This is a genomic window from Mycolicibacterium litorale (genome assembly GCF_010731695.1).
In the GTDB taxonomy this organism is placed as follows: Bacteria; Actinomycetota; Actinomycetes; order Mycobacteriales; family Mycobacteriaceae; genus Mycobacterium; species Mycobacterium litorale.
In genome coordinates, this window is sequence record NZ_AP022586.1 from 3535194 (window position 1) to 3986625 (window position 451432).

438 protein-coding genes, 2 tRNA genes, 2 pseudogenes and 2 riboswitches (2 of these 444 only partly in view) are annotated in these 451432 nt (G+C 69.1%); of the genes and pseudogenes, 172 read left to right on the plus strand and 270 right to left on the minus strand.

Annotated features, from left to right (window positions below; translation table 11 throughout):
- On the plus strand, positions 1-1179 hold the final stretch of the coding sequence (locus G6N30_RS16750) for a helix-turn-helix transcriptional regulator (RefSeq protein WP_134054657.1). The gene continues 1566 nt to the left of window position 1, outside the view; 1179 of the gene's 2745 nt are visible here — the last part of the coding sequence; the start codon falls outside the window, past its left edge; the stop codon is at positions 1177-1179.
- A gap of 4 nt (positions 1180-1183) precedes the next feature.
- Here the strand turns inward: G6N30_RS16750 and G6N30_RS16755 are convergent, their stop codons facing one another.
- Positions 1184-4150, minus strand: coding sequence for a PQQ-dependent sugar dehydrogenase (locus tag G6N30_RS16755; protein WP_134054659.1), 2967 nt, complete (start codon positions 4148-4150; stop codon positions 1184-1186).
- Between the two features lie 509 nt (positions 4151-4659).
- Here G6N30_RS16755 and G6N30_RS16760 point away from each other — a divergent pair.
- Entirely contained in the window at positions 4660-4983 is a 324-nt protein-coding gene (locus G6N30_RS16760; protein WP_134054661.1) for a hypothetical protein, read from the plus strand.
- A 215-nt stretch (positions 4984-5198) separates the two neighbouring features.
- Here G6N30_RS16760 and G6N30_RS16765 read toward each other — a convergent pair whose 3' ends face one another.
- The 4 genes from G6N30_RS16765 to G6N30_RS16780 all read right to left on the minus strand — a co-directional run bounded on the left by G6N30_RS16765 (position 5199) and on the right by G6N30_RS16780 (position 10902).
- Complete coding sequence (locus G6N30_RS16765; protein ID WP_134054663.1) at positions 5199-5522, minus strand: STAS domain-containing protein; 324 nt, start codon at positions 5520-5522, stop codon at positions 5199-5201.
- Entirely contained in the window at positions 5522-8068 is a 2547-nt protein-coding gene (locus G6N30_RS16770; RefSeq protein WP_134054665.1) for a SpoIIE family protein phosphatase, read from the minus strand. Before G6N30_RS16770 ends, G6N30_RS16765 begins: the two co-directional genes overlap by 1 nt.
- Before the next feature lie 99 nt (positions 8069-8167).
- Positions 8168-10510: a glycoside hydrolase family 65 protein gene (locus G6N30_RS16775; protein WP_134054667.1), complete on the minus strand. Its 2343-nt coding sequence runs from the start codon at positions 10508-10510 to the stop codon at positions 8168-8170.
- Positions 10507-10902 carry an SHOCT domain-containing protein gene (locus tag G6N30_RS16780; RefSeq protein WP_134054669.1) on the minus strand — a complete coding sequence of 132 codons (396 nt, stop codon included), beginning with the start codon at positions 10900-10902 and terminating at the stop codon, positions 10507-10509. Before G6N30_RS16780 ends, G6N30_RS16775 begins: the two co-directional genes overlap by 4 nt.
- A 229-nt stretch (positions 10903-11131) precedes the next feature.
- On the opposite strand from G6N30_RS16780, the gene G6N30_RS16785 reads away from it, so the two are divergent.
- From G6N30_RS16785 to G6N30_RS16795, 3 genes are all read left to right on the plus strand, one after another.
- Positions 11132-12928 (plus strand): SLC13 family permease, encoded by a 1797-nt coding sequence (locus G6N30_RS16785; RefSeq protein WP_134054671.1) that lies wholly within the window; start codon positions 11132-11134, stop codon positions 12926-12928.
- A 115-nt stretch (positions 12929-13043) separates the two neighbouring features.
- Entirely contained in the window at positions 13044-13958 is a 915-nt protein-coding gene (locus G6N30_RS16790) for an L-lactate dehydrogenase (RefSeq protein WP_234880159.1), read from the plus strand.
- A gap of 87 nt (positions 13959-14045) precedes the next feature.
- Entirely contained in the window at positions 14046-15125 is a 1080-nt protein-coding gene (locus tag G6N30_RS16795) for an acyltransferase family protein (RefSeq protein ID WP_163687637.1), read from the plus strand.
- 6 nt (positions 15126-15131) lie between these two features.
- On the opposite strand, the gene G6N30_RS16800 is transcribed toward G6N30_RS16795, so the two are convergent.
- The 3 genes from G6N30_RS16800 to G6N30_RS16810 form a co-directional block, all read right to left on the minus strand.
- Positions 15132-17852, minus strand: coding sequence for a cation-translocating P-type ATPase (locus G6N30_RS16800; protein ID WP_134054677.1), 2721 nt, complete (start codon positions 17850-17852; stop codon positions 15132-15134).
- 55 nt (positions 17853-17907) lie between these two features.
- A complete protein-coding gene (locus G6N30_RS16805; protein WP_134054680.1) occupies positions 17908-20121 on the minus strand; it encodes a 6-phosphofructokinase in 2214 nt (737 codons plus the stop codon).
- A gap of 147 nt (positions 20122-20268) precedes the next feature.
- Positions 20269-20351: transfer RNA gene (locus G6N30_RS16810), tRNA-Tyr, on the minus strand.
- A 102-nt stretch (positions 20352-20453) separates the two neighbouring features.
- Between G6N30_RS16810 and G6N30_RS16815 the strand changes: the two genes are divergently transcribed.
- Positions 20454-20945: a YajQ family cyclic di-GMP-binding protein gene (locus G6N30_RS16815; protein WP_134054682.1), complete on the plus strand. Its 492-nt coding sequence runs from the start codon at positions 20454-20456 to the stop codon at positions 20943-20945.
- On the opposite strand, the gene G6N30_RS16820 is transcribed toward G6N30_RS16815, so the two are convergent.
- Entirely contained in the window at positions 20932-21402 is a 471-nt protein-coding gene (locus tag G6N30_RS16820; protein WP_234880160.1) for a lipoprotein LppJ family protein, read from the minus strand. The genes G6N30_RS16815 and G6N30_RS16820 overlap by 14 nt on opposite strands.
- A gap of 64 nt (positions 21403-21466) precedes the next feature.
- Positions 21467-23314, minus strand: a complete 1848-nt coding sequence (locus G6N30_RS16825) for an alpha/beta hydrolase (RefSeq protein ID WP_134054686.1) — start codon at positions 23312-23314, stop codon at positions 21467-21469.
- 107 nt (positions 23315-23421) lie between these two features.
- Here G6N30_RS16825 and G6N30_RS16830 point away from each other — a divergent pair, with 107 nt between their 5' ends.
- Positions 23422-24447, plus strand: coding sequence for an NAD(P)H-dependent glycerol-3-phosphate dehydrogenase (locus G6N30_RS16830; protein ID WP_134054688.1), 1026 nt, complete (start codon positions 23422-23424; stop codon positions 24445-24447).
- Position 24448: 1 nt separating this feature from the next.
- Here the strand turns inward: G6N30_RS16830 and G6N30_RS16835 are convergent, their stop codons facing one another.
- The 3 genes from G6N30_RS16835 to grcC1 form a co-directional block, all read right to left on the minus strand.
- Positions 24449-25036 carry a hypothetical protein gene (locus G6N30_RS16835; protein WP_134054690.1) on the minus strand — a complete coding sequence of 196 codons (588 nt, stop codon included), beginning with the start codon at positions 25034-25036 and terminating at the stop codon, positions 24449-24451.
- A 149-nt stretch (positions 25037-25185) separates the two neighbouring features.
- The gene (gene htpX / locus G6N30_RS16840) at positions 25186-26061 is read right to left on the minus strand and encodes a zinc metalloprotease HtpX (RefSeq protein WP_134054692.1); all 876 of its coding nucleotides are present in this window, start codon (positions 26059-26061) and stop codon (positions 25186-25188) included.
- 67 nt (positions 26062-26128) lie between these two features.
- Complete coding sequence (gene grcC1 / locus G6N30_RS16845) at positions 26129-27136, minus strand: nonaprenyl/(2E,6E)-farnesyl/geranylgeranyl diphosphat synthase (RefSeq protein ID WP_179965473.1); 1008 nt, start codon at positions 27134-27136, stop codon at positions 26129-26131.
- A 20-nt stretch (positions 27137-27156) separates the two neighbouring features.
- Between grcC1 and menJ the strand changes: the two genes are divergently transcribed.
- Positions 27157-28377, plus strand: a complete 1221-nt coding sequence (menJ, locus tag G6N30_RS16850; protein ID WP_134054694.1) for a menaquinone reductase MenJ — start codon at positions 27157-27159, stop codon at positions 28375-28377.
- Here menJ and G6N30_RS16855 read toward each other — a convergent pair whose 3' ends face one another.
- Complete coding sequence (locus G6N30_RS16855; RefSeq protein ID WP_407664656.1) at positions 28378-28689, minus strand: hypothetical protein; 312 nt, start codon at positions 28687-28689, stop codon at positions 28378-28380.
- Here G6N30_RS16855 and G6N30_RS16860 point away from each other — a divergent pair.
- From G6N30_RS16860 to G6N30_RS27470, 4 genes and pseudogenes are all read left to right on the plus strand, one after another.
- Complete coding sequence (locus tag G6N30_RS16860) at positions 28679-29128, plus strand: GAF domain-containing protein (protein ID WP_134054698.1); 450 nt, start codon at positions 28679-28681, stop codon at positions 29126-29128. The genes G6N30_RS16855 and G6N30_RS16860 overlap by 11 nt on opposite strands.
- Before the next feature lie 145 nt (positions 29129-29273).
- On the plus strand, positions 29274-30359 hold the full coding sequence (locus G6N30_RS16865) for a CE1758 family FMN-dependent luciferase-like monooxygenase (RefSeq protein WP_134054700.1): 1086 nt from the start codon (positions 29274-29276) through the stop codon (positions 30357-30359).
- 11 nt (positions 30360-30370) lie between these two features.
- A pseudogene (locus G6N30_RS27465) lies at positions 30371-30571 on the plus strand (NADPH-dependent FMN reductase); the annotation flags it as partial.
- 107 nt (positions 30572-30678) lie between these two features.
- Positions 30679-30996, plus strand: coding sequence for an NADPH-dependent FMN reductase family protein (locus tag G6N30_RS27470; protein WP_325053512.1), 318 nt, complete (start codon positions 30679-30681; stop codon positions 30994-30996).
- A 9-nt stretch (positions 30997-31005) separates the two neighbouring features.
- Here the strand turns inward: G6N30_RS27470 and G6N30_RS16875 are convergent, their stop codons facing one another.
- Positions 31006-31698 (minus strand): demethylmenaquinone methyltransferase, encoded by a 693-nt coding sequence (locus G6N30_RS16875; protein ID WP_134054702.1) that lies wholly within the window; start codon positions 31696-31698, stop codon positions 31006-31008.
- Positions 31699-31768: 70 nt separating this feature from the next.
- Between G6N30_RS16875 and G6N30_RS16880 the strand changes: the two genes are divergently transcribed.
- Positions 31769-32593: an SDR family oxidoreductase gene (locus G6N30_RS16880; RefSeq protein WP_134054704.1), complete on the plus strand. Its 825-nt coding sequence runs from the start codon at positions 31769-31771 to the stop codon at positions 32591-32593.
- 107 nt (positions 32594-32700) lie between these two features.
- Here the strand turns inward: G6N30_RS16880 and G6N30_RS16885 are convergent, their stop codons facing one another.
- The gene (locus G6N30_RS16885) at positions 32701-33828 is read right to left on the minus strand and encodes a glycosyltransferase family 4 protein (RefSeq protein ID WP_134054706.1); all 1128 of its coding nucleotides are present in this window, start codon (positions 33826-33828) and stop codon (positions 32701-32703) included.
- 84 nt (positions 33829-33912) lie between these two features.
- On the opposite strand from G6N30_RS16885, the gene G6N30_RS16890 reads away from it, so the two are divergent.
- Positions 33913-34578 (plus strand): DsbA family protein, encoded by a 666-nt coding sequence (locus G6N30_RS16890; RefSeq protein WP_179965474.1) that lies wholly within the window; start codon positions 33913-33915, stop codon positions 34576-34578.
- Positions 34579-34584: 6 nt separating this feature from the next.
- Here the strand turns inward: G6N30_RS16890 and G6N30_RS16895 are convergent, their stop codons facing one another.
- From G6N30_RS16895 to G6N30_RS16935, 9 genes are all read right to left on the minus strand, one after another.
- A complete protein-coding gene (locus tag G6N30_RS16895; RefSeq protein WP_134054708.1) occupies positions 34585-35751 on the minus strand; it encodes a zinc-dependent alcohol dehydrogenase in 1167 nt (388 codons plus the stop codon).
- A 12-nt stretch (positions 35752-35763) separates the two neighbouring features.
- A complete protein-coding gene (locus G6N30_RS16900) occupies positions 35764-36285 on the minus strand; it encodes an SRPBCC family protein (RefSeq protein ID WP_134054710.1) in 522 nt (173 codons plus the stop codon).
- A gap of 54 nt (positions 36286-36339) precedes the next feature.
- Positions 36340-36852, minus strand: coding sequence for a DUF3592 domain-containing protein (locus G6N30_RS16905; protein ID WP_134054712.1), 513 nt, complete (start codon positions 36850-36852; stop codon positions 36340-36342).
- Positions 36849-38492, minus strand: coding sequence for a 2-succinyl-5-enolpyruvyl-6-hydroxy-3-cyclohexene-1-carboxylic-acid synthase (gene menD / locus G6N30_RS16910; RefSeq protein ID WP_134054714.1), 1644 nt, complete (start codon positions 38490-38492; stop codon positions 36849-36851). Before menD ends, G6N30_RS16905 begins: the two co-directional genes overlap by 4 nt.
- A gap of 2 nt (positions 38493-38494) precedes the next feature.
- Entirely contained in the window at positions 38495-39277 is a 783-nt protein-coding gene (locus G6N30_RS16915; protein WP_134054716.1) for an alpha/beta fold hydrolase, read from the minus strand.
- 69 nt (positions 39278-39346) lie between these two features.
- Positions 39347-39847 carry a nitroreductase/quinone reductase family protein gene (locus G6N30_RS16920; RefSeq protein WP_134054718.1) on the minus strand — a complete coding sequence of 167 codons (501 nt, stop codon included), beginning with the start codon at positions 39845-39847 and terminating at the stop codon, positions 39347-39349.
- 9 nt (positions 39848-39856) lie between these two features.
- Complete coding sequence (locus G6N30_RS16925; protein WP_134054720.1) at positions 39857-40591, minus strand: DJ-1/PfpI family protein; 735 nt, start codon at positions 40589-40591, stop codon at positions 39857-39859.
- Positions 40592-40602: 11 nt separating this feature from the next.
- The gene (locus tag G6N30_RS16930) at positions 40603-41562 is read right to left on the minus strand and encodes a GlxA family transcriptional regulator (protein ID WP_134054722.1); all 960 of its coding nucleotides are present in this window, start codon (positions 41560-41562) and stop codon (positions 40603-40605) included.
- A gap of 53 nt (positions 41563-41615) precedes the next feature.
- On the minus strand, positions 41616-41969 hold the full coding sequence (locus G6N30_RS16935; RefSeq protein ID WP_134054724.1) for a hypothetical protein: 354 nt from the start codon (positions 41967-41969) through the stop codon (positions 41616-41618).
- A 192-nt stretch (positions 41970-42161) separates the two neighbouring features.
- Between G6N30_RS16935 and G6N30_RS16940 the strand changes: the two genes are divergently transcribed.
- A complete protein-coding gene (locus tag G6N30_RS16940; protein ID WP_163687640.1) occupies positions 42162-42299 on the plus strand; it encodes a hypothetical protein in 138 nt (45 codons plus the stop codon).
- A gap of 3 nt (positions 42300-42302) precedes the next feature.
- On the opposite strand, the gene G6N30_RS16945 is transcribed toward G6N30_RS16940, so the two are convergent.
- The 5 genes from G6N30_RS16945 to G6N30_RS16965 are packed head-to-tail and all read right to left on the minus strand — an operon-like array spanning position 42303 to position 48096.
- Entirely contained in the window at positions 42303-42884 is a 582-nt protein-coding gene (locus tag G6N30_RS16945) for a TetR/AcrR family transcriptional regulator (protein ID WP_134054726.1), read from the minus strand.
- A gap of 4 nt (positions 42885-42888) precedes the next feature.
- Positions 42889-43851 carry an oxygenase MpaB family protein gene (locus tag G6N30_RS16950; RefSeq protein WP_134054728.1) on the minus strand — a complete coding sequence of 321 codons (963 nt, stop codon included), beginning with the start codon at positions 43849-43851 and terminating at the stop codon, positions 42889-42891.
- A gap of 53 nt (positions 43852-43904) precedes the next feature.
- Positions 43905-44867, minus strand: coding sequence for an o-succinylbenzoate synthase (locus G6N30_RS16955; RefSeq protein ID WP_134054730.1), 963 nt, complete (start codon positions 44865-44867; stop codon positions 43905-43907).
- 19 nt (positions 44868-44886) lie between these two features.
- Positions 44887-46455 (minus strand): long-chain-fatty-acid--CoA ligase, encoded by a 1569-nt coding sequence (locus G6N30_RS16960; protein WP_134054732.1) that lies wholly within the window; start codon positions 46453-46455, stop codon positions 44887-44889.
- 30 nt (positions 46456-46485) lie between these two features.
- A complete protein-coding gene (locus G6N30_RS16965) occupies positions 46486-48096 on the minus strand; it encodes an amidohydrolase (protein WP_134054733.1) in 1611 nt (536 codons plus the stop codon).
- A gap of 155 nt (positions 48097-48251) precedes the next feature.
- On the opposite strand from G6N30_RS16965, the gene G6N30_RS16970 reads away from it, so the two are divergent.
- On the plus strand, positions 48252-48722 hold the full coding sequence (locus G6N30_RS16970; protein ID WP_134054735.1) for a YciI family protein: 471 nt from the start codon (positions 48252-48254) through the stop codon (positions 48720-48722).
- A gap of 66 nt (positions 48723-48788) precedes the next feature.
- Here the strand turns inward: G6N30_RS16970 and G6N30_RS16975 are convergent, their stop codons facing one another.
- Genes G6N30_RS16975 through G6N30_RS17030 form a run of 12 tightly spaced genes read right to left on the minus strand, consistent with a single transcriptional unit; the run spans position 48789 to position 60044 of the window.
- The gene (locus G6N30_RS16975) at positions 48789-49040 is read right to left on the minus strand and encodes a DUF3253 domain-containing protein (protein WP_134054737.1); all 252 of its coding nucleotides are present in this window, start codon (positions 49038-49040) and stop codon (positions 48789-48791) included.
- Positions 49041-49091: 51 nt separating this feature from the next.
- The gene (locus G6N30_RS16980) at positions 49092-49679 is read right to left on the minus strand and encodes a hypothetical protein (protein WP_407664657.1); all 588 of its coding nucleotides are present in this window, start codon (positions 49677-49679) and stop codon (positions 49092-49094) included.
- A gap of 11 nt (positions 49680-49690) precedes the next feature.
- Positions 49691-50473, minus strand: a complete 783-nt coding sequence (locus G6N30_RS16985; RefSeq protein ID WP_134054741.1) for a mannan-binding family protein — start codon at positions 50471-50473, stop codon at positions 49691-49693.
- A 1-nt stretch (position 50474) separates the two neighbouring features.
- A complete protein-coding gene (locus G6N30_RS16990; RefSeq protein ID WP_407664658.1) occupies positions 50475-51104 on the minus strand; it encodes an Rv1363c family protein in 630 nt (209 codons plus the stop codon).
- 26 nt (positions 51105-51130) lie between these two features.
- Positions 51131-52381, minus strand: a complete 1251-nt coding sequence (locus tag G6N30_RS16995) for an MlaD family protein (protein WP_134054745.1) — start codon at positions 52379-52381, stop codon at positions 51131-51133.
- The gene (locus G6N30_RS17000; RefSeq protein ID WP_134054747.1) at positions 52378-53583 is read right to left on the minus strand and encodes an MlaD family protein; all 1206 of its coding nucleotides are present in this window, start codon (positions 53581-53583) and stop codon (positions 52378-52380) included. Before G6N30_RS17000 ends, G6N30_RS16995 begins: the two co-directional genes overlap by 4 nt.
- On the minus strand, positions 53583-54698 hold the full coding sequence (locus G6N30_RS17005) for an MCE family protein (protein WP_134054749.1): 1116 nt from the start codon (positions 54696-54698) through the stop codon (positions 53583-53585). The genes G6N30_RS17000 and G6N30_RS17005 overlap by 1 nt, the downstream gene beginning before the upstream one ends.
- Positions 54695-55732 (minus strand): MCE family protein, encoded by a 1038-nt coding sequence (locus G6N30_RS17010; RefSeq protein WP_134054751.1) that lies wholly within the window; start codon positions 55730-55732, stop codon positions 54695-54697. The genes G6N30_RS17005 and G6N30_RS17010 overlap by 4 nt, the downstream gene beginning before the upstream one ends.
- A complete protein-coding gene (locus tag G6N30_RS17015) occupies positions 55725-56780 on the minus strand; it encodes an MlaD family protein (protein ID WP_134054753.1) in 1056 nt (351 codons plus the stop codon). Before G6N30_RS17015 ends, G6N30_RS17010 begins: the two co-directional genes overlap by 8 nt.
- The gene (locus tag G6N30_RS17020) at positions 56777-58324 is read right to left on the minus strand and encodes an MlaD family protein (RefSeq protein WP_134054755.1); all 1548 of its coding nucleotides are present in this window, start codon (positions 58322-58324) and stop codon (positions 56777-56779) included. Before G6N30_RS17020 ends, G6N30_RS17015 begins: the two co-directional genes overlap by 4 nt.
- A 1-nt stretch (position 58325) precedes the next feature.
- The gene (locus G6N30_RS17025; protein ID WP_134054765.1) at positions 58326-59183 is read right to left on the minus strand and encodes an ABC transporter permease; all 858 of its coding nucleotides are present in this window, start codon (positions 59181-59183) and stop codon (positions 58326-58328) included.
- A 3-nt stretch (positions 59184-59186) separates the two neighbouring features.
- Positions 59187-60044, minus strand: coding sequence for an MlaE family ABC transporter permease (locus tag G6N30_RS17030; RefSeq protein ID WP_179965476.1), 858 nt, complete (start codon positions 60042-60044; stop codon positions 59187-59189).
- Positions 60045-60359: 315 nt separating this feature from the next.
- Here G6N30_RS17030 and fadD8 point away from each other — a divergent pair, with 315 nt between their 5' ends.
- The 8 genes from fadD8 (at position 60360) to G6N30_RS17070 (ending at position 67625) form a co-directional block, all read left to right on the plus strand.
- Positions 60360-61970, plus strand: a complete 1611-nt coding sequence (gene fadD8 / locus G6N30_RS17035) for a fatty-acid--CoA ligase FadD8 (protein ID WP_134054769.1) — start codon at positions 60360-60362, stop codon at positions 61968-61970.
- 108 nt (positions 61971-62078) lie between these two features.
- Complete coding sequence (locus tag G6N30_RS17040; protein WP_134054771.1) at positions 62079-62861, plus strand: GAF domain-containing protein; 783 nt, start codon at positions 62079-62081, stop codon at positions 62859-62861.
- A 104-nt stretch (positions 62862-62965) separates the two neighbouring features.
- Positions 62966-64174, plus strand: a complete 1209-nt coding sequence (locus G6N30_RS17045; RefSeq protein WP_179965642.1) for an RNA polymerase sigma factor — start codon at positions 62966-62968, stop codon at positions 64172-64174.
- 9 nt (positions 64175-64183) lie between these two features.
- The gene (locus tag G6N30_RS17050) at positions 64184-64876 is read left to right on the plus strand and encodes an HAD family hydrolase (protein WP_134054775.1); all 693 of its coding nucleotides are present in this window, start codon (positions 64184-64186) and stop codon (positions 64874-64876) included.
- A 7-nt stretch (positions 64877-64883) separates the two neighbouring features.
- Positions 64884-65342 (plus strand): nitroreductase family deazaflavin-dependent oxidoreductase, encoded by a 459-nt coding sequence (locus tag G6N30_RS17055; RefSeq protein ID WP_134054777.1) that lies wholly within the window; start codon positions 64884-64886, stop codon positions 65340-65342.
- 11 nt (positions 65343-65353) lie between these two features.
- Positions 65354-66265 (plus strand): 1,4-dihydroxy-2-naphthoyl-CoA synthase, encoded by a 912-nt coding sequence (locus G6N30_RS17060; RefSeq protein WP_134054779.1) that lies wholly within the window; start codon positions 65354-65356, stop codon positions 66263-66265.
- A gap of 76 nt (positions 66266-66341) precedes the next feature.
- Entirely contained in the window at positions 66342-67217 is an 876-nt protein-coding gene (locus tag G6N30_RS17065) for an SDR family oxidoreductase (protein WP_134054781.1), read from the plus strand.
- A gap of 21 nt (positions 67218-67238) precedes the next feature.
- On the plus strand, positions 67239-67625 hold the full coding sequence (locus tag G6N30_RS17070) for a VOC family protein (protein ID WP_134054783.1): 387 nt from the start codon (positions 67239-67241) through the stop codon (positions 67623-67625).
- Between the two features lie 6 nt (positions 67626-67631).
- Here G6N30_RS17070 and G6N30_RS17075 read toward each other — a convergent pair whose 3' ends face one another.
- The 3 genes from G6N30_RS17075 to G6N30_RS17085 are packed head-to-tail and all read right to left on the minus strand — an operon-like array spanning position 67632 to position 69493.
- Positions 67632-67937: a DUF3349 domain-containing protein gene (locus G6N30_RS17075; protein ID WP_134054785.1), complete on the minus strand. Its 306-nt coding sequence runs from the start codon at positions 67935-67937 to the stop codon at positions 67632-67634.
- Between the two features lie 10 nt (positions 67938-67947).
- Positions 67948-68226 (minus strand): hypothetical protein, encoded by a 279-nt coding sequence (locus tag G6N30_RS17080; RefSeq protein ID WP_134054787.1) that lies wholly within the window; start codon positions 68224-68226, stop codon positions 67948-67950.
- Positions 68227-68257: 31 nt separating this feature from the next.
- Entirely contained in the window at positions 68258-69493 is a 1236-nt protein-coding gene (locus G6N30_RS17085; RefSeq protein ID WP_134054789.1) for an inorganic phosphate transporter, read from the minus strand.
- 217 nt (positions 69494-69710) lie between these two features.
- Here G6N30_RS17085 and G6N30_RS17090 point away from each other — a divergent pair, with 217 nt between their 5' ends.
- Genes G6N30_RS17090 through G6N30_RS17100 form a run of 3 tightly spaced genes read left to right on the plus strand, consistent with a single transcriptional unit; the run spans position 69711 to position 71781 of the window.
- Positions 69711-70013 (plus strand): DUF3349 domain-containing protein, encoded by a 303-nt coding sequence (locus tag G6N30_RS17090; RefSeq protein ID WP_134054791.1) that lies wholly within the window; start codon positions 69711-69713, stop codon positions 70011-70013.
- A gap of 14 nt (positions 70014-70027) precedes the next feature.
- Positions 70028-71149, plus strand: coding sequence for an o-succinylbenzoate--CoA ligase (gene menE / locus G6N30_RS17095; RefSeq protein WP_134054793.1), 1122 nt, complete (start codon positions 70028-70030; stop codon positions 71147-71149).
- A 17-nt stretch (positions 71150-71166) separates the two neighbouring features.
- Positions 71167-71781, plus strand: coding sequence for a pyridoxamine 5'-phosphate oxidase family protein (locus G6N30_RS17100; protein WP_134054795.1), 615 nt, complete (start codon positions 71167-71169; stop codon positions 71779-71781).
- Positions 71782-71788: 7 nt separating this feature from the next.
- Here the strand turns inward: G6N30_RS17100 and G6N30_RS17105 are convergent, their stop codons facing one another.
- Positions 71789-72220: a hypothetical protein gene (locus tag G6N30_RS17105; RefSeq protein ID WP_134054797.1), complete on the minus strand. Its 432-nt coding sequence runs from the start codon at positions 72218-72220 to the stop codon at positions 71789-71791.
- The gene (locus tag G6N30_RS17110; RefSeq protein ID WP_234880161.1) at positions 72202-72759 is read right to left on the minus strand and encodes a DUF2231 domain-containing protein; all 558 of its coding nucleotides are present in this window, start codon (positions 72757-72759) and stop codon (positions 72202-72204) included. The genes G6N30_RS17105 and G6N30_RS17110 overlap by 19 nt, the downstream gene beginning before the upstream one ends.
- 105 nt (positions 72760-72864) lie before the next feature.
- Here G6N30_RS17110 and G6N30_RS17115 point away from each other — a divergent pair, with 105 nt between their 5' ends.
- Both G6N30_RS17115 and G6N30_RS17120 read left to right on the plus strand, forming a co-directional pair.
- Positions 72865-73569, plus strand: coding sequence for a helix-turn-helix transcriptional regulator (locus G6N30_RS17115; protein ID WP_134054799.1), 705 nt, complete (start codon positions 72865-72867; stop codon positions 73567-73569).
- A 23-nt stretch (positions 73570-73592) separates the two neighbouring features.
- A complete protein-coding gene (locus tag G6N30_RS17120) occupies positions 73593-73895 on the plus strand; it encodes a DUF1330 domain-containing protein (protein ID WP_134054801.1) in 303 nt (100 codons plus the stop codon).
- 22 nt (positions 73896-73917) lie between these two features.
- Here the strand turns inward: G6N30_RS17120 and cynS are convergent, their stop codons facing one another.
- Together cynS and G6N30_RS17130 are read right to left on the minus strand one after the other, a co-directional pair.
- A complete protein-coding gene (gene cynS, locus G6N30_RS17125; protein ID WP_134054803.1) occupies positions 73918-74373 on the minus strand; it encodes a cyanase in 456 nt (151 codons plus the stop codon).
- Positions 74370-75224, minus strand: a complete 855-nt coding sequence (locus tag G6N30_RS17130; protein WP_134054805.1) for a formate/nitrite transporter family protein — start codon at positions 75222-75224, stop codon at positions 74370-74372. The genes cynS and G6N30_RS17130 overlap by 4 nt, the downstream gene beginning before the upstream one ends.
- Before the next feature lie 200 nt (positions 75225-75424).
- Here G6N30_RS17130 and G6N30_RS17135 point away from each other — a divergent pair, with 200 nt between their 5' ends.
- The 4 genes from G6N30_RS17135 (at position 75425) to G6N30_RS17150 (ending at position 79152) form a co-directional block, all read left to right on the plus strand.
- Positions 75425-76780, plus strand: coding sequence for a hypothetical protein (locus tag G6N30_RS17135; protein WP_134054807.1), 1356 nt, complete (start codon positions 75425-75427; stop codon positions 76778-76780).
- A gap of 68 nt (positions 76781-76848) precedes the next feature.
- Complete coding sequence (locus tag G6N30_RS17140) at positions 76849-77346, plus strand: DUF4383 domain-containing protein (RefSeq protein WP_134054809.1); 498 nt, start codon at positions 76849-76851, stop codon at positions 77344-77346.
- Positions 77347-77417: 71 nt separating this feature from the next.
- Positions 77418-78665, plus strand: a complete 1248-nt coding sequence (locus G6N30_RS17145) for a molybdopterin-dependent oxidoreductase (RefSeq protein ID WP_134054811.1) — start codon at positions 77418-77420, stop codon at positions 78663-78665.
- 52 nt (positions 78666-78717) lie between these two features.
- The gene (locus G6N30_RS17150) at positions 78718-79152 is read left to right on the plus strand and encodes a hypothetical protein (protein ID WP_134055371.1); all 435 of its coding nucleotides are present in this window, start codon (positions 78718-78720) and stop codon (positions 79150-79152) included.
- On the opposite strand, the gene G6N30_RS17155 is transcribed toward G6N30_RS17150, so the two are convergent.
- From G6N30_RS17155 to G6N30_RS17165, 3 genes are read right to left on the minus strand one after another with little or no spacing between them, the layout of a single operon-like run.
- A complete protein-coding gene (locus G6N30_RS17155; RefSeq protein ID WP_134054813.1) occupies positions 79133-79762 on the minus strand; it encodes a methyltransferase domain-containing protein in 630 nt (209 codons plus the stop codon). The two genes, G6N30_RS17150 and G6N30_RS17155, sit on opposite strands and share 20 nt — an antisense overlap.
- A gap of 3 nt (positions 79763-79765) precedes the next feature.
- On the minus strand, positions 79766-80437 hold the full coding sequence (locus G6N30_RS17160; protein ID WP_134054815.1) for a TIGR04282 family arsenosugar biosynthesis glycosyltransferase: 672 nt from the start codon (positions 80435-80437) through the stop codon (positions 79766-79768).
- The gene (locus G6N30_RS17165) at positions 80434-81090 is read right to left on the minus strand and encodes a glycosyltransferase family 2 protein (protein ID WP_134054817.1); all 657 of its coding nucleotides are present in this window, start codon (positions 81088-81090) and stop codon (positions 80434-80436) included. The genes G6N30_RS17160 and G6N30_RS17165 overlap by 4 nt, the downstream gene beginning before the upstream one ends.
- Before the next feature lie 100 nt (positions 81091-81190).
- Between G6N30_RS17165 and G6N30_RS17170 the strand changes: the two genes are divergently transcribed.
- Complete coding sequence (locus G6N30_RS17170; RefSeq protein WP_134054820.1) at positions 81191-81904, plus strand: response regulator transcription factor; 714 nt, start codon at positions 81191-81193, stop codon at positions 81902-81904.
- Entirely contained in the window at positions 81891-82919 is a 1029-nt protein-coding gene (locus G6N30_RS17175) for a sensor histidine kinase (protein WP_134054822.1), read from the plus strand. The genes G6N30_RS17170 and G6N30_RS17175 overlap by 14 nt, the downstream gene beginning before the upstream one ends.
- 8 nt (positions 82920-82927) lie before the next feature.
- Here G6N30_RS17175 and G6N30_RS17180 read toward each other — a convergent pair whose 3' ends face one another.
- Genes G6N30_RS17180 through G6N30_RS17195 form a run of 4 tightly spaced genes read right to left on the minus strand, consistent with a single transcriptional unit; the run spans position 82928 to position 86706 of the window.
- Complete coding sequence (locus tag G6N30_RS17180; RefSeq protein ID WP_134054824.1) at positions 82928-84052, minus strand: NAD(P)H-dependent flavin oxidoreductase; 1125 nt, start codon at positions 84050-84052, stop codon at positions 82928-82930.
- A 20-nt stretch (positions 84053-84072) separates the two neighbouring features.
- Complete coding sequence (locus tag G6N30_RS17185) at positions 84073-84900, minus strand: alpha/beta hydrolase (RefSeq protein ID WP_134054826.1); 828 nt, start codon at positions 84898-84900, stop codon at positions 84073-84075.
- A gap of 1 nt (position 84901) precedes the next feature.
- Positions 84902-85933, minus strand: coding sequence for an NAD-dependent epimerase/dehydratase family protein (locus tag G6N30_RS17190; protein WP_134054828.1), 1032 nt, complete (start codon positions 85931-85933; stop codon positions 84902-84904).
- Positions 85930-86706 (minus strand): S-methyl-5'-thioadenosine phosphorylase, encoded by a 777-nt coding sequence (locus G6N30_RS17195; RefSeq protein WP_134054830.1) that lies wholly within the window; start codon positions 86704-86706, stop codon positions 85930-85932. Before G6N30_RS17195 ends, G6N30_RS17190 begins: the two co-directional genes overlap by 4 nt.
- Before the next feature lie 78 nt (positions 86707-86784).
- On the opposite strand from G6N30_RS17195, the gene G6N30_RS17200 reads away from it, so the two are divergent.
- The gene (locus G6N30_RS17200; protein WP_134054832.1) at positions 86785-87654 is read left to right on the plus strand and encodes a 1,4-dihydroxy-2-naphthoate polyprenyltransferase; all 870 of its coding nucleotides are present in this window, start codon (positions 86785-86787) and stop codon (positions 87652-87654) included.
- A 13-nt stretch (positions 87655-87667) separates the two neighbouring features.
- Here G6N30_RS17200 and G6N30_RS17205 read toward each other — a convergent pair whose 3' ends face one another.
- Complete coding sequence (locus G6N30_RS17205; RefSeq protein ID WP_134055373.1) at positions 87668-88012, minus strand: ester cyclase; 345 nt, start codon at positions 88010-88012, stop codon at positions 87668-87670.
- Positions 88013-88053: 41 nt separating this feature from the next.
- Here G6N30_RS17205 and G6N30_RS17210 point away from each other — a divergent pair, with 41 nt between their 5' ends.
- Positions 88054-88707, plus strand: a complete 654-nt coding sequence (locus tag G6N30_RS17210) for a response regulator (protein WP_134054834.1) — start codon at positions 88054-88056, stop codon at positions 88705-88707.
- Here the strand turns inward: G6N30_RS17210 and G6N30_RS17215 are convergent.
- The 3 genes from G6N30_RS17215 to G6N30_RS17225 form a co-directional block, all read right to left on the minus strand.
- Positions 88685-89020: a response regulator gene (locus G6N30_RS17215; protein WP_407664755.1), complete on the minus strand. Its 336-nt coding sequence runs from the start codon at positions 89018-89020 to the stop codon at positions 88685-88687. The genes G6N30_RS17210 and G6N30_RS17215 overlap by 23 nt on opposite strands.
- 161 nt (positions 89021-89181) lie before the next feature.
- A complete protein-coding gene (locus G6N30_RS17220) occupies positions 89182-90225 on the minus strand; it encodes an aminotransferase class V-fold PLP-dependent enzyme (protein ID WP_134054836.1) in 1044 nt (347 codons plus the stop codon).
- Entirely contained in the window at positions 90222-90539 is a 318-nt protein-coding gene (locus G6N30_RS17225; protein ID WP_134054838.1) for a DUF4229 domain-containing protein, read from the minus strand. Before G6N30_RS17225 ends, G6N30_RS17220 begins: the two co-directional genes overlap by 4 nt.
- A 48-nt stretch (positions 90540-90587) precedes the next feature.
- Between G6N30_RS17225 and G6N30_RS26940 the strand changes: the two genes are divergently transcribed.
- Positions 90588-90752 (plus strand): hypothetical protein, encoded by a 165-nt coding sequence (locus tag G6N30_RS26940; RefSeq protein WP_166674594.1) that lies wholly within the window; start codon positions 90588-90590, stop codon positions 90750-90752.
- Between the two features lie 25 nt (positions 90753-90777).
- On the opposite strand, the gene G6N30_RS17230 is transcribed toward G6N30_RS26940, so the two are convergent.
- From G6N30_RS17230 to G6N30_RS17330, 21 genes are all read right to left on the minus strand, one after another.
- Positions 90778-91911 carry a nucleotide-binding protein gene (locus G6N30_RS17230; protein ID WP_134054840.1) on the minus strand — a complete coding sequence of 378 codons (1134 nt, stop codon included), beginning with the start codon at positions 91909-91911 and terminating at the stop codon, positions 90778-90780.
- Entirely contained in the window at positions 91911-92885 is a 975-nt protein-coding gene (gene ccsB, locus G6N30_RS17235; RefSeq protein ID WP_134054843.1) for a c-type cytochrome biogenesis protein CcsB, read from the minus strand. Before ccsB ends, G6N30_RS17230 begins: the two co-directional genes overlap by 1 nt.
- Positions 92882-94480, minus strand: coding sequence for a cytochrome c biogenesis protein ResB (resB, locus tag G6N30_RS17240; protein ID WP_134054845.1), 1599 nt, complete (start codon positions 94478-94480; stop codon positions 92882-92884). The genes ccsB and resB overlap by 4 nt, the downstream gene beginning before the upstream one ends.
- Positions 94480-95265 (minus strand): cytochrome c biogenesis CcdA family protein, encoded by a 786-nt coding sequence (locus G6N30_RS17245; RefSeq protein WP_134054847.1) that lies wholly within the window; start codon positions 95263-95265, stop codon positions 94480-94482. Before G6N30_RS17245 ends, resB begins: the two co-directional genes overlap by 1 nt.
- Positions 95262-95843 carry a TlpA disulfide reductase family protein gene (locus tag G6N30_RS17250; RefSeq protein ID WP_134055377.1) on the minus strand — a complete coding sequence of 194 codons (582 nt, stop codon included), beginning with the start codon at positions 95841-95843 and terminating at the stop codon, positions 95262-95264. The genes G6N30_RS17245 and G6N30_RS17250 overlap by 4 nt, the downstream gene beginning before the upstream one ends.
- A 32-nt stretch (positions 95844-95875) precedes the next feature.
- Positions 95876-96487 carry a histidine phosphatase family protein gene (locus G6N30_RS17255; protein WP_134054849.1) on the minus strand — a complete coding sequence of 204 codons (612 nt, stop codon included), beginning with the start codon at positions 96485-96487 and terminating at the stop codon, positions 95876-95878.
- Positions 96484-97800: a glutamate-1-semialdehyde 2,1-aminomutase gene (gene hemL / locus G6N30_RS17260; protein WP_134054851.1), complete on the minus strand. Its 1317-nt coding sequence runs from the start codon at positions 97798-97800 to the stop codon at positions 96484-96486. Before hemL ends, G6N30_RS17255 begins: the two co-directional genes overlap by 4 nt.
- A 54-nt stretch (positions 97801-97854) precedes the next feature.
- Positions 97855-98307 (minus strand): pyridoxamine 5'-phosphate oxidase family protein, encoded by a 453-nt coding sequence (locus G6N30_RS17265; RefSeq protein ID WP_134055379.1) that lies wholly within the window; start codon positions 98305-98307, stop codon positions 97855-97857.
- Between the two features lie 147 nt (positions 98308-98454).
- The gene (locus G6N30_RS17270) at positions 98455-98721 is read right to left on the minus strand and encodes a hypothetical protein (RefSeq protein ID WP_234880162.1); all 267 of its coding nucleotides are present in this window, start codon (positions 98719-98721) and stop codon (positions 98455-98457) included.
- Between the two features lie 103 nt (positions 98722-98824).
- Positions 98825-99421 carry a TetR/AcrR family transcriptional regulator gene (locus tag G6N30_RS17275; RefSeq protein ID WP_134054854.1) on the minus strand — a complete coding sequence of 199 codons (597 nt, stop codon included), beginning with the start codon at positions 99419-99421 and terminating at the stop codon, positions 98825-98827.
- Positions 99405-100277 carry an oxygenase MpaB family protein gene (locus G6N30_RS17280; RefSeq protein ID WP_134054856.1) on the minus strand — a complete coding sequence of 291 codons (873 nt, stop codon included), beginning with the start codon at positions 100275-100277 and terminating at the stop codon, positions 99405-99407. Before G6N30_RS17280 ends, G6N30_RS17275 begins: the two co-directional genes overlap by 17 nt.
- Before the next feature lie 52 nt (positions 100278-100329).
- The gene (locus G6N30_RS17285) at positions 100330-101082 is read right to left on the minus strand and encodes an APH(3'') family aminoglycoside O-phosphotransferase (protein ID WP_134054858.1); all 753 of its coding nucleotides are present in this window, start codon (positions 101080-101082) and stop codon (positions 100330-100332) included.
- On the minus strand, positions 101075-101311 hold the full coding sequence (locus tag G6N30_RS17290; protein WP_134054860.1) for a hypothetical protein: 237 nt from the start codon (positions 101309-101311) through the stop codon (positions 101075-101077). The genes G6N30_RS17285 and G6N30_RS17290 overlap by 8 nt, the downstream gene beginning before the upstream one ends.
- The gene (locus tag G6N30_RS17295) at positions 101308-101778 is read right to left on the minus strand and encodes a transport-regulating membrane protein Mce1N (protein WP_134054862.1); all 471 of its coding nucleotides are present in this window, start codon (positions 101776-101778) and stop codon (positions 101308-101310) included. Before G6N30_RS17295 ends, G6N30_RS17290 begins: the two co-directional genes overlap by 4 nt.
- Positions 101775-102221 carry a hypothetical protein gene (locus tag G6N30_RS17300; protein WP_134054864.1) on the minus strand — a complete coding sequence of 149 codons (447 nt, stop codon included), beginning with the start codon at positions 102219-102221 and terminating at the stop codon, positions 101775-101777. Before G6N30_RS17300 ends, G6N30_RS17295 begins: the two co-directional genes overlap by 4 nt.
- A 21-nt stretch (positions 102222-102242) precedes the next feature.
- Complete coding sequence (locus tag G6N30_RS17305; RefSeq protein ID WP_134054865.1) at positions 102243-102686, minus strand: hypothetical protein; 444 nt, start codon at positions 102684-102686, stop codon at positions 102243-102245.
- On the minus strand, positions 102683-103654 hold the full coding sequence (hemB, locus tag G6N30_RS17310; protein ID WP_134054867.1) for a porphobilinogen synthase: 972 nt from the start codon (positions 103652-103654) through the stop codon (positions 102683-102685). Before hemB ends, G6N30_RS17305 begins: the two co-directional genes overlap by 4 nt.
- 16 nt (positions 103655-103670) lie before the next feature.
- Positions 103671-105341 (minus strand): bifunctional uroporphyrinogen-III C-methyltransferase/uroporphyrinogen-III synthase, encoded by a 1671-nt coding sequence (locus tag G6N30_RS17315; RefSeq protein ID WP_134054869.1) that lies wholly within the window; start codon positions 105339-105341, stop codon positions 103671-103673.
- 24 nt (positions 105342-105365) lie between these two features.
- The gene (gene hemC / locus G6N30_RS17320; RefSeq protein WP_134054871.1) at positions 105366-106310 is read right to left on the minus strand and encodes a hydroxymethylbilane synthase; all 945 of its coding nucleotides are present in this window, start codon (positions 106308-106310) and stop codon (positions 105366-105368) included.
- Positions 106311-106313: 3 nt separating this feature from the next.
- Positions 106314-107657, minus strand: a complete 1344-nt coding sequence (locus G6N30_RS17325; RefSeq protein WP_134054873.1) for a glutamyl-tRNA reductase — start codon at positions 107655-107657, stop codon at positions 106314-106316.
- Between the two features lie 90 nt (positions 107658-107747).
- Complete coding sequence (locus tag G6N30_RS17330) at positions 107748-108011, minus strand: glutaredoxin family protein (protein ID WP_134054875.1); 264 nt, start codon at positions 108009-108011, stop codon at positions 107748-107750.
- Positions 108012-108046: 35 nt separating this feature from the next.
- Here G6N30_RS17330 and G6N30_RS17335 point away from each other — a divergent pair, with 35 nt between their 5' ends.
- Positions 108047-108952 carry an HAD family hydrolase gene (locus tag G6N30_RS17335; RefSeq protein ID WP_134054877.1) on the plus strand — a complete coding sequence of 302 codons (906 nt, stop codon included), beginning with the start codon at positions 108047-108049 and terminating at the stop codon, positions 108950-108952.
- Between the two features lie 46 nt (positions 108953-108998).
- Complete coding sequence (locus G6N30_RS17340) at positions 108999-109532, plus strand: FAS1-like dehydratase domain-containing protein (protein ID WP_134054879.1); 534 nt, start codon at positions 108999-109001, stop codon at positions 109530-109532.
- Positions 109533-109541: 9 nt separating this feature from the next.
- On the opposite strand, the gene G6N30_RS17345 is transcribed toward G6N30_RS17340, so the two are convergent.
- The 9 genes from G6N30_RS17345 to G6N30_RS17385 all read right to left on the minus strand — a co-directional run bounded on the left by G6N30_RS17345 (position 109542) and on the right by G6N30_RS17385 (position 117102).
- Entirely contained in the window at positions 109542-110606 is a 1065-nt protein-coding gene (locus tag G6N30_RS17345; protein WP_134054881.1) for a lysophospholipid acyltransferase family protein, read from the minus strand.
- 33 nt (positions 110607-110639) lie between these two features.
- Entirely contained in the window at positions 110640-111713 is a 1074-nt protein-coding gene (locus tag G6N30_RS17350; RefSeq protein WP_134054883.1) for an SDR family oxidoreductase, read from the minus strand.
- A gap of 48 nt (positions 111714-111761) precedes the next feature.
- Positions 111762-111863, minus strand: coding sequence for a 30S ribosomal protein bS22 (locus tag G6N30_RS17355; protein WP_003402602.1), 102 nt, complete (start codon positions 111861-111863; stop codon positions 111762-111764).
- Between the two features lie 139 nt (positions 111864-112002).
- Positions 112003-112257: a helix-turn-helix domain-containing protein gene (locus G6N30_RS17360; protein WP_134054885.1), complete on the minus strand. Its 255-nt coding sequence runs from the start codon at positions 112255-112257 to the stop codon at positions 112003-112005.
- A gap of 138 nt (positions 112258-112395) precedes the next feature.
- Entirely contained in the window at positions 112396-113268 is an 873-nt protein-coding gene (gene proC, locus G6N30_RS17365) for a pyrroline-5-carboxylate reductase (RefSeq protein ID WP_179965478.1), read from the minus strand.
- Positions 113269-113325: 57 nt separating this feature from the next.
- Entirely contained in the window at positions 113326-114138 is an 813-nt protein-coding gene (locus tag G6N30_RS17370) for a thioesterase family protein (protein WP_134054889.1), read from the minus strand.
- 18 nt (positions 114139-114156) lie between these two features.
- A complete protein-coding gene (locus tag G6N30_RS17375) occupies positions 114157-115002 on the minus strand; it encodes a sugar phosphate isomerase/epimerase family protein (RefSeq protein WP_134054891.1) in 846 nt (281 codons plus the stop codon).
- Between the two features lie 7 nt (positions 115003-115009).
- A complete protein-coding gene (locus tag G6N30_RS17380; RefSeq protein WP_134054893.1) occupies positions 115010-116059 on the minus strand; it encodes an Rv0497 family membrane protein in 1050 nt (349 codons plus the stop codon).
- Positions 116056-117102, minus strand: a complete 1047-nt coding sequence (locus tag G6N30_RS17385) for a Ppx/GppA family phosphatase (RefSeq protein ID WP_134054895.1) — start codon at positions 117100-117102, stop codon at positions 116056-116058. Before G6N30_RS17385 ends, G6N30_RS17380 begins: the two co-directional genes overlap by 4 nt.
- A 96-nt stretch (positions 117103-117198) precedes the next feature.
- On the opposite strand from G6N30_RS17385, the gene G6N30_RS17390 reads away from it, so the two are divergent.
- Both G6N30_RS17390 and G6N30_RS17395 read left to right on the plus strand, forming a co-directional pair.
- Positions 117199-117975: a DUF3109 family protein gene (locus G6N30_RS17390; RefSeq protein ID WP_134054897.1), complete on the plus strand. Its 777-nt coding sequence runs from the start codon at positions 117199-117201 to the stop codon at positions 117973-117975.
- 11 nt (positions 117976-117986) lie between these two features.
- A complete protein-coding gene (locus G6N30_RS17395) occupies positions 117987-118274 on the plus strand; it encodes a YciI family protein (protein ID WP_134055381.1) in 288 nt (95 codons plus the stop codon).
- Between the two features lie 128 nt (positions 118275-118402).
- On the opposite strand, the gene regX is transcribed toward G6N30_RS17395, so the two are convergent.
- The 6 genes from regX to G6N30_RS17425 form a co-directional block, all read right to left on the minus strand.
- Positions 118403-119089: a two-component sensory transduction protein RegX gene (regX, locus tag G6N30_RS17400; protein ID WP_134054899.1), complete on the minus strand. Its 687-nt coding sequence runs from the start codon at positions 119087-119089 to the stop codon at positions 118403-118405.
- 15 nt (positions 119090-119104) lie between these two features.
- Positions 119105-120283 carry a PAS domain-containing sensor histidine kinase gene (locus G6N30_RS17405; protein WP_134054901.1) on the minus strand — a complete coding sequence of 393 codons (1179 nt, stop codon included), beginning with the start codon at positions 120281-120283 and terminating at the stop codon, positions 119105-119107.
- A gap of 117 nt (positions 120284-120400) precedes the next feature.
- Positions 120401-121147, minus strand: a complete 747-nt coding sequence (locus tag G6N30_RS17410) for a phosphoglyceromutase (protein ID WP_134054903.1) — start codon at positions 121145-121147, stop codon at positions 120401-120403.
- 42 nt (positions 121148-121189) lie between these two features.
- The gene (locus G6N30_RS17415) at positions 121190-121720 is read right to left on the minus strand and encodes a type III secretion system chaperone family protein (RefSeq protein ID WP_134054905.1); all 531 of its coding nucleotides are present in this window, start codon (positions 121718-121720) and stop codon (positions 121190-121192) included.
- Positions 121717-123036: a D-inositol-3-phosphate glycosyltransferase gene (gene mshA / locus G6N30_RS17420; protein WP_134054907.1), complete on the minus strand. Its 1320-nt coding sequence runs from the start codon at positions 123034-123036 to the stop codon at positions 121717-121719. Before mshA ends, G6N30_RS17415 begins: the two co-directional genes overlap by 4 nt.
- A gap of 35 nt (positions 123037-123071) precedes the next feature.
- On the minus strand, positions 123072-124385 hold the full coding sequence (locus G6N30_RS17425; protein ID WP_134054909.1) for an ROK family protein: 1314 nt from the start codon (positions 124383-124385) through the stop codon (positions 123072-123074).
- Between the two features lie 182 nt (positions 124386-124567).
- Here G6N30_RS17425 and G6N30_RS17430 point away from each other — a divergent pair, with 182 nt between their 5' ends.
- Positions 124568-125335, plus strand: a complete 768-nt coding sequence (locus G6N30_RS17430) for an SDR family oxidoreductase (RefSeq protein WP_134054911.1) — start codon at positions 124568-124570, stop codon at positions 125333-125335.
- A 9-nt stretch (positions 125336-125344) separates the two neighbouring features.
- On the opposite strand, the gene G6N30_RS17435 is transcribed toward G6N30_RS17430, so the two are convergent.
- On the minus strand, positions 125345-126637 hold the full coding sequence (locus G6N30_RS17435; RefSeq protein ID WP_134054913.1) for a L,D-transpeptidase: 1293 nt from the start codon (positions 126635-126637) through the stop codon (positions 125345-125347).
- 15 nt (positions 126638-126652) lie between these two features.
- Positions 126653-127705 carry a UDP-N-acetylmuramate dehydrogenase gene (locus tag G6N30_RS17440; protein ID WP_134054915.1) on the minus strand — a complete coding sequence of 351 codons (1053 nt, stop codon included), beginning with the start codon at positions 127703-127705 and terminating at the stop codon, positions 126653-126655.
- A gap of 26 nt (positions 127706-127731) precedes the next feature.
- Here G6N30_RS17440 and G6N30_RS17445 point away from each other — a divergent pair, with 26 nt between their 5' ends.
- The 5 genes from G6N30_RS17445 to G6N30_RS17465 are packed head-to-tail and all read left to right on the plus strand — an operon-like array spanning position 127732 to position 131271.
- Positions 127732-128241, plus strand: coding sequence for a DUF2505 domain-containing protein (locus G6N30_RS17445; protein ID WP_134054917.1), 510 nt, complete (start codon positions 127732-127734; stop codon positions 128239-128241).
- Between the two features lie 23 nt (positions 128242-128264).
- Complete coding sequence (locus G6N30_RS17450; RefSeq protein WP_234880163.1) at positions 128265-128780, plus strand: DUF2505 domain-containing protein; 516 nt, start codon at positions 128265-128267, stop codon at positions 128778-128780.
- Positions 128781-128784: 4 nt separating this feature from the next.
- Positions 128785-129579 carry a class I SAM-dependent methyltransferase gene (locus G6N30_RS17455; RefSeq protein WP_163687645.1) on the plus strand — a complete coding sequence of 265 codons (795 nt, stop codon included), beginning with the start codon at positions 128785-128787 and terminating at the stop codon, positions 129577-129579.
- A 10-nt stretch (positions 129580-129589) separates the two neighbouring features.
- The gene (locus G6N30_RS17460) at positions 129590-130405 is read left to right on the plus strand and encodes a carbon-nitrogen hydrolase family protein (protein ID WP_134054919.1); all 816 of its coding nucleotides are present in this window, start codon (positions 129590-129592) and stop codon (positions 130403-130405) included.
- Positions 130402-131271 carry an LmeA family phospholipid-binding protein gene (locus G6N30_RS17465; RefSeq protein WP_134054921.1) on the plus strand — a complete coding sequence of 290 codons (870 nt, stop codon included), beginning with the start codon at positions 130402-130404 and terminating at the stop codon, positions 131269-131271. Before G6N30_RS17460 ends, G6N30_RS17465 begins: the two co-directional genes overlap by 4 nt.
- A gap of 3 nt (positions 131272-131274) precedes the next feature.
- On the opposite strand, the gene deoC is transcribed toward G6N30_RS17465, so the two are convergent.
- The 6 genes from deoC to G6N30_RS17495 all read right to left on the minus strand — a co-directional run bounded on the left by deoC (position 131275) and on the right by G6N30_RS17495 (position 135247).
- Entirely contained in the window at positions 131275-131955 is a 681-nt protein-coding gene (deoC, locus tag G6N30_RS17470; protein WP_134054923.1) for a deoxyribose-phosphate aldolase, read from the minus strand.
- Positions 131955-132380: a DUF2599 domain-containing protein gene (locus G6N30_RS17475; protein WP_134054925.1), complete on the minus strand. Its 426-nt coding sequence runs from the start codon at positions 132378-132380 to the stop codon at positions 131955-131957. Before G6N30_RS17475 ends, deoC begins: the two co-directional genes overlap by 1 nt.
- A 4-nt stretch (positions 132381-132384) precedes the next feature.
- On the minus strand, positions 132385-132669 hold the full coding sequence (locus G6N30_RS17480) for a DUF2516 family protein (protein WP_134054927.1): 285 nt from the start codon (positions 132667-132669) through the stop codon (positions 132385-132387).
- Between the two features lie 42 nt (positions 132670-132711).
- Complete coding sequence (locus tag G6N30_RS17485; protein WP_134054929.1) at positions 132712-133335, minus strand: heparin-binding hemagglutinin; 624 nt, start codon at positions 133333-133335, stop codon at positions 132712-132714.
- Positions 133328-133813, minus strand: a complete 486-nt coding sequence (locus G6N30_RS17490) for a helix-turn-helix domain-containing protein (protein WP_134054931.1) — start codon at positions 133811-133813, stop codon at positions 133328-133330. The genes G6N30_RS17485 and G6N30_RS17490 overlap by 8 nt, the downstream gene beginning before the upstream one ends.
- A 93-nt stretch (positions 133814-133906) precedes the next feature.
- Complete coding sequence (locus G6N30_RS17495; RefSeq protein ID WP_134054933.1) at positions 133907-135247, minus strand: DUF445 domain-containing protein; 1341 nt, start codon at positions 135245-135247, stop codon at positions 133907-133909.
- A gap of 85 nt (positions 135248-135332) precedes the next feature.
- On the opposite strand from G6N30_RS17495, the gene G6N30_RS17500 reads away from it, so the two are divergent.
- Both G6N30_RS17500 and G6N30_RS17505 read left to right on the plus strand, forming a co-directional pair.
- A complete protein-coding gene (locus G6N30_RS17500; protein ID WP_134054935.1) occupies positions 135333-136040 on the plus strand; it encodes a TetR/AcrR family transcriptional regulator in 708 nt (235 codons plus the stop codon).
- The gene (locus tag G6N30_RS17505) at positions 136037-136903 is read left to right on the plus strand and encodes a polyphosphate kinase 2 family protein (RefSeq protein WP_134054936.1); all 867 of its coding nucleotides are present in this window, start codon (positions 136037-136039) and stop codon (positions 136901-136903) included. The genes G6N30_RS17500 and G6N30_RS17505 overlap by 4 nt, the downstream gene beginning before the upstream one ends.
- Positions 136904-136964: 61 nt before the next feature.
- Here G6N30_RS17505 and G6N30_RS17510 read toward each other — a convergent pair whose 3' ends face one another.
- The 4 genes from G6N30_RS17510 to G6N30_RS17525 all read right to left on the minus strand — a co-directional run bounded on the left by G6N30_RS17510 (position 136965) and on the right by G6N30_RS17525 (position 141271).
- Entirely contained in the window at positions 136965-137840 is an 876-nt protein-coding gene (locus G6N30_RS17510) for a hypothetical protein (protein WP_134054938.1), read from the minus strand.
- 111 nt (positions 137841-137951) lie between these two features.
- Complete coding sequence (locus G6N30_RS17515; protein WP_134054940.1) at positions 137952-138812, minus strand: 3-hydroxybutyryl-CoA dehydrogenase; 861 nt, start codon at positions 138810-138812, stop codon at positions 137952-137954.
- 89 nt (positions 138813-138901) lie between these two features.
- Positions 138902-140188, minus strand: coding sequence for an isocitrate lyase (gene aceA, locus G6N30_RS17520; protein ID WP_134054942.1), 1287 nt, complete (start codon positions 140186-140188; stop codon positions 138902-138904).
- A 267-nt stretch (positions 140189-140455) separates the two neighbouring features.
- Complete coding sequence (locus G6N30_RS17525) at positions 140456-141271, minus strand: acyl-[acyl-carrier-protein] thioesterase (protein ID WP_134054944.1); 816 nt, start codon at positions 141269-141271, stop codon at positions 140456-140458.
- Between the two features lie 119 nt (positions 141272-141390).
- Here G6N30_RS17525 and ramB point away from each other — a divergent pair, with 119 nt between their 5' ends.
- Complete coding sequence (ramB, locus tag G6N30_RS17530) at positions 141391-142806, plus strand: acetate metabolism transcriptional regulator RamB (RefSeq protein ID WP_134054946.1); 1416 nt, start codon at positions 141391-141393, stop codon at positions 142804-142806.
- Entirely contained in the window at positions 142803-143339 is a 537-nt protein-coding gene (locus G6N30_RS17535) for a carboxymuconolactone decarboxylase family protein (protein ID WP_134054948.1), read from the plus strand. The genes ramB and G6N30_RS17535 overlap by 4 nt, the downstream gene beginning before the upstream one ends.
- A 57-nt stretch (positions 143340-143396) precedes the next feature.
- Here the strand turns inward: G6N30_RS17535 and G6N30_RS17540 are convergent, their stop codons facing one another.
- The 9 genes from G6N30_RS17540 to G6N30_RS17580 all read right to left on the minus strand — a co-directional run bounded on the left by G6N30_RS17540 (position 143397) and on the right by G6N30_RS17580 (position 151268).
- On the minus strand, positions 143397-143666 hold the full coding sequence (locus tag G6N30_RS17540; protein WP_134054949.1) for a hypothetical protein: 270 nt from the start codon (positions 143664-143666) through the stop codon (positions 143397-143399).
- Complete coding sequence (gene lpdA / locus G6N30_RS17545) at positions 143663-145057, minus strand: dihydrolipoyl dehydrogenase (RefSeq protein WP_134054951.1); 1395 nt, start codon at positions 145055-145057, stop codon at positions 143663-143665. The genes G6N30_RS17540 and lpdA overlap by 4 nt, the downstream gene beginning before the upstream one ends.
- Positions 145058-145088: 31 nt before the next feature.
- A complete protein-coding gene (locus tag G6N30_RS17550; protein ID WP_134054953.1) occupies positions 145089-145637 on the minus strand; it encodes a hypothetical protein in 549 nt (182 codons plus the stop codon).
- The gene (locus G6N30_RS17555) at positions 145630-145908 is read right to left on the minus strand and encodes a putative holin (protein WP_179965479.1); all 279 of its coding nucleotides are present in this window, start codon (positions 145906-145908) and stop codon (positions 145630-145632) included. The genes G6N30_RS17550 and G6N30_RS17555 overlap by 8 nt, the downstream gene beginning before the upstream one ends.
- 29 nt (positions 145909-145937) lie before the next feature.
- Entirely contained in the window at positions 145938-146411 is a 474-nt protein-coding gene (locus tag G6N30_RS17560) for a DUF779 domain-containing protein (protein ID WP_407664659.1), read from the minus strand.
- A 112-nt stretch (positions 146412-146523) separates the two neighbouring features.
- Positions 146524-148047 carry an aldehyde dehydrogenase gene (gene adh, locus G6N30_RS17565; RefSeq protein WP_134054957.1) on the minus strand — a complete coding sequence of 508 codons (1524 nt, stop codon included), beginning with the start codon at positions 148045-148047 and terminating at the stop codon, positions 146524-146526.
- A complete protein-coding gene (locus G6N30_RS17570) occupies positions 148044-149360 on the minus strand; it encodes a GAF domain-containing protein (protein ID WP_134054959.1) in 1317 nt (438 codons plus the stop codon). Before G6N30_RS17570 ends, adh begins: the two co-directional genes overlap by 4 nt.
- Before the next feature lie 43 nt (positions 149361-149403).
- A complete protein-coding gene (locus G6N30_RS17575) occupies positions 149404-150216 on the minus strand; it encodes an acetoin reductase (protein WP_134054961.1) in 813 nt (270 codons plus the stop codon).
- On the minus strand, positions 150216-151268 hold the full coding sequence (locus G6N30_RS17580) for a 2,3-butanediol dehydrogenase (RefSeq protein WP_134054963.1): 1053 nt from the start codon (positions 151266-151268) through the stop codon (positions 150216-150218). The genes G6N30_RS17575 and G6N30_RS17580 overlap by 1 nt, the downstream gene beginning before the upstream one ends.
- A 117-nt stretch (positions 151269-151385) precedes the next feature.
- Here G6N30_RS17580 and G6N30_RS17585 point away from each other — a divergent pair, with 117 nt between their 5' ends.
- The 5 genes from G6N30_RS17585 (at position 151386) to G6N30_RS17605 (ending at position 156849) form a co-directional block, all read left to right on the plus strand.
- Positions 151386-153227 (plus strand): flavin-containing monooxygenase, encoded by a 1842-nt coding sequence (locus G6N30_RS17585; RefSeq protein WP_134054965.1) that lies wholly within the window; start codon positions 151386-151388, stop codon positions 153225-153227.
- A gap of 30 nt (positions 153228-153257) precedes the next feature.
- A complete protein-coding gene (locus G6N30_RS17590) occupies positions 153258-155273 on the plus strand; it encodes a prolyl oligopeptidase family serine peptidase (RefSeq protein ID WP_179965480.1) in 2016 nt (671 codons plus the stop codon).
- A 190-nt stretch (positions 155274-155463) separates the two neighbouring features.
- Entirely contained in the window at positions 155464-155946 is a 483-nt protein-coding gene (locus tag G6N30_RS17595; protein WP_134055389.1) for a YkgB family protein, read from the plus strand.
- A 31-nt stretch (positions 155947-155977) separates the two neighbouring features.
- Positions 155978-156613 carry an RNA polymerase sigma factor gene (locus tag G6N30_RS17600; RefSeq protein ID WP_134054969.1) on the plus strand — a complete coding sequence of 212 codons (636 nt, stop codon included), beginning with the start codon at positions 155978-155980 and terminating at the stop codon, positions 156611-156613.
- A gap of 11 nt (positions 156614-156624) precedes the next feature.
- Entirely contained in the window at positions 156625-156849 is a 225-nt protein-coding gene (locus G6N30_RS17605; protein WP_134055391.1) for an anti-sigma factor family protein, read from the plus strand.
- On the opposite strand, the gene G6N30_RS17610 is transcribed toward G6N30_RS17605, so the two are convergent.
- Positions 156833-158188 (minus strand): cytochrome P450, encoded by a 1356-nt coding sequence (locus G6N30_RS17610; RefSeq protein WP_134054971.1) that lies wholly within the window; start codon positions 158186-158188, stop codon positions 156833-156835. The genes G6N30_RS17605 and G6N30_RS17610 overlap by 17 nt on opposite strands.
- A 42-nt stretch (positions 158189-158230) precedes the next feature.
- Here G6N30_RS17610 and G6N30_RS17615 point away from each other — a divergent pair, with 42 nt between their 5' ends.
- Complete coding sequence (locus G6N30_RS17615) at positions 158231-159127, plus strand: crotonase/enoyl-CoA hydratase family protein (protein WP_134054973.1); 897 nt, start codon at positions 158231-158233, stop codon at positions 159125-159127.
- A gap of 18 nt (positions 159128-159145) precedes the next feature.
- Here the strand turns inward: G6N30_RS17615 and G6N30_RS17620 are convergent, their stop codons facing one another.
- The 5 genes from G6N30_RS17620 to G6N30_RS17640 are packed head-to-tail and all read right to left on the minus strand — an operon-like array spanning position 159146 to position 163050.
- On the minus strand, positions 159146-159991 hold the full coding sequence (locus tag G6N30_RS17620; RefSeq protein ID WP_134054975.1) for a hypothetical protein: 846 nt from the start codon (positions 159989-159991) through the stop codon (positions 159146-159148).
- 16 nt (positions 159992-160007) lie between these two features.
- The gene (locus tag G6N30_RS17625) at positions 160008-161525 is read right to left on the minus strand and encodes an aldehyde dehydrogenase family protein (protein ID WP_134054977.1); all 1518 of its coding nucleotides are present in this window, start codon (positions 161523-161525) and stop codon (positions 160008-160010) included.
- 53 nt (positions 161526-161578) lie between these two features.
- Entirely contained in the window at positions 161579-162118 is a 540-nt protein-coding gene (locus tag G6N30_RS17630) for a phosphatase PAP2 family protein (protein WP_134054979.1), read from the minus strand.
- Positions 162119-162637 carry a mycothiol transferase gene (locus G6N30_RS17635; RefSeq protein WP_134054981.1) on the minus strand — a complete coding sequence of 173 codons (519 nt, stop codon included), beginning with the start codon at positions 162635-162637 and terminating at the stop codon, positions 162119-162121.
- Between the two features lie 23 nt (positions 162638-162660).
- Positions 162661-163050 (minus strand): VOC family protein, encoded by a 390-nt coding sequence (locus G6N30_RS17640; RefSeq protein ID WP_134054983.1) that lies wholly within the window; start codon positions 163048-163050, stop codon positions 162661-162663.
- 22 nt (positions 163051-163072) lie between these two features.
- Here G6N30_RS17640 and G6N30_RS17645 point away from each other — a divergent pair, with 22 nt between their 5' ends.
- Positions 163073-164818, plus strand: coding sequence for an N-acyl-D-amino-acid deacylase family protein (locus G6N30_RS17645; RefSeq protein WP_134054985.1), 1746 nt, complete (start codon positions 163073-163075; stop codon positions 164816-164818).
- A 62-nt stretch (positions 164819-164880) separates the two neighbouring features.
- Here G6N30_RS17645 and G6N30_RS17650 read toward each other — a convergent pair whose 3' ends face one another.
- From G6N30_RS17650 to G6N30_RS17665, 4 genes are all read right to left on the minus strand, one after another.
- On the minus strand, positions 164881-165753 hold the full coding sequence (locus G6N30_RS17650; protein ID WP_134054987.1) for a type IV toxin-antitoxin system AbiEi family antitoxin: 873 nt from the start codon (positions 165751-165753) through the stop codon (positions 164881-164883).
- Positions 165754-165909: 156 nt separating this feature from the next.
- On the minus strand, positions 165910-166911 hold the full coding sequence (locus G6N30_RS17655; RefSeq protein ID WP_134054989.1) for a zinc-binding alcohol dehydrogenase family protein: 1002 nt from the start codon (positions 166909-166911) through the stop codon (positions 165910-165912).
- A 147-nt stretch (positions 166912-167058) separates the two neighbouring features.
- On the minus strand, positions 167059-168684 hold the full coding sequence (gene groL / locus G6N30_RS17660; RefSeq protein WP_134054991.1) for a chaperonin GroEL: 1626 nt from the start codon (positions 168682-168684) through the stop codon (positions 167059-167061).
- Between the two features lie 190 nt (positions 168685-168874).
- Positions 168875-169447, minus strand: a complete 573-nt coding sequence (locus tag G6N30_RS17665; RefSeq protein ID WP_134055393.1) for a TetR/AcrR family transcriptional regulator — start codon at positions 169445-169447, stop codon at positions 168875-168877.
- A 99-nt stretch (positions 169448-169546) separates the two neighbouring features.
- Between G6N30_RS17665 and G6N30_RS17670 the strand changes: the two genes are divergently transcribed.
- Together G6N30_RS17670 and G6N30_RS17675 are read left to right on the plus strand one after the other, a co-directional pair.
- The gene (locus G6N30_RS17670) at positions 169547-170461 is read left to right on the plus strand and encodes an SDR family NAD(P)-dependent oxidoreductase (protein ID WP_134054993.1); all 915 of its coding nucleotides are present in this window, start codon (positions 169547-169549) and stop codon (positions 170459-170461) included.
- 20 nt (positions 170462-170481) lie between these two features.
- Entirely contained in the window at positions 170482-170979 is a 498-nt protein-coding gene (locus G6N30_RS17675; protein ID WP_134054995.1) for a cupin domain-containing protein, read from the plus strand.
- On the opposite strand, the gene G6N30_RS17680 is transcribed toward G6N30_RS17675, so the two are convergent.
- Complete coding sequence (locus G6N30_RS17680; RefSeq protein ID WP_134055395.1) at positions 170964-173504, minus strand: excinuclease ABC subunit UvrA; 2541 nt, start codon at positions 173502-173504, stop codon at positions 170964-170966. The two genes, G6N30_RS17675 and G6N30_RS17680, sit on opposite strands and share 16 nt — an antisense overlap.
- Positions 173505-173723: 219 nt before the next feature.
- Between G6N30_RS17680 and G6N30_RS17685 the strand changes: the two genes are divergently transcribed.
- A complete protein-coding gene (locus G6N30_RS17685) occupies positions 173724-175406 on the plus strand; it encodes a DEAD/DEAH box helicase (RefSeq protein WP_134054997.1) in 1683 nt (560 codons plus the stop codon).
- A 133-nt stretch (positions 175407-175539) separates the two neighbouring features.
- The gene (locus G6N30_RS17690; RefSeq protein ID WP_134054999.1) at positions 175540-176640 is read left to right on the plus strand and encodes a helix-turn-helix transcriptional regulator; all 1101 of its coding nucleotides are present in this window, start codon (positions 175540-175542) and stop codon (positions 176638-176640) included.
- On the opposite strand, the gene G6N30_RS17695 is transcribed toward G6N30_RS17690, so the two are convergent.
- From G6N30_RS17695 to G6N30_RS17710, 4 genes are all read right to left on the minus strand, one after another.
- The gene (locus G6N30_RS17695) at positions 176621-178003 is read right to left on the minus strand and encodes an FAD-dependent oxidoreductase (RefSeq protein ID WP_134055001.1); all 1383 of its coding nucleotides are present in this window, start codon (positions 178001-178003) and stop codon (positions 176621-176623) included. The two genes, G6N30_RS17690 and G6N30_RS17695, sit on opposite strands and share 20 nt — an antisense overlap.
- Before the next feature lie 80 nt (positions 178004-178083).
- Positions 178084-178899, minus strand: coding sequence for an HAD-IIA family hydrolase (locus G6N30_RS17700; RefSeq protein WP_134055003.1), 816 nt, complete (start codon positions 178897-178899; stop codon positions 178084-178086).
- 45 nt (positions 178900-178944) lie between these two features.
- Positions 178945-180357: a PH domain-containing protein gene (locus G6N30_RS17705; RefSeq protein ID WP_134055398.1), complete on the minus strand. Its 1413-nt coding sequence runs from the start codon at positions 180355-180357 to the stop codon at positions 178945-178947.
- Positions 180358-180395: 38 nt separating this feature from the next.
- Entirely contained in the window at positions 180396-180935 is a 540-nt protein-coding gene (locus tag G6N30_RS17710; RefSeq protein WP_407664660.1) for a PH domain-containing protein, read from the minus strand.
- Between the two features lie 19 nt (positions 180936-180954).
- On the opposite strand from G6N30_RS17710, the gene G6N30_RS17715 reads away from it, so the two are divergent.
- The 14 genes from G6N30_RS17715 to G6N30_RS17780 all read left to right on the plus strand — a co-directional run bounded on the left by G6N30_RS17715 (position 180955) and on the right by G6N30_RS17780 (position 196262).
- Complete coding sequence (locus G6N30_RS17715; protein WP_179965481.1) at positions 180955-181866, plus strand: SDR family NAD(P)-dependent oxidoreductase; 912 nt, start codon at positions 180955-180957, stop codon at positions 181864-181866.
- Positions 181867-181868: 2 nt separating this feature from the next.
- A complete protein-coding gene (gene moeA, locus G6N30_RS17720; RefSeq protein ID WP_134055009.1) occupies positions 181869-183095 on the plus strand; it encodes a molybdopterin molybdotransferase MoeA in 1227 nt (408 codons plus the stop codon).
- 35 nt (positions 183096-183130) lie between these two features.
- Positions 183131-183838, plus strand: a complete 708-nt coding sequence (locus G6N30_RS17725; RefSeq protein WP_134055011.1) for a phosphatidylserine decarboxylase — start codon at positions 183131-183133, stop codon at positions 183836-183838.
- Positions 183835-184686 carry a CDP-alcohol phosphatidyltransferase family protein gene (locus tag G6N30_RS17730; protein ID WP_407664661.1) on the plus strand — a complete coding sequence of 284 codons (852 nt, stop codon included), beginning with the start codon at positions 183835-183837 and terminating at the stop codon, positions 184684-184686. Before G6N30_RS17725 ends, G6N30_RS17730 begins: the two co-directional genes overlap by 4 nt.
- Positions 184686-186923, plus strand: a complete 2238-nt coding sequence (locus G6N30_RS17735; protein WP_134055013.1) for an AAA family ATPase — start codon at positions 184686-184688, stop codon at positions 186921-186923. Before G6N30_RS17730 ends, G6N30_RS17735 begins: the two co-directional genes overlap by 1 nt.
- 97 nt (positions 186924-187020) lie before the next feature.
- On the plus strand, positions 187021-187524 hold the full coding sequence (locus G6N30_RS17740) for a DUF1707 domain-containing protein (RefSeq protein WP_134055015.1): 504 nt from the start codon (positions 187021-187023) through the stop codon (positions 187522-187524).
- 61 nt (positions 187525-187585) lie between these two features.
- Positions 187586-190483 carry a Na+/H+ antiporter subunit A gene (locus G6N30_RS17745; RefSeq protein WP_134055017.1) on the plus strand — a complete coding sequence of 966 codons (2898 nt, stop codon included), beginning with the start codon at positions 187586-187588 and terminating at the stop codon, positions 190481-190483.
- Complete coding sequence (locus G6N30_RS17750; protein ID WP_134055019.1) at positions 190480-190953, plus strand: Na(+)/H(+) antiporter subunit C; 474 nt, start codon at positions 190480-190482, stop codon at positions 190951-190953. The genes G6N30_RS17745 and G6N30_RS17750 overlap by 4 nt, the downstream gene beginning before the upstream one ends.
- Positions 190950-192557 (plus strand): Na+/H+ antiporter subunit D, encoded by a 1608-nt coding sequence (locus tag G6N30_RS17755; RefSeq protein WP_134055021.1) that lies wholly within the window; start codon positions 190950-190952, stop codon positions 192555-192557. The genes G6N30_RS17750 and G6N30_RS17755 overlap by 4 nt, the downstream gene beginning before the upstream one ends.
- A complete protein-coding gene (locus G6N30_RS17760; RefSeq protein ID WP_134055023.1) occupies positions 192554-193123 on the plus strand; it encodes a Na+/H+ antiporter subunit E in 570 nt (189 codons plus the stop codon). Before G6N30_RS17755 ends, G6N30_RS17760 begins: the two co-directional genes overlap by 4 nt.
- Positions 193124-193154: 31 nt before the next feature.
- Positions 193155-193442 (plus strand): monovalent cation/H+ antiporter complex subunit F, encoded by a 288-nt coding sequence (locus G6N30_RS17765; RefSeq protein ID WP_134055025.1) that lies wholly within the window; start codon positions 193155-193157, stop codon positions 193440-193442.
- On the plus strand, positions 193439-193801 hold the full coding sequence (gene mnhG, locus G6N30_RS17770) for a monovalent cation/H(+) antiporter subunit G (protein ID WP_134055028.1): 363 nt from the start codon (positions 193439-193441) through the stop codon (positions 193799-193801). The genes G6N30_RS17765 and mnhG overlap by 4 nt, the downstream gene beginning before the upstream one ends.
- Positions 193788-194537 (plus strand): SAM-dependent methyltransferase, encoded by a 750-nt coding sequence (locus G6N30_RS17775; RefSeq protein ID WP_134055029.1) that lies wholly within the window; start codon positions 193788-193790, stop codon positions 194535-194537. Before mnhG ends, G6N30_RS17775 begins: the two co-directional genes overlap by 14 nt.
- An 84-nt stretch (positions 194538-194621) precedes the next feature.
- On the plus strand, positions 194622-196262 hold the full coding sequence (locus tag G6N30_RS17780) for an HNH endonuclease signature motif containing protein (protein ID WP_197906145.1): 1641 nt from the start codon (positions 194622-194624) through the stop codon (positions 196260-196262).
- A gap of 10 nt (positions 196263-196272) precedes the next feature.
- Here the strand turns inward: G6N30_RS17780 and G6N30_RS17785 are convergent, their stop codons facing one another.
- From G6N30_RS17785 to G6N30_RS17810, 6 genes are all read right to left on the minus strand, one after another.
- A complete protein-coding gene (locus tag G6N30_RS17785; RefSeq protein WP_134059135.1) occupies positions 196273-196887 on the minus strand; it encodes an LON peptidase substrate-binding domain-containing protein in 615 nt (204 codons plus the stop codon).
- A gap of 164 nt (positions 196888-197051) precedes the next feature.
- The gene (locus G6N30_RS17790) at positions 197052-197459 is read right to left on the minus strand and encodes a hypothetical protein (protein ID WP_234880260.1); all 408 of its coding nucleotides are present in this window, start codon (positions 197457-197459) and stop codon (positions 197052-197054) included.
- Positions 197460-197468: 9 nt separating this feature from the next.
- The gene (locus G6N30_RS17795; protein ID WP_134057602.1) at positions 197469-198599 is read right to left on the minus strand and encodes a glutamate--cysteine ligase; all 1131 of its coding nucleotides are present in this window, start codon (positions 198597-198599) and stop codon (positions 197469-197471) included.
- Positions 198577-199302 carry a superoxide dismutase[Cu-Zn] gene (gene sodC / locus G6N30_RS17800; protein ID WP_234880261.1) on the minus strand — a complete coding sequence of 242 codons (726 nt, stop codon included), beginning with the start codon at positions 199300-199302 and terminating at the stop codon, positions 198577-198579. Before sodC ends, G6N30_RS17795 begins: the two co-directional genes overlap by 23 nt.
- Before the next feature lie 10 nt (positions 199303-199312).
- Positions 199313-199774 carry a LytR C-terminal domain-containing protein gene (locus G6N30_RS17805; RefSeq protein ID WP_134057604.1) on the minus strand — a complete coding sequence of 154 codons (462 nt, stop codon included), beginning with the start codon at positions 199772-199774 and terminating at the stop codon, positions 199313-199315.
- Positions 199775-199802: 28 nt separating this feature from the next.
- Positions 199803-200111: a nucleoid-associated protein NapA gene (locus G6N30_RS17810; RefSeq protein ID WP_011557996.1), complete on the minus strand. Its 309-nt coding sequence runs from the start codon at positions 200109-200111 to the stop codon at positions 199803-199805.
- Positions 200112-200248: 137 nt separating this feature from the next.
- Here G6N30_RS17810 and G6N30_RS17815 point away from each other — a divergent pair, with 137 nt between their 5' ends.
- From G6N30_RS17815 to G6N30_RS17825, 3 genes are read left to right on the plus strand one after another with little or no spacing between them, the layout of a single operon-like run.
- Positions 200249-200842, plus strand: a complete 594-nt coding sequence (locus G6N30_RS17815; RefSeq protein ID WP_134057606.1) for a peptide deformylase — start codon at positions 200249-200251, stop codon at positions 200840-200842.
- A 5-nt stretch (positions 200843-200847) separates the two neighbouring features.
- Complete coding sequence (locus G6N30_RS17820) at positions 200848-201735, plus strand: N-acetylglutamate synthase, CG3035 family (protein ID WP_134057608.1); 888 nt, start codon at positions 200848-200850, stop codon at positions 201733-201735.
- A 3-nt stretch (positions 201736-201738) separates the two neighbouring features.
- A complete protein-coding gene (locus G6N30_RS17825) occupies positions 201739-202539 on the plus strand; it encodes an exodeoxyribonuclease III (protein ID WP_134057610.1) in 801 nt (266 codons plus the stop codon).
- Here the strand turns inward: G6N30_RS17825 and G6N30_RS17830 are convergent.
- Entirely contained in the window at positions 202529-205270 is a 2742-nt protein-coding gene (locus tag G6N30_RS17830) for a LuxR family transcriptional regulator (RefSeq protein WP_134057612.1), read from the minus strand. The two genes, G6N30_RS17825 and G6N30_RS17830, sit on opposite strands and share 11 nt — an antisense overlap.
- 44 nt (positions 205271-205314) lie before the next feature.
- Positions 205315-207045: an MFS transporter gene (locus G6N30_RS17835; RefSeq protein ID WP_179965482.1), complete on the minus strand. Its 1731-nt coding sequence runs from the start codon at positions 207043-207045 to the stop codon at positions 205315-205317.
- A 140-nt stretch (positions 207046-207185) separates the two neighbouring features.
- Positions 207186-207295, plus strand: a riboswitch (TPP riboswitch).
- Between G6N30_RS17835 and thiC the strand changes: the two genes are divergently transcribed.
- The 6 genes from thiC to G6N30_RS17865 all read left to right on the plus strand — a co-directional run bounded on the left by thiC (position 207285) and on the right by G6N30_RS17865 (position 212804).
- Positions 207285-208868 (plus strand): phosphomethylpyrimidine synthase ThiC, encoded by a 1584-nt coding sequence (gene thiC, locus G6N30_RS17840; protein ID WP_134057614.1) that lies wholly within the window; start codon positions 207285-207287, stop codon positions 208866-208868. (Overlaps the previous riboswitch by 11 nt.)
- Positions 208865-209713, plus strand: a complete 849-nt coding sequence (gene thiD / locus G6N30_RS17845) for a bifunctional hydroxymethylpyrimidine kinase/phosphomethylpyrimidine kinase (RefSeq protein ID WP_134057616.1) — start codon at positions 208865-208867, stop codon at positions 209711-209713. The genes thiC and thiD overlap by 4 nt, the downstream gene beginning before the upstream one ends.
- Positions 209700-210329: an alpha/beta hydrolase family protein gene (locus G6N30_RS17850; RefSeq protein ID WP_134057618.1), complete on the plus strand. Its 630-nt coding sequence runs from the start codon at positions 209700-209702 to the stop codon at positions 210327-210329. The genes thiD and G6N30_RS17850 overlap by 14 nt, the downstream gene beginning before the upstream one ends.
- A 43-nt stretch (positions 210330-210372) precedes the next feature.
- Entirely contained in the window at positions 210373-210987 is a 615-nt protein-coding gene (locus G6N30_RS17855; protein WP_134057619.1) for a septum formation family protein, read from the plus strand.
- 42 nt (positions 210988-211029) lie between these two features.
- Positions 211030-212520, plus strand: a complete 1491-nt coding sequence (locus tag G6N30_RS17860) for a flavin-containing monooxygenase (protein ID WP_134057621.1) — start codon at positions 211030-211032, stop codon at positions 212518-212520.
- 14 nt (positions 212521-212534) lie between these two features.
- Complete coding sequence (locus tag G6N30_RS17865) at positions 212535-212804, plus strand: DoxX-related protein (RefSeq protein WP_134057623.1); 270 nt, start codon at positions 212535-212537, stop codon at positions 212802-212804.
- Here G6N30_RS17865 and G6N30_RS17870 read toward each other — a convergent pair.
- Positions 212771-214018: a TetR/AcrR family transcriptional regulator gene (locus tag G6N30_RS17870; RefSeq protein ID WP_134057625.1), complete on the minus strand. Its 1248-nt coding sequence runs from the start codon at positions 214016-214018 to the stop codon at positions 212771-212773. The genes G6N30_RS17865 and G6N30_RS17870 overlap by 34 nt on opposite strands.
- 122 nt (positions 214019-214140) lie before the next feature.
- On the opposite strand from G6N30_RS17870, the gene G6N30_RS17875 reads away from it, so the two are divergent.
- From G6N30_RS17875 to G6N30_RS17885, 3 genes are all read left to right on the plus strand, one after another.
- Positions 214141-214479: a hypothetical protein gene (locus G6N30_RS17875; protein WP_134057627.1), complete on the plus strand. Its 339-nt coding sequence runs from the start codon at positions 214141-214143 to the stop codon at positions 214477-214479.
- A gap of 84 nt (positions 214480-214563) precedes the next feature.
- A complete protein-coding gene (locus tag G6N30_RS17880) occupies positions 214564-215736 on the plus strand; it encodes an APC family permease (RefSeq protein ID WP_234880298.1) in 1173 nt (390 codons plus the stop codon).
- Between the two features lie 9 nt (positions 215737-215745).
- Positions 215746-217053, plus strand: coding sequence for a uracil-xanthine permease family protein (locus G6N30_RS17885; protein ID WP_134057631.1), 1308 nt, complete (start codon positions 215746-215748; stop codon positions 217051-217053).
- Positions 217054-217059: 6 nt separating this feature from the next.
- Here G6N30_RS17885 and G6N30_RS17890 read toward each other — a convergent pair whose 3' ends face one another.
- Positions 217060-218349 carry a hypothetical protein gene (locus G6N30_RS17890; RefSeq protein WP_134057633.1) on the minus strand — a complete coding sequence of 430 codons (1290 nt, stop codon included), beginning with the start codon at positions 218347-218349 and terminating at the stop codon, positions 217060-217062.
- A 510-nt stretch (positions 218350-218859) separates the two neighbouring features.
- Here G6N30_RS17890 and G6N30_RS17895 point away from each other — a divergent pair.
- Positions 218860-219675: an alpha/beta hydrolase gene (locus G6N30_RS17895; protein WP_197906146.1), complete on the plus strand. Its 816-nt coding sequence runs from the start codon at positions 218860-218862 to the stop codon at positions 219673-219675.
- A 101-nt stretch (positions 219676-219776) separates the two neighbouring features.
- Here the strand turns inward: G6N30_RS17895 and G6N30_RS17900 are convergent, their stop codons facing one another.
- The 11 genes from G6N30_RS17900 to thiO all read right to left on the minus strand — a co-directional run bounded on the left by G6N30_RS17900 (position 219777) and on the right by thiO (position 231540).
- The gene (locus G6N30_RS17900) at positions 219777-221219 is read right to left on the minus strand and encodes a M20/M25/M40 family metallo-hydrolase (RefSeq protein ID WP_134057635.1); all 1443 of its coding nucleotides are present in this window, start codon (positions 221217-221219) and stop codon (positions 219777-219779) included.
- Positions 221219-222724, minus strand: coding sequence for a M28 family metallopeptidase (locus G6N30_RS17905; RefSeq protein ID WP_134057637.1), 1506 nt, complete (start codon positions 222722-222724; stop codon positions 221219-221221). The genes G6N30_RS17900 and G6N30_RS17905 overlap by 1 nt, the downstream gene beginning before the upstream one ends.
- Before the next feature lie 51 nt (positions 222725-222775).
- Positions 222776-223798 (minus strand): HTTM domain-containing protein, encoded by a 1023-nt coding sequence (locus G6N30_RS17910; protein ID WP_134057639.1) that lies wholly within the window; start codon positions 223796-223798, stop codon positions 222776-222778.
- Positions 223795-224331 carry a hypothetical protein gene (locus G6N30_RS17915; RefSeq protein WP_134057641.1) on the minus strand — a complete coding sequence of 179 codons (537 nt, stop codon included), beginning with the start codon at positions 224329-224331 and terminating at the stop codon, positions 223795-223797. Before G6N30_RS17915 ends, G6N30_RS17910 begins: the two co-directional genes overlap by 4 nt.
- Before the next feature lie 9 nt (positions 224332-224340).
- Positions 224341-226701 (minus strand): beta strand repeat-containing protein, encoded by a 2361-nt coding sequence (locus G6N30_RS17920; RefSeq protein ID WP_163687653.1) that lies wholly within the window; start codon positions 226699-226701, stop codon positions 224341-224343.
- Positions 226702-227182: 481 nt separating this feature from the next.
- On the minus strand, positions 227183-227926 hold the full coding sequence (locus tag G6N30_RS17925) for an ABC transporter permease (RefSeq protein ID WP_134057647.1): 744 nt from the start codon (positions 227924-227926) through the stop codon (positions 227183-227185).
- Positions 227926-228825, minus strand: coding sequence for an ABC transporter ATP-binding protein (locus G6N30_RS17930; RefSeq protein ID WP_134057649.1), 900 nt, complete (start codon positions 228823-228825; stop codon positions 227926-227928). The genes G6N30_RS17925 and G6N30_RS17930 overlap by 1 nt, the downstream gene beginning before the upstream one ends.
- Entirely contained in the window at positions 228818-229579 is a 762-nt protein-coding gene (locus tag G6N30_RS17935; protein WP_179965483.1) for an SGNH/GDSL hydrolase family protein, read from the minus strand. The genes G6N30_RS17930 and G6N30_RS17935 overlap by 8 nt, the downstream gene beginning before the upstream one ends.
- Complete coding sequence (thiG, locus tag G6N30_RS17940) at positions 229576-230337, minus strand: thiazole synthase (RefSeq protein ID WP_134057651.1); 762 nt, start codon at positions 230335-230337, stop codon at positions 229576-229578. Before thiG ends, G6N30_RS17935 begins: the two co-directional genes overlap by 4 nt.
- The gene (thiS, locus tag G6N30_RS17945) at positions 230330-230527 is read right to left on the minus strand and encodes a sulfur carrier protein ThiS (RefSeq protein WP_134057653.1); all 198 of its coding nucleotides are present in this window, start codon (positions 230525-230527) and stop codon (positions 230330-230332) included. The genes thiG and thiS overlap by 8 nt, the downstream gene beginning before the upstream one ends.
- Positions 230524-231540: a glycine oxidase ThiO gene (thiO, locus tag G6N30_RS17950; RefSeq protein ID WP_134057655.1), complete on the minus strand. Its 1017-nt coding sequence runs from the start codon at positions 231538-231540 to the stop codon at positions 230524-230526. The genes thiS and thiO overlap by 4 nt, the downstream gene beginning before the upstream one ends.
- Positions 231531-231647, minus strand: a riboswitch (TPP riboswitch). It overlaps the preceding gene by 10 nt.
- Before the next feature lie 34 nt (positions 231648-231681).
- Between thiO and thiE the strand changes: the two genes are divergently transcribed.
- Positions 231682-232353 carry a thiamine phosphate synthase gene (gene thiE, locus G6N30_RS17955; protein ID WP_134057657.1) on the plus strand — a complete coding sequence of 224 codons (672 nt, stop codon included), beginning with the start codon at positions 231682-231684 and terminating at the stop codon, positions 232351-232353.
- Here thiE and G6N30_RS17960 read toward each other — a convergent pair.
- A complete protein-coding gene (locus G6N30_RS17960; RefSeq protein ID WP_179965484.1) occupies positions 232337-232843 on the minus strand; it encodes an NUDIX hydrolase in 507 nt (168 codons plus the stop codon). The genes thiE and G6N30_RS17960 overlap by 17 nt on opposite strands.
- Before the next feature lie 132 nt (positions 232844-232975).
- On the opposite strand from G6N30_RS17960, the gene glnX reads away from it, so the two are divergent.
- From glnX to G6N30_RS17975, 3 genes are read left to right on the plus strand one after another with little or no spacing between them, the layout of a single operon-like run.
- Positions 232976-234295, plus strand: a complete 1320-nt coding sequence (glnX, locus tag G6N30_RS17965) for a protein kinase G-activating protein GlnX (RefSeq protein WP_134057661.1) — start codon at positions 232976-232978, stop codon at positions 234293-234295.
- A 32-nt stretch (positions 234296-234327) separates the two neighbouring features.
- Positions 234328-235287, plus strand: coding sequence for a glutamate ABC transporter substrate-binding protein (locus tag G6N30_RS17970; protein WP_134057663.1), 960 nt, complete (start codon positions 234328-234330; stop codon positions 235285-235287).
- Positions 235287-237566: a serine/threonine-protein kinase PknG gene (locus tag G6N30_RS17975; RefSeq protein ID WP_134057665.1), complete on the plus strand. Its 2280-nt coding sequence runs from the start codon at positions 235287-235289 to the stop codon at positions 237564-237566. Before G6N30_RS17970 ends, G6N30_RS17975 begins: the two co-directional genes overlap by 1 nt.
- A 2-nt stretch (positions 237567-237568) precedes the next feature.
- Here the strand turns inward: G6N30_RS17975 and G6N30_RS17980 are convergent, their stop codons facing one another.
- The 3 genes from G6N30_RS17980 to pta all read right to left on the minus strand — a co-directional run bounded on the left by G6N30_RS17980 (position 237569) and on the right by pta (position 241882).
- Positions 237569-238429, minus strand: a complete 861-nt coding sequence (locus G6N30_RS17980; protein WP_134057667.1) for a putative endonuclease domain-containing protein — start codon at positions 238427-238429, stop codon at positions 237569-237571.
- Between the two features lie 190 nt (positions 238430-238619).
- Positions 238620-239807, minus strand: a complete 1188-nt coding sequence (locus G6N30_RS17985; protein WP_134057669.1) for an acetate kinase — start codon at positions 239805-239807, stop codon at positions 238620-238622.
- The gene (gene pta, locus G6N30_RS17990; RefSeq protein WP_407664662.1) at positions 239807-241882 is read right to left on the minus strand and encodes a phosphate acetyltransferase; all 2076 of its coding nucleotides are present in this window, start codon (positions 241880-241882) and stop codon (positions 239807-239809) included. The genes G6N30_RS17985 and pta overlap by 1 nt, the downstream gene beginning before the upstream one ends.
- Before the next feature lie 407 nt (positions 241883-242289).
- Between pta and G6N30_RS17995 the strand changes: the two genes are divergently transcribed.
- From G6N30_RS17995 to G6N30_RS18010, 4 genes are read left to right on the plus strand one after another with little or no spacing between them, the layout of a single operon-like run.
- Entirely contained in the window at positions 242290-243606 is a 1317-nt protein-coding gene (locus G6N30_RS17995; protein WP_134057671.1) for a hypothetical protein, read from the plus strand.
- Positions 243599-245023 (plus strand): glycosyltransferase family 2 protein, encoded by a 1425-nt coding sequence (locus G6N30_RS18000; RefSeq protein WP_134057673.1) that lies wholly within the window; start codon positions 243599-243601, stop codon positions 245021-245023. Before G6N30_RS17995 ends, G6N30_RS18000 begins: the two co-directional genes overlap by 8 nt.
- Positions 245020-246960 (plus strand): hypothetical protein, encoded by a 1941-nt coding sequence (locus G6N30_RS18005; RefSeq protein WP_134057675.1) that lies wholly within the window; start codon positions 245020-245022, stop codon positions 246958-246960. The genes G6N30_RS18000 and G6N30_RS18005 overlap by 4 nt, the downstream gene beginning before the upstream one ends.
- Before the next feature lie 3 nt (positions 246961-246963).
- Positions 246964-248601: a glycosyltransferase family protein gene (locus G6N30_RS18010; protein WP_134057677.1), complete on the plus strand. Its 1638-nt coding sequence runs from the start codon at positions 246964-246966 to the stop codon at positions 248599-248601.
- A gap of 3 nt (positions 248602-248604) precedes the next feature.
- On the opposite strand, the gene fgd is transcribed toward G6N30_RS18010, so the two are convergent.
- On the minus strand, positions 248605-249615 hold the full coding sequence (gene fgd / locus G6N30_RS18015; protein ID WP_134057679.1) for a glucose-6-phosphate dehydrogenase (coenzyme-F420): 1011 nt from the start codon (positions 249613-249615) through the stop codon (positions 248605-248607).
- Between the two features lie 35 nt (positions 249616-249650).
- Here fgd and G6N30_RS18020 point away from each other — a divergent pair, with 35 nt between their 5' ends.
- Positions 249651-250382 carry an MBL fold metallo-hydrolase gene (locus tag G6N30_RS18020; RefSeq protein WP_134057681.1) on the plus strand — a complete coding sequence of 244 codons (732 nt, stop codon included), beginning with the start codon at positions 249651-249653 and terminating at the stop codon, positions 250380-250382.
- Here G6N30_RS18020 and G6N30_RS18025 read toward each other — a convergent pair.
- The 5 genes from G6N30_RS18025 to G6N30_RS18045 are packed head-to-tail and all read right to left on the minus strand — an operon-like array spanning position 250375 to position 254596.
- On the minus strand, positions 250375-250665 hold the full coding sequence (locus G6N30_RS18025) for a hypothetical protein (RefSeq protein ID WP_134057683.1): 291 nt from the start codon (positions 250663-250665) through the stop codon (positions 250375-250377). The genes G6N30_RS18020 and G6N30_RS18025 overlap by 8 nt on opposite strands.
- Before the next feature lie 10 nt (positions 250666-250675).
- Positions 250676-251965: an NtaA/DmoA family FMN-dependent monooxygenase gene (locus tag G6N30_RS18030; protein WP_134057685.1), complete on the minus strand. Its 1290-nt coding sequence runs from the start codon at positions 251963-251965 to the stop codon at positions 250676-250678.
- Complete coding sequence (locus G6N30_RS18035) at positions 251962-253068, minus strand: LLM class flavin-dependent oxidoreductase (protein ID WP_134057687.1); 1107 nt, start codon at positions 253066-253068, stop codon at positions 251962-251964. Before G6N30_RS18035 ends, G6N30_RS18030 begins: the two co-directional genes overlap by 4 nt.
- Entirely contained in the window at positions 253065-254117 is a 1053-nt protein-coding gene (locus tag G6N30_RS18040; protein WP_134057689.1) for an LLM class flavin-dependent oxidoreductase, read from the minus strand. Before G6N30_RS18040 ends, G6N30_RS18035 begins: the two co-directional genes overlap by 4 nt.
- Entirely contained in the window at positions 254114-254596 is a 483-nt protein-coding gene (locus G6N30_RS18045) for a GNAT family N-acetyltransferase (protein ID WP_134057691.1), read from the minus strand. The genes G6N30_RS18040 and G6N30_RS18045 overlap by 4 nt, the downstream gene beginning before the upstream one ends.
- A 149-nt stretch (positions 254597-254745) precedes the next feature.
- Between G6N30_RS18045 and G6N30_RS18050 the strand changes: the two genes are divergently transcribed.
- Positions 254746-255609: an SDR family oxidoreductase gene (locus G6N30_RS18050; RefSeq protein WP_134057693.1), complete on the plus strand. Its 864-nt coding sequence runs from the start codon at positions 254746-254748 to the stop codon at positions 255607-255609.
- An 11-nt stretch (positions 255610-255620) separates the two neighbouring features.
- Here G6N30_RS18050 and G6N30_RS18055 read toward each other — a convergent pair whose 3' ends face one another.
- Genes G6N30_RS18055 through G6N30_RS18080 form a run of 6 tightly spaced genes read right to left on the minus strand, consistent with a single transcriptional unit; the run spans position 255621 to position 259737 of the window.
- Entirely contained in the window at positions 255621-256001 is a 381-nt protein-coding gene (locus G6N30_RS18055) for a hypothetical protein (protein WP_134057695.1), read from the minus strand.
- A complete protein-coding gene (locus tag G6N30_RS18060; RefSeq protein WP_134057697.1) occupies positions 256002-257210 on the minus strand; it encodes an O-succinylhomoserine sulfhydrylase in 1209 nt (402 codons plus the stop codon).
- Positions 257207-257620, minus strand: coding sequence for a rhodanese-like domain-containing protein (locus G6N30_RS18065; RefSeq protein WP_134057699.1), 414 nt, complete (start codon positions 257618-257620; stop codon positions 257207-257209). The genes G6N30_RS18060 and G6N30_RS18065 overlap by 4 nt, the downstream gene beginning before the upstream one ends.
- Positions 257621-257639: 19 nt before the next feature.
- A complete protein-coding gene (locus G6N30_RS18070; RefSeq protein WP_134057701.1) occupies positions 257640-258098 on the minus strand; it encodes an Rv0361 family membrane protein in 459 nt (152 codons plus the stop codon).
- Positions 258099-258101: 3 nt separating this feature from the next.
- Positions 258102-259400, minus strand: coding sequence for a formate-dependent phosphoribosylglycinamide formyltransferase (gene purT, locus G6N30_RS18075; RefSeq protein ID WP_134057703.1), 1299 nt, complete (start codon positions 259398-259400; stop codon positions 258102-258104).
- A 22-nt stretch (positions 259401-259422) separates the two neighbouring features.
- Positions 259423-259737, minus strand: a complete 315-nt coding sequence (locus G6N30_RS18080) for a UBP-type zinc finger domain-containing protein (RefSeq protein ID WP_134057705.1) — start codon at positions 259735-259737, stop codon at positions 259423-259425.
- Between the two features lie 53 nt (positions 259738-259790).
- Between G6N30_RS18080 and G6N30_RS18085 the strand changes: the two genes are divergently transcribed.
- On the plus strand, positions 259791-261392 hold the full coding sequence (locus G6N30_RS18085; protein WP_134057707.1) for a Na+/H+ antiporter: 1602 nt from the start codon (positions 259791-259793) through the stop codon (positions 261390-261392).
- A 12-nt stretch (positions 261393-261404) separates the two neighbouring features.
- On the opposite strand, the gene G6N30_RS18090 is transcribed toward G6N30_RS18085, so the two are convergent.
- The gene (locus G6N30_RS18090; RefSeq protein WP_134057709.1) at positions 261405-261878 is read right to left on the minus strand and encodes a MarR family winged helix-turn-helix transcriptional regulator; all 474 of its coding nucleotides are present in this window, start codon (positions 261876-261878) and stop codon (positions 261405-261407) included.
- Positions 261879-261939: 61 nt separating this feature from the next.
- On the opposite strand from G6N30_RS18090, the gene G6N30_RS18095 reads away from it, so the two are divergent.
- Genes G6N30_RS18095 through G6N30_RS18105 form a run of 3 tightly spaced genes read left to right on the plus strand, consistent with a single transcriptional unit; the run spans position 261940 to position 265418 of the window.
- Complete coding sequence (locus G6N30_RS18095) at positions 261940-263964, plus strand: MMPL family transporter (RefSeq protein WP_134057711.1); 2025 nt, start codon at positions 261940-261942, stop codon at positions 263962-263964.
- A gap of 31 nt (positions 263965-263995) precedes the next feature.
- On the plus strand, positions 263996-265216 hold the full coding sequence (locus G6N30_RS18100; protein WP_134057713.1) for a cytochrome P450: 1221 nt from the start codon (positions 263996-263998) through the stop codon (positions 265214-265216).
- Positions 265217-265223: 7 nt separating this feature from the next.
- Positions 265224-265418 carry a ferredoxin gene (locus G6N30_RS18105; RefSeq protein WP_134057715.1) on the plus strand — a complete coding sequence of 65 codons (195 nt, stop codon included), beginning with the start codon at positions 265224-265226 and terminating at the stop codon, positions 265416-265418.
- Here G6N30_RS18105 and G6N30_RS18110 read toward each other — a convergent pair.
- From G6N30_RS18110 to G6N30_RS18120, 3 genes are read right to left on the minus strand one after another with little or no spacing between them, the layout of a single operon-like run.
- Entirely contained in the window at positions 265375-266022 is a 648-nt protein-coding gene (locus tag G6N30_RS18110; RefSeq protein WP_134059156.1) for a hypothetical protein, read from the minus strand. The genes G6N30_RS18105 and G6N30_RS18110 overlap by 44 nt on opposite strands.
- Before the next feature lie 11 nt (positions 266023-266033).
- Entirely contained in the window at positions 266034-266666 is a 633-nt protein-coding gene (locus G6N30_RS18115; protein WP_134057717.1) for a PaaI family thioesterase, read from the minus strand.
- Entirely contained in the window at positions 266663-267961 is a 1299-nt protein-coding gene (locus G6N30_RS18120; RefSeq protein ID WP_134057719.1) for an adenylosuccinate synthase, read from the minus strand. Before G6N30_RS18120 ends, G6N30_RS18115 begins: the two co-directional genes overlap by 4 nt.
- Positions 267962-268031: 70 nt before the next feature.
- On the opposite strand from G6N30_RS18120, the gene G6N30_RS18125 reads away from it, so the two are divergent.
- Genes G6N30_RS18125 through G6N30_RS18135 form a run of 3 tightly spaced genes read left to right on the plus strand, consistent with a single transcriptional unit; the run spans position 268032 to position 270395 of the window.
- Positions 268032-268640, plus strand: coding sequence for a peptidase M50 (locus G6N30_RS18125; protein WP_134057721.1), 609 nt, complete (start codon positions 268032-268034; stop codon positions 268638-268640).
- 19 nt (positions 268641-268659) lie between these two features.
- Entirely contained in the window at positions 268660-269439 is a 780-nt protein-coding gene (locus tag G6N30_RS18130) for a site-2 protease family protein (RefSeq protein WP_134057723.1), read from the plus strand.
- Positions 269440-269492: 53 nt separating this feature from the next.
- Positions 269493-270395, plus strand: coding sequence for a cation diffusion facilitator family transporter (locus G6N30_RS18135; protein WP_134057725.1), 903 nt, complete (start codon positions 269493-269495; stop codon positions 270393-270395).
- A 43-nt stretch (positions 270396-270438) separates the two neighbouring features.
- Here the strand turns inward: G6N30_RS18135 and G6N30_RS18140 are convergent, their stop codons facing one another.
- On the minus strand, positions 270439-270855 hold the full coding sequence (locus G6N30_RS18140) for a DUF3151 domain-containing protein (RefSeq protein ID WP_134057727.1): 417 nt from the start codon (positions 270853-270855) through the stop codon (positions 270439-270441).
- A gap of 99 nt (positions 270856-270954) precedes the next feature.
- On the opposite strand from G6N30_RS18140, the gene G6N30_RS18145 reads away from it, so the two are divergent.
- Entirely contained in the window at positions 270955-271794 is an 840-nt protein-coding gene (locus G6N30_RS18145; RefSeq protein WP_134057728.1) for an Rv0361 family membrane protein, read from the plus strand.
- Here the strand turns inward: G6N30_RS18145 and fbaA are convergent.
- A complete protein-coding gene (fbaA, locus tag G6N30_RS18150; RefSeq protein ID WP_134057730.1) occupies positions 271791-272828 on the minus strand; it encodes a class II fructose-bisphosphate aldolase in 1038 nt (345 codons plus the stop codon). The two genes, G6N30_RS18145 and fbaA, sit on opposite strands and share 4 nt — an antisense overlap.
- Positions 272829-272858: 30 nt before the next feature.
- Positions 272859-273872 carry an alcohol dehydrogenase catalytic domain-containing protein gene (locus G6N30_RS18155; protein WP_134057732.1) on the minus strand — a complete coding sequence of 338 codons (1014 nt, stop codon included), beginning with the start codon at positions 273870-273872 and terminating at the stop codon, positions 272859-272861.
- Between the two features lie 87 nt (positions 273873-273959).
- Here G6N30_RS18155 and G6N30_RS18160 point away from each other — a divergent pair, with 87 nt between their 5' ends.
- Positions 273960-274655, plus strand: a complete 696-nt coding sequence (locus G6N30_RS18160) for a VTT domain-containing protein (RefSeq protein WP_134057734.1) — start codon at positions 273960-273962, stop codon at positions 274653-274655.
- Here G6N30_RS18160 and G6N30_RS18165 read toward each other — a convergent pair.
- On the minus strand, positions 274652-275680 hold the full coding sequence (locus G6N30_RS18165; protein ID WP_134057736.1) for a nitronate monooxygenase: 1029 nt from the start codon (positions 275678-275680) through the stop codon (positions 274652-274654). The genes G6N30_RS18160 and G6N30_RS18165 overlap by 4 nt on opposite strands.
- A 100-nt stretch (positions 275681-275780) precedes the next feature.
- Complete coding sequence (locus G6N30_RS18170) at positions 275781-276590, minus strand: MBL fold metallo-hydrolase (RefSeq protein ID WP_134057738.1); 810 nt, start codon at positions 276588-276590, stop codon at positions 275781-275783.
- A 261-nt stretch (positions 276591-276851) separates the two neighbouring features.
- Between G6N30_RS18170 and G6N30_RS18175 the strand changes: the two genes are divergently transcribed.
- Both G6N30_RS18175 and G6N30_RS18180 read left to right on the plus strand, forming a co-directional pair.
- On the plus strand, positions 276852-277295 hold the full coding sequence (locus G6N30_RS18175; protein ID WP_134057740.1) for a VOC family protein: 444 nt from the start codon (positions 276852-276854) through the stop codon (positions 277293-277295).
- 37 nt (positions 277296-277332) lie between these two features.
- Entirely contained in the window at positions 277333-278025 is a 693-nt protein-coding gene (locus G6N30_RS18180; protein WP_134057742.1) for an SDR family oxidoreductase, read from the plus strand.
- On the opposite strand, the gene G6N30_RS18185 is transcribed toward G6N30_RS18180, so the two are convergent.
- Genes G6N30_RS18185 through G6N30_RS18205 form a run of 5 tightly spaced genes read right to left on the minus strand, consistent with a single transcriptional unit; the run spans position 278022 to position 283988 of the window.
- On the minus strand, positions 278022-278933 hold the full coding sequence (locus tag G6N30_RS18185; RefSeq protein ID WP_134057744.1) for an LLM class F420-dependent oxidoreductase: 912 nt from the start codon (positions 278931-278933) through the stop codon (positions 278022-278024). The genes G6N30_RS18180 and G6N30_RS18185 overlap by 4 nt on opposite strands.
- A 29-nt stretch (positions 278934-278962) precedes the next feature.
- Positions 278963-279805 carry an alpha/beta fold hydrolase gene (locus G6N30_RS18190; protein ID WP_234880262.1) on the minus strand — a complete coding sequence of 281 codons (843 nt, stop codon included), beginning with the start codon at positions 279803-279805 and terminating at the stop codon, positions 278963-278965.
- Between the two features lie 23 nt (positions 279806-279828).
- The gene (locus G6N30_RS18195) at positions 279829-280974 is read right to left on the minus strand and encodes an XdhC family protein (RefSeq protein WP_134057748.1); all 1146 of its coding nucleotides are present in this window, start codon (positions 280972-280974) and stop codon (positions 279829-279831) included.
- Positions 280975-281007: 33 nt separating this feature from the next.
- Complete coding sequence (gene nhaA / locus G6N30_RS18200) at positions 281008-282858, minus strand: Na+/H+ antiporter NhaA (RefSeq protein ID WP_134057750.1); 1851 nt, start codon at positions 282856-282858, stop codon at positions 281008-281010.
- Positions 282855-283988, minus strand: a complete 1134-nt coding sequence (locus tag G6N30_RS18205; RefSeq protein ID WP_134057752.1) for a glycoside hydrolase family 76 protein — start codon at positions 283986-283988, stop codon at positions 282855-282857. Before G6N30_RS18205 ends, nhaA begins: the two co-directional genes overlap by 4 nt.
- A gap of 91 nt (positions 283989-284079) precedes the next feature.
- Between G6N30_RS18205 and G6N30_RS18210 the strand changes: the two genes are divergently transcribed.
- Positions 284080-284622, plus strand: a complete 543-nt coding sequence (locus tag G6N30_RS18210) for a TetR/AcrR family transcriptional regulator (RefSeq protein WP_166674614.1) — start codon at positions 284080-284082, stop codon at positions 284620-284622.
- The gene (locus G6N30_RS18215; protein ID WP_134057756.1) at positions 284619-286196 is read left to right on the plus strand and encodes an MFS transporter; all 1578 of its coding nucleotides are present in this window, start codon (positions 284619-284621) and stop codon (positions 286194-286196) included. Before G6N30_RS18210 ends, G6N30_RS18215 begins: the two co-directional genes overlap by 4 nt.
- Here the strand turns inward: G6N30_RS18215 and G6N30_RS18220 are convergent.
- From G6N30_RS18220 to clpB, 5 genes are all read right to left on the minus strand, one after another.
- Positions 286089-286733: a TrmH family RNA methyltransferase gene (locus tag G6N30_RS18220; RefSeq protein WP_134057758.1), complete on the minus strand. Its 645-nt coding sequence runs from the start codon at positions 286731-286733 to the stop codon at positions 286089-286091. The two genes, G6N30_RS18215 and G6N30_RS18220, sit on opposite strands and share 108 nt — an antisense overlap.
- On the minus strand, positions 286730-287623 hold the full coding sequence (locus tag G6N30_RS18225; protein ID WP_134057760.1) for a hypothetical protein: 894 nt from the start codon (positions 287621-287623) through the stop codon (positions 286730-286732). Before G6N30_RS18225 ends, G6N30_RS18220 begins: the two co-directional genes overlap by 4 nt.
- A 6-nt stretch (positions 287624-287629) precedes the next feature.
- Positions 287630-288406 carry an SDR family NAD(P)-dependent oxidoreductase gene (locus G6N30_RS18230; protein WP_134057762.1) on the minus strand — a complete coding sequence of 259 codons (777 nt, stop codon included), beginning with the start codon at positions 288404-288406 and terminating at the stop codon, positions 287630-287632.
- Between the two features lie 15 nt (positions 288407-288421).
- Entirely contained in the window at positions 288422-289276 is an 855-nt protein-coding gene (gene ttfA, locus G6N30_RS18235) for a trehalose monomycolate transport factor TtfA (RefSeq protein WP_134057764.1), read from the minus strand.
- Between the two features lie 168 nt (positions 289277-289444).
- Positions 289445-291991: an ATP-dependent chaperone ClpB gene (clpB, locus tag G6N30_RS18240; protein WP_134057766.1), complete on the minus strand. Its 2547-nt coding sequence runs from the start codon at positions 291989-291991 to the stop codon at positions 289445-289447.
- Between the two features lie 125 nt (positions 291992-292116).
- Between clpB and G6N30_RS18245 the strand changes: the two genes are divergently transcribed.
- Positions 292117-293301 carry a macrolide family glycosyltransferase gene (locus tag G6N30_RS18245; protein ID WP_234880263.1) on the plus strand — a complete coding sequence of 395 codons (1185 nt, stop codon included), beginning with the start codon at positions 292117-292119 and terminating at the stop codon, positions 293299-293301.
- Here the strand turns inward: G6N30_RS18245 and G6N30_RS18250 are convergent, their stop codons facing one another.
- Positions 293302-294234, minus strand: a complete 933-nt coding sequence (locus G6N30_RS18250; protein ID WP_179965487.1) for a putative antibiotic biosynthesis monooxygenase — start codon at positions 294232-294234, stop codon at positions 293302-293304.
- 123 nt (positions 294235-294357) lie between these two features.
- Between G6N30_RS18250 and G6N30_RS18255 the strand changes: the two genes are divergently transcribed.
- On the plus strand, positions 294358-295023 hold the full coding sequence (locus G6N30_RS18255) for a GAP family protein (protein WP_134057768.1): 666 nt from the start codon (positions 294358-294360) through the stop codon (positions 295021-295023).
- Here G6N30_RS18255 and G6N30_RS18260 read toward each other — a convergent pair.
- Positions 295020-295646 (minus strand): TetR/AcrR family transcriptional regulator, encoded by a 627-nt coding sequence (locus G6N30_RS18260; protein WP_179965488.1) that lies wholly within the window; start codon positions 295644-295646, stop codon positions 295020-295022. The two genes, G6N30_RS18255 and G6N30_RS18260, sit on opposite strands and share 4 nt — an antisense overlap.
- A gap of 96 nt (positions 295647-295742) precedes the next feature.
- On the opposite strand from G6N30_RS18260, the gene G6N30_RS18265 reads away from it, so the two are divergent.
- Genes G6N30_RS18265 through G6N30_RS18275 form a run of 3 tightly spaced genes read left to right on the plus strand, consistent with a single transcriptional unit; the run spans position 295743 to position 298849 of the window.
- Positions 295743-296741 (plus strand): ABC transporter permease, encoded by a 999-nt coding sequence (locus G6N30_RS18265; RefSeq protein WP_134057770.1) that lies wholly within the window; start codon positions 295743-295745, stop codon positions 296739-296741.
- Positions 296742-296757: 16 nt separating this feature from the next.
- Entirely contained in the window at positions 296758-297924 is a 1167-nt protein-coding gene (locus tag G6N30_RS18270) for an FAD-binding oxidoreductase (protein WP_134057772.1), read from the plus strand.
- 22 nt (positions 297925-297946) lie between these two features.
- The gene (locus tag G6N30_RS18275; RefSeq protein WP_134057774.1) at positions 297947-298849 is read left to right on the plus strand and encodes an aldose 1-epimerase; all 903 of its coding nucleotides are present in this window, start codon (positions 297947-297949) and stop codon (positions 298847-298849) included.
- Here the strand turns inward: G6N30_RS18275 and G6N30_RS18280 are convergent.
- Genes G6N30_RS18280 through dnaK form a run of 4 tightly spaced genes read right to left on the minus strand, consistent with a single transcriptional unit; the run spans position 298846 to position 302995 of the window.
- Positions 298846-299235, minus strand: coding sequence for a heat shock protein transcriptional repressor HspR (locus G6N30_RS18280; protein WP_134057776.1), 390 nt, complete (start codon positions 299233-299235; stop codon positions 298846-298848). The genes G6N30_RS18275 and G6N30_RS18280 overlap by 4 nt on opposite strands.
- 1 nt (position 299236) lies before the next feature.
- The gene (gene dnaJ, locus G6N30_RS18285) at positions 299237-300433 is read right to left on the minus strand and encodes a molecular chaperone DnaJ (RefSeq protein WP_134057778.1); all 1197 of its coding nucleotides are present in this window, start codon (positions 300431-300433) and stop codon (positions 299237-299239) included.
- A 28-nt stretch (positions 300434-300461) separates the two neighbouring features.
- Positions 300462-301133, minus strand: a complete 672-nt coding sequence (grpE, locus tag G6N30_RS18290) for a nucleotide exchange factor GrpE (RefSeq protein ID WP_134057780.1) — start codon at positions 301131-301133, stop codon at positions 300462-300464.
- Complete coding sequence (dnaK, locus tag G6N30_RS18295) at positions 301130-302995, minus strand: molecular chaperone DnaK (protein ID WP_134057782.1); 1866 nt, start codon at positions 302993-302995, stop codon at positions 301130-301132. Before dnaK ends, grpE begins: the two co-directional genes overlap by 4 nt.
- Before the next feature lie 218 nt (positions 302996-303213).
- On the opposite strand from dnaK, the gene G6N30_RS18300 reads away from it, so the two are divergent.
- The 7 genes from G6N30_RS18300 to G6N30_RS18330 all read left to right on the plus strand — a co-directional run bounded on the left by G6N30_RS18300 (position 303214) and on the right by G6N30_RS18330 (position 308686).
- Complete coding sequence (locus tag G6N30_RS18300) at positions 303214-303957, plus strand: oxygen-binding di-iron domain-containing protein (protein WP_134057784.1); 744 nt, start codon at positions 303214-303216, stop codon at positions 303955-303957.
- A 9-nt stretch (positions 303958-303966) separates the two neighbouring features.
- Entirely contained in the window at positions 303967-304515 is a 549-nt protein-coding gene (locus G6N30_RS18305; RefSeq protein ID WP_134057786.1) for a hypothetical protein, read from the plus strand.
- Positions 304516-304568: 53 nt separating this feature from the next.
- Positions 304569-305981: a glucose-6-phosphate dehydrogenase gene (gene zwf / locus G6N30_RS18310; RefSeq protein WP_134057788.1), complete on the plus strand. Its 1413-nt coding sequence runs from the start codon at positions 304569-304571 to the stop codon at positions 305979-305981.
- 72 nt (positions 305982-306053) lie between these two features.
- Entirely contained in the window at positions 306054-306674 is a 621-nt protein-coding gene (locus tag G6N30_RS18315; RefSeq protein ID WP_134057790.1) for a TIGR03085 family metal-binding protein, read from the plus strand.
- A 10-nt stretch (positions 306675-306684) separates the two neighbouring features.
- Positions 306685-307614, plus strand: coding sequence for an LLM class F420-dependent oxidoreductase (locus tag G6N30_RS18320; RefSeq protein WP_134057792.1), 930 nt, complete (start codon positions 306685-306687; stop codon positions 307612-307614).
- Positions 307615-307654: 40 nt separating this feature from the next.
- Positions 307655-308134: a hypothetical protein gene (locus G6N30_RS18325; protein WP_134057794.1), complete on the plus strand. Its 480-nt coding sequence runs from the start codon at positions 307655-307657 to the stop codon at positions 308132-308134.
- A gap of 27 nt (positions 308135-308161) precedes the next feature.
- Positions 308162-308686, plus strand: coding sequence for a hypothetical protein (locus tag G6N30_RS18330; protein ID WP_134057796.1), 525 nt, complete (start codon positions 308162-308164; stop codon positions 308684-308686).
- A 71-nt stretch (positions 308687-308757) separates the two neighbouring features.
- Here the strand turns inward: G6N30_RS18330 and G6N30_RS18335 are convergent, their stop codons facing one another.
- The 5 genes from G6N30_RS18335 to G6N30_RS18355 form a co-directional block, all read right to left on the minus strand.
- Complete coding sequence (locus G6N30_RS18335; protein WP_134057798.1) at positions 308758-310632, minus strand: Hsp70 family protein; 1875 nt, start codon at positions 310630-310632, stop codon at positions 308758-308760.
- Positions 310633-310662: 30 nt separating this feature from the next.
- Positions 310663-312165 (minus strand): dynamin family protein, encoded by a 1503-nt coding sequence (locus tag G6N30_RS18340; protein ID WP_134057800.1) that lies wholly within the window; start codon positions 312163-312165, stop codon positions 310663-310665.
- A 66-nt stretch (positions 312166-312231) separates the two neighbouring features.
- Entirely contained in the window at positions 312232-314127 is a 1896-nt protein-coding gene (gene iniA, locus G6N30_RS18345; RefSeq protein WP_163687661.1) for an isoniazid-induced dynamin-like GTPase IniA, read from the minus strand.
- A gap of 90 nt (positions 314128-314217) precedes the next feature.
- The gene (locus tag G6N30_RS18350) at positions 314218-315282 is read right to left on the minus strand and encodes an IniB N-terminal domain-containing protein (RefSeq protein WP_134057802.1); all 1065 of its coding nucleotides are present in this window, start codon (positions 315280-315282) and stop codon (positions 314218-314220) included.
- A 270-nt stretch (positions 315283-315552) separates the two neighbouring features.
- Entirely contained in the window at positions 315553-316065 is a 513-nt protein-coding gene (locus G6N30_RS18355; RefSeq protein WP_134057804.1) for an Rv0340 family IniB-related protein, read from the minus strand.
- Between the two features lie 213 nt (positions 316066-316278).
- Between G6N30_RS18355 and G6N30_RS18360 the strand changes: the two genes are divergently transcribed.
- From G6N30_RS18360 to G6N30_RS18395, 8 genes are all read left to right on the plus strand, one after another.
- On the plus strand, positions 316279-318078 hold the full coding sequence (locus tag G6N30_RS18360) for an Hsp70 family protein (RefSeq protein ID WP_134057806.1): 1800 nt from the start codon (positions 316279-316281) through the stop codon (positions 318076-318078).
- A 9-nt stretch (positions 318079-318087) separates the two neighbouring features.
- Positions 318088-320616 carry an isoniazid response ATPase/transcriptional regulator IniR gene (gene iniR / locus G6N30_RS18365; RefSeq protein WP_134057808.1) on the plus strand — a complete coding sequence of 843 codons (2529 nt, stop codon included), beginning with the start codon at positions 318088-318090 and terminating at the stop codon, positions 320614-320616.
- A gap of 136 nt (positions 320617-320752) precedes the next feature.
- On the plus strand, positions 320753-323977 hold the full coding sequence (locus G6N30_RS18370; RefSeq protein ID WP_163687664.1) for a (Fe-S)-binding protein: 3225 nt from the start codon (positions 320753-320755) through the stop codon (positions 323975-323977).
- A 69-nt stretch (positions 323978-324046) separates the two neighbouring features.
- A complete protein-coding gene (locus G6N30_RS18375; protein ID WP_134057810.1) occupies positions 324047-325327 on the plus strand; it encodes a pyridoxal phosphate-dependent aminotransferase in 1281 nt (426 codons plus the stop codon).
- A gap of 62 nt (positions 325328-325389) precedes the next feature.
- Positions 325390-326667, plus strand: a complete 1278-nt coding sequence (locus G6N30_RS18380) for a YibE/F family protein (protein WP_134057812.1) — start codon at positions 325390-325392, stop codon at positions 326665-326667.
- Positions 326642-327163 (plus strand): 2Fe-2S iron-sulfur cluster-binding protein, encoded by a 522-nt coding sequence (locus G6N30_RS18385; RefSeq protein WP_134057814.1) that lies wholly within the window; start codon positions 326642-326644, stop codon positions 327161-327163. Before G6N30_RS18380 ends, G6N30_RS18385 begins: the two co-directional genes overlap by 26 nt.
- Positions 327164-327173: 10 nt before the next feature.
- On the plus strand, positions 327174-328166 hold the full coding sequence (locus G6N30_RS18390) for an FAD binding domain-containing protein (protein ID WP_134057816.1): 993 nt from the start codon (positions 327174-327176) through the stop codon (positions 328164-328166).
- The gene (locus tag G6N30_RS18395; protein WP_134057818.1) at positions 328163-330265 is read left to right on the plus strand and encodes a xanthine dehydrogenase family protein molybdopterin-binding subunit; all 2103 of its coding nucleotides are present in this window, start codon (positions 328163-328165) and stop codon (positions 330263-330265) included. The genes G6N30_RS18390 and G6N30_RS18395 overlap by 4 nt, the downstream gene beginning before the upstream one ends.
- Here G6N30_RS18395 and rfbA read toward each other — a convergent pair whose 3' ends face one another.
- The 8 genes from rfbA to dcd all read right to left on the minus strand — a co-directional run bounded on the left by rfbA (position 330266) and on the right by dcd (position 337925).
- Complete coding sequence (rfbA, locus tag G6N30_RS18400; RefSeq protein ID WP_134057820.1) at positions 330266-331129, minus strand: glucose-1-phosphate thymidylyltransferase RfbA; 864 nt, start codon at positions 331127-331129, stop codon at positions 330266-330268. It lies immediately after the preceding gene.
- Positions 331129-331497: a nuclear transport factor 2 family protein gene (locus tag G6N30_RS18405; protein WP_134057822.1), complete on the minus strand. Its 369-nt coding sequence runs from the start codon at positions 331495-331497 to the stop codon at positions 331129-331131. Before G6N30_RS18405 ends, rfbA begins: the two co-directional genes overlap by 1 nt.
- A 19-nt stretch (positions 331498-331516) precedes the next feature.
- Entirely contained in the window at positions 331517-332266 is a 750-nt protein-coding gene (locus tag G6N30_RS18410) for a maleylpyruvate isomerase family mycothiol-dependent enzyme (RefSeq protein WP_134057824.1), read from the minus strand.
- A gap of 1 nt (position 332267) precedes the next feature.
- Positions 332268-333611: a cytochrome P450 gene (locus tag G6N30_RS18415; RefSeq protein WP_134057826.1), complete on the minus strand. Its 1344-nt coding sequence runs from the start codon at positions 333609-333611 to the stop codon at positions 332268-332270.
- Positions 333611-333934 (minus strand): DUF1330 domain-containing protein, encoded by a 324-nt coding sequence (locus G6N30_RS18420; RefSeq protein WP_134057828.1) that lies wholly within the window; start codon positions 333932-333934, stop codon positions 333611-333613. The genes G6N30_RS18415 and G6N30_RS18420 overlap by 1 nt, the downstream gene beginning before the upstream one ends.
- Positions 333935-333944: 10 nt before the next feature.
- Entirely contained in the window at positions 333945-335273 is a 1329-nt protein-coding gene (locus G6N30_RS18425; RefSeq protein WP_163687667.1) for a UDP-glucose dehydrogenase family protein, read from the minus strand.
- Between the two features lie 74 nt (positions 335274-335347).
- A complete protein-coding gene (locus tag G6N30_RS18430; RefSeq protein WP_179965489.1) occupies positions 335348-337099 on the minus strand; it encodes a DUF7159 family protein in 1752 nt (583 codons plus the stop codon).
- 253 nt (positions 337100-337352) lie between these two features.
- Positions 337353-337925 (minus strand): dCTP deaminase, encoded by a 573-nt coding sequence (gene dcd / locus G6N30_RS18435; RefSeq protein ID WP_134057832.1) that lies wholly within the window; start codon positions 337923-337925, stop codon positions 337353-337355.
- Positions 337926-337984: 59 nt separating this feature from the next.
- On the opposite strand from dcd, the gene G6N30_RS18440 reads away from it, so the two are divergent.
- From G6N30_RS18440 to G6N30_RS18450, 3 genes are all read left to right on the plus strand, one after another.
- Positions 337985-338058, plus strand: a tRNA-Gly gene (locus G6N30_RS18440).
- A gap of 158 nt (positions 338059-338216) precedes the next feature.
- Complete coding sequence (locus G6N30_RS18445) at positions 338217-338774, plus strand: DUF4365 domain-containing protein (RefSeq protein WP_134057834.1); 558 nt, start codon at positions 338217-338219, stop codon at positions 338772-338774.
- On the plus strand, positions 338762-340054 hold the full coding sequence (locus G6N30_RS18450) for a hypothetical protein (protein WP_134057836.1): 1293 nt from the start codon (positions 338762-338764) through the stop codon (positions 340052-340054). Before G6N30_RS18445 ends, G6N30_RS18450 begins: the two co-directional genes overlap by 13 nt.
- 516 nt (positions 340055-340570) lie before the next feature.
- Here the strand turns inward: G6N30_RS18450 and G6N30_RS18460 are convergent.
- The 3 genes from G6N30_RS18460 to G6N30_RS18470 all read right to left on the minus strand — a co-directional run bounded on the left by G6N30_RS18460 (position 340571) and on the right by G6N30_RS18470 (position 343272).
- A complete protein-coding gene (locus G6N30_RS18460) occupies positions 340571-341254 on the minus strand; it encodes a site-specific integrase (protein WP_134057838.1) in 684 nt (227 codons plus the stop codon).
- A gap of 256 nt (positions 341255-341510) precedes the next feature.
- On the minus strand, positions 341511-342395 hold the full coding sequence (locus G6N30_RS18465) for a restriction endonuclease (RefSeq protein WP_134057840.1): 885 nt from the start codon (positions 342393-342395) through the stop codon (positions 341511-341513).
- Positions 342396-342726: 331 nt separating this feature from the next.
- Entirely contained in the window at positions 342727-343272 is a 546-nt protein-coding gene (locus G6N30_RS18470) for a TetR/AcrR family transcriptional regulator (protein ID WP_134057842.1), read from the minus strand.
- Positions 343273-343457: 185 nt separating this feature from the next.
- On the opposite strand from G6N30_RS18470, the gene G6N30_RS18475 reads away from it, so the two are divergent.
- The gene (locus G6N30_RS18475) at positions 343458-344693 is read left to right on the plus strand and encodes a cytochrome P450 (RefSeq protein ID WP_134057844.1); all 1236 of its coding nucleotides are present in this window, start codon (positions 343458-343460) and stop codon (positions 344691-344693) included.
- Positions 344694-344801: 108 nt separating this feature from the next.
- On the opposite strand, the gene G6N30_RS18480 is transcribed toward G6N30_RS18475, so the two are convergent.
- The 3 genes from G6N30_RS18480 to G6N30_RS18490 form a co-directional block, all read right to left on the minus strand.
- Positions 344802-346328 carry a hypothetical protein gene (locus tag G6N30_RS18480; RefSeq protein WP_134057846.1) on the minus strand — a complete coding sequence of 509 codons (1527 nt, stop codon included), beginning with the start codon at positions 346326-346328 and terminating at the stop codon, positions 344802-344804.
- Positions 346329-346835: 507 nt separating this feature from the next.
- Positions 346836-347675, minus strand: a complete 840-nt coding sequence (locus tag G6N30_RS18485) for an SDR family NAD(P)-dependent oxidoreductase (protein WP_234880264.1) — start codon at positions 347673-347675, stop codon at positions 346836-346838.
- Positions 347676-347714: 39 nt separating this feature from the next.
- Positions 347715-349085 (minus strand): NAD-dependent epimerase/dehydratase family protein, encoded by a 1371-nt coding sequence (locus G6N30_RS18490; RefSeq protein WP_234880265.1) that lies wholly within the window; start codon positions 349083-349085, stop codon positions 347715-347717.
- Positions 349086-349210: 125 nt separating this feature from the next.
- On the opposite strand from G6N30_RS18490, the gene G6N30_RS18495 reads away from it, so the two are divergent.
- Positions 349211-350203 carry a GlxA family transcriptional regulator gene (locus G6N30_RS18495; protein WP_234880266.1) on the plus strand — a complete coding sequence of 331 codons (993 nt, stop codon included), beginning with the start codon at positions 349211-349213 and terminating at the stop codon, positions 350201-350203.
- Between the two features lie 36 nt (positions 350204-350239).
- Here the strand turns inward: G6N30_RS18495 and G6N30_RS18500 are convergent, their stop codons facing one another.
- From G6N30_RS18500 to G6N30_RS18525, 6 genes are all read right to left on the minus strand, one after another.
- The gene (locus tag G6N30_RS18500) at positions 350240-350689 is read right to left on the minus strand and encodes a cupin domain-containing protein (protein ID WP_134057854.1); all 450 of its coding nucleotides are present in this window, start codon (positions 350687-350689) and stop codon (positions 350240-350242) included.
- On the minus strand, positions 350686-351624 hold the full coding sequence (locus tag G6N30_RS18505) for an NADP-dependent oxidoreductase (protein ID WP_134057856.1): 939 nt from the start codon (positions 351622-351624) through the stop codon (positions 350686-350688). The genes G6N30_RS18500 and G6N30_RS18505 overlap by 4 nt, the downstream gene beginning before the upstream one ends.
- An 11-nt stretch (positions 351625-351635) precedes the next feature.
- Complete coding sequence (locus G6N30_RS18510; protein ID WP_134057858.1) at positions 351636-352919, minus strand: MFS transporter; 1284 nt, start codon at positions 352917-352919, stop codon at positions 351636-351638.
- A 23-nt stretch (positions 352920-352942) separates the two neighbouring features.
- Complete coding sequence (locus G6N30_RS18515) at positions 352943-353581, minus strand: HD domain-containing protein (protein ID WP_134057860.1); 639 nt, start codon at positions 353579-353581, stop codon at positions 352943-352945.
- A 225-nt stretch (positions 353582-353806) separates the two neighbouring features.
- Positions 353807-354688 carry a glycoside hydrolase family 16 protein gene (locus tag G6N30_RS18520; protein ID WP_134057862.1) on the minus strand — a complete coding sequence of 294 codons (882 nt, stop codon included), beginning with the start codon at positions 354686-354688 and terminating at the stop codon, positions 353807-353809.
- A 114-nt stretch (positions 354689-354802) separates the two neighbouring features.
- Entirely contained in the window at positions 354803-355477 is a 675-nt protein-coding gene (locus G6N30_RS18525) for a VldE C-terminal domain-containing protein (protein WP_179965490.1), read from the minus strand.
- Between the two features lie 106 nt (positions 355478-355583).
- On the opposite strand from G6N30_RS18525, the gene G6N30_RS18530 reads away from it, so the two are divergent.
- On the plus strand, positions 355584-355835 hold the full coding sequence (locus tag G6N30_RS18530; RefSeq protein ID WP_134057864.1) for a hypothetical protein: 252 nt from the start codon (positions 355584-355586) through the stop codon (positions 355833-355835).
- Here G6N30_RS18530 and G6N30_RS18535 read toward each other — a convergent pair.
- The 3 genes from G6N30_RS18535 to G6N30_RS18545 all read right to left on the minus strand — a co-directional run bounded on the left by G6N30_RS18535 (position 355807) and on the right by G6N30_RS18545 (position 359812).
- A complete protein-coding gene (locus G6N30_RS18535; RefSeq protein WP_276026788.1) occupies positions 355807-357069 on the minus strand; it encodes a DUF7159 family protein in 1263 nt (420 codons plus the stop codon). The two genes, G6N30_RS18530 and G6N30_RS18535, sit on opposite strands and share 29 nt — an antisense overlap.
- Positions 357070-357189: 120 nt before the next feature.
- The gene (locus tag G6N30_RS18540; protein ID WP_134057868.1) at positions 357190-357666 is read right to left on the minus strand and encodes a hypothetical protein; all 477 of its coding nucleotides are present in this window, start codon (positions 357664-357666) and stop codon (positions 357190-357192) included.
- 31 nt (positions 357667-357697) lie between these two features.
- Positions 357698-359812 (minus strand): glycoside hydrolase family 183 protein, encoded by a 2115-nt coding sequence (locus G6N30_RS18545; protein WP_134057870.1) that lies wholly within the window; start codon positions 359810-359812, stop codon positions 357698-357700.
- A gap of 351 nt (positions 359813-360163) precedes the next feature.
- Between G6N30_RS18545 and G6N30_RS18550 the strand changes: the two genes are divergently transcribed.
- The gene (locus tag G6N30_RS18550; protein ID WP_134057872.1) at positions 360164-360412 is read left to right on the plus strand and encodes a hypothetical protein; all 249 of its coding nucleotides are present in this window, start codon (positions 360164-360166) and stop codon (positions 360410-360412) included.
- Between the two features lie 6 nt (positions 360413-360418).
- Here the strand turns inward: G6N30_RS18550 and G6N30_RS18555 are convergent, their stop codons facing one another.
- Positions 360419-361357: an LLM class flavin-dependent oxidoreductase gene (locus tag G6N30_RS18555; protein WP_234880299.1), complete on the minus strand. Its 939-nt coding sequence runs from the start codon at positions 361355-361357 to the stop codon at positions 360419-360421.
- On the opposite strand from G6N30_RS18555, the gene G6N30_RS18560 reads away from it, so the two are divergent.
- Positions 361358-363043 (plus strand): GMC family oxidoreductase, encoded by a 1686-nt coding sequence (locus G6N30_RS18560; RefSeq protein WP_244964974.1) that lies wholly within the window; start codon positions 361358-361360, stop codon positions 363041-363043.
- Between the two features lie 13 nt (positions 363044-363056).
- Here G6N30_RS18560 and G6N30_RS18565 read toward each other — a convergent pair whose 3' ends face one another.
- Positions 363057-363791, minus strand: coding sequence for a TetR/AcrR family transcriptional regulator (locus tag G6N30_RS18565; protein WP_134057876.1), 735 nt, complete (start codon positions 363789-363791; stop codon positions 363057-363059).
- On the opposite strand from G6N30_RS18565, the gene G6N30_RS18570 reads away from it, so the two are divergent.
- Positions 363790-365118 (plus strand): GAF domain-containing sensor histidine kinase, encoded by a 1329-nt coding sequence (locus G6N30_RS18570; protein WP_234880267.1) that lies wholly within the window; start codon positions 363790-363792, stop codon positions 365116-365118. The two genes, G6N30_RS18565 and G6N30_RS18570, sit on opposite strands and share 2 nt — an antisense overlap.
- Here G6N30_RS18570 and G6N30_RS18575 read toward each other — a convergent pair.
- Positions 365096-365749, minus strand: a complete 654-nt coding sequence (locus G6N30_RS18575) for a response regulator (RefSeq protein ID WP_179965491.1) — start codon at positions 365747-365749, stop codon at positions 365096-365098. The genes G6N30_RS18570 and G6N30_RS18575 overlap by 23 nt on opposite strands.
- Before the next feature lie 565 nt (positions 365750-366314).
- Here G6N30_RS18575 and G6N30_RS18580 point away from each other — a divergent pair.
- A complete protein-coding gene (locus tag G6N30_RS18580; protein WP_134057878.1) occupies positions 366315-367079 on the plus strand; it encodes an SDR family oxidoreductase in 765 nt (254 codons plus the stop codon).
- Between the two features lie 82 nt (positions 367080-367161).
- A complete protein-coding gene (locus G6N30_RS18585; RefSeq protein ID WP_234880268.1) occupies positions 367162-367680 on the plus strand; it encodes a cupin domain-containing protein in 519 nt (172 codons plus the stop codon).
- Positions 367681-367740: 60 nt separating this feature from the next.
- Here the strand turns inward: G6N30_RS18585 and G6N30_RS18590 are convergent, their stop codons facing one another.
- Positions 367741-370470 (minus strand): helix-turn-helix transcriptional regulator, encoded by a 2730-nt coding sequence (locus G6N30_RS18590; protein WP_134057882.1) that lies wholly within the window; start codon positions 370468-370470, stop codon positions 367741-367743.
- A 255-nt stretch (positions 370471-370725) separates the two neighbouring features.
- Between G6N30_RS18590 and G6N30_RS18595 the strand changes: the two genes are divergently transcribed.
- Positions 370726-372039 (plus strand): hypothetical protein, encoded by a 1314-nt coding sequence (locus G6N30_RS18595; RefSeq protein ID WP_134057884.1) that lies wholly within the window; start codon positions 370726-370728, stop codon positions 372037-372039.
- A 7-nt stretch (positions 372040-372046) separates the two neighbouring features.
- Here the strand turns inward: G6N30_RS18595 and G6N30_RS18600 are convergent, their stop codons facing one another.
- A complete protein-coding gene (locus G6N30_RS18600; RefSeq protein ID WP_134057886.1) occupies positions 372047-372625 on the minus strand; it encodes a TetR family transcriptional regulator in 579 nt (192 codons plus the stop codon).
- A gap of 32 nt (positions 372626-372657) precedes the next feature.
- Positions 372658-373800, minus strand: coding sequence for an FAD-dependent oxidoreductase (locus G6N30_RS18605; RefSeq protein WP_134057888.1), 1143 nt, complete (start codon positions 373798-373800; stop codon positions 372658-372660).
- Positions 373801-373900: 100 nt separating this feature from the next.
- On the opposite strand from G6N30_RS18605, the gene G6N30_RS18610 reads away from it, so the two are divergent.
- Positions 373901-374446 (plus strand): TetR/AcrR family transcriptional regulator, encoded by a 546-nt coding sequence (locus G6N30_RS18610; RefSeq protein WP_134057890.1) that lies wholly within the window; start codon positions 373901-373903, stop codon positions 374444-374446.
- A 6-nt stretch (positions 374447-374452) separates the two neighbouring features.
- Here the strand turns inward: G6N30_RS18610 and G6N30_RS18615 are convergent, their stop codons facing one another.
- From G6N30_RS18615 to G6N30_RS18650, 8 genes are all read right to left on the minus strand, one after another.
- The gene (locus tag G6N30_RS18615; RefSeq protein ID WP_134057892.1) at positions 374453-374866 is read right to left on the minus strand and encodes an ATP-binding protein; all 414 of its coding nucleotides are present in this window, start codon (positions 374864-374866) and stop codon (positions 374453-374455) included.
- On the minus strand, positions 374853-375194 hold the full coding sequence (locus G6N30_RS18620; protein WP_134057894.1) for an STAS domain-containing protein: 342 nt from the start codon (positions 375192-375194) through the stop codon (positions 374853-374855). Before G6N30_RS18620 ends, G6N30_RS18615 begins: the two co-directional genes overlap by 14 nt.
- Positions 375194-377170, minus strand: a complete 1977-nt coding sequence (locus G6N30_RS18625; protein WP_134057896.1) for a glycosyltransferase — start codon at positions 377168-377170, stop codon at positions 375194-375196. Before G6N30_RS18625 ends, G6N30_RS18620 begins: the two co-directional genes overlap by 1 nt.
- Positions 377167-378408 (minus strand): GAF domain-containing SpoIIE family protein phosphatase, encoded by a 1242-nt coding sequence (locus tag G6N30_RS18630; protein WP_134057898.1) that lies wholly within the window; start codon positions 378406-378408, stop codon positions 377167-377169. The genes G6N30_RS18625 and G6N30_RS18630 overlap by 4 nt, the downstream gene beginning before the upstream one ends.
- Complete coding sequence (locus G6N30_RS18635; RefSeq protein WP_134057900.1) at positions 378405-379262, minus strand: glycoside hydrolase family 26 protein; 858 nt, start codon at positions 379260-379262, stop codon at positions 378405-378407. Before G6N30_RS18635 ends, G6N30_RS18630 begins: the two co-directional genes overlap by 4 nt.
- Positions 379263-379360: 98 nt before the next feature.
- On the minus strand, positions 379361-380221 hold the full coding sequence (locus G6N30_RS18640; protein ID WP_134057901.1) for an alpha/beta fold hydrolase: 861 nt from the start codon (positions 380219-380221) through the stop codon (positions 379361-379363).
- 38 nt (positions 380222-380259) lie between these two features.
- Complete coding sequence (locus tag G6N30_RS18645; RefSeq protein WP_134057903.1) at positions 380260-381372, minus strand: fatty acid desaturase family protein; 1113 nt, start codon at positions 381370-381372, stop codon at positions 380260-380262.
- A 297-nt stretch (positions 381373-381669) separates the two neighbouring features.
- Positions 381670-383460, minus strand: a complete 1791-nt coding sequence (locus G6N30_RS18650; protein ID WP_134057905.1) for an Hsp70 family protein — start codon at positions 383458-383460, stop codon at positions 381670-381672.
- A gap of 82 nt (positions 383461-383542) precedes the next feature.
- On the opposite strand from G6N30_RS18650, the gene G6N30_RS18655 reads away from it, so the two are divergent.
- A complete protein-coding gene (locus G6N30_RS18655; RefSeq protein WP_134057907.1) occupies positions 383543-385048 on the plus strand; it encodes an FAD-dependent oxidoreductase in 1506 nt (501 codons plus the stop codon).
- Here the strand turns inward: G6N30_RS18655 and G6N30_RS18660 are convergent.
- Positions 385032-385799, minus strand: coding sequence for a DUF3159 domain-containing protein (locus tag G6N30_RS18660; RefSeq protein ID WP_179965492.1), 768 nt, complete (start codon positions 385797-385799; stop codon positions 385032-385034). The two genes, G6N30_RS18655 and G6N30_RS18660, sit on opposite strands and share 17 nt — an antisense overlap.
- Positions 385800-385844: 45 nt before the next feature.
- On the opposite strand from G6N30_RS18660, the gene G6N30_RS18665 reads away from it, so the two are divergent.
- A complete protein-coding gene (locus G6N30_RS18665) occupies positions 385845-386303 on the plus strand; it encodes a nuclear transport factor 2 family protein (protein WP_134057909.1) in 459 nt (152 codons plus the stop codon).
- A 3-nt stretch (positions 386304-386306) separates the two neighbouring features.
- Here the strand turns inward: G6N30_RS18665 and G6N30_RS18670 are convergent, their stop codons facing one another.
- From G6N30_RS18670 to G6N30_RS18680, 3 genes are read right to left on the minus strand one after another with little or no spacing between them, the layout of a single operon-like run.
- The gene (locus G6N30_RS18670) at positions 386307-386960 is read right to left on the minus strand and encodes a L,D-transpeptidase family protein (RefSeq protein ID WP_134057911.1); all 654 of its coding nucleotides are present in this window, start codon (positions 386958-386960) and stop codon (positions 386307-386309) included.
- A 35-nt stretch (positions 386961-386995) separates the two neighbouring features.
- Positions 386996-387820, minus strand: a complete 825-nt coding sequence (locus G6N30_RS18675; protein WP_234880269.1) for an SRPBCC family protein — start codon at positions 387818-387820, stop codon at positions 386996-386998.
- The gene (locus tag G6N30_RS18680; protein ID WP_134057913.1) at positions 387820-388419 is read right to left on the minus strand and encodes a helix-turn-helix domain-containing protein; all 600 of its coding nucleotides are present in this window, start codon (positions 388417-388419) and stop codon (positions 387820-387822) included. Before G6N30_RS18680 ends, G6N30_RS18675 begins: the two co-directional genes overlap by 1 nt.
- 60 nt (positions 388420-388479) lie before the next feature.
- Here G6N30_RS18680 and G6N30_RS18685 point away from each other — a divergent pair, with 60 nt between their 5' ends.
- On the plus strand, positions 388480-389970 hold the full coding sequence (locus G6N30_RS18685) for a bifunctional phosphatase PAP2/diacylglycerol kinase family protein (protein WP_134057914.1): 1491 nt from the start codon (positions 388480-388482) through the stop codon (positions 389968-389970).
- Here the strand turns inward: G6N30_RS18685 and G6N30_RS18690 are convergent.
- Both G6N30_RS18690 and G6N30_RS27010 read right to left on the minus strand, forming a co-directional pair.
- Positions 389924-390586 (minus strand): phosphatase PAP2 family protein, encoded by a 663-nt coding sequence (locus tag G6N30_RS18690; RefSeq protein ID WP_134057916.1) that lies wholly within the window; start codon positions 390584-390586, stop codon positions 389924-389926. The two genes, G6N30_RS18685 and G6N30_RS18690, sit on opposite strands and share 47 nt — an antisense overlap.
- A gap of 22 nt (positions 390587-390608) precedes the next feature.
- On the minus strand, positions 390609-390851 hold the full coding sequence (locus tag G6N30_RS27010) for a hypothetical protein (RefSeq protein ID WP_179965493.1): 243 nt from the start codon (positions 390849-390851) through the stop codon (positions 390609-390611).
- A gap of 60 nt (positions 390852-390911) precedes the next feature.
- On the opposite strand from G6N30_RS27010, the gene G6N30_RS18700 reads away from it, so the two are divergent.
- Positions 390912-391394 carry a hypothetical protein gene (locus G6N30_RS18700; RefSeq protein ID WP_134057918.1) on the plus strand — a complete coding sequence of 161 codons (483 nt, stop codon included), beginning with the start codon at positions 390912-390914 and terminating at the stop codon, positions 391392-391394.
- 20 nt (positions 391395-391414) lie between these two features.
- On the opposite strand, the gene G6N30_RS18705 is transcribed toward G6N30_RS18700, so the two are convergent.
- Positions 391415-391837: a PPOX class F420-dependent oxidoreductase gene (locus tag G6N30_RS18705; protein ID WP_134057920.1), complete on the minus strand. Its 423-nt coding sequence runs from the start codon at positions 391835-391837 to the stop codon at positions 391415-391417.
- Between the two features lie 127 nt (positions 391838-391964).
- Here G6N30_RS18705 and G6N30_RS18710 point away from each other — a divergent pair, with 127 nt between their 5' ends.
- From G6N30_RS18710 to cysC, 4 genes are all read left to right on the plus strand, one after another.
- On the plus strand, positions 391965-393362 hold the full coding sequence (locus G6N30_RS18710) for a sulfatase family protein (protein ID WP_134057922.1): 1398 nt from the start codon (positions 391965-391967) through the stop codon (positions 393360-393362).
- Between the two features lie 66 nt (positions 393363-393428).
- Positions 393429-394232: a trehalose 2-sulfotransferase gene (gene stf0, locus G6N30_RS18715; protein WP_134057923.1), complete on the plus strand. Its 804-nt coding sequence runs from the start codon at positions 393429-393431 to the stop codon at positions 394230-394232.
- Positions 394229-395149 (plus strand): sulfate adenylyltransferase subunit CysD, encoded by a 921-nt coding sequence (gene cysD / locus G6N30_RS18720; protein ID WP_134057925.1) that lies wholly within the window; start codon positions 394229-394231, stop codon positions 395147-395149. Before stf0 ends, cysD begins: the two co-directional genes overlap by 4 nt.
- Before the next feature lie 40 nt (positions 395150-395189).
- Entirely contained in the window at positions 395190-397061 is a 1872-nt protein-coding gene (cysC, locus tag G6N30_RS18725) for a sulfate adenylyltransferase subunit CysN (RefSeq protein WP_163687949.1), read from the plus strand.
- On the opposite strand, the gene G6N30_RS18730 is transcribed toward cysC, so the two are convergent.
- Positions 397058-397822, minus strand: coding sequence for a trans-aconitate 2-methyltransferase (locus G6N30_RS18730; protein ID WP_134057929.1), 765 nt, complete (start codon positions 397820-397822; stop codon positions 397058-397060). The two genes, cysC and G6N30_RS18730, sit on opposite strands and share 4 nt — an antisense overlap.
- Positions 397823-397948: 126 nt before the next feature.
- Between G6N30_RS18730 and G6N30_RS18735 the strand changes: the two genes are divergently transcribed.
- On the plus strand, positions 397949-399145 hold the full coding sequence (locus G6N30_RS18735; RefSeq protein ID WP_134057931.1) for an alpha/beta hydrolase family protein: 1197 nt from the start codon (positions 397949-397951) through the stop codon (positions 399143-399145).
- On the opposite strand, the gene eccE is transcribed toward G6N30_RS18735, so the two are convergent.
- The 13 genes from eccE to G6N30_RS18800 all read right to left on the minus strand — a co-directional run bounded on the left by eccE (position 399138) and on the right by G6N30_RS18800 (position 415633).
- Positions 399138-400067 carry a type VII secretion protein EccE gene (gene eccE, locus G6N30_RS18740; RefSeq protein ID WP_134057933.1) on the minus strand — a complete coding sequence of 310 codons (930 nt, stop codon included), beginning with the start codon at positions 400065-400067 and terminating at the stop codon, positions 399138-399140. The two genes, G6N30_RS18735 and eccE, sit on opposite strands and share 8 nt — an antisense overlap.
- Positions 400064-401434 carry a type VII secretion-associated serine protease mycosin gene (mycP, locus tag G6N30_RS18745; protein WP_134057935.1) on the minus strand — a complete coding sequence of 457 codons (1371 nt, stop codon included), beginning with the start codon at positions 401432-401434 and terminating at the stop codon, positions 400064-400066. The genes eccE and mycP overlap by 4 nt, the downstream gene beginning before the upstream one ends.
- The gene (eccD, locus tag G6N30_RS18750; RefSeq protein ID WP_134057937.1) at positions 401431-402846 is read right to left on the minus strand and encodes a type VII secretion integral membrane protein EccD; all 1416 of its coding nucleotides are present in this window, start codon (positions 402844-402846) and stop codon (positions 401431-401433) included. The genes mycP and eccD overlap by 4 nt, the downstream gene beginning before the upstream one ends.
- Complete coding sequence (locus G6N30_RS18755) at positions 402828-403706, minus strand: ESX secretion-associated protein EspG (protein ID WP_134057938.1); 879 nt, start codon at positions 403704-403706, stop codon at positions 402828-402830. The genes eccD and G6N30_RS18755 overlap by 19 nt, the downstream gene beginning before the upstream one ends.
- A gap of 36 nt (positions 403707-403742) precedes the next feature.
- On the minus strand, positions 403743-404030 hold the full coding sequence (locus G6N30_RS18760; protein ID WP_134057939.1) for a WXG100 family type VII secretion target: 288 nt from the start codon (positions 404028-404030) through the stop codon (positions 403743-403745).
- Between the two features lie 45 nt (positions 404031-404075).
- A complete protein-coding gene (locus tag G6N30_RS18765) occupies positions 404076-404369 on the minus strand; it encodes a type VII secretion protein EsxS (RefSeq protein ID WP_134057940.1) in 294 nt (97 codons plus the stop codon).
- A gap of 49 nt (positions 404370-404418) precedes the next feature.
- Positions 404419-405993 carry a PPE family protein gene (locus G6N30_RS18770; protein ID WP_134057942.1) on the minus strand — a complete coding sequence of 525 codons (1575 nt, stop codon included), beginning with the start codon at positions 405991-405993 and terminating at the stop codon, positions 404419-404421.
- Between the two features lie 33 nt (positions 405994-406026).
- A complete protein-coding gene (locus G6N30_RS18775; RefSeq protein WP_134057944.1) occupies positions 406027-406335 on the minus strand; it encodes a PE family protein in 309 nt (102 codons plus the stop codon).
- Positions 406335-410297, minus strand: coding sequence for a type VII secretion protein EccCa (gene eccCa / locus G6N30_RS18780; RefSeq protein ID WP_134057946.1), 3963 nt, complete (start codon positions 410295-410297; stop codon positions 406335-406337). Before eccCa ends, G6N30_RS18775 begins: the two co-directional genes overlap by 1 nt.
- Positions 410294-411826 carry a type VII secretion protein EccB gene (gene eccB, locus G6N30_RS18785; RefSeq protein ID WP_134057948.1) on the minus strand — a complete coding sequence of 511 codons (1533 nt, stop codon included), beginning with the start codon at positions 411824-411826 and terminating at the stop codon, positions 410294-410296. The genes eccCa and eccB overlap by 4 nt, the downstream gene beginning before the upstream one ends.
- Complete coding sequence (gene eccA / locus G6N30_RS18790) at positions 411823-413655, minus strand: type VII secretion AAA-ATPase EccA (protein WP_197906147.1); 1833 nt, start codon at positions 413653-413655, stop codon at positions 411823-411825. The genes eccB and eccA overlap by 4 nt, the downstream gene beginning before the upstream one ends.
- 132 nt (positions 413656-413787) lie before the next feature.
- Entirely contained in the window at positions 413788-414693 is a 906-nt protein-coding gene (locus G6N30_RS18795; protein ID WP_134057952.1) for a class I SAM-dependent methyltransferase, read from the minus strand.
- 28 nt (positions 414694-414721) lie between these two features.
- Complete coding sequence (locus G6N30_RS18800) at positions 414722-415633, minus strand: oxygenase MpaB family protein (protein ID WP_134057954.1); 912 nt, start codon at positions 415631-415633, stop codon at positions 414722-414724.
- A 74-nt stretch (positions 415634-415707) separates the two neighbouring features.
- Between G6N30_RS18800 and G6N30_RS18805 the strand changes: the two genes are divergently transcribed.
- The 5 genes from G6N30_RS18805 to G6N30_RS18825 all read left to right on the plus strand — a co-directional run bounded on the left by G6N30_RS18805 (position 415708) and on the right by G6N30_RS18825 (position 421585).
- Positions 415708-416325 (plus strand): TetR/AcrR family transcriptional regulator, encoded by a 618-nt coding sequence (locus G6N30_RS18805; RefSeq protein WP_134057956.1) that lies wholly within the window; start codon positions 415708-415710, stop codon positions 416323-416325.
- A gap of 107 nt (positions 416326-416432) precedes the next feature.
- Complete coding sequence (locus G6N30_RS18810) at positions 416433-417557, plus strand: alpha/beta hydrolase (protein WP_134059195.1); 1125 nt, start codon at positions 416433-416435, stop codon at positions 417555-417557.
- A gap of 66 nt (positions 417558-417623) precedes the next feature.
- Complete coding sequence (locus tag G6N30_RS18815) at positions 417624-419828, plus strand: acyl-CoA dehydrogenase family protein (RefSeq protein WP_134057958.1); 2205 nt, start codon at positions 417624-417626, stop codon at positions 419826-419828.
- Positions 419829-419927: 99 nt separating this feature from the next.
- Positions 419928-420224 (plus strand): DUF4193 domain-containing protein, encoded by a 297-nt coding sequence (locus G6N30_RS18820; RefSeq protein ID WP_134057960.1) that lies wholly within the window; start codon positions 419928-419930, stop codon positions 420222-420224.
- Between the two features lie 86 nt (positions 420225-420310).
- A complete protein-coding gene (locus tag G6N30_RS18825; RefSeq protein ID WP_134059198.1) occupies positions 420311-421585 on the plus strand; it encodes an MFS transporter in 1275 nt (424 codons plus the stop codon).
- Here the strand turns inward: G6N30_RS18825 and G6N30_RS18830 are convergent.
- Positions 421582-422037 (minus strand): DUF6098 family protein, encoded by a 456-nt coding sequence (locus tag G6N30_RS18830; RefSeq protein ID WP_134057962.1) that lies wholly within the window; start codon positions 422035-422037, stop codon positions 421582-421584. The genes G6N30_RS18825 and G6N30_RS18830 overlap by 4 nt on opposite strands.
- A 175-nt stretch (positions 422038-422212) precedes the next feature.
- On the opposite strand from G6N30_RS18830, the gene G6N30_RS18835 reads away from it, so the two are divergent.
- Positions 422213-422455, plus strand: coding sequence for an acyl carrier protein (locus tag G6N30_RS18835; protein ID WP_134057964.1), 243 nt, complete (start codon positions 422213-422215; stop codon positions 422453-422455).
- 1 nt (position 422456) lies between these two features.
- Here G6N30_RS18835 and G6N30_RS18840 read toward each other — a convergent pair whose 3' ends face one another.
- On the minus strand, positions 422457-423362 hold the full coding sequence (locus G6N30_RS18840) for an ADP-ribosylglycohydrolase family protein (protein ID WP_234880270.1): 906 nt from the start codon (positions 423360-423362) through the stop codon (positions 422457-422459).
- Positions 423363-423425: 63 nt separating this feature from the next.
- On the opposite strand from G6N30_RS18840, the gene G6N30_RS18845 reads away from it, so the two are divergent.
- From G6N30_RS18845 to G6N30_RS18860, 4 genes are all read left to right on the plus strand, one after another.
- Positions 423426-423734 (plus strand): hypothetical protein, encoded by a 309-nt coding sequence (locus tag G6N30_RS18845; protein WP_134057966.1) that lies wholly within the window; start codon positions 423426-423428, stop codon positions 423732-423734.
- A 67-nt stretch (positions 423735-423801) separates the two neighbouring features.
- Positions 423802-424758 carry a LysR family transcriptional regulator gene (locus tag G6N30_RS18850; RefSeq protein ID WP_234880271.1) on the plus strand — a complete coding sequence of 319 codons (957 nt, stop codon included), beginning with the start codon at positions 423802-423804 and terminating at the stop codon, positions 424756-424758.
- Between the two features lie 72 nt (positions 424759-424830).
- Positions 424831-426339 carry an APC family permease gene (locus tag G6N30_RS18855; protein ID WP_134057968.1) on the plus strand — a complete coding sequence of 503 codons (1509 nt, stop codon included), beginning with the start codon at positions 424831-424833 and terminating at the stop codon, positions 426337-426339.
- Between the two features lie 95 nt (positions 426340-426434).
- A complete protein-coding gene (locus tag G6N30_RS18860; protein WP_134057970.1) occupies positions 426435-427451 on the plus strand; it encodes an aminotransferase class IV in 1017 nt (338 codons plus the stop codon).
- A gap of 4 nt (positions 427452-427455) precedes the next feature.
- Here G6N30_RS18860 and G6N30_RS18865 read toward each other — a convergent pair whose 3' ends face one another.
- Together G6N30_RS18865 and fadD2 are read right to left on the minus strand one after the other, a co-directional pair.
- Positions 427456-428235: an SDR family NAD(P)-dependent oxidoreductase gene (locus G6N30_RS18865; protein ID WP_134057972.1), complete on the minus strand. Its 780-nt coding sequence runs from the start codon at positions 428233-428235 to the stop codon at positions 427456-427458.
- A 29-nt stretch (positions 428236-428264) separates the two neighbouring features.
- Complete coding sequence (gene fadD2 / locus G6N30_RS18870) at positions 428265-429974, minus strand: long-chain-fatty-acid--CoA ligase FadD2 (RefSeq protein ID WP_134057974.1); 1710 nt, start codon at positions 429972-429974, stop codon at positions 428265-428267.
- Between the two features lie 57 nt (positions 429975-430031).
- Here fadD2 and G6N30_RS18875 point away from each other — a divergent pair, with 57 nt between their 5' ends.
- Positions 430032-431321 carry a DNA polymerase domain-containing protein gene (locus G6N30_RS18875; RefSeq protein ID WP_134057976.1) on the plus strand — a complete coding sequence of 430 codons (1290 nt, stop codon included), beginning with the start codon at positions 430032-430034 and terminating at the stop codon, positions 431319-431321.
- A gap of 153 nt (positions 431322-431474) precedes the next feature.
- Positions 431475-431930 carry an STAS domain-containing protein gene (locus G6N30_RS18880; RefSeq protein WP_134059207.1) on the plus strand — a complete coding sequence of 152 codons (456 nt, stop codon included), beginning with the start codon at positions 431475-431477 and terminating at the stop codon, positions 431928-431930.
- A 162-nt stretch (positions 431931-432092) separates the two neighbouring features.
- On the opposite strand, the gene G6N30_RS18885 is transcribed toward G6N30_RS18880, so the two are convergent.
- From G6N30_RS18885 to G6N30_RS18900, 4 genes are read right to left on the minus strand one after another with little or no spacing between them, the layout of a single operon-like run.
- Positions 432093-432644 (minus strand): hypothetical protein, encoded by a 552-nt coding sequence (locus G6N30_RS18885; RefSeq protein WP_134057978.1) that lies wholly within the window; start codon positions 432642-432644, stop codon positions 432093-432095.
- 34 nt (positions 432645-432678) lie between these two features.
- A complete protein-coding gene (locus G6N30_RS18890) occupies positions 432679-433317 on the minus strand; it encodes a class I SAM-dependent methyltransferase (RefSeq protein ID WP_134057980.1) in 639 nt (212 codons plus the stop codon).
- Positions 433318-433319: 2 nt separating this feature from the next.
- Positions 433320-433991 (minus strand): thiaminase II, encoded by a 672-nt coding sequence (gene tenA / locus G6N30_RS18895; protein WP_134059210.1) that lies wholly within the window; start codon positions 433989-433991, stop codon positions 433320-433322.
- Between the two features lie 13 nt (positions 433992-434004).
- Entirely contained in the window at positions 434005-435090 is a 1086-nt protein-coding gene (locus G6N30_RS18900) for a GGDEF domain-containing protein (RefSeq protein ID WP_134057982.1), read from the minus strand.
- A gap of 136 nt (positions 435091-435226) precedes the next feature.
- On the opposite strand from G6N30_RS18900, the gene G6N30_RS18905 reads away from it, so the two are divergent.
- Positions 435227-436438 (plus strand): NAD(P)/FAD-dependent oxidoreductase, encoded by a 1212-nt coding sequence (locus G6N30_RS18905; RefSeq protein WP_134057984.1) that lies wholly within the window; start codon positions 435227-435229, stop codon positions 436436-436438.
- Here G6N30_RS18905 and G6N30_RS18910 read toward each other — a convergent pair.
- A complete protein-coding gene (locus tag G6N30_RS18910) occupies positions 436416-437351 on the minus strand; it encodes a LysR family transcriptional regulator ArgP (RefSeq protein WP_134057986.1) in 936 nt (311 codons plus the stop codon). The genes G6N30_RS18905 and G6N30_RS18910 overlap by 23 nt on opposite strands.
- Before the next feature lie 165 nt (positions 437352-437516).
- Here G6N30_RS18910 and G6N30_RS27300 point away from each other — a divergent pair.
- Positions 437517-438632, plus strand: a pseudogene (locus G6N30_RS27300) (NCS2 family permease); the annotation flags it as partial.
- Here the strand turns inward: G6N30_RS27300 and G6N30_RS18920 are convergent.
- The 4 genes from G6N30_RS18920 to G6N30_RS18935 form a co-directional block, all read right to left on the minus strand.
- Positions 438633-439805 (minus strand): YihY/virulence factor BrkB family protein, encoded by a 1173-nt coding sequence (locus tag G6N30_RS18920; protein WP_179965495.1) that lies wholly within the window; start codon positions 439803-439805, stop codon positions 438633-438635.
- Positions 439806-439890: 85 nt separating this feature from the next.
- Positions 439891-440226 carry an STAS domain-containing protein gene (locus tag G6N30_RS18925; RefSeq protein ID WP_134057990.1) on the minus strand — a complete coding sequence of 112 codons (336 nt, stop codon included), beginning with the start codon at positions 440224-440226 and terminating at the stop codon, positions 439891-439893.
- Positions 440226-444389, minus strand: a complete 4164-nt coding sequence (locus tag G6N30_RS18930) for a SpoIIE family protein phosphatase (protein WP_134057992.1) — start codon at positions 444387-444389, stop codon at positions 440226-440228. The genes G6N30_RS18925 and G6N30_RS18930 overlap by 1 nt, the downstream gene beginning before the upstream one ends.
- 192 nt (positions 444390-444581) lie before the next feature.
- Positions 444582-446192, minus strand: coding sequence for a PucR family transcriptional regulator (locus G6N30_RS18935; RefSeq protein ID WP_134057994.1), 1611 nt, complete (start codon positions 446190-446192; stop codon positions 444582-444584).
- A gap of 81 nt (positions 446193-446273) precedes the next feature.
- Between G6N30_RS18935 and G6N30_RS18940 the strand changes: the two genes are divergently transcribed.
- From G6N30_RS18940 to treS, 3 genes are all read left to right on the plus strand, one after another.
- Positions 446274-447767: a CoA-acylating methylmalonate-semialdehyde dehydrogenase gene (locus G6N30_RS18940; protein ID WP_134057996.1), complete on the plus strand. Its 1494-nt coding sequence runs from the start codon at positions 446274-446276 to the stop codon at positions 447765-447767.
- An 85-nt stretch (positions 447768-447852) separates the two neighbouring features.
- Entirely contained in the window at positions 447853-449232 is a 1380-nt protein-coding gene (locus G6N30_RS18945; protein WP_134057998.1) for an aspartate aminotransferase family protein, read from the plus strand.
- Positions 449233-449400: 168 nt separating this feature from the next.
- On the plus strand, positions 449401-451432 hold the 5' portion of the coding sequence (treS, locus tag G6N30_RS18950) for a maltose alpha-D-glucosyltransferase (protein ID WP_134058000.1). 263 nt of this gene lie beyond the right edge of the window; 2032 of the gene's 2295 nt are visible here — the first part of the coding sequence; it begins with the start codon at positions 449401-449403; its stop codon lies off the right edge, out of view.

The window sequence follows — 451432 nt, forward strand, 5'->3', positions numbered from 1 at the left end:
ACCGTGCGGCTGTTCGTCCGCTTCATCTTCGGATTCGGTGTGGACCAGCAGGAGCTGCAACGGGCCCTCGACGCCGAGGATCCGAACGACGAGGTGCCGCTGCCGTTCCGGGCCACCGTGGTGGCCGGGCTCCTCAACTCGTGGACCGGTCGCCTCGACGAGGCGTACGCCACGCTGCAGGATCTGCGGCGCCGCAGTCTGGACCGGGGCGCCGACCGCGACCTGCTTGCGATCTCCGTGAGCGGAACCCTGCTCGAACTCTGGCGCGGACGGCTCGACGAAGCCGCCACCTACGCCGACGACGCCGTGGAACGCGCAGAGCAGGTCGGCGGGGAGAACTCACGCCTGGTGGCCCTCGGCGTGCGCGCCATCGTCAGCGCCTTCGCCGGGCGGGTGCGGGCCGCCCGCGCCGATGCGGAAGCGGCGCTGGACATGGCCCGGCGCAGCGAGGTCATGCGGATGACGTGGTGGCCGCTCGGGGTGTTGATCTTCCTCGAGGTGTCGCTCGGAAACTACCCGCAGGCGCTCGTCACGCTGGAACCCCTGATGGACGACTTCCTGCGGACTCCGGGCAACGAGATCTTCGGCTCCTTCTTCGTGCCCGACGCGGTCGAAGCGCTGGTGGCGGTGGGGCGAAGCGCCGAAGCGCAACCCCTGATCGAGAGATTCGAGAACGACGGCCGGCGCCTCGACCGCCCCTGGCTCTCGGCGGTCGCGGGGCGGTGCCGGGGGATGGATCTGGCCGCCCGCGGAGACGTCGACGGTGCGGTCGCCGCGGTGACCGAAGCGATGACCCACCACGACCGGTTGCCGATGCCGTTCGAACGGGCGCGCACCGCGTTGCTCCTCGGCCAGTTGCAGCGCAGACAGCGCCGCAAAGAGGCCGCCGCCGCGACGCTGGGTGAGTCGCTCGCGACGTTCGAGAGCATCGGGGCCGCGCTGTGGGCACAGCGCGCCCGCGAGGAACTGGCCCGGGTCAACGTGCGCCCCACGCGCGATCAAGGCCTCACACCATCGGAGCGGCGAGTCGCCGAACTCGCCGCGTCGGGCATGAGCAACCGCGACATCGCCGCGGCACTGTTCATCAGCGTCAAGACCGTCGAGGCCAATCTCGGCCGGGTGTACCGCAAGCTGGGTGTGCGGGGCCGCGTCGCGCTGGCCCGCCGACTCGAAGAGTGAGCGCCTACACCGCCTGCTGCAGGTTCGCCGCCGACGCGGCCGTGTAGATCGCCGTGTACGTGCTGGCTTGCCCCGGCACCCGGATGATGTGCGTGGACTCGCCGCCGTCGGACCACCTGTCGAACGTCAGCTGCGCACCGTTGACCACCTGGGTCGTGGGTGCGCTGAGGACGTAGTCCACGCCGACCACCGCACGCTCGGTGTACGACCCGGTGTACGGCAGCCCGTCGATGGTGAACTTGGCGCCCGGATTGCTCGCCGCCACAGTCAGATCCACCAGATTCGGGTTGATGTCCCGGTAGGTCGACGTCGACAGGCCGCTGCTGTCGGTGACGGTCAGGTGCACGCGGTACCAGGTGCCGTCGATCTGATCGCGCGACCGCGGGATCGTGATGGTGCCGGTGGGTCCGACGATGTTGTCGGCGAACGGATGGGTGTGCTCGTTGTGGTGGAACACCACCGTCCACCTGTAGGCGCTGTCGGGCAGCGACTCGCCATTCGGGCGGTCCTGCGCGTCGGTGCCGATCCCCGTGAAGGTGATCGTATCGCCGGCGTTGTAGGACGAGGGGAGGCTGACGATGTCGACGACCGGCGGGGTGCTGCCCACCGTGATCTTCTGCGTGGTCGTGTTCGTCTTCTCGCCGTCGCTCACCGTCAGCGAGACTGTGTAGGTGCTGTAGGCCCCGGCGGTGGTGAACGTGTGCGACGTGACCGCACCCGTTGCGGTGGTGCCGTCGCCGAAATCCCAGCGATAGTCGAGGGAGTCACCGGCATCGGGGTCATGGGACTTCACCCCGGAGAAGTCGACGGTCAGCGTCTTGTCGGCGGTGGTGGTCTGCGAGGCGTCGAGGACGGCCGTCGGCGCGCGGTTGCCGCCCGAGGGCGAGATCACCGACAGCTCACCGGGATAGATGGTCAGCTGGTAGAGGTTGCTGTCCGCACCTTGGGCGAGATTGACCGTTGCGCCCGCGTTGCCCCAGAACGTCTTGCTGCTGATCAGGCTCGAGTACTGCTCGTCGAATTCGAGCACACGAATCCAGCCCTGGCTATAGTCGGCGATGAACACCGTGTTGCGGTAAGCGTCGGGGAACGTCGTGCCGTTGTAGACGACCACCGAGGTGATCGCCCCCGCATTGGCCGGCGGTGCGGTGTGCCGGTAGGCGTAGATGGGGTTGACCGACGCGCATCCGGTGCAGCTGCCCTCGGCCGCGGGCCAGCCGTAGTTGCCGCCCTCCACCACGAGATTGAGCTCTTCCCAGGTCGCCTCACCCACGTCGGCCACCAGCAGCTGTCCGGTCGGGGTGAAGTTGAGCCGGAACGGGTTCCGGAATCCGTAGGCGTAGATGTAGTCGGCGGGACGCACGGTGGTCGTGTCCTCGTCGACAAACGGATTGTCGTCGGGCACGGAGCCGTCGGGGTTCAGGCGCAGCACCTTGCCGTGGATGTTGGCCAGGCTCTGCGAGTTCACCACGCCCTGGGTGTTGTCGCCCACAACCCAGTAGAGGTGCGTGCCGTCGTTGTCGAATGCGAGGTCACCACCGTGATGGAAATCCTTGGCGTCCTCGGTGGATCGAAGCATGATGTGGGTGCTCGCGACGCTGGTCATGTCCTCGGACAGCACCATGCGCGCCAAGGTGTCGCGGTTGTCCAGACCGGATGTGTAGGCGGCGTAGATGGTGCGGTAGCCGAACTCCCCCTCGTGCCAGAAGTCCGGGTGGACCTCGATACCGGTCAGGCCGCGTTCGCCGCCGGTGGTCGTGGAGATCACCGTCAGCGTGGTCACGGCGCCGGATTCGGGATCGTAGACCTTGATGGAGCCGCCCTTCTCCGCGATGAAGATGCGGTCGATCTCGTTGCCGTGGTGCTTGTTCAGGATCTTGAAGTCCGTCGGCTCGGTGAGGCCGGAGACGATCACGGTCCGGTCGAGTTCGGCCGGCAGGTCGGCGCTGGGTCCGCACTGGCCGAGGAGCTGGATGACCGCCGCGCCCAGTGCACGGCCCTCCGGTGAGTCGCCGAAGTCGTCGACGGCCGTGATGAACATCCGCACCGGCGTGCCCAGCGGCGACGCGATGAAGCCGTCGATGGCCTGGGTAGCCTGCCGGCGGACCCACGCGGCCAGCGCCCACAGTGCAGGCGCCTGTCCTGGTGCCGCCGGAGCCGCCGGTCCGGTCGCTCCCCCGGCCACCCCGCCGAGCAGCGGTTTGAGCACGTTGTCATAGAAAGTCGTGACGGTCTTGACGACCCCGCACAGGCAGGTGACCACCGGTGCCGGGATGCTCGCGATGAATTGCTCGGGCGTCGGAAGGTTGAGCCGCAGCGGCGGTAACCCGGCGAGCTGGGTGCGCGCGGCGCCGACCAGCGCCGTCTCGCCGGTACGCGCGGACGAATTCGCCTCCGTCGCAGGGGGATTCGTGTCAGCGGTGGTGGTGTCCAGCTCATCGACCGCGATGTCGGACGCCGGCACCGTCGGGTCGCCGCCGACGGCGGCCGGATCGGGGTCGGGTGGCAGGGCCGCCTCGGGTGCTTCTGCGGCATTCGAGTCCGGCGTTTGGGGGTCGCCCGGTGGTTCGCCTTCGGGCGCCGGTGGGGCTTCGGCCTCTTCGACGGGCTCGCTGGGTTGTTCGACCTCGTCGACGACCTCGGCCTCCTCGGGCACCTCGAGCTCGTCGTCCTCGAGGCCGTCCCCGATGTCTTCAGATTCTTCGCCGGTTTCTTCACCGGTGTCTTCGATGTCTTTCGACGGGGTGTCCGCGGCCACGTCGCCGCCGCCCGCCGTGGTGGGTGCCTGGTCGGCGCTCGCCGGTGACGAGGCGCCGGCCGAATTCGCGGTCGTCGACGTGGTGTCGTCAGCCCAGGCCACGCCCGGTGTCGTCGCCACCGCCCCGCCAACGCCGAGTGCGATGGCGAGGGCACCGACGCGGCCGATGTACCTGGCATAGGTGGTCGACGCTTTACGGTCGTTAGCTGTCATAGTGGGGTGCCCCCTTGAAATCCCCGTCAGAACGCCGCCGTCAGGCGCGCGGACCTCACTATCGCACCGGGCTCTCAGGAAATTTTGACTTTTCCGTAAGTCGGGAGGACGACTTTGCGGTCAGTCGCTGTAGGTGATCTTGAACGCTCGAGTTCAGTTATCCGCACACATCAGATGGTCCGTCGCCGACACTCCGGTTTAGCATCTTCTTAGCTATCAAATCTGCACGCCCTCCAGCAGCAACATCACGCACAACCGCAAGTCGTTGCAGAGTGCAGCGAAGGGACCGCGCTCAGCCGTCGGCTCCGAGCAGTTAGCTCGCCACGGGTGGCCAGCTATTTCGCTTCGCGAAAGACTTTGCGTGTGAAACTTCCCGTCCGCCTCGGACCGATCGTGGTGCGGGCGCCATCTGCTCGCGTGATCATGAACAGCCATGCCGTCGGAAACCGACTGGAAAGAGTAGGGAATCCCCCAATTCGTCTGCAGCCGATTGCCTCTACGGTGTGAGCATGCTCACTGTCGACGCTCAGACGTCGGGTTGTCTGGCCGAGTGGTATCTGCCGGACCTCACCGAAGATCTGATCGACGCCTTCGTCGCCCGCATCGAATCGGTCACCGCACAGCTGCGCGCCGAGGGCACCGACATTCACCTGGTCCTGACTGTGGCCGTACCCTCCGACGAGGTGCTGTACGGGGTGTTCGACGGGTGCGAACCGGACCTCGTGTCGCGCACCTGCCAACAGGCCGGCCTGGCACCGCAACGGCTCAGCACCAAGGTCGGAACCCGCATCCTGCACTCATATGAGCAGCGTAGGGAAAACCCCGATTCCTGAGGGGCCGGTTCTTGGTTCACTTGACAAGGACTCAGGTGGGATCAGCGGCGGGGCGCACGAATCGCACTGAGTCCGGGTGCGTCGCCCGGGGGATGCGACGTCACAGATGCTTGTCTACCTGCCGTCGGGGCGGCAGGTAGACAAGCTCTGTCCTTTTCCGGCCCAGGTGGCTGGCGCTGTACATCCGGTTGCACCGGATCGTCTTGCCGCGCCGGTCAACTCGTCTCCTCAGGCAGCACCGTGATGGTGACCAGCTCGGCCAGACCGCTGACGGTGAGGATGGACATCAGCAGAGGCGCAGCGATCAGATCGATCTTGTCCGACGCGGCGAACAAGACGTTGATGGCAGCGCTGTCCAGATAGTCGACCGCACTGAGATCGACGGTGAGCGACCCGCCTTCACCGCCCGCCTCGGCGGTGGCACCCGCGAGCGCCTGGCGGAAGGCGTCGACGTTGCTGAGATCGATCTCCCCCGCTGCGGTCAGCACCACCGTGCCGTCGCCGCCACGCGTGGTCTCCAGAGTCAGAGGCATGGGCATCACGTGATCCTCGCGGACAGGTGAACAGTGGTTCCGGCAGCGCCGGCGTTGATGGTGACATCGCGCATGAGGCCCCGCATGAGAGCGACACCCCGACCGCGATGAAGGTCGGGGGTTGCTTTCGGGGGCTTCCATGTCCCGCTGTCGGTGATGGTCAGATGCACCTCGTCGACCAGCGCGGTCGCGCTGAGACTCACCGTCCCCTCCGGCTTGTCGCGGTGGCCGTGCTCGATGGCGTTGGCAACGGCTTCGCCCGCGGCCACGAGCACGTCCATCGTCCGAACCGGGTCCACCTCCGCCCCGGTCAACCACTCGCGCAGGGCAGTGCGAGTGGGTGCGAGGTGACTGACATGCGCGGGAAACTGCAGCTGAAGCGGAGCGGGCCGGCGGTAGAGCAGGAGAACGACATCATCCTGATAACCGGCCACCGGGGCGAGACCGGACATCAGCCGGTTCGCCAGATCATCCAACGTGGCGGCGCGGCCGTCCCGGAAAAGCGCAGCAGCGCGCGAGATCCCGTCGATCAGCGCCTTGCGGCGGCGTTCGACCAGGCCGTCGGTGTAGAGCAGCAGAGTCGCGCGCGCCCGGATGGTCGTACGGGCTTCGGGGCGGACCCAGTTGGGTCGCACGCCCAACGCGATGGTGTGGCCTTCGTCGAGGGTCCGGGTGGTGCCGTCGGCGTCAACCAGGATGGGCGGCGGGTGCCCGGCACTGGAGTACACCAGCTCACCGGTGGCGGGATCGAGCACCGCGCAAACCGCCGTGGTGCCATGGGCGCCGGGAAGCCGCGCGGCGAAACGATCCATCCCCATCAAAGCGGCGCTGGGACTGGGATTCTCGAACAGCAACGCACGGCACGCGCTGCGCACCTGACCCATCACGGTCGCCGCGGCGAGGCCGTGGCCGACACAGTCGCCGACGATCAACGCGATGCGCCCATCCTCGAGATCGACGATGTCGTACCAGTCACCGCCGACCTGGAGGGGCCGGCTGGCCGCCTCATAGCGCACCACGAAGCCGCGCGGCAGTTCGGCGGGCCCGAGGATCGCGTGCTGCAGCGCCAACGCGGTTTCACGTTGCTGGTCGACCTGGTGCACCCGTTGCAGGCCTTGGCCGAGGCGACCTGCCAGCACGGTGAGCAGGGTCTGGTCCTCGAGGGTGAACGGCCGCTGCTCGGCCAGTTCGATCCACACGACCAGGACGCCAGCTGGGTGCTGGAGCGCGATTCCCGCCATGCCGGGCTGAGTCGAGACCGGAGTGAGGAGGTCCCCGGCGCGCAGGGCGTCGAGCATGTCCTGTGTGTCGAACGGCAGATCGGCCCACTGCGCGGGCTCGCCGACGGACACCACCTGAGGAGCCGTGGAGGCACCGTGGGCGGGGAAGGTGACGGCCAGGACGCGGCGCGCCCGCCACAGCCGGCGCAGCTCCTCAGCAGCGGTGTGGACCGCGTCGTCGACGGTATCGGCCTGCGCCAGTTCCTGATTCAGCGCATGTTCGCGACCGGCGGCCAACGCCAGCGCGATCGCCGCATGGCGAGCGAAGTCACTGACGAGGTCGAGATAATCGTTGCCGAACGGAGGCTGCTGAGGGTGGCGGGCGACGGCGATCACGCCGAGGACAGTGTCATCCGCGATGAGCGGGATCACGATCGCCGAACGCTCACCGACGTCGGTGAAGCCCTCGATCGGATACTCGAAGGCGCCGGTGATGAGCGGTAAGCCACGACGTGCGACGCCTCCGGTGGTGGACCCGTCCATCGGGACCTCCTGACCGATGACCTGTGAGGCGTACCGGCCCGCCGTGGCGGCGACCACCAGGGTGTCGGGACCATCGGCGAGGAGATCCGGTTCTTTCGGGATCAGCAGGATCGCCTGCTCGGCGTCGGCCAACTCCAATGCCCGGTTCACGATGAGCTGTAACGGTCCCGTCTGGGGATTGCCGGACAACAGGGCGGTGGTGATCTCGCGGCTGGCCTTCGTCCATCTCGCGGATTCGCGTTCGCGCTCGAAGAGCCGCGCGTTGTCGATGGCGGCGGCCGCCGCGGTCGCCACTGCCCGCACGGCGCCTTCCTGCGAGTCGGTGAACACCCGGTCAGGTCTGTCGTCGCCGATATAGAGGTTCCCGAAGTGGGCTCCCCGTACCGTGATGGGTATAGCCAGGAGGGCCCGTAGCGGTGGGACGTCACCGACCGGCTCCGACGCATACGGCGACGCGAGCAGGTCGTCGATGCGGAGACCGTCGCCCACCGGCAAGGCGCTGAGCCGCCGCACCGCGTCGTCGTCGAGGCCGTGGCGCAGGAAGGAGATTAGCTCTCCGTCGGTTCCGCGGATCCCCAGCGCCCCACACCGGGCGCCGGTGAGTTCGATGGCCGCACTGACGATCCGATGCAGGGTCACATCGAGGTCCAGGTCCGAACTGATCTCGACGATGACACGGACGAGTTGTTCGAGTTGGTGGCGGGCCGCCGCGAGTTCGTCGAGCTGCTCGTGCAGGACGTCGCGGGCGCCCCGCGTGTCCGGGTCGGTCTCCCCCCTGTCGTCGTCCATGGGTACAAAATAACGGGCAGGTACGCCCGCGCGCGGTCGGTAGTGCGATCTTCGTGTCCAGGCACGCGCCGAACTCAAGACGCTGACGTCGAACCGGCGTCACGCTCTCCGGTACGGCGCGCAGTTCCCCGGGTGCGTGACCTCCGGCGGTGACGCGGGCTCCGGCAGCGGCAACGTGACGGGGTCCGCGCCGAGCGTGAACGGCTGTCCGTGGTGGGTGAGGGCCATCGGCTCGCCGCCCTGCAGCGCATAGGTGGCCTCACGGGCGGTCACGTCTACCGCCAGACAGCTGCCGCGCCAGAGGATCCGGAACTTCAGACGGTGCAGCGTGTTCGGGAGCGCCGGGGCGAACGTCAACTCGGTTCCGCGTTGCCGCATTCCGCCGAACCCCGCCACGCAGACCATCCAGGTTCCGGCCAGGGCCGCGATGTGCAGGCCGCTGGACACATTGTGGTGCAGGTTGTGCAGGTCGATCAAGGCCGTCTCGACCAGGTAGTCGTAGGCGAGCTGTAGGTGGCCCACCTCGGCCGCCAGGACGCCCTGCCCGCACGCCGACAACGAGGAATCCCGGACCGTCAACGCTTCGTAATACTCGAAGTTGCGGGTTTTCTCTTCGGCGGTGAAGGCGTCGCCCCGCAGATACATCGCCAGCGTGAGGTCGGCCTGTTTCACCACCTGGGTGCGGTACAGCTCGAAGTACGGGTAGTGCAACAGAAGCGGATACGACGAGGGCGGAGTCCGCGCGAAATCCCAGTGCGCCAGCCGGGTGAAGCTCTCCGACTGCTCGTGCACCCCGAGGTCCGGGTTGTACGGCACCACCATGTGCGTCGCGGCGTCGCGCCATCCCGCGGTCTCCTGGGCCGTGACGCCGAGCCGACGAGCCTCCACCGGGCGGCGCGCGCACACGGCGACCGCCTCGGTGAGGTTGTGCTGCGCCATCAGGTTGGTGAACAGATTGTTGTCCACGAGCGCCGTGTACTCGTCGGGGCCGGTGACGCCGTCGATACGGAACTGTCCGGTCGAATCATGGTGGCCGAGGCTCATCCACAGGCGCGCGGTCTCGACCAACAGCTCCGCGCCGTAGTCGGTCTCGAACTGTTCGTCTCCCGTCGACGCGACGTATTGCGCTGTGGCGTAGGCGATGTCGGCCGTCACATGCGGCGCCGCGGTACCCGCCGGCCAATACCCGGAGCATTCGTCACCGTTGATGGTCCGCCAGGCGAACATCGCTCCCCGGTGGGCGAGTTCACGGGCCCGCCGTTTGGCCCGCTCCAGCGTGGAGTGTCGCCAGCGCAGCGCCGCGGCCGCCGCCTCCGGCATCGTGTGGGTCAGCACCGGCAGAACGAAGATCTCGGTGTCCCAGAAGGCGTGTCCGCCGTATCCGGTGCCGGTGAGGCCCTTCGCCGAGATGGGCCGGCTCTCGCCCCGCGCGCCGGCCTGCAGGACCTGGAACAGTGCGAACCGGATCGCCTGCTGCAGTTCCACGTCCCCTTCGATCTCGATGTCGGCGTGCGACCAGAACGCGTCCAGATATTCGCGTTGCCGCGCCACCAGTTGGTCCCAGCCGGTCTGCTTCGCCTGGGCCAGCGCGGCATCCACCTGCGCCCGCAACGCCGGCGTGGACCGCCTGCTCGACCATCCGTATGCGACGAACTTCGTCATGCGCAGTACGTCGCCCTTGGCGAGGTCGACCGCGACGGTCATGCGCGCCAGATCCTGTTCGGCGTGCACGGTGCACACGTTGTCCGGCACGTTGTCGAGTTGGTGATCCATGGCCGACGCGACGCGTAATCCGGACCGCCGGGTGTGATGGACGAGCACGGCCGAACGCTTCTGGGCCGCAGCGAATTCCGCGACGAGCGGTCGATCGAGCGCAGCGGCGAGCCGCGGGTCGCTGCCGGGTGGGGCCACCGCCTCGTTGGCCAGCAGATCGGACTGCACGACCAGTTCCAGGTCGGAGTCCAGCGGCTCGACCTCGTAGCGGATCGCGACCACGGCGCGCTGGGTGAACGAGACCAGCCGCTCCGATCGGATCCGCACCGACCGCCCGGTCTGGGAGGCCCAGATGGTGTCCCGGCGCAGGGTCCCCGTGCGGAAGTCCAGGACGTGTTCGTGTTCGATCACCCGGCCGTAGCGCATGTCCATCGGCGCGTCTTGGACGAACAGCTGGATGGTCTTGCCGTTGGTCACGTTCACGATGGTCTGCCCGTCTTCGGGGTAACCGTATCCGCCCTCCGCGTAGGGCAATTCGTGATGTTCGTAGAGCCCGTTGAGGTATGTGCCGGGCGTGCCGACCGGCTCGCCTTCATCGAGGTTTCCGCGCAGGCCGATGTGACCGTTCGAAAGGGCGAAGATCGACTCGATGTCAGGCAACACGTCGAGATCGAAACCGCACCACCGCAGTTCCCACGGGGCGATCTGGAATTCAGCCCGGGCCGTCATGGCGCCTGGCTGAGCACTTTCGCCTTCAGCGATTCGAATTCTCCCTGCGTGATCGCCCCGTCGTCCAGGAGCGCCTTGGCGTCGGCGATCTCCTGTGTGGGCGACCGGCCCGCGACCTCGCGGATGTAGTCGTCGGTCGCCTGTTTACTGGCGACGGCCGCCTCCCGCGCGCGTTCGGCCATGCCTCTGCCGCGAGCGATCAGATAGATCAGCGCGGTCAGCCATGGGAACACGATCAGGAAGAAGACCCAGATGGCCTTCATCCAGCCCGACGTCTTGTGGTCACGCCAGAACAAGTCCACCAGGATCTGGAACAGGACGAGCAGATACGCGATCCACGCGAAGATGATCAGGAAGTGCCACAGAAAATCCCACGTAGGCCCCCAGTCCATTCCCCCTCCTCGTGTGTCGGACGGGCATTTCGACCGGTTTCCAGTGAATCACTTCATCCTTGCTTGCGTGGCGGATTGTCTGTCCGAATCGCCGCGACGCGGACAGCTGTCGGCGCGATAATCGACCACATCGTGGCCGACACCGAACTGATCGCACCCAGGATCATCGCGGGGAACCGAGATGGATTCCCGCCGGTCACGCGGCGCCACCGGCACAGGTGACGATCAGATGTCCGACGCAACACTGAGCCTGGTGATCGTCGGCGTCGCCGTCGCGTTGTTCATCTGGAACCGGCTTCCGGTCGAGGTGGTCGCGATCGGTGTCGCGTTGGTGCTCTTCTTCACCGGTCTGGTCGACACCCGAACCCTCTTCAGCGGATTCGGCGACGCGGTCATCGTCTTCATCGCATCGCTCTTCGTGGTCAGCGAAGGCCTTGGCGCATCCGGTGTCACCGCGTGGGTCAGTGATCGGCTGGCCCGCCTGGCCGGACAGGGCTACGCCCGGCTGCTGGTCACCGTCTTGACGATCGGCGCTGTCGTCAGCGCCGTGATCACCGTCAACGGGGCGGCCGCGGCGCTGGTTCCGGTGACGGTGGCGGTGGCCCGCCGCGCCCGGATCCGGCCGTCAAAAGTGCTGATCCCGTTGGCGTTCGGCTGCAGCGCGGGAGCGCTGCTCACCCTCGGCGGCAGTCCGGTCAACGTCCTCATCTTCGAGGCGTCCCGCGACCGCGGCGAGGGCGGTTTCGGCTATTTCGAGTTCGCGCTCATCGGTGTGCCGCTCGTGCTGGTGACCATCGCGGTCGCCGTGGTTTTCGGGAACCGCCTCCTGCCCGATCGGGAGTCGACGACGCTGCCGAGCGACTTCAGTGACTACCTGCCGCGCATCGTCGAACACTGGGGGCTGGACCGGCGGCTGTTCCGGCTGACGGTGGGTGAGGGGTCAGCGGCGCTCGACGTGCCGGTACGCGACCTCGTCGCGGGGCGCGACGGGGTCACGCTGGTGGCCACCGAGACCCGCGCGGGCCGGGTGGCCGACGATGGTCACCGCCTCGCACCCGCTGACGTGCTCGTCGTCGAAGGCGACGACGACGCCGTCGCCGCGTTCGCGGGCCAGGCCGGGTGTTCGGTCGACGACGTGGCCGGCCGGTCGTACGACAAACTGGTGGGGCGCGAGTCCGGCCTCGCCGAGCTGGCCGTCCCGCCACGGTCGGACCGATTGGGAGAGAAGGTGTTTCCCGGACACACCTGGGACGGGCTGACCGTGCTCTCGGTACACCGGATGAACGCCGATGTGGGCACCCGCGTGGTCGAACTCGCCCAGGGCGACGCGATCCTGGTCCATGGCCGGTGGTCTGCCATCGACCGGTTGACCGGCTCGGGCATGCTCGTCGTCGATACGACCGAAGACGTTCGCCGTCAGACGGTGGCGCTCGACCATTCGGCACTCCGGGCGCTGGCCGTGCTCGCCATGATGGTCGGTTTACTGATATCAGGCGCCATGCCGCCGGCCGTGGCGGCGTTGCTCGCCGCGCTGGCGACGGTGGCGTTGCGGGTGGTGCGTACCGAACAGGTGTACCGCGCGATCCCTTGGCAGACCATCATTCTCATCGGCGCACTGATCCCGTTGTCCACGGCCATCCAGACCAGTGGAGCGGCCGAGCTGATCGCCGCCCCGATCGTCGAACTGGCGGGCAATCGCAGCCCGTATCTCGTGCTCACGGTCGTGTTCGTGCTCACCGCACTGCTCGGGCAGTTCATCTCCAATGTGGCGACGGTGCTGGTCGTGGTCCCTATCGCGGTGGCGGCCGCCACCGAGAGCGGCATCTCGGTGCAGGCGATGCTGATGCTGGTGGCGCTGGCCGGCGCGGCGTCGCTGCTGACTCCGATTGCCACGCCGGCCAACATGATCGTGCTGAACCCCGGCGGCTACCGGTTCAGCGACTACTGGCGGCTCGGGATCGTCACCATGATGGCGTGGTACGTGGTCGCCATGCTGGTGGTCCCGTTGTTCTGGCCGCTGCGTTGACAGCGTCTGTTTCGGAGTTTTTCGTCGGGTCCTTCCCGCACGGCGCTTCATCGTCGACTATGGAGTGATGACGGGGGCATCGCAGGGATCGTCGAACAAAGTCAGCATTGTCGGGATGGGCAGCGTCGGCACCGCCATCGCCTATGCCTGTCTGATCCGGGGGTCCGCCGGGGCGTTGGCGCTCTACGACATCAACAGCAAGAAGGTCCGCGCGGAACTGCTCGACCTCAACCACGGCAGCCAGTTCGTGCCGCACTGTCCGATCACCGGATCCGACGACATCGCGGTCACCGCCGGCTCGAGGATCGTCATCGTCACGGCCGGAGCCAAACAAGACCAAGGCCAGACGCGATTGGACCTGGCGACCACGAATGTCGCGATGGCCCAGGCGTTGACGCCGGAGCTCTTCGAGCACTCGCCCGGCGCGATCATCATCTTCGTCACCAACCCGGTCGACGTCGTCACCTACGCCGCCGTCACCGCGGCGGGCACCGACGACGGACGCATCTTCGGTTCCGGAACGGTGTTGGACTCCAGCAGATTTCGTTACCTCATCGCCCAGCGGGCCGACCTCGCCGTCGCCAACGTGCACGGGTTCATCATCGGCGAGCACGGCGACTCACAGATACCCCTGTGGTCGAGTGTCTCGATCGGCGGGGTGCCTGCCGAGAACTTCCGCGTCGACGGCAACGTGGTGTTCGACGAGCCCACGCGCAACGCAATCTCCGCCGAAGTGGTCAACGCCGCCTACGAGGTTATCGCCGGCAAGGGGGCGACGAGCCTGGCCATCGGGTTGTCGACCGCCCGCATCGTCGAGGCGATCCTGGGTGACCAGCACCGTGTGTTGCCGGTGTCGACGGTGCAGCGCGGCGCCTACGAGATCAGCGATGTCTGCCTGTCGCTGCCGACCGTGGTGACGGCCGCCGGCGCGGGCCGGGTGCTCGAAGTACCGCTGTCGGTGTCCGAACTGCTGAGCCTGCAGGCGAGCGCCGCGACCCTCAAACAGGCCCAGGCGTCGCTGGGCCTGTGAACATCGGAGGCGCAGATCGATAAACGACGAGGCGCGCTGCCCGATCTCGACGCGCTGGTCGACGCGACACCGGCCAGCCGGGACCGGGTGGTCGACTTCCTGCGGGCCGCCAGCATCTGCGTTGTCGTGCTGTGGCACTGGACGCTGTCGATCACCCACTGGGACGGTGACTACACGCTCGTCATGCCCAATCCCATCGGCTACGTGCCCGGTAAGTGGGCGGCGACGTGGGTGCTGCAGGTGATGCCCGTGTTCTTCTTCGTCGGCGGCTACGCCAACCTCGCGGGCTGGGACGCGGTGACCCGCGCCGGAGGGAGCGCCGCGAGCTTCATCGGGGCGCGGATGCGGCGGCTGCTGGCGCCGCTGCTGCCCTTCCTCGCCGTGTGGCTGGCCTTCGACCTGGTGCTGCAGGCCACCGGCCGGCGCAGCGTGCTCGAGTGGGGAATCGTGGTGTTCGTCCCACTCTGGTTCATCGGCGTCTACGCCGGCGTCGTCGCCCTGGTGCCGTTCACGGCGCGCCTGCACCGGGCCTGGGGGTGGCGGGTGCCCGCCGTCCTCGCCGCGCTGGTCCTGGCATCGGACGTCCTGCGGCTGGGGCCGGGGTGGGGCGGGTTCGCCCCGGCACTGATCGGTTCGGCGTGCGTGTGGCTGTTCTGCCACCAGATCGGCTACTTCTGGCGCGACGGCACGCTGGTCAAGGCCGGCCGACTCGGGGCGGCGGCGGTCGCCACGGCGGGATTCGTCGGCCTCGTCGTCCTCACGACGTTCGGGCCGTACTCCCGCTCGATGGTCGCCGTGCAGGGCGAGGACACCAGCAACATGTTCCCGACCACCGCCCCCATCACGGCGCTCGCGACGTTCCAACTCGGACTCGTGATGCTCGCCCGTCCCCGGCTCAACGCATGGTTGCAGCGCCGCGGACCCTGGCGGGCGGTCGTCGCCGCGAACGGGGTGACCATGCCGGTGTTCACCTGGCACATGACCGCTCTCGTGGTGTTCCTGTGGTTCTACGAGCGGGCCGGGTTCGCGTTGTCCAGCGAGCCGACCGCGACGTGGTGGCTCACCCGTCCGGTGTGGATCGTGGGCCCGGGCCTGGTGCTCGCGGTCATCCTGGCGATGCTGGCCGGGAGTCGGCTTGCCGTGCGCCGATTGCGGCGACCGTCCTGAAGCCGGCTACCACATCGCCGACGGCATGAACCTGCGGCCAACCCATTTGGCCAGCTCGACGACCAGGAAGACCGCAATGGCCAACGCGATCGCGACCAGCCAGCCACGGATCGTGATGGGCGCTGTATGGAACCAGTCGTTCATGAACGGTGCATAGGTGAACAAGAGCTGCAGCACGAGCATCGCGCCGGCCATCCGCCATACCCACGGATTGCCCTTGAACACTTTCGGTCTCAGGCTCGACGAGGTGACGAACCGGCAGTTCAGCAGGTAGGCCAGCTGGCCGAGGGACAACATGTTCACCGCGGCGGTCTGGGCCACCGCCAGCGCCACTCCGCCCGCCCGCGCGACGAAGAACTCGGTGAGGGCGGCCCCCGCCACGAGCACCGACACCAGGGCGATCATCGCGATGTCGGCCCGGTTCACCAGCGCCTGGTCCGGCGTGCGGGGCGGGCGCTGCATGAGGCCGTCCTCGGCCTTCTCGAAGACCAGCGCGAGCGTCAACGTCACGGACGTGACCATGTTGACCCACAGGATCTGCACCGGCTCCAGTGGCAGCGCGAATCCGAGCATGATCGCGACGAGGATGATCAGCGACTGGGCGCCGTTGGTGGGCAACATGAACAGCACGGATTTGCGGATGTTGTCGTAGATGCGCCGTCCCTCTTCGACGGCCTTCTCGATGGTCGCGAAGTTGTCGTCGGCCAGGACGATCCCTGCGGCCTCCTTGGTCGCCTCGGTGCCCTTGATCCCCATCGCCACGCCGATGTCTGCCCGGGTCAGCGCCGGTGCGTCGTTGACCCCGTCGCCGGTCATCGCGACGACCTTGCCCTGGGCCTGCAGTGCGCTGACGATGCGTAGTTTGTGCTCGGGGCTCGTACGTGCGTAGACGTCGACCTCGTCGGCCACCTGCCGCAGCCGCGTCTGGCTCATCGCCTCCAGTTCGGCGCCGGTGACGACCCGCGGCTCGTCACCGGTCTTGATGATGCCCATCTCGCGGGCGATGGCGCGCGCGGTCCCGGCATGGTCACCGGTGATCATCGTGACCTGGATGCCCGCGGTGTGGCACGTCGCGATGGCCGTGATGGCCTCGGGCCTCGGCGGGTCGACGATGCCGACGACGCCGAGGAACTCCAGCCCGTCGGCGACGTCGTCGATGTCGACGGTGTCGGCGCCGGCCGCAGGTCGCCGCGCCGCGGCCAGCACGCGCAACCCCTGGTCGCTGAGTTCGTCGATGCGTGACTCCCAGAGCACGCGATCGAGCGGCTCGGCGGAGGCGCCGCCGGCCTGCGTGGTGGAGCGGTCGAGCAGCCGATCCGGAGCGCCCTTCACGTACAGACAGCGGTCACCGCCGGGTGTGGCGTTGAGCGTCACCATGAATTTGTTCGCCGATTCGAACGGCACCACACCGAGACGCGGCCAGTCGGCGTCGTCGACACCGACCTTCTGCGTCAACGTGCGCAATGCGCCCTCTGTCGGCTCTCCCACCACCCGCCACTGACCGTCGGCCTCGTCCAGTCGCGCGTCGTTGCAGACGGCCATCGTCGTCAGTAGTGCCGCCAGGTCGGGATGGTCGCCCGGAGCGATCGGTGCGCCGTCGAGGTCGATACCGCCCTCGGGCCGGTATCCGGTGCCGGTGACGTCGAACCGGTGGTGCGCGGTCACCACGGTACGGGCGGTCATCTCGTTCTGGGTGAGCGTGCCGGTCTTGTCCGAACAGATGACGTTGACCGCGCCGAGTGCCTCGACCGCGGGGAGCTTGCGGGTGATCGCCCGTCGGCGGGCCATCTGCTGCACGCCCAGCGCAAGGGTGATGGTGACGACCGCGGGCAGCCCCTCCGGGATGGCTGCGACGGCGAAACCTATTGCCGCGGTGATGAGTTCGCTGATCGAGAATTCGTGCAGCAGCTTGCCGATCACCAGCATCAACGCCGCCATACCCAGAATGCCCACCGACAGTTGACGGCCGAAACGCGCCAGCTTGCGGGTCAACGGCGTGTCGATGGTCTGGACGTCGGCGATGAGCGACTGGATGCGGCCGATCTCCGTACTGCTTCCGGTGGCGGTCACCACGCCGGTGCCGGATCCGGCGGCGACGATCGTCCCCGAGTACACCATCGACATCCGGTCACCCAGGCCTGCGTCCGCGCCGACCTTCGCGACGTCTTTCTTCGCCGGCAGTGATTCGCCGGTGAGCGCCGACTCCTCCACGCGCAGATTCGCGATCGCGAGCAGCCGCATATCGGCCGGAATCCGGTCACCCGAGGCGATGCGCACGATGTCACCGGGGACCAGCGTCTGCGCGTCCACCTTCTGCCAGTGGCCGTCGCGGCGTACCTGTGCGGTGACCGACAACATCTCCCGGATGCTGTCGAGCGCCCGCTGGGCCCGGCCTTCCTGGAGGAATCCGACCGTCGCGTTGATCACCGCGACGGAGATGATGACAACGCAGTCCACCCATTCGTTGAGGATGGCTTTCAGCACGCCGGCAGCGATCAGGATATAGATCAGGACATTGTTGAAGTGCGCCAGGAATCGCAGAATTGCAGGCCGGGGCTTCTTCTCGGGGAGTTTGTTCGCGCCGTAGACCGCCAACCGCTCCTGCGCGGTGACGCCGTCCAGCCCGTCACTCGAACTGTCCAATACCGCAAGGACTTCGGCAGCACTGTGCGAATACGCCAGCGCAGTGTCCAGCGCATCTTCTCCCGGGGCGGTGATTCCCGCCATATTCGGATGGTGCCCGTTGATGCGGCGCTATGCAATTGCAACTTCGCCGGCCGCCTCAATCGCGCATCACGACCGCAAGCCCGCGATGATCCAGCCAGCGCTGTTCGACGGGACGCTGAGCGCTTTTTTCGATGAGCGACGGGTACAGCGCGAGGTCGGTGAATGCCAATTGGCCGGATCGGAAGCCGACTATCGCGCCGGCCCGACCGCCGGAGTCGAACTGCTCGGAGAGGAAATCCAGGCAGCGTGCCGTCAGGATCGTCGCCCGTACCCGGTCGAACGGCGTGGGGTTGCCACCCTCCTGCACGTGACCGAGGACTTCTTCCCGCGCGTCGAAGAGGTCCCCGCCCTCCTTCTCGAACAGTGCGGTGATGAATCCGGTGGTGTACACGCGATCGGACCTTTCGCTGCGGACGATCAAGCCGACCCGGTTGCCGGCGCGGAAGCTCGCCGCCAGCGCGTGGACATCGGCGGTCATGCCGTCCAGGGTGATGCCGTCTTCCGGCAGGTAGATCCGCTCGGCCCCGGTGGCCAAACCGCTCATCAGAGCGAGATAGCCGCACTCGTGACCCATCACTTCGACGACGAACACCCGCCGCGTGGCGACCGCGGACCGCCGGATCTTGTCGACGTCGGCCACGATACTGTTGAGCGCGGTATCGCCGCCGACGCTCAATTCGGTTCCCGGGACGTCGTTGTTGATGGTCATCGGCAAACACACGATCGGGATGTCGAGCGCGGCATACTGCTCTCGGTGCCGGTGCAGCTCGTGCGCGGCCTGGTAGCCGGCCCACCCGCCGGCCATCAGCAGTCCGTCGATCCGGTGGGCCGCGACCTGTTCGGCGATCTGGGCGATCTCGGCGGGTCCGGGCACGTCCCGGTTGGTGCCGATCTCGGCGCCCCCTTCGGACACCCAGCCACTGACGTCCATCCAATCCATTTCCCGGACATCGCCGTTGCGTAGTCCGCGAAATCCGTTCCTGACCGCGAGCACGGTGTGGCCGCGGTCGAGGCCCAATCGGACTGCGGCACGCACCGCGGTGTTCATTCCCGGCGCGGGTCCGCCGCCGTGCACGATCGCGATCCGGCGTCGCGGCGCCGTGACCGGCCGCGGGGCCGCCTTCTGAATGGTCTGCAGAATCTCGTACGACTGCCGGAAGTTCCCACCGCGCAACAGCATTGCCTTGTCGTAGTCGTGGGCTTTGACACGCTCGGCGAGCTCCTGGGTCTGCGCCACACATTCCATCAGCGGTTCGGTGACCACCCGGTCACCCTGCAGCCCGATCATCTGGGCCGGCGCGTGTGGTTCGTCGGTGAGCAGTCGTTCGACCGCGAGATGACCGAGCACCGTGGCGAAGTAGCGGTCGAAAGCGCTTGGCGCGCCGCCGCGTTGCACGTGCCCGAGGACGGTGACCCGGGTCTCCTCGCCGAGTTCGTCTTCCAGCAGCGTCTTCACCTGTTCGGCGGTGATCCGGTTGCCGTCGCGGTCGTGGGCGCCTTCGGCGAGCACGACGACGCTGTGCCTGCGGCCGATGTCCCGTCCCGCTTTGAGGTCCCGGCACATCTGCTCCTCCCAGCCCTTGGCCGGCGGGTGCTCGGGGATGAGGACCCAGCTCGCCGCCGTCGCCAGCGACGCCATCAGGGCGAGGTAGCCGCAGTTCCGTCCCATCACCTCCACGACGAAGGTGCGTTGGTGGCTGGCCGCGGTGCTCTGCAGCGCGTCCAGCGCCTCGACGATGCGGTGCAACGCCGTATCGGCGCCGATCGTCATGTCGGTGCCGGCCATGTCGTTGTCGATCGACCCGACGAGACCGACCAGACGCAGGAACGGATGTGCCTCCGCGACATCCGGCGAGATCGCCCCGCTGTCGACCAGTTCGGGGAGCAGGCCCGCCCATTCCTGGCGGAACAGGTTGGCTCCGGCGAGGCTGCCGTCGCCGCCGATCACGACGAGCGCGTCGATGCCGTGCGAAACCATGTTGCGGACGGCCGCGCGGCGGCCCTCGCGGGTCCGGAACTGCTTGGACCGCGCGGTGCCGATGACGGTGCCGCCCTGGTGCAGGATGCCGTCGGCGTCAATCGGTTCCATGCGGCGGATGAGGTCACCGCCGGTGACGAGACCGTGATAGCCCTCGTGGACGGCGTACACGTCGATGCCGTGGTGCGCGGCGGTGCGGGTGACGGCGCGCACGGCGGCGTTCATGCCCGACGCGTCGCCCCCGCTGGTGAGGACAGCGATGCTCGATGGTGCGGACAAGGCTTCAGACATGTCACCGGCTCCCCGTGCCGTTGGTGAATGGTCGATCGCAGGACAACCTAGCCAGGACATCACAGGGCGAGGCGGTAGCGCATGCGATTGCCGTGGACCTGCCGCACCAACGCAATCAGGCCCCTCCGAAGAGGGGCCTGATCAGTGTGGCAGGTGCAGGATTCGAACCTGCGTAGGCGTAAGCCGACGGATTTACAGTCCGCTCCCATTGGCCGCTCGGGCAACCTGCCGGGTGGTCGCACCGTCCTCTCGGATTTGGTGCGACTAGCAGGGTACAACGAGGATGGTCCGAAGACGAAAACGCCCGAACAAGCCAGGAGGGGAGCGAGTCCATGGCGGATTCCAGCTTCGACGTCGTGAGCAAGGTCGATCGCCAGGAGGTCGACAACGCGCTGAACCAGGCAGCCAAGGAGTTGAGCACCCGATTCGACTTCCGGGGCACCGACACCACGATCGCCTGGAAGGGCGAGGAGACCATCGAGATCGTCAGCTCCACCGAGGAGCGGGCGAAGGCCGCCGTCGACGTCTTCAAAGAGAAGCTCGTCCGCCGTGACATCTCGATGAAGGCGTTCGACGCCGGCGACCCGCAGCCCAGCGGCAAGACCTACCGCGTCACCGGCGACATCAAGCAGGGCATCACCACCGAGCAGGCCAAGAAGATCACCAGAATCATCCGCGACGAGGGCCCCAAGGGCGTCAAGGCCCAGATCCAGGGTGACGAGATCCGGGTCAGCAGCAAGAAGCGCGACGACCTGCAGACCGTCATCGCCCTGCTCAAGCAGGCCGACCTCGACGTGGCGCTGCAGTTCGTCAACTACCGCTGAGCAACTCCGCGGTGACGTCGCGGCCGACGGTCTTGCCGTCGTCGCGGTGGTCGGTCGTGTTGCGGCACTCGCCGAGGATCGTGAACGCCAGCAGTCCGGGGTTGTTGGCGCGCCGCATCACGACCATCACACCGTCCTTGTGGATGACCGTGCCGTACGGCTTCTTGCCCGGCGGCGGCCCGTCGGTCCAGCCCGCCGCGACCATCGCGTCGGCCACCTGACGGGCGTAGGTGTCGAGGTCGGTGCCCGCGGGCAGCTGCGCGCTCATGTCGACGAACCCGCGATACGGCGGCTCCCCCTGGTCGTTGCACGACTCGAACGAGAACCCGCCGCCGACGTCCTGCAGGCCGGCGACCGTTCGCAGCTGCCGGCCGGCGTCGATGACCTGCGCTTCGGCCTGCTCGTCGGTCATCGGGCTGGCGACCTGGTCGCCGCCGCCACCTCCGGGTCTGGACATCGAGCAGCCTCCTAGGACGAACGTGCACAACAGCAGCGTGGCGGCCAGCGCCGCCCGCAGCGGCTCAACCGGCCGGTTTGTAGTCATGGTCAGTGGTCACAGAGCTCCCTGGTCGGCCGGCTTCCGGGTCGATGAAGGCGGGACTGCCCGGAATGTCGGTGTCGAGGTGCGGCAGCGGAACCCTGCCGCCGAACGGTAGGTCGATGTGGTCGGGTGTGGTGATGTGCGGTTGGCGGCGCCCCTCGGCGATCAGGTCCTCTTCGGCCAGCCGCTCGCTGTTGCCGCTGGCGATGTCGGTCATCGCCCGCATCGATTCGCTGCCCAGGTCGTAGTAATGGGAATGATCATGCACGTCCAGGCCGTCCTCGCCGGCCACTTCGGCGCGGAAACGCACCGAGCCGAACTCGTCGCCCGCGGGATCGGTGCCCAGCCCGGCGTCCGGACCGACCGGATAACCGAGCTCCCGGTTGAGCCAGTCGGCCGGTAGGTCACCGGGCATGCCGATCCAGCTGACGGGGTCCGTGGAGGCCGCGCCGACGTACACCTTGCCGCCGTCGAGGTGGAAGTCCTCGGCGCTCTTGGCCAGATCGGTGCCCGGGCTGCCGATGAGCACCGCGTCGTTGGCTTTCATCCCGCTGCCGGCGAACGCGTCGGCCACCGTCGTCGACCCGTAGGAGTGGCCGATCACCGTCACGTGGGACGGCCCGGTGTGTGTGGCCGCCAGGCCGTTCACGTCGGCCGCGAGCAGCTCGCCACCCGCGCGGGCGAGGTCCGGGTTCGCGACCCGTGTGTCGGTGAACCCGTCGGGGGCGTCGTAGCCCATCCACATGATCACCGCGGTCGGCTCGCCCGGGTTCGAGGTGTTGGCCTGGTCGTAGAGGTGGATCGCATCGTCGTGCCCGTCGGACAGCCAGCCGTCACGCACGCTGCTCCCGGTGCCCGGCACGATCACGGCCGTGTTCGCGGCGGTGTCCGGGTTGCCGATCGCGATCGCGGCGCGGCCCTGACCGTTGTCGGCGAGAGGCTGGTAGCCCCACAACATCGCCGGCCGCTGATCCTTGGGGTTGCTGCCGCGCTGGTGGGCCAGCCCCTCGCTGGTGCGCCTGGCGTTGTAGAAGCGGGTGGCGTCGGTCTGTGCCAGGCCGTACCGGGCCGGGTCGGCGATCACCTCGTTCTCGGTGACCCCGTTGCGTTGCGCGACGTCGCGCACCCGGTTGAGGTCGTCGTTCATCACCGCCTGGTTGACCTTGTCGCGCACGTCGGCGGGAATCCCGTTGAGATTGCCCAACTCCGGGGGATGCTTCGCGATCAGCCCGTCCTTCTCGGCCTGGCTCAGCGAGTCCCACCACTTCTTGACGTCCTCGGGTGCGGTCTCCTTGTCCGGCAGCCGACGCGGATCGCCCAGCGTGCCCGCAGGTGTCTGCGGCACCGGGCCGCCGAGCGCCGAGGTGATCGCCGCGGCCGTCGAGGTGTCGATCTCGCTGTACTGCGCGAGCAGTTTCTGCACGACGGCCGTCCACGCCATCGCCAGCCCGGTGAACACCGGAGGCAGATACGGCGGAGGGGTGCAGGTGCCGTCGTCGGCGACCTGCCAGCCGGTGGCGCGCAGGCTGTTGACCACCATCAGCAGACCGCGCCGCGTCGAGGACAGCTGCGAACCGCCCGACTGCAACGCTGTCTGCAACGCCTGCAGCCGCGCCCGCAGCGCCTCCTGCTGATCGAGGTCGGCCTCGGCCCTGGTGATCGCCGCCGACGCGGCCTTGCCCTGCCAGTTGGCGCGCAGCTCGGCCAGGGCGCGGCGCTGCTGGGTCATCAGGGTGTCGAGGCGGCTGATCTTCTCGCCGATCCGCGCGGCGGAGTCGACCAGCCCGTTCGGGTCGGAGGCCTCCACCACCGACAACGAAACCGTCACCGCACCCCCTGAGCCGACCGGATCTCATTATCACCCGGCCGGCGACGCGGTTGCTGCACCAATCGAATCGCCCTCCCGAGTGCGGCACCCGTCCTACGCTGATCGCCATGGCACTCGCTCACCGACAACCCAACGTCGTCGTCCTCGGAGGTGGCTCCTGGGGCACCACGGTCGCATCGATCTGTTCACGGCGCGCACCGACGATCCAGTGGGTGCGCTCGGAGGACACCGCCAAGGACATCAACGCCAACCACCGCAACTCCCGGTACCTCGGTGAGGACTGCGTGCTGAGCGAGACGTTGCGCGCCACCACCGACTTCGCCGAGGCCGCCAACAGCGCCGACGTCGTCGTGATGGGGGTGCCGTCGCACGGGTTCCGCGGGGTGCTCGAGGGACTGGCTGCCGAACTGCGGCCGTGGGTGCCGGTGGTGTCGTTGGTCAAGGGACTCGAACAGGGCACCAACAAGCGGATGAGCGAGATCGTCGACGAGGTGCTGCCGGGGCATCCGGCGGGAATCCTGGCCGGGCCGAACATCGCCCGCGAGGTCGCCGACGGCTACGCCGCCGCGGCGGTGCTGGCCATGCCGGATCAGCACCTGGCGGCGCAGCTGGCAGAGCTGTTCCGCACCAAGCGGTTTCGCACCTACACCACCGACGACGTGGTGGGCGTCGAGATGGCGGGCGCGCTGAAGAACGTCTACGCGATCGCCGTCGGCATGGGGTATTCACTCGGTATCGGGGAGAACACCCGCGCCATGGTGATCGCCCGTGCGGTGCGGGAGATGTCCAAGCTGGGTGAGGCCATGGGCGGACATCGGGACACCTTCGCGGGGCTGGCCGGGATGGGCGATCTCATCGTCACCTGCACCAGCCAGCGCAGCCGCAACCGCCACGTCGGCGAACAACTCGGCGCAGGCAAGCCGATCGACGAGATCATCGCCGCGATGAACCAGGTCGCCGAGGGCGTGAAGGCGTCCAAGGTGGTCATGGAGTTCGCCGAGCAGTACGGGCTGAACATGCCGATCGCCCGCGAGGTCGACGGCGTCATCAACCACGGGTCGACCGTGGAGCAGGCCTACCACGGCCTGGTCGCCGAGAAGCCCGGCCACGAGGTGCACGGGTCGGGCTTCTAGGTCAGTTGAAGTAGGGGTTGCGGCCCTCGCGCGGCAGCAGCAGCGGGTTGCTGGGCTGCAGCACGAAGCTGGCAGTCGGGCTGATGACGAAACCCGCGCCGTTGTGCGCGTCCACGCACGTCGTCATCGTGCCGTCGGTGCCGCAGCTCACGGTCTGGAAGCTCAGCCGGGTGTTCGGCGGCAACGGTTTGACGTTCTCGACGACGTTGGCGAACGGGGCTGCCACGTTGGCGAACGTCGGCACACCGCCGATGCCGCCGCTGACGAGGTTCGCGCCCTGCGGGGCGGCGGGAATGGGGCCGCTGCAGCCGTAGGCGCCGCCGCGCTGGATGACGCACGTCAGGCCGCCGGGGGCACCGAACGCGTACCAGGTGCCGTTCATCGCCGAGAACTCCGCGGGGCTCACGGGCGGCCAGGCGTTGACGTTGGGCGCGGGAGGCGGGGCGGGCGCGGGGGGTTGAGCGGCGGCAAGGCCTGCCGTCATGACCGCTGCGCCGGCGACGGTCGCGGCGCCGGCCAGGATTCTGCTGAGCACGCCCACACCATATGTTCCGCTGCGGCGGCGCGCACCGGCTGACTGGTTTCCCATGCGTTGATCATCGGCCCGCGGTGGAATTTCGTTTCGTGGCCCGACCGTCGCGGCGCCGCCGATCGCCGAGATCGACGTGAGGGTCGCCAGACCGCCGCGTTGCGACCCTGGTGTCGATCTCGCCTCGCGCGGGTCGCAGCAGACGGCGCTCAGTACAGGCCCGGTCCCCGTCCGGCCATCTCCTCCAGCCGGCGGATCCGGTCGGCGATCGGCGGGTGCGTGGAGAACAACTTGCCGATCTTCTCCCCCGACCGGAACGGGCTCGCGATCATCAGGTGCGCCTGGTCGGCCAGCTGCGGCTGCGGTGGCAGCGGCGCCGCCTCCACCCCACCGGAGATCTTGCGCAGCGCCGACGCCAGCGCCAACGGATCGCCCGTGAGCTCGGCACCGGACTGGTCGGCCTGGTACTCCCGCGACCGAGACACCGCCATCCGCACCACCATCGCGGCGATCGGACCGAGGAACGAAACCAGCAGCAGCGCAAACGGATTTGCGCCCTCGCGGTTACCGCCGAACATGCTGGCGAACATCGCGATGTTGGCCAGCGCGGTGATGATCGACGCCATCGCGCCGGCCACACACGAGATCAGGATGTCGCGGTTGTACACGTGGGACAGTTCGTGGCCCAGCACCGCTCGCAGTTCGCGTTCGTTGAGGATCTGCAGAATGCCGGTCGTGCAGCACACCGCCGAGTTGCGCGGATTGCGTCCGGTCGCGAACGCGTTCGGGTTCGCGGTGTCGGAGATGTAGAGCCGCGGCATCGGCTGGTGTGCGGCGTTGGCCAACTCGCGCACGATCCGGTACATCACCGGCGCCTGCAGTTCGCTCACCGGCTGCGCGTGCATCGCCTTCAGCGCCATCTTGTCGCTGTTGAAGTACACGTACACGTTCATGCCGACGGCGAACAGCACCGCCAGCGCCATGATCGACCGACCGAACAGCGAACCCACGAACACGATCAGCGCCGACATGCCCACCAGCAACAGGAACGTCTTGAGCCTGTTCGCGTGCGGATTCCACGTCATCAGCCACCTCCTCGTGAAGTCTTCGCTGATCCAACGCTGCACACGGCGGTTCAGGTTCCGGCGGAACTCAGCCGTGCCGGGTGATGGTGTAATCCACCAGCGAGGCGAGCGCCTGGCGTCCCGGCACGTCCGGCAGCGCCGCCAGTTCGTCGCGGGCCTCCTGCGCGTACCGCGCGACGGTCGCCTTCGCCTGCTCCATGCCTGGTGAGCGGCGTAGCAGCCGCAGCGCCTCGGCCAGATCGTCGTCGTTGTCGATCGGCCGGGCGAGCAGTTCGCGCAGCCGATCGGTGTCCGGACCGGTCTCGCGTAGCGCGTACAGCACCGGCAGAGTGTGAACACCCTCACGTAGATCGGTGCCCGGAACCTTGCCGGACTCGTCCGGATCGCTGTCGATGTCGATGATGTCGTCGGAGATCTGGAACGCCGTGCCGACGATTCCGCCGAGGCGCGCCAACCGTTCGATCTGCGCCTCGTCCGCGCCCGAGAACGTCGCGCCGAACCGGCCCGACGCCGCGATCAGACAGGCCGTCTTCTCGTACACCACCTTCAGGTAGTGGTCGATCTCGTCGACGCCTTCGACGGCGCCGCGGGTCTCGCGCATCTGACCGGTGACCAGCTGGGCGAACGTGTCGGCGATGATCCGCACCGCCTCGGGGCCAAGCCGTGACACCAACCGCGACGCCGTGGCGAACAGGTAGTCGCCGGCGAGGATCGCGATGTTGTTGCTCCAGCGGGCGTTGGCGCTCGGCGCCCCGCGCCGCATCTGCGCTTCGTCCATCACGTCGTCGTGATAGAGCGTCGCCAGGTGCACCAGCTCGATCACCGCGCCCGCCACCGTGACCTGCCACGCGTTGGGCTCCGGACCCAGCTGCGCCGACAGCACGGTGAACAGCGGACGGAACCGCTTGCCGCCCGCCTGGAAGAGATGCTGGACGGCCTCGGCCATCAGCTCGTCCGCCTTGCCCAGCTCCGTGGACATCAGATCCTCGATGCGGGCGACTCCGTCGCGGACTTCGGCCGCGAAGGCCGCGTCGCCGAAATCCACGCCCGCCACCACGGTCGCCGGTGTCCTCACCCTGCCAACATACTGTGACAATGAAGAGCCGGGCGGATGTGGTCGTTGTCGGCGCCGGACCTGCGGGTTCGGCGGCCGCGGCTTGGGCGGCCCGCGCCGGCCGCGACGTGCTCGTGATCGATTCCGCCCGCTTCCCCCGGGACAAGGCCTGCGGCGACGGGCTGACCCCGCGCGCGGTCGCCGAACTCGAACGCCTCGGCCTCGGTCCGTGGCTGGACACCCGCATCCGCCACCGCGGCCTGCGGATGTCGGGTTTCGGCGCCGACGTCGAAGTCGCCTGGCCCGGTCCGTCGTTCCCGTCGACGGGCAGCGCGGTCCCCCGCACCGAACTCGACGACCGCATCCGCTCGGTGGCCGCCGACGACGGCGCCAAGATGCTGCTGGGCTCGAAAGCGATTGGCGTCAGCCATGATTCGCATGGCCGGGTCGAATCGCTGACGCTCGACTCGGGTGAGGAGGTCGGCGTCAGGACGCTGATCGTCGCCGACGGGGCGCGGTCGACCCTGGGCCGGGTGCTCGGCCGCCGGTGGCATCAGCAGACCGTCTACGGCGTGGCCGTCCGCGGGTACATCGCCACGCCGCGCAGCAACGAACCGTGGATCACCTCGCACCTCGAGTTGCGCTCCCCCGAGGGCAAGGTGTTGCCCGGCTACGGCTGGATCTTCCCGCTGGGCAACGGCGAGGTGAACATCGGCGTCGGCGCGCTGGCCACCGAGAAGCGCCCCGCGGACGCCGCGCTGCGTCCGCTGATGTCGTATTACACGGCGCTGCGCCGGGAGGAATGGGGTTTCGACGGCGAACCGCGGGCGCCGCTGTCGGCGCTGCTGCCGATGGGCGGTGCGGTGTCGGGGGTGGCCGGGCCGAACTGGATGCTGATCGGTGACGCCGCCGCCTGCGTGAACCCCCTCAACGGCGAAGGCATCGACTACGGGCTGGAGACCGGACGCCTGGCCGCCGACCTGCTGGGTTCCGGTGACCTGTCGCAGGCCTGGCCCGCCGTGCTGAGCGAGCACTACGCCCGCGGCTTCTCCGTGGCCCGCAGGCTGGCGTTGCTGCTGACGCTGCCGAAGTTCCTGCCGCTGACCGGTGCGGTGGCGATGCGGTCGACGACGCTGATGCGCATCGCGGTGCGCGTGATGGGCAACCTGGTGACCGACGAGGACGCCGACGCGATCGCCCGGGTGTGGCGGGCCGGTGGGCTGGCCTCGCGCGGGCTGGATGCCCGCAAACCGTTCAGCTGATCACTGGTCGAGGCCGCGGCGTTTGGCGAACGCCAGCGCGATCCGCATGTCGGCGGGCGGATCGTCCCTGTGCGTCGCATCGGTGAGCGCGAGCGCGATGAGGATGTCGGCGGCGGTGATGAACAGCCCGAACCAGTACGCCCACTTCATTGACGGATCGGGCTGGGTGGTGAAGTACAGGATGAGGAAGATCGGCCCGACGATGCCGAAGACGAACATCATCGCCTGGAAACGAAGGTAGCGCCAGAACGTCTGCACCCGTCCTCCCCTGCCGCCGTTGTGGTGGAGCATATCCCGCAGGATGACATTCATGGTGGCGGTCTACCGGGCGCCGATGCGCTCACGCGATGACGGAATCGACGTCGCGAAGACAGTCGAGCGCGCCCGCCGGGTCGGGGTGTGCGGGTTCGGCGAACGCGGGGTGGACGAGGACCGCCTGGCGCGCCGCATATCGCGCTTCGCCGACGCGCCCGACGGCGCACTGGTGTGGACCCGCGACCCCGACGGACTGTTCTGGCTGGGCCGCATCGACGGACCGTACCGGCCCGACACCACCGCTGCCGCAACGGCGGTCGACCTGGTGCACATCCGGCCGTGCCGGTGGCTGCCGGAACCGTTCCTCGAACCGGAGGTCCCGGCGGTGGTGCTGGCGACCTACCGGCGCGGCGGGCGGAACTTCCAGCAGACCCACGATTCCGCGGTCGGCCCCGAGAGTGCGCGGCTGTGGGAGGCGCACACGAACGCGGGGTAGCGCGCAGGCGCGCTGATGCGCTCGAAGCGCTGTCACGCAACGCTTCCGACGGTCGCGGCCGTATACGGCGGCTGCCGTGTCAGCGGTGGGCGTACCGGGTATCCGAGACGACGGCACGGTAGCCCGGGAAGGTGGTCCGCCAGGCATGCAATTCGGAATCTTCACGGTCGGGGACGTCACCCCCGATCCGACCACCGGCACCACACCGACCGAAAACGAGCGGATTCGCGCCACCGTGGCGATCGCCAAGAAAGCCGAGGAGGTCGGCCTCGACGTCTTCGCGACCGGTGAACACCACAACCCACCGTTCGTGCCGTCCTCACCGACGACGCTGCTGGGCTACATCGCGGCGCAGACCGAACGCCTCATCCTGTCCACCTCCACGACGCTGATCACCACCAACGATCCGGTGAAGATCGCCGAGGACTTCAGCGTGCTGCAACACCTGAGCGGCGGGCGCTGCGATGTGATGCTGGGCCGCGGCAACACCGGGCCGGTCTACCCCTGGTTCGGCCAAGACATCCGCAAGGCGGTCCCGCTGACCGTCGAGCACTACGGACTGCTGCGACGGCTGTGGCGGGAGAAAGTGGTCGACTGGAGCGGTCAGTTCCGCTCCCCGCTCCAGGGCTTCACGCTGGCGCCCCAACCGCTCGACGGGGTGCCGCCGTTCGTGTGGCACGGATCGATCCGCACACCGGAGATCGCCGAACTCGCCGCCTTCCACGGCGACGGGTTCTTCGCCAACCACATCTTCTGGCCCGCCTCCCACACCAAACGCCTGGTTCAGCTGTACCGCCAGCGGTTCGAGCACTACGGACACGGCAGTGCCGACCAGGCGATCGTCGGCCTCGGCGGGCAGGTGTTCATGCGCCGCAACAGCCAGGACGCCGTCGACGAGTTCCGGCCCTACTTCAACAAGGCACCCGTGTACGGGTACGGCCCCACACTCGAGGAATTCACCTCGCAAACTCCGCTGACCGTAGGATCACCGCAGCAGGTGATCGACAAGACGCTCGGCTTCCGTGAGTACGCCGGTGACTACCAGCGGCAGCTATTCCTGATCGACCACGCCGGTCTGCCGCTCAAGACGGTGCTGGAACAGCTCGACCTGCTGGGCGAGGAGGTTCTTCCCGTGTTGCGCAGGGAGTTCCGAGTCGGCAGACCCGACCACGTGCCCGATGCGCCGACCCACCAATCGCTGGTGGCGGCGGCGCGGGAGCAGACACCGTGACGCGCCTGGCCGTGATCAGCGGCGGGTTACGGCAGCCGTCGTCGACCCGGATCCTCGCCGACCGGCTCACCGCCGCCGTGGAATCCGAACTGACACAGCGCAACACCACGGTGACCACCTCGGTGATCGAACTTCGTCCACTGGCCCGGTCGATCACCGACACCATGCTCACCGGGGTGGCCGCCGAGGAGCTGGAAGCCGCCTTCGCCACGCTCGCCGACGCCGACGGGGTGATCGCCGTGACACCGGCGTTCAACGCGTCCATCAGTGGCTGTTCAAGTCGTTCTTCGACGTGCTGCCCCAGGAGACGCTCTCCGAGATGCCGATGCTCATCGCGGCCACCGGTGGGACAGAACGCCATTCACTCGTCCTCGAACACGCGATGCGCCCGATGTTCTCCTACCTGCACGCCATCGTCGCGCCGACCGGTGTCTACGCCGCGACGGCCGACTTCGGTGGACAGCGGGAGGCTGCGGACCTCACCGCGCGAATCGCCAAGGCGGCGTCGGACTTCGTCCGCCTGCTGCAGGCGTGCGGCGCCCGTACCCGCCGCGACGTGTTCACCGAGGAACTGACCGAGATGCAGCGCCTCCTCGGCTCGTCCCAGCCGCACGGCGACGGGACGGTCGAGGACTGACCGCCTCAGTCAGCGCTGGGGCTTGACCGCGGCGTGCAGCGCGACGATGCCGCCGGTCAGATTGCGCCAGCGCACCTGCGACCAGCCCGCGTCGGCGATGCGCTGTGCCAGACCGTCCTGGTCGGGCCAGGCGCGGATCGACTCGGCCAGATAGACGTAGGCGTCGGGATTGGACGCCACCGCGCGCGCCATCCGCGGCAGCGCCTTCATCAGGTACTCCTTGTAGAGAGTGGCGAAGGCGCGGTTGGTGGGCGTGGAGAACTCGCACACCACCAGACGTCCGCCCGGCCGCGTCACCCGTGCCATCTCCTTCAGGCCCGCGACGTGGTCGACGACGTTGCGCAGGCCGAAGCTGATGGTCACCGCGTCGAACGATTCGTCGGCGAACGGCAGTTTGGTCGCATCGCCGGCCACCTTCGGCACGGCGCGCTGACGACCCGCCGAGAGCATGCCGACCGAGAAGTCCGCGGCCACGCACCAGGCGCCCGAGGCGGCGAGTTCGACCGTCGACACCGCGGTCCCCGCCGCCAGGTCGAGCACCTTGTCGCCGGGGCCGATGCCGAGCGCCGACCGCGTCTCGCGCCGCCAGAACCGGTCCTGGCCCAACGAGAGCACGGTGTTGGTGAGGTCGTAGCGGCGTGCCACCGCGTCGAACATCGACGCGACCTCGTGGGGGTTCTTGTCCAACGTCGCCCGGCTCACGACGCCGACGCTACCTGTGAATCTGCGGTCAGCGGGAATGGGGGACGCCGGGAGTGCCCTTGTAGCCCGTATGAGCGGAAAAGTCTGGTTCATCACTGGTACCTCGCGCGGATTCGGCCGGGAGTGGGCGATCGCCGCGCTCGAACGAGGTGACCGCGTCGCCGCGACGGCGCGCGACACCGCGACGCTGAGCGATCTCGTCGAGAAGTTCGGCGACGCGCTGCTGCCCTTGACGCTCGACGTCACCGACCGCGACGCCGACTTCGCGGCGGTCAAACAGGCCCACGACCACTTCGGGCGCCTGGACATCGTCGTCAACAACGCCGGCTACGGCCAGTTCGGTTTCATCGAGGAGCTCTCCGAGCAGGAGGCGCGCGACCAGATCGAGACGAACGTGTTCGGCGCGCTGTGGATCACCCAGGCGGCGCTGCCGTACCTGCGCGCTCAGCGCAGCGGCCACATCGTGCAGGTGTCGTCGATCGGTGGGATCAGCGCTTTCCCCAACGTCGGGATCTATCACGCGTCGAAGTGGGCGCTCGAGGGGTTCTCGCAGGCCCTGGCGCAGGAGGTCGCGTCGTTCGGGGTGCACGTCACGCTGATCGAGCCGGGCGGGTTCTCCACCGACTGGGCCGGCCCGTCGGCCAAGCATGCGACCCCGCTGCCCGACTACGCGCAGATCCACGAGGAGGCCGATCGTGCGCGCAGCCAGCGCTCGGCCACACCGGGCGATCCGAAGGCGTCGGCCGGCGCGATCCTCAAGGTCGTCGACGCCGAGAATCCCCCGCTGCGGGTGTTCTTCGGTGCGGGACCGCTGTCGATTGCGAAGGCCGACTACGAGAACCGGCTCAAGACGTGGGAAGAGTGGCAGCCGGTCGCCGTGGAGGCGCAGGGTTAGCCCGCCTTGCGCGCGCTCGTGAGCTGCGCGAGCGTGCGCAAAGAGATGCCTGCGCGCGGCGTGTCGCGAAGCAGACACGCACGCTCGCGGTGCGGGGTGAGTCAGGGTCAGGCGGCGCGCAGGCGGCGCTGTCCGAGCACCGCCTCGTAATGCCCGAGTAGTTCGTCGCAGATCGCCGGCCAGGTGCGGCCGAGCACGCTGCGCCGGGCGGCGACGGAATAGCGTTGCCGCTCGGCGATCAGGTGGTCGACGGATTCGCTGAGCCGGGCCTCGAAGTCGGCCACGTCCAGCAGGAGCCCGGTGCGGTACGGCGCGACCAGATCGCGGGGCCCGCCGGCGTTCGGGGCGATCACCGGCAGCCCGGAGGCCATCGCCTCCTGCACGGCCTGGCAGAACGTCTCGTGCTCACCGGGGTGGACGAACACGTCCATGCTGGAGTAGGCGGCCGCGAGCGCATCGCCGTACAGCGCTCCGGTGAAAATCGCTGTCGGCATGGCGGATTCGAGCTTGCCGCGGTCGATGCCGTCCCCGACGACGACCACCTGGAGATCGTCGCGCGCACTCAGCGCCGCCAACCGTTCGACGTGCTTCTCCGGCGCCAACCGCCCGACGAACCCGACGATCGGCTTGCCGTCCGGGGACCACCGCAGGCGTAGATCGAGGTCGCGGGCCGACGGCGCGAACCCGGTGACGTCCACGCCGCGCGCCCAGCGGTGCACCCGCGGGACGCCGTGCGCCTCGAGGTTCTCCATCGCCGAGGTCGACGGCGCAAGCGTGCGGTCGGCCCGGCTGTGCAGGTGCCGCGTCCACGCCCACGCGGCGCGCGACGCCGCCCCGATGCCGTAGCTCTGCGCGAAACCGGCGACGTCGGTCTGGAACACCGCGACCGTCGGCACCCCGAGATGACGCGCGGCGTGCAGACCGCCGTAACCGAGCAGCGCCGGCGACGCCAGGTGCACGACGTCCGGGTCGAATCCACGCAGCACCCCGACCATGCGGGGCCGCGGCACGCCCAGCGGCAGTGAGGTCACCTTCGGGAACATCCGCGAGGGCACGCGGTGCACCCGCACCCCGTCGTGCACCCGCTCGGCCGGCGATTCACCACGCGGGGTGTCCGGGGCGATGACGATGACCTCGTGGCCGGTGCGGCGCAGATGCTCCAGCACGCGGAGCACCGAGTTGGTGACGCCGTTGACGTTGGGGAGGAAGGACTCTGCGACGATCGCAACGCGCACGGCCGAAGCCTCGCAGCCCAAACTGTCGACCAGGTTGCGCGCCGGAATACGCGACGCGAAGATCCGGCGCGGTACGGTTTGCCTGTGCGGATCTGGATCACGCTGGTCGCGGCGGTGCTGCTGCTGGTGACCGTCGGCTGCACGCGTGAGATCACCGGCGCCGCCCGGCTCGACCCCAATCAGCCCCGCACCGCGATCACCGAGGACGGCTACGGCATCCTCGTCGGCGATCCCGAGGCGTCGGCGCAGATCGAGGTGTTCACCGAACCGCAATGCCCGCACTGCGCCACCCTGCAGGCCGACTACGGCCGCGAGATGGCCAGCTACATAAGCCTCGGTCAACTGGCCGTCACCTACCGGCCCGTGACATTCCTCGACCAGGACGGTGACCACTCCGCGCGGGTGAGCAACGCGATGTTCGCCGCCGCCGAGGCAGCGCCGCGGGCCGTGGCATTCCAGGCGTTCGTCGAGGATCTGTGGGCCCACCAGCAGCCCGGCGGCAACGGGCCGTCCGACACCGAGATGGCGGACATGGCCCAGGAGAGCGGGATACCGGCCCCGGGCGTGCAGGCCGTCGCCGGCGGCAGCGTGGCCGTCGACACCGCTGACATGTCCGACCTCAACATCGGACTGCTCGCCGAGCTGAACTCCTACCAGGTCGCCACCCCAACGGTGTACAACCTCAACACCGACGAGGTGCTCGACATCTACGACGAGAACTGGCTGGCGAAGCTGATCTCGACGATCTAGCCGCCACTACGGACGAAGTGCCACGCGAATGCAGTTGTCCTGCTTGTTCTTGAACATGTCGTAGGCGCGCACACCCTGTTCGAGCGGCAGGTCGTGGGTGATGAGCTTCGCCGGGTCGAGGTCGCCCTGCTCGACGTAGTCGAACAGCCGCGCCATGTACCGCTGACCGTGCTGCTGCGCCGATTTCAGCGTCAGCCCCTTGTTCGTCACCACACCCATCGGGAACTTGTCGGTCAGCCCGTAGACCCCCAGCACCGACACCACACCGCCTTTGCGGCACGCCAGGATCGCCTGGCGCAGCGCGCTCGCCCGGTCGGTCTCCAGGCGCAGCAGCTGCTTGGCCCGGTCATAGACCTGTTGCAGACCGGTGCTGTGGCCCTCCATGCCGACCGCGTCGATACACGCGTCCGGGCCGCGGCCACCGGTCATCTCGCGCAGAGATTCCTGCACGCTGTCGGCGGACCCGTAATCGATGGTCTCCACACCGAATTCGCGAGCCAGCGACAGCCGCTCGGGGAAGCGGTCGATGACGATGGCGCGTTCGGCGCCGAGCAGCAGTGCACTCTTGGCCGCCATCAGCCCCACTCCCCCGGCACCCCACACCGCGACGGTGTCACCGGCGCTGACGTCGCAGAAGTCCGCGCCCATGAACCCGGTCGGCACGGCGTCGGACAGGAACAGCGCCTGCTCGTCGGTGATGTCGCCGGGAATCGGGAAGCAGTTCGTGTCGCCGAACGGCACGCGAACGAACTGCGCGTGCGATCCGGCGTAGCCGCCGAACGGATGCGTGTACCCGTAGATGCCGCCGGACGGATAACCCAGAAGGGGTTGCTGCAGTTCGGCGTTCGGGTTGGTGGTGTCACAGCACGAATACAGTTCGTGGTCGCAGTACCAGCACCGGTTGCAGCCGATGAACGACGGGACGACGACGCGGTCGCCGACCTTGACGTCACGGACCTCACGCCCGATTTCGACGATCTCGCCCATGAATTCGTGGCCGAAGACGTCACCCTCCCGCATGCCGGGCAGGTAACCGTCGATGAAGTGCAGATCGGATCCGCAGGTCGTGGTCAGCGTGACCTTGAGGATGACGTCGTGCGGGTTGATGATCTCGGGGTCGTCGACCGTCTCCACGGACAGGTTGTTGACGCCGTTCCAGCACAGTGCGCGCATGAGTGGACTTCCTTACCGCGCGGACGGGCGCGCGCTCGGGTTGTTTCGGATGGTCGGCACCTCGCCGGTCTGCAGCAGGGCCCGGCAGCGGTAGAGCACCTTGAACGCCAGCGCGCCGGAGAGCAGATCGGGGGCGGACGTCTTGGTCCGCAGGGTGACCTCGGTGCCGAGGTGGTTGGGTGCGGGCCGGAAGCTGACGAGGATCTCGTTGCCGTCCTCGCCGGTGAAGCGGATGCCCCCGTTGTCGGTGTGGACCGTCGACTCCCACGTCGTCTCGACCGGACCGGCGTGCAGGTTCCACCGGTAGCGGTCGGGTCCGGTGTTCTCGACGTCGCCGAGTTCGCCGAGCACGACCGACATCCGTCGCGCGTCGCGCCACAGTTCCTCGACTTCGACGACGTCGGCGTTGATCGTGACCGTCTGGCCGTTGCTCGCATCGGTCGGCGTCTTGTCGGGCATCTTGTCGCTGACCACGTTGGCCACGTTTGCGGCCAGGCTGGTGGCCCGGTCCTTGGCCGCGTCCAGAATCGACATGTGGGCTCCCTCCGTCGCGCGGGGCGATACCCGGCGGGGGGACGGCCAAACGCGTCAGACCGGCTCGGGCTCCGGGGCCAGCCGCTTCTGCAGGACCGCCAGCCCGATCAGCGCGCCGCCGGCGATCAGCCAGCCGACGACCGCGATCGACCCGGCCGGGATGATCGCCAGCGAGGCGTTGCGGTCGCGCACTCGCACGAGGTCGGGGTTGTTGCGGTCGTACTCGACGTAGATCCGCATCCCCGTCTCCAGCTCGGACGGGTACAGCACGCCCAGTTCCGGGCGGTACGTGATGCGGTCGGGGGTGACGAACTCGATGGTCGATCGCCGGGGTCCGGCGCTGAGCACCGTCGCCTCGGCGACGCCCATGTGGCGTTCGATCTGGCGGTCGTTGCGCCATGCGCCGATCACCATCAGCGTGGACTGCAGGGTCACCAGACACGCCGCGATGATGATGCCGATCCGCACCCGGCGGATGATCCGCTCGGACCGCGTCTCGTCGCCGTCACCCCACAGGTGCGGGATCACCACCCGGCGGATCGCCGCCAACCGTTCGGCCGATCTCACAGCGCGGCCTTGATGGCGGCGTGCAGCGCGCGCAGCGACGACCTGTCGGCTTTCACCTCCAGCACGCGCATCCCCTGGTGCGGTTCGTCGAGCGCCTCGGCGAGCTGGCCGACCTCGATCTGACGATTCTCCACGTGGTAGGCCCGGCACAGCGCGCCGACGTCCACATCGTGCGGGGTGCCGAACACCCGCGACGACACGTCGCTGAACCGCGGATCGCCCTGTTCGAGCAGTTCGAAGATGCCCCCGCCGTTGTCATTGGACACCACGATCGTCAGGTCGCGCGGGGTCGGCTCGGTGGGCCCGATCAGCAGGCCCGAGCTGTCGTGGACGAACGTCAGGTCACCCATCAGCGCGACCGTGCGTCCGCCGGTGTGGTCGTGGGCCAGTGCCGCGCCGATCGCCGTCGACACCGTCCCGTCGATCCCCGCGACGCCGCGGTTGGAGCGCACCTGCACACCGTGCGGGGTGAACCCGACCAGCGCGGCGTCGCGGACCGGGTTGCTCGCGCCCAGCACCAGCTGATCGCCCGGCCGCATGGCGTCGGCCACCGCGGCGGCGACGTGCAGACCGGTGGTCAGCGGATGCGCGGCGAGCTGTCCGCGCACCGCGGCGACGGCGTGGGCATTGGCCTCGGCGCAGCGCCGCAGCCAGGCCGGGTCGGGGGTGCCGCTGGTCACCGCGCGGGTGCCGGTGGCCTGCGAGTTCCCGCTCACATCGGGCCAGCGCGGCCCGGTGGTCAACGCGTACGCCGGCACCGACGGGTCGGCCAGCAGCGCCGAAACCGGCCGGTGCAGCGTCGGGCGGCCGAGCATGATGACCTGCCTCGGCCGCAGCAGCCGCAACGCCAGCGGGTGCAGCGGATTGGCCGCGGGCGGCGCTGTCGGTTCGGCGACCGTCGGCAGGTCCGCGAGGTTCGGGTGCACGCCGGCACCGTGGCCGGCGATCACCACGGTGTCCGGGGTGACGTCGATGTCGACCGGCTGGTCGAACATCACCGGCGGGGTGTAGGTCCACGGCTTGCCGTCCGGCCGTCCCGGCGGGCAGGAGCCGTCGTCGTCGAACGTGGGCACCAGCGGTTCGCGCAGCGGGATGTCGAACTGCACCGGTCCGGCGTTGGCGCTGCGAGAACCCGTGGCGGCCACCAGGACTCGGCAGGTCGCCGATCGCCACTGACCGTTGAGCGACGTCAGGTCGCCCGGGCCGCCTGCGCTCAATTCCGGGGCGAGGCCCAGGCTGATGTTGGCGCGGACCTGGTTGCCGAAGTAGCCGAGCTGCTCGAAGGTCTGGTTGGCGCCGGTGCCCAGCAGTTCGTAGGGCCGGTTGGCGCTGAGCACCACCAGCGGCACCCGCGCGTAGTTGGCCTCGACGACGGCCGGGCCCAGGTTGGCGACCGCGGTGCCCGAGGTCATCGCGATGCACACCGGGGCGCGCTCGGCGACCGCCAGCCCGATGGCGAGGAATCCGGCGGTGCGTTCGTCGATACGCACGTGCAGCCGCAACCGGCCCGCGCGGTCGGCGTCGGCCAGCGCGAACGCCAGCGGCGCGTTGCGTGATCCCGGACACAGCACGACGTCGCGCACGCCGCCGCGAACGAGTTCGTCGACGACGACACGCGCCTGTGCCGTCGAGGGGTTCATCGCTACAGGATATCGGCGAAGAATTTCAGCGCCGCGGCGTTGACTTCCTGCGGCTTCTCGATGAAGCCGAGGTGGCCGGCGTCGGCGATCTCCAGATAACGCCCGTGCGGCAACGCGTCGGCGACCTCCTTGCCCAGGTGCGCGGGCAGCAGGACGTCGTCGGCGAACCCGATCACCAGCGTGGGTATGCGGATGCTGCGGTAAGCGGGCAATCGGTTGTCCTTCGGCCCGACATCGCCCTGGGCCAGCAGGCCGGGTGTGTGTTTGGTCGGCCACATCGTGAACATGTCGAGCCAGTCGCCGATCGCCCGGTCGTCGTTGATGGTCTTGGGCGAGAAGTTCTCCAACACACGCACTTTCGCGTCGTAACGCGGCGGCAGGTCGATCCCGGCGGCGATCAGCTCCTTCTCGGCCTGGCCGAAGAACTGGCGGGCGCGGTCGTGGCGGCCGCGGGTGGCCATCAGCACCGCCGAGCGCACGAGTTCCGGGCGGGCGAGCATGAGTTCCTGCGCGATGTAGGAGCCCATCGACACCGCCACGATCCGCACGGGTGCCGCGTCCAGCTTCTCGATCAGCGCGATGGTGTCGGCGACCATCTGTTCGACGCCGAAGCCCTCGGCGTTCTCGGTGGCGCCGACGCCGCGGTTGTCGAAGGTGATGGCGCGATAACCGTTGCGCACGAACTCGGGAACCTGGTGCAGGTGCCACGTGCGGCCGGCGCCGCCGCGACCGGCGATGAACAGCACCGGGATGCCACTGCCGCGATCGTCGTAAGCGAGATTCACGCCCCCGACGCTACTTGAGGGCGGTTTCGGTGTAGTTGGTCGCGCCCTGCGCGATCAATCACACCGAAATCACGGCACTTCGGTGAAGGCCAGGATCGGGATGGTGCGGCCCTGGGTGAGCTTCTCATAGTCGGCGTAGCTGGGAATCCAGTTCTTGGCCAGCTCCCACAACCGGTCCCGTTCCGGGCCCGTGACCTCTTCGCCGACGAACGTGCCCTCGTAGCCGCCTGCGGTCAACGTGACGCGGGGCTGCTTCTTGACGTTGTGGTACCAGGCCGGATGACGGCGGCCGCCGTAGTTCGAGGCGACGACAATCACCCGGCTGCCGTCGGTGAAGTAGGTCAGCGGCGTCACCCGCTTTTCGCCGGTTCTCGCGCCGGTCGAGGTGAGCAGCAGCTCCGGGGTGACCATCGCGGAGGACACCCGGCCGCCGGACAGGCGCAGCAGCGGCGGGTCGATGCGCGGCACGATGTGACGTACCAGATACCGCACCGGCCGGGGCCGCAGCAGCCGCGCGCCCACCTTCAGCATCGGCGAGCCGGCGGTCGGATCCACCTCGGGTATGCCCATCGGGCGATCTTATGCAGACCTGACGCGACGCCCGCGGGTCCGGACCGCTTGCAGCGCGGCGTTCCACAGCAGCAGCGTCGACGGGCCGAGCTGGCGGTGGGTGACGAAGGTGTCCTTGCCGAGCGCCGCGGTGGCGGCAGCCTTCGTGGCGGCCGACGCCTTCGACAGGTGGCCGGAGTCGAACGGCGGCCGCGGGTCGTATTCGAGGATGAGCTGGGTCACCTTGGCGTGCGGCTCACCGGCGATCTGCGCGGCCAGCCACATCGCGAGGTCGATGCCGGCGGACACGCCCGCGGCGGTGACGACCTTGCCGTCCCGCACCACCCGCTCGTCGCCGACGGCGGTGACGCCGAACGGCTTGAGCAGGGACAGGGCCATCCAGTGGGAGGTGGCGCGCTTGCCGTCGAGCACCCCGGCCGCGGCGAGGATGACCGAGCCCGTGCACACCGACGTCGTCCACGTGGTCGTGGCGTGGGCGGTGCGGATCCAGGCGAGCAACGTGTCGTCGCGCGCGTGCTCGGTGGATGTGGGGCCACCGGGCACCAGCAGGACGTCCGGTGACGGGGTCTCGTCGAACGAGTGGGTGGCGCCGACGACGAGGACGCCTGAATCGGCGGTGACGGGTCCGGGTTCGTGCCAGACGAACCGGACGTCCGCGTCGGGCAGGTTGCGCAGCACCTCGTAGGGGCCGATGAAGTCGAGCGCGGTGAAGCCGGGATAGAGCACGATCGCGATCTGGGGCATGACTGTTCCTCTCAGGCGAAGGTTCTGCGGTACTGGTCGGGTGAGACGCCGAGGCGTCGGATGAAGTTGCGGCGCATGGTTTCCGCGGTGCCGAACCCGCATCGGGCGGCGATCGTGGTGACGGTGTCGTCGGTCTCCTCGAGTTGCCTCCGTGCGGCCTCGGTGCGCACGCGTTCGACGTACGCGCCGGGCGCTTCGCCGACTTCGGTGGTGAACACCCGGGTGAAGTGGCGCGGGCTCATCGCGGCCCGCTGAGCCAACTCGGCGACGCTGTGCGTGCCACCGGGTTCGGTTTCGATCGCTTCCTGCACCGCGCGGATCGGGGCGCGTTTGGCCCGCGGCATCCACACGGGCGCGGCGAACTGGGTCTGTCCGCCGGGGCGGCGCAGGTACATCACGAGCCAGCGGGCGACGGTCTGCGCGGTGTCGGTGCCGTGGTCGTCTTCGACCAGGGCCAGGGCGAGGTCGATGCCCGCGGTGACCCCGGCGGCCGTCCACACTTTCGGTGAACTGCGCACGAAGATGGGATCGGGGTCGACGGCGACGGCGGGATAGCGGTGTGCGAGCGCATCGGCGTAGGCCCAGTGGGTGGTCGCCGGGCAGCCGTCGAGCAGACCGGCTTCGGCGGCGAGAAAGGCGCCGGTGCAGACGCTGACGACGCGGCGGGTGTGGGAAGCGGCCTCGCGGACCCAGGACATGAGTTCGGTGTCGGTGACGGCGTTTCGGGTGCCGTGGCCGCCGGGGAGGACGAGCGTGTCACGTGGGGTTCGCGGGTCCGGGAGGGGTTCGGCGAGTAGGGCGAGGCCGGTGCCGGTGTGGATCGGTTGACCGTCGACGGAGGCGATGGTGACGTGATACCCGTCTTTGCCCTCGGCGGCCAGGTGGCGGGACGCGCCTGTGAAGACCTCGAACGGGCCGACGAGGTCGAGCGCCTGGATGCCGGGAAACCCGACGATCAGCACCGACTTCATGCATTCAGTGTCGGCGTGCGACGGCGTGGCGTCTACGCCATGCATCCCACAGATCAGGACATGCGGGGCGGCACCGGCTCGGAAACGCGGCCGGGGTTCGCCAGGGCACCGGTGTCACACGGTCGCAGAACGGCGACGACCCGGCCGTGGTACTCGACGGCGATCGTTTCACCGGCCGCGACCCTGTCGAAGAAGTGGGCGGCACGGACTCGCAAGTCAGTGAGCGCCACCGGCATCGGAAGCAGATCACCGGAAAGGGGGGCGGCGCACAGCTCTGCCGCCGCGCGGCCACGCCGGAGGATCTGGAACGCCTCACCGCACTCGACGCGCTGGACGTAGCGGCAGGTATCGCTGCGCAGTTGGCCGATTCCGATCGTCGTCGTCCGCACGTGGCCGCTCACGTTCACCGCACGAGCTTAGGCTTCTCACGGGTAATGAATGTTCACTTCATTGCGGCTTTTCGAATCACGAATATCGCGTCCGACCGGGTCGAAGTGACGGGATAATCACGATATGAACAGGACATCACTACAGAACTCATGGTCAGCATGAGGCACACAGATACGAATGATCAGTAACATTGCCGCCGTCACACGGCCATGAGGCTTCTTCGGCGCATCCTCGAGTGGGAGGTGTCGGTCGGAGCGGTTCTGCAGACCCTCGTGTGGTCCGCACTGCCGTACATCATCGTCGGTGTGGTCGTCGTCGGCCTCATCGCCGACGTGTGCATGTACTGACGCTCACCGCACCAACGGAGCGAGATACGTTCGCGCGTAACGACTCACCGCGTCATCATCGGTGACGTCGAGCACCGGCGTGCTCACCTGCACCAGCGACGCCGCCAACCGGATGTGCACTTCCGCAACCGCCAGCAACTCGCCGTCAGGCATCCTCGCGCCCGCCGCCCGTAGCGCCTTCGCCATCGCCGTGGCCGCACTGACGAGGAACACCCGCGCCTCGTCGAACATCCCCGATGTCGCCGTGAAGTCGCCGTCGAGTTGCAGGAACCGCCTCATCACCGGCTCACCCGTCAGCAGACGCACCCCCTCCCGGAACGCCGCGACCGCCGCCTCCTGCGGACCCGCGTCCACACGGACCGTCTGCAGCCGCGCCATCGCGTAATCGAAGGTCTGCCTGCCCAGTTCCGTGACGAGGGCATCGCGGCTGGGATACCGGCGATACAGCGTGCTCCGGCTGACGCCCGCCTGCCGCGCGATGACGTCCATACTCAGCCGGCCCACGCCGACGAGCGCGACCTCCTCCGCGGCGGCCTTGAGGATCGCCGCTTCCTGTTCCGAACGATTGGCACTGGTACGGCGCATCGGGTCAGCCCGCCGGGCAGCCGGGTGGCGGCGCAAACGACTCCAGCGCGACCGACCGGTGCAGGTGGACCAGCTTCTCGTATTCGATCCGGTTGCGGGCCAACGGAATCAGCAGCAACCTGTCCGGCAGCACGCGCCACGCCAGCTGCAGCAGGCGGGTGTACAGCTCGAACTCCCGGTCGTGGCGCGCCTGCCAGTCGAACCCCGTCATCTCACGGATCCCCGGATGCAGGATGCCGAACGAACACACCTTCACGACGCGCCCGGCGATCGGCCGCAGCAACAGCCACGGCGGGGTGAGCGCCCGGCGCACCGGCGGGGGGAGCAACAGCGTCGGCAACGGCAGTCGCGTCAGGTCCGCCGTCACCCGCCGCAGGAACGGGTTCGCGCTCAGTTCGGTGCGGACCATCGTGTCGTAGTACTCGGCCGCCTCGGCGTAGGTCGCGGGCAGCTTGGCGTTCTTCCCCGGCAGTTCGAGACCACGGAAGGCGTCGAGCAATTGCAGGTAGGCGGCGTCGCGCTCGGCGTCGGTGGGCACGATCCCCGTGCACGGGGTGAACGAGTTCAGCACCAGGAAGATACCGCTGACCGCGATCCAGTTCCACAACTTCGGGTCCAGCGCGCTGTAACGGACGTCGGCGAAATCGCCGCTGCCCTGGCCGCGCACATCGCGGTGCAGCATCTTGAGCCGGTCGGATTCGGCGACCCGGTCCTGCGCGTCACCCCAGATCGCCAGGAAGGCCGAGAATCCGCTGCGCACACCGCGATCGGCGAAGTTCGCGGCGAACCGGCCGGTCCTGTCCACGGCGGCGGCCACGGGGACCAGGGCCACCTCGTCGAACGCGGCCGCCCCGAAGAAGCCGCCCAGCACACTGCCGCTGTGCTTACGGAACTCGCGCATCACCTTCGGGCGCACCGCGGCGGCGGTGGGAACGTCCTGCGTGGACGGTTGGACAACTGCGACCATGTCGCCTCCAGGCGTCGGTGTTGACACAAAGACTATCCCTTTGTGTCAACATGTCAACGGTCCAGCACCTCGAAGCACGCCGCGACGCGATCGATCCACCACTGCCGGCGCTCGGACGGCGCAGCCAGGGCGCTCAACCGGTCCGGATCCGGCACGACGGGTGCGACCGGCAACAATCCGTCGACAGGGGTCAGGGGCGCGGCGACGTCCTCGACGAACAGCCCACCGGTGCCCAGGCCGCAACCATGCTCCAGCCGCGGCAGCGCCGCCGCCGCATACAGCCCGCGCGCGATGCCCACCGCCGAATCCAGCGCGCTGGACACCACGATCGGGATGTCGATCTGCGCGGCGATGTCGAGCAGCGGCTGCACTCCGCCCAGCGGGGCCACCTTGACCACCGCGACATCGGCGGCCCCGGCCCGCACCACGTGCAGCGGATCCTCCGCCTTGCGAATGCTCTCGTCCGCCGCGATGGGAACCGCGACGCGCGAACGTAATTCGGCGAGTTCGGCCACCGTCCGGCACGGCTGCTCGAGGTACTCCAACGTGCCGTCGGCGGTCAGTGCGGCCGCCGCGACCACCGCCTCCTCGACCGTCCAGCCGCCGTTGGCGTCCACACGCACCGTCGGCACCGCCGCCCGTACCGCGTTGACCCGGGCGACGTCGTCGGCCAGCGTCTGCCCCGCCTCGGCCACCTTCACCTTGGCCGTCCGCGCGCCGGGGAACCGGGCCAGCACCTCGGGCACCTGGGCGGCGTTCACCGCGGGCACCGTCGCGTTGATCGCGATGCGGTCGCGCCGAGTGGCCGGCGCTGCGGAGTAGGCCGCCTCGATCGCCGACGCCAGCCACGTCGCGGCCTCCGCAGGTGCGTACTCGAGGAACGGTCCGAATTCGCCCCACCCCGCCGGGCCCTCGATCAGCGCGAGTTCGCGCACTGTGATGCCGCGGAAGCGGACCCGCATCGGCAGGGAGACGACGTGGAGCCGATCGAGCAGATCGGCGAGGGTCGGTGTCACACCGCCAGTCTCGCCGACCTCACACCGTCGCCCGGTCGCGGCCCTCCCAATACGGGTTGCGGAGGTCTTTCTTGAGGATCTTGCCCGTCGGGTTGCGCGGCAATTCGTCGACGATGTCGATGCTGCGGGGGCACTTGTACCGCGCCAGCCGCTCGCGGCACCACTCGGTCAGTTCCCCTTCGGAGGCCGAACCCTCGATCGCCACAACGGCTTTGACGGCCTCGCCCCACTTCTCGTCGGGCACTCCGATCACGGCGACCTCCGTCACCGCCGGATGTTCGGCGAGCACCCGCTCCACCTCGATGGAGTAGACGTTCTCCCCACCCGAGATGATCATGTCCTTGAGCCGGTCCTCGACGAAGAGGTACCCGTCCGGGTCGATGCGCCCGACGTCGCCGGTGCGAAACCAGCCGTCGGCCGTGACGGATTCTGCGGTCGCCTCCGGCTTGTTGTGGTAGCCCTTCATCAACTGCGGTGTGCGGAACCACAATTCGCCCTGCCGGTCGGTCGGCACCTCCTCGCCGGTGTCGGGGTCGACCACCCGCAGTTCGGCCTTGGGAATGAGCCGCCCCGCGCTGACCAGCCGCTCGGGATGTTCGGCGTCGCGGTGGGCGTCGGGCATCAGGTGACTGATCACCCCGCACACCTCCGTCAACCCGTACACCTGGATGAAATCGGTGTCGGGCCAGGCGTCGAGCGCCTGGCGCAACAGCGGGAGCGGCATCGGGGACGCGCCGTAGCAGAACGTCTTGAGTGCGCCGAACAGCTTCACCGCGTCCGGACCGGCCTCGAGCACCTTGGCCAGGACGGCGGGCACCAGGAAGGTGCGGTTGGCGCCTCTGAGGATCGCATCGGCCAGCGACGCCCCGTCCACCTCGCGCGTCATCACGCTGGGCACGCCGTCGTGGATGCCGAATTGCACATAGGACTGTCCGCCGACGTGGAACAGCGGCATCGACACCATGTTCTTGTCGCCGTCGTCGAAACCCCAACCGTCATGGGCGTTCACCGTGTGCGCGATGAGGTTCGCCTGCGTTAGCTCGACCCCCTTCGGCCGCCCGGTGGTGCCCGACGAGTACATGATCACGCAGACGTCGTCGGGCGCCACGTCGGCGGCTCGGCCCGCGGGCGTGGCGCCGGCCAGCAGTGCCTCGTACTCGTCGCCGTCGCCGCCCTCGGGTGTCACCTCGACGACGTGCTCCACGTGGGTGAGCCGGTCGCGGATCTTGTCGATGGCCGGACGCAGGTCACGGCCCACGATCAACACCTTGGCGCCACTGTCGTTGAGCACGTAGTCGAGCTCGTCACCGGCCAGCCGGAAGTTGACCACCGCGTTCGCTGCGCCGAGTGACGCGGCGGCGAACGTCAGCTCGACGCACGCGGGGTGGTTCTTGTCGAGGAACGCGACCGCGTCGCCGTGGCCCACCCCGAACGAGGTGAGCGCACCGGCGAGCCGCCGGACGCGCCCGTCCCATTGCGACCACGTCCAGCTGCGGTCGAGGTAGACGATGGCCTCGCCGTCGGGTGTGGTCTGCGCCCAGTGGCTGAGACGGTCGTCGAGGAAACGTGGTTCAGGCAGCGCGGACATGGCGAAAGCGTGCCATGACAATGGCGGTTGTCAGCCGTGTTTGGCGTAAACGCAACGCCCGGCCAGGTAGGTGGCGCGGACCTCGAGCTCGGCGATCTCCTCCGGCGGCACGCTGCGCGGGTCTGCCGAGAGCACCACGAGGTCGCCGTACTTGCCGACCTCGATCGAGCCGATCACGTTGTCGGCGAACAACTGCCAGGCCGCGTCGAGGGTCTGGGCGCGGATCGCCTGGTCGACGGTCAACCTCTCCTCCGGCGCCAGCACCCGCCCGCTCGGCGCCTTGCGTGTCACCGCGACGCTGATGTTGCGCAGCGGCTCCTCCGGGGTGACCGGCGGGTCGTTGTGCAGTGAAATCCGCATACCGGTCGCGACGGCCGAACCGCAGGGCATCCACCGGCTGCCCCGTTCGGGGCCGAACAATCCGTCGACGATGACGTCACCCCAGTAGTGGATCTGGTCGACGAAGACGCTGCAGGTGACGCCGAGCGCGTGCGCGCGCTGCAACTGTGCATCGGTGATGGCGCCGACGTGTTCGAGGCGCAGCCGGTGGTCGGGCCGCGGATGCTCCTGCAGCACTTCCTCGTACACGTCGAGGATCGTGTCGATGCCGGCGTCGCCCTGGACGTGGCACGCCATGGGCCAGCCGAGCGGGAAGTAGGCGCCGACGATCTCGCGGAGTTGTTCGCGGCTGTAGTTGGCGTGTCCGCACGAGCCAGGCACCACGCCGATGACCCGGGTCGCGGTCGTGTCGAGGTAGGGAAACGTCAGGTCGATGTTGCCGATCCACGGCGACCCGTCGACCCAGATCTTGATGCCCACCTGGCGCACCATGTCGTCACCGTCACCCGGCCGCGCGGTGCTCGTCATCTGCGGATTGGAGATCTCGTAGGTGCGCAGCCGGATCGTGAGATCCCCCCGCAGACCGTCGAGCATCGGCCGGAACACCGGATCGAACGCCATGTCCGAGCACGTCGTCAGGCCTGCGCGGTTCAGGCGGGCACACTCCGCCATCAACATCGACGGGTAGTCGCTGGGCGAGACCACACCGGCCAGCAGCGGAAACACCGCGGCCGCCTCTTCGGCGGTCCCGTCGAGGCCGCCGTCGGCGTCGCGGCCGAAGCGCGCGCCCTTCGGATCCGGGATGTCGCGGGTGAGCCCCGCCCGCTTGGCCGCCGCGCTGTTGAAGAACGCCTTGTGCCCGGAGTTGTGCAGGATCACCAGCGGGCTGTCCGGCGCGATGCCGTCCAGCCACGCCAGCGTCGGCTCCGGAAGGCCGTTCTGCAGCAGCGGATCCCACCCGTTGAGGTAGGCGCCCTGCTGTCCGCGGCGCGCCACCTCCTTGTGCACGGCGGCGACGACGGCGTCGGCGCAGGCCATCGTGACCGGGCGGATGTCGACCATCCGCTCGGACAGCGCGATCGCCTCCATCAGCGGATGCCCGTGCGCCTCCACCAGACCCGGCAGCACACACCCGTCGCCGACGTCGATCACCTCGGTGGTGGGCCCGATCCACGATTCGACATCGGCCCGGTCCCCCACGGCCACGATGCGGCCGTCGGCCACCGCAAGCGCCTCCGCGGTCGGTTGGGCCTCGTTGACGGTGAGCACGGATCCGGTCAGGACGAGGTCGGCCGTGGACATGGGCCGAATGTTAATGCCCTGACCTGCGCATTACCGTCAGCCACGAGGAATTTCGACGAAATTCGTCGTTCGTGTCGATTCCGGGGGCTGTTATTCGACGTCATTGCGAGGGCACGATGAGAGTGCCCCTTCACCACTGAAAGAAGGAGACGACAATGGCGCGTTACATGCTGATCATGCGGGTCGGTCCGGAGGCCGAGGCGGCCATGGCCGACCAGGAGATCGATTTCGAGCAGGTCATCGAATCGATGGGCCGCTTCAACGAGGAGTTGATCAAAGCCGGTGTGCTGCTGGCCGGTGAAGGCCTCACCGGGCCCGAGGACGGCTTCGTCGTGGACTTCAACTCCGACCCGCCCGTGGTCACCGACGGCCCCTACACCGAAGCGAAGGAGCTGTTCAACGGGTTCTGGATCCTCGACGTGTCGTCGAAGGAAGAAGCCAAACAGTGGGCGCGCAAGGTGCCGCTGGGACCCGGTGTGAAGCTCGAGGTGCGGCGGGTCTCGGAGACCGAGGAGTTCCCCCAGGACAACCCGTGGGTGCAGAAGGAAGTGCAGTGGAAGGCCGAACTCGCCGAGAAGATCGCGGCCCAGGCCCGCGCGGAAGCCGACAGGCTCACGAGTCGCTGAGCGCCGCAACGGTCACCGGCGCGGGCGTCAAGCCCCGCCGGTGGCTGCGGGCGACTGGTAGCGCGACTAACGGGTGCGGATACGAATCGGCCCGCGCCACACCGCGTCAGGATCGACGACCTCGCCCTTCTGGGTGATCTCCACCTCGCCGGCTCGCGCGAGTTCGCGGGCGCACTCCCGTGCCTCGTCCATCAGGTCGCGCCAGCCGTCTCCCCCGACAGCCCGCGCGGCGTCCGACGGACAGATGCTGCTCGACGGACCGCGGCGGCGGGCCATCTCCAGAATCGTCGTGCGCAGGTCGCGCTCAGCGGAACCCATCGCACCTCCCGGCGTCGTCGTCACCGCCCAGCGTACGGGCGCCAACGCCGGTCAGGCGCCTTCGCACACCCCGGAATCCCGGATCACGGTGCCGTAGACGTTCGCGGTCGCTGTGTTGGCGTTGATCTGACCGGACGGCAGCCTGCGCGTGATCTTGTCGCTGAGCTGGGTGAACTGGTACCAGAGCCGGTATATCGAATCCCCGTGGAACAGCGGCGAATACTCACTCTGATCCGGGTAGTTGACGATGAACAGCGTGTGCGCCCGCGGATCCAGGAAAGCCGCGGACTGGTCGAGGTTCGCGGCGACGACATCACCGGCCTCGCTGACCCCGACCGTCCGCCAGTCGTCGTGGCGGTCACCGAGGTAGCGCTGGAATCCGTGGACCTGACCCATGAGTTCGTCGTACTGGGCGTTGAACCACTGACACGCCTCGCGTTGCGCGGTGATCTGCTGCGGCGTCACGCGGGCTTGCCACAGGTTGTAGGGAAACACGGTGTAGTCGGGTGCCCACGCGGACGGCCGCGGGGTGAACACCGGCATCGTCGGCGCCGCACCGGTGCCGGGTTCGGCGTGGCTCACCGGCGACGTCACGGCCAGCCACACCGTCAACGCTGCCCCCACCGACGTCGCACGCACCCCGAACACCCTCAGAGACCGCCGAATTCGGGCCGCAGAATCGGCGACAACGCCGTGAGTGGGATATGTGCCTGTACCGTACCGCCGTCCATCGACCATTGCATGATGCCAGGGGTGAAGTCGGTCGGCGAGTCCCGCGCCACCGGATAGTCCGGCATGTAGATGATCAGTTCGTCAGCGGTCAACGCCCACGCCTTGTATCCACCGGAGTACACCTTGTCCGGTGTCCACCGGTCGGAGACGAACGGGTAGCTGCCCGGCTGGTGCGGTGGCGGCGCCGCATCCAGAGCGTCGACGATGAACGGGTGGGCCAGCGGCGGAATCGCGGTGAGCGGGTCGACTCCCGGCTTGACCAGGTCGGCCAGTTGTAGCTCTGTGCCCCTTGACATGTCGAACGTGAAAGTGCGGTAGGCGTTGTTGAAGTCCGGCCCGTCGGCGTGGTAGGTCTCGCGGTACACAACGCTCATCGCCGGACCGTGCCGGAAGATCTGATAGTTGGCCTCGCCGAAACTGTCGGCGACCATCCGCACGCCCACCGATCTCCAGCTCTCGACCAGCGTCGCGAGATAGTGGCGCACTGCGGGACCTGCCACGGGATCGTCCACCAGTTCCGCGGGGATGGCGACCTTGATGTCGCGCACCGCGTTGCGCTCGTGCTGCACGCTGGTGTGGCAGTACCGCCCGTTCCATGCTCCCCCGAGTTCTCCACAGAACGATTCCGCCGACGCCGACGCGGTCGGCGCCGCGATCAGGGCGGCCGTCACCGTGAGCGCCGCGAGCGCGCCGGCCCGCATGTCAGGGCAGCTCGACTTTGCTTGCCCGCCAACGGCCGTCGACATCCTGCATCGTCATCTTGATCCTGCTGCGGTCGATCCGCGGATCGGGCACCGCGGAATTGGACACCGACTGGTCGACGAACAGCAGCACGACCACCGTGTGCTCGGAGGCGGACTGGATCGCCGAATCGACGACGACGCCGTGAGCCGAAGCCTTGTTGTCGATGAGCAGTTGCCGAAGCTGCATGCTGGACTGTGAATACATGTCCTTGAACTCGCCGGTCGCTCCGTCGAGTACCTGATCGAAATTCTCGTCGACCTTGTCGGAGTCGATGCTGGTGAGGATCTGCGCGTACTGCACGGCGGCCGCTTTGGCTTCCTCACCGGCCAGGGTGATCTGGTGGTCCTGCCAGAGCCGCCAGCCGAGGTAACCCGATGTGGCGAAGCCGCCGAGGATCAGGACCGCGGCGACAATCGCGAGGGCCCGGCGGCGCCGGGGCCGGCTCGGTTCCTCGTCGACGGTCTCGTTCTCGGGCGCGGCCGCGGTCTCGGACTCGTCGCCGGCTTCCTCGGGCTGAGCGCCGGTGTCGTCCTCGGTCTCGTTCTCGGTCCCGTCGAGTTCGGATTCGGTCGTCACGGACATCGTCATATCCTCACGCTGCGGTGGTCGGGGGGTCATCGGGGCGGTTCGATCGGTAGCGTCGGGCCGCCGTAGGGGGTGGGAATCGTGTAGCGCCCCTGGGGTGTCGGGTCGGTGGTGCGTGCCAGGTCGGCGCCCGGTGGCGGCCCGGCCGTATCGTCACCGGCGGGGCGTGGTGCGTTCTTCGCCCCGCGCACGAGGACACCCGGGTGGTCGTCGCGGCAATAGGTGTACATCGAGGGTTCGGGGAAGTCCGCCGAGGACGGCGGCAGCCGGGGTGTGCCGTAATCGCACGAGTACCGCGGATAGATGTCGCCGGTCGCCCACAGACCGTTGTCGTGCATGATGCTGCCGATCGCGTCGAGCACCGAGGTGCGATGGGCCGGGAACAGGGCGTGCAACGCCGGCACGCGCAGGTAGAGCAGTTGTGACGTCGACGCGAGGCTGCCCAGCAACTGCACCATCGTCTCCGAGTTGTCCACGAACAGGTTGTCGACGGAGGTCAGCGTCGTCGGCGTCTGTGTGGTCAGCGTCCGGAACCCGTCTCGCATCCGGTTGACTCCGGCGAAGGTCTCGCTCAGATTGTCGGACGCGGCATCGATGCCGGGGTTCTTGTCGGCGACCAGTGTCAGTACCACGCGGCTGGTGCGCAGCATGCTGCTCGTCTCCGGAAGCACCGAATCCAGCGTGCCGAGAAGGAAAGTGCCGCCGTCGATGACGTCGGCGAGCTTCTGCGGTCCGGCCTCGCTCATGCTCAGTTCCCGCTTGATCAGATCCAGCTTCGCCGTGTCGACCTGTGCGAGTGCGCCGTCGGCGTGGGCGAGCAGATCGGCGAGACCGACCGGGATGGTGGTGTCGCGCTGAGCGACGACGCTGCCCTCGCCGAGATAGGGTCCGGCGTCGCTGTCGGCGACGAAATCGAGGTACTGCTCGCCGGCTGGGGAGAGCCCGGAGACGCGCACCGCACTGGACTTCGGCAAAGCTACAGTCGAGTCCACGCTCACCACGGCGTTGACGCCCGTGGGAGTGATATCGAGCCGGTCCACGCGGCCGACGGGCACTCCCCGCATCGTCACGTTCTGGTTGGGCAGCAGACCCGCGGAGGCGGGCAGCTCGACGGTCACGCGATAGCTCGAGGCGAGCGGATTGACCTGCAGCGCACCGAGGCTCACATACGCCGTCGCCACGACGAGCATCGCCAGCAGGGCAGCGGCCGACAGCCACATGCGGCGGCGGCGCCCGATGCGGGCGGCGGCGACCACGAGGTTGGCGACGGAGTTGGTCATCGCGGCGCCTCCCCCGGCGATGGGACGGGGATCGGGGCGGGCACGATCTCTCCCGGTTCGGTGGGACTTGGGATCACCGGCACCTGCGGCACCCCCGGCCCCTTACCCACCACCCGCTCCTGCAAACGCAGCAGGGTGTACCGCAGGGACCCGACCAGCTGATGCCAGTTGTACCTCTTGGGCCCGTGCAGGCCGGTGTCCCCGGCGAATCCGATGTCCGGAATGGACCCCAGCACCAGCCGGTCGATGCTGACCCGTACCGCGATCGCGTTACTGGTGGTCGACTTGACGAACGGCGGCATCAAGCGGTTGAGCGAGTACAGATCCGCACCGGGCGCCAGCGCCACGTCGTTCCAGGCGCCGGCGATCGTGTTGGCGTCGGCGATGACGCTGCGTCCGCTGGTGTCGGCACCCGCGATCGACGGGAACTTCCGCAGCATCTCGGCGGTGTCGCCCACCTGCCGAACGAGATCGGCGACGTGGTCGGTGTGCGCGGCCAGGGTGTCGGTGGCGGGGCCCGCCGCATCCATCACCTCACCGAGGGACTGGTTCTTGGCCGCCAACTGTCCGGCGAGCCGCGACGTCTCGGACATCGCGGTGGAGATCTCGTCGGAACGCCTGTTGAGTGTGCCGAGCGTGTGGTTGGTCTTGCGGATCAGTTCGCCGAACGCCTGGCCTTGGTCGCCGGTGGCCTTGCCGAGACCGTTGATGATGTTGGTGAAATTGCGGACCGCTCCGCCGTTGACGAGAACCGCCGCCGAGCTGAGCACCGACTCGACGGTGGCAGCTGCCGTGGTGGATTCGATGCCGATGGTGTCGCCGTCGCGCAGCAGCGCCGTCCCCGCCGGCACCGTTGCCGGTGGTTCGAGGGCGACGAACACGTCGCCCAATGGCGTCGCGGACCGCAGCTCGGCGGTGCTGCCCTTCGGCAATTGCACACCGTCGCGGATGCGCAGGGTGGCGACCGCGGTGTAGTTGCGCGCCTTCATCGAGTCGAGTTCGCCGACGTCGGCACCGGCCAGCCTCACTTTGGCCATCATGGGGACGTTGAGCGCGTTGGAGAACACCGCGGTCAGTGTGTAGCCCGCCGAACCACCGCCGGGGGCCGGTAACGGCAGGCTCGCCAAACCCTCAGCGGCACAACCGGGCACCGAAAGGCATGTCGTCACCGCCAGCGCCAGCGCGGTTGTCGGGTGCCTCATCACTTCTGCCCCATCGCCGCGAGACCGTCCAGTACGTAACTCAATCCGAAGTCGGGGCCGAAGTCCTGCAAGGTGCCGGTACTGCAGCCGAGTTGCCGCAGACCCATCATGTTGCACATCTCCTTGACCGTCTGGGTGTCGAAGAGCACCTTGTCGGTGAGCACGTGCACACGCACCGATCCGTTGGTGCGGTCGATCGCGTTGTAGATGTTGTCCAGCGTCATCGGGGTCAGATCGAGGAATTCGGCGAGGTCGCGCTGATGCTCGACCGATGTGGTGAGTGCGGTGTTGCCGTTGTTCACGATGTGTTTGATCGCATCGCGGTGGGTGTGCAGCACCTCTCCGAGTTGCCCGATGACCTCGCTGAGTTTCCTGCCGGTGCTCCCTGAACCGAAGTCCTCGTCCGCCAGGACCTGACTGAGTTGGCGCACAGTGGAACCGAACTCCCGCAGGGTGGTGTCGTTGTCGGCGGCCGCCTGGCTGAGCGTGCTGACGTTGCGGATGATCGTGGTCAGCTGGTCGCGCGTCACGCCGCCACGATCGGAGCTGAGCCGCAACGCCTCCGACAGTTCACCGAGTGCGTCCTTCATCGCCTGCCCGTTGCCGTCGGCGATCGCGGCACTGGCATTGACGACGTCGGCGACCGGGCCGTTGCCCTCGCCGTCACCGTGCAGCGACGTCGACAGCTTGTCCAGTACGTCGAGAACTCGCGCGAACTCGACCGGGGTCCTGGTGCGATTGAGCCCGATGGTGTCGTGGTTCTGCAGCGTGGGGCCGCCACGGTACGGCGGGGTGAGTTCTATCTGCCGGTCGGTGAGGATCGAGTTCGAGATCGTCACGGCCATGACGTCGGCGGGCACCGCGACGTCACCGTCGACCGAGAACTCGACCTCCACGTATCCGCCCTTGGGGGTGATCTCGGTGACCTTGCCCACCGGCATGCCCAGCACAGCGACCGTGTTTCCTTCGTAAAGCCCTGCCACGCTGTCGAATTGCGCGGTGACCTCGATGGTGTTCAACCGGTCACCGAGATAGGACCAGCCGACGGCAGCGGCCGCGACCACGACTGCCACCACGGTGATCGCCAGCCCGACCAACTTCGACCTGATACTCATTCGCAGTCCTGGAAGTACTCGATCATGCCGAACTGTTTGGCGCGCCCGCTGATCGCGCACATCCATGAATCCACGAGCAGTCCGCTGGCCGCGTTGAAGTCGACCGCGTTGCCCGAACCGGTGGCGTTGGCGAGCCCGCGCAGCGCGACCGGACCGGACTGCAGTGTGCTGCGCAGCAGATCGTCGTGCTGACCGACCATGTCGGAGAGCTCACGGACGTTGACCAGCAGGGCCTCGAGCTCGGGCCGGTCCTCGATCACGATGTCGCTCAACGTCTCGACCAGGTTGGTGATCGCGGCCATCATGGCGCGGAACGACTCGCGCCGCATCACGAACTCACCGATGAGGTCGTTGCCCTGCCTCACCATGCTCGCGATGTTCGACTGCTGGCGCCGCAACGTGGCGCTGACCACCTCCGTGGTCTCGAGCAGTTCGCCCAGTTGGTCGCGGCGTTCGGCGAGGATGGTCGACAGCGTGTGGGTGTTCTCCAGCGCCTCGGGCACCAGCGGCGGAAGGTCCCGCATCTGCCGGCCGAGGATGGCCAACGTCTCGGCGAACTTGTCGGAGTCGACCTGTTCGTAGGTGGTCGTCACGTCGGTCAGTGCTTCCTGCAGATCGTAGGGGACCTCGGTGCGGGTGAGGTCGAATCTGGCGTCGGCCAGCGCGCCCGCGCCCGCCGGCTCCAGTGCGAGATATCGCGAGCCCAGGATGGTGGTGACCTTGATGACGGCCCTGGAGTCCTCGCCGAGGGCGACATCGTCGCGGACGGTGAAGTCGGCGACGACGTGGTCGCCGGCCAACTCCATGCTCGTCACCTCGCCGACGGGGATTCCGGCCACGGTCACCGGGTTGCCCGGCCGCAGCGCAGCGGCCTGCAGGAATTGCGCCGTATAGGTGCGGTAGCCGGCGTTGGTCGACTTGACCAGCAGCATCGCCCCGATCAGCACCACGACCACGGCGATGGCCGCAGTTCCCAGCCATGCCGCGTGGTAGGACTCCAGCCGTTGCCGGCCCACTCTCTTCTCATCAGCCATTCGCCATGTTCCTGCACTTCGGGGTGTAGCGGGCATCGTTGCCGGGGGTGGCGGCGTCGACGACGATCGGCACGACATCGTTGAGTCCGGGGAAGAAACCGGTGGCATTGAGGTCACAGGCGTAGGCGTTCGCGTAGGCGCCTTCACCGGTGATGCGGGCGAAGCCTTTGAGCAGCAGCGGCAGATTGGCACCGGTGAAAGCCAGCTGCGGCTCGATGCCGACCATGTGCTGCGCGAAACCGGGTTCCCGGGTGACGAGTTGGTTCAGCGACGGGTAGACCTCGTCGGTGATGACCGACAGCTGACGCACGACCCGCGACATCGAACCCGTCGCATCCACCAACTCCTGGCGCCTGCCGTTGAACGTCGTCACCGCCGACTGCGCCTGCGTGAGCACCTGATCGAGGCTGTCGTTGTAGCGCGCGAGGTTCCCCATCACCGCGTTCAGGTCGGTGATCACCGCGCCGAGTTCGTCGTCGCGGCCGGCGAAAGACGCTGTCAACTGCGAGGTCTGGTTGACCAGGGCGGCGATCGATCCCTCGTCGCCCTGCAGTGACTGGATCACGCCCTTGGTCAGGTTGTCGGCGTCGCGCGGGTTGAGCAGGCTGAACAACGGCTCGTATCCGTTGAGCAGTGTCGTCACGTCGAACGAGGGCTCCGACCGTTCCAGCGGGATCACCGAACCCGCTTGCAGTACAACGGGATCGCCCGTCTTGCCGAGGGACAGGCCGAGATACCGCTGTCCCACGATGTTCTGGTAGGTCACCGATGCCACCGTGGTACCCAGCAGCTGCTGGTCGCTCTGCACCACGAACGCGACCTTGGCGAGCCCGCCCTGCAGTTCGATCGTCTCGACACGGCCGACGCGTACCCCGGCCATCCGGACGTCGTCGCCCTCACGCAGACCGAACACGTCGGTGAACATCGCCTCGTACGCCACCGTTGACCCCGCCACGTCGCGCCGGAGCGTGACATACACCAGCCAGGTCAAGGTGACGGCGACGACCATGAAGAGCGACAGACCCACCAGCGCACCGCGGTATTTCATTGCTGCTCCTCACTGACCGTGGTGCCCCGCGCGACCGGGCCCAGCAGCAGCTGAGTGGCCACCGTGGCGCGGCCGCCGGTGATCAACCCGAGTTGGTCGAGTTCGTATCGGCTGCCGACCGGTCCGACGTTGCCGCCGAAGGCGGCGGGTGCGGCCTCCGCGGGCAACAGGTCACCGGGGCGGGGCGCGACAGGTGCCGGCGGAGACAGCGGAACCGGCGGAGGCGGCACCGGGGTCAGCGCGGGATTCGCCGTCCCCGGTACCGGCGGTGAGGGAGCCATCCACGGCGGCAACGGCGGATTCGGGTCCCGCAGATCGGGATTCGGGTTCACCAGAGGCGGCCCCACCGCGACCAGGTTGCCGTTCGGGCCGACCTCCGTCCCGGGCGGAGGGCGCAGATCGGCGGGAGGCTGGTAGTTCTGCGGAAGCAGGACGTCCGGCAGTTCGGCGCGCGTCGGCACCAGGGGGGCGGTGTAACAGCTGGGCCCTTTGAGACCGGCGTACTGCGGGCAGTCCGCCCTGGTGTAGGAGTACGTCGGCGTGAAGGACAGGTTGACGCGCATGTTGCCGATGTCCTGCTCGGGGATCCACACCTCGTCGAAGAACTTGCGTGACAGGTCGTTGAGCTTGACGAAAGCAGGAACCCAGTGGCGTGAGGTGTCGGCCAGGCTGCCGAGCACGGGCGTGAGCTCGTGGGTGATGCGCACCATGCGGTCGGTGTGATTGCCCAGCGCCGTGTGGGTGTTGCCGACCGTGTGGATCCCGCCGTTGACGAGCGTGGTGAGTTGCGCGCTCTGCTCGACGAGCGTCTGCATGGGGGCGACCGCCTGGTGCAGTGCGTCCACCAACTCCGGCGCTGTCTGCTGCAGGCCGCGGGTGGCGTCGACAAGGGCCGAGACCGTGGTGGGGCCGGGTTCGGTGGCCACGATGCGGTCCAGCTCGTCGACGATCCGGTTGAGCTGCGCACCGCCGGTGAGCAATTCGGCACGACGGCCCTGTGTGGCGGCGTTCACCGCGGCGAGGATGCCCACGGTGTCGTCTTCGCGGCCGCGTCCGGTTGCGGCGAGGATGTCGCGCAGCTTGCTGATCGTGGTCTGGAACAGCACGGTCGGCAGTTCGGTGTCCTCGGGGATGTGCGCGCCCGGCGCGATGGCCGGACCGCCGGAGCGGTCGACCAGTTGCACCGACGACACCGCGAACACGTTGCTCGGCACCACACGGGCGGTCACACCCGCTGGGATCGACGCCGCGAATTCGGGTTTGAGATCGATGTGCACGAAGTTCGGGTCACCGTACTGGGCGGGGGTCACACCGGTGACCGCGCCGACCAGCACGCCGTGATATTTGACGTCGGACCGTTGCGGCAAGCCGTCACCGACGTTGACCAACGCCGCGACGACACGCACGTGGGCGTCCAGCCGCCCCGTCGACTTGACCAGCAATGCAGCCGAGACGAGGGCGACGACGACCAGCAGTGCGGCCCCGCAGGCGAGCAGTTGCCGGTCGGTGGGACCGCGCCCGTCCAGTTCGAAGGAGTTCGCCACGTCAGCCCCCGAACCTCGCGCCGGCGTCAACCGACCACAACGCCATGGTCAGGAGCATGTTGACCATGATCACGACGGTGATGCTGGCGCGCATCGCGTGTCCGGCAGCCACTCCCACGCCGACCGGGCCGCCGGTCGCGTAGAACCCGTAGTAGCACTGGACCGTCGAGGCGATCCACACGAAGATGACCGTCTTGACAACGGAATACAGGATGTCGCGGCCTGCCAGCATGAGGGTGAAGTAGTGCAGATAAGAGCCGGTGGAGCCACCGCTGATGATCTGGACGACGAACTGGGTGGTCAGGTAGCTCACGGCGAGACAGGCGACGTAGAGCGGAATCACCGCGATCACCGACGCCATCAACCGGGTGGTGACCAAGTACGGGACCGGCCGGATGCCAAGCGATTCCAGCGCGTCGATCTCCTCGGCGATGCGCATCGACCCGAGCTGCGCGGTGAACCGGCACCCGGCCTGGGTCGCAAAGGCCAGAGACGCGGCGATCGGCGCGAGCTCGCGGGTGTTCACCAGTGACGAGATGATCCCGGTGGCGGGTCCGAGCCCGAGCAGGTCGAGGAAGTTGTACCCCTCGATCCCCACCAGCGCGCCGACGGTGATGCCGAGTACGACGGCCACCCCCGCGGTACCGCCGCCGACGACCAACGAGCCATTACCCCAAGCGATGTCGGACAGCAGGCGGACGAACTCGGTACGGTACTGGCGAAGCGCGACCGGCACTCCCTGCACCGCCCGGACGAAGAAGACGAGCATGTGGCCGAGCCGCACGATCGGTGCGGAGGCCCTGCGGTACACCCGGAGCGCGGGGGCGACCAGGGTCGGTGCGAACGTCGATACGGCCATGTGTCACAACCCCACTCGCGGGAACATCATGATGTAGAGCTGACTGATCGCGACGTTGACGACCATCAGCACCAGGATGGACTCGACGACGGCGGCGTTGACCGAGTTCGCCACCCCGGTCGGCCCGCCCCGGGTGGCCAGCCCCTTCTGGCACGAGACGACCGCGACGATGGCCCCGAAGATGACGGCCTTGACCAGCGCCACGATCATGTCGCCGGTGGTCGCAAAGGAGGCGAAGGTGGCGACAAAGCTGCCGGGCGCCCCGCTCTGGAAATAGACGTTGAACAAGTAGCTCGCGAGGAAGCCGACGAAACAGACCACGCCCGTCAGCGCCACACCGACCATGACGGCGGCGGCGAACCGCGGAACCACCAGGCGCCGGATCACCGAGACACCCATGACCTCCATCGCATCGGTCTCCTCCCGCATCTTCCGGGAGCCGAGATCAGCGGTGATCGCAGAGCCGACGGCGGCGGCCATGAGGATCGCCGCGGTCAGCGACGCCGCCTGTCGGATGACCGCGAGTCCGCTCGCGGCGCCGGCGAGCGAGGTCGCCCCGACCTGCCCAGCGAGCAGGGCGAACTGGATGGAGAGCGTGACGCCGATCGGCAGCGCGACCAGGACTGTGGGCAGCACTGCGGTGCCTGCCATGAACGCGCCCTGCCGGACGAACTCCTGGAATTGGAACCGCCCGGTGAGGAGGTCGATGACGAAGAACTGGACGGTCCGCACGCCGAGGACGAACTGGTCACCAACGGTCGCCAGCGACGCCAGGGGGTGGCGCCGAACGTAGCCGCCGGCCCAGTCGGCGATCACCGCCACCCCGTCGTCCGCCCTCTCTGGCTGCGAATTGGTATTCACATAATGCCTTCGCGCTCGTGCCGCAGCGTCCGCCCCGACGTCAATCGATGCAGGTTAAACGCGTCATAACGGCGAATATTGACTCGGCAGCTCTTTCAACGACCCGTCAAGCCGCGAACTCCCCGCCCCGTCGGGGATGAGTATGCACATTCACTTAGCGGATCGGCAAGGAATTCGGCAAACCCATCACGGCCGCCGTGCGTACGGCAGGGACCCGGGCGTCCGCGTCGGCCATGCGGCGTTCGGAGCGATGACTTCAGCCCGTTCCAGGCGGGGTCTGGCTACAAAGTTGGAACACGTTCTAGTCTTAGGCCCATGAGTGACGATCTGCTGCGCCACCCCATCCACTCCGGACACCTGCTCGCCGGCGCGCTGAAGCGCCATCGCGACAAGCCGCTGCTGTTTCTCGGGGACACCACGCTCACCGGCGGACAGCTCGCCGACCGCATCAGCCAGTACATTCAGGCCTTCGAGGCGGTCGGTGCCGGCACCGGCGCCGCGGTCGGTCTGCTCTCGCTGAACCGGCCCGAGGTGCTGATGATCGTCGGCGCCGGGCAGACCCAGGGATACCGGCGCACGGCACTACACCCTCTCGGCTCGCTGGACGACCACGCCTACATTTTGAGCGACGCAGGCGTCACCTCGCTGATCATCGACCCCAACCCGATGTTCACCGAGCGGGCGCTGGGTCTGCTCTCGAAGGTGGACTCGCTGGAGCAGATCCTCACCATCGGCCCCGTCCCCGCCGAACTCGCAGAATCCGGCGCCAAGGTCGTCGACCTCAACGCCGAGGCCGACAAGTACTCCCCGCGCCCGCTCGTCGCCGCGGACCTGGCACCCGACCACATCACCGGGCTCACCTACACCGGCGGCACGACCGGTAAGCCCAAGGGCGTCATCATGACCAGCCAGGCCACCACGACCATGACCCAGATCCAGCTCGCCGAGTGGGACTGGCCGGAGAACCCGAAGTTCCTGATGGTGACACCGCTGTCCCACGCGGGCGCCGCGTACTTCCTGCCGACGGTGATCAAGGGCGGGCAGATGTACGTGATGAGCAAGTTCGACCCGGGCGAGGTGCTCAAGACCATCGAGGAGCAGCGGATCACCGCGACGTTCGTGGTGCCGTCGATGCTGTATGCGCTGATGGACCACCCGGATTCGCGCACCCGCGACCTGTCGTCGCTGGAGACGGTGTACTACGGCGCCTCGGCGATCAACCCCGTGCGGCTGGCCGAGGCCATCGAACGGTTCGGCAAGATCTTCGCGCAGAACTACGGACAGTCCGAGGCGCCGATGGCGATCTCCTACCTGTCGAAGGCCGACCACGACGAGAAGAGGCTGTCCTCATGCGGGCGGCCGACGCTGTTCGCGCGCACCGCCCTCCTCGGTGAGGACGGCAAGCCGGTACCGCAGGGTGAGGCCGGCGAGATCTGTGTCAGCGGCCCGCTGCTGGCCGGCGGCTACTGGGGTCTGCCGGAAGCCACCGCCGAGACGTTCAAGGACGGTTGGCTGCACACCGGCGACATGGCCCGCGAAGACGAGGACGGCTTCTGGTTCATCGTCGACCGGGTCAAGGACATGATCGTCACCGGCGGGTTCAACGTGTTCCCGCGCGAGGTCGAGGACGTCATCGCCGAACATCCCGCGGTCGCGCAGGTGTGCGTGGTCGGCGCCCCCGACGAGAAGTGGGGTGAGGCGGTCACCGCGGTGGTGGTGCTCCGCGACGACGCCGGCTCCGACGAGGACGCGGTGGCGACGATGACCGCCGAGATCCAGGCATCCGTCAAGGAACGCAAGGGCTCGGTGCACACCCCCAAACAGGTCGTCGTGGTCGACGCGCTGCCGCTGACCGGGCTGGGCAAACCGGACAAGAAGGCGGTGCGGGCGCGGTTCTGGGAAGGCGCGTCGCGGGCGGTGGGCTGACGTTTCCATCCGTCAGACTTTCGCCAGATTCCGCGGCGCCGGCGCGGGGTAGATAGAGGCCAGACCTCGGAAACCAGCCAGCACGGCACCGTCGTCGGGAAGGTAACCATGGCGGAGCGGTGGGCCGGCGATGACGACGCGGACAGCGTCTGGCGCGACGAACCCGCGTCGCTGTTCGCCGCGACCGCGCCCTTCTGTGACAGCGCCGTCGCGTGGACGCGGGCCGACGGTGTCAGCTTGATCCTGCTGTCGGACTCCCGAAACAGCCGCGAGCTGGTGTTCGCCACCGACGGCCTCGCCCAGCGCCTCGATGAAGTGCAGTTCGCGCTCGGTGAAGGGCCGTGTCTGGCCAGCTATGCCACCGGCCTACCGCAATGCATCACCGACTCCGCCCACGACGACCGCTGGGCCATGTTCTGTCGCGAAGCGGCCCGTCTCGGCGTCAACGCGGTGTTCTCGTTCCCGGTGAGCGTCGGGTCGCACGCCGTGGGAGTGCTGGAGCTGTATCGGCGTGAGGCGCTCGGGTTGTCAACGGATGAATACGACGCCGCGCTGGGATGTGCCGCAGCCATCGGCGCTGTCATCGGTGCGACGTATGCGCGCTGGTCACATCGGCCCGTCGACGTAGAGAACCTCGACGGCGCCGCCCTGTCCGCCCTGTCCGAAGCCGACCCGTTCACTCGCTCGCATGTGCACGACGCCGCCCGCGTCGTCTCCGAGCAAGTGGGGGTGTCGATCAGTCAGGTGCTGGTCATGATGCGGGCGTACGCGTTCGCGCACGATCTGCGAGTCACCGATGTGGCCGACGACATCCTGGATCGACGGATCCCGTTGAGCGACTGGCGGGACCAGCCTCCCGAAGGGGAGATGGATCAGCCCCACTCGGCGTGACCGAGGTGGGCGAACGCGTCGCAGTGCCCGCCCAGCGAGCAGTGACCGCTAGCGTGGCGGTTGTGGACACCGGAGTTCGCGAGACCGTCGACGCGGTGTGGCGGATGGAGGCCGCGAAGATCGTCGCCACCCTCACCCGCGCCGTCGGCGACGTCGGCATGGCCGAGGACCTCGCCGCCGACGCCCTCGTCGACGCACTCACCCAGTGGCCGTCGGCCGGGGTGCCGCGCAACCCCGGCGCCTGGCTGACCACCGTCGCCAAACGCAAGGCGATCGACCACTGGCGGCGGCAGGACACCCTGGGCGCCAAGTACACCGAACTGGCCCGTGACCTGGAGACCCATCTCGACGAACCGGCATGGGACCCCGACCACATCGACGACGACGTGCTGCGGCTGATCTTCGTCGCGGCCCACCCCGTGCTGTCCCGGGAGAACCAGATCGCCCTGACGCTGCGGATCGTCGGCGGGCTGACCACCGAGGAGATCGCGCGCGCCTTCCTCACCTCCAAAGCGACTGTGGCACAACGCATCGTGCGGGCCAAGAAGACGCTGGCCGAGGCGCAGGTGCCGTTCGAGGTGCCACCGCGCGATGAGTATCCGCACCGCCTGTCCGCGGTGCTGAGCGTCGTCTACCTCATCTACAACGAGGGCTACTCGGCGTCGTTCGGACAGCGCTGGATCCGCGACGAACTCTGCCGCGAGGCGTTGCGTCTGGGCCGCGTCCTCGCGGCGCTGGTGCCCGACGAGCCCGAGGCGCACGGACTCGTCGCGCTGATGGAGTTCCAGACGTCGCGGTTCGCCGCGCGCACCGACGCCGACGGCCGCCCGATCCTGCTCGAGGACCAGGACCGCGCGAAGTGGGACCGCGCGCAGATCGGCCGCGGGGTCGCGGCACTGCACCGCGCGGCCACGGCCATCGAGCGGCGCGGCACCGGCTGGGGCCCCTACGCGCTGCAGGCCGCGCTCGCCGAATGCCACGCGACCGCGCCGTCGACCGCGGAGACCGACTGGCACCGCATCGTGACGATCTACGACGCGCTCCTGCAGATCGCCCCGTCACCGGTCGTCGAACTCAACCGCGCCGTCGCCGTCGCGATGGATTCCGGGCCGCAGCGGGCACTGGACATCGTCGACGGCCTCGACGGGCTCGCGGACTCCTACCTGCTGCCCAGCGTGCGCGGCGAACTGTTGTCCCGCCTCGGCCGCACCGAGGAAGCCGCCGCGCAATTCGAGCGGGCCGCCGCACTCACCGACAACGACCGTGAACGAGAGGTGTTGGCCGACAAAGCCGCCCGCATGCGGAGACGGTGACGTGGCACCATGGCGGGGATGACTGTACGAGCGGCGCTATTCGACTTCTCCGGAACGCTCTTCCGTCTCGAGGAGGACGACAGCTGGTTCACCGGCATCGAGGTCGACAACCAGGAGATCGACGCACACGTCCAGGCCGAGTTGCTGCGTCGCCTCACCGCGCCGACCGGGCGCTCGGTGGAGATGACACCCGAGGCCGACCACGCCTGGGTCAACCGCGATCTCGCGCCACATCTGCATCGTGAGGCCTACCTGCACGTGCTGCGGGAGTCCGGACTTGCCGACCATCACGCCGAGCAGCTCTACCGGCGGGTCATCGATCCGTCGTCGTGGACGGCATATCCCGACACCGCCGACGTGCTGGCCGGGCTGCGCCACCGGGGTATCAAGACCGCGGTGGTGTCCAACATCGCGTTCGACGTCCGGCCGGCGTTCGCGGCGATCGGCGCCGAGGACGACGTCGACGAGTTCGTGCTGTCGTTCGAAGTCGGCGCCACCAAACCGGCCCCCGAGATCTTCACGACCGCGCTGACCCGGCTGGGCGTCGACGCCTCCGACGCGGTGATGGTCGGTGACAGCGACGAGGCCGACGGCGGCGCGCGCGACGTGGGCTGCCGGTTCGTGCTCGTCGACCCCCTGCCCACCGCGCAGCGCACCACCGGGCTGCGCGAAGCGTTGACACGCGTCGGAATTGAGGTCTAGGAGGGATATGCCCGAGGAACGCATCCGGCCGCCGTGGTGGCTCAAGCCGATGAACAAGGTCGTGATCGCCTCGGCGAAGATCGGGTTGCCGATCTTCGGCAAGCAGGGGCCGCTGATCCTGACCGTCATCGGCCGCAAGAGCGGGCAACCGCGCGCCACCCCGATCACGCCGATGTACGTCGACGCGAAACGCTATGTGGTGGGCGGCTTTCCGGGCGCGGACTGGGTGCGCAACGCCCGCGCCAACCCCGAGGTGACCCTGACGCAGAATCGGCGCAGCGAGCGGGTGCGCATGGTGGAGATGTCCGCCGAGGAGGCCCGGCCGTTGTTGCGCGAATTCCCCACCCTGGTGCCGACCGGCGTCGACTTCATGAAGAACGCCGGACTGGTCACCGACGCGACCCCCGACGAGTTCGAGGCGCTGGCCGGCCGCTGCGCCGTGTTCCGCTTCGACCCGATCACGTAGGTTCTCCAGCCATGAGCGACAACCCGTTCGACCCGTCGGTGTGGCAGCCGGTTGCCGGGTTCGATCTGACCGACATCACCTATCACCGCCACGTCGTCGACGGCACCCCGCAGCCGACCGTGCGGGTGGCGTTCGACCGGCCCGAGGTGCGCAACGCCTTCCGCCCGCACACCGTCGACGAGTTGTACCGCGTACTCGACCACGCCCGGATGTCGTCCGACGTCGGCGTGGTGCTGCTGACCGGCAACGGCCCGTCGGCCAAGGACGGCGGCTGGGCGTTCTGCTCGGGCGGTGACCAGCGCATCCGCGGGCGCACCGGCTACCAGTACGCCTCCGGCGAGACCGCCGACACCATCGACCCCGCCCAGGCCGGGCGGCTGCACATCCTCGAGGTGCAGCGGCTGATCCGCTTCATGCCGAAGGTTGTCATCTGCCTGGTCAACGGCTGGGCCGCCGGCGGCGGGCACAGCCTGCACGTCACCTGCGACCTGACGCTGGCCAGCCGTCAGCACGCCCGGTTCAAGCAGACCGACGCCGACGTCGGCAGCTTCGACGGCGGCTTCGGCAGCGCCTACCTCGCCCGCCAGACCGGTCAGAAGTTCGCCCGCGAGATCTTCTTCCTCGGCCGCGCCTACGACGCCGAGCAGATGCACGCGATGGGCGCGGTGAACGCTGTCGTCGACCACGCCGACCTCGAATCCGAGGCGCTGCAGTGGGCCGCCGAGATCAACGGCAAGTCACCGCAGGCCGTGCGCATGCTGAAGTTCTCGTTCAACCTCATCGACGACGGGCTGGTCGGTCAGCAGGTGTTCGCCGGCGAGGCGACGCGGCTGGCCTACATGACCGACGAGGCCGTCGAGGGCCGCGACGCGTTCCTCGAGAAGCGCGACCCGGACTGGTCGGCGTTCCCCCGCTACTTCTGACCGGCGATTTGTGCACGATTTCGCGCGCTCACCGCTCGAAATCGTGCACAAATCGCTCAGTCTCTAGACTCCCGGAGTGAGCAAGAACCCGCTGCGCCGCCTGTCCGACAGCCTGATGCTGACCAGCATGCGGCCCTCGATGGCCGAGCAGTTCCTGCAGCCGCGCGCCAACGTCGAACTCGCGGGCAAACGCATTCTGCTGACCGGCGCCTCCTCGGGAATCGGCGCGGCCGCCGCGGAGAAGTTCGCCCGCCGGGGCGCCACGGTCGTCGCGGTGGCCCGCCGCCAGGACCTGCTCGACGCGCTCGTCGAACGGATCACGACGGCCGGCGGGAACGCCACGGCCCGCGCCTGCGACCTGTCGGACCTCGACGCGGTCGACGCGCTGGTGGCCGACGTCGAGGCGCAGTTCGGCGGGATCGACATCCTGATCAACAACGCAGGCAAGTCGATTCGCCGCCCGCTGGCCGAATCGCTGGACCGCTGGCACGACGTCGAGCGGACCATGACGCTCAACTACTACTCCCCGCTTCGGCTCATCCGTGGTCTGGCGCCCGCCATGATCGAACGCGGTGACGGCCACATCATCAACGTCGCGACGTGGGGTGTGTTCAGCGAGGCGTCGCCGCTGTTCGCGGTCTACAACGCCTCCAAGGCCGCGCTGTCGGCGGTGAGCCGCGTCATCGAGACCGAATGGGCGGCCAAGGGCGTGCACTCGACGACGCTGTACTACCCGCTGGTGAAGACACCGATGATCGCGCCGACGCGGGCCTACGACGGGGTGCCCGGGCTCAGCGCACAGGAGGCGGCCGACTGGATGGTCGACGCCGCGCGCCACCGGCCGGTGCGTATCGCGCCGCGGATGGCGGTCACCGCGCGGGCCGTCGACTCGCTGGCGCCGACCTGGTTCAACGCGATCGTCAAACGCCAGCAGGTGCAGCCGGGGCGCTGAGCGCCGTGATAGACAGTGGCCATGGAGATCCTGGCCAGTCGAGTGCTGTTCCGGCCGAAGGACTACCAGCGGTCGCTGCGCTTCTATCGCGACGAGCTCATGCTCGCGATCGCCCGTGAGTACGGCGGGGGCACCGTGTTCTACGCGGGTCAGTCGCTGATCGAACTGTCCGGACACGGCGGCACCGACCATGCGAGCGGACCGTTTCCGGGGGCGCTGTGGCTTCAGGTGCGCGACGTTTACGCCGTACAGGACGAGTTCCGCGGACGCGGGCTCGAGATCGCCAGGGACGCCAGACAGGAGCCGTGGGGACTGCACGAGATGCACGTGACCGATCCCGACGGCGTCACGCTGATCTTCGTGCAGGTGCCCGACGACCATCCGCTGCGCCGCGACACCCGCGGCTGACAGCGGTCAGCGCACGGGCGCGGCCAGCGGCCAGCCCACCGACGCCAAGCGCGCCGCGACCTGATGGACCTCTTCGGGATTGGGCTCCTTGGCGATCACCTCGTGCACCGCGGCGCGGATCTCGTCCTCGGTGACGGTGTCGGCGTCGGTCGAGCGCAGGATCGACTGCGCGGCCCTGACCACTTCCTCCTCGGTGAGCGACCGCTTCAGCAGCGCCAGCAGCGGGAAGTAGTCCTTCGGCGGCACACCCTGGGGGTAGCCGTCGCGCAACCACGTCAGCACCTTGTCCATGACGCCGGCGTTCTCTGTCATCACCACGACCTCACTTGGCGAACGGGAACAGGTTGACACCCAAGTGGTGCTCGATCGTCGACCTGGTGATCCACAGCAGCGCCAGCAGGATCACCGCGGCGACGATCGTGAACAGCGCCACGCCGAGGTACTTCAGCGCGGGGTTCGGGGCGTGGGTGGTGCCGTCCTCGTCGACGCCGCCCGACCCGGCGGAGTAGGCCACCAGCCCGTAGGCGAACACCGCGGGCAGACCCGCACCGAGGATCAGACCGATGACCAGCACCCGCAGGATGCTCTCGAGGTGAACCATTCCCAATGTCCTTCGTCGTTTCTCGAAAGGGTCAGACGGCCGCGACGTCTTTGGTCGTTTCCCGGAGTTCGACGGGCACCACGGAATTGGTGGACGCGTCCCAGTCGGCGTTGACGTTGCTGTGGTCGACCTTCTGCTGCTGGGCCCGCCACCACATGGCGAACGAGACGCCGACCAGGATGAGGAAGATCAGGCCGTCGCCCGCGAGTTGGGTGGTCAAGCCGGCCACGGTGTCGGAGAGCCAGAAGGCGAGCGCGCCGACGAGGCCCGCGGCGGGCAGCGTCACCAACCAGGCCACCGCCATGCGGCCGGCGACCGCCCAGCGCACCTGCGCGCCCGGCTTGCCGACCCCGCTGCCGAGGATCGACCCCGTCGCGACGTGCGTGGTGGACAGCGCCATCCCGGCGGCACTGGAGCTGAGGATGATCGCGGCCGAGGACGCCTCGGCGGCCAGGCCCTGCGGGGACTCGATCTCCACCAGACCCTTGCCGAGCGTGCGGATGACGCGCCAGCCCCCGAGGTAGGTGCCCAGGCCGATGGCCAGCGCGCAGCTGGCGATGATCCAGAACGGCAGCCCGTCCTCGGCGACGTTGCCGGTCAGATGACCGGTGGTGATCAGCGCGAGCGCGATGACGCCCATCGTCTTCTGCGCGTCGTTGGTGCCGTGCGACAGCGCGACCAGCGAGGCCGTGGCGATCTGGCCCCAGCGGAAGCCGGCTTCGCGCCGGTTTCGCATGACCTTGCGGGTGATGCGGTAGACCAGCCAGGTGCCGCAGGCGGCGACCAGGCCCGCGATGACCGGGGCGGCGATCGCGGGGATCAGCACCTTCTGGGTGACGCCCGACCAGTTGACGCCGGCCAGGCCGATGGCGGCCAGGCCCGCGCCGATCAACCCGCCGAACAGCGCGTGCGATGAACTCGACGGAATGCCGAACAGCCACGTCAGCAGGTTCCACAGGATGCCGCCGATGAGGCCGGCGAAGATGATGGTCAGCCCGGTCGACGCGTCGATATTGGGCAGCAGCGAACCGGTCTTACTGTCCTGGATCTTGAGCACCGAGGTGGTGACCGTCAGGGCGACCTCGACCGAGAGGAAGGCGCCGACGAGGTTGAGCACCCCGGCCAGCAGCACCGCCGTCTTGGGCTTCAGCGCGCCGGTGGCGATCGACGTGGCCATCGCGTTTCCGGTGTCGTGGAAACCGTTGGTGAAGTCGAAGGCCAGTGCTGTCGCGATGAGCAGCACCAAGATGATCAACTCGGAACTCACGAGGCCTCATTCTGCTGTGCCATGACCCACGTAACCAAAATCAGGCTGCCGCGAATTCCAGCGTGTCCTGGGCTTTTGCCGGGAAATCGGGGGTGTTCACCAACTGTTCATCCGGCATGCAGGCCCCGTTGGCCGGACGACGCCGGCCGGCGTCCGGCGCTAACATCGACTGCCTGCGGGCACACGGTTTCAGCGGGTGCCCGGGAAAGTGACGCAAGTGCCCAATTTCCTAGCCAGGATCGTCGCGTGGATCACGGCCGGCTACCCCGAGGGCGTGCCGGGGCCGGACCGGGTGCCCCTGCTCGCGCTGCTGCGCAGGCGGCTGACCGACGACGAGGTGGCGGCCGTGGCGCACACCTTGATGGACCGCGGCGAATTCGACCACGTCGACATCGCGGTGATGATCACCTCGATCACCGACGACATGCCCACCCCCGCCGACGTCGAGCGGGTGCGCGCCCGCCTCGCCTCCCGCAGCTGGCCGCTGGACGACCGGCGTGACCCCGAGGAGGACGGGTAGCCGTCCTGCGCGCCGTGGCCGTCCCGTCCGGCGCCGCGGCGCTCGAGGTGCTGTCGGTCGTCGAGGACGTGGTCGCCGGCCGCGGTCCGGCGCTGTTGCCCACCCCGGCCGCCGACGCCGACGAGAGCGCCCGGTTGGGTGACGCGTTGCGGGTGGGGGCACCGATCGCCGACGACGTCGCCTTCGTGGTTCCGACCTCGGGCACCACCGGGACGCCGAAGGGCGCGATGCTGACCGCCGCGGCGCTGACCGCCAGCGCGGACGCGACGCACCGGCGGCTGGGTGGCGCCGGGAGGTGGCTGTTGGCGCTGCCCGCCCACCACATCGCCGGACTGCAGGTGCTGGTGCGCAGTGTGGTGGCCGGTGAACGACCCGTCGCGGTGGCGGCCGGATTCGGCCCCGACGAACTGGTGTCCGCCGCGGCGGTCATGGGATCGGGACGGCGTTACGTATCGCTGGTGAGTGTGCAGCTGGACAAGGTGCTGCGCTCGCCGGATGCCACCGCGGCGCTGGCCACGTTCGACGCGGTGCTGATCGGCGGCGGTCCGATACCACCCGGACTTGCCGAAAGAGCCTTGGCAGCAGGGATTTCCGTGGTCCGTACGTACGGGATGAGTGAGACCGCCGGCGGTTGCGTCTACGACGGAGTCCCGTTGGACGGCGTGCGGGTGCGCCTCGACCGATCGCGGGTCCTGCTCGGCGGGCCGACGCTGGCGAAGGGCTACCGCAACCCCGTGCAGCCGGATCCGTTCGCCGAGCCCGGCTGGTTCCGCACCGACGACGTCGGCGCATTGGACGGTGGCGTGCTGCGCGTGCTCGGCCGTGCCGACGATGCGATCAGCACCGGCGGGCTGACGGTCATGCCGCCGCTCGTCGAGGCGGTGCTGTCGCGCCACCCGGCGATCGCCGACTGTGCGGTGTTCGGAGTGGCCGACGAACGGCTGGGGCAGCGGGTGGTGGCCGCGATCGTCGTCGCGCCCGGCGCCTCGGCGCCGACGGTGGCGGAGCTGCGGGCGCATGTCGCGGAAGAACTCGACGCCACCGCGGCCCCGCGGGAGGTGCATGTGGTGGACGAGGTGCCGCGGCGAGGGATCGGCAAGGTGGACCGCCGCGCGCTGAGCGCGCGATTCGGCTAGAGCGGCATGATGGCGGTATGCGCCGTGAAGTGATGACCGTCGACGAGCTCCGCGCGATCGTCGGCCACCCGAACAGCTACGTCGCGAACAAGGTCAGCCCGAGGCTGTCGGCGGCGCAGCAGGACTGGCTGCGCGCGGCGTCGCTGGGCTTCGTGGCGACCACCGACGCCCAGGGCCGGGTCGACGTGTCCCCGAAGGGGGATCCGCCCGGGTTCGTCCACGTCATCGACGACCGGACGATCGCGATCCCGGAACGGCCGGGCAACAAACGCGTCGACGGCTACCTCAACGTGCTGGAGCGGCCACGCGTCGGCACGGTGTTCGTGATTCCCGGCCGCGGCGACACCCTGCGCATCAACGGCAGCGCCCGCGTGCTGGCCGACGCCGACTACTTCGACGCCATGATCGTCGACGGCAAACGTCCGATCCTCGCCCTGGAGATCGATGTCGAGGAGGCGTTCTTCCACTGCGCAAAGGCTTTTCTGCGCGCCAAGGCGTGGAAGCCCGAATCGTGGAACCCGACCGCGGTGCCGAGCCTGGCCCAGCTCGCCAAGGCGTTCAAACCGGATCTGACCGACGCCGAGCTCGAGGAGTACTACTCCGAGCAGAACATGCGCAAGCAGCTGTACTGATCGGGAGTCAGCCGCCGATCTCGAGGATCGCGAGCAACCCGAGCACCACGGTGGCCACCGCGAGCACCCCGTGTCCGAGCACCACCGCAACCGGGAACGACCGCTCAGGTGCATCCTGGGGCGCCGACGACTGCCCGCCGACCGGCTGAGGCTGGGCTCGATGCACCGGCAGCCAGCGCAGCACCATCACGACACCGAGTGCGGCCACCGGGATCAGCAGGGCCAGCGCCACCCAGCCGATCGGATGGTTGTCGGAGAAGACGTACACGATCCAGAGCACCAGACCCAGCGCCGCAAGCGCGAAGTGGCCGAACACCACGGCGGGCGGCAGATGGGTTCTGGTGCGGTCGCGATGGCCGCCGCCGCCCACCCATTTGGCGAGCATGAAGGCGCCGCCACCCGCGGTCAGGATCCACGCGATCAGTGACGCGATACCCATGGTCTTCCTCCCTCTGCTTGTCGCTCCGTTCTCTCGAATCCGGTTGCCTGCGTCGATTCGTCGGCGACGCGCACGCCGAACCGGTAGGACAGCATTCCGCCCAGATAGCCCGAGACGGCGAGCGCCGCGAAGCTGACCGCCGACAGTGCCAGCGGTCCGATCCCGACCGCGCCCTGCTCGGGTTCCTCGGCGTACCGCCAGGCGAAGCCGGCGGTGTAGAGCGCGGTGACGGTGAGGTTCAGGGTCATGTGCACCAGGCCGATGCGTCGGGCCCGGGTACCCGAGGGAATCGCGATCAGATCGAGGAAGCCCACCGTCGCAGCCGCCACAGCACCGAGCACGCCGATCGCGATGAGCCACACGGAACCCCGGGTGAGGAAGGCCGGTTCGTCGACGAGGTGCGAGGCGACGTCGAAGACCAGGCTGGCCGCCCACGCGCCGATCGGAACCGTCACCAGGATCGGATGGAACGGGTGCCCGTAGGGTCCTGCCAGCATCGCGCTGACCGGGTGCTTGGCCTGTTCGAGTGGTGTTGTCACGACCACCTCCACACCGCTGTGGTTTAGGCAATCGATTTTTCTCTTATTCCACCCGGGCCGTCAAGAGCACGTTTCGCCCAGCTTCGTTGGCGATATCGTGATGGCGTGGAGCACGACAGCCGAATTCCCCACGCGGGCTCGATCCGCGCCATCGCGGCGCTGGGCGAGGACATTCGCCGACGGCTGTACGACTTCGCTCGCAACGAGCGGCGCCCGGTGAGCCGCGACGAAGCGGCATCGGCGGTGGGCATCTCCCGCAAGTTGGCCGCGTTCCACCTGGACAAGCTCGTCGACGTCGGCCTGCTGCACTTCCGCTTCCTGGAGCCCGCGCAGGCCCGTGTCGGCAGGCCGCCGAAGGTGTACGCACCGGCCGACACCTCGTTCACGGTGAGCATTCCGGCGCGCCGGCCAGAGCTCCTCGCCGACATCCTGGCGCGCGCGGTGCTCGCCGACGACGAGCCGGCATCGGTGCGCGCGACCGCGGTGGAGGTGGCCCGCCGACGCGGCGTGGCCGCGATGACCCCGCCCCCACGTCCGCGGGGCAGACGCATCGGCGCGGATCGCGCGCTGCGCCTGACCGAGGAGATGCTCGTCGAATACGGGTTCGAGCCCTACCGCGACCAGCCCCGGTGTATCCGGCTGCGCAACTGCCCCTTTCACCCGCTCGCCCGCGATATGCCCGAGCTGGTGTGCCAGCTCAACCACGCCTTCCTGACGGGTGCGCTCGACGCGCTGGGCAGCGATGCCGTCGAGGCCGTCCTGTCACCCACCGCCGGGGAGTGCTGTGTCGAATTGCGGCCGACACGCTAGTGCCGAGGCACTACTCTGCGGCGATGACCGTCTATGCCGTCGCCCAGTTGAGATTCACCGACCGCACGGCCTATGACCGCTACCAGGCGGCCTTCATGGAGGTGTTCGCGAGGTATTCCGGCACCCTGCTGGCGGCCGACGAAGCACCGCAGACCGTGGAAGGCGAGTGGACCGGCGACAAAGTGGTGCTCATGTCGTTCCCCGACGAGGCGGAGTTTCGACGGTGGGCCAATTCGCCCGAGTACCAGCGGATCTCGGAGGACCGACGGGCGGGTGCGGACACCGTCGTGCTGCTCGTCCACGGCTTGGGCGCCGCGCGCCGCTGATCACCCCCGGCTACCCCGCACGTCAGCCCTCGGCGGCCGTCCAGTCGTACGGCAGGAACTTGCCGTCGAGGGTGACCACCACACGGTCGCCCGCCGCATGCGGTTTGCGCTGTATGTCGATGCTGAAGTTGATCGCGCTCATGATGCCGTCGCCGAACTCCTCGTGGATGAATTCCTTGATGGCGCCGCCGTACACCTGGAGCACCTCGTAGAAGCGGTAGATGGTCGGGTCGGTCGGCACCGCGGTGGGCAGCCCGCCGCGCATCGGGACCGCGGCGAGCACCGGAATCGCGGATTCGTCGAGACCGAGCATGTCGACGACGACTGCGCCGCAGTCCACCGGCACCGGATGCTGTCCGAGCAGCGCGGCGATGGTCCACATGACCGGTTTGTCGATGGCGTCGGCGAGCTGGTGCCACGTCAGCCCTTTCGCCAAACGGGCGGCGACGATGTCGGCGGTGATCTGCTCCCGCGTCACGCGCGCGCCTCCAGCGGGAGCGTGAACTGCTCGGGTTCGACGGGCCGGTTCCACTCCGTGCCGGTGCGGGCGTGCGTCGCGTACAGCGTCAACCCGACGAAGGCCAGCCCTCCGACGAGATTGCCGAGCACCGTGGGGATCTCGTTCCAGACCAGGTAGTCCATCACCGAGAAGTCACCGCCGAGCATCAGACCGGACGGGAACAGGAACATGTTGACCACCGAGTGTTCGAAACCCATGTAGAAGAACAGCATGATCGGCATCCACATCCCGATCACCTTGCCCGACACCGACGTCGACATCATCGCCGCCACCACACCGGTGGACACCATCCAGTTGCAGAGCACACCGCGGATGAACAGCGTCAGCATGCCGGCGGCGCCGTGCTCGGCGTACCCGACCGTGCGGCTGTGGCCGATCTCGCCGAGCTTGAGGCCGACCTCGCTGGGATCGACCGAGAATCCGTAGGTGAAGATCACCGCCATCATCAGCGCGACGGTGAGCGCGCCGGCGAAGTTGCCGACGAACACCAGCCCCCAGTTGCGCAGCATCGACCGCACCGTCACGCCACGGCGCTTGTCGAGCAGCGCGAGCGGCACCAGCGTGAAAACCCCGGTGAGCAAGTCGAATCCGAGCAGGTACAGCAGGCAGAACCCGACGGGAAACAGCAGAGCGCCGACGAGCGCGTTTCCGGTCTGCACGGTGACGGTCACCGCGAAGGCCGCGGCGAGCGCGAGGATCGCCCCGGCCATGTAGGCGCGGATCACCGTGTCGCGGGTGGACATGAACGCCTTGGTCTCCCCGGCGTCGATCATCTTCGTGACGAACTGTGCTGGATTCACATAGGACATGGGTCGTCGCTCCTTTTCGAATGGCGAGGGGCAGCGGCGGACGACGGCACTGGACATCCAGCTTGACGACCGCATGTGTCCGGCACGTAACGCGGCTTTGTCAACGCGTCACGGTTTCTTCACCGACCCTGGTGACCGGCTGTGAACTGCCGAACCGGTGATCACACGAGCGCCGCCGCGCGGCCCCTAGGCTGGTCCGGGTGCGGGCCTATCGCAAAGAGACGATCGCCGCCGCGAGCGGACTGGCGCTCCTGGTGGCGGCGTTCGTCGTACCCCACCTCGACCTCGGCATCGTCACACCTCTGATCAACGCGAGCCCCGAGCGCATCCGCGACTTCGCCGACACCGCGCCGATCTTCGGCTGGTGGGACACCCACATCGGATGGGGCACCGTACCGGCGGTCGTGCTGGGTTTTGCGGCGGTCATCTGGGGTCAGGCCCTGGCGCTCCGGTTGAACTGGCGGGCACTGCTCCTCGGGGCGTGGGCGACGTCGGCGGCGTGGGCGTTCTCGCTGGCGATGGTCGACGGATGGCAGCGCGGCTTCGCGGGGCGGCTGACCGCGCGCCACGAATACCTGCGCCAGGTGCCGACCGTCACCGACATCCCCGAGGCGGTCCGCACCTTCGCCGACCGGATCCTCGACTACCAGCCGGACTCCTGGATCACCCACGTGTCCGGCCACCCGCCGGGCGCCCTGCTGACCTTCGTCTGGCTGGACCGCATCGGCCTCGGCGGCGGGACCTGGGCGGGGCTGCTGTGCCTGCTCGCTGGATCCAGCGTGGCGGCGGCCATCCTGGTCGCGGTGCGCACCCTGGCCGACGAGCGCACCGCCCGGCTCGCGGCACCGTTCGTGGCGGTGGCGCCGACCGCGATCTGGGTGGCGGTGTCGGCCGACGGTTACTTCGCGGGCGTCGCCGCCTGGGGGATCGCGCTGCTGGCGCTCGCGGTGCGGCGGCGCGGGCGGGTGCCCGAACTGTCCGCCGTCGCGGCGGGTCTGCTGCTGGGCTGGGCGATCTTCCTCAACTACGGCCTGGCGCTGATGGCGCTGCCTGCGATCGCAGTGCTGCTCTGCGCCGCCGACTGGCGCTCGGCGCTGCGGGCGCTACTGCCCGCGGTCGGCGCCGCGGTCGTCGTCGCGGTGGTGTTCGTGGCCGCGGGCTTCTGGTGGTTCGACGGCTATCACCTGGTGCAGGAACGCTACTGGCAGGGCATCGCCAACGACCGGCCGTTCCAGTACTGGGGCTGGGCCAATTTCGCGTCCGTGGTGTGCGCGATCGGGCTCGGCAGCGTCGCCGGGCTGGGCCGGGTGTTCGACATCGCAGCGATCCGCGCCCGCGCCGGACTGCACATGCTGATGCTCGGCGCGCTGGCGTCGATCGTCGTCGCCGATCTGAGCAGGCTGAGCAAGGCGGAGACGGAACGGATCTGGCTGCCGTTCACGATGTGGCTGGTCGCCGCCGGCGCACTGCTGCCCGAACGCGCGCAGCGGTGGTGGCTCGCGCTCAACGTCACAGGCGCGCTGTTGATCAGCCACCTGATCCTGACCAACTGGTGACCGCCGGTTTACCCGGCCACCGCCCGGGTAGGCCCTCGGTACCTGCTGCGCCGACGAAAGGCCGTGCCGTGACCTCCTCGGAACGACCCGCTCCGCGCGGACGTCTGCGCACCGCGGCGCTCGGGGTCGGCGTGGTGTTCCTCCTCGTCGGCCTCCTCGGGTTCATCCCCGGGGTCACGTCGAACTACGACCAGCTCACGTTCGCCGGACACCACTCCGAGGCGGCGCTGCTGGGTGTGTTCAACGTGTCGGTGCTGCACAACATCGTGCACCTGCTGTTCGGCGTCGCCGGTATCGCGCTGGCGCGCACCGACAGGACCGCCCGCGCCTACCTGCTCGGCGGTGGGGCGGTGTACGCGGTGCTGTTCGTGTACGGGCTCGTCATCGATCACCACAGCGCCGCGAACTTCGTGCCGGTCAACGACGCCGACAACTGGCTACACCTGGCGCTCGCGGTGGCGATGATCGCGCTGGGGCTGCTGCTCGGACGTCACCGCAGGCCCGGGGACTCGGCCGTCAACGCCGAGCACCCCTCGCCCGGTGGGTCGCCCGGGTTGATCAACTGACTCCCTGACAATGCGGTGACGGCACGCTGAAAGACCGTGCCGTCCGGCCGCGCGGATCGCACAATGCAGTGATGGGTCCCGAGCGTCCGCTCCGGTGGCGAAGCCCGCTTCGTGGGTTGTGGCTCACCTCCGTCCTGGGCGCCGTGCTGCTGGTGACGCTGCCGATCGTCACGGTGACCGGTCTGCTGTCCTACATCGCCTACGGCCCGCAGTTCGGTCAGGCCATCCCGGCCGACGTCGGGTGGCTCAAACTGCCGACGTTCGACTGGCCCACCGACCCGGCGTGGCTGTACCGGCTGACCCAGGGCGTGCACGTCGGGCTGGGTCTGATCCTGATCCCCGTGGTGCTGGCCAAGCTCTGGTCGGTGATCCCGAAACTGTTCGTGTGGCCGCCCGCGACGTCGCCGGCCCAACTGCTGGAACGCGTTTCGCTGCTGATGCTCGTCGGCGGCATTCTGTTCGAGATCGTCACCGGCGTGCTGAACATCCAGTACGACTACATCTTCGGTTTCAGCTTCTACACCGCCCACTACTTCGGGGCGTGGGTGTTCATTGCCGGCTTCCTGGTCCACATCACGCTCAAGATCCCGCGGATGCGCGTCGGCCTGCGGTCGATGTCGATGCGCGCGGTGTTGCGCACCGACCGCGCAGGCACCCGGCCCGAACACCCCGACGCCGACGGGTTGACGCCTGCGGGTCCGGCCGCCCCGACGGTCAGCCGCCGCGGCGCGCTGGCGCTCGTCGGCGGCGGTGCGCTGCTGATGGCCGTCCTCACCGCGGGGCAGACCCTCGGCGGGGTCACCCGGCAGGCGGCGCTGCTGCTCCCCCGCGGCCGCTCCTACGGCGACGGCCCCAACGACTTCCAGATCAACCGCACCGCCCGCGCCGCGGGCGTCACCACCGCGGCGACGGGTGCGGCGTGGCGGTTGACGCTGCGCGGCGGCCCAGAACCCGTCGTCCTCGACCGGGCCGCGCTGGCCGCACTGCCCCAGCACACCGCCCGGTTGCCGATCGCGTGCGTCGAGGGATGGTCGAGCACCCAGACGTGGACCGGAGTGCGCCTGCGCGACCTCGCGGCGCTGGCGGGCGTATCCGCACCGGCGTCGGCGCTGGTGTCGTCGGTCGAGCGGCGCGGGGCCTTCAGCCGGGCGAGACTGCAGGCCAACCAGATCGGTCACGGCGACGCGCTGCTGGCGTTGCGCGTCAACGGTGCGGAACTCTCACTCGACCACGGATTCCCGGCCCGGGTGATCGTGCCCGCGCTGCCCGGTGTGCACAACACCAAGTGGGTGGCCGCCATCGACTTCGAGGCCGGCTGACGTGACGACGTTCCGCAGGGTGTACGGATCGCATCCGCTGCATCTGCTGACGATGATCGCGGGTTTCGCGCTGTGCGGCTACGTCATCACCACGCTCGGCCCTGCGGCGCTGTGGAATCCGCGGACGTGGTGGCAGTCGATCGTGGTGTGGTTCGCCGCGGCCGTCGTCGTCCACGACCTGGTGCTCTACCCGCTCTACACGCTCGCCGACCGGATCCTCGGCCTCTCCCGGCGCATCCCGGTGCGCGTGCCGCTGCTGAACCACCTTCGCGTGCCTGCGCTCGCCACCGCGCTCACGTTCGTGGTGTTCGCCCCCGGCATCCTCCGGCAGGGTGCGCCCACCTACACCGCGGCCACCGGCCTGACGCAGGAACCGTTCCTCGGCCGATGGCTGCTGCTGGTCGCCGCGATGTTCGCGACCAGCGCCGCGGTGTACGCGGTCCGGCTCGCGAGGGCACGGCGGTCCGCTACGGCGCCGCCAAGGTAGCGAGCACCCGCCGCCCGACCGGGTGCAGACCCGTCATCACCAGCCCGGCCTCCTCCGCCAGGGCCGCCGCGCAATCCGCGCCCACCGACGCCCAGCTGAACCACGGGCCCACCGTGCTGGACGATTCGAGGCGCACCATGTTCGCCTGCACCCCTTGGGTTTCGGCATCGAACTCGGCCACGCAGCGGCCGCCGGACCGCAGCAGCTCCGCGGCGCGGCGCAATACGCGGCGCGGGTCCCCTCCGAGGCCGATGTTGCCGTCGGCCAGCAACGCGGTCTGCCAGCGCCCGAGACCGGGCAGCACCCCGAACACATCGCGGCGCAGCGCAGGCGCCCCGTTGCGCCGCGCCAGTTCGACCGCGGTCGCGGACTGGTCGACACCCAGTGCGGGAATCCCGCGGCGGACGAGGTCGGCGACCAAACGCCCTGGGCCACAGCCCAAATCGATGGTCGGACCCTCACAGAGCAGCACGATGGCCCGGTCGAAGATCCGGTCGGCGTGCCGCCCGCCGAGCCAGCTGCGCACCGGAAGGGTCCGCACCTCGCCGTCACCGTTGCGGATCCAGCACCGCTCTCCGTCGAGCGCGCGGTCGTAGAGGTTGCCCAGCATCGGTCACAGACCCGCGGCCGCGGTGGCGAACGCGAACCGGCCACCCGGTGGACAGTCCCTGCGGACCGACTCGACGTCCGCGGCGGTGTCCACATCGGCGAGCTCGTCGACCATCACCACGTCGATCCCCCTGTCCTGTAGCGCTTTCCGGGTCCGTGCACCGGTGTCGGAGCGCGACGTCGGAATGTTCCGCAGGCAGTCGGCCATGGTGGCCGTCCGCACCCCGAGCAGCCACCAGCCGCCGTCGCTGGCCGGGCCCAACACCGCGTCGGCGCCCAGCAGTGTCTGCGCACAGCGCGCCAGCAGGTCGGCGGTCACCTGCGGGGTGTCCATGCCGATCTGGATGATCGGCTGATCCCCCACCGCGGCGGCCGCGTCGGCGTGCGCGTTGGCCAGCCGTTCGCCGAACGTGTCGCCGCGCTGGTCGACGACGGTGAATTCGTCGAGTTTGGCGCGCAGCACGTCGGCGCTGTGCACCTGGTCGAGGTCACCGGTCAGCGCGACGACGCGGCCACTGACCGGGGTGGCGAGGACCGCGTCGAGGGTGTCGAGCAGCGCGGCCGCGGCGATCACCGCGGCCATCTCCGGTCCCGTCGTCGCCGCCAACCGCGTCTTGGCCTCACCGGGCACCGGCGCCTTGGCGACCACGAGCGCCGTCACCGGCAACTGCGTCACTCGATCACCCGCCAGAAATCCAGCGCGGCCACCGCGCTGCCGCGCACCGAGCCGCTGACCTTCGACTTCCCGCCGGTGCGGGGGCCGTAGGTGACGTCGCGCTCCACGACGCGCCAGCCCGCGGCGGCCGCGCGCACCAGCAATTCGAGTGGATACCCGGATCGGCGGTCCCGAACCCCGAGTGCCAGCAGATCGTCGCGGCGGACCACCCGCATCGGTGCGATGTCATGGACCGGCAGACCGTGCCGCTGCCGCAGCCGCCAGCACACCGCGGCGGTCCCGAGGCGGGCATGCCACGGCCAGCGCAGCCCGGGCACCGCGCGGCGCCGGCCGATCGCCAGCTGCGCGCCCCGGTCGAGTTCGGCCACCAGGGCGGGCAATTCGCGCGGATCGAGCGATCCGTCGGCGTCGAGGACGGCGACCACCTCGGTGCCCGCCGCCACCACCCCGGCATGTACGGCCGCGCCATAACCGGGCTGCGCCTCGAACACGACCTCGGCACCGTGCCTGCGGGCCACCTCCGCGGTGCCGTCGGTGCTGTTGTTGTCCACCACCAGGGGCCGGTAGCCGGCGGGAACTGCGGCAAGCACCGCCGGCAGGGACACCGCTTCGTCCAGGCACGGCAGTACCACCGTCACGGGACACTCGGGCATGACACGAGGCTAACCACGGCCGCTAGGAGCCACCTGGGACAACCGTGACGAATCCATGACATCGGCGCTGGTAGCGGGCGCCTGCGGCTAACCTCGAGGGGTGACACGGGTGCTGATCGCCGACGACGACACCGTCGTTCGCGATGTCGTGCGCCGATATCTGGAGCGCGACGGCCTCGAAGTCGCGATCGCGCGCAACGGCACCGAGGCTCTGCGACTGCTCGGAACCGAGCGAATCGACGTCGCGGTGCTCGATGTCATGATGCCCGGACCCGACGGGCTGACCCTGTGCCGCACCCTGCGCCAGCGCGGCGACCACACGGTCCCCGTCATCCTGCTCACCGCCCTCGGTGAGGAGGACGACCGCATCGCCGGCCTCGAAGCCGGCGCAGACGACTACCTGACCAAGCCGTTCAGCCCCCGCGAGCTCGCGCTGCGCGTGCGTTCGGTGCTGCGCCGCAGCCCGGCACCGGTCGGCGTGATGCCGGTGGACCTGCAGGTCGGTGACCTCATCGTGTCCACGGCCGCCCGGTCGGTCACCGTCGACGGTCAGCCCGTCAGCCTCACCAACCGCGAATTCGATCTGTTGCTGTTCTTCATCACCCACGCCGACACGGTGTTCAGTCGCGAGGAGTTGCTCAAACAGGTGTGGCGCTGGGATTTCGGCGATCTGTCCACCGTGACCGTGCATGTCAAGCGGTTGCGCTCGAAGCTGGGCGATCAGCACCGGGTGCAGACCGTGTGGGGTCGCGGCTACATGTGGAGCGACGCCGCCGGTGCTCGTGAAGGCCAGAGCACCGGTGCCGACGACTGACCTCTGGGAGATCGGCGCGTGGGCGCTGGCCTGTTCGATACCGGTGGTGCTGGCCGGTGCGCTGATCATCCGGCTGGCCCGGACGTGGTCGCTGGCGGTCAGCATGGTCGTGCTGGTGCTGATCCCGGTGCTCGCCACGTTCACCGGCGTCCTGGGCGCCAGCGGCTTCATGATCACCCAGACCTTCGAACCGATCGCCGTCGTGCTCGTGGTCGTCGCCGTGGTGACGATCCCCGGTGCGGTGATGCTCGGCCGCTACCAGGCTCGCCGCACGGTGTGGGAGCAGGAGATCCGCGACTCCGAGCGGTCGGCCGAGATGTCGCGGCGGCAGCTCGTCGCGTTCGTCAGCCACGATCTGCGCACGCCGCTGGCCGGGATCCGCGCGGTGGCCGAGGCCATCGCCGACGGGCTGGTCAGCGGTGACGAGGAGGTGCGCGCCCACGCCAAGCACATCGAGCAGGAGTCGATCCGCCTGTCGGAGATGGTCGACGACCTCTTCGAGATGAGCAAGATCAACGCCGGTGCCGTCCAGCCGGCCTTCGACCGGGTCGCGCTCGACGAGGTGGTCGACGACGTGCTGGCCGCCCACCGGATCGCCGCCGAACGCGCCGGTGTGCAGCTGCGCGCCGAACTGCCCGACAAACCCGTGCGGGTGCTGGGCAGCGACCGCGCGCTGGTGCGGGTGCTGTCCAACCTGGTGGCCAACGCGATCGCCCACACCCCCGAGGGCGGCCGCGTGCAGCTCGCGCTGGGCTCCGACGAGGACGTCGCGTGGGCCCGCGTCGACGACACCGGAGTCGGCATCGACGAGGCGGACCTGCCGCGGGTCTTCGACGTCGCCTACCGCGGCTCCAACGACCGTGTGCCGCGCGACGATTCGTCACTGCCCAGCGGTTCCGGGCTGGGGCTCGCGATCGCCGCGGGCCTGGTGCAGGCACACCGCGGCACACTGTCGGCGCACAACCTCGACACCGGCGCCCGCTTCGAAGTACGGCTGCCGCTGGCTGTCGACTGACCCACGCGTCAGTCCGGCAGCGAGTTGCTCAATCGCTCCGCGGCCGACAGGTAGTCCTCGATGAACTCGCGGACCACCTCGCGCGCCGGTTTCACCTTGTTCATCAGCCCCACCCCCTGCCCGACGAAGTACGTCGACAACTGCTGCGCGCCGGGGTGGCCCTGGGCGGCGAGGACGTCGATGCGGCGCAGCAACGGTTCGGCGAGCATGTTCTGTAGCGGCAACGGCAGCGGCGACCGGTCCCCGCGCGGCGCCCACGCCTGCGTCCAGTCCGACACCAACTGCCGCGCCGGCTTACCGGTGCGCCCCGCCGAGCGCACGGTGTCGCGCGACGTCGCGGCCAGCATCTTCTGCACGGTGTGCGGCGCGGTCTCGGCCTCTTCGGTGGTCAGCCACACCGAACCGGTCCAGGCACCGTCGGCACCCATCGCCACCGTGGCGGCCATCTGCCTGCCGGTCACGATGCCCCCGGCGGCCAGCACCGGCACCTTGGCGCCGGTGGACTCGACGGCCTCGATCACCTCGGGGATGAGCACAAGTGTCGTCACCTCACCGCAGTGGCCACCGGCCTCGGTGCCCTGGGCGACGATCAGGTCGACACCGGCGGCGACCTGTTTGACGGCGTGCTCCCGCGCGCCGACGAGCGCGGCGACCGGCACCCCGCGCTCGCGGCCCGCCTCGATCATGTAGTCCGGCGGGACGCCGAGCGCGTTGGCGATCAGCTTGATCGGGTGGCTCATCGCGACCTCGAGCAGTTCGCGACCGGTGTCCCCCGACAGCGACGATCCGCCGAGCCGCGGGGTGTCGTCGAGTTCGATGTCGTGGTCGGCGAGCAGCTTCGTGACGAACTCGCGGTACTCGGCGGGGATGCGGTCGACGAGCTGGCCGCGCGAGAGGTTCTCACCCTTGCCCTCGAACTTGGCGGGCACGATGATGTCGGCGCCGTACGGTTTCCCGCCGACGTGCTCGTCGATCCAGCTGAGCTCCCGGTCCAGCTGTTCGGGGGTGTAGGCGGTCGCCCCGAGCACCCCGAAGCCACCGGCATTCGTCACCGCGGCGACGACGTCGCGGCAGTGGCTGAAAGCGAAGAGCGGGAAGTCGATGCCGAACTGTTCACAGATCGCGGTTTTCACCCCGCCAGTATCGCCCCGCCTCAGGTGCCCGGGAGCGAGGTGTGCCCGAGGAATCCTTCGATCGCGTCGAGCATCTGCCGGCCGTCGAGCAGCGCCCGGTCGTTGTGCCCGGCGCCCGGCACGAGCACGAACTCCTTCGGTTCGGCCGCGGCGTCGAACAGCCGCCGGCTCAGCCCGGTCGGCACGATGTCGTCACGATCGCCCGCGATCACCAGCACCGGAGCGTCCACGTCGGCGATCCGGTCGATCGACGGATAGCGGTCGATCAGCAAGTGGCGCACCGGCAACCACCGGAAGTGCACGGCGCCCACGTCGGCCAGTGAGGTGAACGGTGACCGCAGGATCAACGCGGCCGGGGGATGCACGACGGCGAGACCGACGGCGACCGCGCCGCCCAGCGATTCGCCGAAGTACACCAGACGGCCCGGGTCGACCTCCCGTTGCGCGGCCAGCCAGTCGCGGGCCGCGCGGGCGTCGGTGGCCAAACCTTCCTCGGTGGGCCGGCCCGGGTTCCCGCCGTAGCCGCGGTAGTCGAACAGCAGGACCGACAGCCCCATCCGGCGCAGCGCCAGCGCGAGCGCCGCGCGCATCGACCGGTCACCACCGTTGCCGTTGAACACCACGACGGCCGGGCCCCGCTGCGCGGCCGGGAAGAACCAGGCGCCGAGGTCGACACCGTCGGCGGTGCGGATCACGACATCACGGGCGCCGGACCACACGGCCGCCGCCGACGGGACGGGACCCGGCGCCGGGAAGTAGATCAACCGGCGCTGCTGGGTCCACAGCAGCGCCAACGCCCCGGTCGCCACGAGGACGACGATAACCACGATGCGTGTCCAGCGGCGCACGTCACGCCCGCAACGGCGCGAAGGCGAACTCGCGCAGTCCGTCCCGCGGATCCACCGCCGCACGGAAGCCCAGCCGTTCGGCGGCCCGGTGCGGTGCCGCGACGATGTGGCGCACGTCGCCACTGCGGTACTGACCGGTGACCACGGGCGGAGCGGCGCCGCGGATCTCGCACAACTCGGTGGCCACCTCGATGATCGAGATCGGCCGACCCGAGCAGACGTTGAAGGCCTCGAACCCCGGCAGGGATGACTCGACCGCGGCCAGGTTGGCGGCCGCGACGTCGTCGACGTGGACGAAGTCGCGCATCTGCCCGCCGTCCTCGAAAACCCTCGGCACGTCGCCGTTCTCGAGTTCGGAGCGGAAGATCGCCGCGACCCCGCTGTACGGGGTGTCGCGGGGCATGTGGGGGCCGTAGACGTTGTGGTACCGCAGCGCCACCACCGAGCCGCCCGTCGCCTCGGCCCACGCCAGCGCGTAGTGCTCCTGCGCGACTTTGCTTGCCGCGTACAGGCTTCGGGGCCGTAGCGGCTCGTCCTCGCCGACCAGGCGCCACTGCAGCTGCGCGCCACACGCCGGGCAGCGGTGCTCGAACACGCCGGCGTCGAGGTCGGCGCGGGTGCGTGGCAGCGGATCGACGGGGCCGTGATCGGGGCAGTCGAAGCGGCCCTGGCCGTACACCACCATCGACGACGCCAGCACCAGCTTGTCGATGCCCGCGGCGAACATCTCGGCGAGCAGCACGGTGGTGCCGTAATCGTTGTGGCTGCCGTACGACGGGGCGTCGGCCGCGTTGACCCCCGCGCCGACGACGGCGGCCTGATGACAGACGATGTCCACGCCGTCGAGCAGCGGGGCCAGCGCGGCCGCGTCGCGGACGTCGACGAGGTTCGTGTCCGCCGGCGCCTGCGCCCCCCGACCGTGGGCGGCGGGCAGCATCACGTCGACGGCGACGACGTCGTGATCCGCCGCTTCCAGTGCCGCGCGCACCCGGGATCCGATGAACCCGGCCGCGCCGGTCAGCAACACCCTCATGGCAACTCGATCGGCAGTGTCACTCCCTCGTGGGGCAGGCAGTGCGTGCACGCCCGCTCCACGTCCACCTGGTCGATCGCCTCGTGGACCAGTTTCTTGAACGGCACGAGGTTGCGCTGGAACTCCGCGAAGACGTCGACCGTCGTCACCCCCTGCCCGGTCTCGATACCGGCATCCAGGTCGGTCACCAGAGCGATTGCGGCGTAACACATCTCGAGCTCCCGGGCGAGCACCGCCTCCGGGTAGCCGGTCATGTTGACCAGCGTGAAGCCCTGGCTCGCGAACCACTTGCTCTCCGCGCGGGTGGAGAACCGCGGCCCCTGGATCACCACCATCGTGCCACCGTCCACGACACCCGGCAGGCCGGTGGCCGCCGCGCGCAGCGACGGGCAGTACGGATCGGCGAAACCGACGTGGATGCCGCCGGAGTCGAAATAGGTGTCGTCGCGGCCGCGGGTGCGGTCCACGAGTTGATCGGGGACCACCATCGAGCCCGGGCCGAGTTCGGGCACGAGGCTGCCGACCGCGCACGGGCCGAAGATCCGGCGCACCCCGAGCGCGCGCAGCGCCCACATGTTCGCGCGGTACGGCACCGTGTGCGGGGAGTACTGGTGGTCGACGCCGTGCCGGGGCAGGAACGCCACCTCGTGCTCGCCGACGGTGCCGACCGTGATCGGTGCGCTCGGAAGGCCGTAAGGCGTGTCGAGGTTGACGCTGCGCGCGTCGGGACCGAAGAACGAATAGAAGCCGCTACCACCGATCACACCGAGCATCGGTCCATTGTGGTCCATCCCCGCTGGTGCCGGGGTGATGGAGGGGCCGCGGGGGCCGGGCGTGCGACGATTGCGCCCGTGGCAAGTTTCGCCGAATGGCTGGAGGGCGCCCGCCCCCGCACGCTGCCCAACGCCGTCTCACCGGTGATCGCCGGCACCGGGGCGGCGGCCTGGCTGGACGGGGCGGTGTGGTGGAAGGCGCTGCTGGCGTTCGTCGTCGCCGTCGCGCTGATCATCGGGGTGAACTACGCCAACGACTACTCCGACGGCATCCGAGGCACCGACGACGTACGCGCCGGGCCGCTGCGGTTGGTGGGGTCGAAGCTGGCCTCACCGCGCGCGGTGCTGACCGCGGCGGTGGTGAGCCTGACCGTCGGCGCGGTCGCCGGCCTGGCGCTCGCGCTGGCCAGTGCGCCGTGGCTGATCGCCGTCGGCGCCGTCTGCATCGCGGGCGCGTGGCTCTACACCGGCGGCTCGAAGCCCTACGGATATATCGGGCTGGGCGAGGTCGCGGTGTTCGTGTTCTTCGGTCTGGTGGCGGTCCTCGGCACGCAGTACACCCAGGCCATGCGCGTCGACTGGGTCGGGCTCGCGCTGGCCATCGCGATGGGCGCGCTGTCCTCGGCGGTGCTGGTCGCCAACAACCTGCGCGACATCCCCACCGACCGCGAATCCGGCAAGATCACGCTGGCCGTGCGGCTCGGTGACGCCCGCACCCGGCTGCTCTACCAGGCGCTGCTGCTGACCGCGTTCGTGCTCACGCTGGTGCTGGCGCTCGCGACGCCGTGGTGCGCGGTCGGTCTGGTCGCCCTCCCGCTGGCCGTGCGGGCCGCGCGGCCCGTGCGGGGCGGCCTCGGCGGCAAAGACCTCATCCCCGTGCTGCGCGACACCGGGCTCACGATGCTCGTGTGGGCGGTGGCCGTCGCGCTCGCGCTCGCCTTCGGTTAGGGCGTCAGGCCGTTCAGCCCGTCGACGTGCCCGTCCAGTACTCGACGAACCGGCCGTCGGCCACGCGCAGGATGTCGTTGCCGGTGAACCGCATCGGCCCCTGCTCGCTGGTGCCGCTGCCGACCCAGCGCCCGGCCACCAGATCGCCGTCGACCAGCGGTCCGACCTCGATCTCGAACGTCAGGTCCGACAGCATCGCATGGGTCTCGTCGATGATCGCCTGCAACTGCGCGGGCCCGTGCACCTCCCGGCCGGGCCAGTGCCCGACGAAGTCCTCGGCCACCAGCTCGGCGGCGACGGGCTCTCCGGCCCACAGGCGATTGATCCACTGTTCGTAGAGATCCTTGTGAGTCATGATCAAACACCTACCCACCTGCGCCGCCGGATAAGCTGCGCGTCATGAGTGCGCTGCGGGTTGTGGTGGCGGACGACGACGTGCTCCTGCGCGAAGGCGTCGCCAGCCTGCTCGACCGGTCGGGGTTCGAGGTCGTCGGCCAGGCCGGCGACGCCACCGAACTGCTCGACCTCGTGCGAGCTCAGCAACCGCAGGTCGTCATCGTCGACATCAGGATGCCGCCCACCCACAGCACCGAGGGCCTCGACGCCGCGCGGGTGATCCGTTCGGAGTTCCCCGACACCGGCATCCTGGTGCTCTCCGCGCACGTCGAGGTCGAGCACGCGACCGAACTGCTCGCGACCGGCCGCGCCATCGGCTACCTGCTCAAGACCCGCGTCACCGACGTCGCCGACTTCGTCGACACGCTCGAGCGCATCGCCAGGGGCGCCTCGATCGTGGACCCCGCGCTGGTGCAGGAGCTGGTCTCCGCGCGCCGCCGCGACGATCCGCTGGCCGTGCTCAGCGCGCGCGAGCGGGAGGTGCTGATGCAGATGGCCGAGGGCCGGTCCAATGCCGGTATCGCGCGGCGGCTGTGGGTCACCGAGGGCACCGTCGAAAAGCACGTGCGCAGCATCCTGACCAAGCTCAACCTGCCGGAGACCGGCGACGATCACCGGCGGGTGCGCGCGGTGATCACCTACCTCGAGGCTCGCTGACCGGACCCCTGTCCGCACCGAGCAGATTGCGGATCGCCGTGGCCGACAGCGAGATCTTGGAGACGAACCCGATCGCCGGGCTGACGGCGAGCATCTCGGCGAGATCCTGTTCGGCGTAGGTGGATACGAGAATGACCGCCGGGGCGGTCGGCAGGCCCGACCGGTCGAGTTGTTCGGCGAGGTCGAATCCGTTCTCCCCGCCGAGGTCCACGTCGACCAGTGCGACGTCGGGTTCGAGTTCGCGCGAGTAGCGCAGCGCATCGGCGATGTTGGCCGCGACGGCGACGACGTCGATCCCGGCGCGGGTGAGCATCGCACGGGCCGCGTCACGGAATTCCGCGCTGTCGTCGACGATCAGACAGCGCACGGCGCGGCGCCCCACCGGTTCACGTGACCACCCTTCCAGACCGACGGCCCCGGTTCATTCCCGCTAACCGGAACTTCTCGACCAGACATACCCGCCGGAGGAGTCCGTCACGCGAGAGCGGTCAGCAGGCGGTCCAGATCGTCGGCGGTGTTGTAGAGGTGGAACCCGACGCGGACCGCCCCGGCCCGCACCGACGCGCGGATACCGGCCTGCCGCAGGCGTTCGGCGGTGTCCTCCCCGCGCGCCGACGGCAGCGACACGATCGCCGACGGGTTCGGCGGCAGGTCCAGTTCGGCGCGCAGCGTGTCGGCCAGCCCCACCGTGTGCGCCTCGACGGCCGCCAGGTCCAGGCCCGCCAACCACGGCAGCGTCAACCCCGCGCCCAGTGCGCCGAACCAGGCCGGTGAGGTGTCGAAGCGCCGCGCGTCGGCGGCCAGTCGCGGGGGCAGCCCGTAGATCGACTCCCACGGCCGGTCTCCGGCGTACCAGTTCGCGGCGTGGGGTGTCACCGATCCGCCGATCCGTGCACTCAGCGACAGGAACGCGGTACCGCGCGGCGCCAGCAGCCACTTGTAGACCGACGCCACCGTGACATCGGCCCAGCCGAGGTCGAGCAGCTTCCAGCCGGCCGCCTGCGTCACGTCGACGATCGTGGTCGTATCGGTGCCGGCGACACTCGCGCGCAGCGTCTCCACGTCGAGCAGCGCACCGGTCGCCGACTGCACCAGGCTGACCGTCACGAAGTCGTAATCACCGGCGGTCGCGACGAGTTCGGCCGCGCACAGCTCGGTGAGCGACACCCCGCGGGCGGCCTGCGCGGCGAACGGGAAGGTGGTGCTGGTGAATTCACCCGCCAGCGTGGCGCCCCGGCTGCCGTCGGGGATCGCGGCGGCCACCAGGCCCAGCGCCGCCGACGCGCTGCCCGCCATCGCCACCGAGTCGACCGGCACGCCCACGAGCGCGGCGTAACCCGCCCTGGCATCACGCACGGGCTGGTCGAAGGACTTCGCGTCGAGGGTGCCGGCCTGCCACGCGGCCAGGCAGTCGTGCAGTGCGCCGATCAGGAAACCGGGTGGCAGCCCGTACGTCGGCGAATTGAGAAAGCCTGCGGCGCCGGGGAATTCAGCGCCAAACGCCTGCCGCGACGTCATGCCTCGGCGTCACCGGGCGGCTGTTCGCCGCGCAGCCGGGCCTGCAGCTGCTCACGGTCCCTACGGCGCTGCTCGTCGAAGGCGGCGATACTCGCGGTCGCCCGCCTGCGCAGCGGCGCGAACAGCCAGATGCCCAGTGGCAGCGAGATCACCAGCGCGAACAAGATCGCGATGACCAACGGAAACTCCTGCAGTCCCAGCAGCCGCCCGACTCCGTAGATCACCGCCGCGAGGGCCGCCACCAGTAACAGACGGGCCCCGACGTAGACGAGCACATCGGCGACGAGACGGGATCCTTGCCGACCTTTTGACACGCACCTGAGCCTACCGACGGCGCGTATATTCGATGGCAGGAGGTTTGAGTGGCGTATTTGCTCCTGATAATCGTTCTGGCCGGTCTGTTCTACGTCGGTTGGCGGCTCATTCGGGTCAGCGCGACCCGGCCGCAGCCGCGTGTGATCGGACCGGACGACGACCCGGATTTTCTCCGGCGTCTCGGCCAGGACGACAACAACCCGCGGCAATAGTCCCGCGGGTCCGCCCGGCTGCCGGCTAGGCGCGGTTGCCGGCGAATCCGTCGGCCACCACCCCAGCCAGTTCGAGTAGTGCCTCACGGGTCGCCGGCTTGAGACGGTCGAGGCTGATCTCCGCGCCCTCCTCCAGATGCGGGTCGAACGGCACCACCTTCACCGCGCGGCAACGCCGGGAGAAGTGGTCGGAGACCTTCTGCAGATCGACCTTCCCCGACCGCGGCCGCACTGCGTTGATCACCGCGATCGCGTTGGCCACCAGCGCCTGATGACCGTGCGCGTCGAGCCAGTCGAGCGTGGCCGAGGCGCTGCGCGCCCCGTCCACCGAACCGGAACTGATCACGACCAGCACGTCGGCGTTGGCCAGCACCGCCGTCATCGCCGAATGCATGAGCCCGGTCCCGCAGTCGGTCAGCACCAGGCTGTAGAAGCGTTCGAGCACCTCGAGCGTGCGCGTGTAGTCGTCGGAGCTGAACGCCTCCGACACCGCCGGATCGGTCTCGGAGGCGAGCACCTCGAGCCGGCTGGGCCCCTGCGAGGTGTACGCCCGCACATCGCTGTAGCGCTCGATGCCCTCGGCGTCGCGCAGCAGGTGCCGCACCGTGGCCGTCGTCTCCAGCGGCACCTTCTGGCTCAACGTGCCCCGGTCGGGATTCGCGTCGACGGCCACCACGCGGTCCCCGCGGATGGAGGCGAACGTCGCGCCCAGCGTCGCGGTGATCGTGGTCTTGCCGACCCCGCCCTTGAGTGACAGGACCGCGATCCGGTAGCAGCCGTTGAGCGGTTGTTTGACCCGCGTGACGAGGCCGTCGCGCTGCGCGGCCCGGGGGTCCCCGATGTTGACGAGCTTGAACGTCGACAGATACAGCCACTTGCGCCACCCGTGGGAGGGTGCGGACTTGCGCTGGCCGAGGAGCGCCACCGTGGACAGGTCGAGGTACGGCGTCGGCGGGACGGGCAGCGGCTGGGACACCGGCTGCGAGTCGGTGACGGGCGGTGGTGCCGGGACCGCGCCCTGGACCGCCGCCGGGTCGATGGCCGGCATCCCGTGCGGCGGTGTGGGGGCAGACCACTCCGGCGGCGTGGGGGGCTCACCGGCGGCCGGGTCACGGAACCGCTGCTGGGCCCGGAACCCGCCCGGGGAGTGGTCGCCCATCAACCCACCCCGGCGTAGGAGTGCAGGCCGACGGTGACGAGGTTGATGAAGAACAGGTTGAACACCATCGCCACGAAGCCGACCACGTTGATCCACGCGGCTTTACGGTCCCGCCAGCCGGCGGTCGACCGGGCGTGCAGGTAGGCGGCGTAGACCACCCACGCGATGAACGACACGGTCTCCTTGGGGTCCCAGCCCCAGTAACGGCCCCACGCCTCCTCGGCCCAGATGGCGCCGAAGATCACCCCGAAACCGAACACCGGGAACGCGAAGATCGTCGTGCGGTAGGCGATGCGGTCGAGGGTCTGTGCGTCCGGCAGGCGCTGCACGACGCGGGCCACCGCGCCGTCGTGTCCGGGCTGACCGAACCGCGACATCTTGACCAGGAACAGGATGCTGGCCACACCGCCGACCAGGAACACCCCGGAGCCGAGGCTGACCACCGAGACGTGGATGGGCAGCCAGTACGACTGCAGCGCGGGCATGACCGGCGCGGCGTGCGAGTACAGCCAACGTCCCGACACCGTCAGCAGGATCAGCACGGGGACCAGGACGAACACCCACAGCGCGCGGTACTGCGGGCGGCGCAGCACCACTGCGGCGGCCACCAGACCGCAGAACGACGTCAGGTTGATGAACTCGTACATGTTGCCCCACGGCACCCGTGAGGTGGACAGGCCGCGCAGCACGATGCACGCCAGCAGCAGCGCGGTGCCGACGTAGACCAGCGCCAGACCGGCCGACCCGATGCGCTCGTCGGCCGGGCGGCGCGGGATGTCGGCGACGATGCCCGGGCTGGCGCTGTCGGCGCCGACGGAGGCGCCGACGAGTTCGCGGTCGGCGACCTTGCGGCTGCGGCTGTAGGCCAGTTCGACGGCTAGCAGCAGCAGCGCCACGACCAGCACCACCACCGACGACGTGAACGCCCAGTCGGAATACCGGGCGAGACCGAGGTCGACCTCCGGACTGTTCATGTGACCTTCTCTCCTGACACGGCGTCGGCTTGCGTGTCGGCGTGGCCAGCGTCGGGGTGGCCGGACAACAGCCGCACCGTCAGCCGCTCGAACTCCTCGCCCCACCCGGAGTTGTCGGTGCGGGCCAGCCCGCCCAATTCGACGCCAACGGTACCCGGACCCGCCGGGGTGATCCGAACCCAGACCCGGCGGCGGCGCACGATGAGCGAGACAACGAGACCCGCCATCATCGTCATCGCGAAGACCAGCACCCAGATCTGTGCCGGATCGTGGGATACCTGGACGCTGACGAACGGAACAGCGCCGTCGAACCGGACCACGGTGCCGTCGTCGAGCCGGGTCTCGGCACCGGCACTGAGGTTGACCCGCGCCTCGCGGGTGAGCCGGCCCTGACCGATCAGCCGCTCGTCGAGGGTGAAGATGTTCTGCGGGCGGCCGGAGTCGAGTCCCGTGTCGCCGCGGTAGATGTCGATCGCGACGCCGGGGTCGCGCATCGCCGGGAAGCTCGACGACAGCAGCGTGCCGTGCAGCAGCTGGGTCGGCGCGAACAGCCCCTGGATGGCGAGCTGGTTCTTGCGGCGTTCGTCGGCGTCGGGATAGGTGCCGGCCGGCGGGTCGAAGCGCATCACCCCCGACGACAGGAAGGTGATCTGGTCGTCGGGCCGCCACTGCAGCGTCTGGGTGCGGGTCTGCCCGTCGGGGAACGTGACGGTGAACGTCGGCGCATACCCGTGGCCCTGGAGGTAGACCCGGTCGCCGCCGACGCGAAGCGGTTCGTTCACCTTGAGCTCGTAGGGCCGCCACGTTCCGGTGTCCAGGTCGTCGCCGGCCTGGTACTCGATGTCGGCGGAGAACGACGTGGCCTGTCCGTTGTCCAGATAGTCGGCCTGGAAGTCGTTCACCTTCAGGCAGATCGGATACAGCGAGGTGCCGTCGACGGTGTTGCCCGCCCGGAACGAGTCGAACGCGGCGGGTGAGGCCGAGCAGAAGCCCGGGCCGCCGTCGGCGATGACGATGACGTTGCCCTCATAGCTGAACAACTTGCCCGCGGCGATCGCCACCAGCAGACCGAGCAGCGAGAAGTGGAACACGATGTTGCCGAACTCGCGCAGATAGCCCTTCTCGGCGGAGATCTCGGTCGTTCCCTCGTTGGTGCGGGTGACCTTGCGCCACCCCCTGAGCTGTTCGCTCATCGACGCCGCCACCTGCTGCGGCTCGCCGGCGACCTGCGCGATGTGGTGTTTCGGTAGCCGGCCGAGGTTGCGCGGGGCGGGCACCGGGACCGTCCGGAGGCTGCGGACGTGCTCGACGAGCCGCGGCGTCAGGCAACCCACCAGCGAGATGAACAGCAGCACGTAGATCGCGGTGAACCAGAAACTCGAGAACACGTCGAAGGCCTGCACGCGGTCCAGCCACGGCCCGAGCGTGGGGTGTTCGGCGATGTACTCGGCGACCTTCGTCTCGTTGAGGCTGCGTTGCGGCAGCAGGGCGCCCGGGATCGCCGCGAGCGCCAGCAGGAACAGCAGCACCAGCGCGGTGCCCATCGACGTCAGGGTCCGCCAGGTGTTGCGCGCGTACGCGAGCATCCGGCGCATCAGATCGGCAGCCTCACGTCGCTGACGAACGCGTCGCGCACCCAGGACACGAAGTCGTTCCACAATCCCGTCACCAGGGCGGTGCCCACGATGAGCAGCAGCACTCCCCCGAAGATCTGGATGGTGCGGGTGTGGCGGCGCAGCCAGCCCATGCCCTGCACCGCGCGCGCCGAACCGAAGGCCAGCAGCACGAAGGGAATTCCGAGCCCCAGGCAGTACGCGATGACCAGCGCCACCCCGCGGGCCACGCTCGCGCCGTCGGTGGCCGAGGCGACGGTGATGACACCGGTCAGCGTCGGGCCGAGGCACGGCGTCCAGCCCAGCGCGAACACCGCGCCCAACAGCGGTGCGCCGGCGACGGTGGACAGCTGACGCGGGGTGAACCGGGCCTGCCGCTGCAGTGCGGGAACGAGCCCGACGAAGACCAGCCCCATGAGGATCGTGACGACGCCGCCGATGCGTTGCAGCACAAGCTGATTGGTGATCAGCGTGGTGGTCATCCCGAGCACCGCGACGGTGCCGAGCAGGAACACCGCGGTGAACCCGGCGACGAACAGGGCGGCGGCGCCGGCCACTTTGAGCCGCCGCGTGCGCACGGCGACCGCGCCCGGCTGCGTGTCGGCCTGCTCGGGGTCGACGCCCACCACGGCCGCGAGATACGACAGATAGCCCGGCACCAGCGGCACCACGCACGGCGAGGCGAACGACACCAGCCCGGCTAGGACGCAGACCCCCAGCGCCAGGACGACCGGCCCGGCCGCGGCGACCTCGGCGAACCCCGTCACGACTGCGGCTCCGGTCGCGGGTCTGGCGCCTTCTCGGCGGCGAGGCGTTCGACGACCGGCTGCAGATCCTCGGCGAGCAGCTCGCGCAGGAACACCGCCGCGACCCGGTGCTCCCGGTCGAGGACGACCGTCGACGGGATGACCGTCGTCGGGTACTTACCGCCGAACGCGATCATCGTGCGCATCGGCGGGTCGTAGATGGACGGGAACGTGATGCCGCGGTCGCGGACGAAGTCGACGGCCGCGTCACGGTTGTTGTCGCGGACGTCGATGCCGAGGAACGCGACACCGTCGCCGCGGGTGGCGTCGTAGACCTGCTGCAGCTCGCCGATCTCGGTGCGGCACGGCGCGCACCACTGACCCCACACGTTGATCACCACGACCTGGCCCGCGAAATCGTCGAGGGACAGCGCCTTGTCCGGGTCGAGCAGGTCCGGGCCGGACAGCGGGCCGGGCCGGCCGCGGTCGGCGGGCGGATCGTAGAAAATGTCGGTCTTGCCTCCGGGCGCCACGAATTCGAAGGTGCCGCCCTGCGCGACGGCGTCGTCACCGGTGGAGCAGCCGGCGAGCGCGACCATCGCCACGCTTGCCAGCACGATCCACCATCGCCTCACTGTCCGGCCAGCTCCGCGTATCCCCAGCCGACATAGGTGTCCCCGTGGAAATAGAACGAGGTGAGCGAGGCGAGGTTGCACAGCCGCCTGGTCGGGAAGTGGTGCAGGGGCTGGCCGGTCATCGATCGGCGCAGCGTCTCCACCGGAAGCTGGTGGCTGACGCACACCGCCTCGTGGCCGGCGGCCTTCTCCCGCGCCCGGTGCAGCGCGGCGGTCATCCGCGCGGCGATCTCGCTGTAGGGCTCACCCCACGACGGGGTGCGCGGGTTGCGCAGATGACGCCAGTTCACCGGATTGCGCAGGGCGCCGTCACCGGGTGAGACCCGTTTGCCCTGGAAGACGTTGAGCGATTCGATCAGTTCGTCGTCGGTGTCGATGGACAGACCGTGAGCCGCGGCGATCGGGCCGGCAGTCTCCTGCGCCCGTTCCAACGGTGAGGCCACGACGTACACGATGTCGCGGCCGGCCAGCCAGGAGGCGACCCGCTCGGCCTGCGCGCGGCCGCGCTCGGACAGGTGGTAGTCCGGGAGCCGGCCGTAGAGGATGCCGTCGGGATTGTGCACCTCGCCGTGCCGCATCACGTGCACGACGGTCTTCACGTCGCTCATGCCGGCTTCGTCGCTTCCGCTGCGGCGCGGGCCGCGCCCGGCAGGGCGGCGGCGATGCGGTCGAACGCCTCGTCGTCGAGGGCCGCCGAGACGAACCACGCCTCGAAGGCGCTGGGCGGTGGGTATACGCCCGCCTCGAGCAGCGCGTGGAAGAACGGCGGGAACCGCCACGTCTCGCTGGCGCGGGCGGTCGCGAAGTCGGTGACCGGTTCGGCGGAGAAGAACACCGACAGCATGTTGCCGCCCCGCTGCACGCGATGGGTGACGCCGGCATCGGTCAGCGCATCGGTGAGCAGGCCGCCCAGCCGGTCGGCGTTCTTGTCGAGTGCCGCGTACACGGCGTCGTCAGCAGTGCGCAGGGTGGCGAGCCCGGCGGCCATCGCGACGGGATTCCCCGACAGCGTGCCTGCCTGGTACACCGGGCCGAGCGGCGCAAGGCGCTCCATCACCTCGGCGCGGCCGCCGAACGCCGCGGCGGGCAGGCCGCCGCTCATGACCTTGCCGAAGGTGAACAGGTCGCCGTCGACGGGGTCGATGCCGTACCAGCCTGAACGGCTGACCCGGAATCCGGTCATCACCTCGTCGAGGATCAGCAACGCGCCGTGGTCGGCGGTGATACGGCGCAGCGCCGCGTTGTAGCCGGCTTCGGGTGGCACCGCACCCATGTTGCCGGGGCTGGCCTCGGTGATGACGGCGGCGATCTGGTCGCCGACCTGGTCGAAGACCTCTTCGACCGCGGCCACGTTGTTGTAGGGCAGCACGATGGTGTCGGCGGTCGCGGCGCCGGTCACTCCGGGCGACGACGGCAGCCCGAGGGTGGCGACACCGGATCCGGCGTCGGCGAGCAGCGCATCGCTGTGGCCGTGGTAGCAGCCGGAGAACTTGACGATCTTGGGGCGGCCGGTGAAACCGCGGGCCAACCTGATCGCGCTCATCGTGGCCTCGGTGCCGGAGTTGACCAGACGCAACCGTTCGACGGGTGCGACGCGGCCGATGATCTCCGACGCCAGCTCGGTCTCCGACGGGGTCGGGGCGCCGTAGGAGAGGCCGTCGGCGGCGGCTCGCTGCACCGCCTCCACGACGGCCGGGTGGGCGTGGCCGAGGATCATCGGGCCCCACGAGCAGACGAGGTCGACGTAGCGGTTGCCGTCGGCGTCGGTCAGCCAGTAGCCGTTGGCCGAGGTGATGAAGCGAGGCGTGCCGCCGACGGCGTTGAACGCCCGGACCGGGGAGTTGACCCCGCCGGGGATGACAGCGCACGCATCGGCGAACAGCCGCGCCGACTTCTCGGTCGCGGTGTGGTCAGCACCCATGACCACCAGTGTCCCAGCCGCGGCGCGGGCGTCAACTACAGGGTGTAGTTCGTCTCAGGGCAGCCGGCCCTGCCAGGTCAATACCTCGCCGACGCCCTGGGTCATCACGCTCGCGGGCATCACCCGTAGCCGGTAGGGGGTGAGGCGCAGCGCGGCGAACTGATCGGAGGTCGGGCCGTCACTCCACTGGGGGATCACGTAGGGGTCGTAGCCCACGGGCGCGGGCCCGTTGGCGAACTTCTCCCACACGGTGACACGGGTGTCGTCGTCGGTGTACCACTCGACCAGGCAGTCCGCGCTGCAGGTGTCCTGGCTGGGCGCCCAGTAGTTCAGCGACATCTCGGGGTGCGCGCTGAGGTGTGCGCGCTTGACCGGGGAGGGCACGGTCGCGATCCAGCCGAACAGGTCGGTGCCGTCCCACTCCCAGATCGGGTGCAGCACCCGGGATCGCGGCCGGCAGTTGGCGTCGACAGTCGCCGCCGACGCCCACACGATGGAGTGCGCCATGTCGACGAACGCCGGCGCGATGGTGTCCAGAGTCACGGTCTCACCCTAGGCGGGGCGAGGGTCGGCACGACGCCGCTCCCCACGCGAAACTGAACTCACGCAGGGTGCCTCTCGCACGTCCTCTGCGTGGCTTCCGTCTCGCGACGGTCAGCTGGACTCGGAGCCCGCCTGAGCCGTCTCGGCACCCTCGGCGTCCTGCTTGTCCTGCCCGCCGTCCTCCTTGCCGAACTTGGGTTCGCCGTTCTCGTCGACCCACTCGTTGACCGCGGTTCCCGCCACCGTTCCGCCGGTGCCCGGCATCACGATCGTGGGCCGTTCCTCCTCGTACTCCTTGCGCATCTCCTTGGCCACCTTGCGATGTTCGTCGGTGACCTCGGGTTTCTCGGTGATCTTGGCGTCGGGGTCGTCAGCCACGTTTTGTGACGCATTTTTCTCTGCCCCGGTCTGTTCTTCCTTGTCGTCGCTGCTCATGGGCTAACGACTAACCGAAAGTGTGAGCTGCGAAACACAACCCGCCTTACGCCGGTACAGCTCTCAGTGCGGCGGGCAGGCTCGGCAGGAAGTGCTGCGTGGCGAACGCGCGGAGTTCGTCAGCGGTGTCGAGCGGCTGCATGCTGGGCAGTAGCAGCACCATCGCGGCGTAGCGCAGGATGACGTCGGCGAGTTCGTTGACCGCGCGCGGACCGATCCGCTCGGCGAAGCCGGCCGGGAAGATGACGCGCAACGCCTCGGCCATCCGCTCGACGGCCGCCGCCCAGTGCCGGTGGGCCAGGGCGAGCACGAACCCGGGATCCTCGGCGAGCATGCCGTTGAGGATCCGGTGTCCGCGGAACTTCAGAATGGACAGCGTGAACGCCTCGACATAGTAATTCGCTTGCGGCGCGGCTTGTTTCAGCTCACGGGCGATGTCGGCGAACAGCGCGACGTTCTCCCGCTCGACCACGGCGCCGACCAGTTCGTCGCGGTTGGCGAAGCGCCGGTAGATCGTGGTGCGGCTGACGCCCGCCCGCCGGGCGACGTCGTCGAGGGCGACCCGGCGGAAGCCGTGCCGCTCGAACTCGGCGACGGCGGCGTCGAGGATCGCCTCGGTGGCGGAATCAGGCGGCGTTGGCATAGCCCCGCTGAGCGAACTTGTTGTAGCGCACGCTCATCGGCAACCGGTCCCACAGCCAGTTCACCGGACGCGACCGCCAGAACGCCGCGAAACGCTGATACCGCCGCTCCTGGCGCTCACTCCACGGCAGCCCGAGCAGTTGGCGGGCCTGGGGCGGCAGCCCGCCGGTGGTGAGGAACGCCGCAAGCGGGTTGAACCCGACCGACAGCACCCGCCACACCAGCGGATGCACGCCCTTGGGGCAGGGGAAGCCCTTCGTCACGTACCCCACGCCGTACTTGGCGGTCGAGTGGGCGACGAGGACGTCGTCGAGCATGCGCTGCCAGTACTTCTCGAACTCGGCGTAGGTGGCCGGCATCGGCCGGTCGCTGACGCCGTAGCGGCGGTACCAGGTCTTGGACTCGAGGTAGATCCGCTCCTTCTCCTCGCGGGACAGCTTCTTGACGAAGGTGTCGGCGAAGTACAGCACCTGCTCGACGAACGTCGCGTGCGCCCAGAAATACGTCTCCGGATCGAGCGCGTGGTAGCGCGACACCCGGCCATCGGGGAGGGTCATCTCGCCCTTGATGTTGTGGTGGAAGTCGCGGACGTTGAAGCCCTCGTTGTCGTCCTCGGAACCGTAGACGGTCATGAAGATCGGCGGCAGCGAGCGCTTGACGCGTGCGGCGGTGTCGGAGAAGAACACCGAGTGGTCCAGCACGCCCTGCCCGAGTTCGGCCAGCATGTTCTGCAGCACGGCGGGCCGCGGCCCGATCAGGTACATCCGGTTGTCCCCGAAGTACCGCCAGACCAGGGACTGCGGCCCCAGCGGCAGGGCGTCGTCGACCTCGGTGTTGTTCTGCGCCAGCTCCGTCATGGACACAGTGTTACAGATTCTGCACTTTGTACCAACAGGTGAGTGACCAGCGTCACCAGGTCAACGGATCCAGCCGGAGGTAGAACTCCAGGCGGGCGTCGTCGATGTGCCGCGGGTAACGCTCATCGGCCACCGCCCGGGTCTCCTCCGCGATGTCCGGGAAACTCTGCCTGGTGCTCTCCAGAAGCAGCGAGAGATCGGCGTGCGGGTCCGCCACGCCGAGGCGGCCCAGGTCGACGAACCCCGCCACCTCCGCGCCGTCGACGATGATGTTCGGCAGACACAGGTCACCGTGACAGACGACGGCGTCCGCCCGTTCCTCGGCACGTCGCCGCGCCACGTCGCGTTCGACCCGCTCCAGCAGCCGCGCCCCGGGGACCGATCGATCCTCGTCGGACAGGAAGTCGCGGTTGACCGCGTCGCGGGCGACGATGTCGCGGGCCCGCGCCAGCATGGCATCGAGATCTCGGCGGTACGGGCACGCGGAGACCGGGATGGCGTGAAGGGCCCCGACGGCTGCCACGACTGCGGGCCAGGCGGCGGCCAGGTCGCCTGGGCACAGGTGGTCGGCGGGTGTCCCGACGACCGCGCTGGTGATCATCTCCGCCCCGGCCTCCGTGCACTGCCAGTCCAGCACCGTGGGGCCTGGGATCCCGTGGGCATCCGCCCAGCCGATGCGCTCCCGTTCGTCGGCCAGCGCCGCGACGCCGCTGGTGTCGACCACCTTGCGGTATCGCGTACCGTCCGCGCTGCGGAACACCCGCGCGCCGGATTCTCCGGTGGTGACCGGCAGCCAGTCAGCCACGCCGCAGCCGCGCGACCCCCAGCACGAGCAGCACCCCGGCGAGAGTCGCCAACAGCAGTGCCAGCACCAGAAGCGGCGCCGAGTACACCGTCACGGTGGTTTCCGGCCCTTCGGGGATGACGGGGGCCGCCGTCGCCGTCCTGCCGGCCGCCGCCCAACTGGCCACACACCCGACCGCCGCCGCCGCGGCCGACACCAACTCGAGCAGCGCGCGACCCCGCGCGCTCACGGCACCCGTTCTTCGACGAGCCGGGTCAGCTCTTCGCGCAGCTTCATGTGCCGCCGCGCCCACGCCTGCGCCGTCCGGTTGTTCGACAGCTTCAACCCGATGCCGGTGCGTCCGCGCGGGACTCCGGTCAGCTCGCCGAGCGCCCTCGCCGACTGCCACTTCGGCACCTCGGAACCCGTCGCGGGCGGATACACCGCGACGATCTCGGCCAACCTGGTGGTCTCGACGCCCTGGCGCAGCGTGTCGCGCGTCAACTCGACGGAGGTGTGGATGCGCGCGGCCTTCACCTGGATGGCCAGAAAGCCCGACACGAGGACCAGGAACAGCCCCGGCACGAGCGGCTGCAACCCGTATCCGGCGGAGATCTGGATCGCCAGCATCGCCCCGGCCGCCGCGGGTCCGGCGAGCAGCCACGCCCAGCTGGCGCCCGGTTCGTAGAACAGCCGCTCGTCGGTCGGAACGGTCATCGGGACTCCTCCCGCTCGAACCAGCCGGCGGCGCTACGACGGGTCAGCAGCACGGTGCCGACGGCGATCGGCACCAGGGCCAGCAGCGTCATGGGCTGACCGACCCCGGCGCCGGCGGCCAGCATCAGCAGCACGACCGCGATGGCCAGCGCCAAGCCGACCGTGGCGCGCCGGAACTTGGGGTCACCGCGACGCGCGCGGCCCGCGACGAAGGCCAGGCCGGCCCCGGCGAGCACCGAGCCGATCCCCATCCCGCGGTAGACGTTGAGGTAATTGCGGACCTTCTCGTTGGACACCTCGGAGTCGATCGCCGACCGCGCCGTCTCGAACGTCACGGTGGCGGCGAGCAGCCCGCCGAGGATGAGCAGAACGGCCCCGCCGACCAGGGTCCAGAACGCGATCTCGACCACGCGTGGCCGCGACGGTGTTGGCGAAGCGGTCATGGTCGGGTCAGCCTAGCGCGGTCACCGGACGAAGAAGGCGTTGGCGTCTTTGCGGTGCAGCAGGAAGATGCCGCCGGCGATGAGCACCGATCCGATGATCGCGGTGACCGCGTACCCGAACGCCGCGACCGGTGATTCGCGCGGCACGGTGAACAGGTTCGTCACCGTGTAGGCGACCGATCCGAAGCCGCCCGCGGTCAGCAGAGTGCGGGTCCACCGGTAGCCCTGGCGCAACAGGATGAGGAACGTCGCCACGATCGCCGCGACCACGACGACGATCATCACCGCCATCCCCTTGAGGAACAGCGACGCACCCTCCACGGGCACCATCAGGTTGTCTATCAGATACCCGATCACCAGCAGTGGCAGCGCGGCCACCCACAACCAGAAGCCGGTGTCGACATCAGGCGGCCGGGTGGGCGGAGTGGACGGCGGCCCGACCGGGCGCTGAGCGGGTCCGGTCATGCCAGCCAGCCGGCGGCCTCGGCCGCCCAGTAGGTCAGCACGATGTCGGCGCCGGCGCGCCGGATCCCGACGAGCGCTTCCAGCGCGGAGGCCCGCAGATCGATCCAGCCGTTGGCGGCGGCGGCGCTGATCATCGCGTACTCACCCGAGATCTGATACGCGGCGACCGGCACCGGCGAGATGTCGGCGCACGCCCGCACGACGTCGAGATAGGACATGGCCGGTTTGACCATCACCATGTCGGCGCCCTCGGCGATGTCGAGTTCGATCTCGCGAATCGCCTCCCGGGCGTTGCCGCTGTCCTGCTGGTATGTCCGGCGGTCGCCCTGCAGGCTGGACCCGACGGCCTCGCGGAACGGACCGTAGAACGCCGAGGCGAACTTCGCCGCGTACGCCAGGATCGCCACGTCCGAGTGCCCTGCGGCATCCAGCCCGTCGCGGATCGCGGCCACCTGACCGTCCATCATCCCGCTCGGAGCCACCACGTGGGCACCCGACTGTGCTTGCGCCACAGCCAGTCTCACGTACTGCTGATTGGTCGCATCATTGTCGACCCGGCCGCGGTCGTCGAGTACACCGCAGTGTCCGTGATCGGTGAACTCGTCGAGACAGGTGTCGGCCATGATCACGGTGTCGTCGCCGAGATCCTTGGCCAGGTCCCGCAGGGCGATGTTGAGGATGCCGTCCGCGTCGATGCCGATCGAACCGCGGGGGTCCTTGTCCTCGTCGCGCGGCACTCCGAACATCATGAGCCCACCCACCCCGGCGGCCACCGCGTCCGCGGCCGCGCGGCGCAGGGAGTCACGCGTGTGCTGCACCACCCCGGGCATCGACGAGATGGGCCGCGGCTCGTCGATGCCGTCGGCGACGAACATCGGCAGCACGAGATGCCGTGGCTCCAATGAAGTTTCAGCGACGAGCCGGCGCATCGCCGGCGTCGAACGCAACCTGCGTGGACGCTGACGCATGATCAGCGGCCGATCTTCACCGACGACGGCTCTTCTTGCGCGGCGGGGGCAGCGCACCCTCGGCCCGCAGCCGGGCGGCGTGCTCGGCGAGTGCCTCCACCAGCGGACCGACCGCGGCCACCTCGGGCTGCACGTCGACGCGCAGACCGAACTCCGCGGCGGTCTCGGCCGTCTTGGGCCCGATGCAGGCGACGATGGTGCGGGCGTGCGGCTTACCGGCGATACCGACCAGGTTCCGCACCGTGGAGCTCGAGGTGAAGCAGACCGCGTCGAAACCACCGGTCTTGATCATCTCGCGCGTCGAGGCCGGCGGCGGTGCGGCCCGCACAGTCCGGTAGGCAGTGACGTCCTCGATCTCCCACCCGCGTTCGCGCAGCCCCTCGGCCAGCGTCTCGGTGGCGATGTCGGCGCGCGGGAGCAGCACCCGGTTCACCGGGTCGAAGATGTCGTCGTACGGCGGGAACTCGTCGAGCAGACCCAGCGAGGACTGCTCACCCGTCGGGACCAGTTCGGGGTTGATGCCGAACGCGCGCACCCGTTCGGCCGTCGCCTGACCGACGCAGGCGATCTTCACACCGGAGAACGCGCGGGCGTCGAGCCCGAACTCGTTGAACTTCTCCCAGACCGCGCGCACCGCGTTGGTGGAGGTGAACACGACCCACTGGAAGCGGCCGTCGACCAGACCCTTGACCGCGCGCTCCATCTGCGCGGGGCTGCGCGGCGGCTCGACGGCGATCGTGGGCACCTCGATGGGCAGGGCGCCGTGGCCGACGAGCTTCTCGCTCATCTCACCGGCCTGGTCCTTGGTGCGGGGCACCAGCACGGTCCACCCGTACAGGGCCCGACTCTCCCACCAGTTCAGCTTGGCGCGGTTGGCGACGGTCTTGCCGAGCGTCACCACCAGCGGACCGGCCAGCGGACCCGCGGGCGCGCCGGTCTGCTCGGGACCGGTCAGCACGGCCTTGTCGATCAGCCCGGACAGCGTGGTCTCCACCGACCGCTGCTGGCACGTGGTGCCGTTGGCGGTGACGACCGCGGGCGTGGTCTCGGCGATGCCGTACTCGATCAGCGTGCGCGCCGCGTCGGGCAGATGCGATGCGGTCGCGTGCAGGATCAGCGGGCCGGGCGCCGCGGCGATCGCGGCCCAGTCGACGTCACCGCGCACGTCGGCGACGGTGTGGGTGGAACCCAGCGGCAGGCCGGCGTACGTCGGCACCGCGGTGGTGTCCGGCAGGCCAGGCACGATCTCGAAGTTCGCGTGGCTCTTCGCCAGTGCGTTGACCTCGGCGATGACGGAGTCGACCGACAGCGGGTCGCCCGCGACCAGCCGGACCACGTCCACCCCGTGCTTGGCCTCGCCGGCGAGGGTCTTGGCCACCTCGGCCGGATCGCCCAGCGCGGGCCGGATGTCCGGGCCGCCGGGGAGCGTCGAGACCGGCTGCGCGTCGGCGCCGTCGGCCACCTGCGCCGGCTCCGCCGGTTCCGGGCCGGACGGCGGCGGCAGGTGCGCGCCCACCAGAGCCAGCACGGCCTCGGGCACGTCCGGGTCGGTGAACACCAGCGCGGCGTTGACGAGCACACTGTGCGCCCGCGTGGTCAGCAGGCCGGGGTCACCGGGGCCCGAACCCACGAAGGTGATGCGGCCGGGCTTCATCTTGCGCCCTCGCCCGCTCTCCTGCCGAGTCATCTGTCGCTCACTCCGCTCTACAGCTCAGTGGTGATCCGCAATGAGCTCGCGCGCCCCCAGTTCGAACAACTCCGCGGCGACCGAGACCCCGAGGTCTGCGGCCCGACCCGGAGTTCCGATGCCAGACGCACGGATCACGTCGGATCCGTCCAGCGCCGCCACGCAGCCGCGTAGCGACACCTCTTCGAAGATGTGGCCGTCCTCATCGATAGACTCGACCACCTCGGCGATCGCGCCCACCGGTGCGGAGCAACCCGCCTCCAGTTCGGCGAGCAGGACTCGTTCAGCGGTGACCGCCGCGCGTGTGTCGGCGTCGTCCAACTCCGCCAGTAGCGCGGCCAGCCCGGTGTCGCCTGCGCGGCACTCGACCGCGAGGGCACCCTGAGCCGGCGCTGGCAACATCTGCACCGGCTCGAGAGTCTCGGTGACATCGCTCAGCCGTCCGATGCGGGCCAGACCCGCCCGGGCAACCACGATGCCGTCGAGCTCACCGTTGCCGACCCTGTTCAACCTGGTATCTAGGTTGCCTCTTAGGGGGCGGATTTCCAAACCGAGACCCAGTGCTCTAAGCTGCGCGGCCCGTCGCGGGCTCGAAGTGCCGATCGTGGAGCCCGCGGGCAACTCCCCCAGCACCAGACCGTCGCGGGCCACCAGCGCGTCCCTGGGGTCCTCACGACGCGGGATCGCGGCGATCATGAACCGCTCGTCGACCGCCGTCGGCAAATCCTTGTACGAGTGCACGGCGGCGTCGACACGACCGTCGTGGATGGCCTCCCGCAAAGCCGCGGTGAACACCCCGACGCCGATGTCGGCGATGGGCCCCTGGTTGCGATCACCCTCGGTGGAGATGAACACCAGCTCGGCGGGGTGCCCGTTGGCGATCAGCGCATCCCGGATGGTTCCGGCCTGCGTCCTCGCCAGCAGGCTGGCCCGGGTGCCGATCCGGATAGGCGTGTCGGCGTTGCTCAAGCGCTACTCGGACTTGTCGATTTCGATGGGTAGCAAGGGCAATTCACCGGCGGCCACCGCGTCGACGGCCTGCTGGTCGAGTTCGAACAGCTCACGAAGCGCTTCGGCGTAGCTGTCCCCGCCCGGGGCGCTGGCCAGCTGCTTGACGCGCACGGTGGGGGCGTGCAGGAGTTTGTCGACGACGCGGCGAACGGTCTTGGCGACCTCGTCGCGGTGGGCGGCGTCGAGCTCCGGCAACCGGTTGTCCAGGCGCAGCAACTCGGCCTCGACGACGTCGGCGGCGCGCTGCCGCAACGCGGTGACCGTCGGGGTGACCTCCGCCATCCGCTGTCCGGCGAGGTAGTTCGCGACCTCGGCGGCGACGATCGAGCGGGCCGCATCGGCGTCCGAGGCCGCGGCGCGCGCCGAGGGCTCGCGCTGGATGCGCTCCATGTCGATGACGTTGACGCCGGGCAGCCCGGCGATCGCCGGCTCCACGTCGCGGGGCATACCGAGGTCGCAGATCACCAACTGGCGGTGCTCGGGCCGTCCGGTCAGCCCGCGGTGGGCGTCGGCCAGCGACACCACCGGGCGTACCGCGCCGGTGGAGGAGACCACCACGTCGGCGTCGGCGAGCGCGTAGGCGATGTCGTCGAGGGTGTGCGCGTCGGCGGTGACGCCCTGGTCGAGCAGGCTCTGGGCGAGCCGGCGGGCCCGCGGCAGCGACCGGTTCACCACGTGCACGCGGTCGACGCCGGCGCGGACGAGGTGTTTGGCCGACAGGGCGCCCATCGAGCCGGCGCCGATGACGACGGCGGTGCGGCCGGCCAGCGAGCCGAGTTTCGCCTCGGCGATGTCGAGGGCCACCGAGACCACCGAGGCGCCTGCGGCGTCGATGCCGGTCTCGGAGTGCACGCGCTTGCCGACCGACAGCGCGCGCTGCGACAGTTCGTGCAGGGTGCGGCCGACGGTGTGGTTGGCCTCGGCCGATGCGTACGCCCGGCGGACCTGCCCGAGGACCTGCTGCTCACCGATGACGGCGGAGTCCAGCCCGCTCGCGACGGCGAAGAGGTGCTCGACGGCGGCCTCGGCGTAGCGCACGTAGGCGTACTTCGTCAGATCGTTGAGCGACATCCCGCAGTGTTCGGCGAGGACCTGCCCGATGACGGACAGTCCGCCGTGGAACGCGTCCACGACGGCGTAGACCTCGACGCGGTTGCAGGTGGACAGCACCATCGCCTCGGTCACCAGGGACGATTGCAGCACCTGGTCGACGATCTTGGCCTGATCGGATTCATCGGTGCTCAACTGTTCGAGTACCGACACCGGGGCACTGCGGTGCGAAACCCCGAACAGCAGCACGCTCATGGCTTCATCACCACGTCATCCACGGTATCCGTTCACGAGCGTGCCGACCAAATTTCACCTAGTCATCTTTGTCACCACAGCCCGCATTTGTCACTGGGCGGATGCCAGGTCGGCCCTCAACCGCGGTTCGTCGACCTCCCAGTAGCTGTGTTCGGCGCCGTCGAGCAGCACCACCGGTAACCGGTCCCCGTATTCGGCCCGCAGCGCCGCGTTCCCGCCGGCGGCCGCCGCGTCGACGTCGGTGACGGCCAGCGTGAAGCCCAGCTCCCCGGCCAACTCGGCCAACTGCTCGGCCGCCCGCTCGCAGACGCTGCAGCCCGCGCGCGTCAGCAACTCGATTGCGTGATCCACCACCCCAGTATCCGGTTCCGGTGTCCTAGGGTTGAGCCGTGTCCGATACCGGGGGTACGCACGCCGAGCGGCAACAGATCGCCGGGGATGCCAGCGCGGAGGCCGCAGTCACGGATCTGGCGGCCGAACCCGTTCCGGCACCACCCGCGGCACCACCGCCTGATCTGACCGCGGCGGCGTTCTTCGACGTGGACAACACGCTGGTCCACGGCTCGTCGCTGGTGCATTTCGCCCGCGGCCTGGCCGCCCGCAAGTACTTCACCTACGGCGACCTCGGCCGCTTCGCGTACGCGCAGGCGAAATTCCAGCTCACCGGCCGCGAGAACAGCGACGACGTCGCGGCGGGCCGGCGCAAGGCGCTGGCGTTCATCGAGGGTCGCTCGACCGCGGAGCTCGTCGACCTCGGCGAGGAGATCTACGACGAGATCATCGCCTCCAAGATCTGGCCGGGTACCCGCGCGCTGGCGCAGATGCACCTCGACGCCGGCCAGCAGGTCTGGCTGGTGACCGCGACACCGTACGAGCTCGCCGCGACCATCGCCCGGCGACTCGGGTTGACCGGTGCGCTGGGCACGGTCGCCGAATCGGTCGACGGTGTGTTCACCGGCCGGCTGGTGGGCGACATCCTGCACGGCACCGGCAAGGCGCACGCGGTGCGCTCGCTGGCCATCCGCGAAGGCCTCAACCTGCGCCGCTGTACGGCCTACTCCGACAGCTTCAACGACGTGCCGATGCTGTCGCTGGTCGGCACCGCGGTCGCGATCAACCCGGATGCCGCGCTGCGCAGCGTGGCCCGTGAGCGCGGCTGGGAGATCCGCGACTTCCGCACCGCGCGCAAAGCGGCGCGCATCGGGGTGCCGTCGGCCGTCGCGCTCGGGGCGCTGGGCGGGGCGCTGGCGGCCGTGGTGTCGCGCCGCCAGGACGGCCGTACCGGGTGGCGCTGATAAGCTCGCGCCGCCAAGCACGTCGACGCGGGGAGTAAGCGAAGCCATGGCCATCGCTGAAGAGATCATCGGCACCCACTACCGGTATCCGGACTATTTCGAGGTGGACCGGGAAAAGATCCGCGAGTTCGCCCGCGCGGTGAAGGACGACCATCCGGCGCACCATTCCGAAGAGGCCGCGAAGGAATCCGGCTACGACGCGCTGATCGCCTCGCTGACCTTTCTCGCCGTGGCAGGCCGGAAGGTGCAGGCCGAGATCTTCAACCAGTTCGACGTGCCGATCAACATGGAGCGGGTGCTGCACCGCGACCAGAAGATCACGTTCCACCGGCCGATCCTGGCCGGCGACAAACTGTTCTTCGATTCGTACCTGGACTCGGTGATCGAGGCGCACGGCACCGTCGTCACCGAGGTGCGCGGCGAGGTCAGCGACGAGGCCGGCGAGCCGGTGCTCACCAGTGTCGTCACCGTCATCGGCGAAGCCGCTCACGACAGCGAGGCCGACGAGATCAGCGCGACGATCAAGGCGCGCCGCGACGAGGCGATCGCGAAGATGGTCGCCGGGCAGAACGCCAAGTAGCGCGAACGGTCAGCCGAAGAACATGTTCCGGCGGCCGGCGAGCAGCTGATAGAGCGTCTGCTGGATGGTCTCGCGCACCTGATCGGTCAGCTCGAAGGTGATCATCGGATCGTCGGCGGCGGACTCGTCGTACTCCGCGGTCGAGATCGGCTCACCGAACTGGATGTGCCACTTCGACGGCAGCGGCACCAGCCCCAGCGGACCGGCCACCGGGAACAGCGGTGTCACCGGGAAGTACGGCAGGCCCAGTAGTCGCGCCAGCAGCTTGACGTCGGCCATCATCGGGTAGATCTCCTCGGACCCGACGATCGAGCACGGCACGATCGGCGCCTTGGTGCGCAGTGCGGCCGAGACGAAGCCGCCCCGGCCGAACCGCTGCAGCTTGTACCGGTCCTTGAACTGCTTGCCGAGCCCCTTGTAGCCCTCCGGGAACACCGCGGTCAGCTCACCGGCCGCCAGCAGCCGGTGCGCGTCGGAGGTGCACGCCATGGTGTGGCCGGCCTTGCGGGCGGCCTGTCCGACCATGGGCAGGTCGAACACCAGGTCGGCGGCCAGCAGGCGCAGGTCGCGGTGGGCGGGGTGCTTGTCCTTCACCGCCACCGAGGTCATCAGCCCATCGAAGGGCAACACGCCGGCGTGGTTGGCCACCACCAGCGCCGCGCCCTCGGCGGGCAGGTTCTCGATACCGCTGACCTCGACGCGGAACCACGAGTTGAACAGCACCCGCAGGATCGGCAGGAAGACGCTGCTGTTGAGGTGTTCGTCGAAGCCGAACTCGTCGACGGTGTAGTCGCCCGACATCCGCTTGCGGACGAACTCGGCGACCGCGGCGATGCGCTTGGCGAGTTCGGTGGGGGTGTCCTCTACCGGGGCGCCGCCGGCGGCGCCGGCGCGGTGCTGATCGATCTCGCGCACCACCGCGGCGATCTGCTCGGCCGAGGCCCGGCCACCGGGGTCGGACAGCAGGGAGGGGTGACGACGGGCGCTGTCCGAGCGCTGAGCCGCCCGCCTCGCCGCGTTCCGCCCCGAATTCCCATGCAGTGGAATGACTTTGGCTCTTGAATCGCCCGACACGTACTCTTCACCCCACCGATCCGTCAGTCTTCTCTAACGTCCCCAGCGCTGCGCCACGGCAACAGCGCGGTCCTCCATCGACCGTACCCATCGTGGATCAACGATCGGCGTCAGTCCACGACCACGCACGTAATCGTCAAAAGCTTCCGCCGTGGTCCACTTTGGGTTATAACCGAGGACTTCACGCATGCGCGTGGTGTCCATGACCCGGCCGTAACTCAAGTAATTCAGCTGTTCGCGATCGAGTTCAGTGTATCGGGTTGCCCGTCTCAGCGAGTCGACAAGCGAAAGCGCCGAACGCGGCACCGGCAGCGCGACCCGCCCGGAACGCCGAATCGCCTGACTCATCATGATGATTCCGGATGCGCCGACGTTGAACGTGCCCGCCTTGCCGGCGATCGTCGCACGCTCCAGCGCACCGAGGGCGTCCTGTTCGTGCAGCAGCTGCAGGCGTGCGTCCTGCCCGAGCACCGTCGGCACCACCGGCCCCGCCAGGTACCGCGACAGCGCGGTGTCCATCGCCGGTCCGATCATGTTCGCCAGCCGCAGGATGGTGACCGTGATGTCCGAGCGGCGCCGTCCGAGCCCGCGGGCGTAACCCTCGATGTCGATACTGTCGCGAGCGAAGCCCTCCCCCGGTGGGCGGCGGGCGTCGCTGTTCTCGGTGAACATCACCGGGTCCCGCGGGCTCGAGCCGTACACCTCGGAGGTGGACTTGAGGATCACCCGACGCACCGACGGCGCCTTCTGGCACGCCGCGAAGAGCTGGATCGCGCCCATCACGTTGAGCTCTTTCAACGTGACGCGGCCACCGGCCCGCGGCGCGTACGACGCCGCGGCGGCGTGCACCACCGTGTCCACATCGCCATTGCGAATCACCTTGGCGATGAACGGGTTACGAATATCCGCCCGGACGAATTCGGCGCGGCCCATCCGCCGTAGCAGGTCCTTGCTCGGCGCCACCGCGTCGACGGCGATCACCTGGTTGATCAGCGGATTCTGCGCCAGCCGGGCAATCAGGTATCCACCCAGGAACCGGCACGCCCCGGTGACCAGCACCACCTTCGGGTACGGACCGGCGTCACCCGAGGCGCTGGAATTCACCACGCCAGACTAACGGCTGCGACTGAGAGCACCCGGGTGAACGCCTGAGAGCTACTTGCCGAGTTTTCTGCGCTGCACCCGTGTCCGACGAAGCAGCTTGCGGTGCTTCTTCTTCGACATGCGCTTACGCCGCTTCTTGATGACTGAACCCATGAACTCCGCTACCTACGTTTTCCTCGGTCCGACTCGGGGCCCGACCCAGCGATCGGCCCGACGTCCGGATTGACGTCCAACCCGGACACCTTACCCAAGGGGCGCAGGTGAACGAAAACGTCGGTGCCTCCCGGCCCGCTCAGCCGGCGTCGAAGTACGAACTCTCCAACATGTCGTGGACGGCTTTGGCGTGCACCCGGAACGACCGGCCCACCCGCACAGCGGGCAGTTCACCGTTGTGCACCAGGCGGTACACCGTCATCTTGCTGACCCTCATCAGGCTCGCCACTTCGGCGACCGTGAGGAATTGAGCCCGTGGCTGGCCGTCGGAGGCATTGCTGTCCCGCTTACCGCCAGCCGAGTCACGTGCCGATGGCCCGTTCATAGACGTCATCGCAACCCAATCCATCAGGCGCGGGCAGTTCCAGCGGCTTCCCCACCGCTGGCACCGACCCGTGCATACACGAGGAGAATAGCGTGGCGGATGGGGTTACTGCGACGGGTGTGGGCTAATCCATCGGAATTCGATGAACTACTCTGATGTAATTCCTAGCTGCTCAGAGCGGGTTTTGGCGGCGTCGACCGCGTTGGCCACCGCCGCCCGGAACCCACCGCGCTCGAGTTCTCGCAGCCCAGCGGCGGTGGTACCGGCCGGTGAGGTAACGGTAGCGCGAAGCTGCGCCGCGGTGGTGTCCATTGCCGTACCCATGGCGGCATCGCCCACCGGTTGCGCGTCGTCGAGGCGCTCGAGCAGCATCGCCGCCGAACCGGCCATCGTCTGCACCACCAGGTCGGTGGCCACCGTGCGCGACAGCCCGTTGGCGACGGCGGCGTCCACCAGTGCCTCCACCATCAGGAAGAAGTAGGCGGGACCGGACCCCGACACCGCGGTGACCGCATCCAGCTGCGACTCGGGCACCGTCAGCACACCGCCGACGGAGTCGAAGATCGCCGAGACCTCCCGCAGGTGCTCCGCGGTCGCGAACCGGCCTGCGGCCAGCGCGCTGACCCCGCCGCCGACGACGACCGGCGCGTTGGGCATCGCGCGGATCACCGGCGCACCCGCGGGCAGCTTGTTCTCGTAGTACGCCGTCGACACCCCGGCCGCGACGGTCACGAAAACCTGTTCGGCGGTGTCGGTGTCGGCGTTGGCGGCGGCTTCGGCGATGTCGTCGATGACGTGCTCGACGTCGGCAGGCTTCACCGCGACGATGATGTAGTCGGCGTTGTCGATGGCCTCCACGACGGAGGTGACCAACACGGAGTGCTTCTCGGCGAGGAACTTCGCGCGCTCCGGATACTTCTCGGCGACCACCAGATCCTTGACCTGCCTGCCCGCCCGGAGCATGCCGGACAGCAGTGCCTCGCCCATACTTCCGCCACCGATGATCGCGATTCTGGCCATGCGCCAAAGCATGGCACGTCCGGCGCGGGCGTCGTCATCCGGCGCGTCAGCCGTGGGTCACTGCGCGGCGGGCACCATCGCCAACTGCCGGCTCTGCACGACGATGCTGCCCTCGCAGTCGACCACGATGTGGTCCTCGTCGAACCACTCCTGGCCGATCTGCGTCGTCGTGCAGATGACCCGCAGCCACCCGTCGGCCGGGCGGGCCCTCAGATAGGCCGTCAGCTGCACCGTGGGCGCCCAGCCGAAGCGGTTGACCCCGAAGGTCACCGGAGCCGACACGTCACCGCACAGCAGCGCGAAGAGGACGTCCGGGGCGGCGTCGCGCGGCCGCACCCAGTACTCGATCACCGGCGGCCCGCCGTCGGAGCGCGGCGCCATCGTCGTCAGCGACGGCCGGATGTCGCAGCCGTGCGCGAGGTGCACGATGTCGGCCATGTGATGCCCCGGGCCGATCGGCTCCAGCCCGGGCGGCGGCTCCGGCGTCATCAGCGGCACCACCGGGTTCGCCGACAACAACGGGGCGACATCGTGCTCGGGCTCGCCGAGCGTGATCGCCGCGCGCACGGCGGTCCTGTCCCCCTGGTTGAGTTCGACGTCGATCAAGCTGACCCGTCGCCCGCGCTTGCGCACGGTGGCGACCACCTGCATCTCCCCCGGATCCGGCGCCCACAGGAAGTTGGCGGACACCGCGATCGGCTCGACGCCGCCGGCGTGCTCGATGCGAGCGGCGTTCGCGCACAGCGCCAGCATCGCGCCGCCGTGCACCTTCGGGCCGATCGTCCAGTGCTCGTTGAGCTCACCGCGGTACACGCCGTCGCCCAGCGCGGTCAGCGCCATGGCATCGGCGAACAGGGTCGAACCGGACATGCGGGGGTCCTCCGTCGGTCAGCGCAGCAGGTGTTCCCGGGCGTACTGCAGCGATTCGCGCAGCAGTGCCTCGCGCTCGTTGGCGGTGCGCGCCCCGGACGTGGTCACCTCGAGGATCACATGCCCGCTGAAGTCGCCGCCCGCCAGCATCTGGCACACCTCGGCGGTCGGCTGGGTCCCGCGGCCGGGCACGAGGTGCTCGTCGGCCGAAGCGCCGCTGCCGTCGCACAGATGCAGGTGCACCAGGCCGTCGCCCATTCGCTGCGCCATCTCGAGGGCGTCGGTGCCCGCGGTGGCCGTGTGCGAGAGGTCGAGCGTGTAGTGCGCGTGCTCGCCGTCCAGCGGGTCGTAGGACGGCGCGAACGCCGAGATGCCGGGCCCCGGCCTGCCGCCGCGTTTGCGCATCCGCTCGATCGAGGACTGGCCGCCGCCGAAGAACCGGTCGGCGCGGAACGGGAACATGTTCTCCACCGCGACCATCACGTCGCTGCCCGCCTCGAGCTCGGCGACCTGCTCGCTGAACCCCTCGGCGTAGCGGCGCTGCCAGCGGAACGGCGGGTGTACGACGACCGTCTGCGCGCCCAGTTGTTCCGCCGCGCGCACGCTGCGGTCGAGTTTCGGGATCGGGTTGGCCCCCCACACCCGCTGCGAGATCAGCAGACAGGGGGCGTGCACGGACAGCACGGGCACGCCGTAGCGCTCGGAGAGCTTGGCGACGGCGTCGACGTCCTGGCTGACCGCTTCGGCCCACACCATCAGCTCGACACCGTCGTAACCGAGGCGTGCGGCGTACTCGAAGGCGGCCTCGGTCCTCAGCGGATAGACCGAGGCCGTGGAGAGACCGACCTTGATCGCGGGGCGCACAGGGTGACTAGCCGGACTGCAGCAACGCCAGCGGCCCCAGGGTGACCAGCGCGCCCACCGCCACGGCGATCAGTGTGCTGCCGATGTCCTCGGTCTTGCGCACGACGCGGACCCCGACCACGAGCCCGAGGATGACCAGCACCGACAGCACCAGGGCGACGATGTTGTTCCACTTCCACAGCTGGTCGAAGGCGATGAACAGGCCCGCACCGAACGCGACCGCGATGATGCACTGGCCGACGATCCAGGCGCCGCGCAGGAACGCCGACATGCGATCGGCAGGCGCCTCGTCGCGCAGGTCCTGCTCGTCGAGGTCGTCCTCGGCCAGGTCGGCCTCGATCAGATCGGCATCGTCGACGTCGTCGAGTTCGTCGTCGATGGTGTCGGTGTCACCGCGCTTGCGGGCGAGGTCGTCGGCGACGGTGCCGCCGCCGAACAGCGGGCCCGCCGACGACCGCAGGTAGGACGGCAGCTCGTCATCGTCGTCGTCGGAGCGTTCGAGGAGTGCGGGCTCGTCGAGTTCCATCGCGGGGTCGAGCAGGTCCGCCGACTCGTCGTCGTCGTCGATGAGCGGGTCGGGGCTCATGGCGTCGGCGCCGACGGCGTCCCGCTCGCGGGTCGTGGCCGGCTCGTTCTCGACGACCTCGATCTCGACGACCTCGACCTCGACCTCGTCCGTCTCGGGTTCTGCATCGGCAGGCTCGGGTGCCGGGGCCTCGGGCACCACCGGCTCGACGGTCTCGGTGACGTCGGTCGTCTCGGTCGCGTCGAGCTCGTCCGGGGCGGGGGTGACCTCCGGGGCGGGTTCGGTGAGCGTCGGCTGCGCGGCGCCGTTGACCGGGATGCGGCCGGTCTCGTCGGTGGTGGTGTCGCGGGGGCGATCGGTGATGATCGGGATCTCACCGGTGAGCTCGGCGACCGTCACCGCGTCGGCGTTGCCGCGGCGGCGCCGGCGCCTGCCCCCGACAGGAGGCGCGCCGATGGTGCCGTTCTTCGCCAGCAACTCCGCGACGGAGATCGGCCGGGTGCTGCTGGAGCTGTTCTCTGGTTCTGTCATCGTGTGTTGCCTTTAGTGGCAGTCGGGCTGAGCGCCTTGGGTCCAGCATCCCGCACGGGCTTCCCCGCCGCGGCGAGTTCGTCGACACCGCCGACGCTGCTCACGAAGGGGCTGCCGTCGGCTTCACTGTCGAGTTTCCGCAGAATCAGGCCCTCCCGCAACGCCCACGGGCAGATGTCCACGGACTCGATACCGAGTGCCCGCATGCTTGCCTCAGCCACCAACGCTCCGGCCACGATCTGTGGCGCTCGCTCGGCACTCACCCCTTCCAATTCCGCTCGGTCGGCCGCGGTCATCCTAGAGATGAAAGCTATGAGCTGCCTCAACCCGGTCGCCGTCAGCGTCCGTTTGACCCGCGGCCCGGCCCCCGACGGGGCCGCTCCGGTGAGCCGCGCCAGGCTCCGGAACGTCTTCGACGTCGCGACGGTCAGGTCCGGATCGCCCGCGTCGAGCAGTTGTGCGCTGGCATCCGACAGTTCGGTGGCCAGCCAGTCGCGCAGCATCGCCACGCGGCGCCGGCCGGGCGGATCGTCGGGCAGCCACTCGCGGGTCAGCCGGCCGGCACCCAGCGGCAACGACAGCGCGACCTCGGGTTCCTCGTCGACGCCGTTCGACAGCTCCAACGAGCCGCCGCCGATGTCGATGTTGATGATGCGGCCGGCGCTCCAGCCGTACCAGCGCCGCACGGCCAGGAACGTCAACCGCGATTCGTCGACGCCGCTGAGCACCCGCAGCCGCACCCCGGTCTCGGCGAGCACGCGTGCCAGCACGTCCTCGGAGTTGGTCGCGTCGCGCACCGCGGAGGTGGCGAACGCCATCATCTCCGCGCACCCGGAACTCGCGGCGATCTTGGCGAACTCGTCGACGGTGTCCACGAGCCGGTCGGCGCCCTTGCGGGTGAGCTTGCCGGAGTCGTCGATTGCCTCGGCCAGCCGCAGCGACGCCTTGGTCGAGCTCATCGGAGTCGGGTGCCCTCCCCGCCGCGCATCCACCACAAGCAGGTGGACAGTGTTGCTGCCCACGTCGAGCACGCCCAATCGCACGGTTCCAACCTAGTCCGTCGACCCGGTGCGGCCACGCGCCGACACCCCTGTCAGGTGCGGCGCGGCGCCCCGGCGGGGCGGGTAGCGTTGACATCCGTGATGCCAGTCCATCCCGGCGAGGTGGAGCTCGACTTCGCCCGTGAGTGGGTCGAGTTCTACGACCCGGACAATTCCGAGCACCTGATCGCCGCGGACATGACGTGGTTGCTGTCGCGGTGGACGTGCGTCTTCGGGACGCCGGCCTGCCAGGGCACCGTCGAGGGCCGACCGGACGACGGGTGCTGCTCGCACGGGGCGTTCCTGTCCGATGACGACGACCGGGCCCGCCTCGACGACGCCGTCACACAGCTGACCGCCGAGGACTGGCAGTTCCGCGAGAAGGGCCTGGGCAAGAAGGGCTATCTCGAGATGGACGAGTACGACGACAAGCCCAACCTGCGGACCCGGAAGTACAAGGGCGCCTGCATCTTTCTCAACCGGCCGGGATTCCCCGGCGGCATCGGCTGCGCGCTGCACAGCAAGGCCCTGAAGCTGGGTGTGGAACCGCTGACGATGAAGCCGGATGTGTGCTGGCAGTTGCCGATCCGCCGCACCCAGGACTGGGTGACGCGGCCGGACGGTTCGGAGATCCTCAAGACGACGATCACCGAGTACGACCGTCGCGGCTGGGGTGAGGGCGGGGCCGACCTGCACTGGTACTGCACGGGCGATCCGGCCGCCCATGTCGGCGCGCGGCAGGTGTACGAGTCCTACGGCCCGGAATTGACCGAACTGCTCGGCGAGAAGGCCTACGCGGAGCTGGCGGCCATGTGCCGGCGGCGCAGCGGTCTCGGGCTGATCGCGGTGCATCCGGCGACCCGGGCGGCGCAGTGACCGCCCAGGGGTTGTTCCTGTTCAAGCTGGTGCCGCCGCGGGCCGACTTCGCCCAGACCATGACGGCCGACGAACAGCAGGCGATGGCCGGCCACCAGGACTACTGGCGTGAGCTGCTCGCGGCCGGGAAGGTCGTGGTCTACGGTCCGGTGGCCGATCCGGAGGGTGTCTGGGGGTTGGGCGTGCTGCGCGCCGCGGACCGGGCGGAGGTGCTGGAGATCGGACGGCGGGATCCGTCGATCCTCGCCGGCGTCAACACGTTCGAGGTCTTCGAGATCATGGGCGGGACGACGGGATAGTCCCGCTTCATCCCCAGCGGTGTGGGGCACGCTGCACGCCCACGACGCCGTGGTGTGGCGCTACCCGGGCGGGCGCACCCACACCACCCACCCGGGTAGCGCGCTGCACTTCCCGTCGCTGTGCGGCCTCAGCCCTCCAGCTTGTAGCCCAGGCCGCGCACGGTGACCAGATGCACCGGGTTGGCCGGATCGGCCTCGATCTTCGACCGCAGCCGCTTGACGTGAACGTCGAGGGTCTTGGTGTCGCCGACATAGTCCGCACCCCACACCCGGTCGATCAGCTGGCCGCGGGTCAGCACCCGTCCGCTGTTGCGCATCAGGTACTCGAGGAGGTCGAACTCCTTGAGCGGCAACGTGATCGACTCACCGTTGACGCTGACCACGTGCCGTTCGACGTCCATCCGGACGGGTCCGGCCTCGAGCACACCGTCGGGGATGCCCGCATCGTCGACGTCGGTGCCGCGGCGCAGCACGGCGCGGATCCTGGCGATCAGTTCGCGCGCCGAATACGGCTTCGTGACGTAGTCATCGGCGCCGAGTTCCAGGCCGACGACCTTGTCGATCTCGCTGTCCCGCGCCGTCACCATGATCACCGGAACGCTGGACCGGGCACGCAACTGCTTGCACACGTCGGTGCCGCTCATCCCGGGCAGCATCAGGTCGAGCAACACGATGTCGGCGCCCGCACGGTCGAATTCGGCCAGCGCCGAGGGCCCGTCAGCCACGATGGTGGTCTCGAACCCCTCCTTGCGCAGCAGGAAGGCCAGGGGATCGGCCAAGGACTCCTCGTCCTCCACGATCAACACACTGGTCATGGGTCTCGCGTCCTCCTATTGGGTAGGTCCCTCGTCCGGATCTTCGGAGTGGGGGTAGGCCGGAATCGACAGCGTGAACGTCGATCCGGTGCCCGGCTGACTCCACAGCCGGATGGCTCCGTTGTGATTGGCGGCGACGTGCTTGACGATGGCCAGGCCCAGACCGGTCCCGCCGGTCGCTCGCGACCTGGCCTTGTCGACGCGGAAGAAGCGTTCGAAGACCCGCTCCTGGTCGTCCTTGTCGATGCCGATCCCGCGATCGGTCACCGAGATCTCGATGTTGTTGCCGCGGCGTCGCCGGCTCACCGACACCGAGGTCCCCCTCGGCGAGTAGGCGATGGCGTTCGAGACGAGATTGGCCAGCGCGGTGACCAGCAGCGGCTGGTCCCCCAGCACCTTGTAGCCGGTCGGCGCGTCGGTGGTGACCTCGATGTCGGCGTTGTCGGCGGCCACCTTGTGCCGCGACAGCGCCTCGGCCACCACGGTGTCGACGTCGACGGCGCCGAGGTCGGGCAGCCGCTCGGCACCTTGGAGCCGGGACAGTTCGATCAGCTCGCCCACCATGTCGGCGAGCCGGTGCGCCTCGGCGACCATCTTGTCGGCGAAGTGGCGCACGGTCTCGGGGTCGTCGGCCGAGGCGAGCAGCGCTTCGGCGAGCAGTCCCATCGCGCCGACCGGGGTCTTGAGTTCGTGGCTGACGTTGGCGACGAAATCCCGGCGAGTCGCTTCCATCCTCGCGTACTCGGACTGGTCGTCGACGTAGACGACCGCGAAGCGGCGGTCCGCTCCGGTGAGCAGCCGCACCGTGCCCCGCACCGACAGCCCCGACCGGCCGGGGTGGGCGACCTTGCGCGGCGACAGATCGACCTGCACGTCCTCGCCGGTGCTCAGCGTGCGCTGCGCGGCCTGCCACGCCCGTTCGTCGAGCAGCCGCTCCCTGACCAGGCCCAGCTCGGCGGCCCGGGTATTGCTGTAGACCACGTCACGGAACTTGTCGACGACCACGATGCCGACCGGCGACGACGAGACGATGTGCGCGAGCATCTGCGACACCGTGATCCCCGCGGTCTCGGCCGCGCGCCTCCGACGGCGCTCCGCCACCCGCGGGGTGAGCGCGACGCCCACTCCCACGCCCACCATCAGCGTGAGTAGCGCCACGACTGCCGTCAACAGCAGCGCGGAAACCACACTCACGCGAAAATCGTACGCATGCGGTGAACGTCATCCCAGCAGCGTGCGGCCAAATCGAGACAAGTCACAATTCGAAACGCAGGAGTTCGGCCGTCGTTCACCGGGTGTTCGTGTAAGGCCTTACTTCGCGCCCTGCGAGGCGACGGCGGCCGCCCCGGCCGCCGCGGCCTCCGGGTCGAGGTAGGTGCCGCCGACCACCTTGGGCTTCAGATCCGAGTCGAGGTCGTAGCGCAGCGGGATCCCGGTCGGGATGTTCAGGCCGACCACGTCCTCGTCGGACATGCCGTCGAGGTACTTGACCAGCGCGCGCAGCGAGTTGCCGTGCGCGGCGATCAGCACGGTCTTGCCCTCGCGCAGGTCCGGCACGATCGTCTGCTCGAAGTACGGCACGAAACGGGCGACCACGTCGGCCAGGCATTCGGTCAGCGGTCCGCCGTCGATGTCGGCGTAGCGCGGGTCGCTGTCCTGGCTGAACTCGCTGCCCTTCTCGATCGGCGGGGGCGGGGTGTCGTAGCTGCGCCGCCAGGCCATGAACTGCTCCTCGCCGTAGCGCTCCTTGGTCTCGGCCTTGTTCAGGCCCTGCAGCGCGCCGTAGTGCCGCTCGTTGAGCCGCCAGTCGCGGTGCACGGGGATCCAGTGCCGGTCGGCCTTGTCGAGCGCGATGTTCGCCGTCGTGATCGCCCGGCGCAGCAGCGAGGTGTACAGCACGTCGGGCAGCCGGTCGAGATCGGCCATCAGCTCACCGGCCCGCGCGGCCTCCGCCCTGCCCTTCTCGGTCAGGTCGACGTCGACCCAGCCGGTGAACAGGTTCAGCGCGTTCCATTCGCTCTCGCCGTGACGGAGCAGGATCAGCGTGGAATCTCCCATGGGTGGATCTTCTCACGGGGGCCGCGAACCGCACCTCGACCGTCAGGCCGAGGTGCCGTTCGCAGGCGGTTGACCGTCGGGGTCGTCGATGAGGTGACGGAACGCCCGGAGGTTCTTCAGCGACTCGCCGCGCGAGACCCGCCACTCCCACTCCTTCTGGATGGACGTGCGGAACCCGAGTTCGAGCAGGGTGTTGAAGTCGGAGTCGACGGCCTCGAGCACCTGGCCGAGGATGCGGTCGACCTCGTCGGGGGTGACCGCATGCAGCGCCATCCGACCCACCAGGTAGATGTCGCCGACGTTGTCGAGGGTGTAGGCCACCCCGTAGAGCCGCCGGTTGCGTTTGAGCAAGAACCGGTAGACACCCTCGTGGTTCTCGTCGGGCTTGCGGCAGACGAACGCCTCGATCCGGACCGAATGCTCACCGATCGACAGGATCGTGTTGGTCTTCAGCCGGCGCTCGCCGGGCAGTTCCACGATGATGCCCGGCAGTCCGCCGTGGGCGCCCTCGTGGAACGTGTAGGTCAGATCGTGTTCTTCCAGGGTGTCGACGATCGTCTGCCGAACGCTCATGCCCGGACCCCCCGTCGTCGTGAGAACCGGCGCGCGGTGCGGCGGGACAGCGTCTCGTCGCCACGGGGGTGCCGGTCGCGGTAGTCGCTGATCGCCCGGCCGTAGCTGGCCAGCAGATCGTCGACGGTGTGCGCCCAGGAGAATGTGGCCGCATGCTCGACCGCGGCCTGCCGCATGGTGTGCGGCCCGCGCGACAGCAGCGTGTCGATGGTGTGCGCCCAGTCGCCGACGTCGTGCCCGTCGACCAGCGCACCGGTCACCCCGTCGCGCACCGCCACCGGCAGCCCGCCGACCGCGGCGGCCACCACCGGGGTGCCGCAGGCCTGCGCCTCGACCGCGACCAGCCCGAACGACTCCGAGTAACTCGGTACCGCAACCAGATCCGCGGCGCGGTACACCCGCACGAGATCCTCGCGCGACTGCGGCGGAAGAAACGTCACGCGCTCCGAGATACCCAACTCGTCGGCCAGCGCAACCAGGGTGTCCGGCGCGGCCAGACCGCTGCCCGACGGGCCGCCCGCGACCAGCACCCGCACGTCGGGCAGCTTTGCCGCCGCGCGCAGCAGGATGTCGGGCGCCTTGAGCGGTTGGATGCGTCCGACGAACGCGACCACGGTCTCGCGCTGGTCCAGGCCCAGCGCGGCGCGGGCCTCGCCGCGGTCGCCGGGGGTGAAGGTGTCCAGGTCGACGCCGGGATGCACGACGTCGATCCGTGACCGGTCGGCGTGGTGCAGCGAAACCAGTTGCTCGGCTTCGAGTTCGGTGTTCACGATCAACCGGTCGGCCTCGTCGACCACCTGCTGCTCACCGACCGCGCGCAGCGGCGGTTCGGGTGAGTCGCCTTCGGCCAGTGCCGCGTTCTTCACCGCCGCCAGCGTGTGCGCGGTGTGCACCAGCGGCACCGCCCAGCGGTCGCGGGCCAGCCAGCCGACCTGACCGGACAGCCAGTAGTGCGAGTGCACGATGTCGTAGTAGCCGGGTTCGTGGGTGGCCTCGGCGCGCAGCACCCCGGCGGTGAACGCGCACAGCTGAGTGGGCAGGTCGTACTTGTCGAGCCCCTCGAAGGGGCCGGCCACGACGTTGCGGACCAAGACGCCCGGCGCCACCCGTACGACCGGCGGATCGGCCGATGTGGTGGCGCGCGTGAAGATCTCCACCTCGACGCCGCGGCGCGCCATGTGCAATGCGCTCTGCAGGACGTAGACGTTCATACCGCCGGCATCCCCGGTGCCGGGCTGCGCCAGCGGCGACGTGTGCACCGACAACACGGCCACGCGCTGGGGCGGCCTACCGAGCTGGTCCGTTGCTAGGCGCACACACTCATGTCTACACCCCGGTCAGCGACGGGCCGTCACGACGCCGCTTCGGGGCGGCGCGGCAGCGACCGCCGCATCGCGGCGATCGGGTCGGCGTAGAGCCCGCCGAGTGACACCACGCCTGCGCCGGCTTCCTGCACGCGGTTGCCGAAGGTGGTGAGCCGGATGTCGCGCGCCGGCAGCACCGACCGTGCGGCGAACGCCGCCTCGACCAGCGGCATGGCTTCGGGATACTCGGTGAACGCCTGGCCGCCGACCACCAGGTCGTCGGGGTTGAGCATGTCCCGCAGCAACGCCACCGCCTCGCCGAGCACCCGGGCCCGTTCCCCGAGCAGCGCCTGCGCCGCGTCGTTGCCCTGCCGCGCCGTGCGCAGCACCGCGGCCATCGACGACGCCGGCCCCTCGGCCGGGATGATCCGCTGCCTGCGGGCGGCGGTGAGCACCGCCTCGTCGCTGACCGTCGACTCCAGTTGACCACTGCCACCGAGCAATTCAGACTGCGCGGGCAGCGCGGCGATGGTGCCCGGACCGCTGGTCGGCGAGTGCACCCGGCCGTCGATCGACAGTGCGAAACCGACGGTCTCCCTGGCGTAGACGTAGAGGCTCGTCGACGACGGCGCGACCGACGGCCGACGGGAGCCGAGCAACAGTTCCGCCCCGGCCATCGCGTCGACGTGCGAGGCGACCGACACCGGCAACCCCAGCGATTCGGCGAGCACCGGCCCGACGGGCGCCTGCGACCAGCCCAGCCGGGGATGGTCCAGATGTCCGGTGATCCCGTCGACCACACCGCCCGCGGCCACGCCGACCCACAGCGGACGGCGCCGGTGCCACCGGCTCAGGTATTTGCGGGCGCTGGCCGACAGCACCGCGAGCGCCGCCTCCTGCGGACCCCGCGGCGTCGGCGTCTCCACCACGTCGAGGGTCCGGCCGAACAGGTCCGTCGCCACGATGCTCGTGGTCTTGGCGCCGATGTGGATGCCGAGGGTGAGGAACGGTTCGTGGTTGACCTCGACCGGCACCCGCGGCCGGCCGATGGCGCCCGAGACCGCGAGGTCGGCCCGCTCGCGCAGGATGGCGGCGTCGAGCAGCGCGCTGACCTGCCGATTCACAGTCGCAATGCTCAGGCCGGTGACGCGGGCGATGGCGTCGCGGGCGATCGGACCGCGCATCCGCGCGGCGGCGAAGACCGACGCGGCCGCCGCGTCAGCGACTTTCAGCGCCGGGGCGACGACGTGACGTTGGTGGGTGAGGCGCGGCGATGCCGCCGCGAGCGGCCGCTTCGAGGCGGGCAGGCGACGCACGGTGGTCGCAACGGCAGGGGCGGAAGGGAGAGTGGTGGCACGCACGGGATGGTCCTTCGGGAGAGTCGGCGGGTGGGTCCTGGCCACACCTGCGACTCAAACGGGACTGATCCCTCGGTTCGGTCAGGCGCGGCGAAGTGCGCGACGACAACAACAGTGCCGCGCGTCGAATGCCTGACCACCGGAGAACACGAAGCGAATCTAGCACGCTGACTAGAGTTGGGCAGATGACGACTCCTGGAGACGGCCGACGCGTCGCGGTGGTCACCGGCGCCAGTGCCGGAATCGGCGAAGCGACCGCGAGAACCCTTGCTGCACAGGGCTTTCACGTCGTCTGCGTGGCCCGGCGCGAGGCACCCATCAAGGCGCTCGCGGAGGAGATCGGCGGCACCGCGATTGTGGCGGACGTCACGTCCACCGAAGCGGTGTCCGCACTCGCCGACGCGCTGGACCGCATCGCCGGTCCGGTTTCCGTACTGGTCAACAACGCCGGCGGCGCCCGCGGGCTGGACCCCGTCGCCGAGGCCGACATCGAGCACTGGCGGTGGATGTGGGAGTCCAATGTGCTCGGCACCCTGCTGGTCACCCGCGCACTGCTGCCCAAGCTGATCGACTCCGGTGACGGGTTGATCGTCACCGTCACCTCGATCGCCGCGGTGGAGATCTACGACAACGGGGCCGGCTACACCTCGGCCAAACACGCCCAGGGCGTTCTGCACCGCACGCTGCGCAGCGAGCTGCTCGGAAAACCCGTGCGGCTCACCGAAGTCGCGCCCGGCATGGTGAAGACCGAGTTCTCACTGAACCGGTTCGAAGGCGACGAGGAACGCGCCGAGAAGGTCTACCAGGGCGTGACGCCGCTGGTGGCCGAGGACATCGCCGACGTGATCGGGTTCGTCGCCAGCCGCCCGTCTCATGTCGACCTGGACCTGATCGTGGTCCGTCCGCGCGACCAGGTCAGCGGCGCCAGCGGGTCACGCTTCAACCGCCGCTGACCGAAAGGGTCAGCCGCCGGGGCGCCCGTTGACGGGTTGCGGGGCGCCGGTCGGCGTGACCGGTGCGGTGCTCGGGATTCCGGTCGGCGCGTTCTCGTCCGACAGCGCCGACATCGACTTCCACTCGTCCCACGACACCGCCCAGTCCCAGATGTCGCCGTCGGCGTAGGACAGCTGGATGCGGGTGCCGGTGACCTCGACCGGATCGCCGTAGACGGCGGTGCGGAAGTACTGCTCGGCGTCGGTGATCGACAGGTTGATGCAGCCGTTGGTCACGTTGCTGTTGCCCTGCGCACCGGAGCTGGCCGGGTTGGCGTGGATGAACTCACCGTTGTTGGAGATCCGCACCGCGAAGCGCTCGCGCACATTGGCGTAGCCCGCGGCGGGGTTGGTCATGTAGAAGTCCTCGTACTTCTCGGTGACCACGTGGATGCCGCTGCGGGTGACGTTGCGGTCCAGATCGCCCTCGCCGTAGCTGCACGGGAAGTCCATGATGACCGCGCCGCCCTGGTCGATGACCTGGATGCGGTGGCTCGACGCCTCGGCCTTCACGACCTGGCGGCGGCCGATGGAGAAGTCGAGCGACGCGTCGGCCGCGCCGTAGGCGTCCTCGCCGAACTTCACGCCGTAGAGCTTCGCGTCGACCCGCACCGTCGTACCCGGGGCGAAGTACTCCTTGCTGCGCCAGTGCACCCGGGACCCGGCGGCCTCATCGGGCAGCCAGGCCCAGCTGCCCTCGGTGGGCGGGTTCGTGGTGACCGACAGCGACTTCTCGACCGTCGCGCGGTCCGCGTCGTCGATCGAGGCGTCGAACTGCAGGATGATGGGCGCGGCGACGCCGACGGTCTGCCCGTCGGACAGCTGGAACTGACCGCTGACCTGGGTGGACGGATCGAGCGTGGTGAACTCGCCCTTGACGGGTACGGCCTTGCCGTCCTCGCCCACCGCCGAACCGGACCAGCTGTAGGTCACGCCGTAGCCGAGCGGTTCGCTCACGGTGAAGACGTTGCGGTCCTGGTTCAGCGCGCCCGCGACGGCCTTGCCCTCGGAGTTGGTCAGCGCCACCCGCTGGAACCAGCCGCCGGTGACCTCGACGCGCACCGGTTCGGTGGGGGCCACGTCGGTGGCGGAGGTGGCCGGGGTGAACGACAGCGACGCCGAGGCGGGTGCTTCCGCGGGCTCAGGGGTGTTGCTGGCCGACCGGCTGCAGGCGGCGAGGGCTCCGGGCGCGACGAGACCGACCGCCAGAGCGGTCAGGGCGCGCCGCCGATTGATGGGCGGCAGCTTGTCGGCGGCACTCACGTGTAACCAACATACCTAGAGGGCGCAGCCGACCAGCGTCGGCTCGGGTGTGAGTTCGATCCCGAACGCCGCGCGCACACCGTCGCGCACCGTCCTGGCCAGCGCGATCACGTCGGCGGAGGTGGCCTCACCCCGATTGGTCACAGCAAGCGCGTGTTTGGTCGACAACCGGGCGGGGGCGTCGTCCCCGGGGTAGCCCTTGCCGAAACCCGCGTGCTCGACCAGCCAGCCGGCGGCCAGCTTCACACCGTCCGCGGCGGGATAGCTGGGCACGGGTCCGTCGACCTCGGCGAGGAGGCGTTCGTACTCCGTTGCCGGCACCACCGGGTTGGTGAAGAACGAGCCGACGCTCCACGTGTCGCGGTCGGGTTCGTCGAGCACCATGCCCTTCCCGCGGCGCAGGCCCAGCACCGCCTCGCGCACCAGGACGGGATCGGCGCGGCTGCCCGGCTCGACGTCCAAGGTCCGGGCGAGCTCCCCGTAGCGCAGCGGTGCGCTGCGGCCCTCGACGTCGAGCGCGAACTCCACCTCGAGCACGACCGCGTGGGCGGAGTGCTTGAGCACGCTGGTGCGGTACCCGAACGCCATCTGCTCCGGCGTCACCCAACCGTCGCGGCCGGTGCGGCGGTCGAACAGCCGGACCCGCCGGATGGTGTCGGCGACCTCGGCCCCGTAGGCCCCCACGTTCTGCACCGGGGTGGCGCCCGCCGAACCCGGAATGCCCGACAGGCATTCCAACCCGCCGAGCCCGTGCGCGAGCGCGGTGACCACGACGTCGTCCCAGTTCGCGCCCGCCTCCGCGCATACGAGGCCGTCCTGCACGGTGATCTCGGTGTTGGCGATGCGGATCACCGTGAGGTCGTCGATGTCGTCGGCCAGCACCACGTTCGAGCCGCCGGCCAGGACCAGCGCATCGCGGGTGGCGGGGGCGCGCAGCGCGGCGACGAGCTGTTCGGTGCTCGCGGCGGTGACCAGTCGGCGCGCGACGGGCCCGACCCGCAGCGTGGTCAGCGGCGCCAGCGCGACGTCGGCTTCCACCACCGCGCCCGCGAGTTCCTGACCGGTCACGGGCGGTAACGGTAGCGTGGCGGGCTATGCCGCGCTCATTCGACTTGGCCGCCGACTACGAGGGCACCGTCGAAGAGGTGCACCGGGCGTTCGCCGACGAACAGTACTGGCTGGCACGGCTGGCCGACTCGGGCGCCGACGCGGCGACGCTCGACGCCATGACCGTCGGCGAGGACGGCAGCATCGACGTCACCACCACCCAGATCCTGCGCGCCGACCGGCTGCCCGGTGTGGTCGCGCAGTTCCACCGCGGCGACCTGTCGATCCAGCGGGAGGAGACGTGGACCGGTGTCCGCGACGGAGTGGCCAACGCGACGGTCACCGGCTCCATCCCCGGCGCTCCGGTCACGCTGACCGGGACGGCGGTGCTCGCGCCCAGTGCCGCCGGCGGTGCCCGGCTGGAACTGAAGGTGACCGTCGAGGTGCGGGTCCCCCTGGTCGGCGGGAAGATCGAGAACTTCATCGGCACCGGGCTGGTGGACCTGATCATCGCCGAGCAACGGTTCACCACGGTGTGGATCACCGAGAACGTCTGACCAGGCGCGTACCGTGAGGTCCCATGGGCCGGCGGATGGAGCACACCGTCACGTTCGACGTGCCCGCCGCGCACGTCCACGCCCAGTTCACCTCCGAGGACTACTGGCGCGGATTGACCGAGGTGTACCGGTCGTTCAACCCGCGTACCGAACTCACCCTGTTCCGCTCTGACGCGCGCGGCACCGACATCGCGCTGCGCCAGGTGATGCCGCACGACGACCTGCCGCCCATCGCGCGCAAGGTGATGCCCGTCGACATGGTGATCACCCGCGAACAGCACTTCGATCCGTTCGACGACACCGCCGCCCGTGCCGACGGCACCTTCGCGGCGACCATGCCACGCGCACCGGGACGGCTCCGCGGCCGCTACGAACTGGCCGACGCCGGGTCCGGCAGCCACCTGCTGGTGCGCAGCTACTGCAAGGTCTCCATACCGCTGGTGGGCGGCACCCTCGAAGACCTGATCCTGAGCAACATGCGCACTCTGTTCGACGGTGAACAGCGCTTCACCGCCGACTGGGTCACCGGCCGCCGCTGATCCGATGACGCAGCGGCCGCACACCCCGATCGGCGTCCTCACCCGCGGCACCACCGGACACAACCGGCTGCGCCGCAGCGACCGCTGGCTCGTGCACTCCCCGCGGGTGCGGACCGCGCTGCTGTCGGCCGCCGACCCGCTGGTCGTCGACCTCGGCTACGGCGCACTGCCGGTCACCACGCTGGAGTTGGCGGCCCGGCTGCGCTCGGTGCGGCCCGACGTCCGCGTGGTCGGCCTGGAGATCCACCCCGAACGCGTGGCGGCCGCCCGCGCGGCCGCCCCGGCGGAGGTCGAATTCGCACTCGGCGGTTTCGAATTGGCGGGGCTACGACCGGTGCTGGTGCGGGCGTTCAACGTGTTGCGCCAGTATCCGGTCGACGCGGTGCCCGGCGCGTGGGACGTGATGCGTAGCCGGGTGGCGCCGGGCGGTCTGGTGGTCGACGGCACGTGTGACGAGCTCGGCCGCCGGTGCGCGTGGGTACTGCTGGACTCCGCGGGCCCGGTCAGTCTGACGCTGGCGTGCGATCCGTTCGCGATCGATCGACCGTCGGATCTCGCCGAACGGCTCCCGAAGGTGCTGATCCACCACAACGTGCCGGGGCAGCCGATCCACCGACTGCTCACCGCGGCGGACCGGGCGTGGGCCAGCGCGGCGGGTCACGGTGTGTTCGGCCCGCGGATCCGCTGGCGCGCGATGCTGGACCTGCTGGCCGAGGAGGACTTCCCGGTCGAGCCGCCACGGCGCCGGATGCGAGACGGGGTGCTCACCGTGCCGTGGGCGACGGTCGCGCCCCCGTAGGCTCGGGCGTATGCGGATCGCGTGTGCGCAGATCGTCGCGGGCACCGACCCTGCGGCGAACCTCGAGATCGTCGAGGACTTCACCGGCCGCGCCGTCGACGCCGGCGCGCAACTGGTGCTGTTCCCGGAGGCGACGATGTGCCGGTTCGGTGTCCCGCTCGGGCCGGTCGCCGAACCACTCGACGGACCATGGGCCGCCGCGGTGCGGTCCATCGCCGCGCGGGCCGGGGTCACCGTCGTCGCCGGGATGTTCACCCCCAGCGATGACGGCCGAGTCCTCAACACGTTGGTCGCGGCCGGCGGCGGGGTGGACGCCCACTACCACAAGATCCACCTCTACGACGCGTTCGGGTTCCGCGAATCCCGCACTGTCGCAGCAGGTTCCGAGCCCGTCACGATCAGCGTCGCGGGTGTCGAGGTCGGCCTGACGACCTGTTACGACATCCGCTTCCCCGAGCTCTACGTGGAGCTGGCCCGCCGCGGCGCGCAGCTCATCACCGTGCACGCGTCGTGGGGCGCCGGGCCGGGCAAGCTCGACCAGTGGACGCTGCTGGCGCGGGCGCGCGCGCTCGACACCACCGGGTACCTCGCCGCCGTCGACCAGGCCTATCCCGGTGACGAGGTGGCGGCCTCCGGACCGACCGGGATCGGCGGCAGCCTGATCGCCTCGGCGACCGGAGAGGTGCTGGCCTCAGCGGGTGCGGACCCGCAGTTGTTGGTCACCGACCTCGACCTCGAGGCCGCGCGCAAGGTGCGGGAGACCATCGCCGTGCTGGACAACCGCGCGGAGGTCGACTCGCCAGGTAAGGCAGAATCGCGGGCGTGACTGATCCCTGGGCCCGTCCGGCCGACCAGCCGCCAGTCCCGCCTCCCCCGCCGTTTCCGCAGGGTGCGCCGCCGTCGGCGCCCGATCCCGGCGCGCAACCGAAGGGCCGCGGCTCGCTGCTGACCAAGCTCAGGGACGTGTTCAGCGATCCGCTGTCCATCGTGCTGGCGGTCGTCATCGTCGTGGCGCTCATCGCCGCCGGCCTGCTCGGCGGCGAGCTGTACGCCCGCAACCGCGCCGACGACGTGGTGTCGCGGGTGGTGTCCTGCGTCGTGGAGGACGAGGCCACCGCATCCTTCGACGCGCTGCCGCCGTTCCTGCTGCAGCACATGACCGGCCACTACACGAACATCAACATCGAGACCGCGGGCAACCAGATCCGCAACGCCAAGGGCATGAAGGTCGGTATCGACATCAAGGACGTCCGCCTGGAGGACTCCGCGAACTCCAGCGGCTCCATGGGCTCGCTGGCAGTGAACGTCACCTGGTCGTCAGAGGGCATCACCCAGACGGTCCAGGACGCGATCCCCCTGTTCGGCAGCTTTCTCACCGGGGTGACCACCAACCCGGCGGAGGGCACCATCGAGCTGGAGGGTGCGCTCGGCAACATCGTCGCCAAACCCGAGGTCGCCAACGGCGGGATCACGCTGCAGGTACAGCAGCTGACCGGGCTGGGGTTCACGCTGCCCCGCGAGGCCGTGCAGCCCGCGCTGAACGCGTTCACCGCCGGACTCACGGAGAACTATCCGATGGACATCAAGGCGCAGAGCATCGAGGTCACCGACACCGGAATCACCGCGCTGTTGTCGTCGCAGAACGCGGAGATCCCGAAGGGCGGCGAGGACCCCTGCTTCAACGGTCTCTGACGCTCAGCCCAGACCGTCGAGCACGGCGCGGGTGCCGGACAGCCCCAACCGTCTGGCACCCGCGTCGAGCATCGCGACCGCGTCCGCCGCGGTCCGGATACCGCCGCTGGCTTTGACCTCGAGCGTGGGCCCGACGGTCGCGACCATGATCTCCACCGCGGTCACCGAGGCGCCGCCGCACGGGTGAAATCCCGTCGAGGTCTTGACGTACTCGGCGCCGGCGGCCGCCGCGGCCCGGCAGGCGTCGACCAGCACCGGGCTCCCGCCGAATTCGAGCAGTGCGGCCGATTCCACAATCACCTTCAGCAGCGTGCGCTCACCGATCGCGGCGCGGACCCCGAGGATGTCGGCGTACACCGCGTCGATGTCGCCGGCCAGGGCGGCGCCCACGTCGATCACCATGTCGATTTCGTCGGCGCCCGCCGCGACGGCGAGCGCGGCCTCGTGCGCCTTGACGGCCGGGACGTGTTTACCGGACGGGAATCCGACGACCGCGCCGACCTTCGTCCTGAACGGGCGCGCACGCATGGCGGCGGACACCATCGACGGCGACACACAGACCGCGTAGACCCCGAGTTCTGCGGCGTCCTGCACGAGCATGTCGACGTCGCCCTCGTTGGCCTCGGGTTTGAGGAGTGTGTGGTCGACGAGTGCCGCCACGGCTTCGCGGCTCCACGTGCCCATCAGAACGGTTCTTCGGTACCGCCGGGGTTGCAGCCGGCGGCCACCATCTGCGCGGCGTCGACCTCCGGGCGCCACGGCTCGAGGTTCCAGCTGGCCTTCCCTGGCTGGACGAACTCGGCGAACTGCCAGTGGCAGTCGAACTGTTCGCGCATGCCGGGGATCGCGGCGTCGGGTGAGGCGGCGAGCACCTCGGCCCAGGCCTGTTCGGCGGCCGCGACCGTGCCGACCTCACCGGCGGCCTGCCGGCCCGCAGGCGTCGGATAGACGCGCAGGCTGGACAGATCGCCCCACTTGGCCCACGTGACGTGGTCGATGTAGGGCGGCGGCGGGGCGGGCTGCGCGGACGCGTCCGGCGCGACGGCCAACGGCGAGAGGGAGAGTGGCAGGACGAGGGCCGCCGTCACGGCGGCGAAGGAGAAGCGCACCGACCTACCGCGACTTTCCCTGGATCTCGAGGATCTTCGGCCGCACGTCGACCAGGTAGACACCGGCCGCGCAGGCGCACACCGCGGCCCCGAACGCATCGCGGAACAGCAGCAGGACGAGCACACCGCCGCCGAGGATCGCCAGCCATACCGGCTTGGTGAGTTTCCCGGCCGCGGTGTAGGCGTCGGTGCGCTGTATGGCGGCGTGGACGAACGAGTACACGCCGACGACCAACACGATCAGGACGAGACCCAGGACGATGACGCCCGCAAGGTCGGCAAGTATCACCTCACCAGCCTATGCGGGCGTCATCCTGCGGTCGAATTCGACTTACTTCTGGGTGACCTTCTTGGCCGGAGCCTTCTTGGCCGGAGCCTTCTTGGCGGGGGCCTTCTTCGCCGGCGCCTTGGCGGGGGCCTTCTTGGCGGTCTCCTTGACCGGCGCGGCGGCCTCTTCGGTCCGCTTCGGCAGCTCGACACCGACCAGCTTGGCGGCGCGCTCGCCGACGGCGCGGGTCTGGGACGCCACGTTGCCCAGCGCCTGCTCGGTCAGCTCGACGGCCTGATCGGTGTAGTTCTCGACGCGGTTGGCGGCGTCGGTGAAGCCGGGCTGGCTGCGCAGCCGCTCCAGTGCGGCCTCGCCACGCTCGACCAGCTTCGCGTACGTGCTCTGCGCGGCCTCGGCGTAGCCCTCGGCGGCGCGGCGCAGCTCGTCGGCGGTCAGCCGCTCGCGCAGCTCGCCGACCTGCGTCGGGAGTTCTTCCTGCAGCTTGTTGATGCGGGCGCGGCTCTCCTCGACGCGGCTGTTGGCGTCGGTGCGGGCCTCCTCGGCACGCTCACGCAGGCTCGCGACGATCTCGTTGACGGTGGCCAGGGCCAGATCGGCAGCACCGACGGCGGCGAGCAGCGGCGCCTTGAGGTCTTCGATCTCGACTTGGGTGTTCTTCTCAGCCATGTTGGATGTCCTTTCCGGAATCTTGGGGTGTGGTTCCTAGTGCGCGTGCGGTCAGGTCGCCAGCGACAGGTGGGTAGTCGGTCGTTGGCTCCTCATCTACTTCGCCTCCTGCTGCCTCGTTCTGCTGGCAGAACGACGTGTAGATGTCGAGCAGCACCTGCTTTTGCCGCTCGGTGATCGCCGTGTCGTTGACGATGGCGTCGCGGACCTGTCCGGCTTCGCTGGGCTCGAGGATCCCCGCCCGGACGTAGAGCACTTCGGCCGAGACCCGCAACGCTTTGGCGATCTGGTTGAGCACATCGGCGGACGGTTTCCGCAATCCCCGCTCGATCTGACTGAGGTAGGGATTGCTGACCCCGGCCTTCTCGGCCAACTGTCGTACGGACACCTGCGCCGCTTCACGCTGGCTGCGGATGAAGCTCCCGATGTCCTGAGCGGCGTTGGTCACCACGGCGGCAAGGTGCTCGTCTTGCGACATGAGTGGCGACCCCCTCGAAACGCGGGTTCCGATCAACGACACCACCAACCGTACGCGGGGGTGCTAACTATTGCAAGCACCAGCTAGCGCAGGTCAGAATAGTAGCTGGGCTATCGAATAGATCGTCAGGCCGGCGAGCGCCCCGACCACGGTGCCGTTGATCCGGATGAACTGCAGGTCGCGGCCGACATGCAGCTCGATGCGGCGGCTGGCTTCGTCGGCGTCCCAGCGCTCGACGGTGTCGGTCACGATCGTGGTGATCTCGCCGCCGTATTCACCGACGATGTGCTGCGCCCCGCGGATGATCCAGTTGTCCACCTTGTCGCGCAGTTCGGCGTCGTCGCGCAAACTCTCACCGATGCGCATGACCGAGTCGGCGATGCGGGCGCGCAACGTCGACGACGGGTCGTCGACCGACTCGAGGATGATGCGCTTGGCCGCGCTCCACGCCGTCTCCGCAGCGCGCGCCACCTCGTCGCGGGCCATGATCTGTTCCTTGACGTTCTCCGCGCGCCGGATCGTCGCCTCGTCGTTCTGCAGATCGTCGGCGAACTCGAACAGGAAGCGGGTCGCCGAGCGGCGGAGTTCGTGATCGGGGTTGCGCCGCACCTTGTCGGTGAAGTCCATCAGTTCCCGGTGGATCCGGTCCCCCACCAGGTGGTCGACCCAGCGCGGCGACCACTGCGGCGAATCGCGCTCGATGACCCGCTCGATGACCTCGCCCGCGTTGAGCGACCACTCGAACGCCCGGTCGGCGAGCAGCTGGATGAGCGCCTCCTGACGGCCCGCGTGCAGCAGTTCTGACAGCACCCGGCCCACCGGCGGACCCCACTGCGGTTCGGCGATGCGTTTGACGATCATCCGGTCGAGCAGGTCCTGGACGTCCTCGTCGCGCAGCATCTCCACCAGGACCCGCAGCACGGTGGCCGTCTCCTTGGCCACCCGCTCGGCATGCGAGCGGTCGGACAACCACTTGCCCAGACGGCCCGCCACGTCGGCGTCGCGCAGCTTGGTCTCCACGTTCTCCGGGGACAGGAAGTTCTCCCGGATGAACTCGCCGAGACCCTCGCCGAGCTGGTCCTTTTTGCGTTTGATGATCGCGGTGTGCGGGATCGGGATGCCCAGCGGATGCTTGAACAGCGCGGTGACCGCGAACCAGTCCGCGAGCGCGCCGACCATGCCCGCCTCGGCGGCGGCGCGCACGTAGCCGATCCACGCCGCGGTGGCACCTTGGGACTGGGCCCAGGTGCAGAGCAGGAAGATCGCCGTCGCGCCGAGCAGAAAGCCCAGCGCGACGGACTTCATGCGTCGCAGGCCGCGACGGCGTTCGGCGTCGGCGGCCGAGTCCGCGCCCGCGATCGCCTCGGCGAAGCTGCGCCGCGTCCCGGCCGGGTCGACGTGCTGTGTGGTTGCCACTCGTCCATCATCCGCCATCGCGCGAGCGCGCCGGTCCGACGCGGCTTCGAGCGCTCATCGGCCGTAGTATCGAGAAGGACTAGTGAATGGGACAACGGGGATAGTGGCACAACAGACCCCGCCTTTGGCGGTCAAGACCGATGGTCGGAAGCGGCGCTGGCATCAGCACAAGGTCGAACGCCGCAACGAGTTGGTCGACGGCACCCTGGAAGCGATCCGTCGACTGGGCAGCAACGTCAGCATGGACGAGATCGCCGCCGAGATCGGCGTCTCCAAGACCGTCCTGTACCGCTACTTCGTCGACAAAAACGACCTGACCACCGCGGTGATGATGCGGTTCGCCCAGACCACGCTGATCCCCAACATGGCCGCGGCGCTGACCTCGAACCTCGACGGCTACGACCTGACCCGCGAGATCATCAAGGTGTACGTGGAGACCGTCGCCAACGAACCGGAGCCCTACCGCTTCGTCATGGCCAACAACTCCGCCAGCAAGAGCAAGGCCGTCGCGGACTCCGAGCAGATCATCGCCCGCATGCTCGCGGTCATGCTGCGCCGCCGGATGGCAAGGGCGGGGATGGACACCGGTGGTGTCGAGCCGTGGGCGTATCACATCGTCGGCGGGGTGCAGCTGGCCACGCACTCGTGGATGTCGCATCCGCGGATGAGCGCCGACGAACTCATCGACTACCTCACGATGCTGTCGTGGAGCGCGCTGTGCGGCATCGTCGAAGTGGGGGGCTCGCTGGAGAAGTTCCGGTCCTCGCCACACCCGTCCCCGATCCTGCCTTCCCCCTCGATGGAGCAATGAGCCGAGAAGCCGAACTCCCCGCCCTCTGGTCCCACGACCCGCATGTCCACCTCCGGTTCCGGCCGGGCGACAAGGTGGCCGACATCGAGACCTCCGCGACGCGGGGATTCGGTGGATCGAAGGCCGACGCCCCCGTGCTGCAGGCCGAGCGCAGTGTGCGGCTGGGTGAACTGCAGGAGATGCTGTACGCCAACAGCCGCGCCGGCGACACCCGTTCGGTGCTGCTGATCCTGCAGGGGATGGACACCGCCGGTAAGGGCGGCATCGTCAAACACGTTGTGGGAGCGGCGAATCCACAGGGCGTCAAGTACACCAGCTTCGGCAAGCCGACCGAGGAGGAGTTGGCGCACCACTACCTGTGGCGCATCCGCAAGGCGCTGCCGGAGCCCGGGCACATCGGGGTGTTCGACCGGTCGCACTACGAAGACGTGCTGATCGTGCGGGTCCACGACCTCGTTGCGCCGGACGTCTGGGGTGCCCGCTACGACGAGATCAACGCCTTCGAACGTGAACTCGTCGACAGCGGGGTGACGCTTGTCAAGGTCGCGATGTTCGTGTCGCTGCAGGAGCAGAAGCGCCGGCTGGCCGAACGGCTGGAACGTCCGGACAAGTACTGGAAGTACAACCCCGCCGACATCGACGAGCGGCTGCTGTGGCCGAAGTACGAGCAGGCCTACCAGGCGGTGCTCGACCGCACGTCGACCGACTACGCGCCGTGGTACGTCGTGCCGTGTGACCGCAAGTGGTACAGCCGCCTGGCGATCACCGAACTGCTCATCGAAGCGCTCAAGGGCCTCAACATGTCATGGCCGCCACCGAATTTCGACGTCGACGCGGAGAAGGCCCGCCTCGCCGAGGCTTGATCGCACCGACTGCCATCTTGCGCCGAGACTACGGAAGTTGACGCATTTCGCCCGATTCCCGTCAACTTCCGTAGTCTCGCGTCGAGATACCCGCCGCTGCGAGCGCCCTTCGCACCCGCGCCACAACCTCTGGGCGCTGCCATCGCAGTTGGCGAGAGCTGACCCGTACGATCGTCCACCCGCGTTCGGCGAGGAATTCGAGGCGCTCGATGTCGGCGGCGTACGCCTCAGGATCGGTGAAGTGCTGTTCGCCGTCGTACTCCGCGCCGACCATCCACTGCGGCCAGCCCATGTCGATGCGCCGCATCACGCGCCCGCGATCGTCCCGGACCGGAATCTGTGTGGCCGGCCGAGGCAGCCCGGACAGCACGTACAGGAGCCGTAGCCGGGTCTCCTGCGGCGACTCGGCACCCGCGTCGACCAGGTCGAGCGCTTGGCGGAGATGACGGATGCCCCGAGCGCCTGGGTAGCGGGAGGTGATCGCGCCAACGGCCGAGGCGGGAACACGTGTCGCGTTGAGCAGCGCGTCGATCCCGACGACTGCGCGTTCCAGCGGCACGAGCCGCCGTCCCAAGTCGTACGCGGTGCGATCAGGTGTGGTGCAACGCATTTCGCCGACCACGCATATCTCGTCGTCGGCAATCGCACCGCTTCGCACGACGATTCCGGGAGGCGACGGATACCGGACCCGTCCGACTTCAGCCGGCACGTCAGGAGACAGCCACTTGGCTCCCAGTAGCGCCGCCGCGGAGTTCCCGACGAGCACCGCCTCGCGGTCCGACCACAGCCAGGCCGCCTTGGCGCGGTCGAGGGCGGTCAGTTCGAGCTCGCGCCGGGCGTAGACGTTGCGATGCAGTTTGACGTAGCGACGGCGCAAGTCGTTCCGCGTCACTGTCCCGGCGGCGATCGCCTCGGACGCACGGATCAAGTCCTCCACGACTATTAGGCGTGGAAACGACGCGCTCGGTTCCCATCGACCGCCGCGAGACTACGGAAGTTGACGGAATCCGCGCGAAATCCGTCAACAACCGTGCGCTCGGCGCAGAAATCAGTACTTGTAGAAGCCCTGGCCCGACTTCTTGCCCAGCTGACCCGCCTCGACCATGCGCAGCAGCAGCGGCGGCGGCGCGAAGTGGGGATCTTTGAGCTCGTCGAACATCGCGTCGGCGATCAGCTTCATGGTGTCCAGCCCGATCAGGTCCGAGAGCCGCAGCGGCCCCATCGGATGCGACAGGCCGGCCACGATCGCCTTGTCAACGTCTTCGACCGTCGCGAAACCCGCCTCGACCATGCGGATCGCCGACAGCAGATACGGCACCAGCAGCGCGTTGACCACGAAGCCCGACCGGTCGCTGCAGCGCACCACCTGCTTACCGAGCACGTCGCTGGCGAACTGCTCCGTGCGCGCGATCGCCGTATCGGAGGTGGCCAGCGTGCCGACCAGCTCGACCAGCGGCAGCACCGGCACCGGATTGAAGAAGTGCAGCCCCAGCACGCGGCCCGGATTCTGCGTGGCGGCGCCGAGCTTCATGATCGGAATGCTCGAGGTGTTCGACGCCAGCACGGCCTCGGGGTCGGTGATGACCTTGTCCAACTCGGCGAAGACCTTCGCCTTGACCGCCACGTCCTCGATGATCGCCTCGATCACCAGCTGGCGGTCCGCGAAATCCGCCAGTGAGGTGGTGAAGCTCAGCTTCCCCAGCGCCGCCGACTTCTCGCGCTCGGTGACCTTGCCGGCGCTGACGCCCCGCTCGAGCGATTTGGTGATCCGGTCACGTCCGGCCGTGACGAGCGCATCGGTGGTCTCGAACACCAGCACGTCGACGCCCGCGCGGGCGGACACCTCGGCGATGCCCGCGCCCATCTGGCCGGCACCGACCACGCCTACTCGTTCAATGGGATTGCTCACTGCTACTTCCTAACAGACGACGAACGCACGGTTGTTGACACGTCTGGTCGACGTTTGCGTACAACAACCGTGCGCTCGGCGAACGGGCTCTAGTGGAACTGGCCCTCTTCGGTGGAGCCGGTCAGCGCCGTGGTCGAGCTGGTCGGGTCCACGGTGGTGGCGATCCGGTCGAAGTAGCCGGCGCCGACCTCGCGCTGGTGCTTCGTCGCGGTGTAACCGCGCTCCTCGGCGGCGAACTCGCGCTCCTGCAGCTCGACGTAGGCGGTCATCTGGTTGCGGGCGTAGCCGTAGGCCAGATCGAACATCGAGTAGTTCAGCGCGTGGAAGCCGGCCAGCGTGATGAACTGGAACTTGAAGCCCATCGCGCCGAGTTCCTTCTGGAACTTCGCGATCGTGGCGTCGTCGAGGTGCTTCTTCCAGTTGAACGACGGCGAGCAGTTGTAGGCCAGCATCTGGTCCGGGAACTCGGCCTGCACGCCTTCGGCGAACTTGCGGGCGAGCTCGAGATCGGGGGTGCCGGTCTCCATCCAGATCAAATCCGAGTACGGCGCGTAGGCCTTGGCGCGGGCGATGCACGGCTCGATACCGTTCTTCACCCGGTAGAAGCCTTCCTTGGTCCGCTCACCGGTGATGAACGGCTGGTCGCGCTCGTCGACGTCGGAGGTGATCAGCGTGGCGGCCTCGGCATCGGTACGGGCGATGACGACGGTCGGCACGTCGGCGACGTCGGCGGCCAGACGGGCCGAGGTCAGGGTGCGGATGTGCTGCTGGGTCGGGATCAGCACCTTGCCGCCGAGGTGGCCGCACTTCTTCTCCGAGGCGAGCTGGTCTTCCCAGTGCGAGCCCGCGACACCGGCGGCGATCATCGCCTTCTGCAGCTCGTAGACGTTGAGCGCGCCACCGAAGCCGGCTTCACCGTCGGCGACGATCGGGACGAGCCAGTTCTCGACGGAGGTGTCGCCTTCGACCTTGGCGATCTCGTCGGCGCGCAGCAGCGCGTTGTTGATGCGGCGGACGACCTGCGGCACCGAGTTGGCCGGGTAGAGGCTCTGGTCGGGGTAGGTGTGGCCGGACAGGTTCGCGTCACCGGCGACCTGCCACCCGGACAGGTAGATGGCCTTGAGGCCCGCACGGACCTGCTGGACGGCCATGTTGCCGGTCAGCGCGCCGAGGGCGTTGACGAACTCCATGTCGTGCAGCTGGTTCCACAGCACCTCGGCGCCGCGGCGGGCCAGCGTCTGCTCCTCGACGACCGAGCCCTGCAGGGCGACGACGTCTTCGGCGGAGTACTCGCGGGTGATGCCCTTCCAGCGGGGGTTGGTGTCCCAGTCCTTCTGGATCTCTTCGGGGGACTTCGGCTGGCCAACGGTCGACATTGGACTGCTCCTTCGGTTTACTTGCTCGCTGCCGGTGGGGCCGGAGTTCCCGGCTTGTTAACACCGACACGACTTCACTGCTGTGCTAATCCGAGGATGCACTACGGCATAACCGCAGGTCCACCCGTTTCGATCGCCAAGTTTTGCCAAGCGGGACAGCAAAGTTGCGAAGGTTGCGAAGGCGCAAACTCCTTGACCGGTTCAGTAGCTACTGGCGAGTAACCGGTTTCCGCTGGTCAGTACGCCCGTACTGTTAAACCGGGAACCTCAGAGCGCGAACAGGCATGCGACGGCTTTTGTCTCGTCGCCGACCGCATATGTGAGCGTTGTAACAGTCCGATCCACCAGGTCCGGACCGAACTTGTCGGTGGAACCGGCCGGATGCACGTGCGAAATGATCTCCAGCTTGTCGCCGAGGGCCACCGGGAGATCGTGCTCGATCGTCACCCGCAGCGGTGCCTGCAGCAACTCGGGATGGCTGTAGAGGTAGTCCTCGACCACCGACCAGTACACCGAGTTGTTCATGTGGTCGAAGATGTCGATGTCGCTGACCCGCACCGGATACTCGCGGATCTCGTGGGCGTCGTCGCGGCTGCCCGCGCTCAGGTAGGCCTTCCACCGCAACCGGTTGACATCGGTGGTGCGCTGCAGGCCGGCGATGAAGTCGTCGCTGATCCGCGCCGGTCCCTGGGTCTCGCGATTGATGTTGATCCAGAACGCCTCGGACTCCATCAGGCCGCCCTTGCGGCCGTCGATGCGCACCCGCATCTCGCACCACCGGTTCGACGTCCCCGAACACCAGCGCCGCAGCCGCAGCATGTCCTGGAACTCGATGGGCCGGATCAGGTCGATCATCGTGCGCCGCACGATCCACAGCGGGTGGGTGGCCTCGTATCCCAGTTCACGCAGGTGGTCGGAGCCGATGTCCTGGATGTGGCGGGTCGCGGCGTCGAAGCGCAACCGGCCGGTGCGGTCGATGTCGGCGACCCGCAGTGGCCATCCGGTGTCGAAGACGTCGGGGTGCGGATCCGGCACCGGCATCATCGTCTTGCTCAGGCCGGTGCCTGTCGTCGTGCCGGTCACCTGCGGTCCTCCCTGCTGACTGCCCGACGCGGAGATGCCAGGCGCCCCGATACTGCCACAGCCTGCACCGTGCCAAGAATGCGAAGATGCTGATTAGCAGCCTTGTTACGCTGGTTGACGTGCCGAAAACGTTCGTGGGATCGCGTGTCAGACAACTGCGCAGCGAACGCGGATACAGCCAGGCCGCCCTGGCACAGATGCTCGAGATCTCGCCGAGTTACCTCAACCAGATCGAGCACGACGTCCGCCCGCTGACCGTCGCGGTGCTGCTGCGCATCACCGAGGTCTTCGGTGTCGACGCCACCTTCTTCGCCTCGCAGGACGACACCCGGCTGGTCGCCGAACTGCGCGAGGTCGCCATGGACCGCGACCTCGGTGTGGACGTCGACGTGGCGGAGATCGCCGACATGGTCGTCACGCACCCGACGCTGGCGCGCGCGATGGTCAACCTGCACCGCCGCTACCGGCTGACCACCACCCAGCTGGCCGCCGCCACGGAGGACCGTTACAGCGACGGCAGCGGCAGCGGGTCGATCACGATGCCCCACGAGGAAGTGCGCGACTACTTCTATCAGCGCCAGAACTATCTGCACGAACTCGACAGCGCCGCCGAGGACCTGACGGTCCGGATGCGCATGCACCGCGGTGACCTCGCCGGTGAGCTGTCCAACCGGCTGTCGACCGTGCACGGCGTGCACATCGTGCGCCGCATCGACCTCGGCGACACCGTCCTGCACCGGTTCGATCCGGGCACCAAGACCCTGGAGATGAGCACCCACCTGTCGGTCGGCCAGCAGGTCTTCAAGATGGCCGCCGAACTGGCGTACCTGGAATTCGGCGACCTGATCGACAAGATGGTCGACGAGGGCATGTTCACCAGCGAGGAATCCCGCACCCTGGCCCGCCTCGGCCTGGCCAACTACTTCGCCGCCGCCACGGTGCTGCCGTACCGGCAGTTCCACGATGTCGCGGAGAACTTCCGCTACGACGTCGAGCGGCTCTCGGCGTTCTACTCGGTCAGCTACGAGACGATCGGCCACCGGCTCTCGACGCTGCAGCGGCCGTCGATGCGCGGCGTGCCGTTCTCGTTCGTCCGCGTCGACCGCGCGGGGAACATGTCGAAACGCCAGTCGGCGACGGGCTTTCACTTCTCCTCCAGCGGCGGCACCTGTCCGCTGTGGAACGTCTACGAGACCTTCGCGAACCCGGGCAAGATCCTGGTGCAGATCGCCCAGATGCCCGACGGCCGCAACTACATGTGGGTGGCGCGGACAGTGGAGCGCCGGGCCTCGCGCTATGGTCAGCCGGGTAAGACGTTCGCGATCGGACTCGGATGCGAACTGCGCCATGCGCATCGGCTGGTCTACTCCGAGGGATTGGATCTTTCTGGTGAGAATGCGACGCCCATCGGGGCGGGCTGCCGCGTCTGCGAGCGGGACAACTGTCCGCAGCGGGCGTTCCCGGCGCTCGGCCGCGCCCTCGACCTCGACGAGCACCGGTCCACGGTCTCGCCGTACCTGGTGAAGCAGTCGTGACCCGTATCGCGCCCGGCGGATTCCGGGAACTCGGACCGCTGAACTGGGTGATCGCCAAGGCCGGCGCGCGCGCCATCCGGGCGCCACGGTTCAGCCTGTTCACCGTGCTGGGCCAGCACCGCCTGCTGTTCCTGGCGTTCCTGCCCTACAGCGGTGTGCTGCTCGGCTCGCTGGGCAAGCTGTCCCGCCAGGACGCCGAGCTGGTCATCCTGCGGGTGGGCCATCTGCGCGAGTGCGAATACGAACTGCAGCAGCACCGCCGGTTGGCCCGCAGCCGCGGGGTGAACGCCGACCTGCAGGCCAGGATCTTCGAGGGGCCCGACGCCGCGGGGCTGACCGACCGGCAGCGGGTGCTGATCACCGCGACCGACGAGTTCGTGGTCACCCGCGGGGTGTCACCGCAGACGTGGGCGGTGCTGTCCCGCCATCTGACCAAGCCGCAGCTCATCGAATTCTGCTTGCTCGCAGCGCATTACGACGGTCTGGCGGCGACCATCAGCACGCTGCAGGTGCCACTGGACTTCCCGGACTAGGGGATTCGGCGGGCAGGAGCGACGGGGGTACCTCCCGCTTGCGGGGGCCGACCGGGGTCAGAGGTACGTCACGCCCAGGACGACGATCGAGAACAGCACCGGCGAGACCGCCAGCCCCCAGACGAACGTCGACCACACGTACGACTTCGCCTGGAACTTGCGCCATCCGAGATATCCCGCGACGGCGCCAAGGACGAACGACAGGCCGGCGACCACCAGCACCCAGGTGCTGACGTCGGTGGCGCTGGTGGCCAGCGAGATCGCGATCAGCCAGAGGATGTGGCCGACCACGAATCCGCCGACGCCGGCGACGATCTCGTTTCTCAAAAGTTGATCATGTGGCCGACCAGCCCGTGGAAGGCTTCCTGCAACGCCTCCGACAGGGTCGGATGGGTGTGCACGTTGCGGGCCAGTTCGTTGGCGGTCAGATCCCACTTCTGCGCGAGGGTGAGTTCGGGCAGCAGCTCGGAGACGTCGTGGCCGATCAGATGGCCGCCGATCAGTTCCCCGTACTTGGCGTCGGCGATGAGTTTGACGAAGCCGGCCGGGGCGCCCATGCCGTGCGCCTTGCCGTTGGCGGTGAAGGGGAACTTCGCGACCTTGACGTCGTAGCCCTCCTCACGGGCCTGCTCCTCGGTGAGCCCGAAGCTGGCGACCTGCGGCTGGCAGAACGTGGCGCGCGGCATCATCCGGTAGTCGCCGAGCGGCAGGGTCTCCGCGCCGGCGATGGTCTCGGCGGCCACCACACCCATCGCCTCGGCGACGTGGGCGAGCTGCAGTTTCCCGGTGACGTCGCCGATCGCGTAGATGTGCGGCTTGTTGGTGCGCATGTAGTCGTCGACGGCGATGCCCTTGCGGTCGGTCAGCTCGACGCCCGCCTTGTCGAGGCCGTAGCCCTCGACGTTCGGTGAGAAGCCGATGGCCTGCATCACCTTGTCGGCCTTGAGTTCCTGGGACTTGCCGTCCTTGCTGACGGTGACGGTGACCTGCTTGCCGTCGTCGTCGATCGACTCGACCTTGGTGCCGGTGAGGATCTTCACGCCGAGCTTCTTGAACTGCTTCTCGATCTCCTTGGAGACCTCGGCGTCCTCGTTGGGCAGCGCGCGCGGCAGGAATTCGACGATCGTGACGTCGACGCCGTAGTTCTTCAGCACGTAGCCGAACTCCATGCCGATCGCGCCGGCACCGGCGATGACGATCGAGCCGGGCAGTTCCCGCTCCATGATCTGCTCTTCGTAGGTGACGACGTTCTCCGACAGCGACGTGTTGGGGACCAGCCGGGTGCTGGCACCCGCGGAGATGATGGCGTTGTCGAACGTGACGGTTTCGGTGCCGCCCTCGTTGAGGTCGACCTCGATGGTGTGGTCGTCGGTGAACGTCCCGTACCCGTGAATCTCGGTGATCTTGTTCTTCTTCATCAGGAAGTGCACGCCGGCGACACGGCCCTCGGCGACCTTGCGGCTGCGGTCGAAGGCGGCGCCGTAGTCGAAGCTGGCCTCCCCGCTGATCCCGAAGGTCTTGGCCTCCTTGGTGAAGATGTGCACCAGTTCGGCGTTGCGCAGCAGGGCTTTCGACGGGATGCATCCCACGTTGAGACACACGCCGCCCCAGTACTTGGGTTCGACGATTGCGGTGTTCAGCCCGAGTTGGGCAGCGCGAATAGCCGCGACGTATCCGCCGGGACCGGCTCCGAGAACGACGACGTCATAGTGGGTCACGTCCACCACCCTAGTGGTCGCGGCGGCTGTGTCAGCGTGCGATCCAACCGAACACATAGCCGCCGTACAGCGCGGCCGCACCGGCGGTGGACGCCAGCGGCGCCGACATCACCGCGATCGCCAGCGCGGAGATGATCGGCTTCCTGGCCACCATCGCCACGACCAGCCCTGCCACCGTGGCGCAGACCAGGTAGACCAGAACGCCGTAGACGGGCCAGGTCTTGTCCGGATCCAGGTCGCCGACCCACCAGTAGTAGAAGCCGGCCCCGACGGGCGCGGCCACCACCCACACCGCGGCGAGCATCAATGCGAACAGCCAGCGCTTGAGGAACTGGTAGGAACCCGGCAACACGACGGGCTGGACGGGCTGAACGGCGATCGGCTCGGAGTCCGGATACAGCTCGAGGGCCTGGTAGGCGATCGGATCGGGTTCGGGATCCCGGTCGAGGGTGAGCGTGGGTTCGGGTCTGGCGGCCAGCGGCGTCACGGGGTCCGGCTGGCGGAAGCCGCCGGTGTCGAACGTCGGCAGGTAGGGCGACGTGTGTTCGCCCGTCGTCGGGTCTTTGCCGTCGTCAGCCACCGTTGACCACCTCGATCAGTGCCAGAGCGCCCAGCCAGCCCGGCGCGACGGCCAGCACGAACGCCCCCGCCGTGGTGACCCAGCGCCGGCCCGAGAGCAGGATCATCAGTACGCCGAGCACCCCGGGCACTCCGACCACGAGGCCGATGACGGCGTCCGGCCGTACGGTCGCGGTGATCAGCAGGGTCGAGGTGACGGCGGCGACCAACCCGACAGCGGCGCCGACCAACATCGCGGTGGTCAGCGCCCAGGCGCGCGGCAGCGGTATCACGCATTCGACGATAACGCCGCCGAACGCCGTCACCCCTGCACGCGCGCGGCGCGCCTCCCAGGTATCGGGCACGCGTCTTGGGCCTCGGCCACCACGGGCGCCCGCTGTCCGGGACGGTCACCCTCGGCGTACCGGGCGCCGGTCAGCGGCGGGTCCCGGTCGAGGGCGGCGTTCTCCGCGTCGGTGAAGGCGCGGCCCCGGCTGAGGAACCGCATCCCTTCCGGTGCCTCGAGGCTGAACCCGCCGCCGCGGCCGGGCACCACGTCGATCACCAGCTGGGTGTGCTTCCAGGTGTCGAACTGCGGTCCGGAAATCCAGATCGGGACGCCGTCGTCACCGACGTCGAGCACCGCGAGCAGCACGTCGCGGTCGCCGACGATGAAGTCGCCGTCGGGGTAGCACATCGGTGACGACCCGTCGCAGCAGCCGCCGGACTGGTGGAACATCAGCGCGCCGTGACGGCCCTGCAGTTTCGTGAGCAGGTCGGCGGCGGCCTGGGTCACGAGTGCGCGATGCGGGCGAACGTGAGCTTGTGCGCGAGATCCGGGCGCTTCATCGCGCACGAGCTCACGTTCGGCATCCATCAGTGTTGTCGCTTCCTCGCGCGAGCGCTCGTCAGAAGAACCCCTGCGCCTTGTTGCTGTAGGACACGAGCAGGTTCTTGGTCTGCTGGTAGTGGTCGAGCATCATCTTGTGGGTCTCACGCCCGATGCCGGACTGCTTGTATCCGCCGAACGCCGCGTGCGCGGGGTACATGTGGTAGCAGTTCGTCCACACCCGGCCGGCCTTGATGTCGCGTCCGGCGCGGTAGGCGGTGTTGCCATCGCGGCTCCACACCCCGGCGCCCAGGCCGTAGAGGGTGTCGTTGGCCATCGCGATCGCGTCGTCGTAGTCCTTGAACGACGTCACCGCCACCACGGGGCCGAAGATCTCCTCCTGGAAGATGCGCATCTTGTTGTTGCCCTCGAAGATCGTGGGCTGCACGTAGTAGCCGCCGTTGAGGTCGCCGCCGAGTTCGGCACGCTCCCCGCCGGTGACCACCCGGGCACCTTCGTCCTTGCCGATCTCGATGTAGGACAACACCTTCTCGAGCTGGTCGTTGGAGGCCTGCGACCCGATCATGGTCTCGGTGTCGAGCGGATCCCCCTGGCGCACAGCCTTCGTACGGATCGCCGCCAGTTCGAGGAACTCGTCGTAGATGTCGGCCTGGATCAGGCTGCGCGACGGGCACGTGCACACCTCACCCTGGTTGAGCGCGAACATCGTGAAACCCTCGAGCGCCTTGTCCTGGAAGTCGTCGCCGGCGGCCATCACGTCGGAGAAGAAGATGTTCGGGCTCTTGCCGCCCAACTCCAGCGTGACCGGGATCAGGTTCTGGCTGGCGTACTGCATGATCAGCCGGCCGGTGGTGGTCTCACCGGTGAACGCGATCTTCGCGATGCGATTGCTCGACGCCAGCGGTTTGCCCGCCTCGACGCCGAATCCGTTGACCACGTTGAGCACCCCGGCGGGCAGCAGGTCGCCGATCAACGACATCAGATACAGGATCGAGGCCGGCGTCTGCTCGGCCGGTTTGAGCACGACGGCGTTACCCGCGGCCAGCGCGGGGGCGAGCTTCCACACCGCCATCAGGATCGGGAAATTCCACGGGATGATCTGCCCGACCACGCCGAGCGGTTCGTGGAAGTGATAGGCGACGGTGTCGTCGTCGATCTGCGACAGCGCACCCTCCTGCGCGCGGACCGCACCCGCGAAGTAGCGGAAATGGTCGATGGCCAGCGGGATGTCGGCGGCCAGCGTCTCGCGGATCGGCTTGCCGTTGTCCCACGACTCGGCCAGCGCCAGCGATTCGAGGTTCGCCTCCATGCGGTCGGCGATCTTGAGCAGGATCTGCGCCCGCTCCCCCGGCGGGGTCTTCCCCCACGCCGGAGCGGCGGCGTGCGCGGCGTCGAGCGCCTTGTCGATGTCGGCTTCCGTCGAGCGCGGGATCTCGCAGAACGCCTGCCCCGTCACCGGCGTCACGTTCTCGAAATACTCCCCACCGACCGGCGCCACCCACTCACCACCGATGTAATTGCCGTACCGCGACTGGAAAGCCATCAGTGCATCGGCAGCACCCGGACGGGTGTAAACAGTCATGCGTTTCCTCCTTGAAGGGGTTGGGGATTCGGGGGTTCGATACGGGCGGCGTGGACCACGGGCGCGGTCGAGGTCGGCAGGAGCCGCATCATATCGGCGGGGTACTGCACCTCCAGACGCACTGAGTGGGCGATGCGGTACGGCTGGGCGGCGAGCAATCCGACGAACTGTTTGCGCATCCGCGACACCTCGGCGCGAACGGTGACCACCCGCGACGCGTCGCCGTAGAGGTCGCGGGCCAGCTCCGGCGCGGACCGGCCCTCGGGCCGGAAGGACAGCGCGAGAAGGATTTCCGCGTGCCGCAGGCTGAGGTCGCGGCGCCAGCCGCCGACCTGCCCGACCATCTGCAGCGCCGGGGAGTCGGGGTTGCGCAGATCGAGGGCGACCTGCGCCCCCACCCCGTCGGCTTCGGGGTCGGCCGCCAGCCGGACCAGCCATCCACCGGGCAGCGGGTCGACGTCGCACAGCCCGAGGGCCGGGACCAGCAGCCGGCCCGGGGCGACCTCGCGGGGCAGCGCGATCCGGTTGTGCGGTGGCAGCGAATCCACCGCGGCCACCCAGCCGTCGGGGTCGACCGCCAGTGCGGGACTGCCGATGCGGGCGAGGATGGGGGCAGCGACCATGCGCAGGCTGTTGAGTGTGCGGTTGTGCTGTTCACGCAGATGCGATTCGGCGAGCCGGGCGACGGCGTCGACCAGCGCCACCGTCGTCGGGTGCACGGTGGCTGCGGGACCGGACACGTCGACCACGCCGATGACGTGGCCGGTTCGGGGATCCTTGATGGGGGCGCCGGCACACGTCCACGAGTGGTGGCTGCGCGCGAAGTGCTCAGCGGAGAACACCTGCACCGCGCTGTTCGACATCAGCGCGGTGCCGATCGCGTTGGTGCCGACGGCGTTCTCACCCCAGTGCGCCCCCTCGATGAAGCCGAGCCGGTCCGCGGACCCGAGCACCGCCCGCGACCCGGCCCGCCACAGCACCCGGCCGCGCGCATCGGCGACGACGAGGATGTTGTCGCCCTCGACGATCAGCGATTCCAGTCCGCGCGACAAATCGTCGAGCACCGACATCAAACCGGAGGCCTGTCGCAACTCCTCGAGCGTGGTGCCCTCCACCTCGGGTTCGGGCAGGGTGTCGGGCTCGATGCCGCGGGCCATCAGCCGGTGCCAGGACTCCTCGATCACCCGGCGGGGCCGCGCGGGCGCGCGGTCGCCGGCCATGGTGGCGTCGTACACCGCCGACATCAACCGGGCGTACTGGCGCGGATCCTCGCCCGCTGCGACAGCGGGCTCGGGAACAGGCGGACGAGGCATCACAGCCGATTGTGCTCCCCGTCACAACGATGCGCCAAGGCGGTCACCGGTAGACCATGCCGCCGTCGATGAGACCGGCCTGACCGGTCATGTAGTCGGCGCCCGGTCCGGCCAGGTAGGCCACGAACCCGGCGACGTCCTGCGGCGTCTCCGGACGGCCCAGCGCGATGGCCTCGGTGAACTTCGCGAAGGTCTCGCCCTCGGCGGCGCCGGTGAGCTCGGCGAAGCGCTTGTCGATCTCCACCCACATGTCGGTGCCCACCACACCGGGGCAGTAGGCGTTGACCGTGATGCCGTCGGCGGCGTACTCCTTGGCCGCGGCCTGGGTGAGCGCCCGCACCGCGAACTTGGTGGCGCTGTACGGGCCCAGCATGGCGAAGCCTTCGTGCCCGGCGATCGACGAGGCATTGATGATCTTGCCGATCTTTCCTTGTTCTCCGTTCGCGGACTCCTTGAACTTCGCGGCCGCCGCCTGGATGCCCCAGAGCACGCCGTCGACGTTGATCGCCCAGAGCCGGGCGAGGTCCTCGGGGGTCACTTCGGCGATCGGGCCGACCAGCGCGATGCCGGCGTTGTTCACCATCACGTCGAAACCGCCGAGGGCGGATGCGGCGTGGTCGACGGCGGCGAACACCGCGTCGCGGTCACTCACGTCGGCGGCGAATGTGGTTGTCTTGGCGCCCATTCCGGCCACCTCACCGGCCGCCTCGGCGAGGGCGTCCTCGGAGACGTCGACCAGTGCGACGTCGGCGCCCTGACGGGCCAGCTCGAGCGCGATGCCGCGGCCGATGCCACGACCGGCGCCGGTCACCAGCGCCACCTTGCCCGACAGCGGGGCGGGAATCTGGGTTGCCATCAATTCTCCTTCGTCGGGTCGACCAGGACCTTCATCTTCTCGCCGGCGTGCAGGGCCTCGAAGCCCTCGTCGACGACGTCGTCGATGGCGATCGCGGTGACCCACCCGGTGGTGTCGTACGCACCGCTTGCCATCAGCGCGATGACGGCCTCGAAGTCGGCCGCCGTGTAACACAGCGAGCCCTGGATGCGGGATTCGTTCATCACCAGGTTGAGCAGCGGCGTGGTCAGCGGCTTCTCGTAGATCGCGACGCTCACCATCGGGCGTCGCGCGCCGACGCAGGCCAACGCGGTCTGCACGGCGGGAGCGACACCGGCCGCGTCGAAGACGGCGTCGGCGCCTCGTTCGCCGGTGTGCTCGGCGATGTGGCCGGGCACGTCCACAGCGGTGGGGTCGAGGGTCCGGGCTCCGAGGGCTTCGATCGACGCGCGGCGGGTGGCGGAGGGCTCGACGACGAAGACGTCGTCGATTCCCTTGCCGCGCAGTGCGAACCAGAGCCCGATGCCGATCGGACCGGCGCCGAACACCATCGCGGTGTCGCCCTCCCGCACGTCGCCGAGGGTGGCGGCGTGGTAGGCCACCGACATCGGTTCGACCAGTGCGCCGAGTTCCAGGCTCACGGTGTCGGGCAGCCGGTGCAGCATCTCGGTCGGTACGACGGTGTACTCGGCCATGCCGCCGTCGGACATCAGGCCGTGGAACCCGATCTGCGCGCAGATGTTGTAGTTGCCGGCTCGACACGGTGCGCAGTGTCCGCATTTGTAGATCGGTTCGACGGCCACCCGGTCGCCTTCGCGCCACCCGGCGACGCCCGCGCCGACCTCGGTGATCACACCCGAGAACTCGTGACCCATGACCAGTGGCAGCTCACGCCCGGTGAGGGGGTGCGGCTCGGTGGGGATGAAGATCGGCCCGGCGTAGTACTCGTGCAGATCGGTGCCGCAGATCCCGTTGAATCCCACCTGCACCTTCACGGTGCCCTCCCGAGTGCTGGGTTCGGGGACGTCAGCCACCTCGAGCTTGTTGGGTCCGTGATACACCGCAGCTTTCATGCCGCAGTTCTATGTGACCGCGACCACACTCCGAAAGAGTTGCATCGGGTTGCACGCCGCCGTGCAACGGCTTGCAACCCTTGTGCCGGCCTGGCTGCGGGGTGTGCCCTGAGTCACATGACACAGACCCTTGCAGATCCGCGCGAACCGACCACCGACCTGTCGCCGCAACAGCGCGTCGACGCCTGGCTCGCCGACTTCGAGGCCGCCCTGGCGGTTCGCGACATCGAACGTGTGGTGGGAAAGTTCGCGACCGACAGCTTCTGGCGCGATCTGGTCGCGTTCACCTGGAACCTCAAGACCCTCGAAGGTCGCGACGGCATCGCCGACATGCTCACCGCGCGGCTCGCCGAAACCGATCCCTCAGGCTTCCGCACCCGGGAGGCCCCCACCACAGACGGCGAGATCACGACGGCGTTCATCGAGTTCGAGACCGCCATCGGCCGCGGCGTCGGACACCTGCGCCTGCGCGGCGACGCCGCTGGGAATGACGTGGCCTGGACGCTGCTGACGACCATGCAGGAGCTCAAGGGCCACGAGGAGCGCAAGGGCCCGTCGCGGGTGCTCGGCGCCGTCCACGGCTCCGACCCCGACCCGCGGTCGTGGGCGGAGAAGCGCGCCGAGGAGGAGGCGGCGCTGGGCCGGACAGTCCAGCCCTATGCACTGGTGATCGGCGGCGGGCAGGGCGGCATCGCGCTCGGCGCGCGGCTGCGGCAGCTCGGGGTACCCGCGATCGTCGTCGACCGCCACGAGCGGCCGGGTGACCAGTGGCGCAAGCGCTACAAGTCGCTGTGCCTGCACGACCCCGTCTGGTACGACCACCTGCCCTATCTGCCGTTCCCGCAGAACTGGCCGGTGTTCGCGCCGAAGGACAAGATCGGCGACTGGCTGGAGTTCTACACCCGGGTGATGGAGGTGCCGTACTGGTCGAAGACCACGTGTCTGTCGGCCTCCTTCGACGAAGCGACCAAGACGTGGACGGTCGAGGTGGACCGTGACGGCGAGCGTGTCACGCTGCGGCCGACGCAGCTGATCCTCGCCACCGGTATGTCGGGTAAGCCCAACGTGCCGCGACTGGCCGGCCAGGACGTCTTCCGCGGCGAGCAGCACCACTCGAGCGCCCACCCGGGGCCGGACCGCTACGTCGGGAAACGCGCCGTGGTGATCGGGTCCAACAACTCCGCCCACGACATCTGCAAGGCGCTGGTCGAGAACGGCGTCGACACCACGATGGTGCAGCGCTCGTCGACGCACATCGTGAAATCGGATTCGCTGATGGATCTCGGGCTGGGCGACCTGTACTCGGAGCGTGCGCTCGCGGCGGGGATGACGACGGAGAAGGCCGACCTGACGTTCGCGTCGCTGCCGTACCGGATCATGCACGAGTTCCAGAAGCCGATCTACGACGCGATCCGCGAGCGGGACAAGGAGTTCTACGAGCGGTTGGCCGCGGCGGGCTTCGAATTGGACTGGGGCGACGACGGTTCGGGCCTGTTCATGAAGTACCTGCGCCGGGGCTCGGGCTACTACATCGACGTCGGGGCCTGTGATCTGGTGGCGGACGGGACGATCAAGCTCGCCCACGGCCAGGTGTCGCATCTGACGGAGGACTCCGTGGTGCTCGACGACGGCACCGAATTGCCTGCCGACGTGGTGGTCTACGCGACGGGCTACGGGTCGATGAACGGCTGGGCCGCCGACCTCATCGGTCAGGACGTCGCCGACAAGGTCGGCAAGGTGTGGGGTCTGGGCTCGTCGACCACCAAGGACCCCGGCCCGTGGGAGGGCGAACAACGCAACATGTGGAAGCCGACGCAGCAGGAGAACCTGTGGTTCCACGGCGGCAACCTGCACCAGTCGCGGCACTACTCGCTGTATCTGGCACTGCAACTGAAGGCGCGGTTCGAAGGCATCCCGACGCCGGTGTACGGACTGCAGGAGGTGCACCACCTGAGCTGACGCCTCGCGTGTTCGGCCACGACGCGCAGAATGGTGGGCGTGACAGTAGACGACGCGTATCTGTGGCTCGAGGACATCACCGGCGACGACGCCCTGGACTGGGTGCGACGGCACAACGAGCCGACCCTGGCCGACCTCGGTGGTGCGCGCTTCGAACAGATGCGCACCGAGGCGCTCGAGGTGCTCGACACCGATGCCCGCATCCCGTACGTGCGTCGCCGCGGCGACCATCTCTACAACTTCTGGCGTGACGCGGCCAATCCGCGCGGGCTGTGGCGGCGCACCACGCTGGAGAGCTACCGCACCGAGGAACCGGAGTGGGAGGTGGTCATCGACGTCGACGCGCTGGCCCGCGCCGACGACGAGAACTGGGTGTGGGCGGGCGCCGACGTCCTCGACCCCGACCACACCCGCGCGTTGGTCAGCCTCTCGCGCGGTGGCGCGGACGCCGCGATCGTGCGCGAGTTCGACATGCGGACACGGGAGTTCGTCGATGGGGGCTTCGAGCTCGCGGAAGCCAAGACGGCGATCAGCTGGGAGGACGAGGACACCGTGCTGGTGGGCACGGATTTCGGGGAGGGCGCCCTCACCGATTCCGGCTATCCGCGACTGGTCAAGCGGTGGCGGCGCGGCACACCGTTGAACGAGGCGGAGACGGTGTTCTCCGGCGACGCGACCGACGTGATCGTCACCGCGTCGGTGGACCGCACGCCGGGTTTCGAGCGCACGATGGTGCGTCGTGCCGTCGACTTCTTCAACGACGAGGTCTACGAGTTGCGCGGCGGTGAGCTCATCCGCATCGACGCCCCGACCGACGCCACAGTGTCGGCGCACCGCGAATGGCTGCTCATCGAGTTGCGCACCGACTGGGACACCGGGGTCGAGCGGTACCGGGCAGGATCGCTGCTCGCCGCGAATTACGACCAATATCGGAGCGGGACAAAGCGACTGCACGTGGTGTTCGAGCCCGACGAGCACACCTGCCTGCACCACTACGCGTGGACCCGCGACCGGCTCGTCGTGGTCACGCTCGCCGACGTCGCGAGCCGCGTCGAGGTCTACACCCCAGGTGAGTGGACCGCGCAGCCTGTTCCCGGGTTGCCGGACAACACCAACACCGTGATCGTGGCCGCCGACGACCTCGGCGACGAGATGTTCCTGGACTCCAGCGGTTTCGACACCCCATCGAGGCTGTTACACGGGACTGCCGGCGGCGAGCTGAGCGAGATCAAGCGCGCACCTTCGTTTTTCGACGCCGCCGATCTGAAGGTCGATCAGCACTTCGCGACCTCCGCCGACGGCACCAAGATCCCGTACTTCGTGGTCGACCACCGGCACAAGCAGGCACCGGGGCCGACGCTGCTCGGTGGTTACGGCGGGTTCGAGGTGGCGCGGACGCCCGGCTACGACGGCGTGCTGGGCCGGCTGTGGTTGTCGCGGGGCGGAACGTATGTGCTGGCGAACATCCGCGGCGGCGGCGAGTACGGACCGACATGGCACACCCAGGCGATGCGCGAGGGCAGGCACCTCGTCGGCGAGGATTTCGCCGCCGTGGCAGCAGATCTCGTCGAGCGCGGGATCACCACCGTCGACCAGCTGGGGGCCCAGGGTGGCAGCAACGGCGGGCTGCTCATGGGCATCATGCTCACGCAGTATCCGGAGCTGTTCGGAGCGCTGGTGTGCAGCGTGCCGCTGCTCGACATGCGCCGGTTCCATCTGCTGCTGGCGGGAGCGTCGTGGGTGGCCGAGTACGGCAACCCCGATGACGCGGACGACTGGGAGTTCATCTCGAAATACTCGCCTTATCAGAACATCTCGGCCGAGCGCAGGTACCCGCCGGTGCTGATCACCACCTCGACGCGCGACGACCGGGTGCACCCGGGCCATGCGCGCAAGATGACCGCAGCGCTCGAGGACGCCGGCCAGCCGGTGCAGTACTACGAGAACATCGAGGGCGGACACGGCGGCGCCGCGGACAACTCGCAGGCGGCGTTCCGCGCGGCGCTGATCTACGAGTTCCTGTGGCGGAAGTTGGGAGCTCCGTGATGGTTGCTCCGGGCGTCGCTGATCGTCGCAGCACGGCTGCGGTCAAGGATGAGGTCGACCTTCGCGACTGACGGACGCTGGCAGGTGGTGAGTCGACGACGGTCGAACTCGACCGAATCGCCGGTGTAACGGATGGCCGGTGGCAGTGCACTACAGCGTGTACTGCATCGCCATTCGAGAGGAACCGATCATGACCACCTTCACCGCACCCGCCACCCTGTCCACCAAGGCCCTGCCGGTCATCGACCGGTTGGGGTCGGCACTCCCCCGCTATGGCCTGGTGGTCGTCATCGCCTGGATCGGGTTGATGAAGTTCACGGCGTTCGAGGCCAACGGCATCCAGCCACTCGTCGCCCACAGCCCATTCATGAGCTGGATGTACAGCATCTTCTCGGTCATGACGTTCTCCGCGCTGCTGGGCGTCGTCGAGGTCGCGGCCGCGGTGCTGCTGGCGGTCAAGCCCTGGTGGCCGAGGATCTCCGCGATCGGCAGCGTCATCGCGATCGGACTGTTCGTCGCAACTCTGAGCTTCCTGTTCACCACGCCCGGCGTCTTCGAGGCCTCGCAGGGCGGCTTCCCGATGCTGTCGACCACCGGTCAGTTCCTGATCAAGGACGTCGCGCTGCTGGGCGTCTCGGTGTGGACGTTGGCCGATGCGCTGAAGCGCCGCTAGTTCAGCTCTCGAGCGCATACGCTCAGCCCAGATGACCCGTCAGACCCTCGACGAGAGCGACCTCATCGCGGCGCTACGGCACCGCGATGAGGTCGCGTTCGCCGAACTGGTCGATCGCCACTCGCCCTCGATGCTGCGGGTGGCACGCGGATATGTGCGCACACACGAGACCGCCGAAGAAGTGGTTCAGGACACCTGGATGGCCTTGCTCAAGGGCATCGACAATTTCGAAGGCCGATCCTCCCTGCGCACATGGCTTTTCACCGTGCTGATCAACATCGCGAAGGCCCGGGGCGTTCGCGAGAGCCGCGACGGAGAAGCGGTGGCGGCCGCATACCGCGGGGGTGCGGTGGACCCGGCGCGGTTCCGTCCGGCCGGGGACGAGTGGCCGGGTCACTGGCGTGAGCACGAGACCCCCTCGCCGTTTCCCGACACGCCCGAGGGTTCGGTGCTGGGCCACGAACTGACCGACGTGGCGCGCCACGCGCTCGACGGGCTGCCCGAGCGCCAGCGGATGGTCGTGACCCTTCGCGACATGCTCGGCTTCGACTCCGACGAAGTGCGCGATCTGTTGGACCTGAGCGTGGCCAACCAGCGGGTGCTGCTCCATCGCGGCCGGTCGGCCGTGCGGCAGGTACTCGAGGACTACATGAAAGACGTGATGTGACGACCTCACCGATGAATTGCAATGAGCTCGTCGAGCTGGTGACGGCCTACCTCGACGAGTCGCTCGATCTCGAGACGCGGGCCCGGTTCGATCTACACCTGCTCGAATGTGATGGCTGCACCAACTACCTGCAGCAGTTCCGGACCACCGTGGCGACCCTGGGCAACGTCCGCGACGACGACCTCGACCCCACCTTCCGCGGCCGCCTCCTCGACGCGTTCAAAGACTGGAAGTGACCGGCCCCGGCGCCGACGACGCGACCGGTTGGACCGCGAACTCGACGCCGTACTGGTTCAGCGTCACCGGCAACGGCTCGTTCGGGGACAGCTGCGGCGTCGACGAGAGCCGGAAGTCCAGTGCGCTCAACAGGTTCGCCAGCAGCGTGCTCGTCGCGAACAGCACCAGGTTGCGGCCCGGACACTCCGCCGGGCCCGCCGAGAACGGCACCAGCTGCGGATAGGACCGGGCGCGGCCGTCGAGCCAGATGTCGGGCACGAAGTCATGCGCGAAGGGCAGCAGGTCGGGGTCGCGGTGGAACGCAGGCGTCACGATCATCAGCCCGGCGCCCTTCTCGATGGTGATCGCACCGTTGCGCCACGTCGTGTCCTCGGTGGTCTCCCGCAGGATCGTCGGCGTCGTGGGCCACAGCCGCACCGATTCGAGGACGGACGCTCGCAGGAACGGCCGCAATCGCAGCTGTTCGGGCTGGACCGCGTCCTCGATCGCCCGCACCATCGCGTCGGGATGCGTGGCCAGCAGTGCCAGCGCGCGCAGCTGCGCCATCCCCGCCGCGTCGAACGCGAACAGCCACTGCGGCAGCTGACCCACCGGGTCGACGGCGCCGCGGGTGGGCACGTCGGCGACCGCGGCCGCCAGCGTCCCGATCTGCGGATCCTCGACATACTCGTAGAGCCGCTGCAGGAACTTCGCGCGCTTGCGGTAGTGCGGGAGCGACAGGAACGACCAGTTCCCCGCCCGTCGCAACCGCAGCAGCGCGTCGGTGATCTCCTCGTCGTCGCGAGCGCGGTCACCGAGCGCCAGCCTGCGCACGATCCGCCACCACGCGGCCATGAACTGGTCGGCGTCCATGCTGCCGCGCGCCGCCACCGCGTCCACCAGTTCGCGCGCCTCCGCGGTGATCACGTCGGCGAAGGCGCCCGCGAGCCGGTGCATGTCCGCACCCGAGTCCAGCGCCGAGTCGTTGAGGACGCGCCGCTGCTGCCGGATCGGTCCCTGGGAGATCAGCACGCCGTGCGGCTGGAACCACTCGAGTGCCTTGCGCTTCTCCCTGTTGGCGGGGTGGAAGGGGTCGGGTGCCCCGGACAGCACGCGGGCGACGTCATCCGGGTCGAGCACGACCACCATGCGCCGCCCGGGGAGCACCAATTCCACCGGTCCGGCGCCGAACTCGTCACGGAGCAGCTGCATCCGCCGCACCGCCCTGGCATCGGCCTGCACGGTCTCCAGCGCCCGCACCGCGGGCTTGCGCCGGGCGATCACGCCGGCGGCGATCGACGCCGAACCAAGATCGGCCAGTGTCGCGGCCGCCCGCACCCCGGTCAGTCGATGTCCCATGATCTTGCGTTTCCCCGGCCGGCACCCTGCCAAACTGCAGGAATGCCCGAGTTCGAGACCCTGCTCTACCGCTCCGACGGCGCGGTCGCGACGATCACCCTCAACCGGCCCGACCAGCTCAACACCATCGTCCCGCCGATGCCCGACGAGATCGAGGCGGCGATCGCATATGCCGACCGGGATGCGCAGGTCAAGGTGATCGTGCTGCGCGGTGCGGGGCGGGCGTTCTCTGGCGGGTACGACTTCGGCGGCGGCTTCGAGCACTGGGGCGAGTCGATGAACACCCACGGCCGCTGGGATCCGGGCAAGGACTTCGCGTTCGTCACCGGCCGCGCGACCGCGCCGACCGGGAAGTTCATGGCGATCTGGCGGGCGTCGAAACCCGTCATCGCGCAGGTGCACGGCTGGTGCGTCGGCGGGGCGAGCGATTACGCGCTGTGCGCCGACATCGTGATCGCCAGCGACGACGCCGTGATCGGCACCCCGTACGCCCGGATGTGGGGCGCCTACCTGACCGGTATGTGGCTCTACCGGCTCAGCCTGGCAAAGGTGAAGTGGCATTCGCTGACCGGTGAGCCGCTGACCGGCGTCGAAGCGGCCGCAGCCGAGTTGATCAACGAGTCGGTGCCGTTCGAACGCCTCGAAGAGCGGGTTGCGGAGGTGGCGTCGAAGCTGGCACGAATTCCTTTGTCGCAGTTGCAAGCTCAGAAACTGATCGTCAACCAGGCCTACGAGAACATGGGGCTGGCCTCCACGCAGACCCTCGGCGGCATCCTCGACGGGCTCATGCGCAACACCCCCGAGGCGCTGGACTTCATTGAGACGGCCCAGTCGCAGGGCGTGCGCGCCGCCGTCGAACACCGTGACGGCCCATGGGGCGACTACAGCCAGGCTCCGCCGCACCGGCGGCCGGACCCGTCGCACATCATCGAACCCTGACGACGCGGCGAACCCTGATCACTCCGGCCGCCGCAGGCCGCCGAGCATCGACACCACCACACCGGTCACCACCAACGCGACCCCCGCGATCAGCGTCATGTTGAGCCAATGGTGCAGGCTGTCCTCGGCGTGGATCACCATCTCGTCGACGATGCGGCGGAAATTGCCCTCCACGCGCGTGAGCGCATCGTCGACGTGACGATTCGCGACCTCCAGCCCGGCCCAGCCGCCCGCGCCGACCAGCAGAGCCGAAACGCCGAGGGCGGCAAGCCCTTTACCGCGCCGCCGCGAACCCGCCAGGGTGAGCAGCGCGAGCAACCCGGTGAGCACCGCGGCGCCGATCGCGGCCCACGGCCCCCATGTCGCGAGCGCCTGCAGACGGCCCGGCCGCAGCTCGGGCGACGGCACGGTGACCGGCACCATCAACGTCTCGGGCACGTCCAGTTCGAGGTTGCCGAGGGTGGCCATGAGCGACGGGTCCGAAAGCATCGGCGCGATGTCGATCAGCCACTGGTCGTCGGCGCTGGCGTGCGGGAAGTCGTCGGTGAACATCCACCGGTGCGCGATCCGGTTGGCCTGCGCGAACTGGCCGGGAAAGCCGGCGTTGCCGGTATAGCCCGAGGCGACCTGGTGCACGAGTGTCTGGTTCAGCGTGTAGCCGCGATCGGCCGTCAGCGCGGTGATCTGCGTGGTGAGTTCGTCGGCCATGGCGTCCTGCAACCGCGGCTCGGTTGCCGCGGACGCGGCGAGTTCGGCGTAACCCTGCTCACTGACCAGATGCTGCTGTGCCCAGACCGCGGGCACGGCAACGGCCAGCATCACCGTCGTCAGCAGCCACAGCAGGGCTGTCAGGACGAATCGCACGCGGTGCGCCGCCGCCTTACTTGGCCATGCGGCGGGGGCGGATGAGCGCCAGCTTGGTCATCATCGTGTTCATCCGCTTGAGCGCCTTGGGCGAGTTGTTGTAGTAGTTGCCGCCTGCGCCGACGTTCGTCCGCGGCGCCACCACCGTCTCGATGCGGCAGTACTTGCGCAACCCCTCCGGGCCGCCGAACCGCGCCCCGATCCCGGAGGTCTTCCAGCCGCCCATCGGCGCCGTGGTGCACATCAGGTTGGAGATGACGTCGTTGACGTTGACCCCACCGCATTCCAGTTGCAGCGCAATGGCTTGCGCGCGGTCGAGGTCCTTGGAGAAGACGGCGGCGGACAGGCCGTACGGGCTGTCGTTGGCCAGGCGGACCGCTTCCTCCACCGACGACACCTTCATGATCGGCAGCGTCGGACCGAAGGTCTCCTCGGTCATACACGCCATCGAGTGGTCGACGTCGACCAGCACCGTGGGCTCGTAGAAGCTGCCGGGGCCGTTGCGCCGCTTACCGCCGGTGAGCACCTTGGCGCCCTTGGCGATCGCATCCTCCACGTGCCGCTCGGTGACAGCCACCTGGCTGTCGTCGATGAGCGCTCCGACGTCGTTGCCCTCGCCCGCGCCGATCTTGAGCTTCTTGACGTCTCGGACGACCGCGTCGACGAACTGGTCGTAGACCGATTCCAGGACATACACGCGCTCCACCGACACGCACGTCTGGCCGGCGTTGAACATCGCACCCCAGACCGCGGCGTGCGCGGCGAGGTCCACGTCGGCGTCCTCGAGGACGATCATCGGATCCTTGCCGCCGAGTTCGAGGCTGACGGGCGTGAGCCGGCGCGCGGCGCGTTCCATCACCTTGGCACCCGTGGCGCTGGACCCGGTGAACTGGATGAAGTCGGAGTTGTCGATGACGGCCTCGGAGACCTCGCGGGCGCCCTGTGCCAGCGCGAGCACCTCAGGGGCCCCGGAGTCCTGCCAGCCGCGCAGCAGCAGCTCGGCGGTCAACGGGGTGCGCTCGGAGGGCTTGAGCAGCACGGCACAGCCGGCCGCCAGGGCGCTGATGGCGTCCATCAGCGCGTTGGCGACGGGGTAGTTCCACGGCGCGATGATCCCGACCAGCGCGCGCGGGCGGTAGTGCACCGCGATCTTCTTGATCGACAGGAACGGCAGCGCCGCCGGCCTGGTGTCCGGCGCCAGCGCCTTCTCCATCGTGCGGATGTAGTACGAGGTGATCATCAGGATCAGCGGCACTTCCTGGGCCGCGTCGACCGAGGACTTGCCGGTCTCCTTGATCAGCAGGTCTTCGATCTCGGCGCGGTGGTCGCCGAGCCAGACGGCGTAGCGAGCCAGCACCTTGGCGCGCCCCTTGGGGCCTCTGGCCTCCCACTCCTTCTGCGCGGCGCGCAGGCCGGTGGCGATTCGCGGTACGTCGGCCGGGTCGGTCCAGCGCACCTGCCCGGCGACGGCGCCCGTCGCGGGATTGCGGATGGTGCTGTTGTCGAGCGCATCAACTTCAGGCGTCGCGGTCATGGGGCCATGGTAACCACCCTCTGTGACCCAGATCGCATCGGGGTTGACACGTGTCAAGTAACGCGGTGACGGGGCCTCTCCACCAGGCGGGCCGCCATCGCCACGTACGCGCTGCCCAGGAACAGCGCGCCTACGGTGTCCGTGAAGTAGTGGAAGGTGATCCCGACGAGGACCATGCCGACCACGACGGCGGCCGTCGCCAGCACGATCGCCCAGAGCCGCCCGCCGGCCACCAGCACGACCATCCCGGCGATCACCACCAGCGCGGTGATGTGTCCGCTCGGATAGGCGAGCTCACCGTCCCTGGTGCGGCCGAACACCCGCTTGAGCAGTTGGGCGGAGACGACGGCCACCGGCGGGCACAGCGCCGAGACGGCCGCCAGCCGCCACCTGCCCCGCCACAGCGCGTACGCGACCGCGACACCGAGCACCGTCACCTGCACAGGCGCCTCGACGAGCACCAGCAGCGGATCCGGGGCGTCGACCGCGAGGAGCCGGGCGTCCAGCGGCGTCGGCCCCGTGCCGACCAGCCAGCCGAGCGCGAACAGCCCGGCCACGGCGACCACCGGCCACCAGTGCAGCGCTGTTCTCATCTACCGGGAGATGCCCTGGATGTAGGCGGCCTGACCCAGGTGCTGGGCGCAGTCGTCGATGATGCTGACCAGGCGCGCGCTGGCCGTGACCGGCGGATCCCAGCGGCGGTCGACGATCTGCGCGAGTTCGTCGGGTGTCACGGAGGCGATGTAGGACAACGTGACCTTGTGGACGGCGGAGTAGTAGCCGGCGAGCAGATCGGCCGACACGCGCACCTTGCCGACGTCGTCGGGGCTGTGGCCGTAGCCGGTGTCGTCGCGCGGCAGGTCGAGCGCGAACTGGTCGACCCACCCCTCGCGCGTCCACACCTGCTCGATGCCCGCGATCTCGCAGAGCTGGGCGTCCTGAACGCGAGCGCTGTGCCACAGCAACCACGCAATGCTGTTCGCGGTCGCAGTCGGACGGTAGAGGGCCACCTCGTCGGTCAGTTCGTCGGTGAGCGCCTCGACATGCTCGATCAGGCGGGTGAACGAGTCACGCAGGAGTTCGCGGGCGGCCGCCGCATCCGAGTCAGACATACGGCCAACCTACCCAGCGAACGTCAGGTCTGCGGGCCACCGCCGTGGAAGACGGCCTCGACGTTGTTGCCGTCCGGATCGCGGACGAACGCCCCGTAGTACTTGTCGTGATACTCCGGCCACAGCCGCGGCTCGTGCAGCGGTTCGGCGCCGAGTGCGAGGGCGGTGTGGAAGAACGCCTGCACGCCCCCGGGGTCCTTGGCCGCGAACGCGACGTGCATCTCGCGATTCGGCCCTGCGACGTTGCCTGCGTTCATATCGCCGATCCAGAAAGCGGGATGACCTTCGGCGCCGTAACCGACGGCCACCCCGAAGTCCATCTGCCGCGTGTAGCCGAGGACGCCGAGCACCTTGTCGTAGAACTCTTTTGACTTGTCGAAGTCCGCGCAGTTGATTCCGAAGTGATCGATCACACGGTCACCGTACATTCGGGGGATGACATATGACCTCGTCATTCGCAACGGCACGATCGTCGACGGGCTCGGCGGTGCGCCGTACGTCGGCGATGTGGCGGTGAGGGGCGGCGTCATCGCCGCGGTGAGCCGCGCAGAGGGCCCGGCCGTCGGCGCCGTCGAGGGGTCCGGTGCCCGCGAGATCGACGCCGCCGGGCTGCTGGTGACCCCCGGTTTCGTCGACCTGCACACCCACTACGACGGCCAGGCCATCTGGTCGGAGCGGATGACGCCGTCGTCGGCGCACGGGGTGACCACCGCGGTGATGGGGAACTGCGGGGTGGGTTTCGCGCCCTGCCGCCCCAAGGACCACGACGTCCTCGTCGACGTGATGGCCGGCGTGGAGGACATCCCCGGCGTGGTGATGGTCGACGGGTTGCCGTGGACCTGGGAGACCTTCCCGGAGTACCTCGACGCCGTCGACGCCCGGCCCCGCGACATCGACGTGGCCGCCTACCTGCCGCATTCGCCGCTGCGGGTGTACACGATGGGGCAGCGGGGCGCCGACCGGGAACCGGCCACCGACGAGGACCTCGCGCGGATGCGGGCGCTGGCCCGGGAGGCGGTCGAAGCGGGTGCGCTGGGCTTCGCATCGTCGCGGTTCGCGCTGCACAAGACCTCCAGCGGAGCGCCGATCCCCACCTACGACGCAGCCCAGGCCGAGATCGCGGCCATCGCCTCGGGGGTGGCCGACGGCGGCGGCGGGCTGCTGCAGTTCGTCCCCGACATCCCGGCCGGCGGGTACGAGACGGTGCTGCGCCAGGTGTTCGAGGTCGCCGCCGACGTCGGGCTGCCGGTGACGTTCTCGCTCCTGACCGGAAACGTCGGCGACCCGGTCTGGCCGCAGGCGATGAACCTCGTGGAGAAGTTCAACGCCGCCGGCGGTTCCATCACCGCGCAGATGTTCCCCCGCCCGATCGGCATGGTGATCGGCCTCGAGGTGAGCGGCAACCCGTTCATCATGTACCCGAGCTATCAGGCGATCGCCGATCTCCCGCTGCCCGAGCGGGTCGCAGAGATGCGCAGACCCGAAGTGCGGCAACGGATCCTGAGCGACCAGCCGTCGGCTGCCGGGCACCCGTTGATGTTCATGGTGCAGGCGTGGAACTGGATCTTCCCGCTGGGCGACGACCCCGATTACGAACCGGCCGCTTCGGCGTCGATCGCCGCCCGCGCCGCGGCGCGCGGGGTCAGCCCGCTCGAGGAGGCCTACGACCGGCTGCTCGACGACGACGGGCACGCCATGATGCTGGTGGCGCTGGGCAATTACGAGAACAACTCACTGGACACCGTCGGGATGCTGATGCGCCGCGACGACGTCGTACTGGGCCTGGGCGACGGCGGCGCGCACTACGGAATGATCTGCGACGCAAGCTTTCCCACGTTCCTGCTGGCGCACTGGACGCGGGACCGGCCCACCGGCCGGCTGTCGGTGGCCGACGCGGTTCGCGAGCTGACGTCGGTGCCCGCGGGGGTGGCCGGGCTGGGCGACCGCGGCCGCATCGCCGTCGGCTACAAGGCCGATTTCAATGTCATCGACCACGCCGCGCTGCGCCTGCACAAGCCCGTGGTCGTGGACGATCTGCCCGCGGGCGGTAAACGGCTCGACCAGACGGCGGACGGCTACCTGGCCACCGTGGTCAGCGGTGTGGTGATCGCCGAGCGCGGTGTGCCGACCGAGGCGCGGCCCGGCAGGCTGGTGCGCGGACGCCAGCCCGCGCCCGCCTAGCTGTCCGTCGACTGTGCGATTTCAGCCGCGACTCTCCGCTGGCGGCGTATCAATGGGCACAGTCACCACGTCTTCGGGCACCCGCGAGACTCGAGGGCTGCGCCGACGCGGTCCAGGAACCACTGCGTGCCGTTGTGCAGAATCCCGCTGGTCAACCGGACGTCGATCCACCCGAGCTCCGACAGGCGGGCGTATCGGACGACATCTCCTGACCGCTGCCCCGGGTCCGTCCAGTGGTGTGCCCCGTCGAAATCCACGCCGACGAGGTACTCCGGCCACCCTAGATCGATGCGCGCAAACGCCCACCCGTCGGCGTCGAAGACGTGAATCTGCGTCTGAGGCGGCGGAAAGCCGGCCTGTACGAGCACGAGTCGCGTGAGCGATTCATAGGGTGACTCGGCGCCGCCGTCGACGAGCGCGAGGGTCGCCCGCAGCTGCCTTAGCCCCCGCACCCCGGGGTGCCGAGCGATGACCGTCTCGACGTCGGAGATCTTGACATCGGTGGCGTTCACGAGCGCGTCTATGCGTTGCACACCGTCGCGCAGCGGCAGCCGTCGGCCGAGGTCGAAGACGGTGCGAGCGGGTGTGGTGACGGGCAGCGACCCGATCGATTGAATCTCCTCGGCGACAAGCGTTTCGGTGCGGACGACGATGCCCGGCGGCGGACGCCTGTTGGTGTGGATCAGTTCGATCGGGATGTCGGGTTCGATCCACTTTGCCCCGTGCAACGCTGAGGCGGCCAGTCCGGCGACGACGGCTCTGCGGCCAGACCACAGCCACGCCGCACCCGCACGGTGATCCGTCGGCAGATCACTGCCACGAACCGTCCACACGCCCGGGAAGTCGGCGCGGTGGAACCGGCGCAACTCGCGGAAGGTGAGCAGGCCGTCGTCGAGTGCCTCGCGCGCCCGGAAGGGCCCGTCGATGAAGTGCATGGCCGGACGGTCGCACCGGCTCCGACGGTCCACGGCCTTCACGGGCGGGTCATCCACAGCCGCTTCGTCATCCACAGGGCTCGAGTGTGCGAAGCGATACGCCTGCAGCGGCGAGTCGCGGATGAATCCGCACACTCGGTGGAATCTGGGCGCGCCTCAGCGGGTGACGACGACCTTGCCGGTCATCCGGCCCGATTCGACGGCGCGATGCGCCTCCTTGAGGCCGGCCGACGAGAAGTCTTCGATGGTCCGGGTGACGGTGGTGCGCAGTACGCCGCGGTCCACCAGATCCGCGGCGGTGGTCAGCAACCGCTGCTGTTCGATCATGTCCGGCGTCTCGAACATCGGCCGGGTGAACATCAGCTCCCAGTGCCAGGCGATGCTCTTGGCCTTGAGACCGACGAGGTCGAGGCCGGGCGGTTCGTCGATCGCGGTGATGTGCCCGAACGGTTTCACGATCGCCGCATAGTCGTCGATGTTGCCCGCCGAGTGAGGTGAGAACAGGTAGTCGACGCCGCCGGGCGCCACAGCCAGCGTCTCGTCGCGCAGTCGGTGGTGGTCGACGACGGCATCGGCGCCCATGTTCGTCGCCCACGCTCGGGAGTCGTCGCGGCTGGCAGTGCCGATCACGCGCACACCGGTCAGCGCCTTGGCCAGCTGGATCATGATCGAGCCGACGCCGCCCGCAGCGCCCAGGACCAGCAGATCACCCGTCGACTCCTCGGTGAGCCCGAAGCGATCGAACAGCGACTCCCAGGCGGTGATGGTGGTCAGCGGCAAGGCCGCCGCATCCGCGAAGGACAGCGACGTGGGTTTGCGCGCGACGATGCGCTCGTCGACGGCGTGGAACTCGGCGTTGGTCCCCGGCCGGGTGATGTCCCCGGCGTACCAGACCTCGTCGCCCACGGCGAGCGTTTCCACCTGCGGCCCAACGGCTTCCACGACGCCCGCCGCATCGTAACCGAGGATCGCAGGCTCCGCCGAGGGCTCGAGCGCGGCGCGCTGCTTGACGTCGACAGGGTTGACCGACACGGCGTGCACCCGCACCAGCACGTCGCGGGGACGGAGGTCGGGCACGTGGACCGTCACATCCCGCAGCGTGCGGTCGTCGTCAATGGGTCCGCCGGCGTAGGAGCCGATCGCGCGCATCTCGGTCATCTTCACCCCAACGGCGCGGGCGGTCTCCTACTTCCCGCCGCGGCGCGTCGCGGATGAAACCGCACAGCCGGCGAGGGGAGCGGGAGGAGGCGCATGCGAAGAGGCCCCGGCTCGCCAAGCGAGCCGGGGCCTCCTCGTGAGTGGGACTTAGAAGTCCATACCGCCCATGCCACCGGTCGGGTCGCCCGCGGGTGCGGCCGACTTCTCCGGCTTGTCGGCGACGACGGCCTCGGTGGTGAGGAACAGCGCCGCGATCGAGGCTGCGTTCTGCAGCGCCGAGCGGGTCACCTTCACCGGGTCGGCGACGCCGGCGGCGAGCAGATCCTCGTACTCGCCGGTCGCGGCGTTCAGGCCGGTGCCCTTGTCCGAGTTGCGGACCTTCTCGGCCACGACACCCGGCTCCAGACCACCGTTGAAGGCGATCTGCTTCAGCGGGGCCTCGAGCGCGACGCGCACGATGTTGGCGCCGGTGGCCTCGTCACCGGTGAGCTTGAGCTCCTCGAGCGACGGGGCGGCCTGCAGCAGAGCCACGCCACCACCGGCGACGATGCCCTCCTCGACGGCGGCCTTGGCGTTGCGCACCGCGTCCTCGATGCGGTGCTTGCGCTCCTTGAGCTCCACCTCGGTGGCGGCGCCGGCCTTGATCACCGCAACACCGCCGGCCAGCTTGGCCAGGCGCTCCTGCAGCTTCTCGCGGTCGTAGTCGGAGTCGCTGTTCTCGATCTCGGCGCGGATCTGGGCGACCCGGCCCTGGATGGCGTCGGCGTCGCCGGCACCCTCGACGATCGTGGTCTCGTCCTTGGTGATGACGACCTTGCGGGCCTGGCCCAGCAGCGAGACGTCGGCGGTCTCCAGGGAGAGGCCGACCTCTTCGCTGATGACCTGACCACCGGTGAGGATGGCCATGTCCTGCAGCATCGCCTTGCGGCGGTCACCGAAGCCCGGGGCCTTGACGGCGACGGACTTGAAGGTGCCACGGATCTTGTTGACGACCAGGGTCGACAGGGCTTCGCCCTCGACGTCCTCGGCGATGATCAGCAGCGGCTTGCCGGACTGGATGACCTTCTCCAGCAGCGGCAGCAGATCCTTGACGGTCGAGATCTTCGACGACACCAGCAGGATGTACGGATCCTCGAGGACCGCTTCCTGACGCTCGGCGTCGGTGACGAAGTAACCCGAGATGTAGCCCTTGTCGAAGCGCATACCCTCGGTGAGCTCGAGCTGCAGGCCGAAGGTGTTGCTCTCCTCGACGGTGATGACGCCCTCGTTGCCGACCTTGTCCATGGCCTCGGCGATCAGATCACCGATGGACTGGTCACCGGCGGAGATGCCGGCGGTCGCCGCGATCTGCTCCTTGGTCTCGACCTCTTTGGCCGACTTCAGCAGCGTCTCGGTGACCTTCTCGACGGCCTTCTCGATGCCGCGCTTCAGGCCGAGCGGGTTGGCGCCGGCGGCCACGTTGCGCAGACCCTCGCGCACGAGCGCCTGGGCGAGCACGGTGGCGGTGGTGGTGCCGTCACCCGCGACGTCGTCGGTCTTCTTGGCGACCTCTTTGACCAGCTCGGCGCCGATCTTCTCGTACGGGTCCTCCAGCTCGATCTCCTTGGCGATGGACACACCATCGTTGGTGATCGTGGGGGCGCCCCACTTCTTCTCCAGGACGACGTTGCGGCCCTTGGGGCCCAGCGTCACCTTTACCGCGTCGGCGAGGCTGTTGAGGCCCCGCTCGAGGCCGCGACGGGCCTCTTCGTCATACGCAATTGTCTTGGCCATTGCGAAGGTTTCCTCCGATAACGGATGCACGTTCTCGTCGGTCGGGTCCAGTGCCCGCGACGGACGGCTTGGGTGTGCCCCGCAGGTGCGGACCCTCGCCTCACCGTCCCGACCTAGCACTCACCGGTCGCGAGTGCCAATTGCATTCTTAGCACTCGACCAGGGAGAGTGCAAGGCATCGGGGGGGCGGTCAGCGCGGCCGCAAACCGTCCGTCACCACGTCCGTCGCCCGCGCGGCCACCTCGGCGTCGTACGCGCCGATGGCCTGGCAGCCGACCAGAATGGCCTTGAGTTCCGGCACGTCGAGGTCGGCGCGGACGGTACCCGCCTCCTGCCCGGCCGCGAGCAACTCCCCCAGCAGTGTGCGCGCATCGGCGTCGGCCTCCGGAGCGACGGCGTGGACGTCGATACCCCGGCCTGCGAGTGCGTCGATGAGCACATGGTCGGAGGCGCCCCACTCCAGCACCATCGCCCGCAGGAAGGCGAACAGCGCTTCGCCGGGGTCTCCGGACTGCAGCAGCTGCCTGCCGCGGTCGGCCATGTCGCGGATCCGGTGTGCGACGACAGCCGCGTACAGCGCCTCCTTGGTCGGGAAGTGGCGGTAGATCGTGCCGGCCCCGACGCCGGCGCGCCGGGCGATCTCGTCGACCGGGACGCTCAGCCCCTCGGCGGCGAACGTCTCGTAGGCCACCTCCAAGACCCGGTCCCGATTCCGGGCCGCGTCGGCACGCAGCGGTCGGACCCCGCCGATATCCGCGGCCATATCCATCCGTTCATCTCGGAATCATTGAAACGGAGCGATCGTTCCGTATAGTGGCAACCAACCGGAGCGCACGCTCCGCTTTCATTGTAGGAGGACCCCGTGGCTTCATCGTCCAAGTGGACGGCCAGTGACATTCCGGCCCAGTCCGGTCGCATCGCGATCGTCACCGGCGCCAACACCGGCCTCGGCCTGGCGACCGCCAAAGCGCTCGCCGGCCACGGCGCACACGTCGTGCTCGCGGTGCGCGACACCGAGAAGGGCAAACGGGCCGCCGACGAGATCACAGCGGAACACCCCGACGCCACCGTCACCCTGCAGAGCCTCGACCTCGGATCCCTGCGCTCGGTACGCGCGGCGGCCGAAGCGCTCAAGGCGGAGTTCCCGCGCATCGACCTCCTCATCAACAACGCCGGCGTGATGTACCCGCCGAAGCAGACCACCGAGGACGGCTTCGAGCTCGCCTTCGGCACCAACCACCTCGGCCACTTCGCGCTCACCGGGCTGCTGCTGGAGAACCTCCTGCCGGTGCCGGGATCACGGGTGGTGACGGTCAGCAGCGTGGGGCACCGGATCCAGGCCGCCATCCACTTCGACGATCTGCAGTGGGAGCGCAGCTACAGCCGGGTGGGCGCCTACGGGCAGTCGAAGCTGGCGAATCTGCTGTTCACCTATGAATTGCAGCGCCGTCTCGATGCGGCCGAGACGATCGCGGTCGCCGCCCACCCCGGGCTGTCGAACACCGAGCTGATGCGTCACCTGCACCTGCCGTCCGCCTTCAACCCGTTGATCGGCCTCGTCGCGCAGAGCCCCGCGATGGGCGCGTTGCCGACGCTGCGCGCGGCCACCGACCCCGGTGTGCGCGGCGGGCAGTACTACGGCCCCGGCGGTCTCGGCGAGACGCGCGGATACCCGAAGCTGGTCGGCTCGAGCAGTCAGTCGCACGACCTCGACCTGGCGCGCCGGCTGTGGACGGTGTCCGAAGAGCTCACCGGAGTGACCTTCCCCGTCGGCTAGGTTGTGGCACGCTCAAAGTCGTGTCACTGGTCGTACCGCCGTATCCGCCGCCGCGCTACACCGATGACGAGCCCGAGGTCAGCGCGTGGCTCAAACGCGCGAACGAGCCGCCGGACTACGACGCCTTCGGCCTCGTGCGGTACCACTACCTGGCCAACCAGGAAGCCACCGGCGGGGACTACGGGCTCTACCGCGTCGAGATCGCGCCGCGCGGCGGCGGGCCAGGCCCGCACTTCCACCGGGCGATGTCCGAGGCGTTCTTCGTCCTGTCCGGCACCATCAAGCTCTACGACGGGCGGGACTGGGTCGACGGCAACCGCAACGACTTCCTCTACGTGCCGCCGGGCGGCATCCACGGTTTCCGCAACGAGGCCGACGAGCCCGCGTCGATCCTGATGCTGTTCGCCCCCGGAGCACCGCGTGAGCACTACTTCGAGGGCTTGGCCCAGCTCGGCGAGATGACCGACGCCGAGCGCAGGGAGTGGTTCGTCAAGAACGACAATCACTTCGTGGAATGACGTAGACGGGCGGCCAGATACGGCGCGGTGCGGCTGCCTTCGGCCCGGCTGACCTCCCGCGGTGTCCCGGCGGCGACCACCTGTCCGCCGTCGGCGCCCGCGCCGGGTCCGAGATCGACCACCCAGTCCGACCCCGCCACCATCCGCATGTCGTGCTCGGCCACCACGACGGTGTTGCCCGCGTCGACGAGGCGGTGCAGCTGCGCGTCGAGCAGATCCACATCCGACGGGTGCAGCCCGGTGGTGGGTTCGTCCAGCACGTAGAGCGTGTGGCCGCGCCGCGGCCGTTGCAGCTCCGAGGCCAGCTTGATGCGCTGAGCTTCGCCACCGGACAATTCGGTCGCGGGCTGCCCGAGCCTCAGGTAGCCGAGCCCCACCTCGCGCAGCGTCGTCAGGCTGCGGGCGGCGCCCGCGATGTCGGTGAAGAACTCCGACGCCTCGTCGACGGTCATGGCGAGCACCTCGGCGATCGTGCGGCCCCGGTACCGGATCTTCAGCGTGGCCTCGTTGTAGCGGGCGCCCCGACAGGTCGGGCACGTGCCGTATGTGCCTGGCAGGAACAGCAATTCGACCGAGACGAAACCCTCGCCCTGACAGGTCGGGCACCGGCCCTCGGCGACGTTGAACGAGAACCGGCCGGCCGTCCAGCCCCGGCGACGGGCGGCGGGCGTCGCCGCGAACTCGCGGCGGACGGCGTCGAAGAGCCCGGTATAGGTGGCCAGAGTGGAACGGGGGGTGCGCCCGATCGGCTTCTGGTCCACCGCCACCAACCGCGTGATCGCCTCCACCCCCTCGGCACGCACACCGATCGACGCGTCGTGGTCCAGGTCGGCGACCTCGGCGTCGGGATCTTCGCCATCAGCCTCGGATTCGGCGTACACGGCGCGGCCCAGATGGCGGTTGACCACATCGTCGAGCACCTTCACCACGAGCGTCGACTTACCCGAACCCGACACCCCAGTGACCGCCGTGAAGACGCCGAGCGGCAGATCGACGTCCAGCTCGCGCAAGTTGTGCGACGAGATGCCCTGCATCCGTAGCCATCCCAACGGCGCGCGTGGTGACCGCGCCGTCGTGGCCGCGGTGTCGAAAAGGTATCTCCCGGTGACCGATTCGCTGACCTCGGCGAGACCCGGTACCGGTCCGCTGTAGAGGACCTCTCCGCCGAGTTCCCCCGCCCCGGGGCCGACGTCGACGATCCAGTCGGCGCGGCGCACCACGTCCATGTCGTGTTCGACGACGAACACCGAATTGCCCGCGCGCCGAAGGCGATCCAGCACATCGAGCAACGGCTCCGCGTCGGCGGGATGCAGACCCGCCGACGGTTCGTCCAGGACGTAGAGCACGCCGAACAACCCCGCGCGCAGCTGGGTGGCCAACCGGAGCCGCTGCAGCTCGCCCGGGGAGACCGTCGGAGTGCGGCGGTTCAGCGTCAGGTAACCCAGGCCCAGGTCGACGAGCACCTGGATGCGGGCCACGAGGTCGGCGGCGATCATCGTGGCCACCTCGGTCAGCTCACCGGATGCCGTCGACTCGAACGCCGCCGCCGCGTCGGTGCGCGCGGCGACCGGGCGCAGTGCGTCGGCGAGTTCGGCCAGCGGCATCGCCACATAGTCGGCGATCGTGCGGCCGGCGAACGTGACCCTCAGCGCTTCGGGGCGCAGTCCCGATCCCCCGCACAACCCGCACTCGACGGTGTTGACGTACTGCAGCACCCGGCGGCGCATCGTGGCGCTCTGCGAGTTGGCCAGGGTGTGCCTGACGTGGCGTTCCGCACTCGAGAACGTCCCGTTGTAGTAGTAGTCGGCGGTGACGGGATGCCGGCCCGGGTCGATCTCGACGGTCGGCTGCTCGTCGGTGAAGAGTATCCAATCACGTTGCCGTTTCGGCAGTTTGCGCCAGGGCCGGTCGATGTCGTAGCCGAGGGTGATGAGGATGTCACGCAGGTTCTGCCCCTGCCAGGCCCCCGGCCACGCGGCGACGGCGCCGTCGCGGATGGTCAGCGACGGATCCGGGACGAGCGTCTGTTCCGTCACCTCGTGGATCCGGCCCAGACCGTGACACTCCGGACACGCCCCGACCGCGGTGTTCGGGGAGAACGCGTCGGAGTCCAGGCGTTCGGTGGCACCGCGCGGGTAGGTGCCGGCCCGGGAGAACAGCATCCTGAGCAGATTGGACAGCGTCGTGACGGTGCCCACCGTCGACCGCGACGTGGCCGATCCCCGGCGCTGCTGCAGCGCGACCGCCGGCGGCAACCCGGTGATGTCGTCGACCTTCGGCGCGTCGGTCGGCAGCAGCAACCGCCGGGCGTACGGGGCGACCGACTCGAAATACCGGCGTTGGGCCTCGGCGTAGATGGTCCCGAACGCCAGCGACGACTTCCCCGATCCGGAGATCCCGGTGAACGCGACGAGCGCGTCACGCGGGGCCGCCACGTCCACGCCCTTGAGGTTGTGCACCCGCGTGCCGTAGACGCGCACGCAGGGGTCGTGCTCGCCGGCGGGCGGATCAGCGGTGGCCGTCATCGTGCGCTGAAGAGTACCCACGATGACCGTGGGTACGCAGCGCGTTTGCTGCGCTCGTCGGCGCCCCGCCGGGTGCCGGACCGACTCGGCGGGCCGCCGAGTCCGCAGCCGTGACCGCGAACACCGGCGACACACCGGCTGTCCGGCGACGCGCCATGCGGATATGCGCCGCCGGAATCCGTTGCGTTAGGCTGTGTCCGATCAGTGAGGAGTCTCTGGGTGCGGGCATATGCAGCGCCCGACACCCAGGCTTTGCGGGGCTGGCAGCGTCGGGCATTGGTGCGGTATCTTGGCGCCAAACCACGCGACTTCCTGGCGGTCGCGACCCCGGGTGCGGGCAAGACCACGTTTGCCCTGCGCATCGCGGCCGAGCTGCTGGCCGACGGCACCGTCGAACGAATCACCGTGGTGGTGCCCACTGAACACCTCAAGATCCAGTGGGCCGCGGCGGCCGCCCGCATCGGCATCGCGCTGGACCCGAAGTTCAGCAACTCGAACTCCCAGACGTCGTCGGAGTACCACGGCGTCGTCATCACCTACGCCCAGGTGGCCACGCACCCGAGCCGCCACCGGGTTCGCACCGAGAACCACCGGACCCTGGTCATCTTCGACGAGATCCACCACGGCGGCGACGCCAAGTCGTGGGGTGAGGCGATGCGCGAGGCGTTCAGCGACGCCACCCGCCGCCTCGCCCTGACGGGGACGCCCTTCCGCAGCGATGACAGCCCCATCCCGTTCGTCAGCTACGTGCCCGACGCCGAAGGTTTGCTGCGTTCGGAGTCCGACCACACCTACGGCTACGCCGACGCGCTGGCCGACGGGGTGGTGCGGCCGGTCATCTTCCTGGCCTACTCGGGTGAGGCGCGGTGGCGCAGCAGCGCCGGCGAGGAGCACGCCGCCCGCCTCGGCGAGCCACTGAACGCCGAGCAGACCGCGCGGGCATGGCGCACGGTGCTCGACGCGAACGGTGAATGGATCCCCGCGGTCCTCAAGGCGGCCGACACCCGGCTGCGACAGCTGCGGGCCGGGGGCATGCCCGATGCCGGGGCGATGATCATCGCCACCGACCAGACCGCCGCCCGCCAGTACGCGGCGCTGCTGACGAAGATGACCGGCGAGGCGCCGACGGTGGTGCTCTCCGACGACCCCGGCGCCTCCGCGCGCATCGCCGAGTACTCCGCGGGCAACAGCGCGTGGCTGGTCGCGGTGCGCATGGTGTCCGAGGGCGTCGACGTGCCGCGCCTGGCGGTCGGGGTCTACGCCACCAGCGCTTCGACGCCGCTGTTCTTCGCCCAGGCGATCGGGCGCTTCGTGCGGTTGCGACGCCCCGGCGAGACCGCCAGCATTTTCGTGCCCTCGGTGCCGACCCTGCTCGACCTGGCCAGCCAGATGGAAGCTCAGCGCGACCATGTGCTCGGCAAACCGCATCGCGAGTCGATGGGCGACGAGGAACTCGTCGAGCGCCGCCGCAGCGAGCCCACCGAAGAGGACCGGGGCTTTGAATCCCTCGGCGCCAGCGCCGAACTCGACCAGGTGATCTTCGACGGGGCATCGTTCGGCACGGCGACGCCGGCCGGCAGCGAGGAAGAGGCCGACTACCTCGGGATACCGGGCCTGCTCGACGCCGACCAGATGCGAGACCTGTTGCGCCGCAGGCAGGAAGAGCAACTCACCCGGCGCACCGCCTCGGGTGAGCCGCCGCCGGTGACACCCTACGGACAGCTCCGCGAACTGCGCCAGGAGCTCAACACCCTGGTGTCGCTGGCCCACCACCGGCTGAACAAGCCGCACGGCTGGATTCACAACGAGCTCCGCCGGATCTGCGGCGGGCCACCGGTGGCCGCAGCGACGTCGGATCAGTTGCAGGCCCGCATCGCGGCGGTGCGCACGCTCAAGGCCTGACGCCCCCGTCGGCCGTTGACGATGGAAGAAGTCGGTTCGGCGACGCTGTCAACGGGCTGATCGAAAAACTACAGTCGGGGTACGCACAAGCGGGGGTTGCGATGAATTCGGTTGTCCGCACGGGGTACCGGCAATGGTCACACTCGATGAGTACTCGCGGCTAGTCTCGGCGATCCACGCCGCCGCCGTCACACCCGAGCACTGGGTGGACGCGATGACGGCGGTGCGGCAGAGCCTGAACGCGACGACGGGGGCGATGCTGATCGCCGACGATGCAGGCCGGACCGCCGAACGGGCCAGCCTCGAACCCGATGCCCACCGCACCTACAGCGAGTACTACCACCGGATCGACTACGTCCTCTCGGCGGTGGAACGCGGCCCGGTCGGCGTCATCCACAGCGGGCAGGCGTTGATCGACTCCGAGGCCCGTGCCGAGTTCAATGTCGACTGGATTCGGCCCTACCACATGGACGACGGCCTGTTCGTGCGCCTGACCGGCAATGAGCGGCCGGCGTGCTTCATCGTCGCCAACCCGCGTCGCGACGAGCCGTTCCTCACCGACGAGCGCGCGGAACTCGTGGCCGCCCTGGTCCCGCACCTGCAGCAGGCGCTGCGCACCGAGAAGTACCTCCACGAACTCAAGCGCGACGCCGTCGACCTCGCGGGCGCGATCGACTGCATGCGCCAGGCTGTACTCGTCGTCGCCGCGAAGGGCATTGTGGTGCACTGCAATGCGGCGGCGTCGGCCCTGGTGCGCCGAGCCGACGGTCTGACGGTTCGGTCGGGTCGGCTTCGCGCGTCCCGGTCGGACGTCGACGGCGCGGTGCAGCGCGCGGTGTCCGCCGCCCTCGGATCGAGCGACGGCGGCGCGCGCAGTGGGACGTCGGTGCTCTGTCCGCGGCCGTCGGGTGGGCGCCCCTACGTCGCACACACCTTCCCGTTCCCGGCCGGTGCCCACCACGACGGCGACGACCCCCGGGCGCTGATCGTGATCGCCGATCCCGACCAGCAACCGCTGCCGCCGAAGGCGATGCTGCGCAACCTGTTCGGTCTCACCAACGGTGAATCCGACGTGGCACTGCGGGTGGCGCGCGGGCAGGGTCTGGCGCCGATCTCCGAGGAGCTGTCGGTGTCTGTCGCGACGGTCAAAACCCACCTGCAGCACGTCTTCGACAAGACCGACACCCACCGCCAGGCCGAACTGGTCCGCCTGCTCACTGCCCTGTTGCCGTGAGCGCCGGAGCGTTCGCACCCGCAGCGGGCACGCGCCGCCGCAGCGCCCGTGCCACCCGCACCATGAACGCCGGATGCACCAAACGCCCGGGTGGGGCGACCATTCCGACCACACGCAGGAAGTCCTGGGTCACCAGCGGATCGACCTCGGCAGCGCGCAGCACATATTCGGTGTAGGCGTTCGTCAGCCGCATCGGCAGCGCGGGCCGGCCCTGCACCTCCGGCAGCGCGAGGTCTGAGCCCACTGCGGTCTGCCACGCGACCCGCACCGGTTTGGCCGCGGCGCGGTGGAACCGGCGGGGTAGGTCCGCCTCCCCCGCGCGCAGACACCGGTCCAGGACCGTCGCCTCGATCGCGGCGATCGTCATACCCTGCCCGTAGACGGGGTTGAAGCTGCACACCGCGTCCCCGACGACGACGAACCCGTCCGGCAGCCGTCCCATCCTGTCGTAACGCCGCCAGCGGTTGCTCGGATACTGATGCACCGTCACGCCGCCGAGCGGTTCCCCGGCGCGAACCGCTTCGACAGCGTATGCGGGGCCTCGCTTCTTGCAGAATGCGAGCAGTTCGGCCGGTGTGGCCGGGGGGCGAATCGGCCCCAGCGTCGCGGCGGCGACCAACCAGGTGTCGCTTTCACAGCGGAACATCGCGAACCCGCGAGGTTGTCCCGGCGCGAACATCCGGATGATCAGGTGCTGCCGCAGCGCTCCGTGCGGAATCCGCACCGGCATACTCGCATAGGCGACCCGCACCAGGAGCTCCTCGACGTCCGGCCGTCCGTAGCCCAGCTCGGCGAGGAACACCGGTGCTCGCGAGCCGCGGCCGGAGGCGTCGACCACGAGGTCGGCGTCGAGAGTCGTTGCCGCCCCGGCGGTGTCGCAGATCCGCACGCCCGTCACGCGGGACCCGGCGGTGGTCAGACCCTCGACGTGGTGACCGTCGCGGATCGTCACCTGGGGCAGCGCCACGATCCGGCGCCGCACGTGCTGTTCCACCAGCGGGCGGCTGGCGTAGTGCTGAACCAGGCTGCCGGGGTCCGGGATCGCCCCTTCGCCCTTCATCCTGTGACCGGAGAAGCTGACGTCGAATCTCGACAGATCGCCGTCGTCCCAGCGGTGGGCGCCCGCCTCGACCAGGGCGTCGAGGTAGCCCGGGAACAACTCCTCGAGGATCTCCGCGCAGCGGGTGAGCAGGGCATGCGGTTGCCACCCCTGCGGCACCCCGCGGCGGGGCACCACATCGTCGGTGAGGGGGTCGCGCTCCACCACCGTCACCCGGTCGTAGTGGTCCGTGAGCACCCGGGCCGCCAACATCCCCGCCATACTCGCCCCGCACACCACCGCGTGCTGACCGACATTCGGCATCGATCACTCCTCCGTGTGACGTGTCGGTTCAACCCAATCACCGACAAGGGAGGCGCGCCTCAGCCGAACGGCTGAGATCGTCAGAGGCCCAACAATGCGGGCAGATCCGCCACCGAATCGATGACGTGGTTGGGCTGCATCGCGAATTCGTCGGCGGCCCAACGGTCCAGCGTGTCCTGCCGGAATTTGCCGGTGCGTACCAGCACACCGGTCATCCCGACCACCTGTGCCGCCAGCACGTCGTTGTTGAGATCATCGCCGACCATGTACATCTCGTCGGGGTCGACACCGAGCCGCGCCGCGGCGGCCAGGAATCCCTCGGGCGCGGGCTTGCCCACGGCGGTGGCCTTGCGCCCGGAGGTCTCCTCCATACCGATCAGGTACATGCCGGTGTCGATGCGCAACCCATCGGTGGTGTTCCACGAGGTGCTCCGGTGCATGGCGACGACGGGGACGCCGCGCGCCATCCAGTCGTACACCCAGCTCAACGTCAGGTGGTCGTATTCGGGGCCCGCACCCCCGAGCAGCACCACGTCCGGTGTCTCCGGGGGATCGCCGGGCCCGTAGTCGCCCGCGTACACCAGGTCGACCCCCGGCATGTCCTCACCGATCCGGCCGTTGTTGACCAGGAAGCACCGGGCGTCGGGATAGCGGTCTCGGACGTATTCGGCGGTCAGCACCGCGGCGGTGATCACCTCGTCGGCACCGACCTGCATCCCGGCGTCGACGAGCAGCTCGGCGATCTGCCCGCGCGTCTTGGTCGTGGTGTTGGTCAGATAGGACCGGGCGATCTGGTGCTCGCTGAGCACCCGCAGGGCCTCCGCCGCACCGTCGATCGGTCGCCACGACGTCACCAGAACACCATCGATGTCGAAGAGCACTCCACCGATCGCCATGCGCCGACAGTAAACCGCCCCGGACGACGCGCAACTCGAGCCCGGTCAATCCCGCGCCCACGGGAGCTGCCCCACCCACGGCGAGGCGCCCGCGGCGATCGACCACGCCAGGTCTGCGGGAACGTCGAGGACCCGGTACGCCTTCTCCCCAGCGGCGGTGGCGGCGATCAGCGTCGCCACCCCCGCCCGCCGCTGGAAGAACGTCTGGCGCACCGTCCACCCGATGATCCCGGCACCGGCGACGCAGTCGCGGCGACGCTCCACGCTGCCTGCGCGCGCCACAAGCCAGCCGTTCCCGACGCGGTGCCCCAGCGCGCGGACCCGGTCGGCCGCGAGCAGGGCACAGCACGCGGTCAGCGCCGCCCACGGCAACCACACCCAGATCGGCAGCGTGCCCACAACACTCACCGCCGCCAGCACGGCGCCGGCGAGCGCAGGCAGCGCGAGTCCGCGGGCCCACCTGCGCCGCGCCGCCGCCGCGCCGTGACCCCGCAGCGGTCCGTTGACCTCCTCCTCGCCATCGATGAGATCACTCAACACCCGCCGCGCGGTCTGCGCCGGGCACGGCGGCAACAGCAGCGACGCCTCCCCCGCACCGCCCACCCCGGTCATGACCGCGTCCAGCCGTGCTCCGCCGAATGCCCGTACCAGCAGCGGTTCTCGCAGCGTGCCGCCGCGCAACCGGCGCATGTCGAAGGTGTGTTCCTGGCGTCGCAGGAGTCCGTGCTCGAGATGCAGGACGTCGGCATCGCGGCGCAGCACCAGGTTCCCGTAGGTCACCAGCGACCGCAGCACCGACAGCACGACCGAACCGATCAGCACGGCGATCACGACGGCGGCCACGGTGGTGGCGACCCCGAAGCGCTGCGCCGCATCGCGTCCGTCTGCGGCGAGGCGGGAATCGCGCAGCAGCGCACCGACTCCCGCCTGGTACAGCAGGCCCGCCGCCGCGGCGATCATCGCCAGTCCGGTGAAACTGAGCGGGCTGTATCTCAGCCACGCCGGCTGCCACCGCGCCAGCACCCGCCCCCTGGGCGCGGTGTCGGCGGGGACGGTCAGCGAACCCGCGAGCAATTCCGCCCGTAGGTGCGGCACCTGTCCGGCCTCCACTGCGTCGAGCGCGAAGGCGTCGTCACCCCGCGCCTCCTGGCCGGTGCTCACCCGCAGCACCGTCAGCCCGAGCAACCGGTGCAGCAACCGTGCGTCCGTCGACACCGATCGAATCCTGTTGCGGGGCACTGACAGTACCCGCCGCTGCAGCACCCCCGCCCGCAGCTGGACCTCCTCGGCGTCGATGCGGTAGGTGGTGGTGAACCACCGCGCCACCCCGACGCCGACCGTCACCACCAGCGCGGCCACCGCCCACAAGGGGTTGCCGGTCGCCGAACCGAGCACCACCGACCCGACCAGCACCGGGATCTGCCGCGCCACCTCGTGCACCGGATGCACCAGCAGCATTCGCGGACTCAACCGCAGCCACTGCGGGGACGGGGCCGTCACGTCGCGTCCTGCTCACCGAGCGCGGCGATGTCGGTCAACTGGGCGACGATCCGCTCGGCCACCTCGTCGTCGAGCGCGACGATGCGCACGGCCCCGGCCGACGATGCCGTCGTCACCGTCACACTCGCCAGCCCGAACAACCGGTCCAGCGGCCCCCGCTGGGTGTCCACCGTCTGCACGCGCGAGATCGGGGCGATCCGGCGCTCCTGCACCAGCCAACCGGTCCGTGTGTACACCGCGCGCGCATCGATGTCCCAGCGGTGCACCCGATAACGCCACACCGGCACGATGCCGACGAACAGGACGATGCCGAGCGCCGTGGCCACCGCGGCCAGGATGTGCGCCCACTCCAGCGACGGGTCCGCCGTCCACCACCCGATCTGCGCCACCACCACGACCGCCCACGGCAACGCCGCCGACGTCGCCCACAGCAGCGGCGCCTTGGTGCTTGGCCGGTTCGGCGGATCTGCCAGCACGAGGCCTGGGTCGGGCGGGACGCCGGGAGGAACTCTGTCCATGGTTCGAGCATGGCGCATCTTCAGTAGGGTTTCGGCCATGACCAAATGGACTGCCGCCGATGTGCCCGACCAGGAGGGCCGCGTCGCCGTCATCACCGGAGCCAACACCGGCATCGGCTATCAGGCGGCAGCGGTGCTGGCAGGCAAGGGCGCCCACGTGGTCCTCGCCGTGCGCAACACCGACAAGGGCAACGCCGCGGCCGACCGCATCAGCGCCTCAGCACCGCACGCCGACGTCGCGGTGCGCGAACTCGACCTGACGTCGCTCGACAGCATCCGGACGGCCTCCGACGAGCTGCGCGCCGACTACCCCCGCATCGATCTGCTGATCAACAACGCCGGGGTGATGATGACCCCCAAGGGCGTCACGAAGGACGGCTTCGAGCTGCAACTCGGCACCAACCACCTCGGCCACTTCGCGCTCACCGGACAACTTCTCGACAATCTCCTGCCGGTCGAGGGTTCGCGTGTGGTGACGGTCAGCAGCAACGCCCACCGGTGGGGCCGCATCAACTTCGACGATCTGCAGTCCGAACGCGGTTACAAACGCATCAACGCCTACGGTCAGTCCAAGCTGGCCAACCTGCTGTTCACCTACGAACTCAACCGCCGGCTCTCGTCGAAGGGCGCCCCGACCATCGCCGTCGCCGCCCATCCCGGCACCTCGAGCACCGAGCTGACCCGCAACCTGTGGCCGGTGGCCCGCCGGCCGGTCGAACTGGTGTGGGGCCTGCTCTCGCAGACGGCGGACATGGGTGCGCTGCCGACGCTGCGCGCCGCCACCGATCCCGACGTGCGCGGCGGCGAGTACTTCGGCCCGGGCGGTATGGGTGAGCAGCGCGGCTACCCCGAACAGGTGCAGTCCAACAGCAGTTCACACGACGAGGCCGTCGCCCAGCGCCTGTGGACGGTGTCCGAAGAGCTCACCGGCGTCACCTTCCCGGTGTAGCGATGCGGACAGTCGAGGAGCACCAGCGTGTCGTCGCGGGGCTGATCGAGAAACGACCGCCCGTGCGGCTGCCGATCGCCGCCACCCTCGGTCTCACACTGGCCGAGGACATCGTCGCGCCGCTGTCCCTGCCGGGTTTCGACAACTCGGCGATGGACGGATACGCGGTCATCGCCGAGGACGTGGCCGGGGCGACCGAGGACCGGCCGGTGCGGCTGCCGGTCGTCGAGGACATCCCGGCCGGCCGGACCGATCTCCTCGTCCTGCAACGGGGCACCGCGCACCGCATCATGACCGGCGCACCGCTGCCGCGCGGGGCGACGGCCGTGGTTCCGGTGGAGGCGACGAACGGCGCGACGGACACCGTCGAGATCCGCACCGCGGCACGGTCGGGCCAGCACGTCCGCACCGCGGGGGAGGACGTCACCGCGGGCACCACGGTCCTGCGCGCGGGCGTTGCGCTCACCCCGGCGGCCCTCGGTCTGGCGGCGGCGCTGGGCCTCGGTGAGCTGTCGGTGATCCCGCGGCAGCGAGTGCTGGTCATGTCGACGGGCACCGAACTGGTCGCCCCCGGCGCCCCCCTGCAGCCCGGGCAGATCTACGAGTCCAACGCCGTCATGCTGGCCGCGGCCATCCGCGAGGCCGGCGGTGAGGTGGTCGCCTCGCCCATGTGCGGCGACGACGTCGACGTCTTCCGCGACACCCTCAACCGCTACGCCGGGCAGGCCGATCTGATCGTCACCACGGGCGGCGTAAGCGCCGGCGCGTACGAGGTCGTCAAGGACTCCCTCGGTTCCGGAGCCGCCCCGGCGGCGACATCGGGCTCGGGTGAGGTCGAGTTCGCGAAGGTGGCCATGCAACCCGGGATGCCGCAGGGCGCCGGCCGCGTCGGTGGCACACCCGTCGTCACGCTGCCCGGCAACCCCGTCAGCGCACTGGTCTCCTTCGAGGTGTTCCTGCGGGTCCCGCTGCGGGCGGCGATGGGTGCGGTGCAGCCCGGACGTCCGCGCCGAAGCGCCGTGCTGACCGAGGATCTGACGTCGCCGCGGGGCAAGCGCCAGTTCCGCCGCGGAGTGTTCGACCCGGCCACCGGCGAGGTCACCAGCTACGGTCCGCCCGCGTCGCACCACCTGCGCTGGCTGGCTTCGGCCAACTGTCTGCTCGAGATTCCCGAGGACACCCATGAGCTGCCCGCGGGGTCGCGAGTCGACGTGTGGGACCTGAGCTAGCAAGTTCGACACCGCACGCACGTAGAATCCAGCCGATGGCCAGACGCCCCCGCACCGATGACCTGAGATCCGGCCCAGAGCGGTTCGTGGCGCTGGTGAAGACCACCGTTCCGCCGGTACACCCGGCCGGTCTGCCGTTCATCGGCGCCGGGCTGGCCATGGCCGCCGCAGGCCGCCGCAACCGTTGGGTGCGCGGGGCCGGACTGGTGGCCGCCGGCGCCAACGCCGCCTTCTTCCGGCATCCGCCCCGCGTGCCGCCGACCAGCCCCGGCGCGGTGGTTGCGCCCGCCGACGGGCTGATCTGCCTGGTCGAAGAGGCCGAGCCGCCCGCGGAGCTCAACCTGCCCGCCCGGCCCGTGCCCCGGGTCAGCATCTTCCTGTCGATCTTCGACGCCCACGTTCAGCGCATCCCGATCAGCGGTGACGTGGTGGCCGTCGAACACCGGCCCGGCCTGTTCGGGTCGGCCGAGTTGGCGGCGGCCAGCGAAGACAACGAGCGCAACAGCGTGGTGATCCGCACGCCGTCGGGCGCCCAGGTGATCGCCGTGCAGATCGCCGGGCTGGTCGCGCGGCGAATCGTCTGCGACCTGACACCCGGCGACAAGGTGGCCATCGGCGACACCTACGGCCTCATCCGATACGGGTCCCGCCTGGACACCTACCTGCCCGAGGGCACCGAGATCAAGGTGCTGCCGGGCCAGCGCGCGGTCGGCGGCGAGACGATCCTGGCGGAGCTGCCGTGAGCAAAGGTGTGAGTCGACGCCCCCGGGGCTTGCGGATCCTGCCCAGCGCCACCACGGTGCTCGCGATCTGCGCCGGCCTCACCTCGATCAAGTTCGCACTCGACGACCGCCCGCACATCGCGCTCGCGCTGATCGGTGCGGCGGCGGTGCTCGACGGTATCGACGGCGGAATCGCGCGCGCCCTCGACGCGCAGTCCCGGATGGGTGCGGAGATCGACTCGCTGGCCGACGCGGTGAACTTCGGGGTGGCGCCTGCGCTGGTGGTGTACGTGACGTTGCTCCCCGACTCCCCCGTGGGGTGGATCTTCGTCCTGCTGTACGCGGTGTGCATCGTGCTCCGACTGGCCCGGTTCAACGCATTGCTCGACGACAACACCAAACCGGCCTACACCCGCGAGTTCTTCGTCGGCATGCCCGCACCCTGCGGCGCGGTCGGCAGCATCGGACCGCTGGCCGCAATGCTCCAGTTCGGTGAGGGCTGGTGGACCTCGCACTGGTTCGTCTGCGCGTGGTTGGCCGCGAACTCGGCGCTGCTCGTCAGCCGCGTGCCGACGATCGCGCTCAAGGCCGTTTCGGTGCCCCCGAACGCCGCGCCGATCCTGTTGATCATGGTTGCGCTGGCCGCCGCCGCCCTGCTGCTGTTCCCCTACGTCCTGGTGCTGCTGATCATCGTCGGCTATCTGTGCATCATTCCGTTCACCATCCGCAACCAGCGCTGGGTGGCCGCACGACCGGAGGCATGGGACGTGGCGCCGCGACAACGACGCGAGGCGCGTCGCGCCAGCCGACGCGCCCAACCGCAACGCCGGTCCATGGCCCGGCTGGGACTGCGTAAACCCGGCCGCTGATGACCGAGACCGAACTGTTCGGCGACGAACCGGGTCTGAGCCATCTGCGGCTCACAGCCCGGCTGAACACCTCGGCGCTCGATTCCCGGCGCGGGGTGGTGCGGCTGCACCCCGAGGTGATCGCCGCGCTGGGCCTCCGCGAATGGGATGCGGTGGCGCTCACCGGCGCACGCACGACCGCCGCGGTGGTGGGCATCGCCCCGTCCGGCACGCCGACGGGTACCGCCCTGCTCGACGACGTCACGCTGTCGAACGCGGGCTTGCGGGAGAACAGCAGTGTGATCGTGGCGCCGGTGACCGTGCACGGCGCCCGGTCGGTGACGGTGTCGGGATCCCGGCTCGCCACCACCTCGATCTCCCCGGCGACCCTGCGCCAGGCCCTGCTCGGCAAGGTGATGACGGTGGGCGACACCGTCTCCCTGCTCCCCCGCGACCTCGGCCCCGGCACGTCGACGTCGGCGGCGACGACCGCGCTGGCGTCCTCGGTGGGGATCACGTGGACCTCCGAGCTGTTGACGGTCACCAGCGTGGATCCGCCGGGCACTGTGAGCGTCCAACCGAATTCGTCGGTGACATGGGGTGACGGCGGCGTCTCCGACGCGGTGGCGTCGTCGGTCGCAGCGGGTGGTGACGCGATCGGCCAGGCCACCGTCACCGCACCGTCGAAGGAGCCACCGGCGGTCACCTACGACGATCTCAAGGGCAACCACACCCAGGCCGGCCGGCTGACCGAATGGCTCAAGCTGTCCCTCGACGAGCCGTCGCTGCTCGAAACCCTCGGCGCCCGGGCCAATCTCGGCGTTCTCGTCTCCGGGCCCGCCGGGGTCGGCAAGGCGACCCTGGTGCGGGCGGTGTGCGCACAGCGGCGGGTCGTCGAACTGGACGGACCGGAGGTCGGCGCGTTGCGCGCAGAGGACCGGCTGGGCAGAGTGTCGTCGGCGGTGTCGACCGTGCGCGACGGCGGCGTGCTGCTGATCACCGACATCGACGCGCTGCTGCCCTCGACGCCCGAACCGGTCAGCACGTTGATCCTCAACGAACTGCGCACCGCGGTGGCCACACCCGGCGTCGCGTTCGTCGCGACCTCGGCGCGCCCCGACAACGTCGACCCCCGACTGCGCGACCCGGAGCTGTGCGACCGCGAACTCGGCTTGAGCCTGCCCGACGCCGCCACCCGCAAGGCGCTCCTGGAGGTGCTGCTGCGCGAGGTCCCCGCCGATGACCTCCAACTCGACGAGATCGCCGGACGCACACCGGGTTTCGTCGTCGCCGATCTGTGCGCGCTGGTCCGCGAGGCGGCACTGCGGGCGGCGGCGCGCGCCAGCGCCGACGGGGCGCCTCCGCGGCTCGCCCAGGCGGATCTGACCGGGGCGCTCACGGTGATCCGGCCGTTGTCCAGGTCGGCCACCGAAGAGGTGTCGGTCGGATCGGTGACGCTCGACGACGTCGGCGACATGACCGAGACGAAACAGGCGCTGACCGAGGCGGTGCTGTGGCCGCTGCAGCACCCCGACACGTTCGAACGGCTCGGCATCGAACCGCCCCGCGGCGTGCTGCTGTACGGGCCACCCGGCTGCGGCAAGACGTTCGTGGTGCGCGCACTGGCCAGTTCGGGGCGCCTCTCGGTCCACGCGGTCAAGGGCGCCGAGCTGATGGACAAATGGGTGGGCGCATCAGAGAAGGCCGTGCGCGAACTGTTCCGCCGCGCCCGAGACTCCGCGCCGTCACTGGTGTTCCTCGACGAGATCGACGCGCTGGCGCCGCGCCGGGGTCAGAGCTTCGACTCCGGGGTGACCGACCGCGTGGTCGCGTCGCTGTTGACCGAACTCGACGGCATCGAACCGATGCGCAGTGTGGTGGTGCTCGGCGCCACCAACCGGCCCGACCTGATCGACCCGGCGTTGCTGCGGCCCGGCCGACTGGAGCGGCTGGTGTTCGTCGAACCGCCCGACGCCGAGGCGCGCCGGGAGATCCTGCGGACGGCCGGCAAATCGATCCCTCTGGTCACCGAGGGCGACGAGGCCGTCGACCTCGATGCGCTGGCCGGCGAGCTCGACGGTTACAGCGCCGCGGACTGCGTCGCGCTGCTGCGCGAGGCGGCGATGACGGCGATGCGGCGGTCGATCGACGCCGCCGACGTCACCGCCGCCGATGTCGAGGCCGCGCGCGAGGCGGTCCGACCGTCGCTGGATCCCGTGCAGGTCGACACGCTGCGCGCGTTCTCCGAAGGCCGCTAGCGAATCGCCGCGGAATACATCTTGACGCTGACAAGTTCGAGTGGGACAGTCGAAGCATCCGAACTAGTCACCGTCTAGATCAGAACCGGGAGGCGTGATGTCCACCCCCATCTCCAGCCCGATCCCCACCCCGGTGCGCATCGGCGACGAGGACCGCCAACGCACCGCGACCTTGCTCGGCCTGGCCCTCACCCAGGGCTATCTCGACATGGCCGACTACGAGCAACGGCTGCAGACCGCGTTCGCCGCGCAGAGGAGCACCGAACTCCACACCCTCACCGCCGACCTGCCCGTCGCCGCGCTGCGGCGCAACGACCCTGCGAGGCGGGCCGCCCTCCGCCAGGCCGCTCGGCGCAGCGTGCACTGGCATCTGGCCGGCTACCTGACGATGGTCGTCATCGTGCTCGCGGTGTGGTTGGCCGTGGGACTCACGGCCGGCTCCTGGTACTTCTGGCCGATCTGGCCGATCCTCGGCGCCGGGATCGGTGTCGTCGCGCACGCGCTGCCGATGCGCTACGTGGGCGGATCGGCACCGCACGGATGGCGTTGCTCCCAGACGACCTCGGAGTGGGCCCGACGACCCCGCCAGCAACCCACGTAGAATTGACACAATCCAAAGCAGCTGAGGCTGACACCCCGACCCCAATCAAGATCGGAGTGCCATGCTGGCCATCCTCTGTGCCCACGCGGTCGCGACCGCGATGGCGCCCCTTCTCGTGGCCAGATGGGGACGGATAGCCTTCTACCCGCTCGCGCTCGTTCCGCTGGTGTCTCTGGTCTGGGTCGTGCTGAACTGGCCGCAGCCCGGCGGCGCACAGACCGTCGACCTGGTCTGGCTGCCCGAGTTGTCGATGGACATCACGCTGCGGTTCGACACGCTGGCCGCCATCATGAGCGTGCTCGTGCTGGGCATCGGGGCGCTGGTGCTGTTCTACTGCGCCACGTACTTCCACCACCGCGACGGTCACACCGAGAAACGCCTGCCCAGCTTCGCCGCCGAGATGGTGGCGTTCGCCGGTTCGATGTTCGGCTTGGTGATCAGCGACAACATGCTGATCCTGTACGTGTTCTGGGAGACGACGACGGTGTTGTCGTTCCTGCTGGTGGGCCATTACGCGGAGCGCGCGACCAGCCGCCGGGCCGCCACCCAGGCCCTGCTCGTCACCACCTTCGGCGGACTGGCGATGCTGGTCGGCATCATTATCCTCGGCAACCTCGCCGGGACGTACCTGGTCTCGGAGCTGGTGGCCGCACCACCGACCGGGGCGGCCGCCGCGACCGGGGTGGCGCTGATCCTGGTCGGCGCGCTGTCGAAATCGGCGATTGTGCCGTTGCACTTCTGGCTGCCCGGCGCGATGGCCGCACCCACCCCTGTCAGCGCCTACCTGCACGCGGCGGCCATGGTGAAGGCCGGCGTGTACCTGGTGGCGCGGATGACGCCCGGCTTCGCCGACTCCCCGGTGTGGCGGCCGATGATCATCACGCTCGGGCTGGCGACGATGCTGCTGGCCGGGTGGCGTGCCGTGCGCGAGTACGACCTCAAACTGATCCTGGCCTTCGGCACCGTCAGCCAGCTCGGGCTGATCACGATCATGGTGGGCACCGGCGGGCCCGACATGATGCTCGCCGGACTGGCCATGCTCGTCGCGCACGCGATGTTCAAGGCCTCGCTGTTCATGGTGGTCGGCGTCATCGACCACGCGACCGGCACCCGCGACATCCGGCGGCTGGCTTGGCTCGGGGACCGCCACAAACCGCTCCTGCTCATCGCGCTCGGCGCGACGGGCAGCATGGCCGCGCTGCCCCCCTTCCTCGGATTCGTCGCCAAGGAGGCCGACTTCGAGACGGTGCTGCACAGCGCCGCTCTCGGACCCACGGCGCCCTGGGTGCTGGCCGGCATCGCATTCGGTTCGGTGTTCACCACCATCTACAGCCTGCGCTTCCTGTGGGGGGCGTTCAGCCGCAAAGGGTTACACGAACCGAGCGTGCGAGTCCGGGAGATGCACCGGCCCTCGGTGGCGTTCCTGACCGCACCGGCAGTACTCGCCGCCGCCGGCCTGCTGTCCGGCCTGTGGCCCGCACCGCTGGACGCCATCCTCGGCGACTACGCCCGCACCGTGCCCGGGAGCTCCGACTACCACCTGGCCCTCTGGCACGGGTTCAACCTGCCCCTGCTGCTGTCGGCACTGGTGATCGCGGCCGGTTTCGCCGCCTTCTTCGAGCGGTCCAGACTGCGGCGCGCCCGGGTCGCCTACCTGCCGCTCGGCAACGCCGACCACGTCTACGACGCGCTGATCCGCGGCCTCGACCGGGTGTCGGTGCGCCTCACCGCGATCACCCAGCGCGGCTCCATCCCGGCCACCCAGTCGGTCATCCTCAGCACCTTCGTCGTCGTACCCGCGGTCGCACTCGCGCTCGGCGCGCGGGACCGGCCGGAGTTCGCGCTGTGGGATTCGCCGTGGCAGGTCGTGGTCGGGCTGCTGATGCTCGCCGCCGCGTTCGGCGCCGCGGTGATGCGCAACCGGCTGGCCGCCGTCCTGCTGATCGGCGTCACCGGATACGGCTGCGGCGCCATCTTCGCGCTGCACGGCGCACCGGACCTGGCGCTGACGCAGTTCCTGGTCGAGACGCTGGTGCTGGTCATCTTCGTGCTGGTGCTGCGGACACTGCCCGCCGAGGCCGAGAAGGCCCACATCAACCACAAACGCCTGCCGCGCGCGGTGCTGTCGCTCGCGGTCGGCGCCACGGTGACCTCGCTGGCGGTGTACGCGATGGCGGCCCGCACCGGCGTCGGAATCGCCGAACTGATCCCCGACGCGGCCTACTACCGCGGTGCCGGGTCGAACGCCGTGAACGTCCTGCTGGTCGACATCCGCGCCTGGGACACCATGGGTGAGATCTCGGTGCTACTCGTCGCGGCCACCGGTGTCGCCTCGCTGGTGTTCCGCAACCGCCGTTTCGGCATCGCGCCGCGGGTGTCCGACGCCGGTCAGCCCGACATCGGGCGCGCGGGCAGCTACGCCAACAGCCCGGCCGCCGGCGACATCACGTGGTTGCGGGGCAGCGAACTGCGCGATCCGCGGCATCGCTCGCTGGTGCTCGAAGTGGCGACGCGCATCATCTTCCCGCTCATCATGGTGCTGTCGGCGTACTTCTTCTTCGCCGGCCACAACACGCCGGGCGGCGGCTTCGCCGGTGGCCTGACCGCGGGTCTGGCCCTGGTGCTGCGCTACCTGGCCGGCGGGCGTTACGAACTCGGTGAGACGCTTCCGCTGGACGCCGGCAAGATCCTCGGCGTCGGTCTGGGCCTGTCCGCCGGCACCGCGGTGACCTCATTGCTGCTCGGCGCGCCCGTATTGTCCTCGGCCGTCATCGAATTCGACCTGCCGGTGCTCGGCGGCGTCAAGTTGGTGACCGCGTTGTTCTTCGATCTAGGGGTGTATCTGATCGTCGTCGGACTGGTCCTCGATGTACTGCGCAGCCTGGGTGCCCAGGTGGACGTGGAGATGTCCCAGCCCTCCGGGCCGGGCAAGGCGGCGGCGAAGGTGGGCGCGCGATGACCACCTTCCTCGTCCCCCTCATCCTGATCGGCGGGCTCACCAGCGTCGGCGTCTATCTGCTCCTCGAACGCAACCTGACCCGAATGCTGCTGGGCCTGTTGCTGATCGGCAATGCGATCAATCTGCTCATCCTCACGGTGGCCGGGCCGTCCGGTAACCCACCGGTGCGTGGACGGACCAGCGCCGGGGAGACCTCGACGGCGGATCCGCTGGCGCAGGGCATGATCCTCACCGCGATCGTGATCAGCATGGGGATCGCCGCGTTCGTCCTGGCGCTCACCTACCGCTCCTACCGCCTGACCACCGCCGAAGACGTGGCCAACGACCCCGAGGACCGGCGGGTGTCGGAGATGGCGGCCAGAGAGGCCGCCGCCCTCGACGAGGACCGGCCACCGGAGCCGGATCTCGCCAGGGACACCGACCTGCCCGACGAGCTCGACGCGCTTCCCGGACGGGAGGGGTCGCGGTGACGCTCGGCGCGGTGCTCACGCCCCTGCCGGTGCTGATCCCCACGCTCGCCGCCGCGCTGACACTGTTCGCGGGCCGCCGACCGGTGCTGCAGCGGGTGATCGCTCAGGTCGCCCTCGTTGCCGTCGTCGCGGTGTGCGCGGTACTGGTCTACCTCACCGACCGCGACGGGACGTTGGCGCTGCACGTCGGCGGCTGGGGTCAGAGCGAACCCGGGATGGGGCCGCTGGGAATCACTTTGGTGGTCGACCGGTTGTCGGCGCTGATGCTGATGGTGTCGTCCATCGTGCTGCTGGCGGTGGTCGCCTACGCCATCGGACAGGGCATCCGCGACGGCGACGGCCGCCAGCCGGTGTCGATCTTCCTGCCCACCTACCTGGTGTTGTCGGCGGGTGTGTGCACCGCCTTCCTGGCCGGTGACTTGTTCAACCTGTACGTCGGGTTCGAGGTGCTGCTGTCCGCGAGCTTCGTGTTGCTCACCATCGGCGCGAGCGCCGAGCGGGTGCGGGCCGGCATCTCGTACGTGATGGTGTCGATGGTGTCGTCGCTGATCTTCCTGCTCGGCATCGGCCTGGTGTACGCCGCCACCGGCACGCTGAACATGGCCGAACTGGCCGTCCGTCTCGACGACATTTCCGAGGGCACGCGGATGGCGTTGTTCGCGGTGCTGCTGGTGGCGTTCGGCATCAAGGCCGCGGTGTTCCCGCTCTCGACGTGGCTGCCCGACTCCTATCCGACCGCACCGGCGCCGGTGACGGCGGTGTTCGCCGGCCTGCTGACCAAAGTCGGTGTGTACGCGATTATTCGGGCGCATTCGCTGCTGTTCCCGGGCGGCGGCCTGGACCAGGTTCTGCTGTGGGCGGCGTTGCTGACCATGGTGATCGGCATCCTCGGCGCGATCGCCCAGAGCGACATCAAACGGCTGCTGTCGTTCACGCTCGTCAGCCACATCGGGTACATGGTGTTCGGCATCGCGCTGTCCAACCAGCTGGGCATGACCGGCGCCATCTACTACGTCGCGCACCACATCGTCGTGCAGACCACGCTCTTCCTCGTCGTCGGCCTGATCGAACGGCAGGCCGGCGCGTCGACGATGCAACGGCTGGGCGGGCTGGCCGCGGCCAGTCCGCTGCTGGCGTTCGTGTTCGTGGTGCCCGCGCTGAATCTCGGTGGCATCCCGCCGTTCTCCGGATTCATCGGCAAGGTGGCGCTGCTCGAAGCCGGTGCGGCCAACGGCACCCCGCTGGCATGGGCGCTGGTGGCGGGGGGCGTGGTCACGAGCCTGCTCACGCTGTACGTGGTGGCGCGGGTGTGGACCAAGGCGTTCTGGCGGTCCCGGGACGACGCACCCGAGGGGCACCTGTCCTCCACCGCCCCGGCGGCTCTGCTCGACGACACCGCGGAGTCCGAGGACATCCAGTTCGTGGACCGCGACCACGTCGGCCGCATGCCCGCGGGCATGCTGGTGCCGACCGGTGCCCTGATCGCGGTGGGGCTGGCGCTGACCGTGGCGGCCGGTCCGATCTTCGCCTACAGCGGACGGGCCGCCGACGAGGTCAACGACCGCAACCAGTACATCACCGCGGTGGTGGGTGAGCGGCCATGAAGGTGCTCGAGGGGACGAGGTGGTCACCGCGGCGGCTGGCGCTGCGGGCGTGGGTGCTGTGCTGGCTGACGCTGGTGTGGATCCTGTTGTGGGGCACGCTCTCTGCCGCCAACATCGTCAGCGGCCTGGCCATCGCGCTGCTGATCACGCTGCTGCTGCCGCTGCCACCGGTGCCGGTGGAGGGCCGGGTGCACCTGTTGTCGCTGCTGCGCCTCGTCCTCACCGTCGCGTACTACTTGGTGGTGTCGTCAGTCCAAGTGGCGTGGCTGGCCGTCAAACCCGGTCCGCCACCGCTGACCGCGGTGCTGCGCGCGCACTTCGCGGTGAAGTCGGATCTGGTGCTGGCCCTCGCGGTGAACATCATGAATCTGACGCCGGGCACGATCGTGCTCGAGATCGACCAGACTCGGCGCCTGGTCTACGTCCACGTCATCGACGTGGGTTCCGACCGGGCGCTGAGCCGCTTCTACCGCCAGGTCAGCCAGTTCGAGCGACTGTTGATCGCCGCGTTCGAACGGGACGCCGACTGGCGGCCATCGACGGAGAGGGAGGCGGACCCCGAATGAACGCCGAGCGAGAAGCGAAGGCGGATCGCGCATGACGTGGGTCTGGATCATCGCGGGAGTGATGCTCACAGGTGCCGCGACCGCGACGATGTTCCGCCTGCTGGCCGGTCCGAGCACACTGGACCGACTCGTCGCGCTGGACACACTGGTCGCCGTCACGATGTGCGCGATCGGCACCTGGGCGGCGTTCAGCCTCGACACGACGGTGACGTACAGCTTGACCGCGCTCGCGCTGATCAGCTTCGTGGGCTCGGTCAGCGTCGCCCGGTTCCGCGTGCCCGACGTCGACAAACCCGGCATCTCGCGGAGGCGCCGGTGACCGCCTTCGACATCGTCGCCAGCGTCCTGGTACTCGGCGGGTCGACGCTGGCGCTCACCGCGGCGATCGGTGTCGCCCGATTCCCCGACACACTGTCGCGTATGCACGCCGCGACCAAACCGCAGGTGCTGGGTCTGCTGCTGGTGCTCGCCGGCGCGGCGATCCGACTGCGCGGCAACGTCGACGTCGGCATGATCATCCTGACCGGCCTCTTCACGCTCATCACCGCGCCGGTGATCGCCAATCGCGTCGGCCAGCTCGCCTACCGCGAGCAGAACATCCGGGACGACCTGATGACCAGGGACGAGATGCTTGAGATCGCCGCGGAAAGGGAACACCGCGGCCATGACGACCCCTGACGGCATCGTGAGCGCCCTGTCGGTTGCGCTTGCCCGGCAGAGGGAGTCACACGAAGACTGTCCGTTGTTCAACGATCCCTATGCGCAGGTGTTCATCGATGCCGCGCTGAACCGGGGCTGCGACCTTCCCACCGACGAGGCGTCGCAGCGAATCGACAGCATCGCGAACTACGCGTCCTCGCGCACGAAGTGGTTCGACGAATTCTTCATTGCCGCAGGCGCACACGGGATCGAGCAGATGGTGATCGTCGCCGCCGGGCTCGACGCGCGGGCGTGGCGGTTGCCGTGGGTCAACGGCACCACCGTCTACGAGATCGACCACCCCGGGGTGCTGAGTTTCAAGAACGACGCACTGCGCGAGCACGGTGACACTCCAGCGGTGTCCCGCTACGTACCTGTGGCCGCGGACCTGTTCGATGACTGGCCAGACGTCCTGCGCGACAACGGGTTCGACGTCACCGAGCCGACGGCGTGGGCCGTCGAGGGCCTCCTTCCATACCTCGCCGACGGTCCGCACCTGCTGTTCGACCGCATCGACGAGCTGAGTGCGCCGGGCAGCCGGCTTGCAGTCGAGGCCGTCGGGACAGGCGTCGCCGACTGGCTGGCCGGGCGGGGGTGGCAGGTCACGACGATGGGCGCTCAAGAACTGCTGACCCGCTACGGGCGGTGCGGCGACCACGGCGGGGCAGACACCCAGGCGGACACCGTCTTTGTCGACGCCAAACGGGTGCGCTGACGCTTCATCCACAGCGGGGTTTTTGTCCACAGGGTCGTTGTTTTGGCGTGGCTGGTGTCGGTCGGGCGTGCCAGAATCGAAAGCATGTTCGATGGTTCGCTCCCCGAGATCGGTGACCTTGCCGCGCTCAGCGACGCCGAACTCATCACCGCCTCCGCCGGGTGGGGCCGCGTCGAATCCGCGGCCGCCGCCCGCAAGTTGGCCGCCATGGCCGAGGTGTTCCGCCGCCGCACCGGCCTCGACGACGCCCTCGACCGCAACCTGTGGTTCGTCGACCCCGAAACCAGCGTGGTCAGCGAACTGGCCGCCGCCCACAACATCACCGACTCCCTGGCCCTGTTCCAAACCCACCGCGCCGTCGCCCTGCGCGACCGACTCCCCAAAGTCGCCGCACTGTTCGCCCGCGGACTCCTCAGCGACCTGCTGGTGCGCGCGGTCGTCTGCCGCACCACCCTGATCACCGACCCCGACACGCTGGCCGCCGTCGACACCGCCCTAGCCGAGCAACTACTGTCCTGGGGCCCCACATCAGCCAAAAAGACCAAAGCCGCCATCGACGCGATCGTCGAGACCCACGACCCCGCAGCGCTGCGCTGCACCACAACCGCCGACCGGGACCGCGACATCGAATTCGGCGACACCGCCGATGACGCCGGCTACATGACCCTCTGGGCCCGCATGTACGCCCCCGACGGCGTCGCATTCGAACAACGCGTCGAGGCCATGGCCCACACCGTCTGCCCCGACGACCCCCGCACCATGCGCGAACGCCGCAACGACGCCTTCGCCGCAGTCGCCACCGGCAACCCACTGCGCTGCGAATGCGACAACCCCCACTGCCCCACCGCCACCGCCGACCGCCCCACCCCCAACGTCATCATCCACCTCATCACCACCCACGACGCACTCGATGACGCGCGAAACGAGGGTGCCGCGGAAGAGCCGGCCCAGGCCGAACACGATGCGCGCGAGGAGAAACCGACGGCTTCTGCGCCCGAGGACAATCCCACCGCCGACGGCTACGCGGCCGAAGGCCAGCCGGTCGACGACCACACGAACCCGCACACCACTAGTGACGCGTCAGAGGAACCCCCGGCCGACCCGCAGCCCGCCCCGAAGCCCACCCCCGCGCCGGCGTTCGTCATCGGCGGCGGGGTGCTCAGCCCGGTGGTGCTGCCCGCATTCCTCGACCGCGCGAAGATCCGCCAACTCCGCCACCCCGGCGACACCCCACCCGAACCCCACTACCGGCCCTCGATCGCGCTGCAGGACTTCGTGCGCTGCCGCGACCTGACCTGCCGCTTCCCCGGCTGCGACAAACCCGCAACCCTCTGCGACATCGACCACACCGTGCCCTACCCCACCGGGCCCACGAGTGCGTCCAACCTCAAATGCCTGTGTCGAAAGCATCACTTGCTCAAGACATTCTGGACCGGCCAAACCGGTTGGCGCGACCAACAATTGCCCGACGGTACCGTCATTTGGACCTCACCGAGCGGGCAGACCCACATCACCCACCCGGGTAGTGCGCTGCTGTTCCCGACCCTGTGCACCCCTACCGCAGCAGCCCGGAAAGGGAAGACCGCAGACGCCGCGAAGAACCGCGGCCTCATGATGCCCAAACGCCGCCGCACCCGCGCCCAAGACCGCCGCTACCGCATCGACGCCGAACGCCGACTCAACGACGACTTCGTCGCCGAACGCACCAAACCACCCCCGTTCTGAGCTGGGGCGGTCACTCCGACAGCTGGAACTCCACCATCGCCGCGACGGTGTCGACGGCCTCACTCAACGCGGCCAACCGTGCCGCGACCGACGGCGCCGAAAGCACGGCGTACTTGTCCGCCTGGCCCATCGGCACCCGAGACGCCAAGCCGTACAGGCGTTTCACGACGTCCGGCTCCTCCGGGCCCAGAACCGACGAGCGTCCGCCGAACTCGGCGCCGCGCGCAGTGGCGATCCGCTCGTACAGCGCGACGATGCGATCCTCCACATCAAAGACCGCTGCGGAATCGACACCGCCACTTGGGTCGTCCGCCCACACCTCGATGTCGGCCCGCGGATACGGGGCGTCGTCCAGCCACCCTCTCACCCGGATCCGTTCGCCCATCACACATCTGAGCCGAAACCGGTCGACCCCGAGGTCCGCGTAATCCACGATGCGTGCCAGCGCGCCCACGTTGCTGCGGCGATCACCGCCGCCGACCTCACGTCCCGCCTCGATCAGCACCACACCGAACGCCGGATCTGTCATCGCAAGGCAGTCCTGCACCAGCGCGACATACCGCGGCTCGAAGATCCGCAGGGGCAGCTCCTCGCCGGGCAGCATCGCCACCTCGAGCGGGAACATCGGCGTCACGGTCACACCCTCAATATGGACCCGCCCCGCAACGATGGTCAATCCAAACCGTCTTGACGTTGGTGAACTCGTGCACCCCGACGTGCGACAGCGGTGAGCTGCTGACCGGTACGGCGGCCGAATCCTTCGCCGCCACACACGGTCTCGCGATCACCTCAGTTGAATCCGCCTCCGACGACGGCGTCCTTGACGAGCGTGGCCGGGTCGGCGAACGTGCACATCGCGTTGGCCATCGTGATCCACAGTTCCGGGTTGAGGGCGACGAGTTCGTTCTGTTCGCCGATCGCCTCGATCACCTGACGCTGGGTGGCCTCGTCCATGTCGACGTATTCGCCGCACGTGGTGTCGGCCAGGCCGGCGGGCGGCGCACCGGGCGGCCGCGGTCCGGGTGTCGTGGGGTCGGGCACCCGCGCCCGCGTCGTCGGCGAGGGGCTGGTCGCGGTGGTGGTCAAGCCGGTCTGGTCGGGGTCGGCCATCGGCGTCCCCGTGGTGACATTGCTACAGCCCGCGACCGTGAGCGCGGCGACCGCACAGCCCGCCAGCACCCAACGCCGCATCGTCATCAGCTCAGCCTATAGCTCCAGTTCGGCGACAAGGGCGTCAACGACAGCACGGAGATCACCGTCGTGCTCCTCCGCGACGCGGCGCTGCCGCTGGTATCCGGCGCCGCTGCGGTAGATGTCGGCGACCCCGGCGAGTTCGTCGGCGCAGCCCAGAGACGTCGCCACCGGCTGCAGCCTGGTCAGCAGGTCGTCGAGGTCCTCGGTGACCAACCGCTCGTTGCTGTCGGCGTCGAGGATGATCTCGGCGTCGAGGCCGTAGCGCGCGGCGCGCCACTTGTTCTCCTGCACATGCCAGGGCGGCATGACGGGCAGCTGCTCACCCGCATCGAGCCTGCGGTCGAGGTCGACGACCAGGCAGTGGGTGAGCGCGACCAGTGCGCCCAGTTCGGCGATGTTGGAGACTCCGTCGAAGACCCGGATCTCCACGGTCCCCAGATGCGGCGAGGGCCGGATATCCCACCGGATCTCGTTCATGTGGTCGATGATCCCGGTCTTCTTCTGATCGTGGACGAACCGTTCGAACTCCGGCCACGACTGGAACTGGAACGGCAGACCTGCGGTCGGCAGCTGCTGGAACATCATCGCCCGGTTGCTGGCGTATCCGGTGTCCGCGCCGTCCCAGTACGGCGAAGACGCCGACAGCGCCAGCAGGTGCGGATACTGGTTGAGCAGCGACGAGATGATCGGCATGACCTTGTGCGCCGAGGAGACCCCGACGTGCACGTGCACACCCCAGATCAGCATCTGCCTGCCCCACCACTGTGTCCGCTTGATCAGCTCCGCATAGCGCGGCGCGTCGGTGAGCTGCTGCGCCGACCACTTGGCGAACGGATGGGTGCCCGCGCAGAACAGTTCCATCCCGCGCTCCCGCACGATGCGCCGCACGGTCTGCAGGGTGTTGCGCAGATCGGCCATCGCCTCACCGGAGTTCTCGCAGATCCCGGTGACGACCTCGACGGTGTTGCGCAGCAACTCCTTGTGCACGTGCGGGGTCTCGCCGATCTCGGCGATGACGGTGGCCGCCTCGTTGCTCAGGTCGCGGGTGTGGGCGTCGACGAGCGCGAACTCCCACTCCACGCCGACGGTGGGCCGGGGTGACCCGGCGAAGTCGATACGACTACTGGGCGGGACGGATAACACCGCACGCCACCCGCCCACCGGCGTCGCCGGTGGCCATGGTCGCCTGATCCGGCCCCGGGGTCCCGTTGACCTGGTTGTAGCGCTCCGGCGGAATGTTCGCGAAGTTGTCGGCCCGCTCGTGGATGATGATCGCGGTGCCCTCGCCCGAGGTCAGATCCTCGGCGGTGAAGGCATCGGTGGTCGTCACGACCATGGCCGAACCGTCCTCGCGGACCTGCAGCGAGGTGAGGTCGCCGCTGGCCGGGTGCCCGGTGTTGCCCTCGGCCTGGAAGTGCCCGCCCGCCGAGTTGAAGTTGCCCGGTGCACCGCCGCCCGGCGCCACCGAGTTCGGCTCACACTTGCCGACCTGGTGGACGTGCATCCCGTGGAATCCCGGCTCCAGCTGGCCGGTGGCGACGGTCTGGACGGTGACGGTGGCGAAGCCGCCGCTGAAGTCGAACTCGGCCTTGGCGATGGTGGTGCCGTCCGGGCTCCGCAGATCCGCGAACAGCTTCTGGCCACCCTCGGCCTGTCCCTCGGCGCCGCCGCCGTGGCCCCCGCCTTCGCCCGGCGCTGCCGTCGGGGACGGGGACCCCGTCCACACCGGCGGCGTGGTGCCCGGCTCGCTCGACACCGGCTCATTGGGGGTGCAGGCACTCAGCGCGAGCGCGGGAACGGCGAACATGGCGGCGACGGCGGCGGATGTGAGACCGGGCTTGAGCATGGTCAAGAGCCTAACCGGTGACCGCCACGATGATGCCTGGTGGTTGTTCGGACAGCGAGGGCACGCGCGGTTCGACCGGCGCCTCGAGGAGTCGGCCCACCTCTTCGGCGGCCTTCTGCTCCCCGGGTCCCTCGCCGAAGTACACCGTCGTCGCGGTGACGTCCTCGAGTGTCAGGTTGCCGGTCTCGGCGACGTTCCAGCCGTCGTCGCGCAGCCGGGTCGCCACCCCCTCGGCGGCGCCCGCGACATCGGAGATGTTGAACACCCGAACCTCGGGCCGGGCCGCATCGGCCGCCGGCGACGGTTCGGGTGACGGGGTGGCCGTCGTGGTGGCCACGGTGGTCTCGTCGGAGGCCGAATCGGTGTCCGACCCCAGCGCCTGGAACCCCACCAACAGGAAGACGATGCCGAGGAAGAGCAGCACCATCACGATGGCGCGCAGAGGCAGTCCGGAGGATTCTCGCTGGTTCATCACGCCCCACTGTAGCCAGCGGGTGCGATCAGGTGACCTCGAAGCCCAACCGGCGCGCCGCCCGCGCCTTCTGCCTGCTGGCACGCAGCCGGCGGAGGCGTTTGACCAGCATCGGATCCGCCGCGAGCGCCTCCGGCCGGTCGACGAGAGCGTTGAGGACCTGGTAGTAGCGGGTCGCCGACATCGAGAACAGCTCTTTGATGGCGTCTTCTTTGCTGCCGGCGTACTTCCACCACTGGCGCTCGAACGCCAAGATGTCGAATTCGCGCCTGGTGAGTCCTGCAGGCAGATCAGAGTCGTCGCCGGATTGCTCAGTCTGCGCCATGGCGCCGTCCATATTGCTCCTCGGACCCTCCGACACTTGAAATGACATCCATGTGTTTCGGCGCTCATTCAATCACGGCGGCGAGAGTTGAGGCGTCACCGATGCGGGCGAGTCGGCTCACTTCGACCGCTCGCCCTAAGCTGCACCCCGTGGCTGTCGTTCCGATTCGCATCGTGGGAGATCCCGTCCTGCACACCGCAACCACCCCGATCCCCGTCGGGGAGGACGGTTCACTGCCCGCCGACCTGGCCGATCTCATCCGCGATCTCTACGAGACGATGGATGCCGCCAACGGTGTCGGCTTGGCCGCCAACCAGATCGGCGTCGCCAAACGGGTGTTCGTCTACGACTGCCCCGATTCGCGCGGCCGCGCGGGCCGCCGCCGCGGCGTCGTGGTCAACCCGGTGCTCGAGACCTCCGAGATCCCGGAAACCATGCCCGACCCGGACGACGACGAGGAGGGCTGCCTGTCCGTGCCCGGCGAGCAGTTCCCCACCGGGCGCGCCGACTGGGCACGGGTGACCGGCCTCGACGCGGACGGCACACCCATCACCGTCGAGGGCACCGGACTTTTCGCGCGGATGCTGCAGCACGAGACCGGGCACCTCGACGGATTCCTCTACCTCGACCGGCTGATCGGCCGGCACGCGCGCGCGGCCAAACGCACGGTGAAGCACAACGGCTGGGGCGTGCCCGGATTGAGCTGGACACCTGGTGAAGACCCCGATCCGTTCGGCCACTGAGCATCGTGGCCGACCTGCCCCGGCCCGGTACGCGGGTGAGCCTGCGCTACCGGCTCCCAGCCGGTTCGGTCCCCCCGCTCAACGACGTGGTCGGCCACCTGCTGGACCGAGATCCCGTGCGGGTGCGCACGAAGACCGGTGAGACCGTCGAGATCTCACCGGCCGACGTGGTGTCGGTCCGCACACTGACCGACGTCCCGGTGAAGGCCTCTCAGATCCGCGCGGTCGAACACGCCGCGGCGCTGGGGTGGCCGGGGCTGCACCGGGAGTGGCTCGGCGGCTGGCTGCTGCGCGCATCCGACGGATACACCCACCGTGGCAATTCGGCTGTGCCGCTTGACATCAACGCGAGCACGGCGACGGTGCCCGCGATCCGCGACTGGTACGCGCGGCGCGGTCTGACACCCTGGCTCGCCGTCCCTGACCGGCTGGTGCGGATGCCGCAGAGCGACATCCACCTGGAGAGCATCGTGATGGTCCGCACGTTGCCCGCCGAGGGGGCGCCGGAGGTGACGCTCACCGCGGAGCCGGACGGGGCCTGGCTCGCCGTCTACGAACGGGAGGTTCCCGTCGAGGTGTTGACGGCCGTCGTCGACGGGCAGGTGGCGTTCGGCCGTATCGACGACGCCGCGGTCGGCCGTGGCGCCGTCACACCGGCCCACGACGGCACCCGGTGGGTGGGTCTGTCGGCCGTGCGGGTCGCCGAGGACCGGCGCCGCCGCGGCCACGCCCGCGCCGTGTGTGCCGCCCTGCTGGCCTGGGGTGCGCGCAGCGGTGCGACAAACGCCTACGCGCAGGTCCTGGCCGACAACGCCGGTGCCATCGCGCTCTACGAGTCGATGGGTTTCACCGCGCAGCACCGGGAGCGCTACGTGGACGCTTCTAAGCTGTAGCGCATGCGGCTGGCCACCTGGAACGTCAACTCCATACGCGCCCGGGTGGACCGGGTCACCGACTGGCTGCAGCGCGCCGACATCGACGTGCTGGCCATGCAGGAGACGAAATGCTCCGACCAGCAGTTCCCCACCATGCCGTTCGCGGCGCTGGGCTACGACGTCGTGCACTGCGGGTTCAACCAGTGGAACGGCGTCGCGATCGCCTCGCGGGTGGGCATCGACGACGCGCAGGTCGGGTTCGACGGCCAGCCCACCTGGGGTGACACCGATGTCGAAGCGGCCGCGGAGGCCCGCGCGCTCGGCGCGACGTGCGCGGGCGTGCGGGTGTGGAGCCTCTACGTGCCCAACGGCCGCTTCGTCGGGTCACCGCATTACGCCTACAAACTGGAATGGCTTGCCGCGCTGCGCGAAACCGCGCAGCGGTGGGTGACCGACGACCCCGCACTACCCATCGCGATGGTCGGCGACTGGAACATCGCCCCGACCGACGACGACGTGTGGAGTGTCGAGGCCTACCGCGACAGCACCCACGTCACACCGCCGGAGCGCGACGCGTTCCGCGCGATCGTCAACGCCGGTTACGCCGACGTGGTGCGGCCGTTCACGCCGGGCCCGGGTGTCTACACGTACTGGGACTACACCCGGCTGGCGTTCCAGAAGCGTCGCGGTATGCGCATCGACTTCATCCTCGGTTCGCCTGCGTTCGCCGACCGGGTGACCCACGCCGAGATCGACCGTGAGGAGCGAAAGGGCAAGGGCGCCAGCGATCACGCTCCGGTGGTCGTCGATCTCAGCGACTGAGCACCCGGGCGAGTTCGGCGCGCGACCGGATGCCGAGCCTGCGGTAGATGCGGGACAGGTTCGCCTCGACCGTCTTCTCGCTCACGAACAGCGCCGCCGCGATCTCGCGGTTGGTCATCCCCTGCGCGGCCAGCTCGGCGAAGCGGCGTTCGGATTCGGCGAGCCCGGCCGCGGTCTGCCGCCCGCTCAGCGCGGTCAGCTCGGCACGGGCCTGCTGGGCCCACAGTGCGGCCCCGATCCGCTCGAAGGCGGTGAGCGCCGCCGTCACCGCCTCGACCGCGGCGTCGTACTGCCGCCGCCGGTTCCACAGCCGACCCATCACCAGCTGGGTGCGGGCCAGCTCGAACGGCATCGCCAACCGCTCGTGTTCGGCGAGCGCACGCTCGCATGCGGCGACGGCGCCCGCGACATCGCCGCCGGCGGCGAGCAGCAACGCACGGCAGCGGGCGCCGACGGCGAGCATCCACGGCCGGTCGAGGCGGCGGCCGTTGGCCTCCAGCGTGTCGACGAGGTGCTGTGCGTCGTCGAGCCGCCCGACACCGATGAGCGCTTCGGCGGCGTCCGGCAGGAACGGCGCGGTGACGAGTTCGGTGGTCGCGGGCAGCGCCGACCACGCCTCGACCGCGGGAGCCAGCACCTCGACTGCGGCCTGGTGGTCGCAGAGTGACACCTCGAGGAATCCCAGACTCGCCACCACCCACACCCCGAGCCGGCTGGAGTTGCATCGCTCCGCGACGGTGAACGCCTGCGCGGCGAAGCGCCGGGTCTGCTCCACCTGGCCGAGGTGAGCGCTCACCATCACCCGCACGACCAGCGCGATGAACAGCGGCAGATCGCCGTGCGACTGCAGCGCCCGCTCGACGCTGTCCTCGGCCACCTGCTCCGCCGCGACGAGGTCGGCCCGCCACACGTCGACCTGGCCGAGGTGGAAGTCGATGAAGGAGCGTTCGCTCTCGTCACCGCGTTCGTCGCAGCGCTGGGCGATCGCGGTGAACAGTTCAGCCGCCTCGTCGAGGCGGCCGGTCCACAGCATCAGCAGCGCGTACAGCGTTCGCGGCCGTGCGGCCAGCGGCATGTCGTCGGGTTCGTCGAAGTCGAAGACACCGTCGAGTTCGGCCTCGTCGAGCCCGCCGCCGAGCAGGAAGCGCATCATCGCCCGCATGGGTCGGGCCTGGCTCAGCAGATCCGCCCGGTCCAGCGACTCCGCCTGTGCGACCGCCTCTTCCGCACGCTCCACCGCACGGTCCGCCCGCCCGGCGTTGAACTCGATGAACGCGAGCATGACGAGCATCTGCACCCGGCGGTCGGGGCTGACGCCCGGTTCGTCAACGGCTCGTTCGAGCAGCGGCACGGCGTCGGCGGAGCTGTTGTCCCAGAGCCGAACCAGACCCAGCAGGTGCAGCGCTCTGGCCCGCAGCTCACCCGTAGTCATCCGGGAGATGTTCTGTTCCAGCACTTCTCGTGCCCGTACGGTGTCGCCCGCCTCGAAGTGACACGCCGCGGCGCGCAGGCCGCGCTCGGGCGTGTCGCCGCCCCGGGCGCGGGCCATGTCGAGCAGTTCGGCGGCCGCCGCGGGTGCGCCGCGGACCCGCGCCGACTGGGCGGCCTCGTCGAGTTCGCGGATCGTGTTCTCGTCGTCGTCGTCACCGGCCAGGGCCCGGTGTCGCGCCCTGGACTCCGGGCTGTCGACGATGTCGGCGAAACGGCGGTGCATGGCGCGGCGCCTCTCGGCCGGGGCGTCGGTGTACACGCCGCGGGCCAGGAGCGGATGGCTGAAAGTCAGCCGGTACCCGTTGATCTCGACGATGCCGTGCCGCTCGGCCTCCTCGAGGGCGGTGACGGTGGCAGCCACGTCACCGCCGACGGCCTGCGCCACCAGATCCACGGTGGGCGCTGGCACACAGGCCGCGGCGAGCAGGACGTCGCGCGTGTGGTCGGGCAGCCCCGCGAGACGCGTGGTGACCAGCTGGGCGAGCGTGCCGGGCAGTTGCTCGGCACCGTCGGCGTCGCTGCTCAGCGCGCGCGCAAGTTCCAGCGCATAGAACGGGTTGCCCGCCGAAACCTCGTGTATCCACGCGATTCCCGGCCGGGTCAGCGACCGGCCCAGCCGTTTGGTGATCATCGCGTGCAATCCGCCGACCGACATCGGGTGCACCTGCGCCCGGTGCAGCCGCTCCGGGCGTGACGGTTCCAGCAGCACATCGGTGCGGTCGCCTTCGCCGGCGCGCACGGTGACGAGGAAACCGATGGGTCCGGCGCACCGTCGCGCCACCGACGCCATCACCACCGCGGTGGCCGGGTCCAGCCACTGCAGATCGTCGATCGCCACCAGAACCGGACCGTCCTGCGCCAGGCGCTCGAGCACCGATCGCGCGGCTGCCGCCACCGCGCGCTGATCGCTGCCGGGTCCGGTGTCGTCGGCGCGTGACAGCACCCGGTCGATCGCCAGCCGCTGCGGGGCGGGCAGGTGGTCGAGGACGGCGGTGTCGACCTCGGCGAGCAGTTCCGCCAGCGAGGAGTACGCGGCCGCCGATTCGCTCGACACCGGGCGCGCCGAGAGAACCTGGAAGCCGCGGGCCCTGGCGCGTTCGATGCCGGCCCGCCACACCGTGCTCTTGCCGATCCCGGCGTCACCCTCGAGGACGAGGACCGACGTGCCCGCCGACACCTCGGCGAGCAGGTTCTCGACAGCGCTCAACTCCGCATCGCGGCTGATGAGCTGCAGGGGCACTCATCCATCTTCGCAGCCGATGGGCAGTGGCGCGGGCTGGATCGTCATCGTTGCTCGGCGTAGCGCCCGGCGTTGAAAAGCGATGCGACGGCTCCGATCAACATCATCGCCGCGGCGGCGACGAACACGACCACCAGACCGGTGTGGAAGGGTCCGGTGATGAGGTGCGGGAAGAACGTCTGACCGGTCAGCACGTCGGCATTGACGCCGGGTTGCTGCAACGCATGCGAGGGTTCGAGCAGTTCACCGATCGGGTTGTAGCCGAGGAACGCCGCGAACAGGCTGCCGACGGGCGGGGTGCCCGCCACCTCTTCGGCGACGGTCGCCGAGACTCCCTGCTCCTGGAGGCCGGCGCTCATCGCGCCGGGCAGGGAGTTGGCCAACCCGACGACCATGAGCGAGAAGAAGATCCCGATCGACAGCGATGAGCCGGCGTTGAAGAACGTCGCCCGCACGCCCGATGCGGCGCCGCGCTCGGCGGCGGGAACACTGGACATGATCGCGGCGGTGTTGGGCGCGGTGAAGATCCCGCCCCCCAGCCCGTTGAGGAAGACCAGCACCGCGAACACCCAGTAGTCGAAATTCACCGGGATGAGCACCAGCGCCACGAACGTCGCGGCCATCAGCAGCATGCCGCCGACGGTGAAGGGCCGTGCACCGAACCGATCGGACAGTGAGCCGGCGAGCGGGCCGGCGACGAGGAACCCGGCGGTCATCGGCAGCATGTAGATGCCGGCCCACAGTGGGGTGGACTCGAAGCTGTACCCGTGCAGCGGAAGCCAGATGCCCTGCAACCAGATGATGAGCATGAACTGCAGGCCGCCGCGGCCGACCGAGGACATCAGTCCGGCGAGGTTGCCCATGCCGAACGAGGTCGACCGGAAGAGCCTGATGTTGACCATCGGCTGCGTGACGCGCAGTTCGATCAGGCAGAAAGCCACGAGCAGCAGCAACCCGGCCCCGATGGCGCCGAGCACCCACGGGCTGGTCCAGCCGGTGGTGGAGTCACCGTAGGGCTGGATGCCGTAGGTGATGCCGATCAGCAGCACCGTCAGGCCGATCCCGAACGTCAGGGTGCCCGCCCAGTCCATGCGTCCGGGCGTGCGCACGCCGAGTTCGCGCAGCGAACGGAAGCTCCACACCGTGCCGAGGATGCCGATCGGCACACCGACCCAGAAGATGGCCTTCCAGCTCCACTCCGAGAGGAATCCGCCGATCAGCAGCCCGAGGAAGGATCCGGCGACTGCCGCGACCATGTTGACGCCGAGGGCCATGCCGCGCTGGTTGGCGGGAAAGGCATCGGTGAGGATCGCGGACGACGAGGCCATGAGCATCGCGCCTCCGACGCCCTGGAGAACTCGCCAGGCGATCAGCCACACGGCGCCGCCGCCGAGGTGGAACGGGTCGAACGAGAGGGCGATCGCGGCCACGGTGAAGACGGCGAACCCGAGGTTGTAGATCCGGACCCGCCCGACCATGTCGCCGAGGCGGCCGAACGGCACGACCAGCACCGCCGTCACCACGAGGTAGCCCATGAGCATCCACAGCAGGTAGCTCACGTTGCCCGGTGCCAGCGGATTGAGTCCGATGCCGCGGAAGATCGCCGGCAGCGAGATCAACACGATGGAGGCGTTGATCGTGGCCAGCAGGGTTCCCAACGTGGTGTTGGACAACACGATCCACTTGTAGAAGGGGTGGTCGTGGTCCATCCGCGCGCGGCGCCGGGAGGTCTCGGTCTGCTGATCGGCGGCGTCGCTGGTCATATCGGTAGTCATCTGCTGTCTTCGTTCGTTTCGTATCCGACGCGGGCAAGCAGCGCCGTCCGGCGCGGCAGAACACATATATTAGCTATATAAATGATCGGCGGGCAATTCTCACCGTGGGCCCCGGGTCTGCGCTAAGTTGGGCACCGCAAGACCGACCACGCGGGAGCGCGCACCGAGCGCGCTGAGAGGACAACTGGGGTTGTCGACCGTATGAACCTGACCGGGTAATGCCGGCGTAGGGAGTTTCGATGAACAGTGATGTCTTGGCGGCCACCGTCACCACCGGTCCGATCACCGGCAGCAGCAAGGTCTACCGCGACGTCGATGGAATGCGGGTGCCGTTCCGGCGGGTGCACCTGACCAACGGCGAACACCTCGACCTGTACGACACCTCCGGTCCGTACACCGACCAGGCCGCCGCCGTCGATCTGCGCAAGGGCTTACCGGCCCGGCCCGGTGTCGTCAGCGATCGCGGCACCCAACTGCAGCGGGCGCGGGCCGGTGAGGTCACCGCGGAGATGGCCTTCGTCGCCGCACGCGAGGGCGTCAGCGCCGAGACAGTCCGGGCCGAAGTCGCGGCGGGACGCGCGGTGATCCCGGCCAACCACCGCCACCCCGAACTGGAGCCGATGGTCATCGGCAAGGCGTTCGGCGTGAAAGTCAATGCCAACATCGGCAATTCGGCGGTGACGTCGTCGGTCGCCGAAGAGGTCGACAAGATGGTCTGGGCGATCCGCTGGGGCGCCGACACCATCATGGATCTATCCACCGGACGCGACATCCACCTCACCCGGGAGTGGATCCTGCGCAATTCGCCGGTCCCGGTCGGCACCGTCCCGATCTACCAGGCGCTCGAGCAGGTCGGCGGCGACCCGACGAAGCTGACGTGGGAGATCTACCGCGACACCGTGATCGAGCAGTGCGAGCAGGGCGTCGACTACATGACCGTGCACGCCGGCGTGCTGTTGCGCCACATCCCGCTCACGGTGCACCGCGTCACCGGCATCGTCAGCCGCGGCGGATCGATCATGGCGGCGTGGTGCCTGGCCCACCACACCGAATCCTTCCTGTACACGCACTTCGCCGAACTCTGCGAAATCCTGGCGCGCTACGACGTGACGTTCTCGCTGGGCGACGGGCTGCGGCCCGGATCGATCGCCGACGCCAACGACGAGGCTCAGTTCGCCGAACTGCGCACGCTCGGTGAGCTGACGAAGACCGCGAAGGCGCACGGCGTTCAGGTGATGATCGAGGGCCCCGGTCACGTGCCGATGCACAAGATCGTCGAGAACGTCAGGCTGGAAGAGGAGCTGTGCGAGGAGGCGCCGTTCTACACCCTCGGCCCCCTCACCACCGATATCGCGCCGGCATACGACCACATCACCTCGGCCATCGGCGCGGCGATGATCGCCCAGGCCGGTACCGCCATGCTCTGCTACGTCACCCCGAAGGAGCACCTGGGGCTACCTGACCGCAAGGACGTCAAGGACGGGGTGATCGCCTACCGGATCGCGGCGCACGCCGCCGATCTCGCCAAGGGCCATCCCCGCGCCCAGGAGCGCGACAACGCACTGTCGAAGGCGCGCTTCGAATTCCGCTGGTACGACCAGTTCGCGCTGTCGCTCGATCCGGATACCGCGCGCGAGTTCCACGACGAGACGCTGCCGGCCGAACCGGCGAAGACCGCACACTTCTGCTCGATGTGCGGGCCCAAGTTCTGTTCGATGCGCATCACCCAAGACATTCGGGCGTCCGTCGCACAGGGCATGGCGGACAAGTCCCGGGAGTTCGCCGAGCACGGCAACCGCGTCTACCTACCCTTGAGCTCATGACCTACCTGCCCCTCACCCCGCCCGGTCAGACTCCGCTGCGGGTGATGACGATCGCCGGGTCCGACTCCGGCGGTGGCGCCGGCATCCAGGCCGATATGCGCACCTTCGCCCTGCTCGGCGTGCACAGCCTGGTCACGGTCACCGCGGTGACCGTGCAGAACTCGTTGGGCGTCAGGGGTTTCCACGAGATCCCGCTGGACGTGATCGCCGGTCAGATCGAGGCGGTGGCCTCCGACATCGGCGTACAGGCCGCCAAGACCGGCATGTTGGCGTCCTCGGCGATCATCGAGACCATCGCCGACACCTGGCGGGCGCAGGGGCTGGCCGGGTCGGTGCCGCTCGTGGTCGACCCCGTCTGCGCCTCCATGCACGGTGACCCACTGCTGCACCCCAGCGCGCTGGATGCGATGCGCACCGAACTGTTCCCGCTGGCGACGCTGGTGACCCCCAACCTCGACGAGGTGCGCCTACTGGTCGACATCGACGTCGTCGACGAGCAGTCGCAGCGGGCGGCGGTGCAGGCGTTGCACGCGCTCGGGCCGCAGTGGGCGCTGGTCAAGGGCGGGCATCTGCGGTCGTCCCCGCACAGCCCGGATCTGCTGTACAACGGCACCGACTTCTTCGAGTTCGACGGGCCACGCATCGACACCGGCCACGACCACGGCGCGGGGGACACGCTGGCCGCCGCGGTGGCCAGCGCGCTGGCGAACGGATACGACATGCCGGATGCCGTCGCCTTCGCCAAGCGCTGGGTGACCGAATGCCTGCGCGCGGCCTACCCGCTGGGCAGCGGCCACGGGCCGGTCTCGGCGATGTTCAGGCTGAGCGCCGATGAGCATCGATGACATCGCCGGCATCGCCCACGCACCCGCCGGGACACCGACCGGGGTGGTGCTGCTGACCCACGGCGCCGGCGGCAACCGGGATGCGCCGATGCTGGTCAGGGTCTGCGACGAGTGGGCCGCGCGGGGCTGGCTCGCCGTCCGCTACAACCTGCCGTACCGGCAGCGCAGGCCCAAAGGCCCGCCGTCCGGGTCCGCGGCCGCCGATCAGGCGGGGGTGGCCGAGGCGGTCGCCGTGGGCCGGGAACTGACGACCGGCCCGGTGATCGCCGGCGGACACTCCTACGGCGGCCGGATGACGTCGATGGCGGTCGCGGGCGACGGGGCCGGCGCCGGGGTCGCCGTCGACGCGCTGACGCTGTTCTCCTATCCGCTGCATCCGCCCGGTAAGCCCGAGCGGGCCCGCACCGAACACCTGCCGCGCATCGGCGTGCCGACGGTGTTCACCCACGGCACGAAGGACCCGTTCGGCACCATCGACGAACTCACCGCGGCGGCATCGCTCGTCGGCGGCCCCACCGCGGTCGTCGAAGTCACCGGCGCCCGGCACGACCTGGGATCGAAGGTGCTCGACGTCCCGAAACTGGCGGTGGACGCGGCTTTGCGGCTGCTGGTGTGACGAGCCACAGCGGCACGGCGGGTCAGCGGGTTATCGTCATCGCATGACCATGCCGCCGGGCCCGCCGACCCCACCACCCGGCCAGCCTCCCTACGGCCAACCTGCCTACGGTCAGCCTCCGTACGGCCAGCAGCCCTACGGTCAGCCGTACTATCCGCCGCCACCGCCGCAGCCGTACGCGGAGATGCCGCCTGCCGGCCCGCCGCCGAAGAAGAGGAACAAGACGTGGCTGATCCTGGGCATCGTGGCGCTCGTCGCCGTGGTGGCCGTCATCGCCATCGTGCTGGTCGTGTTCCTGGTGGTGCGCCAGGGCACCGTGACCGCGACGGAGGTCAAGCTCGGTGACTGCCTGTCGGAAATCCCCGACGGCACCCGGGTACTCACCGTCAAGACCGTCAGCTGCGACGAACCGCACGCCGGCGAGGTGTTCGCGGTGCTGATGATGCCCGACGGGGACTTCCCCGGCGCCGACGCCGTGACCGAGTACTCCAACCGGTGCGGACCAGAGCTGGCGAGTTACTCCCCCGCGGCGGTCACCGACGATTCGGTCCAGCTGTATGTGCTCTATCCCACCGAGGAGACCTGGGCCGACGGCGACCGCGCGGTGACCTGCGTGGCGACCCTCGACCCGCCGCGCACGGGGTCCCTCAAGGGCTGAGGGGACGCGGGGCGACCCCGATACCTGGGGTACCGTCTACTCATGACTTCGGAGCAGTATGACGCGGTCATCGTGGGTGCGGGATTCGCCGGAATCGGCGCCGCGATTCAGCTCAAACGGTTGGGCTACGCGAACTTCGTCATCCTCGACCGCGAGGACGACCTCGGCGGGACCTGGTACGTCAACCACTACCCGGGCCTGGCCGTCGACGTCCCCACCACCACCTACAGCTATTTCTTCGAGCCCAACCCGAAGTGGTCGCGGCTCTTCTCCACCGGCGCGGAAATCAAGCAGTACGCCGACGACGTGGCCGACAAGTACGACGTCCGCAGGCACATCCGGTTCAACACCGCGGTCGAGGGTGCCCGCTGGGACGAGGACGCGAAGCTCTGGCGGGTCACCACCGCCGACGGGCAGACGCTGACCACCCGCTACCTGATCACCGCCACGGGCTTCCTGTCGCAACCGCGCATGCCCGACATCCCCGGCATCACCGAGTTCGAGGGCACGGTCATCCACACCACCGACTGGGACGACAGCTTCGACCCGGCCGGCCGGCGAATCGCGATCATCGGAACCGGCGCCACCGCGGTTCAGCTGATTCCCGAACTGGCGAAGAGCGCCGCGGACCTCACCGTCTACCAGCGCACCCCGATCTGGGTCGCCCCGAAGGTGGACATCCGATTCTCCGAGCGCACCAAGCGGCTCTTCGCCCGGGTACCGCTGCTGCAGCGCACCGTCCGGGCGATCACCGACACCATCTACGAGCTGATGATCACCGTCGGCGTGGTCAACTACAAGGTGCCGCTGTTCCGGCGCCTCAACATGTCGGCGATGGACCTGTGCAAGCTGAACCAGTTCATCGCGATCCGCGACAAGGAACTGCGCCGCAAGCTCACGCCGGACTACGACATCGGCTGCAAGCGACCGACGTTCTCCAACAGCTACTTCCGCACGTTCACCAAACCGCACGTGCACCTGCAGGCCGACGGTATCGAACGGGTCGTGGCCGACGGCATCGTCAACGCCGACGGCACCAAGACCGAGATCGACACGCTGGTGCTGGCCACGGGATTCGACCTATGGGAGGCGAACTTCCCGGCCATCGAGGTGATCGGCCGCAACGGCCGCAACCTCGGAAAATGGTGGCGGGACACGCGTTTTCAGGCCTATCAGGGTGTGTCGATGCCGTACTTCCCCAATTACCTCAGCCTGGCCAGCCCGTACGCGTTCCTCGGTCTGAACTTCTTCAACACGATGGAATACCAGATGCGGCTGATGGACCGGCTGTTCACCGAGGTGAACCGCCGCGGCGCCACCACGTTCGAGGTGACCGAGGAGGCCAACGCCCACTATCTCGAGCGGATGACCGAGGCGCTCGGCAACTCGCTGTGGACGGTCGGCAACTGCGCCTCGTCGCGGTCCTACTATTTCAATCCGAGTGGCGAACCGTCGCTGCTGCGCCCCATGTCGACGCGCGACGCCATCAAGGAGGCGTCCGAATTCCCACTGAGCGATTATCAGATCGCCTGAGAGAGGACCATCCGTTGCCGCAACAACAGGACAAGCGTGCCGCCAAGCTGACCGGTCTGGCCCTGGCCGGAACCGGACTGGCGCATTTCGCCCGTCCCCAGCTGTTCGAGCCGATCACGGTGCCGGCGTTCCCGCAGAACACCCGTCGCCACATCTACACCAACGGCAGCATCGAGACGCTGGTCGGCCTGGCGCTGGCAGGCCGCAAGACGCGCAAGCTCGGCGTCGCGGGTCTGCTCGGGTACCTGGCCTACTTGGCGGGCAACACCGTTCGCAAGCGGTAGCGGCCGAGCAGCGTCAGGTCCATCATCCCGGCGACGAGCGCACGGGAGTAGGGCGAATTGCGGTAGCGCACCAGCCGGCCCAGGTCGATCGTGACCGCCATCGCGGCGTACACCGCGAAACGCGCCTGTCCCGCAGTCCATTCCGGACGAAGCGTCACCACGAGGTCGGCCCACGTCTCGACCGTCGAGCGCTGGAGATTGCGCAGGATCTGCTGATCGGCCGCCGACATGTTGAGCCGCTCGGTGTAGTAGACGTAGTCCAGTTCCGGCTCGCTGAACGATCGGGCCACGTGTCCGTCGATAAGCCGCGTCAGCGCCTCTTCCCGGTCGGCCGTGCTGTCGAGGATCGCCGACATCTCCGCCGACCACCGGTCGGCCGACCGGCGGAACACCCCGGCCAGGATGTCACTCTTCCCGGAGAAGTACCGGTAGATCCCCGAGGCGGGCATCCCCACCGCGGTGGCGATGTCCTCCATCGAGGTGTCCCGGTAACCCTTCTGGTTGAACAGCCGCATCGATTCCACAAGCAGCGCTTCGTATTTCGAGCGGCGCGCGGGGGCCGCTGACACCGGCGGATCGGGCGCCTCGGACAGGGTGGGGAACTCGGCGTGGACCAGGGTCACGACGAGTTCGGCGAGCAGGGGACGGATCTGGCCGGCGGGCAACTTCGCCCGGTGGTCGACGATGCTGCCGAGCACGCTGATCATCGCCGTGGACAGGGTCCAGCGCTGCCGGGAGTCGAGTTCGGGACGCAGCGCGCGCAGCGGTTGCTGAAAGCGGCGGTGGACAGTGCGGATCTGCGAGTCGAGGGTCGCCTGATCGTCACCACGGAGATACCGCGCCTCCCAGCGGTAGAGCCCGCCGGAATCGCGGTTGGCCAACGCCGTGTCACACAGCGCGGTCGCGAGATGGTCGAGGGTCTCGCGCGGGTCGTCGGGGGTGGACTCAGGGGTGAACTCGTCGACGAAGGCGGTGGCGTCGACCAACTGCTGGCCGAGCGCCAGGACCGCGTCGCGGAACAGTTCGTACTTGCCGGTGTAATGCCGGTACAGCGCGGCCGCCGAGATACCGACCCGCGCGGCGATGGCGTCCATGCTGACCCCGTGATAGCCCAGCAGGCTGAACGCCTCGGCGGATGCCCTCGCGATCTGGGCTTTGCGGTCCTTCGGACGGCGCCGAACACCGTCACCGCGGCCGGGCGGGGTGGACGCCATGCCGAACACACTATCGCCGCACGTCGGTGCGCAGGCCGCAGTGCGGCGACAGATTCTCGTCGAAGTCCCCACCGGTTGAGAATGACCATTAACATAGGACGGGACATCTCGAAGGGGGAAGCGTGCGACCACGTGCTTGGTACGTCGCCATCGGCGGCGCCATCCTGCTGGCCATCGGTTTGTTCGCGCTCCGCTTCCCCGTTTTCATCGACGGGTACGACCAGTGGGGCTGGCAGATCAACTGCGGTAGCGGATTCGTCGCCAACCTGACGCAGGCCGAGAACGCCGCGGTCGACGGCACCGACTTCGTCGCCTCGTGCCAGAGCGCGTTACTGAGCCGCAGGCTGTGGACGATTCCGCTGATCATCGTCGGGTCGTTGGCCCTGCTGGCGGTGTTGCTGACCGCGACGATCACCCACCAGGACGACGAGGCGCTCGCCGGCGATCGGGAAACTCCCTAACATCGCGGTGTGAATGCACCCGGCAGTCGCGCACTGCCGCGTCGGCTCGGTGTGACCGACGCGATCGTCATCGGTCTCGGCGCCATGATCGGTGCGGGAATCTTCACCGCGCTCGCACCCGCCGCCGCCGCGGCCGGTAGTGGCCTGCTCGTCGGCATGGCGCTGGCGGCGGTCGTCGCATACTGCAACGCCACGTCGTCGGCCCGCCTCGCCGCGCGCTACCCGCAGTCCGGCGGCACCTACGTCTACGGCCGAGAGCGGCTCGGCGAGTTCTGGGGTCACCTGGCCGGCTGGGGTTTCGTCGCGGGCAAGACCGCGTCGTGTGCCGCGATGGCGCTGACCGTCGGGGTGTACGTGTGGCCCGACGGTGCGCGCCTGATCGCCGTGGCCGTCGTGGTGGCGCTGACGGCGGTCAACTACGCCGGTGTGCACAAGTCCGCGCTGCTCACCCGGCTCATCGTGGCGTTCGTGCTGGCCGTGCTGGCCGTCGTCGTGGTGGTCGCGCTGGGTTTCGGTGACCCCGCGGTCGGGCGGTTGGCCCTACCCGACGACGTCTCGGTCGGCGGGGTGCTGCAGTCCGCCGGGCTGTTGTTCTTCGCATTCGCCGGCTACGCCCGCATCGCCACTCTCGGTGAGGAGGTGCGCGACCCGGAACGGACGATCCCGCGTGCGATCCCGATCGCGCTCGGGATCACGTTGGCGGTCTACGCGGTGGTGGCGGTCGCGGTGCTGGCCGTCTTGGGCAGCGGGACACTGGCCGACGCGGCGGCGCCGCTGACCGAGGCCGTCCGGGTCGCCGGGTTCGCCGGGTTGGTTCCGGTCGTGGCGGCGGGTGCAGCGATCGCCGCACTCGGCTCGCTGCTCGCGCTGATCCTCGGCGTCTCCCGCACCACGCTGGCGATGGCGCGCGACCGGCACCTGCCTGCCGGTCTCGCGGCGGTGCACAGCCGGTTCGGCAGCCCCCACCGGGCCGAGGTCGCGGTCGGGGTGGTCGTCGCGGTGCTCGCTGCGACCGTCGACCTACGCGAAGCGATCGGGTTCTCGTCGTTCGCGGTCCTGATCTACTACGCCGTCGCCAACGCCTCCGCGTGGACGCTCGGCTACCGGGCGGTGCCCGCGGTGGGGCTGGCCGGGTGTCTGGTGTTGGCGTTCGCACTGCCCTGGACCTCGGTGGCCGCAGGCGCCGCGGTGCTCGGAGTGGGTGCGCTCACCTACGCGGTACGGCGCGCGGGGACGACGGGGAGCGGTGCAAGATAAGCAACCGTGATGCCAGCCAAGACCAGATGGACGTGGAAGCCCGTCGAAACCCGCTCGGACGCGGATTTCGTCGTTGCACCCGATGAACGCCTGAGCTGGCCGCGGACCGTCGGCCTCGGTGCCCAACACGTGGTCGCGATGTTCGGGGCGACGTTCCTGGTGCCGGTGCTGACCGGCTTCCCGCCCGCCACCACCCTGCTGTTCTCCGGCGTCGGCACCATCCTGTTCCTGATCATCACCGGCAATCGGCTGCCCAGCTATCTGGGTTCCAGTTTCTCGGTGATCGCGCCCGTGACCGCGGCGGTCGCGGCGGAGGGCACCGGTAGCGCGCTGGGCGGCATCGTCGCGCTCGGGCTGGTCCTGATCGTCATCGGCGGCGTCGTCCATCTGGTCGGTACGCGCTGGCTCGACCTCGCCCTGCCGCCGGTCGTCACCGGCGCGATCGTGGCGTTGATCGGGTTCAACCTCGCACCGGCCGCGAAGGCGAATTTCGAGAAGGGTCCCGTCGTCGCGACCGTCACCCTGGTGCTGCTGGTGGCGACGCTGGCCTTCTTCCGGGGCATGATCGGCCGTCTGGCGATCTTCCTCGCCGTGCTGATCGGATACCTGCTCGCGCTGGCCTTGGGAGACGTCGACACCTCGGCGATCGCCGCGGCCCCGTGGGTTGGTCTGCCCGACTTCCAGGCACCGTCGTTCTCGCTCGCGGTGCTGCCGATGTTCCTGCCCGCGGTGATCGCGCTGATCGCCGAGAACATCGGGCACGTGAAATCGGTCGGGCAGATGACCAGGACGGATATGGACCCGCTGATGGGCCGGGCGCTGGCCGCCGACGGCGTCGCGACGACACTGGCCGGAATCGGCGGCGGATCCGCCACCACCACGTACGCGGAGAACATCGGCGTCATGGCCGCCACCCGTGTGTACTCCACGGCCGCGTACTGGGTGGCCGCCGTGGTGGCCATCGCGCTGTCGCTGTGCCCCAAGATCGGCGCGGCCATCTCGGCGACCCCGGCCGGTGTGCTCGGAGGCGCGACCGTGGTGCTCTACGGGTTGGTGGGCGTGCTGGGCATCCGCATCTGGCTGACCAACCACGTCGACTTCTCGCTGCCGGTCAACCAGATGACTGCCGCAATCCCGCTCATCATCGGAATCGCCGACTTCACCTGGCAGGCAGGCCAGCTCACGTTCACCGGTATCGCACTGGGGTCGATCGCGGCGCTGCTGGTGTACCACGGGATGCGGCTGCTCGGACTGCGCACCAGCAGGGCCGCCGGGCAGACGCGCGGTCGGGACACCCCGACCGCGCGTCCGGCGTGACTCGAGCTATTCAGCGCTGTCCGACGCGGAGCCGCTGTCGGACGCCGAACCACCCTCCGACGCCGAGCCGGCGTCGTCCGATGAGCTCGGGGCGCTTCCGGATTCGGCGGGCTTCGCCTTCTTGCCGGTGAGTCCTGCGGCGGCGTTCTTCAGCCCGTTGCGCACGTCATTGACCGCGCCTTCGATGCCCTTGCGGAGGTCGTTGAGCGGATCCGCCTTCTTGGTGACGACGGCTTCCGTCCCCGTGGTGGCCTCGTCGTCCTCGACCACAACCGCCGCGTCGTCCACGGGCGTGGTGGACTCCTCCTCCGCGCCTGCGGTGTCTGAGCTCAACCCCGCTGTCGGATCAGTCGCTCCCGCTTCCGTTTTCGGCGCTTCGGTCGTTTCCAGTGCGGGAGTGACGTCCAACGTGACGGTGGTCGTCGCCGCCTCGGTCACGTCGGCGCTACGGGCGGACGCCAGTGCTGCGGTCGAGGCGGTAGCGCCCAAGGCCTGGGCGATCATGTCGCGTGCGGTCAGGAGTGCGGCGACAATTCCCTGGTCGTAGCGGTAGGGCGGGGTGCCAGGGTTGAGCAGCCGGTCCAGCACCGCCGCGGTGATGTTCGCACTGCCGTTGGTGATCGCGTTGATGAATCCTTCGGGGTCGCCCGCCTCGGCGGCGTCCAGGAGCGCTTCCGCCGCTCCACCGATAGCGGTGTTGAGCGCGTACACCGTCTGAAGCGGGCCGAGTCCGATGTTCAGGAGGAACTCCTGGTTCCCGAGCAGACCGATCACGTTCTGGGCGCTGACGAACGGTTGTTGGAGAACTCCCACCAGATCCTGGAGGACGCCGTCGCCGAAGAAGATGCTGTCGAGTAGCGGGCCGATGACCGGTGAGATCGCGAGGTCGAACAGCGTGTTCATCGCCAGGGTGATCTCACCGTCGGAGAGTTGCTCGAACGCGGTCTCGAGCCGTCCCGGGGCCTCGACGAGCGCCGTCCGGAACGATTCGCCGAACACGCCGGCGATCCCGCCGAGCGTCTGTGCAGTGGCGAGCTGATTGGCCAGAATCTGCTGCAGGATCGGCGCGGGGTTCGCGAACACCCGCTGGCCGAGGGCCCCGGTGTCTTCGAACGCCTTCTCGAAGATCGGCGCGAAAACCTCGATCGGGTTGACGAGAGCGTTCAGCTCCACCGTCGCGGATGACATTGCCGGCACCGTGACGTCGGGCATGGGCGTCACCGGGCTCAGGGCAATGGCCCCGACACCGGCGAGCGCCACGCCCGCGGTCAGATAGGAGCGAACGGCAACCTGCATTGAATTCTCCTTTGCTCTGTCCCACCCCGGCCTGAAACTTACCTGAGAGTAAGTTTAAAGCAAGCATGAATTCGCAGATCAGCGCGATGCATGCAGAACGTCGCACGGAACCCGTCCGCGCTATCCAGAAAACGAAGTTTGCTGTCCGGCAGCGAGGCCGCTCCTGATAATGGGAGTGGCTAACTCTTTGTCATGACAATGACCGCCCACGCGCGCAAACTCCCCGGATGACGGTGCGCCCCGTGCGCGAACCCCGGGTTCCGTTCGCTGCGAGCCCGCCCCTCAGCCTCGGTATCTGCTGTTACTCGTCGGTAACAGGAGTCGATGTGGGACGGACCACGTTTGCCCGCCCAATATGTCGCGCCTCACGCCGGGGCCACTCCGCTAAGTGGTCGCCGTCGACGCCGGCCAGCGGCAGCAATCGACGATCGACAAATCCCCCATTATGTCCAGTTCGCTGTCGTCTCGCGCACTCATGTAAACAACGCATTCAGTAGGGGTGGAGTACCGGTGCCGAAGCTGGGTACTACCGCCCGGGTGTTGCGCACCGGCCCGGCCGCCCTCGTCCTGCTGATCGCGGTCGCCTGCGGCATGGAGCCGTCCGCGCCCGGCCGGCGGCCGCATCTCGAGGAAGCGGCACCCGCGCTGGCGCCCGCGGACCCGTCGGGCGGACGGCTCCGGTCACGCCCGGCGCCACCGACGTTGCCGCCGTATCCGCCCGGGTTGCACGAACTCGACATCGGTACCGACCGCACCGCGCTGCTGTACGTCCCCGCCGGCTACCGGCCGGATCAGCCCGCGCCACTCGTCGTCCTGCTGCACGGCGCAGGCGGCGACGCCCGCGGCGGTATCACCCCACTGCTCTCACACGCCGACGAGGCCGGACTCCTCCTGTTCGCACCACCCAGCCGGCACCGAACCTGGGACGTCATCGTGCGCTCGTTCGGTCCCGACATCACCGCCCTGGACACCGGGCTGTCGCACGTCTTCGCCCGTCACGCCGTCGACGCCGAGCACCTGGGCATCGGTGGCTTTTCCGACGGCGCGTCATATGCCCTCTCGGTCGGGCTGACGAACGGCGACCTCTTCACCACCGTGCTGGCCTTCTCCCCCGGCTTCTCCGCGCCGGGTGAGGCCGTCGGGCAGCCGCGGGTGTACATCTCACACGGTGTCGACGACCGCGTGCTACCCATCGACCGCACCAGCCGCCGACTCGTCCCGTCCCTGCGCGGCGCCGGTTACGACGTCCTGTACGAGGAGTTCGCGGACGGCCACGTGGTGCCGGCGGACAGGGCGAGGCGGGCCGTCGACTGGTTCCTCCACTAGTGCGATGCCAGAGGAAGCGGGGCTCCGACGATGGCTTCGACCACTGGTATGCCGTTCACGCCGACGGCCGCGGCAATCTCCGGGTGACGCCGATGGACTGACTACCGCACCTTGCGGTCGCGGTTGTCGCGCGGGGGCACCCCGTTGGCGCCGTCGATGGACCGTGCGTAGGTGCCGACCGCGAAGGCCACGCCGGGCGCCATGATGCCCAGTGCCCGACGGTCGACGTTGTCGACGGTATCGCGCCGGGTGTGATAGTTCGGATCGAAGGGCGTGGCGGCACGGCCGCCCCACAGGCGCGCCTGCACCGGCGTCTTCTGTTGTGCCGCACCGGTGGTGAGCCCGCCGATCGGAACGCCTGCGGCCAAGAACGGTTCGTAATCGGTGGCGTTGCCCAACGGCATGTCGGCGGGACGGACGCCGGCGAGGTTGAGATATCCGGCGAGCAGCCGTTCGACGCCCGCCGACCCCTCGGGGACGGGCACCGGGGCGGTTGCGGCGGACTGGTCGCCGTCGTAGGTGAAGTATCCGGCGTTCGGTGAGCCCAGCATGTCGAAGTTGAGATACACGGCGATGTCGGCGAGATGCTCGGCGTCCAGACTGCGAAGGTAAGCCCGTGATCCTTCCAGCCCGATCTCCTCCGACCCCCAGAACGCGAACCGGACGGCGTTGTCGATCTGCGGGGAACTCCCCAACTGCAGGGCGGTCTCCAGCACCGCGGCCACACCCGTGCCGTTGTCGTTGATACCCGGGCCACCCGCCACGCTGTCGAGGTGGGCACCGGCCATCACCACGTTGCGAGCGTCGCCAGTCGTGGTCTGTGCCAGCACGTTTCGGGACTTCGCCATCACCGGCTGGCCGTCCAGTCGTAACCGCACCGGCGCGGTGGTGCGGCGCAGTGCGGCGTTGGCGTCCGCGCCGATGATCCCGACCGGAATGGTCAGTTCGCGGTAGTACCCCGGGGTGAACAGGCCCGGTGGGCTGCCCTTGTCCCCACCCGTGGTGACCACGAGCAGCCCGACGGCACCTCGGTCGACCGCGACGTTCTGTTTCACGACCACCGAGCACCCCGTGTCGTCGACGACCACGATCGCGCGGCGGACATCTGTCCTCCCGTAGTCGGCGGCGGCACAGCCGGCGGGCTTCACCGGGCGCAGCGTCACAGCGTCGACACCTTCAGGGCCGGTGTCCACCAGAAGTGACGCCTTGTCCACGGGGTGGCCGCGACCGTTGACGGTCAGCCCCGGTGCACCGCCACGCGTGCCGCCGTAGCGGTCGAACTCCGGCGTCTGCACCTCGAACCCTCTGTCCCGCAGCAACTTCGCGACATAGTCGACGCTGGCGTCGAAGCCGGGTGTGCCCTGCGCGCGGTTACCGCCGTTGCGTTCGGCGATGTCCTGAAGCGCCTCGAGGTGGGTGCTAAGGGCGTCGACGGTGACCTTGGCGGCCAGATCGTCTGCGAGATCGGCCGGAGGCGGGGGCGGTGATGAGCAGGCCGCGGCCAAGGCCACTGCCACGGCGACGACTGCCCAGCGGAATCTCATCAGGCGCCGGCGGGATGGCGCGTGCGGTCATCACGAAGTGGAATACCGTTGCGCCCGCGCTGATCCTGCGCGTACAGCCCGACCGCGAAGGCGACGCCACCGCCATTGATCTCCATCGCGGTGCGGTCGATGTGCCCGAGGTTGTCCTCTTTCTTGTGGTAGTTCGGGTCGAAGGGCGCGTCGGCTTCACCACCCCAGCGCTCGGCCTGCTCTGGCGTCTTCTTCTCTTCCGCACCGGAGAACAGTCCGCCCGCCGGGATACCGGCGAGCGTGAAACCGTCGTAGTCCGAGCGGCCGTCGAAGCTGGTGTCCTCGGCCGGTTTCCCCGCATCCGCGAGGTACCTGGCCAGCGTGCGCTCGATGCCCGCCGACCCTTCCGGCACGCGCGGTGTTCCCGCCTCGGGATTCGGCGGTGTGGACTGATCCCCGTCGTAGGTGAAGTAGCCGGGGTTAGGTGAGCCGAGCATGTCGAAGTTGAGGTAGAGCGCGATGTCCTTGAGTTGCTCTTCGTCGAGCGACTGGGTGTAGTCGGACGAGCCGAGCAGCCCTTCCTCCTCGGCACCCCAGAAACCGAACCGGACCGCGTTGCGCACGTCGGGCTCAGCGCCCAGTTGCAGCGCCGTCTCGAGCACCGCGGCGACCCCGGAACCGTTGTCGTTGATGCCGGGCCCCTCCGGCACGCTGTCGAGGTGCGCACCGACCATCACCACGTCGGCGGTGGACCCGGTCTTGGTCTGCGCGATCACGTTGCGGGTGCGCTCCTCGCGTACCCCGGCGTTCAGACGCAGAGTCGTTTCCCCGGGGGCGTCGCGCAATTCGGTACCGACCGCCTTGGTGACGCTCACCGCTGGGATTTTGACGTCGGTCTCGTCACCCAACGTGCCGTTGACGACGTCGCCGTCGACGTTGTTGACCACCACCATGGCCACCGCGCCGCGTTCGGCGGCGATGGTTTGTTTCACCGAGAACGGACACTCCCCGCGATCGACCAGCACGACTGCGCCCTGCACCGGCAGGCCGTCGTAATCGGTGGCGGTGCAGCCCGGCGAGTCCTCGACACGCGCGGGCACCAGCGGTCCACTCACTCCCTGGGGTGCGGTCCCGATCGTGTACTCGAGCGGTTTGGCTTCGATGTTCCGGCCGCCGACGGTGAGCTGCGGCTCCTCGGCGAACGGCAACCTGACCTCGAATTCGGGGGTCTGTACGTCGAAACCCTTGTCGCGCAGAGCGTTGGCGACGTAGTCGACGCTGGCGTCGTAACCCGGCGTACCCAGCGCGCGGTTCCCGCCGTGCGCGTCGGCGATCTCCTGCAGGTCGGTCAGGTGCCCCATCATCGCGTCGACGGTCACCTTGTCCCGCAGCGCGGTGCCGAACTCGGTCGCGGCGGGCGAGGTCTCCTGGGTCGACGGAACCGCCGCCGGCGCGGGTGCCGCGTCGCGTCCACACCCGGCCGAGCCTGCCGTGACGGCCGCTATCGACAGCACCACCAGCATCTTGCGCACCATTGCATCCACGTTAGCCGGTGCGCGGGAGTGCTCGGTGGCATTCGGCCCCCGTCAAACCCTCGTGGCGCCCTCCGGTTGCGGTTCGGGCTTGGCGTGGCGGCCGGCTCCGGTCGGCGCCTGTGGTGCAGCGGCTTTCACAGGTTCAGCGGGCCTCCTGTGACGGTGGAGTCGGGCCGCGACGCCGTCGGCGATGGCCTTGGACCGCTCACTCGGGATGAACGCCACATACAGCACGAAGACCGCGAGGCTGAACAGCCCGATCGCCATGCTGACGAAGATGCACAGATGGAGGACGACGCCGCCAGCCAGCACCCACGGCCGCCACCGTCGATTCCACACCATCAGGCCGATCGCGAGTTCGATGACCAGGGTGCCCCAGCTGAGCACATTCGAGATCACCAGCGTGTCGGTGATCCAGGTCGGCGTGGTGAAGAACAGCAGATCCCGCTGCCGCAGGGAGTAGGCCACCGCGGTGCCGTCCTGCCACGTCTCGCCGTGGAGCTTCGCCACCACCGTGGACACGTAGATCACCGACACCTGGATCTGCATCAGGCGGATCGCCCACAGCGGTCGCACCTCGGCGTTCCAGAAGCTGCCGGCCCGTCGGCGCTGATCGAGCGACAGCGCCGCACCGGACGGCGCCAACGCGATGAACAACGCTTCGATCCGAAGGAGCACGTCGCCGGCGTTCATGACGAACGGGTTGCGTCTTTCGAACGACACCAGCAGGACGAAGACCAGGATCGCGGCGAGGCGGCTGTGCCAGCCGACCGTCAGAGCCAGGGACGCGGCCAACAGCACGATCCAGCCGATGAGTACGGCACGGTCGTCGGGCAGTAGCCGGAACAGGCTCCAGGTGAAGTCCGGGGTCGGGGATCGTGGCACCACACCCGCGGGCCCGAACAGGTCGTCGAGTGAGGGGTACAGCGACAGGGTCCACGCCGTCATCAGCAGTCCGAATGCAATACGGACCAGCCCGACGGTGTAGGCGGGTTCGGTACGGAACCAGAACCGCTGCCATGCACGGACCGAGCGACGGGCGGTGTCCCCGACGCCTGCACGGACGGCGATCACCGCGCCTGCTCGGCGGGCTTGGAGTCGTAGATCAACTTGCGTACCTTCTTGGGCTTTCCCTCCGCCGGGAGGGGCAGGGTCTCGCTCTGCATGATCATGAGGACGCGGACCGCTCGTTCGCCCGGGTCGGTGACGTCGCGGACGACGTACCGCGCGAGGCCGGGCCGCAGCTCTTTGCGCCGGATCACTTCTTCTTTGAGCTTGCGCCAGCGGTATCCCGGCAACGACCGGTCGGCGTCGAGCCGCCACACGCGGTCCTCGCCGTCGCTCATGATGACGTGCACCTCGACTTCGGTGAGCTTCCGAGGCGGGTTCGGGGAGAACACACCCCAGCTCTGGTCGAGTCCGGTGACGCGCATCAGCGGAGCGAGCACGGGGCCGGCCGCATCCTTGATCGAGGAGTCCGGCAGCGATCCGACGACCGCGGTCGCGACGAGCAGCGTCACCATGACGCTGATCGCGAATTGCCTTGCACCGACGGGCCTCTCCGGCTGATCGGTCGGGTCGGCGGCACGGTTTTCGATGAGGCTCACCACGGTGGGCTAGAACTCCCACCAGCCGTTGCGGCCGATGTTTCCGTCGCCGCCGAGGATCAGGTCGGCGAATCTGTTGACGATTTCCTGGATGAAATGCACCACGCTCCAGAACAAGTCGGACAGGAACTTGAAGAACCGTGCGATCGGTCCGGGCGTTGGCCGGTGGTCGGTGGAATCGGTACCGTCGCTGGCGTCGACGCCGCTGTCGATCGTGTCGGTAGCGTCGCTCACGTCGAGGATGCCGTCGAGTACGTCGGAGGAGTCGAGTAGGTCAGCGGTGTCGACTGCCCCGTCCACCGCATCGGTGACGCTGTCGACGGTGGCGTCGGTGACGTCGAGGAGGTCGGTGCTGTCGACCACGTCGGTGAGGTCAGCCGCGTCGGCGGTGTCATCGACGGTGTCGAGTATCCCGTCGACCGCGCTGTCGATGAGGTCACCCACTCCGCCGTCGGAGGCGTCCGAGGAATCACTCACATCCAGGGTGGCATCGAGGGAGTCGACGGTGGAGTCCACGGCGTCGGCTGCCCCGTCGGCAGCGGTGTCCAGCGTGTCGGTCAGGTCGGTGCTGTCGACCACATCGGTGAGGTCAGCGGTGTCAGCCACGTCGTCCACGGTGTCGAGGATCCCGTCGACCGCACTGTCGATCATATCGCTCACCCCGCCGTCCGGAGTGTCCGACGAATCACTCACATCGAGGGTGGCATCGAGGGAGTCGACGGTGGAGTCAACGGCGTCGGCCGCCCCGTCGACAGCGGTGTCCAGCGTGTCAGTGAGGTCCGTGCCGTCGACCACATCGGTGAGGTCAGCGGTGTCAGCCACCTCGTCCACGGTGTCGAGGATCCCGTCGACCGCACTGTCGACCAGATCGCTTACCCCGCCGTCCGGAGTGTCCGACGAATCACTCACATCCAGGGTCGCGTCGACTGCATCCAGCGTCGAATCCGCCGTATCCCCAACACCATCGACGGCGGTGTCCAACGTGTCGGTGAGGTCGGTGCTGTCGACCACATCGGTGAGGTCAGCGGTGTCAGCCACCTCGTCGACCGTGTCGAGAACACCATCGACCGCACTGTCGACCAGATCCCCCACCCCGCCGTCGGAGGCGTCCGACGAATCGCTCACATCCAGGGTCGCGTCCACGGCATCCAGCGTCGAATCCGCCGTATCCCCAACACCATCGACAGCCGTGTCCACGGTGTCGGTGAGGTCGGTGCTGTCGACCACGTCGGTCAAGTCCGCCGAGTCGGCCACCTCATCGACCGTGTCGAGAACACCGTCCACCGCACTGTCCACCAGATCGCTTACCCCGCCGTCCGGGGTATCCGACGAATCGCTCAGATCCAGGGTCGCGTCGACTGCATCCAGCGTCGAATCCGCCGTATCCCCAACACCATCGACGGCGGTGTCCAACGTGTCGGTGAGGTCGGTGCTGTCAACCACATCGGTCAGATCCGCCGAATCGGCCACCTCATCGACCGTGTCGAGAACACCGTCCACCGCACTGTCGACCAGATCCCCCACCCCACCGTCCGGAGTGTCCGACGAATCGCTCAGATCAAGAGTCGCGTCCACGGCATCCAGCGTCGAATCCGCCGTATCCCCAACACCATCAACAGCCGTATCCAGGGTGTCGGTCAGGTCGGTGCCATCAACCGCATCGGTCAGATCCGCCGAATCGGCCACCTCGTCCACGGTGTCGAGGACACCGTCCACCGCACTGTCGACCAGATCCCCCACCCCACCGTCCGAGGTGTCCGACGAATCGCTCAGATCGAGGGTCGCGTCAACTGCGTCGAGGGTGGAGTCCACGGTGTCATCCACTCCGTCGACCACCGTGTCCACGGTGTCGGCGAGATCTGTCAGATCGACCGCGTCGGTCACGTCCAACGTGTCGTCAAGGCCGTCGACCAGATCGCCGAGGTCGAGGTTTCCCAGGTCAAGGCCGCCACCGCCACCCCCGAGATCCAGCAGACCACGCGTGCCGATCCGATTCTGCGTGGTGGGTTCGTCCGCTATTGAGCCGGCCCCCGCCCCGTCGTCCGCGGCCCCGTCGTCCGCGGCCCCGTCGTCCGAGCCCTCCGAGCCGACGGCGTCGTCCGCGGCCGGTGCAAGGGGAAGCGACCCCGCGCCGCCGGGCGCGGAGAGAAGCTGGATCGCGGGGATCTCCGGCGCCTGGTAGTAGGCAGTCACCGACAGCGCCACGCCTCCCGCGAACAAGGCGCTGAGCGTTCGTTTGACCGTGGCGCCCGCGCTCGGAATCTGGGACCTGTCCGGCTCCGGTGTTTCGTCGACCGGCCGTAACGAATGCTTGCCCATACTGCCCGACCCTCCTGCCCGGCGCTGCCCGAAGACGCCGGGGTGGCTCAAATTATGGACCTCCTTTCGGGATTGTCAATATTCGCTCGATTATTGCTTGTGCGAATAGTTACCTTCCGCAACTAACGTGCATACGCAAACGGTTGCCTGCCGCCGACTACGACGACGGCAATAGCGAGCAAAGCATCGCAGGATGCTGGATACCCCCCAATGCCCGCAAATTACGTGTATTCGCTGCACAAATAGGCGGCGCCAATGCTATGCAGGTACGCGCCGATGCCAGATCGGCAAGTGATGTCCTTCTATCACACGATCGCCATCAGCCGTCAGAGATCCGGCATAATCACTTGATACCGCAAGTTTGTGGCCGCAGTCGTGGCAGTCTGAGTCCGTTGCTGTAAATCGCAGCGACGGCCTTGTGCGAGGTGCGACGAAGCTTGGAACGCAGTCACCCGACGGCAACTTTCGTTGCACCGTCAATCACAGTGCTTTTGCCTGATCCGGTTCTGCGCGCCGGTTTCGAGCGAGTCGGTTACGGGTCGCGGCGGTTGATGTCGATCATCGCCAGCACGAACACCACGACGACGAAGCCCGCGAAGTAAGCCAGCGAGCCCAGCGGTCCCCACCACATGGAGACCGTCCGCAGCGACGGCACGGCGGTGAATGCGTTGGCGTTCGTGAACGGCAGCAGCGGGCCCACCCGCTCCCCCACCTGTGGCATCGCACCCAGCAGCGGCTCCACCACGAAGGGCATCATCAGCAAGACAGCGATGACGCCTGCGCTGTGCCGGATCAACGCGCCAAGCCCCACGGCCAGAACCGATCCCAGCATCGCGTACAGGGCGATCGCCCCGACCGTCCTCCATAGGCCCGGGTCCGACAGCGCCAGGTCCGCACCCTGCCTCTCGGTGCCGATCACCCGCACCACGACCGCCGATGCCACGACCATGACAGCGGTCCACAGTCCGGCGAAAACCGCTGCCACGACGGCCTTCGCCGACAGCACCCGCATGCGATTTGGCTCGGCCAGGAAGGTGGTGCGGATCATGCCTGTGCGGTACTCACCGGTCACCGTGAGCGCTGCAAGCACGAGAAGGACGGGAACCGCGAACGTGGCGACGCCGAGCGCCGCGCGTTCCGGCTCGATCGGGGTCGACATGCTGCCGACCGAAGCCTGCAACGCAGCCAGCCCGAGACTCAGCACCACCACACCGGCCACCGTCCACACCGGCGAACGCGTGGTCGCGAGCTTGATCTGCTCGGCCCGGATCGTCATCAGCGAGCCCGATAGTCGACGGCCTCGTCGGTCAGGCTCATATAGGCCTCCTCGAGTGACGCGCGCTGAACAGTCAACTCGTGCAACGTGACGCCGTGCCGGGCGGCCAGTTCGCCGACCTGTTCGGTGGACGCGCCGCGCACCAGGACGGCCGAATCCTCGACTGTCGACGACAAGCCCGCCTCGGCCAGCACCTCGCTCAGCCGATCGCTCTGTGGTGAGCGAACGCGGACCGTCTCCAGTCCCGACCGGTCCAGGAAGTCACTCATGGTCGTCGCCGCGATCAGCCGGCCGCGCCCGATCACCAGCAACCGGTCGGCGGTCTGCGCCATCTCGGCGAGCAGATGACTCGACACGAACACCGTCCGCCCCTCCTCGGCGAGGTCGCGCATCAGCGTGCGGATCCACCGGATACCCTCCGGATCCAGCCCGTTGACCGGCTCGTCGAACAGCAACACCGGTGGATCGCCGAGCAGCGCCGCCGCGATCCCCAACCGCTGAGACATGCCGAGCGAGAAGGTGCCGGCGTGCTTGCCGGCGACCTCCGTGAGCCCGACCATGTCGAGGACATCGTCGATCCGCTTGCGCGACAACCCGTTACTGGCGGCGATCCACCGCAGGTGCGCACGTGCCGTTCGGTTCGGATGAACCTGCCGGGCGTCGAGCAGCGCACCCACCGTCCGCAGCGGGTGCTTCAGCTGCCGATAGGGGCGGCCCATCACCGTCGCGGTCCCCGCGCTCGGGCGGTCCAGCCCCAGGATCATCCGCATGGTGGTCGATTTGCCTGCGCCGTTGGGACCGAGGAAACCGGTGACGACCCCGGCCTCGATAGAGCATGTCAGATCGTCGACGGCACTGATCCGGCCGAACCGTTTCGACAGACCATTGAGCTCAATCACTCACCGCTCCAACCTGTTCGACCACAAGGTCCGCCACCGCGCGCATGCCCGCGGCGTTCGGGTGCAGGGGCGCCGGGCGCCCCGGCCACGGCAGCCCCGGCCGCGTGGTCCACGGCACCGCCGACCAGGCGTGGTGAGACCGGCTGGCCTGCGCGGCCCGCACCCACTCACAGCCCGTGTCGGCGGCGGCCTGGCCGGTCAGCCGTTCGAGGGTGTCGGCGATTCGCCGACCCAGCGCCGCATCGGATCCCGACAGCGGTGGCACCGGCTCACCCGGCGGCGGCAGAAGCGCCAGGTAGTCGACGAACAGCACCCGGGCATGCGGGGCCCGTTCCAGCACGGCGCGCCCGACCCGGCGCAGCGATTCGCCGACCTCGACCAGTGCCCGGTCGCGGGTGGTGGCGTCGAAGAGTTCGCGCACCGGCGGTAACCACCGGACGAACCGCGGTAGCCCGGCGGCCATCAGCATCGGCACGTAACCGACGTCGTTGCCGCCGATCGTCACGGTCACCAACGTTTCGGTGCCGTCGAGTGCCTCGATCTGGGGTGGCGTACCGTGCTGCGGTTCGTCGAGGATGTTGGCGGTGGTCGCGCCCGAGTAGGTGACGTCGGTCAGGTCGAGGCCCAACCGGTCGGCCACCAGATGCGGATAGTTTCGGGCCGACCGGCCGGCGCGGAACGGCGCGTCGGCGGCCGACGGCCGGATGCCCGGGCCTGCCGCCATCGACGAGCCCAGCGCCACATACCGCCTCACAGCGCCGGACTCGACGCCTGCGCCCAGAATCGCTTCGGGATTCGGCCGGCATGGCGGGCGAGGTGACCAGCGGTCACGGCGGCCGCCATCGCCGCGGCCATCGCCGGCGGGTCGGCGGCGCGGGTCACCGCGCTGGCCAACAGCACTGCGTCACAACCGAGTTCCATCGCCAGCGCGGCATCGCTTGCGGTGCCGATACCGGCGTCGAGGATCACCGGAACGTTCGCGGCATCGACGATCATCTCGATGTGGTGCGGGTTGGCGATGCCCAGACCGGTGCCGATCGGCGAGCCCAGCGGCATGACCGCGGCGCATCCGATGTCCTCCAACCGGCGGGCGAGCACCGGATCGTCGTTGGTGTAGGGCAGCACGGTGAAGCCGTCGTCGACCAATTGCTCTGCCGCGCGGATCAATTCGACGGCGTCGGGTAGCAGTGTGCGTTCGTCCGCGATGACCTCGAGCTTGACCCAGTCGGTGCCGAGCGCCTCCCGCCCGAGCTGGGCGGTGAGTACCGCCTCCGCCGCGCCGCGGCAACCCGCGGTGTTGGGCAGCGGGCTGATGCCGAGCCGGCTCAGCAGTTCGAGCACGCCGGTGCCGGTTTCGGCGTCGACGCGCCGCATCGCCACCGTGGTCAGTTCGGTCCCCGACGCCATCAGCGCCTGTTCGAGCACGGCGAGGTTGGCCGCCCCGCCGGTGCCCAGGATCAGGCGGGAGCCGAACTCGCGGCCGGCGATGGTGAGTTTCGCGGTGTCAGCCACCCTGCACCGCCGTCACCACCTCGACGCGGGCGCCGTCGCGCAGCGGCGTCTCCCACTCCGATCGCGGCAGCACCGACCAGTCGACCGCCACCGCGATTCCCTTCTCCGGAAAGCCCATCCGCTCCACCAGTTGCGCGACAGTGGTCTCCGCGTCGAGCTGGACGTCCTCGTTGTTGACCGTCACGTTCATGTCCTGGCTCCCAGTGTCGTCTGCAGTTCGGTGGCGATCCGCTCCGCCGTCCACGGCGCGAGCAGGAAGCCGTTGCGCCCATGCCCCGCGGCCACCAGTGTGCGCTCGTCTAGCCGCTCCACGAGCGGCAACCCGTCGGGGGTCATCGGCCGCAGCCCCGCCGCGCATTCGGCGAACTCGTATTCTCCCAGTGCCGGCATGACCGTGCAGGCGTCGTCCAGCAGATCGCGCACCCCGCTGACCGCGGGTGCGGTGTCACGGCCGTGCTCGTACTGCGTCGCGCCGACCACCACTCCGTCGGCGCGCGGCACCAGGTACACCTGCCTGCCGTGCACCCGCGCCCGGATCACCCGGTGCGGGGCGGGCATACAGCCGCGGCGCCAGCGCAGGCGCAACACCTCACCCTTGACCGGGCGGATCGGCAACCCCGGCCACAGCGCAGGCGCGTCGACTCCGTTGGCGAGCACCCGCAGCTCGACGTCGTCGACCTCGCTCAGCGCGTTCACCGGCGGAGCCCACCGCACCCCGAGTCGCGTGCAGTGCGCCTCGAGCGCGTCCACGACGGCGCGGTTGTCGACGGCCAGTTCCGTGTCCGCGACGAAACCGTGCCGAATGCCTTGCGCCAGTAGCGGTTCGATGTCTCTGGCTGCGGTGGTCAGCGTGACGGGGTAACCCTGGGCGGCCAGCCATTCTCCGACGGTCTTGAGGTCGGCGGCGTCGGCGCGGTCGACGGCCACTACGAGCGATTCGCGGGCGGTGACCACGTCGGCGGGCAGTCCGTCGAGAAAGCCGTCGTGCCAGAGTCGCAGCGATTCCAGCCCGATGCTCAGCAGTTCGTGCTCCCCCGGCCAGCCTTCGCTGTGCGGGGCGAGCATCCCGCCGGCCACCCACGACGCCCCCTTCTCGGGGCTGCGGTGCACACGCACCGACCAACCGTCGAGTGCGGCGCGGCGCGCGACCGACAGGCCGATGACGCCGCCGCCGATCACGGCCAGAGTCCTATCCGGTGGCATGAGCACCTCCCTTCGCCGGCATGATCCGGATCAGGTCCGACGGTAAGGGCCGGAAAGTTTGGGCCCACTCTCAGTCCCGCTTCCCCGGGACTCCCGTGTCGGCCATCAACCCTACCCGGGCCGAGGCGCTACCGTCGCCCTGTGTCAGAACCCCTCGATCGGCTCTCCTCGGCGACGCTGTACCTGTGCACGGACGCGCGCCGCGAACGCGGTGACCTCGCCGAATTCGCCGACGCCGCCCTCGCCGGCGGCGTCGACCTGATCCAGCTGCGGGACAAGGGGTCGCCCGGCGAACAGCGGTTCGGCCCGCTGGAAGCCCGCCAGGAACTGGCCGCGCTCGAGGTGCTCGGCGACGCCGCCCGCCGCCATGGTGCGCTGTTGGCGGTCAACGACCGCGCGGACATCGCGCTGGCGGCGGGTGCCGACGTGCTGCACCTCGGCCAGGACGACTTGCCGCTGCCCGTGGCCCGCGGCATCATCGGTCCGCGTCCGCTGATCGGCCGGTCCACCCACGACCGCGATCAGGTCACGGCCGCCGTGGCCGAAGAGGTCGACTACTTCTGCGTCGGGCCGTGCTGGCCCACACCGACCAAGCCGGGGCGAGCGGCGCCGGGACTGGATCTGGTCCGCGAGGCGGCGGCTCTGAACACCGACAAGCCGTGGTTCGCGATCGGCGGCATCGACGAGGCGCGCCTGCCGGAGGTGCTCGCGGCGGGAGCCCGGCGCATCGTCGTGGTCCGGGCGATCACCGCCGCCGACGACCCGCGCGCAGCGGCTCAGCGGCTCAAGGCGACGCTCACTGCTGACCGTTGACCAGCAGCGGGATGCTCGCCGTCACCGTCCGCAGCCGATCCCAGCTCGCGGCGAAGCCCGGGTGCAGCGGCAGCGAGGCGACGTCGTCCTCGGCCACCCAACGCAGTTCGGCGCTCTCCCGGTTGGGCACCGTGCGCAGCAGTGTGGGCGCGTCGGCGATCACGGTGGTGTACGTCCACGACGCGCCGCCGGAGCCGGCGATCTCGGCGGTCACCACGGTGGTCCGCACGGTCACCTGATCCGCCGACAGCCCGGCCTCCTCGTGGGCCTCCCGCACGGCGGCCTGTTCGGGTGTCTCGTGGCTGTCGCGGGCGCCGCCGGGCAGCCCCCAGGTTCCACCCTGATGACTCCACGGCGCGCGGTGTTGCAGCAGCACCGCGGCCGATCCGTCGGGCTGCGGGGCGCGCAACAGCAGACCCGCGGCACCGTGACGGCCCCAGTAGCGGCCGCCGCCGTCGGAGAAGACCCAGCCGTCACCGTCGCCACGCACCCGTACAGGATAGGGCCGCATCTTCCACAACGGCTCGGCTCGATCGGGCGCGAGCCGTGACAGAACCTCTTAGGATTCTTTTATAGAGTCGGACGGTCGGAAAGTAGCCGGATAGATGAGGACGGCGCGCAGGTGACTGTGGAGTTGGCGCACCCATCGACCGAGCCGCTCGCGTCCCGGTCGCCGACCACACCCGCCCACCCCCGCTGGTGGTTCCTGTGGACCACACCGGGCCGCATCCTGACCATCGGCCTGGTGCTGTCCGCGCTCGCGATCGCCAGCGCCTTCGCGACGTCGACCACGATCAACGACCGCCAGCAGGCGCTGACCACGGTGCTCAACCACACCGAACCGCTGTCCTTCGCCGCCGGTGAGCTCTACAGCCGGCTGTCGGTGGCCGACGCCGCCGCCGCGACCGCGTTCATCGCCGGCACCGAACCCCGTGACGTCCGGCAGCGCTACGAACAGGCGATCACCGACGCCGCGGTCGCGCTGACCCGGGCCTCGAGCGGACTCACCGACGAGGAACTGGTGCAGCTGCTCGGCCGGATCAATGCCGAACTCGCCGTGTACACCGGACTGGTGGAGACGGCGCGAACCAACAACCGGGCGGGCAACCCGGTCGGCTCGTCCTACCTGTCCGAGGCCTCGTCGTTGATGCAGACCAAGATCCTGCCCGACGCCCAACGCCTTTACGAACGCACGTCCGCGCAGGTCGACCAGGAGACCACCGCGTCGACGCGCATCCCGGCGCCGGTCATTCTCGTGGTGCTGGCGACGCTGCTGTTCGGTCTGTTCGCCAACCGCTGGCTGGCCCGGCGGACCCGACGCCGCGTCAACATGGGCTTCGTGGCGGGCGGTCTGGCGGTGCTGATCATGGTGCTGTGGGTGGGGACCGCGCTGACCATCTCCACCGCCGACAGCCGCAGCGCGAAGGGCGCGGGCGCCGAGTCGCTAAAGACGATCACCACCCTGGCGATCACCGCCCAGCAGGCACGCGCCGACGAGACGCTGGCCCTGATCCGTCGCGGTGACGAGGAGGTCCGCAAGCAGTCGTACTACGAGCGGATCGACGGGATGCAGATGAAGCTCGCGCAGTACCTCGCGCGCGAGGACGCGATCGACAGCGTGGACCTGGTTGCCGCCGAGGATCTGTTGGCCCGCTGGCGCGCCGCCGACGACCGCATCAACGCCTACATCGCGGTCGGCAATTACCAGGCCGCCACCCAGGTCGCGCTGGGCACCGGCGAGGACGACTCCACCCCGGCGTTCGACAAGCTCAACGACGCGCTGGGCAAGGCGATCGAGCAGAGCCGCAGCCAGCTGCGCAACGACATCCTCAACGCCCGGCGGGTGCTGTCGGGTGCGACGGCGGGTGCGGCCGCGCTGAGCGTGATCGCGGCGGTGGCGGTCGCGCTGGGATTGTGGCCCCGACTGAGTGAGTACCGGTGATGAGCGCCCGCGCGAAGAACAGACAGCCGGTGATGAAGAGACTGCTGGCGCTGCTCACCACGTTGGTGGTGCTGACGGGTTGTGCGCAGGCGGCGTCGGTGATGCCCACGCCCGGTGTGACGCTGGCCCCGCCCACTCCGGCGGGCTTGGAGGAACTGCCGCCCGAACAGGTCCGGTTGCCGATGCCGGACAACGACGACTGCGACCGGCGAGCGAGCCTGCGCCCGTTCCCGACCCGCGCCGAGGCCGATGCCGCGGTCGCCTACATCCGGGAACGCGGCCGGCTGATCGTCGGGCTGGACATCGGCAGCAACCTGTTCTCCTTCCGCGATCCGATCACCGGCAACATCACCGGATTCGACGTCGACATCGCCGGGGAGATCGCCCGCGACATCTTCGGCAGCCCCGCCCAGGTCGACTACCGCATCCTGTCGTCGGCCGACCGGATCGTCGCGCTGCAGAACAACCAGGTCGACGTCGTCGTCAAGACGATGACGATCACCTGCGAGCGCAAGAAGCAGGTGGCGTTCTCCACGGTGTACCTCAACGCCAACCAGCGCATCCTGGCGCCGCGCGATTCGGCGATCACCCGGGCCGCCGATCTGTCGGGCCGGCGGGTCTGCGTGGTGAAGGGGACGACGTCGTTGCGGCGGGTGCAGCAGATCAGCCCGCCGCCGATCATCGTGTCCACGGTCACGTGGGCGGACTGCCTGGTGGCGTTGCAGCAGCGGCAGGTCGACGCCGTCAGCACCGACGACGCCATCCTGGCCGGGCTGGTGGCCCAGGACCCGTATCTGCACATCGTCGGGCCGAGCATGAACCAGGAGCCCTATGGCATCGGCGTGAATCTGGAGAACACGGGGCTCGTGCGGTTCGTCAACGGGACGTTGCAGCGCATCCGCGCCGACGGCACCTGGTCGGCGCTGTACCGCAAGTGGTTGACGGTGCTGGGCCCGGCGCCCGCACCCCCGGTCGCGAGGTACGTGGACTGATGGCGACCTCCGAACACGACCTCGGCCCCACCGTCGACGAGGATCCCGGTACGCAGCCGGCGAGCCTCGACGACCTCGACTTCGATTCGGCGTCGACGATGCGCCCGATGGCCACCCAGGCGGTGTTCCGGCCCAATTTCGACGACTCCGACAGCATCTCGGTGCACACCGGCGACACCGAGCCCCAGGACCACGTCACGACGGTGATGCGCACGCTGTCGCCGGTGCGGCGGCTCGGCGGTGGGCTGGTGGAAATCCCGCGCGTGCCCACCAAGGATCCGCTCGAAGCGCTGATGACCAACCCGGTGGTCGCGGAGAGCAAGCGGTTCTGCTGGAACTGCGGGCGGCCGGTCGGGCGTTCGTCGTCGGACGGCAAGGCGCTCTCGGAGGGTTGGTGCCCGCACTGCGGCAGCCAGTATTCGTTTCTGCCGCAGCTCAATCCGGGTGACATGGTCGCCGACCAGTACGAGATCAAGGGCTGTATCGCCCACGGCGGCCTTGGCTGGGTGTATCTGGCGTTCGACCACAACGTCAACGAACGTCCGGTGGTGCTCAAGGGTCTGGTGCATTCGGGTGACGCCGAGGCGCAGGCGATCGCGATGGCGGAGCGGCAGTTCCTTGCCGAGGTGACGCACCCGGGGATCGTCAAGATCTACAACTTCGTCGAACACGAAGACAAGCACGGCAACCCTGTCGGCTACATCGTGATGGAGTACGTCGGCGGGACGTCGCTCAAACAGGCCAGGGGCAAACGGCTTCCGGTCGCCCAGGCCATCGGCTACATGCTCGAGATCCTGCCCGCGCTGGGCTACCTGCACTCACTCGGACTGACCTACAACGACCTCAAACCCGAGAACATCATGCTGACCGAGGACCAGGTCAAGCTGATCGACCTCGGTGCGGTGTCGACGATCAACTCGTTCGGCTATCTGTACGGCACCCCGGGCTACCAGGCGCCGGAAATCGTGCGGACCGGCCCCACCGTGCAGAGCGACATCTACACCGTCGGCCGGACGCTGGCGGCGTTGACGCTCGAATTGCGCACGCGCAAGGGACGTTACGTCGACGGGCTGCCCGAGGACGATCCGGTTCTCACGCAGTACGACTCGTTCGGCCGGTTGCTGCGGCGTGCGATCGACCCGGATCCGCGGCGGCGATTCGCCAGCGCGGAGGAGATGTCGTCGCAACTGCTCGGTGTGCTGCGTGAGGTGGTCGCCCGTGACACCGGTGTGCCGAGACCCGGTCTGTCGACGGTGTTCTCGCCGACACGTTCGACATTCGGCATCGACCTGCTGGTCGCCCACACCGATGTGTACGTCGACGGTCAGGTGCATTCGGAGAAGCTCACCGCGCAGGAGATCGTGCGGGCACTGCCTGTGCCGCTGGTCGATCCGACCGACGTCGGGGCCGCGGTGCTGTCGGCCAGCGTGTTGAGCCAGCCGGTGCAGACCCTCGACCAGTTGCGCGCCGCGCGGCACGGTGCACTGGACTCCGAGGGCATCGATCTGTCCGAGTCGGTCGAGTTGCCGTTGATGGAGGCCCGGGCGCTCCTCGACCTCGGCGACGTCGCGAAGGCCACCCGCAAGCTCGACGAGCTGACCACCCGGGTGGGCTGGCGCTGGCGGACGGTGTGGTTCCGTGCGGTCGCCGCGCTCCTGTCCGCCGATTACGACGCCGCGACAAAGCATTTCACCGAAGTCCTCGACACGCTGCCCGGTGAGTTGGCGCCGAAATTGGCGTTGGCCGCGACCGCGGAACTCTGCGGCTCCGACCTCGAGCACGCGCCGTCGCGCAAGTTCTACCAAACGGTGTGGGGCACCGACCACGGCATCGTCTCGGCCGGCTTCGGGCTGGCGCGGGCGCAGTCGGCCGAAGGTGACCGGGAGGGTGCGGTGCGCACGCTCGACGAAGTACCCGCCACCTCACGTCATTTCACCACCGCCCGATTGACCAGCGCGGTGACGCTGCTTTCGGGCCGGTCGTCGAGCGAGATCACCGAACAGCAGATTCGCGACGCCGCGCGCCGGGTGGAGGCGCTGCCGGACACCGAACCGCGGGTGCTCCAGATCCGGGCGTTGGTGCTCGGCACCGCGATGGACTGGCTGGTCGACAATTCGGCGAGCACCAACCACATCCTGGGATTCCCGTTCACCGAGTACGGATTACAGCTCGGCGTCGAGGCCTCGCTGCGCGCGCTCGCCCGCGTCGCGCCCACACAGGCGCACCGCTACGCGTTGATCGACCTGGCCAACAGCGTGCGGCCGATGAGCACGTTCTGACATCAGAGCACACTCGCCGACCGTAACGCCCGGGCGTGCCGAACTCGTCGGACGATGTCGACCGGGTGATCCTCCCTGACCACGCGGACGACCAGCCAGCCGGCGGCGTCGATCTTCTCGGCGCGGCGGATGTCCTTGGTGTACACCCATCTGCTGGTCTGGTGATGCTCACCGTCGTATTCCATAGCGACCATGCAGTTCTCCCAACCCATGTCGAGGAACGCGAACGGCGCACCGTCCGGACCGAGCACGGGTATCTGGGTGCGAGGTCGGGGCAGTCCGGCCCGCATGATCAGCAGCCTCAGCCATGTCTCCTTCGGTGATTCCGCGCCGGAGTCGACGAGGTCGACCGCTGTCTCGAGCTGTCGCAGGCCCCGTACCCCTGGATGGTGCCGCGCGAGGTCCGCCACATCGCCCAACCCCAACGCCGTGGCACGCACGAGCGCGTCCAGCCGTTCCACTGCCGCGTCCACCCTGCCTTCACGCCCGAGATCGAACGCGGTTCTCGCCGGGCTGGTCACGGCACGACCGCGCACGACCTGTCGCTCGCCGTCCAGCAGGACTGCGCGGCGAGTCCGAATCCCCGGTGGCGGCTTCGGATTGGCGTAGATGAGGTCTACCACCACGTCGTCGTCGATCCACTTCGCGCCGTGTAGTGCGGCGGCCGCCAGGCCGGCGATGGTCGCTCGCCTGCCCGACCACAACCACGCCGCGACGATGCGTTCGTGCAGGGAGAGCGGTGACAGCTTCTGCGCGTACACGCCGGGGAAGACCGCGCGGTAGCGGGTCCGCAGCTGATGGCGGCTCACAGCGCCGCACGCCAGCGCCTCACTGCCGATGAAGGGGTCCCGCAGCTGGTTCATGACCGCACCCTGACGGAAGTGGCCGACATCAGGGCGAGGTCGGCGAAGACTCATCCACAGTCGCTCAGATCGAGTGTGCCGTCAGGGCGTCGAGTGTGTAACCAGGGCGGGATTTCCGCCGAATTCCCGCCCTGAGTACACACTCGCCGACTGCCGTCAGGGCACTCGGCACTCGGCGGCGCGAATCCTGCTAGATCACTGCGACGCACGCTCGTGCGATCGCCAACTCCTCGTTCGTCGGGATCACGAGCACCGTCGTGGGCGACGTCTCCGCCGAGATCCGCCGCGCCGTGTGCGAGGGGCTCTCGTTGAGGTGCTCGTCCAGTTCGATACCCAGCCGCCCCATGCCCGACAACGCATCGCGCCGCACCTCGGCGTCGTTCTCGCCGACGCCTGCGGTGAACGTGATGACGTCGGCGCTGCCCAGCAGGGCGAGGTAGGCGCCGATGTACTTACGCAGCCGGTGGATGTAGACGTCGTAGGCGAGCCCGGCGGCCTCGTCACCGCTTTCGATGCGCTGATGCAGTACCCGGAAGTCGATCTCGCCACCCAGTCCGCGCACCCCGGCACGCTTGTTCAGCATCGTCTCGATCTCTTCGACGCTCATCCCGGCTTCCCGCCACAGATAGACGAACAGCCCCGGGTCGATGTCACCGGAACGCGTGCCCATCACCAGACCCTCCATCGGCGTCAGGCCCATGGAGGTGTCGACCGGGCGGCCGCCCAGAATCGCCGACGCCGACGCGCCGTTGCCCAGGTGCAGCACGATCTGGCTCAGCGAGGACAGCGGAACATCGAGGAACGCCGCGGCCTGCTCGCTGACGTACTGATGTGAGGTGCCGTGGAAGCCGTAGCGCCGGATGTGCCACTGCTCGGCCACCTCCCGGTCGATCGCGTAGGTGGCCGCGGCGGCGGGTAGGTCATGGAAGAACGCGGTGTCGAACACCGCCACATGCGGCAGTTCCGAGAACGCCTTGCGGGCCTCGCGGATACCGAGGACGGCGGGCGGGTTGTGCAGCGGCGCCAGCGGGGCCAGTTCCTCGAGCTTCTCGATCAGCGCGTCGTCGATCAGTGTGGGCTGATACAGGTCCGGACCTCCGTGCACGACCCGGTGTCCGACGGCGACGAGTCCGACGCTACCCAGCTCGGTCCCGGCTTCGTCGAACATGGCGTACGCCGTGCGCAGCGCGGCTTCGTGATCGGGCACCGGGTCGCCGTGCGTCACCTCGCGCTCACCGCAGACCAGACTCGCCGACGACGAGTCCTCGCCGATGCGCTCGACGATCCCGTCGGCCAGGGACAACCCGGAATCAGGCTCCACCAGTTGGAATTTCAGTGACGACGATCCGGAGTTGAGGACCAGAACGGTGCGGCTCATCACTTCCCCTGGGCCTGGATCGCGGTGATCGCGACCGTGTTGACGATGTCCTCCACCAGGGCACCTCGCGAGAGGTCGTTGACCGGTTTGTTGAGCCCCTGCAGCACGGGACCGATCGCGATCGCACCCGCGCTGCGCTGCACCGCCTTGTACGTGTTGTTGCCGGTGTTGAGATCCGGAAAGATCAGCACGGTGGCCCGGCCGGCGACGGGCGAGTCCGGCATCTTGGTCGAGGCGACCGACGGTTCCACCGCGGCGTCGTACTGGATCGGCCCCTCGACCAGGAGGTCCGGTTCGCGCTTGCGTACCAGTTCGGTCGCCTCCCTGACCTTTTCGACCTCGACACCGGCACCGGAGGTACCCGTCGAATACGACAGCATCGCCACCCGCGGGTCGATGCCGAACTGGGCGGCGGTGCGCGCCGAGGAGACGGCGATGTCGGCCAGTTCCTCCGCGGTCGGATCAGGGACGATCGCGCAGTCACCGTAGGCGAGCACGCGGTCGGCCAGGCACATCAGGAAGATGCTCGACACGGTCGACACATCGGGCAGGGTCTTGATGATCTCGAATGCCGGGCGCACGGTGTGGGCCGTGGTGTGCGCCGCCCCGGAGACCATGCCGTCGACCATGTCGTTGTGCACGAGCATGGTGCCGAAGTACGAGACGTCGTGGATGATCTCGCGTGCCTGCTCGACGGTGACGCCCTTGTGCTTGCGCAGATCGGCGTACTGCTCGGCGAACCGGTCGCACAGTTCGCTAATCCGCGGATCCAGCACCGTGGCCGCGGACAGGTCGGCACCGAGTTCGGCTGCCCGGGCCCGCACCCGCGCCTCCTCACCGAGGATTGTCAGGTCCGCGACGCCGCGCTGCAGCAACCGGCCGGCCGCCTTGAGGATGCGGTCGTCGTCGCCTTCGGGCAGCACGATGTGTTTGCGGTTCGCGCGCGCCTGGTCGAGCAGCTGATAGGTGAACATGTGCGGTGTGGTGACGGTCGGAATGGGAATCGCCAACCGGCTCAACAGGTCCGCGGTGTCGACGTGGGTCTCCATCAGCGCAAGCGCGGTGTCGATCTTGCGCGCCGAGGTGGCGGTCACCCGTCCCCTGGTCCCTGCGACGCGGCTGGCGGTTTCGAAGGTGCCGTAGTCGGTCGCGACGATCGGCAGCCGAAGTCCCAGCCCGGCCACCAGCGCCGCGATCGCCGGATGCAGCTCCAGCCCACCGTTGAGGATGACGCTCGACAGGGACGGGAACCCTTCTGCGGCATGGGCGCTCAGCACGGCGAGTACCACGTCGGACCGGTCTCCCGGCGTGACCACCGTGACTCCCTCGGTCAGCCGCTCCAACACGTGTTCGGCGGTCATCCCGGCGACCAACACGTCCATCGCCTCGCGGTCCAGAAGGCTCTCGTCACCGCCGATCACCGTCCCGTCGACGGCATCACGCAGTTCGGCAACCGACGGCGCGACCAGCAGCGGCTCTTCGGGTAACACGTAGGCCTGCGGGCCGCCGTGCCCCTGCAGTGCCTCACGCACCTCGGTCAGCTGGTCCGGGTCGCACCGATTCACCACTACCGCAGCGGTGTGTGCGTGCTGGGCGGCGATCTCATCGAGGCACACGTCGATGACCTCGACGACCTCCGACGGGGTGCGGCCGCGCGCTTTGACGGCAAGGACGACGGGAGCACCGAGGTTGGCCGCGATGCGCGCGTTCATCGACAGCTCGCTGGGGCTGGCCACGTCGGTGTAGTCGCTGCCGACGATCAGCACCACATCGCACCGGGCGGCGACGCGATGGAAGCGGTCGACGATGTCGGCGAGTGCGCTGTCGGGGTCCTCGTGCAACTGGTGGTAGCTCACTCCGACGCAGTCCTCGTATGGCAGACCCGCGGTGGTGTGGGCGAGCAGCAGTTCGAGGATGTAGTCCCGCGCCGGCCCCTGCCGGGTGATGGGCCGGAACACTCCCACCTTCGCCGCGGTTGCCGTCAGGCGGTCGAGGAGTCCGAGCGCGATCGTCGACTTTCCTGTGTCGCCTTCCGGCGATGCGACGTAGATGGCGGAAACGCGCGAATCGGTCACGTCGGGCACCCTCACAGCCTGCCGCATCGGCGGCATTGCGGCCAGCAGGCCACCCCGCTCGCCAAAACCGACACCCAATGCAAAGTTTTGGTTATTTAGTAATTCTTTGCTAACTTCGCACGCACACGTTTCAAACGCCTGCGTCAATAACTTACTCAGCAGTCAGGATTGCCGTGAGAACTGCCTCTTCGGTCGAATATGTAAGAGAGCTGGCCGCGCCTCCGACGACGAAGCCATCCTCAACTGGCGTTACTGGCAGCTCACTCGCGAAGCCTTTAGCGTCCCTAAGGGGAATCGCGGAGACAACGATCGCGGACCGGCGGGAACACCGCTGGTTCCACCTTCGGCTCGTCATCGCCATCGGCCTCACCGCGATCGCCTACGCCATCCCCTACGCCGACACCGTCGTGCTCGCGATACACGGTTCAGGCGCACCCCTTCCGGCGGTCCTGCCGGTACTCGTCATCCTGATCACCCTCGGATACCGCACCGCACCGCGCGGCGTGGCCGACGCCGAGTCGAACTGGATCATCGGGGCACTGGTCGGGGTGGGGGCACTCGGCGGCATCGAACTGCTCAGCCACCGCACACCGACCCTCGCCGGGCTCTGGCACCTGCAGGATTTCGGCGCCCCCGTCTGGCTCGCGTGCGTGATGACGGTGCTGTTCGGGGTGCGGCACGTCGTTCGGATGTGGCCGCTGTGGCTCTTCGCGCTGTGTTGTGTGAGCCCGCTGCCCTTGATGCTGGCGTCCGCGGCTCTCGGCGGGTCGGATACCGCCACGGCGCTGCTCACCGCGCTGGCCGGAGCGGTCGCCGTGCTGCTCGCGGGCCGGATGACACCGCCGGCCCACCGGTGCGCCGCCGCACTGTCCTGCTTCGCGGTGTCGGCCCTCACCGTGCTCGGCGTGGGCGGGCACGTGCCGCTGTTGCTCACCACCGTGCTTGTCGGCGCGGTGTTCCCCAGCCTCGCGACCGCCGCTCTGCTGACGACGCGCACCGCGCGCGTGCGCCTCGCCGAACGGGCGTGGCCCGAACCGCACCAGCACACCGTGCGCGCGCTGGGCACGCTCGCCGTGACGGCCGTGGCCCTCGCGCTTCTCAACCCGCCCGTCGACCGGACCGCCGCGCTCCCCACGGTGTCGGCCGACTGGACGGACAAGGCCGGGCTGCGTGCCCCCGTGGCCTATGACTTCGTCACCCGGTACGCCGGACCGGACGCCACCTTCGTGCGTTACCGCACGCCCGCACAGCGCGGCCTTCCCGCCCTCGCAGTCGACGTCCTGACCACCCCGGACCGCACCGCGCTGACCGACACCGCCGACATCATCTGGTACCCGTCGGCCCGTCCGGTGGACTACCGGGTGATCACCGATCGTCCCGACCTGCCGGCGGGCAGTCGGATGGCGTTCAGCAACGCCGACGCGGCCACCGACGGCACCCACTCCGACTGGTTGGTCATCACCTGGCAATGGCAGTCCGGCAACGACTTCCAGCGGGTCAACGTGGTCGCCAGCCAATCGCTGGCCGGTGACCACCTGCCCCCGGAACCCCAGCCCGTGAACCTGCTCGACGTGTCGCTGCGGCCCGCGCTGTGGGTGGCCCGCCAACAACCGAACGATCCGGGTGACGTCGACGAGGTCGTGATCGGGCGCGCGACCACCCTGGCCGGGGTGCTCGACCGCGCGGCTGCCGGCCCGGCGGGCGGTGCCGCGGCCGATGCCTGACCTGACTCCGGTCGTGCTGCCGGCCCACCTGTCGGCGCGCGGACTGCTGGGCCGCCGGGCCCTGATGCTGCTGGCCGCGGTCTTCGTGGTCCACGCCGCGGCCGTCGCGCACTGGCCACACATCCTGGCGCCGGTGCTCACCGGGGTCTTCGCGCTCATCTACCTGGTATCGACGCTCGACCGCAATTACCTGCTGCTCATGGGGCTTCGGTCCAGCGCGCTGGTCAGCATCAGCGCCGAGGAGGCGCTGGCCATCCCCGACGACGAACTGCCGGTGTACACCGTGCTGCTGCCCGTCTACGACGAACCGACGATCGTCGCCAACCTGATCAACGGCGTCGGCAGACTCGATTACCCGGCCGACAAACTGGAGATCCTGCTGCTCGTCGAGGAGGACGACCTCGCCACCCAGGGGGCCCTCCTGGGTGCCGACATGCAGTCGGTACGGATCGTCATCGTCCCGCACAGCCAGCCCAAGACGAAACCCAAAGCGTGCAACTACGGGATGTCGCTTCCCGACCTGCGTGGCGAGTACCTGACGATCTACGACGCCGAGGACATCCCCGATCCGCTGCAGCTGCGGCGCGCGGTCGCCGCGTTCCGCCGGGTGCCGCGCGACATCGGTTGTCTGCAGGGGCGACTCGGCTATTTCAACGAGAAGCAGAATCTGCTGACCCGGTTCTTCTCCCTCGAGTACGACCAGTGGTTCGGGGTCGTACTGCCCGCCGTCGAGCAGGCCCGCTGTGTCGTCCCCCTCGGTGGCACCTCCAACCACATGCCGACGACGGTGTGGCGGGCGGTCGGCGGGTGGGACGAGTTCAACGTCACCGAGGACGCCGACCTCGGGGTGCGCCTGGCGCGCAGCGGCTACCGGACGATGATCCTCGACTCGATCACGTTGGAGGAGGCCAACTCCGACGTCGTCAACTGGATTCGCCAACGGTCGCGCTGGTACAAGGGCTACCTGCAGACCATGCTCGTGCACCTGCGCGATCCGCGGGGTCTGCGCCGCGCGATCGGCACCAAGGCGTTCCTGCGGATGCTCAACATGACCGGCGGTGTGCCGTTGACCAGCGCGCTGAACGTGCTGTTCTGGTTCACGATGCTGATGTGGATCGTCGGCAGACCCGCCGTGATCGGGATGCTGTTCCCTCCGCTCACCTACTACGTGTGCCTGACCCTGCTGCTGGTCTGCGCGCCGCTGTCGGTGTTCACCGGGCTGATCGTCACGCAGGCGCTCGGTAAACCGCATCTGTGGGTGGCGGCCCTGCTCTCACCGCTGTACTGGGTGTTGCAGTCCGTGGCCGCCATCAAAGCGATCTACCAGCTCGTGTTCCGACCGTCGTTCTGGGAGAAGACGATTCACGGCCTCTCCCCCTCTCGTGACAACGCACCTCTCACCGAAGGACTCCGATGACCACACCCACGCGCGCCCTCGCCGTCCTCGCCGCCGCCAGCGTCGCGGTGGCGGGCAGCCTGGCCGGGACGCCACCGCCCACCGCGCACGCCGAACCGATGAACAAGGCGGTGCGCGACGCCGGGGCCACCCCGCCGATCGGGTGGGCGCAGCTCGGGATGTCCGACCGGATGGAACTGATCGGCGCCAATCAGCCTGCGGAGACCGCGATCCCGGTGCCCGACGGTGTGGGTCCCGGGATGCTGAGCGGCCGGATCGGCTCGGTGGTCAACGTCGCCGACGGCCGGGTCGAGGTGATCGACGGCCGCGGCACCGTCCTGGGCTCGTTCCCCGCACCCACCGACGGGAACACCACCCCGTTCAGCGTCAACATCTCGCCCGCCCAGGTGGTCGAGGACCGCGCCCGCGTGAGTTTCGTGTTGCGCGAACCGGGCCGCGACGCGAACGCCTGCACGCAGCCGCCGGCGCTCACCCTGACCCAGCTTGCGAACACCTTCACCGGCCCCACCCCCGATCCGGTGTCGGTGGCCGGATTCCTGCCCGGCTACCTCGACGAGATCGTGATCCGGATCGGATCCGATCCGACGAACTTCGAGCAGCAGGCGGCACTCGACCTGGTCGCCGAACTCACTCACCTCTACCGCCCGATGCCGGTGCGCATCAACGTCACCACCGCCGACGTCCTGGCGCCGGCCGCCGGGGCTCGCCGCGTCATCGAGATCCGTGACGGCGCGGCACCGGCGATCTCCATCACCGGCGCGGGCACCCCGGCCGCGGCGCTCGTGATCGCCGGCACCGGCGAGAAGCTGCTCGACCAGGTGGAACTGTTCACCGACCAGCGAATGAAACTCGCCCAGTCCCCCTCGGCGGCCGTCGTTTTCGCCAACCGGCAGCCCGACGTGGCCTCGACCATCAAGACCTTCGACCAACTCGGCATCACCGGTCAGACGTCGGTGCTGGGCAACACCGTCCTCTACGCCGGATTCGACGTCAGCGCGTTCGGCGTCGGACCGGTCACCCAGGCCGACGTCCACATCAAAGCCAAGTACACGCCGGTCGTCGGCGGTGAGGCATCCGTTCTCATCCGCTCCGCGGGCACGGTGGTGGCCACCCACACGCTCGACGAATCGGGCACCCTCGACGTCAAGGCGACGATCCCCGCCGAGACCATCACCTCCAACGTGGGCCTCGCCCTGGAACTGCGGTACATCCCCCGCCAGGAGTGCGCACCGCTCACCGACCGCATCACGTTCGCACTCGACCCGCAGTCGACGGTGAGCGTGACCCCGGGCGACAACAACAGGGGCGGGTTCCCGGTCCTCCCGATGGCGTTCACCCCGGACTTCGACGTCACCCTGAACAGTCCGGACCACATCGGCTTCGCCGCGCAGGCGATCAACCTGATGGGCCAGCAGACGGCCATGCTGCTGCGACCGCGGCTGAACACCTTCGAGGACGTGATCGGTTCGCGCACCGCACTTCTCGCCGTTGTGGACGGACCGGAGCTGACCCGCGCGGGGATGACACCGCCGTTGGCCACCGAGGCACCGGATCGGCTCACCGTCGGCGGCAGCACGACCACCGGGGTCGATTTCCGCGGACCCGTCAGCTCACTGCAGGCGTTCGGTGACAACGGCCGGACGGTGCTCGCGGTGTCCGGCGGTGGTGACTGGTCGCTGCTCGACGATTCGTTCCACTACATCCGCAGCCTGCCCGAGCGCTGGGCGTCGCTGTCCGGTGACGTGCTGGCCACCGGGTCGGCCGGTGAGACCGTGAACCTCACCGTCGCGCAGGGCGGTCCGATGGCCCACCAGCCGGCGCCCGGACCGGGCTGGCAGGTGTGGGCGTGGATCAGCGCCGCGGTGGTGGGGTTGGCGGCGCTCGCCGCGGGAGCGGTCTTCGGTGTGCGGCACCGCCGGTCGCGCGGCAGAGCCTGACCCATGACGACGACGCTGCCGGACGTCGCACCGGCACAGCGGACGGCGCCCACCGGCCCCGCCCGCTGGCCGGGCGTCCTGCTGTACTGCGCGCTGGCGGTCGGCTACTTCATCGTGGGCGCGGTGCTGGTGCTGCGCTACAACATCTTCGAACCCGACGCCCCCAACCGGGTGGCCAACGCCGGCTTCGCGCTGCAGTCCAGACATCCGCACCTGTCGGCCATCGGGTTCGTGTGGAACCCGCTGCCCAGCATCGTCGAGATCCCGCTGGTGTGGTTGAGCCAGTGGTGGCCCGCGCTCAAGCACGCCGGCCTGGCCGGGGTGGTGCAGAGCGCACTGTTCATGGCGGGCGCCGCCGTGGTGCTGCGGCGCATCGCGATCGACCGTGGCGTCGGCCGGGGCTGGCAGTGGATCGCCGTCGCGGCGTTCGCCCTGCATCCGATGATCGTGCTCTACGGCGCGTCGGGGCTCAGCGAGGCCGCGCAGGTGTTCAGCCTGCTGTGGTGCGTACGCCACCTCATGCTGTGGTGCGACAACGGGCGGGTCGGTGACCTGGCGCTGACCGGGATCGCCTTGGGCATCGGCTATCTCGCGCGTTACGAGGCCCTCCCGGCGGCTGTCGGCGTTCTCGTGGTGGTCGCCGCGGTCAGCTGGGTGCGGTCCCCTCGAGCGCTGCGGCGGTCCTCGACGATCCTCAACGTGCTGATCGCGATGTTTCCGTTCGCCACCGCGTTCGTCGCCTGGGCGGTCACCGGGTGGATCATCAACGACGAGTTGTTCGCGACCCTGACGTCCCAGTACGGCAACTCCAGTCAGGTGGCCGGGCGACTCGCCCACGCCGCCGGCCACGACGCTGGATCCACCTGGCCGGTGATCGCCTCCCGGTTGTTCGGTATGCAGCCGCTCATCGGTGTGGCGGTCGCGGTGGCGGTCCTGGTCGCCGCGGTTCGGCGCACCGCCGGCACCGTGGTGCCGGTCGCGGTGGTCGGCGGTACGTTGACGTTCGCGGTTGTGGCGCAGGCAAATTCGACGACGTTCGGCTGGTTCCGGTTCTATCTGCTGGCGATTCCGCTGGTGATCTGCGTGGCGCTGGCGTGCTGGTACCGGGCGAAGTGGCCGTCGGCCGTACTACTCACCGCCTCGCTGGTGGTGGCGATCCCGTTCACCGGGCGGCTGATCACCGACGAGGACGTCGCCTACGGACAACTCGAGTCGGGGTTCGTCTCCCTGGTCGACCCGGTGGGGCATCCGCCCGCCGAGCATCCGGCCCGCCGCAGGCTGATCAGCGAGCGCACCCTCGCGCAGTGGTTCGACGCCAAGGATCTGCCGCCCGGTTCCGTGCTGATGGACAGCTTTCTCACCTGGGGCATCTGGCTGTCGTCGACGGATCCTCGACAGTTCGTGATCACCAGCGACTACGATTTCACCGCGGCACTCAACCGGCCGTGGGACTTCGGCATCCGCTACATCGTCGCGACCAACCCGCAGCTCAACGTCGCCGACGCCGTCAACCGCAGGTACGGGACGATGTGGGACGACGGAGCGGGCATCGGCGACCTGGTGTTGTCCGCCGACGGCCCGACGCCCGACGAGATGTTCCGCGTGTACCGCGTGACCGGACGGCCCGCGCCGCCGGACTGACGGTCAGCCCAGCTTGCGCAGGCGCGGTTCGAGATCGCGCTGGAAGAGTTCGAGGAAGCGGCGCTGATCTTGCCCCGGGGCGTGGAACACCAGGTGGTTCAGGCCCCACCCGACGTACTGGCCCACCTTCTCCACCGCTTCGTCCGGATCCGACGCGACGATCCACCGCTTGGCGACCTGCTCGATCGGCAACTCGTCGGCGGCCTTCTCCATCTCGATCGGATCGTCGATGCTGTGCTTCTGTTCGGCGGTCAACGACAACGGCGCCCAGAACCGCGTGTTCTCCAGGGCCAGTTCCGGATCGGTGTCATACGAGATCTTGATCTCGATCATCTTGTCGACGTCGGCGAGGTTCTTACCCGCGGCCTCGGCACCCTCGGCGACCGCGGGCAGCAGCTTGTCCTTGTACAGTTCCTCCCCCTTGCCGGAGGTGCAGATGAACCCGTCGCCGGCGCGTCCGGCGTACTTGGCCACCACGGGACCGCCGGCCGCCACATATACGGGCACACCGCCCTCGGGCACGTCGTAGATCGAGGCGCCCTTGGTGCGGTAGTACTCGCCCTCGAAGTCCACCCGGTCGCCGAGCCACAGCTCACGCATCAACCGCACCGACTCCCGAAGCCGGGCGAACCGCTCCTTGAAGTCGGGCCAGTCACCCTCGTAGCCGGTGGCGATCTCGTTGAGCGCCTCTCCGGTACCCACACCCAGGAAGATCCGGTCCGGATACAGGCACGCCATCGTCGCGAAGGCCTGGGCGATGACCGCCGGGTTGTACCGGAACGTCGGCGTCAGCACCGAGGTCCCCAGCTGCAGGCGCTTGGTGCGCTCACCGACCGCGGTCATCCACGCCAGGGAGAACGGGGCGTGCCCACCCTCATGGCGCCACGGCTGGAAATGGTCGCTGACCGTGGCACTGTCCATACCGTGCTCTTCGGCCGCCACGGCCAGCTCGACGAGTTCACGGGGCGCGAACTGCTCCGCCGACGCCTTGTATCCGAGTTTGAGTTCAGCCACGTTTAATTTCTACTCCTCTCTCCTAAACTCGCGGCATGGCAGCCACCTTGACCGCCGTCACCGATCGCGTCCACCTCGCACACACCGACCTGGTGAACTGGACGCTGGTGACCGACGGCGGCGGTGTGCTGCTGATCGACGCCGGCTATCCCGGCCATCGCGACGACGTGGTGGATTCGGTGCGACGGCTTGGGTTCGAGATCGCCGACATCCGCGCCATCCTGTTGACCCACGCCCACGTCGACCACTTCGGCTCGGCGATCTGGTTCGCCGCCACCCACGGCGTGCCGGTGTACGCCCACCTCGACGAGGTCGGGCACGCCAGGCGCGAGTACCTCGAGCAGGTCTCCCCGCTCGATGTGGCCAAGCACGTGTGGCAGCCGCGCTGGCTGAAGTGGTCGCTGACGATCAGCCGCAAGGGTGGGCTCGAGAAGGCCGGCATCCCGACCGCGCAGGCACTGACCGAGGAAGTGGCGGCGACACTGCCCGGGACACCGCGGGCGGTCCCCACGCCGGGGCACACCGGTGGGCACTGCTCGTATGTCGTCGACGGTGTGCTGGTCAGCGGCGACGCGCTGGTGACCGGTCACCCGCTGCTCACCGACACGCGCCCGCAGCTGCTGCCCTCGCTGTTCAACCACGACCAGGCCCGCTGCGTGCAGAGCCTCGCGGCGCTGGAGACGCTGGAGTCCGACGTGCTGCTGCCCGGCCACGGCCCGCTGTGGCGGGGTCCCGTCCGCGACGCGGCGCGCGCAGCGCTCAGGTGAGGATGCGATAGCCCAGCAGGAACACCCCGGTCAGACACAGTCCGCAGGCCACCACGATCGTCGGCATCAGGATCATCTGATCGAGTTCGTCGGGGTCGAGCGCATCGCGCTGCACGGGACCCAACAGCACCCGGGCCAGCGACGTCTCCCGGATCCGCCGTGTCAGGCGGCCGAGCACATGGCGGTCGGCGCGGCGGCCGATGAACCCCCGAAACATCACGCCCGCCGCGGCGATGACCACCGCGGCGGCCAGGATCAGCCAGCCCACGGTCATCTGTGACATCCGCGCCAGCTTACAAACCGAGGTGACCGCGCAGCGTCTCGTCGGAGTATTCGGTGCGGAAGGCGCCCCGCTCCTGCAGGAGTGGCACCACCTTGTCGACGAATTCGTCGAGGCCCCGTGGTGTCAGGTGCGGAACGAGGATGAACCCGTCACAGGCGTCGGACTGCACGTGGAGGTCGATCTCATCGGCGACCTGGGCGGGCGTGCCGACGAACTGCTGTCTGCTGGTGACCGCAATGACCAGTTCGCGGATGCTCAACCGCTCGGCTTCGGCCCGGGCGCGCCACTCGGCGGCCAGCGCCTTGGAGTCCCCGTGGCGCACACGGCCCTGGGTGATCGTCGGATCGTCGACGGGGTCGACGTCCGGCAGCGGCCCGTCGGGGTCGTATCCGGACAGGTCGCGCTGCCACACCTGTTCGAGCATCGCGAGCGCGGTGGGCCCGCTGACCTGCTGCAGCCGGATGTGGCGCGCCCTGTCGGCGGCCTCGGCTGGAGTGTCGCCGAGGACGAAGGTGGCGGCGGGGAACACCTTGAGCCGGTCCGGGTTCCGGCCCGCGGCCACCGCACGCGCCTTGACGTCGGCGTAGTACCGCCGGCCCGCGTCGAGCGACCCGTGCAGCGTGAACAGCGCATCGGCATGCTGCGCACCGAAGTCCCGTCCGTCGGCGGAGTCACCGGCCTGCAGCAGCACGGGATGCCCCTGCGGGCCTGCGGGCAGCGTGGCGGTGCCCCGTACCTCGAAATGGGCGCCGGAATGGTCGACCGGGCGGATCGCGTCCGACGCCCAGCTGTCCCAGAACTCACGGGCCACCGTGACGAACTCCGCCGCGCGCCGGTAGCGGTCCGCGTGCGGCAGGAAACCGCCACGGCGGAAGTTCTCGCCGGTGAACGCATCCGAGGAGGTGACCATGTTCCAGCCGGCGCGGCCGTCGGAGAGGTGGTCGAGCGTGGCGAACTGGCGAGCGACCTCGAACGGTTCGTTGAACGTCGTGTTGATGGTGCCGACCAGGCCGAGCCGGTCGGTGACCCCCGCGAGCGCCGCGAGGACGGTGAACGTATCGGGCCGGCCGACCACGTCGAGGTCGTGGATGCGGCCGCGGTGTTCGCGCAGCCGCAGGCCCTCCGCCAGGAAGAAGAAGTCGAACCGGCCGCGTTCCGCGGTGTGGGCGAGGTGCACGAACGAGTCGAAGTCGATCTGGCTGCCCGATTCGGGATCCGACCACACCGTGGTGTTGTTGACTCCCGGGAAGTGCGCGGCGAGGTGAATGGGCTTGCGCTGCCTGCCTTCCCGTGGGCTCACCTGCGCCACCGCCCGGCGATCAGCTCGTGGGAGCGCAACCGGTCGGCGTGGCGGTGGGTCACCGAGGTGATCACCAACTCGTCGGCGCCGGTCACCTTCTGCAGGGTTTCCAGCCGCGCGGCCACCTCGTCGGGATCGCCCACGAATTGTGTCTCGGTGCGGTCGTGCACGAGCTGCTGCTGTTCTGCGGTCAGCGGTTCGCAGCGTCGGGGGTCCGGGTAGGGCACCGCACCGTCACCCGCGCGGATCGAGTACACCCAGTGGCCGTAACTCGAGGCGAGCTCGCGCGCGGTGTCGGTGTCGTCGGCCGCCACCACATCAGCCGAAACCACCACGTAGGGCTCAGCCAGCCGGGCCGACGGGGTGAACGCCGCCCGGTAGGCGTCGATGGCGTCGAGTGCGGTCGAAGGCGTGATGTGGTAGCTCGCGACGAACGGAAGGCCCAGCGCCCCGGCCACTTTGGCGCTCTGCCCGGGACTGCTACCGAAGATCCACGGGGTCAGGTCGGCACCCTCGCCGGGAACCACATGGGCGTCGACGTCACCGATCCGGTAGGAACCGGCCAACATGGCCAGGACGTCGTCGACCTGGTCGGCGAAGTCGGGAGCGACCGCTTCGGGCTGCTGCAACACCGACATCCGGGCGCTCAAGCGTGGTTTGCGCAGCAGCGCGCCGGTGTCGAAGGGGGCGGGTACGACGAGTCCGTCGACCTCCCGCCAGGGTCGCGTCTGCGGTTCGGGCGCGGGTTGGGTCTGCGCCTCGCGGCGTCGCTGGCCGGACCGGCCGAGCCCGAGGTCGATGCGGCCGGGGTACAGCGCGTCGAGGATGCCGAAGCTCTCCACCACGGCGACGGCGGTGGTGTGGCCGAGTTGCACCGCCGCCGCACCGACGTTGATCCGCTCGGTGGCGGCGGCGATCTGCCCGATGAGCACGGCGGGGGAGGAACTGGCCACCGCGACGAAGTGGTGTTCGGCGACCCAGTAACGCCGGTACCCCCACTCTTCGGCGTGGCGGGCGAGGTCGATCGTGTTGCGCAGCGCGGTCGCGGCGTCGGCGCCCTCCGGGATGGGCGAAAGATCCAGAATCGACAGCGGAACGGTCATGGCTGCTTCACTCCGAGGTAGCGGTTGACGGCGACGGGCAGGCCGAGGCGAGCGCGCAGCGTCTCCCCGTCCCGGTAGGCGGTGCGGAAGCGACCGGCGCGCTGCAGTCGTGGCACCACCTCCTCGACGATCGCGCGCAGATCGGTCGCGTTCACCGCGGGGCGTAGCCGGACACCGTCGATCCCCAACTGTTGCCAGTGCAGGAGCAGATCCACCAGATCGTCGGCATCTCCGCCGAAAACCATGGCGTCCGAGGCGAAGTCGGTCTGCCCGGACAGGGCGACCACGAGGTCGACGTACACCTGCAAACCCGCGCCGACCTGGCGCAGGATGGCTTTCAGCGATGCCTCGTCAGCCGGGGTGACGAAGACGAGATCGCTGGTGTGCGCGGCGAATTCGTAGATGCGCGGCGCGTGCGCGAGTGCGGCGACGACAGGTTGCCCCTGCGGCGGTCTGGGCGTGATGGCCGGCCCTTTCACCGAGAAATACCGGCCGGTGAAGTCGATGTAGTGCAGTTTGTCGCGGTCGACGAAGCGGCCCGTGGTGACGTCTCGGATCTCCGCGTCGTCCTCCCAGGAGTCCCACAGGCGGCGTACCACCTCGACCACGTCGGCGGCCTCGTCGAACAGCGCCTCGAGATCATCGCGGTCCACGGTTCGCCGGCCGAAGAGCGCCGCTTCGGATGCGGTCGCACTGACGCGGGGCTGCCAGCCGGCGCGGCCGCGGGAAACGTGATCGAGGGTGGCGATCGCCTTCGAGACGTGGAACGGCTCGGTGTGGGTGACCGTCGCGACGGGAATGAGACCGATGTGCCGGGTGGCGGGCGCGATGCGGGCCGCCACCATAACCGCGTCGGCGCGGGCGACGCGGGTCGGCGCCAGGGAGTCGTCGATAGTGAGGAAGTCGAGCAGGCCGCGTTCCGCCGTGGCGGCGAGGTCGGCCCAGTAACGGCCGCTGGTGACCGGCGGCAGTTCGGGAGTTCGGCGCCAGGCGTGCGGGTCCCAGCCGTATCCGTCGAGCGCGACGCCGACATGCGGCGGGGCCGTCACGGCAGGGCTTTCGCGAACGCCACCGGGTACACCTCGCCGTCGGCGGGCAGGGGCTCGGCGAGACGGTGGTAGCCGGTCGCGAGGTAGAGGGCTTCGGCCTCGGGCTGGCGGTCACCGGTCGTCAGATAGATCCTGCGGTAGCCGCGCGCGGCGATCTCTGTCTCCAGTGCGGCCAGCAGTGCACGGGCGAACCCGCGACGACGATGCGCGCTGTCGGTCCAGATGCGCTTCAGCTCGGCGGTGGTGGCGTCGAAGCGGCGAAAGGCGCCGCCGGTTACCGGTGTGTCGCCCAGCAGACCGACGAGCATGGCGCCGTCCGGCGGGGCGAACTCCTGGGCGGGGTAGCGGCGCAGCCAGGCCGCGACCGCCTCGGCCCGCCCGTCGTACCGGTCGGCGTATTCGACGGCGAGTTCGTCGAGCAGCGGTTGAGCCAGTGGGTCCCGTTGGTCCACGGCCACGAATCGCAGGTCATCGGTCACCGGCACAATCATCACCTCACTTTCCAACGCCGCAGGCCGGGACGCATTCCGTCGACGGGGTTCGGCTCAGCGCGATCGAAAATAGCGGCAGGTCGCCTGAGAACTCACCCTCTTCCGATCAAAACTTGACACCTGTAAAGTTCCGCGACATGGACAACATCAGGGGCAAGACCATCGCGATCACCGGCGCCGCTCGCGGTATCGGTTATGCCACCGCCAAGGCACTTCTGGCTCGCGGCGCCCGGGTCGTCATCGGCGATCGTGACGTGGCGCTGCAGGAGTCGGCGGTCGCCCAGCTCACGAAGCTCGGCCCGGTGTCGGGATATCCGCTCGACGTCACCGACCGCGAATCGTTCGCGACCTTCCTGGACAAGGCCCGTACCGACGGCGGCGGGCACATCGACGTGCTGATCAACAACGCGGGTGTGATGCCGATCGGGCCGTTCCTGTCGCAGTCCGAGCAGGCGATCCGGTCGTCGATCGAGGTCAACCTCTACGGTGTGATCGCCGGCTGCCAGCTGGCGTTGCCCGACATGATCGCGCGGCGCCGCGGCCACATCATCAACATCGCATCGTTGTCCGGGGTCATCCCGGTTCCGGGTCAGGTGGTGTACGTCGGAGCCAAGTTCGGGGTGGTCGGACTGTCCGCGGCACTGGCCGACGAGGTGGCACCGCACGGTGTGCACGTATCAGTGGTCATGCCGCCGTTCACCCGGACCGAACTGATCTCCGGCACGAAGGAGACGGTCGGCACGAAACCCGTTGAGCCCGAAGACATCGCGGCAGCCATCGTCAAGACGCTGAACAAGCCGAAGACGCATGTGTCGGTGCCGCCGTTCCTGCGCTTCACCGCCCAGGCCTCGCAGCTCCTCGGACCGCGCGGGCGGCGGTGGATGAACAAGAAGCTCGGCCTGGACGACGTGTTCCTGGAGTTCGACACCGCCAAGCGCAAGAGCTACGAGGATCGGGCGCAGACGGCGCTGGGTGTGGTCGAAGGCGGTGACAAGGGCTAGCGGCGACGGCCCTACTCGAAGTCCGGGACCGGGTCCCCCGCGCGGTAGCGCTCGATCGCCTCGAGGTGTTCGAGCAGCGCCTCGGCCGAGAACACGTAGTCGATCCCGTCGGCACCCGCACCGACGAAGATGACGTGCCACTCCTCCTCGGTGGTCAACCAGATCCGTGTCACCGTCTCGATGGCCTCGTCGTCGGTCGAGATACCCGACGGTGGGAAGTACCACGTGACCATCTCGTCGTTCGAGTTCTCGAGGTCGAATTCCCAACCGCGCGAGGTGATCACCTCGTCGACGACGAGGCTGTCGTCGGCGACGTCCGGGTTCCAGCGCGGACCCCGGGCGGCGAGACGCTTCTTCCGGCGCGCCTTCTTGGCGTCAGAGCGCTTCGACACTCAGCCCAGCGCCCGGTCGAGATCGGTGATCAGGTCGTCGGTGCCCTCCAGCCCCACCGAAACCCGCACTACGCCGTCACCCAGTCCGATCGCCGCGCGACCCTCGGGCCCCATCGCCCGGTGCGTCGTCGTGGCGGGATGGGTGATCAGCGACTTGGCGTCGCCCAGGTTGTTCGAGATGTCGATGACCTGCAGCTTGTCGAGCACCTCGAACGCCCGCTCCTTGCCTCCGGCCAGTTCGAAGGTGACGACGGTGCCGCCGCCCCGCATCTGCCGCTTGGCCAGGTCGTACTGCGGATGCGACTCCAGGAACGGGTACTTCACCCAGCTCACCGACGAATGGCCCTCGAGGAACTCCGCGATCCGCTGCGCCGAGCGGTTCGAGTAGTCGACCCGCACCGCCAATGTCTCCAGCCCCTTCAGCAGCGTCCACGCGTTGAACGCGCTGATCGCCGGACCGGTGTGGCGCATCAGCTTCTGCACCGGCCCGTCGATGTACTCCTGCGAGCCGAGGATCGCCCCGCCGAGGACACGGCCCTGACCGTCGATGTGTTTGGTGCCCGAATACACGACGACGTCCGCGCCCAACGGCATGCCCTGCTGCAGCAGCGGCGTCGCGAACACGTTGTCCAGCACCACTTTTGCGCCCGCGGCGTGGGCCATTTCGCAGACCGCGGCGATGTCGACCAGCGACTGCATCGGATTCGACGGCGTCTCGAAGAACACCGCCTGCGTCGGGACCGACAGCGCCTCTTCCCACTGCGCGAGGTCGTCGCCGTCGACGAACACGGTCTCCACACCCCACCGCGGCAGGATCTCGTTGCACACCACGAAGCACGACCCGAACAGGCTGCGGGCCGCCACCAACCGGTCCCCCGCACCGAGCAGCGCACCCAGCGACGTGAACACCGCCGCCATCCCGGTCGCGGTCGCGAAACAGGCCGGCGCGTCCTCGATCAGGCGCAGCCGCTCCTCGAACATCGAGATCGTCGGGTTGCCGTAGCGCGAGTAGACATACCGGTCGATCTCACCGGTGAACGCCTTCTCCGCCTCGGCGGCCGACGCGTACACGTACCCCGAGGTGAGGTACATCGCCTCGGCGGTCTCCTCGAAGCCCGAACGCAGCAGTCCGCCGCGCACACCGAGAGTGGCCTGGCTGACCCCGTCAGGCAGTTCGGCGGGCTTACGTACCGAGGGAACCTCGCTCATGACTGCCGCCAGGGCAGACCGACGGCCTTCCAGCCGGTGCGGCCACGGTGCTTCTGCTCGTCGAGGTCACCCTCGAAACCGTCGAGAATGTTGTACGACGGTCCGATCCCCGCCGCGGTGGCGGCTTCGGCGGCGCCGATCGAACGGTTGCCGGAGCGGCACAGGAACACCACGGGGCGCTCGCCGGGCGTGATGCCCGCAGCCTGCAGATCGTCGACGAAACCCGGGTTGCGGGTGCCGTCGGTCCGGTTCCACTCGATGAACACCACGTCGCGGGACAGCGCCGACAGATCGGGCACCCCGACGAACCGCCACTCGGCGTCGGTCCGACAGTCCACCAGCACCGCATCGGGGTTGTCGTCGAGTAGCTGCCAGGCCTCCTCCGGCGTGATGTCTCCCGCATAGCTCACGGCCGTGAGTGTCCCACACCTAGTCAGAACGGGTCGAACACACCTTCCACGCCCCGTCCTCCCGGACGAACGTCGTCGGCACCTGGAACTTGTCGTCCTCGGACCTGTCGAAGTGGTAGGTGACGGTGGCGGTGGCGCGGTCGCCTTCGACCGCGACCCCGGTCACGCCGTCGATGAACCTGGCGCCCTGCTCGGCTACGGAATTGCGTTGCCGCTCAAGCACATCGCTCTCGTTGCCCTGTTCGGCACGGCACGTGTTGGCGCGGAAATCGTCGTAGTCCTCACGCTGCAGGGCGTCGTTCTGCGCCGCAGCGGCCCGGCCGATCTGCTGTTCGTCGGTGAGCTCGTCGCCCTCGAACGCGTTGACCAGCCAGATACCGATCACGACGAGGACAATGATGACCAGCGCCGCCATGAACGGGGCGGCGGTCGGCCGGTCGCTCGGGCGGCCCGTATCCGGATCGGATTCAGCGGACATCGCTCACCACAGCTTCCGCAGCGCGGCGCCCACCCGACGGGCCCGGTCCCGGGCGATGATCACATCCGGCGCGGTGGCCAGCGCGACCCCGAGCCTGCGGCGGCCGTCGGTCTCGTCCGGTCGGCCGAACAACCACACGTCGCTCTCCTGGGTGGCCAGCGCTTCGGCCACCACCGCGGCGATCTCCGAACCCGACGGTTCGGCCACCGGCGCCTCGGTGCCCGCGTAGCGGACCTCGGCCGCACCGGGCGAGATCATGATCGTGTCGACCGCCAGGCCCAGTATCGCCCGCGCATGCAGTTCGAACTGCGACAGCCGCTGGGACCGAAGCGTCACCAGACCCGTGTCCTGCGGCCGGGCCCGCACGTCGGAGAAGTACACCTCGTCGCCGCGGACCAGCAGTTCGACCGCGAACAGCCCGCGCCCGCCGAGCGAGTTCACGATGCGCGCGGCGATCGACTTCGCGGCGTCCAGCGCCGCGGGCGTCATCTGCTGCGGCTGCCAGGACTCCAGCGCCTCACCGTCGCCGGGACGGTGGCCGATCGGTTCGCAGAAGGTCAGCGTCGGACCCGTCGCGCTGATGCTGCGCACGGTCAGCAGCGTCACCTCGTAGTCGACCTCGACGACGGTCTCGGCCATCACGCGGTTGTGGGTGATGCGGCCCGCGGCGATCGCGCGCTTCCATGCCGGTTCGACATCCTCGACCCGCAGCAGTACCGACTGGCCCTCACCCGGTGCGCCGGAGATCGGTTTGACGACGAGCGGGAAGCCCGCGTGCTGGGCGACCGCGCCCAATTCGTCCGCCGAACCGGCGAACCAGAACGGCGCGGTCGGCAGGCCCAGTTCGTCGGACGCCAACCGGCGCAGCCCTTCGCGGTCCTGCCCCAGCCGGGTGCTGCGCGGGGTCGGGAACACGTCGACGTCACTGCGTTCGGCCACCGCGATCAACGCGTCCGCGGCGATGGCACCGGACTGCGCGACGACGTAGCGCGGCTTCTCACGGTCGATCAGCGCGGTGAGCGCCTCGGCGTCGGTCAGCCGCACCACGGCCGAGCGGTCGGCCACCCCGTGTGCGGGTGCGTCGGCGTACCGGTCGACCGCCACCACGACCGCACCGAGTCGCTGGAAGGCGAGCGCGAGTTCCCGACTGAGCTCGCCCGCGCCCAGGAGCAGCACCGTGCTCCTCGGTGCGGCTGCGGCCGGCGGAGCCTGCGGCACCACCGGTTCCGGGGCGGTGGACGCGGCCGCCACCGTCACGCCCGGGTCGGTGTCGGTGGTGTCGGTGTCGGTTGGTTCAGTCATCGCTCGCCAGCCTGCCAGATGCTCAACCCACCCGGAGGTCGATGTAGCACCACCGCCACGACTCCCCCGGTTCGGCCGAACGCATGACGGGGTGACCGCTGCGGCGGAAGTGCTCGGTGGCGTGTTGATGCGGGCTGGAATCACAGCAGCCGACGTGCCCGCACGTCATGCACATGCGCAGGTGCGCCCAGGTGACCTCGCCCAGTTCGGCGCAGCCTTCGCAGGAGCTGGGAGTGTTCGGCGACGGGTCGGCGTTGAGGGTGGCCAGGTGCTCACACGTCGGCGGTGCGCCCGTATCCTGCGCCCGCCGGGTGGCTCGACCTGCTCTGCTGCGCATGGTGGTCGAGGATACGGACGCTGCGAGAAGTTCCAGAGAGGAAGGCTGCCGACGTGACTGCCTCACTGCTGGCGGTGCTGGTCGCCGCGCTGCTGCTGGCCGCGGTGGCCCGCCGCGCCGACGTGTCGGCCCCGCTGGCGCTGGTCGTCGCCGGTCTGGCCGCGGGTCTGATCCCCGGGGTGCCCGACATCCAGCTCGATCCGGACCTCGTGCTGTACGTGGTGCTGCCGCCGCTGCTGTGGTCGGCCGGGCTGGAGAGCAGCTATGTGGCGCTGCGGCGCAACGTGCGCTCGATCGGGATGCTGGCCGTCGGGTTGCCGCTGGCGACGACGTTCGCGGTCGGGGTGGTGGCGTACTGGGCGGTGCCCGAACTCACGGTTGCGGCGGCGTTGACACTCGGCGCGATCGTGGCGCCGCCGGACGCGGTGTCGGCGACCGCCGTCGGGCGCAGGCTGGGGTTGCCGCGCCGGCTGATGACGCTGCTCGGCGGCGAGAGCCTGCTCAACGACGCCACGGCGCTGACCGCCTACAAGGTGGCGCTGGGCCTGGCGATCGGCGGCAGCGCGAGCTGGACCGGCGGCCTGAGCACGTTCGCGCTGGCGGCCGTCGGTGGCGTGGCGGTCGGCGGTGTGCTCGGTGCGGCGATCGTCTACGTGCGGTCGCGGCTGAGCGATCCGCTGGCCGAGAGCGCGCTGGGCCTGGTCGCGCCGTTCGGGATCTACCTGCTCGCCGAGGAGGTGCACGGCTCCGGAGTGCTCGCGGTCGTCGTGGCCGCGCTGATCCTCGGGCAGCACTCCACGAACGCCAGCTACGCGACGCGGCTGCAGGACTCCGCGGTGTGGCGGGCCGTCCAGCTCCTGCTGGAGTCGTTTGCGTTCCTGCTCATCGGACTGCAGCTGCCGAAGGTGGTCGAGGAGCTCGCCGGGATCTCGGCGGCCGTGCTGACCGTCGCCTCGCTGGCGGTGCTCGCGACGGTCATCGCGGTGCGGATCGTGTGGGTGTACCTGTTCGCCTACATGCCGCGGACGCTGTCGAGCACCCTGCGTGACCGGGAGCCCCCGCCGCGTCCGGCGCAGGTGTTCGTGGTCGCGTGGGCCGGGATGCGCGGCGTGGTGTCGCTGGCCGCGGCGTTCGCGGTGCCGGCGACCACGCTGACCGGTGCCCAGTTCCCCGGCCGGCCGCAGCTGGTGTTCCTGACCTTCGTCGTCGTGGTCGGCACCCTGCTGCTGCACGGGCTGACGCTGCCGTGGCTGATCAAGCGGCTCGGCGTCCAGGGCGACGAGGCCCACACCGATGCGGTCGCCGCGGCCGCCGCCCAGGACAAGGCGGCCCGGGCGGCGGCCGCGCGCCTCGACGACATCCTCGACCAGCAGCGCGCCGACGGCACCATCGACGACGTGCACGAACGCGCGGCCGAGATCCTGCGCGCATGGAACACCCGGCGCCGCAACTCCGCGTGGGAACAACTCGGCCGCGACGAGGCGGACATCGGCGAGAGTCCGGCGGCAGCGTTCCGCCGGCTGCGCCTGGAGATGCTGGCCGCCGAACGGGCGACGCTGATCGCCGAACGCGACAGCGGCCACATCGACGACGAGGTGTTGCGCTCGGTGCTCTACGGCCTCGACCTGGAGGAGGCGACACTCAATCGGCGATAGCCCGACCGGGGGCTAGTCGTCGAGGTCGCGCCGGAACGCCGACATGGCGTCGAGCAGCGTCACGAACGTGCGGTGCGCCGCGGCCACGTCGTCGTCGGGGATCCCCGCCATCGCCCGGGTGGTGTGTTCGGCCAGCGGCGCGAAGAACTCGCTCGCCACGCCGCGTCCGGGTTCGGCGACCCGCAGGATGACCTTGCGCCGGTCAGCGGGGTCGGAGTCGCGCCGCAGATGCCCGGAGGCGATCATCCGCTCCACGAGGTAGGTGATCGCCGCACCGGACACGCCCATCTTCTTGCGCAGGTCGCCCGCGGTCAGCGGAGTGCCCGCCGTCTCGGCCACGATGATGTGCAGCAGTGCGCGAAAGTCGTTCGGCGCCAACGAATGACGCGCTGCGAAGGCGCGGCCGATCTGTTCGGACTCGGCCGACAGGGCGCGCATGTCCGCGGCGATCAGCGCTTCGAGCTCGGCGCGGTCGGCGTCAGCCATCCGATGAGGATAGTTCCGGCGAAGATGTTCAGTTTCTGAAATATCGGGAATATCAGGTGGCATGGCGGGTCGTTTCTCCTGGGTCGTGGCATTGCTGGTGGTTCTCGTGTCCGGTGGGCTCATGGGCGTCCTCGGCGGCGGTGAGTCGAGTTCGCAGTCGCCGGTGTCCGTGCCGTCGGATGCCGAATCGGCGAAGGTCAACGCGTTGCGCACCGAATTCCCGGGCGGCGATCAGGCCCCGGCGATACTCGTCGTCACCCGCGATGACGGCGCACCGCTGTCCCCCGCCGACGTCGCCGCCACCGAGGCCGCCCGCCACCGCATGCTGGGCGCGGCCCAGAGCGCCCCGTCGGGACCTCCGGTGCTGGTGTCCGACGACGACAAGGCGGCCGTCGCCACCGTGCCGCTGGCTGCCGACCTGTCGGGATTCGGGCTCAACGATGCGGTCAAGGGACTCCGCGAAGCCGCCGCCGACGGACTGCCTTCCGACCTGAAAGCCGAGGTGACCGGCGGTCCGGCGTTCGGCGCGGACATCGCCGACTCGTTCTCCGGCGCCAACTTCACGCTCCTGGCGGTGACGGCCGCCGTGGTGGCGCTGCTGCTGATCGTCACCTACCGCTCACCGGTGCTGTTCCTGGTCCCGCTGGCGGTGATCGGATTCGCCGACCGGGTGGCCGCCGTGGTGGGCACCGCGATCGCCGAGGGGGTCGGCATGACGCCCGACGGATCCACCTCCGGCATCACCAGCGTGCTGGTGTTCGGCGCGGGCACGAATTACGCCCTGCTGCTGATCTCCCGGTACCGCGAGGAGCTCGGCCGCAACGGCAATCACAAGGAGGCGCTGGCGGTGGCGGTCCGCGCCGCCGGTCCGGCGATCCTGGCCAGCAACGCCACGGTGGTGCTCGCGCTGCTGACCCTGGTGTTCGCGTCGGCGCCGAGCACCCGCAGCCTGGGCGTGCAGGCCGCCTCGGGGCTGGTCGTCGCGGCCGTGTTCGTTCTGCTGGTACTGCCCGCGCTGCTGCGCGTGTTCGGCAAGAGACTGTTCTGGCCGCTCATCCCCAAGGAGGGCGCTGCGCCGCTGACCGACAGCGGGCTGTGGCACCGCATCGCCGCGGCGGTGGCCAAGCGCCCGGTTCGCGTCGCCGTGGTGTCGATCGGCGCGCTCGCCGTGCTGTGCACCGGGCTGTTCTTCACCCCGATCGGGCTGACGCAGACCGAACAGTTCCGCGTACAGGCCGAGTCCGTGACGGGATACGAAACGCTCGCCGACCACTTCCCCAGCGGGCTGACCGATCCCACCCGCGTCATCGGCCCGTCGAACAAGGCCGGCGAGATCCAACGCGCGATCGACGACACCGACGGTGTGGTCTCGGCGAATCCCGCGGGCACCTCGCCGTCCGGGCTGACGCAGTGGTCGGTGGTGCTGTCGGCCGAACCGGCGTCGGAGGAGGCGTTCTCGACCGTCGACACGCTTCGCGACCACGTGCGGGCCGTGGACTCCGCGGCGCTGGTCGGCGGCTCCGACGCGCAGGCCCGCGACATCAGCACCGCCGCCACCCGTGACCGCATGGTCGTGATTCCGACGATCCTCGCCGTGGTGCTGGTGGTGCTCTATGTGCTGCTTCGGTCGGCGCTGGCCCCGCTGATCCTGGTCGGGGTGACGGTGCTCAGCGCGCTTGCGGCGCTCGGGCTCGGCGGCTGGGCCAGTGTGCACCTGTTCGGCTTCCCGGCTCTGGACAACTCGACGCCCCTGTTCGCGTTCCTGTTCCTGGTGGCGCTCGGTGTGGACTACACGATCTTCCTGGTCACCAGGGCCCGCGAGGAGACGCCGGAGTTCGGCACCCGCCAGGGCATCGTGCGCGCGGTCTCGGCGACCGGCGCCGTCATCACCAGCGCGGGCATCGTGCTGGCCGCGGTGTTCTGCGTCCTCGGCGTGCTGCCGCTGATCGTGCTCACCCAGCTCGGCATCATCGTCGGCCTCGGCATCCTGCTCGACACGTTCCTGGTGCGCACGGTGATCATCCCCGCCCTGTTCACGCTCATCGGGCCGAGGATCTGGTGGCCGGCTCTGCGCGCGAAGCCGTGAACGCGGCGCGGCACGCGTACGTTCGGTAGGTATGACCGGGACGACTGGCACATCGGCGGCTCCTGCACTCCCGCCGCTGCACATGCGGCGCAACGGCTTCGACCCGACCGCCGAACTGCGCGACATCCGCGAATCCACCGGCGTGCGCGTCACCAAGAACGCGTTCGGGATGGACATCTACCTGGTGACCCGCCATGAGGACGTCAAATCGGTGCTCGCCGATCACGAGCGGTTCTCCAACACCCGCCCACCCGGCTTCGTCGGCGCGGGCGCACCGATCTCCGACGCCGAGCAGGCCAGGGCGCAGGCGGGCAACCTGCTCGCCAACGATCCTCCCGAACACCAGCGGCTGCGCCGGATGCTCACCCCGGAGTTCACGCTGCGCCGCATCAACCGGCTGCAGCCGCGCATCGTCGCGATCGTCGACGAACACCTCGACGCGATGGAGAAGGCCGGTCCGCCAACCGATCTCGTGGCCGGCTTCGCGCTACCCATTCCGTCGCTGGTGATCTGCGAACTCCTCGGCGTGCCCTACGCCGATCGGGAGGACTTCCAGCGCCGCAGCGCCCGTCAGCTCGACCTGTCCCTACCCATTCCGGAACGGCTCGAGCTGGCCCGCGAGGCCCGCGACTACATGCACGCACTGGTGACCCGGGCCCGGCACACACCGGGCGACGACATCCTCGGAATGCTGGTGCGCGAACACGGCGACGAGTTGACCGACGACGAACTGGTCGGCATCGCGGGGCTGCTGCTGCTCGCCGGGCACGAGACCACCTCCAACATGCTCGGGCTCGGCGTGCTCGCGCTGCTGCGCCACCCCGAGCAGCTGGCCGCGGTGCGCGACGATCCGGCGGCGGTGGGTCCCGCGGTCGAGGAGCTGCTGCGGTGGCTGTCGATCGTGCACAGCGGGATCCCGCGCATCACCACCACCGACGTCGAGGTCGCCGGTGTGCCGATCGCCAAGGGGCAGCTGGTGTTCGTCTCGCTCCCGTCGGCCAACCGCGATCCCGGCTTCGTCGGCGCCCCGGACACCCTCGACATCCACCGCGGCGCACCAGGACACCTGGCGTTCGGCCACGGTGTGCACCACTGCCTCGGTGCGCCGCTCGCCCGGATGGAGATCCGGATCGCGCTCCCGGCGCTGCTGCGCCGGTTCCCGACGCTGGCGCTGGCCGAACCGTTCGAGGATGTCGAGTTCCGGTCGTTCCACTTCATTTACGGGCTACGGTCGTTGCTGGTGGGATGGTGAGGACGCGATGAAGATCGAAGCGGACCGCGACGCCTGCATCAGTGCGGGCAACTGCGTGATGAGCGCGCCGGAGGTGTTCGACCAGGACGACGACGGCATCGTGGTCCTGCTTGCCGATCCGGTGCCCGACGGCGAGCTGGAGAACGCCCGCGCCGCGGTCAGGCTGTGTCCGGCGTCGGCCCTGCGGGTCGCGTCGGAGTGAGCCGGCCGCCGAACAGCAGCACGCTGATCACCAGCACCCACGCCGGAAACGCCAGCGTCAGCCACATGCTCACCTCCGCGGCCGCCATGAGCGCCAGCGCCACCACGTAGGTCCCCCACGCGAGCGGCCGCGGCATCAGCCCCGTCCGCAGCCAGATCGTGGCCACCGAGATCATGAACACCGCCGCCATCCGCAGCGCGTAGGTCTTCGAAACCACAAGGGCCAGCGACTGTCCGAAGGCCATCGCGGCCGCACGGGTCGACGCGTCGAGGTGCGGTCCGATGCCCTCGAGCGCCGCGCCGATGCCGGCGGCGACGAACATCATCGCCAGGAACAGCAGCCCGCTGCCGAGGAACACGGTGGCGAAGAACTTGTCCTCGTAACGGCCGAAGCCGTCGCGGATCACCCCGATGAACCACAGGAAAGCGATGCCCGCGAACGGCATCAGCAGCGCAGCCACCCGCAACCGGTGCTCGCCGCCGTCGACCCACTGTGAACCGGGTTCGGCGCCCTCGGGCAGGGCGGTGCGGATGAGAATCAGTGCCGCACCGAACAACACCGCGAACACCACACCGGCCAGCGCCGCCGCGCGGGGAGTCGACAGCGCGCGGGGCGTCACGGCTGGCCGGGCAGCAGTCTGATCATCAGGCCGTTCGCCTCGGCCAACAGGTTCTCGTCGGCATCCCGCAGTTCGGCGTTGACGAACGCCTTGCGCCCCTCGGCTTCACGCACCCACCCGCGCACGGTGAGCGGGACGTCGATGGGGGTGATCTTGCGGTAGTCGACGTGCAGGAAACCGGTGCGGCTGATCGGCCGGCCGGTGGCGTGGATGACCATGCCGAACGTCGAATCGAACATCAGCGGCAACACACCGCCGTGCACCGCGTAGTTGCCGCCGACGTGGTAGCGGCTGAACTGCACGGTCAGCTCGACGCCGTCGGAGTCGAACTTGGTGACGTGGTAGGGCGGCATGAGCAGGCTGCCCGCGCCGGGCAGGGACGGCACCCGGTTGGCCGGCCCGACACCTTCGGCGGCCTCGGTCGGGCCGAGCAGCCCCACCAGTTCCTCGACGAGATCGGCTGCGCGATCCCATGTTTCGCTGTCCGGGTCCGCGGAAACCGCCAGATCCTGGGCGCGGCGCATCGCGGAGAGGAACCGTCCGAAACCCGGTCCGGGCGTGGCGGGCTGGAAGTTCGGGAACCCGCCGTGGCGGTCGTATTCAGGATCTTCGAGATGCGGGTCGGTCACCGACCGGCCGCCAGCACGTCGCGGCGCACGATCGTCTGATCGCGCCCCGGGCCGACACCGATACACGAAACATGGGCTCCGGCAAGCTCTTCGAGCCGCAATACGTAGTCGCGCGCCTTGGCGGGCAGATCGTCGAACTCCCGCGCCCCGGAGATGTCCTCCCACCAGCCCGGCAGTTCCTCGTAGATCGGTTCGGCCCGCGCGATGTCGCTCTGCGTCATCGGCATGTCGTCGGTGCGCTTGCCGTCCACCGTGTAGCCGACGCACACCGGCACCGTCTCGAGGCTGGAGAGCACGTCGAGTTTGGTCAGGAAGTAGTCGGTGATGCCGTTGACCCGGGTCGCGTACCGCGCGATCACCGCGTCGAACCAGCCGCAGCGGCGGGCGCGTCCGGTGGTCACCCCGACCTCCCCGCCGGTCTTCGCCAAGTAGGCGCCGTACTCGTCGAACAGTTCGGTGGGGAACGGGCCGGAGCCGACGCGGGTGGTGTAGGCCTTGAGGATGCCCAGCACCGTGGTGATGCGGGTGGGCCCGATGCCCGAACCGACCGCCGCACCGCCCGCGGTGGGGTTGGACGACGTCACGAACGGATAGGTGCCGTGGTCGACGTCGAGCAGCGTGCCTTGCGAACCCTCCAGCAGTACCGTCTCGCCGCGTTCGAGGGCGGAATTGAGCAGCAGTCGGGCGTCGGCGATGCGGTGCTTGAACCCCTCCGCCTGCTCCAGCAGGTTGTCGACCACCTCGGCGGCGTCGAGCGCCTTGCGGTTGTAGATCTTGACCAGCACCTGGTTCTTGAACTCCAGCGCGGCCTCGATCTTCTCGGCCAGCTGCACCGGGTCGAGCACGTCGGCGACGCGGATGCCGATGCGCGCGATCTTGTCCTGGTAGCAGGGACCGATACCGCGGCCGGTGGTGCCGATCTTCTTGCTGCCCGCCCAGCGCTCGACGACCTTGTCGATCGCCACGTGGTACGGCATGAGCAGGTGGGCGTCGGCGGAGATCAGCAGGCGTTCGGTGTCGACGCCGCGGTCCTCCAGGCCCCTGAGCTCGGTGAGCAGCACCCCGGGGTCGACGACGACGCCGTTGCCGATCACGTTGGTGACGCCGGGGGTGAGGATCCCCGACGGAATGAGGTGCAGGGCGAAATTCTCGCCTGTGGGCAGCACGACGGTGTGACCGGCGTTGTTGCCGCCCTGGTATCGCACGACCCACTGCACGCGGCCACCGAGTAGATCGGTGGCCTTTCCTTTGCCCTCGTCGCCCCATTGGGCGCCGATGAGCACGATTGCCGGCATGGCTTAATCTCCCGCTTGATGTGGTGCAGCCGGTGACACACCCTATCCCAGCAGGTCGGGAGGAGCTGTTTTGAGTGCCAGTGAGGGTGCCGCGGAGGTCGTCGTCCTCCGGTTCGGCGAGCGCCGCGTACCGCGCGGTCTCCGCGGGCTGGACGTTGTCGACGTGGCGGGATCCGCGGATGTGGACGCCGCCTCGGCCGGTGCGCGGCGGCTCGTCGTGGTGGGCGGCGGCGCCGATGTCGCCACGGTCCTGACCAGGCTGATGCGCACCGAACGCCTCGGCGTCGAGCTGGCCGCCGCGACGGGGTTCCTGTCGGCCCGCACGGCGCTGAGCGGCGTGGCGCGGCGGGTGCCGCTCATCCGCGACGACGCAGGCATGGCGATCGTCGGGTCCGCCGAGTGGCGGGGGTCGCCGCTGGTCGGAGAGGGCGTCGTCGACGACACGACGCTGTTCACCGGGGAGGTCGCCGGCGTGCGGATCGAACCGACGTCGGAGATGCCGGGCCTGCGGGCGGCGGTGCTCTCCCGCCGGGGCCGCCCGGGCCGCTGGGTGGCGGGGCGGGCCGCACAGCTGGGGACGACAGGCGCGCGCGTGGTCCGCGACGGGGTCGACGGCGCCCGCGAGGTCAAGCGGTCGACGTTCTACCGGCACATCGAAGGCTGGCTGCGGGTGGGCTGAGGGCCGGTAACGTCGAATCGTGAGCATCCGCCCGCTGCGCCAGTCGGTGCGGCCGAGCCCTGTCTTCCTCGCGGTCCTGGCGATCACCGCCGCCGGCGGCGCCCTGGCGTGGATCGCCGCGGACACGGTCCGGCCGCTGGCCTACGCCGGCGTGTTCGTCTTCGTCATCGCGGGCTGGCTGGTGTCGCTGTCGCTGCACGAGTTCGGGCACGCGTTCACCGCGTGGCGGTTCGGCGACCGCGACGTCGAGATGCGCGGCTACCTGACGCTCAACCCGCTGAAGTACTCCCACCCGATGTTGTCGCTCGGGCTGCCGGTGCTGTTCATCGCGCTCGGCGGTATCGGACTGCCCGGCGGGGCCGTCTATCTGCGGACCTCGTGGATGACGGCGCGGCAGAAGACGCTGATCAGCCTGGCCGGACCGACGGCGAACCTGGTGCTGGCGGTGCTGCTGCTGGGCTTGACGCGGCTGCTCTACGACCCGGCCCGCGGCGTGTTCTGGGCGGCGGTGGCGTTCCTCGGGTTCCTACAGGTGACCGCGTTCGTGCTGAACATGCTGCCGATCCCCGGACTGGACGGGTACAACGCGCTCGAGCCGCATCTGAGCCCCGATACGCAGCGGGCGCTGCAGCCCGTCAAACAGTGGGGCTTCTTCATCCTGCTGATCCTGCTGCTGGCACCGGCGCTCAACCAGTGGTTCTTCGGCGCCGTGTACTGGCTGACCGAGCTGTCGGGGGTGCCGAGCGCGCTGGTGTCGATCGGCGGTCAGCTGACCCGCTTCTGGTCGGCCTGGCTGTAGCTGTCCCGGCGGGACTCTTGCGATATATGCGACTTTACGCATAGATTGCTGGCATGGGCGCGGGACACGATCACCACCACGGGGCCGACACCCGCGTCAGCCGGATGCTGATCGCCGCGGCGATACTCACCGCGTTCTTCGCCCTCGAACTCGCGACGGCGCTGTGGATCAACTCGATCGCCCTACTCGCCGACGCCGGACACATGCTGACCGACCTCGTGGCGATGTTCATGGGGCTGACGGCGGTGCTGCTCGCCCGGCGCGGCAGCGCCTCGGCGGCCAGGACGTACGGCTGGCACCGCGCGGAGGTGTTCACCGCGGTGGCGAACGCGGCGCTGCTGCTCGCGATGGCGGCGTTCATCCTCTACGAGGCGATCGAGCGGCTCGGTGACGCACCGGAGATCCCCGGCGTCCCGATGATCGTGGTGGCGCTGGCCGGGTTGGCCGCCAACGCCGTCGTCGTCCTGCTGCTGCGCTCACATTCGAAGGACAGCCTCGCGGTCAAGGGCGCCTACATGGAGGTCGTCGCCGATACGGTCGGCAGCGTCGGTGTGCTGATCGCGGGCATCGTGACGGTCACGACGCGATGGCCGTACGCCGACGTGGTGGTGGCGGTGTTCGTCGCGCTGTGGGTGCTACCGCGGGCGATCTCGCTGGCGCGGGCGGCGCTGCGGATTCTGTCGGAGTCGTCGCCGACGCACATCGACGTCGACGAGCTGCGGACAGCGCTGTGCGCGGTCGACGGCGTGACCGAGGTGCACGATCTGCACGTGTGGACACTGGTCCCGGGCAAGGACGTCGTCACCGCGCATCTGACGTCGGAGCGGGATTCGGCTCGGGTGCTCGACGACGCCCGCGCGGTGCTGGCCGCCCGCGGGTTGGACCACGCGACGGTGCAGGTGGAGCCACCGTCGGGCGCGTCGGACTGCAGCAGCTGTGAGAAGAACGACTGGTAGGTCGAGCCGTCCCGCGCGAATACTCGATCTCGGCGAGCAGACTTCAGCTCAGACCGAGTTCCGCCCGCGCCGAGGGGTCGCAGTCGTCGAGCAGGTCGAGGCACCGCTGGTATTCGTCGGTCTCACCGATCGTGTCCGCCGCGCGGGCCAGTGCGGCCACGCACCGCAGGAAACCGCGGTTGGGCTCATGCCGGTAGGGCACCGGCCCGAAGCCCTTCCACCCGTTGCGGCGCAACTGGTCGAGTCCGCGGTGGTAGCCGGTGCGGGCGTAGGCATACGCGGTGATGGCTTTGTCGTCGGCCAGCGCGTCCTCGGCAAGCGCCGCCCACGCCACCGACGCCGACGGATGAGCGGCCGCGACGATCGCCGGGTTCTCGTCGGCGTCCAGTTCCGCTTCCGCCTCGGGATCTCCCGGAAGCAGTACCGGGTCCGGTCCGAGAAGATCACCCATCCGCGTCATGGAACACATTGTGCCGTGCTCGTCGCGGCGTGCGCTCATCGGCTCGGTTCGCTCGATAAGCTCCATCGGTAGCGTCGTTGGAGGAGGAACGCAGCAGGGATGTCGAACCCACGAGGGCCCCAACAGGGCGACGAGCCGGCCGTGCCGTCGGCAGCGGGTGGTCCCGGTGAGCAGACCGGTCCGGACGACGAGACCCGGCCGTCGCCGTCCGCCGACCACGAACCCGCCACCGAGATCATCGCGTCGCAGACACCGGACCGGCAGCCGCCCGAACCGGCCGACGCCGAGCGTCGCTTCACCGCACCGTCGAGCTTCGACGCGGGATCCACCCAGAAGATCGACCCCCCGCCGGACCCCGCCACCGAGGTGTTCCCGCGGTCGGAGGCCGGCCACGGCGGATCAGCCACCGACCCGTTCGCCGCGCAGAAGGCCGCAGGGCCCCAGGTCATCCCGCCGCGCGGAGACGCGCCGCGCCCGCCGCAGCAGCAGCAGGGCCGGCGCAGCTGGGGCTGGGTGGTGGCCGTCGTCCTGGTGATCGCGGCGCTGGTGGCCATCGCGATCCTCGGCACCATCCTGCTGACCCGCGGATCCGGGTCGGCGTCCTCGCAGGAGGACCAGGTCCGGGCGACGATCGAGCAGTTCGACGTCGCCATCCAGAACGGCGACCTGGCCACCCTGCGGGGCATCACCTGCGGCGCCAAACGCGACAGCTACGTCAACTACGACGACAAGGCGTGGGAGGAGACCCACAAGCGGGTTGCGGCGGCCAAGCAGTACCCGGTGGTCGCCAGCATCGACCAGATCGTCGTGAACGGCGACCACGCCGAGGCCAACGTCACCGCGTTCATGGCCTACGCCCCGCAGACCCGCTCGACCCGCAGCTTCGACCTCGAGTTCCGCGACGACCAGTGGAAGATCTGCCAGGCCCCGTCGCCCTAACCCGCGGTGACCGAGCGGCCCTCGCTGTGGAGGTCCCGGCAGGCCTCGATGACGCGTTCGCTCATCCCCGCCTCGGCTTTCTTCAGATAGCTGCGCGGGTCGTAGACCTTCTTGTTGCCCACCTCGCCGTCGATCTTGAGCACACCGTCGTAGTTGGTGAACATGTGCGCGGCGATCGGGCGGGTGAACGCGTACTGGGTGTCGGTGTCGACGTTCATCTTGACCACGCCGTAGCGGAGCGAATCCTCGATCTCCGACTTCAACGAGCCGGAACCGCCGTGGAACACGAAGTCGAAAGGTTGTGCGTCCGACGCCAATCCGAGCTTCGCGGCGGCCACCTTCTGCCCCTCGGCCAGCACCTCCGGCTTGAGTTTGACGTTGCCCGGCTTGTACACCCCGTGCACGTTGCCGAACGTCGCGGCCAGCAGGTACCGCCCGTGTTCGCCGGTACCGAGCGCGTCGACGGTCTTCTCGAAGTCATCGGCGGTGGTGTACAGCTTGTCGTTGATCTCCGACTCGACGCCGTCCTCCTCGCCGCCGACGACGCCGATCTCGACCTCCAGCACGATCTTGGCTGCCGCGGCCTGCTTGAGCAGTTCCTGTGCGATCGTGAGGTTTTCGTCGATCGGGACGGCCGATCCGTCCCACATGTGCGACTGGAACAGCGGATTGCCCCCGGCGGCCACCCGCTCGGCGGAGATCGCCAGCAGCGGGCGCACGTAGGTGTCGAGTTTGCCCTTCGGACAGTGGTCGGTGTGCAGGGCGACGGTGATCGGGTACTTCGCGGCGATCACATGGGCGAACTCGGCCAGCGCGACGGCACCGGTCACCATGTCCTTGACCCCGAGGCCGGACGCGAATTCCGCTCCGCCGGTGGAGAACTGGATGATGCCGTCGCTGCCGGCGTCGGCGAACCCCTTGATCGCGGCGTTGACGCTCTCCGACGACGTGCAGTTGATGGCGGGGAAGGCGAACGAGTGCTGCTTGGCGCGGTCCAGCATCTCGGCGTAGACCTCGGGCGTGGCGATCGGCATACCAGGAAGTATCCCCCTATCGCCGCATGATCACATCGTGAGGACCATGCGGTACCGCGCGCGGCCCTCGTCCATCGCGGCGTAGGCCTCGGCGGCCTCGGCCAGCGGCCGCTCCTCGATCTGCGCCCGCACCCCGGACAGCACGGCGAAGTGCATCGTCTCCTCGACGTCACGCGAAGTGCCCGAGGGGTGTCCGGTCACCGACAGGCCCGCGTTGATCAGGTCCAGCGGGCTGATCGGCAGCTGCTCGGGGGTGACGCCGACGGTGATCAGCTCGCCCTGCGGGCCGAGGCCGCCGATGGTCTGACCCATCGCGGCCGAGCTGGCCGCCGTCGCCAGCACCACCGCGGCCCCGCCGAGCTTCTGCAGCTCCGAGGCGACGTCCCCGGCGGTGGAGTCGATGTAGTGGTGGGCGCCCAGCGCTCGGGCGTCCTCCTCCTTGGCCGCGCCACGGGCGATCGCGACAGTCTCGAAGCCCATCGCCCGCGCGAACTGCACGCCGAGGTGGCCCAGCCCGCCGATGCCGAGGACCGCCACCAGGTCACCGGCGCGCGCCCTGGTCTGCCGAAGGCCGTTGAAGGTGGTGACGCCGGCGCAGCCCATCGGTGCGGCCTCGACGAACGAAAGCTCCTCGGGGATCCGGGCGGGCGCCGTGGCGGGCACGGTGACCGTTTCGGCGTAGCCGCCGGGATAGTGCCAGCTGGGCACCTGCATGTTCACGCACTGCATGAAGAGCCCTCGGCGGCACGGGATGCACGTGTTGCAGTTCCCGCCGAACCAGCCGACGGCCACCCGGTCGCCGACCGAGAACTGGTCGACGCCGTCACCGACCTCGGCGACCGTGCCCGCGATCTCGTGCCCCAGCGTGATCGGCCAGTTCAGGCCGGGGAAACCGCCGTTGACGAAGCCGTGGTCGGTTCCGCACACGCCGCACGCGGCGACGTCGATGCGCAGGTGGCCGGGCGGCGGCGCGGGTGTCTCGACGTCCACGAGGGTCAACGGCTCTCCCGCGGCGGCGACATGGATGGCTCTGTGCGTGGACATGATGTGGACACTAGTGAGGGCAGCCCGGCGCCGTTGGGTGAATGCGCACCGGCTAGCTGCCATTTTCGGCCGGTATCTTGGGTACCCATGACGACCACCCATCTGGCCCTCATGCCCGACTTCCTGGATCCGATGACTCTGCTCGGCTACTTCGGGACCTGGGCGCTGGTGGGCCTGCTGGTCGTGATCTTCGTCGAATCCGGGGTGCTGTTCCCGATCCTGCCCGGTGACTCGCTGCTGTTCGTGGCGGGCATGCTGGCCGCCGGGACGGCCGCGGTGGCCGACGAGGGCGGCGAGACGATCAACTTCCAGCTGTGGCAGCTGCTGGTGTTCATCCCGATCGCAGCGATCCTGGGTGGGCAGGTCGGATACTGGATCGGGCGGAATCTGGGGACGGCGATGTTCAAGCCGGACGCCCGCTTCCTCAAGCAGAAGTACCTCGACGAGGCGCACCTGTTCTTCGAGACGCGCGGCCCGTTCGCGATCGTGATCGCCCGGTTCGTGCCGATCGTTCGTACGCTGGCACCGCTGACCGCCGGTGCCGCCCGGATGAGCTATCCGGTGTTCGCGCTGTACAACATCCTCGGCGCGGTCGTGTGGGGCATCGGGCTCACACTGCTGGGCTACACGCTCGGCCAGTTCGAGATCATCCAGAAGCTGCTGGAGCCGATCTTCATCGCCATCGTGCTGGCCTCGGTCGCGCCGATGTTCATCGAGTACTACAAGCGTCGCCGCGCCGCCAAGCGGGCGGGGATCGCCGCGCCGCCGATCGATCCGGCCTAAACCTCCCCCGCCAAATCGGTCAGGATCGTCGCCGTCGGCTTCTCGGCGGCGTGCCGGTAGCCGGTGCCCGCCCACAGGTGGACGACGTCCGCGTCACCCGCGGCGGCCGCCGCCTTGCGCAGCGGACTCGTCAGGTGGTGGAGGGCGGGATAGCCCAACGGCGCCGACGGCTCGTACCGGTCGATGAACCGGTTGCGCAGTCCGCGCGCCGGGCGTCCGGTGAAGGCGCGGGTGAGGACGGTCTCGGTACGCGACGGATTGTTCAGCGCGGCCTTGTGGGTGGCCGACGCGCCGCTCTCGTCGGCGCGCAGCAGCACCGTCCCGACCGCGGCCGCCGAGGCGCCGGCACGCAGCACCGCGGCGACGTCGCCGGCGGTGCCCAGCCCGCCGGCGGCGATCACGGGCAGCGCGACGGCGGCGGTGACCTGCGCGACCAGATCGGTGAGCGCCAGCGGCGCGGGCATCCGGTCGGGTGTGAAGGTGCCCGAGTGCCCCCCGGCGACCGCGGCCTGCACGGCCAGCATGTCGACACCCGCGGACGCGGCGGCTTCGGCTTCCCGGGCCGACGTGACGGTCTGTACGACGGTGGTGCCGGCCTGCTGCAGTGCCCGGATGACGTCACCTGCCGGCAGCCCGAACGTGAAGCTCACGACGGGCACCGGGTCTGAGCGGAGCAGGTCGATCTTCGCGTCGAACGCATCGTCGTCGTCGCGGGGCTCCGCGGGCAGGGTGAGACCGTACCGGTCGGCCTCGGCGCGGATCAGGTCCGCGTACCGGCGGTAGGCCGCGGCGTCGATGGGCACCGGGTTCGGGGCGAAGACGTTGACACCGAACGGAACTGGCGCGGCGCGCACAGCGGTGATCTCGGCCTGCAGGGCTTCGGGGGTCTTGTAGCCCGCGGCGAGCAGTCCGAGACTTCCGGCCTCCGCGGCGGCGATCACCATCGCGGTGGTCGTGGCGCCGCCCGCCATCGGCGCGGCGATCACGGGCAGGCGTACGCCCAGTTCGGTCAGTGGTGTTGTCATCGGTGCTCCTCGATCTGGGTGTCGCTCCGTGGAACCGATTCTGTGTGCGCAGACATCCGGCCGAGTAGGACCGATTCCCTCGTTACTGGGAGGCGCAAGCTCACAGCAACGACCAGAATCCTGCGCCGCTCGAGACGATGCGGTCCGCGATGCCCGCCTCGTCGAATGCGGTCCGCACGTCGGAGAAGTCCTCGCTGTAGATCGACCATCCCGCGATATGGGCGATCACGACACGGGAAACCCCAAGCGCCGCAGCGACGTCCGCAGCCCGGGGCCCGGTCAGCGTCAGCGGGCGGCCCTGATTCTTGGTGGGCAGCCGAGACGCGCCCGCGAAGAGCACGGCGACGTCGATGTCCGGGAATCGCCGTGCGATTTCCACGACGGGGGCCAGCGACGCGTTGTCGCCGCTGACGTACACCGTCGGCAGGCCCGCTGCCCGCAGCACGAAGCCCGTCACCTCAGCGTTGACATGCCCGGAGGCGTCCCGGGTTCCGTCGAGTGGACCGTGGACGGCGGGTGCCGCGGTGACGGTGATGCGCCCGGCGCCGTCCGCACGTGCCACTTCGGTGCTGTCCCAGGTCGGCAGGCCCAGCGCGGGTGCGCCGAGGCGGGTCGCGGCGCCGGGCCCCGTCACGATCAACGGAACCGCGGTGGTCGCCCACTGCCGGCCGGCGACATCGAGGTTGTCGTGGTGGTCGTCGTGACTGAGCAGCACCGCGTCGACCGGTCCGAGGCCGGCTGCCGGCACCGCAGGCGGCTCCAGCTTGGCCATGTTGCCGAAGTCGCGTGGTTCGTCGAACGTCGGATCGGTCACGAAACGTGTTCCACCGTAATCGATCACCACGGTGGGACCGCCGACGACGCCGACGGCGAAGGTGTGCCGCGTGGGGTCGATGGGGACGGCGTCCATGCGCGCTACTCCTCGCCGAGGAGGTAGGCCGGCGACAGCCGGGTCGTGCGGATCTTGTTCGGCTTCTGCCGGACCTGTCATGTGCGCGCTCCGCTCCTCGAGGGCTGCCTGGGACAGTACCGACGACGGGCCTCGACGGGGCCGGGAATGAACCCTGTCACCGCCGACGTTCATCCGGACACGCCGGTACGATCCGGCTGACACAGTCCGAACCGCGACTTCTGTGCCACGGCTCGAACCCACAGAAATGTAGGAGCCGTCATGGATCTGAAACTCGAAGTCATCGTGGTACCCGTCTCGGACGCCGACAAGGCCAAGGACTTCTATGAGGCACTGGGGTGGCGACTGGACGCCGATTTCCCTGTGGCAGAGGGGTATCGGGTCATCCAGGTGACCCCACCCGGGTCGTCCGCCTCGGTCATCTTCGGTGACGGTGTCACGACGGCCACGCCGGGCTCCACGCAGGGCCTGTACCTGGTCGTCACCGACATCGAAGCGGCCCGCACGGAGCTCGCCGAGCGAGGCGTCGAGGTGAGCGAGGTCTTCCACGACGTCACCGGTGTGTTCAACCACGCGGGGACGGCGGCGCGCGTGCCGGGACCGGATCCCGAACGCCGCAGCTACGCGTCGTACGCGTCGTTCCACGACCCGGACGGGAACGAGTGGATTCTGCAAGAGGTCACCGACCGCCTGCCCGGGCGCTGATCGCTGAAACCGTTGCGACGCAGAAGGAGAGAGCATCATGAACACTGAGAACGTCGTCGCCCTGGTGACCGGTGCCAACCGCGGATTGGGTCGGCGGTTCGCTGAACAACTCGTCGCCCGCGGCGCCAAGGTCTACGCCGGCGCCCGCCGCCCCGAGACCGTCGACCTGCCCGCGGTGATACCCGTACAGCTCGACATCACCGATCCCGAATCGATCCGGCGCGCTGCCGAATTGGCCTCCGACGTCACCGTCGTCATCAACAACGCCGGGGTCTCCACCCGCTCCACGCTGCTCGACGGCGCGCTCGACGACATCCGCCTCGAGATGGAGACGCACTACTTCGGCACCCTGCAGGTGATCCGCGCGTTCGCGCCGATCATCGAACGCAACGGTGCTTCATCGGGAGGCGGAGCGATCCTCAACGTGCTGTCGGTGCTGTCGTGGGCGCATCCGCCGACCAGCGGTGCGTACGCCGCCGCCAAGGCCGCCGGTTGGGCGCTGACCGATGCGGTGCGAACGGAGTTGGCGCCGAAGGGTATTCACGTCGCAGCACTGCACGTCGGTTACATGGACACCGACATGGTGCCCTACGTACCCGCCGACCAGAAGACCGACCCGGGTGTGGTGGCCAAGCTCGCACTCGACGGTCTGTTCGCCGGCGAGAACGAGATCCTGGGCGACGCGCTGACGCGCACCGTCAAGGCGCAGCTGTCGGCCCCGCCGCGCTAGCCCTTGAGCCCCAGCGCCTCGGCGAGCTCGCGCAGCGCCGGCCGTGGATCGGCCATCGGATTGTCACCGAGCACCTGCACCACCACGTGGTCGGCGCCGGCGTCGAGATGGGCGGTGACCGACGCGGCGGCCTGCTCGACCGAGCCCATGCCGACGACACCGCGTGCCAACCGGTCCGAACCGCCACGCACCAGATCGGATTCGTCGAATCCCTGGCGCAGCCACGAGTTCCGGTAGTTCGGCAGCCCGCTGTAGACGTCGAGGTGCTGGTGGGCGCGGCGCAGCTGGTCGGCATCGTCGCCGCCGGTCGCGACGGCCTGCTCGGAGACGATCCACTTGTCCGGCCCGAGGATCTCGCGCGTGGTGCGCGTCTGCTCCGGCGTGACGAGGTACGGGTGGGCGCCGTCGGCGTGGGTGCCGGACAGCTCGATCATCTTCGGGCCGAGCGCGGCGAGCAGCCGGACCGGCCGCGGCGCGCCGGGTTCGATGGCTTCGGACACCGCGGCCATCTTCTCGAGGTAGGTGCGCATCGTCGCCAGCGGCTTGGCGTAGGTGCCGCCCATCGCGTGTTCGACCAGCGGGGCATGGCTGACCCCGAGCCCGAGGACGAAGCGGTTCGGGTGCAGCGCGTTGAGCGTGCGCCCACCGGTCTCGGCGGCCGACGGCAGCCGGATGTGGATGTTGGCGATGCCGGTGCCGACCACCAGCCGGTCGGTGGCCGCCAGGAATGCCGCCGACTGCGTCAGGCACTCCTTGCCCGTCACCTCGGGGATGAACAGCGAACCGAAGCCGAGCGCCTCGATCTCCCGCGCCACGTCCTGCGCATCGGTGATCGACCAGGTCTCGCTGGCCCACCACACACCGATACGGGCGGGGAATTCGATGCTGGGCTTTCCGGAATCCGTCACCGCCTCAACCTAACCCGACCTCGCCAGCCTCAGGCGGTCGGGTGGGCGGCGAACCAGTCCAGAAGCAGACCCGCGAGCTCGTCGGGGCGCTCCTCGGGAATCCAGTGCGACGCGCCCGACATGATCTCGAACCGGTACTCCCCCGACACGTATCGCTCGGTGTCGTAGGCGCCTTTGGCCAGCAGCGCGGGATCGTCGTCACTCCACACGAACATCGTCGGCACCGTGATCTTGCCGCCGGTGGCGCGCGGATCCATCAGCGGCATGGCCCGGTACCAGTTCAGGCCGGCGGTCAGCGCACCCGGTTCCTGCATCGCGGAGATGTCGCGTTCGGCGAGCGCCGGGGTCTGCCGCATCCGGGTCAGCGACGCCTTCGCCACCCCGCCGCCGCGGCTCATCAGCAGCCGCTCCGGCAGCCAGGGCAGCTGGAAGAAGTACATGTACCAGGACGCGAGCCCCTGCCTGCTGGTCGGAATGGCCTTGAGGAACGCCGCGGGGTGCGGTACCGACACCGGCGTCACCGTGGCCAGCCGCTCGGGCATCTCCGCGGCGACGCCCCACGCGACCGCGGCGCCCCAGTCGTGGCCCACGAGGTGGACACGTTCGGCGCCGCTCGCGTCGATCAGCGCGCCGACGTCGGCGATCAGTTCGGGCAGCCGGTAGTCGCGGCGCCGCTGCGGCCGCGCGCCCGGCGAGTACCCCCGCTGGTTGGGCGCCAGGCAGCGGTACCCCTGGGCGGTGAGCCGCTCGATGATCGCGTCCCAGCTGGTGTTGCGCTGCGGGAACCCGTGCAGCAGTACGACGACCGGCCCATCGGGCGGGCCGGCATCGCGGACGTCGAACACCAGGTCATCGCGCCGGTACTGATCCATACCGCTCAGCATGGCATCTCGGGTCAGTTCACGGAACTGCTGTGCTCGTCCTGTTCATGGTGGATGCGTCCGCCGACGTCGCCGAGCGGACGCCCGGTGCCGCCCCACCGGCGGGCGATGATCTCCGCGGCGATCGACACCGCGGTCTCCTCCGGGGTGCGCGCCCCGAGGTCCAGGCCGATCGGGCTGGCCAGCCTGGCGAGTTCCTCGTCGGTCAGCCCGGCCTCGCGCAACCGCTGCAGCCGGTCGTCATGGGTGCGGCGGGATCCCATGGCCCCGATGTAGCCGACCTCGGGCAGCCGCAGTGCCACTTCGAGCAGCGGGACGTCGAACTTCGGGTCGTGGGTCAGCACGCAGATGACGGTGCGACCGTCGAGGGCGCCCGCCTCGGCCTGGGCGGCCAGGTAGCGGTTCGGCCATTCGACGACGACCTCGTCGGCGGTCGGGAACCGCGCGGCCGTCGCGAACACCGGCCGGGCGTCGCACACCGTGACCCGGTAGCCGAGCAGCGAACCCTGCCGGGCGACCGCGGCGGCGAAGTCGATGGCGCCGAACACCAGCATCCGCGGCCTCGGCGCGTGCGCGGCGACGAACACCTCCATGCCCTCACCGCGGCGTTCCCCGTCGGGGCCGTAGGTCAGCACCTCGCTGCGGCCGGTCGCCAGCAGTCCCCGCGCGTCGTCGGTCACGGCCGCGTCGGCGCGCGGCGAACCGAGGCTCCCCGACACCTCCTCGGTGCGCACCACGATCCGCCGGCCCACCCATGCGGTGTCGGGGTGCGTGATCACGGTGGCAACCGCGACTGGGCGGTGCTCGTCGATGTCGGCGGCCACGTCGGCCAGTTCGGGGAACGTCCGCCGCGAGACCGGTTCGACGAAGACGTCGAGGATGCCGCCGCACGTGAGCCCGACGGCGAACGCGTCGTCGTCACTGACGCCGTAGCGCTCCAGCCGCGCGACACCGTCGGCGATCACCTCGTTGCCCAGTTCGTAGACGGCGCCTTCGACGCAGCCGCCGGACACCGAACCGCTGGCGGCGCCGTCCGGGCTCACCACCATCGCGGCGCCCGGCGGCCGCGGGGCAGACCGGAAGGTGCGCACCACCGTGGCCAAGGCCGCAGTGCCTCCGGCACGCCAGATCGTCACGAGATCGGCCAGCACATCCCTCACGTCCACCAACCTAGGCGTGTTCTGAGCGAACGCTCAGCGCGGGGGTCTGCCGGCCTCGAGGGCACGGATCAGGCTGGCGGCGTCCCACGGTCCCTTGTGCCGTGTGCCGTTGACGAAGAACGTGGGTGTGGAGTTGAGGTCCATCACCTCGGCGTCCTGCGCATCGTCCTGCACCCGGTGCAGCACCTTCGAGGCGTGCACCCGCACGTCCTGGTCGAACTGCTCGATGTCGAGTCCGATCGCGACGGCGTAGCGGTACATGTCCGACCACTCCAGGTCGTCCTGGTGTCCGAACAGTTGACGGGCCATGTCGAAGAACTTGCCCTGCCGGGCGGCGCCCTCACTGGCCCGCGCGGCGTCGAAGGCACGCGGGTGCGCGCGTTCGAGTGGGAAGTGGCGCCACACGTAGAGCAGGTCGTCGCCGAAGTGGGCGCGGACCTCGTCGATGGCGCCGGTGGCCCGGCCGCAGAACGGGCATTCGAAGTCGCCGTACTCGACGAGGACCAGCGGTGCGTTCGGATCACCCCGGATGTGGTCGCGATGTGGATCGACCGGCCGCACCAGGTGCAGGCCGACGGGATCCGGCGGGCTCACCCAGTCGGTGATCCGGAACAGCGCCCAGCCCAACGTGAATGCGAGCACCGAGGCGATCAGCACGCCGACGCGCGCCTCGTCCTGGCGGGCCGGGTCGTCGATGGCGAGCTCGACGATGAAAAGCGAGATGGTGAATCCGATTCCGGACAGCACCGCTCCCCCGGCCACCCGCCGCAGCGAAAGCCCGGGGGCGAGCTGTCCCCAGCCGGTGGCGCGCATCAGCGCGGTGGCCGCGGTGATGCCGACGAACTTGCCGAGCACCAGGCCGGCGACGATGCCCCACGTCAGCGTCGAGGTCATCGCCGCCGTCATGGTGTCCTCGTCGAGGTGCACCCCCGCGTTGGCCAACGCGAAAATCGGCAGCACCCCGAACGACACGTAAGGCCCGACGGTGGTCTGCAGCCGCTCGTTGATCGAGATCGACTCGCGCAGACCGCGGGTCACCGCGCGGGCGTAGTGCGGGTTGGGTGACTGGCGGAAGGCGCGCACCAGGTCGACGGTCTGCTCGACCTGCCGGCGCTCCGGGGTGAACACCGGGATGAGCACGGCCACCGCCACACCGGCCAGCGTCGGGTGCACGTGTGCCAGATACAGCGCGATCCACAGCGCGAAACCCAGGACGGCGTAAGCGGGTCCGCGCAGGGCGGGCAGCCTGCGCACCAGGCTCAGCGCGACGATGAGCACCACGGCGACGGCCAGCGGGGTGACCTGCAGGTCGTCGGTGTAGAACAGCGCGATCGCGCCGAGCGCGCCGACGTCGTCGACCACCGCCAGCGTCAGCAGGAAGATCCGCAGGCGCGCCGGGAATTTCGGCTTGATCACCGCGAGCGCGCCGACCAGGAACGCGGTGTCGGTGGAGATCACCACACCCCAGGCCTGCGCGTTCTCCCCGGAGGGGTTGAACACGAGGAAGATGACAGCGGGTGCGATGAGCCCGGCGATCGCCGCCACCACCGGCACCGCCGCCCGCGACCGGTCGGTCAGTTCGCCGATCACGAACTCGCTCTTGACCTCCAAGCCGACGATGAAGAAGAAGAACGCCATCAGACCGTCGTTGACGAGGTGCTTGACCGACAGCTCGGCGCGGTACTCACCGAAGCTCACCGCGACGTGGGTGTCCCAGAACGTCGAATAGGTCTCCGCCCAAGGCGAATTCGCCCACAGCACGGCCAGCACGGTGAACGTGAGCAGCAGGGCGGCGGCGCGGTTGTCCGTCGACCGCGGGGTCTTCGGGTCCCGGTTGAGCCGACTGGGCAGCGAGCCGATGGTGCGGGTGGACGTTTCGGTCACGTTCCGGTGGATCCCTCGTCGGACGGCTGATCGCCGCTCACGGTGTGCGCGGCCTCCATGAGCATCCATCCCGAGAGCTGCACGGACAGATCGCGTTCCGGGATCTCCGAGGCGTTGACGGCGCCCTCGACGGACTGGGCCTGTCGCCCGAGCGCGGTGGGCAGCTCGGCGGTGCGCTCCCAGAAGGCGGCGAACAGCGGGAGCCCATCGACGGTCTGCCGGTTGTCCCACGCCGCCTCGGCGGAGGTGAGCACGAGCCGGCGCGCGATGTCGCGGGCCGCCGTGTCCTCGGGGGTGCGTTCGGGCAATGTGGTCGCGACCAAGGCGAGGTAACGCGCGAGGATGCCGTGGAACAGGCCGCCGTCGCCGCCGCCCGCGCCCTTGAGGATGCCGTCGGGCGCCATGTGCGCGGCGACGGCGCCGACCAGCCGGCACACCCGCATGGCGTGTTCGTCGTCGCCGGTGCGTACGGCCAGCTCGGTCTCCAGGCCGAGGACCACGCCCTGGCAGTAGGTGTACTGCGCGCGCACCAGTGACCCGGCCTTGATGCCGTCGAAGACCAGCTGGGTCTCCGGATCGATGAGCACCTCGTCGATCCAGTCGGCCATCTGCTGGGCGCGCCGTAACCGGTCGTCATAACGGGCGAGGAAGATGCCTGCCGGACCGTTGGCGGGGGCGTTGAAAAATTGGTCCTGCTTGCGCCACGGGATGCCGCCGCCGTCCTCGGGCACCCAGGCGTTGACGAACTGATCGCACAGGGTGCGTTCGGCGCGCGGTTGCGCCACACCCGCCAGCCGGTCGGCACGTTCCAGGGCGAGCGCCAGCCAGGCCATGTCGTCGTAGTAGTCGTTGACCCACCGGCCGACGTTGCGCAGGCGGTGCGCGCGGATCTGGCGGGCGATGCGCTGCCTGCGGTCCGGATTGGGATCCCGCAGCTGCGCGTCGACCAGGCAGTCCAGCAGGTGGGCCTGCCACCAGTGGTGCCAGGTCTTGAACCGCTTGTGCGGTGCGGCCGCCGGCCAGGCCACCACGCCGAGCTGGGTGCCGGGCAGTCCCCAGAGGCGTCGCAGATGCCGTTGGGTGATCGCCGCTTCGGCGCTGGCCGCACGATTGGCCCACAGCTGATCCATGGGTCGATCCTGCCTCACCCGCCGCGCCTCGGAAACCGGTCCGGATCAGCAGCATGAGACATTAATGTCTCAAATGAGATACTCTCGCTTCATGGCAACCGATCGAGAGGCACTGCTGCGTGCCGCGGCGGACTTCCTCGGCCGCCGCCCGAACGCCACGCAGGACGAGATCGCGGCGGCCGTCGGGGTCAGCCGGGCCACCCTGCACCGGCACTTCGCGGGTAAGCCCGCGTTGATGGCCGCCCTCGACGAGCTGGCGATGTCGGAGATGCGGGCGGCGGTCGCATCCGCGCGGCTGCCCGAGGATTCGGCGTCCGAGGCGCTGAGCCGGCTCGTCGCCGCGTGCAGGCCCGTGTCGCCGTATCTGGCGCTGCTCTACAGCCAGAGCCAGGAACTCGACGCCGACCAGTCGATCGACGGCTGGACCGAAATCGACGCCGCGATCACCGCGTTGTTCGAACGCGGCCAGCGCACCGGCGAGTTCCGCCCCGACCTGACCGCGGCGTGGCTGACCGAGGCGCTGTACAGCCTCGTCGGCGGCGCCGGCTGGTGCATCCAGGTCGGCCGCGCGGCGAGCCGGGACTTCGAACGCATGATCACCGAACTGCTTCTGAGCGGAGTACAGAACTCATGACCCGTCGCTGGCTCGCGCTCGGCGTCCTCACCCTCGCGGTCCTCCTCATCGGGATCGACGGCACGGTGCTGGCGCTGGCGACGCCGTTCATCAGCAGCGACCTCCACACCTCGGGCACCGAGCTGCTGTGGATCGGCGACATCTACTCGTTCGTGCTCGCCAGCCTGCTCATCACGATGGGCAGCCTCGGCGACCGCATCGGCCATCGCAGGCTGCTGCTCTGTGGTGCAACGCTTTTCGCGGCGGTGTCCGTCGTCACCGCGTACGCGCCCACCGCCGAGGCACTGATCGGCGCGCGCGCGTTGCTGGGTGTGGCAGGTGCGACGCTGGCGCCGGCCACCCTGGCGTTGATCCGCGGTATCTTCGCCGACGCCCGGCAGCGCAGCCTGGCCGTCGGCGTGTGGGCGTCGGCGTTCTCGGCCGGCGCCGCGCTCGGCCCGGTGGTGGGCGGCGTACTGCTCGAACACTTCTGGTGGGGTTCGGTGTTCCTGATCAACGTGCCGGTGATGGTGGTGTTGCTGATCGGCGGGTTGACGTTGCTGCCCGAGCACCGCAATCCCGAACCCGGGCCATGGGATCTGCCCAGCGTCGGGTTGTCGATGGCCGGCATCCTCAGCGTGGTCTACGCGATCAAGGAGACCGCGGCGCACGGCCCGCAGCTCACCGCGGCGGCGGCCGCCCTCGTCGGCGCCTCGGCATTGACGATGTTCGTGCGCAGGCAGCTGCGGCTGCCCAGTCCGCTGATCGACGTCCGGCTGTTCGCGAACCGCGCGTTCTCCGGGGTGGTCGGCGCGAATCTGCTGTCGGTGCTGGGCCTTTCGGGGCTGGTGTTCTTCCTGTCCCAGTACTTCCAGTTGGTGCAGGGCTACAGTCCGCTGGGCGCCGGGCTGGCCGAACTGCCCGCGGCGCTCACCGCCACCGTGTTCGGTGTGCTCGCCGGCTTCGCGGTGCGCCGCTGGACCCAGCGCGCCGTCCTGACGACGGGCCTGGCCATGGTCGGCGTCGCGATGGCCACGCTCACCACGATCCATCCGCACACTCCCTACCCACAGCTGGGCTTCTCGCTGTTCGTCGTCGGCGTCGGACTCGGGCTGGCGTTCACCGTCGCCAGCGACGTCATCCTGGCGAGCGTTCCGCGGGAACGCGCTGGTGCGGCCGCCGCCGTCTCCGAGACCGCCTACGAGCTCGGGATGGCGCTGGGCATCGCGGTCATCGGGTCCATCGTGACCGGGGTGTACCGCACCCTGGCCCTGCCACCGAACCTGCCGTCGGGCATCGCCGCGCAGGCGCGTGACTCGCTGGCGGCGGCACGTGACGTCGCGGACACGCTGCCGGCCGACCAGGCCGGAATGCTGCTCGACGCGGCGCGCGAATCCTTCAGCAGCGGACTGGCGATCGCCTCGGGTGTGGGTGCGGCGCTGATGCTCAGCGCAGCGATCACGGTGTGGCTGCTGCTGCGCGACCGGCTACCAGGCTCTACTGAGGTCGGCGTGCTGGACGATCCAGGCGTGCATGGCGATCCCGGCGGCGACCGCTGCGTTGATGCTGCGTGTCGAGCCGAACGCGGCAATTGAGACCGTAAGTCGCGCACCGGTTTTCGCGTCGTCGGTGATCCCGGGACCCTCTTGCCCGAAGATCATCAGGCAGTCGCGCGGAAGCGCGGTGCGTTCCAGCGGCACCGCACCGGGCACGTTGTCGACCGCGACGGCGGTCAGCCCCGCGGCCGCGGCGAAGTCCAGCAGTTCGGCGGTGCTGTCGTGGTGGCGCAACCGCTGGTAGCGGTCGGTGACCATGGCGCCCCGGCGATTCCACCGGCGCCGGCCCACGATGTGCACGGTGTCCACCGCAAAGGCGTTGGCGGTGCGGACCACCGCCCCGATGTTGGCGTCGTTGCCGAAATTCTCGATCGCGATGTGCAGCGGGTGTCTGCGCCGGTCGATGTCGGCGATGATCGCCTCGCGCGTCCAGTAGCGGTAGGCGTCCACCACGTTGCGGGTGTCGCCGGTGCGCAACAGCTCCGGGTCGTAGCGGGGATCGTCGGGCAGCTCACCGGGCCAGGGCCCCACCCCGGGACCCTCACCCCATTCGGTGGGGCCCGGCGCATCCGTCATTCCAGCGTCCACAGCGCGGCGTGGGTGCCGATCACCGACACCGACGCGTACAGCAGCGCACTGTTGATCTCACCCTGGGTGCACAGTGAGGCGCGCATCGCGACCGCCTCGCGGGACGCGTCGGGCAGTACCAGCACCGATGCCCCGTATGCCGAGCATGCGTAGCTCAGTCCCTTACCGGGCAGGGAGGGTGCGGCGACGACCATCAGCGGGCCGCCGCGCCGCGTGGAGTCCTCGCGGTAGCGGCTCGCCAGGCCGTCGATGTCGAGGCCGAGCAGCATGTAGCCGTTGCCCGTGAACGCCTCCGGGTCACCCAGCGCGCTCTGGTTGAGCTGGGCGCCGTCGGCACGAAACGCCTCGAGGCTGGTGGACTTGAGCGTCAGACCGGTCTCGGTGTCGGTGGTGGGCAGCAGACCGACGGGGAACGCCGCGGCGTAGGCGACGGTGGTGCCGGGCATCCGGTCCTGCGGTGAGTACACGTAGACGCCGCGCACCTGGCTCTGGTCGCGCTGCGGGCCCAGACACACCGTGCCGCTGAGCCGGTCGGGACTCGGGGCCGCGAGCGGCGTGACGGTGAGCGCGTCGATGTTCTGGCAGCCGCCGAGCCCGTTCGTCTCGATCGGATGGACGAGCGCGCCGTACAGGCCGAATCGCAGCGACTCGGGTGCGACCGGCTCGCCGTCGCCCGAATGCGCGGCGTCCACGTCGACCAGGACGTGCTCGGCTTCGAAGCGCACGTTGGACACCGAGATGTTCCAGCCCGAGACTTGTAGTGACTCCCCGACTTTCGCGGTCGGCGCCGCGTACGTGTCCGAGGGGGCCGCTTCCTCCGAGCAGCCCGAGACCGCGACGAGCAGAACCGTCACGACGACGGCGAACAGTGCCCGCACCGGCGATCAGGTTCGGCCGCGACCGCGGCCCACGGTCCTCGTCATGGCGCGCACCAGATTGCGTGGCATCAGCCGGCTGGCGGTGGTCATCGCCTTGTACTGCAGGCTCGGCACGATCACGACCTTGTCCTTGGCGACGTCGGCGAGGCAGTCACGGACCACGTCGTCGACCTCGAGCCACATCACGGACGGTAGACCGGACATCTCGATACCGGCCCGCTCGTGGAACTCGGTGTGAACGAAGCCGGGGCACAGGGCGTGGACCCCGACGCCGGTGCCACCGAGCCCGTTGGCGAGCCCTTCGGAGAAGGCGATCACCCATGCCTTGGACGCCGAGTACGTCGAGCCCCTGCCGGGCAGCAGGCCGGACACGCTGGCCACGTTGATGACCGTGCCCTTGTGCGCGTCGAGCATCGGCGGCAGGGCGGCGTGGGTCAGCTGCATGACGGCGGTGACGTTGACGTCGAGCTGGGACTGCAGCAGCGCGTAGTCGGCGGTCCAGAACTCGCCGGAGGTGCCGAATCCGGCGTTGTTGACCAGCACCTGAACCCCGGCGGACAACCACTCGGCGACCTTCTCGCGGCCGGCGGCGTCGGCGAGGTCGGCGGGCAGCACCTCGACGGTGGCGCCGGTCCCGGCACGCAGATCCTCGGCGAGGGCCTCGAGGCGGGTCTGGTCGCGGGCGACGAGCACCAGGTCATAGCCATCGGCGGCATAACGCCGCGCGAAGCCCTCACCGAGGCCGGAGGTCGGTCCGGTGATCAGAACGACGGGGCGTGGCATCGCGTATGAGAGTACTCAGCGCTGGAAGTTGGGCGACTGGTGCCCGTTGCGCGCGGGCGGGGTGCGCCGCGCGCTGTCCGGGCGAGCCGCGGGCGGGCCGTCGGGACGGCCGGCCTCGGGACGCTGGGCGTATGGCCGCGCGGGCGGGGCCGCCGGGCCGGGGCGGCCCTGCGGCGGTTCCGGCTGGCGCAGCGGCGCGGGGTTGATCGGGCGGCTCGGTGAACCGCTGCGCCTGGCCACGGCCTGCACCGAATCGGTCTGCGGGATCGGGGGCAGGACGCGGAGCAGGTCGTTGAACTGCCGCACGGTGCGCAGACCCTCGTCCCACTGGGCGCGGGTGCTGGTCACCGGCATGCTGATCAGCGTCCAGTGCTGTTCGTTCCACATGATCTCGGCGCAGTCGGGCGCGGTGTGGGCGAAGGTGACCATGCGGCGGTCGCAGGCGCGGCGGGCGGCGTCGAGGTTGGTGGAGTACACCATCCGGGGGCCGATCGCGCCGAGCAGCCAGATGTCGTTCTCCCGCGGCTCCTTGATGCCCTTGAGCCGCATGTCGACCACGACGTTGGTGCCGACCTTGCGGTGCAGCGCGATGACGGTGGCGACGTCGTCGAGGTCGAAGATGAAGACCGCCTCGCCGCGGATCTGACCGAGCACGACGTTCTTGGCGGTGATGTCACCGACGGTGGACATCACGCCGCGTTTCCAGCGTTTGAGGATGTCGGCGGACTCGTGCTCGTAGTCGAAGCCGTGCGACTTGGCCCACGACTTGCGGCGTCGGCCGAGCCCGCGCCGACGGTCGATGTCGACGTAGAGAAGCACGGCCGCACCCACGAAGCAGAGCGCAGACAGCGTGAACCAGAGCGGGACCATCGGACCTAGCCTACTTGCTGGTACCGCTTTCGCCCGAACTCAAGTTGGTCACAACCGAGTCTCAGACGCACGTGTCCCACAAGCCACAGTGGTCAAACGCCGAGCAGACACAGAATCGCGTTCCCGAGGGTGTGCGGGGGCGATTCTGCGTCTGCTCGCGGTGCTGTCTCAGCCGAGCACGAGCGATTCGCCGTCCGGGCTGACGTTGACCGGCACGATGTCGCCGTCGTGCACATCGCCGGCCAGCAGCATCTTGGCCAGCTGGTCACCGATGGCCTGCTGCACCAGGCGGCGCAGCGGCCGGGCGCCGTAGAGCGGATCGAACCCGCGCTGGGCCAGCCACTTCTTCGCCGGCAGCGACACCTCGAGGTGCAGGCGGCGCTGCGCCAGCCGCTTGGCCAGCTGCTGCAGCTGGATGTCGACGATGGAGACCAGCTCTTCGGGGTTGAGCCCGTCGAAGATGATCACGTCGTCGAGGCGGTTGATGAATTCCGGCTTGAAGGCGGAGCGCACCGCGGCCATCACCATCTCCTCGGATCCACCGGCGCCCAGGTTGGACGTCAGGATCAGGATGGTGTTGCGGAAGTCGACCGTGCGGCCCTGACCGTCGGTCAGCCGGCCCTCGTCGAGCACCTGCAGCAGCACGTCGAACACGTCCGGGTGGGCCTTCTCGATCTCGTCGAACAGCACCACCGTGTACGGGCGACGGCGCACCGCCTCGGTCAGCTGACCGCCCTGGTCGTATCCGATGTAACCCGGGGGCGCGCCGACCAGGCGGGCCACCGAGTGCTTCTCGCCGTACTCGCTCATGTCGATGCGGACCATCGCGCGCTCGTCGTCGAACAGGAACTCCGCCAGCGCCTTGGCCAGCTCGGTCTTACCGACACCGGTCGGCCCGAGGAACATGAACGACCCGGTCGGACGGTTGGGGTCGGCGACCCCGGCGCGGGAACGCCGCACCGCATCGGAGACGGCGGTGACGGCCTTGCGCTGACCGACGACCCGCTTACCCAGCTCGTCCTCCATGCGCAGCAGCTTGGCGGTCTCACCCTCGAGCATGCGGCCCGCGGGGATACCTGTCCACGCCGACACCACCTCGGCGATGTCGTCGGGTCCCACCTCCTCCTTGAGCATGACGTCCTCACGCGCTTCAGCCTGGGGCACCGCGGCGTCGAGTTTCTTCTCGACCTCGGGGATGCGGCCGTAGCGCAGCTCGGCGGCCTTCTCGAGGTTGCCGTCGCGTTCGGCCCGGTCGGCCTCACCGCGCAGCGTCTCGAGCTGCTCCTTGAGTTCGCGGACGATGTCGATGGCGTTCTTCTCGTTCTGCCACCGCGTGGTCAGCTCGGCCAGCTTCTCCTTGTAGTCGGCCAGCTCGCCGCGCAGCTTCTCCAGCCGCTCCTTGGAGGCGTCGTCCTCCTCCTTGGCCAGCGCCATCTCCTCGATCTCGAGGCGACGGACCAGGCGCTCGACCTCGTCGATCTCGACGGGCCGGGAGTCGATCTCCATGCGCAGCCGGGATGCGGCCTCGTCGACCAGGTCGATGGCCTTGTCCGGCAGGAAGCGGGCGGTGATGTAGCGGTCGCTCAACGTCGCGGCCGACACCAGCGCGGAGTCGGTGATGCGCACGCCGTGGTGCACCTCGTAGCGCTCCTTGAGCCCACGCAGGATGCCGACGGTGTCCTCCACCGACGGTTCGCCGACGTAGACCTGCTGGAAGCGACGCTCCAGCGCGGCGTCCTTCTCGATGTACTTGCGGTACTCGTCGAGCGTGGTCGCGCCGACCAGCCGCAGCTCACCGCGGGCGAGCATCGGCTTGATCATGTTGCCGGCGTCCATCGAGGAGTCTCCGGTCGCGCCGGCGCCGACGATGGTGTGCAGCTCGTCGATGAACGTGATGATCTGCCCGGCCGAATTCTTGATGTCGTCGAGGACGGCCTTGAGCCGTTCCTCGAATTCACCTCGATACTTAGAGCCGGCCACCATCGAGCCGAGGTCCAGGGAGACGACGGTCTTGTCGCGCAACGACTCCGGTACGTCGCCGGCGACGATGCGCTGGGCCAGGCCCTCGACGATCGCGGTCTTACCGACGCCGGGTTCGCCGATCAGCACGGGGTTGTTCTTGGTGCGACGGCTCAGCACCTGTACGACGCGGCGGATCTCGGTGTCCCGGCCGATGACCGGGTCGAGCTTGCCTTCACGCGCGCGGGCGGTCAGGTCGGTGGAGTACTTCTCCAGCGCCTGGTAGCTGCCCTCGGGGTCCGGGCTGGTGACGCGGGCGCTGCCGCGGACCTTCACGAACGCCTCACGCAGGGCCTGCGGCGACGCGCCGTGCCCGGTGAGCACCTTCGCGACGTCACTGTCACCGGTGGCCAGGCCGACCATCATGTGTTCGGTGGAGACGTATTCGTCGTCCATCTCGGTGGCGAGCTGCTGGGCTGCGGTGATCGCGGCCAGCGATTCGCGGCTCAGTTGCGGCTGCGCGCTGGCGCCACTGGCGCTGGGCAGCCGGTCGAGGAGGCGCTGCGTCTCGGTGCGAATCGTCGCGGGTTCGACGCCGACGGCCTCCAGAAGGGGTGCGGCAATGCCCTCGTTCTGCGTGAGCAGTGCCATCAACAAGTGGGCGGGCACGATCTGCGGGTTGCCGGCGGCACTGGCCGCCTGCAACGCCGAAGTCAGCGCCGCCTGGGTCTTGGTCGTCGGGTTGAAAGAGTCCACGACACCTCCGATCGTCTGGTTGGAATGCTTCTCGCCTATGTCAACGCGGTCAAGGTTGAGTCTGTTCCGCTCAAGTCTGACAAAATTCCGCGACTTCTGTCCACCGGGATGCGCACAATCGCCGCGTGCACATCTGCGTCGTCGCCGCTTCGGCGCCCAGCCACATGTATCCCCACCTCGCGATGGTCCGGGAACTCGTCAGCCGAGGACACCGGGTCAGCTATGTGGTCGGCGGCCACCTCGCCGGTATCGCCTCGCCGACCGGCGCCACCGTCGTCGCCTGCTCGTCGGTGCTACCGGGCGCTCCCGGCGCCCCGACGGCATGGGCCGACGACGACCCGGTGGCCGGCATGCGACTGTTCCTCGACGAGGCGGTACACGTGCTGCCCCAGCTGCACGAGGCACTCGACGGCGACCGTCCCGACGTGGTGCTCTACGACATCGGCGGCATGGCCGGCCCGGTGGCGGCGCAACGCTGGGGGGTGCCGTGCGCTCAGCTCTCGCCCAGTTACGTGGCGTGGGACGGCTATCACGAGGACATGGCCGATCAGTTGAGCGCGCTGTTCGACAGCCCGTCCGGCGGGGACTACCGGCGCGCGTTCGACGAGTGGCTGACGTCGTCGGGCACGACGCTGACCTACGAACAGGTCACCGGCGCACCGCGGCGATGCCTGGTGCTCATCCCCCGCGCCCTGCAACCGAACGCCGATCGCGTCGGCGACTCCTATCGATTCGTCGGACCCTGTATCGACCCGCACCGCGAAGATCCCGGCGACTGGACGCCACCGCCCGGCGAGGGTCCTCTGCTGCTGACGGCCTTCGGCACCTCCTACACCCGGCGCCCGGACGTCTACCGCAACGCGATCGAGGGGCTGCAGGGCACCGGCTGGCGGATGGTGCTCGCCACCGGCGCCCGGATGACCGCCGACGAACTCGGACCTGTTCCCGATTGGGTGCAGGTTCGCACCGTCGTCCCTCAGCCGGCCGTGCTCGCCCATGCCGACGCCTTTCTCACCCACGCCGGAATGGGTTCGTGCACCGAGGGACTCTGGTACGGCGTGCCGATGGCCGCCGTACCGCAGGCCGTGGACCAGCCCGCGAATGCCGATCAGCTCGAGGCCGCAGGCATCGGCCGACACCTTCGCGCCGACCCGCCCACCCCGCAGGAGATCAGGGAGGCGATCATCGGTCTGGCGTCGGACCCCGTGGTCCGGTTGCGGCTCAACAGCATTCGTGAGGAGACCCGCCGCCACGGCGGACCCGCCCATGCCGCTGACGCGGTCGAGCAGGTGGCCGACGGGCGGTGGTGATCAGCGGTAGTCCCAGTACTGCAGCCACGTGATCGACGCGAAGAGGGTCAGCGTGACGACGTACACCGCGAGCACCACCGCAGCACCGCGCAGCGTGGTCACGAGTCCGGCGCCGTCGACCGGATCGAGCCACCGGCGAAACAGGCTCGTCGCCCCCGGCATCAACCACCACTGCATGAGGACAACGCTGACGACCTGGCTCAGCCACAGCGCCAGCCACGGCTGCACACCCCAGCCGTCCAGTACCGGCCCGAAGAACCGCGACAGCAACATCACCGTCGGGTAGAGCACGAGCATCACCATCATCGCCGACTTCCAGTTCGGCGTCATCCGCAGGCGCCCGTCGTCGACGCGCACCGTGGTGCCGAACGGGGTGGTCTGGCTGAGCGGCGAAAAGTCCTCGGCCAGGCTGCTTCTCAGCTCCGGCAGCGCCTCGGTGCGACGCGCCGACGCCAACCAGTCGGCCAGCTGGCGGTCGGTGCGGAACCGCAGCACAGACAGCCATCCGCCGGCCGCGTCCGGCGGGAAGAGCGCGGTGCCCTCGTAGCCCGGCGCCTCGGCCACCGCGGTGCCGAGACGGCGTTGCGCCGCGACGAACTCCGCCTCCCTTCCGTCGGCGACATCGTGGCGGAACGCCGCGACGCCGTGCGGCGGCGGCGCCTCCGAACTCAGCACCACAGGCGTTGCGGCCCGCCAGAACCCGAGCTCGTGGCCATGCCCGAGCATCTCGGCATGCTGCGGGCTGTCGAGCCAGTGTTCGAGCGAGTCGTCGTCGGCGAACGTCACGGCGACGGCGAGCTCGAAGTCGTCGAGCGCGGCGGATGCGGCGACGAAACCCGGGCACCCGCGGGCGGAGTCGGCGAATGCGTGGGCGTACTCGGCGAATCGGGCGCGGCCGGCGGACGGATGGAAGACGGTCACGCCGGTGGCCATGCGGAAGTCCCCTCGTCGACGACGGCTCACGGTAGCGTGCCGACGCGCGGTGGGGCCGGATTAGCGGCACCCCCGGGCGTTCGCTCACTACGTTGAGTGCGACATCCGAGCGAAGGAGCGCACATGTCGGGCAGTTGGGGTTCGGTGCTGACAGAGCTGATCCCGCTGGCGTTGGTCATCACGCTGTCGCCGCTGTCCGTCATCCCTGCCGTGTTGATGCTGCAGACGCCGCGGCCGCGTCCTACCGCGCTGGCCTTCATGGCGGGCTGGCTGCTCGGCCTCGGCGTCCTGACGGCGGTGTTCGTGGCGGTCTCCGGGGCGATCGGCGGGTTCGAGAAGCCGCCGAGTTGGGCGTCCTGGCTGCGCATCGTGATCGGTGCGGCGCTGGTCGTGTTCGGCGTCGTCCGCTTCGCGCGACGTCGATCCGCGTCCCACCAACCGAAATGGCTGCGCAACCTGACCACCCTCGGCCCGGCGAAGGCGGCCGCCACCGCGGCCGCACTGACGGTCGCGAATCCGAAGGTGCTGTTCCTCTGCGTCGCAGCGGGTCTGGCGATCGGGTCAGCGGGCCTGGGCGGTGCCGTGTGGGCCGCGGTGGTGTATTTCGCCGCGGTCGCCGGGTCGAGTGTCGCCGTGCCGATCCTGGCCTACGCGATGTCCGGTGACCGGTTGGACGCCGCACTCGAGCGGCTGAAGGACTGGATGGAACGCAACCACGCCACCCTGATGGCGGTGATCCTCGTCGTCATCGGACTTCTCGTGTTGTACAAGGGAATTCACGCGCTCTAGGTGGGCAGCCCCAGCTCCGCGGCGTCGGCGGTCAGGTAACGGGTCACCGTCGGGGCGAGCAGCGCGACCAGTTCGTCGCCCGACAGCGTCGCCAGCGGCGGGATCTTCATGACGTACCGCAGCATCGCGGTGCCGACCAACGACGTGGCGGCCAGCATCGCCCGCAGTCGCGCGTGCTCGTCACCGCCCAGTACACCGGAGACCGCGGTGAGCACGTAGGTCTGCATGAAGCTGCGGAACGCCTCGTGAGCCTCGCTGTTCGAGGTGGCGGACTGCAGCATCACCACCATGGACGGACCGGTCTCCGGCGACTCCCAGATCTGCAGGTACACCCGCACCATGCGGGCGCCGACATCCCCGCCGGCTTCCGAGAGCGCGGCGACCAGCAGTTGCGGATCGATGATCAGCCGCAGCGACTCCCGGAACAGGTCGAGCTTGGACCCGAACAGGTAGAGCACCATCGACGGGTCGACGTGGGCGTCGTGGGCGATGGCCCGCAGTGTGGTGCGTTCGTAGCCGTCGCTGGCGAACCTCTTCTTGGCCGCGGTGAGCACCGCCTCCCGCGACACCGGTTCACCTTGGCGGCGGCCGCGGCGACGGGTCGTCTTCGCAGGTGAGGGCATACGTCGACAGTATCATTTCAATTGACGTTGAATAACTGCGTCCGCAGCGCTACGCTCGCAGCACGAAATTCAACGTCTAATGAAAAGGAGCGGGCCATGACAACGACGTCGTCCCCTCGCACCGGCACGCACCACGAACCACCGCCTGCCGTCCGCGCCACCGGCATCGTGGTCGGGCTCTGCGTGGTCATCGCGATCGTCGCGCTGGCCTTCGCGCTGCCTGCCGCGAAATCCGGCCCCCACGACGTCCCGATCGGCATCGCGGGCCCGCAGGCGGCGAACGGTCAGGTGGCGGCGATGCTGGATCAACGTGCCCCCGGTGCGTTCGCGATCACCTACTACCCGGGCGCGGACGCGCTGCGCGACGCCATCCGCGACCGCCAGGTCTACGGCGGGCTGTCCCTCGGACCCGACGGCCGCACCCTTCTGATCGCCAGCGGCGCCAGTCCGGCCGTCGCGCAGGTGCTGACCCAGCTCGGCACGGGCATGGCGGCCCAGACGGGCAGCGCGCCGGTCATCGAGGACGTCGCCCCACTGCCGACGTCCGATCCGCGCGGCACCGGCCTGGCCGCCTCGGCCCTGCCCATCACGTTGGCCGGGATCCTGCCCGCGGTCGCGCTGGTGCTGGCCCTGCGCCGCGAGGTCTGGACGCGGTTGACCGCAACCGTCGTCTTCAGCGGCGTCGCGGCCTGGACGATCGCCGCGCTGCTGTACTACGTGCTGGGCTCGTTCGACCAGAACTTCTGGGGCGTGACGGCCGCGCTCGCCCTCGGCCTGCTCGCGTGCGGTCTACCGGTGCTCGGACTCGGCTCGTTGTTCGGCCGCGTGGGGCTGGCCTGCGGCGCGGTGCTCGCCCTGCTCCTCGGCAATCCACTCTCCGGTCTGAGCAGCGCGCCCGAGATGCTGCCGCGCGGGTGGGGTGAGGTCGGCCAGTGGCTCCCCCAGGGCGCGACCGCGACGCTGCTGCGGTCGGCCGCGTTCTTCGACGGCGCCGGCGCGACGTCGGCGATCGTCGTGGCGATCTGCTGGGCGGTGGCCGGTGCGGCGCTGGTGGCCGTCGCCGCGCTGCGGCAGAAGGAGCACACAGCGAACTGACTTAGACTCGGGCGACGTGGGACTCGACGATCGCGACGCGCTGGCAGTACTGCGCGACGCGGTCGATCCCCGTCGCGGTTCGGACGCCCTGATCGCCGACTTCTACACCCGCTGGTTCGCCGTCGACCTCTCGGTGCGCGACCTGTTCCCGCCGGATATGGCCCGGCAGCGCACGGTGTTCGCCGAGGCGATGACCTGGTTGTTCGGAGAACTGATCGCCCAGCGCGCCGAGGAGCCCGTGGCATTCCTCGCCCAGCTCGGCCGTGACCATCGCAAATACGGTGTGACGCAACGGCATTACGACACCATGGGCGAGGCGTTGTACGCCGCGATGCGCCACCGGCTGGCAGACCAGTGGTCTGATCGGCTGGCCGAGGCGGCGCGCGACACCGTCGCGCTGGCCACCGGGGTGATGCGCGGTGCGGCCGAGGCCGAGGAGGGGCCGCCGTACTGCGACGGCACGGTCATCGAACACATCCGCGCCACCCGCGACGTCTCGGTGGTGCGTCTGCAGTTGGACCAGCCACTGGCCTACCACCCCGGCCAGTACGTGACCGTGCAGGTGCCGCAGTGGCCGCGACGCTGGCGCTACCTCAGCCCCGCGATACCCACCGAGCCCGGCGGCGGCATCGAGTTCCACATCCGGTCGGTGCCGGGCGGCATGGTGAGCACCGCGATCGTCAACGAGACCCGCGTGGGCGACCGGTGGCGGCTGTCGAATCCGCACGGTGCGCTCGCCGTCGACCGCGACGGCGGCGACGTGCTGATGGTGGCAGGCAGCACCGGGCTGGCGCCGCTGCGGACGCTGATCATGGACATGACCCGGTTCGGGGTGAACCCGCGCGTACATCTGTTCTTCGGCGGCCGGTTCCCGTGCGACCTCTACGACCTCACGACGCTGTGGCAGATCGCCTCGACGAACCCGTGGCTGTCGGTGACTCCGGTGTCGGAGTACAGCACCGATCCGCCGTGGGCCGCCGATTACCCGGACCCGACCCCGCCGCGCGGCCTGCACGTCCGCCAGACCGGCCGGCTGTCCGAGGTCGTCACCCGATACGGCAACTGGGGCGATCGGCAGATCCTGATCTGCGGCAGCGCGGCGATGACCGAGGCCACCAAGGCGGCGCTGATCGCCAAAGGCGCACCGCCCGAGCGCATCCAGCACGACCCGCTCACCACCTGAGCCGCCGTGCCACACTGGCGCCATGGCCGAGTACCAACCCATCACCCTGCGCGACCCCTCGTCGTCGGTGACCGCGACGTACGTGCCCGCCGCGGGGATGATCTGCACATCGCTGGCCGCCGACGGTGTCGAGTACCTCGGCCAGCGCCGAGGCGTGGAGGCCTACATCACCAGCGGTAAGACGATGGGCATCCCGATCCTCTACCCGTGGGCGAACCGGTTGAGCGCGACGAAGTACCCGATCGACGGCGCCGTCGTGACGCTCACGCCGGGCGTGGGCGGGGTGCGCACCGACGAGCACGGGGTGCCGATCCACGGGGTGCTGGGCGCGTATGCCGGATGGGTGGTCACCGAGCGGTCCGACCACAGGTTGGTCGCCGACCTGGACTGGGGTGGCACACCGCGACTGCTGGCGGCGTTCCCGTTCCCGCACGTCCTCACCATGACGGTGACGCTGGCCGACCGGGCGCTGACCGTGGAGACCACGGTGGCGCCGTCGTCCGCGGCGCCGGTTCCGCTCTGCTACGGCTACCACCCGTATCTGCAGATCCCCGGTGTCGCGCGGGCGCAGTGGCAATTGCAGACGCCGGCCATGCGCCACCTCCAGGTCGACAGCTGGGGCATCCCGACCGGCGGCACCCAGGAGTGGGCCGGCGGCGATCAACCGCTCGGGGACACCGAACTCGACCACGGGTTCGACCAGGTCGACGAGGGTGCGGTGTTCGTCCTCTCCGGGGGCGACCGGCGGGTCGAGGTGACGTTCGGACAGGGCTATTCGGGCGCGCAGCTCTTCGCGCCCGCCGCCGACGACCTCGTCGCCATCGAACCGATGACCGCGCCCACCGATGCGCTGCGCCGAGGCAACTACCGGATGGCGGCCCCGGGCGAGCCCGAGACCAGCCGGTTCTCGATCAAGGTCGGTTAGCGGCCGCGGCCCTGCCGCGGCTGCCACACGACCAGCGCGGTGCTCTTCGCGGGCACCGCGAGGTCGCGACGCTGGTTGGCCCGCAGCTCCTCGACTTCTCGGACCAGTTCCGAGACGCGCGACTGCAGCGCCTCGACCTGATTGGTCAACTCGATGATGCGTTTGATGCCGGCCAGGTTGACGCCCTCGTCCTGCGACAGCCGCTGTACCTCACGGAGCAGGTCCACGTCGCGTTCCGAATAGCGCCGGCCACCGCCCGAGCTGCGTTGCGGGCTGACCAGACCGAGCCGGTCGTAGGTGCGCAGAGTCTGCGCGTGCATCCCGGCCAGCTCGGCGGCCACCGAAATCAGGAAGGTCCGGGCTTCTCCGTTGCGTTTGGCGGCCATGTCACGCTCCCGACCATCCGGCCCGCGGGTCGAATCCGCTCGCCCGCTCCGCCTTCGCGTAGGCCTCCAGCGCTTCGGCCGCCTCACCCTCGAGATTCGGCGGAACGGCCACCTTCACCGTCACGAGCAGATCGCCGTGTCCGCCACCGCGTTTGGGTACACCGCGGCCGCGCACCCGCAGGATGCGACCGTCCGAGGTGCCCTTGGGCACCCGCACACCGACCTTGCCCTCCAGCGTCGGCACGGAAAGCGTTGTGCCGAGTGCCAGTTCGTGGAAGCTGACCGGCACGGAGACGGTGAGGTCGTCACCGTCACGGCCGAACACCTTGTCGGGGCGCACATGCACGGTCACGTACAGGTCGCCTGACGGTGCGCCGCGCAGACCCGCCTCGCCCTGACCGGCCAACCGGATCCGCTGACCGTCCTCCACCCCCGGGGGGATCCGCACGTTGATGGTGCGGGTCCTGGTGGTGACCCCGGTGCCTTTGCACTCACCGCAGGGGTGCTCGATGATCGAGCCGCTGCCCTTGCACTCGGTGCACGGTTCGGAGAACCCGAACGCCCCCTGGTTGCGGTTGACCACGCCGGCGCCGTTGCAGTTGGGGCACACCTTCGGGCTGGTGCCCGGACGTGCGCCGCTGCCATGGCAATTCGTACACGGGGCGGGGCTGGTCAGCCGCAACGGCATCGCCACACCCTTGGTGGCCTCCAGGAACGACAGTTCGGTCTCGGTCTCGAGGTCGTTGCCGCGCCGCGGCCGGCTGGGCCGCGGCGAGGCACCTCGCCCGAAGAGACCGCCGAACAGGTCGCCGATGTTGGCGCCGCCGGTCTGCCCGGCGGCGTCGAACAGATCGTTGAGGTTGAACTCGACGCCCTCAGAACCGTAGGCACCGCCGCCGCCGAAACCGCCGCCGAATCCTCCACCGCCACCGCCGTTGAAGCGGCCGCGGCCGAATCCGCCGCCGGCGAACAGCCGGCGGGTCTCGTCGTACTCCTTGCGCTTCGCCGGGTCCGAGAGCACGCTGTGCGCCTCGGACACCGCCTTGAACCGCTCGGAAGCAGAGGGATCCGGGTTGGTATCGGGGTGGAGATCACGGGCCAACTTCCGGTAGGCCTTCTTGATCTCGTCCGCGCTGGCGTCAGAGGAGACGCCGAGTTCTTTGTAGAAGTCCTTCTCGACCCACTCGCGTTGGGCCATGCCGCGTCACCTCCTCACCTTTCTCTCGTTATCGGTTGTCTGATTCTGGACTTGATTCTGGGCCCAGGGCGCTCGGAGCGCTGCCGTTCTCGGCCGTGTCGGCCGACGGGACGGTGTCCACGACACCGACCATCGCGTGCCGCACCACCTGTTCGCCGACCTTGTAGCCGCGGCGCATCACGGTGCCCACCACGGGGTGGGTGCCGTCGCCCTCGTGCTGGACGGCTTCGTGCAGGGACGGGTCGAACTCGTCGCCCTCCTCGCCGAAGGCGGTCAGCCCGAGTTGCTCGAGCGCACCGGCCAGCTTGTCGGCCACCGACTTCAGCGGTCCCGACTCGAGGTCGCCGTGGCTGCGGGCACGCTCGAGGTCGTCGAGCACGCCCAGCAACTGGCTGACCACCGCCACCTTCGCGCGGTCGGCGATCATCTGCTGGTCGCGCAGCGTGCGCTTGCGGTAGTTGTCGTACTCCGCCTTCACCCGCTGCAGGGTGCTCTTGAGCTCGGCCACCTCGTCGGTGTCGGTCGCGCTCGCCGGCGCCGGGTCCGGCGCCGGCCCGCTGGATGTCGCCGCCTGAGCGGCTCCAGGGGCCGACGCCGTCGCCGGGTCACGAATCTCGCCGGTCACCGGGTCGATGCGCCGTTTGTCGGTGACGGTCACCGGCTCCTGCGGCTCATTCTCGCCGTTGTGAGGACGGGTCACTTGTTCTCCCGGTCATCGTCGACGACCTCGGCATCAACGACGTCGTCATCGCTGCTGGTGGACGAACCCGCGGCGCCTCCGGCACCACCGGAGCCCTGTTCGGCCTGGGTGGCCTCGTAGATCGCCTGCCCGAGGGCCTGGCTCTCCTCGCCGAGCTTCTCCATCGCCGACTTGATCGCGCCGATATCGGTGCCGGCCAGCGCCGTCTTGGCGTCGGAGATCGCGGAGTCCACCTTGTTGAGGGTGTCCTCGGGAACCTTCGATCCGCCTTCCGCTTCGCGCTGTTCCTTGACGAACTTCTCCGTCTGGTAGACCAGCGTCTCGGCCTGGTTGCGGACGTCGGCCTCCTCGCGGCGCTTGCGGTCCTCCTCGGCGTGCGCCTCGGCGTCCTTGATCATCCGGTCGATCTCTTCCTTGGACAGGCCGGAGCCTTCCTGGATGCGGATCGTGTTCTCCTTGCCGGTGCCCTTGTCCTTCGCGGTGACGTGGACGATGCCGTTGGCGTCGATGTCGAAGGTCACCTCGATCTGGGGCACACCGCGCGGGGCCGGCGGGATGCCGGTCAGCTCGAAGCTGCCGAGCAGCTTGTTGTGCGCGGCGATCTCGCGCTCACCCTGGAACACCTGGATCTGCACGGACGGCTGGTTGTCGTCGGCGGTGGTGAACGTCTCCGACCGCTTGGTCGGGATCGTGGTGTTGCGTTCGATGAGCTTGGTCATCACGCCGCCCTTGGTCTCGATACCGAGCGACAGCGGGGTGACGTCGAGCAGCAGAACGTCTTTCACCTCACCCTTGAGCACACCGGCCTGCAGGGCGGCGCCGACGGCGACGACCTCGTCCGGGTTCACGCCCTTGTTGGGCTCCTTGCCGCCGGTCATCTCCTTGACCAGATCCGAGACGGCGGGCATGCGGGTGGAACCGCCGACCAGCACCACGTGGTCGATGTCGGCGACCGAGATGCCGGCGTCCTTGATCACCTGCTGGAACGGCTTACGGGTGCGGTCCAGCAGATCCTGGGTGATGCGCTGGAACTCGGCGCGGGTGAGCTGCTCGTCGAGGAACAGCGGGTTCTTGTCCGCGTCGACGGTGATGTAGGGCAGGTTGATCGAGGTGCTCTGGCTCGAGGACAGTTCGATCTTGGCCTTCTCGGCGGCCTCACGCAGCCGCTGCATGGCCATCTTGTCCTTGGTCAGGTCGATGCCGCTGGTGCCCTTGAACTTCTCGACCAGCCAGTCGACCACGCGCTGATCCCAGTCGTCACCACCGAGGTGGTTGTCACCGGAGGTGGCGCGCACCTCGACCACGCCTTCGCCGATCTCGAGCAGCGAGACGTCGAAGGTGCCGCCACCGAGGTCGAAGACCAGGATGGTCTGTTCCTTCTCGCCCTTGTCGAGGCCGTAGGCCAGCGCGGCGGCGGTGGGCTCGTTGACGATGCGCAGGACGTTGAGGCCGGCGATCTGGCCGGCTTCCTTGGTCGCCTGACGCTGGGCGTCGTTGAAGTAGGCGGGCACGGTGATCACCGCGTCGGTGATGTCCTCACCGAGGTAGCTCTCGGCGTCGCGCTTCAGCTTCTGCAGCGTGCGCGCGCTGATCTCCTGTGCCGTGTAGTTCTTCCCGTCGATCTCGACGGTCCAGTCGGTGCCCATGTGCCGCTTGACGGACCGAATGGTCCGGTCGACGTTGGTCACCGCCTGGTTCTTGGCGGGCTGTCCGACCAATACCTCACCGTTGCGCGCGAACGCGACGACGGACGGCGTCGTGCGCGAGCCCTCGGAGTTGGCGACGACGACGGGGTCGCCACCCTCCAGCACTGCGACGACGGAGTTGGTGGTCCCGAGGTCGATTCCGACCGCACGAGCCATGTTGATGTCCTCCTTGTTGCCAACTACTACGTTTGTGGGGTCTGAGCGGACCTCACTCAAGACTGCTCCGCCGGAACCCCGGCTGTCAACTCAGACTTGAGCGATGTTCACTCAACTTGTCGCAATCCACAACGGGCCACCCCGCGGGTTTGTTCCCGGGCGGGGATTTCTGGTCGCGAGACCTACCCGCCGGTCCCCGGCAGGCGGACCATGAGGACATGGAGACCGTCGTCGACGAGATCGCGCCCGGAATCTTCCGGCTGTCGACCTTCATCCCGGACATCACCGAGCACGGGTTCACTTTCAACCAGTTCCTGCTCACCGGCGACCAGCCGTTCCTCTTCCACTGCGGTCAGCGGCAACTCTTCCCGCTGGTGTCCGCGGCGATCGAACGGATCGTCCCCCTCGAGTCGCTGCGATGGATTTCGTTCGGCCACGTCGAGGCCGACGAGTGCGGCGCGGTGAACCTGCTGCTCGACGCCGCCCCGCACGCCGAGGTGATCCACGGACCACTGGCCTGCATGCTGTCGCTGACCGACATGTGCGACCGGCCGCCGGTCGCGACGACCGACCAACCCCTCGACACCGGCGGCCACACCCTGCGCTTCATCCCCACCCCGCACATCCCGCACAACTGGGAGGCCGGCCTGTGGTTCGACGAGGCGACGGACACCCTGCTCGCCGGCGACCTGTTCACCCATGTCGGGCGCGGTCCCGCCATCACCGAGAGCGACTGCGTCACAACGGCTCTCGATGCGGAGGACTTGTTCCACGCCACCGCACTCTGCACCGGTCTGGTGCCCACCCTGGCGGCCCTGGCCGACCTGCGGCCGACGACGCTGGCGATCATGCACGGTTCGTCGTTCGCCGGCGACGGTGCCAACCAGTTGCGTGGCCTCGCCGACGGCTACGCCGACATGATGCACGCGTCACTTCCGTCACATCGGCCCCAGTCGCCGTAGGGTTGCCCTGTGGATCTGCGGCTGACCGGGGCGAGCGTGCTCGCCGTCGCGGCGCTGCTGGCCGGCTGCCAGGACGACACCTCGGGTACCGCCGTGCGCAGCCCCGACTCTCCGACCGAACCCACCGTGCCGACGCCACGGCCGTCGCGCACCCCCACCACCGCGCCGCCGCCGCGGACCGTCACCCCGGCGCCGCCCAGCGCGTCACCGCCCGCCGCCGCCGAGGTGCTGGCACCGCAGAACGGCTACGTGTTCGTCCAGACCAAGTCGGGCAAGACGCGCTGCCAGTTGTCCGCCGAGGAGGTCGGCTGCGAATCGCAGTTCACCGACGCCCCGCAGGTCAACGGGCTTCCGGCCAACGGTGTGCGGCTGTCGGCCGATGGCCGGGTCGAGTGGGTGCTGGGCAATCTCGGCGACATCCCGGCGGTCACCCTGGACTACCGCCGCTACTCCGCGGTGGGCTGGACGATCGACGCAGGCAGCGACGGCACCCGCTTCAGCAACGACCGCACGCACCGGGGCATGTTCGTCGCTGTGGAGCGGGTTCAGACTTTCTGACTTGTCGGTCGTAGCCGGTTTGAACACCGTCGTCGGCCGGGCATGTTGGCCCCATGAGCGAGCAGCGCCCCGCGCCACAGATTTTCGTGCTGTTCGGCGCGACCGGCGATCTGGCGAAGCGAAAACTCTTTCCCGGGCTCTACCGGCTGGCGGCGGCCGACCGGCTGCCCGCCGACTACGCGATCATCGGTTCCGGCCGGCACTCACCCGGCAGTGCTGACGAATTCCGCGGCACGGTCGGCGAGGGGTTGCGCGACTCCGTCGACGACATCGACGAGGACGTCCTCTCGGATCTTCTCGGCCGCCTGTCGTTCGAGGTCTCCGACGGGGACGACGGCAGCGAGCTCGCCGAAGCCGTCCGGACCGCGCAGAAACGACTCGGCGACGACGCGCAGACGTTGATCTACCTGTCGGTCCCGCCGAAGGCGATGCAGCCGATGATCACGATGCTCGGCCGCGAGCGGCTCACCGACGGCGCCCGACTGGTGGTGGAGAAACCGTTCGGCACGGACCTGGAGTCGGCGCGTGACCTGGACGCGGCGCTCAAGGACGTCGTCAGCGAGGATCAGGTCTACCGCATCGACCACTTCATCGGGAAAGAAGCGGTGCAGAACATCCTGGCCCTGCGGTTCGCCAACGGCCTCATCGAACCCGCCTGGCACCGCAGTCACCTCGAGTCGGTGCAGATCGACGTGCCCGAGGAACTCACGATCGAAGGCCGGGGTGGGTTCTACGAGTCGACGGGCTGCTTCCGCGACATGATCTCCACCCACCTGTGCCAGGTGCTGGGTTTCGTCGCGATGGAACCGCCCGTGCACCTCGACGCGGTGTCCCTGCGCAACGAGAAGGCGAAGGTCTTCGAGGCGATGCGACCGCTCGACCCCGACCGCGTGGTGTTCGGCCAGTACGAGGGATACCGGGACGAGGAGGGCGTCGACGGCGATTCTGCCGTCGAGACCTTCGTCGCCCTCGAGGCGTTCGTCGACACCGAACGGTGGCAGGGAGTGCCGTTCTATCTGCGTACCGGTAAGGCGCTGGGCGGCACCCGCCGCACCGTGACGCTGACCTTCCGCAGCCCGCCGATGGAGCGGTTCGGCGCCGAGGCCATGGGACCCAACCAGCTCGTCCTCGAACTCACCGACTCGCCGCAGTTCGAGGTGCGGATGCTGGCCAAACGCCCCGGCCCGGACCTCGTGCTCATGCCGCTGGACATGCACCTCGACCTGGCCGCCGACGGGGATTCCGACGACGCTCCGCTGGAGGCCTACGAACGGTTGCTGCTCGACGTGATGCGCGGGGACCAGACGCTGTTCACCCGGGCCGACGAGGTCGACCGGCTGTGGCAGGTGTGCCAGCCGGTGCTCGACTCACCGCCACAGGTGCGCCCGTACGCCCGCGGTTCGTGGGGGCCGGACGAGGCAGTGGCGCTCGCGGGTGCCGCCGGGTGGCGGCTACCGGATGAGTGAGCCACTGGGCATCGCCGAGCACGGACTGATCAGCGCCGCGATCAACCTCGACCGATCAGATGGAGGAACACCATGACCGCCGCTCAGCGGGAACGCGCCGCACTCGTCGACGCCATGCGGACCCGGGGTCCCGACGCGCCCACCCTGTGCGAGGGGTGGAAGACCCGCGACCTCGCCGCGCACCTCTACATCCGCGAGCACCGGCCGGACGCTACGGCGGGGATTCTCGTTCCGGGGCTCGCGAACTACACCGCCAAGGTGCAGGACCGGACGGCCGAGACGACCGAATGGAGCGCGCTGCTGGACAAGATCGCGGCCGGTCCGCCACGGTTCTCACCGTTCAAACTGCTCGACCCGGTTGCCAACCTCGCCGAGATGTTCATCCACTGCGAGGACGTGCGGCGCGCGCAGCCGGGCTGGGAGCCGCGCCCGCTCGACTATGCGACCGTCAAGGGCCTGACCCGCACGCTGTCGCTGATGGCCAGGATGACGCTGGCCAAGGCGCCGACCCGGGTGGCGTTGCGCACACCGGAGGGCAAGACGATCCTGACCGCGGGCAAGGGTGACCCGGTCACCGTCACCGGGCGGCCGGAGGAGCTGCTGCTCTTCGCCGTCGGCCGCGAGGCCCGTGTCGACTTCGAGGGTGAGCCGGCCGCCGTCCAGGCGCTGCGCGACGCCCCCAAGGGTCTGTAGGTTGACCGCCGTGGATTTCCGTGTCTTCGTCGAACCGCAGCAGGGCGCCCGCTACGCCGATCAGCTCGCCGTGGCCCGCGCCGCCGAACAACTGGGCTACTCCGCCTTCTTCCGCTCGGACCACTATCTGGCGATGAGCGGCGACGGGCTGCCCGGGCCCACCGATTCCTGGGTGACCCTCGCCGGCATCGCGCGCGAGACGTCGTCGATCCGGCTGGGCACCATGGTCACCTCCGCCACCTTCCGCTATCCCGGTCCGCTGGCGATCGCCGTCGCCCAGGTCGACGAGATGAGTGGCGGCCGCGTCGAATTGGGCTTGGGCGCAGGCTGGTTCGAAGAAGAACACAAGGCGTACGCGATCCCGTTCCCGCCGCTGGGCGAACGGTTCGACCGGTTGACCGAACAGCTCGACATCCTCACCGGCATGTGGGCGACCCCGGTCGGTGAGACGTTCGACTACAGCGGCACCCACTACACCGTCGTCGACTCACCCGGCCTGCCCAAACCGGTGCAGGCGTTGCCGCCGATCATCATCGGCGGACAGGGCGCCAAGCGCACCCCCGCGTTGGCAGCGAAGTATGCGGGCGAGTTCAACGTGCCGTTCGTCCCGCTGGACACGGCGCGGACCCAGTTCGATCGGGTCCGGACCGCCGTCGCCGACGCCGGGCGCGAACCGGATTCGATGGTCTACTCCGCGGCCTTCGTCCTGTGTGCCGGTGCCGACGACGCCGAGATCGCCCGTCGCGCGAACACGATCGGCCGCGAGGTCGACGAACTGCGCAGCAATTCACCGATGGTCGGGACGCCCGCGGAGATCGTCGACAAGCTGGGACCGTTCGTCGAGGCCGGTGTCGAGCGGGTGTACCTGCAGGTGCTCGACATGAGCGACCTCGACCACCTGGCGCTGGTGGCCGGGCAGGTGCTGCCCCAGCTGCGCTGACCCGGCGAAGCCGACCTGGTCGCGGTTAGGATCGGTGCCCGTGACGGGCCCCCGCGACGATGACGAGGCGCATTCCGGCCGAGAGGCGGATGCGCCCGCACCGTGGCATCACTCGACGGCGAAGGTGCTCGGGGCGAGCGTCGCCGCGATCGCCGCGCTCGCGCTGATCGTCACCGGCGTGATGTTCGTGTCGAGGAAGGCCGGCGAGACCCCCGAGGCACCACTGAACTTCGTCGATCCGACGTTCTCGTCGATGACCTCCGAGGCGACGACAGAGCCCACCACCGCCACGACCACCACCCGCATCAGCCCACCGCTGACCACCGATCTGGACCTCCCGCCGGAGATGGCGACGTCGACTCCGCCGTCGGAGACCACCAGCAGCGGCGAGCGGCCCTCCACCCGGAAGTCGGAGGAGTCCGAGGAGTCCGACGAGCGGGAGGACGAGTCGGCGGCGCCGACGACGACCCGCAATCGGCCACGACTCAACGAGACACGCACGCTTTACCCGCGTCCGTAGAGCAAACGCCGCCTACTATCGAAGGCCGTGGCGCGACCTCCCGAAGATCCGAATTACTCGGACAACGAGCCGACCCAGTACTCCAACGCCTACAGCGCCGAGCCGACGCAATACGGCGACTACACCGGCGCGTACGACCAGCCGCCGCCCGAGGAGCCGCAGCCGTGGTACCGCAAACCGGGTGCGCTGGTCGCCCTCGGGGCGCTGGCCGCGCTGCTGCTCGCGGTGATCATCTGGCTCATCGTGCAACTGGTGTCGGGTGACGACTCGCCGTCCGACTCCACCACCACGACGACGACCACGACGACGTCCGAAGCGCCCGCGGTGGTTCCGCCGCAGACGGTGACCGAGTCGCCGACCGAGACGACCACGCCGGCGGAGACGACGACGGCGCCCGAGACGACCACCACCACGGCACCGACCACCACCACGACGACCACGACGGCGCCGACCACGACCACCACCACGACGCCTCCGCCCACCACGACGGTGGAGACGAGCACCAGCACGGTGACGATCACGGTGCCGACGCTGGTTCCGCCGGGTGGCTGAGCCCACCTCGAGTGTGCGGTTTCATACGCAACGCGCCGGCTGACGCGTATGCGGTCGCACAGTCGGCGTAGTTAGCAGACGGTTTCGGCGTCCGGCACGCACTCCTGCACCGGGGCCGGTTCGGCCGAAGGCGCCGGTTCCGGCTGGGGCTCGACCGACGGCGCCGGCTCGACCGAAGGCGCGGGTTCGGGTTCGGGTTCCGGTGCCGGCGCGGGTTCCGGTGCCGGCTCGGGGGCCGGTTCCGGTTGCGGCTCCGCCGAAGGCTCCGGCTCCGGCGAAGGCTCCGGCTCCGGCGAAGGCTCGGGCGACGGCTGCGGTTGCGGAGTCGGCGCGGGCGACGACGACGGCGGAGCGGCCGGCGGGACGGTGAACACCGGCAGCGGCAGCTGCGGCAGTCCGAACGCCGGGGCCGGAGCCGGCGCCGCCGGTCGGGGCGCAGGGGCCGCCGGCCGCGGTGCTGCCGGGCGGGGCGCGGCGGGCCGTGGCGCCGCCTGCTGCGGTGCCGCCTGCTTCGAGGCCACTCGCCGCTCGGCCGAGGTGTTGGGGCTCGGCTGCTGCGGTGCCGGTGCGACCGCGCGCGGTGCCGGTGCGACCGCGCGCGGCGCCGGTGCGTTCGCGATCACGGTCTCGGTGACCGCGGCCGGCGCGGGTTGCGCGGCCGGCTGTTCGATCGGCGCGGTCGCCACCGGTGCGGTGATCGCCGAGGAGCCGGCCTCCACCGCACCCGCGTCGCCGGTGTGCGAGGTCAGGATCAGACCCGTCGCCGCCAACGCGGCGAAGCAGGCCGCGCCCGCGAACAAGGCGCCCGGCCTGCGGAACCACCGCACATCGTCCGAGTCCTCGGCCTCCGGATGGTCGAACGCGATATCGGGCCGGGCCATCGCGGCGTCGTAGACCGGGTGCACGTACTGCGTCGCGGCGTCGAAGTCGACGGTTTCGGCCGACCACGCCAGCGGTAACACCGCGGCGACGGTCGCCGGTTCGTCCGGCGCGGCGGCGATCGTGGTGACGGCGTCCTGCTCCACGCCCCGCGACGCCAGCAGCTCGGCACCGGCCGCGGCGGCCACCTGCGCGTACGGACCGGTGATGACCGGCAACCGCAGCGCCTGCGAAAGGTGTTGCGTGACAAGCGGAATCCGCGCGCCACCACCGACGGTCGCGACCGCGGCGAGCTGCGCAGGCGCGATGTGGTTGCGGTGCAGCACCTCGAACACCGCCTCGACCAGGCCGCCGAGCGGGGCCGCCACCAGCGCCTCGAGCTCGGGGCGGGTCAACCGAACCGCGGCATGCGGTCCTTCCAGCGCGGTGGCGGTCTGCACCGACAGCCGCTCCTTGGCGTCGCGGCACTGCTCGCGCAGCGAGGTGAGCGAGGCCACCGCCGACGTACCGGTCGGGTCGACGTCGAGGTCGGCGAGCACATGCCGCAGCACCGCCTGATCGATCAGGTCCCCAGAGAAGTCGTCGTAGCGGACCGTCGAACCGATCGGGCGGAACCCGTCACCGGCATCGGCCAGCGTGATGCTGGTTCCCGTCGCCCCGAAGTCGCACAGGGCGACGACACCGTGGGCGGGCAGCCCGGGATTGGCCTGCAGCGCGGTGAGCGCCGCGACCGCGTCGGAGACGACGGTCAGGTGTGGCACCACGGCGCGCAACGCCGCCACCGCGGTGGGCGACCAGTGCGCCGGGACCGCGACCGCGGCCACGTCGGGCCGCCGCAGCGGGTGCACGGTCCGGGTGAGCGATTCGACCGCCGCCGCGACCAGCTGACCGCCGTAGTAGGCCGACCCGTCGGCGGCCACCAGGGGGACCGGATCGCCGACGCGGTCGACGAAGCCGGTGAGGGTCTGACCGTTCAGCGTGAGCACCGCCGGGCGGACGGTCGGCCGGCCGTCGGCAACGGCGACCAGGTTGGCGGCACCGAGGGATACGCCGAGAGAAGTGCGCATACCTGTATGTCGCCGCAACGCGGCGAAACGTTAAGCGGGTCCGCGACCTTTCGCGGTATACGAGGCGACGAGCGCCTCGGCGCTGCGCACCGCCGCCCGGCAGGCCCGCGCGGTGAAGGGATCGTTGAGGGGATGCTCGGCCCGACGGCGCCACCGCTGCGCCGCGGCGAACGCCGCCCGCGGACCGTCGTAGGGGTCCTCGGGCTGCAATCCCAGCCGGCTGGCCGCGTCGGTGCCCGAACCGCCGATGAGCCGCCGCAGCGACGCCATCTCGTCCTCGGTCAACGTGGTTGCCCGCGAACGCAGCTGGCTCAGCAGCCGCAACTCTTCGAACGCGTGGGTGTCGGCCAGCAGCGGGTCGATGTCGGCGACGATGTAGGGCGTCGCGTAGATCGGGTTCAGCTGCACGAACTGCCGCAGCGACAGCAGCGCCGTATGAGCTTTGAGCAGGTCGGAGCGCTGCGCGAACTGCTGGTCGATCACGTCGCGCAGGGCCACCAGACCGCTGCGTTCGAGCAGCTCGTCGGCCAGCGCCACCGAATCCTTGACTCCCGCGCGCAGCACCGCGATCGAGATGCGGACACCGAACATCCCGAACCGGTCCAGCAGCGCCGCGCGTGTGGCCGCGTCGACAGGCAGCGGGCTGTCCTCGCGCACGAACCGGTCGACCGACAGCATCGCCTTGGCCAGCTCGGCGGGATCGACACCGGCGAGTTTCTCCAGCGCGACGAACTCGCTCTGCCGCAGCGTGCGGGCGGTGAGCGCCAGCAGGCCCGACACCGGGACCACGGCCTGGCAGATGCCGGTGCGGTCCATCTCCTCGGTGAAGCGGGTGGCGACATCCTTGGCCGAGAGCATCGCATCGATGCGGCCGGCGCCGATCTCGTCGGCGCGGGAGGCCACCCCGATCACGCCGAGCGCCCCCGACGAGCCGCCGACCAGTTCGCCGATCTGCTTGAGCAGCGCGATGTCGGCGGCATTGAGCGTGCGCAGCAGGAACACCACCGCGTCGACCCGCGGCACCCCGTCGTCGGGCACCAGGAGCCGCAGCGTGCGCGCCGACACGTCGCGATTCAGCGACGACGTTCCGGGCGTGTCGATGATCGTGGCGTCGATGAGTTCGGCGGCCGGCCACTCCACGTCGAGGTCGAGCACCTCCTCGGGGTCGAGCCGCGCGAAGTCGAACGTCAGGCCCCGGTCGTGCGGATCGCGGGTGATCGGCACGTTGGACCGCCGGCCGCCGCGGTGGTTCGCCGTGACCTTCGGCGTGGGTCCGTGGCGGAACCAGGTGACGATCCGGGTGGCCTCGGTCGCGTCGGTGGGCGCGATCTCCTCCCCCACCAGCGCGTTGACCAGCGTCGACTTACCCGCCTTCAACGTGCCGGCCAGCGCGATGCGGATCGGCTGGTTGAGCCGGGCGCCGATGCGCTCGAGTTCGTTGTGCACGTCGGGGCGCTGGCGGTATGCCGGATCCGCCCGGTACGCCGCGATGGCGCCGCCCAGGATCGCGCGCACTTGGTCGCTTGTGCTCAGGGTTTGCCCAGTCCGTTCCAGTTACCCGACTGCTGACCCATCGAGCTTAGAGACCCCGCCCGGCGATCAGGTCGCCGCAACCGGCGCCGCGGCCGGTGCGCCGAGCTTCTCGGCGTGTTCGACGACCTGCCGCAGGATGTTGAGCTGCCGTTCGAGTTCCTTGACGCGGGTGTTGCGCTCGGACTCCTCGAGCTTGGCCGCGGCGATCGTGGCCTGCAGTGATTCGTTGAGTGAGCGGGTCGTCTGGTTGGCGATCTCGCGATAGTGGTCGCGCAGTTGCCGCTGAATTCCCTTGAGCCGGTCACGCGACTCCTTGCCGACGACGAACGCCACGTCGTCGACGAACCGGCGCACGTTGGTCTTGGCCTCGCTGCGTACCCGGAGCATCCGGTTCTCCATGTCCTCTTTGTAGGCCTTGCGGCCGAGGACGAAGCCGGCGCCGAGCGACAGCGGGTTGAACATGCCCAACCCGGCGAATGACGTCAGCATGCCGAACATCAGCACGCCGCCGTAGGAGCCGCGCATCCCGGTGACGATCTTGTGGCCGAGCTTGAGCGGTTTGGCCTCGAGGTGGGCCAGCGAACGGAACTCGGAGAACTCCGCGCCCATCTCCCTGGCGTCGATCGCGGGCATCCGGACCGCGTCGAGACCCGCCTCCATGAACGTGCGGGCCACCTCGGCGGCCAGCGCCTCGGCGCGCTGATACGCCCACACGAAGTTGTCGCCCACGGCGGTGGCGACGGCCTCTTCGAGTTCGGCGCCGATCTCGGCCCAGTGCAGGGTGGGATCGCCGGCGTCGATGACCCGTTCGGTGTGAAAGGTGATGTTGCGGAAGCGCTGCCGCAGGTCGTGGTCGACGTCGGCGGTCAGGTCGGCGATGCCGTCGTTGAGAACCTGCTGCCACAGCGCGGTGTGCTGCAGTGCGTCCTGCGCCTCCTGTTTGCGCCGCTCGAGATCGGCGGTCAGATTGCCGCGGGCCTGCGGGTCGTTGAGCGCGGACAGCTCGGACTGCACCGCCATCGTGAGATGTTCGGCGGCGGCGCGGATCTCGTTGACCACCTGTATCCGGACGCGGTCGGTGTTGCGCGAGAGCACCTCCTCGGACAGGAACTTCACGATCGCCGGGAAGTTGGACTCTTCGTTGAGTTCCTTGTCGTTGAGCTGCACGGCGTGGCTGCGCAGCGTCGAGGACACAGGGATCATCGGCGTGGTGACGCCGGCGCGCTGCAGGTGGACGCGGTTGGCGTCGGCGACCTGGCGCCAGTGCGGATACAGGTCGGTCTTGGTCGCGACGATCGCGGCGACCGGGCAGATCTCCAGCGCCTGCCGGATGAACGTCATCTCCGGTTCGGTGAACTCCTGGCTCGTGTCGCTGATCATCAGCATCGCGTCGGCATCGGGCAGCAGACCCAGCGTCGCCGACAGGTGGGGCTGGCCGTGCCCGCCGACACCCGGGGTGTCGACGAACGCCAGACCGCCCTTGAGCAGCGGGCTGGGCACAGTCACCTCGACGCGCAGCACCTCGCGGCCGCCGGCCTGTGGCGCGCGCCGCAGATCCTTGCCCAGGTCGGTGGTCGGGATCTCGACGAGTTCGGGTTCCTCCCCTTCGGGCCGGGCCACCACCAAGCGCGCCGACGGCTGCTCGGCATAGGACACGACGGTGGCCAGTACGGTCGACTCGTCGTCGCCGACCCGCGCCACCGGCATGTTCAGCAGCGAGTTGAGCAGCAGGCTCTTGCCCTGTTTGAGCTGACCGGCGATCACCACCCGGATCTGCGGATCCCCGATGCGCTTGCGCGCCCGCGCCAGTCGCGCCACGAGGTCGCCGCGGTCCTGGGCTTCGGCGATCTTCGTCGTGTGCTCGATGAGCTCGAGGACGACTGAATTGGCCGGCCCGCCGGCCGCGACTGAATTGGCCGGCCCGCCGGCCGCGACTCTGCGGGTGTCGTTCGGTGGCGTCATGGTGCCCCTCTTGTCCGGTCCCTCAACGGTATGCGCGCGAACTGGCGGGGACCATGTCGGTCCCCGCCAGTCGCGTTATCCGGTTGCCGATCAGAAGGCGTCCAGATCGGTGTTGGTGTTGTTGTTCGAGGCGACGTCGGTCTCGATACCGGTGTTGGTCTCGAAGCCGGTGTCGTTGCCGGAGAACAGGTCGGTGTTGGTCTCGTTGCCCGACCCGATCGCGGTCTCGTTGCCCGAACCGATGTTGGACTCGTAGCTCGAGGAGTTGTCCTCGATCGAGCTCTCGGTGGACGTCGAGGTGTTGGTCTCCACCGAGGTGTTGATCGAGTTGTCCTCGACGTTGTCGCTGCCGTAGTCACCGTCGATCTGGGTGCCGGCGTTGACGTCGTTGTCGGTGATGATGATTCCGCCGCCGTTGCCGCCGTCACCGCCGACCGCGTTGCCGCCACCGATGCCGATGAGGCTGCCGCCGCCGTCGGCGCCACCGCCGTTGCCACCGCTGGTGTCGACGTCGTTGAGCACCGGGGCGTCGTTGTCGGCGATCAGGTCGCCACCCGCGGTCTGCGAGTTGTCCTCGACCTCGTTGTCCTTGCCGACGACCACGTTGGAGCCGGAGCCGGCGAGGATGTCGCCGTTGTTCATGGTGTTGCCGTCACCGAGGGCCGCGCCGTCACCGCTGACGATGTCGCCGTCGTTGTCCCCGCCGACCACCACGCCGCCGTTGGTGGCGGTGTTGGAGGTCTTGTCACCCAGGGTGATGTCACCGAAGCCCAGGTTGAACGCACCGTTCTGGGCGTTGGCGCCGGCAGCCTGGTCGGGGCTCGCGATCGGCACGTTGTTCCCGCTGAGCAGATCGGTGTCGTTGCGGCTCGCGAACTCGGTCGTCGGCGCGAACGAGGTCTGCGGCGAGAACGGCGAGGCGAAGTTCGACGCCAGCTGGTGGTGGTCGGCCACCGCCCGCTGCAGGCCGACGATCGGGTCACCACCGCCGAGGGCGTAACCGGCCGGCGCGGCCGTGGCGGCCACCGAGGCCAGCTGGGCGGCCGTCACGTTCGGCAGACCCGCGTCGCGCAGGGCGCCGTCCGGGTCGACGACGAAGGACGCGGCCGAGGCCGGGTTGCGGAACAGATCGAGGATGAAGTCAATGATGTTCATGTGACTGCCTTTCGTGTCTTCCCGGTGTCCCGGGGAGGTTGTCTCGCCGGCCCTCCGGCGATCTGGAGACCAATTTATGGAGTTCGCGGCACCCGGCCAACGGGGTCACCACCCCTGCCTCTGCGGCCCGAGTGGGGGGTTTCCGCACTGCCCCGATAGGGGATTAGGGGGTATATCGGGGCGTTTCGGGATCCCCCGCATAATGCCAGGTCAAACAGCAGAAAACCCGCGCGGATCGGGATCCGCGCGGGTTTCGGGAGAAGCAGAGGGTCAGTCGAAGAGGTCGAACCCCGGGGCGTGGTCCGCAGGCTGGGCGTCGTCGACGGCCGCACTCCACACGTCGGCGAGGTCGGCGCCGGCGGGCGAAGCATCGTCGAACGCCGGATCGGTGAGCTGGGGCGTCAGGTCGTCGACAAGGGTGGCCGGCTGGTCGAGGGCGTCGACCGCCGGGGCCATCGCCTGCGCCGTGTCGATGAGGGGCGCGCCGGTGTCGATGACACCCGACGCGGGGGCCGGATCGTCGAACGCATCGAATGCCGCGGTGGCCGCGCCGCTGGCCCAGACGTTGCCCGCCAGCTCGGCACCGAACGCGTCCACCCCGGTCGACGGGGCGGCCATCGGCATCGACTCGGTCACCACAGGGATGAGGTTGTCGACGTCGATACTGGTCACGTCGGTCAGCTGAGCGTGTGCGAGGGCCGCGTCGGGATCGGCGGCGTACCGTGCAGCGGCATCGGGATCCCGCACCAGCGACATCACGAAGTCGAGTAGCGAGTTAGCCATCGGAACACCATCTCCATATCGGCACGACATCAACGCGGAGTCGGGAGCCAGTCCCCCGACTGCTTGTCACGATGCTATCCACGCGGCACGGCCACGGGATCGGTGCGCAGCCCACCGTCGGCCACCGGACATTAGGGGGTCGACCGTTAGGGGCTCGACGCCACTAGGGGGATCTCCCGAGGATCGGGGGATCCCGGCGTTATTGTGGCCATCATGACCGAACCCCTGGGGTTGTCGATCGGGATGACGAACCTGGTGGCCGCCCGAGTTGGCCGCCCGCCGGTGATCCGACGAGCCATCCTCACCCTCTTCTCCGACCGGGCTCCGGAAGTCGGTGTGCCCGCCGAGAACCCGAACCTCGATCAGCCCGGCCTGGTGCTGAGCGGTTTCGTCGACCGGGTCGGCGACCCGGTCCCCATCGTCGCCGCGGACGGTTCCGCCCACCGCGGCGAGCTGGTGCTGGCCGAAGCCCTCGACGCGATGGCGCGGGCGGTGGACGGCGGTTCGCCGATCGCGATCGCGGTTCCCGCCCACTGGGGTCCGGGTTCGGTCGGTGCGTTGCGCGGGGCCCTGCGGGCGCGGCCGAACCTCGCGCCGCACGGGGTGCCCGCCGCGCTGATCCCCGATTCGACGGCCGCGCTGGCCGCACTGCAGGCCGCGCCCGGACTGCCCGGCCAGGGCGTGGTGGTGCTCGTCGATCTCGGCGGCAGTGGCACCAGCGTGTCGCTCGCCGATGCGGGCGCCAACCTCGACACCGTGGGCCAGACCGTGCGGTACCCGGAGTTCTCCGGCGATGCGATCGACCAGGCCCTGCTCAACCATGTGCTCGTCGGTATCGCCGACGCCGGCAGTGCCGACCCCGCCGGCACTGCAGCGGTCGGATCGCTGGCCCGTCTCCGCGACGAGTGCAGACAGGCCAAGGAACGTCTCTCCGCCGAGACCGCCACCGCGGTGCCCGTCGAACTGCCGGGGGTGCACTCCGACATCCGGGTGACCCGGCCCGAACTCGAGCAGCTGATCTCCGAACCGCTCGGCGGACTGCTGAACGCGATCGAAGACACGTTGCAGCGCAACCACATTCCGCCGGCCAACGTGTCGGCGGTCGCTACCGTGGGCGGCGGGGCGGCCATCCCGCTGGTGACGCAGCGGCTGTCCGAGCGGTTGCGGGCCCCGGTCGTCACGACCCCGGAGTCGCAGCTCAACGTCGCCGCGGGCGCGGCCCTGGTGGCCAACCAGAGCGCCGACGCCGACGCCCCGACCGGGATGGCGCCCGCCGCCGACGCCCCGACCGGTCTTGCGCCCGCCGCGTGGGCCGCCGGTGCGGCAGGCCTGGCCGCCGGGGAGACCGCGGCCGACGGCGCATCGTCGGCGACGTTCCGCGCCCTGGCCTGGTCACAGGACGACGCGCCCGCGGGAGAACCCGTGCCGTACACCGGTGAGGACTACGACCCGTCCGCGACCGGAGCCCGTCCGCCGATGGCGTTCGCGTCCGACGACACCGGTTACGGCGCCGCCTACGACGAGGAACCAGGACCGCTGCCCTGGTACAAGCGGCCGCCGGTGCTGTTCGGTGCGGCCGCCGCGGCGGCGCTACTCGCCGTCGGCGGGTTGGCAGTCACGCTGACCAGCAACGAGGGCGATTCGTCGCCGGTGACCGAGACGGCGACGACCGTGTCGATGGAACCGTCACCGCAGGCGCCGCCCCCGCCGGTCACGACCGTCACCGTGGGCCCGGACGGCCGGGCGACCACGACGGTGAGCCAGCCGCCCCCGCCGCCGCCACCGACGACGACGCAGGCCACGACGACCACCACGCAGCCGACCACCACGACGACCACGACCACCACCACGGCGACGACGACGACCACGCAGCCGACCACCACGCGCCCGACCACCACACAGCCGACGACCACACAGGCGCCGCCGCCGACCACCACGGTCGCACCGCCGCCGACGACGGTCGACCCGCCCGACCCGCCGACCTCGATTCCCGTCCCCGACGACGGCGCCTGACCCGAAGCGATGACGAGCCCGTCGCCGCACCGGCAGGCGGATGTCCCGGCCGCCGCCCGCGAGGTCGTCGCGGCGATCGAAACCGATCCGGCGACGCCGGCGAAGGTGCTGGTCACCGGCGGGATCGGCACCGGCAAGTCGACGGTGCTCGCAGCGGTGCGCTCCGCACTGCGGTCCGCGGGCCGTGCGGTGCTGTCCCGCCCGCGGCGACGCGACGATCCTGCGGATGCGGCGGTCGTCGTCGACGATGCGCACCTGCTCGACGACGCCGAGATCGAACGGCTCACCGACCTGGTGGCCGACTCGGCCGCGACCGTGGTGATCGCTACCCAACCGCTGGCCCATCATCCGGCGCTGCGTGCCCTGGTCACCGCACTGGAGCGCGAAAACCCCTCTGTCACACTGGGTTCCGTCCCGCCGGTGGAAGTGGGCCGGGCAGTCGCCGCGACGCTGGGCGCCGCGCCGGCGCCTGAGGTGGTCCGATTGGTCACGACGGTCACCGCGGGTCTGCCGTTCCTGCTGCGCCCCGCGCTCGCCGCGGTCGGCGACGGGGCGGCCGCGGTCCGGCAGGCCACCCGCATCGCGCTGAGCGAACGGCTGCGCCGCCTCGACGAACCGCTGCTCGACACGCTGCTGGTGGCGTCGCTGAGTCCCGAGCTGGGGCCCGACGACGTCGCCGCGGCGCTGCACATGACCTCCGACGCCGGGCTGGCCGCGGTCGACCGGGCCCGCGCGAGCGGTCTGCTGGAACCGAGCTACCACCACAGCTTCCTGCGCGCCGTGCACGACGGGATCGCGCAGATCGCCGGCGCCGCGCGCCATCATGACATCGAGGTGTCGCTGCTGCGCTCGCAGCTCGAATTGTGCACGTTGACAGCCGATTTGGCGCTGCGCATGGCCGAGCACGGGTTACGCGACGAGCGGCTGGCCACGGCCCTCGCCGACCTGGCGACGCGCACCGGCGACGATCCGGCCCGCGCGGCGCGGCTGTACCGGGCCGCCGCGGACGCGGGCGCCACCGCGCTGAGCGCCCGACTCGCCGACGCGCTCGCACTGACCGGGGACTGCAGCACGGCGGGGCGCCTCGCCGACGAACTCCTCACCTCGCCGGATGCCGGCGAGCGTGCCGCGGCGGTGCGGATCTCGGCGAGCATCGCCATGCACGACGGCAGTGCCACCCAGGCACTCGACCTGTTCCGCTGGCTCGGGCCGTCGTCGGATGCGCTGTTGAGCGCGGCCGGCACCGTCGCGGCTCTCGCCGCGGGCGACGCGGGCACCGCCAAAGAGCTGTCGCAGACACAATCCGCCGGGCCGCCCACGTCGACCGCGCGGGCGGCCCGCAGCCTCGCCGAAGGCCTCGTGCTGTCCCTCGATGAGCCCTATCCGGTCGCGGTGGCGCGGTTGGGACAGTCGCTGGGCCCGGAGCAGCGCCGGGCGGAAGTCACCCCGGATTCCCCGGCGGCGCTGGTGACGCTGGCCGCACTGCACGGTGGCGATCCGGTGCGCGCCCGCAGCGTGATCGGCCGCGCGGTCCGGGGCGGGGACGAGGATGCGATCTTCGTCACGCATCGGCACCGGTTGCTGCTGGGTTGGACGCACATGCAGGACGGCCAGCTGCAGGCGGCGGCCGCGAGCGTTCCCCGGGCGGACGCCGGGCTGCACCGGCGGGACGCGCTGTGGGCCACCGCGCTGCAGACCGCGATCGCGCGCCGCAGCGGGGACAGCGGCGCCATGCAGATGCACTGGTTCTCCGCGATGGAGGTGCTGGCCGAGTACTCCGTTGACCTGTTCGCGCTGCTTCCGCTCGGTGAGCTGTGGGTGGCTGCCGCGCGGCTGCGTCAGGTCGAGCGGTTGCAGCACACCCTCGACGAGGCGTTCGCGCTCCTTCGTGCGCTGGGCGATCCGGTGCTGTGGTCGGTTCCCCTGCACTGGGCGGGCGTGCACGCCGGCATCCTGGCCAACTCCCCTGAGGCGGTCGCACCGCACGGACAGGCGCTGACCGCCGCCAGCCGTGACGAACGCGCACAGAGCGCGTTCGCGAAAGCGCTGGCCACGGCCGGTCGGACCTGGTTGCGGGTGCTGGCCAACCACGTCGAGGTCGAGGAGGTGACGGCCGCGGCCCGCGCGCTCGCGCAGTTCGGCCACACCTGGGATGCGACTCGACTGGCGGGTCAGGCGGCGCTGCAGACTCCCGACGCCCGGGTCTCGCAGGCGATGCTCCAGTTGGCGCGCGACCTCAAGCAGACGGTCGCCGCCCCCGATATCCCGGTGGAGGTGGCGGCGCCCGGCCGGGCCGCGGCCGAACCCGTGCCGGCGCCGGCCCCTGCGCGACCGGCCTCGGCACAGCTGTCGGAGCGTGAGCGCGAGGTGGCCGAGCTACTGCTGCTGGGCATGCCCTACCGCGACATCGGTGCGCAGCTGTTCATCTCAGCGAAGACCGTCGAGCACCACGTGGCGCGGATCCGGCGGCGTCTCGGGGCGGAGTCGCGCTCCGAGATGTTGTCGATGTTGCGCGCCCTGCTGGCTCCTTCGGGCTAGCGAAATCGGGGGTTAGGGCAGCCTTCGTAGCGGCCCCGGTACCGGTGATGTCACTATGAGCAGGATCGAGCCTAAGTTACTGACGGGTAACTTAGTCTAAGTTACTGTTGAGTAACTTCATACCGGGAGGCCGCTGGTGGACACGCAGATTCTCATCCGACTCATCGTCGGGTTGCTGATGACCGGCATCGTGATCGCCCTCGCCGCAAAACGCGTGCTGTGGCTGACGAAGCTCATCCGGTCGGGCCAGCCCACCAGCGAGGCCAACAACCGCAAGGACAACCTCGGCAAGCGCATCACGACCCAGTTCGAGGAAGTCTTCGGACAGACGCGTCTGCTGCGCTGGTCGATCCCCGGCATCGCGCACTTCTTCACGATGTGGGGCTTCTTCATCCTCGCGTCGGTGTACCTCGAGGCCTACGGCCTGCTGTTCGACCACGATTTCCACATCCCGATCGTCGGCACCTGGGATGCGCTGGGCTTCCTGCAGGACTTCTTCGCCGTCGCGGTGCTGCTCGGCATCATCACCTTCGCAATCATCCGCGTGATGCAGGAGCCCAAACAGCACGGCCGCGACTCGCGCTTCTACGGCTCCCACACCGGTGGCGCATGGCTGATCCTGTTCATGATCTTCAACGTCATCTGGACCTACGCGCTGGTCCGCGGCGCCGCCGCCGACGTCGGCAACCTGCCGTACGGCAACGGCGCGTTCTTCTCGCACTTCATGGGCTGGGTGCTGAGCCCGCTCGGCCACGACGTCAACGAGTGGGTCGAGACCATCGCGCTGCTGCTGCACATCGCGGTCATGCTGGTCTTCCTGCTGATCGTGCTGCACTCCAAGCACCTGCACATCGGCCTGGCACCCATCAACGTCACCTTCAAGCGGCTGCCCAACGGTCTGGGTCCGCTGCTGCCGATGGAGTACAACGGCGAGCCGATCGACTTCGAGGATCCCGCCGAGGACGCGGTGCTGGGGCGCGGAAAGATCGAGGACTTCACGTGGAAGGGCTACCTCGACATGACGACCTGCACGGAGTGCGGTCGCTGTCAGTCGCAGTGCCCGGCGTGGAACACCGGTAAGCCGCTGTCGCCCAAGCTCGTGATCATGAACCTGCGCGACCATCTGTTCGCGAAGGCGCCGTACATCCTCGGCGACAAGGAGTCGCCGCTGGAGAACACCCCCGAGGGTGGTCTCGGCGAGGAACTGCGCGGCGAGAAGGACTCCGAGAAGCACTCGCACGACCACGTCCCCGAGTCCGGCTTCGAGCGGATCATGGGATCGGGCCCCGAGCAGGCCACCCGTCCGCTCGTCGGCACCGAAGAACAGGGTGGCGTGATCGACCCGGACGTGCTGTGGTCGTGCACCACCTGCGGCGCCTGCGTCGAACAGTGCCCGGTGGACATCGAGCACATCGACCACATCGTCGACATGCGCCGCTACCAGGTGATGATGGAATCCGAGTTCCCCGGTGAGCTCGGTGTGCTGTTCAAGAACCTGGAGACCAAGGGCAACCCCTGGGGTCAGAACGCCAAGGACCGCACCAACTGGATCGACGAGGTGGACTTCGACGTGCCGGTCTTCGGCAAGGACGTCGACTCCTTCGAGGGTTACGAGTACCTGTTCTGGGTGGGCTGCGCCGGCGCCTACGAGGACCGCGCGAAGAAGACCACCAAGGCCGTCGCCGAACTGCTCGCGATCGCCGGCGTCAAGTACCTCGTCCTCGGCGAGGGTGAGACCTGCAACGGCGACTCGGCACGCCGCTCGGGCAACGAGTTCCTGTTCCAGCAGCTCGCCGCGCAGAACGTCGAAACCCTCAACGACCTGTTCGAGGGTGTGGAGCGAGTCGACCGCAAGGTCATCGTCACCTGCCCGCACTGCTTCAACACGCTGGGCCGCGAGTACCCGCAGGTCGGCGGCAACTACACCGTCCTGCATCACACCCAGCTGCTCAACCGGCTGATCCGCGACAAGAAGCTGGTGCCGGTCTCCCCCGTCGACGGCGGTGCGGACATCACCTACCACGACCCCTGCTACCTGGGCCGCCACAACAAGGTCTACGAGGCGCCGCGTGAGCTGATCGGCGCGTCCGGCGCGAAGCTCACCGAGATGCCGCGCCACGCCGACCGCGGTCTGTGCTGCGGCGCGGGCGGTGCGCGGATGTGGATGGAAGAGCACATCGGCAAGCGCGTCAACCAGGAGCGGGTCGAGGAGGCGCTCGACACCGGGGTGTCGAAGATCGCCACCGGCTGCCCGTTCTGCCGCGTGATGATCACCGACGGTGTCGACGACGTCGCCGCCACCCGGAACGTGGAGAAGGCCGAGGTCCTCGACGTCGCCCAGCTGCTGCTGGGCTCGCTCGACACGAGCACGGTGACGCTGCCGGAGAAGGGCACCGCCGCCAAGGAGGCCGAGGAGCGCGCCGCCAAGGCTGCTGCGGCCGCACCCGCTCCGGAGAAGGCACCGGCCGAAGAGCCGGCCGAAAAGCCGGAAGCCCCGGCCGCCAAGGCGTCGACCGCGACCGAGACCAAACCGGTCACCGGCCTCGGACTCGCGGGAGGTGCGAAGAAGCCGGGCGCGAAGAAGACCGCGGCCGCCGACGACAAGCCCGCTGCCGCGGCAGCGCCTGCCAAGGGCCTCGGCATCGCCGGTGGCGCCAAGCGCCCCGGCGCCAAGAAGACCGCGGCCGCACCGGCGGAAGCCAAGGCAGAGACCGCCACGGCGGAGACCACCGAGGCGCCGGCCGCACCCGCGGCGAAGGGTCTCGGCATCGCCGCAGGTGCCAAGCGCCCCGGCGCCAAGAAGACGGCCGCTGCACCGGCGGAAGCCAAGGCCGAACCCGCGAAGGCAGAAGCGGCGGAGGCACCTGCGGAGGCCAAGCCCGAGCCCGAGGTCAAGGGTCTGGGTATCGCCGCGGGCGCGCGTCGGCCCGGTGCGAAGAAGGCCGCTCCGAAGGCGTCGCCGAACGAGGGCGCCTCCACGGTCGTCCAACCCGCCAACGTCGATCCGGATCAAGCCAAGGCCGGAACGGAGGCAGCGGACACCGCCGACTCCGATCTGGGTCTGGAGAGCAAGCCGGAACCCGAGGTGAAGGGGCTCGGTATCGCCGCGGGCGCACGTCGCCCGGGTGCGAAGAGGAAGGCCGCCCCCGCGCCGAAGCCGGCCGAGGCCAAGCCGGAGCCCGCAGCGGAGCCTGCGGCCGAGGTTGAAGCGCCCGCGCCTGAGGCCGAACCGGACGCCACGCCCGAACCGGAAGCCGCGCCGAAAGCCTCCGGCAACGGCGACGCCCGGATCGTCGGCGACGAGCCGCCGGTCAAGGGTCTGGGCATCGCCAAGGGTGCCCGTCGCCCCGGAAAGCGGTAACCCGCACGCGTACGTCGCGGGTGGCCGCGAGCCGCGCGAATTTCTAATTGATTGGACGGCAGTGCCACCATGGACGACGTGACCATGCCTCAGACGCCCGCGACCTGGCACGCCGGCGGCCATCAGCAGCGGCCTCGGACGTTCACGCAGTCGTCGAAGCTGCAGGACGTCCTCTACGAGATCCGCGGGCCGGTACACGAGCACGCCTCGCGGCTCGAGGCCGAGGGCCACCGCATCCTCAAGCTCAACATCGGCAACCCGGCGCCGTTCGGCTTCGAGGCACCCGACGTGATCATGCGCGACATGATCGCGGCGCTGCCGACCGCGCAGGGCTACTCCGACTCCAAGGGCATCGTGAGCGCCCGCCGCGCGGTGTTCACCCGCTACGAGCTGGTCGACGGCTTCCCCCGCTTCGACATCGACGACGTGTTCCTCGGCAACGGCGCCTCCGAGCTGATCCAGATGACGTTGCAGGCGCTGCTGGACAACGGCGACCAGGTGCTGATTCCGGCCCCGGACTATCCGCTGTGGACGGCGTGCACCTCGCTGGCCGGTGGCACCCCGGTGCACTACCTGTGCGACGAGACGCAGGGCTGGAATCCCGACGTCGCCGACATCGAGTCGAAGATCACCGACCGCACCAAGGCGATCGTGGTGATCAATCCGAACAACCCCACCGGCGCTGTGTACAGCCGGGAAACGCTCGAACAGATCGCCGAACTGGCGCGCAAGCACCAGCTGCTGCTGCTGGCCGACGAGATCTACGACAAGATCCTCTACGACGACGCCAAGCACATCTCGCTGGCGTCGGTGGCGCCCGACGTGCTCACCTTGACGTTCAACGGGCTGTCGAAGGCCTACCGGGTGGCGGGTTACCGGTCGGGTTGGCTGGTGATCACCGGCCCGAAGGAGCATGCCAGCAGCTTCATCGAGGGCATCAGTCTGCTGGCCAATATGCGGCTGTGCCCGAATGTGCCTGCGCAGCACGCCATTCAGGTCGCACTCGGCGGCCACCAGAGCATCGACGATCTGGTGCTGCCCGGCGGGCGGCTGCTCGAACAGCGCGACGTGGCGTGGGAGAAGCTCAACGGCATCCCCGGGGTCTCGTGCGTGAAGCCGGCCGGTGCGCTGTACGCGTTCCCGCGGCTGGACCCCGAGGTCTACGACATCCACGACGACGAACAGTTGGTGCTCGACCTGCTCCTGCAGGAGAAGATCCTGGTCGTGCAGGGCACCGGGTTCAATTGGCCCACACCGGATCACCTGCGCATCGTGACGCTGCCGTGGGCCCGTGACCTGGCCGCCGCCATCGAGCGGCTCGGCAACTTCCTGGTCAGCTACCGGCAGTAGCCGGACGGCGTCGCCGCCGAAGGGTGCGAGTGGCCCGCGGGCCGGACCTCTACCCTGGCCGGGTGACGCACACCCACTCGCACTCGCACTCGCTGGGCGGTCCGTCGCCGCTCGGCCCGCTGGCCGCCAGGATCGTGGTCGGCCTGCTGATCGCGATCGGCGTCGTGGTGTCGATCGGTGCGGTGCTGCTGTGGCCCAGCCAGCAGAAGGCCGACATCCCGCTGCCGTTCCAGAACGCCGAAGGCGGCGCGGTGACGACGGAGGCCGGGCAGGTGCGCGCCACCAGCCTGGCCCCGTGCGGCAGCCCGTCGGCGGGCCAGGTCCTCACCTCCGACCCGGCGCCGACACCCGGCGACGGTCAGCAGTGTGTGCAGGTGCTCGTCGCCATCGACTCGGGCCCGAACAAGGGCGCCAACACGCTGCTGGAGTTCAGCGGCGGCCCCGGTCAGCCTCAGCTCGCCGCCGGGGACGACATTCGGCTGAGCCGCCAGGTGGACCAGGGCGGCGCCACCAGCTACACGTTCTACGACTACGCGCGCGGCTGGCCGCTGGCCGGGCTGGCCGCCGCATTCGCCGTCGTCGTGGTGGCGGTGGCGCGCTGGCGCGGCCTGCGCGCCCTGGTCGGCATCGTGGTGGCGTTCGCGGTGCTGGTGGTGTTCCTGCTGCCCGCGCTACGCGACGGGGCGTCGGCCGTCCCGGTTGCGCTGGTGGCGTCCGCGGTGATCCTCTACGCCGTCATCTACCTCGCGCACGGGGTGAGCCTGCGCACCAGCGCCGCCCTGCTCGGCACGCTGACCTCACTGCTGCTCGCGGCCTTATTGTCCTGGGGTGCCATCGAAGTCGCGCATCTGACCGGCCTGTCAGAGGACCAGAACAACGAGGTCGCCGCCTATCTGGGCAACGTGTCGATCACCGGTCTGCTGCTGGCCGGGTTCATCATCGGGTCGCTCGGTGTCCTCAACGACGTGACGGTGACCCAGGCGTCGACGGTGTTCGAACTGGCCGAACTGCAGGGCAGTTCACGGCGGACGGTCTTCGTGGGTGCGATGCGGGTGGGCCGCGACCACATCGCCAGCACGGTGTACACGCTGGTGTTGGCCTACGCCGGCAGCGCGTTGCCGCTGCTGCTGTTGTTCAGCGTCGCCAACCGCTCGCTGGTCGATGTGCTCACCAGTGAGAGCGTGGCCATCGAGATCGCCCGGTCGGCCGTCGGCGGTATCGCGCTGGCGCTGTCGGTGCCGCTGACCACCGGCATCGCGGCGGTGCTGGCGACGCCCCGCGTTTCGCGATCAGGGCCGGGGGTACCCCCGCGCCATGACCCAGCCCACCGGTCATCATGACGTGACCCTCGAAGTCGACGGCGAACAGCGGACGCTGCGCCTCGACAACCGCGTCACCCTGCTCGACGCGCTGCGCGAGCACCTCGGGGTGACCGCACCGAAGAAGGGGTGTGACCACGGACAGTGCGGTTCGTGCACCGTGCTGCGCGACGGTCGCCGGGTCACCACCTGTCTGACGTTCGCCGTCGCCGCCGACGGTGCGTGCATCACCACCGCCGCCGGACTCGGTGACGGCGACGATCTGCATCCGGTCGCGCAGGCGTTCCACGACGAGGACGCGTTCCAGTGCGGCTACTGCACCCCGGGCCAGATCTGCTCGGCGGTCGGCATGCTCGACGAAGTCAAGGCGGGCGCACCGAGTTTCGTCAGCGACGACCTCGACGCGCCGCCCGAGCTGACCGACGACGAGATCCGGGAACGCATGAGCGGCAACCTGTGTCGGTGCGCGGCATACCCGAACATCGTCGCCGCGATCGAACGGGCCGCGGCCCAGTGAGGAGCGTCCAGTGAGGACGTTCGACTACCACCTCGCCGAGAGCCCGGCCGATGCCGTCGCAACGCTGACCGCGCACCCTGACGCCGCCTATCTCGCGGGGGGCACCAACCTGGTCGACCACATGAAGCTCGGTGTCGCCACACCCGGCCTGCTCGTCGACGTCAGCCGGCTGGCCCTCGACGAGGTCACGAACACCGGCGACGGCGGGGTGCGTGTCGGCGCCACCGTCCGCAACAGCGACCTCGCCGCCCACCCGCTGATCCGTTCCCGCTATCCCGGCCTGTCGCGGGCGCTGCTGTCGGCGGCGTCGGGGCAGCTGCGCAACTCGGCCACCACGGCCGGAAACCTGTTGCAGCGCACGCGGTGTGTGTATTTCCAGGACGTCACCACACCGTGCAACAAGCGCACCCCGGGCAGCGGCTGTTCGGCGATCGGCGGCTACGTGCGCTACCACGCAATCCTCGGCGCGTCCCCGCAGTGCATCGCGGTGCACCCGTCGGACATGGCGGTGGCGATGAGCGCCCTCGACGCCGTGGTGGTCGTCGAGGGTGGCGACGGGGAACGCCGCATCCCGATCGACGAGTTCTACCGGCTGCCAGGCGACGAACCGCACCGCGACACCGTCCTTCGCCACGGCGAGCTGATCACCGCGGTGGAACTCCCCGCGCCACCGGACAACGCCGTGTCCGATTACCGCAAGGTCCGCGACCGGGCGTCGTTCGCGTTCGCGGTGGTGTCGGTCGCCGCGGAGATCACCCTGCGCGGCGAGGAAATCGCCTCGGCGCGAATCGCTTTGGGTGGGGTCGCGCACAAGCCCTGGCGTGCCCGCAGCGCCGAGGAGGTGCTGACCGGCGCCGCCCCCACCGAGGAGACGTTCGCCGCCGCGGCCGACGCCGAACTCGCGGCCGCCCAACCGCAACCCGGCAACGAGTTCAAGGTCACGCTCACCCGCCGCACGCTGATCGCCGAACTGCGCGCGCTGACCGGACGGGGACCCCGATGACAATCCTCGACCCGCAGGCCATCGGCGCCCCGCTGACGCGGTTGGACGGCAGGGCCAAGGTCACCGGCGCCGCGCCGTACGCCTTCGAGCAACCCGTCGACGATCCGGCGTACCTGCATCCGATCCAGTCGACCGTCGCCCGCGGGCAGGTCGCAGCCATCGACGTGAACGCCGCACGGCAGATCGACGGCGTGCTGGACATCCTCACGGTGTTCGACGCGCCGAAGCTCGCCGACGCCTCCGACGGGGAGCTGTCGATCCTGCAGGACGACCGTGTGCACTTCCGCGGTCAGATCATCGGCGGCGTCGTCGCGGAGACCGCTGAGATCGCCCGGCACGCAGCCTCTCTCGTCCAGGTGATGTACACCGAGGAGGCGCACGACGTGGAACTGACCGTCGACCACCCCGGCCTCTACACCCCCGAGGAGGTCAACCCGTCCTACCCGTCGGACACCGACGAGGGCGACGTGGACGCCGCGCTGGCGGCCGCCGAGGTCACCGTCGACCAGACGTACTCCACACCGATCGAGCACAACAACCCGATGGAACCGCACGCCTGTATCGCGGTGTGGACGACACACGACGGTCGGCCAACGGTCACGATGTACGACTCCACCCAGGGCGTCCACGCCGCGCGCAAGGCGCTGGCGCCGATCGTCGGGCTCGAACCCGACCAGCTGCGCGTGATCGCCCCGCACGTCGGCGGCGGATTCGGGTCGAAGGGCGCACCGCACGCCCACGACGTGCTGGTGCTGCTGGCCGCGCAGCGCAGCGGTGGCCGCCCGGTGAAGCTGGCCCTGACGCGTCAGCAGATGTTCTCGCTGGTGGGTTATCGCACCCCGACGATCCAGCGCATCCGCCTCGGCGCGGCGAAGGACGGCAGGTTGACCGCGCTCGCCCACGAAGTCGTCGAACAGACCGCCACGGTCAAGGAATTCGCCGAGCAGACCGCGGTGACGTCGCGCAAGATGTACGCGGCGCCGAACCGGCGCACCGCGCACAAGCTGGCCGCACTCGACGTGCCGGTGCCGTTCTGGTTCCGCGCCCCCGGGGAGTGCCCCGGCACGTACGCCGCGGAAGTCGCGATGGACGAATTGGCGCTGGCCTGCGGTGTCGATCCGATCGAGCTGCGGGTGCGCAACGATCCCGACGTCGACCCCGAGACCGGTAACCCGTGGTCCGGCCGCCACCTCGTCGAATGCCTGCGGCTGGGCGCCGAACGGTTCGGCTGGTCCGACCGCGATCCACGGCCCGCGCAACGGCTTTCGGGTGACTGGTACGTCGGCCTGGGCGTCGCGTCGGCGACTTACCCCGCCATGCAGATGCCGGGGAACACCGCCCGCATCACCTACGCCGCCGAGGGCCGGTACCTGGTGCAGATCGGCGCCGCGGACATCGGCACCGGCACATGGACGACGTTGACACAGATCGCCGCCGACGCCCTGGGCTGTGACGTCGCCGCGGTCGAGTTGCAGATCGGGGACACCGACCTGCCCGAGGCGTCGGTGGCCGGCGGTTCCTCGGGGATCAACTCGTGGGGCCGGGCGATCGTGGCCGCCGCACGCCGATTCCGCAGTGACCACGGCGATCCGGCGGTGATCGGCGCCTCCACGGAGGCCGAGGCGCCGGAGAACCCTGACGCCGAGAAGTACACGATGCAGTCCTTCGGTGCGCATTTCGTCGAGGCGAGGGTCAACCGGGACACCGGCGAGGTGCGGGTGCCGCGGATGCTCGGCGTGTTCTCGATCGGCCGCGCGATCAACGCCCGCACGCTGCGATCCCAGCTCATCGGCGGGATGACGATGGGCCTGTCGATGGCGTTGCACGAGGAGAGCGTCCGCGATCCGCGGTTCGGGCATGTCGTCACACAGGATTTCGCGACCTATCACATCAGCGCGCACGCCGACGTGGCCGGCATCGACGCGATCTGGCTCGACGAGGTCGACCAGTACGCGAACCCGATGGGCTCGCGTGGCGCCGGTGAGATCGGCATCGTCGGAGCGGCCGCCGCCGTGGTGAACGCGGTCTACAACGCCACCGGCGTGCGGGTGCGCGACCTGCCGGTCACCCTCGACAAGGTGCTCGCCGGCCTACCCTGATCAGCGGTCGAGCAGCTCCAGCAGATAGCCGCCGTACCCGGATTTGAGCAGCTGCTGCCCGCGGGTGGCCAGCTGTTCGTCGTCGATGAACCCGACGCGCCAGGCCACCTCCTCGGGCACCGAGATCTTCAGCCCCTGACGACGTTCGATGGTGCGGACGTAGTCGCTGGCGTCGAGCAGCGAGTCGAACGTGCCGGTGTCGAGCCACGCGGTGCCGCGGGCGAGGACCTCGACGCTGAGCCTGCCCTGATCCAGGTACCGCTGGTTGATCTCGGTGATCTCGTACTCCCCGCGCGCCGACTTCTGCAGCGAGCGGGCGATCTCGATGACGTCGTTGTCGTAGAAGTACAGGCCGGGCACCGCGTAGTGCGACTTCGGGGTGGCCGGCTTCTCCTCCAGCGACAGCGCGGTGCCGTCGGCGCTGAACTCCACCACCCCATACGCCGACGGGTTGGCGACCCAGTAGGCGAAGATCGCCCCACCGGAGACGTCGTGGAAACGGCGCAGCCCGGTGCCGAGCCCGGGACCGTAGAAAATGTTGTCCCCCAACACCAATGCCACCGAGTCGGTGCCGATGTGGTCGGCGCCGATGACGAAGGCCTGCGCGAGCCCGTCGGGCTGGTCCTGTGTCGCGTAGGTGAGGTTCACCCCGAACTGCGCACCGTCGCCGAGCAACCGGTGAAACGCCGGGGCGTCGTCGGCGGTGGTGATCACCTGGATGTCGCGGATGCCGGCCATGATCAGGGTGGACAGCGGGTAGTAGATCAGCGGTTTGTCGTACACGGGCAGCAACTGCTTGCTGGTCCCGAGCGTGATCGGATACAGCCGGGTGCCCGACCCGCCCGCCAGGATGATTCCCCGCATCAGCCGGTCAGGTCGTCTTCGTCGAGGTCGGTGGCGGCCAGTGCGGTGGCCAGGTCCGGATGCCGGAAGACCGAGGTCACCTTGTCGTGGACCACCCGGAACGCCGACGCCCCGGTCCCCGTCTCCCCGGTGACCGAAGTGATCTGCTGTTCGACGACCACCACGCCGTCGTGGACGTAGATCCGGCCCGGCTCGACCTGGACGTCGAGCCCCCGAGCCCAATCCTGCAGCGCCGCATGGCCTTGCGCGGCGCCGTGCGCGTCGCCGATCTCGATGTCGTCGCTGGACAGCTCGACCAGGGTGCCGAGGTCACGGGCATTGAGCGCGTCGTGCCAGGCGAGCACCGTCGCCATCTCCGATGTGGTCATGTTCGTGAAGGTACGCCACTCAGAACGGCGTGCGCTCCAGCCACCGGTCCCAGATCGCCGTCTTCCCGAAGGCCTCGAGGCCGCTGTCGGCCAGCGAGCGGCGACGGGTCACCGCCAGCAGCAGGTCGGTGACGGGCCCGCGGACCGCGACGTCACCCTTGCCGTGCTCATGGGTCCAGTCGATGCCCTCTTCACTGCTGGTGATCATCCACTCCCCGACCCCGCCGAGGCTTTCGTCGGTGGCGTGCAGGTGCAGCGAGCGGCCCCGCTCGATGGGCAGTCCGTGCCGGCCGGCCTGCACCGCCGCCAGCTCGATCCACTCGCTGAGGGCGTCGGCGGCCAGTTCCGGCGGCAGCTCGAACGGCACGCCGAGCGCCAAAGCGGCGTCCGCGCGGTGGACGGCGACTTCGTGCACGCGGCGGCGGATCCACCACCCGGCCGCCCTGGGGCCGAGGAACGTCCACACCTTGGTCCCCGAGCCGACCCCGTCGACGGCGTTGATCAGAAGCTGGGCTCCGTCGCGCAGCCATTCGAGGGCGCCGGCCTGGTCTTCGGGCGGTCGACCGTCGCGCACCTCACGCGGGTCCAGCGGTTCGTTGCGCCGTTCGGCGACGATCTGCGCGGCCCACCGGTTTCCGCGCCCGACGTGGCGGAACAGCTGTTTGAGTTTCCAGTCCCCACAGGTCGACACGGGCGTCTCCGGATCGCCCGTCGCGATCAGGTCGCCGAAGGTGTTGGTCTGCTCGAGCAGCGCCGCCCGGAAGTCCACGTCACGAACCTAGCGCGGCACGCGCCGTTCCGAGCGAGATCGGCAAGGTCGACCACCCGCGCAGCACCCGGGTGTCGCGGCGGCTGCCCGCCCCGGCGAGCCGGGCGTCGGGGAACCACTCGAAGAACGTCCGCAGCCCCACTTCACCTTCGGCCCGCGCCAGCGCGGCACCGAGGCAGAAGTGCCTGCCGCCGGAGAACGAGAGGTGCTTACCGGCGTTGTCGCGTTCGACGTCGAAGCGGTGCGGTTCGTCGAACACCTTCGGGTCACGGTTGGCGCCGGCGAGGTGGATGATGATCAGCTCGCCGCGGCGCACCGGCATACCGGCGACCTCGACGTCCTTGCGGGCCACCCGCGCGCTCATCTGCACCGGGGAGTCCAGCCGCAGGATCTCCTCGACGGCGGTCGGCCACAGCTCAGGGCGCTCACGCAGCTTCGCGAGCTGTTCGGGGTGGTCGAGCAGCATCTTGATGCCGTTGCCGAGCAGGTTGACGGTGGTCTCGAAGCCGGCCGCCAGCACCAGCCCGGCCGTCGCCTGCAGCTCCCGTTCACTGAGGCCCGCCCCGTCCTCGGTGGCCGAGATCAGCTGGCTGAGCAGATCGTCGCCGGGGTTGCGACGCAGGTTCTCGAGGTGGTTGGTCAGCCAGGCGTTGAACCCGACGATCCCGCTGTGCACCCTCAGGTACTGGGGCCAGCTCAACCCGATGTCGAGGCTGGGCGCGCCGAGCTCCCCGTAGTGCAGGATCTGGGCGCGGTCGGCGTCGGGGACCCCGAGCACGTCGCTGATCACCGAGACCGGCAGCAGCGAGCAGTACCGCGCCACGATGTCGACGGCGCCGGAGCCGGTCGCGTCGCGTTCGAGGTCGTCGAGCAGCTTCTCGGCGGTGGCGGTGACCCCGTCGCGCAGCGCGGCGACGGCGCGGGTGGTGAACACCGAGGACACCAGCTTGCGGCAGCGGGTGTGGTCGGGCGGCTCGATGGACAGCAGCGACGGCGGTTCGATCGGATGCAGCAGCCCGGTGTCGGTGCGGTCGATCACCCGGCGCAGCGGTTTGGGCAGTTCCCCGCCCAGCGACGACACCCGGAAGTCATCGGAGCGCAGCAACTCGTTGGCGACGGCGTGGTCGAACGTGATCAGCCCGACCCGCCCACGCAGGACCGGGCCTTTGACGCGGTGTTCGTCGGCGAAGGCGGCGGGGTTCTGGCGGACCGTCGGATCGGCGATGAGCCGCGCCTGCGGGTCGCCGCGCCGCATGCCGAGCCGCGCCATCGTGCGCACGAAACCGTGCAGCGCCAGCCACCGGACCCGCTGTCGGACCGTCGCTCGCGTGGAGTCCAGCACCATCACTCGAGCTTAAGGAGGGGCCGCAGATCATCCAAGCGATCGAACAGATGCCAGATGTATTTCGAGGAACCGTTCTCGCGGTGCGGATGCAGATCGGCGAGGTCGGGGTCGTCGCGGTAGCTGTCGAACGCCTCCTTGGACTCCCATTCGACGAGGATCAGCACCTGCCGCGGTTCGATGTCCCCGGTGACCGACTCGCGGAACTGACCGAGGGCGACGACGCGGCCGCCGTGTGCGGCCACCGCGGCGGGCGACCGCCTGGCGTAGGCGAGGTATTCGTCGCGGTCGGCGACGTCGAACAGGTTGAGCGCATAGACCGGCACGGCCGTGACGCTACGCCGCGGGCCGCCGGCCCAGCGCGTACACCCGCCAGCCGGCCTGCCGCCACCGTGCGGCATCGAGGCAATTGCGGCCGTCGACAACGACTTTGGCGCGCACCACGTCGGTCAGGGTGGCGGGTTCGAGGTCGACGAACTCGGGCCATTCGGTGAGCACCAGCACCGCGTCGGCGTGCTCGCACGCCTCGGTGACCGAGGTCGCGTAGGCCAGCGTGGGGAACACGCGGCGGGAGTTGTCCATCGCCTTCGGGTCGTAGACGCTGACCGCGGCGCCGTTGAGTTGCAGCATGCCGGCGACGTTCAGCGCCGGTGAGTCACGGACATCGTCGGATTGGGGTTTGAACGCGGCGCCCAGCACCGCGACGTTCGCACCCAGCAGCGACCCGCCGCACGCCGCGGTCGCCAGCTCGACCATCCGGGTGCGGCGCCGCATGTTGATGCTGTCGACTTCGCGCAGGAAGGTCAGCGCGTGGCTGGCGCCGAGTTCACCGGCGCGTGCCATGAAGGCCCGGATGTCCTTGGGCAGGCAGCCGCCGCCGAAGCCGAGGCCGGCGTTGAGGAAGCGCCGGCCGATGCGGGGGTCGTGGCCGAGCGCGTCGGCGAGCAGACCGACGTCGGCGCCTGCGGCTTCGCACACCTCGGAGATGGCGTTGATGAACGAGATCTTGGTCGCCAGAAAGGCGTTCGCGGAGACCTTCACCAGTTCCGCCGTCTGCAGATCGGTGAGCAGGAACGGCACGCCCGCGTCGAGCAGCGGCGCGTACAGCTCGCGGACCACCTGCTCGGCACGCCGCGAATCCGGTTGCACCCCAAGGACGATGCGGTCGGGGTGCAGGGTGTCGTGGACGGCGAGGCCTTCGCGGAGGAACTCCGGGTTCCACGCTACCTCGACGTGCACCCCGCGCGGTGCCAGCGCGCGGGCGCGGTCGGCGAGCTCGGCGGCGGTGCCGACGGGCACCGTCGACTTGCCGACGATCACCGCGTCGCGTCGCAGCCGCGGCACCAGCATGTCGATGACGGCGTGTACGTGGCGCAGATCGGCGCCGTACTCACCCTTTTTCTGCGGGGTGCCGACGCCGAGGAAGTGCACGTCGGCGAACTCGGCGGCCACGTCGTAGTCGGTGGTGAACGACAACCGACCTGCGGCGAGGTTCGCGCTGAGCACCTCGGGCAGACCGGGTTCGTAGAACGGGATGTCGCCGGCGGCCAGCTTGGCCACTTTGCCCGGGTCGATGTCGACACCGACGACTTCGTGACCCAATTCGGCCATTCCGGCGGCGTGGGTGGCGCCCAGGTAGCCGGTGCCGAACACAGCGCATTGCATACCGCCTTGGTAGGCGGGTCCGATGAGCGGACCGCTACGTGCCGACGAGCAGGACGCGAACGTCCGGTGGACGCTTAGCGACCGCCGCCGAAGGACGGGAACGGCCAGAGCGTGTCCTCGCCGCCGGACGACGATCCCCCGCCGTCGTACGAGCCGGAGCCCGAGCCTGAGCCGTAGTCACCACGACTCGACCCCGCGCCCGATCCGCCGGTGCCGCCCGTTCCACCCGTGGGCGGGTAGTACGGATTCGACGGTGCCTGGGGCACCGATGGCACGTAAGGCGTCTGCTGCCGCGGCGCCTGGGGCACCACGGGAACCGACGGTGCCTGCGGGACGACCGTCCGCGTCGGCTGCTGCGGCAGCGGCCAACTGGTGTCGGGCTCCTCCTGCTGCGGCGGCTTCTGCGGGTTGGGCTGCCACGGCGGCTTCCACGGGCTGGGCCACGACGGACGGTCGGGCTCGTCGTCGTCGTCGTTCGGCGGCCGGAAGATCGGCGGCAGCTGCGGGCGTGGCAGCTGGATCACCGGCGCGGGCAGCCGGAACACCGGCGCGGGCGCGACCGGAACCGGTGCGGGCACCGGAACCGGCGCGGCGGGCACCGGGACGGGAGCGGGCGCCGCGGGGGCAGGCGCGGGTGCGGGGGCCGGTGCGGCGGGGACAGGCGCGGGCGCCTTCTCGACGTACACGGTGCGCGGCGCCTGGGGAGCCTGTTGCACGACGGGGATCGGGGCCTTGATGGTCTCGGCCGGCGGCGGCGGGGGCGCGACCGCCGGTTGGGCCTCCGGCGCGGGCGCCGGCCGGGGCGCCTGCGCGCTGGGCACGATCGCGGACTCGGCTGGGCTCGGCCGCTGGTCGGCGGTGGGCCGGATGTTGACGGCCAGCGAGATGACCAGGGCCACCACGCCCACCACGAAGATCGACGACAAGGCGCTGCCGACCAGCAGGAACGGCTTGCGGTTCTCCTCGTCGATCGACGAGCGGACGTCGTCAGCCGGTGTCGCGGCTTCGGCGTAGGCCATGGGTGCGACGGCGGGAACGCTCGCCGGGGCCATCTGCGTGGCGGCCGCGCCAAACGCGGCGTAGGCGCTGCCCGCGGTGGTGCCGTCGTCGGGATCCTGCGAGTAGGCGAGCCCGACGGTGGAGGCCTCGAAGGCGGGGGCGTGGGCGGAGGCCAGTGCGGCGCCGCGGGCGAGCGCGAGTTCGGGCTCTTCGGGGGCGTTGATGGGCAACGACAGCAGACGCCCCAGGTGCGCCTTGACCTCGCTGACGTCGACGCCGGAGCCGACGACGAACATGCCCTGCGGCGGGGAGTCCTGCGCGTCGACGGCGGCGGCCATCTCGGTGAGGACAGCCATCGCGTCGGTGCTGTGCAGGCTGCGGCTGAGCACCTTGGTGACCGAGCCGTCGTCGGTCTGCACGACCGACAGCGTCGCGGTGTCGCGGTCGATGAAGAACAGCGCCGTGGACGCGTAGCCGACGGCGCGGCCGACCGCCTGGGCCAGCGATGCGGCGGCGTGGCCTTCGGAGACCAACATGACGTCTTCAATCCCGCGGGCGGTCAACGTGTCGCGCAGGGCGGCCGCTTCGGCGTGATCACTCCACGCCACACCGATCGACCTGAGATGGTGGCCGCCTGCGGCGGCGCTCTCCTGTGTCCCGAGCACCGCGGCGACGACCTGATCGGCCGCGCTCGACGTTGCTGAACCTTCGACAGCGTTGATGTCGAAGACGTCGTGGTCGACGGTCACACCGTCGGCCTTCTCGCCCTCGACCAGCACCATGCGGACCGTCTTCGGTGTCATCGAGACACCAAGTACGATGTCCACCAAGCCCTCCAAAAGTTTGCTATATCGATTATTCAGTTCCGGCGCGCCGGTACCGCACGAGCCGACAACTAGATACTTCATCGGCGCGACCAGCCGGGCCGTTACAGGCAACGGCGTTAGCTGATCGCATCGAGTCTCCGTATGAGAAAACCCTACTCGGGACAACGACAACGGGCCCGGGTCGGTTCACATTCCCGGTTGACTCTGCGTCTGCGGCGTCGCCTAATCGCACATCTGCGCCGTGGCCGCAGAGTCAGCTGAGCTTGATGAAGTTCTGGTAGGACCGCGACGGCGTCGGCCCCCGCTGGCCCTGGTATTTCGAGCCGACCTTGGCGCTGCCGTAGGGGTGCTCGGCCGGGCTCGTGAGGCGCAGCAGGCAGAGCTGGCCGATCTTCATGCCCGGCCACAGCGTGATCGGGAGGTTGGCGACATTGGAGAGCTCGAGGGTGATGTGGCCGCTGAAACCGGGGTCGATGAACCCGGCGGTGGAGTGGGTGAGCAGGCCGAGCCGCCCGAGCGAGGACTTGCCCTCCAGCCGGCCGGCGAGGTCGTCGGGCAGCGTGCACAGTTCGAGGGTCGAGCCGAGGACGAACTCGCCGGGATGAAGCACGAACGGCTCGCCGGGGTCGGGTTCGACCAGGGTGGTCAGCTCGTCCTGCTGCTTGGCCGGGTCGATGTGGGTGTACCGGGTGTTGTTGAAGACGCGGAACAGGGTGTCGAGGCGAACGTCGATGCTCGACGGCTGCACGAGACTGTCGTCGAACGGATCGAGAGCCAGCCGTCCGGCGTCGATCTCGGCTCGAATGTCACGATCAGAGAGCAGCACCCGACGAGAGTATCGGCTCCGGGTGATAATCTCCGTGATCACCAGCGCCAGCTGGTAAGGCCGATGTAGTTCAATGGCAGAACATCAGCTTCCCAAGCTGAATACGCGGGTTCGATTCCCGTCATCGGCTCCAGGTCTACCAGGGGTTTTGCCCTATTGCGCTAGGCGCCAGCGGCGCTCGGTCCCGTAACGGTCCCGTACCGACTTGAGGACCGTTTTGCATGTGACCGCGCAGTACGTGTCAGACTCCAGCGATAAGTTGCAAACCAGCGCGCCCCCAGGGGGAGGGTTATGTCAGCAACCGCGCCGGTGTCCCTCTATGGCGTGCGTGGGTCCGTTGAAGAGACGGCGTCGAAGGAACTACTGCAGGAGGGCGCGTTGCACGCACTTGTTGCCGCCGCCGGTTGCGACCTCGCCCCTCCCAGGCCCGATAGGCGAGCAGTCGACTGGACCGTCACCCTGACATCGTATAACCATCAATACATCATCGACGCCCAGATAGACGTGCAGCTGAAATGTACTCACCAATCCAAACCAGGCGATTCTGGCGACTTTCCATTCACTCTGAAGAACGACCAATTCAGAAAGCTTGCGTCAACTCACATTTCTCATCCCAAGCTCCTACTTGTGATGCTGTGCCCAGAGAACGTTGATCGATGGGTATACAACAGCAGCAACTTCACCGCGCTTCGCCACTCGATGTATTGGCTCAATCTGTACGGCAAAGAGCCTACGGGCAAGGATGAATCCGTAGTACGTGTCCCATTCTCGAATAGGCTCGACCCACATGAGTTATGTCGGATACTTCACATAGTCGGTAACTCACAAGGAAAGCCATGGACTTTCTGACGATTCCCGATCGAGACCTACAAGGCATTGGGCCGCAAGAGGTCGAAGCACTTCTGCAGAGCATCGGCTGGCAGCAACAAGGCGGCGTCCCCGGGATTTCTCGCCAGTGGGTTTACAGCGGAGACGAAAGCCACCATGCCAGATCTGTAGTAGCCGTCGTTCCCCTCGACGCTACGTTTGATGATTACACGCGGAGGATTCGCGAGGTCCTCGACAAAATATCGAAAGTGTATCCTCGCCGACCAGAAAGCATCCTTCTCGAGATCGAGTTGCCCGGGTCGGATGAGATAGAGAACCGCAAATATTCTCCCTCGATTTCGGGATCTATTGCATGGCGTGCCGCAGAACGGCAGATCGTCGGTTTTCGGAAGGCCTTAGTGGCCTCAGCTAAGGCGGCCGAGGATCGACAACGTCAGTTCGCCCGATCCCACCGAAAGATTGCCCAAGAATATCTTGGTCAACTACGAATGGGGCAGACACGCCCCGGCAGCTTCATAATTACCGCACTGTCGCCTACCGGCGTATTGCCAGCGGCAGACCGAGGCGGCGTTTATGACGCTCACCTCGGAATTACAGGACGCGAAGTTGTCGAAACGCTGACGAGCAGCCTTAACACGCTTCATATCGCCGCGGACGAGTATTTGAATGAAGATCGAGAGGAAGTCTTCGACGACACAATCGCAGATGGTGTATCAATCGATCTGATAAAGGGCATGATCGAGAATCTAGGCACCGCCGAAGGTACCGAAATCTCTATCGACTGGAACCCCCGCGTGCCCAGAGAAGGCGGCGTGAAGTCAACTACCGTCGTCTTCGAATCCAAGCACGTCACTGCGCTGAAAACAGCCCAAAGTCGTCTGCAGAAGTTGAGCGCGCCGAGAAGCGTCACCATTATCGGCAACGTCATCAACCTTGATCGGAAGTCACCAAGAGACCCCGGTGTAATCACCGTTGATGTCATCGACGGAGTTGACGCCGCCACGGTCAAGATTCGACTCGGCAGCGAATACAACGACACAATTGACTCGCATAAATCCGGCGATCTCATCCGAATCGATGGAATTCTTCGCCAAGAAAACACCCAGCACTGGTTCACGGCTGTAAACGAATTGGCTTTGTTCGACTCTCGCGGAGACGTTCGCGTAGTGATAGGACCTGACACTGGAGAAGAGAGCGACCGAGCGGCTGCGCAAATCTCCACCGCCGAGATCGAACGCCAAGGTGACCCCGACGGCGATGAAGATTCCGAAAATGAGGACGCCACCGGCGAGGATGTGTAGGTAGATCTGCTGGCTACCCGTGCATCGGGATTACGTTGTCATAGTTGGCTTTCTGCGCCGGAGCGGATAGCGCGCCGAGCGCGGCCATGTTTGCCCGTGTGGTCGTCGGTGTTGATGAGGTGCGCGTACACGGTCAGCGTCGTCTTCACGTCCGGTGCCCCATCAACTCCGCGACGTCGATGGGCCGGATGCAAGCCGCGAGGCACAAGCTCGCGTATGTGTGGCGGAGCGAGTGAAACGACTGGTTGGGGTCGAGCTTGGCGGTCGGCGTGAGCCGATTGGCGCGCAGCACCGCCGGGCGGTAGAGGGCTTTGTGAAAGGTCGCGTGGCGTAGCGGCGTCGTCCATCCAGCACCAACCGCTTCTCGGTCTCCGCCACGGTGAGGGCGGCCAAGGCGTCGGCCTGCCGTCGCGCGCGGGCCTACGCGGTGGCTTTCGGCGGTAAGTCTTCGACGCCTGTAGCCCTCACTACCGATGCGACGGGCGTTGTCGGTACCGCCGCTAGGCCGGGGACGCGTCAACGTCGTACCGGGGAACAGCGGGGCGTCAGGCTCACCCTGCGCGGATGCGCCGCGAGGTAGTCCCGCAGCAACTCGGTCGTCTCGGCGGTAAGCGGCACGCGACGGTAGCTCTGCTTGGTCTTGAGCGGGCCGTACTCGATGGCCGCACCCTTTGCGCGCGCAGCCTGCTCGACCCGCAGCACGCCTGGCTTGGCCGGGGCGTTGGGTTCAACGGCGGGTCCGGCAGTTCGACGTTGGCGATGGTGAGCCCGCCGAGTTCCGCCGCTCGCAACCCCGCCCACGCCGCGACGTGGACCAAGACGTTGTAGGGCAAAGGGGTCGCGGCTACGAGCGCGAAACCTGTGCAGGGGTGAGGAACTCGCCCGGTCCACGACCACCCCGACCTGACCACCGTTGGTGCCGGTCTCAGTCGGGAGCTTGATGTACTCGGCGGGGCTCTTCGCCAGCCGGCCATCCACAACCGCCTGCTCCAGGACCATGCGAACGGTCCAGAACCTACGCCAAGGCGTTCGCCGTCCATGCCCGTCAGCGCCGGGGTGATCGTTCGCGCGGATATCCCGGCGAGCGCGTCTGAAAAGGACCTTGCTTAGGCAGCCATGGAACAGCTCTTGCCACATTTCGTGGCAACCGATATCTTGATCCACATGTTGTAGCTCTTGCCAGCGACCGGTGGACTCCACAGCTGGAGTCTGTCCAAAACCGGTCGACGGTAGGGAGCGCGCAGTGATCACAGTTCTGGGGATTATATTCCTCATCAGCACCGTAGTGCTGGCAGCGAGCCGGACGCTCGCTATCGCAATCGCTCTGAAGGGCGCCGATTCGCGGCACCGCGCTGATATTCTGCGTGGTCTCGCCCACTGCATGCGGTGGTGGAGGCGGTGATGGCTGGCGTTTCACGAGCGTCACCTCCATTCGTCCCAGGAATGGAAGTGCCTACTATTTGGGTTCGAGGGAAGCAAAGTAGCCGGTTTCGACCTTCACGTCTTCAACCACACGCTCGGTGGTGGTGACGCCGATGGCGTTCTCCTTCAGCAAATCACACAACCGGTCCCCGTCGATCAAGTCGATGGGCGGCGCTCCATCACGCTTGGCTTCCGCCCGCGCATCGTTCGTGAAGCTGCCGGTTGTGATCAACAGCCCCTTTTCTCCGCGACCGGCCATCGCTCCGCGAAAGTCCCGAACGGCTGAGCTACCGACACTGCCCTTGTATCGCTTGCACTGAAAAAACACCGGGAAGCTCAGCAGTGAAATTTGGTACACGCCGAGCCCATCGATACCGCCGTCGCCCGTTCTCCCGGTAACCGCCGCACTACTGAATCCCGATTCCCGCAACAGCCGTTGAGCTAGGCGCTCGAACGCGGTCGGCGACATCTTTAGCAGCGTTTCCAGAAGCGCATCCTTCCAATCCGCCTCGGCCTCCGCTTCTACTTGGTCAAGCTCGCCCGAGACGTTCGACTTCGAAGTCTTCTTCTTGCCCTTCTTCTTGGAAACGTTCACGAACTGCTGGTGCAGCGGGACGATGTCTCCCTGCTTCGCGGCCTGCCCGGCCTCGGTTACCGTCCAGACACCCCGCTTACTGTCTGTGAGCAGTCCCATGCCCTTGAGATAGGTCCGCGCCCAACCGAGCCTGTATTGAATTTCGGTTAGCGGTCCGTCGCCGTGCAGCACTTCTTGCTGTTTCGGCGAGTACTGCTCGCGGTCGATGACCGCCGCGTCCAATTCTGCAATTGACGCCGACCCGCCCAGGGCGATCGCAGCCTGGAGTGTCGGCCAGAGCATGTCCGTATAAGGCGGTACCGCAGCAGTCACGGTTACCAGCATCCTAAAGTGCAATGGACGGTTCCAGGTCAACGCGCGGTCCCGCTTCGGTCCCGTAGACGCAGCCGAACTGCGGGAGTACCTCGGCGTTACTAGAGGCGTTCATTAGCCGTAGCGAAAGTGAGCTTTACCAGCGCAGACAGTGCTACTTCCAGGCCCTCCTACCAGCCGGTCTCGCTCACTCGTTTGGGCATCGTAAATACTTCCCAAGCTGAATACGCGGGTTCGATTCCCGTCATCGGCTCCACGACGACCTGGGCGATGGTCCGTTCAGCCGGGCGTCGGCTCAGCGGCGAGCGTCGGGCAGACTGCCGGGCTCGTGCTCCTCATCGCATCAGTCGAATACCGGTGCGACGAACCGTTGCACGATCTGGTGTTCGACGTCGCTGTTGCCGATGGGCCAGTAAGCCAGCGACATGACGACGCGAACGATCCATTGGGCGGCCTCTGGGTCGTCGTCGGTGATCCCGGTGAGGTCGGCCGCGAGATGGCCCAGCACCGGCGACGAAGGAAGCTCGGTCAAATCTCGGCCGGCGCTCAAGCCCGCCATCATTTGACGCATCGGGTCTGACCGGATGTGTTCAAGTGCGACCGTGATTGCTTTCACTACCCGCTCCGGGCCCGTCAGGCCATCGACGGCGCGCCGAACCGAGTCGACGATGCGAGCTGCAAGGCGCAGCAGAACGGCGTCGCGGATCTGGGCTTTACCTCCCGCATAGCGGTAGATAGTGGCCCGCGAGCAGTGCACTCGCGCGGCCAGGGCGTCGATGTCAAAGGCTTCGAGGCCGTCGCGGACGACGAGGTCGGTGGCGGCGGCATAGATGCGGTCTGCGGCAGCCGTACGACGCTCGCCGCCAATGAGCCAATCATCTCGAGCCACGGGTCCACCCCTCCATACGTGGGAATCCGATCGTCTCAGGATTGAGACGAACTCGGCGGCTTATTCCAACGTTGACGCAGGTGCGAAGGACGGCGTGAGACGGCACCTCGCACGCTGCCCGAGCAGCGGTTTCAACGTGGCTGCAATCTCTTGACGCGGCAGTCATCGCCGCCCAGCGTGAGGGAATGACGTCATGCGATGGCCGGCTCGGCATCCAGTTGTTCGATGACGAGTGCATCCAAGACCCTTACCCGCTCTACCGGCGAATGCTGGACACGGCACCGGTGCATCGGATTGGCGATTCCGGGTTCTATGCGGTGTGCAGTTGGGATGCGGTCAACGACGCCATCGCTCGACCCGAAGACTTCTCCTCGAATCTGACCGCGACGATGACCTACCAACCTGGCGGCTCGGTGGGCGTTTTCGAGATGGAAGGTCTAGGGGGCAAGAGCCATGTGCTGGCCACCGCCGACGAGCCGATGCATGCGGTCCACCGGAAAGCGTTGCTACCGCAACTGGCGGCCAAGCGTATCCGCGAGTTCGAGCCGTTCATCGCGCAAACAGCCGAGCGACTCTGGCACGCCAACGTGCGGGGCGGGCGCATCGAATGGATGCACGCCATCGCAAATCGACTGCCGATGATGATCGTCGGGCGCATCATCGGTGTCCCGGACACCGACATCGACAAGCTCGTCGGCTGGGGGTATGCAGCCACCCAGGTGGTCGAAGGCCTTGTGAGCCAAGATCAGCTCGCCGCTTCCGGCGTCGCCGTGATGGAACTCGCCGCATACATCGCCGATCAGTTCGGGCAGGCCGCCGCCGACCCGCACGACAACCTCCTCGGCGATTTGGCCGTGGCATGCGCATCGGGCGAGATCGAAGAACTCACCGCGCAGGCGATGATGATCATTCTGTTCAGCGCGGGCGGTGAGTCCACCGCGTCGCTGATCGGTTCCGCGGCTTGGATTTTGGCGACCCGTCCCGACATACAACAGCAGGTGCGTGAAGATCCGGAACTACTCGGCGCATTTGTCGAGGAGGTGCTGCGCTACGAACCACCGTTTCGAGGCCATTACCGCCACGTCGTCAACGACACGACGCTGTGCGGTGTGGACCTGCCAGCGGGGTCGCGCCTGCTGCTGTTGTGGGGAGCGGCCAACCGGGACCCATCGCACTTCGAAGATCCCGATCAATTCCTACTGGGCCGCTCCGGTGGAAAGGGTCACCTCACCTTCGGCAAGGGAGCCCATTTCTGCGTCGGAGCGGCGCTCGCGCGGTTGGAGGCAAAGATCATGGTGGGCCAACTCCTGGAACGCACCTCGAACATCGAAGCCACTGAAACAGGGCGGTGGCTGCCGAGCCTGCTCGTACGTCGCCTCGAGCGACTAGAGCTGGGCTGCGACGCTGTCTCGGCCATCTAGCGAGTCACGTCGCCTGGTTCGCGTCCGCCACGGTGGGGAGCGTAGCGCCGTTCGAGACGACGACGGCCCCCTCGTCGCCGAGAGGGCCGTCGCTGCTACTGCGTCGAATTACTTGGCGGTGTCGCCACCGGCGTTGTCGCCGCCAGCGTCTCCACCAGTCGTGCCACCGGTGCTGCCGGTGTCAGCGCCGGCAGCCCCGCCCTCGTTGCTGTCCTTCTTCTTGGGACTGAAGAAGTTCTTGACGCCCTTGTTGAAGTCGTCGCCGGCCTTCTTCAACGCCTTGAGACCGTCGCCGGGCTTGTAGCTCACCTTGCCCGGAGTGACCTTGGTGTCATCCTTGGTCTCCTCGACGATCTCCCCGGACTCACCGGCGGTGGTGTCGACCTCGTTGTCGCTGACCAGCTTCGCCGTGTCGTCGGCCGACGCCCCCGCGGGAAGCTCGGCGGCCGGCTCGGTCTCCTTGACGGTGCCCTCCGGCGCGGCCGCGGCTGCGAGCAGCGCGCTTGTCTGCGCACCGGGAGCGGTCGGCGCCGGCGGCACCTGCGGCACGTACGGCGTTCCGCCCAGCGCGGTAATGAGCTGGTTGGGCAGGTCGACCGCGAGGTACTTGAACAGACCGGCCTGCTGCTGCCTCGGGTCGAGCAGGCTGGGCCACTCTTCCCCACCCGGGCTGAAGCTCGGGGCGAAGCCGTTGACGAACGCGTTGACCGTCCGGAGAGGCAGGTTGGTCAGCTCGTTGATCGCGACTTCGGTGTCGCCTTCTTCGTAGGCCGCCAGTGCGTCGTCCAGCGACTTCGCGACCTGGAAGAACGCCGTCTGGAACGGACCGACAGCGGCACGGACGAGCGTCTGCTCGTTCAACACGTTGATCAGGTTGTCGAGTCGGTCGAAGCCGGGCAGAGCACCCTCGAAGCCACCGGCCACCTCGCCGCCCAGGAAGTCGCCCGGGATGGAGAACAGCGGGACGACGCCCGCGGGTGTGCCGCCGATCAACGGGCGGAGGTTGTCGAGAACGCCGAACACGAAGAAACTGTTGATCTCGAAGGCCGCATTGGTGAACCGACCCTGCGTCGGATCGGTCGTCGGCGGGTCGTAGTTCTGGAGATCCGCCAGCAGCGTTTGGAACTCCGTGTTCGCCAGCTGGTAGCGCTCGAAGACGCCGTCGTAGTTCTCGTTGGCCGTCGTGGTCGGGTCGTCCTCCCGGCCGAAGAAGGCGATCTGCAGGTCGTCACCGTGGACGGCCTGGAACTGCGACAGGCGCGTCAGCAGCGGAGTCGGGTTGGACAGGTTGCCCAAGACGATGTCCGACAGTTCGCCGAAGAGGTCGGCGTCCACGAACGCCGACGCCACCGCCGCGTAGGCGTTCGTGGCGTTGCTGCCGAGGTACCCCGAATTCAGCAGGGTCTCTGCGACGAATCGCTGGAACACGACGAGCGGGTCCGCCGCAGCCGTCAGCGCGACCGCGCGCTGCTCGGCCTGGGCCTCGATCCTGACGTCTTCGAGCACCGGCGACACCGGAGTGACGGCGATGGCGGCAGCGCCGGCGGCGGCTACGCCGGCGGCGAGGAACTTGCTGACGCGCGACTGCGGGGCGGCGGAATGCCGGCCCGAGTCAGCGGCATGGGCGTGGTGCACGTGGTCTCCTGGTGGAAGTAACTGAGGGTCGCCTTATCAGGCAGGACGGACCGTAACTGAGCGTTAGCTGATGAACAATGCCTACGTCTCACCTGCGATGACTGACGAGAATCGAAAACGCCCTGTGAGAACCCTGAGACCTGCCTGACAGCACCGGTGCTAGCTGAAACCCGCTTCAAGTGCGAGGACACGCCCAGCCGCACGATCCGCGCCGAACTGCCGTTCTCCGCACGACGTAGCATCCTGCTGGGGACATTGACGATGTAACTTCACGCTAACCAGCCCGGCCGACGCGTAGCGTTGTGAGCTGCTGGTTTAGGGCAGCCTATCCTAATGAGCTAATCAGTTCGCACGCGTGATCGCCCACGACTCATGTTTGCTGCCGGAACCGCTTGGGCCCGCTCCGGGGTTCGCGCGCAGGCTGTTTCCCGCGCGGCCGACAGCTCCTCGCGTCAGCATCAGACGCCCGGTTGTGATTCTGGTCACAGCGGCTCGCGAGCGACGATCTCAGCGGCCGCTGTCCGTTGATTTTCGCGCGAAGGCATTGCCCTCGGTCGGCTCCGTCGACTCGTCCGTGAAGGCGACCGCGCGCAGGAACGGACCCACCAGAGCGTCATAGATCGACGGCAACAGGCGGTACATCGCGATGGCGGGCAGGTTGGCCAACCCCACCTGCCGCTCACTGGACCGCTGACGATCCGTGGCACGCACGATCGCCGACACCACGGTCGACGCCTTGACCGCGGTCGGCGGCACCCGCGGCGTGCGGCCGTAGTAGTTGCTCGCGGCGCTGTACACCGGGGTGTCGACCGGCCCGGGGTACACGCCATGGATCTTCACCCCGGGACGGTCGCGATTCTCCTGGCGCAAGGCCCGGACCAGCCCGTTGAGCGCGAACTTGCTTGCCACATAAGCGGATTGATAAGGCACCGCGGCGCTTCCGAGCAGGGAGCCGATCAGCACCAGGTGCCCGCTTCCGCTCACTCGGAACGCGCTCAGCGCACACCGCGCCACGTTCGCGGCCCCGATGAGGTTCGTTCGGATGATGTTGTCGAACACGTCAACCGGCACATCCTCGAACCGGCCGAACGCCGTGATCGCGGCGGACTGCACCGTGATGTCGATCCGGCCGAAGCGTTGGAGCGCGACGTCGAACAACTTCTCGACCTCGCCGCATTCGCCGATATCGGTCGCCTGGACCAGCACCGCCTCGGCGCCGGCTGCGCGGCACTCGTCGGCGACGCGTTCCAGCGCATCCTCGTTGCGCGCGGCCAACACCAGTCGCGCTCCCCGACCGGCGTAGCGCAGGGCCGTCTCCTCCCCGATGCCGCTGGAGGCACCGGTCACCACGACCACTTCGGACTGTAAAACACCCATTACCGGGCATTACCCGCCCGCAGCAGGCGAAAACGACTGAGTTATAACGGCTTTCTTGCGTTGGTTGCGTTCGGACATGCGCAGCAACTGCAAGGCGCCGGTGGCGGCAACCGCAAGCCAACCGCCACGCACCGTCGCGCCCAGCGCAGCTATGACGGCCACCGGCGCGAGCAATGCGACCGGATCCGCGCGCCGATCGAGCACCCGGTCCAGCGCCATCGGCGTCCCGGTGACGAGGTTGGCTGCCACCACTGCCGCGTCCACCGCGCGTGCGCGGCGCACGCCGACGGCCCGCGCCAACGCCGACACCCCCCACAACCCGAGGGTGACGTCGTGCGCGCGGTCGATCGCGCCGCGGACATCCCTGCGGGGCCGCAGCTGCCAGCCCATGGCGGCGCTGGTGCCCACCGCCTCTTCGGCCAGGCCTTCGATCAACTCCCGCGCGCTTTCCGCTGAGGACCGTCCCGGCGTCCAGCCCAGAACTCGGCGGGCTTTCGACGTGTCCATCAGCGGGGTGTTGAACGCCACGTCGTACCAGCCCGGGGTCAGCGCCACGATGCGCAGAGCACTCAAGGCGGCCACCACAGTGCGCACGGCGGTCGGCGGAACCTCGACCGGGCGTGCGCCGACGAGGTCGGCGAGCGCGGCGGTGTCCAGCACGTCGGCCGCGATGTTGAACGAGCCGCGGGCCCGCTGGGTGGTCAGCCGGATCACCGCGTCGCCGACGTCGTCGGCGTGGACGAACTGCAGTCTCAGACGCGCGGGCAGCGGCAGTACAGGCAACTCTCGCCGACGCAGCAGGCCCAGCGCGGACCTGGGCACCAGCGGGCCGAGGTACAGCGATTTGATCAGCCAGGCGGCCTCACGCTGCACCACGACGGTGGGCCGGAACCGCGACACGGTGACCTCGGGGTGCTGGCGCTCGAACTCGTCGAGGATCTGCTCGACCATCACCTTGTGCCGGCTGTAGATCGAGGTGGCCTGGCCGGTCGTCGGCCAGTCCTCGGTCACCGGTTCCCCGGACCCGGGCGCGTAGATGCCCAGACTGGACGCGTAGACCAGCTGCCTCACGCCGGCCGCCGTCATGGCATCCAGGACTGATTGTGTGCCAACCACATTCGCTCGATACAGGTAGTCCTCGTCGCGCACCGGCTGGACCGCCAACGCCAGATGGATCACGACGTCTGCGTCCGTCATGGCGGCCCCCATGTCTGCGACGGCGCTCGGTGCGGCCAGATCGACGGCGTGCCAACGCACACGCTCGTAGGGATGACCGTGCGTAGGAGGTCGCCGGCACACGCCGACGACCTGGGTGTCGGGCAGTTGCGAGGCAAGGGCGCGCAGTACGCCGGTTCCGACGTTGCCGGATGCACCGGTCACCACTACGCGGGAAGGTTGGGCTGGCACGTGGATCGACGTCCGTTCTGTCGGATGGTCCCGGCTACCCGCCGCACGGGCGGCCAAACCGTGCGCGGCTGGGCCGGCATCGGCCACATAATCGGCGAGTGACCGCGTCTCCCCTCGCACGCACGACTGCCCCGCGCCGCGTCGCGTTCCTCGTCTACGACGGAGTGACACTGCTGGACGTCGCCGGACCGGCGGAGGTGTTCAAGGAGGCCAATCGACTCGGCGGCGAATACGAACTCGTCATGCTGTCGCCCACAGGCGAGAGCATCAGGTCGAACCTCGGCTTCGGCGTCACGGTCGACGGCGGGGTCTCCGACGAGCCCGCACCCGACACGTATCTGGTGCCCGGCTCGGACCGCTTTCCGCGGACGCGGGTGCCCCAGGACCTCGCCGACGCCGCACGCGTTCCCGCGGCCGGGGCGCGCCGCGTCGCGTCGATCTGCACCGGCGCGTTCGTCCTGGCCGCCGCCGGCCTCCTCGAAGGCAAGCGCGCGACCACACACTGGAAGGCGACGCAAGCACTGGCGACCCGGTGCCCGACGTGCCGCGTGGAAACCGACGCCATCTACGTGCGGGACGGCAGCATCTACACCTCGGCGGGAGTGACCGCGGGCATCGATCTGGCCCTCGCCCTCCTCGAGGAGGACCACGGACCGGACCTGACCCGCGACGTCGCCCGTGCCCTCGTCGTGTACATGCAGCGCTCAGGGGGCCAGTCGCAGTTCTCCGCTCCCCTGCAGGGACCGCCACCCCATTCGCCGGCCCTGCGCAAGATCACCGATCGGGTGACGGCAGACCCGCACGGCGACCACTCGGCCAGTGAACTCGCCCGGCACCTCAACGTGAGCACCCGGCATCTCACCCGGCTGTTCCGGGAGGAGATGGATACCACCCCCGGCCGGTATGTGGAGAGCATCCGCTTCGACATGGCGCGGGCCCTGCTCGATCAGCGGCACACCGCGACACAGGCCGCGGCCCTCGCCGGCTTCCCCAGCTACGAGAGCATGCGGCGCGTTTTCGCCAGACAGCTGGGAATCAGCCCTGCGGCCTACCAACGCCGGTTCAGCACCGCGCGCGCCGGTTCGGGCTGAGGATGCCTGCGACGACGCGCCTCGAGCGGGCTGAGGTCAGGGCTGCGGATCGTCGACCTTGAGTTGTTCTCCGTCGGTGGCGACGAAGACCACCAGCAGTTTCGCCTCGTCGCTGCGGCTGATGTTCTCGGTCGCGACATGGTGCGCGCCCGGCGGCTCCGACCAGCTCTGCCCCTGGTGGTACACCTGCGCGGGCGTGCCCTCGAGCTGGCTGCTCACGGCGCCTTCGAGCACGTAGGCGTAGACGAAGGCGTCGCCGTGCCGGTGGGGTACCGCGCGTGCGGCAGGCGGGAAGGTCACCACCGCCGAGGTGAAGGTCTTGCCCGGGACGTTCGGCAGCGCCTGGGAGAACAACGGCGTCAGCGTCTCCCCGACCGGCGCCGAGGTGGCGTCGGTCTGCGGACTCGACGCGGCGGAGCCGCACGCGAGAACCGCCGCCGCCGTCAGGGTGCTCAGCAGCCCCGTGACGATGCGCGCCCCGGTCATTGCCGTGCTCCGTCCCGGTCGTCGGCCACCGCGATGATGGTCTTGCCCGGTACCCGCCGGCGACCGGCGAACGCGTCGGCCGTCTCGGTGAGCGGACGCACCGCGCCGACGATGGGCCGTAGCCGGCCATCCCTCACGCGCTGCGCCAGATCGGCGAGCTGCGTCCGGTCCGGTTCGACGACGAAGAAGACCGCGCGCCCGTCTTTCGGCTGTGCCTTGGGTGGCACGGCGATGGTCACGACCGTGCCGCCGGGACGCACCAGCTCGATCGACCGCTCGAGGATGTCGCCGCCGATGACGTCGAACACCACATCGGCCTCGCCGACATCCCGCAGGTCGTCGGCGGCCAGATCGACGAAAGCCTGTGCACCGAGGCCGAGGACGACGTCGCGGTCGTCCGACCGTCCCGTGCCGACGACCCTCGCACCCACCTCGCGCGCGAGCTGGACGGCGATCGATCCCACACCGCCGGCGGCACCGTGCACGACGACGGTCTGGCCGGTCCGGAGCCCGGCGTGGACGAACAGCCCCTGCCATGCGGTGAGCCCCGAGATCGGCAATGCCGCTGCCACGACGTGGTCGATGTCCGCGGCGAGAGGGGCGAGGTTGCGCGCCTCGACGGCGGTGTATTCGGCCAGCGCGCCGTCACGCGCCCAGTCGGCGAGCCCGAACACCCGTTGCCCCACGGTGAGGCCGGTGGTGCCGTAGCCCAATTCGACCACCACACCCGACAATTCGTGGCCGGGAACGGTCGGCGTGCGATCACGACCGGCCCGGTCGGTCCAGGTGGCGGGCCATTCGAGTTCGCCGGGAGTGAACCCGGCCGCGTGCACGCGCACGATGACGTCGTTCTCGGCGGCGTGCGGGTAGGGCAGTTCGGTGAGGGTCAGCCCACCGACACCGGCGTCACGGTCTCGTACGGTGATGGCTTGCATAACGTGTCCTTTCATGGGTTCTGACGGACGTCCAGGCCCTGCGGGCAGGGACGGGTGGCTAGCGGGGTCAGGACGAGTTCGGCTCTGGCGCAACGTCGGATCGTCGACGCGGCGTGAAGGGCGGCGACGACCGACAGCACGCCGATGAACGTGATGTACACGTAGCCGGTGGTCTGCAGCCCCCACAGCGGCGACGCCAGGCCGGCGGCGAGAGACGGAACACCCAGCGCCGCGTAGCTGACCACGAACGCGGCGGAGAACACCTCCGATCGCGACCCCGCTTCGGTGGCCTCGCTGATGCCGCGCAGAGTTCCGTTGAACGTCAGGCCGGCACCCACCCCGCAGACGATCGCTCCCCCGATGAACACGGCCGTCGAGGTCGCTGAGAGCGCAGCGCCCAGACTCGCCGCGCCCACTGAAAGCAATACTGCGCCAATCACATTGGCTCGCCGCGCGGTGAGCCGCGCCGCCCACAGACCGCCTCCGCTGTTGGCGAGGAACAGCACCGTGATGCTCAATCCTCCGGCGGCGCCCCAGCGGACGTGCATCACGTCTCGTATCAAGCTCGGTGCGAGCGCGAGGAACAGCCCCGTCATCGACCAGCCCGCGACGATCGCGGGGATCGCGGCCACGAACCCCCGCCGCGCCTCGCGGGGGACGCGAACACGGGGCCGCATCGCGGCGAACCCGGCCTTGCGGCGCGCGACGGTCTCGGGGATCAGGGAGACCAGCGCGGCGAGGAGCAGCAGCGCCATCGTGAGGGCCGGGAAGACGACCCCGTCAGGACGTGGGCTGAGCGAAACGAGCAGACCTGCCGAACCGCCGCCGACGGCGAGCCCGAAGGTCGTCCCCACGGCGGTCATCGTCGGTCCCCGATGCGGTCGCTCCGCAGGGGCGAACTCGAGCAGCCCGGCGGCGAGGGCGCCCGTCGCCGTTCCCGTCGCGACGCCCTGCACCACCCGGGCGAGCGCGAGCCAGACGGGCCCTTCGGCCGCCCAGAAGATCGCGGTTCCCGCCGCGGCTACCACGAGTGAGGCGATCAGCACGGGCCTGCGCCCGACACGGTCGCTCAGCGATCCCACCGTCAGCAGCGCCCCGACCAGTCCCAGGACGTACACCGCGAAGATCGCCGTCAGAGAAGTCACCGACAGGCCCCAGCGCTCCAGGTACAGCGGGTAGACCGGAGACGGCGCGCTCGTCGACGCCATCAGCACCACGGTGGCCGAGACGAGCACACTGAAGGACGCGCCCCGGGTGAGTCGTTGGCCGCCCGTCGAATTCATCAGGCCTCGCATCGCCGTCTCCTGGCGCCGCGTCGTCAGCTCGGCCAGGCGGAGCTGTGAATGCGCTCCACCGAGGTCGTGCGCTGGAAGTTCGGGATGAAGTGCTCCAGGACGTCGGAGTTCACTGTCCCGTAGGTCGTTTCCGGGCGGTTCTTGAGTCCGTCGAAGTAGGCACTGAGGAAGTCGTTCTTGAAGTCCCCGCGCGGATGTACGGCGACGATGTGATCCATCTGGTCGGGATCGAGCCGGTCGAGACCGAAGCCGACGACATCGGTGAGCACGCCGAGTTGGGTGGCGGCGATCTCCGGACCCATCCGCCCCGGGATACCGGGCGTGGTGTGCAGCGCGATGGCTGTCCACACGGTGTCGGCCGCGGCACTGGAGAATCCGTGTTCGAGCAAGAAGGCGCGGCCGTGGTCGGCGCCGTCGACCTCGAACCGCTGCTCCACCTCGGAGAAGGGCCGCAGCAGTCCGGTGTCATGGAAGACGGCCGCCAGGTAGAGCAGCTCGGGATCCGGTTTGACGGCGAAGTCCTGCGCGTGGAGCTGTCCGAAGAAGTAGACCCGGCGGGAATGGTGGTAGATCAGCGGACTGGTGGTCTCCCGAACGTGTCGGGTCGCCTCGGCGACGGCGGCGGTGTCGGGGACCTCCACCCCGGCGATGACTTCCGACATGATTGCTGCCCCTTCCCGTGTTCGTTGCGTCTGACCTCCATGCTGGTCCCACGGGTGCCTTGGGCGCCGCCTCCGTCCGGCCAGAAATCCCTCGAAAACGGACCGCGAATCAAGACGGCGACACAGCGGAGCACGCCGCGAGTCGCGACGTGGGTGTCAGTGCACGACGGCATCGCACACGACCGAACGACCGGCCGCGTGCGATGCCGAGGAGAGGAACGGCGGCTAGAAGACCCGGATCCAGTCGACCAGCATGTCGGCCGGATAGTTTCCGCCGGCGGGCTCGCGGCCCCCGGAGCCGCCGACGGCGATGTTGAACACCGGGGCCATGGTGTAACCGGGATCGTTGAACGGCCACTCGGGCAGGGAATTGGCCAGCACCGTGAAGAACGGCTCCATACCGGGCTGGTAGTCCTTCCAGAAGTACATGCCTTCCGGTTTCCAGGTCATGCGCCAGGTGTGCCAGTCGCCGTCGACCGGGTGCTTGTTCGTCTGGAATTGAGTGCCGTCCAGTCGTGCGTGCACGGTGGTGCCCGACGGCCAGTCGCGGTTCCCGTACCACTCCACGAGGTCGACTTCACCGCCCCGCACCGGGTTGTCATTGATCAGCCAGAACGCCGGCCATGCGCCGTCGGTCAGGCAGTTCAGCTTGATGCGGGCTTCCCAGGTGGTTCCGACACCGCCGCGCCAGTTCCCGATGATCTTCGCGCTGGCGTACTTCTCCTGGATGTTGGCGCCCTCGCCGCGGGTGGCGCGGATGACCAGGTTGCCCGCCCCGTCCTGGAAGACATGCTGCTGGTCGGTGACGTAGCGGCCCATGTTGTAGGGCTTGTCCCATTCGACGGGGTTCCGGATGGTCTCCCGGGCCGGAACGATGAACCACGACGCGGGGTCCGGCGGCGCCCCGGCCGGACCGTTGAACTCGTCGGCGAACAGGAGGCCGGGTCCGGGCTGCGCTGCGGCCGCGGGATCCCCCAGCCCGCCGGGGCCGGGAGGCGGCCCGGGCGGGGCGTCCCCGATCACCGGCTGGGCTCCGGCCTGGGGGATCGGCAGGGCGGCAGCGGCCACACCGAATCCGAACATCATCATTGCGCGGCGACGATCCATGCTTGGCACCCCCAAACCGTAGACGGAAGGGGTGCTTTTTTGGGTGCCAAACCCGCCGATGTCTTGATACGAACGCGCAGCGCGAAGACGAGAGCCCCACAGGGGCCAGGCGAATCAGCGGAAGTACGTCTCCGAACCGGTGGGATATCCGCCGCCGGTCGTGGTGATGTGGACGTGGTCGAAGTGCCCGTTTCCCGAACCGCGCGGACCGTTGGGCGTGTAGTAGACACCGCGCCAGATCGCGTCCTGCATACCGAACCGTTCGGCGTTCTTGATCACGTACGCGACGATCTGGTTGCCGAGCGCGATGCCTTCGGCGCTACTCGGATTCGGGATCATCACGTCGACCGCGAGCCCGTCAGGATGCCAGCGGAGCGCATCGGCCCGCACGCCGCCGATCTGGCGGATCTCCGGGAACACCGCGCTGACGCTGCGCGCCACCAGGATGGTCTTGACCTGCAGGCCGCGCTCGGACGCGACGCCGACGGGCAGCGCCTGCCGCACGGCACGATCCGCCACCCGCCAGTTCGAGACGGACGCCATCTGCCCGGGCGCGACCTTGAGGTCGGCGGGCCCGGCGGCAGGTCCGGAAGCCACGACCTCGAGTTTGTAGTCCGGCGCGTCGGGCAGCGGCGGCGGTACCGGCGCGGGCGCGGCGACGGGTTCGGCCTCCCTGTGCACGTCGGCACCGGCGGCGATCACCATCGCTGCGGGGGCGGCGAGCATCGCCAGCGCGAGCGATGACGACGGAATCCGTCGCTGCTCGCTGGGCTTCGAGTGCCTACCCACGCCAGCACTCTACGAAATAACCTGCGTTATGTCACGGCGCGGTCACGGAATGATGTCGAACCGGGGTTCAGCAGGGCGCCCGGCCGACGCGCCTACCCTCGGATACATGCGGCCCGCCACTGCGCTGAGCATCGTCTCGGTGATCCTGATCGTGAAGGCCCTCCTGATCGGGTGGGTCACCTGGGGGCGCGCGCAGATGCTGGGCGTAGCACCGCCCGCCGGTCAGGCCGGGCTGACCATTGCCACCGTCGCGTTGGCGATCGGCCTGGCATGCGCCGTCGCGAGTCTGCTGCTACGGCGCCACGACCGGCGCATGGCCGCTGCGGACCCTAGTACTGCGGTTCGTGGAAGCGGTTGATGATCGGAAGGCGCTCGATGATCCGGTCACGCAGCCGGGGCTGCGGGGGGACCGGCGGCACGTAGCCGGGCTGCGGCTGGGTGTACGCGGGGGCGACCGGTGCCGGCGGCACGTAGGCGGGCTGCGGCGCGACGGCCGGCGCGGGTGGCACGTACACCGGCGGGGCCGGCGGCACGTAGACCGGCGCGGGCGGCGGGGCGGCCACGGGTGCGTCGTACACGGGCTCGATGACCGGCGGGGCCTCGGGCGCGGGGGCCGGCGCCTCGGGCACGTCGACGACGGGCGCGACCGCCGGGGCCGGTGCCGGCGGGGCCTGCGGGGGTGGTGGCGGCGGGGCGGCCGGTTTCGGCGCCGCCTTCGGCAGCGCCTCGGCGGCGGGTGCGCTGACGGCCTTCGGCTGATCCGATGAGCTGGCGACCTGCTGGGTCGCCGCATCGTCCGACCGCATCTGCGGCGTCAACTGCAGTCCGAGTGCGACCGACAGCGAGACGACGAAGGTGACCACGGCCGCGACCAGCACCGAGGTGAGCGCAGGGATCCGCCACGTCCGCCACGACTTCGGCTGTTCGGCGGCCACCTGAGCCAGCATCATCGGGGCGTCGACGCCGACCGAGCCCTGCGCCGACGCCACGGCGGCACCGCGCGCCAGCGCGAGGTCCGCCTCGGCGGCCGACAGCACCGGGGCCGTCACCCGTCCGGCGAGCTCGCCGACCACGGCATCGACGTCGTCGGCCGAGCCGAGCACGTACAGCGCCTCGGGGCGCACGTCGGACGAGTCGACGGCCTCCTGCACCCGGCGAGCGAGCGAAGCGGCACCGTCGTGCGCGACCTGGTCCACGTGCACGGCGTCCGCGGTGACGACCGCGACGAGCGCGGCGTCGGGTTCGGCCACGCACACCGCGAGGTCGTCCTGGGCGGTGAGATCGCCGAGACCAGCGGCCAGCGCGGCCGCGGATTCCGCCGGCGAGAGGGCGACGACGTTCTGTGCGCCCCTGGCGGTCAAGGCGGCCACCAGCGTGGCGGCCTCCTCCGCGACGGCCTCGGTCCACGTCACGCCGACCGCGCGGGGCCGAACTCCGGGGACGGCGGCGTATTGGCCCTCGCCGAGCACCGCGCTGATCAGCGCGTCGGCGCTGGCTGCGGACACCGGCATGTGGAGCGTTCCGCTGTCGAGGGTCGCGCCGTCACCGGTCGCCCCTTCGACGAGCACGAAGCGAAGCGCCGTCGATGTCATCGACACGCCGAGTACTAGGTCCACTGATCTGTCCCGCTCTGGTTGCACAATTCGGACTGACCATACCGCTGTGTTGACGCGGTTCAAGTTTGCCCGGGCACCGGGCCCCTGACCAGGGCCTCAGCCGGCCTGCCAGAGGCAGTCGCCGTCCAGGTGGATCGAGAACATCACCGGGAGCACCTCGAATCGCAGTGGTTGGCCCGGCTCACCTTCGGCCACCTGCGGTGCGCCCACCTTGCCGGCGGTGACGACGGCGGTCTGCTCGGCGCGGCAGGTGGTCGCGGGATCCTGCGGGATCCCCGTCCACGGACCGGACAGCATCTCCGGGTTGCGCATGCCCTGGCCGTGCAGGTCCAGGCCGTCGCCGTGGGACAGCCAGCGGTCGCTGGAGGGATACGGCCCGGCGTAGACCTGCCACCGACCGCCGCTGCACTGCAGGACCGCGTCGTCGGCGACCTGCGACAGTGCGCCCTCGACCGGTGGCGGGCAGGGCGCGCCGGGTTGAGGGGCCGCGGGCGCCGCGTGCGCGACCGCGGTGGCCGGCAGGCCCAGTACGGCAGCGCTGACGGCCAGCGCTGCCAGCGTCCTTCGCTTCATATCTGAATTGTCGTCCCCGGAAGCCGTGTCGCTACACCTTCGTCAGATCGGTGCGCATCAGCTTCACCTGGTAGTCGTCCCAGGTCGACAGATTCCAGTAGAGGTACTGCTGCTCCTCGGGGCTGAGGTTCTCCGTCGACGACCAGGGGTGGATCATCGGCGCGTACAGCCCCGGCATCTTCGACGCCGTCACCAGCGTCACAGGGGCCGACCACGGCCCCTCGGGCGAATCGGCCTTGCGCATCACGATGTTGTTGTTCTTGTCGCCGTACAACATGATGTATTTCTTCTCGTAGCTGTTGTACTGCACCGACATCTCACTGACGGTCGGATATGTGGTGGTCCTGACCAGCCCGAAGAAGCTCGTGGTGGTCGTCGACGGCAGGATCGGTTTGGCCGCGGCCGGATTCCCCGGCGTCCAGGACGTCCCGTTCCAGTACTCGTACTTCGTCTTGTCGAGGATGTCGGCTTCGGCCACCCGAGACACGTAGGCGGTCCCGGCGCGGCCCGCCGGGGTGCCGTAGGAGTAGATGTAGCCGTCGGTGATCTCGCGTCCCGCGGCGTCCTTGAGCGGCTTGCCGGTGACGGGGTCGACCGTGTACTTCCTGACGTAGGCGCCCTGCTGGAAGTTCTGGTCGCCGTTGACGAACGGCAGCGTCGTCCGCCCGGCGGCGGCGGGCCGCACCGAGGACTGCGGGACGACGGTCCAGTTCTGGCCGTTGTCGTCGGAGTAGGCGATGGCCGAGTAGTTCGTCGTCCAGCGGCCGGGGGTGTCCCACGACTTCACCGCCATGTAGTTGATGTACTGGCGCGTCGCACCGTCCTCACCCGCGCCGGGCACCGAGATCGCCGCGGTCGGGATCATCGTCACCTCGGGTCCGATCCCGTAGTGGTAGTTGCCGATGATCTCGCGGGAGAAGTTCGGGTCGCTCATCGGTGAGCCGCTGTACATGCCGGGGTCGTGGGGGATGCCGTCGGCGACGTACATGCCGTTGGACAGCTTGGTGTCCGTGCTGCGGAACAGCGTGTTCATCCGCCAGATCCCGGTGCGCACAGGCGTGCGGTTGCTGAAGGTGTCACCGAATGCGATGAGCACCTGGTGTTCGTTGACCGCCGTGTTCGGGTTGTCACGAATTCCGTTGTCCCACATGATTCCGAGGTCCGTACCTCCGATACCGAAACGGGAGGTGGTGTTGTTCAGCCCGCCGGGACCGGTCACGTTGGTGATCCGGACTGTGTTGCCGCTGACCGTCACCGGGGTCACCACGTAGTCCTTGGCCGGGTCGTACGGAGCCGCCGCCGCGGCCAGGGCGACGGTGGACTGGCTGGTGCTGACCGACCGCGTCGCCAACGTGCGGTCCACTTCGCGCCGCGAGGCCAGCGCCATCAGTGCGCTGACCGCCCATGTCGGGCTGGGCAGGGCGGGCAGGTGGCGCAGCGAGCCCAATCCGAACGCGGCGAGCAGTCGGTTGAGCACCGGCGCGGCGGACCGGGCCGCGGTCGGCGCGGTCATCGCCGTGACCACGGCCGCCGTCTGCGGGACCAGCGTCTGCCCCAACTCCGAGACGTCGTCGGCGACGGCGCCCCGCAGCGCCGCCAACGGCTGCCCGGTCGGCTGGTCGGCCCCGAAGGAGGCCGTATCGGGTTCTTCCGCGGTGGCAGAAAGCGTTTCGGCTTCCTGCGCCGCTGCGCTGTCCGAGGCTTCCGACACCTTAGGGGGCTCCGGAGCTGCGGGTTCGTGGTCGCGATCGCGGCTGCGCGCGAAGCTCTGCGGCGGCGCCGGCGCAACCGGTTCCGCTTCGATGGTCGTCCCGTCGGGGTCCGTCTCCTCGGGGTCGGTCACCATGGAGTCCTCGGGGTCGACCGTGACATCCTGCGGCTCGGCCTCGGCGTCGTCAGCTTCGATGTCGTCGACATCCTGCTCGTCGGCGACCTGCTCGTCGGCGACCTGTGCGCTCTCCGTCTGCCGCGGCGAATCCTGTTCCGCTGCAGGCGTGTTCGCAGAATCACCGTCATCGGTCTGCGACGTCGGCTCGGTGTCGGTGGTCGCGAACGCCGCGCCTGGGCTACCCAGCACCACCGCGGCGCCCACCCCCAGCGCCACCGCCAAGCCGCCGACGCGCCCTATGTACGCCGAAGCATCCATCGCTCTCCCCTTGAAGATGCATCCCCCGACGCCATCTGAGATTCCCTCGACGCTCCGGCCGGTGGTTATTTGAAGATAGCGGCAAAACCCCTGCACATTGCAAATTTCGCCCGAAATTCTTCGTTTGCTGACCAGGCCAGGCATGATTTCCGCCGATACCGGCGTTGTAGTTATCGTCGATAACAGACGGAGGGATGCCATGGGGTATCGAATCCAGGAAGCGCTGCTGAAGGCCTACGCCGTCTTCACCTCCTGCATGGACGCCGGACGGTCATGGCCGAGCTCCGCCGACGTGCATGAGGTCACTCGGAGGTCGAAACCGACGGGCGACCAACACGAAAGGGGTAAGTAATGAACAAGTTCCGATTGACCACGATCGTCGCCGGTGGACTGGCCCCAGCCCTCCTCACCCTGGCTGCCCCCACTCAGGCCGCGCCCGCGGGCCCGAGCAACGCCCAGGACGTCATCAGCCAGCTCGACGACCGCGGATACCAGGTGCGCATCAATCACCACGGTGCGGTCAAGCCTCTCGATGAGTCACAGATCGTGTCCGTGCGGTACGACAACCACGACCGCGTCGTCTACGTCGACGTCCGCTGAACGCAGTTACCGTCGGGGGACGATCCCTACCGCGCCGGCGAAGGCCCGTAGTTCACGCTCGATGTGAGGGCCGCTCGGCTGGTAGACGAGTTCCGTGACGCCGGTCGCGGCATATCGGGTGGCGGCGCCGGCCACTTGGGCTGCGGTACCCGTCAATCCGATTGCGTCGCGGCACGTTACGAGCCGATCGAGGGGGACCCGCGGCCCGGGCTCGACCAGGTGTATCGCCAGATGACTCTCCCCTGCCGGTTGCGCATCGAGCGCGGTGCGCCACGCGTGTCCCCCCGGCAGTGCATCGACAGCGGCAGCTCCCGAACGCTGATATATGGCGTGGTAGTGCAGTACCGCCGCAGCAGCGACGGCGCCGACCGCCCGTGGTGATGTCACCTCTTCTCCCTCGTCGAGCACCGTGCCGAAGACCAACTGCGCGCGCCAATTCCCACCGGTCGCCCCATCGGCAACGGGCGGCGCCACGGAGAAGAGTCCGTCGCCCAATTCTGCGGCGACCCTGCGCCCCTTGGGTCCGTCAGCGGCCACCAGGATCGGCACGTCGATGGGACGCGGAGCGCCGAAGCCCGGCAACTGCATCATGCGCAGTTTCGCGCCTCGCCATTCGGCGGTTTCGCCGGCCAGCAGGGTGCGCAGGCACCGGATGTAATCGGCGACATGCTGCCACCGCATCGGCCGCTCCCCGAGGGCCAGCCGGCCGGTGAAGCCGGCGCCCACCGCGACCGCAACCCGTCCGGGGGCTTGTTCCACGAGTTCTGCAATCGCGGAGGCATTGACCATCGGGTGACGCAGGCTAGGCACCAGGACGCCTGGGCCGATTCCGATGCGGGTGGTCTGCTCGGCGCACCGGCTGAGGACCATCCACACATCGGTGACGACGGCAGGCGACTCGTAAAGCCATGCGCGCTCGTACCCGAGCGATTCGGCCAACCGCACATGAGCCGGCGTACTCGACGCCGTGGCGAACGCACAAGAGATTTCCATGCGAGTGATCCCCTCAGACGAACGATGGATTCTGTCGGCCGTTTCGTGCGTTATCAGTGGTACCACTCGGCATGCTACCAACGTAGCTACCGATGGTACTGTCTAATCGTTATCAGTGGAAACGGAGCGCGCATGTCGCAAACGCAGGACTACGACTTCATCATCGTCGGTGCAGGCACAGCGGGTTCGGTACTCGCCGGCCGCCTCAGCGAGAACCCCGACGCCCGTGTGTTGCTCATCGAAGCCGGCAGCACGGTGCTGCCACCGGCGAGTGCGAGACCGCCGGAGTGGCACACGCTCATGGGTGGACCGGCCGACGGCGGCTTTCTGACGACCGTGCAGGCCACCACGGGTAAGGCGGTCCATTTACCGCTCGGCCGCGGTATCGGCGGTTCGTCGGCGATCAACGCGATGATGTTCGCCCGGGGGAACCGCGAGAGCTACGCCGACTGGCCCGCCGGTTGGCGCTTCGACAACCTGCTGCCCTACTTCAAGCGAAGTGAAACGGCGCGCAACGGCGACCCGGCGGTCCGCGGCGTCGACGGACCCCTCCACGTGGGTCCTGCCGATCCTCCGAACGATGTCCTCGCCGCAGGATTGGAGGCCGCCGTTCAATGCGGCTACCGGGCGGCGTCCGATATCAGCAGCGGCATCGAGACCGGCTTCGCTGCAGCAGATCTTGCGATTGTCGATGGGCGCCGTCAGAGCGCCGCGGACGCCTACCTGCTACCGGCACTGAACCGGCCGAACCTCGAGTTGATCTCCGATGCCGTGGTGCACCGGCTGATCCTCCTCAGCGGACGCTGCGTCGGAGTCGAATTCCATGCCGCAGACGGGCATTCCACATCCATCCGCTACGGCAACGAGATCGTGCTGGCCGCAGGTGCGATCCGCTCACCGCAGCTCCTCATGGTGTCGGGGATCGGTCCGCGGGCTCATCTGCGTGACTTGGGTATCGACGTCCTCGAGCACCTGCCGGGAGTTGGATCGAATCTGCAGGACCATCCCCTCAGCGGTCTCATCTGCCGTTCACCGCAACCGCTTCCGAAGCCTCGCTACAATCACGGTGAGGTGATGGGATTGATCGACACCTCCTCCTCCGACGGTGGGGCGCCTGACTTGCAGATCGTCATGTCCGACACCGCCGCGGTAGTGGGACTCGACATGCCCGACTCCTATCTGATCGGTGTGTCGGCCATCCAACCGCACAGCCGCGGCAGCGTCCGGTTGGCCACTGCGAACTTCGAGCAACCACCACTCGTCGACCCCAACTATCTGGGCGATGAACGAGACTGGAAGACCCTTCTCGAGGGCTTCCGCATCGCACGCGACATCAGTACCGCTCCCGCGTTCACCCCGTGGCTCGGCGAGGAACTGGCTCCCGGTCCGGACGTCGACAATGAAGGCTCGTTGCGCCAGTATCTGAGAGAGGCGCTCGGTACCTACTTCCACCCGGCAGGGACGTGCGCGATGGGCGACTCCGACGAGTCGGTCGTCGATGCGAAACTGCGGGTGCACGGCGTTCCCGGCCTTCGGATCGCCGACGCTTCGGTCATGCCGACGCTGCCGTCGAACAACCCCATGGCGACGGTGTACGGCATCGCCGAACGCGCCGCGGCGTTGATCCGCGGATCGTGAAATCCTGTGTTGCTCAGGTGCTCTGATCCGCGAGTCGGCGCAGCCACTCGTTGAGCAGGGACCGCTCGGCGGAGGTCATCGGAAGGGCCTCCCCGCCGCGCAGCGCTTCGGCGAGCGCCACCGCACGCGCCGGGAGCTTGGTGTTGCGGGCCCGTGAACCCGATTTGCGGTGCACGATCACCGACAACGCGTTCTCCCTCGCCAGCTCGGACAGCTCGAGATCCCGCTCGCCGGGCGGTTCCTGCAACAGAGACAGCGTGGTCCCCAGGCCGGCGGCGAAGATGTAGCGGGTGGCGCGGTCGACGCTCATGGAGAGCTTGCTCTGGTTCCCCAGTTCGGCGACCATGCCCTTGAGGAGGCTGACCGTCTCCCGCTTGGCCGCGGCACCGAGCTCCCCAGGGGGGCGTGGCGCGGCGTAGGCGAGCACGTAGGCATCTGGATGCTGTAACCCGAAGTCTACGTGCAAGTCCCAGGTTTGCCGCAGTTGATCGATTGGGTCGGCGGCGGCGTCCAGGATCTGGATCTTTGCCTTGACGTACTCCTGGAGCAGATAGTGCGTCAGTGCGTCGAGCAGTCCGTCCTTATCTCCGAACCGCCGGTAGATGACCGGAGGTTGAACACCGGCGGCAGCAGCGACCGCCCTGGTGGACACCGCATCGACACCTCCTGACTCGAGGAGTTCCGCTGCCGCTCTCAGGAGGTTCTCGGCGGTACTCAGCCGCTGTCGGCCCTTCGGTCCGTCACCCATGTTTCCGACGATAACAAGTGACGGGCTCGCCGCGCGCGCCCACGATCCAAGTCAGTGTTTTCGCCGGTACTACCATTGCATTATCGTTGATACCGAGTTGATGTCGACTCGTCACGATTCAGCACACCGACAGAGAGGAAACCCCATCGAAGAAACCGAACGTCTGCACCGGCTCTGCGAACTGGCCGACACACAGGCCGCCTTGAAGCGTCTCGCCGTGCTGATCGCACGAAATGACTCTCCCACAGAGGTGTTCGCCGCGGTGACCAAGGAGATCCGGCGACGGTTCGGATCGGTGACCGCGCGGATGATCCGTTTCGAGAGCCACGGTACCGCCACGATCGTGGCTAACGAGGGCACCGCGGGTCCGCACGTCCGCGTCGGTGAGGAGTGGACGAACTTCCCGGAGCGCGGTCTCACCTGCACGGTATGGCGTACGGGGCGGCCGGCGCGGGTGGATGACTATCGCGAGGTCCCCGGCGGCGAGGTCTATCTGACTGAAGGTCTGCTCAGCGCGGTCGCGGTGCCGGTCTACGTCAGCGGCAGTCTCTGGGGTCTCATCGCGATCGGCTCGGGGACCGGTCCGCTTCCAGCCGATGCCGAGGAGCGACTCAGCGAGTTCACCGGCCTGACCGCCACCGCGATCGCCACTGCACAGAGCCGCGCCGAGCTCATCGCGTCGCGCGCGAGAATCGTCGCCGCAGCCGATGAGGCGCGTGAGCGCATCGAGCGGAATCTGCACGACGGCGCTCAACAGCAGCTCGTCACTCTCGCGCTGCGGATCGCGACATTGACCGAATGTCCTGACCTCACCACGAGTGTGCGGGGGGAGTTGCAGACGGTGTTGTCCGATCTTCGGACTGTGCTCACAGAACTGCGGGAGATCGCGCGCGGAATCCACCCCGCGGTGCTGTCCGAGGCCGGTCTCGGACCCGCATTGCGGTCGCTCGCGTCCAGATCGGCGCTGCCCCTTCGGGTCCGGGTCGACGTTCCCGGGCGGTTGGCTGCGCCGGTCGAGGTCGGTGCTTACTATGTCGTCTCGGAGTCGCTCACCAACGCGGTCAAACTTGCGAGGGCGACGCACGCTGAGGTCTCGGCGGTGCTGGACAACGAGGTGCTGTGTGTCCACGTTGCCGATGACGGCATCGGTGGCGCCGTCTGCCGAGGAGGGTCTGGTCTGCTCGGTCTGCAGGACAGGGTCGAAGCCCTCGGCGGCCGGTTGCTGGTCGACAGCCCACTTGGCGGAGGAACGCGGATCCACTGCGAGATTCCGGCAGGAAAGCATGGCGCGGGCCGCGCTGAGCTCAGCGACTTTCCAGGTAGATGATCACCGCCTGCACCCGCCGGTGCTGATCGCCGATGTCCGGTAAGTCCAGCTTGGCCAGCACGTTTCGGACGTGTTTCTCAACGGTGGCCTCGGCGAGGTAGAGGCGCCGGGCGATACCGGCATTCGACAGCCCTTCCGCCATCAGCACGAGTACCTCACGTTCGCGGCGGCTCAACCGCTCCAAGGGATCACTTTGACGGGGCGTGTTCACCAACTCCTGCACGAAGACCGGGTCCAGCACGGATTCGCCGCCGGCGACCCGGTCGACCGCCTGGAGAAAGCCGGCCACTTCCGTGACGCGGCTCTTCAGCAGATAGCCGATCGGTTTACCCTCGCGGAGAAGCTCTTTAGCGTGATGGACATCGACGTGTGCCGACAGCACCAGGATCGCGGTTCCCGGCATCTCCTGTTGGACGACCCGCGCCACGTCGATGCCGTCGGTGCGGTGATGGGGCGGCATACGGATGTCGAGCAATGCGAGATCAGGCTTCGTCTGCCGCACCAGGGCGAGCGCTTCGTCGGCGTCACCCGCTTGGCCCACCACCTCCAGCCCCGATCGAGCGAGCAGGCTGCACAGGCCCTCTCGCAGCAAGACCTCGTCTTCGGCCACGACCACCCGAATCCCGGACACCGATCCCTCCTGGCACGCCCCGCGGTGGTGGCGTCGTTACGGAACAACGGCTTTCGTCTACGGGCCGATTCCCGGTTTCACCGAATCCCGGTCAACCGTTTGAGGCAGTACTTCGCCACGGCCAGGGACGTCGCCAGGCCCACGAGAACTCCGAGGATGAGTACGTCAACCATGCGATCGATGCGGTGACAGTCCAGTTCCGTCGAACCGGAGGTTCCGGCGATAGGCCGTACTCCAGGTGAGCCCCATGAGATGCACTTCGATCACCGCGGCGATTTCGGGAGTATGTCGCTTCTGTCGGCGTGATGTCATTTTCATGCACTGGACCCTGCCGAATCGGGACGCCGTTGTCGGTGCCGCTAACCCCCAATTCCGGCGCGACGGCGTCCGGGCACCGGCGCTACCGGCTAGCCTCCGGGACCCCCTGCCAACCGGTAGTCGGCCTACCGGGCAGTGCCCAGTGGAGATGGTGGACAGCATCGACGACAGATCGTCGTCCGTCCAGGAAAGTCATGCTGCGAAGCGACCTGAAACGAACCGGTTCAACCAAGGCGAGGAGAACCCCGTGAAGATCTCCGGAAACACCATCTTCATCCCCGGCTCCACCAGCGGCATCGGATTGGCGCTGGCACTAGCCCTGCACGCCAGGGGCAACACCGTCGTGATCGGTGGACGGCGCAGAGAGGAACTGGACAGGATCGCCACCGAGCACCCCGAGTTGGGTGCGGTCACCATAGACACCACCGACCCCGACAGCATCCGGCGCGCCGCCGCCCAGGTACAAGCGGAGTATCCCGACCTCAACGTCCTCATCGCCATGGCCGGCATCATGCGGATGGAGGACTGGCACCATCCGGACACGTTCCTCGACACCGCGACGACCACGGTCGAGACCAACCTGCTCGGACCGATTCGGCTGATCGCCGCGTTCATCGAGCACCTGCAGAAGCAGCCGGACTCGACCATCGTCACCGTGTCCTCGGGGCTGGCGTTCGCGCCTCTGCAGGTCACTCCCACATACAACGCGTCCAAGGCGGCAATCCACATGCTCGGCGAATCGATTCGGTTGCAGCTGGCGGACACGAGCGTCAAGGTCCTCGAACTGGTTCCACCTTCGGTGCGGACCGGGCTGATGCCTGGCCAGGAGACGAACGATGCCGCGATGCCGCTCGATGAGTTCGTCGCCGAGGTGATGGCGCTCATCGAAGCTGAGCCCGAGACCCACGAGATCCTCGTCGACCGCGTGAAATTCCTTCGCTACGGCGAGGCGCGCGGGGACTACGACGACGTCGTCGCACGGCTCAATGCTGCCGATCCGCACGGAAAGTGAGTACGTCGATGAGACAGGTCGTTCTGATCAGCGGTGCCTCCAGTGGCTTCGGGTGGCTCGCCGGCGACGCGGTCATCGCACGGTGAGCGCGCACCCCTTCCTCACCCGGCTCACCGAAGGCACCGGAGGTGAGGTGCTGGACGTGCTCGGCCCCACAGTCGAATTCCTCAATCTGTCGCAGGGACAGTACAAACAGTTCTGCCTGATGCGCGGCGTGGTCCCGCCCGGCGTGACCGTGCCCCTGCACAGTCACGACGACGTCGAGGCGTTCTACATCGTGTCCGGTGCGCAGGAGGTCCTGGTGCCGGGTGCGCACGGGCTGGAGTGGCGAACCGCGCACGCCGGCGACTTCGTCCATGTCGCCGGCGGAGCGCTGCACGCCCACCGGAACATCGGCGACGAGGATGCCGTCGACCTGATCATCACCACGCCGCGATTGGGCGCCTTCTTCCGCGAGATCGGTGTGCCCGTCGGTGACGTCGGAAGGTACACGCCGGCGCAGCGTTTGAGCCGGTTCGTCGAGACCGCACTGCGTTACGGCATGCGGCTCGGCACGGCGGAGGAGAACGCGGCCGTCGGCATCGAGCTTCCGACACCCTGATCGAGGCCGTGAGAACTCGAAGGTCCGCGTGGGAACTGTTGCAACGCCTGTCGGCAGGCGTCACTGCGTAGCGCGCTCCCGGAAGGCGATCGTCAACTGCACACGCGACCTCACCTCCAGCTTGCGGAACACCGAGCGCAGATGCGCGTTCACCGTATTCGGTGAAACCCCCAATTCCATTGCGGCGGAACGATTCGTGTGACCCGAGCTGATCAGCTCGACCACCCGGTGCTCGGTGTCGGTCAACGACGACCACCCGGTGCTCGGTCGGGGACCCGCGGGGCGGGCGCCTCGGACGCCGTGTTCGCGCAGGATCTTCGCCACCGCGCGAGAGCCGGACACCGCGCCGACCCGCTGGTAGATGTCAGCCGCCTCGGTCAGCGCTGTCACACCGTCGCCGTCCTGGTTCAGCTGCGTGGCTCCGAGGTCTCTGAGCGCGTCGGCGATCAGGAGCGGTCGCGGAGAACCGCGCAGTACGCGCACGGCCTCGGCGAGCATGTCGATGTCAGCGTCCAGCAGACCACGGATGTGCAGCGCGGTTCCCTCGACACTCGCGACACCCGGATTGCGTTGTGCGGCAGTCTCGGCCATTCGTGCCGTGCCGGCGCAGAACGAACGATCCCCGGCGTTGAGCCCGATGGCGGCCAGGGTCCGCATCCACGGTGGGGACCACATCCACGCCGCGCGCGCGTTCTCGGGATCGTCGAGCAGCGGGGCCAGGATAGCCACGCTCGCGGTGAAGTCACCGGCACCGGCTTTCAGCCAACCGCGCAACAGACTCGAACAGCGGTGCAGCCCGTCGTCCGTCGACTCGGCGTGGCCGAGTTCGAGCAACTGAGTGGCGGCCGGCCGATCTCCCCGGTACATCGCGACCGCGGTCAGCACCAGGCGGGCGCTGAGCCGGTACCGGGAGTTTCCCGTCTCCTCCGCGAGCCGCAGCAGCGTTCGGGCGCCGGCGTCGGCGGCATCGAACCGGGCGAGGTTGTGGTCCTGCCACATCTGCGCATACAGCACCGACGGCAACCGACTGTCCGCACCGTCCTGCGCCTCACGGATCTTGGCCAGCATCGCCTCGGCCTCGTCGTAGCGGTCCAGGTGCTGCAGCGTGCGGATCTCCTCCGCCTGATACGCCGTGTCCGACAGCCGGCGCAGGTCGGCGAAGCGATCGAGCGCCAGCCGATGCCGTCCCTCATTGCGCGCCACCTCGATGAGGGCCACAAGGGCCATCCGCTGGGCGTGTTGATCGGCCAGTCGCCGCCCCTCGGCGAGCGCGCTTTTCGCCAAACCCTCTGCGGCCGAGGTCGATTGGACGCGAGAGGCGCCCAGCGCCCGGACCGCTGACAGCCGGGCCCGAACTTCCGCTGAGGCGTCCCGGCGCGCCAGCGCGGCACTCGCGCGACGTTCCAGCTCACTGCTCTCGCCCGCGCACCACAGTGCCAGACAGGCCTGCAACTCGAGGCGGGCGACGGTCTCCGGCTCGACGGCGACGGCGAGTAGCCGGTCCGCCACCGCGAGCGCTTCGGTCTCGCGCTGGACTTTGACGAGCGTCTCGACGGTCCGCTCACCGGCCAGCAGCCACAGCGGGTGGCCCACCGAGGTCAGTGCGAAGGCCTGCTCCGCCAGCTCGACCGCCTGCCCGGGAATCGATGCGCTCTCCCGCGCCGCCTTCTCCAGCGCGAGGATGGCCTCTTCGTCGTCTTTCACCGCGCTGGCGCGGAAATGCCTTGCCGCACAGAGGATCGAGCCATCCTTGCCGACGATGTGGCGGGCGCAGGCGCGGTGCAGCGCCCGCCGGTCGTCCGGGGCGATGGCCGCATACACCGCCTCGCGGACGAGGTCGTGAGCGAAACCCACTTCGGCGCCGTCACTGGTGAGCAGGCCGTTGGCGGCCGACTCATCGATCCGCGCCGCGGCGTCGGCTTCGGAGATTCCCAGCAGCTGGGTGGCGTCCTCGATGTCCAGGGGACGTCCCCAAACGGCGACCAGCCGGACCAGCGCGGCCGCCTCGGCCGTGAAATCGGCCAGCCGGCTGCGCACTCCGACGGCCAGTTCGGCAGCCAGCCCGCCGGCTTCGTCGGCGTGTCCGCGGCGGCGCGCGAGACCGTCGAGCACCTGCACCGCCCAGAACGGGTTGCCGCCCACCCGCGCGAGGAGCGCGCGTGTCTGCGCCGACGGGGCTGCGCCCAACCGGTCGGCTGCCAGGGCTTCGATGTCGGCGCCGGGTAGCGGGCCGAGCGAGACGCCGACGATGGCGGTGTCGTCGTCGATGTCGGCGATCACCTCGGCGAGTGGATCGCCGGGCATCTTCCTGCTGGTCACCGCCCACACCACGGGAGATCGGGCCAGCCGGGCGGGCAGCACACGAAGCGCGAACCGCGTCAACCGGTCCGCCCAGTGCATGTCGTCGATCGCGATCAGCACCGGCGCGTCTGCCGCCAGATCCTCCACGAGCGCACTGATCCGGTCGACCAGCCACAGCGGCTTGTCGTAGAGCGAGGCCAGGCCGGCGAAGGCTTCGCCGCTCAGCAGCGGCCGGGGACCGGATCGCAGGGCGACGAGAAGCGGTGCCCCAGGGGCGATCTGGTCGCCGTGCTCGGCCTTGCCGGCACCCACGAGGAAGCCGGCGCGAGACGCCTGTTCGACGAGGTCGCGCAGAACGGCCGACTTGCCGATTCCGGGTTCACCACTGATCGCGACCACGGCGCCCTGGCCGGTGCGGGCGGAGCGACGGAGCGCATCCAGAGCGCGCGACATCGCGTCGCTGCGCCCCCTGAGCACGGTCCGCGTCATCTTCTGTCCGTTCCATGTCGAGTTCGCAAGGAAGAACGGTGGTCGGCCGGAAATCTATCCCGCGCTGCGGGGCACGTCGGCGTCTCGCGCGAACAGGCTAGGCCGCCACGGCGGACCTCCGCCCACGCCGTGTCGACATCGTCAATTCGCGCGATGGGCACCCGTGGCCGGGGGGTGATTCACTTCCGAGGCGAGTGACATTACTCGCAAGTAAGTTCGCGCCGTGCCGGCGCTCACACCAGCCAAGGGGTTTCCATGCACGTTGCTGTTCGTCCGCCGCTCGCCGCCACCGCGCTCATCGGGGTCGGGTTGTTGGCCGCTCCGGCCGTTGCTCCGATGCCGGCCGTCCAGCTGCCGGCCGTCGCCCGGACCGCCCAGACCGCAGCCGTGGACCTGCTCGCTTCGAGCTCGGTGTTCGCACTGTACGAACAGGTCTTCACCGCAGCGGTCGCCAATGCGGAGAAGCTCGGCGAGGATTCGGCACTGGAAGACTTCGTGCGTCAGTTCGTGACCAATCAGGTCAGCACGCTGACCACCCTGGCCGAAGGCCTGGGCGCCACCGGCGGCAGCATCGCCGATGCGCTGACGACCCAGGTGCCGACGCTGGCGGCGGCCGCCGTCGAACACCTTGCGGCCGGCCAGGTGTCGGATGCGGTGAACAGCCTGCTGCAGATCCCCCTCGTCGTCGCCCTTCCCGCTACCGACCTGCTCCCGGCGCTGCAGACCGTCCTGACCCGGCCACTGCAGAGCCTGGTCAACGTCGTCAACGCGTTCACCGCCGACCCACTCGGCGCGCAGCTGCTGCTCAGCGGTTTCATCGCCCCGCTGATCAGTACGCCGGCCGCGGCCGCGGTCGCGTTCCAGAACGTCCTCGACGCCGCGGCCACGCTGGATCCCGTCGCCGTGGCGACCGCGCTCGGCGCCGCACCGGCGGTGATCGCCGACGGGTTCCTCAACGGTGGTTACGGACCGGACCTCGGCGCACTGGTCTCCCCGGGGCTGACCGTCAAGGCCGGCGGCCTGCTCAGCACCAGCGACCTCGTCTTCAACCCCGACGGCACCTTCTACGTCAACACCGGCGGGCCCATCGCCGCGTTGCAGCAGGTGTTCGCCAAGCTCGCTACTGCGATCACGCCGCCGATGACCGTGCGGGTGGCGAAAAGCGAGGTCGCGTCCGTTCCCGATACGGCCGCCGCGACCGTCATCGTCGCCACCCCGACCGCACCCGAGACCTCGGCAACGACCGCGCAGCCGGAACCGCAGACGGACACCGCTGTGGCGGACGCACCGTCGGTGACGCCGGCCGACCCGCGCGACGACGAGGCGTCGGGGGATCTGACCGACGACACCGAATCTGGCACGAAGACCGACGATTCGACGTCCGAAGCCGACGGCACCACCACCGGCGACGACGTCACGAACGTCGAGCACGAGATCGCCACCGGCAACACCAACGACGACACGGACGCGGAAGGGCCCGCGGCGAAGCCATCGAAAGAGACCGAGAAGGGTTCGGACAAGGGCTCGGACACCACCGCGTCGACGGCGAAGGACGACGCGCCGGCGTAGGCGCGTCCTACTTCAACTTCTGGTCAAGCACCCGCAGGCATCGCGAGATCGGGTCACCCGGCAGCGGCGTGTTGTGGGAGGCCGCGATCAGCACGCCGACGATCGCCCCGGCCAGCACCCGACGCTCGAGTTCTCCGGTCGGCTGGTCGGGGCGCTTGGTGAGCGCCTCGGTGATTTGGTCGATCAACCGGACGTACTCGGTGTAGAGCAGGCCGCGCGCCTCGGGCACCTCGTACATCAGCCGCTGGCCGGTGATCGCCTCCTCTCGCTGATCGTCGGTCAACGCACCGAACGTCGTCTCGACCGCGTGCCGGTAGGCGTCGATGACCGACAACTCGGCGGGCGCCTCGACGAAAGCAGAGACGATCGGGGCAATATGGTCATCCGACAACAGAACTGCTTCTTTGGTGGGGAAATACCGGGAAAAGGTGCGTGGCGAGATCTCGGCGGCAGCGGAGATCTGTTCGACGGTCGTGTTCTGGTAGCCCTGCTCTTTGATGAGCCGGAACGCCTCGCGCCGGATCGTCGCGCGGGTCTTGAGTTTCTTCCGTTCCCGCAAACCCGCAGGTTCGCCCGACATCGACATCGCACGATTGTCTCAGAAAGTGCTCCGCTGTCTCACGTTCGGTACACGAGCCCGCTGAGGCGCCACCCGAGCGCCGCCCGCACGGCCGCGATGCGCCCGACACCGCCGATTGCCGTGTTGCGCAACGGCCGTAACCCGCGCGGCAGCGTGGCCAGCCGAGTCAGCCGGTCGGTCATCGCCACGACGTCGCGCGCGACCGGCCGACGAGTGCACGCGTAGTCGTCGAGCAGTTCGTCCGGCGCCCCGGCGGTCACGGCCGCCAACGCCTCCGCCAACACGACCGCGTCCTGAATGCCCAGGTTCATCCCCTGACCGCCGGCGGGGCTGTGCACATGGGCGGCATCTCCGGCCAGCACCAGCCGTCCCGACCGGTAGGTCTCGGCGATGCGGTGCTGAATCCGGAACCGTGAACCCCAGATCACCTCGCGCACCACGATCCGTCCGGCACCGGGTCCGCGGCTGTCGAGGATCTGCTGCACGAGCGCCGCCGAGGGCTGCTCGGGGGCCTCGACGACCGGTGCGACGATCCGGTGCACCCCTCCGGGCAGCGGGGCGACCACGGTGAGACCGGCGCCGGCCCAGAACAGGATCACCTCGCCGTCGGGCACGTCACCGGTCAGTCGCACGTCGGCCAGGAGAAACGAGTCGTCGTACGCGCCGCCGTCGAAGCGGATCCCCGCCTGCCGACGCACTGTGCTGTGCACGCCGTCGGCACCGACGACATAGCGCGACCGGACGGTGTCCCCGTCGTCGAAAGTTGTCGTCACGCCGCCACGGTTCTGCGTCACGTCGGTGACCACCTTGGGGCGCACCACCGTGCCGCCCAACTCCTCCAGCCGCGTGAGCAGCGCCGCCTCGGTCGACGACTGCGGGAGCATGAGGCTGTACGGATAGTCCGTCGGCAGCCCGGCGAAGTCGACGGTGATCAACGTGCGCGCCCGGTCGCGGATCGTGAAGCGCGGCGCCCGCACCCCCTCGGCCACCAATCGCCGTGCCACATCGAGGGGTTCGAGCACCTCGAGGCTGCGGGCGTTGACGACCGCCGCGCGCGAGGTGTTGGCTCCCGCCGGCTGACGATCCACGACGGTCGCGGCGACCCCCTCGTCGGCCAGGGCGCAGGCCAGCGTCAACCCGGTGGGGCCGGCGCCCACGACGAGGACATCGGTGTCGTCCATGACGGCTCCTTCGACGATGTTGTGCCAACGCTTGTTGGCATACCCCATCGTGCGCCGACACCACCCCGAAGTCAACAGTTGTTGGCCTACACTTGTTGGCATGCGGCGATCCTCCGAACACACCAAGACGCTGATCCTCTCGGCGGCGCGCGAGCGGTTCGGGAAGGCCGGCTACGACCGGGCGACCATCCGCGCCATCGCCGGCGACGCCGGTATCGACCCGTCGATGGTGATGCGGTACTTCGGGAGCAAGGAAGAACTCTTCGCCGCCGCAGCCCGTTTCGACCTCGAGCTACCCGACCTGTCCGCGGTCGCCGACGATGACGTCGGGCGACGACTGGTGGCGCACTTCGTCGAACGGTGGGAACGCGACGAGGCGCTCGTGGTGTTGCTGCGCGCGGCCGCGACCAACGCCGTCGCCGGGCGGAAGATGGCCGACATCTTCACCACCCAACTCCTGCCGGCGGTCGTCGCCATCGGCGCGGACGATCCGTCGCGGCGCGCGGGTCTGATCGCCACCCAGATGCTGGGTCTGGCCCTGTGCCGCTACATCCTGGCGTTGCCACCGGTCGCCGACATGTCCTGCGAGGAGATCGAGTACTGGCTGGGGCCCACCGTCCAGCGCTACCTGACCGATCCGCAGTAGCAGCCGTCAGGGACGCAGGCTGCGCACCAGCGTCCAATGATTGCCCTCGCCGTCGCGGCGGTAGGACAGTTCGTCGAGCACCCGGTGCGCGATGGCCAGACCGCGTCCGCGGTCGGACAGCTCCTCGGGCATGCGGACCTCCGCCAGGTCTACCGGCGAGGGATGGCCGTCGTCGAGGAACGTGGTGCGCACCCTGTCCGCGTCGAGTTCGACCTCCATCCGCAGGCGCACCGGTTCACCGTCGCCCGAATGCTCGACGATGTTCGCTGCGATCTCGCCGGCGGCCAGATCCATGTGGATACGCACCATCTCGTCGACGTCGTGCGCCGCCCACAACGTGTCGAGCGTCCGCTGGACCGCGTCGAGGGTATCCGGGCCCGTCGTGGTCTCGAGTACTACAGCCGATTCATGAGTCGCCATCGAAGGCACCGTCGGCCGAATCGTAGCTCCGCAGAACACGATTGAGGTTCGTCAACTCCAGGACAGTGATCACCTGCCGGGACGGCGCGGCGATCCGGAGATCACCCCCGGCCTGGCGCGCCACCTTCAGCCCCGAGATCAGCGCGCCGAGGCCCGACGAGTCGATGAACTCGGTGCCGCTGAGGTCCACCACCAGCCGGGTGCTGCCCCCGTCGACGAGTTCGTGCAACTGCTTGCGCAGCGCCGGCGCCGCCACCATGTTCAACCGACCGTCCGGCCGGATCACCGACACACCCGAATCGGTGGTACGAGTTGGGTATTGGCTCATCACTCTCCTTCGTCCTCGTGTCCGCGGTACCGCACCGCCTGGAACACCACGCTCAGAATCATCAGGTCGAACAGGACCCAGAACAGGTTCACCCCGACGCCGAGCACCGAGATCGCGCCGAAGTACAGCTGCACGATGCCGATGACCGACGCCACCACCAGCATCCCGATGGCGACCAGCTGCCACTTGACCAGGTGCCACGGGATCGCGGTGGCCTCCTGTCGGGTCTTTGGGGTGACGGCGAAGCCCAGCGGGCGACCGAACACCACGTTGAGAAACGCGGTGTAGCAGGCCCGGATCCACACCGGGAACAGCGCGAGGCTGTACTGCTGACCCCGCCAGGTCGGGGTGCCGTGGCTGATGATCAGGAACATCAGCTGGTTGAGCACCAGGAACGGGATGAGCCGACCGAAGAAGTCCCAGCTGTACGCGGTGACCGGCATGATGCCGAAGATCAGGTAGATCGCGGGGGCGGCGATGTAGGCCAGGGCGGCGAATCCGGCCAGATAGCTGTACATCGTCGCCCAATACATCAGCTTCTGACCGAGTTTGAGCCCCTTCTGCACGAACGGGTTCTCACGAAGCATCACCTGAACGGTGCCCTGCGCCCACCGCAGCCGCTGGGTGAGCATGGTCCGTACATCGTCGGGGGCCAGGCCACGGGCGAGGACCTCGTGGTGGTAGGCCGACCGCCACCCCATCGCGTGCAGTCGCATACAGGTGGCCATGTCCTCGGTGACCGAGATCGTGGCCATCGGCAGCATCGGCTGCGCCTCGTCGTCGCGGCCGACGTCGACCGCGCGGATCATCGCGCTGACCGACTCGATCGCGCCCAGCGGCGACCACTCCCGTCCGGCCAGCGACTCGAGCGCTTCGTCGTCGAACACCACTGCGGTCGCGGTGTTCTCGGGGTGTTCGCTCAGCGCGGCGATGACCTCGAGGTCGGCGCGCATGGCGGTCACGTCGGCCTCGACCACCGTGCGCGCCGCCGCGTCCACGCGCTGCTGGAACTCGAAGGTGATGTCGGCCAGCGGCCGTTTCTCCCGCAGCTGGCGGCGGGCGTCACGCACCGCGCGCAACACCGAATCGAGCGCATCCTGCACCTCGGGCTGGTCGCCGCCGGCCTGTCGACGCGCCGATTTGATCATCTTGCGCGCGGCGTACAGCGTCCGGTTGACCCCGTCCTCGACCGCGCGGACGTAGCCGCGAATCCCCAGCTGCATCAGCGCTTCCCGGCGCAACACGGCGTTCGATCCGCAGAAGTAGGCGGCGTTCCACCCGTCCTTACCCTGTTGGATGGGCCCGTAGAACAGCGGTGCCTGGCTGCCCAGCGGGTCACTGAACGGCACGTTGTGGAAGTACTGCGGCGTCTGCACCAGCGCCATGTACGGATCGCGGAAGTACCCGAGCGTCTTGTCGAGGATGTCGGGTTCGGGGACCTGATCGGCGTCGAGCACGAGGATGAACTCGCCGTCGGTCTCGAACAGCGCGTTGTTCAGGTTGCCCGCCTTGGCATGCCGTGGTTTGTCCGCGGTCCAGTGCGAGGAGCGGGTGATGTATCCGATGCCGCGGTCGGCCGCCGCCTGGGCCAGTTCGTGCCGGTCCCCATCGTCGAGGATCCACGTCGAGTGCGGGAAGCGGATCCGCTGAGCCGCCTCGGCAGTCTCCAGCACCATCTCGATCGGTTCGTTGTAGGTGGTGATGAACACGTCGACGGTCGCATCGTCGGGCGGCGGTGGAGGCGCGTTGCGCCGCAACATCTTCCACATCGTCAGCCCGAACAGCAGGGAGTCGATGACGCTGTAGGTCTCGGCGATGACGAGGGGCACCGCGATCCACCACGCCGCCCAGTTGATCGACCCGAACCAGCGCCACACGATGTAGTTGATGCCCAGCAGGGCGGTGCAGAGGATCAGCAACCGCAACCAGGGTGAGGGGTACCTCCCGACCGGGGTGTCGGGCAGCTGATGTCTCATGCGGTCGGCTCTCGGCGCACCGCCACGACCGTCACGTCGTCCAGGGGAGACAACTCGGCCACCAGCGCGCGGGCCCTGGCGCACAGGTCGGCGGGTTCTGCGTGACGCGCCACGTACCGCAGGACCGGGAGCACATCGGAACCGTCGCCGAGCAGGTCGAGCACCCCGTCGGACGCGGCCACCAGCGTGTCGCCCTCGGCGAGCGTCACCTCGCCGGATTCCCACGTCACACCGTCCAGCACGCCGAGCGGCAGACCCGCCGTGTCGAGTCCGTCCACCCGGCCGTCGGCGCGCACCACGACGGCGAATCCGTGTCCGGCATCGACATAGCGCACGGTGCCGGATGCGGTGTCGAGTTCGCAGTGGAAGAGGGTCACGAACGTGTCGGTGCTCCCGAGGTCCTCGGCCAACTGTGCGGCGACGGAGTTCACGACCTGCTCGGGTGGCATCCGGCACTCCATCCGCTCGCCGGCGCGGGAGGCGCCGCGCAGGGCGGAGCGCACGCTGGCGGCGAGGATCGCGGCGCCCAATCCCTTGCCCATCACGTCGGCCACGGTGAACACCACCCCGTTCTCGACGCGGTAGTGGTCGTAGAAGTCGCCACCGACCGCGTAGGCCGGCAGGCACATCGCGCACACCGAATAGCCGGGGAGGTCGCCGAGGGTGCCGGGCAGGAGATGTCGCTGGACCTCGGCGGCGCGCTCGATGTCGTCGGTCTGTTCGAGTTCGCGCTGCGCCCACGAGGCCAGCTCGACGAACGTCGTGTATTCCGAATCGCTCAGCGACCGCGGTTCGGTGTCGTAGATGCAGAACGTTCCGACGGGGTGACCACCGGGCCCGTACAGCGGGTAGCCCGCATAGAACCGGATGCCACCCGGCTCGCCGACGCCCGGCACCATCGCGAATTCCGGTCGGGCAGCCGCGTCTTCGATGACCAGCGCCGGGTTGTCGGGCTCTTCGTAGGTGTGGGCGATGGTCGCCTGGCAGATCGTCTTGCTCCGGGGCAGGTTCACGCCGATGTCGAGGCCGTCGACCTGTTTGAACCACTGCCGGTCCCGGTCGACGAGAGCGACCGCGGCCATGGGAATGCCGAAGACATAACGGGCCATCCGGGTGATCCGTGCGAATCGTTCCTCGGGTGGGGTGTCCAGTACGTGCAGTTGGTTCAGCGAGCGGACCCGCTCGTCTTCCACGTCCGGCGGCAGTGCGTACGGGGAGATCGTCGTGTCGGCGGTCACGGCGCGACCTCCTGCAGCGCCGCCGCCATCGCCGCGGTCGCCGCGGGGGTGCTGGTGATCCGCCAGTCCGTTTCCTTGTCGTGCTCGAACCAGATGGCCGTGTCGATGTCAGGCTGGGCCGCTACCCAGCGCACGAACGCGGCGATCCAGTCGGCCTTGGCGCCGCCCGCCTCGGCGCAGCCGACCTCAGCGATCATGATCGGTCGATCGGTGAGTGCGCGCACCTCGGTCGCGGCGGGTTCGAAGATGTCGACGGGGGGCGTCCATCGGCTCCATCCCTGTGTAGTTCCCCAGTTGTAGCCGTCTATACCGACGACATCGACGTAGTCGTCGCCGGGGTACCAGTCGCGCAGCGGGATGTCGGGGTGGGCGGCGGCGTCGAGAGACCACACCCACCCCACCTCCGTCGCCCCCGCACGCCGGAAGAGATCCTGCGCGTGACGCCACGCGGCGACGTACTGCTCCGGTGTCGTGCCGTGCGCGGGCGACCACGGATACCAGTCGCCGTTGAACTCGTGGGCGAATCGAAGCTGGACCGGAGTCGCGGTGAGGGCGAATGCCTCAGCCCAGGCGCTCAGGTGGTCGTCGTGTCGGCCCGCCGCGATACCGGCGAGCGTGACGGCGTCGGCTCCGGTGGCGTCGGTGCGCCAGAGCCACGGCTCCCAGGTGATCACCGCGGCCGCTCCCATGGCGGCCACCTTCGCCACACCGTCCACCGGCGCGGGTCCGGTGAAGTCCTCGTACCAGAGCACTGCGGCGGGCTGCGCGCCCACAGCGGCGGCGCAGGCGGCGACCTCGTCGAGACCGAATGCTCCGCCGGGCGTGCTCAGGCCAAGCCGGAACTTCCCGTCCATACCCACCCCGCTGACTCGCCCAACCCCGCGTCAACCTTAAGCAAAGCTGTGAAGCGCCGTCGACGAATGGTGGCGATCGGGTGCGCCGGCGGGCGACCTCAGCGGTTGGGTAGCGCCGATTGCCGGGTGGCCAGAAAGAACTCGTGCATGGTGTCAGCGACCTCGTCGGCGGCTTCGACGTGGGGGTAGTGCCCGAGCCCCGGCAGCACCTTCAGCACGCTGCCCGGTCGGGCGGCCTGCACCGAGTAGGCGTGCGCGACGGGGATGATCGGATCACGGTCGCCCCAGATCACCAGGCTCGGCACGTCCAGGTGCACGCCGAGGCGGCTCAGCGCGCTGACCGCCTGACCGCGGTAATCGACCACCGATCGCAGCGTGCGCAGGAACGCGGCCCGGGTAGGCGGATCGGACAGCGAACTGTAGGACTGCCATGTCTGTTCGGCCTGCGGTGAGCCCAGCCCCACCGCGCTCAACCACGGACGCATCCGGTTGCCGAGGGCGACCACCGCCTTGGGGGCGATGACAGGCAGCAGGAACTCGGCTCCCGGTGCCGCGAGCAGTCGCAGCACCCACCCCACGTCGGGACCGAGGCCGCCGCTGCTGATCAGGATCAACCGCCGGCAGTACTCCGGGTGTTGATAGAGGAACTGCATCGCGACCCCGCCGCCGAGCGATTGCCCGACGACCGTGGCCCGGCTGACTCCCAACTCGTCGAGCAGGTCGCGAAGACCGGCGGCGAAGGCACCGAGCGAGTAGTCGGTGCGCGGTTTGGCGGATCGGCCGTGCCCGAGCAGATCGGGTGCGATCACCCGGTAGTTCTCGGACAGCCGGGGCAGGACGGCGTTCCAGGTGTCGGAACTGCCGGCCATTCCGTGAATGAGCAGGATGACCTCGCCGCTGCCGGAATCCCGGTACGCGACGCGCTCACCGTGCAGTTCGACGTATTTCACATCAGTCATCGAACGACTCTCCCGTGGTCGGTCATTCGATGACGTGTTCACCGCTTGTGCGAGGCGGAAACCCGGCGCTGGCGGTGACTGTCATCACCGTCGGGCAGTGCGAGTCGATGGATGGTGCGCAGCGTCTGGAGGTACTGGCTCTGCAGGGATCCCGTGGTGTAGGGCAGATCGAACTTCTCGCACAACGCCCGCACGCGCAGAGCGACCTGGGGAAGACGGTTGCTCGGTAGGTCGGGGAACAGGTGATGTTCGACCTGATAGCACAGGTGTCCGCTGGCGAAGGCCATCAGCGGCCCGGCGTCGAAGTTCGCGGTGCCGAGCATCTGGCGCAGATACCATTCGGCCTTGTTCTCCTCCTCGACGACCTCGGCGGCGAACTTCTCCGCACCGTCCGGGAAGTGGCCGCAGAAGATCACCACGTAGGCCCACAGATTGCGCAGGACGTTGGCGGTGAAGTTCGCGCCCAGCGTCCTGCGCCACCGTGACCGGCTCAGCGCCGGGAACACCCCGTAGTCCTTGCCCATCTGGCGGCCGATCTTCCTCAGGACCGCGCGTGACTGTGCCTTCTTCTCCTCGGCGGATTGCACACGGTTCTGGGCCGCGTGCACGCCGTGCAGGGCGATGCCCCATTCGAAGCCGACCGCCAAGAGGAGATTGCGCAGCGGCTGCATCCGGTGACGCGGTTCCCAGGGCTGATCGCTCGTCATTCGCATCACACCGAAGCCCAAGTCGTGATCCATGTCGATGACGTTCGTGAACACGTGGTGCTCGTAGTTGTGCGAATACCGCCACTGCGACGACAACCCGGCCATATCCCACTCCCAGGTGTTCGAGTGGATTTCGGGATCGTTCATCCAATCCCACTGGCCGTGCCCGACGTTGTGGCCGATCTCCATGTTCTCTACGCTCTTTGCGAAGGCCAGCGCCGCGGTCCCGGTGATCCAGCCTGCCTTGGAGCGGCTGCCGCCGATGAGCAACCGCGCACCCACTTCGAGAATTCGTTGGAACGCGATGGTGCGGCGGATATAGGCGGCGTCGCGGGCGCCGAGGGATTCTTCGATATCGGCACGGATCGCGTCGAGTTCGGCGCCGAGCATTTCGATATCGGTCTTGTTCAGATGCGCATACTGCGCGACGTCAGTGATGGCCATGATGTCCTTGACTCGCCCGGCGGCGGCTTGCGAAAAGCGCGCCGACGATGACGGTTGATAGATGTATCCGGGGGTGGTGCGGAAGCCTGTTCCGTGCGAACGACGCGACCACAGGGGTCGGCCTTCGATCCGGCACGGCGGAACTCAGATCGCGGGGTACCCCGAACTGACGAGGGAAAACACTGCCGTGCGCGCGACCAACCGCTGCCGGGCCAGGTCACAGTGCCGGGATTCGACAGCCCGACTTCGCAACGCTCTGTGCCCGTGCACATCTGACTCGTGCCGCCCGGCCACCGGTCAGTTGTTGGGCACCTGAATGGGAATCGGAATAGGGACGAACGGCACGGTCACGTAGGTCGTGGTCAGCGGTGGCTGGGTCGTCGTGGGTTGCGTCGTGGTCGGCTGGGTGGTGGTCGGCTGGGTGGTGGTCGGCGGCGTCGTCGTCGTCGGCGGAGTGGTCGTCGTGGTCGTGGTGGTGGTCGTCGTGGTCGTTGTTGTCGTCGTGGTCGTCGTGGTCGTCGTGGTGGTCGGCGGCGTCGTCGTGGTGGTCACCGGCCGTGTGGTCTCGGGCGGCGGGGGCGGCGCCGGTGCGACGGTCGACGGCGGTGGCGGCGCGGGGGGCGCCGTGGTGACCGTGACGACCGGTGGCGGCGGCTCGGTGCTCGGCGGAGGCAGCGGTGCGCCGGCCGGCAAACGGGTGGTCTCGAACTGAGTGACGGGCGTGCTGTCGGTCGACGTTCCGGTCAACGCGTAGGCCACGCCGCCGACGGCGATCGCGGCCACCACTGCCGCCGCGGCGAAGGCCAGCTGCGGGAGATGCCAACCGCGCCGCTCCTCCATCGGCTCGTCGGCCGGCAGGTACTGCACCTCGGGCCGGGCGCCGGTGGCCTCGGACGGATACGGGCCGTACGGGTGGTAGGCGTCGTCGCCGGCATAGGGCACCGGTTCGGCCGACGACGTGTCGTCCTGCGACCAAGCGAGCGCGCCGAAGGTCGCCGAGCCTGGGGCATCGTCGATCATCGCGGTGACCGGCGCCGCGGCAGCCATCCCCGTCGGCGCCTCCGCCGCGGCGCTGTAGGCGGCGAACAGTGCGGCCCCGACCGCGGCGTCCAGCGCCGGCTGCCGGGTGGTGACGACGGGGACCCGGGTGTGCGCGGAGAGTTGCTGGGTGATCAGCGGGATGCTCGCGCCCCCGCCGATCGTCACGACCGCCGACACGCCGGCCCAGCCCACACGGGTCCGCTCCAGTGCGGCGTCCAGTGCCGCCAGCACTCCGGCCAGCGGCCGCTGCAGCAGCTCCTCGAGTTCGACGCGGGTGATCCGCACCGTGGACCGGTAACCGGGGAGTTCGGCCATGACATCGGCGGCGGTGGCGGCGGACAGCCGTTCCTTGGCGTCGCGGCACTGCCCTCGCAGCCGGGTCAGCGACGCGACCGCCGCGGTCCCGGCCGGATCGGCGTCATCGGCCTGGGCGATGCCGGCCAGCACGTGGGTGAGCAGCGCCTGATCGATCAGGTCGCCGGAGAATTCGGTGAATCGCGTCGTCTCGTCGATGGGCGGGAAACCGGCCGCGGCGTCGGCGAGCGTGATGCTGGTCCCGCTGCCCCCGAAGTCGAGCACGGCGACCACGCCGTCGTCGGGCAGTCCCGGGTTGGCGCGCAGGGCGGTCAGCGAGGCCACCGCATCGGAGACCAGACGAGCGGGCACGCCGTTGCGGGTGAACACCGGATTCGTGCGCAGGGCGTTGCGCAGCGTCCACACCGTCGAGGTGCTCCAGTGCGCGGGCACCGCGATCGCGATGTCGCCTATGGGACCTCCGCCCGTGGCCTCGGTCATCGCGTCGAGTGCCTCCACGAGCAGCGCCTCGGCGCGGTAGGACGTGCCGTCCGCGGCGACCAGGGGCACCGGGTCGCCCACTCGCTCGACGAAGCCGCTCAGCGTCACGCCCGACGGCTCGTCGGGCAGCCCGACCTGCGGCGTGCGATCACTGAACAGGCTCAGCGTCGAACGCCGTGTCACAGGTTCGTCGCCGACGCGGGCCGCAACCAGGTTGGTCGTCCCGATCGACAGTCCCAACGGGTCGCTCATCGGGTGACCACCCTAACCGCATCGAGCGGCCGCGCCCGTCAAGCCCTCGTTTCGGCGGGTTTCCCGGGGGTAAATCCCTCCCATGACGTCACTGTGGCTGGCCGACCGCCCCGCGCAGGCCCTCCCACCCAATCCCCTCGACGAGTCGAACCGCACCGCGGATGTGGTGGTGGTCGGGGCCGGCATCACCGGTCTGATCACCGCCGTCCTGTTGGCGCGTGCCGGCCGCGACGTGATGGTGCTCGAGGCGTACCGCCCGGGGGCCGGCGCGACGGGGAACACCACCGCGAAGATCAGCCTGCTGCAGGGATCGAAGATGTCGAAGATCGTCGGCAGACACGGTAAGGGGGTCGCGCAGAGGTACGTCGAGGGCAACCTCGAAGGCCAGGAGTGGCTGATCCAGCACTGCGAGGCGCACGGCATCTCGGTGCAGCGCGAGGACGCCTTCACGTATGCGCAGTCCGCACGCGGCGTCCCGTCCGCGCGCGCGGAGCTCAAGGCCTGCCAGGCCGCCGGGCTGCCCGCCGAATGGGTCGACGACGCCGACGTGCCGTTTCCGTTTCACGGTGCGGTCCGGTTGGCGCATCAGGCGCAGTTCGATCCGATGCCGTTGCTGGACAGCCTCATCGTCGAACTCGACGAGCGTGGTGGCCGGTTGGTGCAGGGTGTACGGGTGCAGCGCGCCTCCGGGGCGGACGACGGGCTGACGCTCCACGTGCGTACGGCCGAGGGCCACGAATTCGACGTGAGCACCAAGCAGTGCGTGTTGGCAACGGGCATACCGATTCTCGACCGCGGTGGATTCTTCGCCCGGGTCAAACCCAGCCGGTCCTACTGCATGGCTTACCAGGTGCCCGGCGACATCACCCGGGGCATGTACCTCTCGACCGACTCGCCGACGCGTTCGGTGCGCTACGCCCCCACCCCCGACGGCGACCGGCTCATCGTCGGCGGCGCCGGGCATCCCGTCGGACGCAAGAAGAGTCCGTCGAAGTCGCTGCAGGAACTCGACGAGTGGGCCAAAGAGCACTACCCGGGTGCGGTGCGCACCCACTACTGGTCGGCGCAGGACTACACCCCGGCCGACCAACTCCCCTACGTCGGCCCCATCCTGCCAGGACACGAGTCGATCTTCGTCGCAACAGGTTTCGACAAATGGGGGATGACCAACGGCACCGCCGCGGCGCTTGCCCTGGCCAGCCGGATCCTGGGCGGACGGATGGACTGGGCCCAGGCGTTCGCCAGCTGGAGCCCGCACGAGCTGTCGGGGATCCCGACCGCGGTGTACTACAACCTCGAGGTCGGCTTCGACCTGGCCAAGGGCTGGGTCACCCCGATCACCCGGATCGCCAACCGCACACCGCGTTCAGGCGGTGTGGTCAGCGGTCCGCCGTGGGCGCTGGAGGCGCGCTGCGTGGTGGACGGTGTGGAGCATCGGGTGTCTCCGGTGTGCACGCACCTGGGCGGGATCGTCAACTGGAACGACTCCGACCAGGCGTGGGAATGCCCGTTGCACGGTTCGCGCTTCGCCCCGGACGGCACGCTGCTGGAGGGTCCGGCGACGCGCGATCTCAGTGCTGCTGACTGACTTTCTCGACGTCGTCCGGGAAGAATCGCCGCATCGTCGCTGAACCCAGCGCTCCGACGACGATCAGCGCGATGGCAGGCACGTCAGGGAGCGCGTCCGAAACCCAGCCCACGATTCCGGTGACCACGATGAACGGTGGCAGCCAGTCGAATGCCCGCGCCCATGTCGCACCGTGCTCGCCCGTCGCGCGGTCGGGGTAGAACTCGGTGAACGACACGGCGAAGATGATCGCCCCGATCGGCAGGATCCACGCCGTCCAGAAGTTGTCGTTGTCGCGCAGCACCGCATCGGCGTACGCGCCGAGCAGCGCTGAGAACAGGAACGCTCCGGCCCAGACCGCGGAGATCACATAGTTGATCCGCAGGAAAATCGGTGTGTCCCAATACTCCTGCGGCGTGGTGTCTTTGGCATAGGCGAGAGTGAACGGCCGACGGATGGCGAGGGTGATGACCGCGAACAAGGCCAGCGCGATGTTGCTGACTTCACCGGCCCACAACTGCAGCCACTCGATGGTCGAGTCGGAGGCCACCAGTCCCAGCGCGGCCAATACGCCGAAGTAGCCCACGGTGAACGCCTCGAGCAGGTGCACGGGGACGCCCCGGCGCTTGCCGACCCAGAGGGTCAGCAGCGACAGGCCCAGAGCCGCCGACGCCGCTTCCTCGAAGCGGCCAGGACCGTTGACGACCGCCATGAGGATCCATGGCGCGAGGCCTGCCAACGGCGATCTGACGTAACCGTCGATCAATTTCATGATCGGACTCTATGCCGCCCGCGCCGGTTGTGTTGCAATGTCGCCATGGGTGACATCGACGAGATCAAACGCGTCAAATACCGGTATCTGCGCGCGCTCGACACCAAGAACTGGGCGGAATTCGCCGAGACGCTGACCGAGGACGTCGTCGGTGACTACGGCGAGTCACTCGGCGAGGACCACCGGTTCACCGACCGCGACGCGCTGGTCTCGTTCATGCGCACCTCGCTCGGGCCGGAGGTCATCACTGAACACCGCGTCGACCACCCCGAGATCGAGCTGGATGGCGACGAGGCGACGGGCACCTGGTACCTGCAGGACCGGGTGATCGCGCCGGACTTCAACTTCATGCTGATCGGCGCGGCGTTCTACCGCGACCGGTACCGCCGTACGCCGGACGGGTGGAAGATCTCAGCGACCGGCTACGACCGCACCTACGACGCGAGCATGTCGTTGGACAACCTGAACTTCAAACTCAAACGCGGCCGCGCGCTGAATCTCTGACAGTCACTTCGCGATCGCGATCAGCGCACCCGGTCGCAGCCACCGCATGATCCCGACGAGCGTGCCGTCGTCGATGGCCACGCATCCGGCGGTCGGGCCGCCGTCGGTGGAGTGCACGAAGAACGCGCCGCCGTTGCCCGGGACGCGGGCCTTGTTCACCCCCATCACCACCGCGTGCCGGTACTGCGGAATGTCGAGGTTCTCGGTGCCGGCGCTCAGTGACGTGTTGAAGCGGCACTGCTCCTTCTTGCACACCTGCATGGTGTTGTAGGTGGGGCTCGTCATATCGCCGTCCCACCAGTGGTCGGGCCCTACCTGCACGTAGGGCAGACCGCCGCCCGGGTTGGGTTCGGTACCGAAGGCGAAGTCGAGGGTGAACACCCCCATCGGAGTCTTCATCTCCCCGTCGTGGGTCTGCGGCGCCATCCCCTTCGCGCCGATGAACGCGGGGATGCCGACGCCGATCGGCTGCCACCCCGCCCCGGCGCGCTGATAGACGTCCATCTTCGCCGACGAACCGCCAACGCCGACAACGGAGATCACCTGGGTGGCGCCTCCGACGGAGGATGCGAACCACGGGGCGGCGGCGCGTGCTGACGGCGCGCCGGCCGCGATGACCAGCGCGGCCGTGCACAGCAGGGTCGACAGTCGACGCATCCCACCCATCCTCGGCGGCACGCCTCTCGGTCACGTCAACGTTCGGACACGATCGGGTCGCGACCCACCGTGCGGTGCAACCACTGCGACCACGCCTGCTCGTGAGCCGAAGCATTCTCGGCGGCGTCCTCGCCGTAGAGGTAGAGACACACCATCGTCCGCGCCGCGTCACCCATCGCGTACGCACCGATCACCGCGATTCCGGGGCCCGGCCGGTCGACCTTCAGCATCACGTCGCGACCTTCGCGGGTCTGGTGGATCAGCTCCACCACGCCGGCCAACGGTGGTGCGCCGTCGCGGGATTCGCATCGCTGCCCGACGTCGGTGCCTGCGAGAGCCAGTCCCGAGGCGAGACGGGACCATCCGTCGTCCACACCGGCCGGGCATTCGGCCATGGTTCGCACGGTCGCGGCCGGTTGTCCCGCGAACTCGCGCAGATAGACCCGCAGCACTTCGAAGAAGATGCGCCAGCCGCCCTCGAAACCCTCGAGTTCGTCATTCCAGTCGTCTGAGTCGGTGAACAGGCTGTGCACCATCCGCACCACGCACCGGTCGCCGCTGCGACTGGTGATCGTGATCTCGGTGGCCAACGGTCCCGGTGACCCGGTGCTGCTCCAGTCCCGCTCCTCATAGGTGAGTCGGCGCGGCGGATCCCACCCGGTCACGACGCCTTGCTGTGCGAGGCCGCCGCCGAAATCGAAGTGCAGTTCCCCGCCTTCTCGTTCCTCGACGGCGGTGGGAGTGAACCAGCCGGTCATACCGGGTCCGGTGGCCATCGCGTGCCACACCTGCTCCGGTGTGCCAGGGACGAGGTACTCCATCTCGACCCAGCGTCGGCCGTCGTCTGCGTGTATCGGCATCAGTGGCCCTCTCTCGTAACGGTTTTCGGCAGCGGGTACGCGGCCAGCAGCAGCCGGTGCGAGCGGCCGTCGGGGGCGGTGTCGTCGTGGTAGCGCGCCGCCAGCGCCGTGACGGCATTCGATAGTTCGCGCGTGAAGTCGGCGCGGTCGGCTGCGCTGCGGAATCGGATGACGGTGTCGATCGACAGTGTCGCCAACCGCCGGTCCTTGGCGCGCGCCTCCCGCCACAGGTCGCCGACCTCCCGCACCGCGCGCGCGGCCATCGCGATCAGATAGCTGGCGGAGAGCCGGTCATGGGCGCGTCCGGGATCGGCGCCCGCCGCGCCGAGCGCACCGGGTGACACCACATACGACGCGGACGTCGCGACGAGGAGGCGTTCGGTGAGCCCGCCCCACTTTCGTTCCCCTGCGGCCGTCACGAGGCGGTGCTGTTCGAGCGCCCGCAGGTGGTAGTTGACTTTCTGCCGGGTGATGCCGACGCGAGCCGCCAACGCAGCCGCCGAGGCCGGTTCCGCCAGTTCCGAGAGCAGGCGACTGCGCACCGGATCGAGCGCCACCATCGCGACGGCGGGGTCGGAGATCACTTCCACGTCGAGCACACCGTCATGCTCACCCTTGACAATAATTTTTGTCAATGGGTTGGCAGTTAAGTTGGCGGTATGGACCTGCGCATCCGACGCCGCGGTAGTGGCCTCCGACAGATCGGCAAGGGCCTCGGCAGCCTGGACCGCGAGGTGTTCGAAGCCGTCGCGAACTCACCGAGCCCACTCCTCGACGCCACGATGCCGCGGCTGACGAGGGCCGCCGACCATTCGAAACTGTGGTTCGCCCTCGCCGCGGTGCTCATGGCCGTCGGCGGACCGCGCACGCGGCGCGGCGCCACCCGCGGGGTGCTGACGCTCGCCGTGACGAGCCTGGTCGCCAACCAGGGCGCCAAGCGCATCTGGAAGCGGGCGCGCCCCAGTTACGTACTCGTGCCGCTGGCGCGGCGCGGCAAGCGCTTCCCGACGTCCAACTCCCTGCCGTCGGGCCACTCCGCCAGCGCCGCCGCGTTCGCGGTTGGCGTCGGATTGGAAAGTCCCCCAGTCGGTTTGGCCATGTCGCTGCTCGCCGGGCTGGTCGGGCTGTCCCGGGTGGCGACCGGCGCGCACTATCCCGGGGACGTCTTCGCCGGTTTCGGGCTCGGTGCGGGCATGGCGGTGATCGGCGCCCGGGTGGTGCCGCCGACGACCCCGACGAAGCTGCCGACGGCCGCACCGCTGCGGGTTCCCACACCGCCGCGGCCCGACGGCGCCGGCGTGGTGCTGGTGATCAACCCGGCATCCGGCGGCGGCAACGGCGCCCGCGTGGTCGAAGACGTGCGCGAAGCGCTGCCCCGCGCCGAGATCGTCGAACTCGGCGAGGGCGACGACCTCGAACGGGTGCTGCGCGAGGCTGCCGGCCGCGCCGAGGTGCTCGCCGTCGGCGGGGGCGACGGCACGGTGGCGTCGGCCGCGGGGATCGCCAAGGAGTCCGGAGTGCCGCTCGCGGTGTTCCCCGGCGGAACGTTCAACCACTTCGCCAAGGACATCGGCTGCGACTCGGTGGCCAAGACCGTCGAGGCGATCAGGACCGGCTCGGTGGCCTGCGTCGACCTGGTGTGCCTCAACCAGGAGCACATGGTCATCAACACCGCGAGCATCGGCGCCTACCCGCAGTTCGTGCAGACCAGGGAGAAGCTGGAGCACAAGATCGGCAAACCGCTGGCCGGGCTGTACGCCATGTTCCACACGCTGCGCCGGGCAGAACCGGTGCGCATCCAGTACGACAACGAGACACTGCAGACGTCGCTGTTCTTCCTGGGCAACTCGACCTATCTGCCGTCGGGTTTCGCGCCCGCCCAGCGGCACCGCATGGACGACGGGCTGCTCGACGTCCGGATCCTGGAGACCGGACGGCGGTTCAGCCGGGTGCGCATCCTCACCGCGCTGATGCTCGGCCGGTTGACGCGCAGCCCCCTCTACCACGAGATGCGCGTGCCCGAGTTCACGTTCACCGCCGTCGACGGGCCGACGGTACTGGCGTGCGACGGGGAGATCGGCCAGGAGGTCCAGACGGCGAGTTTCAGCGCGCAGTACCGAGTGCTGCCGGTGTTCCGGCCACTCGACTGACGCGCGGCGGGTACAGCAGCAGACACCCGACGAAGTAGGCGTAACCCAGCGCCCAGCCCGCCACCACGTCGGATGGGTGGTGGACGTTGAGCACGACGCGGCCCGCGCCGATCGTCAGGATGACCACCACTCCCACCGCGATCGCCCAGCCGCGCGCCGCGGGGCGCACCATCGGCAGCAGCACGACGAGATACGCAGGCACACAGACCATCAGGCCCATGGCGTGACCGGACGGAAACGACGACGACAGTGCGTCCACCAGGGCGGTGCTCGGCCGTGGCCGGTCGGCGAACGCCTTCGCGAGCACCAGCACCAGCCCGCACAACTCGACGGTCAGCACCAGGAACACCGCGGTACGCACATGGCGCCTGACAAGTGCGACGACGATGACGACGACGCCGACGAGCCGCAACACCGTCGGCCCCAGCACCGTGCAGTAGACGTCCCAGGCCCGCACCCAGCCGGGGTGGGCGGCGCCGAAGCGGTAGCAGGCCTCCAGTGCGGCGCTGTCCATGGCCGTCACCCAGCTCCAGCGTTGCGTGTAGCCGATCCACATGAGCGCGAACACCGCCGCGGCGAGCACCGCCGAACCGATGAGCCACTTGCGGTTGGGCATCACGCCTGTCTACCAGTCGGCGTCACGACAGCAGGGTCAGCGCCGCCGGCCAATGCGGTCGAGACCACCCGCCCGCGCGGACACCTCCCGCGCCGAGGATGTCCGAGCCCGGCCAGTGGTGGGTTTGTGCGGCCGCGAGCGCTTTGCCGAGATACGGCGTCCACTTGGCCCACAGCAGTCCGGCCACGAGTACCACGAGGGTGAACCCGACGCCGATGCACACGGTGCGACGGGACACGACCTCGCCGTCGGGGTGGGTGACCATGGCGGAACGCTAACCGACGCCCCGATCGTGATCTTGGCGCGACGATTACCCTCACTTCCCATGGCGCTACTGCTTCGCAAGCTCTTCCGCATCGGCAAGCTGCCCGAAGAGCTGCGCGTCGGGCTGGAGGCCGAGGGCATCGTGCACCTGGCGGAGTTCGTCCCGGTCACCCGCCGATTCACCGGCTCGATCCCCGGCAAACGGGCGACCGGCAGCGTGTCGAGCTACACCGGCGCCCTGGTGTTGACCCATCGACGGGTGCTCGCCACGCTGTCGACGGTGCCGAAGCTGGCGGGGCGCACGATCGATCAGCCCTTCGACGCACCGGCCGCGGGTCCCGTCACCGCCGAACTCTCCGCGACCGGGCTGCGCATCGAGGTCGACGTCTCCGCCGTCGACCCCCGGTGCAAAGGCGAACTGTCCCTGCACTACAAGACCGACATCCCCGAGGGCATCCTGCTCGGCCTGCCCACCCGGCAGTTCGCCTACAGCGTTCCGCCCGAGTGGGTGTTCCGCGCCGTCGGTGTGATGTACCGCCCCTGAGGTCGAGCGGCGGGCCGGCGTCAGTTCGCGAGGTCGAACGCCACGATCACCTTCGTGGGGGTGATGCGAACGACCAGTTCGCCCGGCACCCCGTTGCGGCGGCCGAACTCCTCGGCTCGGTCGGCGCCCATGTATCGGCCGCCGATGCGGGTCGCGGTGTCGAGGAGTTCGGCCGGATCCTCACCGGCCGAGGCGATGCCCTGCACCTGGACGAACGAGTAGGGCGGCTGCTGATCGTCGACGCAGACGACCACCCTGGGATCGCGCCGCAGCGCACGCCCCTTCGCGGTGTCGCGGCCGGTGTTGAACACCAGCTGTCCTCCGTCGACGATGAACCAAACCGGCGCGACGAGCGGCCTCCCGTCCGAAGCGACGTACCCGAGCTTGCCGGTTCGGGTGCCCTCGGACAGGAATGTGACCACCTCGTCGGAGAACTCGTCCATTCGACGAGCCTAGAACCGCGGCGGGCGAACGTCGGCCGAACGGCGCGAAGTTCGCCACCACAGATAAGTTGCATCTCATGAGCCGAACACTTGCCGAACGCGCTGTGAACCGCTTCTGTGGAACAGCGTGACCGGACAAGAACGCGCGACATCTCCGCAGCGCGCCAACGTGCTGATCGTCCACTGGCACGATCTCGGCCGCTACCTCGGCGCCTACGGACACGCCGACGTGCAGAGCCCCCGCCTCGATCGGTTCGCCGCCGAGAGCATCCTGTTCACCCGGGCCCACGCCACCGCACCGCTGTGCTCACCGTCGCGCGGGTCGCTGTTCACGGGCCGCTACCCGCAGGGCAACGGTCTGGTCGGGCTGGCGCACCACGGCTGGGAGTACCGCAGCGGTGTCCGCACGCTACCGCACGTGCTGTCCGAGAACGGGTGGCACACAGCGCTTTTCGGTATGCAGCACGAAACGTCGTATCCCGGGAAGCTGGGCTTCGCCGAATACGACGTCTCCAACTCCTACTGTGAGTACGTCGTCGAGCGCGCCACCGAATGGCTGCACCACGCTCAGCAACGACCGTTCCTGCTGACCGCCGGTTTCTTCGAGACCCACCGCCCCTACCCGCGCGAACGCTACGAACCCGCCGACGCGGACACCGTCACGCTGCCCGACTACCTGCCCGACGACGACGAGGTGCGTCAGGACCTCGCAGAGTTCTACGGGTCCATCACGGTCGCCGACGCCGCGGTCGGCCAGCTGCTGGACACGCTGGAGGCCACCGGTCTGGACCGCAGCACCTGGGTGGTCTTCATGACCGACCACGGCCCGGCGCTGCCGCGGGCGAAGTCCACGCTCTACGACGCGGGGACGGGCATCGCGATGATCATCCGGCCACCGCGCGACGCGGGCATCCCTGCCGGCGTCTACGAGGACCTGTTCAGCGGCGTCGATCTGCTGCCCACGCTGCTCGACGTACTCGGCGTCGACGTCCCCCCCGAGGTCGACGGGCTTTCGCATGCCGACAATTTGCTGGGCGGCTCGGATAAAACGCGGGAAATCCGCACTGCGGTCTACACGACGAAGACCTATCACGATTCCTTCGACCCGATCAGGGCCATTCGCACGAAGGAATACAGTTACATCGAGAATTACGCCAACCGACCGCTGCTGGATCTGCCGTGGGACATCGCCGAAAGCGCCCCGGGCCGCATTGTCGGACCCCGCGCGAGCACGCCACGACCGGAGCGGGAACTGTACGACCTGCGCGCCGACCCGACCGAACAGCACAACCTGCTGACGTCGGAGAACAAGATCAACGCCGAGACGATCGCGGGTGATCTCGCGCTCCTGCTCGACGATTGGCGCGTCAAGACCAATGACGTCATCCCGTCTGATTTCGCCGGCACGCGGATATCCGATCGCTATACCGAGACCTATCTGCGAATTCACGGGCGGGAAGTCACCAGTCGCTCGGCCATCGCGGCCGAGCGGGGAATCGAAGACGAGCGCCGCCCGGCGCAATGAATAAACTCACCGTGAACGTAAACGCCCCGTAGGCAGCGGAATTGCGTTGCGGTTAGGCTCATCCGCATGCCTTCCCAGCCCACGGCATATCTGGTCCTCGCCTCGCAGCGCAGCGGCAGCACGCTGCTGGTGGAGTCACTGCGCGCCACCGGCGTCGCCGGTGAACCACAGGAGTTCTTCCAGTACCTGCCCAAGACCAGCCAGGCGCCCCAGCCGCGGGAGTGGTTCGCCGACGTGGACGACGAGTCGATCCTTCGCCTGCTCGACCCTCTCGACGCGGGGACGCCCGATCTCGCGCCCGCGACGATCTGGCGGGACTACATCCGCACGGTCGGCCGCACCCCCAACGGCATCTGGGGCGGCAAGCTGATGTGGAACCAGACGCCGCTGCTGCTCGACCGGGCCAAGGACCTGCCCGACCGCACCGGCGACGGCCTGCTCGCCGCCATCCGCGACGTGATCGGCAGCGATCCGGTGCTGGTGCACGTGTACCGGCCCGACGTCATCTCCCAGGCGGTGTCGTTCTGGCGCGCGGTACAGACCCGGGTGTGGCGCGGCCGGCCCGACCCGGTGCGCGACGCACGGGCGGAGTACCACGCCGGGGCGATCGCCCATGTCGTGAGAATGCTGCGCGCCCAGGAGGAAGGCTGGCGCCGATGGTTCGCCGAGGAGAACGTCGAACCGATGGAGGTGCCGTATCCGGTGTTGTGGCGCAACCTCACCCAGGTGGTCGGCGACGTCCTCGAGGAGCTCGGCCAGGACCGCCGGCTGGCGCCCGCGCCGGTGCTCGAGCGCCAGGCCGACCAGCGCTCCGACGAGTGGGTGGATCGGTACCGTGCCGACGCGGAGAAGGAGGGGCTGCCGACATGACGACCGCCGACCTCGACGCCCTGCGCGTCGACGAACTGCGGCTGCTGGAAGCCGAAGCCGTGCACATCATCCGCGAGGTGGTCGCCGAACTCGAGCGTCCCGTCCTGCTGTTCAGCGCCGGAAAGGACTCGATCGTCCTACTCCGGTTGGCGGAGAAGGCGTTTCGTCCCGCACCGCTGCCGTTCCCGGTCATGCACGTCGACACCGGGCACAACTTCGACGAGGTGATCGAGTTCCGAGACCGCCGCGTCACCGGACACGGCCACAAACTGATCGTCGCCTCGGTGCAGGAGTCCATCGACAACGGACGCGTGGCCGATCCGGGGCCTGGAGCCTCACGCAACCGTCAGCAGACCCGCACGCTGCTCGACGCGCTCGAGGCCGGCGGTTTCGACGCGGCGTTCGGCGGCGCCCGCCGCGACGAGGAACGCGCGCGGGCCAAGGAGCGCATCCTGAGTTTCCGCGACGAGTTCGGGCAGTGGGATCCGCGCGCCCAGCGGCCCGAACCGTGGTCGTTGTACAACGGGCGCATCAAGAAAGGCGAACAGGTCCGGGTGTTCCCGCTGAGCAACTGGACCGAACTCGACGTGTGGCGCTACATCCAGCTCGAAGACCTCGAGCTGCCTTCGATCTACTTCGCCCACCAGCGTGAGGTTTTCGAGCGCGACGGCATCCTGTTGGCGGTGTCGGAGTACGTGCGGCCGCAGGACGGGGAGACCGCCGCCGTCGAGTGGGTGCGCTACCGCACCGTCGGTGACCTCACCATCACCGGCGCGGTCCGGTCGCAGGCCACCGACATCGAGCGCGTCATCACCGAGATCTCGGCGGCGACGGTGTCCGAGCGCGGGGAGACTCGCGCCGACGACCGCACGTCGGTCGCCGCCATGGAGGACCGCAAACGCGAGGGGTACTTCTGATGGGGCGAGCGGAGCGCAGCGGAGCGACGGGGGGGAAATGATGGCACCGCAGAACACCACCCGCCAGCTGCTGCGGATCACCACCGCCGGTTCGGTCGACGACGGCAAGAGCACGCTGATCGGCCGGCTCCTGCACGACACCGACAGCCTGCCGCTCGACCACCTCGAAGCCGTCACCGACGACGAGGGCATCGCCGACCTGGCCGCGCTGTCCGACGGTCTGCGGGCCGAACGCGAGCAGGGCATCACCATCGACGTCGCCTATCGGTTCTTCTCCACCGCGAACCGCAGCTACATTCTTGCCGACACCCCCGGCCACGAGCGCTACACCCGCAACATGTTCACCGGGGCGTCGAACGCCCATGTGGCGGTGCTGCTGGTCGACGCCAGGGCCGGGGTGCTGCGCCAGACCAACCGGCACGCCCGTATCGCGAAGCTGTTGGGCATCAAGCACTTCGTCGCGACGGTGAACAAGATCGACCTGGTCGACTTCGACGGCGACCGGTTCGCCCAGGTACACGGCGAACTGCGCCAGATGGCGGCCCGCCTCGGCGGACTGGACCTCACGGTCATCCCGATCGCGGCCAAGCACGGCGACAACGTCGTACACCGCTCCGCGCAGACCCCCTGGTACGACGGTCCGACGCTGCTGGAATACCTCGAAGGCGTGGAACTGGTTGCACCACAACCGGAACCGGCCAAGCTGCGGCTGCCGGTCCAGTGGGTGTCGCGGCCGACCGCCGACCAGCGCCGCCGCTATACGGGCCGCCTGTCGGCCGGCACTTTGAGCGTCGGCGACACCGTGGTCAGCCTGCCTGCGGGCACGCGCTCGACGGTCACGGTGGTCGACACCCTCGACGACGCCCGGCCCACCGCCGTGGCCCCGCTGTCGGTGTCGATCGAGCTGGCCGACGACATCGACGTGGGCCGCGGCGACGTCTTCGTCAGCGGCGCCGACGATGCCACGCTGCCTGTACTGGCCCGCGAACTCGACGCGACGGTCTGCTGGTTCTCCGACACCCCGCTGCGCGCCGGCGACCGGCTGGCGCTGAAGCAGGGCACCCGCACCGTGCGCGCCACGGTACAGGCCCTGCACAGCCGGCTCGATCCCGAGACACTCGACGAGTTCGACAACCCGGTCGAGCTGGTGCTCAACGACATCGGCTCGGTCACGCTGCGCACCAGTTCGGTGGTGGTGGCCGATGCCTACGCCGACAACCGGGACAGCGGTGCCTTCATCCTGATCGACGAGTCGAGCAATGACACCGTCGGCGCCGGCACCATCCTCGAACCGCGCGAAGTCACCCCCGGGGCACAGACCCGCAACGACATCCGTTGGCATCCATCGTCTCTGGACCGCACCCACCGTTGGACGTCGACCGGGCAGCGCGGTGCCACCATCTGGTTCACCGGGCTACCCGCGTCCGGTAAGTCGACGATCGCCGTCGCGGTCGAACGCGCGCTGGTGGAATCAGGCCAGGTGGCCTACCTCCTCGACGGCGACAACATCCGGCACGGACTGTCCGACGACCTCGGCTTCTCCGCCGGGGACCGGGCCGAGAACATCCGCCGCGTCGGCCATCTCACCCGGTTGTTCGCCGATGCGGGCGTCGTCGCGCTGGCCTCGCTGGTGTCGCCGCTGAAGTCCGACCGGGAGATCGCCCGCACCCTCAACGACGCGGCGAAGCTGCCGTTCCTCGAGGTGTACGTGGCCACCCCCGTCGAGGAGTGCGAAAAGCGCGATCCGAAGGGGCTTTACGCGCGGGCCCGCGCCGGTGAGCTCAAGGGGCTGACGGGGGTGGACGCGCCCTACGAGCCGCCTGAGGATCCGGACCTGGTCCTCGACACGACCGGTGCGGACATCGCCGATCTCGTCGCGCAGGTGATCGACCTGCTCAACAGCAGGCGTTAGCCGGTCCGGGCGACCACGAACACCCGGCGGAACGGGAAGAACGTCCGCCCGTCCGGCCGCGCCGGATACGCCTCGTCGAGCAGCGGGATCAGCTCGGCACGGAAGTCGTCCCACTGTGCGTCGGTCAGCCGGCTCCGCACCGGCCGCAGCGCCGTACCGGTGATCCAGTCGAGGACGGGATGGTCACCGGTCAGTTCGTGGACATAGGTGGTCTCCCAGGCGTCGACGGTGCATCCGGCGTCGGTGAGCAACCCGGCGTAGCCCGCCGGTGTCTCGACGACGTTGTCCGCCGCGAACGGGATGCCATGCAGCAGCGCCGCCCACGGTTCCTCGTTCGCCAATCGCCGCACCGATTCGTGCGACGGGGCGTCGAAGTTCCCGGGCACCTGCATCGCCACCCACGAGCCGGGTGCGAGCGCCGCGGCCCAGCGGGTCAGCAGCTGCGGATGCTCGGACACCCAGTGCAGGGTGGCGTTGCTCAGCACGACGTCGGTATCGGGCTGCGGCGTCCAGTCCCGCACGTCGCCGAGTTCGGCGTCCACTCCCCGTTCGCGGGCCGCCGCGACCATCTCCGGGGAGTTGTCCCACGCCTCGATGACCGCCGACGGCCACCGCCGACTCAGGGTGGTGGTGAGATTGCCGGGGCCGCAACCGAGATCGACGACGCGGCGTGGCGCGTCGGCGCCGATGCGCGCCACGAGGTCGACGAACGGCCTACCGCGATGGTCGGCGAAGGACAGGTAGACCTCGGGATTCCACATGCGCCCAGTCTGGCACCGCCGACTGTGTATTTCTGGCGCCGAGTGTGCCGCGAAGGTGCGATCCGGGCGGCTTTCTCGCCCTGAGGACACACTCGATCTGGGGTTTGCGGGCTACCATCGGCTTCGATGACGTCACCCGCCGATCCGGTCGATCCGCCCGTCCCGATCCTCGACGTGCCCGGCGGCGACGCCGGAAAGGGCGGGCTGCCACGGCGGGCCGACCTCACCGCGCGCCAGCGCCTGATCGTCGACGCCTCGGCCACCGCTGACGTCGCGTTGCGCACCGCAGTCGCCTCGATGGTCGCTGCGGCGATGCTGCCGTCAGTGCTTGCCGCCGCGCTGCGCCCCGCCACCACCCGCGCCGACGCCGAGCACCTGCGGTTCTACGGCGAACTCGCCGCCGCCCAGGATCCGCAGGTGTCGTTCCCGGCCCCGACCGAGCCGCCCCGCATCTTCTCCCGGCCGGCGAATCCGGTCGCCGAGTGGACCGCGCACGGCCGCGTCCACAACATCCGCTTCCGCAGCAGTTTCGAGGCGGTCAACCCGGCCCTGCGCGAGCGCGGCCGTGGTTTCACGCGAAACAACGTCGTGCACGCCCAGCACTGGCGCCACGACGACGGGCCGCATCCGACGCTGTGCGTCATCCACGGGTTCATGGGTTCGGCGTACCTGTTCAACGGCCAGTTCCTGTCGCTGCCGTGGTTCTACCGATCCGGCTACGACGTCCTGCTCTACACCCTGCCGTTCCACGGCCGGCGCGCCGAGAAGCACTCCCCCTACAGCGGATACGGCTACTTCGCCAACGGGTTCGCCGGCTTCGCCGAGGCGATGGCCCAGGCCGTCCACGATTTCCGGTCCCTCGTGGACTATCTCGAGTTCACCGGTGTCGACCGGGTCGCGGTCACCGGGATCTCCCTCGGCGGGTTCACCTCCGCGCTGCTGGCTTCGGTGGACGACCGGATCCAGGCGGTCATCCCGAACGTGCCGGTGGTGACCCCGGACCGCACGGTCGACGAATGGTTTCCCGCCAACAAGCTGGTGGCCCTCAACCGCCGGATCGCCCGCATCGACCCGGAGCTCGAGGCAGCGGCGTCGCGCTACCCGTCACCGCTGAACTATCCGCCGCTGGTGCCGCGGGACCGCCGGTTGATCATCACCGGACTCGGTGACCGGCTGGCGCCGCCCGAGCAGGCCGAACTGCTCTGGGAGCACTGGGATCGGTGCGCATTCCACTGGTTCCCGGGCAACCACCTGCTGCACGTCAGCCAGCCGGACTACCTGCGCCGCATGACGCGCTTCCTGCGCGACTTCATGTTCAGCTGACGGCGGCCGGGGCGCCGTGCGCGACCGGCCAGCGCAGCCCGTGCAGGACCTCCTCGGTGACCGGTACGGGATGCCCTTCGAGCCGCTCGACCGACAGCGGATGCAGCGTCTCGACCGCAGGCCGGTGCCTACCGCGCTGGGGTGTCAGGCCGGCCAGCGGCGCCCGGGCTTTCGGCTTGTCCTCGGTGAGCAGCGTGCAGCCCACGATCACCTCGAGATGCTTTGACGTGCCCACGATGTCGAGGGCCGTCCACGTCTCGGCCGACGGCTGCGCGGCCACGGCGGCGAGGGTGTCGGCCAGCTGCCCGTCGACGCTCACCCGGTAAGCCGCGACATGACCCTCGTCGCTGCGCAGACCGCGCCACGTCTCGCGCGCCGACGGCGGGGCGGGCGACGGCGCCTCGTCGACCGGGGTGACCGTCCAACCGACCTCGCGCAGGTGGTCGGTGAGCCTGCGGGCGGCGATCTCGGTGGTCTCACGCAGCGGCAGGTGGGCCGAGCGAGCCTGAAGCGCCGCCAGATTGTCTTTCGCGCCGACGGTCAGCGCGATCCACGTCGTCCGCTCGCCCGCGACATCCCTGCTGACGACGCGGACCTTGTGCGCCCGCACCCCGTAGCGGTCCACGTATCCGGCGAGCAGCGCAAGCGGCAGATCACCCGAGGGTGCGCTGTCGACGCGCAGTGCCACCGTGGCGTACTGCGCGGGCGCGTGGCGGCTGTGGCCGCCGCGTCGGTTACGCAGCAGTATCGCGATGCGGCGCCGCACGATGTCGGTCACGAAAAGCCCACGCCACCATGCGAAGAGCACGACGACGACGGCGATGGACACGCCGAGCACCCATCGCTCGGCGGTGGTCGGCCACGGGTAGGCCAGCGCCGCTGGGATGACGAACAGCAGCGCGAGGGTGATCCGGGCCGTCATGAGGCCTCGTCCTTTCGTCGTCGGGCCGCCACAACGGCAGCGAGCACCGTGACGGCCAGCGCCGCGGTGCCGATCAGGGCGACCGTGCGGGGTGTGTGGTCGGGTGCCGGTGGAACCGGCGGCGCAGCTATGGGTTTCGCGTTCACCGTCACCACCGGCTCGGCGGGGATCTCCCAGGTGAGCGCGGCGACCGGGTCGACGCTGCCCGCACCCACCACGTTGGAGGGTGACCGCGCGCCGCCATGCGCGGTCGTGGTGAGGCGCTGCACCACCTCCTCGGCGGTCAGTTCCGGGAATCGGCTGCGCACCAGCGCGGCCACCCCGGAGACGTAGGCGGCCGCGTAACTGGTTCCGCTGACCGGGAACAGCTCGTTGCGGTCGTTGGGCAGTCCGTTCGCGAGCCCGCCGTCGGGGCCGTTGCTCACCGACGTGATGTCCTCACCCGGTGCGGCGATGCCGACCCACGGACCGGACATCGTGAAGTCCGAGGGTTGTCCCGTCGTGGTCAACGACCCGACGGACAGCACGTAGGGCTGCCACCAGGACGGGATCGACACAGACGTGACACCGGCCCAGTTGCGGGGATCGTCCGGCCGGCTGAGGTCGGCGGGCGGATTGGCTTGACAGGCCGTTCCGGTACTCGTGCCGGCGCGGTTGTTGCCCGCCGCGGCCACGATCACGGCGTCCTTCTCGCGGGCCGCATAGCGCAGCGCCGCACCGAGTTCGGTCTGGTCGACGCTCTTGGTGGCGGGCAGGCAGCTCACCACCGAGATGTTGATGACGCGCGCGCCCAGATCGGCGGCCCGCACCACCGCCCGCGCGAGGCTCGCGACGTCGGCTGCGGCGCGCGACACCACCGGGTCCTCCCCCGGGTTCACCGGCGCGAAGCGGGGCGAGTTCTGGCGGATCGAGACGATGCGCGCGGCGGGCGCGACCCCGGAGAAGCCGTCGTCACCCGGCTGACCGGCGATCAGGCCGGCGACCAGCGTGCCGTGTCCGTCGCAATCGGTGAGCCCGTCGGTCGAGCCGAGGTAGTCCCCACCCGGGTCGACGTTGGGCAGGCGCGGGCCCGGTGTGACGCCGGTGTCGATGACGGCGACCGTCTGGCCTTCCCCCCTGCTGTGCCGCCAGGCCCCGGACAGGTTGAGCGCCAACTGGCTCGGGCTGGCCGCGCGGGGGTCACTACCCGGCAGCACACCGCCGACGACGCAGTCACCGCGCTGCGCCATCGGCTGCACCGGCCCGGCGCTGCCCGACGGCGGAGGTGCCCCGGGGTCCACCTCCGGCGGGCTCACCGCCACCGCGGACGGCGCGCCGAGCAACACGACCGCAGCGGTGACGGCCAGCAGGGCGAGAGGCCGGATCACCTGTTGAGCACCCAGCTGAACAGTCCGACCAGATAGGCCATCACCGGGATCAGCGAGGCGTCCACCCCGGCCGCGGCGAAGCCCACCAGTCGGCGCATCGGCAGCGAGTACGTCTCGGGCGAGGCGATCGACGGGTTCAGCGCCACCACGACCAGGACCGCCACCAGCGCCACCGCGGCCGCGAGCGCCCACCAGGCGGCGTCGTACCGGTCGGTCGCGGCGAAGAGCACGAGCAGCGCGACGGCGAGCAGGAACGGGTGGGCCAGCAGCCAGGCCTTGCACGGCGCCGAATCCCACACCCGGGCGCGCAGCACGGCCCCCACCGCGGCGGCCGCCACGACGTACCACTCCCAGCGGGACCCGTCCTGCTGGCCGACGAGGACCAGGGACCCCGTCACGCTGAGCAGCACACCCGCGGCGAGGAATCCGGTCTGGTGCGACTGGCTCATCCGCACGCGGCGCGGTAGATCCTCGAGCACGCGCAGCGGCTGCGCCGACGGCGTCGGGTCACCGGGGGCGGGGATCACCGGCAGCGGGAACCGGGCCCACATCGCGGACAGCTGCGCGGCCTGCACGGTCACCAGCAGCCCGATGAGGATGAGCAGGCAGCCCAGCACGGTCTCCGACAGCGTCCACACCGTCGCCGTAGCGGCGGCCACCAACACCCCGAAACCCGTTGCGGCCGTGGTGGTGAACAACGCGACGGCGCGGTCACCGGTGGTCAGGCTGATGACCGACCACGCGGTGACACCCGCCGCGGCCAGCAGTATCTGCGCGGCGCCGAAGTCACCGGGCACCGCGAGCGCGAACGCGGCGGCCACCGGGGGCAGCGCGGCGATCGCCAGCGCGCTGCCCAGCGCCGGTGAGGCGGCACGGGTGAGCAGCGATCCGAGCACCGCCACGATCGCCGCGGCGCACACCACGATGAGCCCGAGCGCGTCCTCGGTCACGATCCGGTGCGCCACACTCAGACCCGTCGCGACCAGGATCAGACCAATCGCCGCGATGGCCGCCGCCCGCTTGATGTGCCAGGGGCCCCAGCGCTTGTCCTGCGCGGCGGAGAAGATCACCGCGGCGTCCGCGATGTCCTCGACGATGCGCGGTGCCGCCGGTCCGGCGGGGACGGGTTGCAGCGCGAGCAGGTCGCCGTCGACCACACCGACGGTGTCCAACGTCGCGTCCAGGCTGAACGGCGCTCCCCCGATCGGGGCCAGACTCAGCCTCGCCGGTCGGGACGCCGAATCGTCCCCGTCCTGGCCGTCGTCGTGCGGGCGCGCCATGCGCTGCACCGCAGGCAGGATCTCGCGCAGCGGCAGGTCGGCCGGCAGCGCCATCTCGGTCAGGCGGCCGCCGTCGTCGCCACCGGCGAGCACGGCCACCCGCACGATCGGCATCACAGTGTTGTCGGACATTGTCGTGTTCTCGGTTCTCTCGTGTCTCGGGTATCGAAGTCTCGGATGAGGTGCAGGTCGGGGAACCAGGCACCGCTGGGTAGGGATCCGGTCAGCCGCTCGACGGCCGCGGCGATGGCGAACGGGGTGCCGGGCGCGAACGTCGACACCCACTCACCGTCGAACGCCCGGGTCGGGCTCACCAGGACCCGGCCCTCGGTGGTGTCGACGATGCTGGCCCCCACCTGGGTGCTCACCCGGTGGCCGTCGCGGTGTTCGCCCGCCACGATCTCGACATAGGTCCGCGAGGTGTCGAACGCCGCCTCGACAACCGGTCGCGCCGACGGCGGGATGCCGAGGAAGTCCAGCACCTCGGCCAGCGGCGCACCCTGTCGGATCCGCTCGTCCGCGCGGGCGCCGACGTCGGTCGGCAGCGTGAACTCCGGGAACCGGGCCGGCGGCCGCTGCGACAGCCCGGCGCAGAGCACCGGCACCAGGGCGTGGGGGTGGTCGATGTCCATGCGGGTGAACGTGACCAGCGCACCGCTGCGCAGCGCGACGACCGTCCGCCCCGCACGGCGCGCCACCACACCGCGCAGGAGCGCACCCCGTCCGGAGACGAACCGCACATCGAGCCACTGCTCGGCGCGGCACACCACCCGGATCCAGTCGGCCACCCCGGGATCGATCGCCCCGTCCTCAGCCGACAGCACACCGAGCGCTTCGAGCTCCGCGACCGTCTCCGCGGCGAACGGCGCCCGATCCGCCTCGTGGCGGTACGGCGGGGTGATCGCCAGCACCCATGGCAGCGATCCCGCGCCGATGGTGTCGGCGACGAACCACGCCTGGGCGGCGGTCAGTTCAACGGCGTTCGGGCCCACTGCAAACCGATACAAACCCAGCCCGGCGTGAGGCGCTCAGCCCCACTTGGCGCCCTCGGCCTGATCCCGGGCGCTCATCGACATGGTGTTGGCCTCGTGGGTGCTCGCCATCGCGCGGTAGGCACGGACGAGTTCCTCGAGGCTGGCGTTCCACTGTGCCTGCCACGCCTGGTAGGTGGTACCGGTGTCGCCCTGCCAGGCGCCGGCCAGCGCGGCCTGCTCGGCGGCGATGTCGGCGCCGACGGCGTGCATGGCACCCGCGTAGCTCGACATCTCGCCCGCGTGCGCCAGCATCGCCGGGTAGTTGTACATGATCTGGGACATGGAGATCTCCTGAGTCTTGTGCGGCTTGGCTTTTGGCGGAGTACGTCAGATGGCGGTGTAGGTGCTGGCGGCCGACGCGTCCTCGGCCACGTAGGTTCCGGCGGCGTCGCCGAGGTTGGCCTGGGCGATGTCGAGCAGGGCGTTGACCTTCGCCGAGACCTCGATGAAGCGGGCGTGGGCGGCCTGGAAGGCGGCCGACGACTCGCCCATGTGGAAGGCCTGGGCGGACGTCGCGGCCTGTTCGGCCTGCGCCATCGTGCTACGCATCAGCGCGGCCTTCGTGCCGAAGGCGGCCTCGGAGGCGACGATCTGGGGGATGTGGGCGTCGAGCATGCTCATGGTTGTTCCTTTCGTCGTGCGGAAAGATGTGGGGCTACAGCGTTTTCGATCAGGTGCGCGATCCCCCTTCCGGCTCCTCGCCGGTCGGCCCCGGCTCGCCGTCAGGGTTCCAGCCGCCGGGCAGCATGGGGCTGACCGGTCCGGACCCGAACGCATCCGGGGACAGGGTCGTCAAGCCGGTCGCCCGGGCATCGGCCGTGGGTGCGGTGCCGGTGAACCCCATCGGGCCGGCACCGCGCGTGGACGCCGCCACCCGCGGCTCGTCGACCGGCGGCTCGTCGGGATCGTCTTCGTAATCCATGTACGCGTCGGCGTATCCGCGGCCCTTCACCTCGGCGACCTTGCGGCGCCTGCGTTTCCGGCGGGCTGCGGCCGACGCCGCCGCCGCTGCGGCCGCGGCGGCCGGGATGTCGCCGGCGGGCGCCTTGGCGCTGGCGGAGTCGCGCAGGGTCGGCGTGAACCCCTCACCGGGATCCGCGCCGCGCACCGCGTAGGGCACCAGCGGTGCGGCCGCCGACGCGGCGGGGGCGGGAGCAGCCGGTGCGGCCGCGGTGCTGCCTGCCGGGGCCGGGGCGGGCGCCGCGGGCGCGCCCGCGGGAATCCCGGCGACCGGGAACACCTGCGGTTCCGGCCGCGAAGAAGCCGGTGCGGGCGCCGTTTCCGGCTGGGGCGCGGGCGGTTCCACGAGTTCGGGTTTGAGGGCGTCGATGATCAGCACCAGCCCGGCGATGCCCAGCGGGATGAGGGCCGCGAGCAGGAACGGAGAGGCGAAGATCATCGCCCAGGTCGGCCACCCGACCAGGTTGGTGAAGACCTGATACGCCACCGCCGTCAGCAGCGGACCCCACGTCACCAGCGCCGCAGACGGATTGGTCATGAAGTCGTTGATCAGGGTCTGCAGGTTGCCGAGCGGATCACGCAGGAAGTCGATGATCTCCTGCCCGCCGGGCACGTTCTGCAGGTACATCTCCAGCAACTGATTGATGCTGTCGGAGATGTTGAGCGACGAACCGGATTCGGCCGCCTGGGCCTGCGCGCCGACCTGCTGCATGGTCGCCATCGTCTGACCCGCCTCGCCGACTCCGGGCGCCAGCAGGAAGGGTGCGGGCGCCGTCGTCGGAGTGGCGGCCACCGCGGCACCGGCGACGGCCTGATAGGTGCTCATGGTGGTGGCGGCCTGGATCCACATCCGCACGTAGTCGGCTTCGGTGATCGCGATCGGAATGGTGTTGATACCGAGGAAGTTCGTGGCGAGCAGGACCGCGTGGGTGGCGTGGTTGGCGGCCAACTCCCCCAGTGTCGGCATCGTGGCCAGCGCGGTGCTGTAGGCGACCGCGGCAGTTTCGTGCTGCGCTGCGGTTGCCGCGCTGTTCACGCTGGCCTGCGCCAGCCACGCCAGGTACGGGGTGTGCGCCGCGACGTACTGCTCGGCGCTCGGGCCTTCCCATGCGCCGGCCTGTACTGAGCCGAGTACACCGGTCAGTTCCGCTGCGGCTGAGGCGTATTCGGCGCTCAGCGACTGCCAGGCCCCCGCCGCGGCCAGCAGCGATCCGGGTCCTGGGCCGCTGGAGAGCAGTGCCGAGTGGACCTCGGGTGGCAGGGCCATCCAGATGGGGGCGGTCATGACGGGGCGAGCGAAGCGACGCGGGAAGACATGTCAGCCGCGGGCGATCATGTACGAGGACGCGTTGAGCGCGTCGCCGCTGGCGTAGCTCGCGCCGGACTGGCCGACGCCGACGCCGGACCGGCCGAGTTCCTGGACGCCCTGGGCCGCCACCGCCTCGTGCCGGCCGCCGTTGGCGCTCAGCCCGGCCGCGGTCTGCAGCGAGACGGGATCGGCGGCGGGCGGGAGCACCGCACCGATCAGCGGTGCGGCGGCCGCGTGGGCGGAGGCCAGCCGGGCGGTCAGTGCCTCGACGGCGGCGCTCGCCGCGGTGAGTCCCTCTGGGACGACGCGAAGGGTCATCAGCGGTAGTCCTTTCCGTGGGTGCGGGTCGAGGCGGTCGCCTCGATCAGCGGATTGACGAGCTGGACGAACGTGGGGGTGTCGCTGTCGCCGAGCAGCAGCGCCCGGCCCGCGGGCAGCCGGCTGAACCGGTGGCCGCGCAGTTTGCCGCTGTCCTGCGGGTTACCGGACAGCATCAGCGTGGTCGCCTGCAGGTCGTTGAGCCTGCGCAGCAGCGGTGCGGTCATCACCGCGTGGGCCGAGCCGGTCGCCCTGGCGGTGACGATCACCCGCAGCCCGAGATCGCCTGCCTGGGAGAGCAGCCCGATCAGCGGTGTCCACGGACGCTGTCCGACGTAGGGCCCGCTGACGGCGGGTCCGTCCGGGATCTGGTCGACGTCGTCGATGATCAGGTAGTGCGTGTGCCCCTGATATGACCAACCACTGAGCTGCGCGGGAGTCAGACCTGCCGGGGGCCGGCGCTTCTCGATCAGCGCCGAGAGCCCGAGCATCGCCGGGGTGATGCGGTCGATGTTCGCGGTGTACTCGTTGTCGGCGAACAGCGGTTCGTCGACCAGTTGCAGACGGCGGTCGACGACGGTGAACGCGACCTCGTCGGCGGTCGAGTGCTCCCGGACGGTGCGGATGATGTGGCGCAACAGCGTCGTCTTGCCGGACCGGTTGTCGCCGAACACCATCAGCAGCGGGTTCTCCGCGAAGTCCAGCACGACCGGAGCGAGGTCCTCTTCCCGCTGACCGATGACGACCCGCTCGGGTCCCGGGTAGAGCGTCCCCAGCGCGTTCGGCGCCAGCTTCTGCGGCAGCAACCGCACCGGCGGCGCCGACTGCTCGGGGAACCGGGCGTTGATGGCGGGGATGAGGTCGAGTGCCGGGGTGGCGAACAGGAAGTGCTCGGCGGCCATGGTCAACCCGCGACCTGGCTGGTCGGCGGGCACGCTGTCGGCGGGGCGGCGCAGGGCGCCGACGATCCGCACATTGCTGTCGTGGCTGTCGTGCAGTTTGAGTTCGAGTCGCAGCCCGAGCCCGTCGCGCATGTTCAGCGGCACCTCGAGCCAGTTCGGGGTGGTGATGACGACGTGGATGCCGTACGCGAGGCCGTTGTTGACGAGCTCGGTCACCTTGCCCAGCAGCGGGTTACGCGTGTTGAAGGTGTCGGTGTTGTCGCGGCTGAACGCGTACAGGTTGTCGATGACGAGGAACACCTCGCCGTAGCCGTCGGGGAACGACTCAGCGCGGGCGCCGTTGGCCTGCCGCGCCCGCAGCAGCTGCTCGAGCTCACCGAAGGTGCGCCGGATACGTTCGGGCTCCAGCGGGGTGGCCACGCTGCCGACGTGTGCCAGCTCGGCCAGCGGGGCGAGCTTGCCGCCGCCGTAGTCGAGGCAGTAGAACGTGACGTCGCGCGGTGAGTGCAGCGCCGCCGCGGACAGCATGAACGTCTGCAGCGCCGTGGATTTGCCCGACTTCGGCCCACCGTGGATGACCATGTTCGCGGCCGATGACGTGGCGTCGAAGATCAGTGGATCACGCCGCATCTCGAACGGCTTGTCGATCTCGCCGAGCGGCCAGCGCCACTGCCGTGCCGGCACGGCCGACCGCTGCAGCACCTCGATGAGCTCGATCGGTTCGTCCAGCGGGGGCAGCCACAGCTGCGGCGCCTTGGGTCCGTACTGCGCCAGCTGCTGGCCGATGGTGGCGATCAGCTTGCGCGGCGGGGCCGCCTCGATCTCGGGTTCGGCCGAGGGGATGACCGTGTCCGGTTCGGGTTCCACGCGCGAGGCGGTGAACAGCTGCGGCTGGGGCAGCGCCCGCACCACGATCGACTTCTCGGCCCGCGGGGGTTCGTAGATGCCGTCGACGTAGGTGCTGCGGAACTTGATCGGCACGGCGCCCGGGGCGGGCACCAGGAAGCCCTCGCCCTTGTGTTCGCGTCCGGACTCGATGTGGTAGGCGTCCTCCACTCCGATGATCTGGCGAGAGATGCTGGGGCTGGCGACCTTCAGACCGATGCGATAGGAGGTGTTCTTGTCGATGTCCTTGATCTTGCCGACGTCGAGCGTCTGCGAGGCGAACAGGATGTGGATCCGGAACGAGCGACCCTTGCGGGCCACGTAGTCGAACAGGTCGGCGTATTCGGGATGGTCGGCGAGCATCAGCGTGAATTCGTCGGCGACCACGAACAGCGTGGGCATCGGCGGCAGATCAGCGGCCGCGCCGGCGGCCGAATTGCGAGCGGCCTCGTACTCCGTGACCGACCCGAAGGCGCTGCCCTGCACACGGCGGCCCGTCTCCTTGAGCAGCTGCTCGCGCCGTGCGACCTCACCGCGCAGGGTGTCGGCGAACCGGTCGGCCAGCGAACGCTTCTCAGCCATGTTCGAGATGACCGCGATGACCTGCGGGAAATCCCGGAAGATGTCGGCGCCGGCCTCACCCTTGAAGTCGGCATAGATGACGTTCAGCCGCTCGGCGGAATGAGTCGTCAACAGCGACAACAGGATCGACATCAGGGTCTGCGACTTGCCCGAGCCGGTCATACCGATCATCAGGCCGTGCGGGCCCATCCCGCCCTCCGCCTCGTCCTTGAGGTCGAAGTACAGCGGTTCGCCCGTGGCCGTGACGCCGATGGGCACACGCAGTTCCTCGTCGCGGCGCCGCGGCGCCCACAGGGCAGCCACGTCGAGCGCCGAGGCGTCCGGGATGCCCAGCAGCGTGGTGAACGTCGATCCGCCGGTCGTGGTGGAACGGGCGTGGCTCGGATTGGAGTCCCAGCGGGACAGCCGGCGCGCGATGTGTCGGGCGTCGGCGACGTCCAGTGCGTCCGCGGCGTCGACGTAGGGCTGCCAGCCCCCGGTCTGCCAGCGTTCGATCCGGCCGTCGGCGATCCGCAGGATCGGCCGTTCGGGGTTCGAATACTGTTCGCGGTGCGGTTCGGTGGCGACACGGTGCACGACCGTCACGCCGACCAGGCCGGGCCTGCGCACCAGATCCTCGACGTCGGCCTCGGGATCGTCGACGATCACCAGCAGGTGGCGGAAGACCCGGTCGGAGTCGCCGGGGAAGGCGGGTCGGTCGGCCAGCGCGGGCGCCAGCGACGCGCGCAACTCCGCCATGTCGGCGGCCAGGTAGCGGGCCGGTCCGACGCCGTCGGCTTCGCCCGGGATATCGGTGTGCGGCAACCACTTCAGCCACGACCAATAGTCGCCGTCGACGTCGGGCGCGGCCAGCGCCACCCCGAGGACACTCGGATCGTGCCAGGTGACCGCCTGGGTGATCCATGCGCGCAGCGCGCCGCGCACGTCGTCGGGCTCACCGCAGACCGTGATCCGCGAGACCTTCGTGATGTCGATGCCCGCCGGGGCGTCGCGCACGGTGCGCTGTACGTCGAGCAGCCCGCGCAGCGTGGTGTGCGAGACCGGCTCGAGGTCGATCTCGTCGGCGGTGTCCTTCACCCGCAGCGTGGTGTCGAGCGGGGTGTCGTGCAGGCCCGCGCGCAGCACCAGGAAGTCCGCGTCGCGGGGATCACGTTCCCACTGCCTGCGCGTTCCGGGGATGGTGGCCAGCACGTCGGGTGCCGGGTGCGACCACTCCAGTGCCGCACGCTGCTCGGCCGCGTGCGCACGCACGTTGTCGCGCACCACCGACAGGTACCGCAGATAGTCGGCGCGTTCGGCGTCGACCTCCTCGGTGCGCATCTTGTTGTCGGTGCCGCGGTAGAGCGCGGTGGCCGCCAGCAGCAACACGAACGGGAAGAACAGCGTCGTCGGGGAGATCAGCCGCATCCCCGTCGCGACCAGCGCCACGATCATCCCCACGATCAGCAGCACGATCAGGTACGGCAGTACCCGGCGCAGCAGTGACGGCGGCACCAGCCGTGGGAGCTCCGGCGGCGGTTCGATGGTGATGGTGCCCTTGCGGGTCGCCGGCGGGGGCAGCCGGCGGTGTGCCTCGAAGATCAGCCGGCTCATCGGTTCTCCAGACGCGCGGGATTCGGATCGGGGGTCAGGGCGTCGTGGGCGAGCAGGGCGTCATCCCGCGACAGCGTCGGGCCGGCGGCGAACTGCGCGAGGACCGACCACGGCACCGGGACGGGTGGTGCGGACAGTCCGAGCGCGGCAATGGTCTGGTCGTTCTCGCCCGGTTCGATGCCGTAGCGCACGCCGGTGTCGCTCACCCAGAACAGCGATCCGGCCATCGGCGAACCCGGTTCCTGACCGACCGTCTGGACGAAGTAGCCGCTGCCCGGTGTGAGCGCCACCCGGTCGGCGGTCACCCCGTTACCGGCGCCGACGAGGTCGAGGGTGCGGATCCCGTCCGGCATCGGCAGCGCGGCCCCCGACAGCAGGCTCAGTGAACTCTGCTCGGCGTCAACGGATTTCGCCCAGTGGGCGCAGGTGACGGGGTCTGCCGCCGCGTCCACGACGGTGACCGGGACGTCCGGGTAGGCGTCGGTGTCGAGGAGTCGGGACTCCGGCAGTCGGGACACCTCGTCGGCACCGAGGCGCGGCGGTTGATTCAGACCGTAGGAGTTGGTGTTACGCAGGATCGCGGCCAGCACCTGCGAGACGGGCTGCAGTCCGTCGGGCAGCACAGCGTAGTAGCGGATCGTGTTGTCGGCCTCGAAGGCGGCGACGACCGCGCCGACCGGCGCCGCGACCGGCAGCGGGAACCGCGGCGGCGCACCGGCATCCGGGATCGCCGGAGCGGCGAGCGGGGGCGCTTCGGGGATGGCGTTGAACAAGCCGGGCGCGATGGGCCGGGGCGCCGCGGGGGTGCCGCCAAAGCCGAGTGCGTCGGTGATCGCGCGGTTGGCCAGGTCGACCGGGCTGCGCCTGCCGTCCCACAGCAGCCATGCGCCCGCGTCGTTCGAGACGAGCACGGCCTGGTCGTCGGCGAGCGGTGCGGCCCGCTCACCGTCCGAGTCCACCGGCCCGGCCAGGACGGTCACACCCGCGTTCGCACCGGAAGAGCCGTCGCACACCGTCCACTCGGCGTCCCGGGATACGTTCTGCACCATGCGTTCCGGGGCGCCGGGGATGCCGACGAGGTTACCGCGGGGGAACTGGTCGATCTCGCTGGTCTTGACCGTGGTCGGGTTGTCCGCCCGCCCGGCGATCAGCCGCGCCGAGGTGAGGTTGAGTACGGGGTGGAGTTGTTCGCCGATGCGGACGTAGAGCGCCGCAGTCGACCGGTCGGCCAGCACTGCGTCGGTGCCCGCCGAGCCGCCCGGGCGGATCAGGGAGAACACGAAGCACCCGGCCAGGCCCGTGATGAGGATCAGCGCGCCGGTCAGCACCGCGCGGCTCTGCGTGCGCAGCGGGTCGACCAGCATTCGGGTGTCGTGCAGTGCCACGCCGGAGGCGATGCGCCGCATCATGAACCGCCAGCCCGACACCTGATGCCGGGTGACGAATCCGCGCCGGTACGTGACGCGCTCGGGGTTGTCGTTGGCCGGCGTGCGCGAGCTGAACGAGCGCCGGTCCTCGGGGCCGGTCATGCCGACACCGTCAAGCCGAGACCGCGCAGCAACGGTTCGGCCGACTTGCGCACATCGTCGACGGTGATGGTCATCAGTTCCTCGTCGGTGAAGTCGTCGGCGGACGAGTGATCCAGCCGGTATTCGCGCTCTTCCTCGGACCGCTCGACGAGGTTGCGGACGAATCGGCCGTTACCGGCGATGTCCAGGCTGCGCCGGTCGACGCCGTTGGCGTCCGGGCTCGACGACTCGGCCAGCTGGGCGAACAGCTTCTCCATGTCGTCGTGGGCGGCGGGTTCGAAGACGCTGTCACGCTTCTCGGCCATCCGCACCGCCATCTCGACGAGTTCACCCGGCGAGTACGACGGGAAGTCGATGCTGCGGGTGAACCGCGACCGCAGTCCCTCGTTGGCGTCGAGGAACATGTCGAGGTCCTTGCGGTACCCGGCGATGATGACGACCAGTCGGTCGCGGTCGTTCTCCATCCGGGCCAGCAGCGTGTCGATGGCGACGAGCCCGAAGTCGTTCTTGGCGCCGGTGGACACCAGCGCGTAGGCCTCGTCGAGGAACAGCACGCCGTCCAGCGCGGCGTCGATGATCGCGTTGGTCTTGGCCTCGGTCTCGCCGATGTGCTGGCCGATCAGGTCGGCGCGGTGCACCTCGCGCACGGTCTCCTTGCGCAGCAGTCCGAGTCCGCAGTAGATCTTCGCGACGACGCGGGCGATGGTCGTCTTGCCGGTGCCGGGCGGGCCGGCGAACACCAGGTGGTTGGTGCGCTGCGCGACGGCCAGGCCACGCTCTTGGCGGCGGATCGCCATCGCCACCGAACTCTTCAGTCGCGCGACCTGATACTTGACCTCTTCGAGTCCGATGAACTCGGCCAGCTCCGCTTCGGCCTCGACGAGCAGATGAGCCTTGCGGTCCTTGGCGCCGGGGTCGACGAAATCGGCTTCGGTGGGTTCGGTCTCGGGATCCCATGGGTTGGCCCGCGCCTCGATACGGGCCGCGGTGGTGGTCACCAGCCCGAACGTCGGGTCGGTCAGCGCCGTCTCGATCTCCGCGTTCTCCGGGTTGGCCGCGTAGAGCTCCTGCAGCACCTCGGCGGCGTCCTCCTCCTCCCCCTGGGCGCGCAGCGTGAGGCCTTTGGCCAGTCCACCGTCGACCGCGGCCACCGCGTTGGGTCCGTCCGGCTCCGCGAGGTAGGACATCGCGGGGGCGAACATGCCGAGCCGCGCCAGCGCGATGCCGAGCGTGATGCGCGCGGCGTGGGCGTACATCGCGTCGAGGGACGCATCGTTGACGACGGGGGTGAGCAGGCGGACGACGTCCGACCAGCGCTGTGTGCGGTGGTGGATGGCGACCCGCAGCCAGCGGGCCTGCGGCCACCCCGGCCGCCGCTCGATCAATTCGCCCACCAGCGCGTCGGCGTCGGCGTAGGCGCCGTTGTCGCAGAGCGCGGCCGCGTAGGCCAGGCCGAAGTCGTCGGGGTCGGTCGCGCGGAACTGGAGGTAGAGCCCGCTGTCGTAGTGGAAGCCCAGCGCACCGGGTGCCAACTCCACGTGGCGCTGCAGCGCACCCGCGCTGGCGCGGGTCGACCAGATCGCCTCGATGACCCGGGCGCCGGCGTCGCCGGCGGCGGCCAGGCCGGTCCACGCGTCGCACTGATCGTGCGCGATATGGGTCAGCGCGGCGAATCCGGTGCGGGCGGCGGGGAGGTCGGCCGGGCGCTGCCGGTCGTTGACCGTCAGACCCAGCGCACGGCAGCAGGTGGCAAACCGGCTGACCACGTCACGGTCGACCCGGGCAGACGCGGTTCTCGGCGCCGCGAGCGTGTCAGTAGGCGTTTCCATTGGTCGTTACGCGCGGGAGCACGAGGCCCCCGCTTTCTCCCCTTAAGTATGGCTAGGCTAACTTTCGGTGAAGTTAGCATTGCACAACCTAAGTGTCGAGATGCACGGTGTCACACGACCCGGTGACCCCGCTCACCCCTTGGTCGCGGTGATCAACCGGATCGCGCTGATCATCGCGCCGACCTCGGGATCCTCGGCGGGCATCGGTCGCCCTACATCGGCCAGATAATCGGCGAGAGACGTCGGCTCGGCCGCCCACCCGCGCTCGGAGAACCACTGTTCGGCGGGGGCGTGCCGCTCGTTGTAGACGAGGGTGAAGAAGGTGCCGTCGTCGCCGGCCGCCCGCTCCTCGGCGCGCTTGGCCTCGAACACCTCGGTGGGCATCGGCACCGACTCCTCGACGGCGGCCCAGCTATTCGGGGCAGACAACGCGTCGATGCCGGCGAACAAGGCCTGCTGCGCGACGGCGGGCAGATACATCAGCAACCCCTCGGCCAGCCACGCCGACGGCAGGCCCGGATCGAAACCGCTCGCGGTCAGCGCGCCCTGCCAGTCGTCACGGAGATCGACCGCGATCGCGCGGCGCTGCGCTCGCGGTTCGTCACCGTGGTCGGCGAGCACCCGGCGCTTGAAGTCCAGCACCTGCGGCTGGTCGAGTTCATAGACGACGGTGCCGTCCGGCCACGGCAGACGGTAGGCACGTGAGTCGAGGCCCGCCGCCAGCAGCACGATCTGACGCACCCCCGCCGCGGCCGCCGCGGCGAAATAGGCGTCGAAGTAGCGGGTCCGCGCGCCCTGGAAGTTGACGAACTGCACACCGAACGCGGTGTGCAGGATGTGGTCGGGCTTCGAATCGAGACCAGCGCCGTCGAACAGGTCGGCCCATTCGCCGACGACGGCGCGGCAGAAGACCTCCGCGTACGGGTCGACGGCGAGGGGTTCGGGTTTACGCGCCTCCAGCGCCCGCGACGCCGCGACGAAGAGCGCGGTGGAGCCGACGCTGGTGGTGATGTCCCAGGAATCGTTGTCGTGACGCACAGAGCCGTTATACGCGGCGTATCCGACGTCAGATCAGCGGCCGGCCCGTGCGGATGCGTCGGTCGAGGTCCTTGAGCAGCACGTTGAACGGGAACTGCCGGACGAACCGCGGCAGTATGTGATTGACGGTGCGGAGCACGCCGATCAGCCGGTCGAAGCGGCGCTGCCGCTCGGCATCCCACGGCAGCCGCATCTCGTCGCGGAAGCGCTGCGGCAGGAAGCCGGTGGTGATCAGCAGGGCGAGTTCTTCGTTCTTGCGCTGCAGCGGGCCGGGCAGTCGCAACCCGCGCAGCCGCGACGCCGCGATCGGATAGAGGTACTCGCGCACGGTGTCGTCGATGTGCACCTTGTCGAGCGATTCCTGCCAGTACTTGTCGAACGCCGCGCGGTCGGCGGGCCACATCTCCGGCGGCACCTGCAGTGTGGTGCCCATCGTCATGCTCTCGCGGTAGTGCTCCTCGGCGGCCTGCTCGTCCATCTCCCCGACGAACAGGCGGTAGATGTCGACCGCGCCCTTGTACAGACACGCCGCCACCCACAGCTGCAGGTCCTTGTCGAACGCGTGGTACTTCACCGGGCTCTCGTCGGTCGAGTACACCTGCGCGTGCGCCTTGTTCACCGCCCGCCGGAAGGCCGCCTTCTGGGCGTCGCTCCCCCGAGTGGCGACGGCCAGATAGGTGAACGTGGTGCGCGCGCGTTTGATCGGGTGCAGGTCGACGCGACCGCTCTCGACGCGGCTCTCCAGCACGCCGTAACCGACGCCGGGCCGGGCCAATTGCATGATCACGTTCGCGGGGCCGGCCAGCAGCGCGACACCCATCAGACCGTCCTCCATGCTGGCGGCGCGGCGGGCCAGAACGGGCGGCGGGGTGAGCGCCTCCGGATGCGCCGGTGCGCTGACCGGACGCTCGACGTGCGGAAGCGGTTCGCTGACCGTCATTGGCCACCCCTAAAAGTGAGAACGAATGTTTCCTGATTTTCCCCTGCAGGATCGACGGGTGTCAAGATGGGGGGATGGGACAGGTCCGCCCCTACCGCGGCGTCGAGGCTCCGGAGCGCCTCGCGCAGCGCAGGCGGCGCTTCCTCGAGGCGGGCCTGGGCCTGCTCGGATCGGCAGAACACGATCTCGCCGACCTCACCGTGCGCGCCATCTGCCGGCGAGCCGGAGTCGCCGTCCGGTACTTCTACGAGTGCTTCACCGACAAGGACGATTTCGTCGCAGCGGTGTTCGACTGGGTGATCAACGGCATCGCCACCACGACACAGGCCGCCGCGGCCGCCGCGCCGCCGCGCGCGCAGAGCCGTGCGGTGATGACCGACATCGTCCGGACCATCTCCGAAGACCCCCGGATCGGCCGCCTGCTGTTCAGCGCGCAGCTGTCCAACGCCGTCGTGGTGCGCAAACGCGCGGAATCCGGCGCCCTGTTCGCGATGCTGTCCGGCCGGCATGCCAGCGCGGCGCTACGGCAGTCCGAGAACGACCGCATCAAGGCCGCCGCCCACTTCGTCGTCGGCGGGGTGGGGCAGACCATCAGCGCCTGGCTGGCAGCGGACGTGGTCCTCGCCCCCGAGCAGCTCGTCGACCAGCTCACCGCCATGATCGACCAACTGGCCGATCCCCGCCTCTACTGAATCACAATGGCGCACAGCAACTTTGCGGCATCACGCCACGGCGGGGAACACCCGACTCTACGATCGGTCGACCAGCGCCCCGAGCGGAGGATCCTGTGACCAGAACCATGGCACAAACCCCCGGTGTCACACGGGAATTCGTCGGCCTGAATTCTCCGAGCGCGCTGCGGGCCGGGTCCGGCGGCCATCCGTGCCAGGGCATCTACCACCGCGGAATGGGCCGCAGACCCAGGGTCGCGATCATCGCCGCGCACTATCAGATCGACTTCTCGGAGCACTATCTCGCCGACTACATGGCCACTCGCGGCATCGGCTTCCTGGGCTGGAACACCCGGTTCCGTGGCTTCGAGAGCAGCTTTCTGCTCGACCACGCACTGGTGGACATCGGCGTGGGAGTGCGCTGGTTGCGCGAGGTGCAGAACATCGAAACCGTGATACTCCTGGGCAATTCCGGCGGTGGCTCACTGATGGCCGCCTACCAGGCACAGGCGTGCGACAAACACGTGACGCCGCTGGAGGGGATGCGCCCCGCGGCCGGGCTGGGTGACCTCCTGCCTGCGGACGGATACGTCGCCAGCGCCGCCCACCCCGGCCGCCCCGACGTACTGACCGCGTGGATGGACGCATCGGTCCTCGACGAAACCGACCCCGTCGCCGGCGATCCCGAACTCGACCCGTTCGACCAACGCAACGGTCCGCCCTACTCCCCCGAGTTCGTCGAGCGTTACCGCGCAGCGCAGTTCGCGCGCAACGAGGCCATCACCGACTGGGTCCAGACGGAGTGGACCCGCGTGCGGGCCGCCGGGTTCTCCGATCGGCCGTTCACCGTGCTGCGCACGTGGGCCGACCTGCGCATGGTCGACCCCACCCTGGATCCGTCGAACCGCCCGCCGAACACCTGCTACCTCGGCACGCCCGCCAACGCCAACCGGTCGGCGTACGGGGTGGCCACGGCCACCACGCTGCGCAACTGGCTCGGCATGTGGAGCCTGCGTCACGCCCAGACCCGCGCGGAACCCCATCTGGCGCGCATCGCGTGCCCCGCGCTCGTGATCACCGCCGACCAGGACACCGGAGTGTTCCCCTCGGACGCCCGCCGCATCCACGATGCGCTGGCCACCGACGACAAGACCAGCGCGTCGGTCGACACCGACCACTACTTCACCACCCCGGGCGCCCGCAGTGAACAGGCCGACCTGATCGCGAAGTGGATCGCCAAACGGTGGCGGTGAGCACACCCGGGGCCGAGAGGTAATCTGGCTCCCAACCAAGCGGTTAATAGGGAAGGCAACGAAGCTATGCCCATTGCGATCAACGAAGAGCACAACGACCTCGCCGATTCCGTACGGTCCCTGGTGGCGCGCGTCGCGCCGTCCGAAGTGCTCCACGAAGCGCTCGAGAACCCGATCCCCAACCCGCCCCCGTTCTGGCGCGCCGCAGCCGAGCAGGGTCTTCAGGGTGTCCATTTGCCGGAATCCGCCGGCGGACAAGGGTTCGGCATCCTCGAACTGGCCATCGTGCTGGCCGAATTCGGCTACGGCGCGGTGCCGGGACCATTTGTGCCGTCGGCGATCGCCAGCGCGCTGATCGCCGCCAACGACCCCGACGCCAAGGTGCTCGGCGACCTCGCCTCCGGCGATGTCATCGCCGCCTACGCGATCGACTCCAGCCTGACCGCCACCCGCCACGGCGACGGTCTGGTGGTCCGCGGCGAGGTGCGCGCCGTCCCCGCCGCCGCGCAGGCCTCCGTGCTGGTGCTGCCGGTCGCCGGCCTCGACGACGAGAGCAGCGGCGACGAGTGGGTGGTCTTCGACGCCGAGCAACTGGAGATCGAACCGGTGGCGAGCGTCGACCCGCTGCGTCCCGTCGCGCACGTGCGCGCCAACGCCGTGGAGATCAGTGACGACCGGGTGTTGCGCACCCTCACCCGTCCGCTGGCGCGGGCGCTGATCGTCACACTGCTGTCCGCCGAGGCCATCGGTGTCGCGCGCTGGGCGACCGATACGGCGGCCGCCTACGCCAAGATCCGCGAACAGTTCGGCCGGCCGATCGGCCAGTTCCAGGCCATCAAGCACAAGTGTGCCGACATGATCGCCCAGACCGAGCGGGCCACCGCCGCGGTGTGGGACGCCGCCCGCGCACTCGACGGGCTGCGGGAGAACCCCTCCGAAGACCCGCATGTCGAGTTCGCCGCCGCCGTCGCCGCCACACTGGCGCCCACCGCCGCGCAGCACTGCGTGCAGGAGTGCATCCAGGTGCACGGCGGCATCGGGTTCACCTGGGAACACGACACCAACGTCTACTACCGGCGCGCGCTGGTGCTCGCCGCCGCGTTCGGCCGCAGATCCGAGTACCCGCAGCACGTGGTCGACACCGCGACCACCACCGGAATGCGTCCCATCAACCTCGACCTGGACCCCGACACCGAGAAGCTGCGCGACGAGATCCGCGCCGAGGTCGCCGCGCTCAAGGCCCTGCCCCGCGAGGAGCGCACCGTCGCCATCGCCGAGGGCGGCTGGGTGCAGCCCCACCTGCCCACCCCGTGGGGACGCGCGGCGAGCCCCGTCGAGCAGATCATCATCGCCCAGGAGTTCGCGACCGGCCGGGTCAAGCGACCCCAGATGGGCATCGCCGCCTGGCTCATCCCGTCGATCGTGGCGTTCGGCACCGACGAACAGAAGCAGCGGTTCCTGCCGCCCACCTTCCGCGGCGAGATGATCTGGTGCCAGCTGTTCTCCGAGCCGGGCGCCGGCTCGGACCTGGCCAGCCTGACCACCAAGGCCACCAAGGTCGACGGCGGCTGGCGCATCACCGGCCAGAAGATCTGGACCACCGGCGCGCAGTACTCCCAGTGGGGTGCGCTGCTGGCCCGCACGGACCCCAGCGCACCCAAACACAACGGCATCACGTACTTCCTGCTCGACATGAACAGCGAAGGCGTCGAGGTCAAACCGCTGCGCGAGCTGACCGGCAACGCAATGTTCAACACCGTCTTCATCGACGACGTGTTCGTCCCCGACGACCTGGTGCTCGGTGAGGTCAACCGTGGCTGGGAGGTCAGCCGCAACACGCTCACCAACGAGCGGGTGTCCATCGGCAGCAGCGAGCCGCCGTTCCTGGCCACTCTCGACGGCTTCGTCGAGTTCATCCGCGACGGCCACTTCGACCAGATCGGGCAGAACAAGGCGGGCCAGCTGATCGCCGAGGGGCACGCCGCCAAGCTGCTGAACCTGCGCTCGACGCTGCTGACGCTGGCCGGGGGCGACGCGATGCCGTCGGCGGCGATCTCCAAGCTGCTGTCGATGAAGACCGGTCAGGGCTATGCGGAGTTCGCGGTGTCGTCCTTCGGCACCGACGCGGTGATCGCCGCACCAGACTCGCTGGAGTTCACATGGGTGGAGTACCTGCTGGGCAGCCGCGCCACGACGATCTATGGCGGCACGTCGGAAGTGCAGCTGAACATCATCGCCGAGCGGCTGCTCGGACTCCCGCGCGATCCGTAATACGCCCCGGTGTTTGGCGGCGCGACCTGCAGGGAACAAGGGGCGATCAGCGTCCGTTGAGTGCTGTGCAATTCGCCGCGACAACCAGAGGCAGCCATCATGACCGTTGACTACGACGCGCCCCGCCGTAAGCAAGAAGACGTGGAAACCGACTCGCTCGACGAACTGCCGGTGCCGCGCAACGACGCCCGCACGGCGGTCCTCGACCTCGAGGACGCCGACCCGATGGACGCCATCGACCTGCCCGGCGCCGACCTGTCCGGTGAAGAACTCACCGTGCGGGTCATCCCGAAGCAGGCCGACGAGTTCACCTGCAGCAGTTGCTTCCTGGTGTTCCACCGCAGCCGGTTGGCCCGCAACGCGGGCGACGCGCTGATCTGCGCCGACTGCGCCTGACCCCGGAGCGCCCGCCCGCCCCGGCGGGCGGGCGGGCGGCTTACGATCACCGCGTGACGAGTGGGCACGGCACGGTGCGCAAGGTCATGTGGCGCACTGTGCCGATCCTGATGGCGCTCTACTTCGTCAACTATCTGGATCGCACGAACCTCGGCATCGCCAAGGCCGACATCAGCGAGCACCTGCAGCTGTCGGCAACCATGTTCGGCTTCGCCTCGGGCATCTTCTTCATCGGCTACGTCCTCGTGGAAGTGCCGTCGAACCTCGCACTGCACCGGTTCGGGGCCCGCCGGTGGCTGGCCCGCATCGCGGTGTCCTGGGGAATCGTGGTCGTCGCCATCGGCTTCGCCCCGAACGCCGCTACGCTGCTGGTGTTGCGGTTCCTGCTCGGCGTCGCCGAGGCCGGGCTGTTCCCCGGTGTCATCTTCTATCTCAGCCGCTGGTTCCCCGGCGCCTACCGGGCGCGGGTGGTCGCGATGTTCATGCTGGCCAGCCCGATCGCCGCAGCGGTGGGAACACCGGTCGGCGCGTGGCTCATCGACGTCGGCGACGGACTGTTCGGGTTGGCCGGCTGGCAGTTCCTGATGATCTGTTCGGGCCTGCCCGCGATCGTGCTCGGCGTCGTGTGCTGGTTCTCCCTGACCGACCGGCCTGCCGACGCCACCTGGTTGCCCGATGACGAGAAGCGCTGGCTGACCGATGTTCTGGCCGCAGAGGAGCGTGAGGTCGGCGACCGCTTCGACGTCCCGCTGCGCCGCGCGCTGACCAGTCCGCGGGTGTGGGCCCTGGCGGTGGTGTACTTCGGTGTCGCCTACGGCCTCTATGCGCTGGCGTTCTTCCTGCCGTCCATCATCGCCGGGTTCCGGGAGAGTTTCGGCCTCACGCTGTCGATCGAGCAGGTCGGGCTGATTACCGCGATTCCCTACGCATTCGCCGCGGTGGCGATGTTCCTGTGGTCGCGGCACGCGGACCGCACCGGCGGACACGCCGGGCACGTCGCCGCGCCCATGCTGCTCGGCGGGCTGGCGATTCCGGTGGCGCTGTACTTGGACAGCCCGGTGCTGGTGATGATTCCGGTGACCCTGGCCGCCATGGGGGTGTTCAGTGCGATCCCGAGTTTCTGGGCACTGCCGTCGCGGTTCCTCACCGGAGCCGCGGCCGCCGGGGCGATCGGGCTGATCAACTCCGTCGGCAATCTCGGCGGATTTGCCGCCCCGTACCTCACCGGCGCGCTCGACGATCTGCTCGGCTCGCCGAGGGCGGGCATGTGGGCGGTCGGCGTGATGATGGTGCTCTCCGCGGCGGTGGTCCTGGCACTGCGCGCCGCGCCCGACCGTGTCGCGAAACCGGTCGGCGGCTAGGCGTTCGGCCGCTGCCCCGTCGTGGAATCCCGGCCGACTTCGAACTCCTCGCGGTAACGGGCGGCCGCTTCGGCCAGCGCTCGGTCGCCGAGCGCGGCGATCGGGCGGATGTCGGTGACGAGCGGTTCGTGGTCGGGTCCGTGTCCGACCACCCGCCCGGTCAGCACCCACGGGAACCGGCCCGGCTCATGCAGTTGCGCGTACTGCCGGATGCGCCGGGCGATCCAGTCCTGCACGGGCCGCGGCCACCACGGCTCCGGCGCGATCGCGCTCACCGACAGCCCCGGCATCAACACGTCGGCTTCGTAGTCGCAACTCGCGGTCTCGTCGCTGTCGGTCTCGGGGCCGTGTGAGTACCGCAGATAGACATCGGGTTGCCGCGTCACGAGGTCGGCGAGCTCGTCGAGCGATTCGATCACCGGGAGCGGGTCCGGCGCAGGCCGCACCCTCATCGAGCATCACACTCGAGATGATCGAGAAACCTTGACTCCATGGGTAATTGCCCTCCGGACATCCTTCGAGGGAGGCGACTTACCCGGGGTGGCGGCGTTCAAACTCGGTCGTTTACCGCCACCGGCGACGGGTAGTACGTCCGGCACCCAACCAAAGATCTCGGTAGGAGGAGCCATGGCTACTGGAGAAACCGGCTTCGACGATGTGACGTTCGATCTGATCTCGGTTCAATACCACTCGCTGAAGGCCGGACACGACTACGGGCAGTACGTGCGCGATGCGCGTAACGCCGGAATGGACGACATCGCGTCGTTCTTCGAGCAGGTGATGTCCGAGGATTCGGAGCGGGCTCGCCGCTGCCACGAATTCCTCGGCCGGCTGCAGGGATCAGCCGCCGCGGGCCCTGCGACGAGCTGAGTCAGCCCGTCGATGCCCGCAATTCGGCCAGCGCGGCGCTGACCGCGTCGAGCGTCGCATCGTCCGGCAGGTCCACGCGTGCCAGCCACGGGATGTCGGGGGTGTCCCGTTCGCGCCCGCCGAGTATTCCGCCCACGATGGCGGCGACGGTGTCGGTGTCACCGCCGAGCGACACCGCATGACGCAGGGCGTCGGCGAGGGTGAGCCTGCGGTCGAGGGCGTGGCGGACCACGCCCACCACCGCCGCGGCGGTGTCGAGGGCGTGCAGCGTGACACCGTTGCGGTGCGGCCACCATCCACCTTCGTCCGCGCGCCGTACCGGCGTCAGGTCGACCCTGAATTGCCGTTCGGCCCAGTCTATTTCGGGGCCGACCACGTCGGCGGGCGAGACGCCGTCGAGCGCCGCCGAGGCCATGGCCGCGGCGATACACGCGGCGGCGACGGCCGAGTCCGCCCCGTGGGTGGTGCGGGACAAACCGGTGGTGACCCCGCGGCGTAGATCGTCGTCGGCGATCGCCCAGCCGATCGGCAGCGCGCGCATCGCCGCGCCGTTGGTGTCACCGCTATGGGCGCGCACCGCCCCCTCGGATCGGAAACGGTCGACCGCCGCCTTGGTGCTGGGTCCGATCCCCCGGATTCCCGGCGCCGCGGCGGCGAGACGCGACAGGAAGTCGGCCTCGTCCACCACCGCGCCGCGGTCGCGCAGGTACTCGGCCACCAGCAGGGTGAGCGCGGTGTCGTCGGACGTGGCGCCGGGCGGCCAGTCCCCGCGGCGGGGCAGTTCGTCGATGCCCTGGCGGGGCACCTGCTCGGCGCGGCAGCCCTCCCACGGCACCCCCGCCGCGTCCCCCGCGGCGTATGCCAGCAGACCGGCCCGGATCCGGGACCGCATCGGTGTCGTGTCCACGGGACTCCTTTCGCCGGCCCACGCGACCGTTTCCCACGAGTGTGCCCCGGGAAACCGCTCGGCATGACCGAGGACGTCGAGAAGCGCTGGCGGGATCCGCAGACCTTCCGCGCTGCCGTCACCTACGTCGTCGCGGTCGTCGCCGTCGCCGCGGTGTGCTTCGCGTTCTACGTGATCCCCGGCGACCGGTCGTTGATGGCCGCGGTCCTCGTCCCCGTCGTGCTGTTCGCCGGCGGCGTCGGCGCCTTCATCCAGACCTACCGCGTCTGGAAAGCCCGCGGCACCTGGCCCATCTGGCACGGCGCGGGATGGTTCCTGTTCGCGCTGTTCCTGCTGTGCCTGTCAGTGCCGGGAACGGCGATGACCGGGTGAGGCGCTCCGGCTGCTTCCCGATCGGGCGGGCGTCCTTGTTGCTAGGTTCCATGAGACCGCGTTTCCCGTGATCGGAGGTGGCCCCACGAGACTGCGGAGCCCCGACATCACACTGCGCCAGCTGCGGTACTTCGCGGTACTGGGCGCGGAACTGAACTACCACCGCGCCGCCGAGCGGCTGTTCATCACCCAGCCCGCGCTGTCCACCGCGATCAAACAGCTCGAACACCTCGTCGGTGTCGCACTGTTCACCCGCAGCACCCGCGAGGTCACGCTGACCGACGTGGGCGCCTCGTGGCTGCCCCGAGTGCAGGAAGCGCTGGCCGGGGTGGACGGCGCCATCGGTGACCTCTCGGCGCTGACCGGGCGCACCGGCAACCGCATCCGGCTCGGGTATTTCCTGGGCACCGGCGCCGATCTGCTCTACCGGCTGGTGCGCCACTTCGAGGCCGCGCACCCGGAGATCACGATCGAGGCCACCGAGTTCGACTTCTCCGACCCGACCGCCGGGCTGGCCGACGGCACCACGGAGATCGCGCTGACCCGGCCGCCGCTCGACCTGCCCGAGCACCGCATCTTCGTCCTCGACACCGAGGACTGGGTGGCGTGCCTGCCGCGCGACCACCGCTACGCCGGCCGCGACGAGGTCGAGATCACCGATCTGCTCGACGATCCGATCGTCTGCGCTCCGGCCAGCGCCGGAGGCTGGCGCGACTACTGGATGGCGATGGAACTGCGCGACCGCCCGCCCACGGTGGCCGCCGTCGCGGCCACGTACGAAGCTGAGACGACGGCGATCGCACGCGGCCTCGGGATCAGCTTCACCACCGAGGCCATCGCCCGGCTCTACGACCGGCCGGGCATCGTCTACGTGCCGATCCGCGGTCACGCCCCCAGCTACATCGCGCTGGCATGGCACCCGGCGAGCCTTTCTCCGCAGGGCCGCACGCTGATCCGGCATGTGGAGGCCCAATGGAACTTCCCCGAGGGCCATGGCGAAGAACGCCCCGCCGACCTGCGTTGATAACTACGAGTTATCGATAAGATCAGAAACCGGAACTTCCGCTGTGAGACACCGCACGTTTCCATTTCCTCTATGACCGATGCCGCCGCACCACCGACCCCGGCGAAGGCGCCCCCCGGAGTCGCCGACGCCGAGGACGCCAAACTCGCCGAACTGGGCTACACCCAGAAGCTCGACCGATCCGTCGGCAAGCTCGCGTCGTTCGCGATCGGGTTCGCCACCATCAGCGCCACCACCGCGGTCTTCACCGGGTTCGGCGCCGGGTACTTCACGGCGGGCGCACCGTTCGTCTGGACACTGCTGCTGGCCGGCGCCGTCTTCGCGCTGTGGGCGTTCATCGCCGCCGACCTGACCGCCAAGCTGCCGCTCGCCGGATACTCCTACCAGTGGATCAGCCGGATCAACGGCCCCGACCTGGCCTGGTTCACCGGGTTCATCGCCCTGATGGGCTGGGTCTGCGGGATGACCGGCGTCGGTTTCATCCTGTCCGGCTACCTCGGCGGGCTCTTCGGCTGGAGCATGAGCCAGAGCGCACAGATCCTCGTCGCGATCGGTGTCGTGTTCCTGTGCGTCCTGATCAACATCTACGGCGTCCGGTTCGCCACCATGGTGAACAACATCGGGGTCAGCCTCGAACTCGTGATCACCGTTGGCGCGACGGCGCTGATCGCGGTGATCGCGTTCTCCGCGCCGGAGAACCATCAGCCGATCTCGGTGCTGTTCACCGGCGGGGAGTCGGGCGACAAGGACTCCTACCTGCTGGCGTGGCTGGCGGCCGCGCTCGGGCCGTTCTTCGGTCTGATCGGCGTCGAATCAGGCGCCGATGTCGCCGAGGAGACCAAGGACGCCAGGCGCGTGGTGCCGAAGACCATGTTCTACGCGCTGGCCACCTCGATCGTCATCGAGTTGCTGATGTACATCGTCTACGTGCTGGCGATCCGCGATGTCGCCGCGGTCGAGGCGAACTCCGCCGCGCCGATCGAGGAGATCATCACCCAGCAGGCCGGCCCCGTCGTCACCAAGGTCGTCGTCGCCGTCGCGCTCACCAACATCCTGGCCTGCCTGCTGGCCAACATCCTGGTGGCCACCCGCCTCACCTACTCGATGGCCCGCGACAACATGCTTCCGCTGTCGCACCTGTGGCGGCATGTGTCCCCGACGCGGAAGACCCCCACCTTCGCGGTGCTCGGGCTGGGCGGCCTGTCGACGCTGCTGCTGCTGTCGGCGCTGGTGAACGAGAAGGCGTTCAACTACATCATCGGCATCGCGTCGCTGCTCTTCTTCTTCGTCTACATCCTGCAGACCGTCGGCCTCATCGTCGGGCACCGCAGGGGCACCATCCCGCAGCCGGAGCCCGGCACGTTCGACCTCGGCCGGTTCCGCCTTCCGCTCTACGTCACCGCGCTGGTGGTGTTCCTCGGCGTCGCTGTGGCCCTGCTGTTCCTGCCGCAGTTCACCACCAACAAGTGGGTTTTCCTCGGCATCGTCGTGATCGCGGCGATCTGGTGGGCCACCGGGCTCAAAGCACGACTGAGCCGGGGCGAGGCGGGCGCCGGCTACGCCAGGACCAACAACCTCTGAACCACCCCCGCCTGAGTCTGCGTTCACGGCGTCGGTCACTCGCACTTGCGCGCCGTGAGCGCAGGGTCAACGCAACCCTCATAGAAGGAATCAGCATGACTGCAACAGATCTCGGCACCAGCAACCTCGTCGCGGTCGAACCCGGCGCCATCCGGGAGGCCACCCCGCCCGGATCGGTGATCCAGTACAGCGACTACGAACTCGACACCTCCAGCCCGTTCGCCGGCGGCGTCGCCTGGATCGAGGGTGAGTACCTGCCGGCCGAGGAGGCGAAGATCTCGATCTTCGACACCGGCTTCGGTCACTCAGACCTGACCTACACCGTCGCACATGTCTGGCACGGCAACATCTTCCGGCTCGGTGATCACCTCGACCGGTTGCTCGACGGGGCCCGCAAGCTCCGGCTCGACCCGGGGATGAGCAAGGACGAGCTCGCCGACATCACCAAACGCTGTGTCGCGATGTCACAGCTGCGCGAATCCTTCGTCAACCTGACGGTCACTCGCGGATACGGAAAGCGCAAGGGCGAGAAGGACTTGTCCAAGCTGACCCATCAGGTGTACATCTACGCGATCCCGTACCTGTGGGCGTTCCCGCCGAACGAGCAGATCTTCGGCACCACCGCGATCGTGCCGCGCCACGTCCGGCGCGCGGGACGCAACACCGTCGACCCGACGATCAAGAATTACCAGTGGGGCGATCTGACCGCCGCCAGCTTCGAGGCCAAGGACCGCGGCGCGCGCACCGCGATCCTGCTCGACTCGGACAACTGCGTCGCCGAGGGCCCGGGCTTCAACGTCTGCATCGTCAAGGACGGGAAGCTGGCCTCACCGTCGCGAAATGCGTTGCCGGGCATCACTCGCAAGACGGTCTTCGAGCTCGCTGACGCGATGGGCATCGAGGCGACGCTGCGCGATGTCACCAGCCACGAGCTCTACGACGCCGACGAGATCATGGCCGTCACCACCGCCGGTGGCGTCACGCCGATCAACACACTCGACGGCGAACCGATCGGCGACGGCGGGCCCGGCCCCGTCACCGTGGCCATCCGGGACCGGTTCTGGGCGTTGATGGACGAACCAGGCCCGCTCATCGAGGCCATTGAGTACTGACGGGCTAGGGCAGAATCGAGTCGACGTATCCGCCGTCGGCTCGAACTGCCGCACCGGTGGTGGCCGACGCCAGCGGCGAGGACAGATAGGTCACCATGTTGGCGATCTCCTCCGGTTCGATGAGCCGCTGCAACAACGACTGCGGCCGGTGCAGCCGCATGAACTCACGCTGGGCCTCTTCCCACGGCAATGAGCGGTCCACCAGCTGGTACACGAAATCCTCGACGCCTGCGGTATGGGTCGGTCCGGCGATCACCGCGTTCACCGTCACTCCGCTGCCCGCGGCGTCCTTGGCGAAGCCGCGCGACAGCGCCAGCAACGCCGTCTTCGACACCCCGTAGTGAATCATCTCCTGCGGGATGACGATCGCGGAGTCGCTGGCGATCTGGATGATCCGGCCCCAGCCCCGATCGGCCATGTGCGGCAGGTAGTGCCGAATGAGACGCGCCGCCGCGAGCACGTTGACGTCGAAGTACGTGCGCCACTGCTCGTCGGTGATCTCCCGCGCCGCGACGGCACCGAAGATCCCGAGGTTGTTGACGAGGATGTCGACATCCGGCAGCAGGCGAAGCAGCTCTGCCACCCCGCCCTCGGTGGTCACGTCGGCCGCGACGCCGATGACGTCGCCGGTCAGTTGGGCGACGGCGTCGTCGACACGCTCCCGGCTGCGTCCGTTGACCGCGACGCGCGCGCCCGCAGCGGCCAAACCCTTTGCGATCGCCAATCCGATGCCCTGCGTCGAGCCGGTGACGAGTGCGGTCTTCCCATTCAGGTCGATATTCACGAAGGGTTACGACGGATACGGCCGGGCGGCTATTCCGCCTTCGCTTCGCCGCCGCCCGAGCCGTCCACGTCCATGTCGCGCAGTTCGCGCTTGAGGATCTTGCCGGTCGGGTTGCGCGGCAGCTCGTCGAGGAAGACGACCTCCCGCGGCACCTTGTACCGCGCCAGGTGTTCCTTGACGTAGCGCTTGATGCCCTCCTCGTCGACCGATGCGCCGTCGGCCTTGACGACGAAGGCCCGCAGCCGGTGGCCCCACTCCTTGTCCTCGACGCCGAGTGCGGTGGCCTCGACGACCTCGGGATGGCCGCTGATGAGGTCCTCGACCTCGGCGGGGAACACGTTCTCACCGCCGGACACGATCATCTCGTCGTCGCGCCCGGACACGTAGAGCAGACCGTGCTCGTCGAAGTATCCGACGTCCCCGGAGGACATCAGCCCGTCGATGATCTGTTTGTGGCCGCCGCCGGTGTAGCCCTCGAACGGGAATGTGGTGCCGACGAAGATCCGGCCCACCTCGCCGCGCGGCACTTCCTTGCCGTTGTCGTCGAACAGCTTGACGCGCACCCCCTTGACCACCGGGCCGACGGTGGCCGGGTTCTTCTGCAGATCCTCCGGGCGGGCGATGGTGGCGAAGGCGATCTCGGTCGAACCGTAGAGGTTGTAGATGACCGGGCCGATGTCCTTCATCGCCCTGGTCGCCAGCTCGGCGCCCAACTGCGAACCGGAGACGAACACGATTCGCAGCGACGACAGGTCGGGTTTGGTGTCCATCTTCTCGATGTGGTCGAGGATCCGCGACAGCATCACCGGCACCACGATGATGGCGGTCGCCTTGTGCTTTTCGACGTCGGCGAGCACGGTGGCCGGTTTGAACCGGCGCCGCAACACCAGCGTGGACCCGAGCATCATGCCGATGGTCGCGTGCAGGTAGCCGAGCGCGTGGAACATCGGCGCGGGCAGCAGCGTGACCTCACCGGATTTGAACGGTACGTGGGAGAGGACACCGCCGATCGGCGCCAGCGACAGCGGCGGTTTGCGGTTGGCGCCCTTCGGGGTGCCGGTGGTGCCGCTGGTGAGGATGATGACCGACGAGTGCTTGGTCACCTTCGGCGCGGGCGACTTGTTGCCGCTCGCAACGATTTCCGCCAACGTGTCGGCGGAGCTCTCCGAGGGCTCGTCGTTGTCGGGGTTGGTGCCCAGCGCCCGCAGGTACCCGTACTCGGGCTGCGCCTGCGAGACCGCCTTGGAGTACTCGTCGTCGTGGATGATCAGCTTGGCGCCCTCACGTTCGGACACCTCCTTGATCTGCGGGCCGGAGAACTCACTGTTGAGCAGGATGATCCGGGCGCCGGTGCGGGCCGCGCCGTAGACGGCCACCAGGAACCAGCGGTGGTTGCGCGCCAGGATCGCCACGCCGTCGCCACCCTTGATCCCCTTGGCCAGCAGCGCGTTCGCCACGGCGTGGGCGGCCTCGTCGAGCTGGGCGTAGGTCATCTCGCCCTCGTCGTCGATGACCGCGTTGCGGTCCGGGGTACGACGGGCGTTGAGCGCGGGGATCATCCCGAACTCACCCCACCGGCGCATGTCGGCGACGAAGGCGGCCATGTTCTGCGGCGGTTCCAGCTGCAGCGCACCGGCTTCGAACATCTTGCGGGCATAGTGCAATTCGGCGGAGCCGCGGTCGAGATACAACTTGGCCTTCTCAGCCACCTGCGACGACAGTTCAGTGAGCTTCGGCATGGCACCACAATATGTGACCCATGTCGCAACCGAGACGGGTATGTACCAGTCCCTACCATGGCAGACATGGTCGGCGGATCCCGAGCGCAGAGCCTGTCCCTGGACATCGCCGGTCGCCCGCTGACCGTCACCCACCCGGACAAGGTCGTCTTCGACGCGCACGAGGGCCGGCCCCCGATCACCAAACTCGACCTCATCGAGTACTACCTCGCGGTCGCCGACGGCGCGCTGCGCGGGGTGGCGGACCGGCCGATGATCCTCAAACGCTTCGTCAAGGGCATCACCGAAGAAGCCGTCTTCCAGAAACGCGCGCCGGAGAAGCGGCCGGACTACGTCGACGTCGCGGAGCTGAAGTACGCCTCCGGCACCTCGGCGAAGGAAGCGGTGATCCGGGACGCGGCCGGTCTCGCGTGGGCGGTGAACGTCGGCTGTGTCGACCTCAACCCGCACCCGACGCGCGCGGACGATCTGGCCCACCCCGATGAACTGCGGGTCGACCTGGATCCGATGCCGGGGGTGACCTGGCAGCAGATCGTCGACGTGGCGATGGTCGCGCGCGAGGTGCTCGAGGACCACGGGCTGAGCGCGTGGCCGAAGACCTCCGGCTCCCGGGGTTTCCACATCTATGCCCGCATCGAACCGCGCTGGCCGTTCAAGTTCGTGCGATTGGCCGCCCAGACCATCGCGCGTGAGGTCGAACGCCGTGCACCGGAGCTGGCGACCAGCCGCTGGTGGAAGGAAGAGCGCGAGGGCGTGTTCGTGGACTTCAACCAGAACGCCTTCGACCGCACCGTCGCGTCGGCGTATTCGGTGCGCGCGACCCCGGACGCCCGGGTGTCCACACCGCTGCGCTGGGACGAGGTCCCCGGCTGCCGGCCGGAGGCGTTCACCGTCGCCACCGTGCCCGCGCGCTACGCCGAGATGGGCGATCCGTGGGAGTCGATGGACGACCATGCCGGCCGGTTGGACGCATTGCTCGACCTCGCCGACCGGCTCGGCCCCGCCGAGAAGGCGCCGCGCGGCGCGAAGCGCTCCGGCGGCACGGGGCGCCGCCAGTCGGTGATGCCACTGATCGAGATCGCCCGCACCAAGACCAAGGACGAGGCGCTGGCCGCGCTCGACACCTGGCGGGAGCGCCATCCGGAGGCCGCCGTGCTGCTCGAGCCGCCCGACGTCCTGGTCGACGGGATGCGCGGGCCGAGTTCGATCTGGTACCGAATCCGAATCAACCTCCAGCACGTCCCCGAGGGACGCCGCCCCGCCCAGGAACCGCTGCTTGCCGACTACAACCCGTGGGAGAACTACCGGGGGCCCCAAGGGCGCCACGAACCGGATACCGACGAGTAACAAATACATCACGAGTCCCGGGAATGCATGTTCTTACCAAAGGTTTAGCGGTAGCACCCCAGCGGCCTTAAATTCGCCGCATAACTTCGGTGTCACGTTGAGGTGGCGAAACAAGAAACGCCATTCCAGCGAAACGCCGACGGGAGGCCGCTCATGACATTCACGAGCACGTCCACTGCTACAGCTGGTGCCTTTCACTACGGCAATCCATCGTTCGACTGCGAGGGGGTCCGGATGCGGGCCCGCTGCCGTCAACTCGCGACGGTCGTCTCGGTCACGGGCGACATCGACGCCGGCAACCTGTCGTGCGTCGCTGACTACGCGACACGGTTCGTGCTCGCGGAGAAGCCGTTCATCCTCGACCTCACGGCAGTGAATTCGTTTGATGCGGAGGCACTTTCACTGTTCTACGACATCGACGGCCGGTGCGCCGACGCCGGGGTCGAATGGTCGGTGATCGGTAGCCAACCCGTCCTCCAGGTGCTGCGCGCCTCCGGGACGATCGACGACATGCCGGTCACCGCATCGGTTCCGGAAGCCCTGCATCACTTCAGCGAAGGCATCCTGGCCCGGCGCCGCCTGCTCCCCCTCCTGACCAAGACAGCCTGATACGGAAAGGCGACACCATGCTCATCGACGTTCGTTGGCTCTCATACCTCCTCAAGCGCCGCCGGCATTCGCTGCACGCGAATCCCGCCGCCTGAAACCCTGCCCCGCATGCGCCGCCACGGTCACCGTGGCGGCGCATCGGTGTTTTTCTGGGGGGATGTGTCAGGACGGCAGCAGGCGCTGCACCAGTCCGCGGGAGACCTCTTCGGGTCGGTACTGCTCGGCGGCGTATGCGCCGATCGCGGTGAGCGCGCCGGTCAGCGCGGGGACCGCCCACTGCAGCATCGCCAGCTGTTTCTGTGCGGCCTCGACCTCGGGCGGGGTCGCGGCGGCCGGAGTCGTACCGTCGGCGACGGGGACGTCCCGGTGCGCGGAGACCTTCTGCCCGAGCATGCGGCTGTAGGCGGTCACGCCGAGCGCGGCGACCGTCAACACTGTCTTCGTCGCCGCCATGGACGGCACCCCCTGCTGGACCTTCATCCGGCCGAGGTCGTGTTTGAGCAGACCTGCAGCGCCGACCAGGTGCACGCCGATCGCCGCGGCGTTGACCGGAGTCCAGCGGTCCCAGCCGGCGTTCGCGACGGCGCCGGCCCGCGACGGGTCGCCGCCCGCGGCAGCGGCCGGATTCAGCGCGACGGCGTTGGCCAGCGTGCCGCCGAACCAGGCGGCGAGACCGAGATCGTGCATTTGATGAAAGATGGTGGCGCGGGCCATGAGAACTCCTCGGGGATGTGATGCGGATCTCGCGTCATACCCGGGAGCCGGGGGCGTAAACGGCGTCCCCCTTCAACCACCGCCACTGGCCGGGCCACCACTCGCCCGCGTCCGGCAGGCTGTCGCCGACGGCCGCGACGACACCCGGCCACCATTCCGGGTGGTAGTCGTCGCCGGAGAGCCATCCGCCCCGGGTCACCTTCGGCGCCCAGGCCGCGATGTCGGCGCGCACGCTGTCGTAGTCGTGCCGGGCGTCGATGTGCACCCAGGCCAGTGATTCGTCGTCGAACATCCGGGCCGCCGACAGGGAGTCGGTGACCAGCAGCGCGACGGTGTCGGCAAAGCCGCAGGCGATGACGTTGCGGTGCAGCAGACCCGCGAAGGTGCCGCCGCCGAACTCCACCGCCGCTCCGTGGGCGTTGACCTGACGGTTGCCCTCCGGGCCGCTGCCCCGGCAGGTGTCCACCCCCACGACGTCGATCCGGCGGCCGGACTGCTGGACCACCTCGGCCAGCGAGCACAGGCTCCGGCCGAGATAACTGCCCACCTCGACGAACCGCGCGCCGTCGCCGAAGTGCGCGACCGCTTCCTCTTGGGCCTGGCGCCAGCCGAACCATCCGGGGATGTCCTCCCACCGGTGGACGGGGGTGTCGAAGCTCTTCTCGTCGCTCATGGTCACACCGGCCACTGCTCGCGGCGGTAGGCCGCGTCGAAGAACATCCACTCGTAGCGTGACGTGGTGAGGAAGTGAGCGCCGGCGGCGGCGTCCTGATCAATCGTCAGCGTCGGGCCGGTGCGGTCGGTGAGCTCCAGGACCTGCGCGACGGTGGCGGCGAACTCCTCACCCCCGTAGCTGTCGATCCATTTCTGGTAGCGGGCGTCGGAGGAGCCGCGGGCCAGCAGGTCCCGGCCCATCCGGGCGTAGATCCAGTAGCACGGCAGGATCGCGGCGAGGCCGTCGGCGAAACTGCCGCTGTAGACCGTGGCGAGCAGATAGCTGGTGTAGGCGCGGGTGGTGGGGGCCACCGGCACGCCGGCCAGGTGCGCTGGGTCGAGCCCCAGTTCGGGCAGCAGGGTGTCGTGCAACGACAATTCGACCGCGTGTACGTCGGCGGCGTGGCGGGCGAACATCGCCGTATCGGCCAGCGTCGGCGCCTTGGCTCCCACGACCGCAAGGGCGCGGGCGTAGTCCCGCAGATAGTGCACGTCCTGGGCGACGTAGTGGGCGAAGACCTCGGGGTCGAGCGATCCGTCGGTGAGCCCCGTGGTGAACGGGTGTGCCATTATCGCCGAGTAGACCGGTTCGGCCTCTTTCCACAGCCGCTGCGACCAGCGTTGCATGTTCATCGCCGCCAACGTATCAGCGGCAGGCACTCCGGTCATCGTGGCGGAACTGGTTGCCGCCAGCACGTTTCGCGGCGTACATCGCGTGGTCGGCGGCGCCGATGAGCATGTGCACGACCGTCTGCCCATCGTCGTCGAACGGCAGCGGCGGGCAGACCGCCGCGACCCCGACGCTGGCCGTGACCCGGAACGGGACGTCGGCGACGGCGGCACACATGCGTCCGGCCCACTCGTCGACCTGTCCGGCCTCGAGCAGGTCGGCGAGCACGAACTCCTCGCCGCCCAGCCGGCCCACCACCGCGGTCTTGCCGACCTCGGTGCGCAACGCGCGGGCGACGGCGACGAGCGCCTGATCACCGACCGCGTGACCGTGGCTGTCATTGAGCTGTTTGAACTCGTCGAGGTCGACGACCGCGACCGCCAGGTGTACGTGCTGATCGCGGTGGGCGGTCAACAGCTGCTCGATCTGCTGGTACACCGCGCGGCGATTGAGCAGACCGGTCAGCGGATCGCGCGCCGCCCGCAACAGGTCAACCCCCAGCGCATGCACGAGTGCCTGCACCGCGAACGGCACCGCGACGTTGAGCACCAGCACCAGCAGGAGCAACCCGACCGCCAGTGCGGTGTCGTCGGCCTCGACGGCGAGCCGGGTCGTCTGCAGCACACCGACGTACAGTGCGACGCCGAAGTTGTAGAGCATGTAGCCGGGAGTGTGGAACAGCGCGATGTAGCCGCCGGTGGTGGCGAACACCGTGCAGCCCATCAGCCCGACCATCGGATCGTCCTGCACGTAGCAGGCCAGCGCGATGAACAGGTTGGCAGCCAGGATGTAGCCGACGGACTGCCTGCAGGTGGGCCAGCGACCCGCCCACATCGCGGCGGCGAACAACCCGCCGAACACCGCGAACCAGCTCACCGCTTCGGCCAACGCGCCGCGGGGTCCACGCGAGCTCAGCGTCAGGACGGCGGGTACGAGCGCCAGCGCAGCCGTGCTGAACGCCAGGTTCCAGCGCGCCACCCCCAGCATCCCGCGTGCCTGCAGGTAGCCGGTGATCCAGTCGAAATGGTCCGGCTGCCGCCACCACCGTTGAAGCCACTGCACCCGCGATCCCCCTTCACACCACTGGCCCCGCAAATACGCGGAACACACTGGCGGTGCTCGCCGCAGCCTAACGCAGCGCCCGGCACCCGACCGGACGAGAGGGTTGGCAGGCCACTGCCGCGGGTAACGCCTCCTCGTGGGTGCGGGCAGTGACCGGGTCGATCGTGCGTTCGAGGTACTGGTCGTGGGTGGCGGCAACGCGGGGGTGAGCGCGGCGGCACGCCTGATCCGCAGGGGGGTCGACGATGTCGGGCTGATCGAACCGCAGCACGTCCACACCTACCGGCCGTTGCTGTCCTACGTTGGTGGCGGGCAGGCGTCGATGGGGGACGCCGAGCGCACGCAGCGATCGGTGATCCCCCGCGGATGCACCTGGGTGCAGGACTCGGCGGTGATGATCGACGCGCCCGGCCGCACGGTGTGGTGCGCCTCGGGGCGCCGCTACCGCTACCGCGACCTGGTCCTCGGCACCGGACTGGTCCCCGACAACGACGCGCTGGCCGGCATCCACACGGCGCTCGACGATCCGTCGGTGGCCAGCAACTACGTGTACCGCGCCGAGCAGACCTGGCAGCTGGTGCAGGACATGCCCCGCGGCGGACATGCGGTGTTCACCGTGCCCCGTCCGCCGGTGAGCTGCACTGCGACGACGATCAAGCCGGTGTTCCTCGCCGCCGCGCACTGGAAGCGCACCGGACGCCTTCCCGGCGTCGACATCACGCTCGTCGTCGACCGGCCGGACCTCGTGCCCTCCCCGGCGATCCACGCCCGACTGCTCGACCGGCTGCGGGCGCTCGGCGTGCGCGTGCTGTTCGGGACCGCGGTCACCGAATTGAGCCCGGCGGGGCGCAGCGTCACGGTCACCGGCGGCGACGGCACGGTCGAGCAGCTGACGTACGACATGCTCCACCTCGTGCCACCGTTCCGCGGGGCCCGGTGGCTGGAGAGTTCGGGGCTGACGGGCACGCGCCCACACGGTCTGATCGACATCGATTCCCGCACCCTGCGGCACCGCGCTCACCCCGAGGTGTGGGCCGCGGGTGACGCCGCGGCCGTCGAGACCGATCCGTCGGGCGGTGCGCTGCGACGCCAGATTTCTATCCTCGTCGACAACCTGCTCGCCGCACGCAGCGGCGGGCGGCTGCAGGACTACGACGGGTACACGGTCGCGCCCGTCACCACCGATGCGCACCGCCTCATCCCGGGCGAGTACGACCGTTCCGGTGCGGTGGCGTCGTCGCTGCCGTCGTTCCTCGACCCGCTGCGCTCGCGCCTCTCGGCGTGGGCCTTCGACCGCTACGTGCTGCCGCGTGTCTACTGGAACCTCATCCTCGAGGGGCGGATCTGACGTTGCGCCGGGCCAGTCCGCCCGCCGCGGACCGGACCGCACCGGTGACCCTGGCGACCAGCGGGCTGTCGAGTTTCCAGCACTGCCAGTAGAGCGGCACGTCGAGGTGGACGTCGGCGATGCGGACGAAGGACCCGTCGGCCAGGTCCGGCGCGGCGAGGTGCTCCGGGTACATGCCCCAGCCCAGCCCCGCGCGCACGGCCGCGCCGAAGCCCTCCGCGGTGGGCACGTAGTGCACCGGCCGGGTGACCGCCCGTCGGAATGCCTTGCGGATGAGCGAGTCCTGCAGGGCGTCGTCACGATTCCACGCCAGCGACGGCGCATGCGCCGCGGCCGCGGCGGTGAATCCCTCGGGCAGATGGCGCTCGACGTAGGCCGGGCTCGCGACGGGGAGATAGCGCATCAGCCCGAGCGCCTGCACGCGGCACCCGGGCACCGGGCTGCGCTCGGTGGTGACCGCACCCATCACCACCCCTTCGCGCAGCAACCGCGCGGAGTGGTCCTGATCCTCGATCCGCAGGTCGAACAGCACGTCGGAGACCTCCCCGAGCACGGCGGTGAACCAGGTCGACATGGAGTCGGCGTTGACCGCGACGGCCACCCGCGGCAGCTGTGTGGTCCCCGGGCCGCCCAGCTCCCCGAGCGCCTCGGCCTCCAACAGCGCGGTCTGCGCCGCCAGCCGGAGCAGCGGAACACCCGATGCCGTTGCGCGACAGGGTTTCTCACGGACCACCAGCACTTGGCCGACCCGCTGTTCGAGCGCTTTGATGCGCTGGCTCACCGCGGAGGGTGTGACGTGCAGGCGGTCGGCGGCGGCGTCGAAACTGCCGAACTCGATCACGGCGGCGAGGGCGGCGAGCTGGTCGGCACCGAGGCGAGTCTCGTCCCGTGTTCGCGGGTGCGCTGTGGTCACCGACCCAATGTAGGAATTCTCCGAGCCGGACGTGGTAACTCGCCGTCTGCGGCGGTTCACCTTAGGGTTCGTCCCATGAATCGCCTCGATCGCTTCTTCGAGATCTCCGCGCGCGGGTCCAGCCTGGGCGCGGAGGTCCGCGGCGGCCTGGTCACGTTCATCGCGATGGCCTACATCATCGTGCTGAACCCGATCATCCTGTCGAGCGCCGAGGACGTCGAGGGCAACACGCTGCAGTTCGCCCAGGTCTCGGCCACCACCGCGCTCGCGGCGGGCGTGATGACGATCCTGTTCGGCCTCATCGCCCGGCTGCCGTTCTCGTTCGCCGCCGGGCTGGGGATCAACTCGTTCCTGGCGACCACCGTGGTCGGCGAGGTGTCGTGGCCCGAGGCCATGGGCCTGGTGGTCATCAACGGTCTGATCATCGTGCTGCTGGCGGTGACCGGTCTGCGCCGACTGGTGTTCGACGCGGTGCCGATGCAGCTGAAGCTCGCCATCACCGCCGGCATCGGGTTGTTCATCCTGTTCATCGGTCTGGTCGATGCGGGCTTCGTCAGTTCCACCGGGCGGGCGTCGCCGCCGGTCGGGCTGGGATCCGGCGGGCTCGGCTCGATCAGCACCGTCCCGACGCTGATCTTCGTGATCACGCTGCTGATCACCGGTGTGCTGGTCGCGCGGCGGGTGCGGGGCGGCATCCTGATCGGGCTGGTGGCCGGCACGGTCGTCGCCGTCGTCGTCGAGGCGATCTGGGACCTGGGCTCGGCCCAGGACAAACCGGGCGGCTGGGGACTGTCGGTGCCGCAGCTGTCCGGTTCGCCGTTCGCGCTGCCGGATCTGTCGCTGGTCGGCGAGTTCAGCCTGATCGACAGCTTCGAACGGATCGGCATCCTCGCGGCGGTCATGCTGGTCTTCACGCTGGTGTTCGCGAACTTCTTCGACGCGATGGGCACGTTCACAGGGCTGTCGCGGGAGGCGGGTCTCGCCGACGCGCAGGGCACGTTCCCACGGTTGCGCTCGGCGCTGATCGTCGAAGGGGCGGGCGCCGCGGTCGGTGGTGCGACGTCGGCGTCGTCGAACACGGTCTTCATCGAGTCCGGCGCCGGTATCGAGGAGGGTGCGCGCACCGGACTGGCGAACCTGATCACCGGCGCCCTGTTCCTCGCGGCGATGTTCGTCTCCCCGCTGGCATCGATCGTGCCGACCGAGGTGGCCGCGGCCGCGCTGGTGATCGTCGGCGCGATGATGGTGTCGCAACTGCGGCACATCGAACTGTCGGAGTTCTCAGTGGTGTTGCCGGTGGTCCTCACCGTGGCCGCCATGCCCTTCACGTACTCCATCGCCAACGGCATCGGCGTCGGGTTCGTCTCGTGGGTGGTCGTCCGCTCCGGCGCCGGCAAGGCCCGCGAGATCAGCCCGCTGCTGTGGGTCGTGGCCGCCGGCTTCCTCGTCTACTTCGCCCGCAGCTGGATCGAGAACCTCCTGGGGGTGTGACCGGTCGCCCGAGCCGGCCTCGAACGTCACCGCCACGTGTTGAAAACCCTTGACGCGCTCCGCTTTCGCCTTCCGGGTGTAGGTACGGCGGTCCGCCGGGGTCAGCGTCACCGCGTCGGTGAACGGCGTGAGCAGCGCCCGGGGATACAGCCGGTCGACCCGCACGACGTTGAGCTCCGCACACAACACCAAGGTGACCGAGACCAGGTAGAGGAACGCCAGCAGACCGAGAACCAGCGCGAACACGGTGTTGGTGGCGCTCGCCGAGCTGATCGTCCGCGCGACGTAACCCGCGCCGAACCACTGCAGGAACTGCCAGACCACCGCGGCGGCGAGGGCGCCGGGCAGCACGTCCCGGTAGGTCAGCTCGCGGCTCGTCGTCATCCGGAACGCCACCAGACAGATCCCTGTGTTGATCGCGATGGTGGCCAGCAGGATGGCGGTCGTGCCGAGTGCGCCGAAGTCGTCGACGGCGCGGCCGATGGCCGACAGCACCGTCGCCGCGATCGCCGCCGTGCCCAGCACGAGCAGCAGCAGCAGGCTGCGGATGCGCGACCGGAAAGGATCCGGCCGCTTGTTGCGCGGCACCGCCCACACCGAGTCCATCGCATTCTGGATGGCCTGCCCGACTCCCGACCCGCCGTACAGCGCGCCGAGGATGCCGACGACGACGGCGGCCACCCCGCCGCTGAGTTTCTCGGGCTGCGCCAACTGCTCGCCGATGAGCGGGAACTGGCTGACGGTCGACTCCACGACCTGCTGCTGGAGTTCAGGACGGCCGACGAGCACCACGCCCAGCGCGGTGGTCAGCAGGAGTAGCAGCGGGAACATCGAGACGAACGCGTAGTAGGTGATCAGCGCGGCGAGGTAGCCGCCCTGGTCGTCGACGTATTTGTAGACGACCGCGATGATGTAGCCGATGACGCGGCTACGCTGTTGCAGCCTGTCGAGCCATCCGATCACCGCAGCACACCTTCCCCGCGCCCACTAGTGCGCCCGGCATACCCCCTGCGACCGGCAAAAACACCACCGGTTCCCGCGGCGGCGGCTAACCCGGGCCCGGCTCCCCGTCCCGGCCGGCCGATTCGACGGTGGCCAGCTGGTCGATACCGCTGATCCGCAGCACCGGGATCAGGTACGGGTTGGCCAGCAGCCGCAGGCCGGGCATCTGGTCGGCGTGCACGGTCAAGGCGCCGATCGCGGCGCTGTCCAGGTACTCGACCGCGCTGAGATCCACCGTGACCGGTCCCCCGGCGCCGTCGACGACGGTGGACAGGGCCCGACTGAAGGTGTCGACGTTGCTCAGATCGATCTCACCGGCGGCGACCAGCAGCGGGGTGCCGTCCTCGTGCCGATCGGCGCTGACGGTGAGCGGTGTGGCCATCAGATGATCCTCGCGTTGAGGTGGACGGCGGTGCCGTCGTCACCGGGCCGGATCGTGACATCATCCATGAGGCCCTCCATCAGCGCCACACCCCGGCCGCGCCGGGTGTCGGCCTTGGTCCGTGGCGGTTTCCACGAACCGGTGTCGAGCACCGAGACGTACAGCCGGTCGACCATGGCCGTCGCCCGCAGCGTGACGAACCCGTCGGGCCGGTCCCGGTGGCCGTGCTCGATCGCGTTCGCCACCGCTTCACCCGCCGCGATGAGCACGTTCATGGCCTGATCCGGTCCCACCCCGGCCTGGGCGAGCCAACGACGAAGTGCGCCACGGGAACTCGAGAGGAACTCATTGCGCGCCGGGAAGACCATGTCCAGCGGCGCGGGTTGACGGTAGAGCAGCAGCGCCACGTCGTCCTGGTAGCCGCCCTCGGGTGCCAGCCGCGACATCAACTCGTCGGCGACATGGTCGAGGGCGGCGGCGCGGCCTTCGGCGACGAGGTCGGCGGCGCGGCCGATCCCGGTGTCCAGCGAGGCGCGGCGGCGCTCCACCAGCCCGTCGGTGTAGAGCAGCAGCGTGGCGCGCGCGGACAGGGTCACCCGGCCTTCGGGCCGTTGCTCGTCGGGCCGCAGCGCCAGCGCGAAACCGCGTGCCTCGTCGAGGGTTCGGACGGTGCCGTCGGCGTCGACGAGGATCGGCGGCGGATGGCCCGCGCTGGAGTAGACGAGTTCACCGGTGTCGGGGTTGAGCACCGCGCACCACACGGTGGTGCAGCGCGCCCCCGGCAGCCTGGCGGCGAACCGGTCCAGACCCCCGAGCGCCGCGCCGGGGCTCGGGTGGTCGAGCAGCAGCGCCCGGCACGCGCTGCGCAGCTGACCCATGACGGTGGCCGCGTCCAGGTCGTGGCCGACGCAGTCGCCGACGATCAGCGCGATGCAGCCGCCGTCGAGGTCCACGACGTCGTACCAGTCGCCGCCGACCTGGAGGGGCCGGGTGGCCGGCTGGTAGCGGACGGTGAAACCGCGGGGCAGCCGGGCCGGTCCCAGGATCGCGTGCTGCAGGGTCAGCGCGGTCTCCCGCTGCTGGTCGAGCTGGTGGACACGGGACAGACCCTGCCCGAGGCGGCTGGCGAGCACCGTGAGCAGCGTGTGGTCCTCGGGTGTGAAGGGACGCTGCTCGAGTAGTTCGATCCACAGCACGAGCACGCCGCGGGGGTGCTGCATGGTGATTCCCGCGGTGCCGTACTCCGAGGTGTCGGTGGTCAGCAGGTCGGCGTCGCGCAGCGCGGTGATCGCACTGCGATGGCGCGCGGGGAGTTCCCGCCACCGCGCGGGTTCACCGGCGCAGATGACGTCCGGCACCGCGTCGCTGTCCGGCGCGTGCGGGGCCGGGAAGGTGACCGCGAGCACCCGGCGGGCCTGCCACAGCCGGAGCAGTTCGCCGACGGCGGCGTGCAGTGCCCCGTCGAGCGTGTCGGCGTCGACGAGTTGTGCGTTGAGCGCCGCGAGCGCGGACTCGCGCTGCACGGTGTAATGCTCGGCGGTGACGTCGCGGAAGGTGCCGACCGTGACCCGACGGCCGGTGTCGGGATCCTCGGCCGGGTTGAAGCTCGCGCTGACCCACACCCGGTGCCCGTCGCGGTGCACGACCGGGAATGTGTGGTCCCCGTGGATCTGCTCGAGCACTCCCGAGAACGCCCGGCTGGTCAGCCGGTAGCCGTCCGGATCGGTGTCGGGGTCCGGCCACCACGGCTGAACGGGTTGGTACGGCAGCCCTTCCGGACCGTAGCCGAGGATCTCGGTGAACGCGGTGTTGATCTCGACGATGGCACCGTCCTCGTCGCAGACGAAGAACGCCTCCTGCAGTGAGTCGATCAGCGCGGTGCGCCAGCGGTTGTGGTGGTTGCGCAACCGCGCCAGGGCCACATTGGCGCGTACCCGGGCCAGGAATTCCGCTGCCGCAAAGGGTTTCACGAGGTAGTCGTCGGCGCCGGCCTGCAGGCCTTCGATCGACGCCTCCTGACCCGCCCGCGCGGACAGCAGTAGCACCGGCAGTGCGGCCGTGCGGGGTTCGGTCCGCAGCGCCGCCACCAGGCCCAGACCGTCGAGCCGCGGCATCATCACGTCGCTGACCACCAGGTCGGGGATGTCGGCGCGGACGGATTCCAGCGCCTCGTGCCCGTCGGTCACCGCGGTGACCTCGTATCCGGCGCCGTGGAGCAGGCCCGTGAGGTAGGACCGCATGTCGGCGTTGTCGTCGGCGATCAGCACACGCGCCCCGGCGTCGGCGGACCCGGAGACGGCGCCGGTGACGCCGGCGTCGACACCTGCGTTGGGCTCGGTGGGCAACCAGCGCAGCGCCTCCTGCACATACGGGTCCGCGATGTCGGAGACGGCCGAGACCCGTCGCGGTGGCGCGACGTCGTCGGGCGGCAGATGCGTTGCACCGTAGGGCATCCCGATGGTGAAGGTGGTGCCGCGACCCTCCTCGCTCTGCGCGGTGATCGTGCCGCCGTGCAGGCCGACGAGTTCCTTGACGAGCGCCAACCCGATTCCACTGCCCTCGGTGGACCGCGCGTCGGTGGTCTGGATCCGGTGGAACCGCTCGAACAGCCGGGGCAGGTCGGCCTCGGCGATCCCGACCCCGGTGTCGGCGACGGTGACCACCGCCTCGCCGCCCTCGTGGGCGACCCGGACCGTGACGGCGCCTTCGAGGGTGAACTTCAGCGCGTTGGACAGGAGGTTGAGAACGACCTTCTCCCACATGTCCCGGTCCACGTACACCGGTTCGGCCAGCGGCGGACAGTCGACGGTGAACTCGAGACCCGCCCGCTCGACGGCGGAGCGGAACACGCTGGCCAGCTCGGCGGTGACGGCGGCGAGGTCGACGGGTTCGAAGCGCGCCTGCATCCGGCCCGCCTGGATCCGCGAGAAGTCGAGCAGCGTGTTGACCAGTTTCGCGAGCCGTAACCCGTTGCGGTGCACCAGTTCCAGTTCGTGATGCGCCTGCTCGTCGAGGCCCGGGGTGCGGTTACGCAGTTCGGCCAGCGGGCCGAGGATCAACGTCAGCGGCGTGCGGAACTCGTGGCTGATGTTGGAGAAGAACGTCGTCTTGGCCAGATCGAGTTCGGCCAGTTCCTCGGCCCGCCGCTGCTGCGCCCGGTAGCTGCGGGCGCTGCCGATCCCGGCGGCGAGGTGCCCGGCGACGAGTTCGACGAACCCGCGGTAGCCCGCGTCGAGCCGCCGGTGAGAGTTCAGGCCGGCGACGAGGAAGCCGACCGGATCGGCGCCCTGCTGCAGCAGCGGCACCACGAGCGCCTGCGCGGGCGGGTCGGGCCACACGCCGCGCGGCAGGCGCAGCGACTCGCCGTCGACGTCGAGCAGCACCGATTCACCCTGAGCGGGCAGTTCGACGGGCCACACCGAGAGTCCTTGTGCGGACAGCGTTTCCGGAGCCGCCGGCGGTCCAGGCGCGATCCCGCTGGCCGCGGCGAGCCGCGCATCGCCGCTGTCGTCGAACAGATAGGTGAGGGTGAACGGCAGGTCGTAGAGGTTTCCGCTGAGCTGTTCAGCGGCGAAGGCCAGCATCTGCTCCTCGGTGCGCACGACGCTCGGATCCGATCCGAGGTCGCGCAGGGTCGCCATCCGGCGCTCGGCGATGACCCGCTCGGTGTCCTCGCTGACCACGCACAGCATGCCGACGACGCGGCCGCCGTCGTCACGCAGCGGGCTGTAGGAGAAGGTGTGGTAGGTCTCCTCGGAGTATCCGGACCGTTCGAGGAACAACAGCAGCGCCACATCCCAGGTGGCGTGGCCGGTCGCGAGCACCGATTCGATCCGCGGGCCGATGTCGGGCCAGATCTCCGCCCACACCTCGCTGGCCGGGCGGCCCAACGCCCAGGGGTACTTGCGTCCCAGCGTGTCCCGGCGGTAGGCGGCGTTGCAGAAGAACGTCAGCTCTGGACCCCACGCCATCCACATCGGGAAACGCGACGACAACAGGATGCTGACCGCGGTGCGCAGGCTCTGCGGCCAGGTGGCGGGCGGACCGAGCGCGGTCGCCGCCCAGTCGACCTCGGCGAGATGCGCGCCCACCTCCGGGTCGGCGGCGAAAAGCGCGCGCGCCGAAGAGGTCAACGAAGCCTCCCCAGCTCCCTCAACACCCAACCGACATCCCTCTTTCCGTCGCGGACCGAACGCACGAAAGCATCCGACGCCCGCCGGGTTCGCCGATCGGCGCCCGGTACGAGCGTCACCTCATGGTCGAACGCCACGGTCGCGGCGTCGTATGTCCCACTGGAAATCCGTGGATGCAGGCTGCCCACAGACGGCCGAAGTGAAACCACCAGTCGAGGCCGCTCAGCGGGTCAGGGCGTCGGGGGCGGCGCGCCGCTGGGAGTCCAGGATCAGCATCGCCACGTGCAGTGACGTCATGGACTCCGCGTCGTCGAGGTCGACGCCGAGCGTCCGGCCGATCGCCGCCAGCCGCTTGTAGAGCGCGGGGCGGCTGATGTGCAGTCGCTGCGCCAGCGCCGCCTTGTTGCCCGCGACCTGCAGGTACTGGCGCAGCACCTCGAGATTGGACAGCGCGCGGTTGTCGTCGTCGACCAGCAGTGCCCGCAGTTCGGTCTCCGCGAACTGCTGCACCCGGGGATCGTCACGCAACAGCGCGATCAGCCCGCGCAGGCGCACGTCGGAGGCGCGGTAGACCGCCTGGGACTTGCCGTGCATCGCGATGGCGACCTCGCCGACGTGGGCGGCTTCGCCGAGCCCGTGGATCGCCTCGACGATCTCGGTGGCGGGGTCGCCGACCGCGCACACCGACCGGGTGCTGCCGTCGAAGCGGCGCAGGTCGGCGTGGATGCGCTCGCCGAGCGCGCTGAGCGCCCGGTCCCAGCCGCCGCGCGCGGGGTTGAGCGCCAGCAAAGCGCCGATCTCCCCGTCGCGGCGGATCGAACACAGCGCGGTGTGGCCGGCGGCGTTGACGGTGTGCGCGACGGCGTCCAGCAACGCCACGTTGCGTTGTTGTGCGACAACGGGATCCAGCACGGCGGCGCCGCGGTCGACGCGTACGACCACCGGTAGGTACCGGGTGGTCTTGCGCAACCCGAGGGCGTGCGCCCGTGCCGCGGCCTCCCGTTCGTCGGTGATGCGGCCCTGCAGCACGTCGTCGATGAGCCCGCTCTGGGCCTGCTGGTGCAGTCCGCTGCGGTTGCGCTCGATCATCCGGTGCAGGGCGAGCGCCGCGGCCGCACGCTCGAGGACCATCGTCGCGCGGGACCGGTCCGCGGGCACCGCGGGCACGATCAGCCTGCCCCATTCCTCGCCGCGGGGACCGACGGAGGTGACCGCCCAGTCCTCGCCGCCGGCGGTCATCCGTGAGCGCCGCTCCCAGTCCTGCAGCAGCGTGGCGGCCGCGTCCCCGCCCGGTGCGACGGCCAGCGCCTGGTGGGCGAGGTCCTCGAGCACGACCGGCTCGTCGAGGATCCGCGCCGCGGCGTCGACGATGCCGGCCGCCGACGCGCGTTTCATGCTCAGCTCGGTGAACGTCTCGTGCACGCGGCGGTCGAACGCCACCTCGTCGTACTGCGCGGCGACGATGCGCCGGTGCACCGCCTCGGTCACGTCGACGAACTTGATCTGCCGGTGCAGTGCGACCAGGGCCAGCCCCAGGCGGGCGGCGTCCTCGGCGACCCTCGCGGGCACCTCCGCCATCGTCGTGCCCAGTTCGACGACGACGCCGACGGCCCCCGCGTCGGCCAGACCCTGCAGGTAGCGGTGCGGGTGGCTGTTCAGTCCGCCGCCGGTGGTCAGCACCAGTTCGCCGCCCTGCAGCAGCGCGGACAGATCTGCGACGTCGCCGACGTGCACCCAGCGGATGGGGTCGTCCCAGCGGCACGCGCTGAGCACCTGCGGGGCGCCGCGTGCGACGACCGGCAGCCCGATCACGTCCGCCACGGTCATCGCCATTTACACAATGTAGCGCTGCGCCAGAAATCGGTGACACTATGCGCCATTCCATGGCGGCGGCGAAGCCGCACACTTCTGGGTATGGCGAACGCAGTGCAGCACTGGTGCAACAACGACATCTTCGCGGGCGGCTCGCAGGCCACCGCGCCCGTGACGAATCCGGCGACCGGTGAGGTGACCGGTCAGGTCGCACTGGCCAGCGTCGAGGACGCGCGTACGGTCATCGAGGCCGCCGCGGCGGCGTTCCCGGCATGGCGTGACACCTCGCTGGCCAAGCGCACCGCGATCCTGTTCACCTTCCGCGAACTGCTCAACGCCCGCAAGCACGAACTCGCCGCGATCATCACCGCCGAACACGGCAAGGTGCTCTCCGACGCCCTGGGTGAGGTGTCCCGCGGCCAGGAGGTCGTCGAATTCGCCTGCGGCATCCCGCATCTGCTCAAGGGCGGCTTCACCGAGAACGCCTCGACGAACGTCGACGTCTACTCCATCCGCCAGCCGCTGGGCGTCGTCGGCATCATCAGCCCGTTCAACTTCCCCGCCATGGTGCCGATGTGGTTCTTCCCCATCGCGATCGCCACCGGCAACACCGTGGTCCTCAAGCCCAGCGAGAAGGACCCCTCGGCCTCACTGTGGCTTGCCCGGCTGTGGGCCGAGGCCGGTCTGCCGCCCGGGGTGTTCAACGTCCTGCAGGGCGACAAGACCGCGGTCGACGAACTGCTGACCAACAAGAGCGTCAAGTCGGTGTCGTTCGTCGGGTCCACCCCGATCGCCCAGTACGTGTACGCCACCGGCACCTCGGCCGGCAAGCGCGTCCAGGCCCTCGGCGGGGCGAAGAACCACGCGGTGATCCTGCCCGACGCCGACCTGGACCTGGCCGCCGACGCCATGGTCAACGCCGGTTTCGGCTCCGCCGGTGAACGTTGCATGGCCATCTCCGCGGCGGTGGCCGTCGGTCCGATCGCCGACGACCTGGTCGCCAAGATCGCCGAACGCGCCGCCACCCTCAAGACCGGTGACGGCACCAAGGACTCCGACATGGGCCCGCTGGTCACCAAGGCCCACCGCGACAAGGTGGCCTCCTACATCGACGCCGGCGAAGCCGACGGCGCCAAGATCGTCGTCGACGGCCGCCAGGTGAAGGCCGACGGCGGGCAGGACGGATTCTGGCTCGGCCCCACCCTGATCGACAACGTCACCCCCGAGATGAGCGTCTACACCGACGAGATCTTCGGTCCCGTCCTGTCGGTGGTAAGGGTGGAATCCTACGAAGACGCAGTGGCGCTCATCAACGCCAACCCGTACGGCAACGGCACCGCGATCTTCACCAACGACGGCGGCGCCGCCCGGCGCTTCCAGAACGAGGTCGAGGTCGGCATGGTCGGCATCAACGTGCCCATCCCGGTCCCCATGGCCTACTACAGCTTCGGCGGCTGGAAGAACTCACTGTTCGGCGACAGCCACGCCCACGGCACCGAAGGCGTCAACTTCTTCACCCGCGGCAAGGCCATCACCCAGCGCTGGCTCGACCCCAGCCACGGTGGCATCAACCTCGGCTTCCCGCAGAATCAGTAGTCACCAGCCGCCGAGAGTACGGTTGTTGCACGCATCGCCCGAGTAGCGGCGGCAACAACCGGACGCTCGGCGCTAGAGGAGAAACATGACTGTCACCAACGAAGCAACCCTGCCGAACGGCCTGTCGATCGACGACGCCCGCGCCGAGGCTGCCCGCGCCTACGAACTCGACCGCGCGCACGTCTTCCACTCGTGGTCGGCGCAGGCCGAGATCACGCCGATGACGATCACCGCCGCGCAGGGCAGCTACATCTGGGACGGCGAGGGCCGGCGGCTGCTGGACTTCTCCTGCCAGCTGGTCAACACCAACATCGGCCACCAGCACCCTCGGGTCGTCGCCGCGATCCAGGCGCAGGCCGCCAAGCTCTGCACCGTCGCGCCGCAGCACGCCAACGACGCCCGGTCCGAGGCCGCCCGCCTCATCGCCGAGCGCACGCCCGGTGAGCTGAACAAGGTGTTCTTCACCAACGGCGGCGCCGACGCCGTCGAGCACGCGGTGCGGATGGCCCGGCTGCACACCGGCAAGTACAAGGTGCTGAGCCGGTACCGCTCCTACCACGGCGGCACCGAGACCGCGATCAACCTGACCGGCGACCCCCGCCGGTGGCCGAACGACCACGGCAATGCCGGCGTCGTGCACTTCTTCGGGCCGTTCCTGTACCGCTCGCAGTTCCATGCCACCACCGAGGCCGAGGAGTCGGCCCGCGCGCTGGCCCACCTCGAGGACATCGTGCGGATGGAAGGTCCGTCGACGATCGCCGCGATCCTGCTGGAGTCGATCCCCGGCACCGCGGGCATCATGGTGCCGCCGCCCGGCTACCTCGCCGGTGTCCGCGACATCTGCGACCGCTACGGCATCATCATGATCGCCGACGAGGTCATGGCCGGCTTCGGGCGCAGCGGCAAATGGTTCTCCATCGACCATTTCAACGTGGTCCCGGACCTGCTGACCTTCGCCAAGGGCGTCAACTCCGGTTACGTGCCGCTCGGCGGCGTCGCGATCGGCCCGGCCATCGCCGAGACCTTCGCGCACCGCCCGTACCCCGGCGGCCTGACCTACTCCGGCCACCCGCTCGCCACGGCGGCGGCGGTGGCCACGATCAATGCGATGACCGACGAGGACATCGTCGGCAATGCCGCGCGCATCGGCGCCGAGGTGCTCGGGCCCGGCCTGGCCGAACTCGCCGAACGCCATCCCAGCGTCGGCGAGGTCCGCGGCACCGGGGTGTTCTGGGCCATCGAACTGGTCGCCGATCAGCAGACCCGGGAACCGCTGGCACCGTACGGCGCGAGCAGCGCGGCGATGAACGCCGTCGTCGCGTCGTGCAAGGAGAACGGTCTACTGCCGTTCGCGAACTTCAACCGGATCCACGCCGTGCCGCCGTGCACGGTCACCGCCGACGAAGCCCGCGAAGGTCTCGAGATCCTCGACCAGGCACTCGCCGTCGCCGACTCCCACCTGTGAACCGCCCCTGACTACTCCCCGCAGGCGCACCCCGACGACTCCGCGTCCGTAGGGTTGGTGGCGACAGGCGTTCGGCACGTGCGCGGGCGGCGCGCCGTTTCGACATGGCGGCCGCGTGGAACTACCTCCCGAGGTCGGACCACTGGGAACAGTTCGTGAAGGGGATGCATGTCTGAGGCGAGACAGTCGGATTTCGACGACGAGGCCGAGTCGGGCACCGACGAGCAGGCCGGGTCGGGCACCGACGATCAGACGAACGAGCCCAGCGAGATCACCTTCGACGAATACCTGCATCCCGCGCGGCCGCGCTCGCTGAGGTTCCGTCCCCGGGTGAAGGCGCCGTTCACCCGGCGGTCGGTGGCGCAGGACGGTCCGGCGCGCGCCGACAACCCGGCCTATGTGTCGTGGCTGTTGTCGCAGTCGATGCTGGCTGATGCCAACCAGATCAGCCAGCAGTTCTCCGGACAGGGTTCGATGTGGCAGAACCCCTACGCCACGCCGAGCCCGCGCGGTGCGGTGGAGACCGCGTCGGTGTGGTTCACCGCCTATCCGCTGTCGCTGATCACCCGCCCCAACGAGTCGTTCCTGCAGGCGCTCGCCAACGACGACATGTGGAAAGCGTTCGCGGACATCGGGATCGAGGCGATCCACACCGGCCCGGTGAAACGCGCGGGCGGCATCGCCGGGTGGCAGACCACGCCCAGCGTCGACGGGCACTTCGACCGCATCAGCACCGAGATCGACCCGGCGTTCGGTACCGAGGACGAGTTCCGCAAGATGTGCGGGACGGCGAACTGGTACGGCGGCACCATCATCGACGACATCGTGCCGGGTCACACCGGCAAGGGCGCCGACTTCCGGCTCGCGGAGATGAAATACGCGGACTACCCGGGCATCTACCACATGGTGGAGATCGACCCGCGGGACTGGGAGCACCTGCCCGACGTGCCCGTCGGCGTGGACTCGGTCAACATCGATCCGGCCACCGAGGAGTGGCTGGACAAGGCCGGGTACATCATCGGCCGGCTGCAGCGGGTGATCTTCTACGCCGAAGGCATCAAGGAGACCAACTGGAGTGTCACCCGGCCGGTGCTCGGCGTCGACGGTGTGGAGCGCCGCTGGGTCTACCTGCACTACTTCAAGGACGGCCAGCCGTCGATCAACTGGCTGGACCCATCGTTCGCCGGAATGCGCCTGGTGATCGGTGACGCCCTACACTCGCTGGCCGACCTGGGCACCGGCGGACTCCGCTTGGACGCCAACGGCTTTCTCGGCGCGGAGAAGACGGCGGCCGAGGACAGCACCGCGTGGTCGGAGGGCCACCCGTTGTCCGAGGCGGCCAACCACCTGATCGCCAGCATGGTGCGCAAGGTGGGCGGTTTCACCTTCCAGGAGCTCAACCTCACCATCGACGACATCCGTGAGATCGGTGAGGCGGGCGCCGACCTGTCCTACGACTTCATCAACCGGCCCGCCTATCACCACGCGCTGGCCACCGCCGACACCGAGTTCCTGCGGCTCACGCTGCGCACCACTCTGGAACTCGGCGTCGACCCGGCCTCGCTGATCCACGCGCTGCAGAACCACGACGAGCTGACCTACGAGCTCGTGCACTGGTCGACCGGCCACCGTGACGACATCTACACCTACAAGGGCGAGGAGATCACCGGCGAGGCGCTCGGCGAGACGATCCGCCGGGACCTCACCGAACACCTCACAGGCGAGAACGCGCCCTACAACCGGGTGTTCACCACCAACGGAATCGCCTGCACCACCGCGACGGTCATCGCCGCCACTCTCGGCATCACCGACCTCGACGAGATCGAACCCAACTCCTCGCGCATCGACCAGATCCGCCGGGTGCACCTGCTGCTGGCGATGTTCAACGCGCTGCAACCCGGGGTCTTCGCGCTGTCGGGGTGGGATCTGTGCGGCATGCTGACCCTGCCCGCCGAACAGATCGCCGAGCTTCTGCGTGAGGGTGACACCCGGTGGATCCACCGGGCCGCCCACGATCTGATGGGCGTGAATCCCGATGCCACACAGTCGTTGGCGGGTATGCCGCGCGGGCGCAGCCTCTACGGGCCCCTTCCCGATCAGCTCGGCGACGAGACCAGCTTCGCCCGCCAGCTGCAGGCCATCCTGCGGGTGCGGTCCCACTACGGCATCGCGACGAGCCGCCAGATCGACATCCCCGATG

Excerpts from the sequence above, each read along its gene's own strand:
- G6N30_RS16755 (WP_134054659.1), bottom strand. The coding sequence starts at position 4,150 with ATGACAGCTAACGACCGTAAAGCGTCGACCACCTATGCCAGGTACATC.
- G6N30_RS16760 (WP_134054661.1), top strand. The coding sequence starts at position 4,660 with ATGCTCACTGTCGACGCTCAGACGTCGGGTTGTCTGGCCGAGTGGTAT.
- G6N30_RS16765 (WP_134054663.1), bottom strand. The coding sequence starts at position 5,522 with ATGCCCATGCCTCTGACTCTGGAGACCACGCGTGGCGGCGACGGCACG.
- G6N30_RS16770 (WP_134054665.1), bottom strand. The coding sequence starts at position 8,068 with ATGGACGACGACAGGGGGGAGACCGACCCGGACACGCGGGGCGCCCGC.
- G6N30_RS16775 (WP_134054667.1), bottom strand. The coding sequence starts at position 10,510 with ATGACGGCCCGGGCTGAATTCCAGATCGCCCCGTGGGAACTGCGGTGG.
- G6N30_RS16780 (WP_134054669.1), bottom strand. The coding sequence starts at position 10,902 with ATGGACTGGGGGCCTACGTGGGATTTTCTGTGGCACTTCCTGATCATC.
- G6N30_RS16785 (WP_134054671.1), top strand. The coding sequence starts at position 11,132 with ATGTCCGACGCAACACTGAGCCTGGTGATCGTCGGCGTCGCCGTCGCG.
- G6N30_RS16790 (WP_234880159.1), top strand. The coding sequence starts at position 13,044 with ATGGGCAGCGTCGGCACCGCCATCGCCTATGCCTGTCTGATCCGGGGG.
- G6N30_RS16800 (WP_134054677.1), bottom strand. The coding sequence starts at position 17,852 with ATGGCGGGAATCACCGCCCCGGGAGAAGATGCGCTGGACACTGCGCTG.
- G6N30_RS16805 (WP_134054680.1), bottom strand. The coding sequence starts at position 20,121 with ATGTCTGAAGCCTTGTCCGCACCATCGAGCATCGCTGTCCTCACCAGC.
- G6N30_RS16815 (WP_134054682.1), top strand. The coding sequence starts at position 20,454 with ATGGCGGATTCCAGCTTCGACGTCGTGAGCAAGGTCGATCGCCAGGAG.
- G6N30_RS16820 (WP_234880160.1), bottom strand. The coding sequence starts at position 21,402 with ATGTCCAGACCCGGAGGTGGCGGCGGCGACCAGGTCGCCAGCCCGATG.
- G6N30_RS16830 (WP_134054688.1), top strand. The coding sequence starts at position 23,422 with ATGGCACTCGCTCACCGACAACCCAACGTCGTCGTCCTCGGAGGTGGC.
- G6N30_RS16835 (WP_134054690.1), bottom strand. The coding sequence starts at position 25,036 with ATGGGAAACCAGTCAGCCGGTGCGCGCCGCCGCAGCGGAACATATGGT.
- htpX (WP_134054692.1), bottom strand. The coding sequence starts at position 26,061 with ATGACGTGGAATCCGCACGCGAACAGGCTCAAGACGTTCCTGTTGCTG.
- menJ (WP_134054694.1), top strand. The coding sequence starts at position 27,157 with ATGAAGAGCCGGGCGGATGTGGTCGTTGTCGGCGCCGGACCTGCGGGT.
- G6N30_RS16860 (WP_134054698.1), top strand. The coding sequence starts at position 28,679 with ATGACATTCATGGTGGCGGTCTACCGGGCGCCGATGCGCTCACGCGAT.
- G6N30_RS16855 (WP_407664656.1), bottom strand. The coding sequence starts at position 28,689 with ATGAATGTCATCCTGCGGGATATGCTCCACCACAACGGCGGCAGGGGA.
- G6N30_RS16865 (WP_134054700.1), top strand. The coding sequence starts at position 29,274 with ATGCAATTCGGAATCTTCACGGTCGGGGACGTCACCCCCGATCCGACC.
- G6N30_RS27470 (WP_325053512.1), top strand. The coding sequence starts at position 30,679 with ATGCCGATGCTCATCGCGGCCACCGGTGGGACAGAACGCCATTCACTC.
- G6N30_RS16880 (WP_134054704.1), top strand. The coding sequence starts at position 31,769 with ATGAGCGGAAAAGTCTGGTTCATCACTGGTACCTCGCGCGGATTCGGC.
- G6N30_RS16895 (WP_134054708.1), bottom strand. The coding sequence starts at position 35,751 with ATGCGCGCACTGTGCTGGAACGGCGTCAACAACCTGTCCGTGGAGACG.
- G6N30_RS16900 (WP_134054710.1), bottom strand. The coding sequence starts at position 36,285 with ATGTCGATTCTGGACGCGGCCAAGGACCGGGCCACCAGCCTGGCCGCA.
- menD (WP_134054714.1), bottom strand. The coding sequence starts at position 38,492 with ATGAACCCCTCGACGGCACAGGCGCGTGTCGTCGTCGACGAACTCGTT.
- G6N30_RS16920 (WP_134054718.1), bottom strand. The coding sequence starts at position 39,847 with ATGGGCATACCCGAGGTGGATCCGACCGCCGGCTCGCCGATGCTGAAG.
- G6N30_RS16925 (WP_134054720.1), bottom strand. The coding sequence starts at position 40,591 with ATGCCCCAGATCGCGATCGTGCTCTATCCCGGCTTCACCGCGCTCGAC.
- G6N30_RS16930 (WP_134054722.1), bottom strand. The coding sequence starts at position 41,562 with ATGAAGTCGGTGCTGATCGTCGGGTTTCCCGGCATCCAGGCGCTCGAC.
- G6N30_RS16940 (WP_163687640.1), top strand. The coding sequence starts at position 42,162 with ATGAGGCTTCTTCGGCGCATCCTCGAGTGGGAGGTGTCGGTCGGAGCG.
- G6N30_RS16945 (WP_134054726.1), bottom strand. The coding sequence starts at position 42,884 with ATGCGCCGTACCAGTGCCAATCGTTCGGAACAGGAAGCGGCGATCCTC.
- G6N30_RS16950 (WP_134054728.1), bottom strand. The coding sequence starts at position 43,851 with ATGGTCGCAGTTGTCCAACCGTCCACGCAGGACGTTCCCACCGCCGCC.
- G6N30_RS16960 (WP_134054732.1), bottom strand. The coding sequence starts at position 46,455 with ATGTCCGCGCTGCCTGAACCACGTTTCCTCGACGACCGTCTCAGCCAC.
- G6N30_RS16965 (WP_134054733.1), bottom strand. The coding sequence starts at position 48,096 with ATGTCCACGGCCGACCTCGTCCTGACCGGATCCGTGCTCACCGTCAAC.
- G6N30_RS16970 (WP_134054735.1), top strand. The coding sequence starts at position 48,252 with ATGGCGCGTTACATGCTGATCATGCGGGTCGGTCCGGAGGCCGAGGCG.
- G6N30_RS16975 (WP_134054737.1), bottom strand. The coding sequence starts at position 49,040 with ATGGGTTCCGCTGAGCGCGACCTGCGCACGACGATTCTGGAGATGGCC.
- G6N30_RS16985 (WP_134054741.1), bottom strand. The coding sequence starts at position 50,473 with ATGCGGGCCGGCGCGCTCGCGGCGCTCACGGTGACGGCCGCCCTGATC.
- G6N30_RS16990 (WP_407664658.1), bottom strand. The coding sequence starts at position 51,104 with ATGACGATGTCCGTGACGACCGAATCCGAACTCGACGGGACCGAGAAC.
- G6N30_RS16995 (WP_134054745.1), bottom strand. The coding sequence starts at position 52,381 with ATGACCAACTCCGTCGCCAACCTCGTGGTCGCCGCCGCCCGCATCGGG.
- G6N30_RS17000 (WP_134054747.1), bottom strand. The coding sequence starts at position 53,583 with ATGAGGCACCCGACAACCGCGCTGGCGCTGGCGGTGACGACATGCCTT.
- G6N30_RS17005 (WP_134054749.1), bottom strand. The coding sequence starts at position 54,698 with ATGAGTATCAGGTCGAAGTTGGTCGGGCTGGCGATCACCGTGGTGGCA.
- G6N30_RS17010 (WP_134054751.1), bottom strand. The coding sequence starts at position 55,732 with ATGGCTGATGAGAAGAGAGTGGGCCGGCAACGGCTGGAGTCCTACCAC.
- G6N30_RS17015 (WP_134054753.1), bottom strand. The coding sequence starts at position 56,780 with ATGAAATACCGCGGTGCGCTGGTGGGTCTGTCGCTCTTCATGGTCGTC.
- G6N30_RS17025 (WP_134054765.1), bottom strand. The coding sequence starts at position 59,183 with ATGGCCGTATCGACGTTCGCACCGACCCTGGTCGCCCCCGCGCTCCGG.
- fadD8 (WP_134054769.1), top strand. The coding sequence starts at position 60,360 with ATGAGTGACGATCTGCTGCGCCACCCCATCCACTCCGGACACCTGCTC.
- G6N30_RS17040 (WP_134054771.1), top strand. The coding sequence starts at position 62,079 with ATGGCGGAGCGGTGGGCCGGCGATGACGACGCGGACAGCGTCTGGCGC.
- G6N30_RS17045 (WP_179965642.1), top strand. The coding sequence starts at position 62,966 with ATGGAGGCCGCGAAGATCGTCGCCACCCTCACCCGCGCCGTCGGCGAC.
- G6N30_RS17050 (WP_134054775.1), top strand. The coding sequence starts at position 64,184 with ATGGCGGGGATGACTGTACGAGCGGCGCTATTCGACTTCTCCGGAACG.
- G6N30_RS17055 (WP_134054777.1), top strand. The coding sequence starts at position 64,884 with ATGCCCGAGGAACGCATCCGGCCGCCGTGGTGGCTCAAGCCGATGAAC.
- G6N30_RS17060 (WP_134054779.1), top strand. The coding sequence starts at position 65,354 with ATGAGCGACAACCCGTTCGACCCGTCGGTGTGGCAGCCGGTTGCCGGG.
- G6N30_RS17070 (WP_134054783.1), top strand. The coding sequence starts at position 67,239 with ATGGAGATCCTGGCCAGTCGAGTGCTGTTCCGGCCGAAGGACTACCAG.
- G6N30_RS17075 (WP_134054785.1), bottom strand. The coding sequence starts at position 67,937 with ATGACAGAGAACGCCGGCGTCATGGACAAGGTGCTGACGTGGTTGCGC.
- G6N30_RS17080 (WP_134054787.1), bottom strand. The coding sequence starts at position 68,226 with ATGGTTCACCTCGAGAGCATCCTGCGGGTGCTGGTCATCGGTCTGATC.
- G6N30_RS17100 (WP_134054795.1), top strand. The coding sequence starts at position 71,167 with ATGCGCCGTGAAGTGATGACCGTCGACGAGCTCCGCGCGATCGTCGGC.
- G6N30_RS17105 (WP_134054797.1), bottom strand. The coding sequence starts at position 72,220 with ATGGGTATCGCGTCACTGATCGCGTGGATCCTGACCGCGGGTGGCGGC.
- G6N30_RS17120 (WP_134054801.1), top strand. The coding sequence starts at position 73,593 with ATGACCGTCTATGCCGTCGCCCAGTTGAGATTCACCGACCGCACGGCC.
- G6N30_RS17130 (WP_134054805.1), bottom strand. The coding sequence starts at position 75,224 with ATGTCCTATGTGAATCCAGCACAGTTCGTCACGAAGATGATCGACGCC.
- G6N30_RS17145 (WP_134054811.1), top strand. The coding sequence starts at position 77,418 with ATGGGTCCCGAGCGTCCGCTCCGGTGGCGAAGCCCGCTTCGTGGGTTG.
- G6N30_RS17150 (WP_134055371.1), top strand. The coding sequence starts at position 78,718 with ATGATCGCGGGTTTCGCGCTGTGCGGCTACGTCATCACCACGCTCGGC.
- G6N30_RS17155 (WP_134054813.1), bottom strand. The coding sequence starts at position 79,762 with ATGCTGGGCAACCTCTACGACCGCGCGCTCGACGGAGAGCGGTGCTGG.
- G6N30_RS17165 (WP_134054817.1), bottom strand. The coding sequence starts at position 81,090 with ATGCCCGAGTGTCCCGTGACGGTGGTACTGCCGTGCCTGGACGAAGCG.
- G6N30_RS17190 (WP_134054828.1), bottom strand. The coding sequence starts at position 85,933 with ATGAGGGTGTTGCTGACCGGCGCGGCCGGGTTCATCGGATCCCGGGTG.
- G6N30_RS17195 (WP_134054830.1), bottom strand. The coding sequence starts at position 86,706 with ATGCTCGGTGTGATCGGTGGTAGCGGCTTCTATTCGTTCTTCGGTCCC.
- G6N30_RS17210 (WP_134054834.1), top strand. The coding sequence starts at position 88,054 with ATGAGTGCGCTGCGGGTTGTGGTGGCGGACGACGACGTGCTCCTGCGC.
- G6N30_RS17215 (WP_407664755.1), bottom strand. The coding sequence starts at position 89,020 with ATGCTCACCCGCGCCGGGATCGACGTCGTCGCCGTCGCGGCCAACATC.
- G6N30_RS17220 (WP_134054836.1), bottom strand. The coding sequence starts at position 90,225 with ATGACGTCGCGGCAGGCGTTTGGCGCTGAATTCCCCGGCGCCGCAGGC.
- G6N30_RS17230 (WP_134054840.1), bottom strand. The coding sequence starts at position 91,911 with ATGGGCGACCACTCCCCGGGCGGGTTCCGGGCCCAGCAGCGGTTCCGT.
- ccsB (WP_134054843.1), bottom strand. The coding sequence starts at position 92,885 with ATGAACAGTCCGGAGGTCGACCTCGGTCTCGCCCGGTATTCCGACTGG.
- resB (WP_134054845.1), bottom strand. The coding sequence starts at position 94,480 with ATGCGCCGGATGCTCGCGTACGCGCGCAACACCTGGCGGACCCTGACG.
- G6N30_RS17250 (WP_134055377.1), bottom strand. The coding sequence starts at position 95,843 with ATGGTCGCGCTCGCCGGCTGCTCCACCGGTGACGACGCCGTCGCGCAG.
- G6N30_RS17255 (WP_134054849.1), bottom strand. The coding sequence starts at position 96,487 with ATGAGCGACGTGAAGACCGTCGTGCACGTGATGCGGCACGGCGAGGTG.
- hemL (WP_134054851.1), bottom strand. The coding sequence starts at position 97,800 with ATGGGTGCTGACCACACCGCGACCGAGAAGTCGGCGCGGCTGTTCGCC.
- G6N30_RS17265 (WP_134055379.1), bottom strand. The coding sequence starts at position 98,307 with ATGGCGCACTCCATCGTGTGGGCGTCGGCGGCGACTGTCGACGCCAAC.
- G6N30_RS17275 (WP_134054854.1), bottom strand. The coding sequence starts at position 99,421 with ATGCCAACGCCGCCTGATTCCGCCACCGAGGCGATCCTCGACGCCGCC.
- G6N30_RS17280 (WP_134054856.1), bottom strand. The coding sequence starts at position 100,277 with ATGACGGAGCTGGCGCAGAACAACACCGAGGTCGACGACGCCCTGCCG.
- G6N30_RS17295 (WP_134054862.1), bottom strand. The coding sequence starts at position 101,778 with ATGACCGTTCCGACCGACGAGCGGCTGTTCTACGAACCGGGCGCCAGC.
- G6N30_RS17300 (WP_134054864.1), bottom strand. The coding sequence starts at position 102,221 with ATGACCGCTTCGCCAACACCGTCGCGGCCACGCGTGGTCGAGATCGCG.
- G6N30_RS17305 (WP_134054865.1), bottom strand. The coding sequence starts at position 102,686 with ATGACCGGACCCGCTCAGCGCCCGGTCGGGCCGCCGTCCACTCCGCCC.
- hemB (WP_134054867.1), bottom strand. The coding sequence starts at position 103,654 with ATGCGTCAGCGTCCACGCAGGTTGCGTTCGACGCCGGCGATGCGCCGG.
- G6N30_RS17315 (WP_134054869.1), bottom strand. The coding sequence starts at position 105,341 with ATGACTCGGCAGGAGAGCGGGCGAGGGCGCAAGATGAAGCCCGGCCGC.
- G6N30_RS17325 (WP_134054873.1), bottom strand. The coding sequence starts at position 107,657 with ATGAGCGTGCTGCTGTTCGGGGTTTCGCACCGCAGTGCCCCGGTGTCG.
- G6N30_RS17340 (WP_134054879.1), top strand. The coding sequence starts at position 108,999 with ATGGCCATCGCTGAAGAGATCATCGGCACCCACTACCGGTATCCGGAC.
- G6N30_RS17355 (WP_003402602.1), bottom strand. The coding sequence starts at position 111,863 with ATGGGTTCAGTCATCAAGAAGCGGCGTAAGCGCATGTCGAAGAAGAAG.
- G6N30_RS17360 (WP_134054885.1), bottom strand. The coding sequence starts at position 112,257 with ATGACGTCTATGAACGGGCCATCGGCACGTGACTCGGCTGGCGGTAAG.
- proC (WP_179965478.1), bottom strand. The coding sequence starts at position 113,268 with ATGGCCAGAATCGCGATCATCGGTGGCGGAAGTATGGGCGAGGCACTG.
- G6N30_RS17370 (WP_134054889.1), bottom strand. The coding sequence starts at position 114,138 with ATGTCCGGTTCGACCCTGTTCGCCGATGCCATGGCGCTGACCGCGCTG.
- G6N30_RS17380 (WP_134054893.1), bottom strand. The coding sequence starts at position 116,059 with ATGACAGAACCAGAGAACAGCTCCAGCAGCACCCGGCCGATCTCCGTC.
- regX (WP_134054899.1), bottom strand. The coding sequence starts at position 119,089 with ATGACCAGTGTGTTGATCGTGGAGGACGAGGAGTCCTTGGCCGATCCC.
- G6N30_RS17410 (WP_134054903.1), bottom strand. The coding sequence starts at position 121,147 with ATGGGAGATTCCACGCTGATCCTGCTCCGTCACGGCGAGAGCGAATGG.
- G6N30_RS17415 (WP_134054905.1), bottom strand. The coding sequence starts at position 121,720 with ATGAGCGTTCGGCAGACGATCGTCGACACCCTGGAAGAACACGATCTG.
- G6N30_RS17430 (WP_134054911.1), top strand. The coding sequence starts at position 124,568 with ATGACGACTCCTGGAGACGGCCGACGCGTCGCGGTGGTCACCGGCGCC.
- G6N30_RS17445 (WP_134054917.1), top strand. The coding sequence starts at position 127,732 with ATGCCGCGCTCATTCGACTTGGCCGCCGACTACGAGGGCACCGTCGAA.
- G6N30_RS17450 (WP_234880163.1), top strand. The coding sequence starts at position 128,265 with ATGGGCCGGCGGATGGAGCACACCGTCACGTTCGACGTGCCCGCCGCG.
- G6N30_RS17455 (WP_163687645.1), top strand. The coding sequence starts at position 128,785 with ATGACGCAGCGGCCGCACACCCCGATCGGCGTCCTCACCCGCGGCACC.
- G6N30_RS17460 (WP_134054919.1), top strand. The coding sequence starts at position 129,590 with ATGCGGATCGCGTGTGCGCAGATCGTCGCGGGCACCGACCCTGCGGCG.
- deoC (WP_134054923.1), bottom strand. The coding sequence starts at position 131,955 with ATGGGCACGTGGAGCCGCGAAGCCGTGGCGGCACTCGTCGACCACACA.
- G6N30_RS17485 (WP_134054929.1), bottom strand. The coding sequence starts at position 133,335 with ATGGCTGAGAAGAACACCCAAGTCGAGATCGAAGACCTCAAGGCGCCG.
- G6N30_RS17490 (WP_134054931.1), bottom strand. The coding sequence starts at position 133,813 with ATGTCGCAAGACGAGCACCTTGCCGCCGTGGTGACCAACGCCGCTCAG.
- G6N30_RS17495 (WP_134054933.1), bottom strand. The coding sequence starts at position 135,247 with ATGGCGGATGATGGACGAGTGGCAACCACACAGCACGTCGACCCGGCC.
- G6N30_RS17505 (WP_134054936.1), top strand. The coding sequence starts at position 136,037 with ATGAGCCGAGAAGCCGAACTCCCCGCCCTCTGGTCCCACGACCCGCAT.
- aceA (WP_134054942.1), bottom strand. The coding sequence starts at position 140,188 with ATGTCGACCGTTGGCCAGCCGAAGTCCCCCGAAGAGATCCAGAAGGAC.
- adh (WP_134054957.1), bottom strand. The coding sequence starts at position 148,047 with ATGACTGTTTACACCCGTCCGGGTGCTGCCGATGCACTGATGGCTTTC.
- G6N30_RS17570 (WP_134054959.1), bottom strand. The coding sequence starts at position 149,360 with ATGCCTCGTCCGCCTGTTCCCGAGCCCGCTGTCGCAGCGGGCGAGGAT.
- G6N30_RS17575 (WP_134054961.1), bottom strand. The coding sequence starts at position 150,216 with ATGGCAACCCAGATTCCCGCCCCGCTGTCGGGCAAGGTGGCGCTGGTG.
- G6N30_RS17580 (WP_134054963.1), bottom strand. The coding sequence starts at position 151,268 with ATGAAAGCTGCGGTGTATCACGGACCCAACAAGCTCGAGGTGGCTGAC.
- G6N30_RS17585 (WP_134054965.1), top strand. The coding sequence starts at position 151,386 with ATGACACAGACCCTTGCAGATCCGCGCGAACCGACCACCGACCTGTCG.
- G6N30_RS17590 (WP_179965480.1), top strand. The coding sequence starts at position 153,258 with ATGGTGGGCGTGACAGTAGACGACGCGTATCTGTGGCTCGAGGACATC.
- G6N30_RS17595 (WP_134055389.1), top strand. The coding sequence starts at position 155,464 with ATGACCACCTTCACCGCACCCGCCACCCTGTCCACCAAGGCCCTGCCG.
- G6N30_RS17600 (WP_134054969.1), top strand. The coding sequence starts at position 155,978 with ATGACCCGTCAGACCCTCGACGAGAGCGACCTCATCGCGGCGCTACGG.
- G6N30_RS17605 (WP_134055391.1), top strand. The coding sequence starts at position 156,625 with ATGAATTGCAATGAGCTCGTCGAGCTGGTGACGGCCTACCTCGACGAG.
- G6N30_RS17610 (WP_134054971.1), bottom strand. The coding sequence starts at position 158,188 with ATGGGACATCGACTGACCGGGGTGCGGGCGGCCGCGACACTGGCCGAT.
- G6N30_RS17615 (WP_134054973.1), top strand. The coding sequence starts at position 158,231 with ATGCCCGAGTTCGAGACCCTGCTCTACCGCTCCGACGGCGCGGTCGCG.
- G6N30_RS17625 (WP_134054977.1), bottom strand. The coding sequence starts at position 161,525 with ATGACCGCGACGCCTGAAGTTGATGCGCTCGACAACAGCACCATCCGC.
- G6N30_RS17630 (WP_134054979.1), bottom strand. The coding sequence starts at position 162,118 with ATGAGAACAGCGCTGCACTGGTGGCCGGTGGTCGCCGTGGCCGGGCTG.
- G6N30_RS17635 (WP_134054981.1), bottom strand. The coding sequence starts at position 162,637 with ATGTCTGACTCGGATGCGGCGGCCGCCCGCGAACTCCTGCGTGACTCG.
- G6N30_RS17645 (WP_134054985.1), top strand. The coding sequence starts at position 163,073 with ATGACATATGACCTCGTCATTCGCAACGGCACGATCGTCGACGGGCTC.
- G6N30_RS17650 (WP_134054987.1), bottom strand. The coding sequence starts at position 165,753 with ATGCACTTCATCGACGGGCCCTTCCGGGCGCGCGAGGCACTCGACGAC.
- G6N30_RS17655 (WP_134054989.1), bottom strand. The coding sequence starts at position 166,911 with ATGACCGAGATGCGCGCGATCGGCTCCTACGCCGGCGGACCCATTGAC.
- groL (WP_134054991.1), bottom strand. The coding sequence starts at position 168,684 with ATGGCCAAGACAATTGCGTATGACGAAGAGGCCCGTCGCGGCCTCGAG.
- G6N30_RS17665 (WP_134055393.1), bottom strand. The coding sequence starts at position 169,447 with ATGGCCGCGGATATCGGCGGGGTCCGACCGCTGCGTGCCGACGCGGCC.
- G6N30_RS17680 (WP_134055395.1), bottom strand. The coding sequence starts at position 173,504 with ATGACGGCCACCGCTGATCCGCCCGCCGGCGAGCACGACCCCTGCGTG.
- G6N30_RS17690 (WP_134054999.1), top strand. The coding sequence starts at position 175,540 with ATGGTCACACTCGATGAGTACTCGCGGCTAGTCTCGGCGATCCACGCC.
- G6N30_RS17695 (WP_134055001.1), bottom strand. The coding sequence starts at position 178,003 with ATGCCGAATGTCGGTCAGCACGCGGTGGTGTGCGGGGCGAGTATGGCG.
- G6N30_RS17700 (WP_134055003.1), bottom strand. The coding sequence starts at position 178,899 with ATGGCGATCGGTGGAGTGCTCTTCGACATCGATGGTGTTCTGGTGACG.
- G6N30_RS17705 (WP_134055398.1), bottom strand. The coding sequence starts at position 180,357 with ATGCTGCTGGTGCATCCGGTGCACGAGGTGGCGCGGCAGATCCCGGTG.
- G6N30_RS17710 (WP_407664660.1), bottom strand. The coding sequence starts at position 180,935 with ATGCGCCATGCTCGAACCATGGACAGAGTTCCTCCCGGCGTCCCGCCC.
- G6N30_RS17715 (WP_179965481.1), top strand. The coding sequence starts at position 180,955 with ATGACCAAATGGACTGCCGCCGATGTGCCCGACCAGGAGGGCCGCGTC.
- moeA (WP_134055009.1), top strand. The coding sequence starts at position 181,869 with ATGCGGACAGTCGAGGAGCACCAGCGTGTCGTCGCGGGGCTGATCGAG.
- G6N30_RS17725 (WP_134055011.1), top strand. The coding sequence starts at position 183,131 with ATGGCCAGACGCCCCCGCACCGATGACCTGAGATCCGGCCCAGAGCGG.
- G6N30_RS17735 (WP_134055013.1), top strand. The coding sequence starts at position 184,686 with ATGACCGAGACCGAACTGTTCGGCGACGAACCGGGTCTGAGCCATCTG.
- G6N30_RS17740 (WP_134055015.1), top strand. The coding sequence starts at position 187,021 with ATGTCCACCCCCATCTCCAGCCCGATCCCCACCCCGGTGCGCATCGGC.
- G6N30_RS17745 (WP_134055017.1), top strand. The coding sequence starts at position 187,586 with ATGCTGGCCATCCTCTGTGCCCACGCGGTCGCGACCGCGATGGCGCCC.
- G6N30_RS17750 (WP_134055019.1), top strand. The coding sequence starts at position 190,480 with ATGACCACCTTCCTCGTCCCCCTCATCCTGATCGGCGGGCTCACCAGC.
- G6N30_RS17760 (WP_134055023.1), top strand. The coding sequence starts at position 192,554 with ATGAAGGTGCTCGAGGGGACGAGGTGGTCACCGCGGCGGCTGGCGCTG.
- G6N30_RS17765 (WP_134055025.1), top strand. The coding sequence starts at position 193,155 with ATGACGTGGGTCTGGATCATCGCGGGAGTGATGCTCACAGGTGCCGCG.
- G6N30_RS17775 (WP_134055029.1), top strand. The coding sequence starts at position 193,788 with ATGACGACCCCTGACGGCATCGTGAGCGCCCTGTCGGTTGCGCTTGCC.
- G6N30_RS17780 (WP_197906145.1), top strand. The coding sequence starts at position 194,622 with ATGTTCGATGGTTCGCTCCCCGAGATCGGTGACCTTGCCGCGCTCAGC.
- G6N30_RS17785 (WP_134059135.1), bottom strand. The coding sequence starts at position 196,887 with ATGTTCCCGCTCGAGGTGGCGATGCTGCCCGGCGAGGAGCTGCCCCTG.
- G6N30_RS17790 (WP_234880260.1), bottom strand. The coding sequence starts at position 197,459 with ATGACGATGCGGCGTTGGGTGCTGGCGGGCTGTGCGGTCGCCGCGCTC.
- sodC (WP_234880261.1), bottom strand. The coding sequence starts at position 199,302 with ATGCTCAAGCCCGGTCTCACATCCGCCGCCGTCGCCGCCATGTTCGCC.
- G6N30_RS17805 (WP_134057604.1), bottom strand. The coding sequence starts at position 199,774 with ATGAACCAGCGAGAATCCTCCGGACTGCCTCTGCGCGCCATCGTGATG.
- G6N30_RS17810 (WP_011557996.1), bottom strand. The coding sequence starts at position 200,111 with ATGGACGGCGCCATGGCGCAGACTGAGCAATCCGGCGACGACTCTGAT.
- G6N30_RS17825 (WP_134057610.1), top strand. The coding sequence starts at position 201,739 with ATGCGGCTGGCCACCTGGAACGTCAACTCCATACGCGCCCGGGTGGAC.
- G6N30_RS17835 (WP_179965482.1), bottom strand. The coding sequence starts at position 207,045 with ATGACTACCGATATGACCAGCGACGCCGCCGATCAGCAGACCGAGACC.
- thiC (WP_134057614.1), top strand. The coding sequence starts at position 207,285 with ATGAACAGTGATGTCTTGGCGGCCACCGTCACCACCGGTCCGATCACC.
- thiD (WP_134057616.1), top strand. The coding sequence starts at position 208,865 with ATGACCTACCTGCCCCTCACCCCGCCCGGTCAGACTCCGCTGCGGGTG.
- G6N30_RS17850 (WP_134057618.1), top strand. The coding sequence starts at position 209,700 with ATGAGCATCGATGACATCGCCGGCATCGCCCACGCACCCGCCGGGACA.
- G6N30_RS17855 (WP_134057619.1), top strand. The coding sequence starts at position 210,373 with ATGACCATGCCGCCGGGCCCGCCGACCCCACCACCCGGCCAGCCTCCC.
- G6N30_RS17860 (WP_134057621.1), top strand. The coding sequence starts at position 211,030 with ATGACTTCGGAGCAGTATGACGCGGTCATCGTGGGTGCGGGATTCGCC.
- G6N30_RS17870 (WP_134057625.1), bottom strand. The coding sequence starts at position 214,018 with ATGGCGTCCACCCCGCCCGGCCGCGGTGACGGTGTTCGGCGCCGTCCG.
- G6N30_RS17880 (WP_234880298.1), top strand. The coding sequence starts at position 214,564 with ATGATCGGTGCGGGAATCTTCACCGCGCTCGCACCCGCCGCCGCCGCG.
- G6N30_RS17885 (WP_134057631.1), top strand. The coding sequence starts at position 215,746 with ATGCCAGCCAAGACCAGATGGACGTGGAAGCCCGTCGAAACCCGCTCG.
- G6N30_RS17890 (WP_134057633.1), bottom strand. The coding sequence starts at position 218,349 with ATGCAGGTTGCCGTTCGCTCCTATCTGACCGCGGGCGTGGCGCTCGCC.
- G6N30_RS17900 (WP_134057635.1), bottom strand. The coding sequence starts at position 221,219 with ATGAGATTCCGCTGGGCAGTCGTCGCCGTGGCAGTGGCCTTGGCCGCG.
- G6N30_RS17905 (WP_134057637.1), bottom strand. The coding sequence starts at position 222,724 with ATGGTGCGCAAGATGCTGGTGGTGCTGTCGATAGCGGCCGTCACGGCA.
- G6N30_RS17925 (WP_134057647.1), bottom strand. The coding sequence starts at position 227,926 with ATGACGATCCGGGCCGAGCAGATCAAGCTCGCGACCACGCGTTCGCCG.
- thiS (WP_134057653.1), bottom strand. The coding sequence starts at position 230,527 with ATGAACGTGACGGTCAACAACGAGGACGTCCAGCTCGACGCGGAGACC.
- thiO (WP_134057655.1), bottom strand. The coding sequence starts at position 231,540 with ATGCCACCGGATAGGACTCTGGCCGTGATCGGCGGCGGCGTCATCGGC.
- G6N30_RS17970 (WP_134057663.1), top strand. The coding sequence starts at position 234,328 with ATGAAGAGACTGCTGGCGCTGCTCACCACGTTGGTGGTGCTGACGGGT.
- G6N30_RS17975 (WP_134057665.1), top strand. The coding sequence starts at position 235,287 with ATGGCGACCTCCGAACACGACCTCGGCCCCACCGTCGACGAGGATCCC.
- G6N30_RS17980 (WP_134057667.1), bottom strand. The coding sequence starts at position 238,429 with ATGAACCAGCTGCGGGACCCCTTCATCGGCAGTGAGGCGCTGGCGTGC.
- G6N30_RS17985 (WP_134057669.1), bottom strand. The coding sequence starts at position 239,807 with ATGAGCCGCACCGTTCTGGTCCTCAACTCCGGATCGTCGTCACTGAAA.
- G6N30_RS18000 (WP_134057673.1), top strand. The coding sequence starts at position 243,599 with ATGCCTGACCTGACTCCGGTCGTGCTGCCGGCCCACCTGTCGGCGCGC.
- G6N30_RS18005 (WP_134057675.1), top strand. The coding sequence starts at position 245,020 with ATGACCACACCCACGCGCGCCCTCGCCGTCCTCGCCGCCGCCAGCGTC.
- G6N30_RS18010 (WP_134057677.1), top strand. The coding sequence starts at position 246,964 with ATGACGACGACGCTGCCGGACGTCGCACCGGCACAGCGGACGGCGCCC.
- G6N30_RS18020 (WP_134057681.1), top strand. The coding sequence starts at position 249,651 with ATGGCAGCCACCTTGACCGCCGTCACCGATCGCGTCCACCTCGCACAC.
- G6N30_RS18025 (WP_134057683.1), bottom strand. The coding sequence starts at position 250,665 with ATGTCACAGATGACCGTGGGCTGGCTGATCCTGGCCGCCGCGGTGGTC.
- G6N30_RS18035 (WP_134057687.1), bottom strand. The coding sequence starts at position 253,068 with ATGACCGTTCCGCTGTCGATTCTGGATCTTTCGCCCATCCCGGAGGGC.
- G6N30_RS18050 (WP_134057693.1), top strand. The coding sequence starts at position 254,746 with ATGGACAACATCAGGGGCAAGACCATCGCGATCACCGGCGCCGCTCGC.
- G6N30_RS18060 (WP_134057697.1), bottom strand. The coding sequence starts at position 257,210 with ATGAGCGAGGTTCCCTCGGTACGTAAGCCCGCCGAACTGCCTGACGGG.
- G6N30_RS18070 (WP_134057701.1), bottom strand. The coding sequence starts at position 258,098 with ATGTCCGCTGAATCCGATCCGGATACGGGCCGCCCGAGCGACCGGCCG.
- purT (WP_134057703.1), bottom strand. The coding sequence starts at position 259,400 with ATGACTGAACCAACCGACACCGACACCACCGACACCGACCCGGGCGTG.
- G6N30_RS18080 (WP_134057705.1), bottom strand. The coding sequence starts at position 259,737 with ATGCGCAGCAGAGCAGGTCGAGCCACCCGGCGGGCGCAGGATACGGGC.
- G6N30_RS18090 (WP_134057709.1), bottom strand. The coding sequence starts at position 261,878 with ATGGCTGACGCCGACCGCGCCGAGCTCGAAGCGCTGATCGCCGCGGAC.
- G6N30_RS18095 (WP_134057711.1), top strand. The coding sequence starts at position 261,940 with ATGGCGGGTCGTTTCTCCTGGGTCGTGGCATTGCTGGTGGTTCTCGTG.
- G6N30_RS18100 (WP_134057713.1), top strand. The coding sequence starts at position 263,996 with ATGACCGGGACGACTGGCACATCGGCGGCTCCTGCACTCCCGCCGCTG.
- G6N30_RS18105 (WP_134057715.1), top strand. The coding sequence starts at position 265,224 with ATGAAGATCGAAGCGGACCGCGACGCCTGCATCAGTGCGGGCAACTGC.
- G6N30_RS18120 (WP_134057719.1), bottom strand. The coding sequence starts at position 267,961 with ATGCCGGCAATCGTGCTCATCGGCGCCCAATGGGGCGACGAGGGCAAA.
- G6N30_RS18135 (WP_134057725.1), top strand. The coding sequence starts at position 269,493 with ATGGGCGCGGGACACGATCACCACCACGGGGCCGACACCCGCGTCAGC.
- G6N30_RS18140 (WP_134057727.1), bottom strand. The coding sequence starts at position 270,855 with ATGACGCGGATGGGTGATCTTCTCGGACCGGACCCGGTACTGCTTCCG.
- G6N30_RS18145 (WP_134057728.1), top strand. The coding sequence starts at position 270,955 with ATGTCGAACCCACGAGGGCCCCAACAGGGCGACGAGCCGGCCGTGCCG.
- fbaA (WP_134057730.1), bottom strand. The coding sequence starts at position 272,828 with ATGCCGATCGCCACGCCCGAGGTCTACGCCGAGATGCTGGACCGCGCC.
- G6N30_RS18155 (WP_134057732.1), bottom strand. The coding sequence starts at position 273,872 with ATGTCCACGCACAGAGCCATCCATGTCGCCGCCGCGGGAGAGCCGTTG.
- G6N30_RS18160 (WP_134057734.1), top strand. The coding sequence starts at position 273,960 with ATGACGACCACCCATCTGGCCCTCATGCCCGACTTCCTGGATCCGATG.
- G6N30_RS18165 (WP_134057736.1), bottom strand. The coding sequence starts at position 275,680 with ATGACAACACCACTGACCGAACTGGGCGTACGCCTGCCCGTGATCGCC.
- G6N30_RS18170 (WP_134057738.1), bottom strand. The coding sequence starts at position 276,590 with ATGGACGCCGTCCCCATCGACCCCACGCGGCACACCTTCGCCGTCGGC.
- G6N30_RS18175 (WP_134057740.1), top strand. The coding sequence starts at position 276,852 with ATGGATCTGAAACTCGAAGTCATCGTGGTACCCGTCTCGGACGCCGAC.
- G6N30_RS18180 (WP_134057742.1), top strand. The coding sequence starts at position 277,333 with ATGAACACTGAGAACGTCGTCGCCCTGGTGACCGGTGCCAACCGCGGA.
- G6N30_RS18190 (WP_234880262.1), bottom strand. The coding sequence starts at position 279,805 with ATGGATCAGTACCGGCGCGATGACCTGGTGTTCGACGTCCGCGATGCC.
- G6N30_RS18205 (WP_134057752.1), bottom strand. The coding sequence starts at position 283,988 with ATGGATCAGCTGTGGGCCAATCGTGCGGCCAGCGCCGAAGCGGCGATC.
- G6N30_RS18210 (WP_166674614.1), top strand. The coding sequence starts at position 284,080 with ATGGCAACCGATCGAGAGGCACTGCTGCGTGCCGCGGCGGACTTCCTC.
- G6N30_RS18215 (WP_134057756.1), top strand. The coding sequence starts at position 284,619 with ATGACCCGTCGCTGGCTCGCGCTCGGCGTCCTCACCCTCGCGGTCCTC.
- G6N30_RS18220 (WP_134057758.1), bottom strand. The coding sequence starts at position 286,733 with ATGACGGATGCGCCGGGCCCCACCGAATGGGGTGAGGGTCCCGGGGTG.
- G6N30_RS18230 (WP_134057762.1), bottom strand. The coding sequence starts at position 288,406 with ATGCCACGCCCCGTCGTTCTGATCACCGGACCGACCTCCGGCCTCGGT.
- ttfA (WP_134057764.1), bottom strand. The coding sequence starts at position 289,276 with ATGGTCCCGCTCTGGTTCACGCTGTCTGCGCTCTGCTTCGTGGGTGCG.
- G6N30_RS18250 (WP_179965487.1), bottom strand. The coding sequence starts at position 294,234 with ATGGCCACCGGCGTGACCGTCTTCCATCCGTCCGCCGGCCGCGCCCGA.
- G6N30_RS18255 (WP_134057768.1), top strand. The coding sequence starts at position 294,358 with ATGTCGGGCAGTTGGGGTTCGGTGCTGACAGAGCTGATCCCGCTGGCG.
- G6N30_RS18260 (WP_179965488.1), bottom strand. The coding sequence starts at position 295,646 with ATGCCCTCACCTGCGAAGACGACCCGTCGCCGCGGCCGCCGCCAAGGT.
- G6N30_RS18265 (WP_134057770.1), top strand. The coding sequence starts at position 295,743 with ATGACAACGACGTCGTCCCCTCGCACCGGCACGCACCACGAACCACCG.
- G6N30_RS18275 (WP_134057774.1), top strand. The coding sequence starts at position 297,947 with ATGGCCGAGTACCAACCCATCACCCTGCGCGACCCCTCGTCGTCGGTG.
- G6N30_RS18280 (WP_134057776.1), bottom strand. The coding sequence starts at position 299,235 with ATGGCCGCCAAACGCAACGGAGAAGCCCGGACCTTCCTGATTTCGGTG.
- dnaJ (WP_134057778.1), bottom strand. The coding sequence starts at position 300,433 with ATGGCCCAACGCGAGTGGGTCGAGAAGGACTTCTACAAAGAACTCGGC.
- dnaK (WP_134057782.1), bottom strand. The coding sequence starts at position 302,995 with ATGGCTCGTGCGGTCGGAATCGACCTCGGGACCACCAACTCCGTCGTC.
- G6N30_RS18300 (WP_134057784.1), top strand. The coding sequence starts at position 303,214 with ATGGAGACCGTCGTCGACGAGATCGCGCCCGGAATCTTCCGGCTGTCG.
- zwf (WP_134057788.1), top strand. The coding sequence starts at position 304,569 with ATGAGCGAGCAGCGCCCCGCGCCACAGATTTTCGTGCTGTTCGGCGCG.
- G6N30_RS18315 (WP_134057790.1), top strand. The coding sequence starts at position 306,054 with ATGACCGCCGCTCAGCGGGAACGCGCCGCACTCGTCGACGCCATGCGG.
- G6N30_RS18335 (WP_134057798.1), bottom strand. The coding sequence starts at position 310,632 with ATGCGCACTTCTCTCGGCGTATCCCTCGGTGCCGCCAACCTGGTCGCC.
- iniA (WP_163687661.1), bottom strand. The coding sequence starts at position 314,127 with ATGACGCCACCGAACGACACCCGCAGAGTCGCGGCCGGCGGGCCGGCC.
- G6N30_RS18350 (WP_134057802.1), bottom strand. The coding sequence starts at position 315,282 with ATGAACATCATTGACTTCATCCTCGATCTGTTCCGCAACCCGGCCTCG.
- G6N30_RS18355 (WP_134057804.1), bottom strand. The coding sequence starts at position 316,065 with ATGGCTAACTCGCTACTCGACTTCGTGATGTCGCTGGTGCGGGATCCC.
- G6N30_RS18360 (WP_134057806.1), top strand. The coding sequence starts at position 316,279 with ATGACCGAACCCCTGGGGTTGTCGATCGGGATGACGAACCTGGTGGCC.
- iniR (WP_134057808.1), top strand. The coding sequence starts at position 318,088 with ATGACGAGCCCGTCGCCGCACCGGCAGGCGGATGTCCCGGCCGCCGCC.
- G6N30_RS18375 (WP_134057810.1), top strand. The coding sequence starts at position 324,047 with ATGGACGACGTGACCATGCCTCAGACGCCCGCGACCTGGCACGCCGGC.
- G6N30_RS18385 (WP_134057814.1), top strand. The coding sequence starts at position 326,642 with ATGACCCAGCCCACCGGTCATCATGACGTGACCCTCGAAGTCGACGGC.
- G6N30_RS18395 (WP_134057818.1), top strand. The coding sequence starts at position 328,163 with ATGACAATCCTCGACCCGCAGGCCATCGGCGCCCCGCTGACGCGGTTG.
- rfbA (WP_134057820.1), bottom strand. The coding sequence starts at position 331,129 with ATGCGGGGAATCATCCTGGCGGGCGGGTCGGGCACCCGGCTGTATCCG.
- G6N30_RS18405 (WP_134057822.1), bottom strand. The coding sequence starts at position 331,497 with ATGACCACATCGGAGATGGCGACGGTGCTCGCCTGGCACGACGCGCTC.
- G6N30_RS18415 (WP_134057826.1), bottom strand. The coding sequence starts at position 333,611 with ATGGTGCTGGACTCCACGCGAGCGACGGTCCGACAGCGGGTCCGGTGG.
- G6N30_RS18425 (WP_163687667.1), bottom strand. The coding sequence starts at position 335,273 with ATGCAATGCGCTGTGTTCGGCACCGGCTACCTGGGCGCCACCCACGCC.
- G6N30_RS18445 (WP_134057834.1), top strand. The coding sequence starts at position 338,217 with ATGTCAGCAACCGCGCCGGTGTCCCTCTATGGCGTGCGTGGGTCCGTT.
- G6N30_RS18450 (WP_134057836.1), top strand. The coding sequence starts at position 338,762 with ATGGACTTTCTGACGATTCCCGATCGAGACCTACAAGGCATTGGGCCG.
- G6N30_RS18465 (WP_134057840.1), bottom strand. The coding sequence starts at position 342,395 with ATGCTGGTAACCGTGACTGCTGCGGTACCGCCTTATACGGACATGCTC.
- G6N30_RS18475 (WP_134057844.1), top strand. The coding sequence starts at position 343,458 with ATGACGTCATGCGATGGCCGGCTCGGCATCCAGTTGTTCGATGACGAG.
- G6N30_RS18500 (WP_134057854.1), bottom strand. The coding sequence starts at position 350,689 with ATGACCGGGGCGCGCATCGTCACGGGGCTGCTGAGCACCCTGACGGCG.
- G6N30_RS18505 (WP_134057856.1), bottom strand. The coding sequence starts at position 351,624 with ATGCAAGCCATCACCGTACGAGACCGTGACGCCGGTGTCGGTGGGCTG.
- G6N30_RS18510 (WP_134057858.1), bottom strand. The coding sequence starts at position 352,919 with ATGCGAGGCCTGATGAATTCGACGGGCGGCCAACGACTCACCCGGGGC.
- G6N30_RS18515 (WP_134057860.1), bottom strand. The coding sequence starts at position 353,581 with ATGTCGGAAGTCATCGCCGGGGTGGAGGTCCCCGACACCGCCGCCGTC.
- G6N30_RS18520 (WP_134057862.1), bottom strand. The coding sequence starts at position 354,688 with ATGGATCGTCGCCGCGCAATGATGATGTTCGGATTCGGTGTGGCCGCT.
- G6N30_RS18530 (WP_134057864.1), top strand. The coding sequence starts at position 355,584 with ATGCGGCCCGCCACTGCGCTGAGCATCGTCTCGGTGATCCTGATCGTG.
- G6N30_RS18535 (WP_276026788.1), bottom strand. The coding sequence starts at position 357,069 with ATGACATCGACGGCGCTTCGCTTCGTGCTCGTCGAAGGGGCGACCGGT.
- G6N30_RS18540 (WP_134057868.1), bottom strand. The coding sequence starts at position 357,666 with ATGAAGCGAAGGACGCTGGCAGCGCTGGCCGTCAGCGCTGCCGTACTG.
- G6N30_RS18545 (WP_134057870.1), bottom strand. The coding sequence starts at position 359,812 with ATGGATGCTTCGGCGTACATAGGGCGCGTCGGCGGCTTGGCGGTGGCG.
- G6N30_RS18550 (WP_134057872.1), top strand. The coding sequence starts at position 360,164 with ATGAACAAGTTCCGATTGACCACGATCGTCGCCGGTGGACTGGCCCCA.
- G6N30_RS18560 (WP_244964974.1), top strand. The coding sequence starts at position 361,358 with ATGAGCCGGCGTACTCGACGCCGTGGCGAACGCACAAGAGATTTCCAT.
- G6N30_RS18570 (WP_234880267.1), top strand. The coding sequence starts at position 363,790 with ATGTTTCCGACGATAACAAGTGACGGGCTCGCCGCGCGCGCCCACGAT.
- G6N30_RS18565 (WP_134057876.1), bottom strand. The coding sequence starts at position 363,791 with ATGGGTGACGGACCGAAGGGCCGACAGCGGCTGAGTACCGCCGAGAAC.
- G6N30_RS18590 (WP_134057882.1), bottom strand. The coding sequence starts at position 370,470 with ATGACGCGGACCGTGCTCAGGGGGCGCAGCGACGCGATGTCGCGCGCT.
- G6N30_RS18595 (WP_134057884.1), top strand. The coding sequence starts at position 370,726 with ATGCACGTTGCTGTTCGTCCGCCGCTCGCCGCCACCGCGCTCATCGGG.
- G6N30_RS18600 (WP_134057886.1), bottom strand. The coding sequence starts at position 372,625 with ATGTCGATGTCGGGCGAACCTGCGGGTTTGCGGGAACGGAAGAAACTC.
- G6N30_RS18605 (WP_134057888.1), bottom strand. The coding sequence starts at position 373,800 with ATGGACGACACCGATGTCCTCGTCGTGGGCGCCGGCCCCACCGGGTTG.
- G6N30_RS18610 (WP_134057890.1), top strand. The coding sequence starts at position 373,901 with ATGCGGCGATCCTCCGAACACACCAAGACGCTGATCCTCTCGGCGGCG.
- G6N30_RS18615 (WP_134057892.1), bottom strand. The coding sequence starts at position 374,866 with ATGGCGACTCATGAATCGGCTGTAGTACTCGAGACCACGACGGGCCCG.
- G6N30_RS18620 (WP_134057894.1), bottom strand. The coding sequence starts at position 375,194 with ATGAGCCAATACCCAACTCGTACCACCGATTCGGGTGTGTCGGTGATC.
- G6N30_RS18625 (WP_134057896.1), bottom strand. The coding sequence starts at position 377,170 with ATGAGACATCAGCTGCCCGACACCCCGGTCGGGAGGTACCCCTCACCC.
- G6N30_RS18635 (WP_134057900.1), bottom strand. The coding sequence starts at position 379,262 with ATGGACGGGAAGTTCCGGCTTGGCCTGAGCACGCCCGGCGGAGCATTC.
- G6N30_RS18640 (WP_134057901.1), bottom strand. The coding sequence starts at position 380,221 with ATGACTGATGTGAAATACGTCGAACTGCACGGTGAGCGCGTCGCGTAC.
- G6N30_RS18645 (WP_134057903.1), bottom strand. The coding sequence starts at position 381,372 with ATGGCCATCACTGACGTCGCGCAGTATGCGCATCTGAACAAGACCGAT.
- G6N30_RS18650 (WP_134057905.1), bottom strand. The coding sequence starts at position 383,460 with ATGAGCGACCCGTTGGGACTGTCGATCGGGACGACCAACCTGGTTGCG.
- G6N30_RS18655 (WP_134057907.1), top strand. The coding sequence starts at position 383,543 with ATGACGTCACTGTGGCTGGCCGACCGCCCCGCGCAGGCCCTCCCACCC.
- G6N30_RS18660 (WP_179965492.1), bottom strand. The coding sequence starts at position 385,799 with ATGAAATTGATCGACGGTTACGTCAGATCGCCGTTGGCAGGCCTCGCG.
- G6N30_RS18665 (WP_134057909.1), top strand. The coding sequence starts at position 385,845 with ATGGGTGACATCGACGAGATCAAACGCGTCAAATACCGGTATCTGCGC.
- G6N30_RS18670 (WP_134057911.1), bottom strand. The coding sequence starts at position 386,960 with ATGCGTCGACTGTCGACCCTGCTGTGCACGGCCGCGCTGGTCATCGCG.
- G6N30_RS18675 (WP_234880269.1), bottom strand. The coding sequence starts at position 387,820 with ATGCCGATACACGCAGACGACGGCCGACGCTGGGTCGAGATGGAGTAC.
- G6N30_RS18685 (WP_134057914.1), top strand. The coding sequence starts at position 388,480 with ATGGACCTGCGCATCCGACGCCGCGGTAGTGGCCTCCGACAGATCGGC.
- G6N30_RS18690 (WP_134057916.1), bottom strand. The coding sequence starts at position 390,586 with ATGCCCAACCGCAAGTGGCTCATCGGTTCGGCGGTGCTCGCCGCGGCG.
- G6N30_RS27010 (WP_179965493.1), bottom strand. The coding sequence starts at position 390,851 with ATGGTCACCCACCCCGACGGCGAGGTCGTGTCCCGTCGCACCGTGTGC.
- G6N30_RS18700 (WP_134057918.1), top strand. The coding sequence starts at position 390,912 with ATGGCGCTACTGCTTCGCAAGCTCTTCCGCATCGGCAAGCTGCCCGAA.
- G6N30_RS18705 (WP_134057920.1), bottom strand. The coding sequence starts at position 391,837 with ATGGACGAGTTCTCCGACGAGGTGGTCACATTCCTGTCCGAGGGCACC.
- stf0 (WP_134057923.1), top strand. The coding sequence starts at position 393,429 with ATGCCTTCCCAGCCCACGGCATATCTGGTCCTCGCCTCGCAGCGCAGC.
- cysD (WP_134057925.1), top strand. The coding sequence starts at position 394,229 with ATGACGACCGCCGACCTCGACGCCCTGCGCGTCGACGAACTGCGGCTG.
- cysC (WP_163687949.1), top strand. The coding sequence starts at position 395,190 with ATGGCACCGCAGAACACCACCCGCCAGCTGCTGCGGATCACCACCGCC.
- G6N30_RS18730 (WP_134057929.1), bottom strand. The coding sequence starts at position 397,822 with ATGTGGAATCCCGAGGTCTACCTGTCCTTCGCCGACCATCGCGGTAGG.
- G6N30_RS18735 (WP_134057931.1), top strand. The coding sequence starts at position 397,949 with ATGACGTCACCCGCCGATCCGGTCGATCCGCCCGTCCCGATCCTCGAC.
- eccE (WP_134057933.1), bottom strand. The coding sequence starts at position 400,067 with ATGACGGCCCGGATCACCCTCGCGCTGCTGTTCGTCATCCCAGCGGCG.
- eccD (WP_134057937.1), bottom strand. The coding sequence starts at position 402,846 with ATGTCCGACAACACTGTGATGCCGATCGTGCGGGTGGCCGTGCTCGCC.
- G6N30_RS18760 (WP_134057939.1), bottom strand. The coding sequence starts at position 404,030 with ATGTCCCAGATCATGTACAACTACCCGGCGATGCTGGCGCACGCGGGC.
- G6N30_RS18765 (WP_134057940.1), bottom strand. The coding sequence starts at position 404,369 with ATGAGCATGCTCGACGCCCACATCCCCCAGATCGTCGCCTCCGAGGCC.
- G6N30_RS18770 (WP_134057942.1), bottom strand. The coding sequence starts at position 405,993 with ATGACCGCCCCCATCTGGATGGCCCTGCCACCCGAGGTCCACTCGGCA.
- G6N30_RS18775 (WP_134057944.1), bottom strand. The coding sequence starts at position 406,335 with ATGACCCTTCGCGTCGTCCCAGAGGGACTCACCGCGGCGAGCGCCGCC.
- eccCa (WP_134057946.1), bottom strand. The coding sequence starts at position 410,297 with ATGAGCCGGCTGATCTTCGAGGCACACCGCCGGCTGCCCCCGCCGGCG.
- eccB (WP_134057948.1), bottom strand. The coding sequence starts at position 411,826 with ATGACCGGCCCCGAGGACCGGCGCTCGTTCAGCTCGCGCACGCCGGCC.
- eccA (WP_197906147.1), bottom strand. The coding sequence starts at position 413,655 with ATGGAAACGCCTACTGACACGCTCGCGGCGCCGAGAACCGCGTCTGCC.
- G6N30_RS18800 (WP_134057954.1), bottom strand. The coding sequence starts at position 415,633 with ATGACGGTCAGCGAACCGCTTCCGCACGTCGAGCGTCCGGTCAGCGCA.
- G6N30_RS18805 (WP_134057956.1), top strand. The coding sequence starts at position 415,708 with ATGGGACAGGTCCGCCCCTACCGCGGCGTCGAGGCTCCGGAGCGCCTC.
- G6N30_RS18810 (WP_134059195.1), top strand. The coding sequence starts at position 416,433 with ATGGCACAAACCCCCGGTGTCACACGGGAATTCGTCGGCCTGAATTCT.
- G6N30_RS18815 (WP_134057958.1), top strand. The coding sequence starts at position 417,624 with ATGCCCATTGCGATCAACGAAGAGCACAACGACCTCGCCGATTCCGTA.
- G6N30_RS18820 (WP_134057960.1), top strand. The coding sequence starts at position 419,928 with ATGACCGTTGACTACGACGCGCCCCGCCGTAAGCAAGAAGACGTGGAA.
- G6N30_RS18825 (WP_134059198.1), top strand. The coding sequence starts at position 420,311 with ATGTGGCGCACTGTGCCGATCCTGATGGCGCTCTACTTCGTCAACTAT.
- G6N30_RS18830 (WP_134057962.1), bottom strand. The coding sequence starts at position 422,037 with ATGAGGGTGCGGCCTGCGCCGGACCCGCTCCCGGTGATCGAATCGCTC.
- G6N30_RS18835 (WP_134057964.1), top strand. The coding sequence starts at position 422,213 with ATGGCTACTGGAGAAACCGGCTTCGACGATGTGACGTTCGATCTGATC.
- G6N30_RS18845 (WP_134057966.1), top strand. The coding sequence starts at position 423,426 with ATGACCGAGGACGTCGAGAAGCGCTGGCGGGATCCGCAGACCTTCCGC.
- G6N30_RS18855 (WP_134057968.1), top strand. The coding sequence starts at position 424,831 with ATGACCGATGCCGCCGCACCACCGACCCCGGCGAAGGCGCCCCCCGGA.
- G6N30_RS18860 (WP_134057970.1), top strand. The coding sequence starts at position 426,435 with ATGACTGCAACAGATCTCGGCACCAGCAACCTCGTCGCGGTCGAACCC.
- fadD2 (WP_134057974.1), bottom strand. The coding sequence starts at position 429,974 with ATGCCGAAGCTCACTGAACTGTCGTCGCAGGTGGCTGAGAAGGCCAAG.
- G6N30_RS18875 (WP_134057976.1), top strand. The coding sequence starts at position 430,032 with ATGGCAGACATGGTCGGCGGATCCCGAGCGCAGAGCCTGTCCCTGGAC.
- G6N30_RS18880 (WP_134059207.1), top strand. The coding sequence starts at position 431,475 with ATGACATTCACGAGCACGTCCACTGCTACAGCTGGTGCCTTTCACTAC.
- G6N30_RS18885 (WP_134057978.1), bottom strand. The coding sequence starts at position 432,644 with ATGGCCCGCGCCACCATCTTTCATCAAATGCACGATCTCGGTCTCGCC.
- G6N30_RS18890 (WP_134057980.1), bottom strand. The coding sequence starts at position 433,317 with ATGAGCGACGAGAAGAGCTTCGACACCCCCGTCCACCGGTGGGAGGAC.
- tenA (WP_134059210.1), bottom strand. The coding sequence starts at position 433,991 with ATGAACATGCAACGCTGGTCGCAGCGGCTGTGGAAAGAGGCCGAACCG.
- G6N30_RS18925 (WP_134057990.1), bottom strand. The coding sequence starts at position 440,226 with ATGGCCACACCGCTCACCGTCAGCGCCGATCGGCACGAGGACGGCACC.
- G6N30_RS18935 (WP_134057994.1), bottom strand. The coding sequence starts at position 446,192 with ATGGCGATGACCGTGGCGGACGTGATCGGGCTGCCGGTCGTCGCACGC.
- G6N30_RS18940 (WP_134057996.1), top strand. The coding sequence starts at position 446,274 with ATGGCGAACGCAGTGCAGCACTGGTGCAACAACGACATCTTCGCGGGC.
- G6N30_RS18945 (WP_134057998.1), top strand. The coding sequence starts at position 447,853 with ATGACTGTCACCAACGAAGCAACCCTGCCGAACGGCCTGTCGATCGAC.